Source organism: Thermotoga caldifontis AZM44c09 (assembly GCF_000828655.1).
Taxonomy (GTDB): domain Bacteria; phylum Thermotogota; class Thermotogae; order Thermotogales; family DSM-5069; genus Pseudothermotoga_A; species Pseudothermotoga_A caldifontis.
Window position 1 is genome coordinate 1,499,460 of the sequence record NZ_AP014509.1, and the last position, 461,373, is coordinate 1,960,832.

Genomic DNA, 461,373 nt, shown 5'->3' on the forward strand with positions numbered 1-461,373 from the left:
CAGGTACATCTCCACGCTCCTCTTCGCGATTCCGTAAGGAGAGATGGGCCTCGGGAAGACGTCTTCGCTCGTTGGAGTGGGCACATCGTCCCCGTAGATCGCGCCGCCCGTGGAGGAGAAGATGAACTTCTTGACGTTGTACTTGACGCTCTTTTCGAGCAACACCAGACTGCCCATGATGTTGCTCCTGGCATCCCTGACGGGGTCTTTCACCGACACGCTCACGCTCGCCTGCGCGGCGAGGTGGAAGACGTAATCGAAACGATGGAGCATGAAAACGCGTTCCATCATCTCTTCGTCCTCTACACTCTGCTGGTAGAAGAGTGCCTGCCTGTTCAGGTTGTCTATCTTTCCACTGCTGAGATTGTCGACGACAACCACCCTGTGACCGGCACGCAACAACGCGTCGACGAGGTGCGAACCTATGAATCCGGCTCCTCCAGTTACAAGGACGTTCGCCACACTCAGTCACCCTCTTCTTCTTCCTCGGGTTCCCTCTCAAGTGCCTTGAGGTCTTCGAGCACGTCCTCCGGCAGCTCGGCGACGTTGACGAGTTTGCGGCTCTCCTCGATGAATTTCCTCAGCTCCTTCGCCTGGTCCTCTTTGAAATCGATGACGAGCTTGTAGAACTCTTTTATCCTTTCGCGAGTTCTCGCTGTGAGGTAGTGAGACAAATGCCTCGCGAGTTTCTCGGATATGTCCACAGAGATGCCGAGCACGTAATGAAAGAAGTTCTTGATGCGTTTCTGCATCGTGAAGAGGCTCTGGGCTTTTCTCTTACCGCGTGGAGTCAACACGATCAAACCGTACTTTTCGTACTCCACGTAGCCGAGATCAGCCAAACGTCTGACAGCGTTCGTGACGCTCGGAAGACTCACACCAACCTTTCTGGCGATCGTGCTGATCCTCGCCGCCGGTTGCTTCTGCTGGATTTCGTAGATCACGGTCAAGTAATCCTCGAGAGCGGGTGTCAAAATCTTCTTCCTACCCCTGGGCATCGCGATACCTCCCTTTCAGTTCGTCATAGAATTTGCGTACCTTCTTGATGTCCTGCCACGTCAGATCCTTCGGCGAACCTTTCTCCTTCGATGGGTTCCTCAGAAGGTAACTCGGATGGAACATCGGGAAGAGTTTCTTTCCGCCTTTCCACTCGATCTCCTTGCCTCGATAGTCCGTGATCGAAACGTTCTGGTTCAAAAAGAACGAGAGTGCCGTGCTTCCGAGTGGAACGATGATCGCTGGATCGACGATCATGATCTGCGCGTACAGAAAATGTCCACACGCCTTCTGCTCCTGGGCCGTGGGGACCCTGTTGTTGGGAGGTCTGCACTTGACGACGTTGCATATGTAGACATCTTCGCGGCTCAGCTGAACCGATTCGAGAATCTTCGTGAGCAGCTGCCCGGCCTTGCCGACGAAGGGGCGACCCGTTTTGTCCTCTTCTTCGCCCGGTCCTTCACCCACGAACATGATCGGCGCGTAGAGACTGCCCTCACCGACGACCACGTTGGTCCTGCCCTGAGCCAGCTGGCACGCCGTACATTTTTGTACACGCTCTGTCAAAATCTGAATGAGTTCTTCTCTCGTCAAGGTTGACCCTCCACGGTGTGCGGACTCAGAAACTATGTTATAGGCATCGAGCATGCTTCCAAAACACATTGTACCACAAACGGTCCCTCACTTGCTTGGACCGAGGAAGCATCGGAAAGGTTGCCTGGTGTTAACTGTTCTTAAACTTTTCGAGAATCGCCCTTAATACTGTCTCGACGTCTTTCGTTTCGTATATCCTTCCCGCCTTTCGTTTCTTGAACTGCCCGAGCGCGGCGTAGACTTTTTGAACGAGCTTTTTCTTGCAGTACACCCATACCCCCCAGGGCATCCTGCCGATGAGAACGGACAGAGACAGCGGGTACATCGCCACGTCTGCGGCGCACAGAAATTCATCGTCGTCCGCGCACTCGACGATCCCTATTCGCACACCATCGTCCACGATCTGTATCTTCGAAAGCCTCCTGAGAAAACCTTCCTGATCTTTCACCCTGCCTTCGAGGATCAGTTCGAAGACGTCCTCGAGCACGTGACCGCCGAGGAACTTGGAGAGGTACATCAAATCTTCGGAACACGCAGTCCTTAAGAACGCAGTCTCGCTCACCAGCGCGACGGCGAAGCAGAAGAGTACATCCTCTGGAAGTTCGCCCACAAGATCGTACAGATTGAGCACGTTGACGCTCCTCGGTCTGATGTGGGAATAGAACGCGTTCCTGACGAACTCCTCACAGGAGTTGATGTGGTGATCGAAGATGCAGTAGTGATGTACGCGGAATGGAACTTGATCGGGTTCTGAGGTGTCGTAAACGAAGAACAGATGTATCTGGGGCGGAAAGCGGTTCTCGACGGAGAGAAGGTTCATCAGTTTCCGGACCGTCAGGTCCGGTTCGTCCACGTAGATACCCCCACCGAAGAGTGCGTAGCCCCAGTACGCACTCGCGAAGCTGTCCGCATCTGCTTTCCTGTGGGTGAGGTGGAGGAACGGAAAATCACCACAGCGTGGATTGATCTGGATGGATCTTCCTCCTTTTGATCCTTCTCAACCTCTCACTCGAAACGACGCGGAGCCTGCTTTCCAGTTCACTCTTTTCCGATATGGTTTCCAAAACCTCGCGGGCCCTGTCGACGATCTCCTGAGGAAGACCGGCTATGCGCGCGACTTCGATACCGTAGATTTTGTCCGCCACCCCGTCGATCACCCTGTGCAGAAACACGATCGAACCGCCTTCCTCCATGACCTGGATGGTCTTGTTCAGGATGCCTTCGTAGAGGTTCGCCAACTCCGTCAGCTCGGTGAAGTGCGTTGCGAAGATGCACTTGCATCCGATCCTGTTGTGTACGTACTCGCTCACCGCCCACGCGATGCTGATGCCGTCGAAGGTGCTCGTACCCCTGCCCACCTCGTCGAGCAAAACTAAACTGTCTTTCGTTGCGTGGTAGACGATCTTCGCCACCTCGTTCATCTCCGTCAAGAACGTGCTCCTTCCAGCCACAACGTCGTCGCGCACACCCATCTTCGCGAAGACCCTGTCGAAGATGGGCAGCACAGCTTCCTTCGCGGGCACGAAACTGCCCATCTGTGCCATGACCGCGATCAGACCTATCTGCCTGATGAAGGTCGACTTTCCGCTCATGTTCGGTCCTGTCAGGATCACGAAGGAATTTTTTTCGTCCAGTTCTAAATCGTTGGGAACGAAATTCTCCACCTTCCTCTCGACGATGGGATGTCTCGATTCTCTGAGGATCAGTTTGCCGTCCGAAAAGACGGGCCTGACGTAGTTGTACCGAACGGCCGCCATGGCGAGCGAGCACAGCACGTCGAGTGCGGCGAGAACGTCGGCGAGGTGTGCAAGGCGTGGAGAATTCTCTTTGACTTTCAAACAGAGTCCTTCGAACAGTTCCTTTTCTCTCTTTTCCAGTTTCTCCTTCGCGGAGAGTATCCTTTCCTCGAGTTGCTTCAGTTCTTCGGTGACGAACCGCTCGCAGTTGACGAGCGTCTGTTTCCTAACGTAGTCTTTCGGCACCCTCGACAGGTTCGACTTGGTGATCTCTATGTAGTATCCGAACACCTCGTTGTAGCCGATGCGCAGATTGCTTATGCCGGTTCGAATCCTCTCCCTCTGCTCTATCTGCCTCAGAAAGTCTTCGGCGTTGAAGACCAGACTCTTCAGCTCGTCGAGTTCCCGATCGTAACCTGTTCTGATGACCTTTCCCTCTCCAACGTTGACAGAAGGTTCCTCTTCGAGTGCCCTGCCCAGCTCGTCGTGGAGATCTTCCAGACAGTCCATGTCCCACATCGGTTCGAACGCTTCGTTTGTCCGCAACGCGTCTCTGATCGACGGGGCCACGGCCAAGGTTGATCTGACGTGCAGCAAGTCCTTCACACTGGTTTTGTTGTACTCGAGTCGGCTCAGAATCCTCTGAAGGTCCTTCACGGAGGCGAGGTATTCTCTCAGTTCGTTGAGCAAGAGCTGATCTTTCACCAGCGCTTCGACTCTGTCCAATCTCCACTCTATCTTCTGTCTGTCTCTGAGAGGCTGGAGCAACCACTGTTTCAAGAGACGAGCCCCCATGGAAGTTTTCGTGAAGTTCAGCACGTCGTACAGGCTCGCCTGGCCGTTCTTCGCAACGAGTCCGAGCTGTTCCACCGTCGTGGCGTCGAGGAAGACGTATTCGTTCGATCTGAGAGCCTTCGGAGGCTTGAGAAAGATCCGCTCGGACATGAGGGTGTAACGGATGTACCTGACCAGCGCGGCGAAGGCGAGTTTCCCTTCCGAAAGCTCCAGATGATCGACTATGGCGATTGAGAACGCCTGTGCTATATCCTGGTCCGCGTTCGAAGGGTTCAGGTGCCAGTCCTGCAGAGGTTCGAGCACGACGTTCTCCGCGAACTTTCCCTCGAGTTCCTTCCTCAACGATGGTTCGTAGAGCACCTGGCTCGTACCTATCGACCTCAAAAGATCGCACAGTTCGTCCAGATCCTTCGTGGAGGTCCAGAAGGTCTCAGCAGTAGAGACGTCCGCGCCCGCGGCGATGTAGGACCCGTTCTGCCTGCAAACCACAACGAGGTAATTGTTCGAACTTCCTTCGAGGAGTTCCTCCTCGAGCAGAGTTCCCGGTGTGACGATCCTGGTGACCTCTCTGCGCACCAGACCCTTCGCGGTTGCGGGATCTTCCATCTGGTCACATATGGCGACCTTGTAGCCGAGCTGAACGAGTCTCTTCAAATACGAGTTCAACGCGTGGTAAGGAACACCCGCCATAGGTGCTCCCTGTCGCTGCGTGAGAACGATGTCGAGTTTTTCGGAGACGATCTTCGCATCTTCGAAGAAGGCTTCGTAGAAATCGCCCAGACGGAACAGGAGGATCGCGTCTTTGTATTTGGACTTTATCTCCATGTACTGCTGCATCATGGGGGTGAGTTTCAAAGAACTCACCTTCTCTTCGGCTCGATCACCTTGTCTATGAGTCCGTACTGGAGGGCTTCGTACGCGTCCATGAAGAAGTCGCGGTCGGTGTCCTTCTCGATACGCTCTATGGGCTGGCCGGTCTTCTCGCTGAGGATCTTGTTGATGAGGTTCTTTATCCTGAGCAGTTCCTTCGTGATGATCTCGACGTCCTTAACCGGTCCTTCCGCCCCACCCAGGGGCTGGTGCAGCATGATCCTGGCGTTCGGAAGTGCGAAACGCTTCCCTTTCGTGCCGCTCGCCAGCAGGACGGCCGCCATGGACGCTGCCTGACCGACGCATATGGTCACGACGTCGCACTTGACGTACTGCATCGTGTCATAGATCGCGAGTCCGGCCGTGACCGAACCTCCGGGGCTGTTGATGTACAGATGGATGTCTTTGTCGGGATCTTCAGCTTCGAGGAAAAGCAACTGCGCGACCACCAAGTTCGCGGTGTGATCGTCTATAGGATAGCCGAGGAAGACGATCCGGTCCTTCAGGAGTCGAGAATATATGTCGTAGGCACGCTCGTAACGCCCCGTCGATTCAATCACCATCGGTATGAGCTGGGCTGTTGGATCCAGACTCATTCGTGTTCACCTCCTCGGGTTTCACGTCCACGATCCTGCATTTCTCCAAAATTTTGTCCGCGAGTTTCTCCTTGATGAGCTCGTAGCGAACCTCTTCGTAGATGTCCTTTCTGTTTCTCAGAAGCGCCTTCGCGCGCTCCACCGAGATGCCCCATGCGGGTGCGAGCTTTTCGGCCTGCGCCATGATTTCTTCGTCGCTGACCTCAACACCATTCTGCGCGACGGCTTCCGCGATGGCGTACTCGGCTCTCAGTTCGCTCAGATAATAACGCTTCATGGCATCGAGGGCTTTCTGTTCGTCGTTGTCGTAGTCCTTCAAGAGTCTTTCGTACTCCTCACGGTTGGATTTGATGTTTTCGAGCGCGCGCTTCGCGAGTCGTTCGAGGGTTTTGTCTGAGATTTTGAGCTCGCTCGTTCTGATCAGCGTGTCTATGGCCTGGCCTTGGAGGAACCTCTTTATGTCCCTTTCGTAGATTTCGCTTCCCTCTTTTTCGAGCGCCTCTTTGAGTTGCTGGAGCGTTTCGTACTGCGAGCCCACCGTCCTGGCGAACTCATCGGAGATGTCCGGCAGGGTCCTGCTGTTCACCTGAAGGAGTTCTATCCTGTAGTGGTAGGTCTTGCCGTCTTCGAAGGTCTTGTCGAACTCGACCACATCGCCGACCTTCTTACCTACGAGCTCCGTCACAACGGGACGATCGTCATCCTCGTGCAGTACGTACTCGGTCTCTTTCCCGTCCACGAGCACCTTGCCGTCGGTTGAGATCGTGAGCTTCACACGAACGAGGTCCGTGTACTCTGCGGGACCGTCCTTGGGTTGGACGATCGCGTGCTCCTGCTGGAGTTCTTTGAGCCTTTCTTCAACGTACCTCGCCAGCACTGAAGGTTTATCGATTCTCTTCAGTTCGAACTCCTCGAAAGGTTTCAGCTCAACGGCGGGTCTTCTGTGAACCTCTATGACGAACTTCGCGCTGTTTTCGTCCAGCTGGATGTCTACAGGATAGATGGGGAGAATGAGGTCTTCGTCCTTCAGATCTTCTGCGATACGGTTCATGAGTTCCTCGAGCGTTTCGGACTTCAGCGTTTCAGGAAACCTCGCCCGAACGATGAACTCGGGGACTTTTCCTTTCCTGAAACCCGGCACTTCGACGTCGCGCGCGATTCTCTTCAACGCAACAGACTCCGCCGCGCGTTTTTCTTCTTCGCTGAACAGGTATTCGTACGTCACAACGTTTTGATCAACGCTCACGGTGTTCTTCTCCATCGGTCTGCCTCCTCCACACGCCACATTATACAACGACCACAAAAAAGGCGGGCACAGCGTCCCGCCCCGTATCGCTTTCTGGCTGGGAGGGGAGGACTCGAACCTCCACCGGCGGATCCAGAGTCCGCTGTCCTACCTTTAGACGACCTCCCATCGCCGTTGTTATTGTACCACCATTTTTGATTCCTTTCAAGATGTGGGATCGTCCGAAAAGCGGTATAATGGAACTAACCCGAGGGAGGCGAAAGGTATGAAAAAGCTGATGCTCTTCTTTCTGGTTCTCTCCGTTGCAGTGTTCGCGAGCGACTACGCGTTCTACTACGACTGTTCACCCGACAGAGAGACCGCGATCATGGTGACCAACCTGAGCGATGAGAACGCGAGTCTGAGGCTCCTGCTCTTCGACAGCTATGGAAAAAGGTTGTTCCAGCAGATTCAAACTCTCGCACCGTACCAGACGTGGTTCCTGGATCTGACGAGCGCGGTCACTCCGAGCACGACATCGTGGGGCCTCGCGATGCTGCAGTCGGACCAACTGCTGTACGTTCTGGCTCTGTACACAGGCGATGAAAAACTCACTTCCATCGATCACGTGATAGAACCGATCACGATCAGCAGTGACGCGAAGTACTACTGGTACGCGGTGAACTACGTGAATTTCGACACCTGGACAACGTGGGTTGCGATCATGAACCCGAACAAGGTACAGGCAAACGTTGAGATCTACGTTTACGATGGCAAACGGGGTGAAGAGGTGGACGTGCTTTCTGGTACCCTGGAACCCTACGCGGTGGATTACGTAGATCTTACAGATATTGCGGAGGTTGGCAATTTTGGAGTGGTCGATGTGAGATCCAACGTGCCGCTGGTCCTCGCAGTCGAATACTGGAGGGAAGATGAGCTCGCCGAGGTCGACAACGTTGTGGACTGGTACGCCACGACGGGATGGTGAGCGGAAGGTAAACTGGCGAGATCCATTGTAGAATTTAATCGACAGAAAGTGCTTTTCGCGGTGAAGAACGCGTTTGAAGGGGCGTGAGGGTTGTGAGGCGAGCCTGGATTCTGTTGCTGGCGCTCGTTTGTATCGCTGCGTTTGCGGATTATGTCGTGGTGGTCAGGGCGGAACCGCTCAGCTGGGTGTACGTCGATGGGATGTACAAGGGTATGACGAATCTGGACGGAGTCCTCGTGCTCACGTTCCAGAGCGCTGGTCAGTACAGGATCACGGTGACCAAGGCGTTTTATCTGCCCTTCGAAACCGTTCTGGTGGTAACACAGCCCGGCCAGACCATCGTGCAAGTACCATTGAGACGCGCTGGACAGCTGAGGGTCTTTTCGAACGTGTATCCGGTCGAAGTCTACGCGGAAGATCTGTACCTTGGAACGGTCAGGAGCGTGAGAGACACCATCCTGGTTCCGGAAGGCAGTCAGTATCTGACGTTCAAAGCGAGTGGTTATCAACCACAGACGCTGCTCGTGAACGTAGCCTACTCGAGAGAATCCACGGTGAACCTGACACTGATCGAAGAAGCACTCGTCGTGAACCTGAAGGTGGAGCCGAAGACCTTCTCACCGAACAACGACTGGTACCAGGACACGACGACGTTCTACGTGTATCTTTCAAAACCTGCCGATCTGGAGATCCGTGTTCTGGATCGGTCTGGCAGGACCGTGTGGACGAGATCGCTCAAAGCTAAGGCAGGTACGAACACGGTGGTCTGGTACGGTACAGACGTGGAAGACGGCGAATACGTTGTGGAGGCGGTGGCGAGGACGGCTGAGGAGACGTACACCGCGAGAGAGACAGTGCTGGTGGATAGGAGCACTTACACGTACACCAAGGAGAAGATCTTGACCATATCCGCTATCGGTTTGGGAGCGGTTCTGTTGATGCTCTTGATCTCAGCTTCTCGATGACTCTGTAGGTGGAGGCGACGGGTCTGACGGTCACCCTCTTCTTCTCTTCTGTCTGCATCCAGCCGTTCAAACCGAGCTCGAGTGCGTAATCTACGACGCGCTCGTATTCTTCTTTCGTGATCCTTCTTCCTATGACAGGATCGTTCCTCGCTCCGAAGACAGGGTTGTACTGCGACATGATCGCCACCGGAACGGACGGGGACAGGCAGAAGTAGACGAAATCCAGCACGTCTCGAGATCTCGCCACATCGTTGGGCAACACCAGATGGCGCACGATCAAGCCCTTCATCTTTTTTTCATCGAAGGGTCCGACCTGCCGGTGCATCTCGATCAATGCTTTGCTGGCCACGGAGAAGTAGTCGGGAACTTTGGAATATTTCATACCGGTTGCATCGTCGGCGTACCTCAGATCGGCAAGGTATATGTCCACGATCCCTTCGAGCATCCTGAGCGTTTCCAACTTCTCGTAACTGCTCGTGTTGTAAACCACCGGCAGGTTGAATCCCCTCTGCCTCGCGATCCACAGCGCTTCAACTGTGAAGATCAGGTTCGGTGTCGGCGTGACGAGGTTCAAAGTTTTCGCCCCACTCCGTTGAAGGTCCAGAAAGAAATCCGCGAGCTCCTCCACTTCCACCTCAACGCCCAGACCTCTCTGACTGAAGTTCATGTTCTGACAGTAGACACAACGCATGTTGCAACCTGTGAAGAAGATCGTGCCCGCTCCGGTTTCACCGCTGATGGGTGGTTCCTCGCCGAAGTGGAGAACAACGCTGCTCAGCTTTGCAGCGTCACCGACACCACACCGACCGAGCTGGCTTCGACGATCGACACCACATTCAATTGGACACAGTCTGCAGCTGGAGAGATGGCCCTTGAACCATTCGATTCTCTCAACCATTCTGGTACTCCACGACTGCACCGAGTTTTGAGAGTTTTTCCATCAGGTTTTCGTATCCTCTGAAGATGTGATCGATTTCTTCCACCGTTGTCGTACCTTCGGCCATCAAACCGGCGATGACCAGGGCGGCCGCGGCCCTGAGATCCGTGGCGGTCACGATCGTCCCCTGGAGTTTCTCCACCCCGTAAACGATGGCGGTTCCGTCCGTCAACTCTATCCGTGCACCGAGCCTGCGGAGTTCGTCAACGTGCTGAAATCGTGACTTGAACACGGTTTCGACGATCACGGATGTGCCTTCCGCCACGCTCAGGTAAGCGATCATCTGTGGCTGAAGGTCTGTTGGGAAACCTGGATACGGTGTCACCTGAAGCTTGAGTGGTTTCGGACGCTTGTCCATCCGCACCTGAATACTTTCTTTCTCAACGCTCACTTCTGCACCGGACTGCCTCAACGCATCTATGGCGGCCATCATGTGGTCGGGTCGAACGTTCTCTAAGAGCACCTCACCCCGCGTCGCCGCGGCGGCGATCGCGTAGGTACCCGCTTCGATCCGGTCAGGAATGATCGCGTGATCGCACGAAATCAATTTTCCCACACCTTCGACTTCTATTCTGCGGCTCCCTGCTCCGGAAACCTTTGCACCACACTTGACGAGAAAATCTGCGAGATCGACGATCTCCGGCTCCATGGCGGCGTTATCGATGATCGTTCTAGTTCCGTCGAGCAGGGCGGCGGTCGTCATTATGTGTTCGGTCGCACCGACGCTCGGAAACGGAAAAGAGACGTAGCATTCCTGCAACTTCTTTTCTCTCCTGGCCTTGACCACTCCGTGCTCTATCTCTATGGAGAAACCGAGTTTCTGAAGGCCCTCCAGGTGAAAATCGACTGGTCTGACACCGATGGAACAACCACCGGGTAGAGAAACGCAAGCTTCTCCACACTTCACGGCGAGTGGTCCAAGAACGTTGAAGGAAGCTCGCATCTTCCTGACGAGCTCGTAAGGCACTTCTCCCTTCAGATCCGCCGAAGGTTCCACGAGCACCGCGTTCTTTTCGAACCTCACTCCGTAGCCCACGGACCGAAGGATTTCGAGCATCGTGCGTACATCCATCAGATCTGGGACATTACGAACAATGACGGGTTCGTCGAGCAGAATTGTGGCCGCAAGGATTGGCAGCGCCGCGTTCTTCGCCCCCGAAATCTTCACCGATCCCTCGAGCCTCACTCCTCCATGAACGATGAATTTGCCCATTCAGCTGACCTCCGCGTACATTTCTCTCATCATCTCTTCGAGGTTCGAGGCGTCCTCTGGGTAACATCTGAAGGAGATTTTGACCGGAATTGCCAGTTGCTGATCGATGAAAGATTTCATCCTCTCGACAACCTTACGCGTGTTCTCCTTGTTGATCTCTGTGAGCAAAACGGCGAAGGTGTCCTCGCTGAGCCTTCCAATGCTGTCCATGGGCACCCGGACCGTGTTCTTCAAAAGCTTCGCTAAGGCGAGCAGGTTCGCTTCGAAGTTCTCATCTTTCTCCACCAAGCGGACGAGTATCAGACCGTAGCTGCGGTTCTCTTCGAACGCGCGCTGGTGGTAGTAAGCTATCAGCTTGCTGATGTGGTCCGCCGAATACACACGTGTGTAGGGATCGATGATCTTACTCGTTCCGATGTCGCGGACGAACTGATCGTAGAGATCGAACTGCCTTCGAATCAACTCGTTGTACTCCTGGATGAGCTGTTCCATCTGCGCTTCGCGGGATCTGTAGTACTCGAGCTGGTCTTCCAGCATTTTGATCCTCTTGAGAAGTTCTTCTTTTTCCTGCACGAACGTTCCCTCCTTGCTCCTGTACTATTATAGTATCATCGAGGAGCGAAAATTTATGTCGGGAAAGACATGAGTTTGTTCGAAGAAAAATGTTGACGAGAAGGTTTACTGTGGTATCATCTATAGGGTAAAAAGTTCTGGGAGAGGTGAGTCGCGATGAAGAAAGGCATTCATCCGGAGATGAAGTTGCTGACGGTGAGATGTGCGTGTGGTGCGGAGCACAAATTCTACAGCACGAGGGACACGGTCAGGATAGATGTGTGCTCCAACTGTCATCCCCTGTACAAGGGACAGGGAACCACGGGCCTGGTGATAGACACCGAGGGTCGCATCGAGAAGTTCAAGCGTAGATACGAAGGCGTTGAGTATTGATGTTCCATAAATCCTCAGGGAGGGTCAGTTTGTGGTAAAGGTTGGCGACGTCGTGAAGAGCAAGGTCACACAGATAACAAAATTCGGAGCAGTGGTCACACTCGAGAATGGAGAAACCGGGTTCATCCACATCTCTAAGATCGCGAATCAGTACGTGAAAAACGTCGAAGACTTTCTCAAACAGGGTCAGGAAGTCACGGCGAGGGTCATAGGCAAAACGCGCGACGGGAAATGGGAACTGTCACTGAAGGAAGAGAAGAGTCAGGAAGAGCAGAAGGATGCTAAGAAGGCCGAGTTTGAAAAGAAGCTGGCGAAGTTTCTGAAGGACAGCGAGCGGAAGTTCGCGGAGTACAAGAAGAGAGCGGAGAAAAAAGGTGGGAGGTTCTGATCAGAAGTTCCATCTGGTTGGGAACTCTTCCGTATTTCTGACGACAACCACTTTTGTTCCGACATCAATGAAGGCATCGATCGTTTCGATATCCTGATTGAACATGCGGATACAACCGTGGGAGATCCTTTTTCCGATTTCCCACGGTTTTGTTGTTCCATGTATACCGTAGGTGGGGTTAGAGAGCTGGAAGAACCTCGTACCGAGGCCGTTTATCGGAGAACGCGGCGGAATGTATTCTCCAAACCAGTACAGGGCTGGATCGACTTCCTTTTTCGTGATCCAGTACGTTCCTGGTGGAGTCATGTCGCTGCGCCCAACGGCCACCGGGAAAACTTTGACCAAGGCCCCGTTGTAGTACAGAGCGAGCCTGCCAGTTGACGTGTTTATGACTATGGTGGTGAGCGAGGAATCGAAACGCACCCTCGCCAATTTCAGAACGGTACCGGAGAGGATGCGACCCCCATCCGCTATGCCGTTCGCGAGTTCTAAATCCGGCACGGTCAAGCCGTACATGTTGGCGATGGACCACAGCGTCTCACCGGGCTTGACGGTGTGGGTGTAAGGTGGTATTGGTTCGACGCGCATGGGGGCTGTGGAACCCCTGAGCAAATTAACTAAGCCGTGAAAGACGAACACGTCGAGCTTCGTTTCTTTCAACAAACCGTGGGGTAGCTCGAAGGACAGTTTGAGCGTGTGGATTCCATCTTTGGGTCTGTCGGAAGTGTAGAAGTACCAGAAACCGTTGAAAGAAAATTTCTGGAAATTGAGGTTTTGAAATTCGCAACCGAGCGGTTTCCATTCCTCCGGTACTTTCAGAGTGATGTAAAACCTCTGTTTTTCAGGATCCGTGAAGAGGAAGATCTGTGGTTCCTGCCTGTAGGTTGAAAGCTTCAACATCGTCGGCTCAGAACCGCGCATAGGATAGCCCATGACGCTTCGTCCGAAAGTTTCAACGATGATCCAGTCGGTGCGGGACACATCGAACACGACGGAATCGTCCTTCACATCCTTGGCCGTTCTGTGGCCGGTCTGGGTGAAAAGGTACAGTTTTGGTTTTTCTTCCGGTGTGTAGATCGGTCTGACGGAGAGCCCTATCAAGTCCTTTTCGAAGGACCTGACGAACAACTCATGCACGGCCGCAGAGGTGAGCGAGCTCATCAAGAATAGCCAGAGCAACACGATCTTTCGCATCCGGACCCACCCGTTTTCTCGTGCCGTCTCTCCTTATGATCGTCACCTGGTTCTGATCGCTCCCCATGGCCTGCACACTGTTCGCGACGATCATGTCCAGATTCTTTTTCTTCAACTTCTGTTCCGCGTAACTTTCGAGTTCTTCAGTCTCCACGGCGAACCCAACGAGGATCTGTCTGGTCTTCCTCCGGCCCAGCTCTTCGAGGATGTCCTTAGTTTTCACCAACTCTATGTTGAGCTTCTCATCGACTTTCTTCAGTTTGGACGCACTCTTCACCGCCGGAGTGTAATCGGCCACGGCGGCGGACATGATCACAACATCGACGGAATCGAACCGCCGGACCACTTCTTCGAACATCTCCTGGGCGCTCTCGACTTTCACGTACTCCTCAACGAAGAATGGGGGATTCAGGCACGTCGGGCCGCTGATCAGCGTGACCTTCGCGCCGAGTCTGACCGCCATTTTTGCGATCTCGAAGCCCATCTTCCCGCTCGAGCGGTTCGTCACCACACGAACGGGGTCGATGCTCTCCCAGGTCGGACCCGCCGTGACGAGCAGACGGAGACCTTTCAGAGGCTTTTCACTCGTCAGAATGTAGATGGCTTCCTGAACGATCTCGTTCTCCGGGTATCTCCCGCGGCCCACCTCGCCGCACGCCAGATGGCCCTCGGCGGGTTCCAGGACCCACCATCCCATCCGGCGCAGCTTCTCGATGTTTTCCTGTGTGATGGGATTGTCGAACATGCGCACGTTCATGGCGGGCACCAAAAGCTTCTTTTCCTTCGCGTACGCAAGACAGATCATCGTGAGCAAATTGTCCGCGATACCGTGTGCGATCTTCGCAATGGTGTTCGCTGTGGCCGGTGCGACGATCAAAACGTCGGCCCATCTCGACAGATCGGTGTGCGGTATGAAACCGTCCTTTATGTCGAAGGCGTCCCTGTCCGTGTACACCGGACAGCTCCCGACGGCGGAAAAAAGATCTTTGGAAACGAGCTTTTCTGCGCTCTGCGTCATGACGATCCTCAGTTCGTGCCCGTCCTTGCGCAGGCTGCTGACGAGTCCGACAACCTTGTACAACGCGATGCAACCGGTGACACCAACGAGGATCTTCATAAGATCACTTCACGTTGGGAACCAGTATACGCAGGATTTCTTCGTTCCTTATCCTCACGTAGCCCGCCTGGAGTTCCTGGAACGCGATGGAGACGGGGTTGTTGTCCTGAGTCGTGACGTAAGGTTTTGCGTATTCTTTGAGTGCCTCAGCCCTCTTCGCCACGGCTATCGGGATCGCGTACTTGTATGGAATCTTGCTCGACAATCTGTCGTAATGCAAGATCTGCTTGCTCACCGAGAATCACCTCCATCCGAAAAAATCTTGTGCGATCCGAGTCGCTCCATAACCCTCTCAACCTTCAGTTGTTCCGCAACGATTATAGACGTGAGCTGGTCGATCGATTCCTGCAAGTCCACGTTAACTATGAGGTACTGAAACTTCGGGATCTGTTCCAGCTCCCTCTTGGCGTCCTCGAGTCGTTTCATCATGTCCTCCTGCCGTTCCGTGCCGCGTTTCAGCAAACGACGCCTGAGTTCTTCGAACGAGGGTGGGGCGATGAAAATGAACACCGCATCCTTCACCTTCTTCATCACCGTCATGGCACCCTGCACGTCGATGTCCAGTATGACGTTGACACTGTTTCTCAGCTGCTCCTCTACGAACTTCCGCGGTGTGCCGTAGTAATAGCCGTGCACCACGGCCCATTCCAGGAACTCATCCTGTTCTACCATGCGTCTGAAGGTCTGTTCGTCAACGAAAAAATAGTCGCGCCCGTCAACCTCGTTGGGCCTCTTGGGCCTGGTCGTGCACGAAACGGAGAACACCACGTTCTTGACTCTTTTCATCACGCCGTCGATGATCGAGGTCTTGCCCACACCTGAAGGGCCACTTATCACGTAGAGTACTCCCGCCACAGATCTACCTCACTTTGCTCAGAGTTTCTTCGATCTCTATCATGGACTGTTTGAACCTCTGGGCGATCGTCTCCGGCTGGATCGCGCTGAGTATGATGTGGTTGCTGTCGGTGATGATGATCGCGCGCGTCTTGCGCCCGTACGTGGCGTCGATGAGTTTTCCTTCGTCCTTCGCTTCCTCCTTGAGCCTTTTCAGAGGTGCAGATTCCGGGTTCACTATCGCGATCACACGGTCACCCGAGATGACGTTCCCGAAGCCTATGTTGATCAGACCGTACACACTCTATACCTCCCCGGAATATTTCATTCCAAGTTCTGAACCTGCTCTCTGAACTGAGACACGAGCACCTTTCCTCTCAATCCCAGCTCTACGAGCTGCATGTCTTCAGACTTGGAAAGGATCGTGTTCAGCTCTCGAAGGATCTCCTGGGCGAGAAAGTCCAGATGGTTTCCAACCGCTTCGTCACTTTCGAGCACATCTTTCGCCCGTTTCAGATGGGCCTCGAGCCTGTCGATCTCCTCGCGCACATCCAGTTTCTGCAGGTTCACCGCCACCAGATTTTCCAGAAGGTTCACATCGATCTGGCTACCACCCAGCAGCTGCTCAATCTGCTCGCGGATCTTCTCCCTCACCGATGGCATCGAGTTGATGGCGATTTCTCTCAAATCGCGCGTCAGCTGCTTTAGTTCGTCTAAGATGGCTCCAAGATGTTTCGAAATCTCTTCGCCCTCTCTTGACCTTTCGGCATCCAATTTCTCGAGAGCTTCCTTTACAACTGTCTCACAGAGTCGCCAGATCTCTTCTTCCTGGGACGGTGGGAGCTCGAACCTCACCAGCTCACGAAATCTGAGCAGATGATCGAGATTCACAGGTTCTGGGATGCCGAGCCTGGTCACCAGTTCTTCAAAACCATCGTAGTACACCTTGGCGAGTCCAAAATCGATCCGCAGTGCCTGCACGGGCGGTGAGAGGAATTCAAGGTACAACTTCAGCGACATCTTACCCCGCTTGATGTATCTTTGAACGAGCTTCGTCAGCTCGATCTCGCGGGAAGAGAGGAACGAAGGAACGACGATCTCGATGTTGAGATAGCGCGAGTTGAGAGTCTTCAGCTCACAATCGATCCTGTATTCGTTGAGCACTCTTTCTACCTTCGCATAGCCTGTCATACTTTTCGGCAAAGGTACCACTTCCTTAAACATTATAGCATTTCTCGGTCAAATAATAGCCTGATTCGGGCGTTTTTCTTTCTGAATCTCGTTATTTCTTCAAAAAGCTGCTCCAAATCTGAAGAACGGCTTGAAGTTCTCCCAGGTCCACTGACCGTTGAAATCGTAGGCGACGCCGAATCCCATCACGCCGAGCATCGGAACTACGACGTCCAGTTCCGGTCCCGCCGTGAGCTTCAACGTGGGTTGAGCGAGCGTTTCGCCTGTTCCCCCGGCATCCACGAACGCCAGTACGTACATGGGCAAGGTCTGAGATTTCAGATCGTACCTCAACTCTCCGGAGGCCAGAATGCCTGCCTTGGCTTTTGTGGCGTCAACGCCACGCACAGAGTCGATTCCGTAGAAGAGGATCGTTTCCTCGGTAGAACCCGGATTGGTGTACTTATCGAAGAGAACAGCGCTCGTGAAGAACCTGAACGCAGCGACGAGCTGTTCGTTCCAGACGGGCATGAACATGCGCACATCGAGCCGGAACTTCCAGTAATCTCTGTCTGCCAGGTTGAACAGACCGGCTTTGTCCAGACCGAAGTAGAGGTATCGTCCCTGTGTGGGGAAGATCGGATCGCTCCTGGTGTCGTATGAATAGTTGCCCGAAAGGATGAGCGTGTTCTCTGAGAAATCAATGTAGCTTCTGTTCTCGTAAGTCACGCCCCCGCCGAACGCGTGTCCGGCGAACCTGAGCGTGGAAGCGTTGCCTCCAACTTTGAGAATTTGAGTGGAATTCGTCCACTCATAGCTGAAGAGCGCACCGAGCGTTGCTGGCAATTTGAACGGCTTTCTGATGGAGTAATCGAACTGTATCAACTTGCTCTCAAAACCGAGCTTCAGGGTGGTCGCGAACGTCTGACCGTAACCGAAGGGGTTGATCGTCGAGAAAGACACTTCACCGAAAAATCCTTCATACCACGGCCTGTCTTTCACGGGGCTCCAGGAGATTCCACCGCTGAGACTGAACTTCTTGTCTTTCTCTTTGACCTCGACCACGACGTCCACGTCGCGGTTTTCGGGCTTAGCCACAGGATAAACCTTCACAGCCTCGAAGAACTGCGTTCTGTTCAACGCCGAGATGGTGTCGTAGAAATCTTTCTGCCTGAGCGGTTGACCGGGTTTGAACGTGACAAGGTCGTCAACGACGTACGTCCTGGTCCTCTCGAAACCTTTGAACTCGACGTTCGCGACGTACTTCTCGATGATCCTGAACTGCAACGTTTTGTCCTGGTCCTGGACCACAACGTAGCACAGAGGATATCCTTTCTCTTTGTAAAGGTCCAATATTGCCTGCATCGATCTCAGAACGTCTGAGTTTCTCACCAGCCTGTACTCTCCGACGGACACCACCTTGCGCAGTTGCTCAGAGTTTATCAGCTCGTTCCCGGAAAATTCGATCTTCTCGTACACCTTACCTTCGTCCGGTACGTACTTGGGTTGGACCACCTTCACCTTCATGGCGACGGCTTTTTCGGAGACGTTCGGAATTTCGATCTTCTCGAAGTCTATGGAAGTTTCTGGGCCAAAATAGACGTAGTTTGCGAGCGTGGACAGTACAGCAGAGATGTCGTTCACCGTCGGATAACAGCGCTTTATATCCTTGATCAGGATTCTCAACAACGAGGGCGTCGTGTAGTAATCCTTCATCGTGTCGATCTTTATCTGTCTTCTCACCTGAGCTATGTCCAGTCCTTCGATTTCACCCACGAAATATATGTCCCAGAGAGCGTACGGAACGACGTTGAAGAAGTACGTGTTGTCTTTGAAATCACCGCTTATTTCAACGAGGAAATAACCAGCCTCGTCAAACTTCTGCTTGATCGCGTTGAGGCTTTCTCTCACCTTCGACATGTTGAGGGCTTTACCTTTTTCGAGTGTAACGACGCTGGCAACATCCGTCAGCTTCACCAGCTCCGGACCTTCCAGGTTCAGCTTCCAGTCTCTGACGATGGGATTCTCCTGAACAACGAACTGGAGGATGAAGCGTCCCTCCGATGCAACCAGTTTCGGTTCCAGGGACGAGAAGTAACCCACATCGAAGACCTTCTTGGCGATCTCCGCAATGGCTTCGTCTTTCAACTCAACTCCGATGTAATCCTTCACGAGAGGCATCAACTCTTTCTCCGATACTGTCACCAGGCCGACGAACTTCACGTCCGATATGACGATCGCAAAAAGCGTCAAACCGAAGGTCAACGAAAGCAGCAAAGCAAAGACCCTCTTCATTGCGATACCTCCTTTTCGAACAAGCCCTTCTCGAGTTCCTCGACGACCTCATACAGAGTCCTGATCACCATCGGCGAAGAAAGATCACCAAGAACTTCCATCAACTGAGTCGTCGTCAGCGTGTAGCAATCGTTCTTGTAGCATCTTTCTACGCACAATTCTACACCTTCAGGAGTACCTGTCAGCAACGTCACCAGACAGCCCACCACGTCGCCGATCTCCTGGCAGTCGATGTGGTCCGTGTTGAAGCACGCTGTCACTCTCGTTCCCTTTCCCTTCTCGCTCTCCAGCTTCACGTGTCCCCCCGTAGCCTCAGCCGCCTGCTTCAAAAATGGAAGCCCAAGGCCAACCCTGCGAACCTTTGGATCACGCGTGGTGTAGAAGGGATCGAACACTTTTGAAATCTCTTCCTGCGTCATCCCCACCCCGTCGTCTTCGACGGTGAAACAGAATCTGTTCTCGCTCTGGGCGATCCTCAGCCTCACCTTTTTCGCCTGCGCTTTGAAGGAGTTCTGCACGATGTCCATCACATGGTCTACGATACTTCTCAATCCCATATCGTCAACACCTTGCTCCTGTCAGGCGCGCACAGAAAATTGAAGAATTCTTCTGTGTTCTTCACATCGAGATCGAAACGCGTGTATCTGCAACCGATTTCATCGATCCTGTGCGCATCCGAACTGGTCAACGGGATGTAACCCGCTCTCAGCACCTTCTGCCAGCCATCCTTCGTCCTGACCTCCGCGAACCTCACCTCATCGTTCGGTGGAAACATTCCAAGCTGGTAAAGCAATCCGAACTGTCTGTCCACGTGCGCGTACGCCGGAACTCCACCGTGACCGAGGATCAGCCGTACGATCTCTCCGACACTGAGATCCGCAGCCACCAGAAGGTACTCTTCCTTTATGGAGAGGAACTCGTCTTTCTCGTTCACTAAAAGCTGATAGCCCAGCACTTCGGGATCCAAACGTACCTTTGGAAGGTGATCGTTCAGAACTTCACAGAACTTTCTGGCCTTCCCAACGCTGGGAAAGTACGCCAGCACGTGGACTTCCTCTTTAGATGTCACCTCGACACCTGGCAAAAAAATCGCACCGCAGGCTTTCTCGAAAGCATCTAAATTTTCACAGCTGTTGTGGTCGCAGATGGACAGAACGTCGATCTTCGCCTGTCTCGATTTCGAACAGACCGCACCGGGGACCATCGTTATGTCCGCACACGGTGAAAGGCACGAGTGAACGTGCAAATCGGCCCTGATCACGGTTCTATGCCCATCCCGTACAACCTTCCAGCGATCTCAAAAGGACTCTTCTCTGTTCTCAGCAGGCACAGGCCCTCCGCTTTGGCTTTTTCAACGGTGTCGCTCGAGAAGTTGTGACCGTTACAGAGTACGATGGCGCGTATTCCTGTAATGACAGAGACCGCCACGACGTTCACGTGAGACTGCACCGTCACCCATATCGAATCGGGCTTGGCGTGCGCCATCACCTCGCTCAGAAGGTCCCCAACACACCCATGCTTCACTTCCACGTCACAGTTTCCACAGCAGACCTCAAGGCCCAGCGCTTCGACGATGCTCGACACCTTCATTTGTTCCCCTCCCTGTCCCTGCGGAACTCCATCTCGACCACCACCCCCGCACCGACTTTGGAAACAACCATAAGGTTGTCAGAGCAACGTTTCATGTTCGTGAAACCCATGCCGGCGCCGAAGCCGAGCTCTCGAACGTAGTCCGGCGCGGTGGAATAACCTTCCTTCATCGCCAACTCGACGTTGTCGATGCCCTTTCCGGTGTCTTCCACGCGTACGAAGATCCGATCGGGCTTAACGAAACAGTATATCGCCCCGGTGCTCCCACTGTGTATCACCACGTTGGTTTCGGCTTCGTAAGTGGCGATGGCCACCCTCCTGGCGGTCTCTGGATCGACCCCCCTGGAGAGGAGGAACTGTCTCAGTTTGGAAGCCCCTATGCCGGCGAGGTTGATGTCGTAATAATCTATCGGGAAGAAGAAATCGGCGCCGGATTTGTCCAGACTTTCTCCCGTGATCAAAGATCGTTCGAAGTAATCGGGACTTTCAAGCACTTCTTTCCGCCGTTCGTCGTGCAGATACACCAGGCCGAGTCTTGCGAGCAGCGCCATCATCACATCGTTCTTGGTTATTATTCCCACCAGTCTGTTGTTCTCGTCCACGACAGGGAAACGACCGTAAGAGTAGCGTTCAAACGTTTCTATGATGTCCTTCAGCGTGTCGGTGACCTTCAAACACACGACTTTTTTCGTCATGTGATCCTGAACCTTCTCGTCTATGTAACCTCCCTCGAGTGCCTTGATGATGTCTTCGATGCTCACGATACCAACGACCTTCCTCTCGGAATCGACCACGGGAACGCCGGAGATCCGCTTTATTCTCAATATTTCCTTGACCTGTCTGAGCGTTCTGTCCGGATGCACGGAGATGACGTTGGGGTTCATCACTTCAACCACAGGCATATCGAGGAAAAAACTCTGAACACGATCGAGGACCTTCTCCATCTTTCACACTTCCCAGATGGGTCTGATACCTTTCGCGTAGAGCCTGCCGCACGCTTCGAACATGGACATCCTGGTCACAGCGAGCACGATCCCGCTGGACTCAGCCATCTCGATGGTCTCGGCAGGGACATTCTCCCTCCTGACGATCACCACCGCGGGTATACCCACCACATCGGCAGTCCTGATGACCTGGGGTGTACACAGGCCAGTGATCAGGATCGCATCGGGCTTCGCGATCGCGAGGACTTCGCTCATCAGGTCCGAGGCGGCTGCACGTTCGAACTCCAGCTGATCGACCTTTTGAGCGTTGGCCACAACCTTCGCCCTGAGCTCGGAGAGGATCTCTGTCAGTTTCATCGGAATCACCCCTTCAGCAGATCGCCCCTGTAGGAGTACCTGACGAACGCGTCGTAACTCTTCGGACAGATCGCTTTGAAGATCTGCGCGACGGCGAGCGCGTACTGCTGCATCTCCCACTGGGCGTGCGAGTCAGCACGGAGTGAGAGAAAGTTCATCAAACTCCTGGCGTTGACCGTCCAGATGAACCGGGTGTAAAGCGCCGTTGGTAGCACCATGCGCGCGATTTCTTTACGCACACCCGATTCGACCAGTTCCTGGTAAGTTTTGTATGAGAATTCGTAAACCTCCTTCATCTTCTGTATGGACTGCTCATCGAGCCTTTCCTTACCTGGAAGGTAGAACTCGTCTTCGTACTCGGTGTAACGACCGCTGAGCTCGTTGTAGGAAGCGATCCTGTGCCTCATCCACTGCCTGGCGACGAAGATGGGACATTTGATGTGGAACGTGAAGGTGACGTGTTCGAAGGGAGTTTCGTGACGATTCTTCATCAAGAATTCGATCAGGCGCCTGTCCTGTTCCTCATCGCCCGGCTGTGAAGCGTGGCAGATCCTGGCGGCCCTGACCACGGATGTATCATCACCCATGTGGTCGATCAGCTCGACAAAACCTCTGTCGAGAACCTCGATGCGCATCTTCATTCCTCCTTGTACTTCGTCACGCACGCGTAGGCGTTGTGCGCGTGGATGGATTCGAAACTCTCGACCTCGACTTTGTACCAGAAGATCCTCTCGTCGGCGTTCAGTTTCAGGGCGATCTCCCTGGCCACGTCTTCCACGAACCTGGGATTGTCGTAAGCCTTCTCCGTGATGAACTTTTCGTCAGGCCTCTTGAGTATAGTATAAATCGGGGCACTCGCCGCCTGTTCTGCGTACTCGATGAGTTCTTCGAACCAGACCAGTTTCTTCGATCTTATGTGGATCCAGACGATCGCCCTCTGGTTGTGCGCACCCCGCTCACTTATCTCCTTCGAGCACGGGCACAACGTGAGCACGGGAACGCCGACGCTGACGATGAAGTCGTACTTTTCGCGCGTCTTCTGACCTTCGATCCTGCACGTGTAGCTCAGGAAACTTTTCTGGTTTGAAACGGGAGCCTTCTTCAATATGAAATAGGGAAACTCTATCTCAACCCTGGCGGTGGAAGCCTTCAGTTTGCCCCTCAACTCCTCGAGCATCTGCCTGATCAGTTTTGGATCGATCCCGAGTCTGTATCTGTTCAGGACCTCGACGAACCTGCTCATGTGCGTGCCACGGAAATGCTCGGGAAGATCGACGTACATGTTTATCCTGGCGACGGTGTCCTGATAGCCATTGGTTTTGTCCATCACCGTGATGGGATAGGAAAGATTTCTTATACCGACTCTCTGCAGATAAACGTTCCTATCGTCCCTCTGGCTCTGCACGTCCTTCATCGTTCACTCCCCTGTAAGTGACGAAGGATTCTGCCGTTTCCCAGACAGTCACTTCGTACAGCCTCCTTTTTTCGTTCCTCAACAAAGGTTCGAGCCTGTCCCACACCCACTTAGCTATGTTCTCCGCCGTGGGCTGCGGGATGATCCTGTTCAGATAGCTGTGGTCCAGCAGGGAAAGAACGTGCTGCGTCACGATCTGCTTGAGCTCGACGAAATCGATGATCATGCCCTCTTCGTCGGGCTCACCGATCAGCGTCACGCGCAATCGGTAGGTGTGACCGTGCAGATTCTCGCACTTTCCTCTGTATCGCTCCAGGTTGTGCGCGGCATCGAACACGAAATCCCTCGAAAGCAGATACACTCCGATCACCTTCTCAAAAACAGCGTCGTGAAGAACGTTGCTCCCTGCACCAGCACGATGAGCGCCCCGGGAGGAGCATCGATCTGGAGGGACAAAAGAAGCCCAACTACAACGCTCGCTGAAGAAAGCACTGGGGCCAGCAAAAACACCTTCTTGTAATCGTTGAGAAGCGACGTGGCGGTCGCGGCCGGGATGATCAGGAACGCCGAGACGAGTATCACACCGACGGTTTGAACGGCGACAACAACGGTGACTGCGAGGATCGCGAGGAAAAGTCTGTACACGAGATTTACTTTTGGATGCATGAGCCTGGTGAAGTCTTCGTCGAACGTGAACTGAACCAGAATGTCTCTGAACAGAAGATCGAAAACGATGACCGAACCTGTGACGAGCAGAAGGTACAGAAGATCGCGGTTCGTGATGGCCAGAACGTCGCCAAAGAGATAGGACATCAGACTCCTCTGCTCCTTCGAGATCGAGAAGAGCACGATGCCAACGGCCATCGTGAGCGAAAAGAGTACACCGATCGCCGTATCCTCGCCGATACTCTTTTTAGAAACGCTGCCCAGGACGAGCGAAACGACCACCGACAGAACCAGGGCACTGAGAAAGCTCGATGTTCCCAGCGTCGCACCTATGGCGGCCGCGGCGAAGGCCACGTGCGCGATCGCGTCACCGTAGAAAGCCATCCTTCGGAACACCACATGGATCCCCATGATCGCGGTCACGATCGCGGTCAACACGCCGGCCAGAAGGGATTTCTGATAGAGGCTCAAAAAGCTCGTCATTCTTCTTCACCGTGCCTGTGCGTCAACGGCTTCACATTGTAGCCGTAGAGTTTGAGCAAGAAATAGTCCATCGGGAGCTTCTCCTCTGATGAAACGTGGCAGACGAGTTTGCCGTTTATGCAGAATACCTGATCACTGAAATCCATCGCAAAGCCAACATCGTGTGTCACCATCAATACGGTTGTGCCTTCCTCGACCAAAGATTTGAGCAGAGAATAGAATTCGTTCTGACTCTGGTAGTCCAGGCCCGTGACAGGTTCATCGAGCACGAGCAGTTTCGGACGCGAAACGATGGCTCTGGCGATGAGAACTCTTTGCTGCTGTCCTCCACTGAGGGTGGAAAAGTTGGCGTGAACGAACTCCTGCATCCCGACTTTCTCCAGTGCCCACGCGATCAGCTCTTTTTCGTTTCTCTTTTCACGAAGGCCCATCCTCACGACGTCGTACACCCGTATGGGGAAAAACTTTCTGACGTTCGCTTTCTGCGGCAGATACCCCACAACGTTTTCCCGAAGGTATTCGTGGTTGGGTTTGCCGAAGATGTGAACGCTTCCACGCGTCGGACTGAGAAGATTCATGATCGTCTTCACTAAGGTAGTCTTGCCCCCACCGTTTGGTCCCACGATCACGTACAAACCCTGCTTCTTTATGGAGAAGCTGACGTCTTTGAGGATCTCCTGTCCGTTGAGAACGACCGTCAGGTTCTCCACTCTCAGAGGTTCCAAAAGCCCTTTCCTCCCAATTCATTTTATCATCAGGACTGTGTAAAATAGAGAAGAGGTGAGAACGTGGAAACGAACAAACGTTTCGAGCAGATCAAAGAAAGGCAAAAGAAGTTGCAAGAGAATATGGCACGAATAAGGCACAAAATAGCTATCCTGAGCGGTAAAGGTGGTGTCGGAAAGACCACTGTGGCCGTGAACGTCGCGGTCGCGCTGGCTGAGGAAGGTTTCAAAGTGGCACTGTTGGATCTGGACCTGCACGGACCGAACATACCGCGGATGCTCGGTATCGAAGAAAGCCCGTCGGTTCAGGAAGGTATGATCGTGCCCGTTAAGTACGGACCGAACATGGTCGTGCTCTCGATCGGGATGCTGGTCGATCGGGATCGAGCGGTCGCCTGGAGGGGACCTTTGAAACACTCCGCGATCCAGCAGTTCCTGTCCGACACGGTGTGGGGGGAGCAGGACTTCATGATATTCGACCTTCCACCCGGAACTGGAGATGAGGCTTTGAGTCTGATGCAGCTCGTCGAGCTCGACGGGGTCGTCCTCGTCACGACCCCGCAAAGAGTCGCGCTGGACGACGTGACGCGGGCCGTTCATTTCACCGAAGAGATGGGTCAGCGGGTGCTCGGATTCGTTAACAACATGGCCTACACGATCTGCCCGCACTGTGGGGGAAGGATAGACATCTTCGGCAGGGACTCTTCGAGTGTGCTTTCAGAACTCCTTGGTTTGGAGTGCCTGGCCACGATACCGCTTGAACCGAAGCTCGCAGAGTTTCTCGATGTCGGAAAGAACGCGATAATGCACATGAGAGGCAGCGAGGTAGAGAAAGCGTTCAGACAACTCGTGGCCAGCTTGATCACGAAGCTCGGAGGTGAAGGAAAATAAACCTGCTCGCAATCGTATCCCATTTCGTGACGGATTTCTTCGTCTCGTTCCTGAATCCACTGGCTCCGTATTTCATGCAGAGGTTCAGCGTTGGCGTGAAGGAGATAGCTTTGCTGATAACTTCTGTGAGTTTTTTCTCGTCGATATTCCAAATCGTCTTCGGAATGATCGCTTCGAAACTCGAAAGCTTGAAGCGTGGATTACTGGTCAGCATGCTCTTAACGATCGGTGCGATGGCGTTCGTGGGATTTTCACCGAACCTTAGTGTGCTACTTTTGCTCTTCTTAGCAGCGTTCTTTGGAAATTCTGCCTTTCATCCCATCGGTGCGGTCATGGCGAGGGGAAGCAGCCCTTACTTTCTTTCGATCTTCGTGGCGGCAGGAACCTTAGGAACGGCTTTGGGACCAATCTTCGTGACGCAGTATGTCTCACGGTACAGTTTTGAGAGGATGTGGATCGTGTCGCTTGTCGCGGCGATCGTTTTTTCGTTTCTGTACCTCAGAGAGCCGGAAAGAGTGAACGCGAGCAGGGTGAACGACGGGTTGAGTTTCAAAGAGAACTTGCAAGGACTCAGGAAGATAGGCATTCTTTGGTTCATCGTCACGGTCAGAACCCTGATAATCTCGCTCTCGAACACCTACGGTCCGATCATAGCCAGTAAGAGGAACCTTCCGCTCGTGTTTGGAGGACTGTTGCTCAGTCTGGGAGTTGGACTCGGTGTCGCGACGACGCTACTCGGTACGTGGATGAGCGAAAGGTTCGGTAACCACATCACGAACGTGGTGAGCTTCAGCGGTATGGCGATGGGTGTTCTGATACTCTCGTTTCCCACTTCACCCGTCGGTCTGATCGTGGGTTATCTGCTCGTGAACGGCTGTGGTTATCTCACGATGTCAACGAACGTTGCACACGCTCAGCAGTTGATGCCCGAAAACGCGGCACTCGCGTCCTCAACGGTGATGGGATTCGCCTGGGCCTGTGGCGTGGCGCTCAGATACCTGTTGATACTGCCACTGGGTGAAAGCATAACCGCGCAACTGGTTGTTCTCTTCGTGGTTTCGATGCTCATGGTGCCGATCTCTCTGCTCAAGGTTCGAAACAGCAAGACGTCTCTCGTCGGGAGGGGAACGGTGTGAGAGAGAGGAACATCGCTTTGTACTACACGCTCTTTTACACCGCGATAGTGATGTTTCTGTGGATCGTTTTCAGATCCTTCTTCCAGATCTGCCTGTTCAGCTTCATACTCGTGATGGTGGTCGACGCCATCGCAAACGTGTTCAGAAAGGTTTTCAGACTGTCACACAAGAAGCTCGCCACGATCCTCGCGCTGGCTCTCTTCTTTTTCTTGTTCGGCTGGGCGCTGGTCGAGGTGTTACCCAGGGCCTTCACACAGTTTGTGGATTTTTACAACTTGGTAGCGAAGGTGATCCGCGAGAAAACGTGGGAACAGTACTTTGAAACGAAACAAGGCTTCGCAGGACTGCTCAGCGATCTGGCAGACTATTTGCTCCCATATCTGGACAAACTGGTGGAATTCGTGCTCAAGTGGTTTGCCCAAAGAGTCCCGGAATTCATTGTCGTCACCTTCTTCACCATCCTTCTCGGCATTTACGCTTCTTTCTACGCCAGTAGCATAGCGCAGTTCGTTCCAAAGCTGTACCCTCTGAAATGCAGGACCGTGGTGAACGAATTCTGGGACGACTTCAAGGTCAGCATGAGAAAGTTCATCGCCGTGCTGACCTTCAACGCGCTGATAGTCGGTCTGGGCCTTGGTGTGACTTTCCTCTTGATCAGTCCGCGGTACGCACCGCTCATCGGGCTGTGGGCGTTCATAACGAACTACATTCCCATAGTCGGCGTACCGCTCGAGCTGGTACCCATCCTTTTGTTCTCGCTCACACTCGGTTTGAAAACGTTCCTGTGGGTATTCGTGCTCGCGAGCGGGTTGCATCTTTTTGTTTTCATTCTGTTCTTCGAATTGACGAAAAACTCGATGAGGGTCAATCCCGTCCTGATGATCGTTTCGATCGTACTCGGCGGTATGATCTTCGGATTTGCGGGCGTTTTCGTCGGAGCACCCATGGCTGCGTTCTTCACGCTCCTCTACAAACATTTCTTGAAGGTCAGGTTTGAAGAAACGTGAGAGCGAAGAGATTGTTCCTCGCGATAGTTTTCCTCACAGCGAGCGTGCTGGCGGCTACGATGGAAGATCTCGAAAAGAGCTGGTCGGATTTGATCCGAAGGATCGTTCGTGAGCCAGATTCGGACCAGGTGATGGAGATTGGAAGGAAACTGTCTGCTCAGAGAAGGCTCGCCGAATTCGAGCCTGTCAGGGAAGCGGTGCTCCGTGAAGATCTGGAAGGATTCATCCGCAGGCTTTCAGAGACGGAACAGGTTCGGGAAGATCTTCTGGACGAATGTTTCGTGCTGTTTCCAAAGTTGAAAGAAGACGTGATGAACTTTGAACGTGGAGATTTTTCGAAATTGTCGATCGTCTCCGCGCTGTGGAAACTCGGTTATAAACCGAACGTACCTGAGAATTTTGCGAGCTGGCTTGTGCGGTCGTTCCTGAACGATCCACTCTTGCTCGAATGGAACCTGGTGTTCCTGCTGAGAAATTCTGCCAACAGGCAAGAGATCGCCAGCAACATCAGGCAGGAATGCGAAAGGATGAAAGATAGGGAAGAGTATTATCCAGCGCTCTACAGGTTGATGGTACTCGCCGAACAGCTCGACGGGGTTCGTTCACAGTTCCAGAGCGAGCTGAGCAAGTACATCGAGTTGATGACGAGCCTTGAAAGGTTTTCAGCATCGCAGATTTCAGAAGAAGATTACAGAAGGTTCTCACGACTCTTCAACGAGCTGAGCCTGAAGAAGGACAATCTCAAGCTGCTCCTCGATCAGATCGCCAGAAGATCGAACATCGACGTCGCAGCCAAGCGTCCGATTCTATGGTTCGAAAAGGTCCAGCCGCGTCCAGTTTTGCTTATATCGATCTTTCTGTGCGCACTGGTGTTGTTTTTCATGCCGAGGAAGTTGAAGATAAAACTGTTTGCGTTTCTTAGAGCGTACAGACTCGCAATAAAACTGTGCCGAAAAGAACTGGAAAAGAACCCAACGGACGTGAACCTGAGGACACAGCTCGCCATGCTCTACGAACGAATTGGAGAGAACGAAAAAGCCCTTCAGGAGTACAGACTCATCCGTGACCTATCACGGATGATCAAGAAAGATCGGATCCTTCCACGTGCCTGACGGTGGAGGACACTTTCAGCGCGGCCCTTTCCCAGGCGCCGGACATGTAGAAGAGCAGTTTCATGAGGCTTCGAAAGCTCATATCGCTCACCATACCCATCCAGGCTCCGAGCAGACCCAGCTTCAACTTCACGGAGAAAAGGTAAGCCAGAGGCAATCTCACTGCCCACATCGCAACCGCAGAAACGATCATGCTGAAGGTTGTGTTCCCCGTCGCTCTGAGCACACCGTTCATGCTCGATTCGAGTGCGAGAAAGATCTGGAACAGTCCCACCAGTCGGACGGGAATCTTCGCGATCTCGACGATTTCTGCTTGGTTCGTGAAAAGCCTTATCATGATCTCCGGAAACAGGAATATGAACGCCCCGGCAGAAACCTGTATGAGCGCTGCGAGCAAAAAACCCTGCCTGGCCACTGCGGAAACCTTCTCGAGCTCGCGCCTGCCGTTGTACTGACCGGCGAGCGTTGTCACGGCCACAGAGATACCCCATCCCGGCATGAAGGAGAGAGATTCGATGTTTATTCCAATCCTGTGACCTGCGTAGGCCATCGGACCAGACATCAGCAGTATGCTCGCAAAGACCAGCAAACCACAGGAGAACATGAAGTTCTCACCCGCGGCAGGCAGTCCCACGCGAACGATGTCTCGAAGATCCTCAAGGCTCGGTTTCATAGCCTTTTTGATCCTTTCGCCCAGATACAGATTCTTCGAGACCGCCACGAACAGCACCAGCACCCCGACGAACCTTGAGATGACGGTGGCGAGTGCCGCTCCGAAGACTTCCATCCTTGGAAAACCGAACTTTCCAAAGATCATGGCGTAATCGAGAAAGATGTTCAACAGATTCGCAAAACCGGTCGCAAACATGGGAGTTTTTGTATCACCAGAACCCCTCAGCGCGGCGCCAAGCACCGCCATGAGCGACATGCTGCTCATACCGAGTAGAATGGTTCTCAGATACGTGACGGCGTGTTGGAAAACCGCCCCATCAACCTGGCCGAAGATCTTAAGAAAGTTGTGAGAGAAAGGTGCGAGACCTGCGAGCAGCACCGACCAGAGTAGACAGAGAAGAACACCGTTCCACAACGAACGACTGGCCTTGCGTCTGTTGTTCACACCCGTAGCGTTCGAAACGATCACGTTGACACCTACGGATGCGGCAACGATGACAACCTGGAAGACGAAGATCAGTTGGTTCGCTAAACCTGCCCCGCTCATGGCCTGCCATGAGAGGTGACCCAGGAAGGCCGTGTCAACCATTCCGAACAGCATCTGAAGTGAATTCTCTGCCATCGATGGCAGTGCGAGTTTCAGAAGGTTTCTTGAAATCTTCTTGAGCTCAATTTTACCCACTGAGTGCTTCAAAATCGAGTACTTCAAGATCTTCACCGAACAAGTCATACCAGAATTGGTTTGCCAGAAATTGGTTCGTACAGTTAACTTTTTGCGACACGAGTTCTGCTATACTGGATTCATGCCATGGGAGGCTATTACAGCGTAAGGGACCAAACGTTGAAGTTGAACTGTGAAATAGATGGTCAGCGTGTGCTCATCATCAACACCGGGGCTGAGGACGTGTTCACGAAGTTTCTCTTAGAGAGAGCCGTCTTCGTGACGACGGACGAAGAATTTTTGAAACTGGCTGACCCGAGGTCGATCAGGTTGGTGATGAGCCCAACGAAGCTTTCCTTTGCCCCAGAAACCTTCGACGCCGCGATCCTCTTCTTCACGTTCTTTTATCTGCCAAAACACGAAGCGATCATCGAGAACGCGAACCGCGTTTTGAAAAAGTGGGGGAAACTCTACATATGGGACGTGGCGATACCAAAGAAGATGGCACACAAGAGCTTCTTTGTCGTTCCGCTGCTGATAGACACCGGTCACGAACTGATCAGAACGGTCCACGTGACCAAATGGCGAAGGGAACAGCCGAGCGGACTGGTAAAAAAGATCTCCAGAGAGAGAGGTTTCAAAGTGATGAAAGAAGAAACCTACGATCAAATCTTCTACCTCGAGCTCGTGAAGATCGCCCCACTCAGATCGCAGTCATCCTGATCTCACATCGAAGCGAGCTTTATGAGTCTTTCAACCGTTTCTTCGAAGGTTGGTTTCTCGTCGATGTCCTGTCTGAGAAACGCGTCGATCTGGCCTTTCATCTTTATGGCCTTGTCTATCAGCTCGTTCGAGCCGGGTCTGTACGCACCGACGTCGATCAAATCTTTGGCTTCCTGATAGGCAGCCATCAAACTTCTCAACGTCCTGCTGGCGTTGAGATGCTCTTCACTCACGATGTCTATCATGAGTCTGCTTATGCTCGCGAGCACATCGATCGCCGGATAATGGTTCATCTCGGCGAGCCTCCTGGACAGCACGATGTGACCATCCACGATGCTCCTCACCGTGTCGGAGATGGGCTCGTTGAAATCGTCAGCCTCCACCAGGACGGTGTATATGCCGGTGATGCTTCCTTTGTCCGAGTTCCCTGCCCTTTCCAGAATGCTGGGAAGCCCCGCGAACACGCTCGGCGTGTAGCCTCTGGTGGTGGGAGGTTCTCCTATGGCCAGACCGATCTCCCGTTGTGCCATCGCCCAGCGGGTGAGTGAATCGACCATGAGAAGAACGTTGTGGCCCAAGTCCCTGAAGAATTCCGCGATGCTGGTCGCTGTGTAGAGCGCCTTGACCCTCATCAACGCCGGCTGATCCGAAGTTGAAACCACAACAACGGAGCGTTTGAGTCCATCTTTGAGGTCCTTTTCTATGAATTCCCTCACTTCTCTTCCGCGCTCACCTATCAGGGCTATAACGTTGACATCGGCAACGGTGTTTCTCGCTATCATACCGAGCAGCGTGCTTTTTCCAACACCGCTACCGGCGAAGATACCTATCCTCTGACCTTTCCCGATCGTTATGAAACCGTCGATCGCCCGAACCCCAACGGGAATGGGCTCTGTGATGCGCATTCTTTTGAGTGGATGTGGAGCCGTTCTGACGAGAGGATACCTTTTCGAGGTGAGCAAGGGTTTACCATCGATCGGACGGCCGAGACCGTCCAGGACCCTGCCGAGCATGTCTTCTCCCACGGCAACATCGAGCTGTCTTCCCGTTCCGAAGACCAGCGTGCCGTGCTTTGCGCCAGAGATGTCCTCGAGAGGCATCAAAAGAACACGGCCGTCTTTGAACCCGACGACCTCACAGAGAGCCCTTTTCGAATCGAGGTTCACCTCGCAAACTTCACCGAGGGACGCGTCCGGCCCGATGGATTCGACCGTCAATCCCACGATCCTGGTGATCTTGCCGTTGTACTTTGGAAATTCAAGACCGTTCAGTTTCTCCCTGAACTGTTTGAGAAACTCCTTCGGTTCCGGCAGGGCCGAAGACCTCCTCTATCAACTTCTCGATCAGGTTAGTGGCGGTCCTCGCGGTTCCGTCGAGCACACCGATGTCGGTCTCGACGAGCACCTCTCCTGGTTTCAAAGCAGAAGATTTCACCACGTCGAAACCCAGGGCTTTACACTGTTCGACGATCTCTGGAAAGTCCTTCATATCCTGTTCGCTGAGCATCACCCTCGCATTTCTGACTTCCGACAGTTTCGCGAAGACCTTCTTCATCTTCTCACGAAAATCCGTCTCATCGATCGCTCTGAATGCGATCTTCTCTATGAGAATTCTCAACACAGTCAGCATCTCTTCGAAGATCTCATCTTTCTTCTGTTCGAACTGCCTTTGAAAGTTCGACACAAGAACAGCAAGACGCTGTGCGCTCTCCGAAAGGCGCTTTTTGAACTGCTGTCTTTCGAGCTCGATCTCCTGCAACATTTTCTGTTGTTTCTCTTTCGCCTCGTTCAGAATCTTTGAAGCTTCTGCCTGTGCTTGTCGCAAGATTTCGTTAGCCCTCGCTTCAGCCTCTTCGACGATCTTCTTCGCGACGTTGGGGTCGAAACGAGGATCATCGCTCTCCCGCTTTTCCTTCCTCCCCACAATGCAGGGTGCATCTATGAGGAGCTGCTTCTTCTTGATGATCATACGATCAATTCCTCGCCTCCACCGCGTGCGATGATGATCTCGCCGGCTTCCTCCAACCTTCTGATGACGTTTATGATCTTCTGCTGTGCTTCTTCAACGTCTTTCAACCTCACGGGTCCCATGTATTCGAGCTCGTCCTGCAGCAACTGTGCCGCACGCTTGGAGATGTTCTTGAAAATCTTCTGCTTCACCTCTTCGGAAGCACCCTTGAGCGCGAGAGCCAGATCGCGCGTTTCGATTTCCCTGAGCACGATCTGGACCGACCTATCGTCCAGTTTGACGATGTCTTCGAACACGAACATCCTTTTGCGTATCTCTTCGGCGAGCTCGGGCGAATCGTAGGAAAGCTTTTCCATGATCTTCCGCTCGGAAGATCTGTCTATGCTGTTCATGATCTCAGCCGCGGTGTCCACACCACCCACTTGGCTGAACGTCTGCATGACGAATCCAGACAGTTTGCGTTCGAGGTTCTTCTCGATGTCCCTGATCACATCGGGAGAGGTGCGTTCGAGCAGGGCGATCCTCTTTATCACTTCGACCTGCAGGTCTTCCGGGAGAGCCGAGAGGATCCTTCCTGCAAGCTGTGGTTCCAGATAACTCAGTATCACCGCGACGGTTTGCGGGTGCTCGTTCTGTAAAAAGTTCACAAGTTGCAACGGATCCGCCTGTCTCAGGAAGTCGAACGGTTTCACCTGAAGGTTCGAAACGAGCCGCTCTATGATCCTCATCGCCTTCTCCGGTCCGAACGCCTTTTGAAGCACCTCCTTGGCGTACTCTATGCCGCCTTGAGAGATCATCTCTCTCGCACGCGTGATGTCCTGAAATTCACTCAGTACCTGCCTCTTCTCTTCGTCCGTAATCTTACCGAGGTTCGCTATTTCTATAGTCAATTGCTCCACATCGGATTCGTCCAGGTGCTTGAGCACTGAGGCTGCCTTTTCCGGCCCGAGCATGACCAGAAGGATCGCGGCCTTCCTCTTACCCGTGAGCTGCTTCTTCTCGGGCATCTCAGGTCCCTCTCTCAGCCAACCAGAGTTTTATGATGCTCGCGACCTCTGCGGGATCCTGTCTGAACACCTTCTCCAGATTCTCACGCAGTTCCTGCATGGCTTTCTCTTCTGGAGAAACTGCCACCTCTTTCACCTTCTCTTCTTCGAACATTCGTTTCAGCTCTTCTTCCATTCTCACCTTTCTCGCCTCGAGAGCCTTCCTCGCTTTGACACGTCTGACCTGCAAGATGATCAAATACACCAGCATGAACGACAGGCCCGCGAGCAGGACGAGACCCACCATCATCGTCGTGTACCTTCTGCGTCGCTCCATTTCCAGCTGACTCTTCCTGAACTCCTCTTCCACGCTCCTGTCGAACGGAAGGAACGCCACAGACACGGACAAACTCTGGTCCGTGGCGCTGGCACCTATACCCTTCTCGATCAGGTCCGAAACGATCTTGGCCCACCTGTTCATCTCAGCCTCGTTGAAACCGCTGAAAACCGTCGATGAAGCATCGATGATCACCGAGAGGGATACGGAGCGTATCTCGCCTTCCCTGTTCTGCACGATGTTCTCGACTATCGAACTGAGCTCGTAATTCGTGATCGTCTTGGTCCTCTCGTACGTGGACGTTTCCTGCTGGGTGAGGCTCGGATAGGTGGGAGGAATGTTCGATTCTGTACCCACAGGGCCACCCGCCGGCGGCATGTTCACACTCTTTTCAGTCTCCTGCTCCTGGCTCCTGACCAAACCACCCTGTCTGCCGATTGGCTCGTATTTCGTAATCTGCCGCTCGATCTTCTCCCAGTCCAGTTTTACGTCCGGAATCACTTCGACCCTGCCAACCCCGAACACGGCTTCGAGAGTTTGCTTGACTTTCTTAGCGTAATAGCTTTCAAGGTTCATTTTCAGCTCAGTTCTGTCCGCTGCAACGAGCATCTCCGTCGAAGTCGTGACCCTATCACTCAACACGCGGGAGTACTGATCGATCACGCGCACATTTTCGAGCTTGAGCCCTTCAACCGCACCCGCGACCAGCTGCATGATTCCCTTGATCTGCTGCTGGGTCAGATCCTTTCCTGGTTCCAGAACCACGAGCACCGACGCTCTTGGTTCTGTCATCTCGCCGCGCACGTAGTAGGTGTACTTGGGAAGCGTCAAATGAACGCGTGCGCTCTTCACCCCGGAGATCGTCATGATGCTCCTTTCCAGTTCTCCCTGCAGGGCTATCTGGTAGCGAACCTGCCTGTCGAAGCTGGTCGCACCGAGGCTTTGCTGGTCCAGAATTTCAAAGCCCCTCGTTGTCGGTCCCAGTATCCCCGCTGAGGCGAGTCTCATACGAAGTTCGTAGACGTTGTACTTCTTGGAAATCAGAATCCTGCCAGGTTCGACTCTGTACTTGATACCCATGGCGTCGAGTTGCTGGACTATGTAGCCTGCCTGTTCTTCGGACAGGCCACTCACCAGTGGTACGTAACCCGGTGCGGTGAGCAGAACTGTCATGATCACGATGACAACGAAGATAGAAACGATGATGCCTCCGAACAGAACCTTGCTCGCCGTCGGCAGGGCCTTCCACTTTTCGAGGAGCCTGGTGATGAACTCCCTGACTTTCTTGAGAAATTCCAGAAGGATCACTCCTTCTTCTGATTTATTTTACCATCACGGAATCGTCGCAGTTCAAAACCGTCACCTATGGTTCTGAAACACGTTCGTAATGATTTGCACCTCAAAAGCCTTTACAATTGATGGGAAATCTTCAAGGGTGTAAAATGGAAACGGAGTGAGTGCGTTGGACTGGACGATAAGCGTTGAAGACGTTCTGCTCAAAAGAAGGCTGATCCTGAACGGTATCTTCGAAGCAGACTACATAGACGCACCGAATGCACGCTGCAGGGTCGTCGAACCGATTCAGGTGAAGATCGTCGTGGTCGCTGCCCGTGACGGTATAGCGGTTGGTGGCTACGCGAGGACGGTCATCGAGCACCCGTGCGACAGGTGCTTGAAACCCGTGCTTCTCCCGATCAACGGCACCATCGAAGCACTGTACAAACCAGTCTCACAGATGCCAACGAGCGAAGAAGAGGAGTTGAACTCGCTCAGGAACGTGCTATACTACGATTCGGACCAGATAGATCTGACGGACAGAATCATCGAAGCGATCGTGGTCGATATACCGATGAAGGTGCTCTGCAGCGAGAACTGTAAGGGACTGTGTCCTTACTGCGGTGCCGATCTGAACGAAGAGGAAAACCACAGATGTGTTGAGCAGGACTTCGATCCGAGATGGAAAAAACTCTTCCTCGTGAAGCAGAACCTGACGAAGGAGGGCTGAACCGTGGCGAACCCAAAACAGAAGAGATCGAGATCGAGGACCCACATGAAGAGGGCAAAGACCTACAGGGCGATACGCGTGCCGATGGCCGTGTGCCCGAACTGTGGACAGCCAAAGTTGCCCCACAGGGTTTGCCTGCACTGCGGTTATTACAACGGCAGACAGATCCTCGAGATAGCGGAGTGAGGCATGCCGAGAATAGGTCTTGACGTCATGGGAGGAGACAGGGCGCCCGTTGAAATCGTTGAGGGCGCCAGGTTGTTCCTTGCAGACAAAAAATGCGAACTCGTCCTGATCGGAACGAAGGAAGCGTTGAGCGGCATAGACGGAGTAGAAAAGGTTGAAGTGAGCGACTTCCTTCCCATGGACGTCAAGCCGACCGAAGTCGTCCGCAGAAAAAATTCTTCCATGCACGTGGGGCTTCAGCTTTTGAAGGAAAAGAGGATCGATGCCTTCGTCAGCGCCGGAAACACCGGCGCTTTGCTTGCTGGTGCGACCCTCATAGTTGGTAGACTTGAAACGGTCGACAGGCCTGCGCTCGCGATTCCCGTTCCCTCGCTCAACGGTTTCACCGTCCTCATAGACGCGGGTGCGAACGTCAGGGTGAGACCCGAGCACATACTGGATTTTGCGATCATGGGCGTTGCGTACGCGAGGGTGCTGGGTAAAGAGAATCCGAAGGTAGGGCTACTCAACGTAGGTGAGGAAGAGACCAAGGGCGATGAAACGACGAAGGAGGCGTTCCAGCTTTTGAAGGATCACCTTCCCGAGAATTTCTTGGGAAACGTTGAGGGGCACGACATAAACACTGGAAAAGTTGACGTGGTCGTGTGCGACGGCTTTTCTGGAAACGTGGCCATGAAGACGATGGAAGGCACCGCGAAATTGATCGTCACGACGCTGAAGAACGAGATCAAGAGTGCGGGTTTGTTTGAAAAACTCGGCGCGCTGATGCTCTCAAAGACTCTGCGAAAGATGATGGAGAGGCTCGATCCGAGGACCTACGGTGGAGGTTTCATTCTCGGTGTGAGAGGTTTGGTCGTGAAAGCGCACGGTTCTTCGGACAGAAAAGCGATAAGAAACGCTTTAGAGGTCGCACTGAAAGGAGTGCAGATGGACTTGGTTGAGAAGATCGCCGGAGGGATCGCACGTGTGCGGGATAGTGGGGTTGGTGGGTGAGGTCACCGTTTCGGATCTTGTGGAAGCTCTCGAGAGGCTCGAATACAGGGGTTACGATTCGGCTGGCGTTGCTTTTCTTCGAAATTCAGACCTCCACATAGAGAAGAACAAGGGCAAGGTGGAGGTTCTCAAGGGAAAACTCTCGCAGCTTCTCGGTGAGAGGATCCCGATCGGCATCGCGCACACGCGCTGGGCGACGCACGGAGAACCGAACGATATCAACGCGCACCCTCACACGGACTGCCACACCAGACTCTGCGTTGTGCACAATGGAATCATAGAGAACTTCAAAGAGCTTCGAAGGAGGCTCGAAGAAGTCGGCCACAGGTTCGTCTCTGACACCGACACGGAAGTGATCCCGCACTTGATCGAAGAGTACTACACGTCGGACCTGGTTGAGGCGGTGCGAAAGGCTGTGAAACTGCTCGAAGGAAGCTTCGCCATAGCGGTGATGCACGTGGACCATCCAGACCTCATAGTGGGCGCGAGGAAAGGTTCTCCACTGATCTTGACGATCGGTGAAAAGGTTGCAGGTGTCGCTTCGGACGTGACGCCCTTGTTGAAGTACTCCAGAGACATGGTGTTCTTAGAGGATGGAGACATGTTCTGGGTGAGCAACCACGGGTTTGAGGTCTTCGACGTGATGGGGAGAAAAAGGGATCGAAAGATGCTGAGGGTGGAATGGTCCTACGAAACGGCACAGAAGTCTGGCTACAAGCATTACATGCTCAAGGAGATCTTCGAGGAACCCTCCGCGGTTGCGGCGACACTCTCTGGAAGGATCAAGAACAACAGGGTGAACTTACCAGAGATAGAAGAACTGCACGAAACGCTCAAGAATTCGAAGGTTTTGAAGGTGGTTGCATGCGGCACGAGTAGCTATGCGGCGCTGTCTTTCAAGTATTTTCTCGAGAATCTGTGCGATGTCAGCGTGGATGTGGAGGTCTCTTCGGAGTTCAGATACAAAAGACCAAACTTCGACGATAAAACGATCCTGATCGCCGTTTCTCAGTCGGGAGAGACTGCGGACACGCTCGAGTCTGTGAGGCTGGCACGTTCTAAAGGAGCGAAGATTCTGGCGGTCACCAACGTCGTCGGCTCGACATTGATGAGGGAATCCGATTTCACACTCCTGTTGAACGCCGGACCGGAGATCAGCGTCGCCGCGACGAAGAGTTATGTGACACAGCTCGTGCTTCTGTACCTGCTCGGATTGAAGATCGTTGAACTCAAAGGCGAATGGAATGAAAACACTGCAAGGATCCTCGACGGTCTTTTGAGGCTCCCGGAAGTGCTGGACGCGACGCTCAGCAGGGCCGAGCAGATAAGGGAAGTGGCTCTGAAGTACAAAGGTTTTCAACACTTCATGTACATAGGAAGAGGCATCGGTTATCCCACAGCGCTCGAAGGCGCCCTGAAGCTCAAGGAGATCAGCTACATCCATGCGACTGCTTACCCTGCGGGCGAACTGAAACACGGACCGATAGCGCTGCTCGGACCGGATTTTCCAGTTTTCGCGATTTCGCCGTGCGATGTCCTGTACAACAAGGTGAAGAACAACATGATAGAGTGCAAGGCACGAAAGGCAAAACTGATCGCACTCACCAGCGACGATTGCGAAGATGTGAACGAGATCGCCGACGACGTGCTGAGCGTGAACACCTACCATGAACAGCTCTATCCTGTGCTGATGGCTCCAGTGATCCAGCTGTTCGCCTACTACATAGCGGACAGTTTGGGACACGATCCGGACAAACCGAGGAATCTGGCGAAGAGCGTGACCGTGGAGTGATGTCATGGAACTTTTGAAGAAGCTCTTTGACCTGCTGAACGAGAAAGAAGCGATCAATCCCGTGGTGCTCGATATGAGAAAAACTCCGATGCCTGCAGATTTCTTCGTGATCGCCACGGCGAACTCCCAAACGCACATGAACACACTCAGAGATGCCGTGGTCGAGTTTTTTCTGCTCAACAACCACTCGCTGATCTACTATGACAAGGGTGAAGGTTACGACTGGCTGCTGATAGATGCGGGAGACATCGTCGTCCACGTGTTCACGGCACGTGGGAGGGAGTTTTACGATCTCGAAGGACTCTGGAGCGATGCGGCCAAGCTCTTTCAAGCTTGACCGCTGCAACCAAGGACGTTCCTCATCTTGTGCTTCACAACCTGTTTTATCGCCTCGCGCGCTGGTCCCAGATACTTCCTCGGGTCGAACTCCTCGGGATGCAGTGCGAAGACTTCTCTGATCGTCGCGGTCATCGCGAGCCTCAGGTCGGTGTCTATGTTCACCTTGCAGATACCCATCGTGGTGGCCTTTCGGATCATCTCCTCGGGTACACCTTGGGCACCCTCGATCTTTCCGCCGTACTTGTTCACTTTCTCTACGAACTCTGGAAGGACGCTGGAAGCCCCGTGGAGCACTAATGGAAAGCCGGGTAATCTGCTGGCGATCTCTCTGAGTCTGTCGAAATCGAGCCTGGGCTCTCCTTTGAACTTGTACGCACCGTGGCTCGTTCCGATCGCTATCGCGAGCGAATCGACGTTCGTTCTCTCGACGAACTCCTCCGCCTTGTCTGGATCCGTCATGAAGGCTTCCCTTTCGCTCACCACGACGTGTTCTTCAACACCAATGAGCCTTCCCAGTTCCCCTTCAACCACGACACCGCGTGCGTGCGCGTAATCGACGACCTGCTTCGTGAGCTTGACGTTCTCCTCGAAAGGAAGGTGCGAACCATCGATCATGACTGAAGTGAAGAAGCCGGTGTCTATGACGGCCTTGCACAGTTCGAAAGAATCTCCATGATCCAGATGGACACAGATGGGGATGTCGGGTGCGTCTTCCAAGGCGGCCTGGATCAGCTTGATCAGATAAACCTGCTTGGCGTACTTGCGCGCACCGGCGGAGATCTGAAGTATCACGGGGGCTCTCTCTTCCTTCGCGGCTTCAATGACACCCTGAAGGATCTCCATGTTGTTGACGTTGAACGCACCTATGGCGTACTTGCCGTAGGCTTTTTGAAACATCTCCTTCGAACTGACGAGTGGCATAGGCAGACCTCCCAACGTTGGTGTACGGGTTCTGGCGGAGGCGGTGGGACTCGAACCCACAAGGGGGCTTCGCCCCCACCGGTTTTCAAGACCGGCTCCTTAGCCAGTTCGGACACGCCTCCAGCTCATATTATACTCGCAGGTGGAACTTTGAAAAGGAGGGAAGAAGATGACGATCCTCGGGCTGGACGGTGGCGGTACAAGCCTGAAGGCCACGGTCGCGAAGGATGGCCGGGTGATGAAGAGGAAAAGCTTCGAAAAGGGTGTGAACATGAGTGCGGTGAGCGCTGAAGAATTAGAAAAAGTGATCAGGGACGTCAGGGGCTGGTCCGGGCCCGTGGACGAGGTCAGGGCTGGTTTTTCGGGCGCGGGTGATCCTGAAAGAAGGATGGTTCTTGAAAATATCCTTGAGAAAGTCTTTCCGAAGGCTAAGCGGATCGTCATGTCGGACGCAGAAGCCGTCCTGGCGTGTTGCTACGATGGTAAGCCGATCGTTGTGGCGATCGCGGGGACAGGTTCGATCGTGGTCGGCGTGGACGAAACGGGCAGATTCGTGCGCGCCGGTGGTTGGGGACATCTGTTCGACGACGAGGCGAGTGCGTTCAGCATAGTGAAAAGCCTCATCTCAGAAGCGCTGCTCCACGTGGATGGCCTTGCGGGACACGATCCGGTCTTCTACGAACTCTTGAACCACTTCAACTTTGACAGGCTCGAGCAGCTCGCCAACCTGCAGAGACTCCCCGACTTCAAAGAAAAGATCGCTTCGTTCGCTAAAGTGATGCCGAACACGCCTCTGGTTAAAAGGATCATCAAGACAGAGCTGAAGCTCTTCACAGACAGAGTCCGTCAGGTCCTGGCCAGCACGAACGCTTCGAAAGTTTTCGGCTTCGGTGGTATGTTCCAGAACGAAGAATACAGAAGAACGTTCTGTTCGCTCCTGAAAGACGTGGAGTTCGAACTGCTGAAACTGAACGTCGATGAAGCGTTGGCAACGCGGAGCGAGCTCAGGGTCGAATTCAGATAAGTAGGGTTCGGAACTTTCTGAGGCTCATCGCAGAATCTTTCGCATCACTTTTCCTGCCGCCCTCCATGCGGCTCTGCGTGCCAGTCGCTTCGCCACGGCTCTGGGTCCTCTCCTAACAGCTTGAACATCACCGATGAGTCGCGCCAGTGCGTAGAGAAAACCCCGGAAGCTGGACAAGAAGCTTCCCCGACGGCGCGCCATCTTCTATCCCCCCAGAGACAGCGATACAAAAAATTGGTCGGGGCGACTGGACTTGAACCAGCGACCTCCTGCTCCCAAGGCAGGCGCGCTAGCCGTCTGCGCTACGCCCCGACCACGTTAACAATCATACCATCATCGAAAGACCTTTTCAAGATCCTTCGGTTCAGGTCTCAGCTCGACTTCACGCGGTCTTCGAGGTGAAATTGAAGTTCTTCACCTTCATGTACGGTGCGACCTGTGGGAAGTACTCGGACGCGACCGATTCGATCTCTTTCGAGATCGCCTCGATGTTCTGAGTGAAGTCAAAGAACTTCACGTTGAACCTCATGTTCTTGACAGCCTTCGTGAGTTGACCTTTCTCAACGATGAACGTTCCATCGCGCGTCATACCCGTGAACATGGCCTGCTGCGGATCGACGATGTTCATGTAATGGAACCTGTTCACGTAGATTCCTCTATCGGTGTTCTTTATCATGTCTTCGACGGATGCACTTCCCGCCGCGACGACCAGATTGGCTGGCGTGCTGCTGTCCAGATCGTCCAGGCTCAGGGTGTGGCCCGTGGGCTTTCTGTTGAACCTCAGCGCCGCACCGTGTGAGTAGAAGACGTTTTTGAACACACCGTTCTCTATGATGGGCATCTTCTCTCTCTTCTTACCGCACAGATCGTACATCAGTGGCAGCTGCATGGGATGCGTCGGATCATCGTAAACGTTCAGCTCGTCCGGGCCGACCTTGTTTCCAAGGTACTTCACGGAGGGACTGAGCTTGAGCTCGTAAGTGTAGCCGTTCGTGCACAGCCAGGCGAAGTACATGAACAGATCGCTCACAGCCTCGGGTCCCAGAATCACGGTGTAGGTGCCCGGGTCTATCTCAACTGGGCTTTTAGACATCTTCGCGAACCTCACGGCGCGTTCCACTTTCTCGTCCACGTTCAGTTCCTCGTAGCTCTTCGCCACACCCGAGGCGTAACCGCTGCCGGAGTCGCACATCGCAACGACGTTGAACGACACACCTCCGAAGGACTGGTACAGGAAGGTACCGTTCGAACTCATGATCACGTTCTCCGTCACGTTGTCGCTGACGTACCCGAACAAGAGCACATCTTCGCCCGCGATCCTGAGCATGCGATCGAAGATGCTGGCCCTCTGCTCCGCAAAAACTTTTTTGAGCGATTCTGCCACGTTCTCAACCGGATAACCGACGGAGACGTCGGGGAGTTTGAAGTTGTAGTCCAGCGGGGTTGCGAACTCCAGCATCTTTTCTAACCTTTCTCTGAGAGATTTCAGTCCGGAAACTGTCAGATCGTTGCTCGTTGCCAGAGCCAGCTTGTTGTCCTTCGTCACGAGCACAGACAGAGACGCCTTCTTCTCGGCCACGTTCTGATGGATCCTGCTGTTTGCGAAGCGCGTGAGTGATTGGTCTTGCTCCCAGACCACCGCGAGAAACTTCATCCCGATGAAGTGTTCGTTCATGAGCCTGAACAGATTTCTATAGAACGTTTCGCCCCTCATTTTTTAACACCTACCTTCACTCTCCTGAACCTGGCCGGCGCTGCTCCATGACCGACGTACATCACCTGCATGGGTTGACCCTTGCCGCAGTTCGGCACACCCCACACGTGCCAGTACGACTCGTTTGCCACTCCGTCGCACTTGTTCCAGAAGTTCGGCGTGATGTCGTAGTAAACGGGATTCTTGAAGATCCTTCCCGTGAGTTTCCCGGCCTTTATTTCGTAGGCGATCTCGGTCGCGAACTGGAAGTTCAATCTCAAATCGTCTATGGACCAGCTCTTGTTCGTGTCGAGCAGAAAACCGTAGTCTATACCTGCGATCAACTCTTCGAGCGTGTAGCTTCCGGGAAGCAGGTTGATGTTCGTCATCCTTATTATGGGTGGATGAGACCAGCTGTCTGCCCGCGCGGCACCGTTGGATCTCAGATTGAGCTCAGCTGCGGTCTGTCTGTCCATCAGATAACCCACGAACAGTCCGTTACGCACGATGTAGCTTTTCTGTGCTTGCACGCCTTCGTCGTCGAAACCGAAGCTCCCAAGCCCACCCGGAATCGTGGCGTCCGCCGTTATGCTGACGTGCTCGCTACCGTATTTGAGTTTTCCGAGCTTGTCGAGGGTCAAAAAGCTTCCACCGGCGAAGCTGAGCTCGGAACCCATGACCCTGTCGAGCTCGCTCGGATGTCCACACGACTCGTGTATCTGCAAAGCCAGCTGGTTACCGGAGATGACGATGTCGTACTCGCCAGGTTCTATCTCCGGTGCGTCCACGAGTGCCGCGGCCTCGTCGGCGACCTTCGGTGCGTGCTCGAGCAGTTCCATCTCTTCCACGAACTCCCATCCCCGCGTTGCGTGGTCGCCACCGAAACTGGCAGGATAAGACCTTCTCTGAAAACCGCTCTCTCCGATCGCATCTGCCTCGATACCCGCACCGGAAATGTATATCTCCTGGTTTATAACGGAACCTTCGGTGCTCAAGAACAACTTGTCGATCCTTCGAAAGACCATCGAACCTGTGGCGCGAACTATTCTTGGATTCTCTTTCATTTTCAAAGTCGCCGCTTTGAGCAGTTCGATCTTCTCCGCGTCGCTCACCAGGAAAGGATCCTTCATCACGGGTGATTTGAACGCAGCTCTGTGAACTGGTTCGGGTGCGAGGTGAACTTCCTTGTTCGACCTTTTGTTTGACGCCATCGCTATTTCGAGGGCCCTCAACGCAGCTTTTTCCAGCGCCGCTTCTCCACGCTCGTCCGTCGCCGCAAACCCCCAACCGTTCCCGTACAGCACCCTTATGCCCGTGCCGATATCAACGGAGTGTGTGAAACTTTTCAGCACGCCATTCTCCACGTACAGTTCCTGTCTGACGTGCTCCTCGTAGCGGACATCGGCGTACCTGGCACCCTTGGACTTCAGAAAATCGAGCAGCTTTTCCAACTTCTCCTGCATCCACCTACCTCCCTTCACAACAACGAAGAAAGCAGGGATCAGCCCCTGCTTTCTTCTTCGTCATCGTTGAGTATCTGCTTGAGAACTTTTTCTATGTTTTCCTCGCTCATCTTCTGTCCAGACTGGAGTAACATGAGAGCCGCTTTGATGATGACGATACGAGGATAGTGCTTCATGAGTCTCTGGATCGGGTCGACCTTCACGGTCTTGGTTTCCAAGGTGATCACCGTCCTCGTCGCCCTTGACACATTCAAGGGCAGGCTGTATAATGAACTGTGGTCCGGGCTCGTAGCTCAGTAGGTAGAGCGCCCGGCTCATAACCGGGTGGTCGGGGGTTCGAAGCCTCCCGAGCCCACCAGTGCGGGAGTATGTGCTCCCGCTTTTTATTTTAGCACCGATTTCAATTTCTGTAAAGATTGACTGAAATTCCCGAAAGGTCAACCCTTGTGCGATTTCCCAAAAGCTCGCTCATTCACCAGAAGAGTTTCAGAAGATACTCTCAGCTCAACACCGTGCGATCTCATTGACAAATCTTCCGCGCCTCGTTTTCAAAAATTCGGTTGGAATGAAAGGTGGTATGTCGTTTCGAATCGCAATTTCTTAAGGTACGCTGAATCGATGCAAGCCAGCCTGTAAAACCGCACGACAGTGGTTGAATGAACGTATTTTCTTTTCTGAAGAACCTCACCGCGATTGTTAGTTTTTCACAGTCCGTATCTTATAAGTGGAAGGGCGCGCCGACCAGCATGCTGGTGGAAAACGAATGGGAAAGGTCTGACCACTCAGTGGTTTGCTCTGACCGTGCGGTTTCTACCCGATCTTTTGGCTTCGTACAGAGCTTCGTCCGCTTCCTTGATCAATTGATCGATGTTCTTGGGTTCCTGTCCGAGCGCTGTGACTCCAAAACTCGCCGTCACGAAGATTTCCCTTTCGTCTTCGGTTTGGAACATGGGTTGCGACTGGATCGCAGTACGCAGACGCTCAGCCACCTTGAACGATTCTTCGATGTCGCACTCCACCAGGCAAACGATGAATTCTTCGCCACCGTACCTGCCGGCGAAGTCGTAGGCTCGAAGGTTCTTCTTGAGGATCACTGCAAAGTTCTTCAGTACCTCGTCACCCACTCTGTGTCCGTAGGTGTCGTTGATCTTTTTGAAAAAATCGATGTCTGCAATCAACAAACCCAGAGGTCTCCTGAGTCTGATGCACCTGTTCAGCTCTGCCTCGAGTCGATCCATGAAGGATCTTCTGTTCAAAAGACCCGTGAGGTGGTCCGTAGTCGCGAGCTGGAACAGTTCGTTCTCCATTCTGATGATTCTCTCGCCTATCTTCAGTTTGTAGCGCATGATCTCCGGGTCGAAAGGTTTAACCATGTAGTCGTCCGCCCCCGCTTCAAAGCCTTTCAGAATGTCTTCCTTCGCATCCTTTCCCGTGAGCAGGATGATGTAGATGTATCCCATCTTTCTCTGCTGTCTCACACGCCTGCACACCTCTGGACCTTCCAGCCCCGGCATCACCCAGTCGATCACGGCCAGTTGTGGGCCATCCGGTTGTTCGAGCATCTGAAGCGCCTCGTAGCCATCCTCAGCGGTTATCACGTTGTATCCCCATTTTTTCAGCGAGTCTTCCAGGATAACTCTGTAAAGCTTGTCATCATCGGCAACGAGTACTTTGAACATGGGCACACCTCTGAAGAAATATTATAAGGGAATCAGGAATGAAAGCGGGCGATTGCCCGCTCTTTCGTTCATGATACGCAAGGACCGTGCAAGGAACACACAGCTAAAATCGTACCGGATAGCGACGCGGCAACGTAAGACAACCTCTTCGCACGATATTTCAAATACTCCATCGATGCACCCTGAGAAACGAAATTGGCTATGACACAGGTTATGAAGAACGCAAAGACAAGATACGTCGGAGCGTGGAGCCTCGCATACTTCTGGTGCATGTGGAGCGATCCCATCACGGCGGTTGTGAACCTGCCGTGCACGAGTGGTATGAAATGACCGAGCAGGGAAAGTTTCAAGATTGCAGGTTCGTCAACATTAATCCGAGACGAAAAAGCGGGCCGAAGCCCGCTTTTCGTGTTTCATCTCAACCTGCTCAGAGGCTTATCGGCATGGTTGGAACCTTCTCCGGAACGATCAATCTGGCTTCTGTGAACTTCAGGACTTCTTCGACGGTCGTTTCGGGCGCCACTTCCTTCAAGAGCAATCCTTTTTGTGTGACCTCGATGACCGCCATATCGGTGACGATCAGATCCACCCTGCGTACGGACGTGAGGGGCAAACTGCACTTTTTGACGATCTTTGGAGTTCCACCCTTTTCCGTGTGCGTCATCGCGACGATCACTTTCTTGGCGCCCGTGACCAGGTCCATCGCACCACCCATGCCCGGGATCAACTTGCCCGGGATCATCCAGTTTGCGAGGTGGCCTTCCTCGTCGACCTGGAGTCCTCCGAGCACGGTGATGTCCACATGGCCTCCACGTATCAATCCGAAAGACACAGCGGAGTCGAAAACCACCGCTCCGGGCAGGAACGTCACCGGATTTCCACCCGCGTTGTTCAAATTCGGATGCTCGTAGCCTGGTTCCGGTGCCGGGCCCATGCCGAGGATACCGTTTTCGGATTGGAAGAAGACCGTAACATTCGAGGGGATGTAGTTCGCCACCAGGGTGGGAATGCCGATACCCAAATTGACGATGTCGCCGTCTTTCAGTTCGAGCGCCACTCTCTTCGCTATGACGGTCCTACCTATTTTTGGATCCGTGATCATCTTGCATTCCCCCTCACGATGTAATCCACAACCGCGTGCGGTACATGGATCTCGTTCGGATCGAGGCCTCCAACTGGAACCAGTTCCTCGACTTCAACGATCGTTATGTTGCCAGCGAAGGCCATGAGTGGGTTGAAGTTGCGCGCCGTGTAGTTGAAGACAAGATTGCCCAGAAAGTCTGCCTTCTTCGCCTTGATGAGTGCGAAGTCCGCTTTCAGTGCCGTCTCAACGAGGTACTCTTTGCCATCTATGACGATCTTCTGTTTTCCGTTCTCAACGATCGTTCCAACGCCCGTGGGAGTGAGAACACCACCGAGCCCAAACCCGCCGGCTCTGACGCGCTCCGCGAGCGTACCTTGAGGAACGAGTTCAACTTCGAGGGTGCCTTCGATCATCTGTTTCTGCGTTTCGGGGTTGGTACCGATGTGCGAAACTATGACCTTTTTGACCAGCCTGTTCACGATGAGCTTGCCGATACCCCTGTCTGGAAATGCCGTATCGTTGGCGATCACGGTCAGATCCTTTTTTCCAGCCTTTATGAGCCCATCTATGAGCAGTTCAGGTGTACCGTCGCCGAGGAAACCTCCTATCATCAGCACGGCGCCGTCTGGAATCATCTCGATCGCTTTCTCAACGCTGATGAGCTTGTTTTTCATGTTTCAACCCTCCTGAACGTTTTTGATGACAATGGCCGTACCCATGCCACCACCTACGCACAGACTGGCAAGACCGAACTCAACCTTGCGCTTCTTCATTTCGTAAAGCAGCGTCACGACGATCCTGTTTCCACTCGCACCGATTGGATGCCCCAGCGCGATGGCCCCACCGTTGACGTTGACACGCTCTTCGAGCCAGTCGTCACTCACACCGTGCTCTCTCTTGACGTCCCTCAGAACGGCGATGGACTGGGCCGCGAAAGCTTCGTTCAGTTCGATCAATCCTATGTCTGTGAGCTTGAGCCTGGCTTTGGCCAGCGCTTTGGATATCGCACCTACAGGTCCTATACCCATGATCGCAGGATCAACACCGTGCTGAGCGAAGGAAACGATCTCGGCCATGGGCTTGAGACCGTACTTCTTGACGGCATCTTCAGACGCTATGATCACGGCGGAAGCACCATCGTTGATTCCAGAAGCGTTTCCGGCTGTGACAGTGCCATCGGGTTTGAAAGCAGGCTTTAACTTCGCCAGTGCCTCAAGCGTGGTGTCGAACCTGGGATGCTCGTCGGTGTCGAAGACCTTTTCGCCTTTCTTTTCCTTTATGACGATCGGTACGATCTCGTCTTTGAACCTTCCAGACTCGATGGCCTTCTTCGCCTTCATCTGGCTCTTGTAGGCAAAAAGATCCTGTTCTTCTCTGCTTATTCCGTATTTCTGGACCAGATTCTCAGCGGTAACGCCCATGTGGTACATGTTGAAGACATCGGTGAGTCCATCGTACACCATGTGGTCTACGATCTCACCGTTTCCCAGTCTGTAGCCAAACCTCGCTCTGGGAAGCAGATAGGGTGCCATGGACATGTTCTCCATACCTGCGGTAAGAACGATCTCTGCTTCACCCAGCATGATATCCGTCGCGCCGATCATGATGGCCTTCATACCAGAAGCACAGAGCATGTTCACGGTGTAACCCGGTTTTTCTGCTGGTATGCCCGCGTAGATGCCAACCTGCCTTCCTGGTCCCATACCCTGTCCTGCCATGAGGATGTTTCCCACGATCGTTTCATCGATCCATTCAGGTTTCACACCGGCCTGTTCCATCGCAGCCTTCGCGGCCGTGACGGCGAGCTGCACCGCGGGAATGTCTTTGAGACTGCCTCCAAACGTTCCTATGGCGGTTCTCTTTGCACCGACAATGTAAACCTTACGCATCGATTCACCTCCTTACAGCTTACAGAATGAGGAACAGCACGCTGGTTACAATACCGCTCCAGATCAACGCCATGACGCAGTAACCCATGATGTCCCTGATCTCGAGCTTTGCAACGGAAAGCAACGGTAACGCCCAGAAGGGCTGGATCATGTTCGTCCAGGCGTCTCCCCAGGCAACGCCCATGATCACTTTTGGCACGGACGCACCTATCTTCATGGCCGCTTCGACCATGATCGGACCCTGAACGGACCACTGCCCACCACCGGACGGGATGAACAGGTTGATCAAGCCGGCGCTCCAGTAGGTGAACAAAGGAAGCGTCTTGGCCGTGGAGAAGGACGCGAACCAGTTCGCGATCGTCGCTGCAAGACCCGATCTGGTCATCATGCCCATGATGCCGGCATAGAACGGGAACTGGACCACGATCGCCCAGACGGTCTTACCGGCCTCGATGGCTGCATCGATGAAGTTCCTCGGTGTTCCGTGCAGAAGGATGCCGAGCATGAGGAAGATGAAGTTCAGGATGTTCAAATCAAGAGAACCTTTCTTGACGAAGAAATAGTAGAAGATGTATATCAAACCGATGATACCGATGATCATGGAAAGGACTGCGCTGTTTTCCATTTTCTCAGCGGGTGTCATCTCGGAAGGATTCTTCTTCGGTTTTTCCTTTTTCTCAGCGAACACCGCTGGATCGACCTCTACCACTTCTTCTTTCTTCGGGTGCATCGCTCCCATGATGAAAGGCAGTGTCACGAGCAGGACGAGCACCGGTACGTAACCTATGGGTGAAAAGATCGTCTGGGAGACTGGAATCAATCCGATCTTGGCTTCCAGGAAGTGTCCCTTGGTGTTCACCAGCAGCGGTGCGGAAGCTGAAAGACCGGCGTGCCAGACGAGGAATCCAGAATAGGCCGATGCGACCAGCAACGGATAGTGAAGGCCTTTACCCTTCATGTTCCTCGCGATCTCGATGGCGAGCAAAGAGGTGAATATGAGTCCAAAACCCCAGTTCAGATAGCTCGTAACGATCATCACTACGCATGCGAGTGCCACGGCTTTGAACGGCGTATCTGCAACTCTCGCGATGGCCCTCAGGAGCGCTGCCATGGGTTTCGTCTGGGCGAGGATGTGACCCGTCATCAGAACGAGACACATCTGCATCGCGAACGAGAGCAAACTCCAGAAACCATCACCCATGTACACGATCATGTCGATGGGACTTTTCTTCTGGATCACCATTCCGAGAATGAAGGTGAGCAGAGTGAGGATCATCGCGAAGATCAGAGCGTCCGGTAGGTACTTCTTTGCAAATTTCGAGAACACGTTGCCGAGAACCCTAAGCACAACGACCCCTCCCTTGTGAAGTGTTTCTTGATAGTTAAACTAACATTTTTGGGCAACAAGAATCAAGTAGACGCCCGTTGCATTGACAGGTTTACTGTAATACTGTAATATTACGGTGGTGAATGGTGTGTGGTTCAGGGTTGATTTCTCGTCGCACGTGCCCGTGTACAAGCAAATAAAGGAAAAATTGAAACTTCTCCTGCTCAGCGGAGAGCTGAAGCCCGGAGATTTCGTTCCCTCGATCAGGACGCTCGCGAACGATCTTGGTGTGAACGTCAACACCGTCGCGAGGGCTTACAGAGAACTCGTGGCGGAAGGCGTGCTCGAGCCTGTCCGTGGTGAAGGATACGTTGTGAAGCGGCTGAACTTGAACGAACTGGTGGAGTCGACGCTCGATAGGTTTCGTAGCACCGTCGAAGAATGCAAAAGGGTTGGGATCGAACCCGAACGACTCATAATCTTGCTCGAAGAAGTTTACGGGAGGCGGGACGATGGTTCTCAGTGTGAAAGGACTGGTGAAGAGTTATAGGAAAAGGCGTGCGGTCGATGATGTTTCTTTCCAAGTTGGAAAGGGACAGATCTTTGCCCTGCTCGGACCGAACGGCGCGGGAAAAACAACGACGATCAAGTGCATCCTTGGACTCAGGAAGCCGGACGCTGGTGAGATCTCGATCGAAGGGTCCTATTCGTACCTGCCAGAGCAGAAAGAACTCTACAGATACATGACGGTAGAAAAGATGGTGCGAATCAGTGAAAGCATCAGCCGCAGTTTCGATGCGAGGAAGGCCTTCGATTTGCTCGAAGAGTTTCAAATACCTCTCAAAGAGAAGATTGCGAACCTCTCGCACGGAATGAACACGCTGACGTACCTTTCTCTGATCCTCGCAGAAGACGTGGATCTGTACCTGATGGACGAACCCACCTGGGGACTGGATCCGTTGATGCGCAGCAAGGTGATCGAAATGATCAGAAAACTACCTCAGGATGGAAAGTCCGTGCTCTACACGAGCCACATTCTCTCCGAAGTCGAAAAGGTGGCGGACGTGATCGCGATCATGGTGAAGGGAAGGATCGTCGAAATGGACAGCCTGGACAATTTGAAAGAGAAATACGTTGCGTGCGTCGTACCCAAAGGTCAGAAGATCGATGGATACCTCTATCGGTCGATGGAGAGCGAGGATGTCTACGTCGTACAGAGAGATAAGGCAGCTGGACAGGTTCAACCGGCGGATTTTGAAATGATCTTCGAAGCCTTGGCGAGAGGAGTGAAAAGATGATCCGCAAAGAGTTGGCAGACATGAGACTGAGATCGATCGTCATCTTCTGTCTGGGTGTGGGGCTCTTCTTCACGGTGGCACCGCTGCACAGATTCGCTCTGGAAATGTTGAACGAGTACACACAGCTGGAGAACATGCCAAAATTCCTTGAAAGACTGCTTCCAAAAACTTTCATAGAAAGACTATCTGAGTGGAGTTTCTTCATCTACACGCAGTGGTTCGGGAAAAATCTTGGTCAGTTCGTGCCCATACTCGCCACGATCATGGCGTTTCCGCTGTTCGCCAGGGAGACGGAGAACGGTACCATGGAGTTCCTCTTGGCCAGAAACAGCAGAGAAAAGGTTTTCTGGTCGAAAACTTGCGTTGCCAGCCTGGTTCTGATCGCTCAGATGTTCGTGTTCTCGTTGTTGCCAGGTATCTACTCCTGGCTCGCTTCGAAAGATTTCAAGTACGAATACCTCGCGGCGTACACCGTTCACACGATCGTAGGTTCGCTCTTCTGGTTCATGCTCACGATGATGTTCTCCGTGGTGTACGATGATCAGGTCAAACCCATTCTGACCACTGTCGGAATTCTCGCGAGCACCACCGTGGTCGGGATCTTCAAACCGCTGAGATTCATGAACACTTACACCTACATACTCGGTGGGAAGATACTCTCCACGGGGCGTATGGACGTTCCCTACACGCTTGGATTGCTTGTCCTGATCGTTCTCCTGCTGATCTGTAGTTATGTGCTGTTTCTGAAAAAAGAATTCTGAAGGAGGTTGATAGAATGCTGCTGACCACAACGGAGAGGCTCGAAGGTTACGAGATCGTCGAAACGCTCGGTATGGTGATGGGTAACGTGGTCTATTCCAAACACCTCGGCAAAGACATCGCCGCTGCGTTCAAAACGCTGGCTGGTGGGGAGATCAAATCCTACACGGAGTTGCTGACCGAGGCGAGGAACATAGCACTTCAAAGGATGATCGCCGAAGCTGAAAAGCTCGGCGCGGATGCGGTCGTCGGTGTCAGGTTCAGTAGCGCGTCGATCATGCAGTCGGCAGCCGAGGTGCTCGCCTACGGAACGGCCGTCAAACTGAAGAAAGTCTGAAACCAGATTCGCTGCAGTACAGAATTTCCGGGGCCTTTCTCAAAAGATTGTAGTGTGAAGACATCGCATAACCGTACGCACCCACGTCCCTTATGACCACGTATTCACCCTCTTCTGGTCGTGGGAGTGAGAGGCCCTTCGCGAAAGTGTCCGCACTCTCACAAACTGGACCGACGACGTCCGCGACGATGGTGGGCCTGCCGTTCGAGGAATAAAGAGGTTCTATCCTGTGCCGCGCGCCGTAGAGCGCTGGTCTTATCAAGTGTGACATTCCCGCGTCGATCACGACGAAGGTTTTGTTCTTCGTCCTCTTCACGTACTCGACTTTTGAAACCAGATAACCCGCGGGTCCCACGATCCACCTGCCGAGTTCTAAAAGTATCTTGCAGTTGAAGCTTTCGAGGATAGGGAAAATGGTCCTTCTGTACTCTTCCAGATCGAGCTGTCTTCCGTCACCGTAATCGATACCCCAGCCTCCGCCGAGGTTCACAAGTTCCAGATCCAGATCCAATTTTGAGGCGAAAGATTTCATCGATTCGAACGCCTCTCTGTAAGGACCAACTTCCACGATCTGAGAACCTATGTGACAGTGCAAGCCCACAAGTTGGATGAACTTGCTCTTTGAAATGATCTTCACCATCGTTTCCGCGGTCTCGTAATCGACGCCGAACTTGTTCTCCTTCAAACCCGTGGCGATGTGGTGGTGCGTCTTCGGGTCCACGTTCGGATTGACCCTGATCGCAACCCTCACGGGTTTGTCCGCCACGGACTGGAGTCTGAGCAACTCTTCGAGGCTGTCGAGGTTGATGCAGAACACCCCATCGTCAACGTAGTGCTTCAACTCGCCCACGCTCTTGCAGTTTCCGTTCACAACGATCCGATCCGGTGTGAAACCTGCCTCTCTGACGCGTTCGTACTCACCGAAAGAAACCACATCGACCATGGTGCCAAGTTCGTTGAGCATGGAAAGGATGTCGATGTTGAAGTTGGCCTTCACCGCGTAGGCCAGTTGAAAGTCAAACCGATTGAAGAAATCGTAAAGCATTCTGACCCTGCCGCGGATGAAATCCAGATCGTAAAAATAGAAGGGTGTGCCGAAGGCCTCGGCGGCGGAAAGCAGAACGGAAGGATCAACCACGCTCGATCACTCCCTGGTTCAGGTTGTCGCTGTTAATTTGGATTTTATCATCGATTTGAGCTGGCTCGCTTGGACTTTTTGTTTCGATTTGTCGATACGCGCCACGATCCTCCCATCTTCCATGACGATCACGGTATCACCGTACTGCTCGGCGATGTTCATGTCGTGCGTGATCATCAAGATCGTGGTGCCCAAGGTTTTGTTTATCCTGTCGGTCAATTCCATGATCTTTTCGGTGCTCTTCGGATCCAGCGAAGCCGTGTGTTCGTCCAGTAGCAGGAGCTTCGGATTCGAAGAGACCGCCATGACCATGGCGAGTGCTTGTTTCTGCCCTCCTGAAAGCTTCGACGCTTTCTTCTTCAGGTTCTCCTCAAGCCCGAGCTCACAGGATCTGAGCAGCTCCAACGCTCTGATATCGACACGGCCGAAGGTGAGACCTCTGAAACCCTTTTTCCTCGCGAGCATGAGGTTCTCTTCGATGCTTAGATTTGGGAAGATACCGAGGTTTGGATCCTGGCAGACGATGCTGCCACATTTGAAGATCTTCTCTTCCTTCAACACCTGACCCATGATTCGACAGACCCCGAAGGTCGGTTTCACCTCACCCACGATGACTTTCATCAGCGTGCTCTTTCCCGCCCCGTTGGCCCCCACGATGACAACAAACTGACCTTCCTCAACGAACAGATCGATGTCCCTCAACGCGATTTTCTCGTCGAGCGTACCTTTGTTGTAAATGACTGTGACTTTCTGGAGCTCTATCATACGGTCACCTCGCTCTTTTTGAACCTTCTTGCGGCTATCACGCTGACAACGAACATCGCGGTGAGCAGTTTCATGTCGCTCGGTCTGAAACCGATGCGATAGCCGTACTTCATCGCGAGCGACAACAGAATTTGATAGACCACGGCACCCACGACCGGAAATAGCAGTCCATAAGCGAATTCTCTCGAACCAAAGATGATCTCCCCGAGTATCACCGATGCCAGGCACACCACGACCATGCCCGCGCCCATGTTCACATCAGCAAAACCACTGTACATGCTGAACAGTGCACCAGACAGGCCCACCAAAAAGTTCGCAACCGTGAGTCCCATCAACGCAAAGAAGTTAGGATTCACACCCAGTACCTTCACAGCGAACCTGTTGCGACCGTAACCTCTGAGCATGGTACCGAGTTCGGTACGGAGGAACAACCAGAGAAGGAACCCGATGACCACTACGAACATCGCGATGATGAACAGGTCATGCCCATCGGCCCTGTTGTTGAACGGCACGATCGCAGCCCTCACGCCTTCCTTTTCGTACTGAAAACTTCCAGAACCTCCGAGGATGTCGTCCAGAGGAGTTTTTCCCACGATCTGTTCGTAAGAGAGCACCTTTTCGGTGCTGAAGCGTGGGATCGGCAGATTCGGTGAATTCATGATGCGTATGGCAACCGAGTAAAGACCCGTCATGACCATGATCGATGCGAGGAGCGTGTGGATCTTGAAGCGTGTGCTTATCAGCGCGGTGATGAATCCGGCTGCGCTGGCGGCAAGCGCAGCCAGAAAAACCGAACTGACCCACCCATGGCCGGAGCGAAGAAGGGCCGCCACGACGGCCGCACCAACGATGTAGGAGCCGTCGGGCGTCAGATCGGGAAGATCCACAACGCGGAACGATATGTAAACACCCATGGCGGCCAGAGCGAGCAACAAGCCTTGCTCGAGGATCGCTATCATCTTTTCACCTCTTGACCGTTCTCAACGACGATGTTGGCCCTGTTGATGATCTCTTGAGGAATGCTCACGTTCAGTTCTTTCATCAGATCGAGGTTGATGAACAACAGCAGAGATTCAGGACCAATCAGGTGGGACTCCAGCTCGCTGGGCTTCTTGCCTTTCAGGATCTCGACCACGAGTTTTCCCGTCTCGACACCCACCTGGAAGTAGTCGAAACCGAAACCTATCAGTCCACCCTGACGTGCGATGTCGATGTCGGCAGCCACGATGGGTTTCTTCAACCTGAGCGCCGCGGCTCCGATCGCCTGCATCGAGGCTGCTGCGGTGTTGTCCGTTCCGATGTAGATGACGTCCACATCTGGCCCGACGCTGTTCACTGCGGCGACCATCTCGCTCGCGTTGGTACCCGTCATGTCCACTATCGTCAGGCCGAGCGATGGCGCGGCAGCTTTGGCCATGTTGGTCAGCGTAACGGAGTTGGCCTCGCCGGGATTGTAGAGAACCCCCACCCTCTTCGCGTTGGGAAAGACCGTCTTGATCAATCTCAAATGTGTCGAAACTGGCACCATATCCGAAACGCCCACAACGTTGGAATCGTTCCTTCCCATCTGCTTGATGAGTCCCGCACCAACGGGGTCGGTGACCGCGGAGAACACCACGGGTCTGTCCGTGATCACCTGAACACAGGCCTGAGCGCTTGGAGTTGTTATCGCGACGACGATGTCCACTTTCTCACTGGCGAACTTTCTTGCGATCGCTGCAGCGTTCTGTACGCTACCTTGAGCGTTCTGTCTGTCGATGAGAACATCGGTACCGATCTTGAAGCCCGCGTCTTCCAGCGCCTTCACGATGCCGTCAAAGACTGCGTTGAGTGCCGGATGGTCAACGATCTGGGTGATGCCGATTCTCACAGCTCCAAAGCTCAAAACTGACACGAGCAGTAAAGCTACCACGGCGGCCAAAGACTTCCTCAGCATACCCACACCTCCACACGTTCGAATGGTTTAAAAAAAGAGGGCATCCTTTTCTGGATGCCCTCTTCCTTTTTACTCTGGATTCCCCTATGTGCCAAGTGGCTTAGGGGGAATCCCGGAAGAGGGCCTTCCCCTAAACCACCAGTAAGCGTATGCAAATTCACCAAACCCGGTCCTGATGGCTATCGCTTTCATAGAAACCCCCGTTCGCACTTGTTTGGATTGAGTATATCACCTTGTCTTTCGTCTGTCAAGACAGTTAACAAAAAATGGTGCCGGGGATCGGATTCGAACCGACACGGGGCCTCGCCCCAGCGGATTTTAAGTCCGCAGCGTCTGCCTGTTCCGCCACCCCGGCACCACATTTAGAGTCTACAACCAGTTCAATTCTCCCGTCAAGTCTTCCGACAAAAACACATTCACGGTACTCCTATCACTGTACCTTCCCTTCGCGGATCCGCTCCACCGTAAAGTTTACCGGTCTCGATGTCTATCACTATGCTCTGCACACTACCCATCACGATCGGGTTTTCCGCCATCTTGTGCCCGCGAAGCTCCAGTTCGCGTTTCACGTGCTCTGCTATACCAGCTTCCCACTGAACCGTAGGATAACTCGAACTGAAGATCCTCGGTGCGTTGATAGCTTCCTGAACGCTCATACCGTGATCGATCATGTTCATGATCACCTGCATGACCGTCGTTATGATCCTCGCTCCACCGGGTGAACCAACACTGAAGATGGGTTTTCCGTCTTTGAACACGATGGTAGGTGTCATACTGCTTCTCGGGCGTTTTCCGGGTTGAACTTCGTTCGCACCACCGGGCACAAAGTCGAAGTCGGTCATTTCGTTGTTGAGCATGAAACCGAAGCCCGGTACCATGAGGCCAGATCCAAAAACATCTTCGATCGTCGTCGTGCAGGCGACCAGATTACCCCACTTATCGCGAACCGTATAGTGTGTGGTTTGAGAGGTCTCGCTCTCGTAATTCAACGCGGCGAATCTGTCCAAATCTGCCTCAACGTTCGCCTCTTCATATTCCCAGGGGTTACCCGGTTTTATGTTCGGATTTGCCTTTTGGAAATCTATGAGCGATCGTCTCTGTTCGATGTAGCGATCGTCCAGGTATCCTTTGAACGGTATCTTGACAAAATCTGCGTCGGCCAGATATTTACCCCTGTCGGCGTACGCGATACGCATGGCTTCGATCATCAAATGCAGAGTTTGCGTGGTGTTGTGCCCAAGCGCGCGAATGTCGTAAGCTTCAAGTATTTTCAACATCTGCAAGAGTGTGAGCCCTCCCGAACTTGGAGGAGGCATGGACACGATTTCGTAGCCACGATACGTTCCGCGTATCGGTTCCCTGAACTTGACTTCGTAATTTGTGAGATCCTCAAGGGTCATCGTACCGCCACGACTCTGGACGGCTTCGACAATGGCTTTGGCTATGTCGCCCTTGTAGAAGATGTCGGGTCCGTAGTCTTTAATGAGCTTGAACGTCTTGGCCAAATCAGGTTGTACGAGCAGTGCGCCTTCGGGCAACGGTTCACCGTTCGGTGCGAACACCTGCTTGGCCGCTTCGTTGAACTTGTACATGCTGTCCTTGATCGATTGAGCCAGAACCCTGTTCACCATCACGCCCTTTTCGGCGAGTTCGATCGCCGGCTCGATCACCTGGGCGAGGCTCATGGTACCGAATTTTTCGAGTGCTGTAACCATGCCTTTCAGTGTACCTGGAACACCGATCGCATGACCAGTGAGTATGGCTGTTCTGAAAGGCAAAGGCTTACCTTCCGAGTCGAGGAACATCGTCGGTTTGGCTCCGGCAGGCGCTTGCTCACGGTAATCGATCACGACAACTTTGTTTTCCTTAGCCAGATAGATCATCATGAAACCCCCGCCACCGATGCCCGACATCATGGGCTCGACAACGTTCAGCGCGAACTGAATCGCAACGGCGGCGTCCACCGCGTTTCCACCTTGCTGGAGTATCCTGGCGCCAACCAAGGATGCCAAAGGATGTGATGTGGCCACCATCCCTGTGTAAACAGAAGGCACGTCTTTGGGAACACCAGGCGTGGAAGACAGCAAAGTTGCGACGATCGTTAGGACGAAGATCGTTGCGAGCAACCTTTTCACAGGAATCCCCCCTTGCTTCGATTGTAGCACTTCGGCGAACAGCTCCAACTTCGAATGCGGAAAAGGAATTCAACCAGAATCCCTGCTCTTCGAATCTAACCTGAAGAGCTGCGGAAAGTGAGATGTTAAATCACTGAGGAACTCGCGGGGGGAACTACTCGCCGCACAAGATCCTTCCAACGATCATGAACAAAGGTTTAACCGATCGATGGATGTGACTGTCTCACAACTGCATGCGCATGATCTCTCTGTAGGCTTCAACGATCCTGTTCCTCACCTCGGTGGTGAGTCTGAGAGCGATCGTGGCCTTCTCCGCTTCGATGATGACTTCGTGGATGTTGCTGATCTTTCCGAGGGCGAAGTCTGAGGCCATCTTTTCGGCGTTCTTCTGCACCTGGTTCACCTTATCGAAGGCCTCTTTCAGTATTTCGGCGAAGTCCGGAGCACTTCTTGAGCCTTTCTGATCCTGAGGCTTCTGAATGCCAGAAGGTTCAATCCTGTTGATCCCATCTATCACTCAAGATCAACCCCTTCCGATCTGCAGAGCGCTGTTTATCATCGATTTCGTGACGTTGAAAGCTGAAACGTTGGCTTCGTAAGACCTCTGAGCGTTGATCAGATCTACCATTTCTCTGAGCACGTTCACGTTGGGATACCTCACATAACCGTTCTCGTCGGCGTCTGGATGCGCTGGATCGTAGACGAGCCTGAACGGAGAAGGATCTTCTTCTATTCGTACCACCCTCACAGCCGAGGTGCTGGCTCTGTCTATGATGTACTCGGCGAAGATCGGAATCCTTCTTCTGTAAGGTTCACCGCGCTCTGTCCTGGTGGTCTCTGAATTCGCTATGTTGCTCGCTATGACATCGAGCCTGAGACGCTGAGCCGTCATTCCAGAAGCGCTGACTCTGAAAATCGTGAACTCGTCCATATTATACACCTCTCAAAACCGTGTTGTAGTATTCGATGTTCTTGGACATGAGCCTCGACAGCACCTCGTATCTCAGACCGTTCGCGACCATTTGAGACACTTCGTAATCGATGTCCACGCCGTTGAAATCGTTCCTGTAGAAAGATTGTCTGTCGACCTCGATGCGTGCCCGCGGCAAAGATTGAACTGAGGCTATGTGCCTTTCGTGTGTTGTGGTGAGGCGAACTTTCGAAGCCTCTTTCAAAAGTTCTTCGAACAGAACGTACTTGCGTCGATAGTTGGGCGTCTCGGCGTTCGCTATGTTCTGAGCGTGAACGCTCTGCCTGAGCATCGCAACGTCCATGGCAACCTTTATGATCTGAAAGTTGGTGTTGAACATGATCTGCCTCCCGATGAACTTTTCTACGTGTACGTGTGTCACTCCTAAGGTAGAATGGTTGTGAAAAAGGGGTGTTCGTCTTGAGCTTGATCTTGAAGGTGGATCCGATAAACCCTTCCGCCGAAATACTCAAGAAGGCGGCTGAAGTGATCAAAAGAGGTGGGACCGTCGCTTTCCCGACGGAGACCGTGTACGGTCTTGGAGCGAACTGTTTCGACAGGGCGGCGGTCCTTCGTGTATTCGAGATCAAGAGAAGACCCGCGGACAATCCACTCATCGTGCACATATCGAATCTGAAACAACTCGACCTTTTGATCGAAGACGACATCAACAAGGCAAAAACTTTGATCGAAACCTTCTGGCCAGGCCCCGTGACGATCATCTTCAAAAAGAAGCCGCAGGTTCCAAAGGAGGTCACTGGCGGGCTGGAAACGGTCGCAGTGAGGATGCCGAGTCATCCCGTGGCGAAGATGCTCATAGAACTCAGTGATACGCCCATCGCTGCACCGAGTGCGAACCTTTCTGGAAGACCGAGCCCGACGAGTGCACAGCACGTCATAGAGGATCTCTACGGATCGGTGGACGTGATCATCGATGCTGGTGAAACCCCCCTGGGTCTGGAATCGACCGTGATAGACCTTTCCCGGGAAAGGCCCACGCTCTTGAGGCCAGGTCCTGCGACGGTGGAAGAGATACGCAGGGTGGTTCCAGAGCTGCACATACCCGATTTTCTGCTCGGAAAAGCCCAGGTTGAGAGACCGCTCGCGCCAGGCATGATGTACAGACACTACGCACCGAACAAGCCTCTGATCTTGGTCTTAGATGAGAGAAAACTCGACAGCGTTCTGATGATGCATCCAGATGCGCCCATCGTCTGTCCCGAAGAGATGGCGGGAAACTTCTACGGAAGAAGGATCATCGTCATGGGAAAACTTTCAGAACCTTACACGATCGCCCAGAACCTTTTCAAGGTGCTCAGATCCGTGGACAACTACGCTGCGGATGTCGCCATCGTGGTCGGCCTACCCGAGAAAGGTATACTGTTCTCGGTGATGAACAGACTCAGGAAGGCCGCAAGCCAGGTGGTTGAATGAACCTTCAAATTTTGTTCGTGCACGTTTCACAATGTTTCGGCGCAGATGTTGTATCATCGTGGACAAAGGGGGATGAGAATTGGTCGAACTTTACGTTCCAAAACTCGAAGAGTACATGCCGGACAAAGCGGTGTTCCTTGCGCGATTGAGAACGCGTTACAGAAGCGTGGTTGCCGAAACAGAGATGCTCGTGCGTTTCAACGAACTCTTCCTCGAGGGACTGAAGGTTTCAAAACCTCTCGTTCATCACGCCGTTTTCCCTGTAGAAGAACTTCCTTCCCCCCTGGTTCCCCGTTCCTTCACTGGTGTGAAGCGTGTCAGTCTTTTCCTTTCGACGCTGGGAAAAGAAATCGATGAACTGGTGAATTCTTTGCTCGAAGAGAATCGAACGTACGATGCGGCCGTTTTGGACGCGTGGGCTTCCGAGGCACTGGAGGCGTTGAACGAAGCGTTCGACAGGAAACTGAGAGAAAGGTTCGGCAGAGGAACGATGCGTTTTTCACCGGGCTACGGCGATGTGGATATAAGGTGGAACAGATACATAGTGGGGCTCCTGAAGATAGAAAACGTTGAAGTTCTGGACAGCGGCATCATGGTCCCGCGGAAGACCACAACGTGCATGATAGGGTGGTACGATGAAGAGGAATGAATTTCTGAACCTTCTCGAAAAGCGAGTGCTTTTCTTAGATGGTGCTTACGGTACCGAACTGTTCAAAAGGGGATTTCGGGGAAAGCTGATCGAAACTTTGAACATAGATGATCCCGAGATGGTCAGACGGCTCCAGCAGGATTACGTAGACGCGGGGGCGGACATACTGCTCACGAACACTTTCAGTGCGAACAGATTCAAGCTCAGCCAGTACGGTCTTGCAGAATCGATAGAACGTATCAACAGGAAAGCGGTGGAGATAGCAAAATCTGTTTGCAAGAACGGTCAGCTCGTGTTCGGTGACATGTCTTCGACTGGCAGTTTCGTCAAGCCCATGGGAGAGATCGACTTCGAGGAGGCGTACGAAGTTTTCAAAGAACAGGCTTCCATCCTGATAGATGCGGGTGTGGATGGGATCATCATCGAAACGATGAGCGATCTGAAAGAGTTGAAGGCCGCGATACTCGCCGTGAGGGATGTGTCTGAAGAAATTCCGCTGGTGGTGTCGATGACCTTCGAAGAGGACGGAAAATCCGTCACCGGAACATCGGTGGAGATCTATGCCACGCTCATGAACGATCTGGACGTGGACGTGGTAGGGATAAACTGCACGCTCGAACCGAAACAGATGCTCTCCGTATTCTCGAAGCTTGCCAAGTACTGCAGAAAACCACTCTGCGTCGAGCCGAACGCGGGAAAACCGTTGCTGGTCGGGAACAGGATCGTTTACAGAACGAGCCCTGAGGAGTTCGCCATCTACATGAGGGACTTCGTTGAAATGGGTGCGAACATCGTCGGTGGATGCTGCGGCACGGGTCCCGAGCACATAAAGATGATGACCAGCTACGTGGGAGAAAGAAGGCCGGTTGAAAGGCAGGTCGTTGAGCAGCAGTTTCTTTCGTCCAGAACCGTTTTGAAGTCGGTCGAACCTTTTCTGATCATCGGGGAAAGGATCAACGCGACTGGGAAGAAAAAGCTCCAGGAAGAGATCAGACAGATGAACTTCTCCCAGCTGATCAGGCTCGCACAGGAGCAGGAACAGGAAGGATGCGCGATCATAGACGTGAACCTTGGACTCGAAAAGGTGCTCAGTGAAGAACACTTCAAGGTTTTGATCAACGAACTGGACAGGTACGCGAGCCTGCCGCTTTCCATAGACGTTCAGACGCTGGATTTTCTAAAGGTGTGCTTCAGAGAGTACGTCGGCAGACCCATTCTGAACTCCGCGACGTGCGATGAAAAGCATCTGCTTTCCAGAATAGAGCTGATCAAGCGCTACGGTGGTATGCTCATCGTGCTGTGCATGGAGAAGGAGATTCCGGAGGACAGCGAAGGCAGGGTGAGACTCGCGAAAAGGGCCGCGGAGATCTTGAAATCCGAAGGCGTGGATCTGGACAGAGTCTTTTTCGATCCTCTGGTACTGCCGGTCGGCGCGAAAAAGGACTACCGCGTCACTGTGGAAACCATAAGAAAGCTGAGGGAACTGGGTCTGAAGAGCAGCATAGGCCTTTCGAACCTGAGTTTTGGTCTGCCCGAGAGAGAAAGTGTGAACGCGGCGTTCTTGTCTCTCTGTGTCGATGCCGGTCTGAACGCGGCGATACTGAACAGCAGGGAGCAGACGACCATGAACGTTCTGAAAGGTGCGCTGACCTTGAGGGGAGAACAGATCGTGAAACTGGAACAGCTCGAAGAGGAACCCTTGGTGAATTACATACTGAAAGGTCAGCGCGAGCAGATAATGGAACTGGTCAAAGACCTGTTGAAGGACCACGATCCGCTGTACGTGAGCCAGAACATCCTGGCGAAGGCGATGGAGAGGGTCGGTCAGCTCTACGCGACCGGGAAGATTTATCTACCACACCTGTTGCTCGCGGCGGAGACGGTTCAGCCCGTTTTCGATCATCTCAACAGCCTGATAGGTAGTTCCCAGAAGAAGCTCGGAACCGTGGTTCTGGCGACGGTGCAGGATGACATACACGACATAGGAAAGAAGATCGTCGCCACGGTGCTGAGAAGCGGTGGATTCGAAGTGATAGACCTTGGAAAGAACGTCCCAGCGGAGAAGATACTCGCGGCGGTGAGGGAGATCAAACCGGACATAGTGGGCCTCTCAGCGATGATGACGACGACCGTGGGCTATGTGAAAGAAACCGCCGACCTTTTGAGAGAAAACGGCGTGGACGTCTTCATCGTGGCCGGTGGGGCATCGATGAACCAGCAGCTCGCACAGCAGTTCCAAGTGTACTACGCGAAGGATGCACTGGAAGCGCTGAACCTATGCAAAAGGCTGGTCGGAGGTGAGAAGAGTTGAGCAGGTTCGTGCTCAAGTTCGGTGGTTCGAATCTGAAGAGCAGAGACGATCTTTTCAAGATCCTGGACGTTGTGAAGATGTACAAAGGCAGCCTGATCGTGGTGGTATCCGCCGTCTACGGTGTCACGAACCAGTTGATAGACGCCGTTTCGAAGATCGATCGGCTCGACGTCGATGCTTTTCTTCAATCTCTCTACGAGCGCTACCGATCCTTCATAGGCAAAGACGACGAAGAGCTGAAGGATCGGGTTTTCGAAATCAGAGACGTTCTGCTGGGCTCGAAACTTCTGAAAGAAGTTCCCGTGGAGTTTCAGGATTACATCGTCAGCCACGGTGAGCGCTGTTCGTCTCTGATGATAACCAGATTTTTCAACGAACACGGTCTGGACTTCGAAGAGGCGTTGCCCGAGCAGTTCGGACTGGTGACGGACGGTAAGTTCGGTAACGCGACGGTCGACCTTGAGGCGAGCCGCCGGAACGCGGTTGCGTTCTTCAAGAAGAACAGAAACTACGTCGTTCCCGGTTTTTACGGGCTTCACGATGGAAGAGTCACCATACTGGGTCGCGGTGGGAGCGATTACACGGCAACTTCACTGGCTTACTGTTTGGACGCAGAGAGGGTGGACCTGTACAAAGACGTGTCCGGTTTCATGACGTGCGATCCGAAGCATGTGAAGAACGTCAAACCCGTGAAGATGCTCTCTTACGATGAAGCTGCAGAGCTCTCCTACTTCGGAGCGAAGATACTGCACCATGCGACCGTTGAACCTTTGAGAAAGAAGGGCATACCGCTGTACGTGTTCAACATAAACCAGTTCAAAGGCATCGACGAACCTGACACGATCATAACCGCGAACGGTTCGACAACGAAGGACGTGGTCAAGAGCATTTCTTTCACCGACGACATCGCCATCGTTCAGTTCAAAGGTTCCAACGTGGGTCGTGTGCCGGGCTTGCTCGGTCAGATCGCATCGACGTTCGGTGCCGAGAACATCAACATAAAATCCGTGATAACGGCTCAGACGAGTATAAACGTGCTCATCTCGCGACAGGATCTGGAAAAATCGAAGAAGATCGTTTCAAAGCTGAACATCCCGGAGGTCGAACAGATCGATTTCAAGACGAACATCTCTCTGATCGCGGCGGTGGGAAACGGTGTGCTCCAGAAACACGGGATCGCGGCGAGGATCTTTTCCGCCGTGTCTAAGGAGAAGATCAACGTTTTGATGATCTCGGCGGGTGCGTCGGAAGTGACCGTCTATTTCATCGTCAGTGTTGAAGACAGAGACAAAGCCCTCCGAGCGATACATGAAGAATTTTTTGGAGGTGTCGAAAATGAGAACGATTGAAGAAATCAACAAAAAGATTCTGAGCGGCGAAGCGGTGGTGCTCACGGCAGAAGAGGTCGTCAGGCTGGCGAAAGAAGAGGGCGTTAAGGAAGTCGCCAGGAAGGTTGATGTGGTGACGACGGCCACCTTCGCACCCATGTGCTCGAGTGGAGCGTTCGTGAACTTCGGTCACACCAGACCACCCATGAGGATGGAGAGGATAGAGATCGAAGGTGTGGAAGTCTACGGCGGTCTGGCGGCCGTGGACGGTTACATAGGTGTGACGCAGGAATCGAAGCAGGACAAAAGTTTCGGCGGAGCACACATCATAGAACTGCTCATCAGGGGACAGAATCTCAGGTTGAAAGCGGAAGGAAAAGGGACGGACTGTTATCCGAGGAAGCAGTTCGAAGGTTACGTGAACAAGGACATGATAAACGATTTCTTCATGTTCAACCCGAGGAACGCGTACCAGAACTACGCCGCGGCCACCAACAGTTCTGACAGGACCATATACACCTACATGGGTAAACTGCTCGCGAACTTTGGAAACGTCACTTATTCCACCTCGGGCGAGCTGAGCCCGTTGTTGAAAGATCCAAAGATGCTCACGATCGGCCTGGGAACGAAGATCTTCCTCTGTGGCACGGAAGGTTACGTGGTGTGGCCAGGCACGCAGTTCAGAAACAACGTGCAGACGAACGAACACGGCATACCCATCTCCGCCGCGAGGACGCTCGCCGTGATAGGCGATGCGAAGAGGATGAATCCGAGGTATCTGAGGGCTGCGTATTTCAAAAACTACGGTGTGACGATGTTCATCGGCATAGGCGTACCGATACCTGTCCTGAACGAAGAGATCGCCTATTACGTGAGCAGATCGAACGAAGAGATAACCACGGAGCTGAGGGACTACGGAAAAGCAGGAAGACCCGTGCTGAGGCTCGTCAACTACGCAGAACTCAGGTCTGGATGGATCGAGATAGAGGGTAAAAAGGTGAAGACTGCACCGATCTCGAGCCTTGCGATGGCACGCGAGATCGCAGAAGTCTTGAAACGCTGGATCCACGAAGGTCAGTTCACACTCACAAGTCCCGTCAAGTTGTTCGACGAGCCGAGGAGCATGAAGGGGCTCGAGGAAGTGAAGCAAGCCGAAAGTTTCAGAATGGAAGAACCAACCTGTGTGAACTGTGGTATGTGTGTGGGCGTGTGCCCCTTCGACGCGTTGAAACTCGTCGACGATGTTCTGAAGTTCGAGAGAGATCTCTGCACGAACTGTGGACTGTGCAGCGACGTGTGTCCCGTCGGGGTGAAGCTGCCTCCACTGTGAGAAGGTTTTACAGAGATTTTCACAGTCAGAGATTGCAAACCTTCATTGTTCGATACAGAGAAACCGATCTGTGGATCGGAGTCGACAGGTACGATCCACACATGCCAGAGGCCGTGCTCGGGCTTGTTCAGGATCTGTATCGACAGCTTCTGGAGGTTGCGAAAATTTGTCCGGAGTTCTTCTCTTCGCTCGAACCGGTGGAACCGTTCGACGGACCGAAGATCGCGATGAAGATGGTCGAGGCTGCGAAGCTTGCCGGCGTCGGTCCCACCGCGGCGGTGGCTGGAGCGTTCGCGGACGAGGTTGGTGAGTTCCTGTCGAAGAACTTCGGCTGCGAAGAGGTGATCGTGGAGAACGGAGGGGACATCTTCATCAAATGCAACGGCGGCATCGTTTCGGCCGTGTACGCGGGAGATTCTCCCCTCTCTGGCAGGGTGGGATTGAAGATTCCAGAAGGTAGCTGGGGCGTCTGCACCTCCTCTGGACGGTTTGGACACTCGCTGAGCTTTGGCAACGCGGACGCGGTAACTGTGATCAGCAGGAACGCAACGATTGCAGATGCTTTCGCCACCGCTTACTGCAACAAGGTGAAAAAGAAGGAGGATGTGGAAAATCTGTTGCAACGTGCGATCAACGAACATGTACTCGGCGTTCTGGTCATCTTCGAGGACAAACTGGGCGTGAAAGGACAGTTCGAGATCGTTCTGCTGGAAGGTGATTCGGATGAAGCTGGTCGATAAGATAAAGGAAGGTCCAATCTTGTCCATAGAGGTCCTCCCACCGAACAGGGGACACGACGTTGAAGAGATCTTCAAAACGGTCGACGAGCTGATGGATTTTCCCATATCCTTCATCAACGTCACGAGGCACGCCCCCGAAGTCGCCTACGTCGAGATCGACAATCAGATCGTGAAGGTGACCAAGGTCAAGAGGCCTGGTACGGTCGGTCTGAGTGCGGCGCTCATGCACCGTTACAAGATCGACGTTGTACCTCACGTCATCTGCTACGGTATGGACAAGTACCAGATCGAAGATCTGCTGATAGACCTGCACCTGATAGGTGTCAGAAACGTGTTCGCCGTCAGAGGCGAGTACGAAAATCCCATGAGCGAACAGCAGGATAGAAGTTCTTACAAGCACGCGGTGGAGCTGGTGAGACACATTGCGAATCTGAACAGAGGAATCTATCTGTATCCAACGGAACAGAATGTGCCCACAGATTTCTGCATCGGTGTCGCAGGTTATCCTGAGAAACACTTCGAAGCGCCGAACATGGAGGAAGATCTTCTGAATTTGAAGCGAAAGATAGACGCCGGGGCACACTACGTCATAACGCAGATGGTCTTCGACGTGGAGATATACAGAAGGTTCGTCCAGCTCGCGAGAGAGTTCGGCATAAGCGTTCCCATCATACCCGGGATAAAACCTGTCGTCAATCTGAAGAGCATTTACTCCATTCCAAAGAAGTTCTTCGTGACCATACCTGAGCACTTCGTATCGCAGATGCAACAGGCACGCAGTAGCGAGGAAGAATTCAAGATCGGTGTGAGGTTCGCCGCGAAACTCGCAGAAGGGTTGCTCGCATCGGGTGCTCCCGGCATCCACATCTTCACCATGGGTAGGGCGAAGGCGACGAAGGCCATGCTCAGCCTGCTCTATTCGAAACAGGTCTGAGGAGGGATCGAGGAATGAAAAGGAAGGTGGCGATTCTCGGCGCGACAGGCACGGTGGGGCAGAGGTTCGTACAGCTACTTGCGAACCATCCGTTCTTCGAAATAACTGTGCTCGCAGCCTCCGAAGCATCGGCCGGGAAGAAGTACGCGGACGTTGTCCACTGGCATTTACCCTGCGAAATCCCAGAAAAGGTCAAGGACATGGAGATCGTCAGCGTCGATTCGAACTTCGACTGTGACTACGTTTTTTCGGCACTGCCTTCCGACGTGGCTGGACCGATTGAGACACGTCTGGTGGAGCGGGGCTATACGGTCTTTTCGAACGCGGCGAGCCACAGGATGGACGAAGATGTACCCCTGCTCGTGCCCGAAGTGAACCTTGAACACATGAAACTCGTGGAGCTACAGAAAACGCCCGGCAGGCTGATCACCAACCCGAACTGTTCCACGATAGGCCTGGTGATGGCGCTCAAGCCCATCGCAGATCTTTTCGGGATAGAGTTCGTCAGCGTCGTAACGATGCAGGCCGTTTCGGGTGCAGGATATCCTGGGGTCGCCTCCCTGGACATCATAGACAACGTGATACCGTACATAAAGAACGAGGAAGAAAAGATGTGCACCGAACCGAAGAAGATACTGGGCAAGTTCACAGGGCGTGGCATCGAGTTCGCCGGATTCGAGATCGTTGCGCAGTGCAACAGGGTGCCCGTTCAGGATGGTCACATGGTCAGCGCTTACGTCGAGACGAGTGAAAGGGTCGACATCGACAGGTTGATAGGGGCCATAGAGAACTTTGCGCCCTTGAAAGGATACAAACTTCCCACGGCCCCGGAAAAACCTCTGGTGTATCTGCCCGCCAAGGACGCTCCACAGCCGAGACTCCACAGAGATATGGGGAACGGTATGACGGTGAGCGTGGGAAGGCTGGTGAAGGTTTCCGATCGCGCGCTCAGGTTCGTTGCTCTGGTGCACAACACGATCAGGGGTGCTGCAGGATGTGCCGTTCTGAACGCAGAAGCCTACGAAGCTCTGTACCGAGCTGGCGTGTGAGTTTCATAACGATCCAGATGCTCGTCTATCTGATCGTCTCGCTCTGCTTCATCGCGATAGCTGGGCTATGTTTGAACACGACGATCACGCACTTCTTTCAGATGACGAAACGTCTGGAAGAGGACATAGATCTGATGATGGCGGTCGATTTCTTGAGGCACGATTTCTGGTACAGATCAATCAGCACAGCGCGTGTGAGCGATTCTGCGATCAGTTTCTGGGAGAAGGTTGACGGCAAGGAGAAACTGGTCTGGTACAGGGTGGAGTTCGGGCAGGAAAGTTACACGATCAAGAGGATCGCAAACGATGGGGTGAACATAGTCTACAGATCCAGTCAGCCCATCAGTTTCTATGAAGAAAAAGGTATCTGGGGTGTGAGGATCGGCAATCTGTGCTTCGAGATGCTCAACGCCACGCCTTCGAACGTGAGAGAGAAGCTGAACCTCAAACCGGGTGAACTTCCTTACTTTCTGGTTCCAAAGCCGGTGAACGTCTCAAGATGAGCAGTTCGCTGTCACCGTAAGTCCTCTGCCTGATCAGCTCGAAGCGATCCGGGATCGTCACCTTCTCTCTTTTCGACTTTTCCACGACGATCGTCTCCGCGACGTCTTTCTCCGCTAAGAGCTTCAACGCCTCGCTCACAAAGCCCAGATCGTACGGTGGATCTAAAAAAACCACATCGAATCTCTCCATGTTCTTTTCGAGGAACCTTCTGTAATCCATGCACAGCACTGTGAGATCCACGCCGAGCCTATGGGCGTTTTTCCTCGCGATCTGAACGGCGAGCTTCGAAACGTCGACCGCCACGGCCCTCCTGGCGCCCCTGCTGATCGCCTCGATGGAGACCACGGCGCTGCCACAGAAGAGCTCCAGAAAACTTTTGTCGGACACATCGATCATGCTGAACAGCGCCTGACGCACCATCGAGCTGGTGTAGCGCGTTCTTGGATCTGGAACGGGCTCGACTTTCCTTCCCCTCAGACTACCTCCCGTGATCTGCAGCAGGAGTGATCATCCCTTCAATGGAGCTGGAAGTGGTCCCTGTTGGCGTCGCATATGTCTTCCAGCAGTTCTTTCACGTTGTGAGACCTCGGACCGAGCGGATGCAAAAGTAGGGCTTTGATCGCCGTCGCTTTCGATCTCTTCAGATACGCCTCTATGGTGAGTCTTTCGTACATCTTTATCGTGTGGATGAGCCCGACTGCGAAATGATCTGCATCGTTCATGCTGATCGGTGAGACTGCGTTGGCCTTCGTCAGACACGGTATTTCGAGCACGTAATCGGCCGGCAAGTTATTGATCGCGCCCCTGTTCCTCGTGTTGACGATGTGCACCGAGCTGTTCGAAAGGGCCAGATCTCTGATCAGCATGGCTGCCGCCGTGGAATAGAGGCTCCCGCCTCTCAGGGACAGTTCTTTCGGAATCTCGCTCTCCGTCTCATACTTTTTGAAGAGCTGTTCCTCGATCTGGATCACCTTTTCGGCGCGTGTGCCTTCATGAACGATCTTTTCGAACATCGTCTGTGTCGACAGATAGTACCGAAGGTACGGATTCACGATGAGCCTCAACGATTCCAAGATCCATGCCGGCATCTCCGGAGTGTCGTAGTGTGAGACCAACTGGAAAACCTTCTCCGTGACATCCTCGTTCTTCAGCCACACCTTCTCAACGAAGCTCAAATGGTTCAGTCCGTAGTACTTCAAGAAAAGATCGTTCATCTCGCAGGAAAGTAGACGAGCGAGCTGGTTCAAGAGGTTGATGGGTACGTTGCAGAGACCTATGAACCGTTCGAAACCGAGGTAGTTCAGCACGAACTCCGTCACGTGACCCGAAGGGTTGGTGAAGTTGATGACAACCGCCTCGCTGTGTTTGTCCAAAAGATCGATGTACCGTTCAACGACGGGAAACGCCCTCAAGGCCGCAGCGAAGCCCCCAACTCCCGTGGTCTCCTGTCCTATGAGACCGTATTTGAGAGGGATCTCCTCGTCCAGCCTGCGCGCCTTCAAACCACCGGGTCTGAACTGGAAGACCACGTACTTTGCTTGTTTCACAGCTTCAACGAAATCCTGAGTCTTGAACAGTTTGAAGTTGTCTTTCACCAGCCTTTGGCAGAAAGCGTGCATGATCTGAAGCTTTCTTTCGTCTATATCGTGCATCCAGACTTCCTCGAGTCCGATCTCGCTCGAGATCTGCAACAGACCAGATATGAGTTCCGGAGTGTAACTGCTACCCGCTCCCACGATCGCTATCTTCACGCGCCATCCCCCCAGTGACGGATCAATCTTTCGACCGACTCCTCGTTGAATCTGTAACCTGCCAGCTCGGCAGCCAGAAGCACCGCCCCAACCACCGGCGGATGCTTCGGAACGATCAGCCGGTAATCTCTTCCGAGGGCGGTCTGGATCATATCCAGAAGCATGGGATCCGCGTTCTTGAAGAAACTACCTTCGAGCACCAGCTTTATCGGGGGTGTGAAACTCAGTTTCGATCTGAACGCCCTGACGATGCTGAGGACCTCCTCAACGATTTCGCAGAGTATTTTCAGGGCGACAAAATCATGTTTTCGTGCGGCAGAGAAGAGGATTTTTATCAACAAAACCACGTATTCCCTCATCTTTTCGTAATTCCCTTCGTATTCGAAGTGCATGATGTCTTCGATGTTCGATTGGATTTGAGATTCGAACATTTCCACCATGATCGTGTTTTCCGATCTTCCATCCTTCGCCCTCACGATCGCAGAGGCCACCTTACCCGCAACGATGTACGAGCCGAGACGCTCACCGAAGAACGTTGAGAATCCCCCAATCCTCTCGATCCTCTTTCCATCGCACGCGTAGTTGATGCCACCGGTGCCGCAACTTATCATGATGCCAACATCGTCCATGGTTCCGGACCTTAAGGCGATCCTGCCATCGTTGTCGAACGCGTAATTTTTCAATCCGAGTCTTTCCAGCATCGAACGCACGATCCTGTTCTCGTACTCGAAGTCGGCCCCAGCGACACCGAAGAAACTCGCATTCAGCTCGTCGGTTGTCAGCGACGCCTTCTCCAGCGCCTCTGCTATGGCCTGTCTCAGATTGTGAAGAGCCTTCTCCACGCCCATTCCCTGATAGTTCGCACCGGGTCCTTCGTGAAAGGAGATCACGTTTCCGGATCCGTCCACGATCAGAACGTGCGTCTTCGTACCTCCAACGTCCACACCGAGAAAGTACACCTGGACCACCTCGATGAAAGTGTGTAAAGTATAATCGCGTTGAAGCGTGACACAGGAGCGGTGCGGCGTGCGGTTCAGAATCACGAACGCTATCCCGTTAGTGCTGGTCTTGCTCGCAGCAGTTTTCACACTGATAGTTTATCCGATCTGGCTGGTATTTCCAAAATTGTACCAGATATCCCTGAACCACCAGCTCAACAGTCTGAAGCACCAGGTGGACATAGCGATCGCGCTGGTGCAGCACTACTTTTCGAGTTACGAGAAAGGTGCACTCGACGAACGAACCGCCCAGAGGAACGCACTCGAAGAGCTCAAAACTCTTCGGTACGGCCCGGAGGGTAAAGATTACTTCTTCGTGCTGAGCAGAGAAGGAATGCTCCTGGCACATCCTTACAGATCGGATCTGGAAGGACAGAGCGGGTTCGATTCGAACGATCCAGCTTTCGCCGCCGCAGTGCGTGCGATCGTCGAAGCAGCGAAGCAGAACAGAGAATTCGCCGAGTACGAATGGTACGTCTACGGGGAACAGAAGTTGGAGAGAAAGATCTCCGCGATCAGAACCTTCGAACCCTGGGGCTGGATAATAGGTACGGGTCTGTACAGCGAAACCTTAGAGGAACAGTTCAAAAAGATCGCAGGACAGTTCCGGCGCGTGATCGTCGTGTTCGGTGCTGTTTACGTTATGATCTCGCTGTTCTTCGTGGTATCTTTCAACCGTTACCAGAAAGAAAGAGAGAAGCTTTTGTCGTTGCAGTCGCAAGAGAGAGAAAGGTTACAGATCATCCTGAGTTCGATACCACAACCCATCGCGGTGCTCAGGAACGGACAGGTTATTTTCATGAACCAAGCCTTCAGGAAAACGTTCGTGCAAGAAGCTGAAAACTCAGAAAGGCTGAGGCCAGAGGTCGTTCAGATGTTCGAGACAATTTTGAACCACATCAAAAAGGTTGAAAGGAACGTGGTGAAAGCAGTCTCACTCCATATCGATGGAACAAACAGATGGTTCGAAGTGCACGCAGTCCCACGTTTCGAGGCTGGAGAAGCGGTTGAGACGACCTTCGTTTTGATCGAAACGACCCAGCAGATGAAGCAGATAGACTTCTGGAAATCCAAAGCGGAGACCGACCGGCTGACGGGCTTGGCCAACAGGAACGTTCTGGAGAGAATTTCTCACAATCTTCAGAGTCTCGGTGAAAAATTCTGTGTGATCATGCTCGACCTTGATGGCTTCAAGGAGATAAACGACGTTTATGGGCACACCGTGGGAGACGAGGTGCTCAAAGAAGTCGCCCGCAGGTTGCGGGAGAACGCCAGGAAAGACACGATACTGATCCGCTATGGGGGAGACGAAATGCTGTTGATAGTTCCTAACGCGGACAAGAAAGCAGGTTCCAACGTGGCCCAAAGATTGCAAGAAGCAGTCAAGAAACCCTTCCAGGTTCACGATCTCACCCTGAATCTGAGCGTATCGGTGGGGCTTTCACAGTTTCCAGAAGACGGTAGCGATCTTGAAACGCTCATAAGAGTCGCAGACGAAAGGCTCTACAGAGCGAAGACGATGGGTAGAGGAGGTCTGTGTACAGATTGACAGTGATGACGATCGCGTGGTAAAATTTTGTACGGACTGCCGAGGTGGTGGAATTGGCAGACACGCATGGTTGAGGGCCATGTGGGTTTCGGCCCGTGCGGGTTCAAGTCCCGCCCTCGGCACCAGGGGGAGCGAAAGCTCCCTCTTTTTGTTATACTTTGAACGGTGAGGCGCTTGATCAAGCTCGTTTGCATAGATCTCGATGGTACGCTTCTGGACAGCAAGAAGTGCATATCGGAAAGGAACAGAGAGAGCATACGTCGCGCGGTCGAACTCAAAGTCCACGTCACGATCTTCACTGGTCGAAGCTTTGGCTCGGCGGCGCGTTACGTGAGGGAGCTGAAGATAAGCATTCCAGCCGTCTTTCAGAATGGAGCTCTGATCATCGATCCTGTGGACATGAAGGTCTACAGAAGCATCGAGCTCGATTCAACGTTGGCACGTCACTTTGTGGAATCGTGCCGCGCGCATTCGGTCTATCCTGTGGTCTACGAATCCTTCTTTTCAGAGAAAGACATGCTCGTTGAAGGACCTTACCACGGTGCCTTTGAAGAGTATTTCAGATTGAACGCGCATCGGATCACGCTGGTCAAGGACCTGATCGAAGAACTGAGGAAGAGGAACGGTGTGGTCGAAGTCGCACTCGTTGGCAACGTCGAAGACGTTAACAGAGCGATCTGGGAAGTTTCTTCGATCTTCCACGATGGCTACACGATCGTGGAAAACCAGAAGAAGGATGGAGAAGCGTTCGTGGAGATCTTCGGACCCAACGTTGGGAAAGAGAAAGCGCTCGAGTTTTTCCTGGACATGTACGGCATCAGTCCGAAGGAAGTGATGTACATCGGGGACAATCTGAACGACATCTCGATCATGCGTATGGTTGGCATCTCCGTGGCGATGATGAACGCTCCAGAGGAGGTTAGAAAAATCGCAACGTACGTCACACAAAGCAACGATGATTCTGGTGTCGCGAAAGCTCTGGAAAGGTTCATCCTTCAGGAGTGTGTTCGAGAATGAGCCTTCTCTTCCTCGCCCTTTCGAGTGTCTTGACGGCTCTGGCGATGCCAGGCTTTCTCTTAGGCTTTTTCGTGTGGTTCAGTTTGATATTCCTCTTCATGGCCCTCGAGAACAAAAGCGTTTTCGAAAGTACGCTGTACGGTTTTCTGTACTTTTTCTTCTTCAGTGCGATCAACCTCTACTGGGTGCTACCGGTTCTCGTGGAGAATCTGCCCAGAACGTTTTCGCGGTTTCCGGGCTGGCTCGGATTCTTCGTCTTCCTGCTCATGCTGGTCATCGAAGCGCTACCCTTCGCCCTGTTCGGCTTGCTGTACGCGATCGGAAAAAGATCGGTTGAGAACCGTGTGTGGCTGGACGCGGTCTTCGTCGCATCACTCTACACCCTGATGGATTATCTGAGGGGTCTCGGTGAGATGGGATTCACGGGTGGTACGCTCGCGGACGCCCTGTACAGAGAAGTCGGATTGCTCCAGCTTGCACCCATCGTGGGTTCCTACGGTCTGACGTTTCTGATCGTTCTGGTCAACAGGTTGCTGTACACGATGATGAAGAAGAGTTCAAGACCGATCGAAAGGATCGCCCTGATCGTGCTTTTGATCGTTCTCGTTTCGCACAGTGTGGAGAATTTCCTGCCCCTGCCTCAAGACGGTGAAACGAAGTTGGTGGCGCTGCAGACCCATGTCACACCTGAGGAGAAGTACAGATCCTCGAGCATGGAGCTATACAAAAAACTTGAAGGGCACCTGGAGAAGCTCAGAAACGCGCTGATCGTCCTGCCGGAAGACGTGTTTCCTTCAGATCCAACGAGCGATGAAGTCGGAGAAAGGCTCTACAAACTCGCCAGCGAAAGGAATTTGAAGATCGTACTTGGTGCAGTATCGAAAGAAGGGCCGAAGAACAGCCTCTTCTTGATCGATGAGTGGGGTATCAGGAGGATCTACTCCAAGGTCAAGCTCTTCCCGTTCGTGGAGACGTTGCCTTACGAAAAGATCTTCGGTGCCTTCGACTTTTTGAAGGGCCTGGTTTACTTCCAGCCCGGCGAAGCTTTCTCACCCGTGAAGGTCGAAGGTTATCCTTCGATGGGATTTCAGATATGCTTCGAATCGTACTTCAGCGAGCCGTCTCGAAAGCTTGTCAGCAAGGGTGCCGAAGTTTTGATAGTCTGTACGAACGACGGCTGGTTCGCCTACAACACCGCTCTCATGCAACATTTCTCAAAAGCTGTCTTTCGAGCGGTGGAGACCAGACGCCAACTGGTTCAGGTTTCCAACGCGGGCATAACTGGCGTCGTGGATCCTTACGGAAGGATCGTGAAGGTCTCACCTGTGAGGATGTACGACGCGCTGGAAGTGAGTTTGATCCCGCGCGAAGGGATCACCTTCTACACGAAGTACGGAGACCTCGTGGTGTGGTTCTGCGTCGGCTTTGTTCTTCTGTGTCTTCTGTTACCAAGTCAGCGGAGGATTCGGGTGAGGAGGATCTGGAGATGAGGGTGATCGCGATCGTTCTTGACAGCGTCGGTATAGGTGAACTCCCCGATGCACACCTCTACAGTGATGAGGGGAGCAACACGCTCGTGAACACCGCGAGGGCCGTGGGAGGCCTGAACTTACCAAATCTGGCGAAGATGGGCCTCGGTAATCTGGACGACATCCCAGGCGTTCCGAGAATGCCCGCCATGGGTGCTTACGGCATCATGCTCGAAAAGAGTCCCGGGAAGGATTCAACGACGGGGCACTGGGAACTCGCGGGTATCGTGCTCAAAAAACCGTTCGATCTTTTCCCCAACGGTTTTCCGAAAGAATTGATAGAGGAATTCGAACGGAGGACCGGCAGGAAAGTGATCGGAAACAAACCTGCCTCGGGCACCGAGATCATAAAAGAACTCGGACCGGAGCATGAAAGAACGGGAGCCCTGATCGTCTACACCTCCGCGGACAGCGTTTTTCAGATCGCCGCCAAGGAAGAAATAGTCCCCGTCGAAGAACTTTACAGATACTGCGAGATCGCGCGGAACCTGCTCGACGAGATGGGATTCAAGGTCGCCAGAGTGATCGCGAGGCCCTTCACGGGCGAGTGGCCCAACTACGTGAGAACGCCCAGAAGACACGATTATTCCCTGCCGCCGGAGGGACGCACGCTGCTGGATATACTGACAGAAAACAACATTCCAGTCTACGGCGTGGGCAAAATATACGATCTTTACGCTGGAAGGGGAATAACGGAAAGCTTCAAGACCGAGGACAACATGGACGGTGTGGACAAAACGATCTGGGTGATGAAGAACAAAAAGCACGATTGCATGATCTTCACCAATTTGGTCGACTACGACATGAAGTACGGACACAGGAACGATGTGAAAGGGTACGCAAGGGCACTCGAGGAGTTCGATGCGAGGCTTCCAGAAATCTGGAGCGCCATGCAGCAGGACGACGTTCTGTTCATCACGGCGGACCACGGGTGCGATCCTACCACACCATCGACGGACCATTCGAGAGAGAGGGTGCCCATCTTGGTCTGCGGTGAACGCGTGTGTAAAGATGTAAATCTGGGCGTCAGAGAATCCTTCGCCGATTTTGGACAAACCGTGGCCGACATCTTCCAGGTTGAAAGACTCGCCAACGGTGTCTCGTTCAAAGACCTCCTTTTCAATTGCTCAAACCGATGAGCAGGAAGAGTGTAGCTTACGGTAGCTTGGTCAGACTCTTCTGGAAGAGACCGACCGCGGCGCGGAAGTTGCTCAAATTCGGTGTCGGGCTGGAACTTGCGCGCCGCAAGGCTGTCGCGGCTGTGAAAAACGATTTTTCGAGCTGGATCGATCTTTCGGCACTTTCGATCGTTGCCTCCGCCTTCAGCGGCGAAGAGATCGCGCTGGTCAATCTGTTCTTCCCGACGGAGATCATGGCCGGTTTTGGCTTGAAGTGCGTCTCTGCCGAAGGGCTTGCGGGCACGCTCGCCGCGATGCACCTGGAAGATTTCGCGCTCGCCCGGGCGGAGGCGATGGGCGTTTCGAAGAACACCTGCTCCTTCCACCGTGCAGGGCTCGGTTTGAACCTTTTGAAGATGCTGAGAAACGTCAAAGCCGTTGCGGTCACTAACATGCTCTGCGACGGCAACATTCCCGCGTTCAGAACGATGGCCCAGCTGCACGGTGTCGAGCCTGTGGTGCTCGACGTTCCGCGGACCTTCGACCAGTCAGGGATTGAATACGTCTCAAGACAGCTGGAAAACGCAGTCTACGAATTGGAAAACCAGTTGAACAGGAAGTTCGACCACAGGAAGTTCGAAGAGCAGCTGAAGGTGGAGTCGGAGATCTTCGAGACGTTGAGAGAGATCTATCCAAAGCTGTGCGAGCGACCCGTCAAGCTGCATCTGTACCAGCACGTGAATCTGCTCTACGCCCTTCACGTCGGGCCGGATGTGTACATGCTGAGGGCCGTCCGATCGCTCAGAAAACAGCTCGAAACTCCAACCGAGCACATCGATAAAAGGTTCCTCTGGATGCACCTGAGCCCCTACTACGACAACGTTCTGAACGAAATTTTCTCCAAACACAGCCGCTACACGGTGGTGGCCTGCGAACTTTCGTGGGACTGGATGGACTGGAAGGTGGACGTGAACCATCCGTTCAAAAGTATCGCGGAAAAGCTGCTGCTCAATCCTTTATTGAGTACGGTGGATAGAAGAGCACAGTTTGCGAAGAAACTCGCCCTCGACTTCAGAGTCGATGGCGTTATACACTTCAACCACCTTGGGTGTAAACAATCGAGCGGTTCCGTCGAACTCGTGAAGAGAGCTTTCGAAGAACTGAAGATCCCCTTTCTGTCGCTGGACGGAGACTGTGTGGATCACACGAACGGTTCTGCCGAACAGTTCAAAACGAGGGTCGAGGCTTTCCTGGAGATGATCCGATGATCGTGTACAACTGCCCTCTGGTTCCGTTCGAGTTCTTTCACGCACTGAAAATCCCTTTCAGGAGGATAGAACCAAGCTCGGGTGAATTTCAATACCTTCATCCCAACGCGTGCGCTTTTTGCAGATCCGCGGTGTGCTCCGTCAAACCTGACGAGGTTTTGGTGTGGACGGACTCGTGCGATTCGATGAGAAGATCGTACGATTTTTTTAAGAAGAACCGTTCTTTCTATTTGCACGTTCCTGTGAAGAACGATGAGATCTCGGTACGTTTCTTCGCGAGGGAACTTCAAAGGCTGTGGGAGTTCCTCAAAACCACGTTCAACAGCGAAGCATCTTTAGACCAGCTCGAAAAGACACATCAATGGTTCGTCGACAGATCGAGCGAGCTGGAACGGGCCGTGGTTGAAGATCCGTACAGGGCGAAGGCGATCTTCGAGGAACTTTCAAACCAGGAATGGATAGGCTCGCTCGAAAAGAAAGATGGCCTCGTCCTTTTGCTGGGTTCCTGGGCAGACGATGAAGTGGTGAAGATCGTGGAAGAAACCGGAAGCTTTGCCCTGAACGCGACCTGCTCTGGTCCTTACGCACTCATCTCGAACGTGCAGGCAAGCTCGGACGTCTTCGAATCCGTGGCCAGAAGGATTCTGAACAGAAAACTTCCCTGTGGAAGGTTCGCACGCGGAAGGGATCTGCGATCTTTGATCGAGCGGTTTCGCCCGGATGCCATCGTCCTCCACACAGCGAAATTCTGTGATTTTTACCATTTCGACGAAGGAGTGCTGAGAAAATTGAGATTGCCCTTCGTGACGATCGAAAACGACTTCACGAACGCGTTGGAACAGTCCAGAACCAGGATCGAAGCCTTACTGGAAAGAGTGAAGGAAAGAGGCGACAGAAAGAATTTCGGTTCTTCCTATTTCGTCGGGATCGACAGCGGTTCCACGAGCACGAAGATCGTCGTTCTGAACGAACGTGGAGAAATCCTGTTCGAACAAATTTCCAGAACCGGTGCCGATCCGAGAGGAACTGCGAAGCGTTTGATGGACCATGCGATGAAAACTTTGAAGTTCGATGAAGAAAACTGCTTCGTCGTTGCCACGGGATACGGACGCGGTGCCATCGACTTCGCTCACGAAAGGATGACCGAGCTGACCTGTCACGCGGTGGGCGTCAGCCACCTTTATCCCGATGTGAGAACGATCATAGACGTCGGAGGACAGGACAGCAAGGTGATGAGAGTCGAAAAGGGAAAGATCGTTGATTTCGTGATGAACGACAAGTGTGCGGCGGGTACGGGCAGATTCTTGGAGATCGTTTCATCGATTCTGGAGGTTCCCTTGGAGAAGATGGGCGAGGAATCCTTGAAGGCGAAGCAAGTGCTGAACATCAGCAGCGTGTGTGCGGTCTTTGCCGAGAGCGAGATCATATCGTTGCGCAGCAAGGGTTACGGCAGGCAGGACATACTGTTCGCCGCACACAACGCGATCGCCAGAAGGCTTGCGACCATGTACGAAAGGGTCAAAGGTGTCCCACCGGTGGTGCTCACGGGTGGTGTCGCACTGAACGAAGGATTGAAGAACGCGCTGGAACGGTTGCTCGGTGTCGAGCTCATCGTCCCGAAGAATCCCGTGACGACGGGGGCACTCGGTGCCGCACTGATGGGCCTTCAGCAGAAACGGTGACGTCCATGTGTTTCACGAACGGCGAAAACGCACGAACCCGTACCTGTGAGCTGGGCAACTATGGGGTTTGTGCTCCACGCGGTTTTCAACGCTTCGTCGATCTCGTTGTGGATCGAGCACACGAGAGTCTGAAAAACGTTGTAGGACATGCGTGCGATCACATCGTGTTCGTGGTTGATGTAAGCTTCGTAGAGCCTCTCGACAGGTTTTGGACCTCTACAAAAATCGTGTTCTTTCAGCATCGAATAAGCCTTCGCCGTACTCACACTCACGCCCGGACAGAACAGATCCACCGTGTAACCGGTTATGGGGCGTAACGGCGTGATCTTCTCGCCCTTCCCTTCCACGATCGCCGTACCACCGAAGAGGAAAAAGGGGACGTCCGAACCCACCTGAACGGCAATCTCGATGAGTTCGGACGGCGGAACGTTCGTACTCTTCGCGAGGAATCTGAGCGTGGCTGCGGCGTCAGAACTGCCGCCTCCAAGCCCGGATCCGATGGGTATGCGCTTTTTGAGTACCACCTTCAAACCGAAATCGACCGGAAAACGTTCGAAGAACTTTCTGTAGGCTTTCTCGACGAGATTTTCTCCCGTTATTTGAACATCGCACGCCACAACGATCTCACCGGCGTGCTCTGTTCGAAAGAAAAGGAGCTCATCGTACAGGTCGATGGTCTGGAACAGACCGAGGATGTCGTGATAACCGTCTGAACGTTTGCCAACCACGTCCAGATAGAGGTTCAGCTTCGCGTACGCCCTCTCAGAAAAGCAAGGACCAGTTTCGACCATCCTTCGAGCTCTCCTTCTCTTCGCTCTATCTCCGATAGATCGGCGAACCAGAAATCGAACATGTCCGGCTCGTTCAGGCCCAAAAACTTGACCTCTGCCAGATAGACGAGTCCAACGTGCACACGGCTCACGGACGAGCTCGTGTCGTTCAGAAGCCCAACGTAGGAGAGTCGCTCGAGCTCAACGTTCACTTCTTCGTGCATCTCCCTCTCCATCCCTTTCAGGAACGCTTCCCAGGGAGTATCACCGTCGTTCGTGTTGATGTGACCACCCACACCGAGAGAGAGCTTGCCGTGAAGCCTCTTTTCCTGCTGTTTCTTCGTTCTTCTCAACAGGAGGAATTTGTCGTTCTCACGCATCAACACGTAAGGTATCACCTGTCTCACAGACTCATCGAACTCGGCGATCTGTCTGTCGATGAAAAAGGCATTCTTTTCGATCGCCTCTCTCACTCTGTCCAGTTCGATCTGAAACACGCCGTTTCTATCGTCGACGAAACCCTCAACGATCTTCGATGGTAACACCAGCACCCGTTCCATGGCCCTGCTTCACCAGCCCGTTATAGCAATCCCGACAGACCGCGATGTACTTTTCTTTGCCACCCACATCGATCTCAGAGTCGCTGTCGGAAATCTTGTAGGTGAGCGTGGCGTTGTGCTCGCCGCACACGTGACAGACGGCTCTTTTCTTTATGACCTCGTTCGCGAACGCGAGCAGCAACATGGTCGTTTCGAAAGGATTCTGTTTGAAGGTCAGGTCCAATCCGGCACAGAACACGTTCACGTTCTCGTCGAGCAGTTTTCTGACCAGTTTGATCAGATCTTTATCGAAGAACTGGACCTCGTCGATGAACACGGCATCGACTCTCTCCTGAAGATAGGGAAGCATGTCTTTTGAAAACTCCACGGATATCGCCTGAGCTTCAAGGCCGGAGTGTGTTTTGACAACATTGGTGCCGTAACGAACGTCCAGAGCCGGCTTGAAGAGCAGCGTCTTCTTTCTTCCGAGCTTGTAGATCTCCAGATAGGAAAGCAGTTCCGTGGTCTTGCCCGAATACATCGGTCCCACAATGACGGTGAGTTTCCCCGACACAGCTCATTCCTCCTCCACCAGAACGTTGACCGCCGCGAACTTCTCCTCGTCGAGCAGATGCAAGTAAGTGCTCGTGGTCGAGAGGTTCGCGTGCCCCAGAAGTTCCTGAACGACCCTGACGCTCACCCGCCTCTGCAGCAGGTGAGTGGCGAACGAGTGACGCAGCGTGTGAGGATGGACCTTCTTTCTTATGTTGCAGAGGTTGGCATACTTTCGAACGATCCTGAACACCGTGCTCGGGTGCAACCTTTTTCTGCCTGCGAAGAGGTACTCATCGCTCTCTTTCCCGTTCCTTTCCACGTACATTTTCAGTTCGTTCGCAAGATGCCTGTTCAAAGGAACGATTCGGTCCTTCCTTCCCTTGCCCATCTCTATCCTCACGAACGCCGGTGAGAAAGAAACATCTCCAACCCTGAGGTTGCACAGCTCACTGACCCTCAAACCACAGTAGTACAGCATGCACATAATCAGGTGGTCCCTCTCGTTCTGCTCGCTGGCTTTCAGCAGGTTTTCCGCTTCTTCTTTCGTCAGAAAATCCGGCGCCCTCTTTCTGAGTCTCGGGCTTCTAACCTTCAGCCACGGGTTGCTGGAAACGTGGTGTCTGAGCAGAAGGTAATCGAAGAAGTTCCTGAGCGATGAAATCTTCCGTGCCAGGGTTGAAACGCTCGGCGGTTTGTCGTAACTTTTCGAAAGATGCTTCAAATAGTCTTCGGCATCCTTCACACCGAACACCGCCAGGTCTATACCCTTCGCTTGCAAGAACTGCAAGAACTGCGCGACATCGATCCTGTAAGCTGTGATCGTATTCTCAGAAGCCCTGCGGACGTACCTGAGATACTCTAAGTATTCCTGAAAAAGCTGTTCCAAGAGGTCCTCACCATCCCAGCAAACCGATCAGCAAGCTGTACACGCTCGAAATCGTTAGAGCTATTAGAACGAGCGGAAGGGAAGTCTGGAAGAAATCTCGGAACGAAAGACTCTTTCCAGTGAACTTCTTCAACAGTGAAACACCGACTATATTCACGGCGGCACCTATCGGTGTCAGGTTCGCACCCAGTCCAATACCTAAAGCCAGCGTCCACCACAGCTGAACAGGATAACCCAGACCGATCAAGTACTTGATCACTGGTACCAGAGTTATCGCCGTCGGTACCGCGCTCAGCAAAGAGGCCATGGCGGCGCTGAGCCAGGTGAGGACGATGAACAAGACTGGTACGTAGTGTACGTTGGAGATGAGACTGGCGAACCGATCGAGAGTGCCGGTCACCTGCACGGCGTGCGTGAGTGAGAACAATCCCATGAAGAAGAAGAGCGTGTCCCATTCGATCTCTTTAGCGACGTCCTCAAAACTCTTTCCCGCGAGAACGAGGCTCAGGGCCGCTCCGAGGAGCGCGATCAAAGCCAAGTCGATCTCCAGAACTTGGTGGAACGCAAAACCGAGAATCGTTGCCAAAAAGACTAAGGCAATCTTCACGAGTAATTTCTTGTCCGTCACAGCCTGCCTTGGATCGGTCGCCGCCAGGTTCTTCAAACCCGCTTCGGATACGTGTTCTTTGGATACCGTACCTGAGAACATCCTTACGGCTATCAACAGGATCAGCAAAGATACGGGTGCCAGGTGAACAATGAAACTAACGAAACTCAGACCGCTCGCGCTGCCTATGACGATGTTCGGAGGGTCACCGATCATCGTCGCCATACCACCGATGTTCGACGCGATCACACCGAGCACCAGCAACCTGGATGGGTCTATTTCGGCCGCATCGCTCACCAGAAAGAGAATGGGGGCAAATATCAGAAGCGTTGTGACGTTGTCCAGCACTGCCGAGAGCATCGCTATGAAGATCATCAGCAACGCGACAGTTTTCTTCAACTCTCCTTTTCCGAGCCGGACCGCGTAGATTGACGCCATCTGGAAGAAACCTGTGGCTTTCAGAACGGCCACAATGATCATCATGCCCAGCAGGAGGCCTATGGTGTTGAAGTCCACCACGTGCGATATGTTCTCCATCGTCAAACTTTCCGAGATCTTCAGAACAGCAGCGATGAGACCGAGCAAGAACACCTTGACGGACGTCCTCTGAGCACGGCTGAGGATCACGTAGTACGCGCCGAAGTAGAGACAGAGCGCCAGGATCTGTTTGACCATCCGACATCACCACCCGGACCAGAGCGTGTAGAATTCCACCAGATCGCCCGCATAGAAACCTTCAACGTTCGACGGCACTCGTACCACACCGTTGGCTTCGACCAGGTTCGACACCTGAGCAGTCTCACTCTCCAAGGGTTCGGCCCAGACCTGACCATCCTCCACGAACGCTCTCACTCTGACGAAATGTTCCCTGCCCTGCCTTGAAGATACGTTCTTCGTCAACCTCACCATCCCTGAAGGTTTCGGAAGAAAGTCCTTCTCACCTTCCATCCTCCTCAAAACAGGTAGAAGGACAAACCTCGCACTGACGGTGAAAGAGACAGGATTTCCAGGCAACCCCACGACAGGTTTTCCGTCCACGTGCGCGAGGATCGTAGGTTTTCCAGGTTGGATCAAAATCCCATGGAAGAGCACGCCAGGTTTTCCTATGCGTGCAATCGCAGCTTCGGTGAAGTCCCTCGCCCCCACGGAACTTCCCCCACTGATGATCAGCACATCGTATTTATCGAAAGAATCTCTCAGCAAACGAAAGAGTTCATCTTCGTCGTCACGACACAGACCGACGCGTTCGGCTTCAAAACCCATAGATTTCAGCCAGACGACGAGTCCATAACTGTTGCTGTCGCGTACCTGTACGATGGACTTATCCTTAACGAAAGGCTCGACGATCTCGTCCCCCGTTGCTATCACCCCAACCTTCGCACGTCGAAACACCTTCACTCTATCAACACCAAGTTGCAGCATGAGCTGGATGTGCCCTGGCTTGATCCTTTGACCTTTGCCGAGTACGAGCTGACCTTTCTTCACGTCTTCATCTTTTCTGAGTACGTTCTCACCCACGGCAACGGGCTTCATCACCTCGACGAACTCGTCGAACCTCTGCGTGTGCTCCTCCATCACCACCGCATCGGCACCATCTGGAAGCATCGCACCGGTGGCGATCCGGGCGGCTTCGTTCTCATTGAGAAACCTCTCTGGCTTTTCTCCCACCTTGATTTCGAAGGCGAAACGCAGCATCGACGGAAAGTTGGCGCTCGCGCCGACGACATCTCTCGATCTGATCGCATAACCATCGACCAAGGATTTATCGAAACCGGGTAGATCGTGAGGTGCGAACACGTCTTCGGCGGCCACGAAGTTCAGCGATTCCAGCACGGAAACATCTGAGGCCTCATCGATGGCTTTCACAGACTGCAGGTACTCCGAGTAGACCCTGTCGAGGGTGGCGAGTCTGAGAAATTTCGACCCGTTCAATTCACTCACCTTCCGGAACATGACAATCCTTCGTCGAACCTTTGATCTTTTCGATCGCGTGCGGTATGGCCGGCAAGATCGCCTTCAGGTTCTGCCGTACAGCGTTTGGACTGCCCGGCAGGTTGATGATCAAGGTCTGTTTTCTCACACCCACAACCGCCCGTGACAGCATCGCCGTGGGTGTGTGCTTCAGTGCCTCGAGCATCATCGCCATCTCCATGCCGTAGAGCCTCTTTTCTATGACCTGCACGGTCGCTTCCGGTGTGACGTCCCTGGGTGATACTCCCGTGCCTCCACAGGTGACAACCACGTCGAAACCTTCTTCGCTCAGCTTCAAAAGCTCGTCACGTATCAGCGCGAGTTCGTCCGGGACGACGGACCTTTTCTCAACCCGAGCGCCGATCTGTTTCATGAGCTCTTCGACCGTGTCCGCATTTCTGTCGTTCATGATACCCTGGCTCACCCTGTCGCTGACCACCACGACTGCGACTCTCACACAGGTTCACCTTCCACAACGATCTTCCCCACATCCGAGATATCATAACCGGCGCATTGTAAGGCGAGGTTTCTGAATTCCTTCGACTTTATCGTATCGATTATGATTTGGAAACGTTCATCTTCAACGAACTCTGGAAGGATCAAAAGATCGTACTCTTCCCAGCATAAAGGTACGAAGTCCAGATCCATGAGCTGGGCAACGTGGGCGACCGCCAGGCCCGCATCCGCCTGGTTCTTCTTGATCCTCAGCGCGACTGCTATGTGTGTGATCTCTTCGCTGTCGTAACCGTTGATTTCGTGAGGATCTATACCGAGTTTGGAGAGATAGTGATCCAGCAAGATCCTCGTTCCCGAAGCTTTCTGTCTGTTCACGAACCTGACATCCTTTCGTGTGAGATCGTAAAGCGTTTTTATGGATTTTGGGTTCCCCTTCTGAACCACGATGCCCTGGAGCCTTTTAGCAAACTTGATCAGCACGAAGCGTTTCAGCATTCTTCTCAAATAGGGCAGGTTGTAAGTTTCACTCTCAGGGTCGAAAAGATGAACTCCGGCGAGGTGTGCGAAGAATCTGGCTATCGCACGCACACCACCCAAGCTACCCACGCTCACAGCAGACAACCTCACGCCACGCTCTGCGAGGAGGTTCGCCATGAGGTCGATCAGAGGATCGTTGCTACCGATGAACAGAACGGTTCCATCGATCCGGGATTTCGGAACTTCGAGCTGAACGGTGATCTTCTCGCCTTCTTCCACAACTTCCTGCCCCTTCGGAACGACGATCGTACCATCCATTCTTGTGAGAGATGACATCGTGGCCGCTCCCCTCTTCAAAGGAACACAGACGTATCGGTCCCTCACCTTCGCGAGAACGACCCTGACGAACTCCTCGTCACCGACCGATGAAAAAATCCTCGCCGCACTCTCTGCCTCGATACACTCCTTCTCTTCAACCGGCTGGTGGTACCATTCCTGAACGATGGGCTTGACGATGCGTTCCAACACGGTGTAACACGACGCCGGAAAACCGGGTAGACCGATCACAGGCTTGTTCTCCACCACGGCCAAAACCGTGGGTTTGCCCGGTCTGATGCTGAGACCATGTACCATGACTTCGCCGACGTTTTCGAGCACGCGGTAGACGAAATCTCTGCTTCCCGCAGAAGAGCCTCCTATGAAGAGTACAAGATCATGCTCGGCCAGGAGCTGCCGCAAGGTCGATTCTATCCTGGCAGGATCATCATCGAGTGTTCCGTACACCTTCACGTTAGCTCCCAGTTTTTCGAGGAAAGCCTTGACGAGCGTGGAATTCGTTTCCGGTATGAAACCGTCTTTCAGTTCTCCGGTCGGCTCGATGATCTCGTCACCCGTGGGGACAACGGCGCAACCGATCTTTCTGATGACTTCCACTTCGAACACCCCGGCGGCGAGCAACAGTGAAAGATCCTGCGGTGCGAGGCGGTGGAACTTCGTGAAGAGCATATCGTGCTCTACGACATCCTCACCGACGGTTCTGACGTTGTGGAGCAACGGCACAGGATCGAGTATCTCCACCGATCCGTCTTCCAGCAGGTGAACGTCCTCTATCATGATCACCGCATCGAAACCGTTGGATAACGGCTGGCCTGTGTTCACGAACAGGAACTGGTCTTTCGTGAGCCTTTTTGGATTGCGTTTCGAGGCCTGGATTGTGTCAACGCTCCGAACGGCTATTCCATCGACCGCAGCCGCGCTGTAATGTGGAACGCTCCTGCGGGCGAAAACGGCGGACGCCAGGACTCTATCGAGTGCCTCACCCACTGCGATCTTTTCAACCTTTGGTTCGAAGAATCCTATCTCCTTCAAACGGGTGAGGTAAAGCTGTAGCGCCCGATCGAGATCCATCTTTTTGAGATATATCTTTCTGTCCAGCCTTTCCACCTCCGAATTACATTCTACCGCGGTACGTGATAATATGTGTCGTGGGGTGAAACGATGAGATTTTCCGAATTACAGGTAGGTCAGGAACACGAAGCGAGTTTCACGGTGAGCGACGATATGGTGAAAACGTTCGCAGAGATCACCGGTGACAAGAACCCCGTTCATCTGGACGAAGATTACGCGAGGAACACGAGGTTCAAAAAGAGGATCTGCCACGGTATGCTGGTCGCATCGCTGATCTCGAAGGTTCTCGGTATGGACTTTCCAGGGCCGGGGACGATCCTGGTCAAACAGCAACTCGTTTACAGGGCGCCCGTGTTCGTGGGCGAGACGGTGAAGGTTCACGTGAAGGTGATCGAAAAAAGAGAAGAAAAACACAGGGTCATGCTTTCAACGAACGTTTTGAAAGCTGACGGTACGGTCGCGATCGAAGGTCAGGCGGAAGTGTTCCTCGAACAGTGAGGCCTTACGGTCAGCACTTTCTCAGGTGTGACGAAATCGCTTTTGAACTCGTAAAAAGGTTGAACCCGCGCAGGGAAGATGTGGTCGTTGAGATAGGGTGCGGAACGGGTTTTCTCACGAGGTTCGTCGCCCAGACAGGGTGCAGAGTTCTGTGTTACGAAATAGACGAATCGCTGAGCATAGAATTCGCGAAGAACGTACCTTATGGGAACGTCGAGCTGAGGATAAAAGATTTTTTGAGTGTGACCCGAGAAGAGCTCCAAGGTGCAGAGCTGTGCTACGGTAGTATCCCCTATCAGATATCCTCCAGGATCGTTCGAAAGGCCATCGAACTCGGTTTTCAGAGGTGTGTCTTCATCGTCCAGAAGGAATTTGCCGAGAAGATCGTTTGGGGGCGTGGAAAACACAAGGGCACGTTCATGACCGCGTTGTGCCAGACGTTCTTCGATGTGTCCATCCTCCGTCGAGTACCGAGACACTGCTTCGAACCTCCTCCGAAGGTGGACTCCGTGCTGGTGGAAATGGCGAGAAAGAGTGTGGCGGTGGATTTGGACAGTTACGAACGTTTCTTGAGAGAGCTTTTCTGTAGGCCGAACAGGAACGTGAAATCCGTCCTCAAAGAGATGAAGGTTGACTGTGACGACTTAGAAAACGTGAGAGTGCGCGATTTGCGGGTAGAACAGCTGGTGAGCATCTATTCGAGGTGGTTGCATGACGAGAGAAGAACTGTTTGAAACCGTTCTGAACTCCATCGTCGAGGGAGTCATCATCGTCGACAGGAACGCGAGAGTTGTGTACATGAACAAACAGGCGTCTATCATACTGGGTATACCGGCCTCGAGCGTGATCAACAAGCACGTGGTTGACGCTATACCGAACACGAGGTTGCACATCGTTGTTCAGACGGGTAAGGCTGAGATAGACCACGTCCAGGAACTCGGAAACGTCAAGATTATAACCTCGAGGATACCCATCAGAGACGACAACGGACAGATCATAGGAGCCGTGGCGATCTTCAGGGACATCACGAGCGTTCAGAAAATGGTTGAAGAGGTCACGAACCTGCGCGAAATGGAGGCGTTGCTCAAGGCGATCATAGAATCGACGAACGATGCCATATCCGTGGCGGACGCTGAGGGAAAGATCGTGATGGTGAACAAGGCGTACACCAGAATCACGGGCTTCTCTGCGCAGGAAGTGATCGGTAAACCCGCCACCATAGACATCGCAGAAGGCGAGAGCATGCACATGAAGGTCGCACAGACGAAACAACCCATATACGGAGCGAGGCTACTCGTCGGGCCGACTCGCAAAGAAGTGATCGTGGACGTCACGCCATTGTTCGTGAAGGGCGAGTTCAGGGGCAGCGTCGGAGTCATACACGATGTTTCGGAAATTGTGAAACTGAGCAGGGAACTCGAAGAAATGCGCCGAATCGTGAGGCGGATGAGTGCCAAGTACACCTTCGACGACATCGTTGCCGAGAGCCCCAAGATGAAGCGCATCGTGGAACAAGCCATGAAGGTGGCACAGACTCCCGCAACGGTGTTGTTGAGGGGTGAGAGCGGTACGGGCAAAGAGCTACTCGCACACGCCATACACAACGCGAGCGACAGAAAAGACCAGCCGTTCGTGAGCGTCAACTGTGCTGCGATACCTGAATCGGTGCTCGAATCAGAACTGTTCGGTTACGCTCCGGGCGCATTCACGGGTGCCCGCAGGGAAGGAAAGAAAGGTCTGTTCGAAGAAGCTCACAAAGGCACCATTTTCTTAGACGAGATAGGGAAGATGCCTCTGGCAGTGCAACCGAAACTGCTGAGATTTTTAGAAACGAAAGAGATAACACCTGTGGGCGGTACGAAACCGATCAAGATCGACGTGAGGATCATCGCCGCAACGAACATGAACCTGGAGAAGATGGTGGAAGAAGGTTCCTTTCTGGCAGATCTGTACTTCAGGCTGAACGTCTTCCCCATACACATCCCACCGTTGAGAGAGAGGAAAGAGGACATACCAATGCTCGTACAGCACATCATAAAGAAGCTGAACCAGGAGTACGGCAGGACGGTCGAGGGAATATCCCCAGAAGCTTTACACAAACTGACCTCGTACGACTGGCCCGGAAACGTGAGAGAACTCGAAAACATCATCGGTAGAGCCATGATAACCATGGAACCGGATGAGAGGTTCATCAGGGCACACCACTTGCCGCCGTTGAGGTTGACCTATCAGGCGCAGGAAGTCGCAACGGATGTGAAGGACCTGAAAAGGGCTTTGAGAGAGTACGAGAAAGGGCTGATATTGAGGGCGCTCGAACGCAACGACTGGAATGTTCAGAAAACTGCTCAGGAACTTGGAATGAGTGTTAGAACACTGTACCATCGGATGAAACTGTTGCAGATCGTTAGACCTACAGGTAAGAAACATCAGTCTTAAACTTTGCTAAAAGCTGAGGTAATTCAACCGCCGTAGTATTTATCGTGAGAGGTGATCCAATGCAGAAGTCACAGAAAAACCTCAAAACCCTGTCTCAGTACGAACTGTTGAAGCTTCTCAAAGACGGCCAGGAAGAAGCGAAAGAAGAGATGCTCAGGAGGATGTACTTAGAGAACGGTGATGGGAATGGAAGAAAGTCAGAAAAGGACAAGGAGTCGTAGCTCCGTAGAACTGAGAAACTTCTCCATGACCATAGACAGCGTACCGGTGCTGAGAGACGTGAACCTCTTCCTCGAAGCCGGTCAGCTCACGGTCATCTATGGCCCCAGAGGAGCCGGTAAATCGGTACTGCTCAGATCGTTTTCGGGGTTGAACAGGGAGATCTACGAAAACGTCAGCTGGTCCGGGGAACTGCTCATAAACGAAAAGCCCGTACAGGTTTACGATAAAAAACTGCTCAGACAGATGGTTTCTTACGTTGAACCTTCTTTCGTCGAAGCGATGGACGATCTCACCTTTGCCGATTTCATAAAGATCACCCTTTCAGAATCCAGCGTTTCCTTAGATGACTTCGCTTCGGAGCTCGACAGGCTCGGTATCCTCAAGTTCCTCAGACGTGAGCTCAAGACCCCTGTGAGGCAGTTCTACACGATGGAAAAAATAATGCTCCTGTTGTTCGCAGCGATAGTCAAAAAGTCGATGATCGTTGTACTCGACTGCATACTGGATCATCTGGACGACGACACGCTGGTTCCCGTTCTCAAAGAACTGTTGAATATAAAGCAGGACAGAATCGTCGTGCTCAGTACGCGGCAGAAACTGAGATTTTTACCCATCGCGGATCAGTTCGTGATGATGAAGAGTGGTACAATTGAATACAGGGGTCCTGCGAGAGAATTCGTTCTGGAGAGGTGAAAGGTTGAAAGTTGTAACTGTGACACTCAATCCCGCACTGGATAGACAGTTCATAATAGAGGAGTTCAGTACGAACGCTTACCACAGGATCAAGGACCATAAGCACATGGTCATGAGCCCTGGTGGTAAAGGCATCAACGTCTCCATGGCGCTCGCACGTTTGGGAGTTTCCTCCATCGCGATAGGTATACTCGGCGGTTACACCGGTCGCGTGTTGCTCACGGAACTGAACAAGGTGAGCCCATTGATCAGCACGAGTTTTGTACACATCGAGGAGGAGACGAGGGAAAACATCGTGATCGTGGATCCAGTGAATCACACCATGACGTCCATAGATTCTCCCGGTCCGAGGGTGGAAAGAAAAGCAATCGAACTGCTCATGAAACGCTACGAAATATACCTCTCCAGAGTGGAGGCTGTTGTGCTCTCTGGAAGTTTGCCTCAAGGACTGACCGGTGAGATCTACGGGAAAATGGCCAAAATGGCCAGGGAAAGAGGAAAAACGGTGTTCTTTGACATGATAGACGAGTATCTGACTCCTGCCCTTGAGATCTGCGTTCCTGATGTGGTCAAGCCCGATGTGAGGGGCAGCGTGACGGTCCTGGGAGAACGGCTCGAGAAACTGGAAGACTACGTCGATGCGGCCGTCAGGTTGGTCAAGAAAGGTTGCAAGCTGGTTGTCATATCGTACGAAGTCAAGAACGATGTGGTCGCAACGCAGGACGGGGTGTGGTTGATCAGCACCCCGGAGGAAGTCGAACCGGAAACCATTTTGGGAGCTGGCGACGCTTACGTAGCGGCGATGGTTTACAAAAGGCTCACAGACAGAAGCGCGAACATGCTCGATGTGGCGAAGTTTGGTTACGCCGCCGCTCTGGCGAAGACCAGAAAGTTGACAAAGGAGATGCCCACGTACGACGAGATAAACGAAGCGCTTGGCTTGTGCACACTAGAGCGCCTGAGATGAGGCGGGGATGATGATATGAGGGTTTACGACGTTATGATCAGGGATGTGACGGCCGTCACACAGGACGAAACAGTTGAGAATGTGGTAAGGATCATGGCCTCTCAGTTTCTCAGTGGAATTCCAGTTGTTACCGAAGACATGCGTGTGATAGGTTTCGTGAGTGAGAGCGACATAATAAAGGCAGCGGTACCAGGGTATTTTTCCCTTTTGCAGTCGACCACCTTCATTCCGGATATGAACCAGTTTCTCAAAATGGCAGCCAAAATTAAGGATAAACCTGTTCGGGAGATCATGACGCATCCTCCTCTCGTTGTCAACGAGAACGCGTCTCTCGTTCATGTGGCTGACCTCATGATAAAGCACAACGTGAAGGTCCTCCCAGTGGTGGATGAGCACGGTCGACTCCTTGGCATCATAACAAGGACGAACGTCGTACGCGCAGCCATGGAAGGATACCTATGAGGGCGTTCGTCGCTTTCCTTGGCTGTAAGGTCAACCAGTACGAAATGGAGCTGATCATAGAACAGCTCGAGCGTGCCGGGATCGTGGTGTCCCCAGAGCCCGCGGGCGTCGACATATGCATCCTGAACACGTGCATGGTGACGAACGAAGCCGCAAGGCAGTCAAGGCAGTATTTGAGAAGACTCAGAAGGTTGAATCCGAACGCTTTGCTCGTCGCGGTGGGATGCTATTCGCACTTAGACGTGGACTCGATCAGGAAATGTGGGGTTGACCTGATCCTTGGAAACAAGGAGAAGAGAGAGATCCTCACCTACATAAACGAGTGGCTTCAGAAGAGAGAGCAAAAGGTCGAAGTCTCACAACCTGATTATGGAATCGATGAATGCGTGAACAATTTCCTCGCGGAACGGGTTCGGGCCTACGTGAAAATCGAAGATGGCTGTGACGAATACTGCACTTACTGCATCGTACCGCTCGCGAGGGGCAGGAAGATAAGGAGCAAGCCCGTTGAGATCGTGGTTCAGGAAGTGAGGAACCTGGTCCGTGCCGGATACAAAGAGATCGTCCTGACGGGTGTGAACCTCGGCAGGTACGGCCGAGACACTGGCGACGACCTTGCACGGCTTTTGAGACAGATCTTGAAAGCCGTGCCGGGGGAATTCCGTATCAGACTGAGCTCGATCAACGTACAGGACATCTCTGAGGATCTGATGGAGATGTTCAAAAACAAAGAAAAGCTGTGTCCACACCTGCACGTACCTGTTCAGAGTGGATCGAACAGGATTTTGAAGGCGATGAACCGCAACTACACCGTCGAGCAAGTGTTGAACCTTCTTGAACGACTGCGCACGATCGATCCGGACTTTTCCGTAACGAGTGACATAATCGTAGGCTTTCCAGGTGAAACCATCGGTGACTTCGAAAAAACGCTGCAGCTCGTCGAGCGAGCGGGATTCTCCAGAGTTCATGCTTTCAAATATTCAGACAGACCAGGTACGCCAGCCTCTCGAATGAAACAGAAAGTTCCACCAGAAGAGAAAGACAGGCGCATGAAACTGCTCAGAGAAGTTGCAGAGAAGGTCGCCGCAAACTACAGAATGAACGCTGTTGGAAAGATCAGAACTGTGCTGGTTGAGATGAGAAAAAACGGCATGGGTTACGGTTACGACGAGTATTACGTCCGCCACGAACTCGTTTCGATGGATGTCGGCGCTCTCACGAAGGTGATCGTTAGGAAGCCCAACGGCGCAGGGGTGGTGTCTCAAGTTGCTGGTCTGGAGAGGAACCTGGTGGAATGAAAAGGATGTGAAACTCGAGATAGACGAACCCGGATTCTTGTACGGGGGCGTGGCTTACGAAACCCTTCGAACTTACGACAGAAGACTGTTCGCCGCGAGATACCATTACGAGCGCCTGCTGGTGACGCTTTCACATCTGGGTTTGTCGCTACCCATGGACTATGCGGACTTCAGAAGAATACTGGAAGAAGGTGTAGAGAAGCTGGGTGCTGAGGCTTCGATAAGGGTGGTCGCGACGCCGAAGGGCAGGTTCAGCGCCTTCGATTACGTTCCAGCTGGTTGCGAGCTGATCGTTTACGTCAGGGAACTGAAACTGGAGCCACTCGGTTACGTCAAAGTGAAGGTCAGTAACGTGAGAAAGATAGATCCACTCTCAACGCCTGCGGATCTGAAGGTGGTTGGCAGGACGGACATCCTTTTAGCCAAACGTTTCAAGGGTGACGCGTACGACGTCATAATGCTTGGAAACCGCGGTCAGGTGTGCGAAGGAACGTTCACGAACGTCTTCCTTGTGAAGGATGGCAGACTGATCACTCCCAGCATCGACAGCGGCATTCTGCCTGGCATCACGAGGCTCAACACGATAAAGCTGTGTCAGAGTCTTGGAATGATCGTCGAAGAACGCTGGGTTGAACTGTCGGAACTATACGGTGCCGACGAGCTGTTTTTGACCCACACGAGCAGGGGCATCGTTCCGGTGAACGAACTCGATGGCTGGCGACGATACGACACCAAAGTTGGCCAGTTCCTCGCGAGTAAATTCGAGGAATTCATAAAGAGCATCGAGGAGAACTGGGAATGAAAAGGTTGAAGGATGTTTTTGAATCGCTCGCCAAGTCTGATCCTTTTTTCAACCAGCTGAAACTCAGACTTGTTCTCTCCGACCTTTCGAGCGTTCTGGGAGAATCCCTGGCTCGCCACTGTAAGTTCGTTGAGTTTTCCAACGGAACCGTTCTGTTCGAATGCGACAACGACGTTTGGTTGACCGAAGCACGCTTCATGTCCAGAAAGATCGTTGAAAAGCTGAACGAAAGGCTCGGCGAAAAGATGGTCAACAACGTCGTGTTCAGGAGGGGTCGAGATGGCAACTGATTATAGACCGGAAGACATAAGAGTGCTCAAAGGTCTCGAAGCGGTGCGCATGAGACCTGGTATGTACATAGGTTCCACAGGCAAAAGTGGACTGCACCACTTGCTGTACGAGATCGTCGACAACAGCGTTGACGAGGCCATGGCGGGAGCATGCGACAGGATCAAGGTGATCCTCCACGAAGATGGGTCTGCGGAAGTCGAAGACAACGGAAGGGGTATTCCCATCGAAGTCCATCCGGAGACTGGAAAAAGCACGCTCGAAACGGTCATGACGACACTACACGCAGGTGGAAAGTTTTCCAGCTCGGCGTACAAAGTCAGTGGAGGGCTCCACGGGGTCGGAGCATCCGTGGTGAACGCGTTGTCTGAGGTCATGGAAGTTTGGGTTCGAAGGAACGGAAAAGTTTATTACCAGAAGTATTCGAGGGGTGAACCCCTCTGCGAGGTCAAGGAACTCGGGGAAACCACCGAACATGGTACAACGGTGCGGTTCAAACCCGATCCAGAGATATTCTCAACAACGGAGTTCGATCCTGACGTCATCGAGAACAGGCTGAGGGAGCTCGCCTTCTTGAACCCGGGCTTGACCATAGAGTTCGAAGATCGGATCAACGATTATAAAACCACGTTTTACTATGTCGGTGGCATAAAAGAATTCATAGCCTACATCGTGAAGAACAACAATCTCAAACCGCTGCACGAAACGATACATGTTTCCGGCACTTATGAAGATATCAAGGTCGAAGTGGCCTTCGTCTACACCGCACTTCAAGATGAAGAAAAAATCTATTCTTTCGTGAACAACATCAGAACGATAGACCACGGAACACACGTGACGGCGTTCAGGAACGTCCTGACGCGGTTACTCAACGATTACGGAAAAAATCTCGGTTACTTGCGCAAGGACGATTCGTTCCAGGGTGAAGATGTGAGAGAAGGCCTTGTGGCGATAGTGAACGTTCTCATGCCGAATCCGGAGTTCGAGGGACAGACGAAGGGCCGACTCGGGAGCGAGAGTGCGGGAACCGCGGTCACCAAGGTTGTGAGGGAACGTCTCACGGAACTCTTCGAAATCAACAAAAGTCTGCTGAAGACCATTTTGGAGAAAGTTCAGGAAGCCAAGAGGGCCAGGGAAGAAGCCAGAAAAGTTCGAGAATTGGTGAGAAGAAAGAGTGCCTTCGAAGGGGCCCAGTTGCCGGGCAAGCTCGCAGACTGTGTGACTAACGATGTGGAGAAATCGGAACTGTTCATAGTTGAAGGTGACTCCGCCGGTGGTTCTGCGAAGCAGGCGAGGGATAGAGAATTCCAGGCGATACTGCCGTTGAGGGGAAAGATCCTGAACGTAGAGAAATCGTCGATGCAGAAATTGCTCAACAACGAGCAGATTAAAGATATAATCTATGCGATTGGAACCCAGATAGGTGAGAGATTCGATAGGAGTAAACTGCGCTATGGAAAGATCATCATCATGACCGATGCCGACATCGACGGGGCACACATAAGAGTACTCTTGCTCACTTTCTTCTTCAGATACATGAGACCACTGATAGAGGAAGGAAGGATCTACATAGCCGTCGCGCCGCTTTACAGGATTCAGCTGCCGGACAGGACACTGTACCTTTACAGCGACGAGGAGTACCAAGCTCTGATGAAAGAGCTGAACGGTTCCGAGAAGATCGTTGAGGTGCAGCGTTACAAAGGTCTGGGAGAGATGAACCCGGAACAACTCTGGGAAACAACCATGAACCCTGCCACAAGACGTTTAATTCGTGTTACGATAGAGAATGCGGAGGAAGCGGATGCGTTGTTCGAGATTCTGATGGGTGAGGACACGCAGGAGAGAAAAAATTTCATCGAGCGACACGCTTTAAAGGTGACCTATCTGGATGTATGATTTTAGAAAAGCGGTGTCTTTTCTTGCTTTATTCTGTTCAATTTGTGTCTTCTTTCTGATATCGAGGTCTATGGGCGCGACGACTACGCTGATCGAAGAAGAACGCGATTTTCTTGTTGCTCACAAAGGCAGACTGTGGTGGGTAGGACGAAGCGGTAGACTCCTCGAAGTTGCCAGTGTGGAAGACGCCTTGTCGCGTGCCTACGTGAGCGGGGTGGAGGTTCGAGATGGATGTGTTCAGGAATCTGTTGTAAACTTGATACAGAAGTTGAAACCGCTGCTGAGCAATCCATACGTTGTTGAGGTGGTACCCAAAGAGAGAAGGGTCGTACTCTTGAAGAGTGTGAGCTTGAGGTTCAACGAATGGGAAGATTTGCTGAGGAATCTGAGCACTTTGAACGAGGCGATCAAGAGGATGGAGCCTAAGGGGGAATATTTTTTGTCCTCCAATGGGCTTTTTTACAAGTTAAGAGGTGGGGACGATGAGGAAAGGTGAAACTTACTGTCTGATCGACGTTGGTAGTCATAGCTGCAAAGGTGTGGTTCTCAGGCATACAAATCAAGGTCTGGAAGTCCTGGCAAAAGCCTCCATGAGGATGAGAGGAATAGAGGGCGGGGACGTTAGAGATGCCACGGCAGTCAGTGAAGCGGTCGAATCGCTCGTGGATGAGCTCGAGCGAGAATCGAGAGTCAGGCGCGCAGACTTCATAATCTCGAGCAGCCACAGTGGCGTGAAACTTGTCGAACATGGAGCGGAGTTGACTGTCTCAGAGAACGAGAAGAAACCGGTCGATGAATCGATCGTGGAGTCACTCAGGGCCACAGTGGAGTCAGAACTCTCAGACAAGTACAGACTGTTGCACTTCTACCCGAAGAGGTACGTGGTCGATGGGACGAAGTTCGTCCTGAACCCGATCGGAATGACCGCGAACAGAATCAGATTCGAAGTGACGGCCGCCGTTATGGAAAAAGATTCAAGCTCCGTCTTCGATTTCTTGAGCGAGGTCTTACCAGAACCGTTGCTCGTTGGTCATTCAAGCCTTCTCGCCGCAGAATGTGCTTTGAGCGATGTGGAGAAAGAAACGGGCGTATGTCTGATCGACCTCGGACATTCCCACACCTTCGTCGTGATATACTCAGCCTCCGTCCCGGCCAGACTGCAGGTGATACCGCTCGGCATCAGGAACGTGCTGCGCGACATATCGATCGTTCTCGGTACGTCCATGGAGGAAGCCGAACGGTTGCTCAGATCCGAGGGCAGCGCCGTTTACGGAGAGGCGGCGTACGCTCAGCAGACGATCGAGTACAGAGGCCTGGACGGAAGAACCTTGAAGGTCACAACTAAAGAAGAACTCGCCCGAATAATACACGCACGTTTGAGAGAAATACTCATGAAGGCCAGGAGAACGATCAGAGAGTTCACGTTGCAGAATCCTTCCAGCACGATCGGGAGGTTGCCCGGTGGGGTGGTCTTCGTTGGTGGTGGGGCGAAGATTCCAAGGCTCATAGATCTGGCCTTAGACGTGTTCGAAGGCCCTGCGCGTGTTGGAACTTTCAACGTTCCGAACCTTCCCATTCTGAACGATGAAGACGTTGTCGAGGATCCCGCACTGTGTGGCTTGCTGGGTGGTATGACCCAGCTTCTGAGACAGACTCAGTCGGTGGTCGCAGCGAAAGCTCCGAGTTCAAAACAGGGTTTCTTCAAGAAACTCGTTGAAATGTTCAAGAGTCTGTGGTGAACACGAGGAGGCGGTCCTATGCCTTTCGAGCTGGGAAAATCGGAAAAAGGCAAAGAGACAGAAAAACTTTCAAGGAAGAGAATACCGATCATAAAAGTCATAGGGGTTGGGGGAGCGGGTAACAACGCCGTGAACCGCATGGCGAGGATGGGACTGAAGAACGTACAGCTCATAGCTGTGAACACGGACGTGCAGGTTCTGGAAGAAACGGAAGCGGATTTGAAGATTCAAATAGGAGAGCGGAGGACGCGTGGGCTCGGTGCGGGTGGAAACCCGAAGGTTGGGGAAGAAGCCGCCTTGGAGAGTTTGGACAAAATAGAACAGGTACTCAAGGACACCGACATGTTGTTCCTCACGGCGGGTTTCGGTGGCGGTACCGGGACTGGAGCGACCCCTGTGATAGCGGATGTGGCCAAGAAGATGGGAATCCTCACCGTGGCGGTCGTAACCACACCGTTCTACTTCGAAGGTAAAGAACGCTGGCAAACGGCGATAGAAGGATTGCGAAGACTCAAGCCGAGCGTGGACACACTCATCAAGGTGTCGAACAACAAATTGCTTGAAGAATTGCCGCCAGACGTAACCGCAGTTGATGCGTTCGCGGCAGCAGATGAAATGCTCCATCAGGGAGTGAAAGGTATCTCAGAACTCATAACGAAACGGGGCTACATAAACCTTGACTTTGCCGATGTCGAATCGGTCATGAGGAACGCCGGTGTGGCGATGCTCGGGATCGGGATAGGGAAAGGAGCGAACAGGGCGGCTGAGGCAGCGAAGAGAGCCATGACGAGCAAGTTGATGGAGCAGCCTGTGGAGAACGCCAGGGCGATTATACTGAACGTTGCTGCACCCAAAACGGTACAGCTGAGAGAATTGCACTTAGCCGCTTCGATCGTCAGGCAGAGTTGCAGTGAAGACGCGGACGTCAAATTCGGCTTGATCATCGACGACGAACTCAAGGAAGACGAAATGAAGGTGACGGTCATAGCGACGGGTTTCGATCAGGAAGAGAGGATCCTTTTCCCGGAAACGGACATTCCCGCGATATACAGGTTCGGTTTGGAGGATACGATCAATGCCTGAGAAGATCAGATACAGACGTATCGGCGAGGTCCTCCTCGAGAAGGGCATCATCACAAAAGAACAGCTCAACAGGGCTTTGGAACAACAGAAACTGACCAAGAAACCGCTGGGCGAAACACTCGTTGAGCTTGGATACGTGACTTGGGAAGAACTCACGGAGGCCCTCGCGGAGCAGTACAACCTGCCCATACTCAAGGATCCACCCAGGGCGGTTTCAGCGGAAGTTCTGGGCAGCTTGCCTCGAGCCCTGATCGAGGAACTCCGCGTCATTCCCATAGACAAACGTGATGGTCGACTCGTGCTCGTCACAGACACCGTCCACAATTTGAGCAGAATCATGGGAGAAGTCAGGTTCATTACCGGGCAGGAACCGCTGGTTTATCTCACAACCCCCTCGCTGTTCGCGTTCATGTACAAACAGTACATCCACGGTGGGATCGCCGAACTGGCGCAGCAAATTCCGGTCTCTGAGGAACCTGAACCTGAAGTTCTGACCATCGAAGAAACTGAAGAACTGGAGGCAGAACCAGAGGCACCGATCATCAAGATGGTGAACGCCCTCATTCAGAGAGCCGTGCAGATGGAGGCGAGCGACATCCACATAGAACCCTTCAGAAACTATGTCAGGGTGAGGTACAGAATAGATGGTCTTCTCAGAAAAATAGTGGATTATTCCAAAGCCCAGCACAACGCTGTGGTCACGCGAATAAAGATCATGTCGGGACTCGACATATCCGAAAAACGTTTGCCCCAGGATGGAAAGTTCTACATGAACATACAGGGTGAGCAGTACGACTTCCGTGTCTCCACTATGCCATCAGTTCATGGAGAAAAGGTCGTGATGAGGATACTCAAAGTTTCCTCCGCCTACAGACAACTGGAGGAGCTTGGTTTCAGCGAGTACAACTACAAACTCATCTCGAGCCTCCTGACCAGGCCGAACGGCATAATACTCGTGACGGGACCCACCGGAAGTGGAAAATCCACCACACTCGTCGCCATGATAAACAAGCTCAAGGATATCACCGTGAACATCGTGACTGCTGAAGATCCTGTGGAGTACACGATAGACGGGGTGACTCAGTGCCAGGTGAATCCGGAGATAGGCCTGACCTTCGCGAGATTCCTGAGATCGTTCCTGCGGCAGGACCCTGACATCATCATGATCGGTGAGATGAGGGACAAAGAAACCGCGAACCTCGCGATCGAGGCCGCACTCACCGGACACTTAGTGTTGAGCACGCTCCACACCAACAGTGCCGCCGCGGCCGTCGACAGGCTCGTGAACCTCGGTATCGACAGACACCTCCTTTCAACTGCTCTGATCGGGGTGATCAGCCAGAGACTCGTACGAAAGCTCTGTGAGAACTGCAGGGTCAAGGCAGATCTCAGGCCCGAATATCTGCAGATGTGGAAGGAAGTCTTTCCGGACCTTGAACCTGTGGAATACTCCGTTGGACCAGGGTGCACCGCATGCAACGGGGTGGGTTACAGAGGAAGGGTCGCAGTCGGTGAGGTCCTCATAGTCGACAGAGAGATCAAGGATCTGATCGTTTCGGGTGGTGGCGAAAGAGAAATATACGATCTTGCACTGCGTAAAGGTATGCGCCCGATGTTCATAGACGGTTTCGAAAAGGTCTTGAAAGGCATAACGTCCTTCGAAGAAGTGCTCAGGGTGACCTCTTCGATATGAAGTATTTTTCCAGAGATCCAGAAAGCTGGAAAATGAAAGAACGAGAAATCTTGAAGAGAGAACAAGAGAGAACCCAGAAGTACCGCAGACGTGGGTTTTATTTTTTATTGCTCAATCTTGTGGTAGTCTTTCTGTTCTTTTTCGGTATCAGGAGTTATTACGGCCAACTTTCGATCGAAAAGGCCCCGCTGAACCAGATCCTCATACAGTGCGAAGACAGCTACAGTTCGGGATCGCCACTCGACGTCCAAGTCAGGCTCTACAACAACTCGGACAAGCGGAGAGAGGTTACCATCACAGATTTTTCCTTTCAGATCCTCAACTCTCAGAACGAGCAGATTTACAGTTTCAGGCAGAGCCAGCCTGTCCGCGGAGTTCTTGATCCTTTCGTCAGCCGGTTGCTCTTCGATCTGAAGAGAGAGAAGGAAATAACGAACCTTCCTTCCGGAGAATACCTGATCCGGGTGGAGCTCGCTGTGGATGGCAAGAAAGTTTCAGCGGAGAAAAAGTTCCTGAGTGTCGAGAGATACGAACTGATCGTGGAGAACCTCAAAGATTTTTACTTTGTGGGAGAACGGGCCAGACTGAAGGTCAACTTGCTCAATCAGACTTCGCGAACTCAGGATCTCAGAATAGACGCTTTCAGCGCGAGCTTGAAGCAGGATGGCAGGCTCGTCTGGCAGAGTGCCGTCCAGGTCAAACCGTTGTGGCAGAACGTCAGGGTCGGTGAGCTGGTCGAGCTGGCGGACGTTGAAGTTCCTTTCGACAGAGAAGGTGTGTACTCCATCCAGTTCGACTGCGTCGTGAACGGTTCGATGAACTCTCTGGTCCTGCCAGTGGCGTGCGTGAGCAGTTCGGAAAGGAACTTGAGAAAGGTCAAGATCTACACCGACGCTCCAAAGCTTGCCAGTTTGAAAAGTTCGCTGGAATTCTCCGTTTATCTTCTGAACGATACGAAAGACAACGTCTATCTCGAAGTCGAAGAAATAGCTGTTTCACTCTTACCATCCTCACTGGACGTTAGAAAGGGGCCAACGAGGATGTGGCTGACGCCGTATTCGAAGTACGAGATCTTCAAGTTCTACCCTTACAGCGCCGCTGCCATAACACAGCCCGGTACCTACAAGCTCTTGGTGAAAGTAGCCACGAAAAACGATCGGCTGGACTTTGAAACCACCATGCAGATCGGCGAGTAGAATATCATTGGAGGTGCTTCTTCATAGAGGTCCACACACTTGAAAGACTCGATTACGACAAATTTCTCTCGTTACTCTCGTCCTACGCGGTGACACAGCTTGGGAAAAAACTCGTGCGCGCTCTGAAACCAAAAAAGGATCCAACACACGAGTTGAAGTTTGTGGAGGAAGCCATAGAGCTGATCAAATCGTCGCACAACCTGCTGCCCAGCAACGTACAGAGCGCGGACGTGGAAGACGTGCTCGATAGACTCAACGCTGGTTCTGTTCTCGAGCCACAACAGCTTTTGAGACTGGCGGACGCCATCGCCGTGACGAAGGTTTTGAAAGAGAGGCTCGAAAGACTTCCGGACCGATTCACGATGAAAGAATTAGCCCGAAGTGTTGAACCAGCCACGGACCTCGTTGCAAAGATCCACGGATGTATCGATCCGAACGGACTGATCAAAGACGAGGCCTCTGAAAAGCTGAAGGAGATAAGGCAGCAAATCAGGAGTTCTCTGGAAGAGATAAGGAAAAGAAGCGATGCCTTCATCAAGATGAACAGGACGTTTCTTCAAGATCCCATCTGCGTTCTGAAAGATGGAAGACACGTGTTTCCTATCAAGGCGAGTCACAGAGGGCAGGTCAGAGGCATAGTCCATGGCGTTTCGGCTTCGTCCGCCACCTGCTTCGTCGAGCCGGACGAATTCGTGCCTCTGAACAACAAACTGTACGAGCTCAAAGAGGAGGAAACGAAGGAGATAAACAGAATTCTGAGAGAACTGACCGGCCTCGTGAGGCAGAACCTGAAACGCATAGAAGAAGGTCTCAACTTCGTCGCGACGATAGATTCCATTCATGCGAGAGCCTCGTTCGCGGTTGATTACGGAGCCATCGTGGTCTATCCGTCCTCACGAAGGATAGTGCATCTGGTTCAGGCAAGACATCCGTTGCTCGACCGTTCGAGGGTGGTACCCATAGACCTTTCGCTCCCAGTAAACAAATCCGGTCTCATCTTGACGGGTCCCAACACCGGTGGTAAAACGGTTTCACTGAAAACTGTGGGTTTGTTCTGCTGCATGATGAAAGCTGCCATACCTCTACCTTGCGCGCACGGTACGGAGATATTTGGATTCGACAGCGTGTTCGTCGACGTTGGAGACGAGCAGAGCATCGAGCAGAACCTCAGCACCTTTTCATCACACCTGCGAAACATAATACTCGCACTCCAAAGTGCGGATGAAAGCAGTTTGGTCCTGATCGACGAACTCGGTGCCGGCACCGATCCGGTTGAAGGTGCGGCACTGGGCCTCGCCATCATAGAACGTTTGAAACAGATCGGTTGCAAGTTCATCGTGACCACGCACCTCACGCCGATCAAGCTCCGCGCCGTGAACGACGAGAGCCTGGTCAGTGCTTCCCTCGAGTTCGATCCTGAAACGTTGAAACCGACTTATCGCATACTCATGGGCGTTGTCGGTGGTTCTCACGCGCTCGAAATAGCGCAAAAACTTGGCCTGGATGGATCTGTTCTACAGATGGCCAGAGATTACCTCGGCAAAGACTACGTCGAGGTAGCCAAGGTCGTGGAAGAGTATCAAAAACAGCTCGTGCTCACCAAGAAGAGGATAGAGGATCTCGAGAAAGAAAGGCTCCAACTGGAAAGGATGAAGCAAGAGTACGAGCAGAAATATCAAGAGCTCAGGCAGAAGAAGATAGAAGAACTCGACAGAGAATTGAAACAGCTGTACGACTACATAAAACAGGCGAAGAAGCAGGTCGACGAAACCATAAGGTCCATAAAGAGCAAGGAGGATCTGGCGAGCTTGAGGAGCGCTTCGAAGCACTTCGAAGACCACGCAGCGAAAGTCAGACAGATACAGTTCGAACAGGAAACGGTTTCAGATTCTCAGATAGACGTTGGAGACACCGTGAGACTGAGAAACGGTGAAGCTGTTGGAAAAGTCGTTGAAAAGAGGGGAGATAGGTACATCGTCGATTTCAATGGTCTGAGGCTCGAGGCGCGCAAGAGGAATTTGGTCAAGGTGGAACAAGTTTCGCAGCAGGAAGAAGTGAGTCCCTCCATCAGTTTCGAGCTGAAAAAACCAGAGATAGATGTGCGGGGCCTAACGGTCGAAGAGGCAGAGCCGCTGGTGGAGAGGTTCATAGACGATCTGTGTCTTTCGGATTTCAAGGTCGGTTACATCATACACGGCAAGGGCACCGGGAGGCTCGCTGTGGGGATCTGGCAGATATTGAGGAGAGATCCCAGGGTGAAGCGCTACAGGTTCGGCACACCGAACGAGGGTGGAACGGGTGTGACGGTGGTCGAGGTATGAAGAGCGTTTTCGCGCTGGACATCGGAACGAGGAAAGTGGCAGGTCTCATAGGAACGTTTGAAGATGAGGTTCTGACCGTTGTCGATTACGAGACGATGGAGCATCCCGTGAGAAGCATGGTGGACGGTCAGATACACGACATCAAGAGTGTCGCGAGGATAATCGAAAAGGTGAAGAAGAACCTCGAGGATCGAAACGATACGGTGCTTGAAGAAGTTGCGGTCGCAGTTGCTGGAAGGTTTCTGAAAACGCAGATTGTGGAAGCCACCATGAAGGTACCAAACCGTCCGATCGACGAGAGGATCCTCAAAGAACTCGAAGCGCGCGCACTGGAAAATGTGAACTTCGCGAGCGATTCGACCACCAAGCTTTACTGCGCAGGTTATTCAGTTCTGGAATACAAGCTGGATGGCTTCTGGATCAAGAATCCTCTCGGACACAGAGGAGAAGAACTCTACACGAAGCTGATCGTTGCGATGTTGCCCAACCAGGTCATAGACGCGATGATCAACGCCTTGCACCTTGCAGGGTTACGGTGTTCTTTCCTAACGCTTGAGCCCATGGCGGCGCTCGAAATAGCGCTGCCCGACGAGCTGAGGTTTCTGAACGTGGCCCTGGTGGACATCGGTGCCGGAACCAGTGACATCGCGATTGCCAAGGCTGGCAGCGTGCTCGGTTACGACATGGTCCCGCTCGCAGGCGATGAGGTGACCGAGGCGATAGCCAGGCACTACCTGCTCGATTTCAAGACAGCAGAAACGCTCAAAAGGAACATCGAATCGTTGCAGGTCATGGAGGTCAGGAACATCACAGGTGAGACCATCCTCGTGGAGAGATCGGAATTCGAAAGAGTCATAGAACCGACCGTCACAGAGATCGCAGAAAGCATAGCCGAGCGCATCGAAGCTCTGAACCTGGGCAATCCGAGTGCGGTTTTACTCGTCGGAGGAGGGGCCAAACTTTCGTCGCTGAGGACGAAACTCGCTGAACGGCTTAAACTACCAAAAGAACGGGTGGCCCTCAAGTCGGTTGAGGAACTGGAAACGGTCAGGTCCATCAAGGAAGGTTTTGTCGGCAGCGAGTACGTGACGCTCGCCGGTATCGCGTACATGAAGGCGAAAGAACTCGGTTCTGTCTACGACGTGGTCCGGCTCAACGGCGAAGACGTGAGGGTTCTGAGGTTGAACAAAAATCCGACCGTTCTGCAGTTGCTCACGCAGGCAGGTTACAGCTTGAAGGAACTCATAGGCGTGGTCCAGCCACCCATCCAGTACAGAGTCAACGGTGAGCAAAAGACGATTCACGGTTTTGTGAAGAAGAAGTTCCGTGTGAAGCTCAACGGCAGAGAATGCACTCTGCACGAGACCCTGAAAACGGGAGACGAAGTTGTGGTGGAACCGGTGGAAATGGACAGCGTGGAGCCTCCAAAACTGAAGGATCTCATCAAACCGATCCGGATCTTCTTCAACGAAAGCGAAGTCTTCCAAACTTTGCCAGAAGTTCGCGTCAACGGTGAGACGGTGGAAGATCTCGAGCGAGTCGTCAGAGATGGTGACGACATCCTGATCGTGTGGCCAGAGAAGGAAGAGATCGAACGACTCCTGCAGGAAAGACTCGGTTCTGTGAGTTGTACCATCGATGGGGAAACGAAGCGGGTGGATAGGTACAGATTGACCCTGCAGAAGATCGAAGAGGGCGAATCGGGAATACTGTACCACTTCGAAGGTAGGGAGACGCGGATAAAAGATCTGCTCCCGGAACCTGGTTCTGTAACGGTGAAGTTCAACGGCAGGGAAGTGAAGATCTTTCAGAAGAATCACATCGTCCTGGTGGATGGCGAGTACGTCAGTTCGGACAGACCGCTCTGGGACGGGATGACGTTGCAACTTCCAAAGTTTGAACCCATCGTGGCCGACGTCCTGGCCAGCGTGGAAATAGATCTGAAGAATTTGAAAGATTACACACTCACACTCAACGGAAAACCTGCCAGCTTTCTCGATCGAATCAAGGATGGGGACGAACTGAACTTCGTTGCCAGATCAAAAGGTCTCGACGAATCCGAAACGCCATCTGAACCTCCCGTTCAGTAGGTCCATCCCGACGAAGAACCTGTCTGTGAAACGCTTGCCTTCAGGCGGTGTTAGAAAGAAGTTCGCGGCAACGTAAATGGATTCGACGACATCGAATCCCTTCAAAAATGGATACATCATTCCGACGCTGAACTCGAGGTTTTCAAAAACGTAGTCGACGAAAACTCCAGCTCCCACGTTCGCTGACCAAGTCGGTGTGGACTCGCCCGTTGTGAAATTACCCAGAGTCGCACTGACCATGGGCCCGAGGGAGAAAGATTCAAAACTGTACAGGCCGACCTTCGCCAGAACTTCAAAGCTGTACATGTCGAACTGAGAGCCACCGAAGATGCCTCCAGCGTCGAAGGTCAGGCCAGTCTCAACGGAAAACCTTCGATCCAGAAAACCTGCAGAGAGATTCCAACCCTGCACTTCAGCCAAACACAGACCGGCAGACACGACGAAATGCGAGGCAAAAGCATGAACGACCAGAGCGAGAACCATAAGCAACAAAAACTTTCTTCTCATCGACCCACCTCACTTTTCGTACGGTACTCCGTCTGCTGCGGGTGGCCGCGTCTTGCCGATGAAGCCCGCGATCACGATCAAAGTGACGATGAACGGGAACATGTTGAACAGCGGCTTTGTCGTGGATGCAACTCTCAGCAAAGGACTGCTTTGAAGCTGGTTAGCGAACGCCTCGGAAAAACCAAACAGCAGGCTCGCCCACATGGCGCCCACCGGGTTCCAGTTGCCCAGTATCATCGCAGCGAGGGCTATGAAGCCTCGCCCACCGGTCATCAGCTCGCGGAAGTTACCCACTTCCCCAACGCTCAAAAACGCCCCACCCAGCGAAGCCATTACACCACTCATCAGAACACCGAAATACCTCACCGCATACACGTTGACACCCAGCGTATCGGCAGCCTCAGGATTTTCTCCCACAGATCTCATCCTCAGTCCGAGCTTGGTCTTGTATATGATGAACCAGGCGATCGCCACGGAGGCGAAGGCCATGTAAATCATCGGGCTCAGCTCTCCAATGGACTGCGCTAAAAACCTGTTCTTCATCAATAAAGGAATCCTGACCTCCGGAATCTTGCCCACGATGTCGGTCTGACCTGGCCTGCCGAATATGGGTTCCATCAAAAAACCCGTAATTCCCTGTGCCAGCAGTATCAGCGCGGTACCGGAGACTATCTGGTTTCCCCTCCAGGTTATGCTCGCCCACGCGTGCAACCACGCCATTCCCAGCCCCACCAAGACGGCGAAGAGCACACCGATCCATGCGTTGCCCGTGAGCCAGGTGAAGACGACCGAGACGAAGGCACCCATGAGCATGATGCCTTCCAGAGCGATGTTCACAACACCCGTTATTTCGCTGAAAACTCCCCCCAGGGAAGCGAAGATCAGGGGTGTGGCAGCCGTCAGCGTGAGCTTGTAGAACGCAGGATTGGTGAATATATCTATCAGCGCCAGAAGGAGTCTCATCTGGCCACCTTCTTTCTCAAAAAGATGGTCCTGACGATACGATCGGCCGCAACCAAAAAGATGATGATCGCCTGAACGATCATTATGATGTGCTTTGGAACCCCTATGAACTGCATCTCGTTCGAGCCGTTCCGGAGCGCACCCATGAGCAGAGCGGCGAAGATGATTCCTATGGGATTGTTCTGACCTATCAACGCTATGGAAATACCATCGAAGCCTTTCCCACCAGAGAGCGTCCCCAGAAATCTGTGATGGACTCCCATGACTTCCAGCGTGCCTGCGAGGCCTGCCAGTGCACCGCTTATCGCCATGGCGAGGACTATGTTCTGCGCGAGTTTTATCCCTCCGTACTCGGCAGCGTAGGGATTGAAGCCCGCGGCTTTCAATTCGTATCCCTTGCTGGTCTTATCGAGCAGTATTTTGACCAGGATGGCAGCGACCACGGCGATTATGATGCCACTTGTGAGTTCGGTCGCCTGAACCACCATCAAAGGCGGTAGCTTCGTGCTGGATGCGATCTCTGGACTTTTCGGTGTCCCAAAACCCACACCCATCGGCACGGTGACGACGTAGCTGGAAAGATAATCCGCTATCCAGTTCAGCATGATCGTGGTGACCACTTCGTGAGCGCCCGTTTTCGCCTTCAAGAAACCTGCGATCGAAGCGTAGCCAGCACCTGCGAGCATACCGACGAGCATCGTCAGGGGGATCGCTATGACGGCTGGAATAGAACCTGCGTTGATGGCGAAGGCTGTCGCCGCCATCGCACCGACGATCATTTGACCTTCGGCACCTATGTTGAAAAGACCAGCTCTGAAGCCGAATCCAACCGCAAGACCAGTCAGAATCAGCGGAGTTGTCTTAACGATGGTGGAAGCTATGGCCAGTTTAGAGCCGAAGGCACCCTTGAAGAGCGCCGCATAGGCAGTTATGGGGTTTTTACCTATCATCAGGATCACGAAAGACGCGATGATCAGCGCCACGAGCACCGAAAGTACCGGTACGAGGAATGACCAGAGCCTCTGGTTCAAGCCACACGCCCCCTGATCTCTTCCAGTCTGTGTCCGGCCATCATGAGACCTATCTCCTCGATCGTGACGGAACCTGGTTCCACCTCTCCCATGATCTGACCGTTGTACATCACCGCAATCCGGTCGGCCAGCGACAGGACTTCATCGAGCTCCATCGAGACGAGCAGAACGGCGACGTTAGAATCCCTGAGTTGAAGGAGCGTTCTGTGGACGAACTCCGTCGCGCCAACGTCCAAACCTCTCGTGGGTTGAGAAACTATCATGAGCTTCGGTTCCAGGCCAATTTCCCTCGCGATCACTATCTTCTGTTGGTTGCCGCCTGAAAAATTGCCCCCAAGCATTCTCACGTTGTTGGGTCGAACGTCGAATCTTTTGAACAGTTCTTCTGCGAAGCTGAGAATTTTCCTGTGAACTAGAAATTCACCGTTCGCAAACGGTGACCTGCAATGTCTGCCGAGGATCACGTTGTAGTACGCGGGAAACTGAAGTATGAGGCCGTACTTGTGTCTGTCTTCCGGAATGTGACCCATGCCCATTTCCCTGAGTTCTCTCGGCGTCGCGTGGGTGACGTCCTTTCCAAGGAAATACACCTTGCCGGAGACAGGTTTTCTCAAACCTGTGAGCGCCTCGATTAGTTCCGTCTGACCGTTGCCCGCCACCCCTGCGATGGCGTAGATCTCTCCAGCTTTGACTTCGAACGACACGCCCTTAACGGCATCCAGGCCCCTGTAATCCTTGACACGGAGATTTTCAACCTTGAGGACCACCTCGCCTGGTTTGGCGGGCGTCTTTTCCACCGTGAAGACGACGTCCCTACCAACCATCAGACGCGCGATCTCTCGAGGACTGGTTTCGTTCTTGTTCAACACGCCGGTGACTTTGCCCTGTCTCATCACCGTGATCCGATCGCTCACCTTCATCACTTCGTTCAGTTTATGTGAAATGAAAATGATCGTTTTCCCACTCTCCTTCAACTTGAACATCGTTTCAAACAGTTCCTCTGTCTCCTGCGGTGTGAGAACGGCAGTAGGTTCGTCCAGTATCAAGATCTCCGCACCCCTGTAGAGCACTTTCAGTATCTCGACTCTCTGCTGCATCCCAACTGGAAGATCTTCTATCTTCGCGTCCGGATCGACGTGGAGACCGTAACGTTTGGAAAGTTCCGCAACCTTTTTCCTCGCAGCCTTGAGATCGAAGAGAAAACCGAAACCAGTTTCAGAACCGAGCACAACGTTCTCGGCCACAGTCAGGTTGTTCACCAGCATGAAGTGCTGATGCACCATTCCGATACCCATCGCTATCGCGTCACGAGGACTTTTGAAGCTGACCTTCTTGCCAAAAATACGTATCTCGCCGGAATCTGGTTTCAAGAGACCGTATAGCTGGTTCATGAGTGTGGTCTTTCCCGCCCCGTTTTCCCCCACAATCGCGTGTATCTCTCCTTTATACACTGTCAAATCCACGTGGTCGTTCGCAACCACCTGTGGAAATTTCTTCACTATCTGGATCATCTCCACTGCCTTTTCCACGCTTTCAACCTCTCTTTGAACAAGGGGCGCCGAGCGGCGCCCCATTTTTTCAGAACGGGAACGATATGGCGGGAACCTGGAACGCCTTGAGTGCGTCTTCCGTGTCTGGAATGACGAGTTTGCCGTCCTTTATCAGTTTCGTGAGGTATTCGAGCTCGGCGATGACCCTGTTCGGTATCATGCCCTTGGTGTACTTCATCGGGCTCACGCCGGCACCATTTTCCTTGACGCCGAGAACTTTCAAGCCGCCTTCGAACGTGCCTTCCCACGCTGCTTTAACGCCGTAGTAGGCTGCCATAGAGATTCCCTTCATCGCGCTGCAGAGCACGGCACCCGGAGCCATGTAATCCTGATCGACGTCCACACCGATCGCGAAGAATCCTTTGCCGTTCTTCGTGACGTAGTCGATGATGTCGACCAGCCTGTCAGAACCCACGAGTGCGACCATCTTCTCCTTCGCGGCTTCGATACCACCGTTACCGCAGGCACCGGCCGCCAGGAAGACGATGTCCGCACCCTGAGCGTACTGTGCCATCGTGAGGTCCTTACCCTTCTTAGGATCTTCGAAGTCGTTGGTGTAACCCCTCAAGATCTCAACCTTTTTCTTGTGTAGTGTGGAGTAAATCTTGGCACCGGCTTCATAACCGTAACGGAACCTTTCGACCGGTGGGATCGGAATACCTCCAACGAAACCGATCTTTCCGGTGGCAGTCATGGCCGCAGCGATGTAACCGGCGTAGAAACCTGCATGTTCCTCCTTGAATATGTAGCACAGCACGTTCGGTAAGCTCTCTCCCTCAGGTGGCACGATGTCGATTCCGACAAAATACACGTTCGGGAACTGCTTGGCAACCTTGAACAGCGCGTCCGTCATCATGAATCCCACTGCGAAGACCACGTCCGCTTCCTGTGCTGCCCTGGTGAGGTTGGGTATGTAGTCTGCCTGCTCGTAGGATTGAATGACCTTGGCCTCTGCTTTGATCTCTTTCGCTGCCGTTATGATGCCTTCCCATGTTCCATCGTTGAAGGACTTGTCACCCAGACCTCCAACGTCTGTGACCATGATGACTTTGAACGCCATGGCGAAGACCGCGAGCGCGACGATCAGAAACAACGCGATCAACCTTTTCATACCGACTCCCCCCTTCTGAAGAGTTTGAAAACGTTGATGACAACCAGAAAGATAGCCGTCAGGAAGAGCAACGGATTGACGAACGAACGTGTCTGCAATATCAGCACTGGTGATGTTTGTTCCACGATCAGGATCAACTTATGACTGCTCAACCACGCCCAGATAGAACCGATCAGGAGAATCACAGACGGTCCGAGAGATATCTTAGGACTCAGGAAGAAACCTGTCAAGAAGACGAGTAAGAGAACCAGAAGGACCGAAAGCGAGTATCTGTTGTTGAAAACGTTGATGTGTGGTGGCCGTACATCTTTTGAAGCTTGAAAAATTTCCTGATCGAACGTTGGTAAAAGATCGGAGAGAATGGGATACTTCACACCGAACAGATCCTGCACGTGTTGTCTGAACTCATCTCTGAGCTTTGGCGCAGAGTAGCTTACCAACCTCTTACTGTATTTGAGTAGCGCATCGAGGTCTTTCCTGAAACTTCTCATGCGTGACTCCTCGTCGAGCAGGTAAAACCTCAGGGTGCTGGACAGAGGTTGAAATTCTCCCAGCCTCGCACTGGCGTTGCTGTAGCTGAAAAAGTTCGAACGGTCGTTGAAAAAGACGGCGTGTCTCGGCGTCAGGACGATCTCCGTTATGACTCCTTTCGAATTGAGACTGCTGAGTCTTTCGACGAGGTCATCGATCACGGCCTTCGTGTCTTCCAGACTGGTGTACATGGTTGATGACAGACGTCTGACGTAATAAACCACTCGCGAAAGTTCGTCGACGTACAGCTCTCGCTTCAGAAGATCGTAGTACTTCGACTCGAGGAAACTTTCCTGTCTGTCCATAGACAGCTCCTCACATCGTGGAACCAACGGTACGATGAGAGATAACACTATCAAAGCTATGGAAACGATCTCAAACAACTTCGAACGTCTTTTGGGTAATCTGAGAATCGCAAACGCAAGACCCAGAAGCAGGACCAAACCGTAGGCCATAGACTCGTACCGTGATGTGGGGTCGAAGAGGAAGAAAAGGTAAACGGATTCGAAGACCAAGATGCCGCTCAACGCGATATTTCGAATCTTCGAATATCTGAACGTCACCAGTAGTACCAAAGCATAAACGACGAACCTCAACCACCAGTAGTTCCTCGTGTTCGGTGTCAGTTTCTGAACCATCTGTGCCATGCTCGCTTGAAGACTCGTGATCGGTTTGACGATGTCTCTTGCCACGAAAGCCGATTCTCTGTTTATGTGCGCCACAACCCTTGCAGGGTCTTTCTGTATGTTTTCGAACGCCCTGCTCACGGCTTGATCGAGTATTGCTTGAATGCTTGGATCCTCATAGAACTGCGTTAAATCCGAAAGATGCTTCAGATCGGCTGGGGGAGTGAAAACGTAGTCCGAGAGTTCGAGTTGAAATCTCTGTTGAACGTTCACCGGCGGCCTTTCATTCGTGAGCCCCAGCTGGTAAGCTATGATCCACGAGAAGAACGTTCTCGCTTCCCTGCTCACCACATCTCTGTACCGGGTGAAGAAATCTATGAAAGAAGCGTTCTTCATCACCTGATCGGCAGCCAGGCGTGTCTTCGACAGTTTGCTCGAAAGGTACGAAAGGAACAGCGCACCGGCGAGCTGTTCTTCTTCGCTCTCGAAACTGTACGAACTGTAGATCAATCCCAGATAGTATCCAAGATCCGGCGTGGCCTCCCTTTTGTCCACGCTGCCGGCGATCAGGAACCTGTAGAAACGATACAAGGAAAGATGGCGCAGTGACTCTTCCACCTGGATGAGGAACGGATGCTGGATCGAGCCCGATTCGTACTCACGAACCAGCTGCAGATAGAGTTGCAGCGCATCAGGTACCTGGAGAGCTAAAAAGGTCAAAGGCAAAAGTAATACACAGATCAGGAAAATTCTCCTGAGCACACTCCATCCTCCGTACATTCAAAATATAGCACATGAAGGTCGAACGTGAAACACGCAGAGTCCACACTGTCCCATTGGAAATTTTGCTGCTAAAAAGATTCCAATTGAAAAGATGGACATTAACCTTCGGGTTGGGTCACAAATCTAAGAATATGTCCCACGTAAACATGGTAAAATAAAATCAGAAGGGGATAGGGTAAATGAAGGTGTCCCTGTTCGGTGATTTAAGGTTCATGAATGACGATGGGAAAGATTTAGATCCACAATCCATAAGGTCGAGGAAAGCGCGTGATCTGTTGCGATATTTTGTCGTTTTCCACAGGCGGAGGATCCCCAAGGAAGTTTTGTTCGAAACCTTCTGGCCAGACATGGAAGAAAATTACGCCTGTAGAAATCTACAGACAGCGGTATCCATGATTCGAAGGTTTCTCGGAAAAGATCTGCTGACTTACCGTGACGGGACTTACTGCTTCGATGAGAGCAGCGAAGTTTCTGTGGATGCGGAAGAGTTCGAGAAAAAGATCGCAAAAGCGAGATCGTGTGGCAATGTAAAAGACAAAGTTGCGATCCTAAAATGCGCTGTGGACGAATATCTGGACGATGTTCTGATCGAATGTGAGTATGAAGATTGGACTGTGCAGGCACGGGAACATTACAAAGATCTTTTGATCGGAGCACTGCTCGAATTGATCGCGTTCCACGAGGCAGAGAATGAGTATACAGAAGTGTGTAACCTATCGAAAAGGGTGCTGGAGAAGGATCCGTTCAACGAATCGGCGTGTTTGAGTCTCCTCAAAGCTATGGGCGAGCTCGGCCAAAAGCTTGAAGCCATGAATTTTTACAGATCTTTCGCAAAAAGGATGGAGAAGGAGCTCGGTGTGATTCCCTCACAAGAACTCAGAGATTTCTACGAACATCTCCTTGCACAGCGAAAGAGAATCGTGTGGATCATCACCATCGAGACAGATCGAACCGATGAAGTCGTTCAGTATCTGAAAGGAATTGTCAGGGAAGCCGATGAGATCAAGATTTTTTCAAAAGGAAAGCTCGGCGTCTTCATACGCGACGTTGACGATTCCGTCGCGCAATCGATTCAAAAGAGGATAGAATCGGCTTTGAAACGGTGCCCTTCTCACTGCAAAATTTCCCTGAGGATGGCACGCTGAGTTTTGAGTCGTTCTTGAGTTTTTTCTGAGCTCTTTATTACGATTTTCTGAGAGTTTTCATCTAAGCTTTTTTCAAGAGAGAAGGTGACGGCTACGTACAAGTTCAAGTGCATCAACTGTGGGGACGAGAGTTACTCGGCTGCACCGCTGGAGTATCAAAAGTTCCCAAGGTGCGAAAAATGTGGGGGCAAAATACTGAGAGTGTACCCGCCCATGAGACTGGGTGAGATACTGATCGCTTTGGGAATGATAAACGATCTCGACCTTCAGAAGGCTTTGAAGATCCAGAACGATCTGAGCGAGCATCTCGTTATAGGTAAACTTCTCATCAAACTCAAGCTCATCAGCGCAACAGAGCTCGAAAGAGCGCTGAAACTCCAGCGTGACATGATGGGTGGCGCGCCGATTCAGTAGATCGCGTACGGTAGGCCCGTCGAGGGATCCTGGATCAACCTGAAACGGGTGTTGTACACGTACTCTAAGAGTTGCTCGGTCAGCACGCTTTTTGGATGGCCATCGGCGATGATCCTGCCATCTTTCATGATCACGATCCTGTCAGAAAGCCTCACGGCAAAGTTTATCTCGTGGAACGCCGCCAGGATAGTTCTTCCTTCCCCGTGCAACTTCTTCAATATGTTCAGCACTTCGACAGCGTGGCCTGGATCCAGATGCGCCGTTGGCTCATCGAACAGAAGAATAGGTGTGTCTTGCGCGAGGATTCGAGCGATCGAAACGCGCTTTCTCTCGCCAGCGCTCAACTCGTTGAAATATCTGTCGAAATACACGAGTGCGTCGACCTTCGCGAGGGCTTCCTTCGCTTTCTGAAAGTCGAGTTCGTCCCAGGAAGCGAACAAACTGCCTTTGTACGGGAGTCTCCCTGTCAGAACTATCTGACTCACCCGGAACGGGTAGATGGGGTTGAGATCTTCCGTGACGAAACCGATCGTTCTTGCCAGTTTTCTTCTGCTTGTCTTACTCGGCTGCATGTTCCTGACCAGAACGGTACCACTCGTCGGCTTCAACAACCCTGCCACGAGCTTCAGAAGGGTCGTCTTTCCCGATCCGTTCGGCCCTATGAGCGAGACGAACTCACCCTTCTCGATTCGTAGATTTATGGACTTCAGGACGGGTTCATCGGTGTAGCCAAAATCGACGTTGCGCAAGAGTATTTCAACCACGGCCTTCACCCTTCTTTATCAAAACCAGCATCACGGGTACCCCAACGAAGGCCGTCACAACACCTATGGGCATCTCTGAAGGACTCACCACGACCCTCGCGAGTGCATCGCAGACGGCCAAGAAAGACGCACCGATCAAGGCGCTCGAAACGAGTAGAACTCTGTGGTCTGTCCCGAACAATCTTCTGGCCATGTGGGGTGTGATCATACCGACAAAACCTATCACACCAGTTTTTGAAACCACAGAAGCCGTCGCGAGGCTTCCGAGACTGTAGACGATCAGTTTGACCAGTTCGGTGTTCACACCGCTTATCTTCGCGTGGAGCTCCCCTATCGCCATCGCGTTCAGCTGGTAAGACAGTCCGAGCGATACGATGAAGAAAATCACGAAGGAGGCGAGCGGACCAGGCAAATCGTCCCAGCTCACACCGGAAAGACTTCCGAACAACCACACGTAGGCGTGCGTTATGTTCCTGCGTAAAAACATCAGCAACGTGATCGTGGCGGAGTTGAAGAGCACGCTGATCATCACTCCGCTCAGGATCAACTCAACGATGGGTATAGTGCCGTTCTTCTTCGCCAGGACGATGGCTGTCAGCGAGGCAAACATGGCGAAGGCGAAACTCAGCGCTGGCAGTTTGTACAGAATTTCGAAACTGCTCACGGTGGCCAGATATATCGACAGGACCGCTCCGAAGGAGGCGCCGGAGGAGACACCCAGCAGGTAAGGATCCACCAGAGGGTTGCGCAACAAGCCCTGAAACGCGGCTCCCACGGAAGACAGACTCGCCCCGGCTATCAGACCCATGAGTACACGAGGAAGTCTCAAATTCCACAGGATCGGCCTGTACTTCGAAGCTGGATCGATCAGCACCCGGATCGTTTCCACGAAACTCACCTTGACCGATCCGAGTGACAAGCAGAGGAGAACCAGGACCACGAACAGCGACACCAGGGCGAGCCATCTGAACCTTTTCACTTTCGATCACCGTAGAAGTCGTTGTAGAACCTTTCTATGTACGCTATCAGCTGCGGTACCGGTAAGCTCAGCATGTAACCATCGTAAACGTAGATGCGTTTGTTCCTAACAGCTTTCAACGATTTCAGTATCGGATGGTTCGAAATCTTCTCTTTGATCTGCTCCTCAGCGCCTGGCGTGTAATTCGCAACGATGAGGACGTCCGGGTTCTCAGAAACGATGTACTCTAAAGAAATCGGGAGGAACCCGTTCGGACCTGTGAAAGCCGCCGCGATGTTCGCACCACCTGCGAGCGTGATCAGTTCGTTCAAGTAAGAACCCTGACCACAGGTCCAGACCTCCCTAACGTCCGGCCCAGGGATGTCCATCAGATAAACCACTTTGACCCTCCTGTCGAGCGGCACGTTGTAAGCTTTCTTGGCGACGGTCAGGTAGTATTCTTGAAGATCGTTTGCAAGCTTTTTTGCCTTCTCAGGAACACCCATGATCGTGCCCACAAGAACCAGATCGTTCAGAATCTGCTGTACCGTGTTGGCGTTGAGAACCACCGCTGTGAGTCCCTGTTGTTCGAGTTTGGGGACCTCGGGCAGTTGAAAGCCACCGAAGGTGAACACGACGTCTGGTTCCAGACTGAGGATCTTTTCGAGGTTCAGTGGAAAGAGATCTCCGATCCTCTCGGCTTCGAAGTCGTCCCAGTTCGTCACGGCGACGACCCTGTCTTCCAAGCCGAGGTACTGCAGAAACTTTGTGGTGGAGGGTGCGGCGCAAACCACGCGCTCCGGTTTGCGATCGATCGTGACCAGTCTGCCGGCGTCATCAACGATCGTGATGGGGTACGTCAGCACGAGCGAAAGCAATGCGACGAGCAACGTCAGGGTTAGAAACCTTCTCATGGTGACACCTCCCGGCAAAATTTTTCACCACCTTCTCGGTTCCGGAGAAGGTGGTGCGCTCGTCGAAGGGCAGGTCTCCCGGCTCCCGGATCGTCCTACTCCCCACGCCTTCCCGGCTTTCGCCAGTGGCGTTCGTGGGTTTCGTCCCCGGTTACGGTGGCGTCCCCGCGCCGGATTTTCACCGGACTTCCCTTTTAAACCCTTTGGGGTACCCTCCGACGCCTCCGTATGAACTTTCTATCTCATTATACGATGTTCTCACCGGGTGATGTCAACACATCTTGAAAGAACAAAGGGGGCCAGCGGCCCCCGATGGGAACAAGAATGTTCTTCTATCTCATTCTCAGATGATGGCCTTCTGCGTTTCTTTGTCGAACACGTGGATCGTGTTCATGTCGAAGACGAGGTCTATCCTTTCTCCTTCCTTCGCCTTGGTCCTCGGATCGACCCTGGCGACGAGCGTGTCCTCTCCACACGTCACGTGCAAGAGCGTTTCACTACCGAGAGGTTCCACCACATCGACCGTTCCTGTGATGGTGTTCTCAGGTTGCGGCGCCAGAGCGAACAATTTGTCGAAGATGTTCTCCGGCCTGATGCCGAACACGACTTCTTTGTCGATCCATTTCTCCAAGATGGGTTCGTGTTCCTTCACAACCTTGACTTTGAAGCCGCTCGTCTTTATCCAGATCCCACCCTTTTCTGCGATCACGACCGCGTTCAGGAAATTCATGGCGGGGCTTCCGATGAAACCTGCAACGAACATGTTCGCGGGTTTGTTGTAAACTTCGTAGGGTGTCCCTATCTGCTGGACCGTCCCATCCTTCATGACGACGATCTTGTCAGCCATCGTCATCGCTTCAACCTGGTCGTGCGTGACGTATATGATCGTGGCACCGAGCCTGTGGTGCAATTTCTTGAGTTCGCTCCTCATCTGCACCCTCAGTTTCGCGTCGAGGTTTGAGAGTGGCTCGTCGAACAGGAAGACCTTCGGGTTCCTCACGATGGCCCTCCCGACCGCGACACGCTGCCTCTGACCACCGGAGAGCTGTCTGGGCTTCCTGTCCAGAAGATCCTCTATACCCAGAATCCTCGCAGCCTCTCTTACTCTCCTGTCGATTTCATCTTTTGGGAACTTCCTGAGCTTCAAGCCAAAAGCCATGTTCTCGTAAACAGTCATGTGTGGATACAGAGCGTAGTTCTGGAAGACCATCGCGATGTCCCTATCCTTTGGTTCAACGTCGTTGACTACTCTTCCGTCGATCTTTATCGTGCCCTTCGTCACCTCTTCAAGACCCGCGATCATCCTGAGCGTCGTGGTCTTACCGCAACCGGATGGTCCAAGCAGAACAACGAACTCTTTGTCTTCCACAGTCAGCGTAACGTCCCTCACGGCGACGACTTTGTTGTCGAAGATCTTCGTAACGTTCTCGAGCTCCACCTTAGCCATCGACTCACACCTCCTCGATGTCTTCCTGAAAGAGTTCTTTCTGACTCACCGCTCCGTGAACCGAAGGATCACCGATCTCGAGCAGATACAGATCGTAGACTTGCTCTAAGAAGTTCATGATCTTTCTGTAACGCTCGTAGTCCATCACGACGGCCGCCGGTACTCCGTTCTTCGTCACCACGATGTCTTTCTGACGAGCCTTTTTCAACACCTCAGAGAACTTCGCCTTCGCATCGGCAAGGTTGAAGAATTCGAGCTCGTTCCTCACAGCGTTCCTCCCTGACCAGAATTATAGTCAAGTTAACTGAAGATTTCAACCCCCTGTCCGAGCGGAAGTGGTAGCGCTCAAAACTAAGGTATAATACTAAGGAAAACTTCCTGGAGGAGAAATGTCGCCGTGCTGAGCCAGATGTCCTATCACAGGCTCTATTCTCTCCTTTCCAGTTTCATAAGGGAGATAATGAACGCAACGGAACCGGAACTTCTGCTCGATGCGCTGATGAGGATCTTTGAAAGGTTCGTTGACTGTGAACGCATCGTTGTGCTCGACAGAGACTTCAACATCAAGAAAGCGAAGAACGGAACCGTGCAGCTCGACGAGCAACTGAGGATGATGATCCGCTGGGTGGTGGACAGTCATTCTCCCATGTCCCTGCCGCAGGGAGACACGCTGGTGCACATCTTTCCGTTAGTCAAGGCGAACAAAGTACTGGGAGTGCTGATGGCCTGGAGTAAGGACGAAGTAGTTGTGGAGACGTCAGAACTGTTGCGAACCTTTGCCTTTCTTTCCGCGATCGTTCTGGAAAACCTGGAACTGTACTCTTCGCTGCAGGTTCAGCACAGAGCGGTGGAAGAAACGAAGAATTACATGCAGAGAATTCTCGATTCGTTTCCGCAGTTCATAGCTGTGTTCGATGAAGATGCGAGGATCGTGTTTGCGAACAGCGGTTATCTCAAGTTTTCCTTCAGTGAGGAATTCGCTTCTAAGATAGTCCAGCTGGTTCAGAAAACGTTCCTGGCCAATTCTCGTCAAACGCTCGAGGTAGAAGAAGGTTCAAACTTTTACTCGATCGTCGCCGAACCCATAGAGCATGAAGGTCGACCTCAGGTGCTGCTGGTCATCGCGGACGTGACGAACACGAAAGAAGTGGAAAGGCTCAAAGCGATAGACCAGCTGAAAACGGAGTTCGTGGCGAACATCTCCCACGAATTGAAAACACCGCTCGCAGCGATCAAGGCTTACGCGGAGACGATCCTCACCAGCATGGAAATGCTGGACCAGCAGACCTTGAACGAGTTCGTTCAGATCATATACAGAGAGAGTCAGCACCTGGAATCGATACTCGAAGAGTTGCTCGACTTCTCGAAGCTGGAGCAGAAGACGCTCGTGCTCGAGAAAACCACGTTCGATCTGACGGGATTGGTGAGGGAAACGATGAAATCGCTCGAGGAACTCGCAAGGTCGAAACAGGTCAGGCTGGAACTTCTGACGAGGGAACCTGTCCTGGTGAGGGCGGACCAGAAGCGGTTGAGGCAGGTCGTGATGAACCTTCTGAGCAACGGTGTGAAGTATTCCAAGGAGAACGAGAGCGACAGATACGTCAGGGTGAAAATAGAAAGGAAGGACGATAAAGTGTTGCTGGAGGTTTCGGACAACGGCATAGGGATACCGAAAGAGTACCATCAAAAGGTGTTCGAAAGGTTCTTCAGGTTGGGAACCGTTATGGACTACAGAGTGGAGGGAACTGGGTTGGGACTGACGATAGCCAAACAGATCGTGGAACTGCACGGAGGACGCATATGGCTGGAGAGCGAGCCAGGTGTTGGAACCACGGTGTACGTCGAATTACCCGCGGGGGTTGAACGATGAAACTGGAAGAGATCATCACGCGAATAGAAGAGCTTCCAACGCCCGATCCGGTTGTTCAAAAGATCATCGCCGTGGCTTCGGATCCCAACGCTTCGGCGAAGGATCTCGCCGATGTGATAAAACTGGATCCGAGCCTGGCCGTACGCATACTGAGACTCGTCAACTCGGCTTACTATGGGCTGCCGAGGAAGATCGCCCAGCTGAGTGAAGCGGTGATGATACTCGGTTTTAAGACTGTCAGAAACCTGGCTCTGAGTGTGTTCACTTACACTTCAGTGGTGAGGAGAAAGAGATCTTCGATAGATCATACTGCGCTCTGGAAACATTTCGTGGGTGTAGCCGTTGCGGCTGAGCTGATGGCACAGTTCGTGGGTTATCCCAACAAAGAAGAGCTCTTCATTTCTGGCCTGCTCCACGACATCGGGAAGGTGACCTTAGAGTTCGTTTCGCCCGAGATGTTCATGGCGGTGGCCAAACTCGCTAAGACGCTGAAAATATCCTTTTTTGAAGCCGAGAAGAAGCTCGATCTTCCAAACCACGCGCTGATCAGCATGAAAACCATCGAACGATGGGGATTACCGGAACTCGTGTCGCACACGTGCGGAGGACACCACACACCAGAAAGTTTCGCAGACAGCTTGTATTCAGATGTGATAAGCATGGTCCACGTGAGCGATTTCTTCGTGAACACAATCAATTATGGAGAGTCATACTCTTATGGTGGATTCGTTCTTTCACCACACGCGCTGAACCTTTTGGGGCTCAAGCCAAGGATGCTCACGAGCTATCTGAAGAAACTGAAAGAAAAGCTCATAACTGCTGACGAATTCCTGAAAATCGAGCAGGAGGCGGTATCATGAGGCCGGATTACAGAAAAGCGATGCTGGAATCGGAAATCGTCAAACTCGTCTCCGAAGCTTTGAGGGAAGCGAAAGACCCAAGGCTCAAGGATCGGATCATCACGGTTTCGCGTGCAGAATTATCTGCCGACAAACGTTTCGTCGATGTGTACATCAGCGCGATGGGAGACGAGGCGGAAAGGAGGGCCCTGGTTGAGTATCTCAACAAGATCAAGGGTTATTTCAGAACCTATCTGGCGAACAATCTGGATCTCTACGTCACTCCACAGGTTCGTTTCAAGGAAGATCCTGGCATAGAGGCGAGCGTGCGCGTTCAGGAACTTCTCAACAAGCTGAAGGAGGAGAAGAAGTGAGCGTATCTGGGATCTTGCTTGTGGACAAACCGAAGGGCCCAACATCTCACGACGTCGTCGAAGAGGTCAGGAAAAAACTGAACCAGAAGCGTGTGGGACACGCGGGAACGCTGGATCCTTTCGCGACGGGTTTGCTCATCGTGGGTGTGGGCAGCGCGACGAGACTGCTCGAGTATCTCATGAGCCATCGCAAGGTGTACAGAGTCCGAATGAGACTCGGTCTCATCACGGATACGTTCGACATAACTGGAAAAATCCAGGAAGAAAGACCGTGTAACGTTACGAAAGAGCAGATCCTCGAAGCGATCAACAGTTTCGTTGGAACGTACGTTCAGATTCCCCCAGCCTATTCGGCGAAGAAGTACAGAGGAGAAAGACTCTACGAGCTCGCGAGACAGGGCAAGATCGTAAGACTACCCCCACGAGAGGTGACGATCTATCGGATAGAGAACGTCGAGATCGAAGATTTTTTCGTCTCGTTCGTCGTTGAAACGAGCCCGGGAACGTACGTTAGATCCTTGTGCATGGACATCGGTTACAAACTCGGCTGTGGTGCCACTGCCGTTGAGCTGAGGAGACTCAGCGTGGGACCCTTCAGGGTTGAGGACGCCGTGGATGTTTACGTGCTCACGCCGGAGGAGCTGGCGAAGCGGTTGATACCCATGTCCAAAGTGTTGGATTTCCCGAAGGTCTGGATCAGTGACGAGGCGACGAAGAAGGTGCTCGATGGAATGAAAATACACTTGAACGACATCGTTCACCACGAACCGTTTGAGAAAGACTCGATCGTGCAGGTTTTCAACAACGATCGTCTCATCTGCCTTGCACGGTCCGAACGGCGCTCGACGTTTTTGAAGACGCTACGAGAACAGGAAAGAAACGAAGCGATCCTGAAACCGTTCAAGGTGTTCAAGGAGAACTGAGCCATGTACGTCACGACCATAGGTGTGTTCGATGGGGTACACTTGGGACACAGAGCGCTCCTCAAGAGGGTACAGCAGATCGCGGATGAGCATGGCCTTCGCTCCAGAGCCTTCGTCGTATCACACCCGTTCGAACATCTCAAAGGCGAATTCGATGGATTGATCACGAGTCATGAAAGGCGCATACTGTTGTTGAGTCAGTATCTCGACGAAGTCTACCTTCTGGATCTGAGAAAGATAAAGGATATGACGGCGGAATCTTTTTTCGAACAGTTCCTCGCGCGGGATACAAGAATTCTCGTCGTGGGAAAAGACTTCAGGTTCGGTAGAAACGCCTCAGGTGATTCAACGTTGCTCGAAAAACTCTGCAGAGAAGAGGCTATAGACCTCGAAGTGTTCCACGAGGTACAGGATGAAAATCACGTTCGCATAAGCAGTTCACGGATCAGAGAGCTGATAAAAGAAGGCAGGATAGAGGAAGCGGAAAGACTTCTTGGTCACGATTATTTGCTCGAAGCTGTTGTTCTGAACACTTCAAAATCAGACTCGAAAAGCGTCGTCGAGTTGAAGACCCTCGAAGGGCTTATCAGGCCCCAAAACGGAGTTTTCGACGCCGAAGAGAGGAACTTGAACATCAGAGGAAGGATCATCCTGGATCGCGAGGTAAGGCTGATCACCCAGCCGGTGCAGCTCGCACCGGGAACGTACGTCCATCTGAAACTCTCGGGGGGAAAGATATGAGGATAGGTGTGGTCACTGGGATTAGCAGGTCCAACCCTTACGTGTTCTACGTGAGGGTCGAACAGAAGGATGGTAAGCCTTCTCACATGCTACAGATAGACGACGTGGTCAAAGTGCAGTTTCGCTACCATCCACAGGGGGAGCTCGTCTATTACGGTGTCGTGGTCGAGATCGAAGCGAAATGGGATTTCGGCCCCCTTTCGGGTTACGAAGAAGAGCTCGCCCTAAAGGGTCTTTCTCCCGCCAGTCCCATCTTCCTTGCCACCGTGATGACGACGAGGATGTTGAAGATCGAAGACGGTAGAATCGTACCGGATGCCCCGCAGGTACCACCTCCACCGGGTGCAGCGGTGGATCTGGCGCGCGAAGAGGAGATAGACACCGCACTCGGCTTTGACGAGATAATCCAGAAGCATTACGCGATACCCATAGGCGTGTTCAGGAACGGAAGGCCCGCCTACGCAGATGTGCGATACGTACTGGGTGAAAACGGCGCTCACATAAACATATCTGGCCAATCCGGCGTGGCCGCAAAGACGTCTTACGCCACGTTTCTCGTCAAGTCCTTCCTCGATACAGGAAACAGGTTGAAAGACAAGAACGAACTGATGGCTGCACTCGCAAGGGCACGCTTCATCATCTTCAACGTGAAGGGTGAAGGTTTGCTGTTTCTGGACAAATGGTCGAAGGACTGGAAAGAACTGCAGGGTACAGAAACAGGAAGGTCCTGGCAAAAGATGTACGAAACCCTCCAGATCCACGCAGAACCGTTCAAGATCGTCAAGTTCTACGCTCCCAAGAAACCGCACAGGGATGAACCCTGGGTCAACAAACGGAACGGGGGCGTCGAAACCTACGGCTGGGACATCGTGGACATAATGAAACTCGGGCTTTTCGAACTGCTCTTCGACCAGGAAGAACTCGAAAAGAACCAGAACCTGCAGCTTGCGGTCATGAGCGTTCAAGAAGTCCTTCAGCAACGTTTCGAAGATGCGATCCTGAAAGCGAGAGAATTCTGCAGGAACAACCACATAAGAATACCCGCAGATCCAGAAATGGCGATCAGAACGGCCATCGCGAATGGTTTCGACGTGAAGGCGAGCGCAGGGCTTCCGGATGGGCTGGACGATCTCATCGAGATGTTCGAAAAAGACGAAGAGTTCAAAACGAGAGTCGCGCAGGAGGTGCAAGGAAAGTCAACGATCGCGGCACTCATCAGGAGGTTGAAGGCCGCGAAAGCCGTCGGGTTCGACCTTCTGTGGACGAAGACGGATTTTCTCAGATTCGATTCATCGAAAAGTAAGCGCATCGATTGGGACAGGCCAGGCCAGGTGACCGTGATAGACATATCCAAACTGCGCAGCAGACCACAGTACTTCGTCGTCGGAGCGGTGTTGCTCGAAGTTATGAAATCCAGGGAAGAAAAGAGCAATCAAGATCCGGTGTTCATATTCCTGGATGAGTTGAACAAGTACGCACCGCGTTACGGTGGAGGAGCTTTGAGCTCTATCTTCAGGGACATAGCGGAACGCGGAAGATCCTTCAGGATCATATTAGTCGGCGCCGAGCAGACGGCCTCAGAGGTGGACTACCGTATCATCACACAGTCCTCCACAACCGTCGTTGGGAGGCAGAAAGGTGCCGAGCTCGCCAAACCGGAGTATTCACACCTGACCAACGAGCAGAAGGCCAGAGCCGCGCTGCTTCAACAGGGTGAGATGATCGTGGATCAACCGTTCATGAGGATACCGATCACGATCCGATTCCCATTACCCGCTTGGTGTACACGGGAAGACGGTGCCGCGGAAGAGCGGAGCAAGAAAGAGCTGGAAGAGAGACTCTTTGGAGGAGATTGATGTGACCTTCAGAAATTGCTTGGTTTATCAGAACGGTGAGTTCGTCAAGATGGACCTGCACGTCGAGAATGGTATCTTCGTGGATGAGCCTTCTGCGCCTTTCATAGATGCGACCGGTTACTACGTCATGCCAGGTTTCGTGGACACACACGCGCACATCATAGGCACCGGGCACAAGTACGGATATCTGAACCTGGAGAACGTTCGATCGCTCGAAGAACTTCTGGAGACTTTGAGACAGAGCCCTGAGAAAACGATCATAGGCAGGGGCTGGAGCGAGGAAAGTTTAGGATCGAAACCCACGAAGCAACTCCTCGACCAGATCGACAAACCTGTTTTTCTCATCAGAAGGTGTGGACACGTTGCGATCGCTAACTCCGCGCTGATGGAATTGATCGGGATCTGGAAAGAGGACGGCGTTTTCAAGGAGAAAGAACTGGAAGAAGTCAGAAAACGTCTGCCATCGAGGGAAGATGAAAAATTCTTCGCCATCGGTCAGAAACGATTCTTGATGCACGGTGTGACGTTCGTCCATTCGGACGACCTTCACGGTCTCAGCTGGGCGAATCTGAAGGACATCATCAAGAGTTCCAAGATGAGGTTGCTGGAGAAGGTGTACTTCGAATCTGTGAGTGAGCTTGAAAGTTTCAACGAGTTCGGTCAGCTTTCGGATCGAGTCTACGTGAAAGCGGTGAAAGTGTTCGCGGACGGTTCGGTCGGGGCCAGAACCGCGTGGTTGAGCGTCCCGTACGCCGATGACCCTGAAAACTGTGGGATGAAACTGCTCGATGAAGAACAGCTCGAAAGGTTCGCAACCTTGTGTGACGAAAAAAATGTTCAGCTGTGCGTTCACGCGATAGGAGACGAAGCGGTTCACATGGTGGCGACGGTCTTCAGCAGGCATCCGAACCACAGGATCATACACGCTCAACTGGTGAAAGAACGAGACCTTTCGATGTTGAAGGACAGTTTCTTCTCCATTCAACCACACTTCGCCATTGAGGATCGTGGCCTCATGGAGTCCGCCCTGCCGAAAGATTTGAAGGCGCTGCGTTATCCGTTCTTGTTGTTGTTCGAGCGTGGTTTCAAGATCGCCTTTTCGACCGATGCCCCCGTCTCACCGGAAGATCCAAAGTACGTCATCGAAGCTGCCCTGAAGCTCGGTTTCACGAAAAGGCAAGCCATAGAACTCTACACGATGGCGGGTGCAAAGATGGCAGGGTTGAAGAACCTTGGAGAGATCAGGACGAACTTTCTGGCGGACTTCTGCCTGTACGAGAGAGATCCCCTTCTGTTCGACGAAGACCCCGTTGCGGTTTACGTGGCGGGAGAACTGGTACATCAAAAATAAAATGGAGCAGGCGGTGGGACTCGAACCCACACCCTCCGCCTTACCAAGGCGGCGCTCCACCGCTTGAAGCTACGCCTGCACCGCCTCAAGTATACCAGAAACCCCGCGCGGGTGCAAGTGTGTCCAGCCCACCCATTTCTTCTGAAACTCTTTCACAAGAACACGGCTGTGATGATCGCGCACTATGTTCAGACACCGATCGCACAGGACGTGACTCGAAGGGTCAAGGCAGGGATGGTGTTTAATATTATCAACAAAGTAAGAATATGTGTGCCAAATTCTGCACGGTGTTCACCGATACGTTAAGGATTTCTTCACCGAGACTAAAAATATGATCGGTTTAATATGAGTGAACATAAGCGTGCAGGGGTGTATCTTAGAATTATATTTTCACACCATACTATGCGGGACAAAAAGCTCGTTGTGACGGCCAAAATCGATTCGTTACTAACACAAATGTTGTTTATCTTGCTGAGAGACTCACTCGAAATCGTTCAAGACACCGACGCTGCCTTGAGATCGCTGTGGAGAAATCACGCAGACTACGATCTCGTACTGATCGATGGTAAGACATTGCCGCGTTCGGAAATAATACAGTTCGCAAGATCGGTTCGTGAAGACATCTCTTCCGTTTTACCCGGCATCGTGGTGGTTCAATGTGGTTTCGACGTGCAGTTGATCAAGGCCGGTGTCGATGCCTGTGTGGATGAAGACACGATTTTTGATCTCGCACTGTTCGACAACGATGGTTCGACGAAACAGTTTGACCTCATCATCAACTTCATGGCGGATCTTTTGAAGAACAAAGATTTGAACCTCCATCGACATTCGGCCAGAGTGAAAACCTTCACACAAATTCTCGTGGCCTTCTGCGTTGAGGAAGGAATCTTACAACCGTCCAAGGCGTATCACACCACCGTTGCCAGCTATTTCCACGACTTTGGAAAACTGTTGATCCGTGAATCGATCCTCAACAAACCATCGAAGTTGTCCGAAGAGGAATTCTCCGTCATGAAAACGCACACCAGTCTGGGAACCAAGGTTCTTGAGAATCTCAGCAAAAGTTTCACGCAGAACAACTTCCTGAGCGTTCTGTTCAACGTTATGAAGTACCACCACGAGCGTTTCGACGCGAGAGGATATCCCGAGGGTCTGAGAGCCGAGCAGATACCGCTCGAAGCGAGGATAGTTGCCATAGCAGACGTGCTCGAAGCCCTGACGGCCGACAGACCGTACAGGAACGCTTACACTTTCGAGGAAGCTCTGAACATCATAGCCGAAGAAGATGGACATTTCGATCCGAAACTGCTCCAGCTGTTCGTCGAAAATGCGGAACTGTTCAGAGATTGAGCTTCACACAAAACGAATCCGATACCAGTCCAGTAGAGGCCTCACACCTTCCAGAAGGACCTTTTTACCACACAGCACGGTTTGAACGCGTTCGGTTTCGCAAGCTTCTTCGAAATCTCTCTCGTCGAAACAGTTCTCCATTTCGTAGACGACTCCTCTCACACTGTCCAGCTTTTCGTGCTCGAGCACGTTTCCATCGGGAGTGAGGATCAAAACGTAGTGTCCGTCAGGAAGGCTGTTCTTCAACTGACATATCGTCATTCCATCGCTGGCGAACTTTCCTGAGACCTTAACGGCCACGGGAAGCGTTCGCGCCGAGGCGAACACTTCCGACAGCGGTGCAAACTTTCTGTCAAATTCAACCTTCCACGGGCTCAGCGCGAATCCAAAAGCCTTCATCTCCAGTTCGGTGATGTCCGTTTCGCTGTAGGATATCTTCTGTCTGCTCTCAACACGTTTTCCGAAGACTTTGGCTGCAACCAGGCTCAAATCCTGATCGAACCCTTTCTGGACCGCTTCGAAATCCTCCAGCGCAGCCGCTCTGCTCTCGTACATCTCGTCGAAAACCCCAGCCCACACGAGTTTCTGAACCGTCGAAAGGGAAAGTTTCGTCTTCTCAACGAAGTCCTTCAGATCGTTGAAGGGCGCCATCTGTCTGCACGTGCGCGCGATGGATTCGCTCACCCCGTTCACAGCTTCCAGCGGCAAATGGAAGGTTTTCTCGTCGGTGTGGACCTGGTTGATGGAAGGTGGTAGAACGCGATAACCCATCGAGCGGAGCTCCTGGACTGCGAGAAAGATTTTGTACTGGTCCGAGGAATGCTCACGGATGTAGATTTCAAAGAACTCCTTCGGCCAGTGTGTTTTCAAATACGCCAGCTCGTAACTGAGATGCGCGTACGCCACGCTGTGGGATTTGTTGAACGCGTAGGAAGCGAACTTGACAAGGATATCGCAGAGCCTGTCAACGAATTCAGATGTGTAACCCTTTTCTCGGAGTCTATCTCTGAATTTGTCCATCGCAGTTTGAATGATCTTTGGATCCTTTTCGGAGATCGCCTTTCTGAAAAGATCGGCTTCCACAGCATCGAAACCTGCAAAATCCATCGCGAGCTTCATCACCTGCTCCTGATAGACGATCACTCCGCGAGTCTCCGGGAAGAAATCGTGATCGAATTTCACGCACCCACGCTTTTTCATCGCGTACGTTTTTTCGAGTCCGGCACCGAGCGGACCAGGCCTGTTCATGGCGAGCAGGATCGAAAGTTCGTTCAGGTTGGTTGGCCTGACCGTTCTGCACAGACTCCTCGCGGTCCTCGATTCGAGCTGGAATATTCCACAGGTTTTTCCTCTGCTCAGCAGTTCGTACGATTCATTATCTTCAATCTTGACTGCGCTCACACCGGCACGTTTCTTGAGCCTGTCGAGCACCGTCAGAGTTCTCAGACCGAGCAGGTCTATCTTCACCACACCAACGCGCTCTAAGGAATCCATGTCGTATTCGACGATCGGCCCTTCCGCCGAGGGCACCAGGGGCAGGTTCAGCGGCTCAGCCGCGACGATGATGCCAGCCGCATGAACGCTCCTTCTGAGAGGCAGGCCAACCAGGCACTTCAGCACGTTCGGATTCAGCTTCAAATTGAGTCTTGAAGCCTCGCTGGTGAGATTCTTCTCAGTCAGTGTAACGAACGCTGAGATCTGTGCGAAGTAGGGGAAGGATCGCTTCAAGAGGTTCAGCAACTGTTCCCTCTGCTCATCGGCCACGTCGATGTCGATGTCGGGCAGCTCGGTACGCCCTTCGTGCAGGAACCGTTCGAACATCAGATCGTGTGCGATCGGATCGATGGACGTTATGCCGAGCAGATAAGCCAGAAGACTCGCCACGGCGCTGCCTCTACCCGGCCCGATCAGGATCTGATTCTCTTTTGCGATGTCGACGATGCGCTTCACGGTGTAAAAGTAAGACTCAAAACCGAGCCTCTTCACCAGTTCTATTTCTCTCGAAAGCCTCATCTTTCGATCTCCCTGGACACCGTGCAGAAGCTCGTCCAACCAACCCGATCGAGGAGACAGAAGTTTGTGAGAAACCTTCAGTTCGTACGCACTCGCGCCGAGCGCCGCAGCAGGGTCGATGAGGACATCGGGAAGATCACAAGGTTCCTGCGGTTGTGCACCAACCAGACGCGCCATGAACAGATGAGCATCGTAGCACGAGCGGTCCAGATGGTAGATGAGTTTCACATCGTCGAGCCGCAAGAAATTCAGTCCAGGTTCGCGGTTCACGTTGTACGATTTCACCAATTCTTCAAATTCTTCGCGATCACGCGCGTAATAGATCTTTCCGTTCATCCTGAGACCGTGAACGGGGATGAGCCCGTTTTGCCTGCACAAAACGTTGAAAAGAACGACGGAATGAAAATTGGTGTCCGCCAGAAGCAAAGATTTTAAGCCTTTCTCCTTCGCGAACTGAGCGAGTTGTTCGAGTCTAACTACGGAACCATCGAACGAATAAGGTGAAACGATACAGGGAATCATCTCGGCGACTCCTCGTACAAACGTCTCAACGCGGCCTTGAAATCTTCAGGGAGCGGAGCGATGAACTTCATACGCTCACCCGTTCTTGGATGTGTAAACTGCAGAATCGAAGCGTGGAGCATCTGCCTACCAACAGGAATGGGATCGGCTCTACCGTAGAGTTTATCACCCATTATCGGATGGCCTATGTATTTCATGTGAACCCTTATCTGGTGCGTTCGACCCGTTTTCGGATACGCAGCTACGAGCGATCCTAACTGGCCAAAACTCTTCAGCACTCTGTAATGAGTCAGTGCGACTCTACCTTCCTTCGCCACGGTCATCTTCACCCTCAGAGTCGGATGCCGAGCAACGTTGATCTGTATCTCGCCTTCGCTCTTCTCTGGCCTGCCCTGAACCAGGGCCAGATACATTTTGAACACGTCTCTGTTTTTGAACTGCTGTGACAACGATCTGTGAGCGAGATCGTTTTTGGCGATCACCATGACTCCCGAGGTCTCTTTGTCCAGTCTGTGGACGATGCCAGGTCTGAGCTCTCCACCTATGCCCTGAAGATCTTTGCAGTGGTACAACAGCGCATTGACGAGAGTACCGCTCGTGTGTGAAGGAATAGGATGAACGATCATTCCCGCAGGTTTGTTCACAACGATGATGTCCTGATCCTCGTAAAGAATCTCGAGCTCTATGGGTTCAGGTAGGATCTCCAGCTGTTTGGGAGCCGGACGGTCCGGCAGCGTGATCTCGTCGTTAGGTTTGACCCTGTAACTGGGTTTTTCTATCCTGCCGTTAACCTTTATCTGGCCTTCCTTTATCAGTTTTTGAAGGAAGGAACGCGAGATGATCTTTGGCAGTCGGGAAAGGAGGAAAAGATCGAGCCTCTGCCCTGCTTCATTCTTGCCCACCCTTATCGTCAAGAGGTGCCTCACCCCTCAAGAGGCTCACGAGAACCAATACTCCACCCACGCTTATGAAGAAATCTGCCACGTTGAAGACCGCAGGAAAATACCTAACGTTTATGAAATCCACGACGTACCCGAGTCTGAACCTGTCTATCACGTTACCGATCGCGCCACCGACGATCATCTGTAAACCGATCTTCGTCAAGGCCGAGCATTTGACGAAACTTGGAACCAGCGATAGAAAAAACGTCGCGAAGAACGTCACCCAGAGCACCCATGGGGATCTTGCAAACATGCCGAACGCAATTCCAGTGTTCTTGGTGTAACTCAGCCAGACGAAACCCGGAACAACGAAAGTTGGTACGATCAGGAATCGCTCAACCAGCATCTTTGTTAACTGATCCACCAAGACCACGAAAGTGATCCAGAACATCACATCACCCTTTGATAGAAGAAGGGACTGACGATTCTCAAACCCAGTTCGTTGTAGTTGAAGATGCGCTCGGTGCTTCCCACGAACAGCATGCCACCGATCCTCAAAGCTTTCGCAAAGTTTTGATAGAGCTGCGCTTTGGCGTTCTCCTCGAAGTAGATGACCACGTTCCTGCATATTATCAGATCGAGACCCTGTGGGAAGGGATCTTGAAGCATGTTGTGCTTCTGGAAAGTCACGCGTTTCTTCACCACGTCCTTGATTCTGTACAACCCATCGACGATCTCGAAGTACTTATCGATGTATGATTTTGGTGTACTGATCATGGACCGTGGCTCGTACACACCGTTTTTGGCCTCCTGAAGCGCTTTGTCATCTATGTCGGTGGCCAGTACGTACGCGCCAGCAGGTGCGTTCAATTCTTCGAGCAAAATCGCGAGCGAGTAAGGTTCTTCACCGCTGGCACATCCCGCGCTCCAAGCCTTGAAGCGTGATCTGGATAGAGAGAGCAGTTCGGGGAGGTACTTGTCCCTCAGCTCCCACCATTTCTCCGGATTTCTGAAGAATTCTGTCACGTTGATCGTCAACTTGTCGAGGAACTCCTCCTTAACGGTGCTGTTGGTCAGCAAGAGGTTCAGATACTCCTTGTAGGAGGACAATCTGTACTTTCTTATCAGTATTTCTATCCTGCGTTTCATTCGGTGTGGCTTGTAACCGCTCAGATCCAGTCCGAAATGCCTGTGAACTTCTTTAACGAACCACTGGAACTCTTCCATGGGCAGTTCACCAGGCGACTGGGAAAGAAAATCCTGCATACCACCGCTCCTTCTGCAGTTTCATAACGACAGCAATCTGACCCAATTTTATCCTCGCTTCGAGGCCGTTGGTCCCGAGGAAAAACCATTCCTCATCTTTGATCCAGCCCATGGAAATTGAAAAAGTCTGATCCAGATACTGACCGATCAGATAAACGTTCTTCCGCTCGACGGCGAATCGGAAACCATTACCAGGGATGACGAAAAACATGAACGGATCGAAGAGAACTCCCGCACCGTATCCTCGGCTCGAGACGAAACCACCCACCTGCGCCGAGCCGATTGGAAGAGTGAAACCCAAGTGGTGTTGCCCTTCTGAATCTATGCATGCGTTGAAGAAAGACGTCTTGAAGAACAGCGCGTTTTCAGAACCGAACGTGACACCCAGGCCACCGTCGAAAGCCCAGGCAACCAGCGAATGATTGTGAAAATCGATGTTCGAAAAAATGGTTTGAACCAGATACGGAGCGTTGAAACGAACTCCACCTGGTTCCAGATCGATGTTGAGGTATTTCAGATTTTCAACGGGTGAGCTGATGGGCAAAGACCAGTTCCCCTCCAGTTTTACTCCGAGGGGAACATCCAAGACGGCGCTGACACGCCAGAATTCGACACGCGGCACTATCCTTATCCCAAAGTACGCATCGCTACCCAGCGCGCAGTCTAAATTGATCGTCGCCGCGAAAACCGTTACGGTCAGGAAAAGTACGAACGCCGTGCAGAGTTTCATTGGCCAAGCTGTGACAGGATGGCCTCCATCTCAGCGTCGTCCATCTCGAAGTTCGAAAACACTTCCTGCACGTCGTCCATGTCCTCGAGGGCGTTCAAAAGCGTCAAAAGCCTTTCCGCATCCTTACCCGTGACCCGTACGGTGCTCTTCGGTACGTACCCTATGCTCGCTTCGACCTTGTAGCCGTTCGCTTCGAGCGCATCTTTTATCTTCATGACGTCTTCGGGGCTCGATAGGATCCTCACAGGATCCTCCTGGTCTTTTATGTCCTCGGCTCCCGCGTCGATCGCGAGCATCATCAATTCTTCAATGTTCGCGATCTGTTCCCTCGGCACTTCCACGATGCCCTTCCTCTCGAACACCCAGCCCACCGAGCCAGGCTCCGCCAAGCTGCCCCCATGTCTGCTCAGAACGTGCCTGAGTTCCTGCGCAGTTCTGTTCTTGTTGTCTGTCAGCGTTCTGATGTACAGCGCAACTCCACCCGGTGCATAGGCTTCGTAAATGATTTCCTGGAATTCCGCACCCTCTATTTCTCCTGTGCCCCTTTTGATAGCCCTTTCGATGTTTTCTTTCGGCATGCTCGCCGCCTTGGCCCTTTCGATGGCTGCCCTCAGGCGCGGGTTAGTATCCGGATTTCCTCCTCCCTCACGCGCGGCGACGATCAGCTCACGTATGAGTTTCGTGAACAACTGGGATCTCTTCGCATCCTGAGCCATTTTCTTGTGCTTTATGTTCGCCCATTTGTTGTGACCAGACATGTTCCAACCTCCCGTCCCTTCAGTCTCGTCTCAAGTATTTTACCACCAACATCGTGGAATCGTCATGCTGGGGTGCTTCCCCGCAGAAACGCTTCAGCTCGTTTTGAACCTTCGTTATGATTTCATCCGCAGACACTTCTCTCGAGCTTTTCACGACTGTCATCAGCCTTTCCAGACCAAACTCTTCTCCAGTTTCGTTCCTCGCCTCCGTAACACCGTCGGTATAAATCAGAAGCGTATCGTTCGGGTGCAAACCGATCTCGATTTCCCTGTAGTCCACATCTCTCATGATACCCATGGGAAGTTCATGAGCCTCTATGAGGGAAACCTCATCGCTGTGCATCAACAAGATAGGATTGTGACCCGCGTTTATCATACAGACTCTTCCGTCTCTGTGAAGGCACATGAGCACGATCGTCACGAACCTGTCTTCCGACAGATCGTCGCACAGGACGTTGTTCAGTTCGTTCGCCAGATGGGAAAGCTCGGAAGAGTTTTTCGCGAGTACCCTCAGCGTGCTCCTCAAGGATGTCATGAGCAGAGCCGCGGGAATACCTTTGCCAGAAATGTCGGCGACCGTAACGAGGATGCATCCCCTCACCGGAATCACATCGTAGTAATCTCCTCCAACCTGCACGGCAGGAGTCATGCTCGCGGCGATCTCGAAATGTTCCGAACTCGGCAATCGCTTGGGCAGAAGGTTCATCTGGATACGCCTGGCGATCTCGAGCTGTTCCCTGATCCTCTGTCTCTCGATTTCCCTCCACAGACGCGTGTACCTCTCACAGGTTGCTGCCAGCTGGAACGCCGCGGCTTCGAGCATTTTCCTGTCCGCAGCGGTGAAAATGCCGTTATCCCTCTCGATCAAGGTTATGCGTCCCCAGCTGGTTCCTCCACTCCTCACAGGAACGGAGAGCAGATTCTTGACTTTCATCCCGTGATCGGGTTCTACCAGCACAACACCCTCGAGAGTATCGAGCAAATCCTTGGCCACGGAGATCGAATCGATCTGGTCGAAACTTTTTTCGTAACCCATCTTCTTTCCCAGCACCGTCAGCTCCACAACGATCGCTTTGAACGGTATGGTCTGCCTGAGCACATCACTCAAGGTTTCGAGGACTTCGGAAGGATCCACAACGTTCGCGAAGATGCTGTTCAGTTCGAAGAGAGTGGCTACTTCCTGATAGGTTTTGGTCAGTTCCTCCAAATGCTCGTTCAAAAGATTGGTGTACTCGTGACGGAGTGTTTTCATCTGCTCCAGTACTTGTTCCAGAAGCTTCATCACTTCTTTCCTGTCCGTCGCCCCATTTTCCGAGAGCATCTTTGCAAACCTGCTCAGTCTCTCGTAGACAGCTTCGAAGCTATCCGGCACACCCCGTCACTCTCCGCACTTCCTCGATGAGTTTGACAGGACTGAACGGCTTGGTGAGAAAACCGTTCGCACCGTTCTGCAGCGCTGTCTTGGCGTCGTCTTCACCACCCTTGGCAGTGAGCACGATCACGGGTATGCTTGAAAGTTCAGGATCGGTGCGCATACGTTTCAGTACCTCGAAACCGTTCAGGCGAGGCATCATGATGTCGAGTATCACGAGGTCCGGCTTGGCAGATGCCATCCTCTCGAGGGCTTCCACCCCATCGCGCGCTTCTTCGACGATGAAACCTTCCTTGGACAAGTTGAAGCCCACGATCTTTCTCAGCACATCGGAATCATCCACAACCAGCACTCTGCAGCTCAACGTTTCGCCTCCAAGTACTCACTCAGTCCGATGTCACCACACATCGCCTCGAGCCTCTGAACGAGTACCACGGGACAGTCTTTCACGAGGAGCGATTCGTACAGATACTTCGCTTTGACAAGGTTTCCTCTGTCTTGATAATACACTATAGCAATAAATTTGCCAAGTTTTTTAAAGTGAACACCTTTGAAAAAGTTTCCCAACGTTCCGGATTTATCCTTCTCAGGAATGAAAATTCGATTCTGAGGATCGAAGCGAACGAGATCAACACAGTCTGCCGATACAAAAATTCTGAAGAGATAACCTGTCACAAGTTTGTTGATATCCAGGTCCGTCCACCACAATTGTGCTGGCCACAGACCTTCCACAGCAGTTTCCTGCAGTCGCTGGAGCAGATCTGCTTCGTACTGTTGCAAACGAACTCTGACGTACAGTGCCAGATCGAAAACCCCTGTGGGTGCGGGATCCAGAAAAGAGACCCTCGGCTTTTTATGAAAACCCTGGCTGAATTCGAGAGCCGCACCGGCCCGCCTGAGGTTCCTCTCCACAGCGTTGGAAGTGTCTATGGCGGAAAGAAAACGCAGCAAACCGATCTTCTTGTATCTGAGAACGGCGTACACCACGATCACCCGCAGAACGATTTGTCCGCTCGATTATACTATGTTTGGAGGCGAAAACTTGTACTACAAAGTTTCGAGGGACCCCATCCATTCGGAGATATTCCTTTACCCACTCGAACTGCTCGCGATCGATACGAGACCCGTGCAGAGGCTCAGGCAACTCTCCCAGCTCGTGGGAGCCGAATGGGTCTATCCCGGCGCGAGTCACACACGTTTCGCGCACTCACTCGGTGTGATGCACATCGCCGGGTTGTACGCAGAAAGACTGTTCCAGGAACACGCGAAGAGGAGAATAATAAGGCTCGCTGGCCTGCTGCACGACGTTGGTCATGGTCCCTTCAGTCACCAGTTCGACGACGTGGTTTACCGCAGGATGGGTTTGCAGGACGGTCACGATGAGCACAGAGAAAGAATTCTGCTGGAGTTGATGCCGATAGAGATGTCCAAGGCCTACGAGAAGATATCCGAACCCAGGAAGAAAGAAGCCATCAGGAGGGACCTTCAGCAGACCATAGGTATCGAGGACGTGACCGTCGAGAGTTTGAGAATGCTCATGCAACAGGTGAACGAAGTCTTCAAAGGTGAAGAAAAGGGTGCCGCAGAGTTCAACGTTGTTCAGGGGCCACTTGGTGCGGACAGACTGGACTTCCTGTTGCGGGATTCTTACTACAGCGGGACGACCCATTTCGGTGTGGGAGCGGTGGACAGGATAATCAGGAACTCTTACTTGAAAACGAAGGATTCCAAACCTATCCTCTGTTACCACGTGAAAGTGCTGGATCAGATCTACACGAGTCTTTTTGGAAGGTTCATGATGTACAAGAACGTTTATTTCCACAAAACTTCAAGAGCCGCAGACCTGATGATACAGGAGATACTGTCGCTCGTTTACAAACCCCTCAGGCTCGCCGAGAGAGTGAACGATCTTGAAAAGTTCCTCGATCTCACAGACCAGGCGCTCTTCGCGGAGATAAAACTCGAAGCCAGAAAAATATTCGAGAAATATGGAGTCAACGATGAGAGCGAGCTGGAAAGTTCCGATTTGGACGAGAACGAGTACAACATCGTCGAGGCGTACAAGATTCTGCGAAGGCTGGAGACCAGGGATTTGTGGAAACTCATTGTGGAGATCAGTTTCACCGCTGAAGGTGCGGATCCCTACGTGATGAGCGTCGGAATCGTTGCGGACACCCTGCAAAAGATAAGACTGCGGCTCGAAAAACTCGTCGATTCAAAGGAAGTGCCAGACGAAGACCGCAGGATGTTGAGAAAGTTGCTCGACGACTTCGAGGTTGTGTTCAAATCCGACACACCGTACAAGTTGTCTCTCGTACATCCGCAGGAATTCGTCAACAGCAACGTTTTCCTGTACGAACCCCAGACCGACGCCGTGATATCTCTCGAAGATTATGTGAAGAACTATCCCGCGTACAAGCTTTTGGCGAGCAATTTGGTCCAGATCGTGCGTGTCTACGTTACCGAGGACGTCAGGGACCTGCTGACCAGATACAACATCGTACCGAGTGTGAAGCTTCAGCTCACAACACGCTGGTGAGTCAACCCAGATATTCTGGTCCTTCGCTTCTATCCGAATCGGGCAGGACCCTCTTCAAAGCCGCGATCGCTACCTCAAGCTGCGAGTCATCGGGTTGAGCGGTCGTCAACTTTTGAAAGAACAAACCCGGATAGAAGAGAATTTTCAAAAACTTTGGCCTTTTTGCCAAGATCCGGAGTAGTTCATAAGCAAAACCCGCAGTCAGGGGGAGAAAAATCAGCCTGCTGAAGAGCCTCCAGACGAAGCTCTTCGAAGCGAGCGGACTGACCAGGGAAAGCATCACCACAGAGAAGATCAAAAATATCATCACGAAGCTGGTACCACAGCGGGGATGGATGGTGCTGTATTTTTTGATTTTCTCCAGCTGGAGCTGTTCACCGTTTTCGTAGGCGTTGATCGCCATGTGCTCGGCTCCGTGATACTGAAAGAGCCTCTTCACGTCTGGAAAGAAAGATATGATCCACACGTAGAGAACAAAGAGGATCAACCGTAGGATTCCTTCAACGATGGCAAAGGCGATTTCGTTATTCCTCAGGAAACCGAAAAGCCCGGTGATCCACATCGGTAAAACGACGAACAGGCCAAGTGCAAGAGCGAACGCAAACACCGTGGTCCAGAAAAGTTCGGACTTCTTGATCTTCTCACCGCTGCTCAGCTCGGCGGATCTGTTCAGCGCTTTGATACCGAAGTAAAGGGAAAAGTACAGACTCGCAAATCCTCTCAAAAAAGGTATCCTGAAGAGTTTGTTTGCGGTCACGGAACTTTCCGACAGATCTTCCACCACGATGTTTCCATCTTTATCCCTGACGGCCATGGACACTCTGCTTCCAAGCATCAGCACACCTTCGATGATCGCCTGGCCACCGATCCTCACAGCACTGCCTCCTTCAGCACGATGGAAGCTTGACGATGAACTCGCTTCCTTTGCCCACCTCGCTCACCACCTCGACACTACCACCCATCGCCTTGACCAGCTTGTCCACCAGAGCAAGGCCCAGTCCGTAACCCGGAGTGGATCGGGAGCGGTCAGATTTGTAGAACCTCTGAAAGATCTTCTTCCTCTCCGATTCGTCTATACCTATGCCAAAATCTTTCACGCTGACCCAGCCATCACCGCAGCGTAACACAACCCTCTTTTCCTGCGCTGAAAACTTCACCGCGTTTTCCACGAGAGCTTTCAGAACGATTTGGAGTACCCTCAGATCCGCACAACCGTATCCCTCGCCCTCGACTTCGAAGGCGAAATCTCTGAACTGCTTCGAAAATTCCTCGGCTTCTTCTTGAAGAAACCTTCGCAGGTCCATCTTGACGATCTCAACCTTCGTGACCGGCTTCGAAAGGGTGAGCAGATTTTCCGTGAGGCTCGTGAGTTGCTGGACCGTCTCCTTGATCGTTCGCGCCGACTCCATGACGATCTCACCGTTCGTGGGAAATTTCTCTATCAGTTCCGCATAACCCTGTATGCTCGTCAAAGGTGTCCTCAGTTCGTGTGAGACGTCGTTGACAAAATCGTTCTGCATTTCAAAACCGAGCTGGAGCCTGTTCAGCATTTCGTTGATAGTCCTGGCGAGTTCGGAAACCTCGTCCGTTCCTCCAGGATCGTAGACGCGCCTGGTCAGATCCGATGCGTTTATGTTTCTCAGTTCCTCAGTGATCCTTTTCATCGGAGCGAGGGATCTGTTCACAAAATAATGCCCCAAGAGGAATGAAAACAGAGAGAAAACCAGCCAGAGGATCAAAAACATGCGTGCCAGAAGCTTCAAAAAGTCTCCGATTCCGCCGGCCGGAGAGAGCAGATACACCTCGTTCTGTCCGACGAAGGTCTGGACCAGCAGTTTCACGACGAGGTACTCGGTGTTACCGAGTTTCAAATAAGTGGGTTTCTTGGTCGCAAGAACGTGCGACAAGAACTTTCTGTAATTTTCGTGCTCTGTGTCAATCGTACCAAGGATGACCTCACCGGAAGAGTCGATGATGACCAAACCTGTGGGAAGACCCGCCCTCAGTGCGCCCCTCACAGGATTGCGCAGATAAGCCGTAACAGTTTGCCTCAGCAGCTCTACGGAACGGGATATGTGTACCTGCTTCGTCACGTTGTAAGCGAGCAACAATCCAAGCCCGAGCACCAAGGAGAACAGAATCGTCTGAGTTATCGTCAATCTCCATTTAAGTGTCGAGAACATACCCGACGCCCCTCACCGTCTTCAAGAACCTTGCGGCATCCCCGAGCTTATCCCTGATGTATTTCACGTACACATCCACCACGTTACGGCTGATGTTCTCCGAATCTCCCCAGACCCTTTCGAGCAATTCTTCCCTGCTGACCACCGCACCCCTTTTCTCACAGAGTATTTCCAGTATTGCGGATTCTCTATCCGAAAGGTTCACCTCTTTTCCATCCACGTATCGCAGTTTTCTCACTTTTGGGAAGAACTCAACATCACCTATATGGAAACTGTCTCTCTTTCTCACCCTCCTCGCCACACTCTCGACGCGTGCAAGCAGTTCGTCCAGATGAAAAGGTTTCGGAACGTAATCGTCCGCACCTTTCTTGAGCCCCTTTATTCTGTTCTCGACCTCGCCGCGCGCGGTGAGCACCACGACCCCGACTTCATCATCGATCGATCTGATCTTTTCCAGCACCTCAAAACCGTCCATTCCAGGCAACATGAGGTCCAGAACGACCACGGTAGGATCGAAGAACTGGAACATCTGCCAGGCTTCCTCTCCATCCCTGGCGATCCTCACTTCATAGCCGTGACTCTCGAACAGTATCTGCAACAGGCGTGATATCTTCTGGTCATCCTCAACGATCAGCAAGCGAATGGTTCATCAACTCCCTGTAGCATTCCAGCACCTTGGCAGCATAGGAACTTCTCGAGTTTCCACCGTTGTAAGCCTCCAACGCTTTGAGTATGTTTCCGTTGTTTCTTTCGAGATGGTACTTGAGGTAGAGCGCCCCGAACTCTACGTTCAGCCGGTGATCCCACAGCAACCTCGCCCAACCATCTTCAGGTTCGTTGAGGTTGTAAATCTTGCAGACGAACCGTGCGGTCTCCGGTTTTATCTGGGTTAAACCGAGCTCGCCGTGCATTCCCACCACGTTTCTGAACTCGCTCTCCACGAGTATGAGTGCGATCATCAAGAGGTAATCTATCCCCAAGCGGTTGCTCACATCGACGATCGCTTCATAAAGGCTCGCCACATAGGCTTCATCGGTGGTCAATCCGTGCTGCGATCTCGTTTCCACAACCAGCTTTGTGAACCAGTCAGGCACTTGCTGTGAAAATGAGAGAGTCACCTGCATGAGGAGAAATATCACCAACAGCTTCAGGGTTTTCACGTTCTGCACAACCTCCGTTTCTGATATAATCTGGTCTGGTGAAGCGCATGGAAGCGCTCTACAGAAAATACAGGCCGAAGAGCTTCTCCGAGGTTATAGACCAGCTCCAGGCCAAATTGGTTCTCCAGAATGCTATTTTAACCGATCGCGTGTCACACGCTTACATCTTTTCTGGCCCGCGTGGAAGCGGGAAGACCACGCTTGCGAGGATACTGGCAAAGGCCTTGAACTGCCCGAACCGCAAAGATTATGAACCATGCTGTGTTTGCGATAGCTGTACTTCCATCGACAAGGGAAACCACCCGGACGTGCTCGAACTCGATGCCGCCTCGAACCGAGGTATAGACGAAATAAGGAGAATCAGAGACGCTGTGGTGTTCAAACCCATGATGGGATCGTACAAAGTTTACATAATCGATGAGTTCCACATGCTCACAAGGGAAGCCTTCAATGCCCTGTTGAAAACTCTCGAAGAACCCCCGAAAGGTGTTGTGTTCGTACTCGCAACGACCAACCTGGAAAGAGTTCCGCCAACGATCGTTTCGAGATGCCAGCTGATAGAATTTAAAAGCTTCAGAGAATCGGACATTCTGCAGCATCTCATCCGTGTCGCTGCACAGGAAAGAATCGACGCAGACCGAGAAGCCCTCGCCCTCATCGCGAAACGCGCCTCGGGTGGCATGCGCGATGCATTGACTTTACTGGAACAGGTATCCAGCTACGCCTTTGGCGAGAAGATCACGGTTGAAACGGTCGAACGAGCCCTGGGGCTTGCACCAGCCAGGACTGTGAGAGAATACCTTCAAGCACTCATGAACGGCGATGTAAAGAATGCGACCGAAATAATCGAGAAAGTGTATGAGGACGGCTTCGACCTCGACCAATTCGTCCAGCTCTGTCTGGAACAACTGGAGGAAACGATCGCAGCAGATCCCTCCGTTGAAACTATCGCTTTAGCGAGAGACCTGATGAACATGGCCAGCGAGTTGAGACTCTTCGAAAACAAGAGAATAGCGTGCAAACTGCTCTCGATGGACATCGCGATGAAGAGAAGTGCGAAAGCAAAAACAACAGAGTCCGTCGGGCAAACAGTGGTCCAGCAGCGAGTAGAACAAGTACAAAAGGTGGAAGAACAACCCCAGCAGAGTGAGACAGCAGATATCTCCAAGGTCTTGGAATATCTGAAAGAACATGGCGATATGGCCATGTACGTGGCCTTGGTCCAGGCCAAGGTTTCTAAGAAAGACAACAAAATAGAGATATCGCTTTTACCTTCGCAGAGATTTCAGTACGAGTATTTGAGAGAAAAACTGTTCGAACTGGAGTACCTCTTCAAGACCCAACTCAAATCCAGTGTGGACGTCGAACTCAAACTCGATGAAGAGCGCGAAAGGCAGTTGCTTGAAAAGTTGCAGAAGATGTTTCCAGGCAGGATCAGGATAGAGGAGTGATGAGGTTGAAAAAGATCAAGGGTTTTGGTGGTAGAAGTTACGGTCCCAGGGGAGAATCGAAGGATCTGAGTCTGGCTTCCATTCAGAAAATGCAAGAGGAGATGGCGAAGAAGGTTCAGGAACTCGAGGCGAGCTTCAGCCAGATGGAAGTGACCGGAACAGCCGGTGGAGGCGCGGTCAGGGTGACCGCCACGTGCGATTATCGAATCTTATCGATCGAGTACGACGACGAACTGCTCCAGGATAAGGACATGTTCAACGATCTGATCATCGCCGCAGTCAACGAGGCTCTTCGAGAAATTCAGAAGCGAAGGGACGAAGAGATGGCGAAGCTCGTCCAGGGCGGACCGAGTTTGTGAATTTTTACACAATCTTGTCTTTTTCTCAATTGAGGAACAGTATCATAAAGGTGAACCCAAACGAAAGGAGGTTTTCAGGGATGAGAGTTGCGATCAACGGTTTCGGTAGGATCGGCAGGTTGGTGTTGAGAGAGATTCTCAGAAGGAAATCTTCCAAGATCGAGGTTGTAGCCATCAACGATATCACGGACGCCGCCACTCTTGCCCATCTGTTCAAGTACGACTCGGTACACAAGATCTATCCAGGTGAAGTTCGCGCAGAGGGAGACACGATAGTCATCGACGGCAAGAGCTACAAGGTTCTGAGCGAGAAGGATCCCGCCAAACTTCCCTGGAAGGATCTCGGTGTGGACGTTGTCATCGAATCTTCTGGTGTTTTCACCGACCGTGAAAAGGCAGCTCTCCACCTGCAGGCAGGTGCAAAGAAAGTTGTCATAACTGCTCCCGCAAAGGGTGAAGATATCACGGTGGTCATCGGGTGCAACGAGGACAAGCTCACCCGTGAACATGTCATCATCTCCTGCGCTTCCTGCACGACCAACTCCATCGCACCTATAATAAAAGTGCTCCACGAGAAGTTCAACATCGAAACTGGGTTCCTCACGACGGTGCACGCTTACACGAACGACCAGAGGGTGCTGGATCTTCCTCACAAAGACTTGAGGAGGGCAAGGGCAGCAGCGTTGAGCATCATTCCCACAACCACGGGAGCCGCAAAGGCTGTGGCGCTCGTCGTTCCTGAACTGAAAGGTAAACTCGACGGAGTCGCTCTGAGAGTTCCAGTTCCAGATGGATCCATATCTGACTTCGTTGCCGTCGTGAGCAAAGAAACGACGATAGAAGAAGTGAACCAGGTCATGAAAGAAGCGTGCGAGACGAAACTCAAAGGCATCATTGCGTACAACACCGAACCGATCGTGAGCAGCGACATCATCGGAACGACGTACTCAGGAATCTTCGACGCAACCTTGACGAACGTGAAAGGCAAACTGATAAAGGTCTTCTCCTGGTACGACAACGAGTACGGTTATTCCTGCAGAGTCGTCGATACGGTGGAAATGCTTGCGAAACTTCTGTGAGGGAGCCTCGCTCCCTCACTTTTTGAGGGGGTGAAACGATGAAGAAGATGACCATCAGGGATGTCGATCTGAATGGGAAAACTGTCATCATGAGAGTGGACTTCAACGTTCCAGTGGAGAACAACAAGGTCACAGATGATACCCGCATCGTGGCGGCGTTGCCCACCATAAAGTACGCCGTGGAGCACAACGCCAAGGTCATACTGCTCTCACACCTCGGAAGGCCGAAGGGAGTCGATCCAAAGTACAGTTTGAAACCCGTTGCGGATCACCTGAAGCAGATCTCTGGCCTGAACGTCATCTTCGTGCCCCACGTTGTTGGAGAAGAAGTGAAGAAAGCTGTTCAAGAAGCTAAGCTCGGTGATGTCATCGTCCTGGAAAACACGAGATTCCATCCGGGAGAGGAGAAGAACGATCCGGAACTGGCGAAGGCCTGGGCCGAACTGGCCGACATCCACGTGAACGATGCCTTCGGCACGGCTCACAGGGCCCACGCATCGAACGTCGGAATTGCCTCGTTCATACCGAGCGTAGCGGGATTTTTGATGGAAAAGGAAATAGAATTCCTGAGCAAAGTGACTTACGAGCCTGATCATCCGTACGTGGTTGTCCTCGGCGGTGCGAAGGTGTCCGACAAGATAGGTGTCATCACCAACTTGATGAACAAGGCAGACAAGATCCTCATAGGCGGGGCAATGATGTTCACGTTCCTCAAAGCTCAGGGCGTGAACGTTGGTTCTTCCTTAGTCGAGAACGACAAGCTCGATCTGGCCAAACAGATACTCGAACAGGCTGAGCAGAAAAAGGTCAAAGTGGTGCTGCCTGTAGATTGTGTCATCGCGCAGAAGATAGAGGCCGGAGTCGAAAAGAAGGTCGTCGACCTGAAGGACGGTATCCCAGAGGGCTGGATGGGTCTGGACATCGGACCGAAGACGGCTGAATTGTTCGAGAAAGAGCTCGCGGGTGCCAAGACCGTTGTCTGGAACGGACCCATGGGCGTCTTTGAAATAGATGACTTCGCGGAAGGCACCAGGAAGGTCGCCCTGGCGATCAGCAAGGTCAAGGGCACCACGGTGGTCGGTGGAGGAGACACGGCGGCAGCGGTCGCCAAGTTCAATCTAGAATCGGCCTACTCGCACGTTTCGACCGGTGGAGGAGCCTCTCTTGAGTTCCTGGAGGGTCGAGAGCTACCCGGCATAAAGAGCATCGCTGACAAAAAAAAATAGATAGGGTGATCCTGGCCGGCAACTGGAAAATGCACAAGACTAACCAAGAAGCCAAGCTCTTCGTGAACCAGCTGGTCAACAAACTGGCGGGCAAACGTTTCAAAATAGTCGTTTGCCCGCCTTTCGTTTCCTTGGCCGATGTGGTTGAACTCACGCGTGGAACCGGCATCTCTGTCGGTGCCCAGAACTGCCACTTCGAACGTAGTGGAGCGTTCACCGGCGAAGTTTCACCTGCGATGTTGAAGGCGATCGGTGTTGAATTCGTGATCATCGGACATTCCGAACGTAGGAAATACTTCAACGAAACTGATGAAATGATAAACAAGAAACTGAAAGCGGCCATCAAAGAAGGTTTGAGGCCCATACTGTGTGTTGGTGAAACGAAGGAAGAACGCGAGAAAGGCCTGACCTTTTGCGTCGTTGAGATGCAGATCAGACAAGCACTTTACGGTCTTTCGAGGCAGGAAGTTCAGAACCTCGTGATAGCCTATGAACCCGTGTGGGCCATCGGTACGGGCATCGTGGCCAAACCAGAGCAAGCCCAAGAGGCACATGCATTCATCAGAAAATTGCTCCGCGAACTGTACGACGAGGAGCTCGCGGAAAGCACACCGATTCTGTACGGTGGAAGCATAAAACCGGACAACTTCTTCGCGATCATGGCCCAGCCGGACGTGGATGGTGGTCTGGTGGGCGGTGCCAGCCTGGACGAACAGTTCGTTAAGCTTGCAGGGATCGTTCAGACGTTTGTAGAATGAACGACCTTCCATCGAAAGTCGGCACGACGGAATACAGATCGATCCGCGAGCAATACTCGACGTCCCTGAGAAATCCTTTTTCGATGAGTTCTCGACCATGCTGAGATCTACTGAGGGTTTCGAAAACTGAATCACTGCACCGCCAGACGGACTCGGCTATCAACGCTGAGTCCGTCTTTTCTGTTCCACCGCCCAGCGCCACGATCGCGCCCGCACAGAGCACATCTTCCAGCGCGATCTTTCCATTCTGACCGGAGCAAACGATCGTAACAGAATCGTACCTTTTCAGTTCATGCGCGATCGAGGAAAGGTTCAGAAAGCTCGCTGCATAGAGAATTTCACACTCAATCCTTCGAATCGCACGCGTGCCGTTGGTGGTCGACAGCACGATCTTTTTTCCTTGAACCAAATCGCTCAAGTATTCGAATGGTGAATTTCCAAGATCGAAACCTCTCGGTTTCACGTTCCTCCTTTCTCCGCACACGAGCACGTCTTTGCCCTTTTTCGCAAGCGCCTGTTTCAACGTCGGGACTGGTTCTACTGAAACTGCACCGTTCGCCAACGCCGTGACGATGACGCTCGTGGCTCTGAGCACATCGATCAGGACACAAACTCTTTCCCTTATCTTTTCTTCTGGCACGAAGACCACATCGATCAAGGATTCATTTCACTCCCAGGAGTCTGTCTATCTTTTCCTTATCGAAGCCTATGACGATCTGGTTCCCTATCTCTATCACGGGCACAGCAGTTTGACCGGTCTTTTTGACGAGACGTTCCGCTGCGGCTGGATCCTTCGAAACATCCAGCTCGGTGAATTTCAGTCCCAGCTGTCTGAAATAGTTCTTCGCCCTCGCACAGTATGGACAGGTGGGGGTAGTGTAGATGGTGATCCTAACGTGCTGCATCCGCTTCACCTCCTCATGTCCTCTTTGATGGCTTGTATAGTCTGAACATCGAGATAAAGCCGCTGAAACTTCTTGCCATCGACCGTTATCGTCAAGGGTTTTTCGAAAGATCCTTTCACCGAGTAGAATCTCAGCGCGTTCCTGCTGGCCTCGTAGATCAGTTTGTAAAACGCGGCCGCTGTCAACGTTTTCTCGTTCTTGATTTCTTTCAACCACTGTCGAACCAGAACGTGATCGAAGATTTTGCCCTTCCTCACACTCAAACTCCTCAAGAAGTTCTCGAAACTTTCGACTCCGTTGCCAAGTATGTATCTGGCGAGCTTCTTGATCTGCTGTGAATCAACGATGGCGTAGTATCTGAAACTCGAGGAAAATTCGACCATCGATTCAGTGAAACTGAAAACTTCAAGTGGATTCTGAACGTCGAGCGATCTGTTGTTCAGTGGGTTGAACGCGTACTGTGGCAGCTCGATCACGTACAGCATCTTCTTGGTGGTGTCAACGCGAATGAAATACGCCTTCTGTTGATCTTTAAGAATGAAGACATAATGCACTATAGGCGATGCGAACTCGGGAGAGCGCTTCAAACTGTTCAAAGAGAGAACGAACCAGAGACCGAAACCCGCCGCGGCGAAGATCAAGGCTAAGACAACCCAGAACAGACCCGTCTTTCTCTTTTTTATCGCCACGCTCATCCACCTCCAAGCTCGTCGTGATTGCTTTCAGTGAACGATCTGGGTCTTTTCTTACGCAACAACCAGTTCCACATTTCAACTGTTTCTGAAAGGAGAAGGTATTCCTTTTCCATCGCATAGCAGACCTTGCTTCTGAGAGTCTGAATCAAGGCTTCGTCTAAATCACGTTCTGCCAGTCTTCTCAAATGTTCAACGCCTTCGTACACCCGTGTTTCCTCCAAGGCGTCGGCGAGAAAAACGATCTTTCCAACTCCGTTCATTCCAGCCTTCCCACTGGTGTGAAAGGCAACGGCATCGAGCACGTCCTGATCGTTGAACTTGAACCTTCTCTTGAGATACTCCGCCGCGATCTTTCCGTGTAAGAGAACCGGGTGCTCGAGTTCCATTTCACTCGGCTCGATGCCGTAAGATCTTGCAATCCTCAACAGTTTGGTTGCTGGAACATCCCTGAAAGCATCGTGTGCCAAACAAGCAACGATTACTTTATCTTCGTCGATTCCATGTATCTTTGCAAGCTTTCTTGCGAATTCGCAACAGGAAAGCACGTGTCGTTTTCGCTTCGGGCCCGTCAAGATGTCGAGCATGTGTGTCAGCTCTTCGATTATGTGCCGCACTTCTCACCATCCTTCTCTCTCAAACTCGACGATTTCCAACCCGTAAGTTGATTCCAGAGCGTTACTTATCTGTTCCACGGTACTGTCAACGACCTCCTTTGCGGAATTCACGACGGCAATCCCTATTTCGGCCCAGCCTTTCGAATCACACATCCCCACCTCAGAGATGGAGATGTTGTACTTGGTCCTCAATTCGTTGATCAGCTTTTTGATCAGACTACGCTTTTCTTTCAGACTGTTTATACCAAACAATCTCAGTTTGAAGCTCACGACAGCTACATGCATCGAACACTTCTCACCTCAAGCGTTCTGTTGTCCCTGTTTCCTTTCCTGAATGATCTTTTCTTGAATGTTCGGTGGGACCTCCTGATACCTCAGGAACTTCATGGTGAAATACCCTCGGCCGCTCGTGATACCAGACAACCTGCCAGAGAAGTCGAGCATCTCCGCCAGCGGTACTTCCGCCTTTATCTTGGACATACCACGACCAGCGGGTTCCATGCCCTGAGGCCTTCCCCTTCGGCTCGTCACCTCACCCATGACGTCACCCGCGACTTCGTCTGGACAGAATATCTCCACTTCCATGATGGGTTCGAGTATGACGGGTCTGGCTTCTTCCATGCCTTTCCTGAAGGCCTGAATCGCTGCGATCTGGAATGCGATATCCGAAGAGTCGACTTCGTGGTAGGACCCATCGAACAGTGTCACGCGGACATCGACCACAGGGTAACCCGCGAGAGAACCACGCTTCATGGCTTCGATGATACCTTTCTCCACCGAAGGGATGAAGTTCTTCGGGATCGCACCTCCGAAGATCTTATCGACGAATTCGAAGCCCGCTCCGCGTGGGAGTGGCTCGAGCTCTATCTTCACGTGTCCGTACTGACCGTGACCACCCGTCTGCTTCTTGTGCTTGTACTCCGCTACAGCCTTTTTTGTTATGGTTTCCCTGTAGGCGATCTTGGGCTTGCCGACTTCCACTTCCACACCGAAAATGCTTTTCAGCTTTTCTATCATCACGTCCAGATGGATCGTTCCAAGACCTGAGACAACGGTTTCACCCGTTTCGGGATCGTATTCCCATTTGAAGGTTGGATCGCTTTCGGCGAGCCTCGACAGGCCGTTGCTTATCTTGTCAATGTCGGTTTTGCTCTTCGGATTGACAGATCTTGAGAACATGGGTTCCGGGAACTGAGGTGGAACGATCTTCAATTTTCTATCTTTATGAGTAATGGTTTCCCCCACGCTGCCCTCTTTCAATTTCGGCAACACCACGATTTCCCCGCAGGACGCTTCCTCTATTTCCACCTGCTCTTTCCCGCGAGCGAAATACAGTTTGCTTATCCTATCGCTCGTTCCGCGGTTCACGTTCACGAAGTTGTCACCAGGTCTCACGGTTCCAGCTATGATCTTGATGTAGCTCACACGTCCGACGAACGGATCCGCAACGTTCTTGAATATGTAAGCGCAGAAAGGTTCGGTCTCACTGGGGGAAATTTCGATCTCTTCGCCACTTTCCAGTACAGCCCTTAATGGTTTCGTTTCTTTCGGACTCGCACCCAGTTCTACGATGGTGTCCAGCAGCAGATCGATTCCGATCCCTTTTTCTGCAGAACCGCAGAGTGCCGGTACAACGATCCCGGACTTGTAAGCTTTGACGAGGGCGTTCCTCAGTTCTTCCTCGCCGACTTCCTGACCTTCAAGGTACTTTTCCATCAACGCATCGTCGCTCTCCACGATGTCTTCCAGCAACTTGAGTCTGGCTTCCTCGACCTTCTTCTGCAATTCCGCAGGGATGCTCACAGGCTTCGCCTTACCATCCTCGTAGACGTACGCCCTCATGCCGACCAGATCCACCACGCCTTTGAAGCCGGACTCGGAACCTATCGGTAAAACTAAGGGTACAACTTTACATTCGAACGCCGATTTCACCGATTCCAGGGCGTTCTCAAAGCTTGCTCTCTCTTTGTCCATCTGGTTCACAAAGACCATGATGGGCCTGGACATCTCCTGGGCCAGCTGCCACGTTCTTTCCGTTTGAATCTCCACACCGGCAACCGCGTTGATCACACTCACAACGTTTTCACTCACAAAGACCGAGTTGATAACGTCAGCTATGAAATCGCCGAAGCCGGGTGTGTCGATCACGGTCAGAAGGTGATCCTTCCATGTGAAAGTGAACACGTGCGAGTTGATGCTCGAACCTTTCGATTCTTCTATCGGATCAGTGTCGACAAATCTGATCGAGATTCGATCGACCAGACCAGCCGTTTTCAAGATCGAACTCACCAAAAGGGACTTTCCTGATCCGTTATGACCAACCAGAACGAAGTTCCTCTTCTTCTCAGTAGCGATTGCCATTTCTATACACCTCCATCTCTTCTGTTTTCAATCAGATTTCTGAACCACCAGGAGCGAAACCGGAATGAGCCTCGTCCAACCAGTTGAGGTTCTACTCACGATCTTATCCTTGATGACCATCACGGAGGAGCTCCCTCCGTCGAAGTTCATGGCCGAGTAGAAACCCTTGCTCATGCAGAAATCAACTAATTCATCGTAGTTGACACCCCCAGTACCATTTTGATCACTTATGACCACGAGAACCGCTTTTCCGTCCTGCGTCGTAGCGATCAAGGTTCTGGTCGCACTGACCCTCGCAATGTTGCCGCCGTAACGGTTTTTCTCCTGGTTCCGATCCGGTATCGGAGCACCCTGATAGAGCAACAGAGGTCCCGCTTCGACCGCATGCTTTATTCTGTAAGGGAAGTTCGTGTTTATGACGTACTCGACAGGATCACCAGGTCTCACTTCTTGCAAGTATTTTTCGTACTTGTTCGATATGGCGAGCACAAAACCCGCGTCGGGAGCCTTGGATGTCCAGCCCCTTGAGACAATTTTTCCTCTCTCGACGACGAAGTAAAGCATATCGTCCCTCTTCGGTATTGGAAGGCCGAATTCCTTCGTGAAAATGAGTACCTCCCCGATCGCCACGGTGTTGATGCCTTTCACGATGAACAGAAGCTGTCCGATGCGCACGTTGATGTCGAAGTAAAATCTCTCTATGTGCACAGTTCCAGCGTAAGTGTAAACGAAGACGGGCCTGTCCCCGTAAGGTGCCTGCAGGATCTTGCCGTCAACGATCAAGAGGCCTATGGGCATCGCCGTGTTGGGATCGAAATAACTCGCATTGACACCGGCTATCGCGTTGTTCTTGATCACCATGGCATCCACGCTTTCCAGCGTACCGATACCGGAAGAACTGATCGCGGGCCTCAGTTCCACCACGGTTGGGTCTATCCACAGATAGTTCACCAAAACATCTTTGTTGCCGATCCGCTCGGTCGTCTGCTGCCAATAGACGCCGTTAGCGATCCATTCCTTACCGAGCATCGGCATTCTCAGTTCAAAGGTGAGTGCACCCGGTTCGAACGCCGAAACCATAACAGGTTCCACATCAACACCGAGTTCGAGCTCTACCTTCACGGATGTTGCTTCGGTCTGGATCTTCACCGGATCGACCGCGGTGGCAAAACTGATGCACGGTGATATCTCGACAACCAGCTTCCCTTTTGTCGTACGTGTGGAAACCATCTGCTCCGAGACGAAGCCGACGAAGTTCAATCTGAGCCGGTTCTTTTCAAAATTTGCCGATCGGAGGATCGGTACGCTGTCTAAGAGTACCAGCTGACCCGATGGAGTCTTCTCCGCTCTCAATTTGAGAACCTGCTGAAGAACTTCCGTTTTGATGAAGACTTTTTTGTCAACGAACTTCGCCGAATCTTTGTACACGTCGAGGAAGTCCACCGTCACGTTTCCATCCTTCGTGAGCAACACGATTTTTTTCTCAAAGATGAGATAGGCGCGCCCAGAAACTTCGGAAAGTACGAACGTCAGTCCGAGCCTTTCCAGCTCCTTCGCATCGACGAAGCCGTTTGATTCCTCAAGTAAAACGAATTTTCCCTGCAGGCCAATGAGAACCTGGCCTGCGAAACAACTCGTAAAGAGCAAAACGAGAATCAGAGGCAAATACCTCATTCGATCACCTCAAGCACGATCGGTAATGGTTCAACCGCTTGTTCCGAAAGCACATATGCCGATTCAACGATCTTCAGCGCCGATTCCAGATCGCTCTTTTTCGAATAATACACCCTCGCAAGCACATCGTTCACCGCCACCGGATCCGAAACCTTTTTCAGCAACTCTACGCCAACGGAATGATCGATGGTGTCCTCCTTTTTCGATCTACCGCCGCCGAGCAGCACGCAGGCATTGCCTATGCGTTCTGCATCGATCTTTGCAACGTAACCTTCTCTCTGAGCTCTCACTTCCACGACGTCCCCGCTGATGGGCAATCTCGTCGGTTCATCAACGATGGAAGGATCTCCTCCATGCATCTCTACGAACTTCTTGAACCGTTTTAACGGTTCTCCAGAACGGACCTTTTCCCTTATGTCATCGAAACTCACCTTTACACCGGCAAGGTCCAGCATTTCCTTCACGAGGGTGTACGAAAGTTTCATCACATCCCGTGGTCCCTGTCCTTTCAAACACTCTATGGCTTCGAGCACCTCGAGGGCGTTGCCCACCATCTTGCCGAGTGGTTGGTCCATGTTCGAGATCACTGCCTTCGCCTTTTTCCCGTTGCGCTTCACGATGTCGAGCATCAACGAAGACAGCTTTCTGGCTTGATCCAGATCCTTCATGAAAGCACCCGAACCAACCTTCACATCGAAAACTATCGCGTCTGCCCCCGCAGCCAGTTTCTTGCTGACTATACTCGAAGCGATCAGGGAAAGATTTTCGACCGTCGCCGTGGCATCCCTGAGCGCGTAGATTTTCTTGTCTGCAGGCACAAGGTTTTCTGTCTGGCTGACGATGGAGAATCCCACTTCTTCCACTACCTTGAGGAACTGCTCCTTGTCCAGAGACGTCCTCATACCCGGTATCGATTCGAGCTTGTCTATCGTACCGCCGGTGTGACCCAGACCACGACCGGACATCTTGGCGATCTTGATTCCAAAGCTCGCGGCGATCGGAAGCACAACGAAACTGATCTTGTCTCCCACACCCCCACTGGAATGCTTGTCGAGCTTTATCCCACTGAGGGAGGAAAGGTCCAGCCGATCGCCGGAATCGAGCATCGCAATGGTTAGATCGTAAGTTTCCCGTTCGTTCATGCCACGGAAATAAACCGCCATGAGGAAAGCGGCCATTTGATAATCGGGAATCTCTCCGCGGGTGTAACCTTGCACGACGAATCGGATCTCTTCTTCGGTCAGCTCGAATCCATCGCGTTTCTTCTTTATGATATCGTACATCCTCATGTTTCCACTTCCCTTTTCACCGGCAATCTGACTGTGAAGGTCGTTCCGACACCGATCTCGCTGCTCACAGTTATCTCCCCACCGTGTCTATCCACTATGGACTTGACTATCGATAGGCCGAGCCCAGAACCCCCCATCTTTCTGCTCCTGCCTTTGTCCACCCTGTAGAACCTGTCGAACAGCCTCGAGAGGGCTTCCCTCGGTATGCCGGGCCCTGTGTCCGAAACCTCTATCTTTGCACGATCGCCTTCTTTCGTGATTCTGATCCTGACTTTCTTTTCACCGATCTCCTTCAACGAAGTGTATTTGATCGCGTTGTCGACAAGATTCAGAATCATCTGCACCATCCTGTCCTGGTCGGCCCACACAGTTACATCGTCGCACTGTGCACTGACTTCAACTCCGTATTCCTTCGCAAGGGGTTCAACGATGGAAAGTACGTAGTTGAGGACCATGCACAGGTTCGTTTCTTTGAACTCAAACCTCGCTTCGCCCGATTCCATGCGCTCCAAATCCAACAGGTCGTTTATGAGCCGCGACATTCGTGCGGACTCGTTCTCGATGATCGTGAGGAATCTCTTGCGCGTTTCCACGTCCATATCCGGATCGCTCAAGAGCGTTTCTGCGTAACCGTGTATGGATGTCAGCGGTGTTCTCAGTTCGTGTGAAACGTTCGATACGAACTGTCTTCTGAGCTCGTTGAGTTCGTGCTCCTTAGTCACATCCCTCATCACGATGATGATCCTTCGTTCCCCTCCAGGTAAGATCACCGGTATCATCTTGCAGGCGTAGTATCTTTTTTCATCGTTCACGTACATGACGATCTCGGCTTCCTGCGCCTGCCACGCGCTGACGGTTTCTTCGAACATTTCGATCAGATAGTACTCTTCGACGATTTCATATATCTTCCTCGCGATGGGTTCAGATCGTGTGATCTTCTGAGCGGCCGCGTTGGCGAACGTTACAGTTCCATCCTCTTCCACGAAGAGTATGGGGTCAGAAATGTTATCGAGCAACGTCAAAATGTTCTCTCTGCTCCTCTGGGCCCTGGAGAGTTCTTCCTCCAGCATTTTCAGTTTCTTGCGGAGACGTTCTAACACGTAAGAGGGTGGAGAGTCTTCGACAACGTCCGCCAGCTCTGCCACCCTCCTGAAAAACTTCAGAAGATTTCTGTTGGATCTCCAAAGTGACAGCGAGTACAAAAAAAACGCTGTCGCTGCTACTGCGGCGACGAAGAGCAAGACTAACACGAATTATTCTTCCTTCCCTGGATCTCTGAACTTGTAGCCTTTGCCCCTCACAGTGATTATGTACTTCGGATTGGATGGATCTTCTTCGATCTTCGTTCTCAGCCTTCTGATGTGTACGTCCACCGTTCGTGTATCACCGTAGTAGTCGTAACCCCAGAGCTTGTCGAGCAAAACGTCCCTGCTGAAGACCTTACCTTCATTCTCGGCAAGGAACCTCAGAAGTTCGAACTCGAGTGGCGTCAGGGCGACCTTCTGACCGTTGACCCTGACTTCGTACCTTTCGACGTCGATCTCCAGACCCTTTGCCACGATCTTCTTCGGTCTCTCCTCGCGTTCCTGAGCGCTCAGCTGGATCCTCCTGAAGATCGCCTTCACGCGAGCGATCATTTCCCTGACGCTGAACGGTTTTGTGATGTAATCATCCGCGCCGAGCTCAAGACCGAGAACTTTGTCGAACTCTTCGCCCTTCGCGCTCAGGAATATGACGGGTGCATTCTTGTACTTCTCCATGGATCTGAGTTGCCTGACGAGTTCGAAACCGTCCATCTGCGGGAGCATGATGTCCACGATGAACATGTCCACGTTCTCGTTCGTGGCAACCTTGAGCGCTTCCTCTCCGTCGTAAGCTTTGAGCACATCGTAGCCTTCGCGCGCCAGGTTGTAACTCACGAGCTCGATGATCGAAGGATCGTCATCGACAACCAGAATCTTCTTCTTGGCCATGGTCACACCCTTTCGGGTACACCTCCTTTCACGAACGTTCACCGTGTTAACATTATAACAGACAAGTGAATGAAGTGCCAGAGTCTTTTCTCCTCGTTTCTGTCATATCTCTCCAACCTGAGCGAGAAAATCCAGAAGGAATCCTTTCAAATAGGAAGAAAATTCCCCCATGATCTGCACCGTGATGTTCTTCAAACCTTTCAATCGTTCTGCGCTGGCTTCGAAGTCGTTCCAGGACAGAACCTTATCGAGTCCAGGATAGACTGTTTCGAATATCTTGTCCACATCGTACAGTTTTCTCAGGCCGAGCAACCGAACACGTTGAACGAGTTCTCTAAGATTCTTGGTACGTTTCGGTTGCGCTTCGACGATCGATTTCACAGTTTCTCCATCCTCGAGGTACAGCAAATAGGCCAGATACTCGTCGTAAGAAAAGTGTCTGTACGCGAGTTCCATGCCTTTGCTTTTGTTCCAGAGAAGGCTTTCAAGAACGTCTCCCAATCTACCCGGTGCGTTGTGGTAGGGCATCGACAGATCTTCGAGATGGTGAACGGCCCTCGCGAGGAACCTGTAGCCCCAGTAACGATCGCCTTTTCGAAAAGCCTCTCTGGACATCTCGACGAAGTAAAGGAAAGACTCACTGCCCTCGAAGAAATCGAAGAACAACAGTTTGTATTTCATGTGCCTCACACCCTGGCTGTTACCTATGATGGACTGAAGTTTCGACAGGTTCAAACCTTCGTCCATGCCGAGGTCAGGCTCCACAGAGTAAACCGTCAACACCTGCCAGACGGGCACTCTGCCATCGATCGGTGCCGGGTCTGGAGGGTAGAACTTTGCCCATGCTGGAACAAAGTTGCTCACGAACCGACCACAGATGTCGTCCAAGATGAGCCTTTCGGTGTTGTAGATCCTCTTTTCCTCGTAACTGTAAGGTGTTATCTGTATCAGCTCGTTGGCGTTGGGAAGAGCAGATTTCACGATGAGATAAGTGAGTGCTTCGTGCGCAGACCAGGAAAAAGCCAGAACGATCAAGAGCAAAAACGATACGACCGCCAACCTTCTCATCATCGTCACCCCCAAGAAGAATTTATCACGTTCGGTGAAGGAGTGGGCATACGAAAGCAAAAGAGAGCATACGTGAGCATACGTGAGAAAGAGAAAGTAGAACCATATTTGGCCGAGATTAGTTCCTGTTGGCTAAGGATTGCCATATTTTGCCAGACTTTGAATTTTTTAGCAGAAGTGTTATCATGTTGTTGCACAGAAAGGAGGAACCCCGCATGAGGAGTCAGGACTACATCGATCTGGAATACACGTACGGTGCGCACAACTACAAACCAATTCCTGTTGTCATCGATAGAGCCGAACGGGTCTGGGTTTGGGACGTGGAGGGAAAAAGGTACCTGGACATGCTGTCGTCTTACTCGGCTCTGAACCATGGGCACAGGCATCCAAAAATAATCAAGGCACTGGAACAGCAGCTTCAGAAGGTCACGCTCACGTCGCGCGCCTTTCACAACAGCGTTCTCGGCCTCTTTGAAGAGAAGCTTGCAAAATTTGCAGATTACGATAAGGTCCTTCCCATGAACACGGGAGCAGAGGCCGTGGAAAGCGCCCTCAAGGTTGCAAGAAAATGGGCTTACTACAAACGCGGAATTCCAATGAACGAGGGCAACATCATCGTCGCGGAAGGTAACTTCCACGGTCGAACGATCACCATAGTCTCGTTCTCGACGGAACATCAGTACAGAGATGGGTTCGGACCGTACACACCAGGTTTTAAAATCGCTCCGTTCGGAGATGCGAAAGCCGTCGAAGCGCTCATCGACGAACGCACACTTGGCATACTCGTCGAACCAATTCAAGGTGAAGGTGGTGTACGCGTGCCACCTCATGGGTATCTTGCAGAACTCAGAAGGATCGCAACAAAGCATGGAATCCTGCTCATGTTCGATGAAATCCAGACAGGACTCGGTAGGACTGGAAAGATGTTCGCGTGGCAGTGGGAAGACGCCAAACCAGACGTGCTCATACTCGGAAAGGCCCTCGGAGGAGGGGTTTACCCGGTCTCTGCGGTGCTGACGAGCAACGACGTGATGGACGTGCTGAAACCCGGAGATCACGGTTCAACCTTCGGAGGTAACCCGCTGGCGGCCGCGGTGGGTATCGCGGCGATAGACGTTCTGGTCGAAGAGAAACTCGACGAGCGGGCGAGAGTTTTGGGTGAGTACTTCATGGATCAGCTCAGGAAGATCAGGAGCGATTACGTCAAGGAAATCAGAGGAAAAGGGCTCTTGATAGGTGTCGAGATAAAGAAGGAGTTCGGTACGGCGCGACCTTTCTGCGAAAGACTCGCACAGCTGGGAATACTGTGCAAGGAGACTCACGAACAGGTCATAAGGTTCGCACCACCACTGGTCATAGAAAAGGACGAAATCGACTGGGCACTCGAGAGGATCGAAAGAGTGCTGACAGAACCCATCCAGGTGCATGCGAAGGCTGCGAAGTTGGTCTGAGGAAAACCGTGGGGGCCGGCTCGGCCCCCTTTTAGACTTCCTTCAGATCCGTTGAGGGAAATGCGCCTCCCGGTGCCCTCCTGTAAAGTTTCCTTCAACTCGCCTGCGCACTCGTCACGATAAGATTATTTTGAGAGAAGCTCGAGGGGGAGTTTGGCATGAAACCCTTCATCGTGCTCCTGGGTGCTTCCGAAAGGAAGTACGGTTGTTCGTCCCAGCTGCTTCACATCGCTGCGGAGGGCGTTCGAGATGCCCATGGTGATTTTGAGATCCTTTACCTTCCAGACTACAGCATAAAACCTTGCACAGGTTGCGTCTCAGACGAGGAAAAGCTCTGCAGATATCCGTGTTTGATCCAGGATGACGACTTCAACGAGATCGCTTCTAAACTCGTTGAAGCCAACGGCTTCGTGATAGCCACACCAGTCTACTGGTACGCCCCAAACGGAATTTTGAAAAATTTCATCGACAGGCTCACGAGCCTGGAGGCCATGATCGACCACGTGGGTAAAAGCCTGCTCGAAGGAAAGGTGGCCGGATTCATCGCAACCGGGTCCGACAGCGGTGTCATGATGACCATATCTTATCTCGCCATCACGTTCAACAGTATGGGTGTTCACGTTGTACCATGGTCTATGGCTTACTCACACGTTCAAGATCCAACAACGGACGTTCAGGCGATGATGGACGCGTACAACGTTGGTCTGTTGGTGACGAAGACGGCGCGAGTGCTCATGCAACACGAACCGATAGGATACGAACCCAATGTGGACCTGGAGAGGTTGAAACGAAAGGCCTGGGAAGCGAAACAGCGTTTCGCTGAACAGAGGAATCTCAGGCTCGAGAAGTTCGGGCTCTCGAAAGGAGAGTGAAAAAGCATGTGGTCTGTGACGAGCTTCGCCAAGTTCGTCGTCCCAACCGAAGTCAAGATCAGCCCCGATGGAAAATGGATCGCTTACACCACCAAGAGGATAGTTCCCGAGAAGAACAAGACCGTCAGGCAGATTGTTCTGTACAGGCTCGACACTGGAGAGCGTTTCTTTTTACCTGAGGACACCTCGAAACCCAAATTCTCACCGAGCTCAAGAAAACTGGCCTATCTGAAAAAGGACGAAGAAAAAAGTAGTCTCTGCGTGATGGAACTGGCCAACTTCTCGACCTACACGTTGACAGTAACGGAGTCCATAAGCTCTTTCGACTGGTCCCCGGACGAACGCAGACTGTTCGTGATAACTTTGAAGAAGAGACGTGACCCTGATCTGTACTTCGAAACGCGCATCCCGGTCTGGTTCGATGCGAAAGGCTTCTTAGACGACCAGACGAACGTGTTTCGCATCTTCGACGCCGAATCGTGCCAGGAACTCGACCAATTCGAGGAGAGGAACTTAACTCACGCGTTCTGGGGGAACGCCGGCATCGTGTACACGATCCATCACGAAAGAGAACCGTTCACCCGTTTCGACGTGGTCCTGTACGATGGGAGAAGCAAAAGGTCCATACTCGAAGACGTCGGTCTCATCGCGACGGGAGAGTCACAGTGGGGGTTGATACTGCTCGGAAGAAGGAAAAAGAACGCCTTCGAGCACGACTACGTTTATCTTCTCAAGGATCGAGAACTCGTTCCGCTCACCGAGGAGTATGGCTTGGATAACTCCGGTCACATAAGCTTGGAAGTCTGGGCGGCAGACGGTGAAACTTATCCCATCGCGTCTGGAAGATGGGTTTACTTCAAGAGTGGGGAAAGAGGAAACGTTAAACTGGAGAGGATCGATTTGTCGTCGGGGAAGAAAGAGACCATCCTCTCTGAAGGAGCGGTGAGCTGTTTCGATGCGAACCATGATGGAAAGGTCGTTTATGTGGCAGTGAGCGATGGAGAAGGAGCCGAGGTGTACGTGCACCGTGAAGGCCGCAACGAGAGGATCACAGCCCTCAACGAGCAGTTCCTTTCGACCCTGAAGGTGAGAAAACTGAACCATTTCGAATACTTAAGCTTCGACGGTACGAAGATCGATGGATGGTACCTCAAGCCCGACAATTCTCCGGCTCCGCTGATAGTTTTCGTCCACGGCGGGCCGAAAGGTGCGTACGGAAAATGTCTCTATTTCATGGGCCAGCTCCTCGCACAGGAAGGATTCTTCGTGCTGTACACAAACCCGCGTGGCAGTGACAACTACGATGAAAAGTTTGCCCTGGCAGTCAAAGAGAGAACCGGCATGGAAGACTTCAAAGACATCCTCAGCGGTGTGGAGGAACTGAAGAAGAGAGAAGCGATCACGGACATCGGCATCACGGGCATCAGTTACGGTGGATTCATGACGAACTGGGCGATAACGCAGACGGACATGTTCAGAGCGGCGGTGAGTGAGAACGGTATAAGTTACTGGTTCACGAGTTACGCCTTCTCAGACATAGGTTTCTGGTTCGACAAGAGCTTGATCGGTGAGGATCCCCTCGTGAACGAAAACTACAGAAAACTCAGTCCCATCTTCTACGCGAAGAACGTGAAAACACCTCTGCTACTCATACACAGCCTCGAAGATTACCGCTGTCCCCTCGATCAGTCGCTCATGTTCTACCACGTGCTCAAAGATCTTGGGAAAGAAGTGTACATAGCGATCTTCAAGAAAGGCGCTCACAGTCACAGCGTTCAGGCGAGTTATTCACACAGGCTGAAACGGTACAAATTGATCCTCGAGTTCTTCAAACAGAAACTTTTGCTGAAGCGCGACACGTTCGATCCGACAGAATGTTTCAAGATCGATTGAGTTGCCCGCCACCGGCGGGCTTAAACTTTGCCCCCTGGAAGGTGTTTCTGCGTTCCAGTTCGGTTTCTACCGCGTTGATGATCTGCCACTTCGAAAGTCCCCACCTGGCAAACAGCGTTCCCGTCTTCGGTGGATCTGAAGTCAACCTGTGTATCACGATGTTCGGTGAAAGATGTTCCAAGAAGGCTATGGTTCTTTCCAGAAATTCTTCAAAGCTCACCGGTTGAAAAGCACCTTCTTTGAACATCTCACCGAGCGGGCTATCCTCCACCACGTAGAGCGAATGCATCTTGACACCGTCCACTCCCAGATAGGAAAGAGTTTTTGCGGTGTCGATGACGTCCTCCAGTTCGTCCCAAGGCAGATCAACGATCACGTGGGCGACGACCTCAAGGCCGTGTTTCTTGGCTCTGAGCACCGCATCGATGAACTCCGCGACACCGTGACCCCTGCGCAGTATCCTCAACGTTTTCGGATTTATGGTTTGAAGTCCAAGCTCCAGCGAAACATCCACCTTAGTTTTGAACTCGTCGAGCAGTTCCAGAACTTCTTCGGGAACGCAGTCCGGTCTGGTGGAGATCGCGAGCTGAACGATCGAATCGTCCACGAGGGCTTCGGAGTACCTCTCTCTCAAGACATCCACCGGCGCGTAGGTGTTGCTGAACGATTGAAAGTACGCGATGAACTTGGTCGCATTGTATTTTTTCATCGCCCACTCTCTCTGTTTGAGCACCTGCTCGCGGATCGACAGATCGTGCAGCGCGTTGAATCCACTACCGGTGGGATCGCAAAAAATGCAGGGACCAGATTTTTCCCTGTTTGGACACGTGAAGCTGGCGTCTATGACCAGTCGATGCACGCGCGCATTGTAGCGACGTTTCAGATATTCGCTCAACTTGTTGTACCTGTCAATCTTCGAATCGCCTCCTCACATTTTTTGTAGACGTGTTCGGCATCAACCGTGGGATACTCTCCATCGTAATAGACCCAGCGACCCCTGATCATCGTTGCGAAAACGTCCGAGGAGCTTCCCGCGTGCACGATGTGGTTCTTGATCTGACTCCGCGGCACGTACCAGGGTTTATCGATGTCGACAACGATCAAATCTGCATCGGCTCCAACCTGGATCTTTCCCTCTGTCAGTCCCACCGCCTTGGCACCTTGTTCGATCGCCATGTACAGAGCCTGCTCTGCAGAGACGTTCCTCGGATCAGAAAGTTTTTGGAGCAGGCTTGCCAGCCTCATCTCGTGCCACACGTCGAGGCTGTTGTTGCTCGCAGCCCCATCGGTACCTATGCAGACCTGAACCTTGGTCGCGAGGAATTTCTGAACTGGAGCTATACCACTGCCCAGCTTCAGATTGCTCGTGGGGTTGTGAACCACAAAGAAGTTCTCCTGGGCAAGCAGGCGAATGTCTTCGTCCTTCACGTGAACGCAGTGCGCGAACAGAACCTTGCAGTATCTCAACGAAGTCTTGAGCAGTTCTCTCAGCTCGTACTTCTCCTCCGTGGTCTCGTAGAGGTGTATCATCACGGGTGCTTCGAGGTCCAGAGCGACCCTGGCTATTTCGTCTATGTAGGTGATCGAACAGCTGTACGGTGCGTGTGGACCGAATCCTACTTTTATCAATCCATCCCTGTCGTTCCATCTTTCGTAGTACTCGATGTTCTGTCTGAGCCTTCCCCTGTCCGAATCCACGTCCACCAGACCTCGCGTGATCAAAACTTTCATACCAAAATCGAGGGCCGCTTTCGCCACCGCATCGCAGTGAAAGTACATGTCCGCGTACGCGACGACGCCCCGTCTCGCCATCTCCAGCTGTGCCAGCATCGTGCCGTAGTAGACGTCCTCCTCGGTCAGTTTCTCCTCTATGGGAAATATCTTCTCCGTGAGCCATTCTCTGAGCCTCACATCTTCCGCCAGGCCACGCATCAACGTCATCGCGGCATGCGTGTGTACGTTGACGAAACCAGGCATGACGAGTTTTCCAGACATATCGTACTCTTCATCCACGATCGATCCCTTCAAATCTCCCATCGCAGCGATCTTGCCATCCTCCACGAGCACGTCGGAAATCTCCAATCCTGAACGAACATCCTTCAGAACCAGGGCGTTCTTGAGCAAAATCTTCATAGGTTCATCACAGCCCTTCTCACGGATTCCAGAATCGAACTCGCTTCTTTTTCTGTTGAACCCACGACCTTCACGTAGATCTTCAGCTTCGGCTCGGTGCCGGAAGGTCTGATGTAGATCCTCGCCGATTCCAGTTCGAGCAAGAGTGTCTCGTTGGGTATCTCCGGGTCGTTCTCGTAATCGTACACGCGCTCCACCGGATGATCGCCAACCTTGCCAGGCGGAGAAGTCCTGAACGCTTCGTACCTCCGCCTCGCCGCTTGGGCACTTTCAAAGGGTATCGAGATCAACTCTTCGAAGTGATAGCCGTAAGCTTCGTACAGATCCCTCAAAAGTTCGATCGGATCGTACTCAGAACAGAGGGCAGCGACCAACGCAGAACCGAGAACACCGTCCTTGTCTCTCACGAGGTTTCCCATCAGATAACCGCAGCTCTCCTCGAAAGCCAGAAAGTAACTGAAATTCTCTTGCTTTGAACAAGTTTCTATGAGGTGCCCTATGTACTTGAATCCGGTCGGTGTTTCCATCACCTTAAGGTTCAGTTCCTCGCACATCGGTTTGACCATGTCGGTGGTGACGATGGTTTTGATCAGACAGCTCCCAGGTTTCACTCTGCGTCTCAACATCTCCGTCAACAGGACTCCCACTTGGTTGCCCGTCAACCTTTTTCCATCCACGATCAAGCCAACCCTATCGCAGTCAGGATCGGTCGCGATGCCGAACCTCACGTTGCGTTCGTTGCACACTGCCTTTACCCTGTCGAACGCCTTCTCGTCTTCCGGATTCAACGAACTGACTTTGGAGAAATCCGGATCGAATTCCATCTGTTCCCCAACCACGATCACGTCGAATCCAAGTTCACGCAGGACCATGGGAACAAAGCGAGCACCCGTGCCTTGAAGCGGTGAATAAACGATCTTGCCACCGCTTTTCACATAGTCTTTCACCAATCCGACGATCCCCTCAACGTAGCGTTCCTCTATTTCTTTCGGAACATTATTCATTGGTGCCTTCCTTTTCACCCCGAACGGTTTTCCCAGTAGGGAAGAGATCTTCTCTGTGTGTTTTGGTACGGCCTGGACACCATCGTTCGTGTACACCTTGTATCCGTTGTACTCAGCAGGATTGTGACTCGCGGTGATCACGACACCAGCACCAACGCCGAGTTCCCGGACAGCGAAAGAGAGAAGGGGAGTCGGAACCGGTGCATCAAAAATGTACGTTTCGATACCGCAGTCTGAGAAGGTTTGGGCCGCTATTTTCGCAAAATAGTTTGAATTCCTCCTCGTATCGTAGGCGATGACTACCCCGTTCAAACCTTCTTCGTGCATCCACAGAGACACGGCACGTGAAACGTTGATCACGAGTTCTTCGTCGAATTCTCCTTTCCTCATGATCCCCCTCACACCACCCGTGCCGAACACTATCATGAGAGCTCACCCCACACTTTCTCTCCACCGATCATGCGCAACAGTTCGTTCTTTCTTTCTTCTACTCCAAGGATCTTCACTTGCATCGTGTTTCCATCTTTTACCACCGCAAAATGGGTGTCGGCGAGCCTCGCTATCTGCGGTAGATGCGTGACCACTATGACCTGAGAATTCTTCGACAGGGCCTTCAACTTTTCTCCGAGCACGTTCCCGACAGTTCCCCCGATACCACTATCGATCTCATCGAAGACGAAGACGTGTCCCATTTCGTTTGCGACTGAAAGGTGCACGGCCAGAACCACACGGGAAAGTTCTCCACCGGACAGAACGTCTTTCAATGGCTTGGTCTCACCGCCGGTTCCAACCACGAAATCGACATCGCTGAAACCGCTCGCAGTCAAACGATCCAACCTTTCGACCTTCACAGAAAAATCAAGATTCATGGCGAGCTGGCTGAGATGGAACCTGACCTGACTTTCGAGTTCGGTCGCGGCTTTCAACCTGTTTTCATGAAGCTCCTGCGCCAGTTTCAAACAGAGTTCCTCCAGTCGACGACTCTCACTCTCCGCGAGTTCCAGTTCTTGTTTTTTCCCGAGCAAATCTTTCCTTTCTTTTTCCAGCCTTTCCCAGTTTCTTCTTATGTCTTCCCAGTCGGGACCGAAACGTCTCCTGAGCTCGTTGTACACGTTCAATCTGGCTTCCAGCTCGTGGGAATCTTCAAGTTGCAGTTGATCGACGAACTTTCGAATCGACCGCTGCAACTCGTTCGATTTTTCAGCGATGTCTCTGAGCATGTCCGGTAAATCTTTCGGCACCAGAGGCACCATCTTCTCCGCAGAAACGGCCAATTTCCAGAGCCTGGTCGTCGAATCCTCACTCAGCACGTGCGATATTTCGTCCATGAGGGAAAGGATCTGCCTGGCTCTGTTGATCCTTTCGAATCTTTCTCTGAGGGATCTTTCTTCTTCTTCGCTGGGTTTGTGCCTTTCGAAAAAGCTGAGCTCCCTGTCGAGCTGTTCGATCCTTTCTTCTAATGCTTCTATTTTAGTTTCGTTCAGAAGTTTTTCGAGCTCAACCATCCGTCTGTACGTCCTCGTGTACTCGGAGAGTATCTGCCCGTTGCCAGCGAATTTATCTAAGAGCGACAGCTGATAACGCTTCTTCAACAAGTTCACGTGCGTGTTCTGCTGGTGGAAGTGGACGAGATCTTCGAACAATCTCTCAACGATCGACTGTGGATACATCCTTCCATCTATCCTGTAGATCCACCTTTTGCCCGCGTTCAGGCTCACGATGTGCTCGCCTTCCTGAATGCCAAGTTCTCTCAATTCTTCGTCGACTCGATCGACGCTCACGAGCGCTTCCAGCCATGTGTTCTCGTTCTCGAACAGTTCCACCCTTTTTCCAAAGAGCGCCTGTAACCCTTTGAGAACCACGGACTTGCCGGCACCCGTCTCACCCGTTATGACGTTGAGACCGTCACTGAACTCGAGGTCGAAGGATTCGAAATACAGCAGATTTTTCCCGCTGTACCTCAGGATCATGAATCATCACTCTCTCATTCGGTCAGGTCTATCCATTCCACCAACTCTGTCGGGATCTTCTCGACGAAATCCGGTAATCTCATCCAGGAAAAGTAGTTCCTCTTCACCGATTCTTGTCTTAGGATGTAGAGCAATTCTTTCGCGCGCGTTATGGCAACGTAGAAGATCCTCTCTTCCTCATCCAGCTTACCATCCATTACGGCGTAATAGCTGGGGAAATCTCCAGGATTCACACTCAGAACGAACACCACGTCCCACTCCAGACCCTTCGCCTGATGCACCGTCGTCAAGGTGACTTTTCCCTTGCCCGGCTCCCGGGTCACATCTTCGCTGATCATCAGATCTGACAGAAACCTCTCCAGGGATTTGTAGCGTTCGGCCATTTCGATCAACCTTTGTATGTCGAGCTGTCTTTCGACATAGTCTGGATAGTTTTCTTCCAGATACTGCTTGTAAAAGCTTTCGTACACACTCTCTATCTTTTTCGAAACACCCTCTTCCTGGAGCAGGCGCGAGAAGATCTCACGGAGCTTCAGCAGGGACGGCTTTTTGGCTGGGAAACTTTCAAATACAACGTCCAGTTCCATCGATTCCACCGAGGCCGCATGATCTGCGAAGGCGGAAGCCGTCTTCGTACCGATGCCAGGGAACAGTCTCGCCACTCTGATCCACGAGACCTTCTCTTTGGGATTTTGAACCAACCTGAGGAAGGCCAGAACATCTTTGACGTGTGCCGTTTCTGTGAACCGCATCCCAGAAAGAATTCGAAAATCGATTTGGTTCCTGGTCAGTTCCATCTGTACATCGAACGAATGTGAATGACTCCTGTAGAGGATGCCTATCTGGTTGGGCTCGTAACCGAACTCGATCAGTCGCAGAACCTCCTTGGCCACGAAACTCGCCTCACTCGGTTTGTCCCATGTGCTGACCACCTTCGGTTTGACACCGTTGGGTTTGATCGATCTGAGCACCTTGGGCACACTGCTTCTTGGGATCATGGCGTTGACGAGTTCGACGATCCTCTCGGTGCTCCTGTAGTTCGTCTGTATCTTGAATATCTTTGCACCCGATCGAGCGAAATCTTTCACGTTTTCGAACCTCGCACCTCTGAACGAATAGATACTCTGGGCATCGTCGGCCACGACGAACGCGTTTCCGTGCACGCTGGAAAGATGATCCACCAGTTTCAACTGCAGAACGTTCGTATCCTGGAACTCGTCCACGAGGAGCCATCTGTACTTCGAAGCTTCCCTCTGCCTGACGTGAGGATCGTTTTCGAGAAGGAATACCGTCAGGGTTAAGAGATCGTCGTAGTCGACACAGTTCTCTGTTCTCTTCTCGAGCGTGTATTCTCTGTAAATTTCCTCCACGATGTTTTCGAATTCCAGATGTTTCGGAAAGAGCGTCGACAGAGCCTCCCTGAGAGAGCTCAACGTGTTCGCGCTGTAGGAGAAAACTTTCTGAAGTATCGATGGCGATGGGAAGTGTTTTTCCTTCTCTTCGGTGAACATCCTGCCTAAGACCCTGGTCCTGACATGTTTGATTAGGCTCAAAGAGTCTTCCTCATCGAGTATCGTGAAATTGGGCGTCAATCCGACCCTGGGGGCGTACTTTCGGAGGATGAGGTTGCACACGTGGTGGAACGTGCCCGCTGTGAGTTCCTCCAGGTCCATCCCCGTGACCTGCTTTGCACGTTCGATCATCTCGTTCGCCGCAGCGCGCGTGAACGTAACGAGCAGGATCTGCGAAGGCTTCACCCCGCTCATGAGCAAATGCAACAGCTTGTACGTGATGACGCGCGTTTTTCCAGAACCAGGTCCGGCGATCACCAGAGATCTTCCCGTCGATTCGAGAACAGCCTTTCTCTGCTCTTCATCGAGTTCTTGAAGATAATCGACCTTCACGCTTTCACCACCGTTAGAAAACGTCGAGACCGACAGAACCTGTCACAGGATCGAAAGAAAAGCTCTTCTTCGGGAATTCCTTTATGAAGAATTTGAACGATAGCTTCTCCAGGCTGAATCCTCCGACCGTCGAGAAACTCGTCTCGAAGACCAATCCCCAGCAGTGCAGATCCTTCGTCACGGCCAGGTCCAGAGAACTGATCTGGAAAGGCTGGATGCGGCCAGAGAACGAAACCTTCACCGATGGATCGAACCCCGACAGTTCGTAGGAAGCTCTCAACCTGTAAGAATTCCTGGTGTAAGTGAGAGATATGGCATGCTTGGCAGGTCCCGTATAAAAAGATCCTCCCGCCTGCAGCGTGAGAAGATCGAAGGGCTGAACGTTCAGAGTGTAACGAACCGACAGATCTGGTCTCTCCATGAACAAGAAGCTTTTACCCTTGATGGTCAACTTGTTTTCCAACACATCGACGGGAACTTCTCTGTCGTAACGGTAAGTGAACTTCGTCTCGTGACTGAACGATCCAGCTCCGACATTTATATCCCAGCTTGTTCTGTCCAACTTCTCACTCTCGATCAGGTACACCGTCTCTGTGTACAAAGAAAAGCGCAGTGAAAAGAGGTCGAACGTGGTCGTAGTTTTGAACAGAAGATCGTCCCATTTGAAACCGATCAGGTCGTATCCCGTCGAAAGCTCGAAGCTGCTGGTTGGAACCCTAAGAATCGCTGAAAACGTGGCTTTTGAAAGATCGGAAAAATCTGAAAAACCGGAATAGGTGACGTTGTTCAACGAGGCTCTGTTCTGATAGCCGACCGAGATGGAGAAGAAATCCACCGGCTTCAACGTGAAGTTCGCCTTGCTCGTCTGTGTAAAGAGATACTCCGGCCCTTTCCCATGAGCGAGCCAGAGACCAGTGCGGAGAGAAGAATCGAACGAGACGTCGAACCAGCCTCCCCGCAACAGTACAGTTCTCATGGGCAAGTTCGAATCCAGCTGGAAGTAATTCTTCGAGTAATTGTCTGTTATGCTGGTTCCGTTCAGCTCGTAAGCACCGCTCAGCGACAGATCGAGTTGCTTGAAAACGTATGGAAATTTCCACTGTGCAGAAACGCTGTAGCGACCGAAGGTGTAAAATTCATCGATGTGATCAAAAAGGTCACCTTCACCGTACTGGAGCGATGAGATGTGCGAGAGATTGTTGATGGTCAACGAGAAGGGTTCTTTCAAAACGGTGAATTTCTTCACCGAAACGCTCGGCAGAACCCAGCGGGTATAATCTTGAGACTTGCTGACGGAATTCTCGATCACGAAATCCTTGGCCGGATTCAAGGTGTGCTGGAATGAAAATCTCTCGTTACTGAAGTACGAGCTCAGTCTGGAATACAGCGGTGGCACAGTCAGCGTCGTGTTCATTTCATAGCTTCTTCCAGCTGGCCCTTCGAGATTGTACACGCTTGTTGTGAGTTTCCACTTTTCTTGCTCGTAATTGAGCGTCAGTTTAGAGTAATTCCCGGCCTGATCGCCTCTCTCTCTGAAACCTATCTGTGTGGTGACGTAACCCTGCGGGAAGGTCACACTGTAAACGCTCTCCACACTCAGTCCCTCGTCTTTCGAATAACCCATTTTCACAGCGAACGGTTCCGGCCCTTCGCGCAGCGAAACAAAATAGACCGGTAGATAAACGGTTGGTACGCTGTAGATGTACAACACCACGTTGTAGGCGGCCAGATACTCGTTCTCCTTTATCTCAACGTTCCTCGCCTGAAGCCTGTAATGTGGCTTTTCAAGTTCGCACGTGGTCAGATAGGAGGTGCTGAGTTCGGCAGATCCGTCTTTCATTCGCGAAGATTCTGCTGCAAAATATATCGTGTGTTTCGCCTTCTCTTCGTCTGTGAAGATCGTTTTGCCCTTAACTTGGAGAACGAACGCAAGCTTTTCGGAAAACACGTACAGCAACTGTTGAGCCCTTATTTGTGTATCTTTTTTGGTGTAGAGCACGCTTCCTTCTGCGAGGATCTTTTCCACCTCGCTGGAATCGTTCAGAAACACGGTCAGCGTCTCTGACTGAATCGTCACGTCTTCGTACCGAACCTCGACTCCGTTTGAGAGGATCAGTCTTCCCTTCTCGACCAACACGTTACCGCCTTTCAGCTCCATCGTTCCAGCTCGAACCTGCGAAGCAAGGAACATTACAAAAACGATGACCAAGAATCTCGTCAGAAACTCCCTCAATCTGTAACTGATCTTAGTGTCGAGCAGCACGAACAGCACAGCTCCCACGATTCCAAAGCTCAGGTCTGGTAACCATGCCGCGAGGACAGGATCTATCAGACGTTCTTTCCCCATGGCACTGACCCAGGCCCCTGAGCCCTGGTACAGCACAATCAAAGTGAACGTCAGTATGACGCCCCAGGATTTGCTCTTCAAATTGAACATGAGTGAGAGGGGAACGCCCACGAGGGCTATTATGATCGGACCCAGTGCGATGGAGTAGCGCGAATGGAGTTCCACGATCCACGGTGCAGGATCTATTCCCAGCTTTTTGAGTGTAACTATCCTTTCTCTCAACTCCTCGCTCTTCATGTCCCTGGGAGTTTTCCCACTTCTCAAAATGGATTCGATGTCCTGCTTCAAATCGAGTTCCACCTTTGAAAAACTCACATCGAACCTCAAAAAGCCGTCCTTATCGACCCTGTACATCCGTCCATCGTACATGAACCACCTGTCGTTCTCCTTGACCACACGGCGTGCAGTGATGATTTCTTCCTCAGAGGGCTCGTTCCTGAACAGCACGACGTTCTCAAGTATTCCATTTTGCCTGTCGTATTTCTTCACGTAAAAATATTGGTTCTCGTCGACTTTGGTGAGCACGTTCTCGCTGATGAAGACTTCAGGTTTTCTGTAGACGTATTTGGAGAGCACCTGGTCAGCCTTCTGATTGAAAACGGGAACGATCCTGTCGTTGAGCAGATACGCGACGAGGCTGAGAACAACACCGAGCAACAGGAATGGAACGATCAGCACCTTCAAAGAGATCCCGTGCACCTGCATGGCCATGAGTTCGCGATCGTTCGACAATTTTGACAGTACCCAGAACACAGCAAGAAGGATTCCCACCGGTACACCGAGCGCCGTGAAATAGGGAAGATAGTAGTACAGGATTCTCAGCAGAACGAAGAAACTCACTCTGTGCCTGACGATCAGATCGGAAAGCTGGTAGAGGATTTCTACGCTGACGAAGATTATGAACCCACCGAGTCCAATCAACACGGGGCCTAAGGAGAGCCTGAACAGATATTTAATCAGAATCGTCAAACAGAACACCTTCCCTGCCTTTTAGCGGCCTCATCCGATCTTTGAAGCACTTGTAGTTTTCTCCCGAGGCAGCGTACAGCACAGCTTCAACGACGTTCGTACAGAGACCTGCTATCTCTTCGAGCTCGTGCGCAATCTCCAGAAGCCACAGGATACGTTCCAGCTGTTCGGGTTTTTCATTCAACAGGTTGATGAACTCCGACCTCACGTCCTGAAAGAACTCGTCTATTTCATCATCTTTCGTGCATATCTCGAAAGCGGCTTCCGATCGCATATCGGCCATAACGCCGAGTGTTTCCCTGAGGAGTCCTGCCACATTCTTGGCCATTCTGATGATCTTAGGATCAACGTTCGCAGACTGCTCCCTGTAGAAAGAGAGCAGGATCTGGGCAATTCTGCGCGTTCTGTCCCCTATCTTCTCTATGATGTTCGCCACCTCAACCGAACTGATGAGGAATCTGAGGTTGAAACCCGTGGGAGCATGTGTACCGAGTATGACCGCGGCCTCCTGCCTGAGCTCGACTTCCATCTCGTCGAGCACATCGTCATCCTCAACAACCTGCTTTGCGGTAGCAACCTGCCTGTTTTCCATCGATTCTATGACTCTGATCATCATTTTCTCTGCGAACCAGCCCATCTTCATGAGAGCATTTTTGAACCTCTCTATCTTCTGATCCAGCAGCCACTTCAAGATTCGTTCACACTCCTTCCATAACCCACTTTGCTCTTGAGGACGGAGAAGAAATCGTAACCGGCGGGTCTCAAAAGAGAGAAAGTCTTGTCGGACTTGTTCACGAGTATTTCTCTCGTTGTTCCAACACAGACACCATCGATCACCAGCTCGGATTCGAGCTGGCTCGAAATGCGAATAATTTTTGTGGCCGGCAGTACTATGCTGCGGTTCTGAAGATAGTAGGGCGCCACGGGCATGACCTGTACCACATCACAGCTGGGTATAACTATGGCACCTCCGAGCGAAAGGTTGTAAGCCGTGGAACCTGTGGGTGTTGAAACGAGGATTCCATCTGCGAAGAAATCCAGGTCACTGCAGCCATCAATGAACACTCTGAACTCGCTCATGGGTTTTGCCTTCGCACGGAGAATCACATCGTTGACGGCTTCGTATTCTTTCTGATCCACCGTAACCTTCAGCATCCATCTATCTTCCCGTACGAGATTTCCATTTCTGAGGTCTTCAAGGAATCTCTCCGCTTCTTCCACCCTGTAGGCAGTCAGAAAACCGATCCTGCCCGCCTTGAATCCCACGATCGGTACGGACACACACTTCACCGCTCTCAGGACGGTTCCATCACCACCGACTACGAGTGCAAAGTCGCACGCTTTCTCCACACGTTGACAGGACAGTTCCTGAACATCGATAACCTTCAGATGTTTCCTCACGCTTTCGAACAGTTCCCTCGCTTCTTTGTCCCTTCCGGACTTGTACAGGATAACGCAACTGTGGCTCAACGCAACCTCACCGCCAGATCCACCAGCGTTCTAACGAGGAAATTGTCCAAAAACACGAGCAGAAGGATCGCTATCATCGGCGTGATGTCCACAGGACCTATGGGTGGAATGAACTTTCTCAAAGGCTTCAGAAGAATGTTCGCGATCGCATCGACGGACTGTCTGAACATAGAGTATCTGAAGGGCGTTATCCAGCTCAAGAGTGCTGAGAGTATCACGGCGAAAAGCTCTATGTAGATGAACAGCTGAAGAACCCTTGCCAGTGCGTAGAGAAGATTCGAGATCACGAACATACTCACTCTCCTTTCAGAATCGCCCTACCGATCCTGACCATCGTCGCACCTTCCTCTATGGCCACCTCAAAATCATTCGTCATACCCATCGACAGATGAACGACATTAGGCCAGCGATCGACGAGTTCATCGCGAAGTTCTCTCAACTTTCTGAACACCCACCGAACCTGTTCAGCGTCCTCGACCAGCGGAGCCATCGTCATCAGACCGATCACCTCAACGTGTGGAAAATTGCTCGAAAACGTTAAAAGCTCCGAAAGCGATCCTGGTTCGACACCCGCCTTGGTTTCCTCCCCCGAGACGTTCACTTCGATCAAAATCTTTTGTCTCTTTTTCAATTTCGATGCGACCCTGTTTATCTCAACGATCTCTTCTTGCCTACAAACTGAGTGTATGTATTCACACCTCGGAACGATGTACTTGATCTTGTTCGTCTGGATCCTGCCTATGAAATGCCACGTTGCGTCGGTAACTGAATCGTACTTCTTCACGAGTTGCTGAGCATAGTTTTCGCCGAAATCTTTAACACCAAGTTCCATCAGCTTGATTATCTGCTCCAGACTCGCTTCTTTCACGACCACAACCAACTTGACAGAACCCGGATCACGATGTGCCCTCAAGGCTGCCTGAGCAATTCTTTCCTTTATCTTCTGAAGGTTCTGCTGGATATCCATCGAAGAGACCACCCCTCACTCTGCTCCCGTATCCGAGATGCTGGTACGCGAGATCCGTAGCAGCTCTGCCGCGCGACGTTCTGACCAGAAGACCCGCTCGAAGCAAGTAGGGTTCGTACACCTCCTTGAGCGTGTCGATCTCCACGTTCAGAGTGGCTGCGAGCGCTTCTAAACCCACCGGCCCTCCTTCGTAGATTTCTATGATCGTCCGCAGTATCTTTCGATCCATCACGTCGAGTCCGAGGGAATCTATCTCGAGAATGTCCATGGTCTTGAGAACCGTGCTCGGTGTTATGTTCTCTTCCCCCCGCACGGTTGCAACATCCCTCACGCGCTTCAACAGTCTCAACGCTGTGCGGGGTGTTCCTCTCGAACGCTGGGCGATCAACTGCGCGGCCTCTCGTTCTATGTGCATGTTCATCAGCTGGCACGCCCTTTCGACTATCTTCGTCAGTTCGTCCACGCTGTAGAAATCAAGCTCGAAAATCATACCAAACCTGTTCCGAAGGGGCGGACTGAGCAGACCACTCCTGGTGGTCGCACCGATCAGCGTGAAAGGTTTCAACCTGATCCTGACAGACCTGGCCGTTGGTCCCTTACCGATCATCACATCCACCTGGAAGTCCTCCAACGCCGAATACAACACCTCTTCTGCGGGTTTGCTCATTCTGTGGATCTCGTCGATGAAGAGCACATCACCTTCCTCAAGGCTCGACAGTATGGCCGCGATGTCTCCTCCACGTTCGATGACGGGTCCACTGGTGATGTATATGTTCTTCCTCAGCTCTCTTGCGATCACGTAGGCAAGCGTTGTTTTCCCAAGACCTGGGGGTCCTGCGAGCAACACATGGTCGAGCGGTTCTGAACGCAGTTTAGCCGCTTGCAGGGCTATTCTGAGCTTTCTTTTTATCTCCTCCTGTCCAACGTACTCATCCAAGCTGTGTGGTCTGAAGCTCGGTAGCGACTCGACTTCTTTCATCACGGATACACCCTGTAGAGGGTCCTCGCGAATGGTATAGCTTCTCTGATGTGTTCAAGTCCACAGATCCATGCAACTGTGCGCTCGACACCCAACCCGAAACCGCTGTGTGGGACGCTTCCCCACTTCCTCAGATCCAGATACCACTGGTACTTCTCGACGGGCAGGTTGAACTCCCTGAGCCTCTCGACCAGAAGATCGTAATCGTGTATCCTCTGAGAACCACCTATGATCTCGCCATAGCCTTCAGGAGCGAGCAGGTCCGCACACAAGACGACTTCGGGTCTGTTCGGGTCTGGCTGCATGTAGAAAGCCTTCGCTTTTCTGGGATAGTGCGTAACGAACACGGGTTTTTCGAACTGCGAGGCGATCATCGTTTCCTCATCACCACCGAAATCGTCGCCCCACTGAATATCGACACCTTTCGACTGCAGGAACTTGATAGCTTCATCGTAAGTTATGCGTTCGAACGGAGGAGTCACTTTTTCCAGCTTCGAGATGTCCCTACCGAGGGCTATCAAATGATCGGAGGCGTTCTCGAGCACGTATTTGACTATGTAGGAAACCAGTTCCTCCTGAAGCCTCAGATTGTCTTCGTGTTCGTAATACGCGACTTCTGCCTCATGCATCCAGAACTCTATCAAGTGCCTCCTCGTCTTTGACTTCTCCGCCCTGAAGGTCGGACCGAGGTTGTACACCTTGCCGAAAGCCAGGCAGGCTGCTTCCAGGTAGAGCTGACCGGTTTGCGTCAGGTAGACCTTACCGTAATCGAAATAGTCGAGCTCGAACAGGTTTCCCGCGGTTTCACCGATGGATCCGGTGAAGATTGGCGTGTCGATCAGAACGAAGTTCCGCTCCTTATAAAATTGCCTTATGGCCCATACGATCGCATCTCTGACCCGGAGTATGTGAAACTGTCTCCTCGAGCGTAACCAGAGATGCCTGTAACTCATGAGAAAGTCTATCCCGTGATCTTTCTTGGAGATAGGATAGGGCTCTTCTGGAATCTGAACGGGTATCACGTCGCTGGCGAGTACTTCTACACCGTAAGGAGATCGGCTGTCTTCCTTCACCTGACCTCTGACAATGACACTGGATTCGATTCGAAGCTTTCCAGCCCTTTCGAACACGTCCTCCGGAACCGTTGAACGTTCCACGATTATTTGGACGAAGCCTGTTCCGTCTCTGAACTGCAGAAAGTGTATTTTACCGCTCGAACGCAGGTTCCACACCCAGCCGCGAAGTTCTACCTGCTGACCGACGTAATTTTTCAACTCCTCCACATAAACCCACTTCATCGATAGACCTCCCCTGAACGTCGAAAAGTTTCGAACCAGAAGGTGGTCACAATTAAAATGATACCATCTATCTGTGATCCGAATCTGTCGGACAAAGGCACAGTACATTGAAGCAGGTGTGCTTGAACATGCAAGAACGATGTGCTATAATGCGAACGGAGGGCGACGTAGCCAAGCGGTTAAGGCGGGGGTCTGCAAAATCCCTATGCGTGGGTTCGAATCCCACCGTCGCCTCCAGGGGAGGGGTTTCCCTCCCTTTTTGCTCAGCCTTCCTCGGGGTGATCCTTATGGATATCAAGCGCATCGACAAATACATCTTCAGCATCAAGGGCAAGAACGTTGACGCCATCGTGTTCACAGATCAAGAAACCGTCAACGATCCGGAGTTCAGGGAAGCTCTGCAACAGATCGTGAACGTCACACACATGCCAGGGATCGTGGCCGCACTCGCAATGCCGGACATACACTGGGGTTATGGTTTCCCCATCGGCGGGGTTGGAGTTTTTGATGCAAAAAACGGAGTCATTTCGCCAGGCGGCATAGGCTTTGACATAAACTGTGGGGTCAGATTGATGCTGACCTCCCTCAGCTTCGAAGAGGTTAAACCGCACCTGCGCAAGCTCGTGGAGGCTATCTATGAAAGTGTACCCGTGGGCGTTGGTGCGAGCGGGGCACTCAAAGTGAGCGAAAAGACGTTGCGGAAGGTGTGCATCGAAGGTGCACACTGGGCCGTTGACAACGGTTACGGTTTGAAAGAAGACCTCGAACGGATAGAAGACACGGGTAGACTTTCTCCAGCGAATCCAGACCACGTTTCCTCGAAAGCGTTCGAACGTGGTCTCGACGAATTGAACACACTTGGGGCAGGCAATCACTTCATAGAGATACAGAAAGTCGAAAGGATCTACGATCCGACCGTTGCGGAGGCCTTCGGCTTGTTTGAGGGACAGGTGGCGATCTCCGTACACTGTGGAAGCAGGGGATTCGGCCACCAGATAGCGACCGACTACATACAGATCATGCGAGACAAACTTGCGCAGCACAACAAAGATCTTCCGGACAAGCAACTCATAAACGCTCCGTTCGATCATCCGATAGGCCAGCAGTACTTCAGTGCGATGAACTGCGCCGCGAACTACGCTTTTGCCAACAGGCAGATGATCGGCCATGCGGTTAGAACGATCTTTTTGAAGATTTTCCCAGCCGCGCGGGTGTGGCTTCTCTACGATGTCGCACACAACATCGCGAAGGTGGAAACGTACAACGGTAGAAGATTGATAATACACAGGAAGGGTGCCACGAGGTCTCTGGGCCCGAACAATCCGTTGCTCCAGGATATTTATAGATCCGTTGGACAACCCGTGCTCATTCCCGGCAGTATGGGAAGCGCCTCTTACGTGCTGGTCGGCACGAAGAAGGCCGAAGAACTATCCTACGGAAGCACTGCACACGGTGCGGGCAGAACCGTGGGGAGAAGGGCCGCGCTGAGGAGTTTGAGCTATGAGGAAGTGCTGAGAGAACTGAAAGAAAAAGGCATAGAAGTGATGAGCAAGGGTAAGAAAACGCTTGTGGAAGAGGCGCCGGAAACTTACAAAGATGTGGATCGAGTTGTGGAAATCGTCGATCAGGTTGGACTGAGTAAAAAAGTTGCAAGACTCATACCACTGGGTGTGGTCAAAGGATGAAGTTCTATCTGAACCTTGAAGGTGTCGCTTCGACTCTCTACATCCTGCTCACACAGGGTGCGATATTCACAGGCCTCGCTCTCGCCTTTGGTTTGGACGAGTTCCTGATAGGGGTCACCGCATCTTTTCCGATGATCGCCCAGGTCTTTCAGATTTTCTCGCCCGTGGTCGTGGAGAAAATCCCAAAGCGCAGAACCTTGGTCAATCTTTTCAACTTGCTCGCACGTCTGCCATGGGCCTTGCTGATCGTCCTGCTCGCGTTCAAGGAGAGAAATCCACTCGTCTTCGTTTTTGTCTTCGCTGTTTCGCAAATTTTCGGAACACTGGCGGGAAACGCCTGGACCTCACTGGTTAGAGACCTGATACCGGAATCGGAAAGAGGAAGGTTTTTTGGCAGAAGGAATGTCTACATTTCTTTCACATCGCTCGTGTTCTTCTACGTCTATTCCCTTCTGATAGACAGGTTGAAAGATCCTCTGGGATATCAGCTTTCCATAGCGATCGGTATGTTCGGAACGTTGGTTTCCCTCTGGTCGATGCTCAAAGTGCCGGAAGTCCCGCTGAAAAGTTCGGGAGCGCGAGCGGAGGTCAGCCTCGTTTTCCAGGACAAGAATTTCATGAAACTGTGTGTCTTCTATTTCTTTTGGAACGTGGTCATCGCTTTCACCTCTCCTTTCTTCACCTACCACCTTTTGAAGAACCTCCAAGTGCCGTTCTCGTACATAGGTTTGACCGGCGTGCTCAACAGTATCGTCGCGATGATCTTTTATTTCTTCTGGGGGAGACTCTCCGACAAGGTGGGACACAAATCCATCGCCGTTGCCGGAGTGTTCATCGTGAGCTTTCTTCCACCCATGTGGTTCTTCATGAACACGTTCACTTATCGCTACCTCATGCTTGCGGATGCGGTGGTGTCAGCCATAGGCTGGTCGGCGATCAACCTTTCGTTCCTCACGTTGCCCATGGAAGTTGCACAGAGTTCTTCGAGTGCTTACTTCGCAACCTATGCAGCCCTTGGTGGTGTTGGTGGCTTGATAGGGGCCGTCGCAGGTGGTGCAACCGCCAAGCTTCTGGCAGGGATTCAAGTTGGTTCAAGCACCTTTCCCATATATGGAGTCCAGTTGATGTTCTTAGCCTCGGGAATCTTGAGAATCTTCACGTTGAAACTGCTCACTAAGGTACGGGCGAGGAGGTACGTTCCACTCAGAACCTTGATCGCGAGCACGCTCTTCCTTTCCAGAGATAACGCACTGACGAGATCGAACGGATCGAGCGTCTACGATGTTCTAAAGGTGATCAGGAAAAAGCTCGAGGAACGCGAGGAGGATGAAAAACCTTGGCGCGTGAAACGATGGTGGTGAAGGAAATCCTGCCAGACAGGATCGTGTTGGAGAGAGACAGGACCTCCATGTGTGGGAAATGCCCGGCGAACATGATGTGCACGGGCGAAGCACAGAAGGTGCAACTCGTGGTTGAGAAAAACTATCCCGATCTCGAACCGGGCGACGTCGTTCTCGTCGAGACTCCAGCGGTCAGTGCCACCAGAGTTGCGTTCGTCGTTTACACGATCCCGACTCTCCTGTTCATCGCCATGGTCATAGCGACCGTCAAACTTGCTGGAGAACTCCTTGCGTTCTTTCTCGGCCTGATATCGGTAGCGGTTTATTTTTTGGCACTCAACGTCTACGATAGACGGTTCAGAAAAAAGTTCAAGCCGAGAATCCTCAGTGTCATTGAGAGAGCAAAGCCAGCAGGTCCATCAAATGACGCTTCTCTTCGGAGATGACTTTTTTTATCGTTTCCCTCTCCTCACCCGCGTAAGGTAGAAGTTCAGAGTAGAATATGATGCTATCCTTCTCGACCTCCACGGCAAGATGCAGACCTTCTTTAAGATCCACTCGTTTCATCTTCGCCATGGTTGGAAATATGGACATGTTCGCATAACTTTTCAAATAGCCTGCCACTTCCTCCGAAACCCAGCTGTCGATAGAAGAACTTCGCTGAGAAACCTCGCCTATCAGCTTTTTGAATATCTCCTGATGCTCCCTTTCCTGCTGTGCCAGGTTCTGAAACAACTTCTTCGAAGACTCTTCCGTCTGCACCGTGGCGAGATTCGTGTAGAAGGCATAGCCTTCCGCTTCGATGTTCAAAGCGATGGAAAGGATTTCCGCAAGGCTCACCATGGGATCGACCCTCCTCAAAGTTCCTTCAGTGCCAGATGGAGTTCGTTGATACCGTCCAGAATTTCCTCAGGCGTTATCAGTACACCTCCGACCTTGGTTACGAGCTTGACCTTCAGGTTCTTCTTCGTCAGGCTGAGCACTTCCTTGGCGTACTGACCGAGGTTCATCTCGGCGAACAACACCGCCTCGACACGACCGAGCAATTCCTTGAGCCTCGTGGCAGGCACGGGCCATATGCTTATGGGTCTGAACAGGCCAACTTTCACCTTGCTGTTTCTCGCGATCTTCACCGCCCTGATCGCACTCCTTGCCACGGACCCGTACGCAACCACCAGAATTTCTGCGTCGTCCGTCATGTACTCGTCGTACATGGCGATCTCGTCGGCGTGCAACCTGATCTTGTTCGATAGCCTCCTCACAAGCTTGTCGCTCACTTCGAAGCTGGACTGCGGAAAACCGGATTCATCGTGAACCAACCCCGAAACGTGGAACCGGGCCTTTCCCATTTCAACCAGCGGTACTGGGGTTGGCTCGCCAAAGTCTTTTTCGACGAATGGAGTGTATATTTCCTCTTCTTCGAGCTGTTCCTCCTGGAGTCTCGGCACAATGGTGATTTCTTTCTCGTCTGGTAGCTCAAAAGTTTCGCGCATGTGTCCCAGCACCTCGTCCATCAGAAAGATCACCGGTGTTCTGTACTTTTCGGCGTAGTTGAAAGCCGTTATGATCAAGCGGTACGTTTCTCCGACGCTCCACGGATAAAGAGCTATGATTTCATGATCACCGTGTGTACCCCAGCGCGCCTGCATGATGTCTCCCTGCGCCGGTTGAGTGGGAAGACCTGTGGATGGACCTCCACGCATCACGTTCACGAAGACGCACGGTGTCTCGGTCATCACGGCATAGCCTATAGCTTCCTGCATCAGGCTGAAGCCAGGCCCACTCGTGGCCGTCATGGATTTAACACCTGCAAGAGAAGCACCGATGATCGCCGCCGCGCTGGCTATTTCATCTTCCATCTGTATGAAAACACCTCCAACCTTTGGAAGCTCCCGCGCCATGACCTCGGCGATCTCGGAAGAAGGAGTGATTGGATAGCCAGCGTAGAAACGACAACCTGCCCTTATGGCACCCAAAGCACACGCTTCGTTTCCCTGCATCAACACTCGTTCAGCCATTTTCAACACTCCCCTGGACTGCCTCAAGTTGTTTGACTGCTATTGCGAAATCAGGACAGAGGTTTTCACACATCAGACAGCCTATACACTTACTACGGTCCGCGACAACTGGCTTGAGCAGTTCGTCCTTGGAAAGGGCACCAGTTGGACAGAACGCGTAACAGATCCCACACCTCTTGCACCATTCGTAGTTTATGTATATATCGTACTGCTTTTTCACAGCACACGCCTCCTCACTTGAGCAACGTCAAAAAGACACCTGCGGCAACCGCCGAGCTGATCACTCCCGCCACGTTCGGACTCATCGCGTGCATGAGTATGAAGTTCGTCGGATCAACTTCGCTCGCGAGCTTCTGCGCCACCCTCGCGGAGTTTGGGACCGCAGACACGCCTGCCGCACCGATCAGCGGATTGATCTTCTCCTTCAAGAAGAGATTCATGAACTTGGCGAACAGGATGCCGCCCGCGAGTGAGCAGACAAAAGCGAAGGCTCCGAGACCGAATATTTTCAGACTCTCCGGTTTGAGGAACACGTCCGCACGTGCGGAAGCTCCAACGCACACCATGAGTATGATCGTCACGGTGTCGAGTATGAACCTGCTCGCGGCCTCCACGAGCCTTTTGACGTTCCCAACTTCTCTCAGAAGGTTACCGAGCATCAACATGCCCACAAGCGGTAACGACTGAGGCACCAAGGCGGCCGAAACGATCGTGACCAGAATGGGGAACATGATCCTTTCGAGCTTTGAAACTTTTCTCGGTGGTCCCATCCTGATCATCCGTTCCTTCTTCGTGGTCAACAATTTGGAGACCGGAGGTTGCAAAATGGGGATCAACGCTATGTAAGAATACGCGGCTATGGCCACTGCTGAGAGTATTTCCGGAGAAAAACGGCTCGCGACATAGATCGTGGTGGGACCGTCCGCACCTCCGATCACACCTATGGTCGCAGCCTGTTTCAACGTGAAACCCATCGCCCGTGCGAGCATGAAGGTGGTGAATATTCCTATCTGTGCCGCCCCTCCGAGGAAGATCGTTATAGGGTAAGAGAGCATGAAAGAGAAATCGGTGAGGGCACCTATCCCTAAGAATATTAACGGAGGATAGATACCCTTGATCACACCGTAACTCAGATACCACAGAAGGCCACCCTCATCCAGAATCTGGGTGAGCTGGGGTGGAATGTTTCCGAGTACTATGCCGAAAGCTATCGGTACCAGTAGCAAAGGCTCGGCATCCTTTTTCACAGCAACGTAGAGCAGAGCGGCAGCCACGCCGAACATTATGAGGTTTCCAACCGTGAAATGTGAAAAAGCCGTTTGTTGCAACATCTGCAGAATACCTTGTATCATCACACAGACCTCCTAAGCTCGACCGTTTCATTCCATCATTGGATACCTTAAGCCTTTCTTCTTTGCCGTTTCCAAGGCGATATCGTAACCCGCGTCGAGATGCCTTATGACCCCAATGCCCGAATCGTTAGTGAGCACTCTCTCGAGCTTCTGGCGCGCCAGATCAGTGCCATCGGCAACGATGACCATACCCGCATGGATAGAATAACCTATCCCAACTCCACCACCGTGGTGAACACTCACCCAAGTTGCGCCGCTGGCGGTGTTGAGCAAGGCGTTCAGGATGGGCCAATCGGCGATCGCATCGCTGCCATCTTTCATCGCTTCCGTCTCCCTGTAAGGCGACGCCACAGAACCTGTATCGTGGTGGTCTCTACCTATCACGATGGGGGCCTTGAGTTCTCCCTTCCTCACCATCTCGTTCATGGCGAGTCCCATGAGCGTCCTCTGACCCTGACCGAGCCAGCATATCCTTGCCGGAAGTCCCTGCCACTTGACTTTCTTCTCGGCCATCTCTATCCACTTACGCAGGTGTTCGTCTTCCGGGAACAGCTCAAGAACCTTTCTGTCGGTCGCATAGATATCCTGAGGATCGCCGGAAAGGGCAACCCACCTGAAAGGACCGCTACCCTGCGCAAAGAGATCTCTTATGTACTCGGGAACATAGCCCGGTATTTCGAAGGCATCTTTGACGCCGTGTTCGTAAGCGAGTCTTCTGATGTTGTTCCCATATTCGAAAACCTTTGCACCCTGCCTCTTCATCTCCAAGATTGCGTTCACGTGTTCGACCACAGATTCATAGACTCTCTTCAGGTACTCCTGCGGATCCTTCCTTCTCAACTCCGCGGCCTCTTCGACACTCAAACCCTTGGGGATGTAACCGTTCAGCGGATCGTGTGCCGCCGTCTGGTCTGTCACGACGTCTGGGATGATCCCCATCTTCACGAGTTTTGGATGAACCTCGGCCGCGTTCGCGAGCAACGCGACGGAGAGCGGTTTACCAGCCCTGATCGCCTCTTTAACGAGTCTCAAAGCTTCGTCGAGATCGTCCGTCCAGGTATCGAGGTATCCGGTGTTCAATCTTCTATCTATCATTCTCTTGTCAACCTCAACTGCGAGCACAACACCATCGTTCATGGTAACGGCCAATGGCTGCGCGCCACCCATCTCGCCGAGTCCTGCCGTCAAAACGAACCTTCCTCTCAGCGTTCCGTTAAAGTATTTTTTGGCCACCGCATAAAAAGTTTCGTAGGTGCCCTGCAGTATTCCCTGCGTTCCGATGTAGATCCAACTGCCGGCCGTCATCTGCCCGTACATTATCAGACCGCGCTCTTCGAGTTCTCTGAAATATTCCCACGTGGCCCATTTCGGCACCAGGAGTGAGTTGGCTATCAGAACCCTGGGTGCCCACTCGTGCGTTTTGAAAACCGCCACCGGTTTTCCACTCTGAACCAGCAACGTTTCATCGTTCTCGAGCTTCTTCAAAGTTTCCACTATTTTGTAGAAACATTCCCAGTTGCGCGCGGCCTTTCCCGTTCCGCCGTAAACGATCAGATTCGCTGGATCCTTCGCCACTTCCGGGTCTAAGTTGTTCATCAGCATACGCATGGCTGCCTCTGTTTGCCAGCTCTTACACGTCAAGGTTGTGCCCCTCGGTGCTCTGATGACGATCCCTTTTGAAATGGTCTCCATCTTTGTCAACCTCCTTCACTTTGGTATTGTATCATTTAGGTTGATGCAGTCCAAAACAGAGGTGAGCGTGGATGAAACCATCGCTGGTGAGCCACGAGGAAGTGGTGGAAAGGATTTCCCGTAAGTTAATCGAGGCGAACAACACCTTACGGCAAGAGATCTTGCAACAACTTCTGTCCTACGATGGCCCTTTCTCCGACGTGCTGCGTCGAAACGCTGAAGTGGCAAAGAGCAAAGATCTTCCACTCTGCCAGGACACTGGCTTCGTCGAATTCTTCATCTTCACACCTCCGAACGTGGTTTTTGAAAAACCGATTCAAGAGATCTGTGACGAGGCTGTTTTCAAGGCTTACTCTTCTAAGCCCTATCGCTTTTCCATCGTGAGCGATCCACTTTACCAGCGCAAAAACACCCAAACCAATACTCCCTCGATCTGTCACATATTTCACTGGAACCAAGAAAAAGTACAGATAAGATTCCTGATCAAAGGCGGAGGCAGTGAGAATTTGACAACGCTCTTCATGCTTTCTCCCACCAGTACTGAGGAAGAATTCATCGACAAGTTGATCGCCCACGTGTGCTTGCACGGTTCGAAGAGTTGCCCTCCTTTGAGGATAGGTGTCGGCATCGGCGGTAGTGCGGATAAGGCTCTGTTACTTTCAAAACTTGCACTCACATACGCTTTTGATGAAGAGATCCCCTATCCGCGCTACGTTGAACTCGAGGAAAAGGCCTTGAAAAAACTCAACGAGTTGAAAATAGGATTTCAAGGTCTCGGAATTGGATCAACCGCTTTCTCAGTACGGATTTTGCACTTTCCGGTTCACATAGCGAATCTTCCTGTTGCTGTCTCGTTCGATTGCTATCTTTCAAGAATGGGAGTGGTGGAATTTGAACCTGTTAGAATTGAAAGTTGGTGAACGTATCGAATACACGGGTGCCATGATCGTGATGAGGGACGCCGCTCAAAGGAGGATCCAAAAGTTACTCAAAGAAGGTTCAAGTTTACCTGTGGATTTACAGGGAACGATCGTTTTCTACGCAGGGCCGACGAGAGTCGTCGATGGGAGGTTCGCCATAGGCCCCACCACGAGTGAGCGAATGGACAAGTATTTGAAAATGCTCTTTGAACTCGGGGTGATGGCCACGGTGGGAAAAGGAAAAAGGAGTGACATGGCAAAGGAGCTTTGCAGAGAATACCGAAGAATTTACTTCGTCGCACCGAGTGGTGCGGCGGCTGCACTCGCAGAACACGTTGAAAGTATAAAATTGCTGGCTTTCGAAGACCTTGGCACCGAGGCGATGTACGAGATCTGGGTGAAGAACTTTCCACTGATAGTCGCCATCGACAGCGCTGGAAACGATATCTTTATCTTTTCACAAACTCTTCCGAATGGAGGTAGGAACGCATGAAACTCGTGTGGGCAACAGTTGCTGCAGTCGGTGCGGTTTCGACGGTGCTGGCCTTTCCATTTTCAAAACTCGTCACAGTTTGCTGCATTGTACTTCTGGCGCTGGGCTTACTCTCACCACGCGGAAAGAAACAGGGAATCGTTGAACATGGAGAAAAAGGTGAAAAACTCTTCGAAGAGATATTCTTGTCGGCGAACATGCTGAAAGAAGACGCGCAGGAACTGAGCGAAGTTTCCAACCAGGCTCAAACCATGTCGGTGGATCTGTCTGAACAATCGAAAAAGATATCCCAGCTGATCCAATCCCTTACGGCAGCACTGGAGGAGACTTCTTCAAGCACGAGCGAGATCGCCAGGACCGCAAGGGTCGTTGGAGACGATGCGAGGAAAATGCGCAGCGATTTCGTTCAACTCGAGCTCGCAGTGAACGAGATACACGATGCGTTGATGAGGCTTTCACGAGATAACGTTCAGGCATCTCGTAGAGTCGATCAACTCCTCTCGTCGATGAAGAATCTCAGAGAAAGGACCGAAGCCATAGTACAGGCTGTTCAGCTCATCAGGAACATTGCAGACCAGACGAACCTCCTCGCCCTCAATGCTGCCATAGAGGCGGCACGCGCAGGCGAACATGGTCGTGGTTTTGCAGTGGTGGCAGAAGAGGTTAGAAAGCTCGCGGAACAGTCCAAGAGTTTTGCCGATTCAATTGTCGAAAACGTTCACGACGTCGAACAGGCAGTTGTGCAGTCCCTGAAAGAAAACGAGGATGTCGCTAAGATCATCAAAGAAACGGCCCAGTCCAGCCAAATCTTTGCCGAAAGGTTGGGAAGTTTCAAAAACCAGGCGAGCAGTTTCGCAAAAATACTCGAAGAAATGGTCCAGTCCATAGAGAGTCAGGTGAATTCCACCAGGGAGATCGAGCTCGCGGTGAACAGCAACACGAACACCGCATCACAGTTGATGGAATTTGGTGCGGAAATGGAGAAGAATGCCGTCTCTCTTGAGAAAGTTGCCTCACAGCTCGCAGAGAAATCTCAAATCTTAAGGTTGAGATCTCTCAAGCTCAGAGGTCTGGCCGGTGCGAGGGTATGGATCATGGACAGGATAAAAGAACTTTCGGAACTGTTTGCGAGACCAGAGTGTCAGAATCTCGACTGGCGTTCTTTCGAACCTGTGGCGAAACGCTTCCTCGAGGAGAAAGGCGGTATATACGAAGCTGCGTTCATAGCAGATAGCGATGGCAACTTCATCACAACCACAGGTGCAACAGGTACGATAAAAGACAGGAATTACTTTCGCCGTTTGAAAAGCAGCAACTTGGACTGGACGATCTCCGATCCAATTCGATCTCGCGCTACCGGGAACATGGTACTCACAATCGCGTTCGCGATCCGTGAAAACGGAAAGTTCAAGGGTGTCGCCGGGGTCAACCTGAACGTCTCCAAGCTGGAAGAACAGATAAAACTCTCGTGATTTAACCGCAGAAGTGGCACCTGCAAAAGTGACCTGGTGAAACCTCGACGAGATCCGGCTCCACACTTTTACAGATTTCAACTGCCCGAATGCAGCGTGTGTGGTAGACACAACCGGATGGAGGGTTCGCCGGGTTCGGTATTTCACCCTTCGGGATCGATCTGATGCGTCTACCGGTACCGAAAGAGGGAATCGAATCGAGTAAGGCCCTGGTGTAGGGGTGCGAAGCTCTTTCGAAGATATCCTCTTTCGAGCCCATTTCCATGATCTTTCCGAGATACATCACCGCAACGTGTGTCGCCATGTGGTCGACGACAGCCAGATTGTGCGTGATGAACATGTAGGTCAGATTGAACTTCTCCCTGAGCTCTTTCAGAAGCGTGAGTACCCTCGCCTGAACAGAAACGTCCAAAGCGGACGTGGGCTCATCCAGAACCAGGAACTCCGGCCTCAGAACCAAAGCCCTCGCGATGGCGATCCTCTGCCTCTGTCCGCCCGAAAACTCGTGAGGGTATCTGAACATATGCTCTTCTCTCATACCGACTAACTCCAACATCTCCTTTATGCGAATATAGATCTCATCAGCCCGCATCCTGAAATGGATCTTCAAACCCTCGCCGATGATGTCCTTGACAAGCTTGCGCGGGTGCAGGGAGTTGTAAGGATCCTGCTGAACGATCTGCATACGACGTCTGTAGTCGAGAAAATCCTTCTTATCGAGGTGTGTTATGTCACGACCGTCGTAAATGATCCTTCCTGAGGTTGGCTCGATAAGTTTTATGACGGTCCTTCCAAGGGTACTCTTACCGGAACCGGACTCACCGACCACTGCAAATATCGAACCTCTCTCGATTTCAAAAGAAACATCGTTCACAGCCTTCACGTAGATCGGTTTTGAAAAGATGGATTTTCGAATCTCAAAATACTTTTTCAGTCCCTCAACTTTGAGCAGCACTGCCATCTCGATCCCCCGCAGCGTAAAGGTGGCACGCAACAAAGTGGTCCTTGCTCACCTCGATCAAATCGGGGAGCTCGACCTTACACTTATCGAACGCCTTCTGACATCTCGGATGAAAACGACATCCACTCGGTGGATCGACCAGATCCGGAACCACACCTGGAATTCCTTTAAGCTCTTTCCTCTGACCTACCAGAGGTATGGAATCGATCAAACCCATCGTGTACGGATGAAGCGGCTGAGCAAACACCTCTTCACTGCTCGCCACCTCGACAACGTTTCCCGCGTACATCACGGCCACCCTGTCGCAGAATTCGGAAGCCACAGCCAGATCGTGGGTGATGAAAATGACGGCGTTCCTGCCCGCCCGAACAAGGTTGTCGAGCAACTCGAGTATCTGAGCCTGGATCGTCACGTCCAGTGCCGAGGTTGGTTCATCCGCTATGAGCAGTTTCGGTTTCACAGCCAACGCCATGGCTATCATGACTCTCTGCGCCATCCCACCGCTCAACTCGTGAGCGTAAAGGTTCATCGTTCTTTTCCAGTCCAGTCCCACCATGGTGAGCGCTTCTGGGACAAATTGATAAGCATCCTTGATCGGTATGTTCTGACTGTGAGCGATCGCCTCAGCGATCTGAAACCCCACCTTGAACACTGGGTTCAGTGCCGAAATGGGCTCTTGGAAGATCATCGATACCGACTTTCCTCTGATCCTTTCCATCTCTTCTTCCGGCAATTTCAACAGGTCCTGGCCGAGGAACTCAACCTTCCCTTCGACAATTTCCCCTGGTGGTTCTATCAACCTCATGATCGCCAAGGCTGTCACAGACTTTCCACAGCCAGTTTCACCAACCACCGCGAGCCTTTCTTCCTCGTTGAGCCACAGTTTGACACCGTTGAGCGCCTTTATCACACCGCGATAGGTGTAGAAGACCACGCGCAATTTCTCAACGTTCAGCAAGGATCCTCGCACCTTCGATCACCTTCGCAGTCTCGGATCGAGAATGTCCCTGATACCATCACCCAGCAGGTTGAATCCGAGAACCACCACTGCTATGAAGAGACCTGGAAAGGTGGAGATCCACCAGTGGTTTATCAGATAACTTCGTCCATCGCTCACTATGGCACCCCACTCGGGTGTTGGAGGTTGCGCACCGAGTCCGAGGAAACCTAAGCCAGCCGCAGTCAGAATGATCGTTCCCATCCTCATGGTCAGTTGCACCAGAACTGGTGAGACACACATGGGGAGCACGTGAAGCACCAAAATTCTCAGATCACTTGCCCCCACAGCCTTGGCCGCCTCTATGAACGGCTGGGACTTCACTCGCATGGCCTCAGCCCTCGCCAGCCTCGCTATGACGGTCCATTCGACGAGAGAGATGGCGATGATGGCGTTTGTCAAACCTCTTCCCAGCACCGCAGAGAGTGCCATGGCGAGTATCAACCTTGGAAAAGCAAGGAAGATGTCCGTTATTCGCATGAGGATCTCATCGATCCAGCCACCGAAGTATCCCGCAACGATACCTATTGCCGTGCCGATCGTTCCACTGATCACCGTCACGAGGAATATGATCCACACCTCAACCCTCGCTCCGTAGAGTACCCTGCTCAGTATGTCCCTGCCGAACTGGTCCGTACCGAAAAGGAATTGCTTGCTCGGAGGTTTCAACCTGTTGACAAGATCGACCTTTATCGGATCGTAAGGCGCAAGAAGCGGTGCCAGGAGGGCCATCAGGAGAAAACCAGCGACGATGAACGTACCAACCATGGCGAGTTTTGTCCTTCGCCAGAGATAGAACGTATGCTTCCAGTCTTCAATCACTGGTTTCCAGCGGGATATCGTGCTTTTTTCAACCTGGGTGCTGTCCAACTTGACCACCTCTCAGATCCTCATCCTCGGATCGAGCACGGCGTAGATGATGTCCACCACGAGGTTCACGAGCGAGTAAATAACCGCGACGAAGAGTGTTCCTCCCATGATGGCAGGATAATCGAGCACCAGAAGTGCGTTGACAATGTATCTACCCAAGCCAGGCCAGCTGAAAATCGTCTCCGTCAAAACCGCTCCCTCGAGCAAGCCACCAAAAGTGAGTCCGATGATCGTCACGATCGGTATCAATGCGTTCCTCAAAGCGTGCCTGTATATAACCAAACGCCTGCCTATGCCTTTCGCTTTTGCCGTTCTTATGAAGTCCTGTCGCAGAACATCGAGCATACTCGCCCTCGTGATCCTTGCGATGGAAGCGGTCGACGAATATCCCAGAACGATCGTCGGCAAAACGAGGTGTGCCAGTGCATCCTTCAGAGCCTCCATATTCCAGGAAAGGAGAGAATCCAGCACCAACAAACCTGTGTATTTCGTGGGAGGTGTGGTGAAGAGGCTGAGTCTTCCCCCACCGGGCAACCAGCCGAGGCGGAAATAGAAGAGTAGCAACAACAAAAGGCCTGTCCAAAAGACAGGCATCGAAACACCGAGGATTGAAAACACGCGTGAGAAATGATCTATGAACCTGTTCCTGTAGACGGCCGAGAATATTCCCAGCAGGATACCCAAAACGATCGAAAATAACGTTGCGGATATCGCCAGTTCGAGTGTCGCTGGAAAAAACTCTGCGATGTCCTTAACCACGGGTCTGTTGGTTTTCAAAGATTTACCGAGGTCACCTTTCACCAGACCAGACATGTAGTCGAAAAATTGATTGATCAAAGGTTTGTCCAGACCGAGCCGCCTTCTCAGATCTTCCACCAACTCAACCGGTGCGTTCCCACCCAGAATGGCTCCAACAGGGTCCGCGGGAATGACTTTGGAGATCACGAACACTAAGACCGAAACCCCAAAAAGTACAAGCAACATCAAAAACAATCTCTTAGCTATGAAAGTTGCGAGCTTCATGCAGTTGAAGGAGCCTCCTCAGAAACAAGGATTGAGAGCAAAGCGGCCAGCAAAAGCTGGCCGCCTGTTTCACTTCTTGCTTATCTTGGTGAAATCGAAGACCAACGTGTAACCCTCGCAGGCTTTTTCGAACCCAACCACGTCGTTGCTGACAGCCCAGAAACCTACCGGTTGGTAGAGCATCACGAACGGACTCTTGTAGATCCAGTATTCCTGCAATTCTTTGTAGAGCTGGGCACGCTTTTCAGGATCCTGCTCAATTCCTGCCTTCTCCGCGAGGTCTGCCGCGTAATCATCGTACCACATGTTTCTCCAAGCAAGTTGCTTGACCCTGTAATTCGCAAACGGTTTCGCCAGCGCGTCGGGATCCGGATAGTCTATACCCCAACCTGCTATGATCATCTGATGACCCTGCTGACGGTATTTTTGATACATCTCACCCGAAGGCATCAACACTATGTTCGCTTTGATACCTATGTCTGCCAGATTGGCCTGAACAACCACAGCTTCGTTCCTTCTTATTTCCGTGGTACTCGTTATGAGTTCAACCTCGAACCCATTTGGATAGCCCGCTTCCGCCAATAACCGTTTTGCTTTCTCGATATCGCGCTTGAACGGGTTGAGTTCGATGTAGCCAAAATAACCTATGGGCATGAAATTCTGGTTCAGCACCGCAAAGCCCCTCATGACGGAGTTAATGATCGCGTCATAATCGATCGCGTACTTGATCGCCAAGCGCACCCGCTCATCTTTGAATGGCCCCCAGCCAACGTTCATAGCGATGTACTCGTTGCTCTGTTCTGGTGTCGTGACCAGTCTGATGTTCGATGGTTTTGCTTCTCTGAGCTGCGCGGCCTGCTCTGTTGTGATGTTCCAGGCCACATCGACGTCACCTTTTTGAACCAGCAAGAACTGCGTGGTTTCTTCAGGCACATCGCGTATGATGATCTTCTTCAAAGGTGGTTGGCCACGCCAGTAGTACGGATTGGCCTCCATGGTGATGACCTCTCGACGCTTCCATTCAGTTACCACGTAAGGACCTGCTCCTGCTCCGATCGATTTGTTCGTCAAGTAGGCTTCACCAAGGTCTCCGTTCACTTCGTTGGCGAGCACGAGTTTCTTGTTCACGATACCTCCCCAAGGTGGAGCGATGATGGACAGAACTATGTTCGGCGCGAGAGGCTTCGTTTTCAGAACAACCGTGTGATCGTTTTCGGCGTATATCGTCTCCTCCATGTTCTGGGCATTCAGTCCGAGTTCTTCGAAGAGCCACGCGGGTGATTTCCTGATCTTCAACACCCTTCTGAACGAGAACACAACGTCTTCTGCAGTGAGGGGATCACCGTTCGAGAACTTCAAACCTTTCCTCAAATAGAACTTCCACACCGTACCGTCCGGAGAAACCTCCCAGCGTTCGGCGAGCTCAGGAACGGGTGTTAAAACGCCGTTGACAGGTTCGATCTTGGTCAGCCCAGAATAAGCGGCGGTGACCACGGCGGCGGCGAAGGTTTCGTAACATACAGCAGGATCGAGCGTGATGAATATCTCAGTGTTGGCGGCGATGACGAGCGTGTCTTTCGGGGTCTTCGCAAACGCGACTAATAGCAGAAGCGTTGCCAGCAAAAGCACCGCTGCTTTTCTCACAATCAATCCCCCCTCATGTTGGTTTGGTTAAACTATACCACATTCATCCGTTCTGTTCAAGACAGTTCTCAGAGAGCGGGAGCGAAAGAATCAGTTCAGGTTATAATGGTTCTGGGAGGTTGGATCTTGCAAAGGATCAGGATCACGCATGTAATACTGCTCATCAATGTGGGGATCACAATTTTAATGATGATCGCGAGGCTTGGTTACTTTCGAAACGAGGCCTACCTTTTGTTGAAATTCGGGGCACAGTACGGTCCACTGGTGGCGAGCGGTGAGTGGTACAGAACGGTCACAGCCATCTTCGTACATGGAGGGATACTGCACCTTCTTTTCAACTCTTACGCGCTGTTCTACTTCGGTAGCGTGGTGGAAGCCATTTACGGACCGGAAAAATTCATCGTTTCATACCTTTTAACAGGGCTTGTTGGCAACATCGCGACACACCTGCTTTATTACAGATCCGTTTCGGTGGGTGCCAGTGGAGCGATATTCGGTCTGGTCGGCATGCTCTTCATCCTCGGTTTCAAACGGGAAGCCCGCTTCTATGCAGGTGCTGTGACTGGCTATGCCCTGCTACCCATGATAATCTTCAACATCGTGTACGGTTTCCTGCCGGGCAGTAACATCAACAACGCGGCGCACCTCGGGGGATTCTTCAGCGGTGTTCTGCTCGGTTATCTGATCAAACCTATACCGTCGATTTACAGCCGCACAAGATCCGCTTTCCTCGCTTGGAGAGCTGCCTCGATCGCTTTGGGGATCCTCGTTTTGTACAGTTTCATGATGCTCGTTTTCCGATCATCCGTATGAACTCAAAGTTCTTCGATCAACTTCAGCAACGCCCTTGCTGCGAGCATCGTTCCTTCCTTTTCATAACCTTCGACGCCAAGCATGGTCCTGATTTCACCGACTTTGACACCCGTTTCGAACATCTTTCTCAGATAATACTCGGCGAGTTTATGGTGCTCTTTCTGCCTCTGCACGGCGCCAAAAGGATTTGCAAAGTACGAAGTCACCAAGCCGCTCTCAGAGGTGGTTCCCTTGCTCATGCGTTTACCTTCTGAGAAGACCCTCAAGGCTTCGTCGACACTGTTAAAGAAAACGATCCTGTCCTCGTCTCTGTTGACTTCGGTGTAGTTGTTCGCGTAGAAGAAGAAGTCGATGTGCGTGGGTGTTATCACTTCACTGTAATTGTTGAAAGGTACTATGACGCGGGCGTTGATCTGATCGGGGTTCATGAAGATACTCCTGTCCATCGTCGAATAAGCGTATCCAGGTGGCAGGTCATCGAGCCTGACGAAGGCGCCCGTTTCTGTACCGTACGCAACCACATGGCCGTCCATGATGGCGAGGCTACCCATGTCGTCGATGATCGTATCCACCTGAGCCACTTCTTCGAGCCTGCTCAGGGCATCGAGCGTCTCACTCTTCCCTGCACCGCTGTCACCTACGAACATCGCAACAGCCATCTTACCGTTCTTCAGAATGATGCGAGCCATCGAACCATGAATGGGCAGTCTTCCCTGATCGATCCTGATCAGATTGTGTATCGTGAGCGTGGTCTTCTTCATGTAACCGAAATAGTCGTTTTCATCGATCGCCGGAATGATTCCCACGTACAGCTTCCCATCTTTGAAGATCACGCCGTTTTTCCAGCGTTCGTTGAAGTTCGGGATCATCTTTGGATCCAGCCCGAAGATCAGCATTCCATCGGGTTCCCGTTTCTTCAAATCCTTGGGAGTGGCGAGTTCAAACAGGTTCGCCAGGCCGGCACCGTGCGCGAGGTAATCAACGTGAACTATGTTGTAAAAGAGCAGATCACCCACGAAGATGGGAAACCTGAACCACTCCTTGGGGTTCAGCTCCACCTTGTCGAGAATCGGTTCTTCTACGACCGGCAACACACCTTTCCTCTTGTTCGATTTCGTGTAGAAAATCACAGGAGGATCAAACACAGCACCCCAGACCGTTGGAATTTTCTTGATCCAGGGTAATCTGTCGAACTTTTCTTCTTCGAGTTCTTCCACGAGAAAGGCTACCTGTGCCCCACTGGGGAGCTGCCTCATCACCGTGGGGAACGAGTTGGAGATGTTCATCATCAACTCTCGATACAGATTCTTGATCACAGCTTTGAACTGATCGCTTATCTGTGTAACTGTGTATTCTATACTCGCCCTTCTGATGTGATCGTCGGAGTATTTCTCGTAGCGCACGATGAACCTGTGCTTGGATCGCCAGAACGAATAGAACGCTTCGACGAACCGCTCGAGGTCCCTGGGGTTGACGTAATAGATGATGTTCGTGAGTTCCTTCACATTCCTCATCGTCAACAAATGCAGATATTCAATGAACCTTCGAAGATCGTAATCTCCGTCGAGCTTGAATGCATTCAGCGCGTTCAAGAGGGGACTACGTTTCTCTCTGAGGATGTCTATGAACTCCTTCAACAGGAGTTCGAACTTTTGTTGCCCCATTATCTGACTGTAATTCGTGTAGATGACAGAACCGTCTATGATGACGCTGCGACTCAACGCGAACACCTCTCTGGAGCATTTTATACCGCCCATTCCTTTCAGTGAAAAAAAGGCTTCCTAACGAAGCAGTTACGTGGCGTTTCTGAGGAGAAAACGAAGAGGCCGGGTTTCAAACCAGACGACCGGAGGGGAGCAATAGCCCCAGAACTTTCGTGAAAAGGAACCAAATGATCGTTACCACGAGGAGCGAATAAGCACTACCGGTTAAGAAATCCACGGGTTTGACTTTTTCCCTCAAAAGTAAGTACGTGAGCAGCGATACACCAACGCTGGGGACGAAGAAACCGAACAGATCGAGCATGACTATGTAAACGATGAAACCGACCAAATAGATCATGATCCTTCTCAGACCACCCGGTGCGAATTCCAAGCGCGTCGCTTGCTTTTTCTTCCACACTTTGACCAAACTTGATACCACCCACATACTCGAGATCGCGATGACCATGGCGGAGAAAAACTTTGGAAAGAAATCCCCACCGAGCGAACCACCAAATCTCAGAACTCTGATCTTGTAAGATTCGAAAAGGAAAACCAGACCGGTCACGAAAAAGCAGATCGAACTCACGAGCTCAGCCATCGTAACTCACCCTCCGTGAAAACGGGGGGGACAGTGCCCCCCATTCCGATCTCACTTGAGAACTTCAGCAGCCTTCTTGTAAACTTCTTCCTGACTCTTCCAGAAATCTTCCAGATCTTTACCAGTCTTGAAGAACACGGTTGCATACGCCATTTCCGCGAGTTTTGCCTTGAACTCTGCATCGTTCACGATCTTTTCCATGATCTTGTTGAATTCCTCAACGATCCATTTGGGCGTGTTCGGTGGGAAGAAGAACGTGTTCGTCATCGGGAAGACCAGGTCTGGATAACCCAGTTCTGCGGCCGAAGGAACATCCGGTATGAATGGATCTCTCTCAACGTCGTGAACGACGAGCGGTTTGATCTGCCCGGACTTTATGTACGAAACGGCAGAAACGAGTGCCAGTGGCACGATGTCCACGTGGTTACCAAGCAAGGCAACGATCCTCTGTGAGTCACCACCTTCGTTGGGGACAACACGCCAACAACCTCTTGCTGCAACCTCGACCGGTGCGTACTCAAGGTACGCTATACCACCCGCACCGGTACCATAGACGTACTTTCGTGGGTTCGCCTTGGCGTCTTCGATCGCGTCCTTCAAATTCTTCCAGGGCATGTCCGCTCTCGTTGCCGTTATCCTCGAGGTCTTGGTAACAACACATGCGGGTGTGAAATCGTACCAGTTGATGTCTGCAACGCCAAGGTAGTAGTTACCTAGCATCGCCTGGTGGTACCACAGCACCGTGTAACCATCTGGCTTGGTTCCCTTGACTTGTCTCGCTGCTACAGCACCTTCGGCACCAACGACGTTGGTTACAACCATTTCCTGGCCCGTGTACTTCTTCCAGAACTCGGCTACCAACCTCGCCATGATGTCGCTCGCTCCACCTGGAGAGTAGGGAACCACAACTGTGACGGGCCTTGCTGGGTAACGCTCGGTTTCGGCGAACAAAACCACACAGAGTGTCACGAACACTAAAGTGAGAAACAGCTTTCTCATGAACACACCTCCTTTACGCTCTTTCTCTTCTGGCACCCTTCCTGTTGATGTAGATTCCAACCAGGAACAGAACTACGGCTCCGATGAAAAGCGTCAGGGATATGGGTCTCGTGAACAAAGGCATCATGCTTCCATCTGAAAACGCCAGACCCTGTCTCAGATTCTTTTCCACGATCGGTCCGAGAACGAACGCTGTGATGAGCGGTACAAGCGGGAAATCGATCTTTCTCAAAAGATAACCGATGAATCCGAAGAACAAACTTATCCATATGTCAAACACCCTGTTGTAGAGTCCGAACGCCCCTATGACCATCGACAGAGCGACGATGGGTAGCAGGTAGTACGATCTGATACTGAGCGTGTAGATGAAAAACCTCATCAGCAGAATTCCAAGCAGAACCATCATCAGATTGCCGATGATCTGGGCGGCGAAAATTGTGTAAGCGTATTCGGGCTTGTCTCTGAACAGCAGAGGGCCAGGAAACAAACCGTGTATCATGAAGCCACCTATCATCATCGCTGTGACGGAATCACCTGGTATACCGAGTGCGAGCAGGGGAACCAGTGCGCCGGCTATCGTCGCATTGTTCGCAACCTCGGAGGCAATCACACCTTCAGGATTTCCTTTACCGAACTCTTCGGGATGCTTCGAGCCACTCCTTGCCAAACCGTAAGCAACAACGCTCGATGTGGCTCCACCCACACCGGGAAAAACCCCTATCACAAAACCTATAATGAGGGATCTAACGTAGTTCACAGGTTGTGAGAATATCAACCGAACGGCTTCGGCAACAGCCTTGAATCCCATCTTCGCCTTCCTTGCCTCTGGGGGTACGACGTTTTGATACCTTTTTTCTATCGCGACGAATATCTCAGAGATTCCGAACAGACCAACCAGCAGCGGTAGAATGTCTATGCCCGCAACCAGATCCGGAACGTTGAACGTGAGCCTCTTGACTCCCGTCAGCATGTCTGAACCCATCGTCGCCAGTAGCAAGCCGAGAACAACACTGAGACCGCTCTTTATGATGCTGCCTCCCATCATTCCTATGCAACCTGCGAACGCGAGCAGACCGAGCGCGAAGTATTCGAACGGTCCAAACTTCAACGCCAGCTGTGCCAGGCCATAGGTCGCAACTATCATGAGAAAGACTGCCACAAGACCACCGAAGAAAGAACTCATCAAACCCAGCGCGAGTGCCAAAGAAGCTTTTCCTTTTTGAGCCATGGGATAGGCATCAAAGGTCGTGGCTATGGAGGAGGGGGTACCTGGCATGTTCAGAAGCGCCGCGGATATGAATCCACCCGATATGGCACCAATGTAAATGCTGGAAAGGAGTATCAACCCCGAAAAGGGACTCATTCCGTACGTGAGTGGTATCGCGAGTGCAACACCCATGGTGGCTGTCAAACCCGGGATACAACCAAAGATCAAGCCCCAGATGGTACCAACAAATATGAGAAAGAGGTTGAACGGCAGAAGACTGATCCTCATGCCCACGGTGAAAGTTTGTACCAGTGCTTCCACGAATTCTTCCCTCCGATTCAGCGAGTGTTGAGAAGTCCAGCAACTGAATACTGTGATTATTTTACACTTTCACACTCCCGCAGTCAAAGGCCTGCTTTCGCTACTTTTAACCGAAAACGGAATCTTTTCATAACTGTGAGTCCGAAATGGCGAATAACTCTCCTGTACACCTTTTCTCTTCTTGTTTTTCAGATTTTCTTGCAGATTTCCTTTCTGGTAAAATGTCTCTTGGTAGCGTTACAGTGTACCCTGGAGGTGATCCGATTGCTCACTTACATCATCAGAAGGTTGCTCCTGTTGCCGCTGATACTCTTTGGGTTGTCGCTGATCATTTTTGGAATGATCCAGAGCCTTGGTCCAGACAGACTGCTGGCAGCCTATGTTAATCCTGGCGTGCTGGACAAGCTGACACCTGTACAACTTGAAAAGATAAAACAGAAATACGGGCTGAACGATCCGATGATGATTCGCTACATCAAATGGCTCAAGAACACCCTCCAAGGGGATCTCGGCTGGTCCTTGGTTGGCAAACAGCCTGTGAAGGACGCGATACTGAGCAGACTTCCGTGGACAGTGGAACTGGCCCTTTATTCGATCGTTCCGGTCGTCTTCGTTGGAGTATGGCTCGGCGTGATAGCGGCTGTCAACCGAGACAAGTTTCTGGATCATTTTGTGAGGATTTTCGCCGTCGTTGGATGGAGCTTTCCGGATTTTGTTTTTGGACTCATCGTACTCATGATCTTTTACAGCGTGCTTGGCTGGTTTCCACCAGGTAATCTCAGCTTCTGGGCAGACCAAGTTGTGAAATCTCCCGAATTCAGGCGGTTCACCTCGCTCGTCACTATAGATGCGCTCCTCAACGGTAGGTTCGATGTCTTCGTCGATGCGCTTCGTCATCTTGTGGCTCCCATCTTGACGCTGTCTTGGCTGTGGTGGGCATACCTGTTGAGGATCACACGTTCGAGCATGCTCGAAGTCCTGACGAAGGAGTACATAAGAACAGCGCGAGCCAAGGGATTGGCAGAACGTGTGGTGATAAACAAACACGCACGAAGAAATGCGATGATACCTGTGATCACAGTGGGTGGAGGTATGGTCATACAACTGTTCGCGGGTACGGTCATAGTTGAAATGGTCTTCAACAGGACCGGTATGGGTAGTTTCACGGCGACGGCTGCGACGCAGCTCGATTACGCTTCGATCATGGCCTCAGCGCTCTTCTACTCCCTGATACTGGTCATAGGGAACCTCGTTATAGACATACTGTACGCCACTGTGGACCCACGCGTCAGGCTTGGTTGAGGGGGAAAGAATATGAGAGTCGAGACCAAAAGGATGCTGAGGAGGATTTTGAGAAATCCATCAGCCGTGCTCGGATTTGCACTGCTGATTTTCTTCACGTTGGTCGCCGTATTTGCACCACTCATATGTCCTCCACAGTCTTACGATCCGTACATGATACCGATCGTGACGTGGGACAAAACACCGCAACCCCCAACGAAAGGTCACCCGTTCGGAATCATAGATGGTCGTGACATCTTCTATGGTGTTGTGTGGGGAACAAGAACCGCGTTCAAAGTTGGTCTGGTGGTGACGCTCACATCGACTCTGGTGGGACTGGTCATAGGATCGATCGCCGGTTATTTCGGAGGTTGGATCGATGAAGTTCTGATGAGAATCACGGATGTCTTCTTGTCCATCCCTTACATACTGGCTGCGATCGTCCTGACGGCGTTCCTGGGTATGGGACTCGATAAAGTCATGATCTCGCTCATAATTTTCGGCTGGATGGGTACGGCGAGGCTCATCAGAGCGAACATACTTCAGGCAAGAGAAGAACAGTACGTGCTCACCGCCAGGGCCCTCGGAGTGAGCGACTTCTTTGTTATAACGAAACACATACTTCCCAACACTATATTCCCTGTGCTCATACAGGCCACTATGAGAATAGGCTCTCTGGTAATAACCGCTGCAGCACTCAGCTTCCTTGGCCTTGGGGCACCGGTCGGTTACGCAGATTGGGGAGCGCTGTTGAACTTTGCGCGAAACTGGATGCTTGGAGCTTCGGGTGAGGCTTTGAAGTACTGGTACGCCATCGTGTATCCAGGCACAGCGATGGTCCTGTTCGTGCTCGCGTGGAACCTCGTTGGTGATGCTCTCAGAGACGCGTTCGACCCACGCTTGAGAGGGTGAGCGAGATGGAGAGAAAACCGATTCTGAGTGTCAAAGGATTGAAGACTTACTTCTACACGGAAGATGGCATAGTGAAAGCGGTGGACGGGGTCGATTTCGACGTGTATCAGGGAGAAACGCTCGGGATAGTCGGGGAATCTGGATGTGGAAAGAGCGTAACGGCACTGTCCATTCTGAGAATACTCGACGAGAAAGGAAAAATCGTCGATGGGCAAGTCCTGCTCGACGGAGTCGATTTGACCAAGATAGACGAACAGGAAATGAGAAGAATCAGAGGAAAAGACATAGCCATCATCTTTCAAGAACCCATGGTGGCTCTGAACCCTGTGTTCACCATCGGTGAACAGATCATGGAAGCGATCATGCTCCATCAGAGACTCGATGAGAAAAATGCAAGAGCCATGGCCATAGATCTGCTGAGAAAGGTGGGTATACCAGAACCGGAAAAGAGGGTGGATCAGTACCCGCACGAACTCTCTGGAGGCATGAGGCAGCGTGCGATGATAGCGATGGCGCTGTCCTGCAAACCAAAAGTTCTGATTGCGGATGAACCAACTACGGCACTCGACGTCACGATCCAAGCTCAGATCATGGAGCTCATGAAACAACTTCAAAAAGAATACGGAATGGCGATCATGTTGATCACGCACGATCTGGGACTCATTGCGGAAAACGCTGACAGAGTTGTGGTCATGTACGCTGGGAAGGTGGTCGAATACGCCGATGTCAGAACACTATTCAACGACCCGAAACATCCGTACACGTGGGGATTGTTGCACGCTATCCCGAGACTGGACATAGAACAGACGCGTCTGTACAACATTCCAGGTGTGGTTCCAGATCCCTTGCACTTTCCGCCCGGGTGTAAATTTCATCCACGATGTGAATTCAGAGAAGAAAGATGCACAAGGGAAGAACCAGAACTCGTGGAAGTCGGAGAGAACCACACGGTGAGGTGCTTCTTCTGGCAAAAGGTGGTCGAAGCAAAAATGAAGAAGGTTGGTGAGTTCGTATGAGCACGATCCTCAAGGTGGAAAACCTGGTGAAGTACTTCCCCATAAGGGCTGGCGTTTTCAAACGCATCGTGGGTTGGGTCAAGGCCGTGGATGGGGTATCCTTCGAGATCAACGAAGGTGAAACCGTTGGGCTGGTCGGAGAATCCGGCTGTGGAAAAACAACGATCGGCATGGTTCTGCTGAGACTGTACGAGCCGACCTCGGGTAGGATCATCATCGGCGATGAGGATACGACATATTTCTTCATGCCATTGCTGCGTGCCCGATCCTACATAAAAAAGACCTATGTGGATAGGTTCAAAGCGCTGTTGAAGGAATTCGGTTCGAAAGATGCTGTAATAAAGTCACTCGATGGTGTGGACAGAACCTACGCCCAGCTTTTTTTCGACGAAGCGAAATCTTCGACCGCCAAATTCTATTCTCTGTTGCTCAGCGATATCGACGAAAAACGCAAGCAGTTCAGAAAGAACGTTCAGATAGTCTTCCAGGATCCCTACAGCTCGCTCAATCCAAGGCTTCGGATAAAGTCGATCGTTGGGGAGGGCCCAGCAGTTCACAAGCTTGTCAGAAACGAGAAAGAACTCGTGAACAAAGTGCGTTCTGTTCTCGAGGACGTTGGCATAAGTGGCGATTACATGTACCGATTTCCACACGAATTCTCCGGTGGCCAAAGACAGAGGATCGGTATCGCCAGAGCTCTCGCACTTTCTCCGAAACTCGTAATCGCCGATGAAGCAGTTTCGGCTCTGGACGTTTCGATAAGATCGCAGATCATCAACTTGATGAAAGACCTTCAGCATGAGCACAAGCTGACGTACCTGTTCATCTCGCACGATCTTGCCGTGATAAAGTACGTGAGCGACAGGATCATCGTCATGTACCTCGGAAAGATCGTTGAAATGGCTTCGAAGAAGGATTTGTTCGACAATCCACTGCATCCGTACACGAAAGCACTCATGAGCGCCATTCCGATACCCAATCCCAACATCAAGAAAGAGAGAATCATCCTGAAAGGCGACGTGCCAAGTCCCGTCAATCCCCCGTCCGGTTGCAGGTTCCACACGCGCTGTTACATAGCCCAGCAGATCTGCTCGGAACAGGAACCCGAGCTGAGAGAGATCACCCCGGGCCACTGGGTCGCCTGTCACTTTGCAAAATAAAAAACCCGGGCGCAGTGCCCGGGTTTTCAATTCCTCCTCTCACTCTTCCTTCCAGAGCGAGTAGTAATCTGCGGCGCCTGGCATCATCGGGTTGTAGTACCAACCTTTGACCCAGCTTCTTCTCACGTTCAAGCTCTGAGGTTCGTAGAGAGCCACACCGAGCACATGGTTGATTGCAAACTGCTGCACCTTCCTGTAGATTTCAGTTCTGACCTTTGGATCCGTTTCGATTGCAGCCTGCTCGATCAGTTCGTTACAGCTCTTTCCGCCGAGTTCTGGCGTGGGTGTTGATACGAACTTCTTGAAGTTTTCGCCCTGGGCAAAACCGTAGGTTCCAGCCGAGTGATAGTAGGTCTGTATGAAGTTGTGGGGATCTGGATAATCCGCAAGCCAGCCTATGATGAACGCTGGCAGATAGCCTTGCTTGTAAGACGTCAGGTAAGTCGGCCACTGCTCACCGCGCACCTCGATCTTGAACTTCGGGTTGATCATTTCAACGTAAGTCTTGATCATCTCGGCAACCGTTCTTCTCGCCTCGTTACCCGTGTTGTACAGCAGGGTGAGCTTGAATCCTTTCTTCCACACCTCACCGTTCCACGCCTTCTTGAACTCCTCAGTCGCTTTAGCGATGCTGAACTCAAACTTCGGCAGGTTTGGATCGTAACCCAGCAAACTGCTCGGCAGGTCGGCGGGCACCCTGCTACCAAGACCACGGAGAACGTCCTTGATCACGGCGTCGTAGTTTATAACGTAGGCGAACGCCCTTCTGACGTGTTCGTCGCTGAAGAAGTCTGGTGGTATTCCGTTGCCATCCAGTTTTCCAGAGCCGATGTACTTGCTATCAGGTTTCACGTTCCAGTTGAAGTGCAAGGATGTGATGCTTATGACTGGGAGTCCTTTCGTTATGACAACACCAGGCATGTTTTCAACCTGAGGCAGATACTGTGCGGGCACAGCGACGAAGTCAGCGTCACCTTTCTCAAGCATCGCCCTTCTTGTGGACCATTCTTCGATCGTTTGAATGACAACCCTCTTGATCTTGGCGGGACCTCTCCAGTAACCATCGAACTTTTCCAGAACGACCCTCATCTGTGCTCTATCCCACTCTACGAGCTTGAATGGACCTGTTCCCATAGCTTTTGCGTAGAGCGGTGACTCTTCTTTTGGAAGGTCCCAGTATTTCCACCAGGTGTCCGGTTTACCGTCCCAGCAGCCCTGCTCGATCGCCCACTGTTTGTTCAAGATCATGCTCCACGTTGAATAACCGCAGAGGATGGACAAAAATGGTCCAAATGGTCTTGAGAGCTTGAACACCACACTGTCACCATCGACTTCGATCGCTGGATCGATGTAATCGGTGTAAACCTTGATCAACGCTTCGCGATATTCCGGAAGGGGCTCCTTCGTTGCAGGATCGAGTATTTCGCTGAGTGGTTTACCCACGATTTTCTCGACAAACTCATCCAGCGAGTAAACCTCAAACAATGCCTCCCAGAGCATCCACATCGGTCCACCGGCTGGATCGAAGAGTAGGCCACGCTCGAAGCTGTATTCTACGTCCTCAGGGGTCAAGATTGCACCGTTGTGGAACTTGACACCCTTCCTGATCGGAAACACGTACGTTTTTCCACCGTCTTTGATGAGCCCGTTCTCAAGACTTGGAACAGCTGTGGCAAGCCTTGGCTCCATTTCTATGACGCTGGAACCGACGTACGCGATCAGACACTCATAGATCTGCGTCAGTACTTCTCCACTCGCGGTGTCGTACGCATAGTGTGGATCGAGTGTGTCAGGTTCACCGATCGTGAGCGTAATGATGGTGTCCGGGTTCTTGACTTCTGCGAAGATCAGTGCCGCGACGGCCAGGAACAGTACCAGCAAGAACTTTCTCATTCCTTCACACCCCCCAAGAGTGCTTTTACATTTATAAAGTATACTCCAAAATTGACCACGATCAAAGTCTCAATACTACGTCGGCCAGTTCGAAAAGACTACCAAAGCGATGACTCGTCACGACCAGGATTTTTCCTCTTCCCTTTTGATCCTTCAAAATCTGGCGTACAATTTCTTTCCCAGCTCTGTCCAGACCTATCAACGGTTCATCGAACAGTATAAGCAACGGTTCGTGTACTAAAGCACACGCTATCGCAACGCGTCTCGCTTCTCCGTCTGAAAGTTGAAACGGGCTTTTGCTGAGGACATCTTCCGTTAAACCCACCGAGTAGACTGCTTCCTTCACTCGCTCGGCGATCCTATCCAGACCGAAATTCCTGGCGGAGAAAGCGATTTCATCGAAAACTGTTTCGCAAAAGAATTGATCCTCAGCCCTCTGCATGACATAACCGATTCTGCTGAAGCCAACATCGCTCACGGGAATCTCATCCAACAGTATCGAGCCGGATTGAGGTTTGAGAAGTCCAGCGATGAGCTTCAGTAAGGTGGACTTGCCGCTTCCGTTCGGACCCTGAACGAGCAGAAGCTGACCGCTTCTGACTCGAACGTTCAACCGGTCGAAAAGCTTTTTACCATCTTCGTATCCGAACGTTACATCGATCAATCTCAGCTCAGCATTCAACATCTTCGAATCTTCTCTCGAGAAATTCATGGATTCCACCGTGAAAGTCAATGGTTCCATCGCTCATGTGTATCACCGATGTGGCAAGATCAAAAAAGATCCTCGGTTCGTGCGTCGAAACGAAGATCGTTTTACCGAGTTGCTTCAGTTCACGAAGGGCTTCCAGCAGCTCTTCCACACCGAGATCATCCAGCATCGATGTGGGTTCGTCCAGAAGAAAGATTTCCGGTTTTAACAAATAAAGAGAAGCTATGACGAGCTTTTGAGCGAGTCCACCTGAAAGTACGAACGGATTTGCGTGTCTCACTTCAGAAAGCTGAAACATCTTCAACGCCGCTTCTATGTTCTCTCGAATTTCTTCGCTTCTCAATCCCAAATTTTCGAGGCCGAACGCGAGGTCTTCTTCAACGGTCGAACCTACGATCTGTTCGAAGGGATTGTGGAGAACGTAACAGCAAAGTTCTCTCAAATCCGCATCCGTTACGATCCTTCCATCTATAATTATGGTACCCGACCTGACGGGAAGCAACCCAGCAATTATTTTCAGCAACGTCGTTTTCCCAGATCCGTTGGCCCCCACCAAGAGATTGAAAGAACCTTCTTCCACTGCCAGGGTGATGCCTTTCAAAGCAAATCCTTCACCGTAACTGAAGTGAATATCTCTGAGCTCGATCACTGCTGCGTCACCTTCACAGATTTGTATATCCTTATGCCACCTTCTTTATAAATGTCTTCGACATTCCCGAAGATTTCCTGCATGGCCCTCTTGACGTAAGAACCACCTTTGTTGTGGTACGCAACTACCTGGAGGGAACCACCGTAGTTCAAATGTTCGAAAGATTCTCTGATCAATCGAAGCACAACTTCTTTTCCCGCAGCGAGTGGGGGGTTCATCAAAACCACATCGAATTTTTCGTCTTTCCAGGGATCAAAGAATGCTCCCTGTCTTATCACAACATCGACGTTGTTCTTCCTCGCATTTATCTTCGCAAATTCCACGGCCCTTTCATTGATATCGCTCATGTATACCTCCAGGTCTGGATGTTCCGCCTTCAGAACGATTCCGATCACTCCATAACCACACCCAAGGTCCAGCAACTTCCTGCCATCAAGGTGACAGTGCTCGATGAGAATGCGCGTAGCCTTATCGATCTCTCCAAAGCTGAAAACTCCAGATGGAGTCTGGAATTGATACACCGCTCCATTCTTCAATTTCAATACGGCTGTTTTAACTCTCAACTCGCTCCTGGGCTTTTCGGAGTAATAGTGCTCCATACGAACAGAATGGGGGCCGTGTGGCCCCCTTAGAAGATCACTCCGCCTTCTTTGCGAGTTTCTTATCGTAGATGAGGACAGCCTGAGCCGCTGCCAGCCTCGCTACAGGAACCCTGTAAGGTGAACAGCTCACATAGTCGAGACCGGCCCTGTGGAAGAAGTGAATCGATCTTGGATCTCCTCCGTGTTCTCCACAGACACCCACTTTGAGATTGGGCCTTGCCTGCTTTCCTTTCTTTGTGCCCATCTCGACGAGTGCTCCGACACCTTCATAATCGAGTGTCTTGAACGGATCGTGTTCCAGAATGCCCTTTTCCAGATACTCTGGCAAGAATTTACCAACGTCATCGCGGCTGAAGGCAAAGGTCATCTGTGTCAGATCGTTCGTTCCGAAGCTGAAGAACTCCGCTTCCTTTGCTATCTCGTCGGCCGTAACGCATGCGCGTGGAACTTCGATCATTGTACCTATTTTGTATTCGATCTTGACACCGGATTCTTGTATCATTTTGTCGGCGACTTCCTTGATGATCTTCTTCAAGAACGCGATCTCGTTCACGTGTCCAACGAGAGGGATCATGATTTCTGGCACGACTTCCATGCCCGTCTCCTTCTTCAACTCTATCGCGGCGCCGATGATGGCTTTGGTTTGCATGATCGCAATTTCTGGATAAGTGATGGTGAGCCTACAGCCACGGTGACCAAGCATCGGGTTCAGTTCGCTGAGAGATCTCACGATATCTTTCAACTCACTCGGCGAGATACCAAGTTCCTTCGCCGTTTCTTCGATCTGCTCATCGTCGTGTGGTAAGAACTCGTGGAGTGGCGGGTCTATGAGCCTTATGGTGACCGGATAGCCAGCCATGGCTTTGAACAAACCTTTGAAATCTTCCTTCTGCAGTGGCAACAGCTCGTTCAAAGCTTTTTCTCTTTCTTCCTTCGTCTTCGCTACGATCATCCTGCGCATCTTCGGTATCCTGTCCGCTTCGAAGAACATGTGCTCAGTTCTGCACAGACCGATGCCTTCTGCCCCGAACTTTCTCGCAACTTCTGCATCCCTCGGGATGTCTGCGTTCGCACGCACGCCGAGTCGTCTGATCTCGTCGGCCCACTTGAGCAGTTCAGCCACTTCACCTTCGAGACCCACGGGTTTGATCGTTTCGATCTTACCCAGCAGCACTTCTCCTGTGGCACCATCTATGGAGATCCATTCGCCTTCTTTCACTACCACGTCGTTCACCCTGAAGAACCCTTCTTCGTCTTTCACCTCAATCATTTCCGCTCCGACGACCGCAGGTTTACCCATTCCCCTTGCCACAACGGCCGCGTGTGACGTCATTCCACCCCTCGAAGTGAGGATACCCTGAGCGAAAGCCATGCCACCGACGTCCTCTGGGCTCGTCTCCGGCCTCACGAGTATGACCTTTTCACCGTTTCTTCCCATTTCTTCGGCTTTCTTTGCGTCGAAGACCACGACACCTGTGGCTGCACCAGGTGAAGCGGGCAAACCTTTGGCTATCACTTTCGCTTTTGCTCGCGCCTTCTCATCGAAACGAGGATGCAGGACCCGCTCTATATCCTCAGGTTTAACGCGTAGTACGGCTTCTTCTTTGGTGATTATACCTTCCTTCGCCATGTCCACGGCGATCTTGATGGCAGCCCTGGAGGTTCTCTTACCGCTTCTGGTTTGCAACATGTAGAGTTTGCCTTCCTCCACGGTGAACTCGATGTCCTGCATGTCCTTGTAGTGTCTCTCGAGTCTATCCATGATGGCGATGAGCTCTCTGTACACCTCTGGCATCAAGCGCTTCAATTCTTCAAGAGGAACCGGTGTTCTGATACCTGCAACGACATCCTCACCCTGTGCGTTCTGCAGGAATTCTCCGTAGACTTCTTTCTCTCCCGTGTTCGGGTTGCGTGTGAAAGCAACACCCGTTCCAGAACGTTCACCCATGTTTCCAAAAACCATCGCGACCACGTTGACCGCCGTTCCGAGCAACTCGTCTTCCCTTATGTTGTTGATCTCTCTGTACTTCACAGCCCTCTCGCTCATCCAGCTCCTGAACACCGCATCGATGGCGAGCCACAGCTGTTCGTGAACATCCTGTGGGAATTTCTTCCCCTCTTCTTCGTACACCTTCTTGTAAATCTCGACCAGTTGCTTCAAATCTTCCGCATCGAGTTCGATATCGAGCTTTACACCTTTCCTTCTCTTCATCTCCTCGAGCGCGTTGTCGAATTTGCTCCTCGGTATACCGAGTGCGGTATCGCCGAACATCTGCAGAAACCTTCTGTAAGCATCGTAAGCAAATCTGGGGTTGTTTGTCATTTTGATCAGCCCGTTCACAGTTTCATCGTTCAAGCCAAGGTTGAGTATCGTGTCCATCATGCCCGGCATGGATATAGCCGCACCGGACCTGACGGAGACAAGCAACGGTCGATCGGGATCACCGAAGCCTTTGCCCGTAACTTGCTCGAGCCTCTTCATGGCCCGTTCTACTTCTTCCTTCAAACCTTCAGGATAGGTTCGACCATGCTGATAGTAATACCTGCACACCTCGGCAGAAATCGTGAACCCGGGTGGTACTGGTATACCGAGGTTGGTCATCTCGGCGAGGTTTGCACCTTTTCCGCCGAGGATGTCCTTCATCTCGGCGTTCCCTTCTGCCACGCCGTTGGCGAAGAAGTACACAAACTTTTTGCTCATCAGCGCACCTCCCTCACTTGATGTACCAATCTGTAGTATAACTGCTGTCAGCGATCGTACCAACAGCCACAAACACCGATTGTGAACTGACTCCAAGAAGACTCTCAACGATGGGAGCAAAATCGATGAAGGCAAACAGCGAATGCTTGACAGGATCGAAGAGTTTCAGCGCTTTCTCAAGAGATCTTCCCTTTTCACCTTTAGCCTGGCTAAAAATCTTGAGGTAGTTTCCTTCGCATCTGATGATGAGATTGTCGATCTTCAGTTCTTCACCGGAAACTTCACCGCGCCCGAGAATCTTCGCTATCTCCGAAGGCGTCGTTCGAGCCTCCGCCACAACGTAGAAAGATGGCTCCACGGTTGCGGTTGCAGACTGCGTTTCAAATAAGCTCTGCAGGAATTTTCCAACACCAATCGACGCAGCCATCTTACCTGAAACCTTTTCAGAAAGGGCCAGAATTTCCCGTACCACATTTTTTGGCTCAGCCGATATTCCGAAAATCTGTCCGACGGAACTCAATGCCGATTCGGTCAAACCAGTGGACATCTGCTCGAGAACTGCTTTCACAGTTCTGGCGCTCTGGACGTTAGAAAATACGAAGATCTCACCCGAAAGGTTTGGATCTTCGTGCAGACGGTACGATCTGTCTGGTGTCGCCTCTGCAACGATCTTTTTCGCAGCCTCATTTTTCGCCTTCCACTTGATAAAACCACTCATCTTGTCTGGTTCGACTCTGACGACGAGGACCGATTCAAACTCTGCCTCGCCCTGCACGAACCTGGGCGAGTAACCAACCGCCCACACAGTGGCATCATCGAAGTATTTCATTATATCCGCCGCAACGTTCCCTCCACCCTTCAGACATTCACCAGCAAAATCCTTGTTGTTGGAAACAAACAAGTACGACTTTTGAGCGCCCACCCAGACATCTTTTCCAAGGAGGTCACTTATTGCTTTGACCAGCTTTTCTGCTTCTTTCGCTGGACCCAAGGCGACGAAAAAGTTCTCGCCTCTCTGGACTACTAAAACTTGGTTCGAGAGCAGTTCGTTGAATTGATCCATCTTCACCCCGTATTTGACCAGTTGACTCGCCACCATACCCTGGACCATGGGTTCGATGCCAAGACCATTGATGAAAGTATCGAACAGGGGAATCTTCTTAAGTTGGTCGTAGTGTTTCGCATTGTCTGTTGCGAGTAGCACAAAATCGTACGTTGCCGGAATGAACTGTGTGACCCCGAGGAGTAACGTGCCAACCAGGACTGACAGGATTACCAGGTACTTCATCGCGATACCTCCTCACAAATTTTTTCACTTAATGATACCATAAAATTGCCGAATATCGGTTCAGAATCGCTGATAAGTCAGAAAAATGGCCAGGAACTTTCAATATCTTTCTCTGATCCTCGTTCACATCGGCTTTCTCTTCGTCTCACCCCTCCCTTTCTCCCTGTAATTCTGAACCCACTTGAAATGATCCATCCAAAAGTGTTATTATACAAGCAAGAGGGAGATCTCATCTCCCGAAATTGCTGTAAGGAGGGGGGTTGAAGGATGAACAAGAAAGAACTTGTCGACAAGGTCGCGAAAAAAGCGGGACTGAAGAAGAAGGATGTCAAGAAAGTAGTTGACACAATGCTCGATGCTATCACCGAAGCTCTTGCAAAAGGAGAAAAGGTCCAGCTCGTCGGCTTTGGAAGCTTCGAAGTCCGCAAGGCGGCTCAGAGGAAAGGCGTCAACCCACAGACGAAGAAGCCGATCACGATTCCCGCAAGAAAAGTCCCGAAGTTCAGACCTGGCAAGGTTCTGAAGGAAAAAGTCAAGTGAGTCCAGAGGGGGCGCAAGCCCCCTTTTCATTTGCCAACGCAGAAATCGCTAAACATTCGTTCGATGAGATCGATTCTGTACTCTCTTCCGAGCAGTGAATCCAGTGCTTCGAGGCACTTTCTCAATCTCTCTGCAGCTGCATCGAGTCTTCCTTTCTCCAGTTCTTCTATCGCTCCATTCAGGTTCGATTTACAGGACAGAAGAAGTTCGTACTGTCTGGTTGTTGACACGTAACCGTCGACGTTTTCAAGTAGATCTTGGACCTGCCTTATGATTTCTTCTTCCAACTTTTCGATGCCCTCTCTTTTCAGCGCCGAAATCACCAACACACGTGCGTTTGTCCCCAAAGTATTCTTCAGCTGATCCAAATCTATTCTGTCGATGACATCGATCTTGTTGACAACAACGAGATACCGTTTGTTCTTTATGAGTTGCAGTATCTTCAAATCGTCCTCATCGAGTGGGGCACTGGCATCCAGAACGAAGAGGATCAGATCCGCCGTACTGGCAGCACTTATTGCCCTCTCTACACCGATTTTTTCCACTCTGTCCTGGGTTTCTCTGATGCCGGCAGTGTCTATCAAAGTGAAAGTGATCCCTCTGATCGTTGTGAAAGCTTCGATGACGTCCCTCGTGGTTCCTGGAACTTCCGTCACGATGGCCCTTTCTTCGTTCAAAAGTGTGTTCAACAGGGTCGATTTACCAACGTTGGGCTTACCCACAATGACGATCCTTAGCCCTCTGGAAACGGCGAGCCGGCTGTCTGCATTCTTCAAAGAATCGTCAACGCGTTCCAGTAAATTCTTCAATTCCTGTCTCAAGAATTCGGGTTCTGTGAAGACCTCGTCTGGATAGTCGAACTCGACTTCGATGTGTGCCAGAACGCGCAACACATCCTGGCGAAGATCCTCAACGAAACCTGCCAACCTTCCCGAAAGGTTCGCCGCCGCGATCTTGACAGCCGTCTTCGACGTGGCTTCCACGATCTGTTTAACCGATTCAGCCTTCGTCAAATCCATCTTCCCGTTGAGGAAGGCCCTCTTGGTGAATTCTCCAGGTTCTGCGAGCCTTGCACCGAGTTTGACGAACCTCTCTAAAACCAGTTGTGTCACTATGGGACCACCGTGGCACATCACTTCGACCATGTCTTCGCCAGTGTAGGAGTGCGGGGCTTTGTAGAAGAGGACGAGCACTTCGTCCAGCACTTCGTTGTCGTCATCCAGGATGAAATTGTGATAAACTTTGCGCGGTTCAACACGGTCTGGAACAGTTTTCAGCGCTCGGAGGCAAATCCGCCAGGATTCAGGACCACTCAAGCGAACGATGGAAATGGCCCCAATGCCCCGCGGACTCGCTATGGCAACGATCGTGTCCACCGATTTCTCAGCTCCCACCGAGAAGTTCCGAAACTATTCTGTTCACGAGTTTTCCATCCGCCCTACCCTTTACGTGTGGCATGATGGCTTTCATGGCTGTACCCACGTCTTTCGGACTGGATAAACCGAGCTCAGCTATGATCCTTTTCGCAAGTTCTCTTATCTCTTCCTCACTCAGCTGTTGAGGCATGTAAGACTGTATGATCTGAACTTCGAGTCTCTCCGCCTGCGCCAGGTCCTGTCTGTTCCCCTTTTCGTACATCTCAATTGCTTCTTGTCTTTTCTTTATCTCTTTTGACATGATCTGAAGGATCTCTTCGTCCGTGGCTGGACGCATTTTCTCGACTTCAAAATTCTTGATCGCGGCCAGAAGCATCCTGACCGTTCTGAGTTTCACCTCATCCTTTGCTTTCATGGCTTCTTTCAGATCCTGATTCAACTTGCTCTTCAGATCCACAGAATCACCCCCTGAGTTTTCATTCAAGGACCGAAACTACTCTCAAATTTTTCTCTTCCGTCAGATCTATCGTTTCACCGTTCTCAATCTGAACAATGGGCCTTAAAGGATTCCTTCTGTTCACACCAACAACGATCGCCTTTGTACCTTCGTTCAACACAACAGTTGTGCCTATCGGGTAGAGTCCCAACAATGAGACCATGCTCTTCACCACTTTTGCGTCGAGTTTGTTCAGTGAAGCGAGTCTAATGATCTCTGTCATAGCCTTGTAGGGCGTCCACGAAGGCTTGTAAGACCTGTTCGAAACGAGAGCGTCATAAATGTCGACAACACTCACGATGCGAGCGAACAGGCTTATCTGCCGGTCCGATAAGCCTGAGAGGTAACCTGAGCCGTCGAGCTTTTCGTGATGATCCCTCACACTGCTGATGACACGTTCGTCGTTCAGACCAGATTGTCGGCATATTCTCTCACCGAACGCAACGTGCTTTTTCATGATTTCGAATTCTTCCGGTGTCAATTTCCTCGATGCGAGCAAGATCTCTTTTGGAACCAACGCTTTGCCTACATCGTGTATCATCGCGGAAAAAGCGAGATGGGAAAGTTCTTCCAGCTTCAAACCCATTTCCAAACCAACGAGAGAGCTGATCATACTGACGTGAACCTCGTGGGTATAGGTGTAGTCCTCGTCCGTCTGCTGAACGAGGAAAACCAACGATATTTTATCACCGTAGTTTCTCACTATGTCGTTCAAAACAGTCTGCGAAACTCTCCAGACCTGTTCAGTCTCTATCCTGAGCTTTGTGGCAACGGTGTCGAAGACCTGTTGTATTTGTTCTTTGGCTTCATCTATTTTTCTGACATCAACCAGTGGTGGTAACACCTCTTCCACTTTGACCCATATTCTGTTCACACCGTTGCTCTTCAAAAGCTCGATCTTCTCTGGCGTGATCCTCTCTCCCGCTCTTACAACGATCGAGCCGTTCCGATCTGTGATCGTTTCAAGCGATGTTTCTAAACCTGTGAGCGAACCAACGTTCTTCAAAACATACTGACCTACTTCAGCCTCCAAGTACATTCACCACGCTTTTCTTGTTTTCGAGAGGCACCACACACGCCCAATGCCAGGGCTTCTCGCAGATCTGTTTCCACAGGTCTCTCACACGTCTCAGTGTTACTGCATCTATCTTTTTCAACATATCGTCCAGGACCACCGGCTTACTCCTCGTGATGAGGAACTCGACAAGGTAACCGAAAACGCCCGAAACGCTTTCAGTTATCATCTGAAGCTTACCCAGCAACCGTTGTTTTCCGTATTCGAATTGATCCTTCGTGATGTCTCCTTGCATTATTTTTCTCAGTTCCCAAACGTACCTCTCGAGCTTATCCAAACTGGTACACGCATAGATCGCGAAGATACCCACATCGCTCCAAAGGTTGTTGAGCAACTCCACGTCGTACACGAGCCCCTGCTCTTCTCTGATTTTTGTGAACAGAACAGAACTCATTCCGCTTCCAAGCAACGTGCTCAGAACCATGAAAGCAGGATAGTCTTCACTCAGTATTCCGAAGTCAAGGCGCGTCCCACCGATCAAATGAATCTGTGTTAGATCATTCCTCTCCTCACAGCTGATACTTTCCGACTTGAAACGAACCTTTGGATCCGGCGAATCGACCGTTTTGTTGTACGATTCAATCACTTTTTTTAATTTTTCCAGAACGCTTTTGGTAACCTTGCCCACCACAACAACGTCGACATTTCCATAGTGATCGTTGTGGAACTCAAGAACTTTCTCTCTGGTCAGTTTTTCCACAGTTTCTATATAGCCACTGACTGGCCTTGAGTACGGATCTTCGAGATAACTCTCAGCGAATAAATCCTGGACTCTGCTTTCATGATCTTCGTGGTAAGTTTTTATTTCTTCAATTATAACCGATTTCTCAAGCGCGATAGCCTTTTCCTCAAAAAGGGGCTGGAAAACGATGTCTGCTAGAACCTCTATTGCCTTCTCGTGATGACTGTAAGGCACCTTCGCCAGGTAGACCGTAAAGTCTTTCGTGGTGAACGCGTTCAGGCTTCCCCCTACAACTTCCAGGTTGAATTTCAGACTGAATTCATCGAAGTGCTTTGTCCCTTTGAACGAAGCATGTTCGATGAGGTGAGCCACTCCTGCTTCTTCAGGTTTTTCGTTCGCGGATCCAACAGGCACAATGAACGCCAACGAAAGGGTCTTGACAGAAGAAATGGGCACAAAGTAGATGTGCCCATTGAGAGTTTGCAACGTTTCTATTTTCATTGTGCTTACCTCCGTTTCATTTCACATCCGATTTTGGATTTCTCCCGCCTCGCATGGGATTCTTTTCATCCTTGTGGAAGCTCCTGGGTTTTTGTTCCTCAGTCTTGGTCTCTTCATCCCGCTCTGGGGGTAATTCTTCGAATTGGAGTCTTCCGAGATTATCGATATTCGACACTTTGACTTTCAACGTATCACCGATCTTCAATTTCTTCATGTTGCTCAGGATCTTGCTTTGGTGCAGCAATCCGATCTTACCAGCTCCAACCTCCAGGAACACACCGAACGGTTCTATGCGGGTTATCTTGCCTTCGAAGACATCACCAACTGCCACTTCCTTAACTATCTCGTTTATCCTGTTGATCGCCGCGTCAACCTTGTCCACGCTGTGACCGATAACGCTCACACGCCCCGTGTCATCGTCCACGGATATCTGAACGTCGTATTCCTTTATGATACCTTTTATAACTCGTCCACCGGGACCTATGATTTCGCCAACTTTTGTCGGATCGACCACGGTTGTTTTGATGATAGGTGCATAGGTTGAAAGGCTCGGTCTGGGTTTATCGATGGCACTGTACATTTTGTCGAGTACGAACATCCTCGCTTCCTTCGCTTGCATCAAAGCTCTGTACAGAAGTTCCTTCGAGACTCCGGACACCTTGCAATCCATCTGGAAGGCCGTGATCCCGTCACGAGTTCCCGCGACTTTGAAATCCATGTCTCCCCAATGATCCTCGGCACCCATTATGTCCGTCAGTATCACCGATGCGTCAGGTTCCAAGATCAGCCCCATGGCCACTCCTGCGACGTGCTTTTTCACAGGAACTCCCGCGTCCATCAGTGCCAGAGACCCAGAACAGACCGTTGCCATAGACGACGAACCGTTCGATTCGAGAATTTCAGAAACGACTCTTATCGTGTATGGAAATTCTTCTTCATCGGGCAGAATGAATTTGAGAGCGCGCTCTGCGAGATGACCGTGCCCGATTTCCCTCCTGCTGGGACCTCTCAACGGTTTTACCTCACCTGTACAGAACGGTGGAAAGTTGTAATGGAGCATGAAGCGTTTTGTACCTTCCTCGAGGATCGTGTCGACGATTTGCTCGTCCATCGGAGCACCGAGCGTCACAATACCGAGGCTCTGCGTTTCACCCCTGGTGAACAAGGCTGAACCGTGTACTTTTGGTAGCAAACCAACTTCACACGTTATCGGTCTTATGTCCTTGGGTCCTCGCAAATCCAGCCTTATACCTTCTTCCACTACGATCCTCCTCATTTTGTGCTTCATCAGCTCTTCGTACAGGTCTTTCAACTGGGTCGCATACTGGTTCAAAAGCTCCTCGGTGTATTTCTGCTTCAATTGCTCGAGGACGGATTCATAATACTCCGATATGGCCTGCGCTCTCGCTTTCTTACCCTGCGTGAGTAATCTTCTTCGCAGCTCTTCTCCATCGATGAGCGCACGGAAACCGTTTTCGATATCCTCAGGCAGTTTGACTTCCTCGATCTGGGCTTTACTCACGTTGAATTCACTGAGGATATCCTGCTCGAATTCAACGATTTGTTTGATCGCTTCGTGCGCTTTGAACAAAACTTCAACCATTTGCTCTTCGCTGACTTCTTTCGCCTCGCCCTCTACCATCGTTATCGCATCCGCAGTACCAGCCACGACGATGTCGAGCATACTCCTTTCAAGTTCTTCCTCGCTCGGGAAGAAAACAACCTGGCCATCTACGAGTCCCACTCTGACCGCCGCAACCACACCGTTGAAAGGTATGTCAGACACGTTCAACGCGAGAGACGCCGCCATAACACCCACAACGTCAGGGGGATTTGCAGCGTCCACGGATAGAACAGTTACAACGACCTGGACTTCGTTGCGCAGATGCTTCGGAAACAGTGGCCTTATGGGTCTGTCGATCGTTCGTGCAGAAAGAATCGCGGCTTCACTGGGTTTACCTTCGCGTTTGATGAATCCTCCAGGTATCTTACCCGCCGCATAGAAGCGTTCCTGAAACTCCACCGTGAGTGGAACGAAATCGACCCCTTCCACCGCTTGATCGGACATGACGGCGGTGGCCAGCACCGTGGTGTCACCGATCCGTGCCAAAACGGCTCCGTTGGCCTGCTTGGCTACTCTGCCGTGCTCGACGTAGAATTCCTTACCCAGAATGACACGTCGCCAGTATTTCAAGGTCCATCACCTCCAAGCATGAAACTAAAAGCGGGCCAGCGCCCGCCCCGATTTCGATTGACTTTCTCATTTTCTCAGACTCAGTTTCTCGATCAAATTCCTGTAAGACTCAGGGTTCACTCGTTTCAAGTACCTCAACATCTTTCTCCTTCTTCCGACCATCTTCATCAAGCCTCGACGCGAGTGGAAATCCTTCGGATGCATTTTCAAATGCTCTGTCAGGTGATTGATGCGTGCCGTGAGCAGTGCGATCTGAACTTCCACCGAGCCTGTGTCTTTCTCGTTAATTCTGAACTGCTCAATGATCTGTTGCTTCTGCTCTTTGTCCACCAAACACACCTCCGTTGGTCAGCCTTCAACCCAGAAGGGGGTCACACCCACATCCGAGTTGAGGTCTGGAGCGGGCGACGGGGGTCGAACCCGCGGCCCTCAGCTTGGGAAGCTGATGCTCTACCACTGAGCTACGCCCGCTCACCATAAGAAAGTATACCACAAAGCGTGTGGTTCATCAACTTATTGGACATACTACCTCGAGGAAGACTCAACTCACACGATGCACTTCTTCGATCAGCTTCAAAACCTGTGCCGCGTTGTCGGACTCCAGAATCAACCTGAAGAATTCGTACGCCTGCAGATCAACCTCGTCAGTTTTGTTCAAAAAGTACACCTTCACCTTGACTCTGAACGACTCTTTTTCTTCTTGATTCATCGAAGCTACGTGTTTGACGACAGCAAGCAACGATTCGTCTTGGGCACAAGCCTTGGCGATCTGCAGGAGCACATCCGTCATCCATCAGTCTTGCTTCTGGGTCACAAACACCTTGAAGGATATACCCGTGCGCGTTTCGTTCTCGATCTTGGCTTCCATGAACCCAGGTACCATGTAAATGTCTTTGCCGTTCTCGTTGAGGAATCTCCGTGCCACGGCGATCGCCTTGACGGCCTGGTTCACGGCCCCCGCACCTATTGCTTGAATCTCAACCCTGTCAGCTTTGGACAGAGCACCCGCTATGGCTCCTGCGACCTTGTTGGGGTTCGAACTCGAACTGACTTTCAGAATCTCCATTCGACCAATCCTCCTTGATCTATAAAGACTCTCGCGCACAGCCTTTAAACAGCACTGTGCTACGAGTGATTTTACCACATATTTATTTTATTTCAACCGCCCGTAAGTACTTCGCCGCTTCCTCGGGAGGCATCGGGTTTATGTAAAAACCTGAACCCCACTCAAAACCGGCAACGTTGGTCAAACGCGGGACTATCTCGAGATGCCAGTGATAATATTCTTTCCCTTCCCCATCCGTGGGAGCGGTGTGCAACATGAAATTGTACGGTGGATTGTCCAGAGCAACATAAATGCGATACAGAGTATTTTTCAGGATCCTCGCGAAGTTTCTTACTTCCCTTTCGGTTATGCTTCCGAAGTTGTGCGAATGATGCTTGGGCATTATCCACGTTTCACAGGGGAACCTCGCCGCAAAAGGCTCTATCGAAACGAAATCTTCGTTTTCTTCAACCACTCGCTCTTTTCTTTCGAGTTCCTGATTCACTATATCGCAGAACACGCATCTCTCTTTGTATGAGTAGTATTCCTTTGATCCGGCCAGTTCCTCCTGAACTCTCTTGGGTACTATCGGTAGAGCGATGAGCTGACTGTGTGGATGCTGCAGGGAAGCACCCGCATCGCGACCGTGATTCTTGAATATCAAAATGTATTCGATCCTACCATCCTGCGCAATGCTTTCATAACGTTGTTTATATGCCCAAACGACCTCTTCCACCTGTTTGTAATCCATCAGAGCGAGGTGTGTGTCGTGATCAGGAGTTTCAACGATCACCTCGTGATATCCAAAACCGTCCATCGCATCGAACATACCTACACCGTAGCGCTTCGGAGAAAGGTTCGGATTAACTGCCCCGAACTTGTTCGGTACGACCCTAACCCACCAGCCAGGAGTGTTGGGAGCCGTGTCTGGTGGTCTGAATGCCAGCACCTCTGGAGGTGTCGTGTGCTCGTTACCGTAATCGAACGGGCAGAACGCGGGTTTTTCCTCAACCTTTGGACGGGCAAAATCGTGCGGCCGTTTGGCCCTCTCGGTGGCAATGATGACCCAGCGTTTCAGCACGGGATCTTTCCTGAACTCAGGCATCACTGATCCTCCTCATACCCTACGCTTTTTCAAAGCTTCCTGGTAAACCCTGAGATAATGCTTCGCGGAACGCTCCCAAGACACGTCGGTTTGCATCGCATTCTGGACTATCCTTTTCCAATGTTGTTTCTCGTTCCTGTAAAAGTACGATGCCTTTGCGATTGCCATCAACAGATGAGCGGGGTCATACTCTCTGAACCCGAATCCGTTCCCAGTTCCGGTTTCCGGATCGAATTCTTTCACCGTGTCGGCCAGACCACCCGTATACCGCACGATGGGTATGGTCCCATACCTGAGACTGTACATCTGTCCCAAACCGCAAGGTTCGTAGCGGGAGGGCATCAGGAACATGTCGCAACCCGCGTAGATTTTCTGTGCGAGGTCTATATCGAACTTTATGTTGGCCGACACCTTGTCCGGATACTTCTGCTGGAGACGCTGGAACATTTCTTCGTACTTTTTCTCACCCGTGCCCAACACAACGAACTGCAGATCGAAGAGGAACAGATAATCCGCTATTTTCTCAATGAGATCCAATCCCTTCTGATCCACGAGCCTGTTGATCATGCCGATCAACGGTACGTTTTCTTTAACTGGAAGATTGAGGTCTCTCTGCAGCATCTTCTTGTTTTCGTACTTTTTTTCCAAACTGTTGAGATCGTAATTCACGTATATTCTCCTGTCTGTCGCAGGGTCGAATTCTTCGTAATCTATCCCGTTAAGTATGCCGTACAGATCGTCGGACCTGAGCCTCAAGACACCATCGAGCTTTTCACCGTACTCTTCGGTTTGGATCTCCTGGGCGTAGGTGGGGCTCACAGTCGTGACGATGTCGCTGAAGAGTATTCCACCCTTCAAGAAATTGATCTTTCCGTAGAATTCGAGCCCATCTATGTTGAACAGGTATCCCGGAAGGCCTGCGAATTTCATGTAGTTTGGGCTGAAGATACCCTGATAACCCAGATTGTGGATCGTGAAGACGATCGCAGTGCGGGTAAAGAACGGATCCATCCTGTAGAGTGTTTTCAGATAAACGGGTACCAACCCCGTCTGCCAATCGTGCGCATGAACGATGTCGAACTGCTGCGAAAGGTGCTTCATAGCCTGAATGAAAGCTGCACAGAAGAATATGGATTGCTCAGCCAGATCTGGTCCCTCGTAAACATTCTCGGCAGAAAAATAGTACTCGTTCGCGATGAGGTACACTGGTACATTGGAACCTGGCAACTGTGACTCGTACAGATCGAACGTCTCTTTTGTCTGCACGTTCTCCACGGGGATAGACTTGGCCACCTCAGTCAACTGATAACCGAACTTTTGGCTGTTCTTCACCACGACCTTGTGGAACGGCATGAATATGGCAACTTTTGCCCCACTTTTTTCTATGGCCTTTGGCAGTGCCCCGAGCACATCCGCAAGTCCCCCAACTTTGGCAAAGGGATAGACCTCGTAAGCGACCATCGCGATTTTCACAGCCCTCACCTCGCTGTCGAAATTATAGCATGGCCCTTCGGAGCTCCAAGAATACCGCTCAAAATGTCGTCAAGACCAAACTGCAGGAACACTCTTCCGTCCCTCAAGCCAATTTTTATAAAAGGTTTCAGGGGGATCTGGTATGAAACGTGCGCGTTCATGTCTATCCTCATCCAGTATTCTTCGTATTGACCGCGCGTCATGCCAAAACTCAAAGCGAAGCTTTCAAATCCGACAAATCCATCGAAACTTCCAATGTTCGTTCTGATCACCGGCAGAACAGTCTGGGCCAAGAAATTCAGTCCGGAGAGGCCGAACCTGCCTCGCACTTCGAACAGGATCTGTCTGAAATTGAATGCCCTGGAAAGTTCGAAGAACATTTCTGGTGAAACACCCACGGTGAAGGAGACTTCGGGAAATCTTCTCAGGTGAACCAGACCACCAACGCTCCCATACGCGTAACCGATCGATAGCTTTGGCAGAACCTTTTCAGGTTCGATCGCCACTCCCATCGCCGAGAAAATAGTCCCGGTTTTCAAGGAACGATCGCTGGCATCGGAAACGAGCATATCCAACGCAAAGCGTTCGTTAGTCGCCACGACTGAGGCCGCAAATCCTTTTGAGGAACTGAATGAAAGCTGCAGCCAGCCAGCTTCGAGCGTTTTTGCAAAGCCGATAACCATCGTGTTGTCCATCAGATCGTCCCAGAAGCCGAGAAAAGCCCCAGCACCGAAGTCTTTCTGAGCTAACTTTACGTAAGGAAATGGTAGAAAGAATCTGAATCTCATGGCATCGCTGTATTTCGTGGAATTGATGAACGATTTTTCAGGCTCAGAAACGATCACAAAGACAGGTTCAGACCTGACAGAACCTCTCGAAGCAACGTTCGCAGGTTCAGAAAACAGTGCATAACCTCCCGGCAACGGTTTTATCGAAAAAATCTTTCCATTCCATCCAACGGCGGCGACGCAGTCCTTCACGTCGAACGCGTGAATCTGGTTCGTACGCAGATCTATCGTGCACGCACGGAGTTCGCCTTCCAGCTCAGCCACAAAGTAAATTTGATCGTTCAGCAAGGTTGGAGACAGCTTTGCCCCACCATCGACTGTCAATTTCACCAACCGACTATCTTGCAACATGTAAAGGTCTACGTTCCGAAACTTCCTGGCGGTGAAAACGATGCGATTCTCATCGGCAGCGATCTGTAATGGTACCAGATCGTTGGGGATAGGAATTTCGTTCAGTGAATTCGTTTTCACATCGAAAATTGCGATCTTTCTAACGTCGTTCCTCTGAACTATGAGTGCGAGTCTGTCATCGCCAAACCAAGCCACATCGATGACGTGTTCGATCCCGGTGTCCATCGTGGAACTTTTCCACAGATACAATCTGTTGACGTACCTGCCATTCTTCAAAACTGTCCTGACGATGGCCAGTTCTCGCCTGGAATTCACTGAAAAGCTCACGAGGTTCGAAACCTCGACGAGTTCATGGCCTTTTCCCTCGAAGATGTCGTAAAAGTAGATCGCTCCAGGCGCATCGTACCCCCTGAAAGCGTAGTAAATCCTCCACAGTTCCAAATTCAGCTTACTGGGTATCAAAGAAAGCTCTGTGAGTCTTTCCCCTTCAACGAACACCTGGGCGTTCAACCAGTTCTTGATCTCTTCCAGCGGTACGAACTTCTTGACGTGTCTGGAAAAACCGAGCAAGGGATCGTTCGAAAAACTGTCGAGTAATTCCTTGACCGTTCCTTTTTCTCGTTTCTCCAACGACTCGAGTAAAGTGTATCCCAGCGTGTAACTTGCTCCACCAGGCGTGAAACGTGTTGTGTTGATGGAAGAAGCGAACTTCAAGCCTATACCGCTGGCCAACGCGTTTCTCCTATAAAGATCGAACAACACGTCGTTCGCCCTTCCTTCGCTTTCAACGGATTCCTCCATGATCGCCACACCTTCGTGTAAATAAAGCGGAGTCAGGACGCTCTGAACGGCTGCTGCAACGGCGTGGCCGAAGAAGGACAGGCGCTCCACCATCGGTGAAAAACGGTTCGCCAGAAAGATGTGAGCCAGCTCGTGACGGAAACAAAATACGACCCAGTCGTCGTATCTGGGTGTGAACTGGTACGGATTCATGTCGCTGACGTAAATGACTATCACGTTGTTCAAAGGATTCGCATAACCGTTGGAGATGTCCGATTTGAGCAGATAAACCTTTGGCTTAGTCTTTGGGGAACTTTCGAAACGCTTTTCCAGACTCTCAAAGATTTCATCGGCTTTTTGATAGAGTCTGTACGCTGCCATCTCGAGACCGTCTTCGTAGAGCACATCTACATGCTGAGTGATCAACATGTTGAAATGGCCGCTAGCCCAGACCAGTTGAACCGACAGAAGAAAGAGAATGGTGAACGTGAACTTCTTCATGCTTCCCTCTCCAACTTCTTGGTTATGTAGTTCACGACCACCTCGATCGCCCGATCGTTGTAACCACCCTTCGGCACGATGATATCGGCATACCGCTTCGTTGGTTCTACGTAAGCATCGTGCATGGGCTTGACTGTTCCCAAATACTGGTTCACAACACTCTCCACACTTCTTCCCCTTTCGTTTATATCGCGCATGAGCCTGCGAATGAACCGTATGTCACTCTCGGCATCGACGTAGATCGAAAGCTCGTAAAGTCTTCTCAACTCTTCGTAGTAGAGGGCAAAGATGCCCTCGATCAGAATCACCTGTTTCGGAGCAAACTCGATCGTTTCGAATTTTCTCGTGTAAGTCACGAAATCGTACGTAGGAATCCTGACGGTCTCTCCGCGCAACAACCTTCGAACATGTTCGACGAGCAGTTGATGCTCGATGACGTCCGGATGGTCGTAGTTCATTTTCCTGCGTTCCTCCAGTGGAAGATGACTCATGTCCTTGTAATAGTTGTCCATCGGTAAAATTGCACATCTCTCTTCGCCCAGAGACTGTACGATCCTTCTTGCGACGGTAGTCTTTCCAGATCCGGTTCCTCCACCTATGCCGATGAGGATCAACGTCTCGCCCCCAGTCAACTTCCAGTGTGATGAAAAACCTCCTCATCACAAATGTAACACGAAGATCCAAAGAAGCATCCGTTCATGGGCAATGAAACCCGTATAATTTGATCGTGTGATCGCTTTCAGGTAGGTGATGGCTCTGAAGATCTTCCTCGTTCGTCACGCCAAAACCGATTGGAACGATCGAGGTTTGTGGCAGGGAAACAGCGATATTTCGCTGAACCAAGCTGGCTTCGAGCAGGCTCGAAGAGTCGCTCAAAGACTATCGACCCAGAATGTGCAGATCGTTTATACCAGTCCCCTCTCGAGGGCTTATCAAACAGCCAAGGTGATTTCAGATACTCTGAAAATACCTTTGATCATCGATGAAAGGCTGAGAGAATGTGAGATCTCTCTGTGGAACGGTTTAACCATGGAAGAGACGCTACAACGGTTTCAGAGAGAATACCAGATCTGGTCGAGCCAGCCCGATGCGAAGATAGAGGGAGTCGAATCCCTCGGTAGTGTTCAGAACCGGATCGTTCAGTTCTTGCAGGAGCTGATTCAGAAACCTTTCGAGTCCACCGTTGTGGTGTCGCACGCTTTGTCTCTGCGAACTTTGATATGCTGGGTTCTCAAGATACCACTGAACGAGTACAGAAATTTCGGGCTCGACAACGCCTCGATCAGTTTGGTCGAATTTCAGGGTAGACTGAGACTGATCTATCTGAACGATACGTGCCATCTTGGTTAGAAGATCCTGGTGCTTGCCTTCGGGCCTGGCGTCTTGTCGTACGCCTCTACGGGCCAGAATCTGTACACATATTCGTATCTGTCAGTCCTCACGCTTGGATCCCTCGGCACGTGGAAGAGATCGTGCACGGCTGTGACGTAACTGTAAAATGGATCACTTCTCGGTACGAGTTCCACCACGACGTTGAACATGACGCTGTAGCCACTCATCTGATCGTAGAAAAGCAGTGTTGCACGTGGATCTTTGAGCACGTTCTTGTAACTCCTCTTGTAAAACATCTCTATACTCGACAGAACGTTTCTGTCGAAGATGTCGGGATTCTCATAAAGGTCCAGCAGAAACTTGATCCTCTCGTTCATGGTTTCCTTGATCCCTTTTTGTCTTGCGAGATCTATCAGTTCCATCGCCCTGTCCGCGAATTTTTCAAGATGTTCCTGCTTCGGCACCAGTCCCAACCCCTTGATGCAACTGTTTATTGGAAATTCCTCTTCATCAGAGAACGTCGACATGACGACCGTGTGGGGTGAAAAATTCGGAACACCCTTTTCCAGACCCAGGAAAATCTTCAGACTCTTCGAACGCGTCTGGATCTGCCATCTGAAAAACTCATCATCCAGCTGGTGGAGTCTGTAACTTTTCTCCTGCCCACGAACCACGATGTGAACCACACCGTTTTCGATTCTCACGTTATTCCCTCCTGTTCGAAATCTTGGGATTCAATATCCTCTCAACAGCTACACCCAAGGACATGATGGAAAAGGAAGCGAGGAAAATCGCAAAACCAGGAAACACAACCCACCACCAAGCACCGAGCACCAGCGCGTTGCACGTTCTTGCCAGACTCAGCATCTTACCCCACGAAACGACTCGCGGGTCTGAAAAACCCAAGAAAGACAATCCCGCCTCCGCGAGCATGGCACCGGCGGCCGAAAAGGCGGCGTTCACAACGAGTACTGGGTACGATGCTGGTAGCAAATGCCTTTTCAAAATGTACCACTTGCTCGCCCCAGCACATATGGCAGCCTCAACGTAGCCTCTCCTCTTCTCCGACAGCACTATCGCCCGAACAACCCTTGAAACGCCTGCCCAGCCAAAAACTATCAGCACGAAAACGAGCGTCCAAAAACTACTGCCTAAGTACGTCATGATCATGATCATGATGGGCAATCCTGGAAGTACCATCACGAAGTCGACCGTTCTCATTATCACGGCATCGATTCCTTTTCCAAATGTCGCCGCAATCACGCCGAGCAAGCCTCCCATTACACTCACACCCAGTGCCGTCAACGCTCCCACAGTCAACGACGTTCTGGCTCCGTAGACGATCTGACTGAATATGTCGACGCCGTACCAGTCTGTACCGAAGATGTGCTTATAAGAAGGGGGTTGCAGCCTTCGGCTTCTTTGAGTGATGTCGTAAGGATCGTAAGGAGCTATCAAAGGAGCGAATACGGCACAGAAAACCATCACACAGAGTATCACGAATCCAACAGTGCCTTCGAAAGATCGAAACAGTTCTCGGAAGAAGCCATTTCTCTTTTTGTTCATTCGTACCTCACCCTTGGATCGAAGAGGGCTTGCAACACGTCCGCCAAGAAGTTCGCCACTATCACAGAGACGATCGTTATGATAACTGTTGCCTGCAACAGTGGATAATCGGAATTTCTCGAGGCCTCCAACACGAGCAGACCCATACCCTTCCACGAGAAAATGGTTTCGATGAGTACGGCACCTCCAAGCATCCCGGCGATGCGTAACGTGAGCATGGAAAAGAGGGGACCGAGCGCGTTCCTGAGAATGTGTTTCCTTCTTATCTGCCTGTCGCTCAGACCCTTGGCTTTCGCCGTGAGGACGAACTCCTCGTTCAGAATTGAGATGACCATGTTTCGCACGTACATGGCGAAGCCTGGTACGTTCACCACGAATATGACCAACCACGGTAAGAACGCGTGCCTCAGGAGACTCAAAAAGCTTGAGAAGCCTTTCGCGGTTGGATCGATCATACCCTGGAGTGGGAACCAGCCAAGTTTGAAAGAGAACAGCAGTACGAGCAAGAGCGCAAACCAGAATGTTGGAACGGAATGGAGTGCGAACGCAACATAACGTACCAGTCTGTCAACGAACGAGTTCCTTTTTGTCCCAATGTACACACCGAGTCTCAGTGAAGCGATCATTCCTAAAATGGTTGGAACCGCGGTGAGCAGAAGGGTCCAGGGAAGTCTTTCCATGACGACGCCAACCACACGCCTGTTGTAGGTGTAAGAAACCCCAAGGTCCCCTTTGAGGAATTGTTTCAAAAATATGACGTACTGTATCAGGACGGGCTTGTCCAGGCCGAACGCAGCTTTTATCTCCTGCTTCACCTCCTCCGGAATCCTCGGATCACCGTAAAAACGCTCTGCCGGATCCCCCGGCAGAGCCCTTATGAGAACAAAGCTCACGGTGAGTGCCAAAACGATGGTTACGAGCATTTGGATTGCCCTCTTGACGAGGTACGAAAAGCTCATGAGATCACCTTACCGGTTTCAAGGATTTGAACGTTTCTGCGTTCATCACGCCCTCGCCAGGTAACACGACCCACCCTGTGAAATTCTTCGTGCTGTACGCTTCGATGTCCACAGGCACGAGAAGGGGCACAACCGGAACGAGTTCCGCGAAAAGTCTTTGCAGTCTCACGAAAGCATCCACGCGGTCTCTTTCCGAAAACGCCATCCATATCGATTCGAGTGCCGCATTCAACTCCGGAATATTGACACCGCCGTAGTTGAACCCGACGACCTGACCATCCTTCATTTCACCCCTTGAGGAATGCAGATGGTAGAACACCATTTCCGGATGGCTTCCGAGGCTGTAAGAATACAGCGCGAGATCGAAGTCAGCCTTCTTGAGTTTTGTTGTCAAACCTTCTGGACCCTGAACGTCGAGTTCAACCTGTATTCCAACGTTCTTCAGATAGAGTTTTATGTACTCTGCCATGTCCATGGCTTTTCGATCAGAAGATACCAATAGAGTCAGTTTTCTGCCGTCGTAATCGCACTTCTTCAGGAATTCTTTCGCCATAGAAACGTTTTGCTGGACGCAACCCACCGTCTCGTCGAAAACACCTTTTGCCCTCTTCGGGATCAAACCGAGTGAGGCCACATCCGCAAGACCATTGTAGACCTTCTCCACGAGTTCCTGGTAATTCAGCGCGTAGAGAATGGCCTTTCTAAAGTTTACATCGTTCATGGGCGTTTTTCTGTGGTTGAAAAGAATCACGTTCACGACTCCACCTTCAATGAGTGCAACCTTCACGTCTGGATACTTTTTAGGATTATCCATCACCTGCTGGGCGAGTTCCGGGTCGAGGTTCCAGAAGAGATAGTCATAGTCACCCTTGACCAAGCCTAAGAATCCCATCGTCTCGTCCTGAACTATGTGGAACACCATGCCATCCAGTTGCTTCGGGGCGTCGGGATGATCTTCGAAGAACTTCATGACAACGCTCTGCGGGGTCAACTTTTCGAACGCGAGCACACCACTCCCTATGGGTTTTTCGGTGTTTGGAAATTCCAGAGGTTTGTCTATTTTTTCCCAGATGGACCTTGGAATGATCGGGATCGCCATGGGTGCAAAAGAAAGCATCGATACGTTCATCGTTCTGAATTTCAATCTCACGGTCTTTTCGTCTATTTTCTCGGCTCCCGTGAAGTACGCCAGAATTGGACCGAGCGGTAACCTCTTTTGCAGTACGTAATTGAAAGAAAAGACAACGTCATCTGCAGTTACGGGCGAACCGTCGTGGAATTTTCGCTCCTTCAGCTTCAATATCAAACTGTTGTTCGAAAAATCAACCTGAAAATCTTCCGCCAAGGCTCCGACAATCTGTCCAGCACGTTCTGCGAGCAACGTTTCGTAGAGATAGCCAACAACGATCCTCTCGGCCGAAGACTTCACTAAAAACGGGTTCAGCGACCTGACATCTCCCAGCACCGCGACATTCAATTTAGCCGCGAAGACGAGTACGAACGCTGATACGAACAGAAGAACCCAGAATCTCCTCATCTGCCACACCCCCAGGAGAGATTTGTTTGCTATTATTATAAACGGAGGTGCTCGACTTTGCAAACCGAATGGCTTGGAAAGATGGCTTTTTTGGCTCACACAGATTCTGGAAGGCAGGTGTTGATGGACAGCAGGAAGGACCACGGTGGACTTTCCGCAGGACCGAGTCCCATGGAACTGGTGCTCGCAGCGCTCACAGGCTGCACAGGTATGGACGTTGTCTCTATCCTGGCGAAGATGAAGGTGCTGGACGAAGTTGAGAGCTTCAGGATGGAAGTTTCCGCCGAGCGGGCGCAGGACCATCCGAAGATATACACCAAGATCCACCTCAAGTACATCTTCAAATTCAAGAACCAACCCTTCAAAGAGCAGGTCGAAAAGGCCGTCCAGCTGTCCCAGGAAAAGTACTGTAGCGTCGCTGGGATGTTGAAGAAAGCAGCCGAACTCACGTACGAGATCGTTTACGAGTAGGTGAATTAGATGCTCCTGAAAAGTTTCATCCTGAACGACACAACCATCGAGATCGTTCAGGACGACATAACGAAACAGGATACAGAAGCAATCGTGAACGCTGCCAATTCTCATTTGAAACACGGCGGAGGTGTGGCAGCAGCCATCGTGCGTGCAGGTGGGGAACAGATTCAGAAAGAAAGCGATGATTATGTGAAAAAACATGGGCCTCTGGCGGTTTCCGAAGTTGCAGTGACTGGCGCTGGAAAGTTGAAAGCGAAGTACGTGCTTCACGTCGTTGGACCTCGCTGGGGTGAAGGAAACGAACATGAAAAACTTTACAGGGCGGTTCGAAACGTCCTGGAGAAGGCCGACGAGTTGCAACTAAGTTCGATAAGCATCCCTGCAGTGAGTAGCGGTATCTTCAGTTTTCCGAAAGACCAGTGTGCCGAGGTTTTCTTCAAGGCTATAACGAATTTTCTCAAAGAACATCCCAACACCACATTGAAGACCATCAGGCTCTGCAACATAGATGAAGAAACCAGCAGAATCTTTCTCTCTGTTTTCGAGAAGAACTGGAGGTGAGAGGGTGCAGGAAGAAGAAAAGCCCATGAAGCTTTCGATGGAAGAGCTCATAATTCTTTTTTTCAACACGATCGCCGCACGGTGCTGGGCGAGGCTCGGTCTCACGAGGGATGAGTACGGTGAACTGAGACAGGACCTGAGAGAGGCGAGGTTGGGCATCGACGTGCTCGATGCGGTGCTCAGGGTGATGGAGGACGAGCTGGACGAAGACATGAAAAGAGAGCTTGAGGGTGTGGTGGCGAACCTGAAGCTTAACTACGTCAATCAATACAACAAAACGAAAGAGGCGAAAACATGAAAAAAGCGGGCATCGTGGGACTTCCAAACAGCGGTAAGTCTACACTCTTCAACGCGCTCACGAACCAGAACGTTCCCGCGGAGAAGTATCCTTTCTGCACGATAGAACCGAACGTAGGAATTTTGGTCGTCGAAGACGAACGTTTGACCAGACTCGCACAGATGGAAGGCTCCAAAGATCAGATCCATCCTTTCTTCCACATCATCGACATCGCAGGATTGGTGAAAGGAGCGAGTAGAGGAGAAGGTCTTGGAAATCAGTTTCTCGATCACATAAGCAAGGTGGATATGATTTTCCACGTGGTAAGGTGTTTCAAGATAGACGACGTCTCACATCCCATGGGCAGCGTGGATCCCGCCAGAGACATAGAGATCGTCGAGATCGAGCTTATACTGAAAGATCTTGAGACTGTGAACAAGAGGATCGAAAAGATCGCCAAGCAGGCAAGAACGGGGGAAGAGTCTGCTCGTTTCGAGCTCCATTTCCTCGAGCGTCTCAAGGCGCACCTCGAATCTGGAAAGCCCGCAAGAATCTTGTCGAGGAACGAACAGGAGCAAGCGATCCTCGACTCGCTGTTCCTACTTTCGGAGAAACCTGCTATCTACGTTGCAAACGTGGACGAATGGGGATTAGGTCAGGGACTGGACAAAATCGTTGAAAAGATGGCGAGGGAGAGATCGTCCGAATCCATCACAGTGAACGCACAGATAGAATCCGAAGCGAGAGAACTTTCTCCAGAGGAAGCACGTGAACTGTTGCTCGCATACGGGTTCGACACGAACCTCAAAAAGCGGTTCCTCGAACACATAAAGCGCGCATTGAAGTTGATCTGTTTCCTAACGGCCACGAAGAACGAAGCAAGGAGCTGGCTGGTTCCCGAAGGAATCACGGCGTACGAAGCTGCTGGCCTGATACACTCAGACATACAGAAGGGTTTCATAAAGGCCGAAGTGATTCCATTCGAGCAGATTTTGCAGTTTTCCTCCTTCAAGGAAGCGCGCGAGGCGGGGGCTGTGAAGTCTCATGGGAAAGACTACGTGATCAGGGAGGGAGACGTTGTACATTTTCTCTTCCATGCTTGATCTTTTCAAGAATACACCCCTTGTTGCCACGGTGCTCTCGTTCCTGGTCGCTCAGCTGATAAAGATCGTCACTCACCGGAATCTCAGGGCCTTCAAGAGGTACGGTGGAATGCCTTCGGGGCATGCGGCAGCGATGTCTGGCCTCGCGTTCACACTCGGTAGATGTTTGGGGTACTCTTCCCCCATAACGGCCATCGCCATCGCTCTGTTGATGGTGGTGGTCTCGGATGCGGTTAACTTGAGGCCATACGTGAGAGAAGATCTCGGACACACGTGGCTGGAGGCGTTCGCCGGAATTGCGGTTGGTTTCGTGGTTTCACATCTTCTCCCAGCGAGGATTCCACTCTGGTGAAGGAGGACTCCCATGCCTGCAAAACTCCTTTCTGCAACGCTCGTGGGATTGAACGTGTTCCCAATCGAAGTGGAAGTCGACATCGACAGAAAAAGCGTGATACACGATGTGGACATAGTCGGTCTGGGTGACACAGCCGTCAAAGAGAGCAAGAAAAGAATAAAGAGCGCACTGAAGAACTCTGGCTTCGATTTTCCCCATGGCAGGATCGTGGTGAACCTTGCACCCGCAGATCTGAAAAAAGAAGGTTCCCTGCTCGACCTTCCGATCGCCTTAGGTGTACTGCAGGCGTGCGGTCATCTGAACAAATTCGATTTTCTCTGTGTCGGTGAGCTCTCACTCGATGGGCACATCAGAAGGGTCAAGGGTGTGCTGACCATCCTCGTGCAGCTCTCGAAAGATGGTTTTTCCAAGCCGATCGTCGTACCGAAGGAAAACGAAGCCGAGGCCAAGATGGTGAAAAACTTGAACGTGTATTGCTTCGAACACATCAAGCAGGTCGTGGAGTTCGCGAACGGTCTTGTGAAGTACGAACCTGTGAAGTTCGAAGGACTTCCGCCTTTCTCTTACGACGAAGAACTCGACTTCGCCGACGTGAAGGGCCAAACCATGGCTAAACGAGCTCTCGAGATCGCAGCTGCAGGTGCACACAACGTTCTCATGAAGGGCAGTCCGGGTGCGGGAAAGACAATGCTCGCAAGACGAATAAGCACGATCTTGCCACCGCTCTCCGATGAGGAAGCCATAGATGTGCTCACGATCTACAGCGCGATCGGCCAGGCCGATATGAAAAAGCTCACGCGACCTTTCCGCGCGCCGCACCACACAGCTTCGACGGTGGCCATAATAGGTGGTGGGAACGACGCGAGGCCTGGCGAGATAAGCTTGGCACACAACGGTGTCCTTTTTCTGGACGAATTTCCCGAGTTCCGCCGTGACGTGATAGAGGCGCTCAGACAACCCATGGAAGAAGGTTTTGTGACCGTGGCCAGAGCCAAAGCGACGGTCGTGTATCCTGCGCGGTTCATGCTCATCGCGGCGATGAACCCCTGTCCCTGCGGAAATTATGGCGATCCGAAGGCGGTGTGCAATTGCTCACCGTACGACATCGTCAAATACAACAAGAAGATCTCCGGTCCCATCTTGGACAGGATAGACATATTGGTTCAACTTCCAAGGCTCGAACCGGAAGAGTACTTCTCCAAGAACTCGTCAGAGAGGAGTGAAAAGATAAGAGAAAGGGTGATGAGAGCCCGTGAGATCCAAAAGAAGAGATACAGAGAAGTCAACATCTCAACGAATTCTCAGCTGAACTCGAAACTGATGAAAAAGTTCATCCAGCTCGACGAGAAGACCGAGGAACTCTTGAAACTCACAGTATCGAGGTACAACCTCTCCGCAAGATCTATCGACAAAATATTGAAAGTCGCACGAACCATAGCGGACCTCGAAGGATCACAGAACCTGAATTACAGACACGTTGCCGAGGCGATCCAGTACAAACTCCAGATAGACTGAGTTTCACTCATTCGATTTCTGGTACAATTGTTTGACGGATAAGAGCGACCACGGCTGGCCGACATTGTTCTGCGGCCGAAGCCTGCGGGCGGTGTTTGTATGGAATGGGCGATCGTCTATTTCACACGTACTGGCAACTGCGAACGCATCGCCACAAAGCTCTCCGAAATGACAGGTTATCCGGCAATCAGGCTGGTCGATGATGTCAACTGGTCAGGTTTTCTTGGATTCATCAAGGCAGGTTTCTATGCTCTGACGGGAAAACGAACCAGGATAAGGCTCGAGGGTAAACTCGATGCGGAACGCATCGTTTTGGTCACACCCATCTGGGCCGGTTTCATCACGCCCGCTGCGAGGTCCTTTCTGGACCACTTCGATCCATCCAAGATTTTACTCGTCACCGTGTCTGAGGTGACCACACCGGAGGACGTGCACAGATCACTGAAGCGGAAATACAACCTTCTGGGGGTTCACGGATTCACACGCAAGACCAACGAGGACGAAACGATAAAGCGTTTGGCTGAAACGTTGCAGAAACTTTGAGACCCATTTTGGCCCTTGAAAAGACTGCGAGCCTGTGGTAATATTCTAATGGCACTGTCGACTGGTTGACCCGCTAGCTCAGCAGGCAGAGCACCTGACTTTTAATCAGGGGGTCCTGGGTTCGAGTCCCAGGCGGGTCACCAGGGCGAGAGTGGCGGAACTGGCAGACGCGCTGGACTTAGAATCCAGTGGACGATGAGTCCGTGTGGGTTCAAGTCCCACCTCTCGCACCAGATTGCGGGCGTAGCTCAGCGGTAGAGCGTCTGCTTGCCAAGCAGAAGGTCGCGGGTTCGAAACCCGTCGCCCGCTCCAAATAATCCCCCTGCACTGCAGGGGGATTTCTTTCATTGTGCCTGAAACGATCCCGACCCGGACAAACCTGCGTTAAAATTTTCAGGACGGATCGATAGTCAAAACCAGACGCCCGTACGGGGGTAGAGAGTCTTGAACGTCATCAGAATAAAAGGTGCGCGCGTCCACAATCTGAAGAACATAGATGTTGAGATCCCAAAGAACACCATCACCGTGATCACAGGTGTTTCTGGCTCCGGTAAGTCGTCTCTCGCCATGGACACCATATACGCCGAAGGTCAGCGCAGATACTTAGAATCTCTCTCCGCTTACGCTCGGCAATTCCTTGGAGAACTGAAGAAACCCGATGTGGACAGCATAGAGGGTCTCTCGCCGGCCATAGCGATCGACCAGAAGAGTGCGTCACACAACCCGCGTTCCACCGTTGGCACCACAACGGAAGTGTACGACCATCTCAGAGTGTTGTTCGCCAAGATTGGGGAGCCCCACTGTCCATCCTGCGGGAGGCCGGTCGAAAAGAAGAGCATCGACGAGATCGTCAAGGACGTGTTCTCCAGGTTCCCCGTCTCCTCACGCATTTACGTTCTCTCACCTATCGCGATAGACAAGAAAGGAACGTTCAAAAAGGAACTCCAGAATCTCGCTTCCAAAGGTTTCGTTCGCGTTGAGATAGATGGTCAGATCTTCAGAATTGAAGAGGTCGGAGAGCTCGATAAGAACAAACGGCACACGATCAAACTCGTAGTGGACAGACTGGTGCTGTCAGAAACCGAAAAGCACAGACTCGCGGACGACATCGAAATCGCATTCAGAGAGAGCAACGGTTTTGTCGAGATCAGAAACGTCGATACCAATGAAAGTTTGCTTTTCAGCGAGCACATGATGTGTCCTGTCTGTGGCATCGGACTTCCTGAGATAAACCCCAAGCTCTTCTCTTTCAACAATCCTTACGGAGCGTGTCCAAACTGCCACGGCCTTGGGTACAACCTCCAGATAGATCCTGCACTCGTTGTCGACGAGCATCTGAGCATAGAAGAAGGTGCGTTGCTTCCTTTCGGTCACAGTGAGTACTACATGCCCATCATCAGGAAGATCGTGAAGATGTTCGGTGCCTCCACCGAAGTCCCATTCAAAGAATTGCCTGCGATCGTTCAGGAAGCACTCCTTTACGGTTATGGAGACTTCGAAGGCGCGGTCAATTTTCTGCAGCGACGCTACGAACAGACCGCGTCGGAGGACATAAAAGAGTGGATCGAAAAGAATTTCATCGTTCAGAAGGTTTGTCCCGTTTGCAACGGTAAAAGACTCAAACCCGAGGCGCTCGCCGTCACCATAAGGGGCCTCAACATCATCGACGTGACGAACCTCACCATAGAGAAGGCTTACAAATTTTTCGAAGACCTCCAGGCCTCTCTTACGGAGAGGGAAAGCAAGATCGTTGGAGATCTTTTGACCGAGATAAAGAAAAGACTCCAGTTCATGCTCGACGTGGGACTGGGTTATCTCACCCTCTCACGACCCGTGAACACTCTATCCGGTGGTGAAGCTCAGAGGATCAGGCTCGCCACGCAGATAGGTTCCGGTCTGACCGGTGTGACGTACGTTCTGGACGAGCCAACGATCGGGTTGCACCAGAGAGACAACATCAGACTCATCAACACACTCAAGAAATTGAAGGATCTGGGAAACACCGTGATCGTGGTCGAACACGACGAAGAGATCATAAGGAATGCGGACTACATAGTCGATCTTGGACCTTTCGGTGGCGAGCGTGGTGGCAAGGTCGTGTTCGCTGGCACGGTGCAGAGTCTGATCGAAAATCCAGATGGATCTCTGACGGGAGAGTATCTGGCCGGCATAAGGAAGATAGAATTTCCGAAGGTGCGCAGGAAAGGAAACGGTAAATTCCTGACGATCGTGGGTGCCAGACACAACAACCTGAAGAACATCACCGTCAGTTTTCCACTCGGCACTTTTATATGCGTCACGGGCGTATCTGGTTCTGGGAAATCTTCCCTGATCATCGACACGCTCTATCCTGCGCTGATGAACGCCATCTACAGAACGAAGATGCCCGTTGGCGAGCATGACAGGATAGAAGGCTTGGAGAACGTCGACAAGGTGATCGCCATAGACCAATCGCCCATAGGAAGAACGCCCCGGAGCAACCCCGCCACCTACACGAAGGTTTTTGACGATATCAGAGAGCTGTTCGCGATGACGCCAGAGGCACGCGCAAAGGGTTACACCAAGAGCAGGTTCAGTTTCAACCTGAAAGGGGGCCGCTGTGAGGCCTGCCAAGGGCACGGACTCGTGAAAATAGAAATGCTGTTTTTGCCGGACGTTTACGTCGAGTGCGACGTGTGCAAGGGGAGACGCTACAACGAGGAGACCCTACAGGTCAGATACAGGGGAAAAAACATTCACGAAGTACTCGAAATGTCCGTCGAAGAAGCGCTGGAATTCTTCAAGAACGTTCCAACGATTTACAGAACGCTGAGTTTACTCAACGAGGTTGGACTCGGTTACATCAAACTCGGTCAACCGGCCACGACGCTCTCGGGTGGGGAAGCCCAGAGGATAAAGCTCGCCTCGGAACTGCGGAAAGTTGCCACCGGAAAAACTATCTACATACTCGATGAACCCACGGTGGGTTTACACTTTGAAGATGTGAGGAAACTCATCGGTGTGCTGCACAGGCTCGTCGATAAAGGAAACACCGTCATAGTCATCGAACACAACCTGGACGTGATAAAGAACGCAGACTACATCATCGACCTCGGACCCGAAGGTGGAGATGAAGGAGGTTACGTGGTGGCGACTGGTACACCCGAAGAGGTGGCGAAAGTTGAACAGTCTCACACCGCGAGATTCTTGAGAGAAGTGCTGAACGAAAGTCCTAAGTTTGCACACAGGTGAGGAGGGAACAGGATGCGAAAATTCCTTCTCGTCTTAGTACTTCTTCTTTTCAGCACGAGTTTTTGCTACCAATTTTATTTTGCCAACCTGCACGCGCACACCGCTTACTCGGACGGTGTTGGAACACCCGAGGAAGCCTTCGAACACGCGCGTAGATATGTTCACGTGCAGGCAATAACGGACCATGCAGAGTATTTCGGTCAGAAGATCGACGGTCAGGACAAACTCCTGTTGACAAAAGCCGCCGCAAAGAGGGCAACAACCAAGGATTTCGTTGCACTCTGGGGTTTCGAATGGACCGGGGGAGTCGGTCACATCAACGTGTATTGCACCGATGAATGGATCGACAGAACCAGAAGTTTAAAGGAGCTGTACGAATGGATCGTGAAAAAAAGGGTGCTCGCACAGTTCAACCATCCCATCGCGACGTTCGGCACGTTCTACGATTTCGAATACGATCCAAAGGCCGACGAGTTCATCAACCTGATCGAGGTTGGCAACGGTAGCTGGCGTGGGAGGATCATCAGCGACGAGATGTTCTCCAACTACGTCTTGGCGTTGAAGAAAGGCTGGCACCTCGGTGCAACCGCTGGTCAGGACAACCACAAAGGTGGCTGGGGTTCAGCGAACGATGCCCGCACGGTGATCCTCGCAGATGAACTGGGCCTGGAATCGATCCTGACTGCGCTCATGGAAAGACGTACTTATGCGAGTGAAGATAAAAGCGCAAAACTCTGGTTCTCGTGTGGCCAATCGGTCATGGGATCGATCGTCGAGACGAGCGAGGCTGTTTCGTTTGAAATCTGCTACGAGGACGATGAACCACTGGAAAGACTCTATTTGATCTCAGAGAGCGGAACAGTCACAGAGTGGACAGTGAACAGCAATCACTTTGAGGCAATCGTGGATGTGACTCCACCCGATGCAAACGAGTGGTACTTTCTCTACGCTGTACAGAAAGACGGTGACAGGATCGTCTCGTCACCGATCTGGGTGAGGGCGTCCAAGATATATCCTGTGAACGTGCGATTTTCTTCTTCGCCAAGGACGTTGAATCTCTCTTTCGACCTGGTGAACTTCTCGGATGCAGCTTCAAATGTGGAGGTAAAGATCGTGGTGGCTGACCGAACGGAAGAGCTGAGAGTTTTTTTGCAGCCCAAAACTAAAGTTGTTGTGAACAGATCTTACACCGACCTGACACCAGGTTCGGCAGAAATACGCATTGAACTGGCAGGATTGATCGGCTGGAAAGGGCGTGCCGAAGTACTCAGAGATTCCATCCTCCTCGATGTGAGCCACGAGAACGGCGAATCCAGACTCACAGGATGGTTGAACGAAGCTTGCAAACGTTTCGGAATCGTGGTGGAGAAAAACACAACTTATTTCAAAAAGGTCCCAAAGAATCGTCTCATCGTCCTGCCGTTGCCGAAGAAGGAAAGTTTTCCAGAGACCAGACAGTTGAACGATTTCGAAATCGAGAACATCCTGCGGCACCTCGAAGCAGGTGGAAGAGTGGTGTTGATCTCGTACGATGGGGCCGTTGTTGACGAAAGCTTTGTAAAACTCGTGAAAGCTATCGATCCAGATCTGAACCTATCACAAACCGAGGATCGTATCTTTTTGGAGGTGCGCGGAAAAGAGATGAACTATTACGTTTCAGACGGTTTCATCTTCGCGAAGGTGAACAGTCTGCAAGACGCGATCGAACTGCTGGAGGAATTACTGAGATGAAAATATTCGCGATCGATACGTCCAGTGAACAGATCTGTTTGGCCTACACCGATGGGAGGAACACCTACTCCGCCTCCTACGTCGGTGAGCAGAGGCACCTGGTCAAATTGGCTCCACTGGTAGAAGACTTTTCAAGGCTTGCCGGGATTCATTTCGAAGAACTCGACGCGCTCGCATGCGGTGTGGGACCTGGAAGCCTGACAGCACTCAGGATAGGCATCGCCACCGTTCAGGCCATCGCGTGCGCTCACGCTAAGCCCGTCATCCCCGTTGTTTCATCGAAAGTCATGGCCATGAACTTTCTTTTTCATGAAGGGCACGTCGTGGTGGTCAAACACGCGCGCGAGCATTTCGTCTATTTCTCGTGCTATCAGAAGTCCGAAGAGGTCCTATCCCCCAAGGTGCTCAGCTTTCAGGAAGCGTTCGAGCTTGCCCAGGGACTGAGGAATCCCATATTCGCTGGCGATGCCAAGCAGTTCTTTCAGCGCTACGGACGGATCAGTCCGGACGAGCTGGAAATGTTGAGGGGAGAACTGTTGATCCGAGAAGCGATGGAAAACCAAAAGCGTGGCGTGGTAGTCGAACCACACCGGGTTGAACCTCTGTACCTGCAAAAATCTATCGCCGAGATGAACCTTGAAAAGCGTCTGGGGGTTTAGGGATTCTTCTTTCGCTTCTTAGCTCCCTTTCTTTTCTCGATCTTTCCAGCTTTTTTGAGCGCCTGGACCACCAGGTAGTTGACCGACCCTTTCTCGAAGTTTCCATCTTTTGTCACTCGGCCAGCTTTCTTACCAGTGAGTAGCTCGATGGCTTCGTCTATGTGTTCTATGGTCCAGATGTGGAACTCTCCTTTCTTGATACTCTCCAGAACTTCGTCCTTCAGCAGGAGGTTCTTCAAGTTGGCCTTCGGTATCACCACGCCCTGGGTCCCGGTGAGACCCTGAAGTTTGCAGGCCCTGTAAAAGCCTTCAACTTTTTCAGTGACACCGCCCACGGGCTGGACTTCTCCGTGCTGGTTCATCGAACCCGTGACGGCTATGTCCTGCCTCAACGGCACATTGGTGATGGCAGAGATCAGGGCGAGCACCTCGGCCACCGAAGCACTGTCACCTTCGACAACGCTGTAGACCTGTTCGAAGCTCAGCGTCGCAGTGAGACCCAGCCGAACGTGTCTCGAGTACCTTTCCCTGAAGAAACCCTCGATCGTCAGTACCGCCTTGTTGTGTATGTTGCCACTCAGATCGACCTCTCTCTGGATGTCTATCAGTCCACCCTCTCCCAAGTGAACCTTCGCCGTTATCTTGACAGGCACACCGAAGGAATGATCCTTCAGATCTATCACTGTCAGACCGTTGATTTGTCCCACACGACTGCCTCTGGTTTCTATCATCAGGTCCCGCGATTTGATGTGCTCATCGTACTTGGTCTGGAGGAGATTCACTCTCTCTTCTCGTCGCTTTATCGCTTCGTCCACGTCCCATTTCCTCACCGTGTTCGATCCGTTTTTCATCGCGATGTTGCACGCTTCCCTCACGAGACTGCTTATCTCACCGAGCCTCATGGAAAGCTTTCCTCTATCACCCGCGATCCGTGAGGAATACCACATGATCTTTTCAACGGCTTGTCTTTCGAGGTGTGGCACGTTGAGCCTGCAACAGGTTGAGGAAATGAACCCGAGATATTTCTGTATGCTCTCCCTGTTCAGTTCCATCTCCCAGTCGAACTCACTCTTTATTCGAAAGAGCTTTTCGGCGTCCTCGTCGTACAGCTGAAGCAGATAATAGAGTCTCGGTGAACTGATCAGAAAGACTTTTACGTTGAGCGGTATCGGTTGCGGCTTGAGGGAGACAATACTCGAAAGGCCCAGCGCTGTTTCCAGATTTTCAATGATTATCTGCTCGGTCATCAAACACCTCTTCACGTACTCCCACGCGTACGGATATCTCAGTACGTTCTCCGCCTCCAGTATGAGGAATCCTCCGTTGGCGCGGTGAAAGGCTCCCGCTTTGATCATCGTGAAGTCTGTAAAGAGCATCCCACCTTTGCTGTAGTATTCGACCTTACCAGCCAGGTTCGCGTAAGTCGGATTTCGTTCGAACACAACGGGCGCCCCAACAACGGCGGAGTTGTCGACGATGAGGTTCACCGAGTACCTTTTCTTGAAAGCGTTGCGCACCTCATCTTCTCCGCTTCGGAGCTGTGCGAGGTTCTCGAGTATATCGTTCTGAACGTTCGAAAGGTAACGTACGATGTGTGGATTCGATTCGTACTGGTTCTTCAGTTCTTCGAACATGGTCCCGATGGTGAAAAGAGCGGCATCTTTATCCAGGGCCATGAGTTTTTCCCTGTATTCTCTATCCAGTCTCCGTGATTTGTAAAGCGTTCCTTCCACAATGAGTTTCAACTTTCTGCCGTTCTCGTTGAATGTTTGTCTCACTTCCTCTGGCAGCGTTTCGAACGCCTCCGGTGTGATCGGTTTTCCATCATGAACAGGTATCGTCACAACTCCCGTCGGTGTCAACTGGACGGCAAAGCCGAGTTCTGCGGCTTTCTGCTTCAGCTCTTCCCAGAGCTGCGTTTTTTTCTGCAAGTATTCGTCTTCCAGTTCCGATTTCCTCCTCGCATATTCGTCACTCTCGAATATTTTTTCGAGTGCTTCCATAACCTCATCCGCGAGCTGTTGCATGTCCTGTTTGAATATCTTCCCCCTGCCTGGTTCGAGCGAGATCGCTTCAGGCTCCGCCGGGTTCGAGAAGTTGTAAACGTACACCCAATCTTTCGGGGTTGGCAAATTCGCAGCGACCTGTCTCAAATACGAGTTGACGAAACTTCTCCTGCCGGTACCTGGCAGTCCCACAACGAACACGTTGAAACCCTTTTCTCTTATTTCAAGCGCTTGTTCGATCGCCCTGCGGGCCCTGTCCTGTCCTATGAAGCCGTGTGCCGGTTCTATCTCTTCAGTTGTTCTGAACCTTGGCATGTGGTCAATTCTGTAAAGCAAATCCCGATAGCTCACTTCCACACGCTATCCCACCCTCAGGAACGTGAAGTGCAGGAAGAACAACTGGAACAACTACCATTACCGCAAGAACTACCAGTGTTTTTCAATTGCACACGTGGTATCTGTTTTTGCATCCCAGCTCCGCACTTTGGACACTGGGGGGCTTTATCGTTCATTCTCATCAGCAAAACCTGTTCCTCTCCACAGTTCGGACAAACGTATCTGTAGAGCGGCATTCATTCGCACCTCCAACTGAAGTATAAAACGAAAAGGGCGCCTTCGGGCGCCCCAGCAAGAATTTCTCTTTTTTTATTGACGCGCTCTGGCCCATTCCAGTGCTCTTTGAATCGCCTGGATGAACTTGTTCGAACTTGAAGTCGCCCCGGTGTACACATCGACCTGGTACGTCTGTTTCTCAACGACGGCTTTCGCTATGGTCTTCTTGGCTTCATGGAACTCGGGCCACGGATAGTCGGAGCCTTTGAATACCCACACCGTTCTCCCTGCAGCATCGGTGACCACTTGTCCGTCCTTCACGGAAGGCGTGGTTTCCTCGAGCTCGACCTTGACGATCTTATCATTCTCGATCGTGACCCAGGCCACCGCATGACCCCTGGCGGTGAAGTCAGAAACACCCATGAAGGTGCCGTTGAGATACTTCGTCTCGCTCGGTTCAACCTTAGCCTTCTCCAGAGCGAACTTCACCGCCTCCATCACTTTCTTTGAAGTGCCCGTCGCACCGGTGAACACATCCACCTGGTAACTGTTCGCTTCAACGATCCGTTTTGCCAAAGTTTCGTGGGCTTCCTTCAGAACTGGGAAGTACTGCCCGTAGACTTCGTAGAGTTTTTCGACACCAAAGCCATCGAACTCTTTGATCCTGACATCTTTGATCTTGTCGTTTTCCAGAACCACCGTCACCATGACGTACCCGTACCTGTCAGCCTGGGAAACCGCCACGAACGTTCCATCCCTGTAAGTTCTGGTGGAACTGTTTCCATACATGAAAACGATCAGCGAGAGGGATAACACAGTGATGAGTGCAGATGAAATCAGCCTCCGCAACGGACTCACTCCTTTCGAACAGATTCACACCCTGTTTCCGCTTTTAATTTTACCATAATATCTTGCCGCTGCAAAGCATGAATCAGAAAAGTAACAACGTAGAAAAATAAGATCACACCACGGCATTATCTTCTTCGAGCGTCATTGAAACTTCAGCTCCTTCCAGCTTTCGGCACGACAGGGTTGCTCGTTGTCCAGCCCGATCATCGAATTTTTAACACTTTCATTCACATATCTTCAATTTTCGATGGCAACGCGATGAAGGCTGAAACGTAAAATAGCTTTGGAGAACACCTATACCAGGAGGTGAAAGGCCTTGGAAGGTACCAGTACTTCTCTGAGTTTGCCGCCATAAACTGCATCAGGAGGTGAACCGATGAAGGTAAAGGTGAAACTGGACATCAGGAGTTTCATCGAAAGAGGAGATTTCCGCACGTTGAAGATGATTCTCTCTCAGCAGGAGCCCGCAGACATACTCGAAATGATCGAAGAATTACCACCCGACGAAAAAATCGTCGTTTTTCGTCTTCTTCCGAAAGACCAGGCTGCGATAGTCTTCAGCGAACTCGAACCCGATGACCAGATGGCACTCATCGAACTCTTCAAAGAAGAAAAATTGAAAGAGATCATTTCTTCCATGAGCCCGGACGATCGTGCTGAGTTGCTCGAGGAAATGCCAGCCAACGTTGTGAACAGGTTGCTCTCCTACCTGACACCCGAGGAAAGAAAAGAAACCCTTTCTTTACTCAATTACCCTGAAAATTCGGCCGGTCGTTTAACGACTCCGAAGTGTGTGGAACTCCATCCAGAGATGACAGTCAGAGAGGCCCTTGACAAGATCAGGAGGGAAGGTAAAGACAAAGAGACCATCTACTTGATGCCCGTGATAGACCACCAGAGGAAACTACTCGGAGTGGTGAGTTTGGAAGATCTGATCTTTGCTGATCCAGACGGGCTCGTTGAACAGGTTATGGACGAACAGCCAGTCTACGTGTACGCAACCACGGACCAAGAAGAAGTAGCACAGATCATGAGAAAGTACGATCTCGTCGCTGTCCCTGTGGTCGACAGCGAGCAAAGGCTCATAGGTATCATCACCATAGACGACGTGGTGGACGTAATAGACGAAGAAGCGACCGAAGACATTCAAAAGATGAGCTCCATGGTTGTCACCGAGCAATCGTACTTTCATACTTCTTCTTGGCAATTTTTCACGAACCGTTTGCCGTGGCTTGTGGTACTGTTGTTGCTCGGTACTTTGAGCAGCGGTATCATCGCCAGGTTCGAATCCTTACTCGCATCCTTACCGATAATCGCGGCCTTCATGCCCGCGATGGTGGACACCGGAGGCAACATAGGCTCGCAGATATCCGCACTCGTGATAAGGGGTATGGCGCTCGGAGAGATAGAACAGAGAGACTGGTGGAGGGTGTTGCTGAGGGAGTTTCTCATTGGAGCCATGCTCGCAGGTGTACTCGCCCTGACGGTCTTGATCCGTGTTGTCTTCGTCACGAGGGTGAGTCAGGTCATGCTCGCCGTGTCGGTTGCCCTTTTTGTGGTGGTTGTTGTCTCCAACATCATCGGTGCCGTGCTGCCGTTCATCGCCAGGGTCTTCAGAATAGATCCTGCGATAATGGCCGGACCTCTACTGACAACGATTGTGGACTTGATGGGTATAGCGATATATTTTGGGATTGTGAACCTTCTGCTCTCAGTGTGACTTTACTTTCTCACAGGAAGGTGTATAATTGTGTCAAGCCCCGAGAGGGGAGTTCTTTGTAAGGAGGAGTTGCGTCATGAGAGGTACTGTCAAGTGGTTTGACCCCAAAAAGGGGTACGGATTCATAACCAAGAAGGAGGGTGGAGACGTCTTCGTCCACTGGTCTGCAGTGGAAATGGAAGGCTTCAAAACCCTCAAGGAAGGTCAGGAAGTTGAGTTCGAAATCCAGGAAGGCCCCAAAGGTCCACAGGCAGCCCACGTGAAGGTTATAAAGTAACTCCTGACCATGATTAAGCCCCGGCATAGCCGGGGCTTTAAATTCCGATATCGATTTTTCAGAACTTTATGCTCGCTATGACACCGACCGGTATCGAGGTGATCGAAGTGGATTTGTAGGTTCTCATCTCGATGCCTGCTCCGAGGCCGACGTTGAAGTCAACCATGTCGAAGACGTAGAAGACCCCAGCACCCACGATGTAACCGAGCTTGTCGAACTCTTTGAAACCTGGGATGGACAGACCGCCGTAACCTTTGATCATCACAGAAGAGAAGTCGTTGATGGGTATGTAATACTTTGCGCTGACGACGAAGTCCAGTGCCCATTGAGTGGGAGTCGCAGCCTGCAACAACAGATTCGCCGTAGTCGCATCCGGCAAGAAGTACGCAAGGCCCACGCCTCCACCGATTTGAACCCCTTCCGTCACTTCGTAAGCTGCTTGCAGACCGAAGCTCAAATAGCTGATGCTCGCTGCAGCCGTTGGACTCGCAGACAGCGTGAAATGGTAATTCCCAAAGATGTCAAGGTTCACCGCGGCCAAGCTGAGAACGGAAACTATCAGCGCCGCCAAAACCAGGAACTTCTTCATCCCGAACTCCTCCTTTCTCACACCTTACCGAAAGTATATCACAGCTTCATTCTTTTTTCGTAGTGAGCCTTCATTTGTTGATTCTCTGGAAGGTTCAAGATTTCCTCGATGACAGTCTGTGCCTGCTCCAAACTCTTTGTCCTCGGATCCCTCAACAAGAATTCTATCAAAGCTGACTTGTCGCCGTTCATGATGGCGTGAAGTGCCCATTCCATTCTCATCATCCTCGGCCACAGATAGAATTTCAACACCTTGTCGTTAAGTTTCGGTTCGATCTTTTCAACGTGCCAGCCATCTTTGTCCACGATCGCGGGTACTTCCACAAAGATCCCGTCTGGAATGCCGTCTATGTAACCTTCGTTGGGAACGTTTATCACGAACCTCCGAGGGTTGTTGTTCACTACAGAGTCGATGAAGGGTACGTGTTGCTCCCCACTGAGCTTGTCCGGAGACGAGAAGACTTCGACCTCTTTTTTCATTTCCTCTGGAACCGTTCCCTTCGGTAAGAATTTCAAATAAGTGTTCAAAGACATCAGCTTCAGAGACTTATTTTTCGAAAGAAAATCGATCGCGTCCGTGGTCGTCTTGAGACGTTGCTGGTACCACTTCCATCCTTCCTCGGAGTCAGGTCCTCCCCACGGCTCACCGTACCATCTTTTCTTCGTTTCGAAGTCCTTGTTGTAATACCACGTACTGTTCCTGACAGTATCCCCAATGGGCATCATACCGTAGAATCTGTACATGTCTATTGCCCCCGGACTCATCTGCAGATCGAACGGGTTTCTCGGTTTCCACCTTTCCAAATTGCCTTCCTCTATCCAGTTTTCCAGCAACCTGTAGCCATCCTGGCCGTCGTAAACGAACCTGTTCAACCAGATCGCGTGGTTGAATCCCGCAACCTGCCAATCGAGCTTGCTTTCATCCAGTCCCAGGGCTTCCGCCATCTCCATCACACCGTAATGCCCGTGGCAGAAACCCACAACTTTTACTTTCGAGCAGCGGCTTATGAGGTTCGTGCCTTCGAACACGGGATTCGCCGTTTGCAACAGCCACGCGTTGGGGCATATCTTTTCCATGAGCCTTGCAAGGTCAACGAAGAATTTCAGCTGGTTGAAGTTCGTTATCGTGCAGTAGTCCGTTACCATGTTCAGTTCCTGTGCATCGATGCCTCGATAGTATCCGTGTTTCTCTCCAATCGCCCTGACCTTGTCAAGATACGCGTGTCCCCCAACGAGGGCCGTGTTGATGACAAAATCTGCCTCGTGTAGCGAAGTTTCCAGCGAGGTCGTTTTTTCAAACTTCAAATCTGCTCCCAGCTCCTTCACGTACCTCGTTGCCAAATCGTACACTCCGTTCAACCTCTGTTCGTCGATGTCCATCAGCGAAACTAAGCTTCCCGCAAGACCTTTCGTCTTGCACAGATCGTTGACAAGCCTCATAGAAAAAACGGCACTTCCCGCTCCGATGATGCTGATCTTCACGGGTGCCAAGCAGCTCACCTCCCTCAGATTCCAAGATATGCCTTCTTGATCTCTTCACTGTTCAGAAGCTCTTCGGTTCTGCCCTGAAGAACTATCGAACCATTCTGCATGACACACACTTTGTCCGCAACCTGCAACGCTTTCCTGGTGTTCTGTTCTGCCAGCAGCATCGTCAGCTTCTCTTGCTTCAACCTTTCTATCACCCTGAACATCTCCGTCACCAATTTTGGCATCAAACCGAGAGAAATCTCGTCCATGATCAAAAGTTTAACTGGCCCGACCAGGGCTCTGGCAATCGCCAGCATCTGTTTCTCCCCACCGCTCAGCGTTTTCGCCAACTGTTTTTTCCTCTCCGCCAGCCTTGGGAAAAGCTCGAACACCCACTCCATCTTTCTCTTCGCCTCAGCTCTGTTCAGGTTCATTGCGCTTATTTCAAGGTTTTCAAGCACGGTCATGTCCGCGAACGGTCGCGCACCTTCAGGAACTATGCACATGCCCATCTTGAAGCGTTCCCACGACTGCAAGTTCGTCACATCCGTCCCGTTGAAAATCACCCTTCCAGAATGAACTTTCACGAGTCCCATGATCGCGTTCAACACCGATGTTTTTCCCGCCCCGTTCGCCCCAACGATCGCGAGCAATTCACCCTCGTTCAAAGAGAAACTGACATCCTTGACGGCTGTGATCTTACCGTACCGAACGCAGAGATTTTCCACACTAAGCAACTTCCTCACTCCCTAAGTACGCTTCGATGACCTTCGGGTCCTTCATGACCTGCTCGGGGCCACCTTCCGCGATCTTGACACCATAATCGAGAACGGTTATCCTGTGCGCAACCTTCACGGTGAATCTCATATCGTGCTCTATGAAGAGTATCGTCACGCCGAACTGGTTTATTTTCTTAACCACGCTTATCATCTCTTCCGTCTCGGCATCGTTCAAGCCAGAGACCGCCTCATCCAACAGGAGTAACTTCGGTTTCAAAGCCAGAGCCCTTGCGATCTCCACTTTTCTCTGCAGTCCCAGCGGTAAAGTACCCGCTGCCACACTGGCATATTTTTCTATGCCGAGCATTTCCAGAATTTCCCAAGCCTTTCTGACATGCTCCCTGTCAAAAGGTGAACGATGAAAGGCCGCTAAGCTGGGATAGTATTCCAGACCCAGACCTGCCAGGACATTTTCGAGAACACTCAGATTGGAGAAAGGCTTTACGATCTGAAACGTTCTTGCGAGTCCCATCCTTGCGATCTCGCTCGGTCTCAGGCCGACTATGTTCTTGCCGTCGAAAATCACCACGCCGGAATCTGGCTTCAAGAATCCGTTTATCATGTTGAAGAGGGTTGTCTTTCCCGCCCCGTTTGGACCTATGATGGCCCTGATCTCACCCGCTTCGACATTGAAGGAAACGTCCTTAACTGCCTGCAACCCGCCGAATCTTTTCGATACGTTTCTCACTGAGAGCAGCACCGTAGATCCGCTCCTTTATGCTTCCAACGATACCCTTGGGCATGAAGAACATCGTGAACACTATGATCAAACCGTAGATCAGCATCCTGTAATCCCTTGCGAACCTCAATATTTCGGGCAAGGTTGTCACGATAACCGCTCCGACCAGTGGTCCGAAGAGCGTTCCAACGCCACCGACGACAACCATGGTCAGTATGCCTATGGACACTGGAAAAGCGAAGTTGTCAGGAAAGACGACGGTCATGTAGTGCGCCCAGAGATTACCCGCAAGCCCGGCCAGGAGACCTGCTATCGTGAAGGCGTACATCTTGTACCTCGGTGAACTCACTCCAACCGACTCCGCTGCGTCCTCGTCTTCTCTCAGCGAATCGAACCCAAGTTTCACGTAAGTTTTGGAAAGGTATCTCACGAAGAGTATGACCAGGATGGTCCACACGAGCACGTAGATCGCGTACTCTCGCGTGCTGAACGCATGGTTGAACAGGCTGGGTCTTGGCAATCCGAGAATGCCGTACGGTCCACCGAAGAACTTGACGTAGTTGAAGATCGACACGACCACGAAGTTGATACCGATCGTCGCCAAGACCAGGAAATCTTCCTTCACCCTCAACGCAGGTAGGCCCAAAAGCAATCCAACGAGGCCACTTATGAGGACAGAGAGTAAAAGTGCCAACCAGTAGTTCATACCGAATTTCACCGTGAGGATCGCCGATGCGTAGGCACCTATACCGAAAAACGCCGCGTGCCCGAGTGAAACCTGGCCTGCGTAACCTATCAGTACGTTCAAACTGAGTGCGAGTATCATGTTTATCATTGTGAAAACGGATACGGTCAGAAAGTAGTCTAAGCTCATCTCTGCACCTTCCCAAACAAGCCTTCAGGTTTGAACATCAAAAGCACGATCATGGTGAGGAACGCGATGGCATCCCTGGGTAAAAGATAACCGAGTTTGTACACCACGAACGTCTCCACGAGAGCCAGTATGTAGCTCGCGATGACGGCACCCCTGATACTCCCAAAACCTCCGAGCACCACAACCACGAACGCTTTGTAAGAAGGTACGCTGCCCATCGTGGGATAGACCGTGTTGTCGTAGAGGCCAACGAGGATCCCCCCGAGCGCAGCCAGACAGGAACCGATCAAAAAACCGTAGGCGATCGTCCTGTCCGTGTTCACACCGAAAGCACCAGCGAGATGAAGATCGTTCGAACACGCCCTCAGTGATTTTCCAAGTTTTGTCTTCATGAGTAGAAGATACAATACGAATACAACGATAACCGTGACTATCAACATTAGAACTCCTCTCGAACTGAGATACAGGTTCGGTGTCATGATGTCCGGCAGGCTCAGATAAACATCGAACGGACGCTTGTAAGGCCCCCATGCGAGCCTGTACAGATCTTCCATCGCGGCGAACAGACCTACGCTCATCACGAGTGGTACGATTCGACCCCTGTCCAGTACATGTTTGTAAAAACCCCTGTAGATGAACACACCAAGAAAAGAAGAAGCAACGAGGGAAAGGACGATCGCCACCACGAAGGGAAAACCAAGTTCGTAGAGATAAACCGCGAAGAGAGCTCCGAACGCATAGATTCCCGCATGGGCTATGTGGAGTATCTTCAAAATCCCATACACGAGTGTCAATCCGACGGCGATCATCACATAACTGCTGCCGAGCACCAAAGCGTTCACGATGTTTTGCAGCACTCTCCATTCCCCGCTTTCTTGGACGGTGTAGAAAGAGAATGGGGGCAGAGCCCCCAACGACTCGTCACGGAGTTACAATCGCGGGATCTTTGATCTCCCAGAACCAGTGGAACCTGTTTCCAAGATAGATCTGACACGTTATTGTCCTGAGCGATTCTCTCTTTTCTGTGAATCCCCTGAAACCCGTCACGAAATCTTCGAGCTCCACATCTCCCGCTTTAATGCTCGCGAGGGCATCCCTTATCTTCGCTGGATCGTAAGTGCCGGCGATCTGGATGGCCTTGGCCGCAACCATCACGGCGTCGAACGCGGAAGCTCCAACCATGTCCGCATCGAGGTTGTACCTCTTCGCGTATTCCTCAATGAACCATTTCACAATCGGTTTTTCGCTGTCCCTGTTCAGGTCAGTCGTTATGACCACTCCGTTTGCGGCACCCGCTTCGGCGAGTTTCGCGAACTGAGGTGAATCGTAACCTTCCTGACCGATGATAGGAACGAAGATGCCCATCTGTCTCGCCTGTGTAACCAACCTTGCAGCTTCGGAGAAATAACCAGTCGCGTAAATGGCGTCAGGCTTCACAGCTTTGATGCGTGTCAGAAGAGGTCTGAAGTCCGTTTCACCGAGCGGGTATTTCTGCTCAAAGACTATTTCTGCACCCAGCTTGATCGCTTCTTCCTTGAAGCCGGCGGTGAGTGAAACTCCGAAGTCGTTGTCCACTGTGAGTATCGCGATTTTCTTTGCCCCGAGCTTTTCAACGGCCAAATGTGCCCCCGCTCTTCCCTGAACGGTGGCGAGTGTTCCGACCCTGAAGATGTACTCACCCGTCGCAACGATCTCGGGGTGCACAGCGTAAGCAGAGATCATGGGCACCTTGAGTTGCTGGTAAATTCCCGCCGCTGCCCTGGTCATACCGCTGTAAGAACCGCTCACAACCACCGCAACTTTGTCCTGCTGAACGAGCTTGTAGGCGATGTTGACTGCCTGATCGGCTTTGAAGTTGTCATCGTACCACACCAGCTCCACTGGTTGACCCAGTACTCCTCCGCGTGAGTTGATGTACTCCACAGCGAGCTGTGCCCCATGCAGCGCGCTTGCACCGTCTGCTGCTGCCGGACCGGTGAGCGGAGCGAAGAAACCGATCTTGATAGCAGCGAAACTCAGTAACGACAACACAGTGAGTAAAACTGCTACAGCTCTTCTTGCCACCAGCAATCCCTCCTCTGCAGGGCTAACTGGTTATATTATAGGATATATCGAGATAAAAACAAAGTGCATCACACGAATGTTGATGAGTGTTAGAATCGATCTGGAATCGCGGGGGTGGAACGATCGGGAAGACGAGCCATTCAGGCTTTTTGAGAACGGTGCTGGTCTTCATCTTTGTATCGATTCTTTCGGCTCTCACTTTCCCAGAACGCGCTGAGGTGAATTTGCTTTTGTTCTCTCTCAGTCTTCTGGACTTCGCTTTCAGACTCCTGATAAGCTACGTGATCTATTCTTATCGGCACGTACCGATGAAGATGGGAATTTCCCTGATCACGTTTTCGGGTCTGCTGAACTTTCTGAACAGTCATTTGATAGTCCCACACTTTGACCTGATCAGTACCCTTTCGAACCTTTCAGGCTGTGCCATCATGGCTTTGAGCCTTCTGTGGTTTTTCAGAGATTTCATCGCCGAGGAACTTCACAGGTTGATATACACGGATTATTTGACGGGAGCCCTCAACCGTCAGGCGTTCGTTCGACTCGCCAACAAAAAATTGCGCTCGCTGAAGGTTGGCAAAACAGCTTGCCTCATCTATCTGGACCTCGACAATTTCAAAAGGGTCAACGATCTTTACGGACATCCTTTCGGCGATAAGTTGTTGCAGGCCGCCGTCAGGAGGATCAAAACTTCTATAAGATCTGAAGACCTGCTGGGTAGAATTGGAGGAGACGAATTCGTGGTGCTGCTTCCACACGCCGATGCGGAGACGGCGAAAGAAGTTCTGATGAGGATCCATGAAAAGTTCTGTCAACCGTTCAGCATCGATGGAATCAGGATCGAACTGAGTTTGAGCGCCGGAACAGCGGTTTATCCAACGGACGGTCAGAACCTTCAGGATCTGATAGAAGTATCGGATAGAGCGATGTATCGAACAAAGATGGCGAAGCGAGGTGAAACGCGTGTACGAAGAAGCGAAGAAGCTGCTGGTTGAGTACGGGAGAAAGATGCTCGAGTCCAACATGGTGAGTGGTACGGCGGGTAACTTGAGCGTCAGGGTTGACGAGAAACTTTTCGCGATCACGCCCAGCGGGATGCCGTACCACGAACTTGAACCTGAAGATATACCCATCCTCGACATGGAAGGTCGGGTGGTCGAAGGGAAAAGGAAACCGTCCATCGAGTTCAAACTCCACATGGAGATCTACAGAAACTTCTCCGACGTTCACGCCGTTGTACATGCCCATCCAATTTACTGTGGCGTTCTTTCGATTCTGAGGCTTCCCCTGCCCGCTCTGAACGAAACGATGCTGCTGTACACCACACATGTTCCCGTGAGCGAGTACGCAAACTCCGGCACGGAGCAACTCGCAAGGAACGTCGTTGAAGCGATGAAAAAGAGTAAAGTTGTCATAATGGCGAACCACGGTCTGGTGTGCGGGGCGGAAAGCTTGAAAAAAGCTTTCGATATGTGCGAAACCATAGAGAGAACGGCCAAGATTTATGTACTCGCACTATCAACCGGCAGGACGATCTATACGATAGACGAGCGAAGCGCACTCGAAGCGATGGAGTTTCTCAGGAAGAACTACGGACAGAGACAGTGAAAGAATCGATGATCTCACCATTCACAGAGATGGCTTCGCACTCGATCCTATCCCTGTGGAGGTTCACCTTCACGAAGTGATGGACCACCGCTCCGACCAGAAGTCCCTCGATCGGATCTAATCTGTACAGCGGGGCACCCCCTCCACCGGTGACGATGTACGTTATTCCATCCTTCACAATTCTTTGATAATTGTGATCGTGCGAGCTGAAAACTATAGGCACGTTCAACTCTCGAAAAACATCGTGCAGAACCTGCAAGTTCTTCACAGTCTGCGTCCTTCCGTGGGGGCCACCGCTGAAGATGGGATAGTGCAAAAAAACGATCGGAATTTTCCCGGACAGATCTATCGACCTGATGAAATTCTCACACCTCTTAACTCCTGTGTCTGGATCGAGGAAGATGAAAACGTAATCTTCCACCTTAGCCCAGTAGTTGTAAAGTCCGAAGTGCCGTCTGTAGTAAACATCGGGTTTCTCGTGGTTCCCCTTTACGGGCTGAAAGAAGGCGTAACTTCTCAGAGGCGCCGTGATTTCGAAAAAGATCTCCCACTCTTTTTCATTGTCCCCACTGTTCACCATGTCGCCCAGATGAACCACGATGGCGGGTCTGTACTCATCCATGAGTTCAACGAGTTTCCTGTGGGTTTGGTTGCCCCAACGAGAATCGCCGTACACGATCATCGTGAGCGGGAGAGAAGGTTTTTCGACGAAGTTCTCTTCCCCAAAGATTTTCCAGCCGTCCTCGAACAGAATCTTGGTTGCTATCTGTGAAAAGAGACAAACTCCAGAAATTAGAAGGATCAGTACAAGTGCAGAACGCTTCATTCAGACTTCCTCCCTGTGCTCCTGATCAGAATGGCCACGCCGAGCACTATCAGTAAAAATCCAAAAGTCACCCTCGCCCAGCCGATGCGAAAGAATGCGGCAACGAAAAAGATCACAGACAGTGTGATCAAAACCATCGATGCCTTTAACGCGTTTCTGGACTTGTTCACAAAGTAAACTTGAAGAAGACCAAAACCTGGGGCAAGGATGAACGACGGCCAAAGATAAGCCATTTTATCGTAACCAAAGATGGAGCAGACTAAAAGCACCGTTCCTATCACGATCAAGATGCCCGCTGGAACGAGCTGTCCAGCACCTTTACCCAACACACCGAACTCGAAGAGAAAACCGAGCGATAAGAGAAACAGCGGCCAGAAATGAGCCGCAGCAACGTTCATTAGCAGGACGATCCCGATCAGTGTCAAGATGATACCAAACAGAAGAGCCACTCTGTCCAGCTTCGACATTCCCTCACCCTCCGAGCTGATCGTTGAGTTCATTCTTCAATTGTAACGCTCTCAAGTAAGTTTCGTGGATCGTTTTCATGAGGGCACCCCTGACACCTTCTCTTTCCATCCTGTAAATGCCTTCGATCGTCGTGCCCGCAGGGGATGTGACCACGTGCCTGAACTCGCCTGGATGGTTCTCGAGCTTCAAAAGCAACTTCGCAGAACCAGCCATCGTTTCTAAAACCATCAGGCGCGATTTCTCGTACGAAAGTCCCATCCTTATGCCCGCATCTATCAACGCCTCAAGGATGACAAAAAAGAACGCAGGTGCGCTTCCGCTGAGTGCCGTCACTGCCTCCATTTGCTCTTCTTTCACCTCGACCACGGTTCCCAGACATGAAAGAACTCGCAGACATGTCTGCCACGTTTCATCGTCGACGTGCGAAGATCTGCACGCACCAACCAGACCTTCTCCAATCATCGCGGGAACGTTCGGCATGATTCTGACGATCCTCTTCGCGCGTGTCTTTCTCTCGATCCTGTCGATGCTCACGGCGGTCATCGTGCTGATCAAGATCCTGTCTTCCGCTGGGCCAAGCTCTTCGAACATCCGTTCGCTGTCTTGAGGTTTGACGCACAGGAAAATGATGTCACACAGTTTGGAGATTTCTCCCGTACCCGTTATGGCATAACCCCTTTCGATGAAAGGTTTGAGCTTTTCTGTCGATCTGTTGCTCAGAAACACCTCCTTTGGTTGAAAAAGCTTCGATTCGACCAACCTGTTTGCGATGATTCCACCGATGTTTCCAACTCCCACCACACCCACCTTCAACGTTCCACCTCCTTTTTCCTGAAAGTTTATCACATTGAACAGCAGCAAAGTTTGATGTACAATGTTGGCAGAATACCTTAGAAGGAGGGATGAGCATGAAAAAGTTTCTTGCAGTTCTTGTACTGTTTTCAGTCATTCTCGCGTTCGCAGAATGGAAACCCGCAAAATCCATAACCGTGATCGTTCCGTGGGCTGCTGGTGGCTCGACCGATCAAGTTACCAGGATGATCACAGCCCAGATGGAACCGTTGCTCGGCAGAAAGTTCATCATCGTCAACACGCCGGGCGGAGCTGGCTCGATTGGAACCCTCAACGCCTGGCAGGCACCACACGATGGTTACACCTGGACGGCAAACGCAACGCTGGACATCACCAAGTACGCTGTGCTGGGGTACATGAACATCACACACAGAGACTGGACATACTTTCTGTGCGCCGAGGCTCCCAACGTGGTAGTTGTGAATCCGAACTCACCCTATCGGACGATAGTGGATCTCGTGAACGCGATGAAAGAAAACCCTGAGATACCGCTGTCTTCGGCAGGCACTGGTAGCGGTGGTCACGTGGCGCTCGAAATATTCGCGGAATACTTCAACGTGAAGTACAAACACGTCCCGTACGCGGGCGGAGCACCAGCCACGACCGCCGTCGTGACGGGCGAAGTGGTCGGAAACATGCAGTTCATTCACGAAGTAGCCGATATGGCAAGGGCAGGAAGACTGAGAATCCTCTGCACGCTGGCGGCAGAACCCATCAATTTACAAGGTTACGGCGAGATTCCATCCATCAGACAGTGGTATCCAGATTTTCCAGACGTGCGCTTCCATTTCGGCTTGATCATCCCGAAAGACGTACCCGCTGAGGTTTTAAAAACCGTCGGCGAAGTCTTCGAAAAGGCAGTCAATTCGGATGCATTCAAAGAGTGGGCCATCAAGCAAGGTCTCAAGCCAGTTTGTTACTACGGTGAAGAGGCGGAGAACATCGTGGAACAAGTTGCAAGAAGGGTAACCTGGTTGCTGTACGATCGTGGGATCGCAACGGTTTCACCTGAACAGTTCAACATTCCAAGGATCGGTCAGTGAATTTGGGTGCCCGCACGCGCGGGCACCTCTTTTGGGGGATTGAGCTATGAGGGACCGGATATCCGCCCTGCTGTTCATGTCTCTTGGGATCTTCTTCCTCGTCGGTGCGTTGAGGATGCCAAGGGTGACAGAGTACGGTAAGTACGGAGCACCGGGAATAGTCCCGGCGTTCTTTTCGATAATGGTCATCCTTCTGTGTTTCATAATGCTCGTGAGAAAACATGAGTCGACCTCGGATACTCGCTCTGTTCCTGACGAGATTCGTCGTAAAGAGAACAGAAAGCTCATCCTCGCATCCGTCATGTTCCTCGTCTACGTTTTTCTCCTTGGAAAGATCAACTTCCTCATCCTGACCTCAGTTTTCTTGAGCGCAACTTCGATGGTCTTTCTCAGAAAAAGGTTCGTCCTCATCGCATTAACCTCGGTCGGTACGACGCTGGGCATATACTATCTTTTTTCCAGAGTCTTTCTGCTTCCGCTCCCATGAAAGGAGTATCGAAAGATGACCACACTGAAGGTCTTTTTTCAATCTATGGGTTCAATTTTGACCAATCCGGTGTTCTTGTTTCATCTTTCCTGGTCCACCTTGCTCGGTATTGTGGTTGGGATCCTTCCCGGTCTGACAGCAACACTAGGTGTGGCAATATTGACTACTCTGACGTTCGGTTTTCCACCTGACATAGCGATACCTATGCTCTTGTGTGTTTACGTGGGTGCTATCTACGGTGGTAGCAGAACGGCGATCGTGCTGAACATACCAGGTACTCCGGCGAACGCCGCAACCACGGTGGATGGTTTTCCCCTGGCGCGCTCCGGTATGGCAGGTTTCGCACTGAACGTTGCCACGATAATGAGCGGCATAGGATCCATCATGGGAGCAATCTTCATCGTTTCTCTGGCGCCAGCTCTCGGAGCCGTTGCGTTGAGGTTTGGTTCATGGGAATTTGCACTCCTCGCCATCTTTGGCACCATCATAGCGGGGAGTTTGACCGCTCCAAAAGATCCTCTAAAGGGATGGATCGCCGGATTCCTTGGCCTCATGATCGCGATGATCGGTCTGGATGAGATCGTTTCTTTCCCGAGGTACACCTTTGGGAACATACAGCTCTACGGTGGTATTTCGCTCTTGCCTGTGCTGGTGGGCGTCTATGGAATACCCGAGATTCTGACGAGTTTGAAGCGTGTTACGAAAGCCGAAGTGGTACTTGATTTCTCGACGAGAGGAAAGAAGCTTTCCTATCTTCAGACGATAAAGAAGAACGCTCTGAACCTGGTGAGATCTGGGTTGATCGGTGTCTTCATAGGCGTGATACCGGGCGTTGGTGAAGATGTGGCCGCATGGGTGGCGTACGACGCGGCAAAACGTATGAGCAAAGAACCTGAAAAGTTCGGTCAAGGTTCGATCGAGGGACTCACTGCCGCTGAAACCGCGAACAACGCTTGCGTTGCTGGTGCCATCATACCTGTGCTCACACTGGCAGTACCCGGTAGCGCTCCTGCCGCGGTGCTGCTGGCCGCGATGTGGATACACGGTATAAAGGCCGGACCTCTGCTTTCCATAGAACACCCCGAGATGATAGGTTACGTCGCGGCTGCTTTCACGATCGCCACAATCTTGATGGTGCTTTTCGGTTTGATCGTCACGAGGCTTTTTTTGAAAATCCTTCTGGTTCCCACAGAGATTCTGATGCCCATCATTTTCGTGCTCTGCGTGGTTGGAACGTACGTTTTGAACGGCAGGCTGTTCGACGTTTGGGTCATGCTCCTCTTCGGACTGCTCGGTTACTTCATGAGACTCAACGATTTTCCTGCCGCCCCATTCGTGCTCGGTTTCATCCTGGGGCCGATGGCAGACACGAACATCAGAAGGGCACTCATGTTGACCAACGGTAACGTATCATCCTTCTTCACACGGCCGATTTCGCTCGCATTGATCATTGCGATCACCCTGGTGGTTCTCTCAAAATACTTACCTAAGAGAAGGGGTGGAAGAGCATGAACAAGATCAGGGTTGGGATCGTTGGAGCCGGTTTCGTGTCTCACATTCACATTGCCGCTTACAGGGAAAACAGGGAATTCTTCGAAGTGGTTGGTGTTTGTGCCGCACACAGAGAGAACGCAGAAAGGCTGGCTCGACAGTACGGTATAGAAAGAGTCTTCGACAACTTCGAACAGCTTGCAGCCTGCAGAGACATCGATGTTGTAGACGTGTGCGTCCCCACCAATGTTCACGAGAGCGTGATTTTGACGGCGTGTGAGAACAAGAAACACATCATCTGTGAAAAACCCCTGACGGGTTATTTCGGTGAAGACAGACCAGAGATCGATCGCGTCGGTGATATAGACAAGGAACACATGTACAGGAAAGTTCTGGAAAAGCTTGCGAAGATAGACGAAGCTGTGAGATCGAGTGGCGTGAAGTTCATGTACGCAGAAAATTTCGTTTACGCCCCGGCCGTCACGAAAGCCAAAAGGCTCATCGCCGCATCGAAAGCTCCGATCCTGGAATTGAGGGCCGAGGAGAGCCACTCTGGTTCGCATGCGACCTACTCGAGACGGTGGCGTACCGCGGGTGGCGGAAGTCTTTTGCGCATGGGTTCACACCCGATCGGCGCGGTCATACACATGAAACACTTTGAAGGTAAGCTTTTCTACGGAAAACCCATCCGTGTCAAGTCCGTCTTCGCAGAAACTGCAAGTTTGACCAAACTCGAACCTGTCAAACGTTTCGGCAAGCCGAGCATGGTGACGGACTGGTACGACGTGGAAGATTGGTCCTGTGCGATCCTGACTTTCGAAGACGGTTCCAAAGCGATCGTGATCTCGAACGACATAAGCCTGGGAGGCGTGAAGAATCTGCTCCAGATAAACACCACGAATGGCATGATCTACTGCAACATGACTCCGAACAATATGATGCTCGCCTACACACCGAATCCAGACACCTGGAAAGACGAATACATCGCTGAGAAGATAGAGACCAAGGCGGGTTGGTCCTTCCCATCCCCAGACGAAGACTGGGTGAGGGGTTATCCTCAGGAAATGAGAGACTTCGCGAAATGCTTGCTGGAGGGCAAGGAACCTGAGTCCGACTTCGAGCTCGCAAAAGAAACGGTGAAGGTCATCTACGCAGCGTACCTGTCGGCCCAGAAGGGCGAACGGATCGAGCTTCTGTGAGGTGATACGGATGGATCTCTCTTGCGAATACGTTGGTCTGAAACTGAAGAATCCCATCGTTGTGGCTTCGTCGGGTTTGACCGAAAATCTCAAGAACATGAAGAAGGCGGAGGAACATGGAGCCGCGTGTGTCGTTGTGAAGTCCCTGTTCGAGGAAGAAGTCTGCAGGATTTCTCCGACACCGAGATTCGAGATCATCGAACGAAGGATGGGCAAACTCAGATCTCACACGTTCTATTCCTTCGAACAAGCGAGTGGTTTCGATGAGCACCAGTACTTCGAAGAAATTCGAAGGGCCGTGAACAGCCTCTCGATCCCCGTCATTCCCAGCATAAATTGCATCAGCGAAGAAGGCTGGAAGAGATATGCAAGGATGGCAGAGGAAGCCGGTGCCCCAGCGTTGGAGCTGAACGTTTCGTGTCCGCACGGCTCGATATCCTTCAGAGGCGGGGATGTGGAAGAAAAGATTCTGAACGTGGCTCGTCTTGTTCGAGACACGGTCAAGATACCGATCATCGTGAAACTTCCCATGCAATTGTCCTCTCCAATCTCAATGGCTTCGATGTTGGAACGGATCGGTGTCAACGGCGTGGTGATGTTCAACCGCCTCACGGGTCTGGACATCGATGTGGAAAACGAAAGACCCATCATGCACGGTGGCTACGCCGGACACGGAGGACCGTGGTCCTTCAACGCCGTGCTGAGATGGATCGCAGCGAGCAGCCCACATTTGAACATCTCCATCGCGGCGTCTGGTGGTGTGGGAAGTGGCATCGACGTGGCGAAGTTCATCTACGCGGGTGCGGACGTGGTTGAAGTGTGCAGCCTCATCTATCTGCTCGGTTACGAAGCGATAGAGATGCTTCTGAAAGAACTCAAACAGTTCATGGAGAGAAAATCCTACACGTCCCTGGATCAGTTCAGGGGTAAGGTCAGTGGCCCGAAGATCCTCAACAACGAACAGATAGATCGAAGACACATCTACGTTGCGAGGATCGATCCGGACCTGTGCAACATGTGCGACGTGTGCAGAAGAGTGTGCATCTACGATGCACCTTACAAGACACAGAAAACGTACGTGATCTCAGAAGCCTGCGATGGTTGCGGACTCTGTGTGAAGCTCTGCCCAACGAAGGCGATCAGTCTCGTACCAAGGGGGAAAGAGCCATGAAAAAACTTTTCACAGACGTCGCGGTCATAGGCGGTGGGGGAGCGGGGCTTCGTGCAGCGATCGCTGCGAAGGAGAAAATTCCTTCTCTCAGGGTGATGCTTCTGAGCAAAAAGCCGCTCGGAGTTGGAGGCACCACCGCGATCGCATGTTCAGACAGAATGGCGTTCCATGCGACCTTGCCTTACACGTTACCCGAAAAAGACAACTGGCGCCACCACGCGATGGACATCTACAGGATAGGCGGTGAAGTTTCAGACTACAATCTTGCAGAAATCCTCGCGAAAGAGAGCGCTGACGCGCTGGAATACCTGTTGAGTTTGAACGTTCCGTTCGCGAGGACGAAAGATGGAAAAATAGATCAGTTCCTCACGGACGGTTCCATCTATCCTCGCGCGTGCTACGTGGGGCCTGAAACGGCCGTGGAGATACACAGAGCCCTTCTGAGAAGGTTCAAAAGTTTGGACGTAGACCTTCACGAAAACGCGATGCTGTACGATTTCATCGTGAAAGAGAAGAGAGTCGTTGCGGCGAAATTTGTCGATACGACGACAGACGAACCATTCTGCGTGTTTGCCAAGGCTTTCGTACTGGCAACGGGCGGTGCTGGAAGACTCTTCAAAAGAAATGTCTTTCCTTCGGAAATGACGGGAGACGGTTATGCGGCAGCGCTCAGAGCCGGTGCGGAGCTTGTCAATCTCGAATTCATGCAGATAGGCATCTGCCATCCGCACATCCTCTTCGCAAGCTCCGGTAGCATGTTCAGAAGCCTGCCACGCGTCGTGGACGAAAACGGCGAAGAGTTCCTGATGAAATACCTCAGTTCAGACGACGTGAGCCGCCTCACGGAACTTCAGTTCAAAAAAGGTGCGCACTGGCCCGTTTCTTACGAATCGCCAACGAAGGTCATAGACCTCGCCGTTTACGCACACCTTGAGAAGGGACACAGGGTGTTTCTCGACTTCACAAAGAATCCTTCCTACTTTTGCCCTGAGTCTGTACCGGAAGAGATACTCAAATGGAGCGAGAAGGTGGACACCAGACTCTTCTCTCTGCCAACACCGTACGAAAGGCTGTTGAAGATAAATCCATCGGTTGTCGAATGGCTCAGAGAAAGACACATCGATCTGTCGAAAGAACCGCTGGAAGTGCAGAATGCACTCCAGCATTTCCAGGGTGGTGTCAAGATCAACGAGCGCGCCCAGACGTCGCTGAAGGGGCTCTACGCGGCCGGTGAATGTGCGGGGGGCCAACATGGGGCGAACAGACCCGGGGGAAACTCGCTCCTCGACACGCAGGTGTTTGGAAAAATCGCGGGTGAAAATGCGGCGTCAGAAGCCCAGAACGCACACATCGTTGACCTTCCAGTGGAGGAAGAAAAACTCACTGGGGAGATTCCGGCGACGGAGGCGCGAAGCAGGATCGTAGAACTCGTCTCCAGGCATGGTTTTCTTGTGCGGTTCGACGACGAACTCAGAAAGGCACTCGACGAGCTCGAAAGGCTCGAAGCGAAGGGTATCGCGAAGGACGAGAAAGGTCTCACGTTTCTCCTCGAGACGAGGAACATGCTCACAGTCGCCAGGGCTATCCTCACGGCGGAACTGATTCGAAACGAGAGCAGGGGTCCGCATTTGAAATTCGAAATTTTCGATCCACCTACGATGAAGTTCGTGCCGAAGAAAGATGAATGGAACAGATACATCGTCCTCCGCCTCGTGGATGGACGATTGCACTACGAAATCAGGGAACCTGTCAGGCCCAGGGAGGAAGAAAGATGAGGTTCAGGGCGATGGTCCTCGAGAAATTCAACGAACCTCTTAGAATGAAAGAGTTCGAGGTTGGCGAACTCCCAGAAGGCAGTGTGCTCGTGAGAATGCTCGCCAGCGGGGTTTGCGGGAGCGACGTTCACATCGCGAAGGGAGAAGATCCGAGAACACCGGTTCCGATCATCCTCGGTCATGAAGGTGTGGGAGAAGTGATAGAAGTCGCAGGTGAAAAGAAAGATCTGAACGGTGAACCCATCAAACCCAACGATCGCATCATCTGGAACAGGGGCATCGTGTGCAGGAAGTGTTACTGGTGCACCGTCGCAAAACAGCCACACCTGTGTCCGAACAGGAAAGTCTACGGTATAAACATGTCGTGCAAAGACTATCCTCACCTGCTCGGTTGCTACGCTGAAGCCGTTGTTCTGCTCCCCGAAGTGGAAGTGCTGAAAATTCCGGAGAACGTCGATCCAGCCTCCGTCGTGATCGCCTCCTGCTCTGGTGCAACGGCCATGAACGCACTCGATTCTCTCTCAGAACCGCTCGCTGGAAAGAGCGTGGTGATACAGGGAATTGGACCTCTGGGGATCTTCGCGGCCGTGGCGGCGAAGAGCATGGGGGCTTCGATCGTCGCGGTCATAGGAGGTTCTCCCGAAAGACTGGGCGTCGCGAAGGATTTCGTCGACGTTTTGATCAACAGAAGAGAACTTTCAGAAGAAGAGAGGAGAAAGAAGATCCTCCAGCTCACACACAACCGGGGAGCGGACGTCGTCATAGAGGCAGCCGGGGATAGCCGCGCGTTGATGGAAGGGTTCAATTTGCTCAGACGTGGCGGGACTTATCTGATCGCGGGCGTGGCGGTTCCACAGGATCCGATCCCGGTCTCTGTCTATGAGAATCTCGTCCTCAAAGGCATCACACTCCGAGGTGTGTGGGTCAGCGATACGAAACATCTCGTGCAAGCCGTGAACGTGGTTACATCGCACGAATCGCTTTTTTCAAAACTCATCACGCACAGGTTCAGACTCGAAGAAGTGAACGAAGCTCTCAGATACGTTGAAGAGCGAAGAGCGTTGAAGGCCGTCATCCATTTTGAATGAAAAAACCGCGCGGAGAACCGCGCGGACAACATAGCAACCACCCTGAAACAGGGGCGAGTGAAGTAACACGCTAAAAGTTCAGCCCAAAACCTATACTGAATGAAGGTCTCTTCGTTGAAAGATCGTAAGCGGCTCCCATCAGTGCGAAGAAATTCTTTGTGAAGTTAAACTTGACCGCGCCCGAAAGGACGAACGTATTCTCGTTGAAGAGTCCCAGCGTTATCGTGACTTCGTCGAAACCAATAACAGCCCCGAAGGACCACTCCGGGGATTTGAACGTCGCGTTCTGCAGCGATATCTTTATCGGATAGAGGCTCGCGAAGAGCGACAGAAAGTTCGTGAGCTTTGAAATGTCCGAAAAGCCCAGCAACAGGTACGTTTCTTCACCATGGTTGATCCTCGCCCCCACTCTCAAACCTTCGCTGCCGACCAGCTTCTCTAAGGTGGCAGAGAAATTGAGCGACGGTATTTCGACGTTCGCGCTCACCACGATGCCGAGCTCTGTCCACAAGACAAGATCGATCTGACCTTTAAAGGTCCCATCGTAGATCAGAACGGCGTAGGCTTCGCTCGGCTGTTTCTCGCTCTCTTCGAAGAAGAGCTTTGTGATCTCGTCCAGATTTCCCGACGAGTACAAAGGTTCCTTCGGTAAGGTTGAAGCGACACTCGCCCTGGCGTATATCGCAACGTACTGAAACCCATCGTCCCTTTTCAGCGTGACAACACCGATCAGAGAAAAATCATCCCTGCTTATTTCAAGTTCGCTGTCGAACCGTGTTGGACCGTAAGGATCGGCGATCGAGACCTTCGTCACGACGGAATCGTCCAGCACCCGGGTTGGAGTGAGTTCGAATTTCAATCCTTTTCCAGTTCTAACACCTGTCGTCAACGAGAGTTCTTCGCTCGCTATCGTTATCGAAGCCTTCTGGTTCAGGACCGTGGACAGCCAGGGCCTTGTGGACGATCTACTTTTTTCTACCTTCTGGCCTGCTTCGAAGCTCATCTGAAGAAAGGGCAGGGCAACGTTGAGCTGCATCTCTTTTGGAAGGTAGCTGAACGAGAAGAAGCTTCCATCCTTTGGAAACTCGGCCGTAAGCTCCTTCAGGTTGAACTTGGTCAGTGCCTCTTCGTTCAGCTGAACCATCTCGAACTGGTAGATGACGATCTCCACTGCCGTGACGAGAACAGAAAAAAGCATCAACAACAGAAGAACGATTTTTTTCATGACGGATGCCCCTCTCAAAGTTTCTCAACGCTCAGGAATATGACCAGTTCTCGCTGCGAGGACGACTCCGATCTGGTTCCGAAAAGATACCTCAACAAGGGTATCCTCGACAACAACGGCAGGCCAGAGTTGCTCTGAGAATCGCTCTCGACAGTCAGACCGCTCACCACCACGGTCTGACCGCTTCTGATGATCACCGTGGTTGACATCTCGTTCCTCTTCGTCGAGAGCGTTCTGGTCGTTCGACCGTTCGAAAAATAGCTCACACTCGGTGTGAGCGATACCTCTATCTCGTTATCGCCCACGACTCTCGCCACTATGTCCAGCCCTACGCCCACGTCGACGGTCTGTATCGTCGCGGCGGCCCCTTCAGGTTGAACTATTATGATCTCTCGCTGTCCGACGAACAGTTTCGCCGGCTTGTTCTCCTTCGCTATGATCCAGGGATCTGCCTTTATCTTCGCCTGACGCTGTTCTTCGAGGGCGGCTATCCTCGCGACGATCTGTCCAAACACGTCCGTTTGAATCGCGAGCACACCCGAAACGAGTCCCGTTATCGCCTGCCAGTTCTCGTTGAACTGCTGGTTCGCACCGAAGCTGTAACCGATTTCTTCCAGGCCGAGGTCTGAAAGTTTGTCCTTTGATATCTCGGTGACTAACACGCTGATCTTCACCTGACTGGGTGCGACGTCTATCTGATCGAGCACCTTCTCAAACTCTTTCACGATCTCTTCCGGTGCCGTGATCGTGATCTGGTTCGTTTCGGCATCGAACTTCAAGAACGGTTCGAACGTCTTGGGTATCAGATTCCTGATCGAATCCACACTCAGATACTTCGGTTTGAACGTCTTCGTCCTGGCGATGTGTCTGAAGGCCGGATTGTTCGGATCCGGTGAACCTACGAAATAGAAACCGTCCAGTTTCACGTACGTGTATCCTCCGGGCATGAGTATCATCTTCAGCGCCCGTTCCAGCGGAACATCCTGCAGTTCTATGGTCACAAAACCGCTCACGGTGTTGTCCGCAATGATTGGTACACCGGTCTGTGCCGAGATGTCCGCTAAGGCGTCCAGGATGTACGTGTCCTGGAATATGTTCGTCACTAAAGGTTCCTCTTCAAGAAAACACAGTGTACTGAGCAGTAACAGCGAAAAAACTGTCCTCCTTCTCATTTCTCCTCGCCCCTTTCTATTCTGATTCTCTGCTTGTTGACGATCGGCTCCAGACCTTCTGCCTCCAGCCGCGCCGTGACCACGTACTCGCCACTCTTCAAATCGGCGTCAAGAACGACCATGAAAAGTCTCTGCGTTCCTGGAAGTATCGGGTTTTCTTCGGTGTACGAGGCGCTGACAACGCGCTCGGTCGATTCAGGGTATATGATCCCGTTCTCCTCCCGCTGCGGGACGACCCTCTCCAGCCCGACAGTTATCGAAGGAAGAATGTGAATGTTTCCCTCGTTGGTAACGAGTAAGTCGATGGCCAAGCCCTGCTCGGTTGGAAGGATGCGCGCGATCTGCATCGAAGACTTCTTAACTACTTCTTCGTCCTTTCCAACGAACACGAGCAGGTTGGCACCCTGTTCGACCTTCAGATCTTCCGCGGTCGCAACGAACAGAAGATCGAAATACTGACCCCCCCTGATCCCCTCTGGAGGTCTCGCACTGATCCTCACCTTTCTGCTCTGGTTTGGTTTAAGCTGAAACGAAGTCGGACTGACCTCGATCCAGTCCGGTGCCTGGCCTCTCACCTCTATGGGAACCAGTTCGCCTGTCAGATCGTAGACCAGAGGATACACGGCACCTGACACGTTCACGGTCTGTTTTCCTCTGTTGAAGATCTCAACGGTGGTGCTGCGAAAAGCGGACGGCAAACATTTCAGTTCGACGTTGCCGGGCTCCACGAAGATCAGAGGTGCCTCCGTCTGTTTCTGGACCTGAGTGCCGACCTCAGCTTCCGCCACGTTCAGTTCCGCCTCTAAAATGGCCGGTCTGTAGCCACCGTAATAGACCATGGCCCTCGCGATGTAACTTCCTGGAGAAAACTGTCTGGCGGTTATGCTCCTCAGCTCGACCTCCGCCCCGGGGAGAATGGTTCCACTGCCCAAAGGAAACTTTGCCAGCGTCCTTCCTTCTCTGGTCTTGATCGTCAGTTCGCCGGAAACCTGCACGTGTATGTTCCCTCTGTTCGTAACGGTGGCAGTGAAAACGTTGGCGTTTGGACCGATGGTTTCCTGAACCAACGCCAGGGACGGTATTTCGCTTATCTTTTTGAGAGAAAGATCCGTGACGTACAGCTCCCGCCTCGCTCTGACAGAATCGATGCTGAGTTCGACGAAGGTGGCGATCTGATAGTCCAGCATGAGGGCAAAACCCATCGCTTCTTCCATGGTGGAAGGTTCCTCCCGCTCCGTAACGATCTTGAGCACAACAGATGCGTACCTTCCACCGCTCACTCCACGTGGAACACTTATTTCGACATCAATCCTCCGAGTACTCTTGGCTGGCACAGAGAATTTGGTTGGCGTTACCTTGACCCATTTCGCCGCAGAATAATTAGTCGAACCTGCAGGTGCCACGTTGTAGCCACCGTCTTTGCTTTGAACGACATCCGCCACCAGAACCTCAAAGTCAACGGCTTCGAATTCGTCAGCGTTCTCAACGAATATTGAAAAGGAAGTTCCTTCGCCCGCTTTGACCGCTCTGCTCACCAGAACGGGATCGATGCGAACGCTGAACGAGAAGACCATCAAGCATGCCAGAATCATAGCAAAAATCGTTATCTTTCTCATCTTCACTCACCCCTGATCTCTCAGACTTGGAAAAAACGGGGGGACGTTTGTCCCCCCGTCGCTGCTGAATCACTCTTTCCCTACTATGGTAACTGCGTGTAGTTGAAGTCTGGCTTAAAGAAACCAGTATCCGGATCTATCCAGGGTTTTATCCTCTGAAGTGTCAGAACGATCGTTCCGCTCGTGCTGTAGTTGCACGCAGAGTTGCATTCCGCAACAAATATCTTGTTCCACAGCTTCGTTTGGAGACCATAGTGCAACGCATTGCTGTCTGGTATTGTGAAACTCACGTTCGCTATGTCGGAAGCTGCCGCGAACTGGATGTTGTTGATGCCGGAGCCAAAACCGTACCACATGTCGATGTAGTTTTTCACTGTCGAATACGGTCCTTGATACGTTGGGCTTGCGAGGCCAGTGAAGGAAACAAGAACTTCACCGTTGCTCGCGATCGTCGCTGTGATGCAGTCTGTCAGATACGTGCCTGGTTTCCTAACGTACCACAGCCACTTGGTTCCAGTGAGACTGAAATCGATCCACTGAGCAACCGAAACGTCGACTCCAACTTGGATTTGCCATTGTCGCTTGTTGCACGCGCCACTTGCTCCACCGACTGAGAACGCCCAGGCGTCGGCTTGAACATCTTCAGGTTCGTCGCTGATCGAAACCCACTCTCCGTCAACCCACTTCCATACTTCCAATTGCTGACCGGCAGCAATTGCGAAAACTGTGAACGCTACAAACATGGCCACGAGTATCAACGTAAGTTTCCTCATAAACCTTCCCTCCTTTTCACACCTTCCAGCCTGTTACTTTCCACCTTGCCCACTTCTACCTTCGATGTGATTTTGTACGGCTTGGAGTGTGAACGTTACCGTCGCGGTGTTTCTGTACGTTCCAGCCTGTTGAGTTCCAACAACAATCCTGTGCAACATGTTCATCGTCTGCCCGTTCTGTAAGGTCAGCGACTGGTTGTTCAGTTCGCTTGCCCTTATCCAGCCCTGCACGCTTGAAAGATCCTCTGCGAACGAGTAATAGACGGGCAGTTTCTCCTCTCCACCCCCTTCCAGAGAAAGATCGTCGAAATCAGAAAAAGTAACGAGGACAGGATGACTCGCCGTCACTATCGTTGCTGTCAGAAATCTGGCAACGTACTGCCCCGGCTTCTTGACGTACCAGGCAACTTGACTGTTGCTCACCTGGATGCACATCCCGGTTTCTTCCTCTTCACCCGCCCACGCTGTTTCCTCGTCTGATCCGTTAGAAACCTTCAAATGCAACAGAATGTAGATCGTGGAAACTTCGGTCGCCGGGAGCATCACTGTGTAGGTATCTTGGTTCACCGCTGGTGAATATCGCTTGCTGTAGGGAAACTGTCCAGGTGCCAGATCGTTGTTGCTCAAGTCTGCTGGTTCTTCGGTGAGAAGACGCAGATGAGATTCATCCGCAACCCAGCTGCCGAAGAGAGAAAAGGATACAGACAAGCTGTCGTTTTCGTTCTTAACCGTCGCCCTCCCGATCCATTCGTTCTGTCCAGCGATGATCTTGTAGTACCGCTCGACGCCATCGAGCTGGTATGCCATGTAGAAGTACCATTTTCCGCCGCCACCTTGCCCTTTTGTGGTCACAAGCTGCGAGCCCACCTGTTTCGATGTGGGAGGTTCCAAAACTATGGTTCCCGTTATCGGGACAGACGCGTTGCTGTTGAGAAACTCTCGGACAGAGGGTAACTCAACTTTGATTTCAGACTCACTCTCATCTACCACTTTCCAAAGACCTGTTTTTGGATCGTACCTGTAAACTGTCGGTACATAGGCGAGTGCCCCTGAAATAAGGAAAACTACAGCAAAGACAGCTAAGCTTGTTTTAAGAACCTTCCTTGGCCACCCACCCATGCACAATCACCTTCTCTGAGCTACATGCTACTCATGGGGCTCAAAGTGTACTGTAAATTAACTTTCAATCGGCTAAAAATTTACTCAACATCGGCTAAAAATGTGGGGAAAAAGAAGGCGAGCGCCCGCTCGCCTTCAGGAAACGTACGCGCTGAGGTCGAACAAACCGTGGCCACTGAGGTTGAAAACGATGACTTCCTCTCTCTTTTCTTCTTTTGCCCTGAGCGCCTCCCTGATCGCCCCGTTGATCGCGTAGGAGCTTTCCGGTGCGGGCACGATCCCTTCGAGCTTTGCGAACAGGCGTGCCGAATCGAAAACCTCTTCCTGGTCGAAGGCGACCGCTTCGACCAGACCTTCCTTAACGAGTCTCGAAACGATCGGTGCGGCTCCGTGGTATCGCAGACCTCCCGCGTGGATCTTCGGTGGGATGAAATCTTTACCGAGGGTGTACATCTTCAGAAGCGGTGTCAGACCGGCCGTGTCACCGTAGTCGTACTCGAACCTTCCTTTTGTGAGTGATGGACACGCCGTTGGCTCACAGGCTATCAACCTTATGTTCTTTCCGGACAGTTTGTCTGGTATGAACGGAAGTATCGTACCTGCGAAGTTCGATCCTCCACCGTGACAGCCCAAAACGATCGTGGGCGTCTCGTTCAACAGCTGGAGCTGTTTCTTGATCTCGAGCCCTATCACGGTCTGATGCAGAAGCACGTGGTTCAGCACGCTGCCGAGCGAGTACTTCGTGCTCGGATCGGACAGCGCGACCTCGATCGCTTCACTGATCGCGATGCCCAGACTGCCCGGCATCTCGCCGTTCTTTTCAAGCAAAGATCTTCCAAAGTTCGTCCTGTCGCTCGGACTCGGCACCACGTCGCCACCGAAGAGTCTCATCAGGTACTTCCGCATGGGTTTCTGCTCGTAGCTGATCCTCACCATGAACACGTTCACGGTGAGTCCGAACTTGGCGCCGGCGTAGCACAGGGCGCTTCCCCACTGTCCCGCACCCGTTTCAGTTACCAGCCTCCTGGTGCCAGAGATCTTGTTGTAGTACGCCTGAGCGAGGGCCGTGTTCGTCTTGTGACTGCCCGTCGGGCTGACACCTTCGTACTTGTAGTAGATGCGCGCCGGTGTCTGCAGATACTCTTCCAGATAGGTAGCTCTGTACAGCGGGGTGGGTCTGTAAACTGCGTACTCTCTCAGCACGGGCTCGGGGATGGGGATCTCTCTCTGCTCACTCACTTCCTGTTCGATGAGAGGTTCCGGAAAGATCGCAGAGAGCGCCTGGGGAGAAATGGGCTGTTTCGTTTTTGGATCGAGCGGAGGATCGAGTTTGAAAGGCAGATCCGCAAGCACGTTGTACCAATGCCTCGGCATGTCCTCAACCTTCAAATCCACCCTGACTCTCACAGTTCCACCTCCTGACGATTTCAAATAAAAAAGGGGCTCTCTTTTTCAAGAGAGCCCCGATTCGATGCGAGGTTAAAGCACGCGGTGCTTACCCCGTCGAATCGGGGCAGCACCACCACCAGTTGTTCTCAACGAAAATGTTCCTCGAAACTATCAGCTTACTCAAAGGTTTCACCCCAGCTTTGGCTACATTATATCACTCTGCAAACCTGTCTGTCAAATTCTCTCCAGAATCTGCGGGTACAATAAGGAATAGAGGTGAAGAACTTGAAGATCGTTTTTCGCTGGTTCGGTGAAGAAGACCCCGTGAAACTGGAACACATAAGGCAGATCCCGGGTGTGGAAGGCGTCGTGGCCGCGCTGTTCGATGTACCCGTGGGAGAGGTCTGGCCACTCGAGAAGATCATGAGTTTGAAGAGAAAGGTCGAAGCACACGGGTTGAAATTCGAAGTCATCGAGAGTGTCAACGTGCACGAAGACATAAAGCTCGGTCTTCCTTCGAGAAAAAAGTACATCGACAACTACAAAGACACGATCGTGAACCTCGCAAGGGCGGGCGTAAAGGTTGTCACTTACAACTTCATGCCCGTCTTCGACTGGCTCAGGACGGATTTGAGGTACAGACTCCCTGATGGTTCTGAAACCATGGCGTACGACGATGAGCTCGTTCGAAGCATCACCCCGAGACAGCTCGTGAAGATGGTGAAAGAAGGTTCCTCGAACTTCGTCCTGCCAGGCTGGGAGTGGGAAAGACTCGGGGAGCTCGAAAAAACTCTGCAGATGTACGAAGGCATGAGTGAAGAAGATCTCCTGGAAAACTTGATCCACTTTCTCAAAGAAGTCGTTCCGGTGTGCGAACAGTTCGGCATCAAACTGGCCATCCATCCGGACGATCCACCGTGGAGCGTTTTCGGTCTGCCCAGGGTCGTGACGTGCGAGGAGAACATAGAAAAGATATTGCTCTCGGTGGACAGCCCTTCCAACACGCTCGCACTCTGCACGGGTTCGCTCGGTGTGAACACGAAGAACGATTTACCAAAGATGATACGCCGTTTCGGTTCGATGAAAAGGATAAGCTTCGTACATTTGAGAAACTTCAAACTCATCGGTGAAAAGAAGTTTTACGAGAGCGCACACCCAACCTTCTGTGGCTCACTCAATATGTTGCAGATCGTCAAAGCCCTGCGTGAGATAAATTACGATGGTTACCTAAGACCCGACCACGGAAGAACGATCTGGAACGAGAAGGCAAGGCCAGGTTACGGGCTCTACGACAGGGCCCTCGGTGTGTGCTACATCCTCGGACTCTGGGAGGCGGTGAGTTCAGAAAATGGAAACGCTTGGGAATGAACGTCTGAACGAAAAGCGGTTCAGAAAGACCTTCACCGTCACCGGGATGACGTGCGCGACGTGTGCGAGGATCGTTGAACAGGCTTTGAAAAGCATCGAGGGTGTGGAGTTCGCATCGGTCAACCTGGCCACGTCCACAGGGTTCATCCTGGCCGAAAGAGAGATAGATTTCGAGACGATAAAAAAAGCCGTCGAAGAAGTTGGGTACGGTGCCGAACTGAGCGCCTCGCAGGACGTTGAGGCGAGAAGGTTCGCCCAGGCCAAAAGGAACCTACTACTCGCGTGGCTCGCCACAGGCCCGCTCATGGCTCTGATGTTCTTTCACATGGTGCTTCACGCACGCCAGCTTCTCTGGCTCGAGCTCGCGCTCTCCACGTTCGTGATTTTCTACGTCGGGAGAAAAACTATCAGGGGTGCCGCGATCGCTGTAGTTCACAAACACGCCAACATGGACGTGCTCATCTCTCTCGGTGCCATCAGCTCGTGGTTGACTGGACTGCTCTCACTTTTGAAACTCCCTGTGAACTCTTTCGCCGCCGTGGGTGGCATGATCGTGGCTTTCCACATCACGGGCAGGTTCATAGAATCTTACCTGAGAGACAGAGCGGCCAAACAACTGAAAGCCCTGCTCCAGCTCCAGGCAAAGCAGGCACGTGTTCTGGTGGATTCGAAAGAAATATTCTTGCCCATCGAAGCGGTGAAGGAGGGCTTCACAGTCGTTGTCAATCCGTCGGAACGCATACCCATAGACGGCGTGATCGTGGAAGGATCGAGCTTAGTCGACGAATCCATGATCAGTGGAGAATCTGTTCCCGTGCTCAAGAAGGTGGGTGATTCTGTCGTTGCGGGCTCGATGAATCTTTCTTCGACGATAAAGGTCAGAGTCACGAAGATTGGCGAAGACACCTTTCTGGCCCAGATGCTCAGGCTCGTTCAGGAGGCACAGGGTTTCAAAGTGCCCATTCAAGCCCTCGCGGATCGAATAACCAACTATTTTGTGCCCGTGGTTTTGTTGTTGGCCCTATCGAGCGCGTTGTTCTGGTACTTCAACTACGAGAGGTTCTCCGCGACGTTCGAAAAACTCGCCCGCATTCTTCCTCTGCCTGTTCACAACGCCGAACCGCTGAGCTTTTCGATCTTCGTCTTCGTTGCCACGCTGGTTGTGGCATGCCCATGTGCGCTTGGGCTCGCGACACCCATGGCCCTGCTGGTGGGAACGAGTCAGGCAATGAAAAAAGGTCTTCTTGTTCGAAACGCCGAAGCGATACAGACCATCAAAGACATAAAATTCATCCTGACAGACAAAACCGGAACGCTCACGCTCGGAGAACCCATCGTCGTTGAACACAACCTGGACGAAGAAACCTTGAACATCGTGGCCAACGTTGAGAAAAGATCGAACCATCCTTTCGCGAGGGCGATAGCGAAACTTGCAAGCGATCACATCGAAGTACAGCAGTTCGAAGAGATCGCCGGCGAAGGTGTGAAGGCTGTTGTGGATGGGAAAGATTATTTCATTGGAAGGCCTCTGGATTATTCTCGCTACGATGAACAGATCGAACATGGAAGGACGGTCGTGGAGGTCAGAGTGGATGGAAACGTTGTGGGGTTCTTCGCGCTGGAAGACGCCCTGAGGGAGGATGCCAGAGAGACGGTGGACAGGTTGAAACGAATGGACATAGAGGTCATAATGGTCACGGGAGACAGCGAACGCATCGCCAGGGCGGTGGCGAGGAAGGTGGGTATAGAAAGAGTTCACGCGCAGGTGAAACCAGCGGAAAAGCTCGAGCTGGTCAGAAAGTACCAGGCGTCGGGCAGAAAGGTGGCGATGGTGGGAGATGGCATGAACGACGCCGCCGCACTCAAAGCCGCGGACGTGGGTATAGCCATGGGCTCAGGCATGGACATCGCCGTGGACAACGCGGACATCGTCGTTGTGAAGGGTGGTCTATCCAGATTGGTCGAGATGGTAGAGATCTCGAAGAGAACCTTTCGAAAGATCAGGCAGAATTTGTTCTGGGCGTTCTTCTACAACATCGTGGCGATCCCGGCAGCGATGGCGGGATTGGTTCATCCCGTCGTGGCGGAACTCGCCATGTTGATGAGCTCGATCAGCGTGGTGCTGAACTCGTTGAGTTTGGGGAGGGAAAGATCGTGAGGTACGAACTCCACGTTCCCGATATTTCGTGTGGCCATTGCAGAAACAGAATTTCGAAGGCGCTGGAAGAACTCGGTGTGAAGCAGTACGAAATAGACGTGCAGGCGAAGAAAGTCTATCTCGATACGGACAACGTTGAGCTGGTCCTGAAAAAGCTCGGGCAGATGGGTTATCCCGTGGAAAGTTACAGACAGCTGTGACGGATCGACCCACGAGCCACACCGGATCGTGAAATTCGTTCATCGTACCAGCTTGACCAGCTTCACGATCAGAAAGATCAAAAAACCCAAAAACAGAACGGGCAACGCGACGATGAACAATCCAAGCAGTGCCAGCACAACGACCGCGATACCGAGCGCGACGGCGAACAGTCCGGCGAAAAATGGGAAGAACCTGAAGAAAAGATAGATCAGAAATATCACGCCAAGAAACGCGAGAAAGTAAAGCATCCTACCACCCCCTTCGCTTCTGTGCGGGGTTGTGTGGAAGCGTCGAACGCATTTCTGAAGTCGTCCTCAATTTTCCTGCAGTTCTTTCAGAACGACCTCTTCCGGCACATGCTCCAGCAAAGCGATGCGTTTGTGTATGGGCGGATGCGTGCTGAAAAGGTTGGCAAAGAATCCCTCTCTGTCGTTGACCTTCCTCTTCAACGGGTCTGCGATGAAAAGGTGCGCCGTGGCGATGGTGGCGTTCTTCACTCTGGGTTTTGTTTTCTGCATCTTCGCGATCTTCCTGAGCGCGTTCGCCAGACCCTTCGGGTTCCTCGTTAGCTCAACTCCTTTGGCGTCCGCGAGGTATTCCCTCGTTCTCGACACGGCGAACATTGTTACTCTACCGATGAAAGAAAACAGCGTGGCGAGCAGTGCGATCACCAGCAACGCCAGGATTATGTAACCGGTGCTGTCTTTTCCTTTCCTTCTCGAAGATCTACCGTATCCCGACCAAAGCATGACCCTGAGGGACCTCCAGGCAAAGAGCTGCACCAGCACCATCGCACCAAGGATCGCGCTGATCGTAGTCATCAAGAGTGTGTCTCTGTTGATGATATGACTTATCTCGTGCGCCACAACGCCTTCGGTCTCTTCCCTGTTGAGATGCTTCAGCAAACCTGTGGTGACGCACACAGCGCTGTCTTTCTGTTTGAAGCCCGTCGCGAAGGCGTTTATGTTCTCATCCTCCATCACGTAAACTTTCGGTGGTACTTCGAGACCTGCGGCGATCGAAAGCTCCTCAACGATGTTCTTGAGCTGTTTCTCTTCGAAATCTTTTCCGATCACTGGCTTCGCTCCAACTGAGTGAAGTACCAGGGAAGCTCCCGCGCTGACACCGACGAGCGTCTGGATCAGCGCGATGAAGAGCAGAACGATCGTTCCAAATGGAAAAATCCCGAACAATCCATCGATCACGAGCCCGAGAAAACCCATCATGAGAACGAAAACAAAAACGAGCAGGTAGGTGTTGCGAACGTTCTTCTTCTGGATCGACACGTAGTCCATGCTTTCACCTCAGAAGGATAGATCCACCTTTGGCGTTTCCTTCTCCGCCTCCGCAGCCTGGAAGAACGGGAACGGTGTGAAGTTGAACATCCTCGCGACGATGTTGGTTGGGAACATCTCTATCGCGGTGTTGTACTTCATGACGGTGTCGTTGTAGAACTGCCTCGCGTAGCTGATCCTGTTCTCCGTGCTGGTGAGTTCCTCCATGAGCTGTTTCACCTGCTCGTTGGCTTTGAGCTCGGGATATCTTTCAAAAACGGCGAGCAAACGTGCGAGAGCACCGGAAAGCTCACCTTCCGCCTTTATGCGATCGTCTATCGAACCGCCAGCGATCGCCTTCGCACGCGCGTTTATAACCGCTTCCAAAGTTTCTTTCTCGAACTTCATGTAGCCTTTCACCGCGTTCACCAGGTTTGGAATCAGATCGTGCCTTCGTTTGAGCTGAACATCGATCTGGCTCCAGGCGTTTTCGACGCGCTTCTTTTTTGAAACGAGCGAGTTGTACGTTCCCACAAACCAGACGACCAGAACGATCACTATCGCCACGATGATCCCAGCGATCAGCATCCTCACACCTCCTTGGTCATATGGTACCACAAAGAAAAAACCCCGGCCGAAGCCGGGGTCATTCGAACCTCACGTTTTCAGAAGCTCACGCTGACCGTCCAGGCAACCGTTGCCTTTGGCTGCGCGAAATCGATAGAGACTTTGTGGCTCAGCAGTTCGCTCGTCCATGTTGCATATGCGCCAAGCGAAATGTCACCAAATCCAGTCAGAGTTGTTGGCAGTTCCACGTAACCTCCAAGTGTGACGGGTGAGAGAACCGTTGTTTCAAAGCTGGCACCGATTGTGTCAGGACCTTCGAAGTAAGCTCCACCAGAAAGTTTGTCGATTCCGAAGCTCACACCAAACTTGTAGTTTGGCAGCATGCCCATACCAGTCGCGTTTGGATCAATTTTGAGGTTAGCGTAAGCGCTGAGTGAAGCATTCTCGATGCTCAAAGCCTTCGCAAGATCAATCGTTGCGTCGAGTCCGATCAGCGGGAACGAACCAGCGCCAGCAGAAACCACACCTTTTGCAAAAGCTGCCAAGGTCACGAACGTGAAGCTGAGTTTGTTGTAAACATCCGCATCGACCAGTGTACTACCACCAGCGGGGAAGTAGACGAAAACGCTCAGATCGTCCTTGACATCTCCCGAAGCGATGGCAAAGTCGAGTGCAAACGCTCCGCCGCTGTTGCTAACATAAGTAGTGCCCCTGCTCAGAGTTCCAAGTCTGTACTTGACTGAGAACGCATCGGATGTGTAGATCTTTTCCCAGACATAAGCGCTTGATACTCCAAAACCACTGAAACTGACAGAGAATCCCGTCTTCTGACCGACGTTGCCAGAGAGAACGAGTCTCACAGATCCACCAGACGTTATGGTCGGCGTTGCCTGAGGCGTCGCAGTGTCGAACTCAACTGAGAGCTTTGCCCAGGCACTTCCAGAGATGCTGACCGCTGCGAATGCCGCGACTGTTACCAGGGCGACCAGCAATACGAGCAGTTTCCTCATAACTCAACACCCTCCTTCACTTGTAATTTTTACCCCAAGTGGGGTTTCACATTGCACCCACGATCATGGCGGCGACTGCCAGTATTATAGCACCGATGACGGCTCCTGTGAGCGCCGCGTTGGCTTTGGACAGCTCATCGATCTTCTTGAGGAGTTCAGCCTTGGTGTCATCGATGGATTTGGTGACGGTCTGGAAGCGTGCCTCGGAATCTTCCCTGATGGCGAACAGACCATCCCTCAGCTCGGACAGTTGCGTGTTCACAGAATCGAGCTCATCGAGCACGTAGTTGATCTGTTCGTCGTGCGTGGCCTGGAACTCGTTCAGCTTGGACTCAAGTTCGGATGTCTTCGCGCTGATCGCATCGTTGAGTTTGGCGACATCTTCGTTGTGCTTCTTCTCAAGCTTGGCGATCGATTCGTAGAGGTTGAAGATGTCTTTGTCGTGGATGTTCACCGTCTGCTTGAGTTCCTCGAGCGATTTTGCCAAGCCCGCGGTCGATTCTTTCAGGTTGGCTATCTCGGACTCGTTGGCACTGACCTTGTTGCTTATACTATCGACCTTCTCGCTCAGTCTGTCCAGCTTGATGGACACATAACCGAGCGTCTTGACGGCGTTATCGAGCATTGCTGAGAGATCCCCAACCTGGTTTTCGAGCGCCGTTATCCTGTTGGACTGAGCGCGCGTGTAGGAAGTCAGATCCGCGACGATGTTCTTCACGGGCTCCAGTGCGAGCAGTTTTTTGTCGAGATTAGCGATCTTGCCTTCCAGCTTGGAAATCACCGCTTCGAACTCTTCCTTCTGTTCGGCAAGCTTCGCGTCCATCTCATCGCTCAGCTTTGCGATGTCCTCGCTGTGCTTTTTCTGCAACTTGCTCACTGAATCGAAGAGGTTGAAAACGTCCTGCTCGTGGGTGCCAACCATTTGCTGGAGCTCTGCAACTTTCTTCTCAACCGCGTCGACTTTCTCGATGGTGGAACCCAGTTTAACGCTGATCGCATCGAGCACCTTCAGGACATCGCTGATGTAAGGGCCAACGATCTCGGTCTCGATGAGTCCGATCAGTCTGCTGATCATTGCGGCTTCTTCGTAGCGCGTGATGTTGCGATCACCCTTGAAAGTGCCATCGGGATACCCGATGACGATACCCTTATCTTTGAGATGCTTCACGTACTCATAGGCCCAGTGCTTTTCTGGAACATCAGGAAACATTCCTGAAGCGAACACCCCAACGGCGACGAACAATGCCACGACTGTGAGAAGAAGTTTCTTCATAACGCCAACCTCCCTTCTGATTATTCTCGGTGGGAAACCTTCCCCCCACTTGTCAAAGACCAGAACACCCAGTTCAGAACCGATTATAACACCCGAGTACGAGCAAAATCAAGTCTTCAACCTTTTACCCACGAACGAGTTTGAAGAACTGCCTCTTTCCAACCCTGAGAATTCTCTCTCTGTCCAGAGTAATTTTAGCATGGATGTCTATGACCTTTTCACCGTCGAGTTTGACGCCGCCTTGCTGGATCAACCTCTTTGCTTCGCTCCTGCTCGAAACCACGTTCAGTTTCACGAGTAATTCTACCAGTTCGCACTGGTCCATGTCAAGATGAACGATCGGCATTTCTTCTGGAAGTTCTCTTTTTGAAAAAACTTTTATGAACTGTTCCTGAGCTTCCCGCGCCGCTTCTTCACCGTGGAAGAATTTCGTTATCTCGAAAGCGAGTCTCATCTTCACGTCCCTTGGGTTCATCTTGCCCTGGTTCATGAGCTTTTCGTACTCTTCTATCTCTTCTACAGGGATCTTCGTCAAAAGCTTCATGTACTTCGTGATCAGCCAATCTGGTATCGACATTAGTTTTCCGAACATCTCGTTCGCCGGATCGTTGAAGGCGATGTAGTTGCCGTAACTTTTGCTCATCTTCAGTTTTCCGTCCGTACCTTCAATGATGGGCATAGTCATGACGATCTGAGGTTCCTGTCCAACCTGTTGCTGGATGTGTCTTCCCACCAGGAGGTTGAAGTACTGATCCGTTCCGCCGAGCTCGACGTCCGCTTCGACCACCACAGAATCCTGCGCCTGCGCGAGTGGATAGAGAAATTCTGCGATCGAAATGGGAACGTTTTCTCTGTATCTCTTCGCGAAGTCGTCACGCTCCAGCATGCGTGCGACCGTGTACTTCGCCGCGAGTTTTATCACGTCCACAAAGCTCATCCTGGCGAGCCACTCGCTGTTGAATCGAAGTTCTGTTTTCTCTCTGTCGAGGATCTTGAACGCCTGCTCCGCGTAAGTCTGCGCGTTCTTTTTGACCTCCTCCTCGCTGAGCATGGGCCTCGTGCTGTCTCTACCAGAAGGATCTCCTATCTGAGCGGTGAAATCACCTATGATGAGCACGACTCTGTGACCGAGTTCCTGAAACTCTCTGAGCTTGAACAAGACCACCGCATGGCCAAGATGAAGGTCAGGCCTCGAAGGATCCACACCCAGCTTGACGCGGAGCTGTTTTTTCCTTTTGAGTTTGTCCAGAAGCTCTTCTTCACTGACGAGATCGACCACGTTCTTCTTCAAAATCTCGAGCTGTTTTTCTGGTTCCATCGCATCACCTCGAGATGAAGAAGGCCGTCAAGATGCTGCTCACCATGAAGGCGATCGCAAGTCCGAGCGTGATCTTGCCGGATGTGTCCAGACCTTTCTTTCTTCCGAACATCGTGTACAGCGAGCCACTTCCAAAGGCTCCACCGAGTTCGGCGAACTTGCCCATCTGGTTGAGCACCATGTAGATCAGCGCGGCACTGATGAGTGAGTGAACGATTATCATGAACGTTTTCACAAACACACCTCCTTCAAGCCGTATATTACCACAAATAAAATGAGGCAGCTCAACGCTGCCTCTGGTGGCGGCGGTGGGACTCGAACCCACGACATAGTGATTATGAATCACTCGCTCTGACCATCTGAGCTACACCGCCACTCACCATGTATGATACCACAACACTGTGTCGGGTTCAAGTAACCCCGCAATCCTTATCTGGCCAAGATCAATATCAGATCGTTCACGTTCGTTCCCGTTGGTCCTGTGATCAGAAGATCGCCCGCAATTTTCAGAGCTTCGTAGGAGTTGTTGTCTTCGAGCAGTTCAGCTGGATCAAAACCTGCATCCTTGATTCTTTGCACCGTTCTTCCGTCCACGATGCCACCTGCGGCGTCCGTGGGACCATCGGTGCCGTCCGTGCCGACCGAACAGACGACGACGTTTTCAAGACCCGCTATTTTGATCGCCGAAGCGAGTGCAAGCTCTTGGTTTCTTCCACCCTTCCCTTTGCCTTTCACACGCACGACGGTCTCTCCACCTAACACGATGGCGCACGGTTTTTTCAAAGGTCTTTCGTGCAGGACGATCTCTCTCGCGATCGCACCGATGAAGAAACCCGCTTCTTTGGCTTCACAGTCCAGACTGCTGGTCAGAATCGTCGCGCTGTAACCGAGCCTGCTGGCAACTTCGGCGGCCTTCTCACACGCCAGCTTCACGTCCGCGATGATGTAACTTTCCACGTTCGAAAGCTGTTTCGGTGTTTCTTCTTTCAGCTCTTCGAGAACGTTCTCATCGACCTTGATGTTGTATCTTTCAAGTATCCTCAAAGCATCTTCACAGCTGCTCGCATCCGGGTGCGCCGGGCCCGACGCGATCACGTCGAGCCTGTTCGAAAGAACGTCTGAAAGGATCAGGCACACGACACGTGCGGGCTGAACCTTCTGCGCGAACCTGCCACCCTTCACTTCGGAAAGATGTTTCCTCACGGCGTTGATCTCTTCTATGTTCGCACCGCTCCTCAAAAGCTGGTCCGTGATGTTTTGAAGTTGCTGCAGCGTGACAGTGCCTTTTGGTTTTTCGAACAGTGCAGATCCACCGCCTGAAACCAGAAACAGGACGGTGTCTTTCTCGCTCAGACCTTCAACGATCTCGAGCGCACGCTCCGTGGCTTTGATCGTGTTCTCGTCGGGTATGGGATGACCGGCTTCGTAGATCTCCAGATTCTCTATCTCGCCTTCGCTGTGGCCGTACTTGGTGATGACGATGCCTTTCTTTATCTTTTCTTTCAGCGTCTCTTTCGCCGCCTTCGCCATGCGCCAGGCAGCCTTTCCTATGGCTACGAGCACGACGTTCGACAGTTCCAGTTCCTCAAGCTTTTTCCTCACCGCAACGTCTGGAAGGACGAACCCGATGGTTTCTTCAACGATCGTCAGAGCGTCCTGCCTAAGGTTCATACTTTTCTCTCCCTGAAGAGTTTTTCTGCGAAGCGGATTGCGAAGTAACTTCCGAAGATGTTGAAGATCAGATCAAACATCGTATCGTCCAAGCCTCGCTGAGCGTTCAAACTGAAGAGTTTGTCCGCAACGAATTCGGAAATTTCCCACAGCACACCCGCGAAATTCGCAAGAAGAAAAGATACGAAGCGAGACAGTCTTTCACTGAGCGCACTCCAGTATTTCGAATCTTGGCTCAGGACAAAACAAAAGGTGCACGCGATGATGAACGAACCGAAGAAGTGCAGCGCTTTGTCCCAGAGGGGTACGAGATCGTAGAATCTGAGAAAATGACCGAAGAAAGAGTGGAACACCAGATGGAGCTTGAGGAGCTTTCTGAGTCCGTCGGACAGTTCCTGCCGGACGATGCGTTCGTAGATGTCGATGAACCTGTCAGCGAAGACGTAAACGAAATAACCAATACTCTGAACGAGCCTCCCGAAGAGGAGGCTCGCCACGAAAGGTACGAGCAACAGGATGGAGAAAAACGTTTCCACAGTTCTACTGAGTGAAAACTTTCTCTCAGCTTCCACGTGCCGCACGGTTCGAGAACACCTCAGAGCAAGTTCTTGATTATCTCTCCTTCTTTGATAACCATGACTACGTTTTCTTTGTTCATCAGCGATTCCACATCTTCAAGCGGATTCTTTTTCAGAACTATCATGTCTGCCAGCTTGCCCACTTCTATTGTACCAACCTGTCTGGAAAGACCAGCAGCTTCCGCCGCGATCTTTGTGGCGCAAACCAGCGCTTCTTCCGGTTTCATCCCGAGCTTCTGTACGAACAGAACGATCTCGAGCGCGTTGTCGCCATGTCTGAAAGCCTTCGTCCCGCCGAGAAAGTCCGTCCCGGTGGCGAGTTTGACACCGCGCTGGTACGCGAGTTTTATGTTTTCAACGTGAGCTTTGTAAACTTCCTCGGATTTCTTCAAGCCCCATTCGGGTATGCCTATCTCTTTCCCATAGCGCATGATGTGCTCAACGATCGAGAGCGTCGGAACAACTATGGCATCGAATTTCTTTGCCAGTTCACAGCACTCTTCGTCTATGTATATGCCGTGCGCGATGACTTTGACCCCTGCCAGCAGTGCGTTCTTGATCCCTTCGGTTCCCTGCGCGTGGGAATGAACGAACTTACCCGCGTGCCTCGCCTCCTGAACGATGGCTTCGATCTCTTCTTTCGTGAACTGCACCTGTTCCGGTCTGTCCCTCTCCGACAGGACTCCGCCCGTGGACATGATCTTTATGAAATCTGCCCCGCAGCGCAAAGCGTACCTCGCAGCTTTTCGACATTCGTCCACACCGTCGCAGATGAGCGAACCGAACGGAGTTTTGAATCTGGAACTCCTTGGATCGACGTATTCGATGGGCAGATAGTGCGCATCGCCATGACCGAAGGTCTGTGAGAGCGAATGGCCCGCAGCGACGATCCTCGGTCCAACGATCGTCTTCTCCTGAACCGCCTTTTTCAGGTTCACCGCAATGGAACCACCCGCGTCTACGATCGTTGTGAAACCTGCTCCGATGAGGGATTCCAGATCCTTCACGGCGCGTGCAACGAGCGTTTCGTAAGGAACCAGTAAATGTTCTTTGATCGTGTCACCCGAGCGCATGCCTGTCAGGTGCAGATGCGCATCGATGAGACCGGGCATGAGGAAGAAACCGTCAAGGTTGATACGGAAAAAGTCGGCGGGGATCGTGGTTGAATCTGCCTCAGACACTTTCACGATGCGGCCCTTCTCCACGAGCACGGTGGCATTCTCAAGGATGGAACCGTCGCCAACGAACAGTGTGGCGTTGAGCAACGCGAAACGTTCCACAAAAACACCTCCCTCAATTAGCAGTGCGAACTTTTTCAGATATGATAGCTCGATCTGCGTGTTTCGTCAAGGGCAAACTTACTTCAAGTTGCAGGCTATCTCCACCAGCTCGTAGCTACGACTTCCAAGGCCGATCCGTTCCGCGTAGGCGAGTTGAGTCTCCCACTGTACGTTCGGATGGGCCTTCAGGAAGGGATCTTCATTCGCGGCTTTCAAGATCAGATCCATGCACGCCTGATCGAGCGCGACGGGATCTGTGCTCACCGCGATGCCGATGTCCGGTGCGACGGCGGGCCTGTTCATGTGCCAGCAGTCGCAATCCGGTGAGACGTTCATGATGAAATTGATGAACAGAGCCCTCTTGTCTTTCAACACGGCCTTCGCGTACTCGACCATCTTCATGCTCAAAAGCTCAGTCGAATCGCTCCAAACAGGTTCCACGGCTCCGTAGTTGCACACCGCAACGCACTGGCCACAGCCGATACAGATCGTGTAATCGATCTTCGCCACTTTCACGACCTTGATGGCCCCGGTTGGACAGAACCTTTCACACGTTCGACACGAGACGCAACGCTCTTCGACAACCCTGGGTTTCGATTCGGAATGCTGCTCGAGTTTGCCCTGTCTGGATGCACAACCCATGCCGACGTTTTTGAGCGTGCCTCCAAAACCCGTCTGCTCGTGACCTTTGAAGTGAGTGACGAAGATCAGAACGTCCGCCAGCGCGATCGCAGAGGCGATCTTCGCCTCTTTGACGTATTTTCCATCTACCTTTACAGGCACGTACTCACTACCTTTCAGACCATCGGCGATGATCACCGGTGCTCCAACGACATCCATCGTGAAACCGTTGAGGTACGCGTTCAGAAGGTGGTCCACCGCGTTGCTGCGGTGACCCGTGTACAGTGTGTTGGCGTCCGTTAAAAAGACCTTCGCGCCGGAAGGCTTCAATCTATCGACCAGCACTCGAAGGTACTGCGGCCTGATGAACGCGAGATTGCCGTACTCACCGAAGTGCACTTTTATAGCAACGAATTCGTCTTTCTTCGCTAAAGAATCCACAGCGACCTTGTCGAGCAGGAGAGAGAATTTCTGTAGCAGGTTCATGTTGCTGTTGGTGGTCATGTCCGTGAAATAAACTTTCGACACGCGGTAGACCTCCTTCAATACAGTCTGTACTTTTCCACTCTGCGAGCGAAGTCAGAGGATTCTTCAATCCAGATTCTATCAAAGTCTCTCGACGTGGCACCCTCATCGATCGCCTTTCTGTAAAGATCGCTCCCGATGAGCAGATCGAAGTGATATCTCTCCGTCTCATCGTGCACGTAGCTGTCCCATTTGAAATCGTGCGGGTGGAGCTTCTTCAAGCAGGCGATGACGTCGATGGCGAGATGCAGTGGCTTTATCTTTCTTTTTTCGGTCACGAAGAACTCGAGCCCTTTACAGAGCAGGCCAGACAGTTTGAACGCGAAAGGAACGAAGTACCTCTCTCTGAACGCCACACCTTCGTGGTTGAACTTCTTCAGTTCCTCGTACAGCTTCGACGAATCGATCCACGGTGCGCCGATGAATTTGAACGGATGTGTCGTTCCGCGCCCAACAGAGACGTTCACACCTTCCAGCAAACAGAAACCAGCGTAGAGTATCGTGTGTTCGAGCGAAGGTAGATTTGGCGAAGGCGTGTTCCACAGTAAGCCCGTCTCATCGAAGTAACTCTCCGGATCGTAGTTCTCCATTCTCACGACTTCGAGATCGACGTTCATGCGAAACTCCTGATTCAAATAGTTGGCGAGTTCTCCGACCGTCAGACCGTACCTGAGCGCGAGTCCGTAACCTCCCACGAAGCTTTCGAACCCTTCTCTCATGGTTGGACCTTCGATCCTTCTGGAAAGCGGGTTCGGCCTGTCCAGGACAACGAACTTGATGTTTCGCTTACCGCACTCTTCCATGCAGTACGCCATCGTGTAAATGTAGGTGTAAAAACGAAGACCCACATCCTGAATGTCGTAGATCAGCACGTCCAGATCCGAGAGCATCTCAGAGGTTGGTCTCACCGTCCGACCGTACAGCGAATGAATCTTTACACCGTACTTCGGCTCGACATCGCCCGAAACCTTCGCTCCATCCGGTGCGGCGGTGAAGATGCCGTGTTCGGGTCCAAAGAGTTTGACGAGCTTCAGACCCTTCCCTATGAAAAGATCGACGTTCCTCTTCAGTTCACCGTCGATGCCCGTGGCGTTGGTGATCAGACCGATCCTCAAATTTCTGTAGCGCTCGGCGTGTTTTTCCAGAAACACATCCAGGCCAAGTTTGACGGTCTTCACTTTATCGCCCCCTGCGTCATACCGGCGATGAAGAACCTTGAGAAGATCAAAAACAGTATCACCGTGGGTGCTATCGACAGGGTGAGTCCTGCAAACAGCAAGGGCCACTGGATCGAATACTCACCAAAAAAGATGGACACGGCGAGCGTTATGGTCGCCTTGGAACGATCGTTTATCAGGATCAGGGGGAAGAAGAAATCGTTCCAGACGTTCACGAAGGTGACTATTGCGACTATGGAGAGCGCAGGTTTGACAAGTGGAAGGATGAGCTTGTAATAGATGTATCCAACACCTGCCCCATCCATCCTGGCCGCTTCGCACAGCTCGTTTGGAACTGCATCGATGAAGTTCTTAAGGATGAAGATCGAAAAAGGTAGATTGGTCGAAGCATATACCAGAACGAGCCCCGCCAGGGAGTTCGTCAAATTCAGATTCCGAAGCAGAACGAATATGGGGATCACTGCGAGCCTTGCAGGCAAAGCGAGCCCCAGCATGGTGTAGAGGAACATACCCCTCCTGAAAGAAAAATCGTACTTCGAGATCATGTACGCGAACATGCTCGCAAGTAGAATGACGATCAAGACCGTCACGCTCGCAACGATCAGACTGTTCCTGTAACCTGTACCTATGTTCGCAAACTTCCATGCCTTGGCGAAGTTGTCAAACCTGAAGGTCGATGGGAGAGAGAAAGGTTTCATGAAGAGTTCTCTCATGGACTTGAAGGAGTTCAGCACCATCATCGCGAACGGTACGACTATGATCAAAGCGTAGATGGTCAGAAACACATAACTGAGAAATTTTCCAGCCTTCGTGAACCTCACCATGATCTTTCTCTCCCTTCGACCAAAAAGACGTAAAGGATAGAAAGTGGCATGACGATGGCGAAGATGAAAACCGTAACGGCGGCACCGAGCCCCATGTCGACGTACGCGCTACCCAGTCCTCCGAACGCGGTGCGGTAGAAGACGGTGCCGAGCACGTCCGTCTTCCTGAAAGGACCTGCCTGAACTCCCGTCATCGCGTAGACCATGTCGAAAACGTTGAAACTACCTATGAAAAGCAAGGTCAAAAGCGTCCTGAATGTGGGTAAAACCATCGGAAAGACGATGCGCGAAGCGATCTTCCAGTTGCTCGCCCCATCGATGTACGCAGCTTCGATCAGATCCGGTGGGATGTTCAAAATCGCTGCGAGGATCACCAGAACGTAAAAGCCAAGGTGTCTCCACACGTTCACCAGGATAATGCTCGTCAGGGCGGTCGAAGGATCACCCAGCCATGGCCTTGCCAGAGCTTTCAAACCCACGAGTTTCAAAAAACTGTTCACGAGTCCTATCTGCGGATTGAGAAAAAGGCTCCACATGAACCCAACGATCACCAGCGGGATCATGTTCGGCATGTAAACCACTGTGCGGAACAGTTTCGCACCCTTCAGCTTGCTCGCCAGAAGGAAGGCTATCAGAAAGCCCAGGCCCAGCTCGAGAACGGTCGCGAGTGAAAAGAAATAGACGTTGTGGAAAAAGGCGTTGAAGACTTCTTTTGAAAAATTACCAAACAGCATCTCCCTGAAATTCTTCAACCCGACGAAGATCTTTGGTCCCACACCCTTCCACGAGTAGAAACTCAGAGCCAGACTATCCAGCAACGGATAGACTACGAACAGACTGTAGAGGATCAGCGCAGGCAGAGTGAAAAGAAGAACGTACTTTGTCCTGACCTTCATCGCACGTTCACCCCGATTTTTGAAAACCCCAGCCCGAAGGCTGGGGCACACTCCGATTCACTTTCCGAGTCTCTTCTTGAGTGGTTCGTACCACTGAGATATGGCTTCCTGAGCTCTCTTCGAGAGTTCCTCGGGCGTGATCCTACCTGCGTACATCTCCTGCATGCCCGGGCTCAACACATCGTCGTAGAGCGAAGGCTTCTGGGTGACGAACACAGAACCCACCCAGTACACGTACGGAGAGGCGTGGTTGAGGTACACGTCCACGATTTCTTCGAGCAGTGGAACTTTCGGAAGCTGGGCACCGGAGACTGCGGGGATGTTGTACGTGACGTTGGCGAAGATGGTGCCGAATTTTGGCGTCGCGCAGAATTTCAGAACTTCGATCGAATCGCTGAGGTTCTTGACGTTCGAGGTGAGCGTTATGGCTCCGTCCATGTAGACGTACGCGTACGGTTTTTGATCTTTCGAAACAGGTGGAACCATGAAATAACCCACGTTGATGTCCGGATTCAAATTCTTCCAGTTCTGATAACCCCAGATGCCGTAGAAGACCATGGCGGCCTGACCGAAAGCGAAAGCGGCGTCCATGTCCGTCGTGGAGTTCGCCAGGAAACCATCCTGATAGTAAACTTTGAGCTCGTTGAGCCTGCGGTTCAGGTCCGTGAACTTCGGATCAAGAAAGTCGGTTTCTCCATCGATCAACTTCTTGATCCACTCAGGCCCCAGCACACTCACACCGCACATGGCGTGTTGCATCGCCAAAGCCCATGCCTCTTTACCAGGTATGAAGAAAGGAGTGATACCGTTCTTCTTCAAAGTTTTGGCGATCTCAACGAGCTCGTCCCAGGTCTCAGGTTCCCTCAGTTTGAACTTGTCAAAGTAATCTTTGTTGTAGAATATGCCCACCACTTGTACCGCGAACGGCACACCGTACTTCTTACCCTGATAGGTCACGGACTTGAGGATCGTTTCTGAGAAGTTCGAAAAGTCGACGTATCCGTCAATGGGCAGATACAGTCCGTTCTCGATCATGGTCTGCGTTCAGCCGGGAAGCTTTCTCGAGTAAACGATGTCCGGACCCGTACCCGTTTGGAGCGCGACGGTTATCTTTGCATCGTATTCGGTCGGAGCGAACGCCGTGAAGTTGATCTTGATGTCCTTACCCATCTTCCTCAGTTCCTGCTCGACCTGTTTCCACACATCTGCGTCCTGACTTCTCCAGCTCCAGATGGAAACTTCTCCCGCAAGCAGTACCACACACAACGCGACCACAAACAACACCAGCAGTTTTCTCATATCCACACCCCCTGTGGTTGAGTCTGATTTATTATATCAAAAAGACAAACTGGGTAAGATGAACGTATCAAGGTGGCGAGTCTGACCAAAAACTTCATTGCTGTGCTGCTATAATTCTGTCAGGAGTGATGTTTTTGAAGCGAAAGATCGTGATACTGCTCTTCCTTTCCGCGATCACATTCGGTGCGGTGTTCCAGATACAGACTCAGCTCGAGTACGGTTTCGAGCAGATTGTTGATTCGATCAAATTTGGCCTCGTGGTGCCCTTCATGGGAACGAACTTTCGTGCGAGCGGGGGATTCGTCAGGGACAACGCGGTGGTCCCACCTTATTCAGATTTTCTTAAGAACCATTACTGGTACTGGGATGAAGGTTATTTCGAATACCGCAGTCAATGTCTTCAGATCGACGTCGGTGTGAAGCAGAACAGAGTCGGGCCAGCAAGTTTTTACAATCTGTTCCTCTCCGAAAATGGATTCTCTTATCCCACAGTCAGGGTGTCGTGGAAAGATGAAACACAGAAAATTGCGGTTGAGACTCTGTGGGCAGGTTTGAGGCCATTCGCAACCAATGACAGACCAATCAAGGGTTTGATATACAGAAGGCTCGCCATGTTACCATTCGACGGCTTGGAAGTTGGTTACGAGGAATCGGTGCTCTTCCTCAACAGGTATTTCGATCCTTATTATTATTTCGTGCCCATACCGATTCCGGCTATTCAGGAATTTTGGCATCTTTCGGCACCGTGGGGTGTAAGTTCGGACCAGCTGGACGACAATTCGATGGTTGGAGCTTACGCGGTTCTCCGTGGGAAGGAATGGCGTGCTTATGCTGAGATCCTCGTCGATGATATCAACATGAACAGGTTCATCTCGCCAGAAAGTTATCAAAATCCTGACAAAATCGCGTTTCTGGTCGGATTTTCCGGTCGAAGCGATCCTGTCAAGTTCACAGTCGAAGTGGCGGGTGCGACCGCTTTCACGTTCGAAAGGACTCATACAGATCGGCCTTACGAGTACGTCTTCTTTGAAGGATCTAACTATCCCATCGAGAAGAACATGATCGGTTACAAATACGGTGAGAACAACATCGCGTGCACGATCGATTTTGAATATTCCTTCTCGAATTGGTCTTTCAACTTGAACTGGGAATCTGTGATCTTCGGAACCAGAACGCCGAGTCGACCTTGGCACGGTAGACCGAAGCCAAACAGTACAAAGTGGTTGATCGGGCAGATCGAGTCTGTGAGCACCCTGAAAGCCGGTGCGACCTATCGATTGTCGAACCTGTTCAGCATTTTCAAGGATGTGTTTCTGAGCGGTGTAGTTGGTCTGAGAAACTCACAAGCCTTTTTCGGATTTTCGTTCAGCCTATCGGTTGAACTTTGAGGGGGTAGATCGAAATGAAGGGTTTGGTCCTGTGCGCGGGTAAAGGAACCAGGCTCAGACCTTTGACTTACACGACGGCCAAGCATTTGATACCCATAGCCAACAGGCCTGTGATACTTTACACGCTCGAGTTCATGAAGAACGCTGGTGTGACAGATGTGGCGATCGTGGTCAGTCCGGAGAACGAAGTTCTGTTCAGAGAAACTCTGCAGGATGGATCGCATTTTGGCATGCACATCGAGTACATCGTTCAACCTCAACCCAAAGGCATAGCGCACGCTGTGTACATATCGAGAGAATTCCTCGACGATGAACCTTTCCTCCTCGTGCTCGGGGACAACCTCGTTTTTGAGGACATTGCGGGCGTGGTGAAGAGTTTCGAGTCAGAGAAGGTGGACGGCTACATCCTCCTGGCCCGAGTGAAGGATCCGAGGGCTTACGGTGTGGCTGTGGTGGAGAATCAGAAGGTGGTGCACGTGGAGGAGAAACCCAAAGAACCGAAGAGCGATCTTGCGATCGTGGGGGTTTATCTGTTCAGACCGATCATCTTCCATGCGATAGAAAACATCAAACCTTCGTGGAGGGGTGAGCTTGAGATCACGGACGCGATAGGTTATTTGGTCGAAAAAGGTTACAGCGTGAAGGCACACACGATACAGGGATGGTGGAAAGACACGGGAAAGCCGGAAGACCTACTTGAAGCCAACAGGCGCATACTGGACACGATCGAGGACGGCCAATGCGCTGGAAAGATCGATGAAACTACAACGATTCAGGGTAGAGTATGTGTTGCGAAAGGTTCCATCATTGTCGGATCACTCATAAGGGGTCCCGTGGTGATAGGAGAAGACTGTAAGATCGTGAATTCCTACGTCGGTCCTTACACGTCCATCGGGAACAGGGTTGTTCTGGAAAATTGCGAGGTGGAAAACTCTATATTGATGGACGAAAGCAAGATAAGCAATCTTTCGAGCAGGATAGATTCTTCTCTGATCGGCAAAGGTGTAAGGATAAGCCAGAATGGAAGGTTACCCAAAGCGATGAAATTCGTCGTTGGAGATCTCAGTTCCTTAGAATTGTGAAAAACCCCCAGCGGGGCTGGGGGTCATCTGTACTTTACCCACTTCATAACGAGCGGCACCGAAACGAAGATGGACGAATATGTTCCAACCAGCACACCCACACTCAGACCGAACGCGAAAGGCTTGATCGTGTTGCCTGCAAACAGCAGAAGCACAAAAACGACGATGAAGGTTGTTAAAGACGTGTTTATCGTCCTCGTCAGAACCTGGTTGATACTGTCGTTGATCAGCGCTGGTATATCTTTACCTTTGAACTTCTTCATGTTCTCCCTGACTCTATCGTAAATGACGATGGTGTTGTTCAACGAATATCCTATGAGTGTGAGCAATGCTGCGACCGCTGGCACGTTGATCTCGTAGTTGAACATGGAGAAGAATCCCAGAGTAACTATCACGTCATGCACGAGTGCCGCTACGGCGCCCACACCGAAGATGAAGTTGAAGCGCAGAGTTATGTACGCCAGAATGGCAGCCAGGCTAATCAGTATGGCCCTCCAGGTCAACCTTCTTATTTCTTCCGCAGCGGTGCCACCAGTCTCGTTGAAGGATACCACTTCCGCCTTGAACCCCTTTTGTGCGAGTTTGCTTTCCAGTTGCTCAATGATTTTCGTCTTCTCTTCGACTTCGAATGTTTTCGACACCGTCACAGAGAACTTCACAACGTTGGCTGGATCGCCCACCGATCTGACCCTCGTGACACGCGCGGCACTGAAATCGGGAGAGATCTCGACCAGGGCCTGCCTCAGATCTTGTTCAACCATGTTCCCTTCCGCACGAACGAGTATCTCGCTACCACCGACGAACTCAACGCCGAGGTTGAAACCTTTAGTGAAGATGAAAACCAGAGAGAGCACAACGAAAAAGGCTGCGACGCTCAACCAAACGAGCCTCTTGTTCACAACGTCGATCTTTTTCACGGCTCAACTCCCCTTTCTGCAGCCTTCGGCACACGTATCAAGTTGTGGAAAGCGTCGGTGAGCAGCCTCGAAAGTACCATGTTCACGAAGAAGCTACCAGCCACACCTATGATCAGAGTTATCGCAAAACCTTTCACCGTACCGGTACCGAAGTAGTAGAGCACCAGGCCGGCGATGATCGTGGTCAGGTTCGCATCGAACAGGGTGATGAAGCTTCTATCGAAGCCAGCAGTGATCGCGGCTTTGATGGACTTACCAGCCCTGAGCTCTTCCTTTATGCGCTCGGCTATGATTATGTTTCCATCCACCGTGGTGCCTATGGTGAAGAAGATGCCCGCGATGCCAGGCAGAGTCAGGATCGAACGCGTCGCAGCCATGACTCCGAGCAGCAGGATCGTGTTGTAGATGAGTGCGATGTCAGCCACGACACCCTGTATGCCGTAGAAGACGATCATGTAGATCATGACTAAGATCAAACCGATGAGTCCTGCGACCAGAGAGCTCTTGATGATGTCAGATCCCAGCAACGGTGCCACCCAGCCAGTTGAAACTTTCTCCAACCTGGCAGGCAGGGCACCACTTCTCAAAATCGCGGCGAGCTGCTTTGCTTCCTCGAGCGAGAAGTTACCCGTGATCTCCGCTTTGCCATCGGGGATGACAGAAACCACATAGCCTGCGAACTGTACAACATCGTCCAGAACGATCGCGAGCCTCTTTTCCTTCGCCGCAGCGGTGCCTATCGCAGTCTCCGGTACGACGAGTTGCTGGGTGATCCGCTTGAACACCTCGGCATCTTTGCTCGCCAGTTCGAAGGTGACTTTGTAGCCGAAACGTCCTACGCGCGTTTCTGGAACGGGACTGGCCGTGATTATACGCGGTGAAACGAGCTTGAGATCCTTGACGAGCATGATCTCTTCTCTGACCAGATACCACACCTTACCGTCACGTGAAGGAAGCCATCTCGCTTTCTTTATCTTCGCAAGGTCCATCAGCCTGGGATCTGTGGAAGGATCCGACGCACTCTCATCGAGTACCTGTCCGAAGAACATCACGCCGATGGATCCGAGCAACTTCTCTGCGCTCGTTGTGTCGGCCACATCCGGTATTTCAACAACGATGAAAGACTGGTTCTCCCTGAAACTCTTTCTCAACGTTGCTTCCGTGTAACCCGCCGCGTCGAGCCTGTTCCTCAGAACTGTCCAGACATCGTCCACCACCTGACTCGGATTCTCAACACCGGGTTCGACGTCGACCCTGTACTCGAGCCTCGCGCCACCCCTGATGTCCAGACCCAACCTCACGCGCTGGAAAAATTTTGCCAATCCTTTGTAAGTCTGGTTTGGCGTTGGCCAGAGCAGGGCCAGCAGCGCCAGGAAGAACACGGCGAGCACGACGATCAATCTCACGCGTTCCGCTTTCATGTCTGAAGCCCCCTCTTCAATCCTGCTTTTCTTCCTCTTTCTCTTCTTCTTTCTCCTTGAAAACGGAAGCTATCGCCCGTTTGGTTATCTCAAGCTCTGTGGTCATGGCCGTTTTGATCTTCACTGTATCTTTTTTGATATCGATGACCTTGCCAACGATACCACCGATGGTGACGACTGTGTCACCACGCTTGAGCTGTGAGATCATCTGCTGAAACTGCTTCTCTCTCCTTCTCTGAGGGAGTATGATGAGAAAGTAGAACATGGCGAAGAGCATCACCAGAAGGAAGATGAAGCTCCAGCCAGAGCCGGTTGTTGTAGTAGCACTCGGCGCGGTTGCACCTGGTGCAGCACTGTAGAGTATGTTCATCCACACTACCTCCTTTCGGTTTCACCTAATTTTACCAGAAGTCTTTTAACCTCAGGTAGCAACAACACGTTCAACAGCAATCCCACCAGGAAGATCAAAATTTCTCGAAACTCCCGGCTGTTCAAAACGGTGTACTGAACGAACCGCGAAACCCACCAGGACAGAGTGAAGGCGAAAAAAACGGATTTTCTGATTCCCGTACGGTGAAAAAAGAGCGAAAGAAAAAGAGCGAAAATCGTGAGTTCGAGTGTGTGTATCAGCATCAAAAAGGAATCGAACGGTCTGAGCGCCATGTAATCGAGCGCTGGTAACAAAAGCGCAACCACGAAAGCCGTTGAAAAACCGTGGCAAAGGCTGCTCAAACCCACGGTGAAGTAGGTTGGAATCATCAAAACTTGATACCTGTGGGCACCGAGCCACGTGAAATAGCTGAGGGCCACCCCAAGCGAAAGCCACAGGCAGATCGCGACGATCTTCTTCAAGCCCATCACACCACGTTCATCTCCCTGACGATCACTTTCTCGAACCTGTCAACGTTCAGCTCTGAAATGCTCACATGTCTGGGCTGACCAAAGAGTATCTTCTCCGCCAGCGCCTCACCCACAGCCGGTGCGAGCATGAACCCGTGACCGCTGAAACCAACAGCGTAATAGAAGTTGGCGATCTGTGGTGATTCTCCGATGATGGGCTGCGCATCCAGAGACATGTTGTAATGTCCTGACCAGTGTCTCACGATGCGTATCTTCCTCATGAAAGGGAGCAAAAAGCACATCTTCTTCGCGAGACTTTTCTCGAACCCGAAGGTCACGTTGTAGTTCAGTCCGGGCTTTTCATCTTTATCTCCCTGCCCCATGATGAAATGACCGTGCTTGGTCTGTCTGACGTAAAAGTTTCCGGAGAAGCTTATCAGCATCGGATCGACGAAGTTTTTCACAGGTTCTGTGACCATGATCTGGTGTCTGTAACTCTCCACCGGAAGGTTCAAACCCACCATGGAGGCAACGTGGCCGGCGTAAGCGCCCGCAGCGTTGACCAGGATTTGAGATTCAAACTCACCTTTGCTGGTGTAAACTCTGAACTTCGAACCTGTCGCCTCGATGCCAACAACCTCTGTGTGAGTCATCATCGTCACACCGAGTCTTTTCGCCACGTGCGCGTACGCGAAGTTCGCCAAGTGTGGATTGGCATGACCATCGGTCTGACAGAAAGTGGCCAGCAGGACATTCTCCACGTTAACGTACGGGAACCTCTTCTTGACCTGTGTGGGTGTGAGCAATTCAACGTTCAACCCGAGTTTTCTTTGCATTTTCACGTTCTCTTCGAACTGAACTGCCTCTTTTTCGTCGTAGGAAAGTATCAGATAACCGCCCTGTTTGTACTCTATGTCGAAACCGGTTTCTTCATGCAACCTTTCAAAGAGTTTCACGCTCCTCATCGCCAGCAGGACGTTGTGCGGGGAGCTCCATTGTTGCCTGATCCCACCGGCACACCTGCCCGTGGAGCCGGAGCTTATGTAACTCTTTTCAAGCACGAGAACGTTGTTCTCTCCGAATTTCGCCAGATGGTAAGCGATTGAGCAGCCGACGATACCTGCCCCGATGACTATCACCCTGTACTCAGTCCTCATTCGTTTCACCCCTCAGGATCGATTCGAACTTGACCGGCATCACTGGGGGCCTGAAGCGACCTTTGAGCAGTTCTCCGGGTGATTTACCGAGCTTCTGAGAAAGGATCGACAGCACAGTGCTCCTGCACGTTCTGCCACCGCACATTCCCATACCTACGCGCAGATAACGTCTCAGTTCCTCGTAGTCTGTGAAACCCAGCTCTATCGCCCTTTCAACTTCCTCGAGTGTCACTTCCTCACACCTGCACACCAGGACGTTTCCACGCTTCAACGTTCGAAAGTTTCTCACACGTTCAGAGTAACCTGCGGGTACCTTCAGGTAGATCAAATTCGTCATGTCAGGGAAACGAAGGACCTTCACAACCTGTGCTTCACAGACTTCTTTTCCTTCTCTGTCCAACGCGATGACCCGTTCATCCTTCTCTGGCAGGGGAACCATTTCGTACGGGATGACCACCAGGTCGAAACCAGGTTCGACGTTTTCCTGAACCATGAAGATCGCAAGACCCGGGCATTTAGAAACACAGATACCACAACCGGTGCACTTTTCATAATCTATCCTCGGGAGACTGTTTATGTTCCCCGGCACCTCGATCGCGCCCGCCGGGCAGGAGGTCTGACAAGGATTGCACGGGATGTTTTCATAACACTCAATGATGGGTCTGAGCTTGCCCACGGGGCCTTTGTCAGTCTGTGGCTGACGAGAAAATTCAACCGTTCTCTGCGGGAAAAACCTCGAAAGGCCTTTGCGCACTTTTTCGGAGAACGGGCCGGATCTGAACTCGACGAGCTCGTTCTGCAGGGCTTCTATTTCTCTGGAGAGATCCGTTCCAACGATGGATTGCGCTACCGTCAGGCCGGCGATGCGTCCCTCGATCATCGCCGTCGTGGCTTCCTCTATGCCCGCAAGATCGCCTGCGATGAAGATGTTTTCGACGTTGGTTCTCATGTTTTGATCCCTGTAAGGCACAAACCCGCCGAGTTCCGGAACGTATTCGATCTTCACGTTCGCCATGGCTGCAAGTTCTACAGAAGGGGTCAAACCCGCCGCGATGCATATGACGTCCACCGCAAACTCTCTCTCTGTTCCTCCGATCGGACGGAATTTTTCGTCCACCTGCACGACCACGGCGCCCGTGACCTTCTCCTCTCCAAGTGCTTTCTTGATCGTGTGTCTCAGCAGCACCGGGACGCCGAACCTTTTGATTTTGCGCAGATGTACATCGTAACCACCCACTCTATCCGCTATTTCAACGATCGCGGCCACCTCTGCCCCGGCCTGGAGAAGCTGGTAGGAAACTATCAGTCCTATGTTTCCAGAACCGACCATGAGGAACCGTTTGCCGGGAAGCACCATGAACTGGTTCATGAGCGTTTGAACTGCACCTGCACCGTAGACACCGGGTAGATGGTTGTTCTCGAACTGTATGAACCTTTCGGATGCTCCCGTCGCAAGGAGGATGTAATCAGCCTGCACCTCGAAGGTGCGATCTTTCTCTCTGTTGTACAGTACGACAACGTCTTCGTAGATGCCCACGACGGTGGTCTGTAGCATCACCTTGACGTGATGGTTCAACTGATTCTTCAACCTTCTTGCGATCTCGAATCCTCTCACGGAAGCAAAAAAACCTTCGTGACCGAAGAACTTGTGCGTCTGTTTAACGAGCTGGCCTCCGAGTTCCACCCCTTCGTCCACAATGAGTGTTTCAACACCGTATCTGGAAGCTTCTATGGCGCCACAGAGCCCGGCAGGACCCCCACCGACGACGAGCAGTTGCGTTTTCATCATACCACATCACTCCGTCCCAACTGCCTCTGAACCCGCATGCCTTCCTTCACGAGCGTGATGCACACTCTCACGTTCGGTTCACCGTCGACCACCATCAGGCAGGACGAACATTTGCCTATGGCGCAGAAAAAGCCTCTTGGCCTTCCATGCTCACTCTCACCGAAGACATCGATCCCATTGGCGATCAACGCCGCCGCGATGGTTTCGCCTTCCAGAGCTTCCAGCTCTTTATCTTCAAAGTAGAACTTAACTGTGCGCGCAGTTTTCGCCTTCAGGATGGGATGTTCCACGATGCGCCTCAACGTCTCACCCCATTCACAGATGGATGGGCCTGTCAACGATACCCTCTATCGCCCCGAGCAGCGTTTCACTCAGCGTGGGGTGCGGGTGAATGGTTTTCTCGAGTTGTTCAGCCGTTAAACCGTTTCTGACAGCGATTGCAGCCTCCATTATGAGTTCTGTGGCGTAAGGGCCCACGATCGTCGCGCCGAGAATCCTTCCAGTTTTCGAGTCGGCGATGAACTTTGCGAAACCATCTTTCTCGAGCATGGTTCTGGCACGACCGTTGGCCATCAATGGGAAGGAGAAGATTTTCACGGTCGATGGGTCCACGTCTTTCTCCTTAATCCCGACGCTCGCGACCTCGGGTTCGGTGAATATAACACTCGGTACGGCCGAGTAGTCCATCTTCGCCGTCCTTCCACAGATGTTCTCCGCGGCCGTGACACCCTCGTACATGGCCACGTGGGCGAGCATGATCTGTCCACGCACATCACCGATCGCATAAACGTTTGGCACGTTCGTGAGCATGGTTTCGTCCGTCTTGATACCTCTCTCTATGGAAAGCCCCAGGGCTTTCACATCATCGCCGATCTTTGGCCTTCTCCCGACCGCAACGATCACCCTCTCAGTCACCTTTTCGAGCTGACCTTCCTTGGTCTCAACGATGGATCTGTAACCTTTCTCCGCCGGCTGAACCGACACAACCTTTGAAGATTCGTAAATCTCGACACCTTTTTTCTTCAAAGATTTGGCCACGACCTGCGCGGCGTCTGCGTCTTCGTTGGGAAGGATGTGCTCGAGAAGCTCAACAACGGTTACCTTGACGTTCAAACTCGAGAAGAACGTGGCGAGCTCGACTCCGATCACCCCACCGCCGATTATGAGAACGCTCTCCGGAAGACGTTCCATCTTGAATACATCGTCACTCGTCCAGATACCTGGTACTTCGTTGAAAGGCGGAAAGAGGGTCGGGACGGAACCTGTAGCTATCACGAGATACTTCGCTTCCAACTTTTTGTCCTGAACTTTCACGGAATTGGGTGATTCCACAATTGCCTCACCGACGACGAGCTCGATACCATTCTTTTTGAAGAGGTATTCTATTCCCTTCCTTGAAGCCACCACAACTTTATTCATGTGATTTTTGATTTTTGAAAAATCGAAGGAGACGTTCTGCACGATGATTCCGAGTTCAGAGGCTTTTTCGACAACGTTTCTGTAAAGGTGCGCCGAACTCAGAATGGCCTTCGTTGGGATACAACCCCAGTTGGTGCAGGTGCCTCCGACGAAAGATTTCTCGACCACAGCCACGCGCTTTCCGTGCTGTGCGAGTTTTATCGCCGCCACATATCCAGCGGGCCCTGCTCCGATGACCACCGCATCGTACATGTGACCACCTCCGTTCAGTTTTTCGACCATGACGATTTTACCAAGAACATTTTTCTTTACCAAGGGAAGGCTCAGAAAGCGCGTTCACGAGACGGCCTGAAGATACCTCTGTGATGTGGTGCTCGCCGAGCTGTACTAAGGGGACACAAACAAAACGCCAGGCCCTGAGCCTGGCGTTGTTATTGCGATCATGAATCGTCACCGTTTCAGCGTGGAAACGGTTCTGAGCATATCGTCGGCGGTCTGGATCGTCTTCGCGTTGAGCTCGTAGGCACGCTGTGCGATGATCATGTCGACCATCTCTTTCACGACGTCAACGTTGGATTTTTCAAGAAAACCTTGCTGGATCGCACCGAAACCATCCTGGTTCGGAGTTCCTTCGATCGGATCACCGGAGGATACCGTTTGAACGTACAGGTTGTCTCCTATCGCTTTCAAACCAGCCGGATTGACGAAGCGTACCAACGTTATCGTGCCGAGGTTCTGAACGGTTCCGTCCTGCATCTCCGCAGAAACTATTCCGTCGGGTGAGACGTTTATCGATACGGCATCGGCCGGGATCACGATGTTTGGAACCAACGGAAGTCCGTTGGCCGTGACGATCCTTCCCTCGCTGTCTATCTTGAAGCTCCCGTCACGTGTGTAAGCGATCCTGCCGTCCTGAAGTTGTATCTGGAAGAATCCATCCCCGGCTATGGCTAAATCGAGGGCGTTACCAGTCTGCTCGAGATTGCCGATCGTGAATATCCTGTTCGTCGCGCTCAGCCTCACGCCGTGACCAACGTAGATGCCCGTTGGGATCATCGAATTCTGGGCGGTCGGTGTACCAGCGTTCTTGTAGTACTGGTAAACCAGGTCCTGAAATTCCGCACGGATCTTCTTGTAGCTTGTCGTGTCGACGTTCGCAAGGTTGTTCGAAACCGTGTCAAGCTTGTACTGCTGAGCCCACATCCCCGTTGCCGCAGAGTACAGTGAAACCATCATCGTTCAGCACCTCCATCATTTGAGCGATGCAACTTGCGAGAACAACTTCGAGAACATTTCATCTTCTGCGAGCACGACCTTCTGCGCGATCTCGAAGTGCCTTTGCAGCTCCACCATCCTGACCATTTCCGTCAGTGCATTCACGTTTGATAATTCGACGTATCCTGTGAGAATCCTAAAGTTCTCTGCGGCGACTGCGGGCCCGCTCTCATCGGTCGGTGTGAACAGCGTATAGCCAACCTTTCTCAGATCACGTTCGGATGCGAAGCTGTACACACCTATCCTGCTCACCACGTTGCCGAGACTGTCTCTCACAAAGCCCCGTTCGTCCACAGAATAACCTTCTTCGAAGCGAACTGGCTCACCGTTTTCATCGAGCAATCTGAAACCATCCGCGCTGACAACAAAACCTTCGGCGTCGAGCTTGAAATTACCCGCACGCGTGTAGTAGACCTCATCGTCTCTCTGAACGGCGAAATACCCACTTCCCTCGATCGCAAGGTCGAGAAAGTTTCCCGTGTACTGAAGCGTGCCCTCCGTTGGATCGACATAGACTCTGTCCACAACGGAACTGTAAGGTAAACTGCCTATGGGTGTTCTCCTGTTCAGAGACGAATAGACCTGGCGTTCTTGGTGAGCGCTGAAGGTGGGAATGTCTTTCTTGTAACCGATCGTATCGACGTTTGCCAGGTTGTTCGCTGTGGAATCGAGTTTGAACCAATCGATCAACATGCCCATCGCGGCGGTGTAAATGCCTCTTACCATTCGATCACCTCGTGTAAGATACCGCGACGGTCCTCAGGAGGTTCGTATCCTCCAGCAGAACGCCGGTGCCTCTGGCGACACACGTGATCGGATCTTCCGCAATGATGACTTTCACTCCGAGCTCTTCACTCATCACCAGATCCAAACCCCTCAAGAGCGCCCCTCCACCTGTTAGAACGATGCCACGCTCGATGATGTCTGCCGCGAGTTCCGGTGGCGTCTTCTCGAGCACCATCTTGACCCTTCCGATGAGCATCTCCACCAAAGGTTTCAGCGTCTCCAGGACATCATCGCTCGTGATCACGTCTGTCCTGGGCAGGCCCGTCACGGCGTCTCTTCCTCTTATCTCCATTTCATACGTTTCTAAGCTCGGGTGTACTTTTCCTATTTTTATCTTGACCTGTTCCGCGGTGGTCTCGCCTATCACCAAGCCGTGCTTCCTCCGTGCGTATCTGACGATAGCTTCGTCCATCGCGTTGCCTGCAAGTTTTATGGAATCTCCAACGACGACACCACCAAGACTTATGACGGCGATGTCTGTCGTTCCACCGCCGATGTCGATGATCATGCTTCCCTCCGATTTCGTCACATCGATACCGGCACCTATCGCCGCAGCGATGGGCTCCGTCACGACGTGTACCTGTCTCGCACCAGCGTTGAGGGCCGCTTCGAACACCGCTCTACGTTCGACACTGGTGGCTTTCGTGGGAATACCTATGACGAGCTCGGGTTTGAAGAAGAGAGACTTCTTCACGGTCCTGTTTATGAATTCCTTTATCACCGCTTCTATCACTTTGTAATCCGCGATCACACCGTCTTTCATGGGTTTGACCGCCCTGTACGATTCCGGCGTCTTGCCGAGCATCTTCTTGGCTTCTTCTCCAATGGCCACGATCTCGCCCGTCTTCTCGGATATGGCAACCACCGACGGTTCGAATATGACTATGCCTTTTCCTCGCTGATAAACTATGAAGCTGGCGGTACCCAGATCTATGCCTAAGTCACCTTTGGGCAAAGGTCACACCTCCCGTGTCGTGAAGAACCTCTGGCGTGCCTGGCGGGAGTCGAACCCGCAACCTCTGGATCCGGAGTCCAGCGCTCTATCCATTTGAGCTACAGGCACACCACTCTGCCTCCAGGCCTCAGAAACTTTTCGTGATCAAAACCTCTCCTCGTCACAATGATATCAAAAGGTGCAAATTCTTCCAAGAACCGTTCGTCTTTCTCCACGTGACAACCTCTCTTGTGGAACAGGTAAGCGTAGTAGGGTTCTTCCTGGAGCACGACGCAGTCAGCCCTGCAAAGTCGTACGTCCGAAAGGTGTGCAACGAGCAATTTACCAGGATGCTTTTTCACTTCTTCAACGATCGAATCTGGCACTGGCTGTGGCTCCAAGATCTGGTATATGCCCCCACCCTGCGCAATGAACCTTTCAAATATCTCAGCGGCGCTCAGACCATCCACGTTTTTCTTGCCCTGAAACATTTTGCTCGACAATCGCTCATCCACCATGAAAACTTCTTTGTGAAGTTTCTTCCTTATCTTCTCGGCGAAGGCAACGCATTCGAAGGTCTGACGGGAGTATCTACCACTCATCGAAAAAGCAATGCCGACCAAGACTGTTGAAACTTCCAATTTGAGCAAAAGATCAAAGATTCTCGATCTTTCTACGGTAAAGATCTTCGAGGGGATGTTTTCTCCTACGGCGACGCCACACCTTTTCTCCCCGTAGTCTATGGCCACGATGCTCATATCACCAGCCTCGGGTTCGAGAGGGCCCTGTAGATGCCCTTGGCCCTTTGCAGAAGGAAAGGTTCTACGAGTCTCTCAAAGTAACGTTTTTCGAGCTTACCTTCGCTGATTCTCAACGAACTTTTGTTCGTATCCACACCAGACAGATCCAGTTTTCCATCCTGCTGTCTCGCACCGAGCTCTTCGAGCACGCGAAGTATTATCTTCGCGTAGGCAACGTTCCTCGCGTAACCCTTTCGCACCACGTAGTCTAAAAACTCCTTGACCTGCACCAAATGGCCAACTTCGTGCAGGATATCGCTTATGACCTCGATGCTGGGGAACAACTCTTCTATCTCCGCCTTCCTTTTGAAAACATCTTCCTGCGTGAAGTTCAAACTCAGAATCTGAAACACACCCTCAAAAGAAACTGCATCGAGCAATTCGAACAGCGTCAGCGGACTGTCCGAGACGACGATTTGAGCTTCCTCTCCCAGCAAGCCGGGAACACCATCGGTGTTTGTGGAGCACAGTAAAAGTGCTGGCTTTTTCCGCCTCAGCGTGGTCAGAACTGAAAGTCTCTGACCGGTTTTCATGGCGTGAGAATAAACGAGCAAGTTCTGATTCGTGCTGAGTCGCTTTCTGTAGAACTCGATGAGATTTTTATCGTTCGAAAACAGAAAGCAGTCGACCTCGTCGTGTACGTCTTCAGGTCGAACCAGAGAATCGAGCAGGCCATACGCGGGTCTGCAGATCCTCTCGTAAGCCACGGAAAGATTCAGAGCCATCGCAAGATCGTACAACCAGTCTGGTCTCTTAACGCTGACTGCGAGGAATCGGTTGGGCATTCGACTGACTACATCGAACAGAGCCAGAACCTCAGGTTCGCTTTTGAATTCGCCGAACACAGCGAGTTCGTTTATGACGAAGAAGTCATATTCCTTCAGCAAACTGTCCAGGTTCGCGAGGAAGTAGCTGAGCGTGACGAACGCGTGGTTGTTTCTGCCTTCCTGGTTCAGAGAGTTGAGATAATCCAGCGAATGCTCCAAGTATCTGTGCAACGTTCTGTGAAGCTGAGTGGAAAGAATATTGTTCAGCGAGACCACGGCGTACCTGCGCTTGGTGGCTGTGAGGAGCCAGTAGAAAAAGGTGTTCCTCATTCTCAAATCGAACACGAACAGGTTGGCGGTTAACGTCTCGGGCAGGACCTGTTCCAACTGGTTCAACCTGTGTCTGAGTTCCGGTTCCCGCAAACTGATGTGTCCTGATGACAATCTTTTTTCGTTGATGTCGGCGTCCATGACATAGAGTGTTGGTATCTTTCCCCTGATTGTGAAAACAACGTCCATAGTGACAGGCTCATACAGACCTGCGTCGAAAAGGTGCCCCAGGCCAAAGCCAGTGGCTTCGAACCTCTTCCCGTTCGAACTTATCGTCAGTCTGACGTTCGATTGGTTCTGACCGAAGAGTTTTGCCGCTTCTATCTTGACCCCTTCACACAGAAACAATGGCTCTGGATTTCCATGCCCAAAAGGTTCAAGCTTCTGAAGTTCAGCGATGAAATCACTGTCTATATCTTCCAGTCTCAGAACTGCGTCCACCTCGAGGCCTGCAGTTTGATCTTCCCGCGGAACTTCATAACTCTTCAATGCTTCCACGAAACGATCCACCGATTCGGCTGCCAAACTGAAACCGACCGCGAGGGGATGACCACCGAACTCCTCGAAATAGTGCAGGAATGGTTGTAGCAAATCTATCAGATTGACACCCGCAACGCTTCGTGCAGAGGCTCGGGCACCCTCCAACCCTTCCGATATGACTATCACGGGTTTGTTGTATCGATGACACAGGCGCGCGGCAACTATGCCAATGACCCCAACGTGCCAGTCCCTTCCACGCACCACGATGATCGGATACTTCTCGAGCCCCCCACGCTCGATCTGTTCCAGAGCGTTCTCGAAAATCTGCGATTCGATTTCCTGCCTGGTCGCGTTGTATTCGAACAAAAGATTGATCAGTTTTGATGCGAGCGTATAATCACGGGTTGTCAGCAGATCGAAGGCGTCGTGAGCCGCATCGAGCCTACCGGCGGCGTTTATTTTTGGAGCGACACGAAAACCAATGTCCCTGGAATCAGGTTCAGGTATCTGCAACCTTGAGAGCAACATGGCGAGGCCTGGGCGATCGGTTCCCTTCATTCTTTCGAGGCCTTCCTTCGCTATGAACCGATTCTCATCGACCAATTTGACCACATCCGCTATGGTACCGAGCGCCACTAGGTCCAGGTACTGGAAGACGTCTTCTTCGTTCAGAGACAAACGCTCCGCAACGGCGCTTATCAGCTTGAACGCCACCCCGACGCCCGCGAGGTCCTTGAAAGGATATTCGTCGTCCTTTCTCTTCGGGTTGAGCACGGCATCTGCAGGTGGCAGGACGTCCGAAGCTTCGTGGTGATCCGTGATCACGACGTCGTAACCCATCCTCTTCGCAAGCTGGACTGCTTCAACGGCCGTGACACCGCAATCGACGGTGAGCAGAACCTTTGCTCCCTCGCCCCTGAAACTCTCCAGTGCCGCTGGCTGAAGGCCGTAACCTTCATCGATGCGCCGCGGGATGTAATGCATCACCCTCCAGCCATGGTTCTGGAGGAATTCCTTGAGCACTGCGACTCCGGTGATCCCGTCCACGTCGTAATCGCCGTAGACGAGAACCAGCTCGTCCTCATCCCTGGCGCGCAAAAGTATGTCGACCGCACGATCCATGTCCTTCAGAAGGAACGGATCGTGAAGATCCTGTTTGGACGGATTGAGGAACCTGATCGCCTTCTCTGGATCTTTGATTCCACGGTTTATCAGTAGCCTGGCTACGAGATCACTGACACCCAATTCCGCAACGAGTTTTCTTAACTCGTCCTGGTCTACCTGCTTCACCATCCACCTCACGTCGGTTCAACTACCTTGCACAGTTTTTTCTTTCATTTTATTAAACCACAGAACCCCCGAAATGGTTCTGAATGTTAGAATCTCGTCATGGAGGTCTACACATGCATATAAAGTTGATCGACGGACACGACTGCATCGGGGGAAACAAGATATTGGTCGGTTCATCGAGCGGAGAGGGTTTTCTGCTCGACTTTGGGGTCAATTTCAAGAAGTGGAGCCTCTATTTTGAAGAGTACTTGAAACCCAGGACAGGCAGGATCCTGCACGATCTTCTCAAGCTCGAATTGATACCAAAGCTGAACATCTACAGATCGGACCTCATGCCACCGCAGTTCGAGAACGATGTGAATGTCCGATTCGTCTTTTTGAGTCACGCCCATACGGATCACTGTGGCCTGATCGGCCTTCTGAGCGAACAGATTCCTCTGATCATGACGAACGAGACCTTCGCACTCTTGAGCGTCATGGACCAGCTGAAACCTTCAGTCTGGGAACAGCTGGCCATCAAGACGAGGGTCCCCGCCAACGAGGAGCACGTCCGCTCCGACGTGCTCGTCAACGACAGAAAGAAGGAAAAGAAGAAGAGAAGGATCTGTGCGGGCGATACTTTGGAATCGACAGATGGAGATTTCGAAACTGTATCGTTTGAACAGTGCTGGCCGGGCTTTGTGAAGGTCTTACCCGTATACCACTCGGTACTCGGTGCGGCGGCGCTGTGTGTGGAGGTTGACGACGCGCTGGTGGTTTACACGGGAGACCTGAGGATGAGTCCGACGAAAGATGAAGAAGATTTCTGGCGCTTCGAACTCGGTGAGAAGCGGTTGGATCTTTCAAAGAGAACGGAAAGGTTCGTACAGGAGGTCAAACGTCACAGAGATTCGCTCAAAAAGATCCTGATCCTGATCGTTGAAGGCACGAGACTCGGCAGGGTTGAAGAATCTGTCAGCAACGAACGGACCGTTTTCGAAAACGCGAGGGAACTCATTTCGAAAACCAACCGGCTCATCATCGCAGATTTTCCCACCAAGCATCTCGAAAGATTGATGACTTTTCTCAAGATCGCACAGGTGTGTGACAGATTCCTCGTTTTAACTCCCAAAGACTACGCACTCTTAGAAAATATGGGACGAATCGATCCGACCTGGCAACTGACAGAGCAAGAACTGAGTCACATACGCATCTATCATGTCGCCAAGGTGGAGTTCTCAAAACTCGAAAAGGACGCCATACTGTTTGGAAAAACGGCCGGCTTGCTCGTCTCACCGGGAGAGATAAATCAAAGACCAGAAAGGTTCATCATCGCGGCCGGGTACTTCGATATGCCGCAAATACTTGACATAGACGAAAGTGTTCTGAGCGGTTCGATGTACATTCACTCCACGAGTGAAGCTTACACGGAAGAGCAGCAGATGGATTACAAAAGATTCAGGAACTGGCTGAGCAGGTTCAACATCCAACCCTTCGGTCTAAGGTTCGACAACGATGAGGTCGTTTTTACGAAAGAGTTCCACGCTTCCGGGCACCTTTCAGCACACGATCTGGAATGGCTCATCAAAACACTGGAACCAGATTTCATAATACCGGTGCACACGGAGGATAAGTCCTGGTTCGTGAACAAATGGGGCAGCAGAGTCCTCACTCAAGAAGAAGTATACTTATGATTATTCAGTTTTCAACTTCTCGGTGTACAATCTAATGGAAAACGATTGGAGGTGAACGGATTGAAGTTCTACATCACGACGCCGATATATTACGTCAATTCCGAACCACACGTGGGCAGTGCCTACACGACGATAATAGCTGACATAATCGCGCGTTACAAACGAATGATGGGTTACAAAGTTTTCTTTCTCACCGGTACCGATGAGCACGGCCAGAAGGTTTACCAGGCTGCCCGTGCGGCGGGGAAAGATCCACAGCAATTCTGTGACGAGCTCGCCGAGAAATTCGCACAGCTCTGGAAAAAACTGCAGATAACCAACGATGGTTTCATAAGGACGACGGATCCTAAACACATGGAAGTGGTCCAGTATTTCGTCAAGAAGATGCTCGAGAACAACGATGTGTACAAAGGTACCTACGAAGGCTGGTACTGTGTACCCTGTGAAAGTTACTGGAGCGAAGACGAACTCGGACCAAACCGTACATGTCCGAGCTGCGGCAGAGAGGTCAAGTTCATCAGGGAAGATAATTACTTCTTCAGACTCTCAAAGTACCGCGACGCACTCCTGGAACACTACAGGAAGCATCCGGAGTTCGTTCAACCCGATTTCAGAAGGAACGAAATGCTCAAGATACTGGAATCTGGGCTGAAGGATCTGAGTATAACCAGAACCACGTTCAGCTGGGGAGTACCGATGCCAGATGATCCGCAGCACGTCATCTACGTGTGGGTAGATGCACTCATAAACTATGTTTCCGCGATCGGCTATCCGACGGATCCAGAGAAGTTCAACGAGTTCTGGCCGGCCGATTTGCACCTGATAGGTAAGGAGATAAACAGATTCCACTCGATCATATGGCCCGCGATGTTGATGTCCGTCGGTCTTCCTCTGCCAAAGACGATTTTCGCGCACGGCTGGCTCACGGTTGATGGTCAGAAGATTTCAAAATCCCTCGGCAACGCTATAGATCCCAAATACTTCGTGGACAAATACGGTAACGATGTGCTCAGATTTTACTTGGTCAGAGAGATCGTGTTCGGGAAAGATGGTGATTTCTCCGAAAAAGGCTTGGTGAACAGACTCAACTCCGACCTGGCCAACGACTACGGTAACCTTCTGCACAGGACTCTCGCCATGATCGAAAAACACTTCGAATCACAGATGCCGGAACCTGGCCCGTTCGAAGATATAGACGAACAGTTCGTTCAGCAGGTGCTCCAGAAGGTGGAGCAGTACCTGATCCAGATGGACAGCTACCAGCTCACGGATGCCGTCGAAACGGTCATGCAGATACTCGCTTCTGCGAACAAGTATTTCGACGAACGTAAGCCATGGCTGCTGGCAAAACAGGGTGAAACGCGAAAGCTGGCCACCGTGCTGTACAACGTGAGTGAAACGCTCAAAAAGGTGGCGATCATGTTCCACCCGATCATGCCCAACTCCTCCCAGGAAGTGCTCCGACGTCTGGGAGAGACAGAGCCGAGGGCAGAACACTTAAGAACGTGGCGCACCCTGAACGCTGGACAGAGGATCGTACACGCCGAGCCGCTCTTCCAAAAGGTTGAACTGAAGACCGAACAGAAAATCACGCAAGAAACAGTTCCTCAAGGTGTACAGCTTGTAGACATAAACGAATTCAAGAAGTTAGATCTGAGGGTGGCCAAGGTCCTTTCGGCGGAAAGGATAAAGGGTTCCGAGAAACTGTTGAAGTTGCTCATAGACCTTGGAGAACTTGGAACCAGACAGATAGTGGCGGGAATCGCGAAGTACTATGAACCTGAACAACTCGTCGGCAAGTGCATCGTGGTCGTCGCGAACTTGAAACCTGCAAAACTCATGGGTGTGGAGTCTCAGGGTATGCTCCTTGCGGCACACGACGGTGAGCAGGTGAAGCTCGTCACGGTAGATGGCGGAGCGACTCCCGGTTCAAGGATCTCGTAGGAGGTAATAGGAATGTCTGAAATTCTCACCAAGAACATAGAGGACGAACTGGTACAGCAGTACATGAACTATTCAATGAGCGTCATCATAGGACGCGCCATTCCAGACGTGCGTGACGGTTTGAAGCCCGTGCAGAGACGCATCCTGTACGTGATGCACGAGCTCGGCTTGACGCACAACGCCCAATCAAAGAAGTGTGCCAGGATAGTCGGTGAAGTGCTCGGTAAATACCATCCGCATGGTGACATGGCCGTTTACGATGCGTTGGTGAGGCTGGCACAGCCCTTCACGATGCGCTATCCTCTGATCATCGGTCAGGGTAACTTCGGTTCCGTGGACAGAGATCCTCCGGCCGCCATGAGGTATACGGAAGCGAAGCTGTCAAGACTGGCAGAAGAAATGCTCGAAGATCTGGACAAAGAAACCGTTGATATGCAGGACAACTTCGATGGAACCCTGAAGGAACCGACGGTCCTCCCTTCGAAGATTCCAAATTTACTTCTGAACGGATCTTCCGGCATCGCGGTTGGTATGGCGACGAACATCCCACCTCACAATCTCGTCGAGACCGTGAACGCCATACAGTACTTCATAAAGAATCCACAGTGCAGTGTGGATGAGCTAATGAAACACATCAAAGGTCCCGACTTTCCAACGGGTGGAATCATCGTCAATGCCAACAGCCTGAGAGAAATATACGCCACAGGAAGAGGAAAGATCGTGATCAGGAGCAAGGTGCACTTCGAAGAAGGTAAGAGGCACGATCAAATAGTGGTTACAGAGATCCCTTACGGTGTCAGCAAGGCGGCGCTCATCGAAGAAATCGCGAGATACGCCGAGAAGAATCCGAAAATCCAGATAAAGAACATCAGGGACGAGTCAGACAAGAAAGGCTTGAGGATAGTGATAGAGATTCCCAAGAACGGCAACTACAGACTCGTCCTGAACAATCTGTACAAACACACGTCTCTGCAAACGAGCTTCAACGTTCAGATGCTCGTGATCGATAACAAGAGACCGAAACTCATGAACCTTCTTCAGCTGATCCGTGCGTTCGTTCAGCACAGATTCAACGTGATCAGAAGAAGGTCTGAACACGATCTGAAGGTTTATTCCAAACGGGCGCACATTCTGGAAGGCATCATGAAAGCGGCGAGGGCCATTGGAAGCGTCGTGGACATAATCAGGAGCAGTAAGAGCGGTGAGGAAGCCATCAAGAACTTGGTGAACCTGCTGAACGTCACAGAAGAACAGGCCAAAGCGATTCTGGACATGCGTTTGGGCAGGCTCACGAGCCTCGAGATCGAAAAATTGAAACAGGAATATTCCGAACTGGTCAAGAAGATAGAGTTTGCCAAGGAGATCATCTCCAACGATTCAAAGGTTTACGAGGTCATGTACAACGAGCTCGAAGAACTGAAGCACAAATATGGTGATGAAAGAAGAACGCAGATACTCAACATCGAGGAAGATCTGGATTATGAACCGGAGGATCTGATACCGGACGAAGACATAGTGATAACGCTGACAGAAAAAGGCTACATAAAAGCCACGAGTTTGAACGATTACAGGAGCCAGAGACGCGGTGGGAAGGGTATCATCGGCGCGAGGATCGCCGAAGACGATGGAATAGCTCTGGTGTGCGCCACGAGGGTGCATTCGAGAACCGTTTTTGTGAGTTCGCACGGCAGGGCGTTCGTCTTACGAAACCACGAGATCGAATTGAGCAACAGGGACAGCAAAGGCAAACCGATCAGGGCGTATCTGAACCTCGAGGAAGACGAGTCCGTTTTAGCGATGATACCATTCAACGACTGGAAAGGCGATCTTCTGCTGGTAACAAAGAAGGGTAAGATCAAGAGAACACCCCTATCGGAGTTTGAGAGTGCCGGTACGAGGGGAATCAAGGCCATAACCTTTGAGAACGGAGACTGCGTGGTGGCAGCGAACGTCTGCGATGAGAATGACAAAGAAGTTTTGATCATCACGAGGAATGGAATGTCGATAAGATTTTCCATCGACGAGGTGCGGCGCATGGGTCGCACGGCGATGGGTGTCAGTGCGGTGTCGCTGAGGGACGGAGACGAGGTCGTAGGGATGGTCGTTCTGTCGGACAACGAAGGAGACGTTTTGACGATCACCACGAAGGGTTTCGGTAAACGCACACCGCTCAGCGAATACAGAGTGCAGAGCCGCGGAGGGGTGGGTATCAAGACGATGCCGGGCGTGGAGAAGGTTGGTTTCCTCTGTGGGGCCGAGCTCGTGAAGAATCCGGAATCCGACGTGATCGTTCTCACCAAGAATGGACATTCGATAAGGTTCAAGGTTTCCAGTGTCAGCGTTGTTGGTCGCACCGCGAAAGGTGTCAAAATATTGGAGCTTTCTGAAGACGACGAAGTTTCACGCTTCGCGGTGGTGGAAACGTGTACAGACAGTTGAACCACACAGCCGATGTACGTTATGAGATAATTTGCGATAGTGAGGAGCAACTGTTCAAAGAATTCATAAATATCTTCAAAGATCACTACACCGTACGGTTCAAGGACAAAGAGACCACGTTCGAGTACGAACTGTCGAAAAGCATCGAAGACGCCATTTTTGACATCGTGAACGACTGGATTTATCTGATCGAGTCGAAGAAGCTGTTCCCGTGGGACTGTCGTGTCGAAGATGGAAAGCTGATCTGTACGTTCAGAGAGTACGAGCAGATCGAAGGTACCGAGTTGAAGGCCGTGACGTATCACGGTCTGGTTGTGAACAGGTCAGACAAAATCGTTTTGAAGGTGGTGTTCGACACGTGAGACAGTTGACAGAAAGGCAGAAAAAGGTTCTGGAATTCATAACTTCCTATTTCGAGAAGCATGGTTACTCTCCGAGCATAAGGGATATAGCCAAAGCCTTCCGCATAACACCGCGTGGTGCCATGATGCACCTTGTGGCACTCGAGAAGAAGGGTTACATCTCGCGTTCAAAAAAGGCGAGGAGCATAAAACTTCTGAACGTGGGCGAAGCGGTCAGACTACCCGTGGTTGGTATGATCGCGGCAGGGAACGCGATCGAGGCGATCGAGCGCGTTGTTGAAATGATCGAAGTACCAAAACAGATGCTCAAAACCGGCTTCGAACATTACGTGCTCAAGGTCAAGGGTGACAGCATGGTGAACGAGCACATCGTCGAAAATGACTACGTTGTGATCAGAAAACAGGACACCGCGGAGAACGGAGATATAGTCTCCGTGCTGGTGGACAACAGTGAAACTACCTTGAAGAAGATCTACTTCGAGGATGACAAGATCGTGCTGAAGCCTGCCAATCCCGCCTTGAAACCGATCAAGCTCGAACCTTCCCGTGTCAAGATAACCGGTAAGGTTGTAGGAGTGATCCGCATCTATGAATGAACAGAACTGGACGGCGATCGAGATCAACAACGTGGTTGTGGTTAAACCGCGCGGGGAACTGGACATGAGCAACTCTTTTCATTTCAAGAGCTTCATCAGAGACAACTACATAAACGCGGGAAAGAGTAATTTGATCCTCGACCTTTCCGAAGTCGATTACATGGACAGTTCGGCACTCGGGGTCCTGCTCGGGTTGCAGCGTGCCGCGAGGTTGAACGGTGGATCGATGGTTCTGTGTGGCCTTCACGAAAATCTCTTGAGAATTTTCAAGATAACTTCCCTGGAAGGTGTTTTCAGAATCTATCCGAATGTGGAGGAAGCTTTGAAGTTCTTCCTGGGAGGTAACTGAATGAGGATAGCGATCGGTTGTGACCACGCAGGTTTTCGTCTGAAAGAAGCGATCAAAGCTTACCTGGTCTCGAAAGGCTTCAAAGTCCTCGATGAAGGAACGTACTCAGAAGAAGCGGTGGATTATCCGGATCTGGCCAAGAAAGTTGTGCGGGACATAAAGGAAAACCAGGCGGACTTCGGTATACTGATCTGTGGCACGGGGATAGGTATGAGCATCTCTGCGAACAGAGTTAAAGGTATCAGGGCCGCACTCTGTCTTTTCCCGGAGATGGCGAAACTCGCAAGGGCGCACAACGATGCGAACGTGCTCGTCCTACCCGGCAGGTTCCTCGGAGCGGAGCTGGCACAATGGATCGTCGACGCGTTCTTGTCCACGAAGTTCGAGGGTGGGAGACACAGCAACAGGATCGAGAAGATAGAAAGGATGATGGAGAATTGAAGATCGTGTACGATCCAAAGCATGTCGTCCACAGGCCGACCAAGGAGATAGACAGAGGAACGTTCATAGAGAATCCCGAGAAGCCGGAACGCATCGAAGCGATCAAAGACGCTCTGATCATGAACGGTTTCGACAACATACACTCTCCCAACAATTTTCCGATGAGCTACATCTATCTGGTCCACAGCGAGCGCTACGTGAACTGGTTGAAAAACAAGTCCGCGTCCCTCCAACCGGGGGAAGAATACATCACGGAACTGTTCGGATACGATCTGTGCTTCGACACCGGAACACCCATCAGCAACACCACCTTTGAATCTGCGAAACGTGCCGTGGACGTGTGTCTCACGGCTGCAAGCCTGCTGAGTGGGAAAACGAACCTGGTTTACGCGCTCGTGAGACCCCCCGGGCACCATGCGACGCGCGAGGCTTGCGGTGGTTATTGCTATTTCAACAACGCCGCAATTGCAGCCAGTTACTTCCTCGTCAAGGAGAACGCCGATGGGGTGGCGATACTGGATCTCGATTTCCACCACGGTAACGGTACACAGGACATCTTTTACGACACGGATGAAGTTTTGTACGTGTCGATACACGGGGATCCGGACACGTTCTATCCGTGGATAAGCGGTAGAGAAAACGAAATCGGTGAAGGGCCTGGTGAAGGCTTCAACATCAATTTGCCATTGCCTGCGAAATCGGACTGGCGAAAGTATTCAGAGGCACTCGAACAGGCGTTGAGGGAAATAAAGAATTACTATCCGGACGTGCTCATCGTGTCACTCGGTTTCGACACGCATGCAGACGATCCGGTCGGCGGCTTTCTGTTGAAGGATGACGATTTCGCTCGTATAGGAAAAGCCATAGGGAAACTGAAGATTCCGACGCTGATCGTCCAGGAAGGAGGATACAATCCAGTAGCGAACGCGTCAGCAGCCGTCAAATTCTTCACGGCCATATCATGATCACGATCCGAGCCTGTCGAACAGATCCAGATTTCTCTCGTGCAGTTCCAGATAGATCTTGTAAAGTTTTTCGTAAGCTACGTGCTTCTCCGGATCCGGTTTGAAGCGTTTTTTCACCTTCACCAACCGTTCTGCAACCTCAACGAAAGATTCTCCCGTCAGACAGGATATCGCCAGTATGGCACAGCCGAGCAGTTCCGCATCTGGCCTCGTCACTTCCACATTCATGCCGAGCACGTCCGCTTTTATCTGGTTCCACAGATCGTTCGACGCCTGGCCACCGGTGGTTCTAACAGTTTCGATCTTTGCACCTGCTTGCCTCATACTCTCAACGATGTGTTTGACGGCGAAGGCCACACCTTCCGCAGCCGATACGATCAAAGTTTTTGCGTTCACATCCAGCCCCAATCCGAACAGGATTCCTCTCAAATTCGGATTCCAGTAAGGACTCCTCTCCCCGGCAAGGTGTGGCAGAAAGATCACACCGGTAGGTCTTCCGATTCCTGAGAGTGAGAGATCTCTCAAGTTTCTGAACCTCGCCACACGGTTCGTCATCCATTCGATGGCTTTCCCCGAGGTGGTCAATAAACCGCTGACCTTCCAGAACGGCTCAATGAAGAACGGGGTGGTTATCAAGCCGGATGCACGTACCTCCAGCTCGCTGCAGAGTGTTATTCCCTCAGACGTGCCGGCTCGGTCGCACACGATACCAGGTTTGAGCGTGTTGGTGCCCACGAGCGCTGCCGCAAAATCCGGAGCCCCCGCGACGACGATCACATCGGTTGTGAGATCGAGCCTTCGGGCAACGTCCCGTTGGATCCTGCCAACTACGTTCGAAGGTTCAACCAGCTCGGGAATCATGAACGTCTGAGACAGATCGAACCGTTCGAGGACCTCGCTGTACCAGGGAGAATAACCGTATTGACGAAACGTGGCGTTCACAATGCGGCCAGTCAATTTGAAGATCAAAAAATCACTCGGCTGGAGTAAATAGGCCTTTCCTTCCAATGCCTTCTTGAGCTCGATCAGCTTCGCCGTGGCTGACGCCGTTTGCTCGTCCAGACCCTGAGATTTCAGAAACGCCATGTGCTGCTTACCCCTGTCGTCGAGCCAGCCTATCGCCCTGCCCACGAGCTGTCCTCTTTCATTGACCAACACGATCGTCGGTCCCTGACTGCTCGTGCAGATGGCGCGGATACGCGTTTTCAATTTTTCATCCACGCTGTGAACACCACGCACGAAGGCTGTCCACCACTTCTCCGGGTCTATCTCGTGACGTCCATCAGAAACATCTTCCGTGCATTTTCGTTCGAAGTGGAAAACCTTTCTGCCCCCCAGATCGAACAACGTCAACTTGACGTTGGTCGTTCCTATGTCGACTGCCATGATCAGTTCAGAAGACACCGCGATCTCCCCTCCTTTTGTATCTCAGCACTTCTTCGAAGTGTGAGTACAGTTTTCTGAACCTTTCTTTGTCCATTTCGAACATCTTCAGAAGTAACATGTCGATCACGAAGAGCTGCAAAAACCTTGTCAAGAAACCGCCTTCAGGCAGAACCTCTGTTTTCACGTACACTGGTAGAGACACGTTCGCTAACTCGATCACCGCGCTGCTCGGTGGTGCTATCGCGATCAGTGTTGCACCGGCCTTTCTGGCGTAGCCAGCAGCGTCCAGAAGATCGCGAGAAGAATGGCTGCTCGAGATCGCCACGAGACAGGCATGCTCGTCGAGGAAAGATGCGGAAATGCTCTGCAAGAAAGGATTTTCAAAAAAGTTCACCTGGAAACCGAACTGCTTCAGCTTCAAAAACAAATCTCGGGCCGCGACGGTATCGAAGCCATACGCCGCTATTTCCACCACTTTGCTTTTCATCAGCGCCTCCGCTGCCTTGGTGAGATCGTCGTCCGTGATGAGTTTGAGGGATTCTCTGATTTCCTCCATCGTGAAATCGAAGTAATTCCGGGATACTTCCGATATCTTCTCCATATCAGGTTTCAGAGATTCCAGAAGGCTGGTTTCCTGAGCGAGTGCGAGCCGGAATTCTCTGAATCCAGTGAACCCAAGCTTCTTACAGAAATCCACGAGCGACGCCGGGGATGTCCCGATCTTCTTCGCGAAATCCGTTATCCTCATCTCCAGCACCCAGTTTGGATGTTCCATGACCTGCTTCGCGATCATGGCGTGCATGCCTTTGAGTTGGGGAAGAAGGTCCTGAAGTTTGTGATACACACTCTTTCTCATCACTATCAACCTCGCTTTCTCGCTTTTGTCAAAACATTGTAGGTCAAAGCTACGAGCAGCGTCAAGATCATCGGCACGGCGAACGCGATCTCGGACGGTACGTTCGTTTGAAGCTGCAACCTGTGAGACAGGGCCACAGCAAAACCAAGGATCAACGAGACTCCGAAAACGCCCAGAGGGCTGTCGCCCCCCAGGACAGCTGCCACCAGCGCGAGCCATCCTCTGTTGTTCGTCATACCGGACACGAACAGACCGAGTGGTAACGCCAGCAGCGAACCAGCCATCCCACAGTAAAGACCACAGAGAATGAAAGACGAAGCTGCTATCGTGTCGACGTTCACACCGAGTTGTTTCGCAACAGATTCGTTCTTTCCCACCGCCTTCATCCTCAAACCGAATGGCGTCTTCACAACGATCCACGAAAACAGCACAGCAAGGATTGCGATCAATTCCAGGACGTTGTAGTCAGACAGGAGCACGTCGATCCCATCGCTTCGAGAAGAACTCAATCGCAGGACGGGAAGCTGGGGTATCTTCTCAAAGAAGATGGTACCCCTTGAACCGAGCAACGTCGAAGACAAAAGAACGACCAATCCAGAAATGAGGACGTTCATACCGAGACCCACAACGAAGATGTTCGCACGAAAGTATCTGTGGAGGGACCACACCGAAAGTGATAGGATGCAGGATGAGATCAATGCAGCCAACAATCCAAGAAGCCAGCTGTTCAAACGGTCCGCCACGTAAACCGAAACGAAACACGCCCACAGCATCGTTCCTTCCACGGCGATGTTCAACTTTCCAAGCATGTGCGTGAAACTCGCACCGAGCGCCGCAGTGGAGATGGGTAGCGCCGAAGAGATGGAAGTCCTAAGCAGTTGAATCAGCATCGAGTTCCCTCCGCTCTAAGAAGAACTGCGCCGTCACCATACACAGGACGATACCCTGTACAAACCTTGCGATCTCCGGAGGAGTCTGAACCATCAAGGAAGCTATTTCCGCCCCACTGTCCAGGTAAGCCAGAAACAGCGCTGAAAGAAAGATCAGCGAAGGATCGTTGTTCGCCAGAAGGGAAGCAGCTATACCGATGAAGCCACTTCCGTGCGAAAAACCTTTCACGGCACGCCCATGCACTCCGAGAACGTCGATCATACCTCCCAAAGCGGCAAGAGCACCACTCAGAGACATCGCGATCAGCAAAATCTTATCCACGTTGATTCCATGAATTTTCGCAAAGCGTGGATTCCCCCTCACGGTCCTGAATTCATAGCCGAGAGTGGAATATCTGTACAAAAAATAGAACAAGAAACAGAGCATTATTCCGATCAGGTAACCCACATGCAGGCTGGAGGGAGGCAGAATCCTCGTGAGCCTCACATTTTCGTTGAGATAACGTGTTGCTGAAAATGCCGCACTGGGATCTCTGAACGGACCGTTGAGAAGATAATCTCCAACGTAAACGAAGATTTGCCCAACCATGTAGGTACCGATCAGCTCGTTGAAGCTGAATTTGACTTTCAGCAACGCAGGAACAAAGGACAGAAGTGCCCCCGCCGAAGCGGAAACTACCAAGGCTACGAATCGGGAAACTGTGGCATTAGAAAAATTCAGGGCAGCGATCGTTCCGACTATCGCACTGAAGTAGTACTGACCTTCGAGTCCCAGGTTGAACGCTCCGGCCGAAAACGCGACACAGGCTGCCAGTCCCGTGAAGATCAACGGCACGGATGAAGCCAGCATGTTACCAAAAAAGTAGACGTTCGAAAACGGCCCAACGAAGAACCACCACAGAGTCTCACGCGGTTCAGGCGAAACCAGACAGAGAATCGCCACACTCGCACCAAAGGCCACAGCGACCGTGACGATTGAAGAAAGGATCCTCAAACTTCTCATCCTTTATCACCGGCGAGAGAGATCAGCTCCTCCGGTCTGAACAACTTTTCCCTGTCCAGCACCCTTCTCAGCCTGCCTTTAGAGAAAATGAAGACCCTGTCGCAAAGGTTCAGCATCTCTTCAGCATCGTTGGAAGCGATCAATGCACAACCGTACGATCTCATGAGATCCAGTTTTTCCGCCACATAATTCTGTATCTGAATATCCAGTCCCGATGTGGGCTTACAGGCCAGCAGCAACTCTGGTTTTTGGAAAAGTTCTCTGGCCAGAACCAATCTTTGCAAGTTTCCCCCCGAGAGTGTTCTGACAGGTTGACGAACGGAAACCAGTTTCACTTCGAACTCTTTCAACATGTCGAATGTGTGCTGTTCGAGTAAAGACCATCTCAGAAATCCCAGCCTGGCGTACGGTGCTTTTCGATAGACGTTGACCACGGCGTTCTCCAAAACTGAACCGTTCAGATTCAGCGCTTCCTTCGCTCTGTCCTCAGGCACGTAGGCTATCCCCAGTCTTCTTCTTTCGTAAATGGAAAGGTGTGTGATCTCTTGATTCTTGAACACGATGCGTCCAGAAGAAGGTTTTTTCAGGCCAACGATCGTTTCGAGCAGATCGTACTGACCATCGTTGCCGAGGCCAAAGAGACCGATCACCTCGCCACGCCTGAGCGTGAAGGAAATCCGATCGAGAACGATCTTCTTCCCCAAGTTCAGGGTGAGGTTCGACACTTCCAGCAGTGTTTCACCACCTACGGTCGGTACTTGGAACGTTCTCTTTCGACCTTGAAAGCCCATCATTTCCACTACCTGCTGGACCGTCAGACGACAGGATTCTTCGCTCAGAACCGTTTGACCCTCCCTCATAACGGTCACCCTGTCTGAAAAATTCAGAGCCTTGTCCACATCGTGCGTTATGAAGAGAACAGCACAGCCAGAGTTTTTCAGGGAACGAAGCAGTTCAAAGAGTTTTTCTTCCTCTTCCTCATTCAAATAAGCTGTAGGCTCGTCGAGCAACAGTACGCGGGCTCCAAACAACAATGCGCGTGCTATTTCGATCTTCTGTTTCTCTGCCATGCTCAGATTCTCTACCCTTTCATCGGTGACTTTCAGGGAAAGTCTTTCAAAAACGTCTTTAATCTTCTGTCTCGCTTTTCTCTTGCTCACAAAGAAGAGACTCAAAGGTTCCCTTCCAAGAAACACGTTTTCGAGCACGGTCAACTCGTCCGCGAGCGCGAGGTTCTGATGAACCAGCGCGATACCGTAAGACCTCGCGTCCCTCGGGTTACGGAAAGTGACGGGGATACCATCAACGAGGATCTGACCACCGTCCGGTTGCAACTCTCCCGCGAGGATTCGCACGAGCGTGGTTTTTCCCGCCCCGTTTGCACCAAGCAGGGCATGAACAGTTCCGGCGTTGAGGGATAGGTTAACACCCCTCAACGCCCGCACACCGGATGGGTGGAAAGTCTTGTGAACGTTCAGAACCTGAAGCAGTGGTTGACGGGTCACGGCAGTGGTCGTATCGATCCTTCTTTCAACTTTTCATACACTCTGAGCATTTCATCTCTGATGTGCTGTGGCACATTCTTGATGTAGTTCGGATCGTCGAAAGTGAACCCGATCATCCCTTCCCTGATACCCCACACTTCGTTCGTTCCAAACCTCAGTTCATTCCTCACAGCCCTCGCGAGGACCTCGTAGATCGCCTTATCGGCGTGCTTGAGCGCACAGGCGAGGATGACCTGCGGGTCCTTGTCTATGTAGTTCGAATCGACACCTATCACGTACCGTCCCATTTCCCGCGCCTTCCTCACTGCGCCCATACCGGATCCACCCGCCACCAGAAAGATGACGTCGACTCCCTGTTCGTACTGAGCCTGGGCAAGTTCAGCGCCCTTGTTCGGATCAGCCCAGCTACCCACAACGGAAAAGAGCACTTCAACGTTTGGATCAACATCTCTGGCACCTTTTTCGTAAGCTGGTTTCATTTTTTCCATCATGGCTGGATACACATCACCGGCTATCATCCCGATCTTCAACGGTTCGTTCGCACCCCTCATGTCGCTCTTGGTCACCATAGCGGCGAAGTAACCAGCCAGGTACGCCATCTCTTCGTCCCTGAAAGCCACAGAGTAAACGTTAGGAAGCGCCGGGGCCAACGCGTCCATGAGCACGAATTTCTGATTTGGGAAGGTCCTGGCGGCATTTTCAACGTTCTTCGGCATCCCTTCGGTGAAGGTTATTATCAAGTCGTAACTTTTGGATGCTGCCAGACTCACCAACAACGTCGCCCAACGGGCGGGATTGTAGCCTCCCTCGATGACTTTTACATCGATCCCAAAGTCTTGAGCTGCTCTGCGTGCACCGTCAACCATCATTTCATATATAGCGTTGCCTGCCACTTCTCCGGTGATCAACAATGCCACAGAAAAAGCGTATGCGAGGCTGGCAGAGAGGATCATCAAGAAAACTAAATGTTTCATTGTACCACCTCCACTGCTATAATTGCCATGGAAAGTGATTTGTCCGAATTTATTTTACATTTTCCGAAATAATTTTACCATACACTCCTCTGTGCCTGCGAACTTCTGGCTTTCTTAACCTGCTCGTCATCCTCTCCTCACAGGATGAACGGTCAAAAAATGTGGTATGATGGTTTTACCATTCGGTTTGAAGGGAGTTGGTACCATGGATCATGAAGATCTGGACGTTTTTGTACTCACGGACGAACAGGGCAACGAGCATCACTTCGTCATCCTTGCGGAGATCGAGGATGGGATGAAGAAGTACTGGATCTGTGAAGAGATAATGGTGAACGAACAGGGAGAGATCGAGCAGTTCGGTGACGTCTACCCGTTCGAGGTGAAGCAGGCCGAGGATGGATCGCTCTACATAGATTCCGTGGAATCCGAAGAGGAGTTCGAACGGGTGTCAAAAGCGTGGGAAGAACTGCTCGAGAAAGACGCAGAACTCAGGAAGCTCGTCGAAGGACCGGAGGACACCGAAGAATGATCGAACAAAGCCGGCCTGAGGGCCGGCTCTGTTTTCAGCTGCACTTGGACCATCCACAACTCCTACAAGAGATACATCCTTCCTGCTTGAACAGAGAATTCTTGCTCAAACACGAAGGACAGTAGACGTTTCCGTTCGAATCGACGTAGTAACCTTCCTGCCATTCGAGCTTGTTGGCTTTGACGAACTTTTCTATCTCTTCTGCACTCTTCACTGTGCCATTCCAGGTGTCAGCATCCTTGCCCGATGGCCAGAGCGATGAGAAATCCTCGATGGCTTTTTTGATTTCCAGCCCGACGTTTCTCACGTACTCTCCTTTGACCTTGGTCAACTGCTCGATGATCTCGTCTGGAGAAACACCCGCGCGCAACGCAATAGAACAAAGCCTGCCTATGGCCTCGGCAGTTTCTGTGCCGTTCGACAGGAAGATCTCTATGGCTTCGCCGTTGTCATCGAACGATACGGTTATGTAGGTTGTACCCTCGGAAGTTTTGTACTTCCTCGTCACACTCCTGAGTGTTTCCTTTCTCGGACGCGGCCTGAGCTTGTGTTTCTCATCAACGATGAAGAACTGCAATTTCCCTTCTTTTTTCTGCGCAGACTTCGCTGTGGTCAGAACCTGGGTCCTCAGCGAGCCGTCTCGATACACGGTTAAGCCTCTAATTCTGTGTTTCAAAGCTTCCACGTAGATTTCGAGCACATCGTCCACGGTCGCCGAATTCGGCATGTTTATAGTTTTCGATATGTTGTTGTCAACGTAACACTGGAACGCTTCCTGCATCAAAAGGTGGTCCATGGGATCGATATCGAGTGCGACGACAAAAACACGTTTCCATCTTTCATCGACGTCGAGATCCTTCAGGCTGCCTTTCTCTATCAGCTGGCTCTCGATCCTCTTCAAGACCTCGGCGGGTATTTTGCTCTTCAGCACCGCGTTCACGTACAGTAAAGGCTCCCGTTCTCCACTGCTCTGCTTGTTGACGTACCTCACGTAAGCCAGAAGGAAGTTCGGTTCGAGACCCGACGAAGTGTCAGCGATGTTCGATATCGAGCCGGTTGGCGCTATCGCGAGTACGGCCACGTTCCTCTTGTGCTTCCTCGCCCTGGTCTTGAAATGCTCTTTTATTTCTTCATCGTAATCACTGACGTCCATCGAAAAAGGTACGAAGTTTTCTTCCCTCACGTACCTGCTCTGGGAGAACAGTGGAAAGTTCCCTTTCTCTTCACCGAGATCCGAGGACGTTTCGTGGGCGTGCAGGGAAATGAAAGCCATGAGGTTCCTGGCGAACTGACGTGCCTCTTCCGAATCGTAAGGAAGTTCCATTTTGTAGAGCAAGTCCGCAAAGCCCATGATGCCGAGCCCAAGCCGTCTGGATTCCTTAACTGCTTTTTCTATCTTATCGATGGGGAAGACGTTCACATCGATCACGTTGTCTAAGAATCTAACTGCGATCCTCACGACTTCTTCGAGCGCCTCCCAGTCGAAACTTTTTCCATCGTAAAACTTCGCCACATCGATCGAGCCGAGGTTACACGCTTCGTACGGGCCCAAGCCTATCTCACCGCACGGATTGGTGGAGATTATTTCCCTGACGGGATAGAGTGCGTAGTACTTGTTCATCTCTCCGAGGAACACCATGCCTGGATCTCCGGTTTCCCAAGCGTTTTGAGCCATCGTCTGGAATATCTCTCTGACTTTGACCTGTTTTTCACCCGCCCATTTCGGATGGTGCAGCCTCACATAACCGTCCTGCTCGTACAGCCTCAAAATCTCCTCGCGCTGCATGGGGATACCGACGGAGATGTTGAAGAATCTGAGTACACGTTCTCCATCGTTGCCACGTTTTGCACGTATGAAGTCGAGGATGTCCGGATGGTCGATGTTCAGAATACCCATCAGCGCCCCTCTTCTTCTGTAACCCTGTTCCACGACGGACACGGCGGCGTTGAAGACATGCATAAAACTTATAGGACCAGATGCTTTGCCGTGAGTGCCGGCAACAAAGCTGCCGTTCGGTCTGAGAGTGCTGAAGTTGCTCCCAATACCTCCTCCCACTTTCGTGATCAGTGCGTACTCCTTCACGGCAGTGAAGATGCCGTCTATACTGTCTTCAACGGGTACTACGAAACACGCCGAGAGCATGTGCAAATGATTCCGTTGTTGAACGATCTTTTCGTAATCCTCGAGTTTCATGCTTTCCAACGGTTTGTACAGAAGTTCGAAGTCCACCCCCATACCCGCGTTGAAAAGGGTTGGACTGTTGGGAATGAAGATCCGACTGGAAAGCAACTCGTAGAACGTTTCTTCCCAGAATTTGATGTGGTCCAGTCGTTCCGAGGCCGTCTTTTCCTGCAGCCGAGGGTTGTTGATGAGATCGGCGGCCGCCACAACACGTGCCACTCTCCTGGAAAGATCTTTCCAACTGTTTTCCAGGTACTCCCCTTCTCGACTCTTCAAATAATACCTTTCCCTGAGTATTTTTTCGGCATTCTCCGAAGGAGACACGTTTTGCCACTTTTTGATGATCTCGTGCATGAAAAAACCCCCTTTCCGGGGGTGATTATACTACCGATTGTGTTCTCATTCAATAGTATACTATATGTTGTATGAACTGTTCACAATGGTGTGCGCCAACGTTTTGAAAAACACAGTTATATCGACGTACTCTACGGGAATCTTGCAGTGCAGCGTCGTGGGTGCAAAACACACGATACCTTTTATACCAGCCTTTTCCAGGCGGCAGGCCAGTTCGTTTGCCACGGCTGCGGGGACAGCCAGCACGGCTATGTCTGCTCCGTTCTCTTTCATGAACTGTTCGAGCTCAGCCACGTCTCTCACCTTCAAACCCGGTGCGATCTGCCTGCCGATCTTTCGCCTATCGGAATCGAACACCGCAACGATTTTGAAGTTGTTCTGCTCCAGACGTTTGTGGTTCGCGAGGGCCTTACCTATGTTACCCGCCCCGAGGATTATCACGGACCAGGTCTTGTATAGTCCCAGTACTTCCCTAAGCTTTTGCGACAGTTTTTTCACATCGTAGCCAGAACCTCTCTGACCGAGGTTACCAAAGTAAGAGAGGTCTTTGCGAACCTGCGAATCTTTTATTTGCAACATGGAAGCGAGCTGCTTGGAAGAAACTATCTGTACACCCTTTTCCTCAAGATTGGAAAGGCACCGAAGATAAACGGCCAACCTGCGTATCACGGGTCTGGGGACTTTCTCCAAAACGCTTCCCCCCAAAGTGCAATTTTTCTCAAGGACAATTATAACTCGATTCGCTCTCGAACGTCCCCTTCACCAGCTGTTCTTTGTTCAACATCAGGATCTTTCCACCGCAGATCACGGTGTCTATGTTGAGGTCCTGATCCAAAAGGACGATGTCTGCGTCCATTCCGACACGTATCGAGCCTTTGCTTCTGAGCTTCAAAATCGTTGCTACGTTTTTTGTGATCGGCAACAGGGCTTTTTCAAGCGGTGTACCGTGTTCCACGGCCAATCTAACCTGCTCGTAAAGCGTTGAAACTTTGCCAATACCGAGTCCAACGAAATTACCTTTTTCATCGAAACGTGGCAAACTTCCCTGCCCATCGGAACTGAATGTAACCTGAGACTCGAATCCCTCCGCCAAGAATTCTTGAAATGCGCGCCAGGGTAGCAGCTCGTCGTCGAGAAGGTCGGACACGCTCGTCGTCAAATCGATGAATCCTCCCATCGATAACCATTCGATCGAGGAATTCAGCAATCTGGAATTCCTGTTGATGTGCGTGGGAAGAAACTGCGTTACGGGTATTTCCGTTCCCTTCACAATCTCCAAGAGAGGTTGAAGCATTCCGGCACCATCACCGACGTGGACGTTGACCAGTCCAGCCTTGCCGCTCAGCATACCCCCGATCCGTGCATCCGCTGCGAGCCTCTTCAGCTCTTCCAGGGTTGGCTGCGAGGATCTGTGATCACTGATCGCTATTTCACCGACGCCTATGACCTTGTCTATCAAAACCAGGTCCCTGATAACACTCCCGGTGAGCGTCACAACGGGTACGCGGTAAGAACCAACGTAAATGTAGCTGGAGACACCTTCCTCTTCCAGAGCCTTCGCTTTGGCGTAGAGCGCTTCCAAACTCCTGCTCACACCATCCGTTCCGAGACAACCGACCACTGTCGTGATACCAGCCCGTACCAGATCCGAGAAGGAAATCTCAAAAGTTCTGGTCCTGAACCCTCCCTCACCGCCTCCTCCAACGATGTGAACGTGATTGTCAATGAAACCCGGAACGGCAATCTTACCTGTACAATCGATCACATTGAGATTCGGTACGTGCACAACGAGATCGCTGTCGATCGCAACGATGCAGCCTGCGATGAGAATATCTTTTCTGCCAGCCGGTTCCGGAGTGTACACTGTGGCATTTTTCAGCAGTATCATCGCTCCACCTCAATCTTCGTCTTCGTAATCAGAGAGGTCGTGGAAGTCTTCAAGATCTTCGTAATCAAAATCTTCTTCGTAATCTTCATACGTATCTTTGTACACTTCTTTTGAGAAGACCCAGCCGCAAATCGGGCATTCGTCGATGTCATCATCGATCACTGCGCCACAGTCCGGACATTCCTTTTTCTCGAAGATATAACCGCATGAAGGACACTTTCTCGCGTTGTTTCTGCTTCTTTCCCCACACTGCGGACATCTCTTCCAGCCTCCCATGGTCCTTACCTCCCTTCACAAACGTCCCCTGGATTCGACTGTGAATGTCAGCTGTGCGTTCTAAAGCACACAAAATCACGCTTTTCATTATAACTCATTGGCTCGAGCAGCGATCAACGGGCCCATTGTAACAACTGTATTCCACCCAGGTTTTTTTCTCGCTCTCCATCCCTTTACTCTCCCATCCGTGTTATATTAGATCATCACGGTGCAGGAAGCACCAGTCAGTAGGAGGTTAGAAGTATGTACAACGGTACAGTTAAGTGGTTCGACTCAAAGAAGGGCTACGGTTTCATCACCAGAGACAACGGAGAAGACGTCTTCGTACACTTCTCTGCGATCAAGGTGGATGGATTCAAGACGCTCAGAGAAGGCCAGAAGGTTCAGTTTGAGATTCAGCAAGGTAGCAAAGGACCCCAAGCCGTCAATGTGACTCCCATAAACTGAGAGTCGAGCAGAGAAGAAAGCGGAGCCTTCAGGCTCCGCTTTTTTCATAACAGGGTGGCTATCATGAGTGCCTTTATCGTGTGCTTTCTGTTCTCTGCTTCGTCCCACACTTTGCTCTGCTTTCCCTCAATAACCTCGAACGTGACTTCCTGTCCTTTCACAGCCGGCAAGCAGTGCATGAAGATCGTCTCATTCTTACCCGTCTTTTTCATCAGCTGTTCGTTCACTTGGTATGGCCTCAACAGTCTTTCGCGTTCGGCCTGTTTGTCTTCCTCTCCCATGGAAGCCCAAACGTCTGTGTAAATCACGTCGGCTCCTTCAACGGCCTTCTCTGGATCTTCTTCTATCTGGATCGTCGCACCTGTCTCTTTTGCGACTTCAAGACACGTTCTGAGCAGTTTTTCATCCGGCCTCAGCTCTTTCGGAGCGCATATGACGTAGTGCATACCCATCTTGGCGCAACCTATCATCAACGAATTGGCCATGTTGTTCCTTCCATCGCCCATGAACACGAGTTTGATGCCTTTCAACCTTCCAAAGACTTCCTGCACGGTCATCAGATCTGCCAGCACCTGCGTTGGGTGAAAGACGTCCGTCAAGCCGTTGTAGACGGGCACACCCGAGTACTTTGCGAGCGCTTCAACAGTTTCCTGCTTGAATCCCCTGAACATGATCGCGTCGACCATTCTGCCCAATACTCTGGCCGTGTCTTCGATGGACTCCTTGGCACCGAGCTGAATATCCTGGATGGAAAGAAAGATGGGGTGACCGCCTTCCTCGGCAAAGGCCGTTTCGAATGCGAGCCTGGTTCGGGTTGATCTCTTTTCGAATATCATCGCTAAGGTCTTTCCGACGAACCTTCTGTGAACCACCTTCGCTCTGCTTTCTCTCTTCACCTGAAACGAGAGATCGAGCAGATAGCTTATTTCCTCAGGCGTGTACTCGAGCAACGTCAGCAGGGATCTTCCAGTCAGGTTCACCGCCATTTTTCAAACCTCCTCACTCATGAAATGTGAGAATCTCTTTCAACGGTTTTCTGGGCCTATCTCTTCTCGGTTCCGCCGCATAGCCAACCGGCAGCATCGCAACGCACCTTTGACCGGTGGGCAATTTCAGTATTCCGTTCACTCGATCTTCATCGAAAGCTCCGATCCAGCACGTATCCAGGCCGAATTCTCTCGCTATCAACACGATGTAAGTGATCAGAGCGGCGGTATCCTGGATACAGTAGAGGTTTCTTCCCCTATCGCCGTACCTCGCCGCACTCTCTTCCGGTACCGCGACCACGCAGATCACCCAGGGGGCTTCCTCGATGTAAGTTTGTCCGAACGCCGCTTCGCAGAGCAACTTTTTCATCGATGAATTCCTCACAACGTGCAACCTCCAAGGTTGTCTGTTACCGGCACTGGGTGCGTTCAGAGCCAGCTCGAGGATTTTTTCGATGGTCTCTTTCGGCACGTCTTTGCTCGAATCGTACTTTCGAATACTCCTTCGAGTTCTTATCGCCTCCAAAAGTTCCACCATCCTCCCCCCCTTTACAGAGCGATCATGTCGTCGATCCTTGAACCTGTCGAGACGTGGGAAATTCTCACGCCGAGTTCTTGTTCGATCCTCTTCACGAATCTCTCAAACGAAGGTGATTCGAGGTCCGTCCAACCTTGTATCTCCTCGTAGACGGGTACGGCTCTGTGAATGTTCCTCAGATTCTTCACGTCTCGAACTCTCACTCCGTCGATCTCGTAGGCAACACACACAGCCAGCTTTTCAAAACCGTTGAGCACGTCCGCCTTCGTGAGGATCACCTCGTTACAGCCGCTCACTTTCACAGCGTACCTCAGAAGGACGAAATCCAGCCAGCCACACCTTCTCGGTCTTCCTGTGGTGGCGCCGTATTCTCCCCCAAGTTTTCTGATCCTCTCTCCCTCTTCACCTTTAAGTTCGGTGGGAAACGGTCCCTCACCAACCCTCGTCGTGTAGGCCTTCATCACACCGATGATCTTATCCAATCTGACAGGAAAACCGAAACCTGCCTGAACTCCTGTGCTCGAACAGTTCGTCGAGGTCACGTAAGGATACGTTCCCACATCCACATCGAGCAGGACACCCTGAGTGCCTTCGAACAGGAGGTTCTTACCCTTCAAATCTTCAAAAGCTTCAACGCTGTCGATGAGCAAGTGCGAGATCCTACGGTGGCTCTCGATCAACTCTTTCAGCACGGATTTCGTATCAATTTGCAGATTCCAAACCCTCGCCAGTTCCCTGAGTTTGTGTTCCAGCAATTCCTCGTCCTCAAAATCTTCAAGTCTCAGTCCGAAGCGCAACGCTCTGTTCGCGTAGCACAAACCTATGCCCCTCCGGGTCGTCCCCACAGGCTCGCTGCGCGCAGAATCGATCTTCCCATCGAGTTCTCTGTAGAATGGAACGACGACGTGCGCCTGTTTGGACACTCTCAAAAATTCACTGCCCTGTGGAAAGAAACTTTCAAGTTGCTCTATTTCCTCAAGAAGAACCTTCAGATCGACCGCGACGCCGCACGCGATGTACATACCTTTCTTCAGTCTTGCATCGGCCGAAGGAACCAAATGATGCACGAGTTTGAACGGTCCGTAATCGACCGTGTGGCCCGCATTGCTTCCCCCGCTGTAACGAACGACGCAATCGTAATCCCTCGAAAGGTACGTGACAACCTTTCCCTTTCCTTCGTCTCCCCACTGCAATCCAATCACAGCGCTGTTCAAACGACTCACTCTCCTTCAAACCTTGAAAAGATCCGATCGACCTGCTTCAGAAACTGATTCGGATCGAAGATCGATTCCAGGTCTTCTTTGCTGAGCAGAAGTATGTTCTGCGCCACGATCTCTTTGAAATCCTCTTTCGATTTCCAGCACCTGAGCGCCAAGGACTGTACGATATCGTAAGCCTCACTGCGTTTCATGCCTTTCTCCACGAGTTTGAGCATCACTTTCTCCGAGTAAACGAGACCCCGTGTGAGGTCCACGTTCTCTTTCATTCTGCGTTCGTGCACAACGAGATTCTCGATCAGATAGTTCGCCTTCACGAGCATGTAGTGCAGTGTCTGGGTGATGTCTGGAAAGATGTAACGCTCCGCAGAAGAGTGCGAGATGTCCCTTTCGTGCCAGAGGTTGTTGTTCTCTAAAGCCGTGTTCACGAAAGACCTCACGATGCGGGAAAGACCACAGAGTCTTTCACAGAGGATAGGGTTCTGTTTGTGTGGCATCGCACTGGAACCCTTCTGACCTTCTTTGAAAGGTTCCTGAACCTCCAAAACTTCTGTTCGTTGCAAGTGTCTTATTTCAGTCGCGATCCTTTCTATACCACTCGCGATGAGGGAGAGAACCATCACGAAAAATGCATGATGATCCCTGTTGACGATTTGACTGGAAATCGGGGTAGGCCTCAAACCGAGCTTTTTCAAAGCGAGTTCCTCAACTTCGGGTGGAACGTTCGCGTAGTTTCCAACCGCGCCACTGATCTTGCCGACACTTATCTGTTCTCTGGCGATCTTCAGCCTTTCCTGGTTCCTCTTCATTTCTGCATACCAGTTCAGAACCTTCAAACCAAAACTCGTCGGTTCTGCGTGTACCCCGTGCGTTCTCCCGATCGTGATGGTGTATCTGTGCCTGTTTGCGAGTTGCCAGAGAGATTTCAGAAGCTTGCTGAGCGCTTCCAGTAACACGTCGCAGCTTTCCACGAGTGCCAGGGAAAGTGCCGTGTCTATGACATCCGATGACGTCAGACCGTAGTGGAAGTACCGCGATTCATCCTGCATGTTCTGTGTCGCCATCTTGATGAACGCGATGACTTCGTGATCCGTCTCTTGTTCGTACTTCTCGAACAGAGAAAGGTCTATCTTCGCGTTTTTCCTCGCCCTCTCAGCCATACCGGCAGGTATCAGACCGAGCTCTTCGTACGCCTCCATCACGGCGAGTTCCACCGCGAGCCATCTTCGAAGATTGGCTTCGACGTTCCACAGTTCCTTCATCGGAGACAGAGCGTACCTCTCGACCAAACCGCTCACATCCTTTCAGGGGCACTGACCCTCAACAGGGAAAGACCTCTCTTCAGCACCATCAAGGTTGCGTACGACAGGTTCAAACGTGCGTTGGACAGGCGTGGATTGTCTGGGTCGAGAATGAGGCACTTCGTGTAAAAACTGTGAAAATCGTAGGCGAGCGCTTCGAGATACTGCGTGAGTTTGTTGGGTGAAAGCGTCTTTTCAACTTCCCTGAGGGCGTCTTCGAACAGATCGAGCCTCCTTACCAGCGCCAGTTCCGCAGGGTCACCCAGCAGTTCGAGGTCAGAGTTTTTGTTGAAAGCTATCGACTTGTTCTTCGCCTGCTCGAAAAGGCTGCAGATCCTCGCGTGTGCGTACTGGACGTAGTAAACCGGATTGTCCATGCTCTTCGCCTTTGCGAGTTCCAGATCGAAGAGCATGTGCGTGTTGGGATCTATCATGGCAAAGAAATAGCGAGCCGCATCTTTTCCAACCTCTTCGACCAGCTGCCGCAAGGTCACGAACTCACCGGCGCGCGTCGACATTCGAACGATCTCTTCACCACGCTTCAGCGTCACGAACTGGTGGAGTATGACGTTGAAGAATCCATCCTGAATACCTAAAGCCCTCATCGCGGCGACCATCCTCGGTATGTGACCGTGATGGTCGCTACCCCATATGTCGTACACCTTTTGGAAACCTCTCGTGTACTTGTTGAAGTGGTAGGCGATGTCGGTCAGAAAGTAAGTGTAACTCCCATCGCTCTTTATGAGCACTTTATCATCGTCGTTGACGAACTCGGAAACCTTCAACCATACCGCACCATCCTTTTCGTAGATGAACCCTTTCTCTTTCAGAATTTCGAGGACCTTTTGAACGGTTCCGTCCTCTATCAAACTCGTTTCGGAGAAATACACGTCGAAGTCACATTCGAGCAACTCGAGGTCTTCTTTCATGCTGCTCAGTATGCTGTCGACGGCGTAGCGTTTGAAGAATTTTTCCGTTTCTGGGTCCCAGCGGTTTTTGTAGACATCCCCAACCTCGTTCAGAAGCTTTCTGGCGATGTCTATCAGGTATTCTCCTCTGTAACCATCCTCGGGTATCTGAAGGTTCTCTACACCGAGCAGCTGGTTGTACCGTACCCACAGAGACTTCGCGAGCAAGCTTATCTGCCTTCCGGCATCGTTTATGTACATCTCCCTGGTCACTTCGTAGCCGAGTTCTTCGAAAACGTTGCAGAGCACATCTCCTATGACGAGTTGCCTTCCGTGACCGACAGTGAAAGGACCGGTGGGATTGGCACTGCCGTACTCGAACTGAACTTTCAAAGGTTCGGATCTGTGGATGGGATAACCATCGTTGCTTATTATCTCTTTCAGAACATCGATGAACGCCTTCTTGCTGAGCTTGAAATTGATGAACCCAGGCTTTGCAATCTCCACCGAATCGAACACATCTTTGTCCTTAAGTTTTTCCACTATCCTTTCTGCGAGCACCATGGGAGAGCACTTCGCGTGCCTGGCACCCACGAACGCTGCGTTCGTTGAGAAATCGCCGAACCCTTCCGGGGGAATTTCGACGTCGAAATGGTAAGACAGTCCGAGTTCTTTCAGCACATCCTCCAACAGGTTATGGATCAACCTTCTGAGCAAATGTATCACCTCACAAGAATTTGCTCTTGCTGGTCTTGTTCTTCACGTTCGTTGTGATCTCTAAATCTCCTTCTCTCGGGACCGAGACAACCGCATAGAAGAGTTCTGCCTTCTTCTGAAAACCGTATTTTTTTCGTCCGTTGACTTTCTCCACCACGGGCCGCCAGGTGCCACAGTTTATGTAGAACCTGTTCTGTCCCTTGACCGGCACGATGCGAAACGCGTGATGGTGTATGTGGCCGAAAACCACGACGTTCAGTTTTGGCAGATGGATATCACCATCGGCGTAACCGATCATCTCCTGCGCTTCGATCTTCCCTTCCTTCAGAAGTTTCTTTGCCCTCTTGAAAAGATAGTCGCTGCGGCGCGCACCCCTGATCTTCATCGTAGCCCTGATGAGCAAAGAGCCGAGCGTTATACCGCCCCACTTGTTCAGGAAAATTTTGGAAAGACATCTCAAGTAGGGAAAGTTCTCCTTCATCCACATGCGGGCCTCAACGGTTTGCATCATTTTCAAAAACGTGCTTATCCAGAGCTCCAGAATGTCCACCCCGAGATCGTAAACTTCCAGCACCCGTTCGAACCAGTGGAACACGTCCAAGCTGGGCCTCACGTTATCGTAATCGGACAGTATCTCTTCAGGAACCAGCGATTCGAGGTACTCGTCGAAGTGAAACATCATGTATCTGGCCAGATAGTCTCCCAAGGGAGGGACAAGCGTCCCATCGCGACTTCTGGAAAATTTGTTGATGAGATCGAACTGGTTACCGTGAAGGGCGAGGAGTCCTATCTCTTCGTTGTAGTAATAAGGTACCACTTCGCAGTTCAATCTATCCACCAGCTCTTCTCTCAGCCTCTGGTTCGCGAGGAGATAATAATCATGGTTACCAACGATATACGTGATCCTGTGGTGCTTCGAGAATTTTCTGAAACTCTCAAAGAGCCGCGGATGTTTCTTTTCTATGTTCGAGATCACTTTTCCATCCAGTGAAGAAACCAGTGTCTCGAAAGAGACCAGGCCGAAGTCTTTCACAGCCCGGTTTTCGAGCAATTCCAGACCGTCACCCACTATAACCAGCTCGGTGTCCGGCTGGGCTTCGAAGTGCTCCAAAAGCTCGATCAGCTCATCATCGAACTGAAAGTCGTCTTTCGCCGATCCATCACCTATGTGCAGATCGCTGATGAAGATCTGTTTCATTGTACTGATCCTCGCCCGCCAGATTTTCTCACAATCGGATTATACATCGCGCTCAGAAAGATGAAAAGCGCCGCAGCTGCGGCGCCGAATGGGACAAACCAGATCTTCACAACTTGAATTTTCCGAGCGATTCCAAAAGTTTGCTCGAAATTTGCCTCAGTTCATCTCCAATCTGTCGTGTCTCCACAACCAGCTGTGCCTGTTTTCTGATGCCTTCTACCATCCTTTCAATCCTTGCGGCTATGTTTGCCATGGCCTTCGTTGTGCTGTCAACGGCGCTGGCCATCTCTTGCGCTGCCGCACTCTGTTCCTGTGCACTGGCAGCGGTCGATTCGACCATAGTGGTCATCGATTCGACCTCAGCCAGTATATCCTTCAACCTTCCACCCACTTCAGATGCCCGCACCGCAGCTTCTTCAACAGCTCTGGCCGTCTCGTTCGTCTTCTCGTCTGCTTCTTTCGCACCCTGTTGAATCTTTTTCAAAATGCTGGCTATGTCGCCTGTCGCCTTCTTGCTCTGTTCTGCGAGCTTTCTTATCTCGTCGGCAACCACTGCAAAGCCTCGACCCGCTTCACCAGCCCTGGCAGCTTCGATGGCCGCGTTCAGTGCGAGCAGGTTCGTCTGTTCGGCGATGGCGTTTATAGTCTCGACAACCGTCGCAACGTTCTTCGCATCCTCCGCAAGCTTACTCACAGTCTGAACAGTGGAGCCCGATATCTGTCTGGCGGAGTTCACGATCTCGATTATCCTTTCAACGGCCTGTTCGCCCTCTTTGGCAGCCTTAGAAACTTTCTGTGATCTCTCGCTCAACTGCTGTGCAGATCTGGAAACGTTCTGTGCACTCGCCGCGACCTCTTCCACTCCCGAGCCAACCTGCTGCATGGAAGCCGAAACATTTTGAACGTTCTTGTTCAGTTCCTCTGCCTCCTCATTCAGCTTCATCGCAACCTCTTCGCTCTCTCTTGCAACCGTTTCAAGTTGCCCTGAGAACCTGTCGAGTTCAGCTGCGGAGTCCTTAGTCAGACCAAGAGAACTTCTCAAAGATTGAGCCATGTTCCTGAGAGCGGAAGCTATCTGCGAAGTTTCATCCCTGGCTTTGACAGAAAATTCGACCGTCAAATCACCGGAACCAAACTTCTGAACGGATGCCGCCAGGGATTTTATGGGCCTGGCTATGCTCTGTCCGACGATGAAGGAGACGAATACGATCATGCCAACGATGATCATCAGAACCACGAGCACCATGAGTATCATCCTGTTCGCTCTCGAGAACAATGCCTGTTCTTCTATCGCAAGTCCCAGAGTCCAGTTCGGTGTTCCTGGAATCGGCGTGAAGGCGAGGAACAATTTCCTACCGTCCGGCGCGGAGATGGTTCCAAAACCCTGCTCACCCTTGACCATCTTCGTCCCGAGTTCCTCCAAACCCTTGTAACCTGCCTGCGAACTTTTCAGAACGTTGAACTGTCCAACGAAGGACTTTTCAGGATGCGCCAGAACCAGACCACTGCCATCGATGATCCAGCCGTAACCTGCTTTGCCCATCGCAATCTGCGACGTCATTTTGCACAAACTTTCCAGAGGGATCGTTGCACCGAACACGCCCACGACGTCACCCAGCGAATCAACGACTTTGTGGGCGATGATGAAAACGGGACGTTTCGTCAGCGCTGACACGTGCAACTCACCCATGAATGAGTCTTGCTTCTCCACTATGATCTTTCTGTAGAATTCCCTTTCTTTGGCGCTCGATTCAACAACGCTCGCACCGTCAGTCTCGTAGAGCAAACCTTCGCGATAGTCCGCCACGAAGTACGTGTCGAACACTTCCTTCCTTTCCTTCAACTTAGCCGACAACTGCAGAGCTATCGAATAGAGCGTTCCGGAAACCACGTCTTTCATCTGCAGTATCTTTATCGCCGCCATGCTCTCCAGACCCATGGCGATAGATTTGAGTTCGAACGAACGGCCACTCAACCACTCAGAAACCATTCGAGCGTTTCCGTCCACGATCTGCAGTGCCAGTTCCTGCGTGAGGGGAAGGACGGTGTTCCTTGTTTGAAAATAAACAAACAAACCTAAAATTGCAAGGAATACCAGTGTCGTTGTCAAAAACCAGAACAAGATCCTCGATCGTATGGATTTCATACAAACACCTCCTTTGAAAATCCCTGCCACTTTGTTTCCCAGAAGATTATACCATCGTTTGCTTGACACGGTCGGTTTCCGGCACATTCCAGACAGTTGTATTTATGGAACGATCCATCGAAATTTTAAGCGAGCCTTCCCTCCGACCGAGGTTTCTGGGAGAAATGTTAAGGCCTGGTCTGGGTTCAAACCCAAACCAGGCCCCGGCACGCCGAAGGTTTCGATCGTATCGCCGGCCAGAACGCCGTCTTAACTTCGAGACTGTGTTTCCGTCTGTGCCTTCGATTGAACCTCTTCTCTTGTTCCTCTCCTCGCCAGTGCCAGATAGCCCTCTATCACCAACCAGACCGCCAGGACTATGAGTATTATAGAGATGATTCCCAAGGGAAGCGTGGCGCCTTTCAAGTTGGCCTTGACCAGAAGCACCAGTGCGAACAAGGTCGTCACGATCATGAACACCATGGGTAAGCCGGTGAACCACGCGGGCTTTTTCAAGGCCTTGATCACGTAAGCCGTTATTCCAAGCAGCGCCAGGCCTGCCGTTAGCTGGTTGGCCGAGCCGAACACCGGCCAGATGAGTCTCCAAACCGGCGTTTGACCGCTCTTCATGAAGACCAGTAATAGTGCGGCTAAGACTGTGATGAGCGTTGAGCTGTACTTGTCCAGTTTACCTGAGGTCAGCTCCTGAAGCTGATACCGTCCAAGACGTGTAGCGGTGTCCAGCGAGGTGAGTATGAACGTGTTGATGGCGAACATACCGAAGGATATGCCAACCTTCTCCGGAAGTCCAAACAAACTCCAGAACTTGGCGAAACCGACTCCGAACGTGTACTGTGGATTCGCTGGCAAACCCGGCGCAGGAGACAGGATTTTGCCGGCCATCATCACGGTGATCAGGGCTATGACTGCGACCAACCCTTCCAGCAACATACCGCCGTAACCAATGAGCTTGGCATCTTTCTCGTACCTCAACTGCTTTGCCGTTGTCCCGCTACCAACCAGCGAGTGGAATCCACTGATCGCGCCACACGCGATGGTGATGAACAGGATAGGCCACAGGTAGTTATCCCCGCCTGCATACCAACCTTTGAAACTTTCTAGATTTACAGGGTACCTGCCTCCACCAAACAGAATACCTATCGTGGCGATGATCACTGCGAAGTACAGGAACCAGGAAGAGATATAATCTCTCGGTTGGAGCAGGAGCCAGACAGGAAGCACGGAAGCCACAAATATGTAAACGATCAATATCCACTGCCACGTGTTGAGGCTCAGTCTAAAAGCAGATTGTACCCATTCCGAATAGTTTCCCCAGAAAATTCCACCCACAACCAGTGGGAGCACAATGATGGTGGCCCACAGCAGCGGTACGTTCAACCTGTAGACCAGAATACCGAACACGATGGCAACCACCATGTAAAGAACTGCGGTAAAAGCGACCGCCGGATCTCCCGCAAATGAAGTGGCGGCGAGCTGTAAGAAGGCCGATACAACGAGTACCAGAGCGAACCAGGCGAACGCGTTGAACAACATTTTCCCACGCTTACCTATGTAGCGATTTATGAGCTCTCCCACGCTGAGACCTTTGTGGCGTATCGATCCCACTATGGCACCCATGTCGTGCACGCCACCAATGAAGATAGAGCCGATCAGGATCCACAGATAGGCAGGCAGCCAGCCAAACATTGAACCGGCCGTGATTGGCCCGACTATGGGACCGGCACCCGCGATGCTGGAGAAATGGTGTCCCAAGAGTACAACAGGGTGAGTTGGCACGTAGTCAATTCCGTCGTACAGTTCCTGAGCCGGGGTCTTGTTTTTGTCGTCCAGACCGTACAACTTTTCCTGCCAACCGCCGTAGAGTTTGTACGCTACTCCGAACAACAGTGCCGCTACGAGAAACAGCACCAAAACCATCACGATACCTCCTCTCTGTATTACTGGTGCTCCTCCATCTTCAGAGCTTCCTTGAATTCTCTCCTCATGTCGTTGAACAATTTTTCCTCACCTTCCAGAAAACCGATGTAAGCCCATCCTCTCAGTCCAAACCAGAAGGACTTCTTGATCATCTTTCCACGACCAAGCAGTAGGAACCTTTGAATCATAACGTCTGAAATGGGTTTGATGAAAGGCAACAGCTCGTTCGCACCCAGATCCGGCACAATGAAATCGATCAATTTGTAGCTGGCAATTTCACCAAGCAAGCCACTTTTCTTGAGGATTAAAACCCTTCTGTACAAGCGGTGCCCGTTGAATTCATAGGGTTCATAGTAGAATTCTTTGAGCTTGTCTTCATCTATTGCGAATTTGTACTGCATACTTCTTTTTTTCTCCTTGTCAGTTTAAGTTCTTTGTGAAACACGTAAGCTGCAATTATCTTACCAGAAGTGTTTTATCCATTCAAACAGTGCTATTCTTGATTTCTCACGCTTTCAACCAACATACGGTCATTTCTTCCCCGTTTATCCTCAATTTTCTCACGAAATCCTTCTATTTCACGCTGCGGCGATTCCGCATGGCACTTTTTAAGAGCACACTGTGACTCAGTCGAAAGATTCTTCCCACAGGACCCAGCTGCCTCTTGAATCTTTCCGCGTGCTGTGGTATATTTAAAGTGTGTGGGTGCGTAGCTCAGTGGGAGAGCGCTTCCTTGACGAGGAAGAGGTCGTAGGTTCAATCCCTGCCGCACCCACCACAATGGGGTCCGTCAGGACCCCTTATTCTTTCGTGGGAGGCGATGTACTTGGACAGGCTCGATTTCGCAATAAAACTCGCACGTCGCGTTGGTTTTTACCTTCTACAGCACTGGGGTAACGCGCTGAACGTGAGAGAGAAGAGCTCTTTTCAGGACATAGTGAGCGATTGCGATAAGCAAGCGCAACAGATGATCGTGAGCGAGATCGAAAGATACTTCCCGCACGAAGCGATACTCGCCGAGGAAGATCGCTTCGAAACGGGCCAAAAGCTTTGGATCGTCGATCCGATAGACGGTACGATGAACTTCGTGCACGGTTTGCCGTCTTTTGCCGTTGGAATAGCGTACTCAGAATTTGGCGACGTTCTGATCGGTGTCGTCCACGATCCTGTGTTGAACGAAACTTTCTATGCTGTGAAAGGCGAAGGTGCGTACAGGAACGGTGAAAAGATCAGTGTATCGACTAATGCGACGCTTCGGGAATCGATAGGGAACGTCGGTTTCTATGTGGGATTCACGGGCCATTTCGTGAACGCCATAGAAAAACGCGTGCGCAGAATGCGCATGATGGGAAGCGCTGTCCTTGCCGCTTCCTACGTGGCCTGTGGACGGTTCGACTTCTTTGTCGCCAGGCGTGCCAACCCCTGGGACGTTGCACCGGTCTTACTCATAGTTCCCGAAGCCGGTGGATGCGTCACCGACCTGGACGGCAAGCAGGCGAGCCTTTCGAGTGGAGCGTACCTTTTCAGCAATGGAAAGCTACATTCAGAGGTGCTGGAAATAATAAATAAGGTAAAAGGAAGCGAGCGATGAGAAAAGATTTTGGCTGCCTGGACCAGGTGTCGTTCGCCAGATTCGCACAGGTCTTTTCCAGCCTCATCACACCTGGGACCGTAGTCCTGCTCGTCGGAGAACTCGGCAGCGGTAAAACGAGTTTTGTCAAGCACTGTGCACCTACCTTCGGGTTGGATTCATCTCAGATACGGAGCCCCACTTTCTCCCTGATGAACCTCTATGAGGGCAAGCTCAAAGTTTACCATGTCGACCTGTACAGGGTAGGAAGAGACACAGAGTTGCTCATGGAGATCGAGGAAATTCTCGAGCGCAGGGATGGAATCACCTTCATAGAGTGGGCAGACAGGATCGAATCCTTCTGGAGCGGTGAAGAGATAAAGATTTCACTCGGTTTCTGCGAGAATGGAAGAACCGTTTCGGTAGAGTCGCAAGATGAACGATTCTTGAATGAGCTTTCGAAGAGGTGGTTGGAAGTTGGGCAAATTCGAAAAACTTGAAAAACTCGCGCAGGAAACAACCGGGGAAAAGTCCATACCTTCCACGCTCCCCGTTCTCAGGCTTGTTGGAGGGCCCGTGGTCTTTCCGCAGACCGTAGTTCCGGTCCATGTGAGCACGGAAGAAATGTTGGGGGTTTTGGAATTGTCCATCGAATCTTACAACAGATACATTCTCGCGATCTACCAGAAAGACGTTTCGTCTGAATCCTCAAACACAGGAACAGTTTGCATCGTGTTGCAAGCCGTGCATCTTCCAGATGGAAGCTTCAGGGTCCTGCTCGAAGGAAAGGCGCGTGCAAGGATCAGAACTGTCAGCCAGGAACAGCCAACGATAGCAGAGATCGAGATCACGAAAGCGAGATACAGAAAAAGTAAAAAGGTCGAAGCGTTCATCAGGAGCGTTCGTGAGAATTTTCTGAAGTACGCGCACTACACGCAGAGATACTCTCCAGAAATGATTGAAGGCGTTCTTCGCGTCAACGATGCAGACAAGTTTTCAGACCTGATCGCTTCTTTGCTGGTGATCCCTAACGACGAGAAACAGCGTCTCTTGGATGAAACACACCCCACCAGAAGACTGGAACAGATCTTAGAGATCCTGATACGGGAAAATGAATTACTCGAAATAGAGCGAGAGCTTGACAGCAAGGTGAGAAAGAGAATCGAGGAGACGCAGAAAGAATTCTTTCTCAGAGAGAAACTGAAGGCAATAAGTGAAGAACTTGGACAGAAAAACAGCGAAACGGCCCAGCTCAGACAGAAACTCTCCACACTGAACCTTCCCGATTACGTACAGCAGAAGGCCCTGCAGGAGATCGAGAGGTTGGAACAAATGTCACCGTACTCCGCGGAGGCGACCGTGGTGAGATCCTATCTGGACTGGATCTTGAATCTGCCATGGCAGACTGTCCTGCCCGAGAACACAGATCTCAGCCAGGCTCAGAGAATTCTCGAGCAGAGTCACTACGGTCTGGAGGAAGCGAAACAGAGGATCCTTGAATTCCTCGCAGTGAGAAAGAGGAGCAAGAGCGTGAGATCACCGATACTGTGTCTCGTTGGGCCACCGGGGGTGGGTAAGACCTCGCTCGCACGCGCCGTCGCGCAGGCGCTGGACAGAAGGTTTGTGAGGATGTCTCTCGGTGGTCTGAGAGATGAGGCGGAAATCAAAGGTCACAGACGCACGTACGTTGGCGCGATGCCGGGTCGCATCGTTCAGATGATCAGAACCGCGCAGTGCAAAAATCCCGTCATGTTACTCGACGAGATCGACAAACTCGCGGTGAGTTTTCAGGGTGATCCTGCCGCCGCGTTGCTCGAAGTGTTGGATCCAGAGCAGAACAAAGAATTCCTCGATCACTACATCGAACTGCCTTTTGATCTCTCACAGGTGCTTTTCATCACTACGGCGAACGTGACACACACGATCCCACCAGCACTTTTGGATAGAATGGAGATCATAGAGATCGAAAGTTACACCGAGCAGGAGAAGTTCATGATTGCCAAGAACTACGTACTTCCAAAGATCCTAACCGAGCACAACCTTGAGCGAGGAACTTTCAAAATCAGCGACGCCGCAATCATGAAGATCATACGTTCCTACACGAGGGAGGCGGGTGTGAGACAACTCACAAGAGATCTGGAAAAAATCGTCAGGACAGCCGTTCTGAACCTCGAGCAGGGCCAGAAGAACTTCATGGTGAACGTGCGTAAGCTGGCTGAAATACTCGGCCCGGAGAGAAACTTGGATCTTCCGTCTCTATCGCAGGCAGAGATCGGAGCCGTTCAGGGACTCGCCTGGACAGAGTACGGTGGAACGATGGTGCTCGTCGAATGTGCCCTGATCCCGGGCAGAGGAGAGCTCATCCTCACTGGACGGCTTGGAGAAACCATGAGAGAATCTGCCAGAATCGCGTTGAGCGTCGCAAGATCCTTCTGCGGGTCAGATGCGAAAACTCTTTTTGAGAGCAACGACATTCACATAAACGTTCCAGAAGGGTCCGTGCCGAAGGATGGCCCATCGGCTGGTGTAACGATGAGCGTTGCGATCATTTCAAGTGCGCTGAAAAGGAAAGTGAGGAACGACACCGCGATGACCGGTGAGATCACGTTGCGAGGTAAGATTCTGCCAGTCGGAGGTGTGAAGGAGAAAGTTCTCGCGGCGCACAGGTACAACATCAAACGAGTTCTGCTACCGAAGGCGAACGAGAAAGACTTGATGAAGTTACCAAAGGAAGTGCTCCGAGACTTAGAAATCATACTCATAGACAACATCGAACAGGCAGTGAGAGAGTCGTGTTTGTGAAAAGCGTTCGTTTCGTCGTGGGTGCACGCAGTGTTGAACAGTTTCCACAACCGCTGGCCGGCGAGGTTTGCTTCGCCGGAAGGTCGAACGTTGGGAAATCAACGCTTCTCAACGTCCTCTTCAACCAGAAAATTGCTCGGGTGAGTAAGACACCGGGTAAAACAAGGACGATCAACTTTTACCTCGTCAACGAGCGTTACTACTTTGTGGATCTACCTGGATACGGTTACGCTGCCGTCTCCAAGTTGGAAAGACAACTCTGGAAGAAACTCATTGAAAGTTATTTTTCACTGAGAAGGGAAGAGATCAAGCTCAGCGTTTTACTGGTTGACAGTAGACTCGACGTCCAGGAAAGTGATAGAATGTTCGTAGAGTACTGTGCGTATTACGGGTTGAACCTGTTGATCGTGTTGAGTAAGACGGATAAGCTCAGTGAAGCTCAGCTACAAAAAGTGGTAAGATACTTTTCAGAACAGTTCAGTAGCGAAGTGATAGCTTATTCCGCGTTGAACCGGAGGGGTGTCAAGGAGATCGTCGAAAGAATCACAAAAGCTCTGGAATAAAAAATTCCTGCCGGGGCTGTCCCCTCAGCGGAGAGAAAGCGGAGACGATCGAAAAAAACCGGGTAAGGGGGGATAGCCATGAAAAAACTGTGGAAGATACTGCTCATTGCCGGAAGTTTCTTGGCAATGTTGATTTCTGCGATTGGTAATATTGAAGTTTGGTGAGACGTTGAAATCGCGCGGGCACCCCCGGCAGGTGCGAGCGGAGTTGATGATGTGAGAAAGGCTTTCTTGTACTATTCTCTGTTGTTGTTCGTGCTGTACGTTTTTGCATTCATAAGCCTTCTTGAAAACCGGCCCACACAGTTGAACTGGACCTTCCTTCTGTTTCTCGCCTTCGGGATAGCCTCAGAAGCAATCGGCTTTTGGGTAAACAATGCTGTGAAACCACAAGTGAGGATCACAGGCGGAATGCTGATAAACGTTCTAGCATCGATCGTTCTTCAGAATGCTGCCGCCATCCTGGTTGGATCTTTGTCCCTGATCTTCACCGGTCTGTTCCTCGTGAAGAGCAAGCGGCCGACCAGCTACGTTTTCAACGTATCCCAGATAGGCCTCAGCACCTTCCTCGCATTGATAACCTACAGAACCCTGAGAACGGAGAACCTTGTAACGAACATGTGGCTCGTACTGCTGGTAGGTATCGTTTACATGTTCTCGAACGCGATGCTGTCGGCTTTCGCCATTTACTTCGGTGGAAACGTTGGAATGCTCGCCAGTTTAAAGCTTGCCACACGCAGTCCACTCGTGAGCGCTTCGTTCATGCTTCCGCTTGTGAGTGTTTCCTACCTGCTGTACGAGCTGGTGGGAATCTCGGCCGTGCCGCTCGTCTTCGCAATACTCACGGCGATACAGGTTGGAAACATGTTCAGGAACGAGTACGAACAGTCCAAGCTGGACAAACTCAAACTGATGGTGAAGAGTTTGGAGCTGCGCGATTTCTACACCCATGGTCACAGCGAACGTGCGGCAGAGCTCGCCTACAGCGTCGCTAAAGCTCTGGGTCTCAGCGAAAGGCTGTGCGAAAGAATAAAGATGGCCTGCATGCTGCACGACGTTGGAAAGATAGGCATACCTGACTACATCCTTGGAAAACCCGAAAAGCTCTCAGACGCCGAGTTCGAAATAATCAAGACCCATCCAGTCAAGTCCGAAGAACTGCTCAAGAGTGTCAAAGGGTTGCGAGAAGAAGCCAGATGGGTGAGACACCATCACGAACACTGGAACGGCCTTGGCTATCCGGACGGACTCTCAGGAGAGCAGATCCCGTTGCCATCGAGAATCATCGCCGTGGCGGACATTTACGAGGCTTTGACGAGCGATAGGCCTTACCGAAAGGCTTACACTAAGGAACAGGCCATCGAAATGATAAAACAGATGAGCGGGAACGTGCTCGATCCTAAGGTGGTCGAAGCTTTCCTGAAAGTCATGGGTGTGAATCACTCCGGAAACGGAACAGCGAGAGAACAAGGCTGACCTCTCCAACCCCCATGTTGAGTTCCTTGGCAATCTGCTGTTCGTCCTTACCCTCCTGGTACATGAGCAGTATCTTACGCTCGATGGAAAGATCTGAGTCCTGGAGTTCGTTCTTCGAGTTTTCGGTCTCAATGGCATCTTCTTCCATCACTTTTTGTGCGTCTCGTTCCTTCACATCGCTTTCAAATCGTTCGGTCTCCACCTTACTGAAAGAACCCATCAGCTCAGCTTCACGAACGCACAGCTGGCTGTACAGAGAGTTCGCCTGTTTGATCAGCGCTTTCATTTCCTCTATTTTTTTATCGAGCATTCTGAGTCTGAGCGCAGACATGTGACGGAACTGACCCATCAGTTCCAAAATTCTCTCCTCTAACTTTTCGTATTCTTCGTCACGCTCCGTCCGACCGCGCAAGATTTGATTGAGGAAAACACCCCACGCGAACGCGAGAGTCACGACGGTCGATAGAACCACCAGCCAGTAGACCAGGTCGAACAAGATCCAACCCTCCAACGTCTTTTGATTCTACACTGAAAATTGTATAATCCTTTCGATCGAAATACCAGCATGAGGAGGTTGCACTATGGAGTACAGAAAAGTTGGAAAATGGGGATTGAAGGTCAGTGAGCTCTCCTTGGGGAGCTGGATCACGTTCGGAAACCAGCTCGATTTCGAGTCTGCAAAAACCCTTGTTAAGAGAGCCTTCGATGCGGGTATCAACTTTTTTGACACGGCGGAGGCTTACGCGTCCGGAATAGCAGAATCGATGCTCGGTGAGATCTTCAAATCTTTTCGGAGATCGGATCTGGTTGTCTCGACGAAGATCTTCTGGGGTGGCAATGGGCCGAACGACAGAGGACTTTCCAGGAAGCACCTTCTGGAAGGTACGTGGGCTTCACTGAAAAGGTTGCAGATGGACTACGTCGATATACTCTACTGCCACAGGCCAGACCCCGAAGTACCCATGGAGGAGATCGTCTGGACCATGGATCAGATATTGAGGAGTGGACTCGCACTTTATTGGGGAACGTCCGAATGGAGCGCGGAACAGATAGAGTTGGCGCACGAAACTGCAAGAAGGTTGAACTGCATTCCTCCGATCGTTGAACAACCCCAGTACAACCTCCTGGTCAGAGGAAGGGTCGAACGTGAGTACGCACCCCTCTACGAAAAATACGGTATGGGAGTCACAACGTTCAGTCCCCTCGCTTCTGGTCTGCTCAGCGGTAAGTACCTCGAGGGTATTCCGAGCGATTCACGGTTGGCAAAATACGAATTCTTGAGGAAGAGATTCGAAGAAACGGGACTGTTGAGCGAGAAAACCTTTTCCAAGCTGTTGAAACTCAGAGACCTCGCTAAAGAGCTCGGTTGCACGCTCGCACAGCTTTCGATCGCCTGGATCTTGAAGAACAAAAACGTTTCGAGCGTCATACTCGGAGTCTCAAAACTCGAGCAGTTCGATGAGAACATAAAGGCCATCGAGGTGAAAGAAAAGCTCACAGACGATGTGATGAAGCAGATCGAGACTATCCTCGCTTCCTGAGGATCGGTTCCAGAACCCTGTCCAGCACCCCGTGCAGGTAAGATATGAGCATGCCGTAGTTCACGACGGGGATGTTCAACCTGCTGGCCATTCTCATCCGCCTCATGAACGCGGCTCTGTTCAGGACACATCCACCGCAGTGGATCATGAGTTTACAGCTCGACAGTTGCTCGAGTTCGGGGAATTCTTTTCCGGCAAAGAATCTGTAGTTCAGCTGAACTTTCAGTTTCTCAGAAATCCAGCGCGGGATCTTCACCCTTCCTATATCGTCGCACGTTGGAACGTGTGAGCACGCTTCGACGATCGCAACGGTGTCGTTGTCTTTCAGATTCTTGAGTGCCCCGATGCCGCTCAAAAACTGATCCACATCACCCTTGCTGACGCTTTCGAGGATCGAGAAGGTCGTTAGAGGAATATCCCTGGGAACGATCTTCTCGACTCTCATGATCGCTTGAGAATCGGTCACGACCAGATCAACCTTGAAGTCCAGTTTTTCCAGAGCCCGGGCAAGCTCGGTGTCCCTCGTAACGACGGCCGTTGCGGCATGATCGATCGTCTCCCTTATCGCTTCAACCTGGGGCATGATGAGCCTTCCTTTCGGCGCGGCGGTGTCTATCGGTACCACGAGGACGACCGTTCGATACTGACCGATGAGATGGGCCAGCATCGGCCTGGATTCTTCATCCGGCACAACGCTCGCAAGGGCGTGAAGGAGTGAGTCGATGTTCTGCCGCGTTTTTGCAGAAACTTCAACGATGGGTACCTTGAAGTCGATGTACGCATCCTTGACACGTTTGCCCAGGTCCACTTTGTTCACGGCGATGAGGAAAGGTATTTCGAGCTGTCTGAACATCTCGACCGCGAAGCGTTCGTGTTCACTCGGCACGTCGTCCACAACCAGGATCGCTGCGTCAGCCCGGTAAAGCGACCTCTTGGCGCGTTCGACCCTCTTTTCTCCCAGAAATCCCTCGTCGTCCAGCCCAGGCGTATCGATGAGCGTCACGGGTCCTAAGGGATGTATCTCGAGCGTTTTGTAAACCGGATCTGTGGTGGTGCCAGGAACGTCGCTCACGATGGCCACGTCCTGATTAGCGATCGCGTTGATCAAAGAAGATTTTCCAACGTTCCTCCTTCCAACGATCGCGATGTACTTCCTAAACCCTGCATGGGGAACGTTCATGGTCTTTCCTCCTGTAACCAAAATCTTCACTCACTTCGTAACCGACGGACCTGACGATGTTTTTCGTGCATTCTCCACAGGCTGTATCCTTTTCGAAAATGCAGATCTTGTTTGGATACAACGTGTAGTGGGATCTGTACGGAGAAGGGGTAAAATTCGGCATGATGACGTTCGCTCCACATTTCAAAGCGAGCTGTCGGCCGAACGGATGTATCGTCCCGAGTGCCGTCGTCGCTGGAATGTTCGCGTCCGGCAAGAACAATCTGGTGAGCGCGATCAGCTTCAGAACCTTCGTCAAATCGCCCACCTTGCTGTCACGCAACGGGGTATCCGGGTGCGGTATGAAAGGACCGATGCCGACCATATCCGCATCGAGTTCGTAGACAAAGAGCACGTCTTTGGCCAGCGCCACGTCGTTCTGACCAGGTAAGCCGACCATGGAACCTGCTCCTGTTTCGTAACCGAGCTGTTTCAGCTTGATGAGATGGGACTTTCGGATCTGAAAGGAATCGTTCGGGTGCAACTTTTTGTAGAGTTCCTCATCGGCTGTTTCGTGACGCATCAAATATCTGTCTGCCCCAAGGTTTTTCCAGTATTCATATTCCTCGAAATCTCTTTCACCTATGGAGAGAGTTATCGCCACGTTGAGTCGCTTGATCCGCAGAATCATTTCTCCAACCATCTCGGTGGTGTAATATGGGTCTTCTCCGGATTGGAGCACCACTGTCTTTATTCCCATCTCGGCGATCAGCTTCGCACGTTCGACGATCTCGTCCACACTCATCCGGTACCGTTTGACGTTCTTGTTCGACGCCCTGATACCGCAGTACAGACAGTCGTTCCTGCAGTAGTTAGAGAACTCTATGATGCCACGCAGGTAGACCTGCTTTCCAAGGTATTTCTGCCTGATCTCATCGGCCAGTGCGAAGAGCTCTTCGTTCAGTTCGTCGTTCGACATCACCCAGGCGACTTCCTCAAGCGTCACTCGTTCTGGATGTCGAACGATCTTTTCGAGCACACCGTACACACTCGACCACCCTCTCACAGAACTTTCTGAGTTCCTCGTTCAATCCGTCTGCTTCCACGAAGACCACGTAGTTTTCATCCTCGAATGCCACCGCTGGAGGAAGAAACCTCTCCCTGCCGGCCCTGAGATTTGGAATGTGACTGATCCTTCTGCCGACTTTCTCACACACCCACACCTTGCAGTTGAACATCTCCGCGATCTGTTTCAGCAATTCTTCACAGTCTGACATCACGTTCTCCCGCCTCTAATCTCTGAAGGAGTTTCTCCACAACTTTTCTCCGTTCCTGTGGCATTCTTTCAAGCTCACTCTGGATGAGCCTTTCTCCAACCTTCCTGGTCTCTTCGGAGGCGTAGTCGAGTAAGTACTCTTTGAACGTAAGCAACGCGTTCGGGGTGCAGAATTCTTTCACGAATCCCGGTATGGCGAACTCCATGAAGTGCTGGCCCGTTCTGCCGGCCCTGTAACACGCCGTGCAGAAGGATGGAATGTAACCGTTCTCGGCGAGTTCCCGCATCACTTCGTCGAGTGACCTCGTGTCGCCCAAGATGAACTGGCTCTTCTTCACGATTTCTGGATCCTGACTCGAATAAGATCCAACACCTATGCTCGAACCAGCGTCTATCTGAGACACTCCAAGCTTCAAACCTTCACGTCTTATGTCCGGACTTTCCCGCGCCGTCAGGATCATGCCCGTGTACGGAACGGACAACCTTATGATCGCTATGAGTCGCTTGAACTGTTCGTCGCTCACCGGGTTAGGCGGTCTGTGAGCGAGAGGTGTGTTCACCGCTGGTTCTATCCTCGGGAAAGATATCGTGTGTGGACCCACTCCGAACCTTTCTTCTAAATGCTTCGTGTGGTACATCAGACCCATCACTTCGAACTTCCAATCGTACAGGCCGAACAGCGCACCTATTCCCACATCGTCTATGCCGGCGAGCATCGCCCTGTCGAGACCGAACAGCCGGTACATGTAGGAGGCTTTGGGGCCCTTCGGATGGTACTTTTTGTAGGTGAGCAAATGGTAAGTCTCCTGAAAGATCTGAAAAGTCCCTATGCCCACTTCTTTGATGATCCTGTAGCCCTCTATCGTCTGGGGAGCCGCGTTGACGTTGACTCGTCTGATCTCCCCATTTCCATTCTTGAAACTGTAGATCTTCTCGATCGTTCTGGCTATGAACTGGGGTGAATACATGGGATGCTCTCCGAACACGACTATCAGCCTCTTGTGGCCCTTAGAGGTGAGGGCGTACAGTTCGGCTTCGAGCTCCTCTTCGCTCAACGTTTTCCTGATCACCTGGGAATTCTCGATCCTGAATCCACAGTAAGAACAGTTGTTGATGCAGTGATTGCCTATGTACAGCGGTGCGAAGAGAACGATCCTTTTTCCGTAGATTTCCTCTTTCAGCTTTCTCGCCGCTTGGAATATGATCTCTATCTGTTCTGGTTTCTCTGCGTTCAGGAGTGTCGCAGTTTCCCTCGGTGTGAGTCTCTCTTTCTGGAGCGATTTTTCAACGATCTCTTGGACCTGTTTCGTATCGGGATTCTTCGTTTCCTCCAGCAGCTGTTCTATTTCTGCATGTGGTATGAAACTTTCCCGATCTTCTATACTTTCGATCTTCTTCAAAAGCACCGTCATACTCACCACCTCACCTGATCGGCATGGTCCTGACCTTCACACCTCTCACCTGACCAAGCTTTCCAGTCAAACTACCCACAGTATCGTTGTTTGCCTTCAGAACGAGGAGAATGATTGCCATGTTCTCGTCCGGCACGGGATAACCCACCCTGAGTCGTACCACATCGGCAAATTCATGAAGAAGCTCGTTCACCTGTCGGTACGCGTTCTGCCTGTCTTCCACAACGATGTTGACGATGTAGAACCTTTCCAAAATTAAAGCCCCCTTCCTCTCACCGAGAAAGGGGGCAAATAGTACGCAGATGCCTCCCTTCCTCGGTGTCAGATTTGACTCCTCCACCTCAGAAGGTCCACAAGTGAATTATATCACAAATGGGTCACTGGTCATGGTCGATGGGTGTGCCGTGGTAAAATACATTTAACAGGATTTTTAAAAGAGGGCAGAACGTGATGCGCGATTGGCGTGAGTGGTTGGTTAGGCAGATCTCACTGGCCGGGAACTTCGACAGACACATCCTCGATGCGTTCCTCCAGGTACCGAGAGAGATCTTCAGTGAGTTCAAATACGATCCCGATGTCGTTTACAGTGATAACGTGATCGTCACGGCGAAAGACAAAGACACTTACACCACGTCGAGCCAGCCATCCCTCATGGCTCTGTTCATGAGTGCTGCCGGTTTGAAACCAGGTATGAAGGTTTTAGAGATCGGTTCGGGCACGGGGTACAACGCGTGCGTCATGGCACACGTGGTTGGAGAAGAAGGTCTGGTGGTCGGCGTAGAGATCAATCGGAAGTTTTTCGAAAAAAGCCTCGAGGCAGCCGCGGCACTCTCCCTCAGAAACGTGGTCTTCGTGAACGCCGATGGATTTTTTGGATTCGAAAAGTTTGCACCTTACGATGTAGTGCTGGTCACGGTGGCTGTGGAAAGGATTTCACCGCACTGGATAGGACAGCTCAAAATCGATGGAAGGATCGTAGCACCCGTGCACATATACACGATCGATAGACAACCTGCGTTCGTGTTCGAAAAGACCAGCGAAGGTGTCGTCGCGAAACACCTTGTAGAAACCAGGTTCATAAAGGCCGGAGGATCGCTCGGAGATCTCAACGAGAGGAACCTCGAAAGACTCTCGAGAATTGAAAAGATGTTCGTAGAACCGAGCGACTTTCTGAGATTGCCTTCGAGCCAATACGAAACTCTCGGTGTATTCCACGTCGCGAGCTGGTCTCTGTGTGAAAGACTTGGCTGGGTCTACTTCGTCGAGGACAACGCCTTCGCACGGTGGAAGGGTGGCTGGGAAACGTACGGTGAAACGAAATTGCTCAAAGCTATCGTTGAAGAGTGGGCCAGAACTCGGTACACTTCAATGACCCTGCTGGTTTTTCACTACGATTACGACATGAATTTCAAAGGGCTGGAAAGGTGGGATGAAACGTGAGGAGAATTTCCGTTCTCTACTTTCTGATGGTGCTCACCCTGCTGTGCCTGGCTAATTATGGGTATTTCAGTCGCGCGGGATTGCTGAGGCTGGGAGAAGAGCTCACGTTCACCGTCTACGGTGAAGATCTTCAGGCTGTGACGCTCACGATACGGGAGGTAAAAAACGACGATGTCCTGCTTTCAAAGTTGCTCGGAGGGCAGATCGACGTTTCCCCGTGGCTTGGCAAGGTTGTCGTGAGGAGGACTTACAAACCTGCGAAAGATTGGGAAACCTTCTCGTTGAAAACGAACGCCCGGGGAACGTACTACGCGACCCTCACACGACGGGACGAACGCGGAAGGGAGGTCGTTCTCGATGAAACCTTTTTAGTTGTGACCGACATCGAAGCGGTTCAGTTCTGCGACGGGGAAAGAACCATCGTGTGCGTGATGAAACAGGATGGTGGCTTCGTCAACGGCGCGGAGGTACTTTTCTACAAAGGTTCGAAACTTGTGAGTAAAGCTCGAACAGATGCAAAAGGCATGGCGAGCTGTGAACTCGCCTGTGACTTTTTCTACGTGAGGAAGGATCAAAGTTCCATCTTCGGCGAGATATACTCACCGTTCAAAGAGGAGTACGCAGACGAAAAATTGTTCTTGCTGACGGACCGGCCGGTGTACAAACCGAAGGACACTGTGAAGTTTCGGGGCCAGCTGTTCAGCAAGAAAGGCAGTCTTTACCATGCACTCGGAGCATCTTCCGTGAAACTGATCGTGAAGGATCCCAAAGATAACGAAGTGTACGCGAAAGATCTGACCACGGATGAACTCGGTGGATTTTTTGACGAATTCAACCTCCCAGAGAGCGCGGCGGTGGGTGTTTATGAAATCGAAATCGTCCATGGAGACAGGACCTATTACAGTAGCTTCATGGTGGAAGAATACAGAAAACCTGAATACAAGATCTCGATCGAAACTCCTGAAGGACCGGTTTTTGCAGATCAAACGCTCCGGTTCACTATCTATGTCAATTATTTCAACGACCAGCCTGTCGCACATGCACAGGTGGCTTATTACGTGCACGCAAAACCGTTCTACGAAGATTCCTTCCTCGCGTACAGGGGGCTCGAACTGACCGACGAGAACGGAAAGATCACCGTTGAAGTTAAGATCGATGAAGGTTTCGACGGCTACTACACCATTGAGGTGATCGCGACCGACGAGAGTCAACGTCAGGTGGAGGAAAGAAAGTCTGTGAGGGTATGGCCGGCCGACGTGAACATCCAGCTGGAAGAAGAGTACATCTGGACGAGTCCGGGGCAGAGACTGAAGATAGCCCTTTCTGTAACGAACGTGGCCGGTGAACCACTCGATGGAACACTCACCGTGGAGGTGGATGGTGCTGTTCAGGAGATCCAGGTCACGAACGGAAAGGCAGAATTCACCTTCGTTCCAGAAAAACCAAAGACTTACAACGTTGAATTATCCTTCGGAAAGGCCAAGAAACGTTTGATCATTCACGCCTTCGGTGATGGTTACAAGCCGAGCGAATTGATGTTGATCTGCGATCAGAAGAAACTACAGCCCGGTCAGACGTTTCAACTCCAGCTCGTTTCGTCCCACAGGTTCACCGGCTTGGTTGCCGTGCTCGCCGAGAGGATCTATCAAATCGTACCCGTGGACGCCTTCGAACAGGCCTCGATCCTGTTGAAAGCGCCTGAAGATGTTTTCGAAAAGAATCTGTTCATCGTCTTCCTCGGGATCGAGAACGGAAGACGCGTCGAGAAGGAATTGAAAATCCCTGTTGAACGTGCTCTGAACGTTTCCAGCTTGAAGATAAGCTTCGACAAGGCGAAGTACGAGCCTGGTGAATTCGCAACGGTGAAGATAGAGGCCGATGCGGCCAGCGTTTGTCTCATGCTCGTGGATGAAGCCATATACGCCATGATCGGGCAGGAGCCACCCAGTCTGGAAGAGTTCCTCTACCCTGAGAACGACTATCCAGCCGTGACGTACGATTTCGCCCACACCTGGAGACTCTACTCTTTGACGGATCGGGTTTATGCAGAACTGCTGAGCAAAGAAGTTTCTTTCGAAGACTTCAAGAAGAGTGCGGTGACGGAAAAGATAAACGTGAGAGAGTACTTCCCGGACACGGCGCTGTGGATCCCTTCCTTGCGGCTCGAACGAGGTGTAGCAACACTGCGTTTCAAAGTCCCGGACAGCATAACGACGTTCAGAGCAACAGCCTATGGCTTTTCAAAATCGATGTTTTCGCAGGGTTCTGGCGCCATGCTCGTGACCAAACCTTTCTACGTGAGACCGAACCTGCCCACTTTCTTCAGAGAAGGTGACGTCGTGCGTGTAGGTGCCACGATCTTCAACCGAACCGACGAAGCGTTGAAGGTGAACTACTGGGTGGAATTTCCCAACGCGCTGCGAGCCATGCAGGATGTCTCAGGTGAAACCGTCGTTCAACCGAACTCTTCTTTCACGCAATCGTACTTCGTTGAAGCGATCCAACCTTCGGATCCCTCAACGCTGACCTTCTACGCCGTTTCAAAGCAAACCGATGCCATAGCGTTGAACGTGCCGGTCAGACCGTTCGCGTTCGAGAGAGAATATTACTCTCTCGAGGTCATCGACGCCAAAAAGAACGTGACGTTGCCGGATGCGGAATACGTTCAGGCGAAACTGAGGGTCCTTAAGAGCGTGGTGCCGGTCCTCGCTAAGAGCATAGAAGGGTTGATCCATTATCCTTACGGGTGCACGGAACAAACTATGAGCAGTTTCTTGCCAGCGATCGTCGCATCGAAGATGGGATTGAAGATAGAAAACCTCGATGAGATCGTTCAGAAGGGTCTGTTCAGACTGTACGACCATCAGCACTCCGACGGAGGCTGGGGCTGGTGGAAGACCGACGAGAGTCATCCACTGATGAGTGCTTACGTGATGGAGGGGCTCTATTACGCGCGCGAAGCAGGTTATCACGTGCCAGATTCGGTCGTTCGCAGAGGGATGGAGTATCTTTCGAACAACCTGACCGGTTACGGTGCTTACGTGCTCTCTCTGCACGGTGTGAACGCTGTGGATTTCCAGCCCAAGAACGCTATCGATCTCATCTTCGGCAGCATGCTGTCTGCTGAATATCTGCGGAGAGCTCTCGGGTTCGTTGAAGAGAATGAAAGGTTCGCGCGTGTGAGAGTTGATTTCGATGATCATTTCATCAGCGAAATCCAGCTTTCCAGCGTCCTGCTCAGATCTCTAATGAAGTGGCAGAAAGATTCTCCACTCGTGTCGAAACTGATCAACTATCTTTTGAGCGAGAAGGATGGTTACTTCTGGTATTCGACAAAGGACACTTCTTACTCGGTATTGGCATTGCTCGAAGCGCTTCCAAGCTACGACAGGCCGCTCGTGTGGATCAGGAACAACCAGAAGGAATTCTTCTTAGACACCGAAGGTGAAGTCTCACTGGAAAAAGGTTCTCTCGCGATCGAAGGTCAGGGACTCGTCGAGGTTCACGTGGTCTACCTTGAACGTCCAGTCGCTGCGGTTCGCGAAGGTCTACAGATCGAAAGACGATTCTACAAGCGATACGAGCTCTACCTGGAAAAGGACAAACAGTTGCTCGATGCCTTCGTTCCACTCGGTAGCGATCTGGTACCGATCGCCATCGAACGCGTGGAGCCGTCCGATAGAACCCTTCGCGTGTACGCCCACGAGTACGATGGAATCAAATCTTTCGAGCACAACGGTGTGAAATTCACGGTGATGGACGATCGTCTGGTGCTGTTCAACGTCACCTACGAGTTCGAAAAGCTCCTGGCGGCATCGGGCTGGATCGTTGCAAAACTGAAGAACGACGCTGTGCTCGTGTGCGACACAAACTCTAAGAGAATCTCCATGGAACAGGGTGTAAGAGACGTAGCGTTGCTCGGTTCGAAGGTGCTGAAACTCAAGGGAAATGCACTTTTGATGAACGAAACGGTGTTGCTAAAGGTTCCAGACGATGTTGAAGAGCTGACCTGCACAGACAGAGAAATTCTGCTGAAAGCGAAGGACAAAACGTACTGGTTGAAGGATGGAAATCTCGTCGAACTCTGCTTCACGGCGCAATTCGTCGAGGAATGGGACGGAGAAAGGCTCGTGGCGAGCGATATCAAGTTTTCCGGAAGCGAATCGGTCCTCGATGGAACGTTCAAAATCACGTTCAAGCATGAACCGGTCAAACTCCAAGCTGGAGACATCGTTAAGACCGTTCTCACAGTCAGTGAATGTGACGGACAGTATCTGATCGTCGAAGACTTCTTCCCATCGTGTGCACAGGTGTTATCCGAGTACACCGAGAGAACTCTGTATTCTTCTGGCAAATTCAGTTATGGCTGGTACAGGCCGTGGCGCTTCTGGTACTCGGCACGCGAACTCCACGAGGATCGAATCGTGTTCTTCGCCACACGGTGGTGGAACGACGCGTTCAGTTACGTCTGGAGGGTCACAGCCGATGGGATATACCAGCTGTTGCCAGCGAGGGTTTATTCGATGTACAGAAAAGGTCTTTACGCTCATTCTGATCCTTGCGTGCTCCACGTTGGCCTGGACGGTGAGGATCTGGCGGGCGAATGATCTGATCGAGAGAGGTCTTTTGAACTCGAAACTGGCCGAGCTGAGGAGGATATGCGAAGTTTTAAAAGTCGAACCAAGCTTCGACGTTTTGATCGTGGAATGTGAAGCGCTGGAGGAATTTCACCGGATCACGAACCGTCTTTACAGCATCGGCGCGGTGTACTCGAAGGGCGTTATCGTCACTCAGCCCTTCACGGTGCTGAAGTCAAAGGGTGTGCTGGAAGAGGTCCTCGTGCACGAGCTTTTGCACCACGTAATCTCGATCAACTTCGACCTTCCTGGCTGGGTCCAGGAGGGTCTGATCCTCTATCTGACAGGTGCACAGGTAGAAAAACTTCCTTTCCATCACAGAGAATGTCTTTTGAGATTCATGAGAGAGGTAGACCATGAAGAGATTGATGATCTTCTTGCTCGCCACAGGCGCATTCCTTATTCTGAACCTCGCTGAACGTCTTCTTTTTCACGTCGAGATAGAGTCTGGTGACTTTGTGGTCGACTCGGTTCAGGATCTCTTCATAAGAGCGACGCTCAGATTCGCACAGATCAAGAGTGACAAAACCGTTCAAAAGGTCGATGGAGGCATCCTGGTGAAAGATGTCAGACCAGGTGAACGGATCCGGCTCACGTTTGAGAGTAGAGGGCTCTTCAAAAAGAAATTGACCTACAGCGTTTTTGCCAGTCCGAGCTCTTTCGATACGGACCTGGACGGATACCCAGACTGTCTCGAGCTGGACAGACAGGACAGCCAACGGTTCAGAAACTGGTTCGTCTGGATAGCCGTGTCCGCACTCATGGACGATCCTGTGCTCTGGAACAAGAAAGAGAGAGATTGCGCCGGTTTCGTGCGTTACTGTGCGAGAGAAGCACTCAGGAAACACGACGAGTGGTGGCTGAAAACGATCAAATACCGTGGTCCCATTTTCGGGGACGTACAGAAGTACAACTATCCAGATTTACCACTGGTCGGAGAGAAACTGTTCAGAATACAGAAAGGGAGCTTCAAAAGCAAGGAAGAATTCTCTCATTTCGCCACGGCAAGAATCCTGGTGGAATGCAGTATGAGGTTCGTCACAAAGGATGTAAACGAAGCCGCAGCTGGCGATGTTCTGGTGTTCTTCCATCCAGAAGATTTTGAATTTCCTTATCACCTCATGATCTACGCCGGCGATCTGGGCCTGATGAAGGACAAAACCTGGCTCATCTACCACACGGGACCCATCGGTGACAACCCTGGCGAGTTGAGACTCGTTCGCCTGCAGGAACTGTTGAACTACGATCCCACCTGGTGGCCCGTGAAGGACAATCCGAACTTCCTCGGTTTCTACAGGTTCAGGTTTCTGAACGATTGATCTTCACATCATCGTTACCTTCTGTGGGACGAATCCTCCGTATATAACTTATGGGGAGCGCTCCTGTGAAGAAGACACCATCTCGATGGTGGAGAGCATCCATTGGCATAAGGTATGCGATCACGAAACTTGGAAACGTAGGACAAAAAGATCACAATCGATGAGTAAAAGTACCTTTCAGACGGTCGTGGATGATACACAGTACGAAAATCTCGCTCCCCTGAAAATCCTAACGAAAAAGCTGCGAGAACTTGCCGCGATCCCGTTCTGTGGACAGCCAAGCATCGAACGAGAAATGAATAAAAAGGAAAAAACACTCAAGCCCCTCAGCGGGGCGTTTTCGTTTTAACTCGGCGAGCGTTCAGAAGAACATAAAAAATGCCGGAGCGAAAGCTCCGGCCAATGGGTGGGTCTATCTCATCCGCCTACGTGTCTGATACCAGCCTCTATGGCTTCAAGGTTGAGTTTCAAAAGAGAGGAACCTTTCTCACCGAGCTTGTACTGCAGTGCAGATACGATAGATTCAACTTTCACACACTTCGTCACCGCCACGATCGCGCCGAGCACGACCATGTTGGCAACCTTCAGGTTTCCAATCTTCTCGGCGATCTCGTTCGCAGGCACTTCGATGACTTTGATATCGTTCCTGCTCGCTTTCCTATCGATCACAGAAGAATTCAGAAAGAGAAATCCACCTTTTTTGAGCCTTGGTTCGAACTTCAAGAGTGAAGGAATGTTCATCGCAACGACGACATCGGGTGTATCAACGATCGGAGAAGCGACAGGCTCATCGCTTATGACCACCGTGCAGTTTGCAGTTCCACCACGCATTTCCGGACCATAGGATGGGAACCACGTCACGTTCTTGCCTTCGATCATCCCCGCCTGGGCCAGGATCTGGCCCATCAGCATCACACCCTGTCCGCCGAAACCTGCCAGTACGAAACTCAGCGTCATTTTTCTTCACCAACCTTGTCCACAAAAACTCCGAGCGGATATTCCTTCACCATCTGCTCGTCGATCCATCTTCCTGCCTTCAGCGGGTCCATGCCCCAGTTCGTGGGACAGGTCGAGAGTACCTCGACCAGACCAAAACCGATATCCTTCAACTGGGCAAGAAAGGCCTTCTTTATGTGGCGCTTCGTGGCCAGAACGTCCTTGGGTGTGTTCACCTTCGTGCGTGCAAGGTATGCGACTCCCCTCAACTCTTTCAGAACCTCACACACGTGTATCGGGTAACCTTCACGTTCGGCGGTTCGACCGTACGGAGACGTCGTCGTCTTCATGCCGAGCAGTGTTGTCGGTGCCATCTGACCTCCCGTCATACCGTATATGGCATTGTTGATGAATACAGTCGTGACCCTCTCACCGCGGTTGGCTGCATGGATCGTCTCGGCCGTGCCTATCGCCGCGAGATCGCCATCGCCCTGGTAGGTGAACACGACGAGGTCCGGTCTCGCCCTCTTCATACCTGTCGCCACGGCGAGGGCACGCCCATGTGGTGCCACCGTGCCGTCGAGCTCGAAGAACTCGTAGGCGAACACCGAACAACCCACGGGTGCCACTATGATCGTTTTCTCCCTTATACCGAGCTCATCTATCACTTCCGCGATGAGTCTGTGGACTATGCCGTGATGACAGCCTGGACAATAGGAAAATTGTTTTTTACTGAGAGACTCTGGCATCTTGTAAACGGCTCTGTACTCCATCTTCAACGCCTCCCAACGAGCTTCATCAAATGCTCGAAGATCTCTCCGGGTGTCGGGACCACACCCGCCATGCGACCGTAGAACTCGATCCGGGTCAACCTCAAAGCCGCGAGCTTCACGTCTTCAAGCATTTGACCGGAACTCATTTCAACTGTGAGGATCAAAGAGACGCGTTTCGCGAGTTCTTCGAGTGGTTTATAAGGATAAGGATAGAGCGTGATGGGTCTGAAAAGACCAACTTTCAATCCCTCTTCCCGTGCCATCCTCACGACACTCTTGCAAATCCTTCCAACGGTACCGTAAGCGGCCAGCAATATCTCCGCATCCTCGGTGTGAAACTCTTCCCACCTGATCTCTTCCTGTTCCATCTTCCTGTACTTCTCCTGAAGCTGCAGGTTCATCTGCTCGAGTCCGTACGGGTCTATGTTGAACGACGTCACCTTCCTGGGAGGCCTGTCCTTCGCACCGGTGAGTGCCCAGCCACTGTTGTCGTAGCTGACCTGCTTCTCTTCCAGTTCGACAGGCTCCATCATCTGACCCAAAAGTCCGTCCGCAAGTATGAGCGCAGGGTTTCTGTATTTATCCGCAAGCTCGAACGCAAGCTGAGTCAGAGTCACCGCTTCCTGAACGGTGGAGGGTGCAAGAACGATCAGTCTGTAATCTCCATGGCCGCCGCCTTTCGTCGCCTGAAAGTAGTCTCCCTGGGAAGGTTGAATGTCTCCAAGCCCCGGACCACCACGAACCACGTTGACGAACACCGCGGGAAGCTGTGCACACGCTATGTATGAGATTCCTTCCTGCATGAGGCTGAAACCGGGAGAAGAGGTCGATGTCATCGCGCGTTTTCCAACACTCGCAGCACCGTAGATCATGTTGACTGCAGCCACTTCGCTTTCTGCCTGCAGAAAACAACCTCCAACCTCTGGTAAACGCCTCGCCATGTACTCCGTCAATTCGTTCTGTGGAGTGATTGGATAGCCAAAGAAGTTCCTGCAACCTGCCATGATGGCGGCTTCACCTATGGCTTCCACACCCTTCATCATTATCTTCTTCACTGCACCTCACCTCTTGCAGGAACCAACCTGTAGACCGTGATGCACACATCCGGGCACATCATGTAGCAGAAACCACAACCGGTGCACTTACCCTCTGGATCGTGTTGCTCTGCAGGATGGTAACCCTTGCTGTTGAAGCGTTCAGAAAAGCGAATGATTTTCTGTGGGCAGGCGTTGATGCACAATCCGCACCCTTTGCACCTCTCTGCGTCTATTTCGATGTAGGCTTTCTTCAAACCAATTCCTCCTTTCCGATCAGGTATCTCTTTATCCTGAACGTCTCGAACTCTCCTTCGTAATCCAGCGGCTCGGCAACGACGTTGAAGGCAACCGGTATCGATGTCGCTCTGGAAACTTCTTTCACGATCTCTTCACCTTCTCTGATCACATCCACCGTGGTCTGATTTCCAAGGTTCGTGTTGTTTATCAGGTAGTCGACCTCGATCGAAGCGGCGCGCTGGATCCTCTCGATGTGGTGGCAGATCTTTTCCACCGTATCGCAGAAGGGTCTTCGAGCGTTTATGACGAAATAAACATCGGCGTCCGAAAGGTATTCTTTCAGCGAACCGATGACGATGCTGCCTTTTTCATCGCCCCCAACATCGAGCACCACCAGATAGCTCGGATTCTGCAGATAACCAACCACAGCCGCATCGATCAGAGGAAGATCGGCCCTCATGATGTGGTCTGGTGGTGCTATGACCCGTATGTTCTTTTCCTCAAGCATATTTCTGTATTCGCGCACCCTGAAATAGCTCGCAGTGACATCGACGTCCGCTATGGCAACGAGTTTGCCATCGAACTTGCTCTTTATGGCAAAATTCATCGCGATCTCGGTTTTGCCCGAACCGTAAAGACCTAAGAAGACCTTGTTTTTTGCCATTTTTCCGCCTCTTCTCTGTAGTTCTTACTCTTCTCTTCGCCCCTCAGAACTCTCAAAGCACCCAGGGCAAGGGCCCTCTCTTCGTTCCCACCAGGATATACCAGAACGGGTGCAATGAAAGAAACGTAATCTTTGAGCCAGCTGACCATGTACCTTTGATCGTACGCGATGCCCCCAGTCAGGACTATCGCATCGACCTCTCCTCTGAGTGCGGCCGCCATCTTGCCTATCCATTTGGCGATCTGATACGCCATGGCCCTGTAGACCAGTTCGGCCTCGCGATCGCCCTTATTGATGCGCTCCTGGACCTCCAGAGCGCTGTTCGTTCCAAGGTACGCCACGAGGCCTCCGTTGCCCTTTATGCGTTTCAGGATCCATTCTTTCGTATACTTGCCACTGTAGCACAGATCGATCAGCTGAGTCAGAGGCAACGTGCCACTGCGCTCCGGTGTGAAGGGCCCGTCACCATCGAGCGCGTTGTTCACATCGACAACCCTTCCTTTCATGTGTGCACCGATGGATATGCCACCACCCATGTGTACGACGATCAAATTGACTTCCTCGTATTTCTTTCCGAGTTCCGCTGCCGCAAGGCGCGCCACGGCTTTCTGATTCAGCGCATGGAAGATCGACTTCCTCTCAAGCTCCGGATGCCCCGACAATCTCGCAACGTCCCACATTTCATCTACCACCACAGGATCAACGATGTAAGCTTTCACACCGGCCAGCTTCGCAATTTCATAGGCCAGCACGGCACCGAGATTGGATGCATGTTCACCGTATTTTGCCTGTCTGAGCTCTTCCAGCATCGTTTCGTCCACTTCGTAGGTTCCGGAAGGAATAGGTCTGATCAGACCTCCGCGCCCCACAACGGCTGAAAAATCACCCGGTCTGTAACCGGAATCTTCGAGGAACCTCAAAAGCGTTTGCTTCCGGAACTCGTACTGGTCGAACAGGCGCACGTACTTGGAAAGTTCACTCAAATCATGATAGATCGTCTGAGAGATCTTGCAATCTTCATCCTCGAATATGGCGAGCTTCGTCGATGTCGAACCTGGATTGATCACCAGTATTCTGAACATCGCCCACACCTCTTCAACAGAGAATCGCGGCGAGCGCTATGGAATAAAGCTTGGTCCTGTCGGAGTCAGCTCTAGATGTGAGAACGATTGGTATCCTTGCTCCAAGGATCACTGAAGCAACCGTCGCGTTCGCGAAGAACACCAGAGCTTTGTACAGAACGTTACCGGCTTCTATGTCTGGCATGATGAGTATGTCTGCATCTCCAGCCACCGGGCTTTCGATCTTCTTGTGCTCGGCAGCTTCTTTAGAGATCGCGTTGTCCAAGGCGAATGGACCATCCACGATGCAGTCCTTTATCTGACCCCGATCACTCATCTTGCTCAGGACGGCTGCGTCCAGTGTGGCGGGCATCTTCACGTTCGGCACCTCTATCGCACCCACGATGGCGACCTTCGGTTTTTCAATGCCGAGTTTCTTCATCACCTTCACCGAGACGTTTATCATATCGATCTTTTGTTCCAGGGTCGGCGCGATGATCATTCCAGCATCGCTGATCGCTAAAAGTTTGTGGTAGGTCGGGATATCGAAAACACTGACCATCGTGATGGTCGAGCCGGTTTTGAGATTGTACTGATCCTCAAGCACGACTTTCATGAGATCTCCCGTCTTAACGGAGCCTTTCATCAAGAGTTCTCCACGTTCCGAGACGACTTCGACCGCCACCCGTGCACTCTGATCCTTCTGGCAATCTATCAGTTCGCAACGGCTCAGGTCAAGACCAACTCTTTCCGCCAGCGCCTTCGTCTCGACCTCAGGACCAACCAGCACTGGTTCGACGATGGAATGCTCCAGCGCCATCTTCAAAGCGCTCAACACGACATCGTCGTTTGAACCTGCCACGACGATCTTCTTTCTCAGTCCTCGAGCTCTCTCAACGAGGAATGCGAGCCTATCCATTCGGACCACCCCAGATCTTCGCCTTCTCCTCGCCCCTCAGGACCCTCAACGCTCCCAGAGCCAGTGCCTCCATTTCGAATTCGCCTGGAAGCACGAAGATGGGTGCAAACTTGTAGATGTATTCCTTTATCATCTCAACGAATTCGTCACTGTGCGCCATGCCCCCCGTTAAAATGATTGCATCGAGCTTTCCTTTCAAAACGGCGCACATTCCGCCGATCTCTTTCGCTATCTGGTAAGCCATTGCTCTGACAACGAGAGAAGCGTAGCTATCATTTTTCGCCATTTCGAGCGCTTTTCTCAGATCGTTTGTACCAAGGTATGCAACCAGTCCGCCGCGCCCAACAAATTTCTTCTTCAGTTCTTCTCTACTGTATCGTCCACTGAAACACATGCGAACAACATCGCCCACGGGCAGTTCTCCCGTTCTTTCCGGGCTGAAAGGTCCCTCATCGTTGGCGTTATTCACATCTATGATCCTTCCTTTCCGAACGGCTGCTACGGATATTCCACCACCGAGGTGTGCCACCACAGCGTTCAGTTCTTCCAGACTTTTGCCGAGCTCTTTCGCCACCTTTCTGCACACAATCTTTATGTTGAGCGCGTGAGAAAGGCTCTTCCTTTCAATTTCAGGTATTCCAGAAAGCCTTGCTTCAGGTATCATCTCGTCGACAGAAACTGGATCTGTCGTGTAAACAGGAATCTTACCGTTGGACATTTCATGGGCTATCACACACGCGAGGTTCGAAACGTGTTTCACCGGTGATTCGTACTTCAAATAGTTCACCATGCGTTCATCGACCAGGTAAGTTCCACTCTCCACAGGAGGGAGAATGCCCCCCCTTGCGGCAATCGCATCGAAATCTTCGATCCTGAATCCTGCTTTTTCCAGCGCCGAAAGAATGGATCTCCTTCTCAACGGCTCTTGGTCCATCAACGTCTCGCACTTTGCGAGCTCCTCCGCACTGTGTTCGAACTTCTCCGAATAAATGCATTTTTCATCTTCATAAACGGCCACCTTTGTGGATGTTGAACCTGGATTGATGACCAAAATCCTCATCTGCACTTCAACCCCTTGGCCTCAACATAGTCCATGTAAGCCAGTTTCAACCTGTGAACGCCTTCTCTTATCTGTTCGAAAGTCGGCAAGCAGAAAGACATGCGCATGGAGCTGGATGGCTCCTCGTAAGGTTTGAACGCTTCACCGGGGATGTAGAAGACCTTTCTCTGCTCGGCGAACTTGAAAAGTTCCATGGTGTCAACATCGGGCAGGGTTGTCCAGATGAAGAGTCCTCCATCCGGATCGGTCCAGTCGATGTCTGCCACATCGGAGAACTCCTCTCTCAGAGCTTCGATCATCGTTTCTTTCTTTTTCCTGTAAAGTTCTATCGCTGGCTTTATCTGTTCGAGTATGTCGTAGCGCTCCAGATAACGTGCCGCAAGTCGCATCGTTAAAGAGGGGCTGCACAGATCCGTACCCTGCTTCGCCAGAACCAATTTCCTGATGATCTGTTTGTCCGCCACGACGATGCCGATTCTCAAACCCGGACAGAGTATCTTGCTGAACGTGTTGAGCAGAATGACCCTATCAATGCCTCCAAAGCTCATGATGGGTGGTATATGTTCTCCTCTGAATCTAAGGACACCGTAAGGATCGTCCTCGACGATCAGAACATCGTACTTCTCGGCGAGCTCCACGAGAGCCTTTCTCTTTTCGACGGAGGTGGTTATTCCAGATGGGTTCTGGAAGTTCGAAACGATGTAGATGAACTTCACCCTGTGCAGCTGGTTCTCCTTCTGCATCCGCTTCAGATGTGCCTCCACTTGGTTGAGATCCGGTCCGTCCTTCTCGAACTTGACGACCAGAAACCTCGCATCCCTCATCCTGAAGGCGCTGAGAGCACCTAAATACTCTGGATCGCCAACTATCACACAATCGCCTGGATCGAGCAGAACTTTCCCCACGAGCTCCAGTGCCTGCTGTGAACCGACGGTTATCAGAACGTTTTCGGGTGAGAATCCGTCGAGGCCGTAGACCCTCTTCAACAGGATGAGGACCTGCTTGATCAGCTCCGGATCGCCCTCGGTTGTGGCATACTGGAGGGTGTATCTGTACTCGTTCTCTATTATCTCCCTGGCGAGTTCTGCGAGCTGGTGCCTGGGGAACGTTTCCGGATCCGGCGTACCACCACCGAACGAAACCGCGCCGGGCATGTTAGCGTATTTGAGCAACTCCCTGATCATTGAAGATTTCAACTTTTGCGCGAGAGTCGAGAAACGAAAATCCAAGCGATTCACCCCCTTAATTAGTATCAAACTCGTGCCAACCTGGCTCGGTTCATCTATTAAGCTTCAGCACGGAAACGCACGCTTTGCAAATCATTGCACAATGCAAATATTTGCACGCAAACTCTTGCTCAACGAAACCTAAACGATCCGTCACAAACGATGGTAAACTAATCGTGCAAACCAATCTGAACCTGGGGGGATGCAGATGTTCAAATTGAAAAAGCATTACATAATGGCGCCAGGCCCAACACCGGTACCTGTGGACGTGTTGCTCGCCGGTGCGAAAGAGACCATACACCACAGAACGCCACAGTTCTTGGAGATCATGGAGAAGACGCTGGATGAGGCGCGGTATCTGTTCCAGACGTCGAACCGCGTCTACGTCTTCGTTTCTTCCGGTACAGGCGCGATGGAGGCTGCGGTGACAAACTTGCTCAATCCTGGTGAGAAGGCGATAGTCGTCGTCGCCGGAAAGTTTGGAGAACGCTGGAAAGAGATCTGCGAAGCTTACGGAATCAACGTGGTCGAGATAGCACTCGAATGGGGAGAGGCCGTCACACCCGAACAGATAGAGAAAGCTATGAGAGAGCATCCAGACGCAAAGGTCATATTCACAACACACAGTGAAACCTCAACCGGAACCGTCATAGACCTTCAGGCCATAGCGCAGTTGACGAAAGACACCGATAAGGTCCTGGTGACGGACGAGATCAGTGGTTTGCTTGCTGAACCTCTGAAGATGGACGAATGGGGTGTCGATGTGGTCGTCGCCGGATCACAGAAAGGTATAATGATGCCACCGGGTCTGGCCTTCATCACCCTGAGTAAGAAAGCCTGGGAGCTCGTTGAGAAGAACAAATGCCCGAAGTATTACTTCGATCTGAAGTACTACGAGGAAAACTATCCAGACAATCCATGGACGCCCGCGGTCAACATGATCTACATGCTCAACCAGAGTGTAAAGATGCTGAAGGAAGAAGGCATAGAGAACGTTTGGGAGAGACACAGAATCCTCGGTGAGGCCACGCGCAACGCGGTCAAAGCGCTCGGTCTGGAACTGTTCTCGAAGCGACCCGGTAACGTGTGCACCGCCGTCAAAGTACCCGCCGGGCTGGAGGCGAAGAAGATCACGAAGATCATGAGGGACAAGTACGGTGTCACCATAGCGGGTGGCCAGGGAAAGATCTCGAACAGCATCTTCAGGATCGCACACCTCGGTTACGTATCGTTGTTCGATACGATAGCGGCCATCAGTGCTCTGGAATTCACACTGCACGAGCTTGGATATCCCGTGAAGTTCGGCGAAGGTGTGAAAGCTGCCATGGAGACGTTCCACCGGGAAGGTGTCGCCGGATGATCAGGGTTCACGTGAACGATCCGCTGGAAAAGGAAGCGATGGAAATCCTCAAATCCAAACCGCAGCTCAAGGTTACCTGCGAGCACCTCGACAAAGAAAAGCTCCTCGAATTGATCCCAGAAATCGAGGTCCTCATTGTAAGAAGTGCCACGAAGGTCACAGCCGACCTGATCGAGAGAGCCGCCAAGCTCAGGTTGATCTGCAGAGCGGGCGTTGGACTGGACAACATAGACGTTGAAGCTGCACAGAAAAAGGGTGTCAAAGTTCTGAACACACCCGGCGCCAGCGCGGTGTCGGTGGCTGAACTCACGTTCGGCCTCATGCTTTCTGCCGCCAGGCATATAGCTAAAGGAACCATGGATCTGAAGAATGGCCTGTGGACGAAAAAAGAACTCGAGGGAGTCGAACTGTTCGGCAAGACGCTGGGCATAATAGGACTTGGAACGATCGGAAAAGAAGTGGCAAAGAGGGCCCTTGCCTTCGGAATGAACGTCGTAGCCTACGATCCGTACGTGAAACACTTCGAAGGTGTGAAACTGACCAGCTTGGACGAACTCTACGCCGTTTCCGATTTCATCACTCTGCACGTGCCACTGACCAGCGAAACTAAACATTTGATAAACGCCGAAGCTATCGCAAAAATGAAAAACGGTGTGATCATCGTGAATGCGTCCCGTGGAGGAGTCATAGACGAAGCGGCATTGTACGATGCTCTCGTCTCAAGAAAGGTGTACGCGGCGGCCCTGGACGTCTTCGAGATCGAACCTCCCACCGATGAACTCAGAAAGAAACTGCTACAGCTTCCTTACGTTGTGGCAACTCCACACATAGGAGCTTCGACGGTGGAAGCGCAGGCGAGAGTGGCAAAAGAACTGCTCCAGAGGCTGTTCGAAGAGCTGAAAATATGAAGGGGGCACTCACTGCCCCCTTCTTTTTAAACGGCCACGATTCTTTGACCTGTTTGAATCGCTTTCTTGATGGCTTCTTCCAACTTTCCAAGCAGATCGAACGCGTCGTCCTCGGATGAAGCCTGGCTCACGGAAACGACCAGCTCGGGAGTTCTTTCTCCAAAACTCAAGGTCCTCGATCTCCTCAGAAGCCTCCGTGCAAAAACCTTTGCACCGTCGAGGTTCGTGTAAGGCAGCACCGCAACGATAGACTCGTTGAAAATGAAGAACCTGTCAGATTCTCGGGCCTGCCTTTTGAAAATGCTGTAGATCCTCTGCAGAAACTGAACGTCAAAATTCGATAAGTGTGCCATGAGGACACTCAGGGGAAAACCATACCTCTGAGACTTGTACATCTCCTCGTTCAAGAAATCCTCCAGACCCAACTTGTACGAAACATAACACGAGATCATTTTGAATTTCATCCGGTAATATTCCAGCGCCTGCGAAGGTAGAATGACGTCGATCACACCGGTGAGGTCAGCCGGAACCTCAGTAGAAACGAGGACGGTGCCGAGGAACGGATGCACCGTTTCACCTACGAAGATATCTGCGTCGATCTGGCGAGCGACAGTAACTCCGCCGCACGTCAAAATCGCTGAGCGTATCTTTTCTTCCGTGTCTTTGTCAGACAGTTCAACGTACACTCTCATGTTGATCAGCTACCATTTTCACAAAATACGCGTGTATCCTCAGATCATCCGTTAGTTCGGGATGGAAAGAGCTCGCGAGCAAATTGCCCTGTTTCACCAGGACAGGTACGTTCTCGTACCTCGCCAGGACCTCGACGTTGTCAGACACTTCAACCACCATCGGGGCCCTTATGAAAACAGCTTTCACTCTTCCGATGTTCTCAACGTCGAGATAAGTCTCAAAGCTATCGATCTGTCTACCGTAGGCGTTGCGTCGCACGGCGATGTCCATCAAACCGAAGCGGTACTGATCTGGGTGGTCCACGATCCGTTTCGCCATCAGTATCATACCCGCACAGGTACCGTAGATGGGCAGACCCTGCTTTGCAAGTTCTACGATCTTTTCACCAACACCGGTCACCTTCGCGATCCTGCCGATGCTCGTCGATTCACCACCCGGTATGATCAAACCATCGATCCTCTCAAGGTCCGAAACGCTCTTCACCGCGAACGCTTCAACCCCAAGCCTCTGCAACGACCAGATGTGTTCCCTGAAGTCTCCCTGCAACGCGAGTACACCGATGATCAACTTTTACCACCCTCTCTCTTGCATGTGCACTTCGAGAGCCTCTATTTCCAGACCGGGCATGGGTTCACCTATATCTTCCGAGATCTTCAACAGCATCTCAGGGTCGTTCCAGTAAGTCACCGCGAGGACCATGGCGCGCGCCATCTTTACTGGATCTTTGGACTTGAATATACCAGAGCCAACGAACACGCCATCGGCGCCCAGCATCATCATCAGTGCGGCATCGGCCGGCGTGGCGATACCACCAGCGGCGAAGTTCACGACGGGCAGACGGCCGAGCCTCTTCACCTCCCGAACGAGTTCCACCGGCGCTCCTATCTCTTTGGCGTAGCTGACGAGCTCCTCATCGGCCATGGTCTGAACCCTTCTGATCTCGTCCATGACCCTTCTCATGTGTTTCACAGCCTCGACCACGTTTCCCGTGCCGGCTTCACCCTTCGTTCTGATCATCGCGGCACCTTCGGCGATCCTCCTCAAAGCTTCTCCCAGATCCCTTGCTCCGCACACGAACGGCACTTTGAATTCGTGCTTGTTGATGTGGAACCTATCGTCCGCCGGTGTGAGCACTTCCGATTCGTCGATGAAGTCCACTCCCAGCGCTTCGAGGATCCTCGCCTCCGCGATGTGTCCTATCCTCACCTTCGCCATGACGGGTATGCTCACGGCCTCCATGATCTCCTTTATCTTGGCTATGCTTGCCATCCTCGCAACGCCACCAGCTTTTCTTATGTCCGCTGGTACGCGTTCGAGCGCCATGACCGCCACCGCACCCGCTTCTTCCGCTATCTTAGCCTGCTCAGCGTTCGTAACGTCCATGATGACGCCACCTTTGAACATCTCGGCGAATCCCTTTTTGACGAGCCACGTACCTTTTTCTGTCATCTCTCACACCTCCTCCCAGTAACGTTTCGGTACCGGTTCGAGACGCGACAGGTCACGCTTGAACCTGCCAGCTTTCGCACACGGTTTCCCGTTGACTTCGACCACGTCCGCGGTTATGTCCACCTTCTGTCTCAAGAGTTTCGAACCCACCGCGTAAACATCGACGGGAACGTTGAGTAACTCGAAGAGCTCTATCTTCTTCGCATCGAACCCACCAGAAACGACGATCTTCAGATCCTTCAGGCCAACCTTGTCGAACTCCTGGCGCGCTCGCCAGACCAACTCTGGGCACACACCGAGCGAAGATTCATCCCTCGGGACGACCGAGACGTCCCTCATGTTACCCGATGTATCGAACCTCACACCCCATATCTTTCCTTTGCCCTCACCGATTATGGGGGATGGGTCCGTCTCACCGAGTTTGAACGGTTTCTTCATGTGGTATTCGTAGAAAGCTTTCACAACCCTGAACGTTGTACCTATCACGTCGTTGTCCCAGTCCACCAGCACGATCCTTCTCACGTTCTCCGGCATGTGCTTGTCGAAAGCTATCGCGGCCGCTTCGGTACTGCCTTCGTACGCCGCTATGAGTGCGTGGGGCATGGTTCCCATCGATTCCACACCCCAGTAGTCCGCGTTCGCATCCGTCGATACGCCGAACGCACCTCCGCAGAGTGCCGCATAGCCGTCCGTAGCCTGTACCCAGTAATGATCGAACCGCGCACTGAAATACAGCACCGGTTTGCCCCGCGCAGCCTTCACAACTTCTCGTACCGCGGTGGCCGTACTCGTGGCACGCGCAATGACTCCGAGCAGAACGGTTTCCAGATAACCGAAATACGTTGGGTCACCCTCTATCACCATGATGGGCTCCCATTCCTTCGCTTCGTCTCCATCGTAGAGGGCACGAACTTCTATCTCATCCCACTTGTCGACCCAAAGGCTGTCGAGCTTGAGCCTCAAATCCCACTTGCGTTTCGTATAACTTATCACGGCGTCCGTGTCCATCTCTACCGCCGCCGCTTGGATCATCCTGTCCACGTTGAGGATCTCCTTGAAGAGTTCCTTGGCCTTCTCCTCATCCTTGTAATAACCGGTGGCGAACCTCAGTATGGCCAGGGCCTCGTCCAGGCCTGCAACCACGCAGTCTCTCCTCGGGAAGAACTGATAGAGCACCCAGGGGTGTCTGTTGTCTCTCTTGAGAACCTCCACGTACCTAACGAAATATATGTCCGAGTAGTAGTTACCCCTTATTCTGTCGATGGGGACCTTGAAAACCTTAGGATCGAGCCTCTTTTTCCTCATCAAACCACCTCGGCGCGCAACACTTCACTCATCAACCGCAGAGCACAGGTGTGGAGGTTCTCATCGTAAGAAGCCACTCCATCTTTTCTGACGATCGTTCTTATATTCCTGTTTCTCAGCTCTTCAACTGTGAAGAGAACACAGATGTGTGTCACAACACCACACACTTCGACTTCATCGATACCGTGTGATTTCAAGATCTCCTCAAAGTGGGTCCCATAGAACGCACTGTAGCGCGTTTTGCGCACGGCTATGTGCTTTTCGTAACCTGCTAAGGAATCCTTCAACCGTTTCACCAGCTCCGCACCATGGGTGTCTTTGACACAGTGCTTCGGCCAGATACGAAACTCCGCATCGTCTTCTTCGTGCCAATCCTGAGTGGTGATGATCGGCAGGTTCTCCTGCTTGTACTTTTCAACCAAATCCAAAACGAGTGGGAGCACCGACTCCGCCTTGGGAAAGTACAGTGCCCCACCCGGTTCTACGAAATCTTTCTGTAGGTCTATTAAGAGCAACGCTCGCACGGTACACCACCTTCCTCAGGTGGTACCTTCATCTGATCGGCTTGTCTTTCGTCGCCTCCTCGAGTGCGAGCAGCCTCTCCCAGCGCCTGTCAACGTACTGCTGAAGTTCGTTTATTATCTCCTCAGCATCGGGCCTCTGCAACAGGAGTCTGAACCTTCCCTGAGCTTTAACGAACTCGGCGACCGGTTTGAAACTCGTCGGCTTTCTCGTGACTCTGTAAACCCCTCTCTCGACCTCGTACAGTGGCCAGTACTTGGTCTGAACCGCAAGTTTGGTTATATCGACTGACTTACTCTCGTCCATCCTCCAGTACCTCACACAGGGGCTCAGAGCTGCTATGAAAGCAGGTCCATCGAACTGAAGCGCCTTTTCAACTTTATTTATGAAGTCCATCGGTTCACCCGTCGTCACGGTGGCCGCGTACACGTCTTCATGCCCCGCCACTATCTCCACTATGTTTTTCTTGAGTTGAAGCTTTCCAGGTAGCAGCTTCCCAACGGGTGCGGTCGTGGTATCGGCACCCGGCGGTGTGGACCCCGATCGCTGGTTTCCCGTGTTCATGTAGCCTTCATTGTCGTACAGAACGTAGAGCATTTTGTGTCCTCTCTCCAGCGCTCCAGACAATGACTGCAGGCCTATATCGTACGTGCCACCGTCCCCTCCGAACGCGATGAAGGCGTACTTCTTGTCCGATGGAATTTTTCCAGCTTTTTTCAATGCCCTGTAGGCTGTCTCAACGCCGCTGATGGTTGCCGCAACGTTTTCGAACGCGTTGTGTATGTAAGGTACGCTCCAAGAGGTGTAAGGGAATATGGTGGAAGAAACTTCCATACAGCCCGTGGCGAAACCTATCACCGGTTCGTATCCCAGAGCCTTGGCGACCATCAAGACTATCTTCACCGTCATCGGTGCGCCACAACCAGGGCACATCCTGTGACCCTGTGTTAGACCTGTTTCTCTATTCGTAAAGATCTCCGCCAGCTTCTTCATTGTCAACGGCATGCCGTCACCTCCTCATTCTCTCAGGCCAAGGTACTCTTCCCTGTCAGCAACCAGATCGAGTGCCATGGCCCTTTCGAACGCATACCTCACGTGTTCAGGCTTCAGATCTCTTCCACCGAGTCCGTAAACGAAGGATCCCATCAACGGTCTCACAGCCACTTCGTAGAGCGCAGACTTGACCGCTTCATAGAGCGGTGCCTCGGCCCCGAACGAGGCTGCCCTATCGAGAACGACGACTGCCTTTCGCGCGGTCAAGTATCTCTGAATCTCGGCCTTGGGGAATGGCCTGAACATCCATATCTTCAGAAGACCAACTTTCTTGCCTTTCTCACGCAGCTCGTCAACCACATCTTTTATGGTTCCATTCGATGAACCGAGAGCGACCATAACGTACTCCGCATCTTCCATCCTGTACGGTTCGACGTAGTTGTACTTGCGCCCACTGATCTTGTAGAACTCCTCGGCTATCAGTGGGAACACCCTGTACGCGTTCTTCATAGCCTCTATCTGCTGTCTCTTGTGCTCGAAGTAGTAATCGTACAGGTCCAGTGGGCCGTAGGTTACAGGATGATCCGTGTCGAGCAACGGGTAGATCGGTTTCAGTTCCCCGACGAACTTCTTCACCACTTCATCCGGTAAAACCTCGACGGGTTCGACACCGTGCGAGAGGATGAAGCCGTCCTGGTTGACCATGACGGGTAGTCTCACATCTTCGTGCTCGGCGAGACGAACAGCGAGGATGGTGAAATCGTACACTTCCTGAACGTCTTCACAGAACAGCTGAATCCATCCTGAATCTCTCGCCATCATCGCATCACTGTGATCACAATGTATGTTGATCGGCGCGCTCAGGGCTCTGTTCACCACGCCCATGACGATGGGTAGTCTCAGAGAGGAAGCTATGTAGACTATCTCGAGCATCAACGCGAGTCCCTGGGCGCTCGTTGCGGTCATCGCTCTGGCACCCGCTGCAGCAGCACCCACGACCGCGCTCATCGCGGAATGCTCACTCTCGACAGGTATCATTTCCGTACGAACCTCACCGTCTGCAACGTATTTCGCGAAGTATTCAACGATCGGTGTTTGCGGTGTGATGGGATAGGCCGCGACAACGTCCGGCTCTATCTGTTTCATCGCGTACGCGGCCGCTTCCGCACCGGTTATGGCCAAGATCTTTTTGCCTGTCATCGCTCAGTCCTCCTCCCTGATGAACTCTGTCTCGGGGCGCATCTCTATCGCAGATTTGGGACAGACGTTCGCGCAGACTCCGCAACCCTTGCAGTAAAAGTAGTCGATACCCTTCATGACTCCGTTTTCCTGAACGATCGCCTGATCGGGGCAGTAGAACCAGCAGAACATGCAGTCGATGCATTTCGACCTATCGTACACAGGCCTTCTGACTCGCCAGTCACCCGTTCTGTACTTGCGTGCCGTTCCCGGCTCTATGATCAAACCAGCAATCGGTAGCTCGTGCCACTTCTTCAGTTCAGCCACTGCATTGCACCTCCTCGTAACCGCGCTTGAGCGCCTTGATGTTCGCCTGGATCATTTCTTCTGGGAGCTTCCGCTCGAACATCTCCCTTATCTTCTTTTCGACGACCTGAAGGTCGATCAACCCTGTAACGCGCGCGAGTGTCCCCAGCATCACCGTGTTCGGAACGCCTCTCTTGATTTCCTCGAGGGCTATATCCGTAGCGTTGATAACGCACACCCTGCCGTTGAAGTTCGTTTTCTTCCTCACAAAATCGATGGAGTGCTTCGTGTTCACTATGAGAACGCCGTCCTCTTTCAAACCTGCAACTATACCCGGAGAGAGCAAGGTGTCGTCGATAACTACCACCACGTCAGGATTCTCCACCGAGTGATGAACTCTGATCCTACCTTCACTGATCCTGTTGAAGGCCCTCATGGGCGCCCCGGACCTTTCGGCCCCGTACTCCGGAAAAGCCTGCGCGTACTTTCCTCCTTCCAGAACCGCCTCTGCCACGAGCTGGGCCGCGCTCTTCGCTCCCTGACCAGCCCTGGAGTGCCATCTGATCTCGAAATATTTCGCGGGCACTTTATCCCTCCTTCCCGATGTGTGAACCAGCGTAAAGCCGATAATCGATCGACGCAAAAACGTTGTCTTCTTGTTCCAACCTTGCGAGCTGTTGTCCATCTATATTATCCTTCACCAGCTGTTGCTCAAGGTCTAAAAAGCGTTTCACATGCGTTTTTATTCTGTTAACGGCGTATTCAACGCTCGTACCTGTTGTGATTATGAACGGCCAGTCGCTGGCCTCCGCTAAGAGCAATTCCCTGAGCATCTGGTTGAGAACTCTCACTTTCAGCGGATCTCTCTCCTCGAAGTACGTTTCGGCAAGACGCTTCATTCTGTCTCTGATCTCAACCAGGTGTGGCTGTATCCAGTCGTTCTTGCCGTTCAACCAGGTGTCAAAATAACCACCGTTGCCCCAGGAAGAATCCGCGGGGGTGAGCACCTGGTAACTGTCGAACCTCTCGATTATTTCAGAAGGCGTGGCGAACTTGAGCTGCTTTTGCTTCGAAGCCTCAACGAAGAAATTTTCGAGGAACTCTGGCCCTTCAAACCACCAGTGTCCGAACAACTCCGTATCGAAAGGAGCCACTATCACTGGAGGCTGGTTGAACGTTTCGATCAGCGTGTTCACCTGCGCCAGCTTCTTGTTCAGAAAATCGATCGCGTGCTCTCTCGCCGCAGTCATGGCATCTTCACGGCTGTACAAACATTTCTTGTCGAGCGGCGTTTCCTTCGATGTGATCCTGTGGTACTTTATACCCACGTTCACCCTCACACCACTCTTGTCGATGTAAGGCCTTACGTATTCGTAATCGCCGTCGAACCCAAGGTCTCTGTAGAACTCTCTGTATCTGCCATCACCGGGATATCCCGTGGTGGCACTCCACACCTGTTCGCTCGAATCCGGATCTCTCGCGAAAGCAAAAACACCGGAAGGTGTCATGATGGGTCTGTACACATCGAAATATGGCCGCTCGTCGGCATACCAGAACGCGTGGGAATCGACGAAGAAGAATCCCAAGCCGTACTTTTTCAAAACTTCGTCCAGGCCAGAATAATAGCCGCACTCGGCGAGCCACACGCCCTTTGGTTTGAAGCCGAAGTGCTGTGCGAATGTTTCCACACCGACCGCGATCTGAGCTTCCACCGCAAACGGTTGATGACGCATCAACGGTAGGAAACCGTGCGTGGCGTTGCAGGTTATCAACTCTATGTTTCCAGATTCGGCGTGTTTCTTGAACCCCTTCGCCAGGTTACCTCCCACCGATTCGAGGTAACTCAAACAGCTCAGAAACCTTTCCCTGTAGAAATTCGCAAGTTCTTTCTCCTGATGGGTTTTCACCCTCTCCTGTTCCTTTTCGCACAGTTCGACAAGTTTCTGAGTATAATTCTTTAACTTCTCGTTGAGAACAGTGTTTCTGAACATTTCCAACAGTGTGGGACTGAGTGAAACGGTGATTTTGAAGGGAACCTTTCTTTCTTGGAGGCGGTCGAACATCATCAAAAGTGGAATGTAAGATTCAAGGACTGCTTCAACGTACCATCTTTCTTCCAAATAAAGATCGTGGTTCGGATGGTTCACGTAAGGAAGGTGAGAGTGAAGCACGAGCACGAAGTATCCGTTCATAACTTACCACTTCCCGCAGCGGATGAGATGTGTATCCTTTCGACGGGTTTCAACGGCGGTTCACCAACCTTCACGGTGCGTTTGCCCTTGACGCACCATCTTTGACGTACGGAAGTCGATGGCGTGTCCGAAGGTGTATGCACAACGTTGGATCTCAAAACAGGGAAGAATTTTCCTTCAACTTTGAAACCAAGCTCGGCGAGATAGTCCGCGTTCGATGACGGTACGTGGAAGTAGTAATTTCTCGTCGTTGCAAGGTGCACTCCAGCCTCAAAAATGCGGTGAGCGTTGGTTCCATCGAACTCTATGTAGGTCACGTCGTAGAGCCTCAGAACCACTTCCTTCTGCGAAGAAAGCTTGGAATAAGTTTCGCTCGAAAGGTCCCAGTACACAAAAACCAGATGCGGATTGACTGGAAACAGAACGAGTCTGTCGGAACCGTACGACTGTGGCAATTCCACGTGCCGGTCGGTTTGAGCTTGAACAGGTTTTTGATCAACCTTCTCTTCTCTCAGCGACTTTGCGTAATCTTCAAGCAATTTGAAAACTTCGCTCTTTTTCATCCGCTTTTTCACCTTCAGACCGAGTCTTTTTGCGAGGGATTTGACCTGCTGAATGGTGGGGTTCTGGGAGAGGAAGGCTTCGAGTTCTTCCCGGGTCACGTCACCGCCCCCTTTTTCAAATTTTCACACACTATTCTATCATGTTCTCATCATGTTGTAAAACAGAAAGAAAAAGAAAAAACCCCGCCTTGGCGGAGTAAAGAACGTCACATTTGTCGAATTCGCTCAAAATTTATCTGATATCACCTACAAGACATCTATACCTTTTTCCCTCGCAATTTCTCTCAACAACTGTGCTTCCCTCGAAGAGAGTTGCTCCGGTATCCTCACGTTGACGGTCACATAAAGATCCCCACGCCTGCCCGTCCTCACGGACGGAGCACCCTCTCCCTTGAGCCTGAACACCGTACCGGGCTGCGTACCTGGCGGTATCCTCAGCATCGTTGTACCACCGTCGGGCAGATCTATACGAACCGTGGTTCCAAGGATCGCCTGCAAGTAATCTATGCTGATCTCCGTGTATATGTCGTCGTCCTGGCGCCTGAACCTCCTGTCTGGCCTCACGTGGACGATCACGTAAAGATCGCCGTAAGGTCCCCCATCGTAGCCGGCGTTACCGCCACCATCGATCCTGAGTCTGGTTCCGTCCGTAACGCCTGCCGGTATGTTGATCACAGTTCTGACTCTTCGTTTCAGTCTGCCAGTTCCGCCACACACGTGGCACCTTTCCTTCACGACACGTCCGGTCCCACCGCAGGTGGGACACGTTCTGGAGCTCACGAAGACGCCAAAGACGCTCCTCCTTTCCTCCCTGAGCACCCCCGTGCCGTGACACCTTGGACACGTCTGATAACCACTTCCGGGCTCTGTTCCTTCACCATGGCAGTGGTCACAAACTTCGTACCTGTCGTACTCGATCGGCATCTGCTTGCCAGTGAGAGACTCAGAAAAATCTATCTCGACCGTCACACTGATATCTTCACCCGATCTCCGTCTCCTCGTCCTCTGAGTCTCCTGGGTGGCACCCCGATCGCCGAAGAAGATGTCGAAGATGTCACGCCCAAAAAAGCTCTCAAAGTCCCTGAATATGTCTTCAAAAGAAGTGGTCGAAGTTTGCTGTGTAAATTCGTGTTCTCCCACATAACCGAATCTGTCGTACATGGCCCGTTTCTGAGGATCACTCAGAACCTCGTAAGCTTCCTGGATCTCCTTGAATTTCTCCTCGGCTTCTTTCTTGTTCTCAGGGTGGAGATCGGGATGCCATTGTTTTATCAACTTTTTGTAAGCTTTTTTTATCTCCTCCTCGGAGGCGTCCCTCGGAACGCCGAGGATCGCGTAGTAATCTTTATACTGTCTTGGCACCTTCTTCACCCCTTGGCTTCACCGCAACCTTCACCTTCACGGGTTTGAGGACTTTGGAATGGTACTTGTAACCATTTTCAACAACCTCGACTATATCGTACTCTTCTTTCTCGTTTGTCTCCACCCTCTCAACGGCTTCGTGTTCGAACGGGTCGAACTTCTGACCGACCTCTATTTTGAAAAAGCCTTCATCGTTCAAAACCTTCCAGAGTTTCTTGTAAACGAGTTTCATTCCCTTGTAGAAATCTTCGTACGGTGCGCCGGAATCAACAGCCGTGAACGCTCGCTCGAAATCGTCGAGTATCGGTATCAACTTGGTGAGCAGATATTCGTTCGCGTTCTTGAGGATCATTTCCCTGTCTCTGAGGGTGTCCCTCTTGAAGTTCTCGAACTCGGCTTTCAGTTGCTTGAGGTGTCTCATGAGTTCTTCTTTTTCCTTCGTCAGCTTCTCGATCAAATTTTCCTCTACTTTCTTTTCATCGTTTTTCTCAACCGTCTCTTTGTTTTCAACCGCTTCTTTGAGCCTTTCGTTTTCGTTCATCTTTCCACCTCCCTCGTTGCCACCGTGAAGTACTCGGTCAACCTGCTTGTGACGTAGGTCAGAACGTTCATTATCTCCTCGTACTTGACGATCTTGGATGTCACGATCAGCACTTTACCCATTGGTTCGTTCTCCCTGCGATAGGTATCCACAAAGATGGAGAATCTCTCCATGCCCTGAAAACCGTGTTCACTACCTATGAAGACGGTAGGGACCTCCTGAACCCTGTTCATGAAGGATTTGATGAGTGCGTCGTCTGAGAGGAACCTCGAAAGCGCCCTGATCTCGTCTATGTTGAACGTTTCGCTGCTCACAAGCACGTCCAGGCCGTACTTTATCATGCTGTTCCTCAGATCCTCTTTTAGAGAAGTGACGAGTTGTTCAGAAAGGTCTATCAGGAACTCATCCCAATCACCTTCGAACACCTCGCCGGAAAGGTTATCGATGCTCCTCCCCCTCAGCAGCTGATTGAGAAGGTTTTCGAGCTTTGCATGATCCACATCGCCGAGACTCCTGAAGGGCATGAATTTCATCAAACCGAGCTCTGTAACGATGGAGATCAAATAGTGATACGAGGTGATGGGTGTCACGATGGCCCTCAGAACTTTCAAGCGCCCGGTGTCGGGTTTCTCCAGCACGACTGCCCCTCTGGTCATTCTCGCCAGCGCGATCGCCGCTCCTTCGAGGATCTTCTCCATATCACCGTAAGTCATGGAATATCGCACTTCGACTTGCTGAGATCTCTGTGCGTAATCTTTCGTGAGCTTCAACGTTTCGTCCACGTAAAACCTCAGACCCTTGTCGGTCGGGATCCTGCCCGCAGAGGTGTGCGGTTGATAGAGATAGCCCAGATATTCCAGTTTCCTCAAATCGTTTCTGACGGTCGCGGCACTGCACGATAGACTGGACACGTTCAGGACGTGTTCAGAACTGATCGGCCTTTTCGTCAGTATGTATTCCCTCACGACACAGTAGAGGATCTTTCTCTGTCTTTCGTTGACCCTGTTGTTCCTCCTCATATTATCACTCTCACCACTCGAGTGCTAATTTCAGCATAGCACATTCCTCCGTCCTTGTCAAGTGAACCTGATCATACTACAATATCAAAGTAGAGGTGATACGATGCGCGTTGAAGAAGTCATCGAGGCATTGAGACCCATACTCATCGAAGCCAGGCTCAACGGCAACTTCGGTGAGAACATTGTGGACGTGGTCAACAACTCCAGCCGGGTCAAACCGGGCTGTCTGTTCGTGTGTCACAGGGGTAAAAGGTTCGATTCGCACGAGATAGCGCAGGAAATTTACAACAAAGGCGCCCGCGTTTTGATCTCGGACCGACCTTTGAGTGAAAACATCCCGCACGTGATCGTCAGCGACACCAGACTCGCCGAAGCGATCCTGGCGGATGTCTTCTACGCGAGGCCTTACGAAAAACTTCTCGTTGCGGGTGTCACGGGTACCAACGGAAAAACCACGAGCGTCCATCTCTTCCATCACGTGCTTCAGAGCCTTTCAAGCACCGGAAGCCTCCTCGGAACGGTGTATTACGAGATCCTGGGAGAACCGAGGTTCCACCACGATAACACAACCCCAAACGCTTTGGAAATACTCAGGGCGATGAAGAAAACTGTCGATCTGGGCGGTTCACATTTCGTGATGGAGGTCTCATCGCACGCGCTCGCTCTGAAACGGGTCGAAACGGTGAGGTTCGACATAGCTGCTTTGACGAACATAACGAGGGACCATCTGGATTTTCACCAGACGTTCGAGGAGTACACGCAGACGAAGCTGCACATCTTTGATCTGCTGAAAGAGAGTGGAATCGCGCTGATCAGCGACGAGTACGCACACCTTTTGAACAGAAAGGTGCGAAAAATCGTCTATGGGATCGCCAGACAGAGCCAGTATCGAATTGAAAACATAGAGATCAGCAGGCACGGGACGAAGTTCGAAGTGGACTGTCCCGCTGGTAGGTACAGATTGTGGTTCAGAACACCTGGTTATCACAACGCTTACAACGCCACGTTGGTGTTCGCAGGTCTGGTGGAACTGGGTTACGATCCGAACGACGTTGCTGGTTCCATAGGCACGTTTCCGGGTGTCGACGGCCGGTTTCAGTTCATCCCGGAAGCCAGTCTTCTTGGCATAGACGTGGTCGTTGACTTCGCCCACAGCCCGGACGCCCTCGAAAAAACCCTGATCACGGCGAAGCACCTCAGCAGTGGTAGGATCATCACCGTCTTCGGTGCCGGTGGTCAGTCGGACAGAGGAAAAAGGCCCATGATGGCGCAGGTGGTGTGCCGATATTCGGACGTGTCGATCATAACCACCGACGATCCCCGGGGAGAGGATCCTCTGGAAATACTCGCCGAAGTGGAGCGTGGCGTCCCACCAGGAGCGGCTTACCTCGTGATTCCAGACAGGCGTGAGGCCATCGAAACTGCCATCACACTGGCGAACCGGGGCGATATGGTCATAGTCGCAGGAAGAGGACACGAAGAGTACCAGATCTTCTCAGATGAGAGGAGAATTCCTTTCAAAGACGCGGATGTGATCAGGGAGATAATCCTTCAAGAATACCAGAGGGAAAGACGGCATGTTTGAGAACGCGAAGTTCGTCATAGATTCCAGAGAAGCCTTCGAAGGCTGTATTTTTGTAGCTCTCAAAGGCGAAAGAACGGATGGACACTATTACGTGCGCGAAGCCCTCGAAAAAGGCGCAGCCCTCGCGGTGGTCGAACGGCCCGTGGACGTTCAGAAAGAGAAGCTGTACTTCGTCGAGGATACGAGACTTTTCCTTCAGGAACTGGCCAAACAAAAGATTGTCAAACACGAACCTAAAATCGTCGGTATAACTGGTTCTAACGGAAAAACCACCGCCAAGGAAATGATCCACCACTGTCTGGGGGAAGAGATCGCCTTCAGAAATTCTGGAAATCTCAACACGGAGATCGGATTGCCTTTATCGATACTGAACGATTATCGTGGTCAGCCTTACATGATCCTGGAAATGGCAATGAACAAACCTGGTGATATAGCCACGCTGTGTCGCATCGCACAGCCTCACGTTTCGGTTCTCCTCAACGTCGGCACCGCGCACAGGGGCGTTGCAGGTGGAGACGAACAGATCCTGAAGGGCAAACTCGAGATAGTAGAGAATATGAGAGAAAACGGTATCGCCATCCTGCACAACGATCCAAGGATCCTTGAGAGGGTCAGGAGCAGAGATTTCGTCACCTTCGGTTTCCAGTCGGGGGATTACCGTCTCACCTCCTACGTTTACGAAGGACTCTCCACGAGGGCGTGGTACGAAACTCCGAAAGGTGTCCACCAGTTACGTTTTTCGACGATCTTTAACGTGGGACAGTTGGTGAACGTTGCGGCAGTCCTGGCCGTCTTCGATGTTCTGGATCTTCGGGTGGATCTCACGAAGCTGGAGAGTTTCGTTCCCGTGGGCGGGAGGTTCAGGGTCCTGCTGATAGATGAAGTGTACGTGGTTGACGACACTTACAACGCAAGTTTGGAATCTTTCAAGGTGGCAGTCGAGACGCTGAAAAAGCTCGGCGAGAGGACCTACGCGGTGGTCGGATCGATAAAGGAACAGGGTGTCTACTCTCAGGAAACGCACAGACAACTCGGAAAGATCCTCGAACAGCTCGACGGAGTCTTCGTCTACAATGTCGATCACGAAATCGATTCGATGGAATGCTCCAAGATACTGTTGAAGAGTGACGAACCTGAGGTGATAGTGACGAAATTGAAGAACTTATTGAGAAGGAAAGATGCCGTGCTGTTCAAAGCTTCACGCGCGGTGGGTATGGAAAAGGTAGTCAATCTCTTTCTGGGAGGAAAAGCTGAATGAAGTACTTCGTTTTGACCTTCCTTCCTTGTCTGCTCCTGTATCCATTCCTCATAAAGCTGTTCAAAAAGTACCACATCGGTCAGTTCATTCGGGAAGAAGGCCCAGACCTCCATGGGTACAAAACGGGCACACCCACGATGGGCGGAATCTTATTTGCTGTTTTTGGGGCCCTATCGTGCTTCGTATCTGGATACACGATAGACGCTTTGACGATCGTCCTGTTCGCTTTCATCGGTTTCTTAGATGATCTTTTGAGCGTTCTCAGAAAAAAATCTCTCGGTTTGAGAGCGTGGCAGAAACTTTCTTTACAGTTACTGTTCGCATCGATCCTCGTGTTCTTGATCAAACCCGACACCGAGTTGCAGATTCCATTCACACATGGGAGACTGGACCTCGGAAACCTCTACTGGGTTTTTGCGGTGCTCTTGATAGCAGGATTGAGCAACGCGTCGAACCTGACTGATGGCCTGGACGGACTCGCAGCCAGCGTGTTTCTGACGAGTGCGATACCGTACTGGTTTTTGCTCGGAAAGAGTGCTGATTCGCTCATCTTGCTTTCACTGTGTCTGATGGCCTTTCTGTTCTACAACATCAAACCCGCGAAGATCTTCATGGGTGATACGGGTTCGCTCGTGCTCGGCGCGCTGATAGGGACCGTCGCGGTGAGAACGTCCACCGAGCTTCTGGCCCTGCTCTTCACGAGTGTGTTCATCGCCGAGACGCTGAGTGTCATGATTCAGGTGAGCAGTTACAAGCTGTTCAAGAGAAGGGTTTTCAAAATGTCTCCGATACATCACCATTTCGAGTTGCTCGGCTGGAAAGAAGAAAGGATCGTTCAAATGTTTTCACTGACCAATCTCATCGTCTCCATGCTCGCGGTCCTTGGGGAAAGGATTTCATGAGGAAGATTTCCCTGTCCTTTCTCTTGCTCGTCTGTTCGCTCTTCGCTCACCAGGTCACATCGATCGGAATTGGTTATGGGTACACCAAGATGACACTCAACGAAGGGATCGTGTGCCTGGTCAGACCGAAGCCCGCATCGGTCTTAGTTTTCACCGACACGGGACAGTTCCTTTCAGAGATATCTTCAGGGCTTTCTTATCCGGCGTGGGCCATCCACCACGCTGGTTACGTTTTCGTGAGCGACTATCACAGATCGAGCGTTGTGGTGTACACGATCTTCGGAAAGTTCGTCAGGCGTATCCAGGTGGAAAACTATCCTACGGTGTTGAAGATCTTCGGCGGGAAGCTTTACGTACTGTGCTCGAAGGAACCTGCCGTTTACACGATCGATCCTCAAAGATTCGACATCGAGCAGAAGTTCACCTTCGATTCTCCAACGCTTTATTTTGAGCCAACCCAAGAAGGAGTGATTTACCTCCATTACTACGCAAACGACAAGACGATCGAAATACTGGGTTCGCAGAGGAAGATCGTGACGATCAAAGATTTCAGAACCCCGGTCAAGCTTCTCCAGAAAGGCGGGCGAGCCTACCTTCTGGGTTACATGGATGGCAAGCTCGCCTGCCTGGATTCTTCCTGGAGAATCGTCTGGCAGCAGAACCTGGACGATCTCGCGAGGGACGTGCTCTTCACGAACGACGTTCTGGTGGTCAGTAGCCTGGTTCAACCCAGACTGTCTGTCGTTGACCTTTCCGGAAACGTTGTGAAGTATTTACCTTTACCACATCCTGTCCACCGGCTGGAACAGATCAAAGGATTCATCGCCGCACTGAACCATGTGCCCGGTGAAGTTTACCTGATCGATCCGAAGACAGGAGAGTTCGACACCATCGAAGTTGGTGATTATGCCGTTGAGATGTGCAGAACGGTTGATGAGAGGTTGATCGTCCTCTGCTCCGATTCTGGCCAGCTGTTTTTTATCACGCCTTCGCTTTGACGATGTAATCGACGACTTCCTTCACCGTCGAAATCTTTTGGAGCTGATCGTCCGCGATCTTCACTCCGAACTCTTCCTCGAACGCCATCACAAGGTCAACCAGATCGAGTGAATCTGCACCGAGGTCTTTCACGATGTTGCTCTCTTCCTTGATCTGGTCCTTCTTGATTCCGAGTTTGTCCGAGAGTATCGTGGCAACCTTTTCGAAAACCTGAGCACGATTCATCTTTTCAACCTCCCGCTGTGATCGATCTGCTGAAATTATAGATTGCAAGAGGGTTTGCGTCAAATGAAGTGTTTTCTTCCTTTGTGTTTTTCAAATCAAACACATCTCCTCGCTGAATGCTTAACTTTTTGGGAAATTCAAGCACGCAAGAGGTTGAAAAGCTGGCAGGTTCAGCTTCACAAAAGTGCGCTTTCAATCATCTGACGCAGTTTCAAGGCATCTCTGACGGCGTTGCCACGATAACAGTTGTTGAAGAAGACGAAGGTGTCCATCGCGTGATTCGAGAGGCGCAGTATGTCTGCAGCAAAAACCTTGAGCTCTTCATCGCTGTACTTGTAGTTGTAGCGTTCTCCCTCCGGTGCGTTGAACCAGTCTCTGTTTCTGCCGTGCAATCTGAAGTAACACACGTTGCTCGTCAGCCTTGGCACGTAAGGAAACAGTTCGCGCAGGTTCGGTTCATCAACGATGACGAACGTGAAACCGCAGGATTTGAGAAGTTCGTAAGCTGTTTCGTTGTCCCAGGAAGCGTGCCTGAACTCCACGGCGACGGGCAGGTCTATCTTCTTTCGGAGCATCTGCAGGTACTGCCTGTTAGCAGGAGTATCTCTGAAGGAGTATGGAAACTGTGCGAGCAGGATTTTGAGCCTTCCTTCTTCCACCATGGGCGCCAGGGCCTCGATGGTTTTCTTCACATCTTCCTCCGGGAAAAGGTTGGATTTCCAGGCTTCGTGTGTCACCGATGCGGGAAGTTTTACACTGAAAACGAAATCGCTCGGCGTTCTTCTGAGCATCGAAACGATCGTCCTGTAGCCTGGCAGGGCGTAATAGGTGAAGTTGAGTTCGACGGCCTTGAACTTCCAGACAGCGGCGTAGTACTTCAACATGTCCGATTTGCTTATGCCTTCAGGATACACTTCTCCTATCCAGTCATTGAAAGAATAACCACTCGTGCCGATGTAGATCAACGCGGATCCCCTCAACTATGCTATCATTTGTTACAGGTGATGGAAATGGTGAGGATCGGTGCGCACATGCCCATAAGTAAGGGGTTCGAGAGTGTTCCAGAACTCACAGTGCAGATAGGTGGAAACTGCTTCCAGATCTTCCCGCACAGTCCAAGGACCTGGACCGCGAAGATGCCCTCCAGGAAGACGTGCGAACTGTTCCGTGCGATGATGGAAAAACACCAGATAGATTTCGAAAGTGCCTTCTGTCACACGGGTTATCTCATAAACTTAGCGAGCCCGATCGACGAAAATTGGAACAGATCCGTTCAGCTTCTGATACTCGAAGGCAAGATCTGTGAGGCGCTGGGAATAAGGTATCTCAACGCCCATCCGGGCAGTCACACCGGCGCCGGCGAAGAACTCGGTTTCGAGAGAATAACCGCAGCGGTCAACGAGTTTTTGAAGAACACGAAGGACGTGATGCTGCTTCTGGAGAACGTATCACCCAAGGGTGGAAACATCGGCTACAACTTCGACCAGATCAAACGTATCATCGATTCGTCGATCGATCCCTCGAGGATCGGCATCACCTACGACACCTGCCACGGTTTCGATGCGGGTTACGACATCACCACGGAGGATGCGGTACGAAAGTTACTCCATGAGATAGATTCCAAAATAGGGCTCGAAAAGCTCAAGATGATACACCTCAACGATTCCAAAGCCCCGCTCGGCAAACCCACAGACAGGCATGAAAACATTGGAAAAGGTTTCATCGGCGAAAAGGGGTTCAGGGTGTTTCTCAGCTTTGAGGAGATCCAGCGTGTACCGTGGATACTGGAAACCCCCGGCGATGAAGCAGAGCACGCACAGGACATCGCGAAAGTTAAAGAGATCCTCGGGTTGATGTGAATGATCGACGCCTTCGTCCTGAGGAAAGTTGTTCGGGATCTTTCCATCCTCCAAGGTGAGGCGCTGAGGCAGATCCACCAGTGCGGAAAGTTCTGTCTTCAGCTGATTTTTCAACGCGCCACCGTTAGAGTTTCCGTTGAACCTGGCCTGGCACACGTCTGTTTGGCAGACAAAGAAGATCTTTCGGGCCAAAATCCTTCGAACTTCGTCACGTTCGCCCGATCGCGACTGCGCAATGCGAGGTTGAAAGATGTCCATCAGGTGGATCTCGATAGGATCTTGTGTTTCGTCTTCGATAAGATCGACGAAACCGGTGAAAGGCACGAGTACAGGCTCTACGTTGAACTCTTCGGTAGTCGATCCAACGTCGTTCTGGTTGAAGGTGAGAGAGTCCTGGACGACTTCAGATCGTTCCTCGAAAAGGATAGCCCGTACAATCTTGCCCCCAGCAAGCTGAACCCCATCGATGGTTTCGAAATCACGTTCGACAGCAACAAGATGCTCTCTAAGTACATCGTCGATGAAATCGCTGGATTCTCCAGATTGACCGCCCAGGAGGTTCTGTTCCGCGCAAAAATCACGGACAAACCCGTTAGTATGTTGACTGAAGGAGAGAAAGTCGCACTCAAGCTGGCTCTGTTTTCCATCATCGACGATTTCGAAAAACCAACCTGCTACGTTTATGAACTGCAGGGGAAACGCTTCGTTTCCGCGTATCCTTTGAAGGTGCTCAGCTCTTTTTTAGAGAGATACGATTCTGCTTCCCGCGCGGTGGATGAAGCCTATTTTTGGAATTTGAGAAAAGTGAAGATGGAAAAGCTTCGCCAGCAACTCTCCTCCGTTGTCGAAGAGAAGCTCAAGAAACAGGAGAAACTCCTGCAAGCGCTTTTCGATGAAGCGAAGGAGTGTGAAAAGGCGGAGGAATACAAACGCTACGGGGAACTGTTGAAGTACGCAAACGATGCAGATGTCAGCGGATCTGCCGTGAAATGTTTCGACTGGCAGAGTGGCAAAACTGTCACTGTACCGCTCGCACCTGGTAAAGACGTCAAGCGAAGCGCACAGTTTTACTTCGAGCAGTACAAGAAACTCAAGGAAAAATCACAGATACTGAAAACGAGGATAGAGCAACTTCAGAGGCAGAACGAGTACCTCGAAGAGATACTCTACAACCTCGAGTCATCAGAAACGCTGGAAGATCTCGAAGAGATAGAGGAAGAACTTGCGGAAAGTGGACTCGTTCACAGAAAATCCTCCTCTCACAAGAAGACCGAAGAACCAGGTTTCAGAAAGTTCGTTTACAACGGTTTCACGATACTGGTCGGAAAGAACAACAAACAGAACGAGGCGCTCGTGAGGAAAGCCAGCGATTCTGACATCTGGCTACACGTTCAACAATCGCCTGGTGCCCACGTGATCGTACGCACAGAAGGAAGAGCCGTCCCGAGAGACGTTTTACTCTACGCAGCCTCAATAGCAGCGTATTATTCCAAAGCGCGTTACTCCTCTAATGTTCCGGTGGATTACACGCTCGTCAAGAACGTCCACAAACCGAAAGGCTCTCCACCCGGGATGGTCCTCTACACGAACTACGAAACGCTGTTCGTGAACCCCCTCGATCCCGAGTCCGAACAAAAAGTTTAAGCTGACTCTTGACAAAATTGATACCTGTGCTAATATAATTTCAGAACTAAAAGAGGGGGTTCAAAAATGTGGAGAGCATTCCTCGCAAATCTTGAAAAAAGTTTCATCGAGTTCAAACGCTACTACTTCAACTCGATCTCCAGCATCGCCACGTTCTTGATATTCTTCTACCTTTTGTTCTTCGGCGTGAAAACGATAGGAGGTCCGACGGTAGATTCGTCGTCCACACTGGACGGCATCATAGTGGGCTACTTCATGTGGGTCATGTTCATCTTTTCGTTCCAGGGTGTCGCGTGGGGGATCATCGAAGAAGCACAACGCGGCACTCTCGAACAGATCTTCACTTCTCCTATCGCCTTCGAGTATCAGATGTTTTTCAGGATGATCAGCGACTTTCTTTTCAACGTGCTGTTCGCGATCCCCTTGATGTACTTCGCCGCCTTCACGACGGGCCGAAGGATCGGCTTCGACCTCCCCACACTGCTCTATTTGATGGTAGCGGGAACCATGTCTGCGCTCGGTATCGGCATGATTCTCGGCGGTATAGCGCTCATCTTCAAGAGGATCTCCTCGTTCATTCAAATAGTGACGATTGGTTCTCTCTCTTTCACCATGTTCGAAGCGAGTTCGCTCTGGCACAGAATGCTTCCCATGTCCCAGGCGAGTTACATGATGAGGGCTTTAGCGATCGACGGCACGAAACTTCATCAGTTTTCATTGTCGGATCATTTGATCCTCTGGCTGGTTGCGCTGGTTTATCTATCGATAGGTTTTTTGGTTTTCCGACTGTTCGAGAGGCGCGCAACGATCATGGGCAGTCTGTCCCAGTATTGAGGTGATCGGCATGATCGAAGTCATCGATCTGGTCAAGACCTACCCAAAGAGAGGCTCCCAGGAGAAGATAAAGGCTGTGGACCGTGTCAGTTTCGAGGTGGAGTCAGCGGAAATCTTCGCACTGCTTGGCCCAAACGGGGCGGGGAAGACCACGACCATCAAGAGTATTTGTGGCTTGATCGTTCCAGACTCGGGAGAGATAAAAATAAAGGGGTTCAGCGTTCTCAAAGAAAGATCCAGAGCTTTAGCGCAGATGAGTGCGGTTCTGGAAGGCAACAGAAACCTTTACTGGCGCATGACTGCCCTCGAGAACATGAAATATTTTTCCGGCATACGCGGTAAGAAACTGACGAGATCTCGAGCCATGGAGATCCTTGAAACGCTCGGTCTCGAAGAAAAAGCGAATCAACTCGTCCACTCACTCTCGCGTGGAATGCAGCAGAAAGCGGCCATCGCGGTGTGCCTCGCTTGCGACACGGACATCCTCTTGCTGGACGAACCAACCTTGGGATTGGACGTGCATTCCGCGGTGGAGTTCAGATCCATACTGAAATCGTTGAAACAGCAAGGTAAAACGATCCTGCTCTCCAGCCACGACATGAACTTGGTCGAAGCGGTGGCGGACCGTGTGGCCATAATGAACAAAGGAAGGATCGTCGTGTGTGAAGAGAAAAGAAAACTCATGGACGTGTTCTCCGCACGTGCTTACAGAATAAAGCTGATCTGCGATGAACGAGCCAGGAGCAGGCTCAAACAGCTCGGATTCGACGGCTTGGTCGAGGATGGCAACCTCATCGAGCTTCAGGTGAACCTTGATTCTTCGCAGAGACTTTACGAACTGATGGACGCTTTCAAATCTAACAACATCGAGGTAGAAAGCATCGAGAAAGAGATGGTGAACTTCGAAAAGATCTTCATCAGTTACACATCAGAAACTAATGTTCGGTGAGCTTTCTTACAGTTTCATAGCTGACACTCCAAATGAACGGCACACCCTTACTCAACTCCGCCAACCTTCATCGTTTCCATCAAAACAGACTTTCCCTATGGTATAATCCTGCAAGGAATGACAGACTGCGAGGAGGGGAACGTATGCGCCATCCCATTGTGAAGAGCGCCGAGGAACGTATGAACAAATCGATTGAAAAGATTTCTGAGGAGCTGAAAAAGATAAGAACCGGTCGTGCGAATCCTGCCATCCTCGAAGAGATCAAAATCGACTATTACGGTGCCCCTACCCCGATAAACCAGCTCGCAACGGTGAAGGTTGAAGAAAGATCGTTGATCATACAGCCCTGGGACAAGTCCATCCTCTCTTCCATTGAAAAAGCCATCTTCGCTTCTGACATAGGCTTGACACCCATGAACGACGGAAACGTCATAAGACTCGTGTTTCCAACACCTACCACGGAGCAGAGACAAAAGTGGGTCAAGAAGGCAAAAGAAGTCGCTGAGCAAGGAAAGATAGCCATCAGAAACATCAGGAGGGACGTTTTGAAAGAACTAAAGCAGATGGAAGAAGACGGAAAGATCTCCGAGGACGACGCTAAGAGGCTCGAGAAAGAGATACAGGATCTGACTGACAAGAAGATAGAGGAGATAGACAAACTGTTCGAGAAGAAAGAGAAGGAGATCATGGAAGTGTGAAACCTGTACACGTGGCCATCATAATGGATGGAAACGGGAGATGGGCCCAGAAGAGGGGTCTGCCCAGGGTCGAAGGTCATCGCAGGGGTGCTTTGAAAGCCGAGAGGGTCGTTGAATGGGCCGCAGAACTCGGTATAAAATACGTCACTTTCTACGCCTTCTCGACCGAGAACTGGAAACGGCCGAAGGAGGAAGTTGAGTACCTTTTCTCCTTGCTCGTGACGCTGCTCAGAAAGAAGCTCAAAAAGATGCTCGAGCAGGGTGTCAGGCTGAGATTCGCCGGTGCCATCGACGAACTCCCAGACCCTGTTGCGAAGTTCTGCCATGAATGCGAAGAAAAGACGAAGCAGAACGACAGAATCCACGCCATCCTGGCGCTGAATTACGGTGGCCGTCGCGAGATCGTCGATGCGATCAATAAAGCCATTCAAAACGGTGTGACACGCGTAGATGAGGATCGTTTCAGAAACTGGCTTTATCTCCCGGATGTACCTGATCCGGACCTCGTGATAAGAACGTCCGGCGAGATGAGGATCAGCAACTTCCTGCTGTGGCAGATCGCTTACAGCGAACTGTACTTCACCAAGGTTCTGTGGCCCGATTTCACCAAACAGGAGTTTTTGAAAGCCATAGAAGACTACGAGAAACGTCAGAGGAGGTTCGGAGGTCTGTGACCACAGAGACCAAAACACGGCTCGTAACGGCTTCGATCGTGGCACCTTTCGTGGTTGCGTGTTTCATCAGCTACAAGAGTCTGATAGGTCTGGTCGCGGCGGTAGTTCTGCTCGCCTCTTACGAGCTTCTCAACATGGCGGTTCAGGGGCAGAACGAAAGAGGCTTCGTGAAGTACGCGGTCGCAATATGCGTGGGCTTCGTAGTTGCCTACGGTGTCATGGAAGCGAGAAACGGTCTGTTACTTCTGAGTCTGGCTTTCATTTTGACGAACGTCATCGCAGTTCTGACGCAGAAGAACGTCGAAAATGTTTGGCCTGTCGTCGTTGCGACGGGCCTCGCCTTGGTCTACGTGGCGGGCTGTCTGTCGTTTTTCTTCCCGATGTACCTCGAATTCGGTGCGGCAAACGCGTTGCTCAATTTGACCGCAGTGTGGCTGTACGACACGGGTGCGTACTTCGTTGGCATGAGATGGGGGAAAACCAAGATCTCGAAAAAGTTCAGCCCAAACAAGAGCTTGGAGGGTGTGATCGGCGGTTTTCTCAGCAGTCTGGCTTTTTCTTTCGTATACAAGCTCGTCTTCGATTTCATCTTCAAAGCCGAAGTGATGCCTTTCGGCTCGCTTGTGATCTTGTCTGCGATCATAGCGATTCTCGACACGTTTGGAGATCTTTTCGAGTCCGCGTTGAAGCGCTACTTCAAAGTCAAAGATTCTGGCACCGTGTTACCAGGGCACGGCGGGATGCTGGACAGAATAGACGGGTTGCTTTTCGTCACACCAGTAACTTATTATCTATTATCAATCGGGGTTCTGTGAGGTGAAAGGGCTTGAACAGCGATGAAATAAGATCGAGCTTCCTGAGTTTTTTTGAATCGAAAGGCCACAAAGTTTTGCCCAGCGCGTCGCTCATACCGGACGATCCTCAGCTTCTCTTCACCGTTGCGGGAATGGTCCCGTTCAAACCCATATTCTGGGGTAAAGTGGAACCAGTCTACAGACGTGTCGCCACGTGCCAGAAGTGCCTCAGGACAAACGATATTGAGAATGTCGGTCGAACGCCGAGGCACCACACGTTCTTCGAGATGCTTGGAAACTTTTCCTTCGGCGACTATTTCAAGAAAGAAGCCATACTGTGGGCATGGGAGTACGTGACTCAGGTGCTCAAACTCAAAGAAGAAAGGTTGTGGGTAACGATCTACAAAGACGACGATGAAGCCTTCAGAATCTGGCACGATGTCGTTGGAGTACCGGAAAAGAAGATCGTACGCATGGGCAGAGACACCAACTTCTGGGGGCCTGCAGGACCCACGGGACCGTGTGGTCCGTGCTCGGAGATCCATTACGATCTGGGCATCGTGGAAGACTGCCCCGAAGGTGAAGAATGCACGCCCGCGAACAGCGATAAGAGGTTTCTGGAGATATGGAACTTAGTGTTCACCGAGTACTACCAGGACGAGAAAGGCGAACTGCACCCGCTACCGAGGAAGAACATCGATACGGGTGCGGGACTCGAGCGGATCGCTGCGGTCGTTCAGGGCGTGTCGAGCAACTTCGAAACCGATCTGTTCAGACCCATCATTCGGAGAGAAGAGGAACTGTTCGGTGTGAAGTACGGAGAGAGCGAGGAGAAAAATGTTTCTCTGCGCGTCATAGCTGACCACGCCAGAGCGGTAACTTTTTTGATTGCAGACGGTGTCTTTCCATCGAACGAAGAAAGAGGATACGTTCTCAGGAGAATCCTGCGCAGGGCGGTGAGACATGGAGTTCTGCTCGGTGCCAGCAAACCTTTCCTGTACGAAGTCTGTGACGCCGTGATCGATAAGATGGGAAAGATCTATCCGGAGATCGAAAGGAAAAGGCATCTCATCAGGGACGTAACGAGGGCAGAAGAAGAAAGGTTCTTCAAAACGATCTCTCAGGGACTGGAGATGCTCGGTGAGATCGTAAGGAATGCGGAAGGGATCATCGACGGAGAAAGTCTCTTCAAGCTGTACGACACCTACGGTTTCCCACCGGACATAGTGATCGACGTGGCGAAAGAGAAGGGATTGAAAGTGGATCTTGAAGGATTCGAAAGACTCATGGAACAGCAGAGAGAGCGATCGAGAATCGGCAGGTCTGACGTCGAGTACGCAAAGACTGTGAAGGATTACGAAGAACTGGCGAAGGTTCAAAAGGTCTCTTTCGTCGGTTACAACACGCTCACGCACGAATCCAAGGTCTTGATGCTCCGAAAAGAAGAGAAAGTGGAATCGGCTTCTTCGGGTGAAAAAGTCGAAATCGTGGTGGAAGAAACGCCCTTCTACGCCGAAAGAGGTGGACAGGTAAGCGATACTGGTTGGATCGAATGGACAGATGGAAAGGCTTCCGTCGAGCACGTGTTCATACCAACTGAGGGCATCATCGTGCACGTTGCAAATATAGAGAAAGGAATACTGAGAGTTGGAGACAGGGTGAAGTTGATGGTCGACGAAGAACGCAGAAGATCGACCGCGCGCAACCACACGGCGACACACCTGCTGCATGCGGCACTCAGAAAAGTTCTCGGCGAGCACGTGAGACAGTTCGGTTCCCTCGTCGCGCCGGACAGACTCAGATTCGACTTCACCCACTACGAAGCACTGAACGAAGAGCAGATCAGGAAGATAGAAGAAATGGTGAACAGGGTGATCTTCGAAGCGATCCCCGTGATCATGGAAGAAAAGAGCTACAAAGAAGCGATCGAGGAGGGTGCCATAGCACTGTTCGACGAGAAGTACGGTGACGTGGTCAGAGTCGTCAAGGTACCGAATTTCAGCGAGGAGCTGTGCGGTGGAACGCACGTTTCCAACACCGGGAACATAGGTATGTTCAAGATCGTTTCGGAAACGGCAGTATCTGCAGGTGTTCGCAGAATAGAAGCTGTGACCGGTTTCAACGCTCTCGAACACATCAGGAAGGTTGAAGACACACTGAGTCGGGCAGCGACGTTGCTCGGGACGTCTCTTTACGAAGTTCCTGAAAGGTTGAAGAACCTGCTCGAAAAGAACTCACAGATGGAAAAGGAAATCGAACAACTGAAGATGAAAATGCTCTCGATACAGGTTAAGCAAATCCCCTTCGAGCATTTGAAAGGCTTCAACTTCAAAGCCATCACACTGGAAAACGTCGATCCTTCAACGCTCAGAAATCTCTCGGATGTTGCGATCGCATCTCAGGAAAGATCTATCGTAGTGGTTTTCTCCGTTCAGCAAGAGAAAGTGAACCTCATCGTCAGGGTGACGAAAGACATCGCGAACAAGATAAACGCCAGCGAGCTGGCACGGATCGCGGCGAACTTGCTCGGTGGCGGTGGCGGTGGAAGGGCGGATTTCGCTCAGGCGGGAGGAAAAGATCCGGCAAAGATAAACGAAGTGGTGGAGCAGCTGAAACGATTCATCCTTCAAAGAGCGTGAAAAAAGAGGGGCTGGACGGCCCCTCTTCTTTTTCACATGAGGATCTTTTTGGTTCTCCAGCCATGCATGGCCAGAGCGAACGCGATGACCGCGTAGGCGAGGAACTCTCTGAAGAACTCTCCCACCTGTGGCTGGCCGAAAAGTCTGTTTCCCGCGCTGGGTGCCACGACGAACAGAGTGTGGAACAGCACCACGCCCAGTATCGCGTTCCATATGGTCGCTTTTCTCGTGGTGGCACCTCCAACGAGCAGGGCGGCTATGGAGAACAAACCGATCTGCTCGTGGCTGTTGTAAGTGTTGATCGTGCCTATGTCCTGAAGGTAGATCACCTGACCGATCCCGGCGAGCACTGTCGACATGATAACCGCTATGATGCGCACCTTGTTGACGTTTATGCCAGCAACTTCAGCGATGTGCATGTCCTGACCCACAGCCCTTATGTCCTGACCGAGTTTCGTTTTGAACAGGAAAGTTATGAACAGGCACAGGACAGCCACTATCAACAGCGGCAGAACGAAGACGTTCACCATCCCTATTCGGATCGTCCAGACCCTGTTCAGAGCCGAGGCAACGGTCCCGTACAGATCGACCGTGTTCCTCAAACCGACACCTTCAGGCAACAAGAACTGCTTCGTTCTGAATGGTATCAGCGATCCTATGAAGAACAGGAAAATGAGCTGGTAGATACCGTTGGCGAAGAAACCGAGGATCATGGAAGTTATCATTTCCCTTCCCTTGGCGCGGTTCAGTGTCAGACCTGCGAGCCATCCTAAAACTATCGAAATCGCGCTCGCCATCAGGCACGCTATCAAAATTCCGAGCAGGCCCTTTATCTTCCAGTCCACAACGAAGAAGAGCGCCGCCTGAGCCGCCATCGCCCCGAGAACGATCCCGAAGTTCAGCCCCAAACCGCCGATGATGGGAATTATCAGAGACAGCACGAGGAACGTGTTCCTGCTCAGCCTTCTCACTATCTCGCTGATGAGGAAGATCGGGGGAATCTTCGCTATCAAGACGGCCGAAACACACAGTATCGAGAAGGCGATCGGCACAGCGTAAGAGATCAGGAATTTTTTCAACTTCTCCATCCCGTCACGCCTCCCTTGGGGCTCGCGTGAGTGCGTACAGTATCATTCCGTTGCTGACGATGAGCCTCATGACTTCGGTGATGTCACCACGGGTAACCTGACTGAGGACGGGCAGAGCTATCGTCAAAAGGGTCTGGAAGACTGCCGTACCGACGACGACGTTACGAATATTCGCCCTCCTTATGGAGGCACCACCGATGAGTATCGAAGCGACCGCGGGGAACGTCATGAACAAAGGTGCTTGATACAGCTGGAGAAAACCGTAACTCTGCGCGTAAACGATGATACCGACACCGGCGAGAACGTTCGACATCACCACCGCCACGAGTCTGGCTCTGCTCGGATTCACACCCGAGCTGATCGCGTAACGTTCGTTCTGACCCACCAGGTCTATGGCGAGGCCCATCCTGGTTTTGAAAAAGAGATGAACCAGAAAGCAGGCGCCCGCGAAAAATAGAAGCAAACCTGTCGGAAACTCAAACCCACCGATCTTGAACTTCAAAAAGTTGTTCAGCACGTGCCCGAAGTATTTATCCAGCGTCAAGGTGTATCGCAGTCCTTTACCACCTATCGCCCAAATCATGTCGGGGTTTTTGAAAGGAAGCATCAGCCACATGATGGACATGAACGCGACGATGGAATAACCCATGTACGTTCCGACCATCATTTCCTGCCCTCTAACCCTTTCGAGCAACCAGCCGTAACCCAATCCGATCCCGATGCAGATCAGGACGGCGAACAAGATCGCCACCCAGAAGCCGACAAACCCTGTCAAGCCCAGCTGCATGCTTATCAAAGCTCCGAGAAGCCCACCGATGATACCCACGGGTAAGCCGAAGTTTGGACCCGTGCCAACCCTGATCGTTGGTACCATTGCGAGCACGAGGACACCGTTCATACCGATGCGTCTTATCGAGTCGCTCAGGAGAGATGGTATCGAAACGTTTGTGAACGCCGCGAGTACGAACAGGGCTATGAGGAACAGGAAGATGATCAGCGTCGGCACATCGATCCTCTTGAGCCATCCAAAGACTTTATCCATGCTGCAACACCTCCTGGAGCTCTCCAGCCATCGCGAGACCGAACTCCGCATCGCTCGCCTTTGGAGAAAGGATCGCAGAAAGCTTTCCTTCCGCCACTATGGCGATCCTGTCGCAGATGGCCCTCAGTTCGGCAAGTTCGCTGGATGTCATCACGATCGTTATACCGTGTTCCCTGTTCAACTTCACCAGATAATCGAGCACGAGCTTTTTCGCCCCGACGTCGATACCTCTGGTCGGTTCAGACACGAAAAAGATCTTTGGATTCAGCGTGAACGCCCTCGCGAGACAAACCTTTTGCTGGTTGCCACCGCTCAACCTTCTGACTATCTGAGCGGGAGATTTGCAACGTATGTCGAGCTTCTTAATCATCTCCAGTGCGTGTTTTCTGATCTGCTTGCGATCGTAAACGGTCAGGAAGAGAAATCTTTTGGTGAACTTTCCGAACACCTGTATGGCCGTGGCCACGATGTTCATCTCCACCGATTCGTCAAGCAACAGTCCGACACCCCTTCTGTCCTCCGAAAGATAGACAACACCCTGGTTCAAGGCATAAGATGGATCGTTCAGTTTGAACGGTTTACCCTCGAGGTAGACTTCCCCTTCGGCAGGGTACATACCCGCGATGCCGTTCGCCACACCGAGCTTTCCGTGTCCCGCAAGACCACCTATACCGAGTATTTCCCCACGTCTTATGTCTATGCTGAAATCTTTCACCTCTTCTCCAGGCATACGAACTTTCAAATTCCTTATGGACATGATGATGTCGTCATCTGAAGGCTCTTTACTGCGAGGGGGAAGGGTCACATCTTCCAGCTTTCTACCAACCATTTTTTCGGCGATCTCGGAGAGTGTGAAGGATGAGGCGGGTTTACTGTCCACAACCACTCCGTCTCTGAGTATGGTGATCCTGTCCGAGACCTTCAGCACCTCGCTCAGTCTGTGCGAGATGAAGAGAATAGCAACGCCCTTCGACGCTAAGTATCGAATCACATCGAGGAGTTTCTCCGCTTCGGCTTCGGACAGGACCGCCGTCGGTTCGTCGAGAACGAGTATCTTCAGGTTCTTCTTGTCTATCTCCCTCGCGATCTCTATGAACTGTTTGTGCGCGACAGGTAAACCTGCAACCACCGCGAGCTCGTCGATAGACATACCTATGGTGCTTATCGCTTCCTTCGCTTCTTTCCTCATCGCTGGAAAGTCCAGAGTTTCCATGGGCTTACCGAACACCCTGCTCAGCAAGTTGCTCTTGGTTATCTCCCTGTTGAGCTTTATGTTTTCCATAACGGTGAAGCCTGGTATGAGCATGAACTCCTGATGGACCATGCCTATGCCGTGTTCCATGGCTTTCCTCGGACTGTCGATCTGCACTCGCTCACCGTTGATGAATATCTCTCCCTCGAAACCTCCAGTGGAATGAATGACCGGCATTCCGAAGAGGATGTTCATCAACGTGCTCTTCCCGGCGCCGTTTTCACCGACTAGGCCGTGTACTTCTCCGGGAGCGACGCTTATGCTCACGTTCTTGAGCACCTGATTACCGTAGAAGGATTTGTTTATGTTGCGCATTTCGAGAGCGTACTGCATGGACCATCCTCCCTGTAAAAAAGATGTCGGCGCGAGGCCGACATCTTATAGGTTACAATCCCATAAAGTTCAGAACTTGGTGACTCCGAAAATGACAGAGTCCATGGTGATCATGTAGTAGTTACCAGCGTTCGGATACTTCTTGATGGTCTTGATGCCGTATCCGGAAATCTTCTGGGAAATCACCCTGTCGAGCACAGCTTTGATCGCGTTCGTATCGTCAGCCTTTATCTTCTTCTGAACTAGCTCGATGGCTATCTCGACACCAGCTTCGGTGAACACCATGTTCACAGGAACCGGCCAGGTTGCGAACCTTCCAGCTCCACCTTTCTCCACGATCTTGTCGTTGATAGCCTTGAGTATGTAGTTGTAATCTCCTTTCTTGTCTGCAGGTATTTCGATTCCCAGAGCTCCAGGATAACCGTGCGTCGGTGATGGACAGCACTGTTCAGGATAGATTCCACCGTGCTGCAGGATGGCCTTGATCAAAGGTTCCTGCATTCCGCAGTTCGTCGAGAAGAACGCGGTGTCAGGACCGTACTTGGCAACCTGTCTCGGAACGTCCTCGAGGATGAACTGCTGTGCGCCAGTCAAACCCTGCTCACCGAGTGGGTCGGGTGCGGAAACGAAGATGAATTCCATGCCGAGTTCTTTACAACGCTGCTCCATGATGTTCCTTCTTTCTGCCAGCAGTTTGTAGCTCATGTGCCGTGGGAAGGAGTAGTGTATCAGTCTCTTTGCTCCCATTTTGTATGCGAGATCCACGATGGTGATTCCACGGCCGGGGGTATCTGTTTCGAGCACCACGTCAGCAGCCGAGCCGACGATCTCGGGATCTTCGTGTGGTACACCGACAACGAAGATCATGTCTGGCCTGAACTCTTTCACCCTCCTGATCGCCGCGACTGTTCCAGGCACACCCTGGCAGATCACGATGGCCTTAACTTTTGGATCGTAAGCGAGTTCGACGATTCTCGCGATCGTGGTTTCCTGTTCCTGCATGAACTTGTCTGGATACGTTACGTGGATGACCTCGCTTCCGTATTTTCTGACGACGTTCTCTGCTCCACGGTACTCGTCCTCACCCTGTGAAACAGTGCCAGTCACGAGACCGATCTTGAAACCGAGCGCTGCAAAGCTCAAAAGTGCCATCATCAGGACTGCAACCACGAGAAACTTTCTCATATCCAGGAACACCCCCTCGAAGAGTTTTGACCTATGATCATTCTATCATATCATCTCACTCGCAGTGAAATAATCAGTTCCTTCTTCTCCCCGTCGTAGTTCAGTTCAACGGCCTCCAACAACATGGCGACGATCGCCAGATCTTCTTCCGAACCGTACTCACCGACCAGTGGAAGATAGTAATAACCCACTTCCTGTGGCTCAACATTCAGATAATTTCTGAGCAGGCCCAGTTCGTCAGCGTTCAGAAAGACCTTCGCATCGATTCTGACCTCGTACTTTTCCCTTTTCACGATAGAGACGTTCACGCTCTCTGCGGACTTATCGAGCAGATACTTGATGATCTGCGCACATATCCTTGTAACGATCTCTCTATCCTTTCTCATCACAGGTCCTCCCTCTTATGGATCGCTTTGATGATTGGAATCAACACGATGGCAACCAGACCGCCGGCGAAGCCGTTGTTGTAGAGATTGAAACCCGCGTGCAAGAAGCCCACGTTGTTCACCATCGCACTGTGAAGGAAGCCCGCCACGATACCCCAGACGATTCCGAATTCTCCAGCAATCGGCGAAACGGTCGTACCGAACAGAGCGGCCAGAACGTTGTTTGGGCTTCCCAGCTCGTAACAGTTCGAAACGCTCGCTATCGTCACACCAGCGATAACGGGCAACACATTTCTCAGATGCTTCCCGAACGCTGCAAAACCAGCCACGGTCATTATTCCACCCATCGTGGGCCCGTTGAGCTGACTCTTTGTCGCCAGAACGTACACGATCGAGATCACTCCAAGAAGCCCCATGTTGATGAGCGTCACCGGTACGCCTTCGAGAATGACGAAATCCGTGAGCAACCTTCCTGAGTGCCTGAACAGCTTTTTATAACCCCGCCAGCTCTTTCCATTCAGCAGCCAGCCGGAGAACGTCACGAACGAGAACAGAATCAACAGAAAGATCGAAAAGATGAAATTGTTTCCCTCGCTCCAAACCTTTTGAACGGGAATTTGAACACCGTAGGCCCTCAGAAACGCGGCCGCCACGGTACCAACCAAACCGCAGGTGAAACCCACGTTGTATAGGTTGTAACCTTTGTGCAGCGTGAGAAAATAACTTGCGAGAGAAGGGAGGAAAAAGCCAACGAAGATTCCAACGAGGTAGGAAACCACGAATCTCATCAAATTACTCAGCGGGACCGTGAACGCTATAAAAGAAACCAGCGGAGAAATCGCTGTACCAAAGTAAGCAACGTAGATGTACCTCTGAATGGATTCTTTTCGATAGAGAGAGTAAAGGACCACGCCTATGACTATCGGCCACACGTTGAATATGTTCTTTCCAAAGAGCGCAAAACCACCCACGGTTAAAACTGAAGCGTAAGAAAGCCCCGTTATGGGCATTCTCAAAAGCTTCAAAAAATAAGAGAACAGGAGCATGAGAAGGCCCGAATTGAAAAACGCCGGAGCTATACCTCCCACCTCTACGTAATCTGTGAGTAAATAATCGGGAGTAACGATGATCCTGAGTAAACCCTTGAGAAATTCCACAGGATGCCAGAGCGCGCCCGCAAACAGTGCGAACACCACGAAGGACCAGCCGAAGAAGTAGAGTGATAAAAGCTTGAACGATTCTTGGTCCGATTGAAACAGCCTTTGGAGAAATGTAGGAATCGACAGTGGACATTTTCGTTTCACCCTTTCACCTCCCAATCCCTTCACTCGAATATAGCGTATAATGTGTTCGAAAGGCAAGTACAACTTACCGTTTCGCTCGGATGTTTCTGTAACCTTTTCTTAAAGGCTAACTCAAAAACAGAACGGTTAAAATTTATCTGTGTAGAAACTGCCGCCAGGTGGAGGAATGTTATGGCACAGGAAAAGGTGAAGGACGTACTAAGACTCATCAAAGACAAGGAAGAAGAAGTGCAGAACGAAATTGCTCGCGCCGAGGCCAGTATGAAGAAGAACCTTCAAGAGCGCCTGGAGGAACTGCGCCTCCAGATCGAGCGAGAAAAGAAGGCCTTTGAAGACTGGCTGCAGCAGAGGAGAAAGGAAAGTACAGTGCAGATACAACAGAAGAGACAGCAGCTCCATGAAGAGAATCAAAAGCTGTTGGAGTCTCACCGGAAGAAGTTGCTGGCCAATCTCGACAAGGCTGTGCAGTTCGCTCTGAAAATGCTCACGGAAGAGTGAGTGAAAGAGCATGGCGATACTGAGGGTTGAGCGCTTCTGGCTCATCGTTCCGAAGGAGGAAGAATCCAAGCTTCTCGAAGTTTTCAAAGCTTTCCCCCGGATACACTGGGAAAAGACGTCGAAGATCGAATCACAATCATCCAGGTACAGTTCCCAGCTGAGCAAGATAGAGGAAACGTTCAAAATCGCACTCGAACTCTTCCCCAACAAGAAGAACCTGCTGGAAAGCTTCTTCGCCGGCAGGGAAGAGATCGATGAAAAACAATTCCAGCAACTGCTCGAAGAAATCAGCTGGAAAAAGCTCTACAGGACCGCCAAATGGGCCGAAAAAGCCCTGGAGAATCTCAAAAGGCGAAAGGAACGGTTAGAACAACTCACCCTCGACATAAAGTTCTGGGATAAGCTCGATTGTGCTCTTGATTTTCCGAGAAGTTTTGAGCGGTACGAGCTCTTCTCAGGAATCATCTCAAAGAGGAACTTCGATCAGTTCCTGCAGCAAGCCGGCCAACTGCTGGAAGAAAGCTGGATCTGGTCGGTCCAGGAAAAGAAGGACGTCAAATGTGTTCTGCTGGTGAGAAAAGAAAATGCTGATAAAATCGAGAAAACACTTCAGAAACTCGAATTCACGCCCAAGAAGATACCCTACCTCAAGTCCACTCCGCTTGAGTCTATCCAGCGACTCAACAGAATCCTCGAAAACGTTGAGAAGGCAAAAGAACGTATCCTGAAGAGGGCTTCCATACTCAACGAAAAACTCAGGAACCTACAGGCCTGGCACGATTACTTCCTTTCCAAATCACTCGAGGAAAGGACGGCAGACTTCCGCTACGATACTGTGTATTTCACAGCCTACACAGGTTGGATCCCAACCATAGACAAACAGGAGTTCGTGAGCCTGCTCGAAAGGACCGTTTCTCAGTACGGTTTTGAAAGTCGTGAGCCGCTGGAAGACGAAGATCCGCCAGTCATACTCCACAATCCTCCTTTCATAAAGCGTTTCGAGTTCTTGACGAAACTGTACGGTATGCCCAAGTACAACGGTGTGGATCCAACACCTTACGTGGCCCCGTTCTATCTGATATTCTTCGGCATATGCCTGGGAGACGTGGGTTACGGTCTGCTCCAGCTGGCCCTCGTGAGCTGGATCAAGAAGGCCTTCAAACCCGAACGCGGTGCGAAAGAACTGCTCGATCTTTTGCAGGTTCTGAGTATTCCTTCCATCCTGGTTGGAATCCTCACCTGGAGCTTCTTCGGCAGCCAGCCGTTCCTCGGTCCAGACGGCAAGTTCTTGGGTATCTTTCCACTGGTCAATCCCACGGGAGAACTCATGAAGGCGCTGGCAATCGCGCTGTTCATAGGAGTCATTTCGCAGATGTACGCGCTCGTGCTCAGGATGGTCAGTGGGTTCAGGACGAAAGACTACAAAACGGCCATCTACGACGGCCTGTTGTGGCTTTTGTTCTTCGCTTCCCTGCTCGGCTACTTTGGCCTGCAGTTACTCACGGGAAAGCAATACAGAATTTTCCTCTACGTTCTGCTGGCGTCTGCTCTCGGTCTGATCCTCACTCAGGGTCGGGACAAAAAGAACATCCTGTCCCGCATCGTGGTCGGCGTCATAAGCCTCTACGGCATCGTTGGAGCCTACGGGATCTCGTCCTTCGTCGGTGATGTGCTGTCCTACTCGAGGTTGTTCGCGTTGAACCTGGTTGGTAGTGTGTTCGGTTCCGTCATAACGCAGCTGGCACAGATGGTGAAAGGTCTTCCTGTGCTCGGCTGGATCCTGTTCGCCCTCATATGGGTCGGAGGACAACTTCTGAACTACGTTCTCAGCGCGCTGTCGGCGTTCGTTCACTCGACGAGGTTGCAGTTCCTCGAGATGTTCGGTAAGTTCTACAGTGCTGGAGGCAAGGCGTTCACGCCTTACGCCTACGAAGGTAAATACTTCAAGGTCAGGAAATAGAAGAGGAGGTAGATAAGATGCTCGGACTGTCCATCGCTCTGATTGGTGCTGCACTCGGTGCCGCGTTCGGTGCGATCGGCTCTGCCAAGGGTGTCGGGATGGCCGGAGAAGCGGCCGCGGGAGTGCTGGCAGAAAAACCGGAACTTTTCGGAACGGTGCTCATACTGCAGGCTCTCCCTGGCACTCAGGGTTTCTACGGTTTCATAGGTGCGTTTTTGATCCTGCTGCGCCTGGGTATACTCGGCGGGAACTTTCCAGAACTGACGATCGCCCAGGGTTTGACAGTTTTCGCGGTGAGTATCCCGCTGATCTTCGGTCTGTTCGTCAGTGCCATCTGGCAGGGTAAGGCGAGTGTGGCAGCACTCCAGATGATCGCTCAAAGGCCGCAGACGACCGGACAGGCCATCATAATACCCGCTCTGGTCGAAACGTACGCGATCCTGTCTTTGATAACCTCCATAATCTTGTTGTTCTTTGGAGTGAAACTGTGATGTCTCTCCAGAGAATACTCGAGAGACTCGAACGTGAGAAGGCAGAAAGAGTAAAGCAAATACAGGAAGAATACGAGAAGAAGTTCCAGGAGCTTGCGAAAATTGAAAAAGATAGATTCAACGCCTGGAAAGAGGAGCAGACGAAAATACTGGAACAGACCATCGCCGCCGAGGAGTACGCAGTTCTTTCGAAAGAAAGGTTGTGGTTCAAGAACGAACTCACGAAGATAGAGAACGAAGCCGTGGAAGAGGTGAAGCAGAAACTGATCGAGGCCGTTTCCAAACTTCCAGCCGATGTGTACACGAGCATATGGGAGAAGCTCGTGGAAAGAGAGGGCCTATCCGGTGCAAAGATCGTCCTTGCCAAGAACGAGTTGAAGCTGGACCTCGAGCGACTCAGCCACAAGTACAAGCTCTCGATAGCCGACGAGAAGATAGATGCCAAGGGTGGTTTTGTGGCGGAAAAAGGTCAGTTCGTGATAGACCTGACGCTGGACACACTCATCAACGAGCTCGTCGAGAACAATCTTTCAGAGATCGCAAAAATCCTGCGCGGTGAGGCGTGATGTACGAAAAATACCTGTTCTCTTCGACAAACCTGAAGGCAAAGTCGACCAAGTTCATCGACAAGAACCAATGGCAATGGTTGGCGGACGCGAGCTATGAAGACTGCGTTGACTGGTTGAAGACCAGCTGGTACAAACCAATCGTGGACCAGCAAGCCGAGACGGCCTTCTACGAGGTGCTGCTGGACGAGCTCAGATTCCTGTCAAAAAACCTTGAGGAAATCTATCTGAAACTGCTCCTGTGGGACAGCTGGTTCCATTCTCTGCGTTACAAGAAAGAAGGCGTGAAAGATCCACTCGTAGAATTCGCGGAGGAAATGCGATGGGAGTTTGAAAAAGAGCTTCTCAAAACGCTCGAGCAAATTTGGTCTTCGAAAAGTGCTTCGACGGAACTCAAGATGGATACTTTGAACCTGAAAGTTTCCTTCGATTTCGAAAGGTCTGTAGAGAGCGAAAACATCAGATCGTTCTGGAGATTGAGAAACCAGCTTCTGCTTTTGAAGATGCTTTTCAGATGCAAAACTCTCGATCTATCGTGCGCGGAACTCGGCGGGTTTGAGTGGTTCAAAACTAAAGATCTGCTCGAGAGAGACATCGAAGATTGGACCAATCTGGTTCCAGCGCAGTTGAGAGATCCTTTGCAAAGAATGATAGAGAAAAAGGACGTCGATGTCGTTATCAAAGCTGAACTCTTCCGCTTCATCCAGAGATCTTTCAAAACCATCGTGAGCGGTCCTGAAATACTGGTTTACTATTTCTACCACAAGCTCTGGGAAATGGAAGATCTTCTGAGCCTGCTCGAGTGCAAGAAGAACAACATACCCAAACAAATCTGGCAGGAAAGGATGCTGAAACTGAATGTCTGAAGGAAGAATCGCCATCATAGGTCCAGAAAAACTGGTGGGCATCTTCTCAATGTTCGGCGTGGAAACACACCCCGTTTCCGATGCGAAGGAAGCTTACGATGTGTTCGTCAAAGTTCAGAACCAGTATTCTTTGATCGTCGTGCTCGAAAGTGTCGCAGACAAAATCCTGCAGGACGTGAAGGAGAATCCACCACTCGTGTTACCGGACACCTTCAGTCACGAGAAAAAGAGCGAGAAAGCCTTGAGAAAGCTCTTCGAAAAGATCCTTGGAGTGGATCTCTTAGCCGAAGGAGAGGGATACTATGGAAGGTAGGATCATCCGGGTCGCCGGTCCTCTCGTGGTTGCCAGAGGTCTTCAGAACGTCAAGATGTACGAAATGGTCAGGGTTGGAGAGCTGAAACTGTTCGGCGAAATCATAGGTCTGGACAGGGACATCGCGTACATACAGGTTTACGAAGAAACGCAGGGTGTTGGACCCGGTGAACCGGTGTTCCCGCTCGGCGAACCGCTCAGCGTCGAGCTCGGACCGGGCATCGTTGGGCAGATATACGATGGAATTCAAAGGCCTTTGAACAAGCTCGCTGAACAAGCTGGAGACTTTCTCAGCAGGGGCCTCTCACTCCCAGCTCTGGATAGAACGATCAAGTGGGACTTCGAAGCCTGGGCCAAGCCGGGCGACGAGGTTGTCGGGGGAGACGTGCTCGGAGTCGTTCAGGAGACTTCCGCGCTTCAACACAAGATCCTGGTTCCACCGAATCTGCGGGGAAAGATCCTTGAGATAAAGAGTGGTTCATACACGGTCGAAGAACCGATAGGCATCCTGCTCGATCCGGAGGGGAAGAAGGTCGAGCTGAAACTCATGCACAAATGGCCCGTCAGGTACCAGAGGCCTGTCAGAGAGAAGATCCCGCCAAGGATTCCACTCGTGACCGGTCAAAGGGTTCTGGACACCTTCTTCCCGGTCGTCAAAGGTGGTACCGCGTGCGTTCCCGGCCCGTTTGGAAGTGGAAAGACGATCATACAGCACCAGCTCGCCAAGTGGGCCGACGCCGACGTGATCGTCTACGTGGGATGCGGAGAACGTGGGAACGAGATGACGGAAGTTCTCATAGAGTTCCCGGAGCTGACCGATCCGAGGACCGGTAAACCTCTGATGGAAAGAACCATACTCATCGCGAACACTTCGAACATGCCTGTGGCTGCGAGAGAAGCATCCGTGTTCACGGGCATAACGATAGCAGAGTATTTCAGGGACATGGGTTACCACGTGGCGCTCATGGCCGATTCGACGTCCAGATGGGCGGAGGCCATGAGAGAAATCTCTGGTCGACTCGCGGAGATGCCGGGCGAAGAAGGTTATCCAGCCTATCTGGCGTCGAGGATCGCGAGCTTCTACGAACGTGCGGGCTACGTGAAGTGCATCGGCAGTGACGAGAGAATCGGTTCCGTGAGTATCATAGGTGCTGTGTCGCCTCCAGGTGGAGATTTGTCCGATCCGGTGGTTCAGGCGACGCTCAGGGTCGTGAAGGTGTTCTGGGGCCTGGACGCCAGTCTGGCGTTCAGCAGACACTTCCCCGCGGTCAACTGGCTCATAAGCTATTCGCTGTATCTCGACGTCGTCAAGGATCACTGGTCGGCTTATGTAGCCGAAGATTGGTACGAACTGAGACAGCAAGCTATGAGCATCCTGCAGAGAGAGGCCGAGTTACAGGACATCGTCAGGCTCGTCGGTATGGAAGCACTCTCACCGCAGGACAGGCTGGTGCTCGAAACGGCTCGCTCGATCAGGGAAGATTTTCTGCACCAGAACGCGCTGCACGAAGTCGACACTTACACCTCTCCGAGAAAGCAGTACCTCATGCTCAAGAACATAATGAACTTCTACAGGATAGCATCAAAACTGCTGGACGAAGGTGTACCGTTGCAGAGCATTCTCAAACTGCCCGAGCGTGAAAAGATCGCAAGGATGAAGTTCGTCAGCGAGAGCAGAATCTCGGAGATAGAAAACCTCATCAAAGAAGTTGAAGAAAAGCTTCTGTCTCTGAAGAAGGGGGCTGAAGAAGTTGCCTAAGGAATACACGACCGTTTCAAGGATCAGTGGCCCTCTCATGCTCGTTGAAGGTGTTGAAGGTGCGAAGTACGGTGAAGTGGTTGAGGTGAAACTCGCTAACGGCGAGATAAGGCAGGGACAGGTACTCGAAGCGCACGAGAACGCGGCGCTCGTTCAGATGTTCACGAGCACGCAGGACCTCTCGTTGAAAGGTATGCGCGTGAAGTTCCTCGGAAGGGTGCTCGAAGCGAACCTGTCTCCTGCGATACTGGGTAGGACCTTCGATGGCCTCGGAAGACCAAGGGACGGTGGACCACAGGTCGTACCAGAAAAGAGACTTGACATAAACGGAAGCCCGATAAATCCCTACGCACGCGCGTATCCATCCGAGTTCATCCAGACTGGAATCTCTGCCATAGACGGTATGAACACGCTGGTGAGGGGCCAGAAGCTGCCGATCTTCTCCGGCGCCGGCCTGCCCCACGCGGCACTCGCGGCACAGATCGCGAGACAGGCAAGACTGCTCAAGGAAGAGGAAAAGTTCGCCGTCGTTTTCGGCGCGATGGGTATCACCTTCGAAGAAGCGAACTTCTTCATAGAGGATTTCAAGAGAACCGGTGCCATAGAGAGAACCGTTTTGTTCATCAACCTCGCGAACGATCCGGTCATCGAAAGGATCGCCACACCGAGGTTCGCACTCACTGCGGCCGAGTATCTGGCGTTCGAACTGGACATGCACGTGCTCGTCATACTCACGGACATGACCAACTACGCTGAGGCGCTCAGAGAGGTATCCGCTGCAAGGAAAGAGGTGCCCGGCAGGCGTGGTTATCCTGGTTATCTCTACACCGACCTGGCGACGCTCTACGAGAGGGCGGGAAGGATCAAAGGCAGGAAAGGTTCCATAACCCTCATACCCATACTGACCATGCCCGAGGACGACAGAACGCACCCCATCCCGGACCTGACAGGCTACATAACGGAAGGTCAGATCTTCCTCAGCCGCGATCTGCACAGGAGGGGTATATATCCTCCCATCGACGTGTTGCAGTCCCTCTCGAGGCTCATGCGCGGTGGAATAGGAGAAGGTAGAACCAGGAAGGACCACGGAGATCTTTCGAACCAGCTCTACGCGGCTTACTCGAGGGGTCTGGAAGCGAAGGAACTCGCCGTCGTTCTCGGTGAAGCGGCACTGACGGAAGAGGACATTCTGTTCCTGAAGTTCTCCCAGCGATTCGAAGAGGAGTTCATCAAACAGGGAGAGTACGAGAACAGGAGCATATTCGAAACACTCGAGATAGGTTGGAGACTCCTGAGGATGTTGCCGAGATCGAGCCTGAAACGCATCAGACCGGAGTTCATCGAAGAGTTCCTCGGAAAGGAGTAATAGGATGCCTCTGAGGGTCAATCCAAACAGGATGGAACTCCTCAGACTGAGGAAGCGGCTCGTTCTTGCGCGCCGAGGTCACAAACTGCTCGAGGACAAGCTCGAAGGCTTGATACAGAGATTCCTGCAGGAATCGAAGGATTACAGAGCGTTCAGAGACGAAGTGGAAGCTCAGTTTCTGAGCTTCCTCGCCCTGGGAACTTATGCGAGAACGAGGATCAGGGAAGATTCCTGGCATCTGATTTCAGAAACTTCGAACGGCAGAACCACTCTCAGAGAACGCGTTGAGAAGAGGATGAACATTCCCGTCAACGTGCTGTCCGTGGAAGAAATTTCCTTACCAGTTTACAGCCTCGTCGAAACACCGACGGTGCTGGACGAGCTGGTGAAAAGGTGGAGAGAACTGCTCGAGAAAATCGTGGAACTTGCCAACAAAGAACGCTACCTGATCGCTTTGGCGATGGAGATCGAAAGAACCAAAAGGAGGGTCAACGCGCTCGAGTACAAACTCATACCGCAGCTCGAAGAGACGATCAAATTCATCAGCTCGAAACTCGAAGAACTCGAGAGGAGCAACTTCTTCAGATTGCTGAGATTGAAGGAATGATCGCTCTGAATTGAACCGGATCGAGATGGCCCCCGGGCCATCTTTTTTATTGTTGAACGCTGAAACCCCTCTTCTTCAGATTTTCGACGACGAACGGATAGGCGTTCAGATACTCCACCTCGATCCTGCACCTGACAGGCAGCATTTTCTTTAGCCTCTCGATGCCCTCTTCTTTGAAGATTTCGTACATGACCGCCACCCAGTACCTCACTTTGCCATCCAGACGGCGCAGAGCCTCGAGCTGGTATTCGAAAAACCTTCCATCCGCTCCGGTGACCTTTTCGAAACTCTCCTCATCCCAGCCCTTCACGTTCACACGGACGAGCACGTTCAGATCTTTGAGACGGTCCACCAAACCAGGTTCATAACCGAGCATGATACCGTTGGTTTCAAGAATGAACGTGCCTCCAACCAGATCGATCAGCTTTGCAACGTGCACGGTGGATTCTTCTCCAAGTATAGGTTCTGCACCACTGATACGAAAAAGCTTGCACTTGTTTCGTTTTGCGATAGACAAAAGCTTTTCCGCAGCTTGCTCTGGATCGTAGAATTCAGTCGCCTCAGGATGTTCATTCCTTCTATAATTCCAGCAATACGCACACAGCAAGTTGCATCCCACAGCATCCGCAGTGACGATGCCATTGTAGTGGAGAGAGTAACGAAAACGATAATAACTCCTCGCGCCGTTCTTCATGACGATCCTTTCCACCATCTTCGATCTCTCGACAGGATCGAAACCCACGAGACGTCGCCCCAAGAAATTGTATCCTGTGGTTCACGTCCCTTTCTCTTGGGCCTTGATATAGTTTAACGGTACCGGCATCACTCCTCTAAGATGCGGGAGGTGTGTTCTGTGAAGCTGTCGCTCAAGGCTTTGGGAATCTTTTTTGTTGTAGCCATCGCTGCTGTTTCGATGGTTCCACTCGTTCTGGTTGCTTCAAAGGCGAATTCCAGAGTTGTAAATGACGTCGCCCAACAGATGTATCTGAACACGCTCGATGGTGCGCTGAACGTTCTGAAAGAGTACGTGAAAACGGAGTACGGGACTTTGAGGCTCGTGAACAACACGCTGGTGGACAAGGATGGAAAACCCATCAGAGACAGGTTCGAGGTTGTGGACAAGATCAGTCAGCAGATGAACATCGCGGCAACGATCTTTCAGAGAGAAGGAGACGATTTTCTCGGAGTCTCGACTTCGATCCGCAAGGACGATGGCAGCAGAGCCGTTGGAACGTTCCTTGGAAAAGACAGTGCCGCGTACAAGCCTTTGATGCAAAAACAGCGCTACGTGGGTGCAGCAAAGATACTCGGCAAAGACTACGCCACAGCGTACGAACCTGTACTTGACGAGTATGGGAACATCATCGGAGTGCTGTTCGTGGGTGTGCCGAAGGCGAAGATCGACGAGATCATCTCGAAGGACAACCAGGCCTTCTTGCGCAACATTTCGGTAACCGCTGGAACAGCGCTCGTTGTGGCCATCGTGTTTGGATACATGTTCGTCAACGTGGTGCTCATAAAGGCGATGAACAGATTTTCCGAAATCATGAACAGGATCAAGGACGGTGATCTTGCAGTCCAGATTGAATACAAATTCAACAGCAAAGAATTCTCACAGCTCGCAGAAACCGTGGAGCGAATGAAGCGTGGACTTGCTGGTTTAGTGATGAACATCAGCAAGGTATCGAACACGGTCTCCGAAAAGAGCCAGGATCTCGCTTCGGTCTCAGAGGAACTGAGCGCCTCATCAGAAGAGCTTGCATCGCAGATGGAAGAAGTCAACAGATCTGCCCAGAACGCGTCCGCTTCGATAGAAGAAGTCACAAGCGGCATAGAAGAAGTTGCAGCCAGTGCACAGAACGTATCCAAAGCTGCCCAGATGCTTTCTGAAAGATCCAGCCAGGTGAACGCTGCTGCGAAGGAAGGAGAGAAGGCCATAAAGAACATAGTGGAGATGATAAAACAAGCGAAAGACAAAGTGGAACAGACGGCTTTAGTAGTGAGCGAGCTGAGCCAGCAGGCCAAGAACATAGGTCAGATACTTCAGACGATCAACTCCATAGCAGAGCAGACGAACCTTTTGGCGCTGAACGCGGCGATAGAGGCAGCGAGGGCGGGAGAAGCAGGCAGAGGTTTTGCGGTGGTTGCGGACGAGATAAGGAAGCTTGCAGAAGAGAGCAAGAGAGCGACGGACCGGATAGGACAGATACTGGGTCAGATAAGTCAGGGTGCGATGAAGGCGGATGGGGCGACGAAGGAAGTTGTGGGAGTGGTTGAAGGGATAAGCAAAGATGCAGAAGGGGTGGAGGGTCAGTTCAGGAAGATAGCGGAGCAGATAGACGGTATGGTGAGTCAGATAGAGAGTCTGGCTGCGAGTGCAGAGGAGCAGAGTGCGGCGGCTGAAGAGATGAGCAGTGCGATGGACGCAGCGACGAAGTCGATCAGCATGATAGCTCATCAGATAGAAGAGATGGCGAAGGCGGTGAAAGAGCAGGCGAACGCGAGTCAGAGTGTGAGCAGTCTGTCTGAAGAGATGTCTTCGATCGCGGAAAGTTTGGTAGAGCAGGTGAGAAAGTTCAAAATCTGAGTGGCGTTGAAAAAAAACGAAAGGGGCGCAGATGCGCCCCTTCTTTTCATTTTGACGGATCGTCTGAGAAGCGAGTTGGAGCTGACAAAAACAGGAACGGTTGACGACTCTCTTTTTGGATTAAAGTTTTCGTTTTTACCGAGCTGTCTCGCTGGAGAATCGAACCAGTCACGATCAGGAAGATTCCTCAACCGTAAGAATCTCATAAGCGAAGGTTTGTTTCATCACAGATTGTAGCTCACATCGCACAGCTGTCCTGTTTCGAGCGATCTTCGCGCGATCTCGTTTCGAAGGGAGCGCTCAGGAAGACTCTTCCAACCGAACGGTGTAGGATGAGCCCAGATACGAATCCTCCGGTTCGAACATCCCTTTCGGAGCGCTCCCATTCATTATATACGGAACCCTCACATTAAGAATCTGAAACAAACACATGGCGACACAACGTCTTCCATGAGATCAACTGCGAAAGCCTGTTCAAAACAAAAGGGGGAAGCTTTTCGCTTCCCCCTTGAATCCCCGGGCACTACCTACTCTCGCGTGGGGCTGCCCCCACACTACCATCGGCCCAGAGCGGCTTAACGGCCGGGTTCGGAATGGGACCGGGTGTTTCCCGCTCTGGTATCGGCACCCGAGGAAATCTCGAAGAGTCCCTCAAAACTGCATAGGAAGCTACGAGGTCAAGGCCTCGGCCGATTAGTACCGGTTGGCTCAACGCCTTACGGCGCTTACACCACCGGCCTATCAAGGTCCTCATCTCGGACCGGCCTTACTCCCTTAACGGGATGGGAGGTCTAATCTTGGGGCGCGCTTCCCGCTTAGATGCCTTCAGCGGTTATCGCTCACGGGCATAGCTACCCGGCGAATGCCCTTGGCAGGACAGCCGGTACACCAGAGGCCCGCTCACCCCGGTCCTCTCGTACAAGGGGCGACCCCCCTCAAACCTCCTGCGCCTGCGGCCGATAGGGACCGACCTGTCTTGCGACGGTCTGAACCCAGCTCACGTACCCCTTTAATAGGCGGACAGCCTAACCCTTGGGACCTGCTTCAGCCCCAGGATGGGATGAGCCGACATCGAGGTGCCGAACCTCGCCGTCGATGTGAACTCTCGGGCGAGACTAGCCTGTTATCCCCGGGGTAACTTTTGTCCGTTGTCGACGACCCTTCCACCCGGAGTCGTCGGGTCACTAGGGCCGGGTTTTCCCTCTGCTCGGCCCGTCGGCCTCACAGTCAGGCCGGCTTATGCCCTTACACTCAACGGTGGATTTCCAACCCACCTGAGCCGACCTTCGCGCGCCTCCGTTACTTTTTAGGAGGCGACCGCCCCAGTCAAACTGCCCACCTGGCACTGTCCCCAACCTGCTCTTCACAGGTTCAGGTTAGAATTCCGACACACCGAGGGTGGTATCCCACCGGTGGCTCCCCCGACCCTGGCGAGCCGGGTTCACAGCCTCCCACCTATCCTGTACACGGTGTGCCAGAATCCAATACCAGGCTGCAGTGAAGCTCCACGGGGTCTTTCCGTCTAGCCGCAGGTTGAGGGCATCTTCACCCTCACTGAAATTTCACCGGGCCCCTCGCCGAGACAGCGCCCCAGTCGTTACGCCATTCATGCAGGTCGGAACTTACCCGACAAGGTATTTCGCTCACCTTTATCCCATCCTTTCGGAATGGGGGTGGACTGTATCTTCATCCAGTCCCTGAATCTCCTCGAGGGTTCGTCTCAACCTTTCGTGGTCTCCTGTGTTCATTTCCATGGCAATTTTCAGGATCTCGATGAGGCCCTCTCTCGTTAGATGTTCTCCCCGTTCCATCATCAGGATTATCCGTCTGAACTTTTTGAAATCGACGTTCTTCTTCGTCTTTAGAGGATGTTTCTCGAAGAACTCAACCACTCTCTTCAGACAGGATATCTTTCGAATTCGGAGTTCATATCGATCCTCATGATTCCTCCGTACAACGCCACATCCGAAAAACTTCTTCAGCGCGTACAGAACCTGTATGTCCCGTTCGTGCTGAACGATCCTGAACTCGGGGAGAACCTGGTAACCTGTCTTCATGGTACGATTCCTGTTAACTCCAACGTAGAAACAGCCTTCACCATCGACGAACCCAACGACCCAGTCGGGTTTGAGATCCAAGCATTCCACCCTCTCTCACGGGACTGGATGCCCGGCGTACAGTCTCTGAGGATCCCCCTCATCGGGGTTTCCTGCGGATTGCCCAATCCCTTCCATTTTTACCTGGGCTGGCCACAGCCCCCAGGTAAGAAGGGCTTTAAGGGCTTTCCCGCATATAGCCGGGTATTGCCCCACAGGTTTCCCTGTGGGCAGGCAGCAACGCTACCTTAGGACCGTTATAGTTACGGCCGCCGTTTACCGGGGCTTCGGGTCGGAGCTACGCCTTTCGGCCTCACCCCTCCCCTTAACCTTCCGGCACTGGGCAGGCGTCAGCCCCTATACATCCTCTTTACGAGTTTGCAGAGGCTTGTGTTTTTGGTAAACAGTCGCCAGGGCCTGGTCTCTGCGACCGCTTCGGGCTCCCCCAGTTTCCGGGTTGCCCCTTCCCCTGGGTTCACCCTACCACGGCACCCCTTCTCCCGAAGTTACGGGGTCAACTTGCCGAGTTCCTTGGCGAGGGTTATCCCGCTCCCCTGAGCCTTCTCAGCCCGCCCACCTGTGTCGGTTTGCGGAACGGTCACCTGCAATCTCAAACGGTGCACGAGGTTTTTCTCGGCAGTGTGGGGTCAGCGCCGTTGGACCCTCACGGGTCCTCCCCATCACGGCTCAGGCTCCGGGTGCGGATTTACCTACACCCATCAACGCCCTAACCGCTTGGAAGGGAATGCCACTTACCCTCGGCGCCTACCCTCCTGCGTCACCCCTTGCACCTCGATTGCAGGTGGCGCTGGAATATTAACCAGCTTCCCTTCGGCTACCCCTTTCGGGTTTACCTTAGGGTACCGGCTAACCCTGGGCGGACGACCCTTCCCCAGGTACCCTTGGGCTTACGGGGGGAGAGATTCTCACTCTCCTCTCGCATACTCATGCCCGCATTCTCACTTCCGCCTCGTCCAGCAGCCCTCGCGGGTCTGCCTTCACCCTACAGCGGAAAGCTCCCCTACCGCCTGCACCTCATCGGTGCAGACCCGCGGCTTCGGGGGGTGGCTTGAGCCCCGTTACATCTTCGGCGCAGCGCACCTCGACTGGTGAGCTGTTACGCACTCTTTAAAGGATGGCTGCTTCTAAGCCAACCTCCCAGTTGTCTTAGGTGCGCCACATCCTTTACCACTTAGCCACCTCTCCGGGCCCTTAGCCGGCGGTCTGGGCTGTTCCCCTCTCGACCATGGAGCTTATCCCCCACAGTCTTTCTCCCGGGCTTTATGTGCAGGGATTCGGAGTTTGACAGGGTTCGGAGGTTACCCCCCTAGCCCTATCAGTGCTCTACCCCCTGCACAGACCACCCGAGGCCGCACCTCAATGCGTTTCGGGGAGAACCAGCTATCACCGGGTTCGATTAGCTTTTCACTCCTACCCCCAGGTCATCCGAGGACTTTTCACTGTCCACCGGTTCGGACCTCCAGTGGGGTTTAGCCCACCTTCATCCTGCCCAGGGGTAGCTCACCCGGCTTCGGGTCTGCCGCCAGTGACTAACGCCCTGTTCGGACTCGCTTTCGCTACGGCTCCGCCTCGCTCGGCTTAGCCTCGCCACTGACGGCAACTCGCGGGCTCATTAAGCAAAAGGCACGCCGTCACCCTTTCGGGCTCCGACTTAGTGTAGGCATGCGGTTTCAGGTTCTATTTCACTCCCCTTCCGGGGTTCTTTTCACCTTTCCCTCACGGTACTAGTGCACTATCGGACGGCGGGTAGTATTTAGCCTTGGAGGGTGGTCCCCCCTGATTCCCGCAGGATTCCACGGGTCCCGCGGTACTCGGGGTCGCAACCCAGGAAGTCCTCTACTTTTCGCCTACGGGGCTGTCACCCTCTCTGGCGTGCCATCCCAGGCACTTCGGCTAAGTAGAGGATTTGTAACTTCCCGGCGGGTCCGTGGCCCCGCCCGGTTGCGCCCCACAACCCCAGCGCAACAACGCCCACGGGCTTGAGCATTGCGCTGGTTTAGGCTCCTCCCCTTTCGCTCGCCGCTACTCAGGGAATCTCGTTTTGATTTCTTTTCCTCGGGGTACTGAGATGTTTCACTTCCCCCGGTATCGCACCGCCTTTCGGCGGCGACTGGTCTTACGACCAGCCAGGTTTCCCCATTCGGGCATCCCCGGATCAACGCCTGTTTGCGGCTCCCCGGGGCTTATCGCAGCTTACCACGCCCTTCGTCGCCTCCCGCCGCCAAGGCATCCACCGCATGCCCTTAGTACCTTGACCTCTTCGCTTCCTATGCAGTTTTCAAAGACCCTTCCCTTGGTGGAGACGAGGGGATTCGAACCCCTGACTTCCTGCTTGCAAAGCAGGCGCTCTCCCAGCTGAGCTACGTCCCCGCCATGGTGGGCTCGGGAGGACTCGAACCTCCGACCTCACGCTTATCAGGCGTGCGCTCTGACCACCTGAGCTACGAGCCCTCTCGAGTCACTCAAAAATGGATAGCAGTCCCGCTTCACTCCCTAGAAAGGAGGTGATCCAGCCGCACCTTCCAGTACGGCTACCTTGTTACGACTTAGCCCCCCTCACCAGATTCACCCTCAACGCCCTCCCTCCCTTTCGGGTTAGGATGGGCGTCTTCGGGTGCCCCCGGCTCGGGTGGCTTGACGGGCGGTGTGTGCAAACCCCGGGAACGTATTCACCGCGGCGTGGCTGATCCGCGATTACTAGCGATTCCGGCTTCACGCAGGCGGGTTGCAGCCTGCGATCCGAACTGGGGGTGGTTTTAGGGATTGGCTCCCCCTCGCGGGGTCGCAACCCACTGTACCACCCATTGTAGCGCGTGTGTAGCCCAGGGCATAAAGGGCACGAGTACCTGACGTCGTCCCCTCCTTCCTCCGGCTCGTCGCCGGCAGTCCCCTTAGAGTGCCCGGCCGAACCGATGGCAACTAAGGGCAGGGGTTGCGCTCGTTGCGGGACTTAACCCAACACCTCACGGCACGAGCTGACGACGGCCGTGCACCACCTGTGCAGGCTCCCCACCCAAAAGGATGGGGTCCCTCCCCTTTCGGGTCGGTACCACCTGCATGTCAAGCCCTGGTAAGGTTCTTGGCTCAGCATCCAATTAAACCACGCGCTCCACCGCTTGTGCGGGGTCCCGCCAATTCCTTTGAGTTTCACCCTTGCGGGCGTACTCCCCAGGCGGCCCACTTAACGCGTTAGCTACAGCACGGAGGAAATACTCCCCCACACCTAGTGGGCATCGTTTACGGCTAGGACTACCCGGGTATCTAATCCGGTTTGCTCCCCTAGCTTTCGGGCCTCAGCGTCGGGCGCGGCCCAGGAGACCGGCTTCCCCACCGGCGTTCCTGCCGATATCTACGGATTTCACCCCTACACCGGCAGTTCCGTCTCCCTCTACCGGCCCCAAGCTCGGCAGTTTCGGGCGCAATTCCACGGTTGAGCCGTGGGATTTCACACCCGACTTACCGAGCCGCCTACACCCCCTTTACGCCCAGTGAATCCGGGTAACGCTCGCCCCCTACGTATTACCGCGGCTGCTGGCACGTAGTTAGCCGGGGCTTTCTCGCGAGGTACAGTCATCGACCTGGCATTTCCTCCAGGTCTTATTCCTCCCTCGCAACAGGGGTTTACACCCCGAAGGGCTTCGTCCCCCACGCGGCGTCGCTGGATCAGGCTTTCGCCCATTGTCCAAGATTCCCCACTGCTGCCTCCCGTAGGAGTAGGGCCCGTGTCTCAGTGCCCTTGTGGCCGACCACCCTCTCAGGCCAGCTACCCGTCGTAGGCTTGGTGGGCCATTACCCCACCAACTACCTGATGGGCCGCGGGCTCATCCCTCGGCGAGGCGAAACGCCCCTTTCATCCAATGACCGTCGTCATTGGATCGTATGGGGTATTAGCCGGGGTTTCCCCCGGTTATCCCCCTCCGAGGGGTAGATTACCCACGTGTTACTCACCCGTGCGCCGCTGGTACCCTTGCGGGTACCCGCTCGACTTGCATGTGTTAGGCACGCCGCCAGCGTTCACCCTGAGCCAGGATCAAACCCTCCACAAAATCTAAGCAGAAGGTTTTAGATCCTCGACTCTTTATGGTTGGCGGGACTGCTATCCATTTTTCAATGACCCGACGACAAACAAACTTGAGCCTATTCTTAGACTCTCTTTTGGTTTATTCAGTTCTCATCGAAGACCTTCACTCGTTCTTGCGACTGCCGATACACATATTACCATCGGCACCATACCATGTCAAGTTACGGAAAGGTAAATTGTATTGTTCAACCACCAAGATACGCCCTGCGCACCTGTTCGTTGTTCAAAAGATCCCTTCCTCTACCTTCCAGAGCTATACTGCCAGTTTCGAGCACGTACGCATAATCTGCAATGCTCAACGCGGCGTAAGCATTCTGCTCGACCAACAGTATCGTTTTACCTTCGTCGTGGATTCTCTTGATGATTTCAAACAACTCATCTACCAGGATGGGAGCCAGCCCTAGGGAAGGTTCGTCAAGCATGAGAAGGTCTGGTCTACTCATTAACGCCCTCCCTATGGCGAGCATTTGTTGCTCACCACCAGAAAGGGTTCCACCCTTTTGATTTAGTCTTTCCTGCAATCTTGGAAACAATGAAAATACCCATTCCAAATCATGCTTTATTCCTTCTTTATCCTTTCGCAAAAATGCTCCAGCCAACAGATTTTCATACACCGTGAGGTTCGGAAAAATTTTCCTTCCCTCAGGAACCATGGCAACTTTATTCGCGATTATCTCATGGGTGGGTTTGTTTGTAATGTCCATGCCGTTCAGTAGAATCTGTCCTGATTTCACCTTAACAAGGCCACATATGGCCTTCAACGTTGTGGTTTTTCCTGCACCGTTGGAACCAATGAGAGTGACGATCGTGCCTTTCTCTACCCTGAACGAGATACCTTTTAGAGCTCTTATGGCTCCATAACTGACTTGAACACCCCTAACCTCGAGCATAGGCACCACTCCCCAGGTAGGCTCTAATCACGTCGGGGTTGTTTCGTACCTCTTCGGGCGTCCCAACAGCAATGACTGAGCCATGATCAAGAACAATTATTCTCTCGCAAATCCCCATCACAACCTTCATGTCGTGCTCTATCAAAAGAATCGTGAGATCGAACTCTTTTCTTATACGCTTTATGAACTGCATCAGTTCGGATGTTTCCTCCGGATTCATGCCTGCCGCGGGTTCGTCAAGTAAGAGCAACCTTGGCTTTGTCGCCAGAGCTCTTGCGATTTCGAGTTTCCTTTGATGCCCGTAAGGTAATGCGCTCGCTTTTTCATCTTTTAAATCCAGTAATCCCACTGCTTCGAGTAATCTGAGAGATTCATGAGTCATCTGCCTTTCTTGAGCACTGTATTCTGACAACCCGAGAACTGCCGAAAACACGTTCGATCTCAACCTTAAATGGCAAGCAACGCGCACATTATCCAAAACGCTCATTCTGTAGAAAAGCTTTATGTTCTGAAAAGTGCGTGCTATGCCTAGTGCGGTTATTTCATGAGGTTTCTTCCCGGTGATATCCTGTCCCTGGAAGTATATCCTGCCAGAGTCTGGACGAAGAAATCCCGTGACGAGATTGAATATGGTGGTCTTACCGGCGCCGTTCGGACCTATCAGCCCTACAAGCTCACCTTCGAAAAGCTCCATCGAAACGTCGTTCACAGCTATCAGGCCACCGAAACGTTTTGTCACTTTCTCAAGCTTGAGCATGTTCATTTCTGATCCTCTCCCTTTGAGGAGGAAGAAAAGCGTTTGAGGAATCTTCCAACCGCCTCCCAGCTGAACTCCCTGTCACCCAAAATACCGTGTCTGAAGAACAAAACTGCGATCATCAATACTACTGAGAATATGAGCATCCTCATACCCGGGATTCCCTGAATTCTCAATCCAAATATCTTCATCGGAGATTCAACGATCCTCAGCCACTCCATGAGAACAGTTATGAGCACGGCTGTTATCACCGTTCCTGTGATGTTCCCCAGGCCACCGAGCAGAACTATCAGCACGATCTGGAAGGTGAGCATTATGTTGAACGCGTTCGGATCGATCGTCATGACTAAGCTGCCAAGCAAACCGCCAGCGATTCCCGCGAAGAATGCGCCAACAGTAAAAGCGAGCGTTTTGTGGAAGAACAGGTTGATCCCCATCGCCTCTGCCGCTTCCTCGTCGTCACGGATCGCCTTGAGTGCTCGGCCATAGCTTGACTCTACGAGCCTTTTAATAAAAAACACCGTGAAGATCGCCCACCCCCAACTCCACCACAGATTGGTATAAGTCGGTAAACCTTTCAACCCCAATGGACCGTTCGTCACACTTTGAAGGTTGTTGAAGAGCACGCGTATTATCTCTGAAAAACCGTAGGTCACTATGGCCAGATAGTCTCCCTTCACGCGCAAGCACGGTGCACCGACGAGAAAGCCCATCAAGCCAGCCAGAACTCCCCCTATGAGTAGCGCCGGGAAGAATGGTATCTGAATCTGGTTGAGTGGCCATATGAGAGGCTTCATGAAGAAATTCACCGCCTTCAATTCTGGCGACATGTACAGCAAAGCTGACGTGTATGCTCCTATCGCCATGAACCCCGCGTGCCCAAGCGAGAACTGTCCCGTGAACCCGTTTATCAGGTTCAAACTCACTCCGAGTATCACGTAGATCGCCGCAACGTTCATGATTCTCAGCACGTACGCGTCGAAATGTGTTTGCGCATAATGTATAAAGAGGAAGAAGACCAGTAAAGAAGCGATGGTAAGTAAATACGAGTATTTCTTCTTCATGGCGGTCTTCCTCCCTCAGGCTTCCCCGAATAAGCCCGTAGGTTTAAAGAGCAACATCAACACTAAGATGACGAATATGAACGCGTCTCTGTATCCTGCAACATCTGGTAGAAAAGCTACAAGTAACACGGATATCATTCCTATCAAAAATCCTCCAACGAGTGCTCCTTTTATACTACCTACTCCTCCTATAATTGCAGCCGTGAACGCCCTCCAGCCAGGAAAAACGCCCATGAAGGGCCAAATCTGTGGATACCTAAGAGCCCAGAAAATAGCGCTGATCGCAGCCAGACTTGAACCAAGTGCGAAGGTGAAAGTTATTGTTCTGTCAACATGTATGCCCATCAGTTTTGCTGTGTCGAAATCGTACGCAAGCGCTCTCATCGCCAAACCCATCTTGGTCCTGTAAACCAAGAAATTCAAAAAAAACAGAACCCCAACACAAACCAGTATCGTGACCACCGTCACCATCTGCATGCGTACCCCGCCCACAATGAGTGTTTTATTCAAAACCTCAGGTCGGTAGAAAGCTTTCTGTCTCCCTCCAAAGAAAACAACCGCGAAATTTTCTAAGAAAAATGACATACCGATCGCAGAGCACAGCGACGAGATTCTCGGTGCGTTTCTCAAAGGTTTGTAAGCGACTTTTTCTACCAGAATTCCTAACAGGGCCGTCAGAAAAATACCGATCAAGAATGCAAGCCACCAGGGGAAAGAGAACAGAACAATACCGTAGTAAACGAAGAAAGTTGCCATCATAAAGATGTCGCCATGGGCGAAGTTCACGAGTTTTACGACACCGTAGACTAAGGTGTAGCCAATCGCGACCAATCCGAATACAAAGCCCAGGGCTATTCCATTCGCTAAGTGCTGCAGAAACATGGTCCAGTCCATTTTCTGGCACCTCCGGATATGAAAACGCGCAGGCGTGTAGCCTGCGCGTCAATATCACTCGGAAGGTCTGACCGTCGTGACGTACACAAACTTGCCGTCTTTCACAACCCTTATCACAGCATCTTTGATGGCATCACCGTTCTGGTCCAAGGTTATGTAACCCGTCGCGCCTTCGAAATTCTTCGTCGCTGCAAGCGCGTCTCTTATAGCCTTAGGATCTGCCGATCCAGCCCTTCTGATGGCATCTACTACGAGCATGTACGCATCGTAACCGAGGGCAGCAAATGCGCTCGGATCTTTGCCGTACTTTTCTCTGAAGGCTTTTATGAATTCAGCTGCTCTGGGTGTAACGATTGCCTCGGTATCGAAATGCGTGCTGAAGTAGCATCCTTCAACTGCTTTTCCGCCAACTTCGAGAAATTCAGGTGCTTCCCACGTATCACCACCAAGGAAGATCTGGTTCATTCCGAGTTCCCGCGCCTGCTTGATTATCAGTGCCGCTTCCCCATAAGCTGCTGCCGGTACAAAGATGACATCTGGGTTCTTGCTCGCAGCGAACGTGAGCTGGGCTGTGAAGTCTTGATCTCCGGTTTGGTACGAAATCACTCCGAGAATAGATTTCTTGTTGTTCGTGAGCTTTTTGAAGGCTTCCTGGAAGTAATACGACAATCCAACAGAATAGTCGGAGGCAATGTCCTGTATAACGACAGCTGTCTTCGCCTTGAGCTTTTCAACTGCAAACTGCGCCATCACGGTCCCCTGGAATGGATCTATGAAGCAAACTCTGAAAACATAAGGCTTTCCAAGGGTGACCAGTGGATTTGTTGGTGAACAACCGACCATGGGCACACCAAGTTTGTTGGCAACTTCACTTCCCGGAATGGCAACAGCGCTCCCATAACTACCAATGATAGCAACAGCTTTGTGGTATTCGATCAACCTGGCAACCGCATTGGCTGCCTCAACTTTGTCACTCTTGTTGTCAACGAGCACAAGTTCGATAGGTCTGCCAAGGACTTCTTTGACCTGTTCGTGCGCAAGATAGATACCCTCCATCGTCATCTGACCGCCTGCTGCGTAGGGACCTGTCATGGGTTCGAACACGCCTATCACGATGGGCTCAGCCGCAAACGCCAGTGCTACCATGATCAAAAATGCCAGTACTGACCACCGCATGTGAAACACCCCCTCATGTGAAAAGTTTCGCCAGCCATTGATCATTATACATCATCTTAACAAAAAAGAGTAATCAACGAGAAAGATTATCACCAGCGCGCCTTGTGGTCCTCCGCCCAACCGATGGCATCTTCGATGATGTAGAGGTTACGATCCGTGTCCCTGACGAAACCTTTGAACTTACCTATCATCTGGTGCATCTCCGAAGAGATCAGCACGAAGTTGCTCTTAGAGATCCTTTCGAAGAATGGATGGAATTCCAGCTCTATTTCATCGCTGGACTTCGTGTATATGTGCCAGGGTTTGAACAGATCTTTCCTGTCGTACTCAAAAACGACGTCGCTGTTCAGCTTGTGCAACTTCCCATCCACGAAAACCGCATTCTCGTTCGTGCCGGTTCCGTCCGTCCATTTTCCGCCGAGGTTCACGCCTACAACACGATCCTTCACCGTGGTGGAAAAACTCGCCCAGTTCCAGGAAGTTCTGTATTTCCAGACACCTCTCCCAAAATCGAGCGTTGCAAAAGAATCGCTCACGTTGAATTCATAAATTCTGTTTCCAACCAGCAATGTACCTTCGGCCGGCAATCCGACACATTTGGTGGTCAGTTGAAACCTTCGCCAGGACCACGGTACGACCACCGTTAAAGATTCGTGGTCAGCCCAGTAAACCTTTATTTGTGCGTCGATTCGACCCAAACGCGTGTGTGGAACTGTGGTGCTTATAATCACTTTCCCTCGATCGGCCTCAAACTTCACACGCACCTTCTTCGATTCGAACGACACACTTTCGTACGGCGTCTGTGGCAGGGAACAACCTTTTCCAAAAGGCGTCGTGATGGATTCTTCGACAAAATCTTTACTGTTGAAATCGAGAAAGTAGGCGAACACCGTGCCCAGATAATCCAAATTGCACACCGTGATCGAGAAAAGACAGTTCCTGTTCGCCACGGCCCAGTAGTTCCATTTCTTTTTTCTGAGAAAGTGACCCTTCAGGTTCGCTCGAATCAGTGGCCTTCTGCTCCAGCCGAGTGCATTGGGATTGAGCCGTCCCCAGCCAACGCAAAGATCAACGTTCTGCGTTATCTCCCCGCTTATTTTCATCCACGCCACCCCCACTGAAAAAACGTTCAAGAAGTTTTAGGGCTGTTTTCGTTGCCGCGATACCACCCAGGCCTGTCTCTCTCAGCTCCTCGGGAAGCGACTTGCCAACCTTGGCCATGGCTTCGACGACTTCATCGAAGGGCACCACACTCTTTATCCCTGCAAGTGCCATCTCTGCGGCCGCAACCGCTACGGCAACGGCCGTGGCGTTCCGTTTGACACACGGAACCTCCACGAAACCTCCTATGGGGTCACAGACCAAGCCCATCAAAGATTTCAAACAGATCGCAGCCGCGTGTGAAGATTTTTCAGCGTCCTGCGTCAAAACGTAAACCATCATACCACTGGCCATGGCGGCTGCCGTACCTATCTCCGCTTGGCAGCCCGCCTGTGCACCGGAGATGGAGGCCGTCCTCGCGACGATGTCTCCTATGACACCTGCAACGATGAGTCCTTCAACGAGTCTTTCTTCCTCCACGTTGAGAACCTCGGCCAGGGCATAAACGACACCGTGCATGACACCGCACGAGCCAGCGGTGGGACACGCGACGATGCGCTTCATTGCAGAATTGGCTTCCGAAACAGATAGGGCCGCTGTCATCGCCACGTGCATGAATTGATCGATGAACTTTGGGGTGTGTTTCGAGAACAGATACGCGTTCTCTCCGCAGAGTCCGACCAGAGTTTTCTGCCGTTTAGCATAGTTCGATTCGGCTATGTCCAACATGGTGTGCAAGAGCAAACGAATCTTCGATCTGGTCTCGGACGGATCGGAACCATCCTCAAGCATCTGCGCCACCAGCACGATCTCGTGGAAGGGTTGATCGGCCTTTCGCGACATTTCTAAAAGTTCTGAGAACGTCATGCCCCACTGACTCCCAACAGCCTGTCTTTTGGAACGAAGTAATGTTTCAGTACGACATCCAGCTTGCCAAGTTTTTCCGCATCGTATCTCGATTCGTCCAGTTCAAGGATCGCCACGGCCAACTGTTGAAGCATGTTGATCCTTCTAAGATAAAGGTTCGCTATGTTCGCTTCGATGCAGGACAGAATCTTCATCAATGCTCCTGGTTCGTCTTTGTTGAGAATTATCAGCGTATCGTAGTTCCATCCAAGTTCGCACTCCACTTCGTCCACCCGCGTTATCTTTATGCTACCACCACCGATGGAACAACCCTCTATCTCGTGCCACTCATCGCTGAGGAACCTGATACGCACCGTGTTGGGATGAACGTCTCTGAGATCCACGCTTTCAAAACTGAACTTCAATCCCAATCGCCGCGCCAGCTCGTAGGATTCCACGATCCTCTCATCGTCGTAATCTAAGTCCAGAATCCCTGCCAGCAAGGCCTTCTTAGTTCCGTGCCCATCGGCAGTCTTCGCGAAAGACCCGTGCAACAAAAAGACGACTTCTCTCGGCAGACTCGAAGAAAATTTTCTCGCAAAGCGCGCAATTCGCATCGCACCGAGCGTGTGAGAACTGGAAGGTCCAACCATCACGGGTCCAAGAACCTGGAGCAAGCCCAAAATCATCACCTCAATAGAAAAGTTTCACGAGCGATCTCAGATGCTCTTCCACTGTCCTCACGTTCAGCATCGTCTCGCTGTACGGAACCTCAGTCACCGTCAATCCTCTCATACCAACGGCATGGTAGATCCTTGCCGCCTTGATCATTTCCACAGCCCTCGTGGCCATCAGCGTGGCTACGAGGCGGTCCATGGCGACGGGGCTCCCACCACGCTGCAGATAACCAAGGTTCGTGTATCTCCATTCCACACCGAACTCTTTGAAATTCTTCTCCACGAACGATCCTATCGCCTGAGCCGCGGGAACTTCCTGAGAAAGACCCAGGTTACGGTAGAAATCTTCGGGCAACCTGACACCGCTTTCAACAACGATGATCGAGAACCTCTTGTGCCCTTCGTAACGTGTCCTTATTTTCCTGAGAAGATCGTCCGGGTCGAAGGGCTCAGCACTCGAAACGACATAATCGGCCCCTCCGGTGAGTCCTCCCACCGTGGCGATCCAACCACCCGGTTTTCCCATCGTCTCGACTATCATCACCCTGTGGTGAGATTCCGCAGTTGAATGAAGAACATCGAGCGCGTTCTTGACGTTCTCAACCGCGGTGAAGAAGCCTATGGAAAAATCGGTGAAGGAAAGATCGTTGTCTATCGTGGCAGGAATCAACAAGGATGGCACGTTCTTTTTCGAAAGGTTCAGCGCAGCCCTGACACCGAGCCTGCCGCCGAGGATGATCAACGAGGTGATCGCGTACTGTTCTACCTTCTTCTGAACCAATTTCATCTGCTCTTCATCCTCAGGAACCAGCAGAGATGTTCCCAGTATGGTCCCACCTTTGTGAAGGATTCCGGACACGTTCGTCTTCGTCATCACGTCGAGCTGATCCTTCAAGAATCCTTCGAAGCCGTCCTTAACACCGAGCACCTCGATGTCGAGTTCGGACGCTTTCACAACCACAGCCCTGATCGCCGCATTCAAACCTGGACAATCGTTCCCCACACAGAGAATCGCCACTCTTTTCATTCGTTCTTACCTCCCCACCATCGTGGCAATCACCACGGAAGTCACAGCCATGAGCTTTATCAGAATGTTGATTGAAGGCCCCGCGGTGTCTTTGAGCGGATCTCCAACCGTGTCTCCGACCACGGTCGCTTTGTGCGTCACAGACCCTTTACCCCCAAAGTGTCCTTCCTCAACGTACTTCTTCGCGTTGTCCCAAGCTCCACCCGAGTTGGACATGAATATTGCTACCATCACACCACAAACCGTGGCGCCTATCAAGAGTCCGGCCGTACCAACCGCACCCAGACTGAAATAAGTCAGGATCGGTGAACCCACGGCCAGCAAACTTGGGAGCACCATTCTCCTGAGTGCGCCACGCGTGGCTATCTGAATGCATCTCGTGTAATCTGGAAGATTCTCACCAGATATGATACCCGGAATTTCCCTTATCTGCCTCCTGATTTCCTCGACCATTTCATCCGCCGCATAACCAACGGCCTTCATCGTCAGAGCACTGAAGAGGAACGGAAGCATGGCCCCGACCAGTGCCCCAACGAAGAGGGCAGGTTGCCTTATATCGAAGTTCTCCACATGCGAGACGTTGGCAAAGTTTGCGAACAAAGCCAGGCTCGTCATCGCTGCAGAAGCTATCGCAAAACCTTTCCCCATGGCAGCTGTGGTGTTACCAACCGCATCGAGCTCGTCTGTTATCTTCCTCACATCGTCACCGAGTCCTGTCATCTGCGCGATGCCACCTGCGTTGTCGGCGATGGGACCGTAGGCGTCTATGGCCAAACTCATACCCAAAGTTGCGAGCATACCCACCGCGGAGAGCGCCACACCGTAGAGACCAAGGAGCCTGTGACAGAAAACCACACCGGAGACTATCATCAGCGTCACCACGAAGGTCGATTCCATTCCGAGTGCCAGACCGTTGATGAGGAAATTCGCAGGGCCCATCAACGCGGATTTTGCGAGCCTCTCGACGCGCGCTCCGGAGGTGTAGAACTCCGTGAACAAACCTATGGAAATTCCTATGATCACACCAACGAGAACGGCGAAGAACTCGGCAAAGCTTTTCTGAAAGAAGGAATACAGAAACAAGGCCGCGACCAGTGCAAGGTTGGCAACGATCGTGCCGAGTCTCAGCGCCGTGGCCGCATCCTTCGCCCTGTCACTGAGCGATCGGGTCAACAGCACGGCGAAGATGGAAGCGAGCAAACCAACCGAGACCGTGAACAGTACCAGGTCCAGCTTCTGTTTTTCACCGAGAGCGGAAGCCAGAGCGAGCGCTGAGAATATCGAGCCAACGTAGGACTCGAACAAGTCCGCACCCATGCCCGCCACATCACCCACGTTGTCTCCGACGTTGTCCGCGATGACGGCAGGATTTCTCGGATCGTCCTCAGGTAGGTTCGCCTCCGTTTTTCCCACGATGTCAGCGCCGACGTCGGCCGCCTTGGTGAATATGCCTCCCCCAACGCGCGCGAACAGTGCCACAAAGGATGCGCCCAAAGAGTAGTAACTCACCTTGGTCACGTCTCTGGTCAAAACGTAGACTACTGTCAATCCCAGTAATCCCAGTGACGAAACGGTCAAACCCATCACGGCACCGCCGCTGAACGCGATCTTCAAAGCTCTCCCAAGGCCCTGTCTCGCCGCCCAGCTCGTGCGAACGTTCGCCTTCGTGGCTATAGCCATACCAAAGAAACCGCTCAGCGTCGAAAAAGCCGCACCCACTAAGAACGCGCCTGCGATCTTCCACCCCAGCGAGAACCCAAGCAACGAAGAGAGAGCGAGTACGAAAGGTAGAAACACCTTGTATTCGCTGAACAAGAAAGACCTCGCACCGTCCTGGATGATTTTTGATAGCTGTACCATCTTTTCGCTGCCGGGGCTGCTGTCTAAGATTTTGAAGGCCAAAAACAAAACGTAAGCTATTCCCAAAAGGGAAGTAATGAGCACAAAGAACAAAGCAGGTGCACCTCCTTTGCAAATATTTCCTGATAGTTATATCATACCCGAGCTTCACTCATCGAATCAAGGAGGTGCACAAGAAGATCCCCAGCGACTGGGATCAATTCGTCGGCGGGGAGAAAACGTGGAGAATGAAGACCCTCGATTCTTGGTTTCTGTCTGACACCGAACCAGAACATCAGGGTACGGAAGTGCCTCGAGAAATAACCAAAATCTTCGGCGGTGAGCTTTCTCTCGCACTCAACATATTCGATACCATTTTCTTCGCATACACGTCTCAGCACAGACAGAAGGCCCTCATCGATCATCACTTCAGGGTACACCGCCGCTGGATTCACAGAAACCTTGACTCCCGTTTCGTCTTCAACCTCTCTTGCAAAGCTTTGAAGTACTTCGATCACACCGTGCAGTCTCTCAGTTTCACTCACTCTCACCGTTCCCTCGATCAAGGCTTCACCGGCCACAACGTTTCTGATCTGACCCGCAAGGAGCCTTCCGAACCAAACGAGATCATCCTTCCAATCCCATGCGTACACCCGATTCAGAAACATCACGGCACTTTTTAAAGCGTCTCTACCAAGCCGGTGCTGGGCGACGTGAGCAGATCGCCCCTCCACACGAACGTTCACTTCACAGGAAGCGCTGAAGAGAGGGCCAGGCCTGCTTGCGACCACGCCCGCAGGATATTCGTCCGTCACATGCATGGCTACGGCTGCTTTGACATCACAATCCCATCGCGTGATGTGTTCAACGATCTTCCTCGCACCTGCACCGCTCTCTTCAGCCGGTTGAAAAACGAACAAATAATTTCCCCGTTTGTCTTCTTCCACGATCCTCCTCAGCGCCCAGCAGACCGCCGCTATGTGGAAATCGTGACCACAAGCGTGCATTCTTCCGTTGCTGGCCCGGAATGGATAATCCGTCTCTTCTGGTATGGGTAACGCATCCATCTCTGCCCTCACGATCACGTAAGGTTCGTGCTCTCTCCTTTCCAGGAACACCAGCACTCCGGTTCCCAGTGTGAGGATATTGTTCAATCCGAGCCCACGGACGAACTCGACTATCAATCTCTGGGTGTTGTACTCTTCGAACGCGAGCTCAGGATTTTGATGAATCAACCTTCTCAACGTGATCTCGTCCATATGCCTCGTTCAAACTCCTTTCGAACAATTCCAGCATCTCCTCGATCTGATCAAAACTGATGTTCAGTGCCGGAAGGAACCTCACAACGTTGCCAGAAACCACGTTCAAGAGCAAACCGTTTTTCAGAGCTACCTGCTTCAGTACTTCCGGATCGACGCTGACCTCAACGCCTATCATCAAACCCAGTCCCTTCACTGCCAGTATCCCTGAACCCATTTGGAGCAACCTTTCTTTCATGAACCTGCCCTTTTCGGCGACTCGATGAATGAACTCGTCTGTGAGTTTGTTCAGAACGATTCTCGCACCAGCCAGCGCCACGGGATTCGGTGCGAAGGTTGAACCGTGCTCTGAATAGCCGAAAACGTCTGCGACATCCTCAAGAAAGAGCACCGCGCCGAGTGGCAAACCTCCTCCGAGCGCCTTGGCCACCGTTACGATATCGGGTTGAAGATCGAAATGCTGGTACGAGAAGAACTTGCCCGTCCTGCCCAATCCCGCCTGGACCTCGTCAGCCACCAGAAGAAAACCGAACTCTTGCCTGGCCTCCTCTATGAGTTTTGCGAGTTCACCATCCAGGACGTTCAAACCACCGCTTCCATGAACACACTCCACGAAAACTGCCGAGATCTCTTTTCCCTTCTCGTTTAACAGTTTTTCGAACGAATCAACGTCGTTGTGTGGAAGGAAAATCACGTCAGAAAGCAGTGGCTCGAAGGGTTTTCTCAAACCAGCGAAACCTGTCACGGACAGAGCAGCGATCGTTCTGCCGTGGAAGTTCCTTTCGAACGACACGATCAATCCTTTTCGCAACTTCTTGACGGCTTTCAGAGCAGCCTCGTTCGCTTCTGCGCCCGAGTTTGTGAAGAACACCTTGCCGGTTCTGCCAGTTCTCTCGATCAGTTTCTCTGCCACGATTTCTGCATCTTCATCGAGGAAAAAGTTCGAAACATGCATGTATCGCTCCATCTTCTCGATCATGGCCTTTCTTATGTCTTCATCACCGTGACCAAACGCCAGCACACCGATTCCGGAGAAAGTGTCAATGTAGCGTTTTCCGTCCGTGGAGTAAATGTATATCCCCCTGGCTCTGTCGATCCGGATCGGAAAGGGTTTGTAAACTGGGCAGATGTGGCTCATACCGATCACCTGATCGTCGTGTTGATATGCCTCAGCGCTTCGACTATCTTCGTCTTTTCTTTGGTTCTGTCGTCGACTCTCTTTACGAAGCGTGCGGGAACACCCGCAACAACGGTGTAAGGTTCCACATCGTTTATCACGACAGCACCGGCTGCCACGACGGCCCCCCTTCCCACCCTCACACCCTCGAGGACCACGGCGTTGGCGCCCACGATCACTTCGTCCTCAATGATGACCGGCGTTGCACTCGGAGGTTCCAGCACGCCGGCGATCACGGCCCCCGCACCTATGTGACAGTTCTTTCCAATGATGGCCCTCGCACCAACAACCGCGTTCATATCGATCATGGTTTTCTCACCAATAACTGCCCCGACGTTTATGATCGCACCCATCATGATCACGGCACCATCACCGATCTTCACCATGTCCCTGATGATCGCACCGGGCTCGATCCTCGCGTTGTACTTCGTCAGATCTGCCAGCGGCAAGGCGGAGTTTCGTGCCAGCACTTGTACGTGGAAATCTTCAATCCGGTCAGGGTGAGATTCGATCAACCTTTTAAAATCTTCGTATTCAGCCACGACGATCCCGAAATCACCGTTTCCAAAGAAGCGAACCGCTGAAAAATCGATCTCACTCAACTTTCCCTTCACGAAAGCGACCACGGGCGTTCTTTTTCTGGACCTGCTGATCAGTTCGATCAGCTGTTCAGTGCTTTGAAGATCCGCAGCTTCAGAACTGGTACTCTCCAGAAGTTCACCCGCCATACTCTCACCCCTCCTATAAAAAACCGGGCTACCTTCTCGGTAGCCCGGTGATCTTTTCTCCGTCCGGTGTGCTACAACGAACGCACACCGCCACAGATCACCGGGCGGTTGCACTTCTTGTCTTTCTTCATTTCGATGTGAACCTTCAACTCCTCAGAAAACACGTTCACGCACATCGATCAATCTGCTCCCTCTTGCCTTGGATTGTAATGCTGTTCACGATAAACGTTGCTGAACAGAAACGAAAGACTGCCTGACAAAACTGTTACGTTCCCGCTGGTTGTGGGCCGTGCTTATAATCTTCATCAGGAGGTGTTCACAGTGTCCGATCGTCTCGCGATCTTAGTTGGAGGAGGACCAGCCCCTGGCATCAACAGCGTTATCAACGCCGTGACCATCGAAGCGGTGAACAACGGCCTTGAAGTGATAGGCATCTACGATGGTTTTGAACACCTCATGAAGGGCAGAACGGATATGGTGAGACCGCTCAGCATTTCCGATGTGTCCAGAATTCACACCGAAGGTGGTTCGATCCTCAGAACCTCGCGGGCGAACCCCACCAAGAGCCAGAAAGACCTGGAGACAGTTGTGGAGACTTTAAAAAAACTGAACGTGAAGTACCTCGTGACCATCGGTGGAGACGATACCGCCTCTTCTGCTTCTGCCATTTCGAAGGTCGCGGGTGATACCATCCGCATAGCACACGTACCAAAAACGATCGACAACGATTTACCCCTGCCGGGCGGTATGCCCACGTTCGGTTACGAAACCGCTCGACACGTCGGTGCCGAACTGGTTTACAACCTCCTTCAGGATTCGAGGACCACGAACAGATGGTATTTCGTCGTCGTCATGGGAAGAAAAGCGGGTCACCTCGCGCTCGGCATAGGCAAAGCGGCGAGCGCCACCATAACAGTCATCGCGGAAGAGTTCCGAAAAGAGAAAATCAGTCTCGCAGAAGTGTGCGATGTACTTGAAGCTGCAATAATAAAACGCAGGGTATTAGGAAGAAACGATGGCCTGGCGGTCATCGCCGAGGGAATCGGTGAAATACTGGATGAAAACGAACTCGCAAGCATACCGGGTGTCATAGTCGAAAAAGATCCACACGGTCACATCAGATTGAGCGAGATACCGCTGGCAACGATACTCAAGAGGGAAATCCAGAAGCGGTTCGCCGAGCGCGGAGAAAAGATGGCGATCGTCGATGTGACGCTCGGTTACGAACTGAGGTGTGCTCGACCGATACCTTTCGACATCGATTACACCAGAACCCTCGGTTATGGGGCCGTGCAGTTTTTGCTGGGAAAGATCGCTTCCAACATGAAGGCCGGGATGGTTTGTCTGGACCAGGGAAGAATAACGATTCTGCCTTTTGAAGCATTCACCGATCCAGAGACGGGAAGGAGCAAGGTGAGGCTGGTTGATCTGAACTCCGAACACTACAAAGTCGCGAAGAGTTACATGATAAGGCTCACAAAGAAAGACCTCGAAGATCCTGTAATGCTCTCCAAGCTCGCAGCTGTAGCGAAGATGACTCCCGAGCAGTTCAGAGAGAGGTTCGCAAGAATAGCAGATTGAAAAACCCCGGCATCAAGCCGGGGTTTTCTCATTTCTTGCCCTTCTTTTCTTCTTTCTTCGTCGTTTCCTGTTTCTTTTCCTCTTTCTTCTGACCGCACGCCATCTTTCTCCCCCCCTTTGAATCCGATTCGCTCAAACCCATTTCGAGTTATTCAGAGAACAGTTCTCGCAGGTCTTTTTTTCCGTCTCTGGAAAACAGCTCTATAGACTTGTATTTCATGCCAACGCTCGTGCAAGATCCATCTAAAAGATCGTCATCACCTATCATGAGACAGTCTTTCGGGTCAACCGAGATGGCTTCACAGATTTCCAAAAAGTACCTCGGATCTGGTTTACAGAAGTGGGAGTTCTCCATGAACGTTGCGTAGTCGAAATCGGACAGGCTCAAACTGATCCATCTCAGACGTTTCTCAGTGGCACTTCTTGGGAAAATCGGATTCGTGGCAAGTACAACTAAAAGTCCCAATTGCTTCGCCTTCCTGAGTAACTCCAGAGTCTTCTCGTTCGGTTTGACCAGACCGTTGAGTGCTTCGAACTCTTCACTGTTGTAGAAGCTATCGAACACTTCCTTCCAGTCGAATTTCTCAAACTTGTCTGTGAGACACTTCACGAATCTTTCGTAGTTGTTGACCCTTCCATCGGAACACTTCGTGATCTGTGCTAAGCAATCGAGTATTTCAAAGTGATCCAAAGCCGTTTTGTATTTTTCCACCAGGAACACGTTGAAATTGAAAAAATACTCTTCGGCAAACCGTTCTTCGTCTACGACCGCGAGCGTTCCGTCGTAATCGAGTAAGAGCGCTTTCATTCACATCACCTCACTTTCTTCCTCTCGCCCCCTCTTTGGATTTTTCTCGATAAGTCAACGATATCTATAAATGGGATTCTTGGTGGCCGTTACATCATCCAGCCTTCTAATCGGTGTGGTGTACGGCGCGTTCTTGACCAACTCCGGATTGTTCGTCGCTTCCTCGACTATTTTACCCACAATCTCGGCGAATTTGTCAAGTGTCTGCTTGCTTTCCGTCTCCGTGGGTTCGATCATCATCGCTTCATGGACGATCAGCGGGAAATAGATCGTCGGGGCGTGGACCCCGTAATCCAGCAACCTTTTGGCAACGTCCAGTATGCGTACACCTGTTTTCTTGACGAACTCACTCCCGTCGATAACGAATTCGTGCATACAGGTTCTGTCAGAAGCCATTCTGAAATGCTTGGAAAGTAATTTCCTCAAATAGTTCGCGTTCAGAACGGCCATCTCACTCGCGTGCTTCAACCCGTCCTTTCCCATGGTCAGTATGTAAGCATAGGCTTTGACGAGGACGGCGAAATTTCCATAGAAACTCCTCATTCTACCGATGCTGTCCGGCAGATCGTAGTCAAGGTAGTAAGAGCCATCGTCGGATTTTCTGACCAGTGGCACCGGCAAAAAGCGTGCGAGGAACTGCTTTACCCCCACCGGTCCACTGCCCGGGCCTCCCATTCCATGCGGGGCCGAGAAGGTTTTGTGCAGGTTCAGATGAACGATGTCGAAGCCCATATCGCCCGGCCTGAATCTTCCCATGATGGCGTTCAGATTCGCCCCGTCGTAATAGAGCAAGGCACCCGCTTCGTGAACGAGTTTTGCGATCTCAAGAATATCCTTCTCGAAAAGTCCGAGCGTGTTCGGATTGGTGAGCATGAGAACGGCGACTCTGTCGTTCAGATGTTTTTTCAACTCCTCCACGTCCAGCAAGCCTTCTTTCGTTGATTTCAGTTCCACAACTTCGAAGCCTGCCATGGCTGCGGATGCTGGATTCGTTCCGTGTGCGGAATCCGGCACCAGTGCGATCGTTCTCTTCGTGTCGTTTCTGGAAAGATGGTACGCCCTGACGATGAGCATCCCGGTGAGTTCACCGTGCGCACCTGCGGCTGGCTGCAACGTCATTTCGTCCATGCCCGTTATCTCGCACAACGCTTTCTTCAACTCGTACATGAGCTGTAGCGCACCCTGGACGGACTCCACTGGCTGGTAAGGATGGATCTCGGTGAAACCCTCGAGCGACGCGAGGTATTCGTTCACCTTCGGATTGTACTTCATCGTGCAAGAACCGAGCGGGTAAAAGCCTCTGTCTACCGAGTAGTTCTTCGATGCGAGTTCCGTGTAGTGTCTGACCACGTCAACCTCACTCAGCTCCGGTAGACCCAGCTTTCTGGTCCTGACGAGGTGTTCTGGTATATCCATTTTTTCGAAACGCACACCGGACTCAGGTAACTTGAAACCGATTCTTCCGGCCGCGGATTTTTCAAAAACCGTCATTTGGCACCACGCTCCAGGGCGAACACCATTTGATCTATGCTCTCTTTAGTGTTGACCTCGGTCGCACAAGCGAGTGCGAGACCTTTGTACCTTCTGTCGAACCATTCCAACGGCAGTGGTGCGAGGAAACCTTCCTCGAAGAGCTTTTTCCAGCGGTGTGGGTAGTTTTCATCAACGAAAAAGACGAACTCGTTGAAGAAAGGACCGCTGAACCTCTGTTTGAACCCTTTCTCTTTCAGTTTCTCGGCAAAGTAATGGGCGTTCGCATAGCTCCTTTTGGCAACCTCGCGCAGTCCCTCGGGCCCCATGAGACTCATGTAGATGGCGTTGACGAGTGCCATCAGTGCGTGGTTCGTGCAGATGTTGGAAGTGGCTTTCTCTCGTCTGATGTGCTGTTCTCTGGTCTGAAGGATCATCACGTAACCAGTTCTACCTTCAACATCCTTCGTTTGTCCTATGATCCTGCCTGGCATCTTTCTGACGTGCTTTTCCAAAGTCGCGAAAAAGCCAACCGTGGGCCCACCGAAATTCGGAGTTATTCCGAGTGGCTGGCCGTCACCGACCACGATATCCGCCCCGAAGCTTCCGGGCGGTTCGAGCAAGGAAAGGGATATGGGTTCAGCAACAACGATGAATATGGTATCTTTCGCGATCTCCCGAACGCGCCTTAAATCTTCAATGACGCCGAAGAAATTCGGCTGCTGCACAACCACGGCACAGCTATCTTCGTTGACGAGTTTTGAGAGGGCTTCCACATCCGTTGCTCCACTCTCGTCCACAGGTACTGATGCGAAATTCAGACCAAAGCCCAGTGCGTACGTTTTACAGGTTTGCACGTACTCGGGGTGCACCGCCTCGCTCATCAAGATCTTCTTTCTGCCGTTGATCCTGTGGGCCATGAGCACTGCCTCGGCGAGCGCGGACGCACCATCGTACATGGAAGAGTTCGCAACTTCCATGCCTGTGAGTTCACAGATCATCGTCTGGTATTCGAACAGAGCCTGAAGCGTTCCCTGCGAAACTTCCGCCTGGTAAGGTGTGTAAGCGGTTACGAACTCTGGCCTCGAGGCCATGGCCTTCACAACGTGAGGTACGTAGTGAACGTAGATGCCTGCACCCATGAAAACTTTCTCTTTCTCTATCACAACGTTTTTCTGCGCGATGGATTTGATTTTCTTCACAACGCTGAATTCATCCAGCCCGTTCGGCAGGTTCAGCTCGCGCACGGTCATCGGCACGTCTCTGTAAAGATCGTCGATCGAATCTACACCTATCGTCTTGAGCATTTCACGTATTTCCTGTTCCGTGTGAGGCACGTAAGGAAACATGTTAGCCTTCCTCCTCGCAGAACCTCCTGTACGCTTCTTCGTCGAGAAGATCAGAAAGTTCTGCCGGATCGCTCATCTCGATCTTGACGAGCCATCCTTCTCCCTCGGCATCCTTGTTCAGAAGTTCCGGTTGGTTCGAAAGTTTTTCGTTCACCTCGACGATCTTTCCACTCACAGGTGCGTAGATATCACTCGCAGCTTTGACAGATTCAACACTCATGAACGCTTCACCTTTCTTCACAACCTTTCCCACCTGTGGCAGATCCACGTAGACCACGTCTCCGAGTTTTTCCTGTGCGTGGTTGGATATACCCACCACCGCCAGGTTTCCGTTCACTTCAACCCATTCGTGCGTCTTTGCAAACTTCTTCACGAGAGACACCTCCTCAAGCCGATGTGGTTTTTACACTCCCTCTGTAAAAAGGAAGTTTTACGATCCATCCTTTTACAGTCGCACCCTTCATGTCTATCGATACTTCTTCTCCCACCTTCAACGATGAATCGATCATCGCCAACGCAATGGAACTCTGAAGCGTTGGAGAAAACGTCCCACTGGTGATAATCCCAACCTGTTTCCCATCTTTCAAAACGGGCATGCCGTGCCTTGCGATACGCCTTCCTTCGAGTTTCAACCCCCTGATGCGCCTTTTGACCCCCTGCTCTTTCTGGGCGAGCAGGGCTTCTTTCCCGACAAAATCTTTTTCTAACTTCACGACCCAGCTCAATCCCGCTTCCAACGGTGTCACGGTCTCGTCCATATCGTTCCCGTAAAGCAGGTATGAGGCCTCGAGCCTGCAAACGTCCCTCGCTCCGAGCCCGGCAGGTTTCAGTGAGAAGTCCTTACCGAGTTCGAGGAGTCCCCGCCAGATGTACACGGTGTCTTGCCAATCGCAACAGATCTCAAAACCGTCTTCACCCGTATAGCCCGTCCTGCTGATCAGACACTTCTTCCCGAGAACTGTGAAATTCGCTGAGTGATAATACTTCAAAGATACGATTTCAGGCACGATCGATGAAAGCAGAGCCTCGCTCTTCGGTCCCTGTACGGCGATCAGACCGTAACGAAATGAAAGATCTTCGACCCGCACGTTGAAACGGCTTGACTGAGATTTGATCCATTCGAAATCTTTCTGCGTGTTGGCGGCGTTCACCACGAGCATCGCTTCGTCCTCGCCGAGCCTGTAAGCTATGAGATCATCGATGATCCCACCATTTTCGTTGCACATAACCGAGTACATCGCCTGACCTACGTTGATCGTACTGAAACTGTTCGTCAACAATCGGTCCAGGAACGCGACGGTGTCGGGTCCGCGAACGAATATCTCTCCCATGTGCGAAACGTCGAAAAGGGCCACGTTCTTTCTGACGGCTTCAACTTCTGCCACGATGCTCTCGTACTGAAGTGGCATCATCCAGCCCGCAAAATCAACCATCTTCGCACCCAGTTTGACGTGTTCTTCATAAAGTGGTGTCTTCTTCTCCATGCTTTTGCGCCTCCTCGATCAGTGAACGCGCCTCTTCGATTTTATCTTCCGGCACGAGTAGGTCCAGCAAACCACCCTGACCGAATATGACGGGATCGAACAATTTTGAAGTCCTCACAAGGACCTCTACACCGTTCTGTTCGAGCAGAGATTTCAGAAAATTTGCAAGCGTAACGTTGACACCCTCAACGAGGACTTTCCACAAGTGCATCACCTTCATCGTCGTTATATAATCTTCCAAGGACAATTCTAACACTCTGGGGGGTAGAAAATGAAAAGCATAGCTGTCATGACCAGTGGAGGAGATTCTCCAGGAATGAACGCGGCGATCAGAGCCGTCGTGAGGTACGGGGTCAGGAACGGTTTGAAAGTTTTCGGTATCGAGAGAGGTTACTGCGGCTTGATAGATGGAGCCATCAGGGAGATGAGCTTCGCTTCGGTGGCTGGGATCATGGAAAAGGGCGGAACCATACTGCGAACGAGCAGGTGTGGCGAATTCCTGACGAAGGAAGGAAGAGAAAAGGCTGCGAGGAATCTTGCAAAATTCGGCATAGAAGGGCTCGTCGTGATCGGAGGCGAGGGCAGTCTAACAGGTTCAGTGGTTTTCCACAAAGAGTTCGGAGTTCCAGTGATCGGTATACCCGGTACCATCGACAACGACATCGCATACACGGACATGTGTGTGGGAGTGGATACGTGCCTCAACACGGTGGTCGATGCGATTCAGAAACTCAAAGACACCGCCACTTCTCACGAACGCGCCTTCATCGTTGAAGTCATGGGAAGAGAGTCCGGATACATCGCGTTGATGTCGGCGATCGCCACGGGTGCGGAAGCGGTCATCATACCGGAGGTACCAGTGGACCTTGACCAGCTCGCCGCGAGACTGCTCGAAGAGAGAAAGCGTGGGAAACTCAACTGTATCGTCGTGGTGGCGGAGGGTGCGGGAAAGGCTGAAGATGTTGCAAGGAAGCTTTCAGCAAAAATAGGCTACGAAACGAGAATCTCTGTGCTGGGTCACATTCAAAGGGGTGGAAGTCCCACGGCTTTCGACAGGTTGCTCGCCACGCGCATGGGCGTCAGGGCGGTACAGGCTTTACTCGATGGTGAAAAGTGTGCGACGACCATACTCAAAGCTGGAAAGATCGAACTGGTGGAGACAGAAAAGGTTGTGGCCACGAAGAAGCAGCTGGACCTTTCTCTTTACGATCTCTGCATGACGCTGTCGTGAGGGTACGAACTATGACGAAGACCAAGATTCTCTGCAGCTTAGGGCCGAGCAGTGAAAATGAATCAACGATAAAAGAATTGTTGAACGCAGGTGTGAACGGTTTCAGACTGAGTGCCACCCACTACGATGTGGACAAACTGGTCACGCTGGTCAAACTGCTCGCTGAAATCAGGAGCGATTCCTCAACGGCCTTCTCGATCATAGTTGATCTACCCGGTTCCAAGTTGAGAGCAAAACCAGTCTCGAACTTTGAGTCACTGGAGTTACTGGAAGGTGAGACAGTCCTTCTTGTGGAATACGAACTTTCGACGAACAAGAAGCAGATCACGTTGAATGAACCATCGGTGCTGCGGCTGCTGGGCAAGGACGACATCGTCCTCCTCGACGATGGGAAGGCCCAGCTGAGGGTCGTCAAGAAGCAAGATAAGTATCTAGAATGCCTGGTGGAGAGGGCTGCAACGATCAAAAAGAATGCAGGGGTGAATCTACCAACCATCGAGCTCTCTGTTCCTTCCTTCACCGATAGAGACAAAGGCATCGTGAGGCGATTGGCCGATCTTCCGGTGGATTATTACTGTCTATCGTTCGTCAGATCATCGAGAGACGTTCAGGAAGCCAAGAACTTTCTTGAGACACTGAACTGCGAAGCTGCGATTCTGGCGAAGATAGAAACCAAGGAAGCCGTGAACGATTTTGAAAAGATCTGCAGTGTCAGTGATGGGATCATCGTGGCGAGGGGGGATCTCGCGATAGAAACATCGCTGGAGGAACTACCCATCCTTCAGAAAAAGCTGATAATGAAGGCTTCGAAGTTCAAAATCCCCATCGTTGTCGCCACACAGTTGCTCGAGTCGATGGTTGAAAAAGACCAACCAACCCGTACCGAGGTCACAGATATCGCCAACGCGATCCTCGACGGAGCAGATGCCTTGCTGTTAACTGTTGAAACTGCCGTTGGACAACGACCCGTTCTGGTGGTCGAAACGATGAAGAGAATCGTACAGAGCGTGGAAAAGCATCTGAATACGTACGGTGTATGGTTCGAGGCCAGACGAAGGGAGCCATCGACTGACACGTCGGACGCTATCGCCAAGAGTTCCTATGAAATCGCGAAAGAAACGCGCGCGAAGCTCATCATAGCCTCCACAGCTTCTGGTAGCACCGCACGACGCGTTTCTTATTTCAGACCAGAATGTCCCATTCTGGCAACCACACCCAAAGAGTTGACCTACCATCAATTGTGCATCGTCTGGGGCGTCATCCCCGTGCTCGTGCCGGAAGTCTACTCCGTCGACATCGTGCTGCATGTGGCGGTCGAGAAAGCGAAAGCGCTCGGATACGTGGAACCATCCGATACGGTCGTCATAACGCTCGGAACACCGTGTGGTGTGGTGGGAACGACGAACATGTTGAAGATACACACCGTTGAATGAAAGAGCTTCCGAATCAAAGCGACTCCTTTCGGCGCACCAGTTCGTTGACTATATCGCACGCGAGAGAAACGTTGTTCTTCAAAAGTTCGATGTTGCTTCTGACGGTTCTCCCGTTGGAGATCTCGGCGAGCTTTGCGAGCAAAAACGGTGTGACGGCCTTTCCTTCTATCCTGGATCTCTTCAGTTCCTCCTTTGCCCTCCTGTCCCACTCTGAAAGTAGTTCCTCGCTTATCTCGTACTCAGCGGGAATGGGATTGAAGATCAACACTGAACCAGGCAAGTTCAACCTGCACTTTTCAAGGTAGATCTCTACTATTTCAGAAACGCTGTCGACCCTCTGCACGGGAACATCGACTTCTCGAACGTAGAAGGCAGGCAGCTTGTTCGTTCTGTAACCAAGTACCGTAACTTGAAGTGTTTCGAGCATCTCGATCGTCGATCTCAGATCGAGCAAAGATTTCGGACCGGCAGAAACAACGATCATGCGCGTTCGTGAAAGTTCCACAAGATCTTGAGAGACGTCCCACCTCTGTATGCCGTGCACACCCCCGATACCGCCGGTCGCGAAAACCTCTATGTTGTTCATCGCTGCGATCCTCATCGTGGCACTCACGGTGGTGGCCGCCCATGCCTTCTTTGCCAGTGCTACCGCTACCTCCGCGACCCCAACCTTCATGACATCGTCCCTCATACCCAGCTGAACGAGTTCGTTCAGCGTCAAACCCACCCTGATCTGACCTTCTACTATGGCTATCGTCTTGGGTTCACAACCTTTCTGTCTGACGAGATCTTCGAGTTGCTGAGCGACCTGCACGTTCAGAGGCCTCGGCAGTCCATGGGCTATCACAGTCGATTCAAGGGCAACCATCCTTTCCATCGTCTTTCTCACCACGCTTCGTAGTGAATCCTTTCAGGTTTGAACCGATCGACAGGGTTCGGAGTTTCTGCAGGATAACCAACAGGAACGATCGAAAACGGTACGACGTGTCCTGGCAGTCCGAAGATCTTCCTGAACGCTTCCACGCGTTCTTCGTTCGGATAAACCCCGCACCAGACCGCTCCCAGCCCGAGTTCGACCGCTCTGAGCAGGATGTTCATCGTGGCTGCCGAACAATCCTGGACCCAGAAGCCCTTGTAAATCTCAAGGCTCGGATCTGCGCATACCAAGATCGCTACCGGTGCCTGCAGCACCATCCTGGCGTAAGGGTGAACCTCGGCGATCCTCTGCTTTCCCTCTTCGGACCTGATCACTATGAAGTGCCACGGTTGAGCGTTTCCTGCCGAAGGTGCGTGCATCGCTGCTCTTAAAAGTTCGGTCACGATCTCGTCTCCAACATCCTTATTTTGGTATTTTCTCACGCTCCTTCTCAAATAAATGATGCTCACGTTCTTCACCCCCTTTTCAGATTTCCAAGGATCGAAGCGGCAACAAGGATACACATACCGACCAACTGTGAAGACGTCACTCTTTCCGCGAGCAGCCAGAAAGCGAACAGGGATGCGAAGACTGGTTCGGCCGTGTAGATGAGCGCAGCCGAATTCGAACCCACGTCTTTCTGAAACTTCACCTGCACCCAGAAGGCCACGACGGTTGCAAGTATCGAGGTGAAAAGCAGGGCGAAGAGATAACTCCATTTGAATCCCACAGGTCCTCCTAAGGGTGCCAGAAAGAGATTGAACAGCGCAGTTAGGAGAAATTGGGGCAACAACAAACCAACTTCGTCGCAGTCTTTGTCATTCGTGTAGCGCGTGACGAGAACGATCTGGATCGCGAAGGCGATCGCACAGAAAAGGGTCAGTAGATCGCCGAGATTGAACGGATCTGCCGAGGGGCTACTCAGAAGGTACAGTCCCAGGATGGATAGGAGAAAAGAAAGGATTTGAAGACGCGACGGCCTAATCTTCTCGATGAAGAACGAGAAAACTGGCACGAACGGTACGTACAGAGATGTGATGAAACCGCTCTTGGTCGAACTGGTCAGTTTCAACCCGCTCGTTTGCGTTGCGTAGCCTATGCCGATGAACAGTCCCAGTATCAATCCTTCTTTCCAGCGGGGCTTCTTTCTGAAAAACAGGAGCGTGAACGAACTGGCGATGAGAAACCTGAACGAATTGTAAAAGAACGGATTGGACCCAGACAGGGCAACCTTCTGAACCGGGAAGGTCAATCCCCAGGCCACGGTAACGAGGAGCAGTGCCAGGATCGCTCTGACTCTTTTCATGTGTTGTGCGAGTTCACCTCCTCAGACAATGCTACCAAAAAAATAAGAGCCACACGCGAGTGTGGCTCTCAAAATTTTTTCTAACTCTTTCAATCTCTCCTTCCGAAAGCGCCTGCAATGAGGAGCATCCTGAGCAGTTGCAAAACAGCCGTCGCTGTTGCCGCAACGTACGTCAGCGCAGCAGCCGAGAGCACCTTCTTGACACCCTTGAGCTCTTCTTCGCTCATCAAAAGGCTTTCTCTCAAAAGTTTGAGCGCCTTTCTGCTGGCATCATACTCGACAGGCAGAGTCACCAGGCTGAACAGCACGGCCAGCGAGAAGAGAACGATCCCGAACTGCCAGAGCCCAGGTACTGCAAAGATGATGCCCATTATGAAGAGTATCCACGCGAGAGACGAACCCAAACTCGCGACGGGCGCAAGGATCGTTCTGAACACCAACAGTGGATTCTTCTGTGCATCCTGTATGGCGTGTCCGATCTCGTGTGCGACCACGCCCAGCGCTGCCACAGATTGACTCGCGTAAGTGGCCGAAGACAACCTGACGACCTTGCTTCTCGGATCGTAGTGGTCAGTCAAATGGCCCGGCACAGCTTCGACGCGCACGTTGTAGATGCCCGCTATCTCAAGCAACCTCATGGCGAGCTGGCTTCCGGTGAGTCCTACTGAGGCTCTGAACTTCGAATACTCTGAAAAGGCTGTACTCACCTTGACCTGCGCCCAGACGGCGAGTATGAGCGCGGGTATCAGAAGCAGAAACGTTGGATCGTAGAAGAACATGCTTTCACCTCCTCGTTCCACACCAATTCTAAGACGATTCTGTAAAACTACATGTTCAAATCAGGTGAACGAAAAGTCCACTCTTGAGTTTTGGTTCGAACCACGTCGACTTCGGTGGCATGATCAAGTTCGCATCCGCAACGCTCATCAATTCTTCCAGAGACGTTGGATAGAGCGCGAACGCGACTGCCCAACCCTTGTTCAAAACGTAATCTTCGAGCGCGTTGAGACCGTGTATACCGCCAACAAAATCGATCCTCTTGTCTGTCCTCGGGTCCTTAATGTTCAGAATTCTATCCAGCACCTCTCTCTGCAATATCGAGACATCCAGGGTCGCTGTGGGATCGGATTCAGCCTGCTTCAAGATTTCATCCTTCACTTTCAACCTGTACCACGTGTTTGCCAAGAACATACCAAATTCATGCTTTTCCTTGGGTTTGTACGGCTGAGCAGGCGCTTTCTCAACGATGAACGCCTGACCCAGTCGGTTCAAAAACTCCTCCACGCTGAGACCGTTCAAGTCTTTCACAACCCTGTTGTAATCGTATATCTTGAGTTGACTGTGAGGAAAGACGACACCCACAAAATAGTTGTACTCTTCCATTCCCGTGTGATTGGGATTTCTGCTGGCCATCCTTTCTGCGACTCTCACAGCCGCGGCAGCCCTGTGGTGACCGTCTGCGATGTAAAACACCGGCACTTCTTCAAACGCTTGCTTGATTTGTTCTACGGCAGCTCTGTCTCTGACGGCGTAGATAGTCTGTCTGACCCCATCTTCATCCACGAAATCGTATTCAGGTTCCTGATCGGTGAAAGACTCGATCAGACTGTCTATCTTCTGATTGGAACGATAGAACAGGAACACCAATCCCGTTTGTGCTCGCAAGCATTCTATGTGTTTGACTCTTTCTTCTTCTTTTTCTTTCCTGGTCAGCTCGTGCTTTTTGATCTTCGAATCGATGTACTCTCTGGCAGAAAACGTCGCGACCAGACCGGTCTGGGTGTGATCGTGCGAGATCTGTCTGTAGATGTAGAAACAGTCTTGATCCTCCTGGAAGAAGATCCCATCTTCGATGTACTTCTGAAGGTTTCGCTTCGCCACCGCCAAGGCTTCCTCAGAGGCTGGATCGACCGGACGTTCGAAGTTCACCTCCGGCTTCGTCACTCTGTAAAAAGCCAGAGGGTTCGACAGTACGATCTTTCGTGCTTCTTCAGAACTTATCACGTCGTACGGTTTCACAGCAACCTTGGCCGCGAACTCCCTTTTTGGCCTGAGGGCCCTGAAAGGCTTAACAACCACCGCGTTCAACCTCCTTTAAGTACTCTTCCTGTTTGTGGAACATGACCTCTGAACGACTCGTGTCGAACTCGTGATCGTAACCTGCAAGGTGCAGTGTGGCGTGAATCGTGACCCTCAGCAGTTCCTCCTCATAGTCGCAGCCGAACTTGCGTGCGTTTCTCGATATCACGACAGGACAGAGAAATATTTCACCGTATAGATCCTGATCGTTGTAAACGAACGTCAGCACATCGGTCGAACCCTTGACCTTTCTGAAGGCTTCGTTCAACCTGGCGATGGTCTTTTCACCGACGAAGAAAACATCCACTGAGACGTTTCCTATTTCCTCTTCCACGATTTTCTCAACGATCTTTCGTATTCTCCTGATCGGAACCCTGTGTTTCGTTCGATTTTGAATCCGGATTTTCGGCAAGCACGATCACCCGCTTTATCTCTTCCTTGGGATATTCTATCCTCGATTTGAACATGTTGAGCAAGACTTTGGCGAATTCATTCGCAATCGCCTCGAGATCCTTCAGGGTCAGGCCCGATTCGTCGAGTTCACGCTCGTTGTATATACCCGAAACAATCTCTTCAACGAGCGACTTGATCCTGCCCGCGCTGGGATTCTTCACGCTCCTGAACGCCGCCTCGACGGAATCCGCAAGCATGATGATACCAGCCTCTTTGAACTGTGGTTTCGGACCTGTGTATCTGAATTCGTCCTCGCTGAGGTTTTCACCCATCTCTCTCGCTTTGTGGTAGAAATACTTCTGCACCCGCGTACCGTGGTGCTGGGGGATCACGTCTTGGACCAGAAGGGGTAACCTGTGGCGACGCGCTAGCTCCAATCCGTATTTCACGTGATCCAGAACGATCAGATGGCTGAGCTTCGGGTTGAGCTCATCGTGCGGGTTCCTATCCTGAATGTTCTCCGTGTAAAAGTAAGGTCTTTTCACCTTGCCGATGTCGTGGAAATACGCGGCCGTCCTGGCGAGGATCGGATTCGCCCCGATCTTCTCCGCGGCGGCTTCCGCAAGGTTTGCGAGGATCGTCGAATGATAGTAAGTGCCCGGTGCCCGCAGGGAAAGGAGCTTGATCAGAGGATGGTTCATGTTACCGAGTTCGACCAGATCTATGTCTGAGTACACCAAGCTCGCGTACTCCACGAAAGGAAGCAATCCGAGGTCTACCACCGAGAACAAAAACGGCGCCGAGAGTGAAAACAGAGGATTACGATCGAACGAGAGACCTTCCTCAGAGAACAAGCTCAACAGCAGGAACAAAGCGTTGCACAACGCTGTGAAAAATGCGGGTCTGATAATCTGCAGCCTTTTCTTCAACCCAGAACCAGTCACGGCAGTGACGATGCTGCTCACCAGGATCAAACCGAATTCGATAGGCGTTGGCTCAACGCTCATGATCAGCATAACAGAGAAAAAAACGGCCACACTGACGGCCAACTTCCTGTCGGTCAGGAGGGCGAGCAAGAGGATGGGAGCGAAGAACGGCGAAGCCAACAGACCGAACCTCACCAGGATCATCCTGGAAACGAAGGAACCGACCAGTAGTATAGAGAAAACGAGTGCAGGATAAGCTCTGTGCAATGAAAATGGTTTTCTCTCGAGTTCTGGCGTGACGACAGCCAGCCACAGGACGACCAGTCCCACGTATTCGGCAAGAAATCTTGGCGGAGCGTGCAGGTTGGGGAACTGGATCAGAAATAGCGAAGCAAGAACTATCGGAAAGTGATACCATCTCTTCGCCAGATCACTTATCGGAGCCATTCTTTTTCCTCTCGTACTCTTCGTAGGCCTTTATTATGTTCCTCACGACAGGGTGTCTGACCACGTCAGCATCGCTCAGGTACACGAAACCTATACCATCGATGCCTTTCAGTATCTTCTCGCACTCGATAAGTCCGGACTGCTGCCTGTCTATGTCCACCTGTGTCACATCCCCCGTGATCACGGCTTTGGAGTTGAAACCTATGCGCGTCAGAAACATCTTCATCTGCTGGTGTGTCGCATTCTGAGCTTCGTCCAGAATGATGAAACAGTTGTTCAGCGTTCTTCCCCTCATGAACGCCAGCGGGGCTATCTCTATGATACCCCTCTGCCTGTAGGCGTAGAACTTGTCGGCGGAGATCATATCCAGAATGGCATCGTAAATGGGCCTGAGGTATGGATCCACCTTCTCGACCAGATCGCCCGGAAGAAAACCCAACTTCTCACCGGCTTCGACCGCGGGCCTGGTCAGAACGATGCGCTGAACCAATCCGTTCTTCAGGTAATCTAAGGCCATGGCTACCGCCAGGTAAGTTTTGCCAGTTCCAGCCGGTCCTATCGCAAAGACCACATCGTACTTCTTCATAGCCTCTATGTACTCAGACTGGCCCTTGGTCTTGGGCCTAATCCTTCCAACCAGAGGCGGCTGTTGCGGTACATCTGAAGCTTTCGCTGAGTCGGAGTAGAAACTCACCAAGGCTTCGAATTCCTGCCAGTCCAGAGCATAACCTTTTCTTGCGGCGGCGATCACCTGAGATATGATGTTCTCAACTATTTCAACGGCTGTTTCATCGTTCCCGGCGACTATGATTCTCTTGTCCGAGACGTCGATGCTCACAGGAAAACGTTTCTTCAAAAATCTCAACCTGTTGTCGTACTGGCCAAGCACGACAACCATGTCAACACTCTCAGGGATTTCCAACGTTCTGGTAGCCAGTTACTCACCACCTCCAAACACGATTATAATCGTCATCACCTCTCGTGGTCGTCGAGGAGGGTTATCAAAGACTTCAAATACTTGCTCCTGGAAGGATGTCTCAACTTCCTTAAAGCTTTCACCTCGATCTGCCTTATTCTTTCCCTTGTCACGTTGAAGTACTGACCGACCTCTTCGAGCGTTTTGGCCTTGCCATCGAGCAGTCCATAGCGCATCTTCAGCACCATCGCTTCCCTGGGGTTCAGGGTCTTCAGAACCTTTTCCAGCTCTTCCCTTATGAGCATCCTCATGGCTTCCTTCTTTGGAGAGGCTATGCTTTCGTCGGCGATGAAGTCTCCCATCACGGAATCTTCGTCTTCACCAACTGGAGACTCCAGAGAAACAGTTTCACGTGACGCCTGCAGCACTTCTTCGATCTTTTCTACAGGTTTGTTCATCAGCTTGGCGAGCTCTTCCACCGTTGGCTGTTCACCGTACTTCTGATAGTACTCCCTGCTAACCCTGTTCAGCTTGTTGATCGTTTCGACCATGTGCACCGGGATCCTTATGGTCCTCGCTTGATCGGCGATCGCGCGCGTGATCGCCTGCCTGATCCACCAAGTTGCGTAGGTGCTGAACTTGTAACCCTTCCTCCAGTCGAATTTTTCTACGGCTTTGAGCAAACCGATGTTGCCCTCCTGAATGAGGTCGAGGAAAGAGAGGCCGCGGCCAATGTAACGTTTGGCTATACTCACCACCAACCGCAGGTTGGACTCAATGAGTTTTTTCTTGGCCCTCTCGTTTCCCATCTGGGCGCGCCTCGCGAGTTCCCTCTCCTGCGACGGTGTGAGCAACGGTATCTTCCCGATCTCCCTCAGGTACATCTTTATCGGATCTTTGAGGGACACGTTGTCGTAGACCTCGGGACCTTCTTCTTCCACGGCCGAGATGCCTTCAACTTCAGACTCGATCTCGTCAAGAGACTCCGGCTCGGAGTCCTGGATCGTTATCTTGTTCTTTTCCAGTTCTTCGTAGATCCTCTCGATCAATGAAGAATCGAAGCCGTCGTAATCCGGCGGGAAAGCGCGGTCTATATCATCGTAGGTGATGAATCCTTTCCTTTTACCGAGCCTGATGAGGTTCTTGATCTTTTTCTCTATCTCCTCCGGGCTGAGTACCTTGGCGGGTTTTTCTTCTTTCTCATCGTAGAGCGCCTTTTCTTCCTGCTCTACCATCTTTTCCTTTTCAGGTTCCACCTCGATCACCTCCCAGTGATCTGAGTTGAGAAACCAGCTCAAGCCGTTTTTTCAAGAGGAGGCTACGTTCTTCGTCGTTCTGACAAGAAGTCAGTTTACTGTCGATTTGTGACAATTCCCTTTCAACAGCTTTTCTCGCAAAACGCCTTTTCACGTCGCTCAGCATCTTGTTCGGATCGCCTTCGGGTATCTTTGCCAGCACTCTGAACGCGTATTCTCTCAAGTCTGTATCCAGCTCGGACAGATCCCTGTTTTCGCGCAAGAAGGATAGCAACCTTTTCGTTCTCTCGGAAAGGAGCTGTGGATCTATCTCATCGATCTCGTTCCTCAATTCTTCATGCGTTATGTACAGATAGACTATGTAGTCTTCTTCGTTCGGGAGTGTGGCCTCAACGATCGGTGTGACCGGCTTGCTCTGGAGTCTGAACATCTCACCTACTTGTGCTGTAGAAAGCCTTGTCCTTTTTGAAACGGCTTCAACCAACTTTTCGTACCTGTCCATCCTCCTGTCTCTCAGCAGAATCTGAGCCCAAATTTTGAGTGTGCCGATGTATTTTTCAAGGCCCGCACTGGTTGAGACGTTGAAGAATTTCTCGTAGACCTCCACCAGGTAATCTTCGAAAGGAATCGACCCTGAAAGGAGTTTTTTCAAGAACTCGGGCCCGTATTTCTTGTAGACATCGTCTGGGTCCTTTTCGGGCAACCTCAGGATCGCAACGTCAAAAGAAGCTTCGAGCAGAACTTTCAAAGATCTCAACGTCGCTTTGACACCAGCATCGTCGTTGTCGAAGCTCAGAATCACGTTCTTTGTCAGAGGCACGAGCTTCGTTATGTGTTCCCTCGTCAAACTGGTGCCGAGAACCGCAACCGCGTTGGTCACACCGGCCCTGTGGAAGGCCAGGGCGTCGAAGTAACCTTCGCAGATCACGGCAAAGTCCAGAGCTTTGATGGCCTTCTTTGCCTTATCCAGCATGAACAGCACCGTCTTTTTTGAGAAAAACTTCGTCTCGGGAGAGTTCATGTACTTGGGTTCTCGATCGTCTAGGCTCCTGCCTGCGAGAGCAACTATTTTGCCGTTCTCGTCCCTTATGGGCAGTATCAATCTGTTTTCAAAGAGGTCCACACCCGTGCTCGGTCTGTAGAGCCCATACTGCAACGCTTTCTCGTCCGGCAAGGACATGGCCCGTGCCACCCTTTGGGCGATACGGGAGTTCTGGGGACTGAAGCCGAATTCGAAAGACCTCACTTCTTCCTCGGAAAATCCCCTCCTGATGAGGTACTCAACGACGGGCCTGTGCTGTTCGAGCTGTTTCCTGTACTCCGTGAAAACCCTCGTGAGGTACTCTACGTAGACGTCTTTTTCCGAACGACCTGAGGATACTTTGAGCTCTATTCCCGCCATTTTGGCGAGCCTTTCCAGAGCTTCCTGGAAAGAGATGTGTTCTATTTCCTGAAGGAACTTGATCGCATCGCCAGCCGCTCCGCAACCAAAACAGTGGTACAGCTTCAGGTCTGGATTCACGAAAAAAGATGGGGTCTTTTCAGTGTGAAACGGACACAACCCCCTGTAGCTGGAACCCACCTTTTGTAGAGAGACGTACTGGGAAACGAGCTCGACGATGTCGACAGACTTTTTGATCCTTTCTATGAGATCCCTGTTCACCATCGTGAGGTTACTCGCGGAAGCTTCACCGGTCTTGTTTGACTGGCGAATGAACGAAACGGTTCAAAGGGGGCACAGGCCCCCAACGGTTTCATCTCTTGGAGTACTGAGGAGCCCTGCGGGCTTTCTTCAGTCCGTACTTCTTCCTCTCCACCATCCTCGGGTCTCTCGTGAGCATGCCCTTCTCTCTCAACGTTGGTCTCAAGTTCTCATCGAACTGCACGAGCGCCCTCGCAAGCCCCAACCTCACTGCACCAGCCTGTCCGGAAAGTCCTCCACCCCTGACGTTGATCATCACGTCGAACTTTCCAACCATGTTCGTCACAACGAGCGGTTCCATCGCGTGCTTGGCTCTCACCGTGTCTTTAAAATACTCTTCTGCGTTTGAGTATTCCTTGTCGTTTATGATGAGCTTTCCATTACCAGGTTTCAGATACACACGGGCGACGGAAGTCTTCCTTCTACCAACGCCATGGTAAATGACCTGTTCGGTAGCGACGGCCATCGTTCACCCTCCCATCATATTTCGATCGGTATTGGCTTTTGAGCTTCGTGGGGGTGTTTATCAGAAGCGTACACTTTGAGCCTCTTCAGGTACCTGTCTCCAAGTGCTCTCTTGGGCAACATTCTTTTCACTGCCAGGTATATCAACCTTTCGGGATGTGTCTGGAGCAGTTGCCTCGCCGTTTGCATCTTCAATCCACCTGGATAATTGCTGTGGCGGTAATAGATCTTCTGATCGAGTTTCTTACCCGTCAGGACGACCTTGTCCGCGTTGATGACCACCACGTAGTTGCCGTTGTCAACGCCTGGGAAGAACGTCGGTTCGTTCTTTCCCATCAAATACTTGGCTATCTGACTCGCAAGCCTACCAAGTACTTTCCCGGACGCGTCGACCAGATACCATTTTCCTCCAGCGTTCCTCACGATCGTGGTTTTCTGTATCGGTAAAGGGCGTGCCATTTTCTGTCCCTCCTCATTGTTCCTGTGGAATGACCTTTACGAACTTTCTGTTCCTTCTCTCGTAAAACTTGACAATCCCATCCTTGAGAGCAAAGAGTGTGAAATCCCTGCCGCAACCCACGTTCTCTCCCGGATGGATCTTGGTTCCTCTCTGCCTCACGATTATGTTACCAGCTCTGACCAACTGACCGTCTCCAACCTTCACCCCAAGGTACTTCGGATTGCTGTCCCTGTTACCTATCGAACCGCTCTTCCTACGACCGAACAACTGTATGTCGATTTTCATCGATCTTCACCTCCACCGACAAGTTTTGTGGGTACTGCGACCTGATGTTATCAACGCTTCGATAGAGTTCTTCGATCAAAAGATCCGACATTTCGCTCGGCTGAGCCAGTTCTACTTTCAACCTTGCTGGTCCCTTTTCAACGATGGCCCCACAGCGTTCGGCGAGCATTCTTGCCGTGTGCTGTGCCAATGCGCTCACGGCCGCACAGACGATGTCTCTTCCCTTGGCATCGAATTCGCTGTGACCTTCAAAAGAGAAGGAGACGTAGTGGCCGTTCACCGAAGTGAACCTCGCCTTTATCACGAGCCCTCACCAACGTTGATCTTCTCGATCCTGACCAGAGTGTACCACTGTCTGTGTCCACGCCTTCTTCGAACGTTCTTCTTTGGCCGGTACCTTATCGACATCACCTTTCGGGCTTTCTCGTGTTTCATCACGATGCCTTGAACGCTGCAACCTTCCACGTAAGGCTGACCTATCTTGACTCCCTGGTCTGTAGAGACGTGAACCACACGGTCGAACACGACCGGTTCACCCTCTGCTTGCGGCAGTTTCTCCACCGCCACGATGTCACCTTCACTGACACGGTACTGCTTTCCGCCAGTTTCGATGATCGCGTACACGCACACACCTCCCTGGTAAGACAGGCACTGAAAAACGTAGTTCCACCGAACCGTGGAACCTTTATGACGTTTTTCAAGTGCCGAACGTATGATCAGCACGAGTATTCTATCACCACTATCATTAAGGTTTAGAAAATAAAACTTTACACAAACGTTCCGCACCCCCACGTCTTCGACGCTTCGCCCTGGAAAAATATGAAATTGGAACTTGAAAAATATGAAGATATGCTTTACAATTTTTGTGAGGTGGTCACATGGTGCTCGCAGTGACTCTGATCGTGGCGGGACTTGGATTGCTGATCTTCGGTGCCAGGGTGTTTTTTGCTGTGCTGTTCCTCGCCGCAGGGCTCTATCTCATCATTTCACTTTTGAAGATCAGGATCAGGAACAAAAGAAGGCGAGAGAAAGAACTTTCTTTCCTCAAAGAACAGCTCAGAGACAAGCTCAGTGAGGAAGATTTAGAATGGCTCACGAGCTTTTTCACATCACCGACGGGAAGAAAACTCATCGTCTGGATCGAAGACAAACATGACAACACCACCGTGAGGATCTCGATACCCGTTTCGTTGATCCTGCTTTTGAAACCGTTCCTCAACTCGCTCGCACCGATCGCTGCACGGTTTTTGAACAAGAAGATACCTTTCTCCGTGTCGGAAGAAGATCTGAAGGTCGCGATGAAGTTGATCAATTCTTGTCTTGACGAGATATCAACGTACAGGGGAGACTTCGTCCTCGTCGAAACTGAAACCACAACGGTCAGGATCGGTCTGGTGTGAAAGGGGGGAAATCGATGAGGGATGAACTTTTGAAGCTGTTCAAGCTCGTCAGGGACGGTAAACTGAGTCCAGAGGAAGCGGTGGAGATAGCAGAGACCGTTGGAATCTTTTCACAGCCCCAGGAGATGACGAAGGAAAAATCGTCCAGAAGGATGCTCTACGTTCAGATCAGGAGTCCCAAGGGAGAAAAGGTCGATGTGAAGATCCCTCTGAGTATGGCACAGTTGTTGAAGCTCTCTTTACCTGTCTTCAAAGAGAAGATACCGAACGTCGATGTGGAAAGTATATCGAAGCAACTGGATCAGGTACTTGAAAAACTGGAAGAATTCGAAGGAGACATGGTGAACATATCGAGCGAGGATGGCACAATCGTGCGTGTGTTCGTGGGCTAACGTTGTGGTAAAATTCTCTCCGAAGGATCCTGGAGGTGCAAAAAACATGGACCTCGGTACCCGATACGCTCCCGAAACTATCGAAAGAAAATGGTACGAGTTCTGGCTGAACAAGGGTTACTTCACCCCGACAGGCGTCGGAGAACCTTTCGTCATAGTCATTCCGCCTCCGAACATCACCGGGCGCATCCACATGGGACACGCCCTCAACATAACCCTGCAGGATATACTCGTCCGCTACAAGAGGATGAGAGGTTACGATACCCTCTGGGTTCCTGGGGAAGACCATGCAGGTATAGCGACGCAGAACGCTGTCGAGAAGTACCTTGCTTCACAGGGTTTGACCCGTGAGCAACTCGGCAGGGAAAAGTTCCTGGAAGTCGTGTGGAACTGGGCGAAGAAGTATAGGAAAGAGATCAGGCAGCAGATAGAAACGCTCGGTGCTTCGGTGGACTGGACGAGGGAAAGGTTCACCCTGGACGAGGGTCTTTCCCGTGCAGTTAGGAAAGTCTTCGTCGAGCTCTACAAACGAGGTTTGATCTACAGGGGCAAATACATGGTGAACTGGTGTCCCAGGTGCAAGACGGTGCTGGCGGACGACGAGGTCGAGCACGAAGAGACTCAGGGGAAACTCTATTACGTCAAGTACCCGCTGCTGGACTCACACGATTACATCGTGGTGGCCACCACCCGCCCGGAGACGATGCTGGGCGACACCGCCGTCGCCGTGAATCCGAAAGATGAAAGGTACAAGCACCTGGTAGGTAAGAAGGCGATACTGCCACTGGTGGGCCGTGAACTGCAGATCGTTGCGGACGAATACGTTGATCCAGCGTTCGGCACGGGCGCGGTGAAGATCACTCCCGCCCACGATCCGAACGATTTCGAGGTGGCGAAACGGCACAACTTACCGCTGGTGGACATCTTTGACGATAACGCCGTGGTGAACGAGAATGGAGGTAAATACAAAGGTCTCGACAGATACAGGGCAAGGGAAGCCATAGTCGCGGATCTCGAGGCGGAAGGTTATCTGCTCAAGGTTGAAAACATTGTCCACGCCATCGGTCACTGCTACAGGTGTGAAACGGTGGTAGAACCAAGGCTGATGGACCAGTGGTTCGTCAGGATGAAACCCCTTGCGGAAAAAGCGATCGAAGCGGTTGAAACCGGTGAGGTGAAATTCGTACCAGAAAGATGGAAGAAGGTCTATCTGCACTGGATGTACAACGTGAGGGATTGGTGCATAAGCAGACAGCTCTGGTGGGGTCACAGGATTCCCGTCTGGTACTGCGAAGACTGTGGAGAAACGATCGTCGAGGAAGAGGAACCAAAGGCGTGTCCACGCTGCGGTTCGAACCGTTTGAAACAGGACGAAGACGTGCTCGATACGTGGTTCTCTTCAGCGCTATGGCCGTTCTCAACGCTCGGATGGCCTGAAGAAACGGACGATCTCAAGAGGTATTACCCCACCACGGTACTCGTCACAGGTTTCGACATCATCTTCTTCTGGGTCGCACGGATGATCATGATGGGCTATCATTTCATGGGCGAGAAACCTTTCAGTTACGTGTACATCCACCAGCTGATTCGCGACAAGTTTGGACGGAAGATGAGCAAATCCTTAGGCAACGGTATAGACCCGATAGACATGGCGGAGAAGTACGGGACAGATCCTGTTCGCTTCACGCTCGCCATCCTCGCCGCCCAGGGAGTCGACATAAAACTGGACGAGAGGTACTTCGACACGTACAGAAAGTTTGCGAACAAAATCTGGAACGCCACCAGGTTCGCCCTCATGAACCTCGAAGGGTTCGAACCCATCGAACTGGACGGTCTGGACATCGCAGACAGATGGATCCTTTCGAGGCTCCAGAAAACAACACGGACCGTCACAGAAGCTCTGGAAAGCTACGATTTCAACGTCGCCGCCAAAGCTCTGTACGATTTCTTCTGGGACGAGTTCTGCGACTGGTACATCGAGTGTGCAAAACCGAGGCTGTCCCTTGAAACGAGGAGAATTGTTCAAAACGTGCTGGTCAAGGTCCTCGACGTGAGCTTCAGATTGCTGCATCCCTTCATGCCGTTCCTCTCCGAAGAACTCTGGCAGAAACTTCCCATCGCGAGAGAATCGATCGTGATCGCTCCGTGGCCGGAAGTGGAAGACAACCTCATCGACGAAGAGGCGGAGAAATCCTTCTCGACCATCCAGCAGATCGTCAGGGGCGTGAGGAACATCCGCGCGGAACTGAACGTGCCACCCAAGCAACCTCTCCAACTTTTCGTCGTCGGAAGGCCGCTCTCGAATGAAGAGGAACTCTACGTCAAGAAGCTGGCTTTCGTTGAACAAATTGAACACGTTCCCAGAAAGCCAGAAAGATGCGCGACCGCTTTCGTATCCAGCGAGGTTCATGTCTATGTGAACGTGGAAGGTATGAACATCGAAGAAGAGATCAAACGACTCGAAAAGAACATCTCGAAGCTCGAAGAAGACAGAGAATGGCTCCAGAGAAAACTGTCGGACGAAAACTTCCTGACCCGGGCGCCCGAAGATGCCATCAACGAAGCGAAACAGAAGCTGTCCCAGGTGGAAGAAAGGCTGAAAATTTTGAGACAGATCTTGGAGGATCTCTCATGAATTATCTCCAGATGCTCGAATACCTTTACAAAGAAAGACCTTCAGGAAAGATCACGCTGGGCCTCGAGAGGATCGCCAGGCTCTGCGAGATGCTTGGAAATCCTCAGAACAGTTTTCGCAGCGTTCACATCACGGGGACCAACGGAAAGGGATCCGTCACCAAGCTCTTGAGTAACCTGATGATAGAACACGGTTTTCAAACTGGCGGTTATTACTCACCACACCTTTCAACGTTCAAAGAGAGAATCCTCGTGAACGAAAGGTTCGTGCCTGACGAGCTGTACTCAGAATGCTTCGAGCGGGTACAGAGGTTCGCCCGGATCATGGACGAGGAGGGGGAGACGAACAAACCCAGTTTCTTCGAATTCACAACGGCGATGGCGTTCTGCATCTTCCAGAGGTTGAACGTTAGAACGGCCGCAATAGAAGTTGGTCTCGGTGGAAGGTTCGACGCGACGAACGTTTTGAAGAGCGATGTGGCCGTCATAGTCACGGTGGATTACGATCACATGCACATCCTCGGTGACACTCTGGAGAAGATCGCTTTCGAGAAAGCTGGCATCGTGAAAGATTCGATCCCGACGGTGTGTGGTGAGACCAAACCAGGACCAGTCGAAGTGATCAAGAACGTTTGCAGAGAAAAACACAGCAAGCTTCATCTTTTCGGTGTAGACTTCACTTTCGAGAACACCGAAATGAAGCTCAACGAGAACAGATTCGATTTCAAAGGTTTGAAAGACTTCAGAGCCCTCGAACTGACGCTCAACGGTGAGCACCAGTTTCTGAACGCCGCGGTGGCACTCCAGGCGTTTTTGCTGTTCGCCGAAAGGGTCGGTTTCGAGGTCAAGGAAGCTGCCGTTCGGAGGGCACTGAAGAAGACGACCCATCCTGGGAGGTTCGAAGTCATCGAAGGAAAGCCGAGGTACATTTTCGACGGGGCACACAACGCGCCGGCCGCGGCGAGTCTGAAAAAGACCATCGAAACGTACTTGAAAGGTGAAAAGCTTGCAGGACTCGTCGGTGTACTGGACGATAAAGACAAGGTCGGGGTGCTCTCACGGCTCGGACCACTGTTCGAAAGGCTGATTGTAACGCGCGTGATCTCTCACCGCTCTGTGAAACCTGAAGAAACTTACGAGATAGCGAAACAGTTCAACAGGAACGTCTCGTTCGAACCGGATCCCATCAAAGCCATAGAGACGCTAAAGCAGGAGGGCTGGCCGACGATAATAATAACAGGTTCGCTGTACCTCGTCGGGTACATAAGGGACTACGTTCTGGACGGAAAACTGGAACCAGAATGGTCGATCGTGAGGTGAGCCCTCTTGCTGAGGGCCGTTCAGGGTCGGGTAGAGGCAATAAAAGGTAACTCCGTGTTGTTGAGCGTCTCAGGTTTCGTCCTTCAAATCCTCTGCGACCAGAAAACCTTAGAAGCTTTGAGAATCGGTGAGGACGTCAAACTACACACACATCTCGAATTCAACCAAGATGGGTTCACGCTCTACGGATTTTTCGAAGAAGAACAGCTCGAAATCTTCGAAAAAGTTACCAAAGTTTCGAAGATCGGTCACAGGACGGCTCTGAAGATCCTTTCTTCTCTCGAACCTGAGGAATTCGTCTACATGATCAAGAACAATGATGTGGAAAGGCTCTCGCAGGTGCCTGGTATCGGTCGAAAGACGGCAGAAAGGCTCGTATCGGAGCTGAAGGATGAAGAGTTCTCCATCGTGCCGAGCATGAACAGAGAATATCTGGATGCGATCGAAGCTTTGACGGTGCTCGGCTTTTCGAAATCAGACTCGCGAGATGCGGTGAGAAAGGTTTTCAAACCGCACATGAACGCGGAACAGATAGTGAAAGAAGCTCTAAGGTTACTCTCCAAGAAGGTGTGAGCGTGCTCGAGTCTGTGTCGAACCCGACGCTCGGTTACAGACTCGATCCTGGAGAGCTCGGTCTGTGGAACAGTGCTTCGGCTGGGCGAAGCATTCTGCGCGTGCTCACACAGGAGATCAGTAACTGGCTGTACTTCAAGAGGAAGGTCGAGCGGGAAGGCGGAGTGATAATACAGGGTGGCATCAGCCTCGATCTCAGAAAGAGAGGATCCTTCCTCGCAGCAGTAGCCGGCAGAACGACGGTGTGGGTGTACTATCCTGGAGAGAAAACGCAGGCCAACTTGGCTACGGAACAGCAGTACAAGCAACAGATACAGGAGAGGATCAGGGAACTCGAAAGCCAGCTGAATTTTGCCACACCGGAGGAAAGGGAAAAGCTGGAGCAACAGATTCAGCTTCTGAGGATGGCCATGAATCTGCCACTCCAGCTCGTTCAGATGCTCCTCGAACCTCTCGGATTACTCTTCAACGCGACCGCCTGAAAGTTTCTTTTCCATCACCCTCACGAAAACTTCAACCAACTCCGGATCGAACATCTTACCGCTCTGATTTTTCACCATCTCGAGGGCTTCAACCTCCGTCTTTGGTCCAGTACCCCACTCGGATGTGACGAAGTGCGTGAGCTCGTCGAAATAATCACAGATCGCTATGATCCTGGCGAAGAGTGGTATCTCTTCACCTCTCAACCCATCCGGATAACCTTTTCCGTCCCACCTTTCGTGGTGAGATCTCACGGCAGGCACGACATCCCACAAGTATTCGATGGAAGACAGATAAACCGCTCCCATCACAGTGTGGTCCTGCGGCATATTCTCGAAGATCCTGATCCTCGTGG

The 461,373-nt window shown here is 51.7% G+C and carries 448 protein-coding genes, 17 tRNA genes, 3 rRNA genes, 1 pseudogene and 1 riboswitch (2 of these 470 running past the window's edge); of the genes and pseudogenes, 171 read left to right on the top strand and 298 right to left on the bottom strand.

Annotated elements, in window-relative coordinates:
* From TSP01S_RS07400 to TSP01S_RS07435, 8 genes are all read right to left on the bottom strand, one after another.
* Positions 1–462: the start of an SDR family oxidoreductase gene (locus tag TSP01S_RS07400; protein ID WP_041077451.1), read on the bottom strand. 465 nt of this gene lie to the left of the window's left edge; 462 of the gene's 927 nt are visible here — the first part of the coding sequence; it begins with the start codon at positions 460–462; its stop codon lies beyond the left edge, outside the window.
* Between the two features lie 2 nt (positions 463–464).
* Entirely contained in the window at positions 465–998 is a 534-nt protein-coding gene (locus tag TSP01S_RS07405; protein WP_041077452.1) for a metal-dependent transcriptional regulator, read from the bottom strand.
* Entirely contained in the window at positions 985–1,590 is a 606-nt protein-coding gene (locus TSP01S_RS07410) for a uracil-DNA glycosylase (protein WP_041077453.1), read from the bottom strand. Before TSP01S_RS07410 ends, TSP01S_RS07405 begins: the two co-directional genes overlap by 14 nt.
* A 130-nt stretch (positions 1,591–1,720) precedes the next feature.
* The gene (locus TSP01S_RS07415; RefSeq protein ID WP_231848544.1) at positions 1,721–2,443 is read right to left on the bottom strand and encodes a hypothetical protein; all 723 of its coding nucleotides are present in this window, start codon (positions 2,441–2,443) and stop codon (positions 1,721–1,723) included.
* A 94-nt stretch (positions 2,444–2,537) separates the two neighbouring features.
* Positions 2,538–4,985: a DNA mismatch repair protein MutS gene (mutS, locus tag TSP01S_RS07420; protein ID WP_331708051.1), complete on the bottom strand. Its 2,448-nt coding sequence runs from the start codon at positions 4,983–4,985 to the stop codon at positions 2,538–2,540.
* Positions 4,982–5,587: an ATP-dependent Clp endopeptidase proteolytic subunit ClpP gene (gene clpP, locus TSP01S_RS07425; protein WP_041077456.1), complete on the bottom strand. Its 606-nt coding sequence runs from the start codon at positions 5,585–5,587 to the stop codon at positions 4,982–4,984. The genes mutS and clpP overlap by 4 nt, the downstream gene beginning before the upstream one ends.
* Positions 5,544–6,848: a trigger factor gene (gene tig / locus TSP01S_RS07430; RefSeq protein ID WP_041077457.1), complete on the bottom strand. Its 1,305-nt coding sequence runs from the start codon at positions 6,846–6,848 to the stop codon at positions 5,544–5,546. The genes clpP and tig overlap by 44 nt, the downstream gene beginning before the upstream one ends.
* Before the next feature lie 79 nt (positions 6,849–6,927).
* Positions 6,928–7,001: transfer RNA gene (locus tag TSP01S_RS07435), tRNA-Gln, on the bottom strand.
* A gap of 97 nt (positions 7,002–7,098) precedes the next feature.
* Here TSP01S_RS07435 and TSP01S_RS07440 point away from each other — a divergent pair.
* Together TSP01S_RS07440 and TSP01S_RS07445 are read left to right on the top strand one after the other, a co-directional pair.
* Entirely contained in the window at positions 7,099–7,800 is a 702-nt protein-coding gene (locus TSP01S_RS07440) for a hypothetical protein (protein ID WP_041077458.1), read from the top strand.
* Between the two features lie 92 nt (positions 7,801–7,892).
* Positions 7,893–8,765 carry a FlgD immunoglobulin-like domain containing protein gene (locus TSP01S_RS07445; RefSeq protein ID WP_041078625.1) on the top strand — a complete coding sequence of 291 codons (873 nt, stop codon included), beginning with the start codon at positions 7,893–7,895 and terminating at the stop codon, positions 8,763–8,765.
* Here TSP01S_RS07445 and TSP01S_RS07450 read toward each other — a convergent pair.
* From TSP01S_RS07450 to TSP01S_RS07460, 3 genes are read right to left on the bottom strand one after another with little or no spacing between them, the layout of a single operon-like run.
* Complete coding sequence (locus TSP01S_RS07450; RefSeq protein WP_041077459.1) at positions 8,713–9,663, bottom strand: radical SAM protein; 951 nt, start codon at positions 9,661–9,663, stop codon at positions 8,713–8,715. The genes TSP01S_RS07445 and TSP01S_RS07450 overlap by 53 nt on opposite strands.
* Positions 9,656–10,915 (bottom strand): UDP-N-acetylglucosamine 1-carboxyvinyltransferase, encoded by a 1,260-nt coding sequence (murA, locus tag TSP01S_RS07455; RefSeq protein WP_041077460.1) that lies wholly within the window; start codon positions 10,913–10,915, stop codon positions 9,656–9,658. The genes TSP01S_RS07450 and murA overlap by 8 nt, the downstream gene beginning before the upstream one ends.
* On the bottom strand, positions 10,916–11,488 hold the full coding sequence (locus tag TSP01S_RS07460) for a diguanylate cyclase domain-containing protein (RefSeq protein WP_041077461.1): 573 nt from the start codon (positions 11,486–11,488) through the stop codon (positions 10,916–10,918).
* Positions 11,489–11,644: 156 nt separating this feature from the next.
* Here TSP01S_RS07460 and rpmE point away from each other — a divergent pair, with 156 nt between their 5' ends.
* Both rpmE and TSP01S_RS07470 read left to right on the top strand, forming a co-directional pair.
* The gene (rpmE, locus tag TSP01S_RS07465) at positions 11,645–11,860 is read left to right on the top strand and encodes a 50S ribosomal protein L31 (protein WP_041077462.1); all 216 of its coding nucleotides are present in this window, start codon (positions 11,645–11,647) and stop codon (positions 11,858–11,860) included.
* A 31-nt stretch (positions 11,861–11,891) separates the two neighbouring features.
* Complete coding sequence (locus tag TSP01S_RS07470; protein ID WP_041077463.1) at positions 11,892–12,248, top strand: S1 RNA-binding domain-containing protein; 357 nt, start codon at positions 11,892–11,894, stop codon at positions 12,246–12,248.
* Here the strand turns inward: TSP01S_RS07470 and TSP01S_RS07475 are convergent, their stop codons facing one another.
* The 17 genes from TSP01S_RS07475 to TSP01S_RS07555 form a co-directional block, all read right to left on the bottom strand.
* Entirely contained in the window at positions 12,249–13,442 is a 1,194-nt protein-coding gene (locus TSP01S_RS07475; RefSeq protein WP_052463551.1) for a L,D-transpeptidase family protein, read from the bottom strand.
* Positions 13,378–14,559: a bifunctional phosphopantothenoylcysteine decarboxylase/phosphopantothenate--cysteine ligase CoaBC gene (gene coaBC / locus TSP01S_RS07480; RefSeq protein WP_041077464.1), complete on the bottom strand. Its 1,182-nt coding sequence runs from the start codon at positions 14,557–14,559 to the stop codon at positions 13,378–13,380. Before coaBC ends, TSP01S_RS07475 begins: the two co-directional genes overlap by 65 nt.
* Positions 14,560–14,563: 4 nt before the next feature.
* A complete protein-coding gene (locus TSP01S_RS07485; protein WP_041077465.1) occupies positions 14,564–14,794 on the bottom strand; it encodes a DNA-directed RNA polymerase subunit omega in 231 nt (76 codons plus the stop codon).
* A complete protein-coding gene (gene gmk / locus TSP01S_RS07490) occupies positions 14,791–15,414 on the bottom strand; it encodes a guanylate kinase (protein WP_041077466.1) in 624 nt (207 codons plus the stop codon). The genes TSP01S_RS07485 and gmk overlap by 4 nt, the downstream gene beginning before the upstream one ends.
* Before the next feature lie 4 nt (positions 15,415–15,418).
* Positions 15,419–15,694, bottom strand: a complete 276-nt coding sequence (gene remA / locus TSP01S_RS07495; RefSeq protein ID WP_041077467.1) for an extracellular matrix/biofilm regulator RemA — start codon at positions 15,692–15,694, stop codon at positions 15,419–15,421.
* A gap of 23 nt (positions 15,695–15,717) precedes the next feature.
* Positions 15,718–16,596 carry a YicC/YloC family endoribonuclease gene (locus TSP01S_RS07500; RefSeq protein WP_041077469.1) on the bottom strand — a complete coding sequence of 293 codons (879 nt, stop codon included), beginning with the start codon at positions 16,594–16,596 and terminating at the stop codon, positions 15,718–15,720.
* Between the two features lie 87 nt (positions 16,597–16,683).
* Positions 16,684–18,858 (bottom strand): BamA/OMP85 family outer membrane protein, encoded by a 2,175-nt coding sequence (locus tag TSP01S_RS07505; RefSeq protein ID WP_041077471.1) that lies wholly within the window; start codon positions 18,856–18,858, stop codon positions 16,684–16,686.
* Positions 18,855–19,415 (bottom strand): ATP-binding protein, encoded by a 561-nt coding sequence (locus TSP01S_RS07510; protein ID WP_041077473.1) that lies wholly within the window; start codon positions 19,413–19,415, stop codon positions 18,855–18,857. Before TSP01S_RS07510 ends, TSP01S_RS07505 begins: the two co-directional genes overlap by 4 nt.
* Positions 19,406–20,119, bottom strand: a complete 714-nt coding sequence (locus TSP01S_RS07515) for a PHP-associated domain-containing protein (RefSeq protein ID WP_052463552.1) — start codon at positions 20,117–20,119, stop codon at positions 19,406–19,408. The genes TSP01S_RS07510 and TSP01S_RS07515 overlap by 10 nt, the downstream gene beginning before the upstream one ends.
* Entirely contained in the window at positions 20,116–20,448 is a 333-nt protein-coding gene (locus TSP01S_RS07520) for an iron-sulfur-binding hydrogenase (RefSeq protein WP_041077475.1), read from the bottom strand. The genes TSP01S_RS07515 and TSP01S_RS07520 overlap by 4 nt, the downstream gene beginning before the upstream one ends.
* Positions 20,445–21,392, bottom strand: a complete 948-nt coding sequence (locus TSP01S_RS07525; RefSeq protein ID WP_041077477.1) for a CBS domain-containing protein — start codon at positions 21,390–21,392, stop codon at positions 20,445–20,447. The genes TSP01S_RS07520 and TSP01S_RS07525 overlap by 4 nt, the downstream gene beginning before the upstream one ends.
* A 3-nt stretch (positions 21,393–21,395) precedes the next feature.
* The gene (locus TSP01S_RS07530) at positions 21,396–21,749 is read right to left on the bottom strand and encodes a hypothetical protein (RefSeq protein ID WP_041077479.1); all 354 of its coding nucleotides are present in this window, start codon (positions 21,747–21,749) and stop codon (positions 21,396–21,398) included.
* A 5-nt stretch (positions 21,750–21,754) separates the two neighbouring features.
* Positions 21,755–22,384, bottom strand: a complete 630-nt coding sequence (thyX, locus tag TSP01S_RS07535) for an FAD-dependent thymidylate synthase (RefSeq protein WP_041077481.1) — start codon at positions 22,382–22,384, stop codon at positions 21,755–21,757.
* Positions 22,385–22,386: 2 nt separating this feature from the next.
* Positions 22,387–23,163, bottom strand: a complete 777-nt coding sequence (gene folE2 / locus TSP01S_RS07540; RefSeq protein WP_041077483.1) for a GTP cyclohydrolase FolE2 — start codon at positions 23,161–23,163, stop codon at positions 22,387–22,389.
* A complete protein-coding gene (gene queD, locus TSP01S_RS07545; protein ID WP_041077485.1) occupies positions 23,132–23,524 on the bottom strand; it encodes a 6-carboxytetrahydropterin synthase QueD in 393 nt (130 codons plus the stop codon). The genes folE2 and queD overlap by 32 nt, the downstream gene beginning before the upstream one ends.
* 5 nt (positions 23,525–23,529) lie before the next feature.
* On the bottom strand, positions 23,530–24,312 hold the full coding sequence (locus TSP01S_RS07550) for a metal ABC transporter permease (RefSeq protein ID WP_041077487.1): 783 nt from the start codon (positions 24,310–24,312) through the stop codon (positions 23,530–23,532).
* Positions 24,309–25,037 carry a metal ABC transporter ATP-binding protein gene (locus TSP01S_RS07555; protein ID WP_041077488.1) on the bottom strand — a complete coding sequence of 243 codons (729 nt, stop codon included), beginning with the start codon at positions 25,035–25,037 and terminating at the stop codon, positions 24,309–24,311. The genes TSP01S_RS07550 and TSP01S_RS07555 overlap by 4 nt, the downstream gene beginning before the upstream one ends.
* A 123-nt stretch (positions 25,038–25,160) precedes the next feature.
* Between TSP01S_RS07555 and TSP01S_RS07560 the strand changes: the two genes are divergently transcribed.
* From TSP01S_RS07560 to TSP01S_RS07575, 4 genes are read left to right on the top strand one after another with little or no spacing between them, the layout of a single operon-like run.
* Complete coding sequence (locus TSP01S_RS07560; RefSeq protein WP_041078631.1) at positions 25,161–25,928, top strand: Mrp/NBP35 family ATP-binding protein; 768 nt, start codon at positions 25,161–25,163, stop codon at positions 25,926–25,928.
* A gap of 26 nt (positions 25,929–25,954) precedes the next feature.
* Positions 25,955–27,064 (top strand): MFS transporter, encoded by a 1,110-nt coding sequence (locus tag TSP01S_RS07565; protein ID WP_041077489.1) that lies wholly within the window; start codon positions 25,955–25,957, stop codon positions 27,062–27,064.
* Positions 27,061–28,071: an AI-2E family transporter gene (locus tag TSP01S_RS07570; RefSeq protein WP_041077490.1), complete on the top strand. Its 1,011-nt coding sequence runs from the start codon at positions 27,061–27,063 to the stop codon at positions 28,069–28,071. Before TSP01S_RS07565 ends, TSP01S_RS07570 begins: the two co-directional genes overlap by 4 nt.
* Positions 28,068–29,183, top strand: a complete 1,116-nt coding sequence (locus TSP01S_RS07575; protein ID WP_144380650.1) for a tetratricopeptide repeat protein — start codon at positions 28,068–28,070, stop codon at positions 29,181–29,183. The genes TSP01S_RS07570 and TSP01S_RS07575 overlap by 4 nt, the downstream gene beginning before the upstream one ends.
* Here the strand turns inward: TSP01S_RS07575 and TSP01S_RS07580 are convergent.
* The gene (locus tag TSP01S_RS07580) at positions 29,152–30,564 is read right to left on the bottom strand and encodes an MATE family efflux transporter (RefSeq protein WP_041077493.1); all 1,413 of its coding nucleotides are present in this window, start codon (positions 30,562–30,564) and stop codon (positions 29,152–29,154) included. The genes TSP01S_RS07575 and TSP01S_RS07580 overlap by 32 nt on opposite strands.
* 132 nt (positions 30,565–30,696) lie before the next feature.
* On the opposite strand from TSP01S_RS07580, the gene TSP01S_RS07585 reads away from it, so the two are divergent.
* The gene (locus TSP01S_RS07585; RefSeq protein WP_231848545.1) at positions 30,697–31,239 is read left to right on the top strand and encodes a class I SAM-dependent methyltransferase; all 543 of its coding nucleotides are present in this window, start codon (positions 30,697–30,699) and stop codon (positions 31,237–31,239) included.
* A gap of 2 nt (positions 31,240–31,241) precedes the next feature.
* Here TSP01S_RS07585 and fliI read toward each other — a convergent pair whose 3' ends face one another.
* From fliI to fliF, 4 genes are read right to left on the bottom strand one after another with little or no spacing between them, the layout of a single operon-like run.
* Complete coding sequence (gene fliI / locus TSP01S_RS07590) at positions 31,242–32,510, bottom strand: flagellar protein export ATPase FliI (protein ID WP_041077497.1); 1,269 nt, start codon at positions 32,508–32,510, stop codon at positions 31,242–31,244.
* On the bottom strand, positions 32,497–33,207 hold the full coding sequence (locus TSP01S_RS07595) for a FliH/SctL family protein (RefSeq protein WP_041077499.1): 711 nt from the start codon (positions 33,205–33,207) through the stop codon (positions 32,497–32,499). The genes fliI and TSP01S_RS07595 overlap by 14 nt, the downstream gene beginning before the upstream one ends.
* Positions 33,204–34,214, bottom strand: a complete 1,011-nt coding sequence (gene fliG / locus TSP01S_RS07600; RefSeq protein WP_041077501.1) for a flagellar motor switch protein FliG — start codon at positions 34,212–34,214, stop codon at positions 33,204–33,206. Before fliG ends, TSP01S_RS07595 begins: the two co-directional genes overlap by 4 nt.
* 1 nt (position 34,215) lies before the next feature.
* A complete protein-coding gene (gene fliF, locus TSP01S_RS07605) occupies positions 34,216–35,829 on the bottom strand; it encodes a flagellar basal-body MS-ring/collar protein FliF (RefSeq protein ID WP_041078633.1) in 1,614 nt (537 codons plus the stop codon).
* A 154-nt stretch (positions 35,830–35,983) separates the two neighbouring features.
* Here fliF and TSP01S_RS07610 point away from each other — a divergent pair, with 154 nt between their 5' ends.
* From TSP01S_RS07610 to rsfS, 5 genes are read left to right on the top strand one after another with little or no spacing between them, the layout of a single operon-like run.
* On the top strand, positions 35,984–36,535 hold the full coding sequence (locus tag TSP01S_RS07610; RefSeq protein WP_144380651.1) for a YceD family protein: 552 nt from the start codon (positions 35,984–35,986) through the stop codon (positions 36,533–36,535).
* A gap of 3 nt (positions 36,536–36,538) precedes the next feature.
* On the top strand, positions 36,539–36,721 hold the full coding sequence (gene rpmF, locus TSP01S_RS07615; protein ID WP_041077505.1) for a 50S ribosomal protein L32: 183 nt from the start codon (positions 36,539–36,541) through the stop codon (positions 36,719–36,721).
* Positions 36,722–36,724: 3 nt separating this feature from the next.
* Entirely contained in the window at positions 36,725–37,714 is a 990-nt protein-coding gene (gene plsX / locus TSP01S_RS07620; protein ID WP_041077507.1) for a phosphate acyltransferase PlsX, read from the top strand.
* Positions 37,686–39,506: a glutamine--fructose-6-phosphate transaminase (isomerizing) gene (gene glmS / locus TSP01S_RS07625; protein WP_041077509.1), complete on the top strand. Its 1,821-nt coding sequence runs from the start codon at positions 37,686–37,688 to the stop codon at positions 39,504–39,506. The genes plsX and glmS overlap by 29 nt, the downstream gene beginning before the upstream one ends.
* 4 nt (positions 39,507–39,510) lie before the next feature.
* Positions 39,511–39,843, top strand: a complete 333-nt coding sequence (gene rsfS, locus TSP01S_RS07630; RefSeq protein ID WP_041077511.1) for a ribosome silencing factor — start codon at positions 39,511–39,513, stop codon at positions 39,841–39,843.
* Here the strand turns inward: rsfS and fba are convergent.
* Entirely contained in the window at positions 39,834–40,766 is a 933-nt protein-coding gene (gene fba, locus TSP01S_RS07635; protein ID WP_041077513.1) for a class II fructose-1,6-bisphosphate aldolase, read from the bottom strand. The genes rsfS and fba overlap by 10 nt on opposite strands.
* Positions 40,767–40,798: 32 nt before the next feature.
* A tRNA-Ser gene (locus TSP01S_RS07640) sits at positions 40,799–40,888 on the bottom strand.
* Positions 40,889–40,935: 47 nt separating this feature from the next.
* Here TSP01S_RS07640 and TSP01S_RS07645 point away from each other — a divergent pair.
* Positions 40,936–41,790 carry a BadF/BadG/BcrA/BcrD ATPase family protein gene (locus TSP01S_RS07645; RefSeq protein ID WP_041077514.1) on the top strand — a complete coding sequence of 285 codons (855 nt, stop codon included), beginning with the start codon at positions 40,936–40,938 and terminating at the stop codon, positions 41,788–41,790.
* Positions 41,791–41,814: 24 nt separating this feature from the next.
* On the opposite strand, the gene TSP01S_RS10315 is transcribed toward TSP01S_RS07645, so the two are convergent.
* The 5 genes from TSP01S_RS10315 to TSP01S_RS07665 all read right to left on the bottom strand — a co-directional run bounded on the left by TSP01S_RS10315 (position 41,815) and on the right by TSP01S_RS07665 (position 45,173).
* Positions 41,815–41,991, bottom strand: coding sequence for a hypothetical protein (locus TSP01S_RS10315; RefSeq protein ID WP_171816815.1), 177 nt, complete (start codon positions 41,989–41,991; stop codon positions 41,815–41,817).
* Between the two features lie 34 nt (positions 41,992–42,025).
* Positions 42,026–42,102, bottom strand: a tRNA-Pro gene (locus tag TSP01S_RS07650).
* A gap of 70 nt (positions 42,103–42,172) precedes the next feature.
* Positions 42,173–43,504, bottom strand: coding sequence for a TldD/PmbA family protein (locus tag TSP01S_RS07655; protein WP_041077516.1), 1,332 nt, complete (start codon positions 43,502–43,504; stop codon positions 42,173–42,175).
* The gene (locus TSP01S_RS07660) at positions 43,501–44,946 is read right to left on the bottom strand and encodes a TldD/PmbA family protein (protein WP_041077518.1); all 1,446 of its coding nucleotides are present in this window, start codon (positions 44,944–44,946) and stop codon (positions 43,501–43,503) included. Before TSP01S_RS07660 ends, TSP01S_RS07655 begins: the two co-directional genes overlap by 4 nt.
* 38 nt (positions 44,947–44,984) lie before the next feature.
* Entirely contained in the window at positions 44,985–45,173 is a 189-nt protein-coding gene (locus TSP01S_RS07665; protein WP_231848546.1) for a hypothetical protein, read from the bottom strand.
* Between the two features lie 55 nt (positions 45,174–45,228).
* Here TSP01S_RS07665 and TSP01S_RS07670 point away from each other — a divergent pair.
* A tRNA-Met gene (locus tag TSP01S_RS07670) sits at positions 45,229–45,304 on the top strand.
* Between the two features lie 424 nt (positions 45,305–45,728).
* On the opposite strand, the gene TSP01S_RS07675 is transcribed toward TSP01S_RS07670, so the two are convergent.
* The 6 genes from TSP01S_RS07675 to TSP01S_RS07700 form a co-directional block, all read right to left on the bottom strand.
* On the bottom strand, positions 45,729–46,625 hold the full coding sequence (locus TSP01S_RS07675) for a diguanylate cyclase (protein WP_041077522.1): 897 nt from the start codon (positions 46,623–46,625) through the stop codon (positions 45,729–45,731).
* A 68-nt stretch (positions 46,626–46,693) separates the two neighbouring features.
* Entirely contained in the window at positions 46,694–46,975 is a 282-nt protein-coding gene (locus TSP01S_RS07680) for a permease (RefSeq protein ID WP_041077523.1), read from the bottom strand.
* Positions 46,976–47,052: 77 nt separating this feature from the next.
* Complete coding sequence (locus tag TSP01S_RS07685; protein ID WP_041077525.1) at positions 47,053–47,727, bottom strand: CoA transferase subunit B; 675 nt, start codon at positions 47,725–47,727, stop codon at positions 47,053–47,055.
* On the bottom strand, positions 47,724–48,383 hold the full coding sequence (locus TSP01S_RS07690) for a CoA transferase subunit A (protein WP_041077527.1): 660 nt from the start codon (positions 48,381–48,383) through the stop codon (positions 47,724–47,726). Before TSP01S_RS07690 ends, TSP01S_RS07685 begins: the two co-directional genes overlap by 4 nt.
* 3 nt (positions 48,384–48,386) lie before the next feature.
* Positions 48,387–49,598, bottom strand: coding sequence for an acetyl-CoA C-acetyltransferase (locus TSP01S_RS07695; RefSeq protein WP_041077529.1), 1,212 nt, complete (start codon positions 49,596–49,598; stop codon positions 48,387–48,389).
* Between the two features lie 19 nt (positions 49,599–49,617).
* Positions 49,618–50,946: a short-chain fatty acid transporter gene (locus TSP01S_RS07700; protein ID WP_052463553.1), complete on the bottom strand. Its 1,329-nt coding sequence runs from the start codon at positions 50,944–50,946 to the stop codon at positions 49,618–49,620.
* 127 nt (positions 50,947–51,073) lie between these two features.
* Between TSP01S_RS07700 and TSP01S_RS07705 the strand changes: the two genes are divergently transcribed.
* Genes TSP01S_RS07705 through TSP01S_RS07720 form a run of 4 tightly spaced genes read left to right on the top strand, consistent with a single transcriptional unit; the run spans position 51,074 to position 53,319 of the window.
* Positions 51,074–51,475: a GntR family transcriptional regulator gene (locus TSP01S_RS07705; protein ID WP_041078635.1), complete on the top strand. Its 402-nt coding sequence runs from the start codon at positions 51,074–51,076 to the stop codon at positions 51,473–51,475.
* Positions 51,438–52,223: an ABC transporter ATP-binding protein gene (locus TSP01S_RS07710; protein ID WP_041077531.1), complete on the top strand. Its 786-nt coding sequence runs from the start codon at positions 51,438–51,440 to the stop codon at positions 52,221–52,223. Before TSP01S_RS07705 ends, TSP01S_RS07710 begins: the two co-directional genes overlap by 38 nt.
* Positions 52,220–52,984 (top strand): ABC transporter permease, encoded by a 765-nt coding sequence (locus TSP01S_RS07715; RefSeq protein WP_041077533.1) that lies wholly within the window; start codon positions 52,220–52,222, stop codon positions 52,982–52,984. The genes TSP01S_RS07710 and TSP01S_RS07715 overlap by 4 nt, the downstream gene beginning before the upstream one ends.
* A gap of 14 nt (positions 52,985–52,998) precedes the next feature.
* Positions 52,999–53,319 (top strand): YbjQ family protein, encoded by a 321-nt coding sequence (locus TSP01S_RS07720; protein ID WP_041077535.1) that lies wholly within the window; start codon positions 52,999–53,001, stop codon positions 53,317–53,319.
* On the opposite strand, the gene lysA is transcribed toward TSP01S_RS07720, so the two are convergent.
* The 9 genes from lysA to flgB all read right to left on the bottom strand — a co-directional run bounded on the left by lysA (position 53,300) and on the right by flgB (position 60,603).
* On the bottom strand, positions 53,300–54,457 hold the full coding sequence (gene lysA / locus TSP01S_RS07725; protein WP_041077537.1) for a diaminopimelate decarboxylase: 1,158 nt from the start codon (positions 54,455–54,457) through the stop codon (positions 53,300–53,302). The two genes, TSP01S_RS07720 and lysA, sit on opposite strands and share 20 nt — an antisense overlap.
* An 18-nt stretch (positions 54,458–54,475) precedes the next feature.
* Entirely contained in the window at positions 54,476–55,222 is a 747-nt protein-coding gene (locus tag TSP01S_RS07730; RefSeq protein ID WP_041077539.1) for an ATP-binding cassette domain-containing protein, read from the bottom strand.
* Entirely contained in the window at positions 55,219–56,181 is a 963-nt protein-coding gene (locus TSP01S_RS07735; protein WP_052463554.1) for an ABC transporter permease, read from the bottom strand. The genes TSP01S_RS07730 and TSP01S_RS07735 overlap by 4 nt, the downstream gene beginning before the upstream one ends.
* Positions 56,178–57,158 (bottom strand): ABC transporter substrate-binding protein, encoded by a 981-nt coding sequence (locus TSP01S_RS07740; protein ID WP_041077540.1) that lies wholly within the window; start codon positions 57,156–57,158, stop codon positions 56,178–56,180. The genes TSP01S_RS07735 and TSP01S_RS07740 overlap by 4 nt, the downstream gene beginning before the upstream one ends.
* Positions 57,159–57,425: 267 nt before the next feature.
* Positions 57,426–57,513: transfer RNA gene (locus tag TSP01S_RS07745), tRNA-Leu, on the bottom strand.
* A gap of 61 nt (positions 57,514–57,574) precedes the next feature.
* On the bottom strand, positions 57,575–59,293 hold the full coding sequence (gene ggt / locus TSP01S_RS07750) for a gamma-glutamyltransferase (RefSeq protein WP_041078638.1): 1,719 nt from the start codon (positions 59,291–59,293) through the stop codon (positions 57,575–57,577).
* Positions 59,294–59,516: 223 nt separating this feature from the next.
* Positions 59,517–59,810 carry a flagellar hook-basal body complex protein FliE gene (fliE, locus tag TSP01S_RS07755; RefSeq protein WP_041077542.1) on the bottom strand — a complete coding sequence of 98 codons (294 nt, stop codon included), beginning with the start codon at positions 59,808–59,810 and terminating at the stop codon, positions 59,517–59,519.
* Positions 59,811–59,816: 6 nt separating this feature from the next.
* Positions 59,817–60,224, bottom strand: a complete 408-nt coding sequence (gene flgC / locus TSP01S_RS07760; RefSeq protein ID WP_041077544.1) for a flagellar basal body rod protein FlgC — start codon at positions 60,222–60,224, stop codon at positions 59,817–59,819.
* A gap of 1 nt (position 60,225) precedes the next feature.
* A complete protein-coding gene (flgB, locus tag TSP01S_RS07765; protein WP_041077546.1) occupies positions 60,226–60,603 on the bottom strand; it encodes a flagellar basal body rod protein FlgB in 378 nt (125 codons plus the stop codon).
* Positions 60,604–60,683: 80 nt separating this feature from the next.
* Between flgB and TSP01S_RS07770 the strand changes: the two genes are divergently transcribed.
* The 9 genes from TSP01S_RS07770 to TSP01S_RS07810 all read left to right on the top strand — a co-directional run bounded on the left by TSP01S_RS07770 (position 60,684) and on the right by TSP01S_RS07810 (position 70,541).
* Entirely contained in the window at positions 60,684–61,697 is a 1,014-nt protein-coding gene (locus TSP01S_RS07770) for an L-threonylcarbamoyladenylate synthase (protein WP_041077547.1), read from the top strand.
* A 79-nt stretch (positions 61,698–61,776) separates the two neighbouring features.
* Entirely contained in the window at positions 61,777–62,346 is a 570-nt protein-coding gene (locus tag TSP01S_RS07775; protein ID WP_231848547.1) for a methionine synthase, read from the top strand.
* Positions 62,333–64,657, top strand: coding sequence for a homocysteine S-methyltransferase family protein (locus tag TSP01S_RS07780; RefSeq protein WP_041077548.1), 2,325 nt, complete (start codon positions 62,333–62,335; stop codon positions 64,655–64,657). Before TSP01S_RS07775 ends, TSP01S_RS07780 begins: the two co-directional genes overlap by 14 nt.
* Complete coding sequence (locus tag TSP01S_RS07785) at positions 64,654–66,006, top strand: aspartate kinase (RefSeq protein WP_041077550.1); 1,353 nt, start codon at positions 64,654–64,656, stop codon at positions 66,004–66,006. The genes TSP01S_RS07780 and TSP01S_RS07785 overlap by 4 nt, the downstream gene beginning before the upstream one ends.
* The gene (locus TSP01S_RS07790; protein WP_041077552.1) at positions 65,993–67,315 is read left to right on the top strand and encodes a homocysteine biosynthesis protein; all 1,323 of its coding nucleotides are present in this window, start codon (positions 65,993–65,995) and stop codon (positions 67,313–67,315) included. The genes TSP01S_RS07785 and TSP01S_RS07790 overlap by 14 nt, the downstream gene beginning before the upstream one ends.
* Entirely contained in the window at positions 67,312–68,055 is a 744-nt protein-coding gene (locus TSP01S_RS07795; RefSeq protein WP_041077554.1) for a UPF0280 family protein, read from the top strand. The genes TSP01S_RS07790 and TSP01S_RS07795 overlap by 4 nt, the downstream gene beginning before the upstream one ends.
* The gene (locus tag TSP01S_RS07800) at positions 68,039–68,989 is read left to right on the top strand and encodes a methylenetetrahydrofolate reductase (protein WP_041077556.1); all 951 of its coding nucleotides are present in this window, start codon (positions 68,039–68,041) and stop codon (positions 68,987–68,989) included. The genes TSP01S_RS07795 and TSP01S_RS07800 overlap by 17 nt, the downstream gene beginning before the upstream one ends.
* Before the next feature lie 14 nt (positions 68,990–69,003).
* A complete protein-coding gene (gene asd, locus TSP01S_RS07805; protein ID WP_041077558.1) occupies positions 69,004–70,038 on the top strand; it encodes an aspartate-semialdehyde dehydrogenase in 1,035 nt (344 codons plus the stop codon).
* Complete coding sequence (locus TSP01S_RS07810; protein ID WP_041077560.1) at positions 70,035–70,541, top strand: hypothetical protein; 507 nt, start codon at positions 70,035–70,037, stop codon at positions 70,539–70,541. Before asd ends, TSP01S_RS07810 begins: the two co-directional genes overlap by 4 nt.
* Here the strand turns inward: TSP01S_RS07810 and TSP01S_RS07815 are convergent.
* From TSP01S_RS07815 to TSP01S_RS07825, 3 genes are read right to left on the bottom strand one after another with little or no spacing between them, the layout of a single operon-like run.
* Positions 70,483–71,043, bottom strand: a complete 561-nt coding sequence (locus TSP01S_RS07815; RefSeq protein ID WP_231848630.1) for an RsmD family RNA methyltransferase — start codon at positions 71,041–71,043, stop codon at positions 70,483–70,485. The genes TSP01S_RS07810 and TSP01S_RS07815 overlap by 59 nt on opposite strands.
* 14 nt (positions 71,044–71,057) lie before the next feature.
* A complete protein-coding gene (locus TSP01S_RS07820; protein WP_041077562.1) occupies positions 71,058–72,293 on the bottom strand; it encodes a 6-phospho-beta-glucosidase in 1,236 nt (411 codons plus the stop codon).
* Positions 72,290–73,252 carry an N-acetylglucosamine kinase gene (locus TSP01S_RS07825; RefSeq protein ID WP_041077564.1) on the bottom strand — a complete coding sequence of 321 codons (963 nt, stop codon included), beginning with the start codon at positions 73,250–73,252 and terminating at the stop codon, positions 72,290–72,292. The genes TSP01S_RS07820 and TSP01S_RS07825 overlap by 4 nt, the downstream gene beginning before the upstream one ends.
* A 67-nt stretch (positions 73,253–73,319) precedes the next feature.
* Between TSP01S_RS07825 and TSP01S_RS10110 the strand changes: the two genes are divergently transcribed.
* The 7 genes from TSP01S_RS10110 (at position 73,320) to TSP01S_RS07860 (ending at position 81,454) form a co-directional block, all read left to right on the top strand.
* Positions 73,320–74,840 carry a diguanylate cyclase gene (locus TSP01S_RS10110; RefSeq protein ID WP_052463556.1) on the top strand — a complete coding sequence of 507 codons (1,521 nt, stop codon included), beginning with the start codon at positions 73,320–73,322 and terminating at the stop codon, positions 74,838–74,840.
* Positions 74,841–74,878: 38 nt separating this feature from the next.
* Positions 74,879–74,965, top strand: a tRNA-Leu gene (locus TSP01S_RS07835).
* Between the two features lie 49 nt (positions 74,966–75,014).
* Positions 75,015–75,857: a Cof-type HAD-IIB family hydrolase gene (locus TSP01S_RS07840; RefSeq protein ID WP_041078645.1), complete on the top strand. Its 843-nt coding sequence runs from the start codon at positions 75,015–75,017 to the stop codon at positions 75,855–75,857.
* Positions 75,854–77,347, top strand: a complete 1,494-nt coding sequence (lnt, locus tag TSP01S_RS07845) for an apolipoprotein N-acyltransferase (protein ID WP_041077566.1) — start codon at positions 75,854–75,856, stop codon at positions 77,345–77,347. The genes TSP01S_RS07840 and lnt overlap by 4 nt, the downstream gene beginning before the upstream one ends.
* A complete protein-coding gene (locus TSP01S_RS07850) occupies positions 77,344–78,525 on the top strand; it encodes a phosphopentomutase (RefSeq protein WP_041077568.1) in 1,182 nt (393 codons plus the stop codon). Before lnt ends, TSP01S_RS07850 begins: the two co-directional genes overlap by 4 nt.
* Positions 78,522–79,772, top strand: a complete 1,251-nt coding sequence (locus TSP01S_RS07855; RefSeq protein WP_041078647.1) for a 2-hydroxyacyl-CoA dehydratase family protein — start codon at positions 78,522–78,524, stop codon at positions 79,770–79,772. Before TSP01S_RS07850 ends, TSP01S_RS07855 begins: the two co-directional genes overlap by 4 nt.
* Positions 79,769–81,454: an acyl-CoA dehydratase activase gene (locus tag TSP01S_RS07860; RefSeq protein ID WP_041077569.1), complete on the top strand. Its 1,686-nt coding sequence runs from the start codon at positions 79,769–79,771 to the stop codon at positions 81,452–81,454. Before TSP01S_RS07855 ends, TSP01S_RS07860 begins: the two co-directional genes overlap by 4 nt.
* Here the strand turns inward: TSP01S_RS07860 and ispE are convergent.
* Genes ispE through TSP01S_RS07900 form a run of 8 tightly spaced genes read right to left on the bottom strand, consistent with a single transcriptional unit; the run spans position 81,439 to position 89,158 of the window.
* Positions 81,439–82,245 carry a 4-(cytidine 5'-diphospho)-2-C-methyl-D-erythritol kinase gene (gene ispE / locus TSP01S_RS07865; protein ID WP_041077570.1) on the bottom strand — a complete coding sequence of 269 codons (807 nt, stop codon included), beginning with the start codon at positions 82,243–82,245 and terminating at the stop codon, positions 81,439–81,441. The two genes, TSP01S_RS07860 and ispE, sit on opposite strands and share 16 nt — an antisense overlap.
* Complete coding sequence (locus TSP01S_RS07870; protein WP_041077572.1) at positions 82,197–82,784, bottom strand: NUDIX domain-containing protein; 588 nt, start codon at positions 82,782–82,784, stop codon at positions 82,197–82,199. The genes ispE and TSP01S_RS07870 overlap by 49 nt, the downstream gene beginning before the upstream one ends.
* Positions 82,747–83,337, bottom strand: a complete 591-nt coding sequence (locus TSP01S_RS07875) for a thymidine kinase (protein ID WP_052463557.1) — start codon at positions 83,335–83,337, stop codon at positions 82,747–82,749. Before TSP01S_RS07875 ends, TSP01S_RS07870 begins: the two co-directional genes overlap by 38 nt.
* Before the next feature lie 3 nt (positions 83,338–83,340).
* Positions 83,341–84,204: a site-specific tyrosine recombinase/integron integrase gene (gene xerA, locus TSP01S_RS07880; RefSeq protein WP_041077574.1), complete on the bottom strand. Its 864-nt coding sequence runs from the start codon at positions 84,202–84,204 to the stop codon at positions 83,341–83,343.
* A gap of 7 nt (positions 84,205–84,211) precedes the next feature.
* Entirely contained in the window at positions 84,212–85,486 is a 1,275-nt protein-coding gene (locus TSP01S_RS07885) for an ArsB/NhaD family transporter (protein WP_041077576.1), read from the bottom strand.
* Positions 85,487–85,492: 6 nt separating this feature from the next.
* Positions 85,493–86,743: a molybdopterin molybdotransferase MoeA gene (locus TSP01S_RS07890; RefSeq protein ID WP_231848548.1), complete on the bottom strand. Its 1,251-nt coding sequence runs from the start codon at positions 86,741–86,743 to the stop codon at positions 85,493–85,495.
* 1 nt (position 86,744) lies between these two features.
* Positions 86,745–87,239: a MogA/MoaB family molybdenum cofactor biosynthesis protein gene (locus TSP01S_RS07895; protein ID WP_041077580.1), complete on the bottom strand. Its 495-nt coding sequence runs from the start codon at positions 87,237–87,239 to the stop codon at positions 86,745–86,747.
* Positions 87,236–89,158 (bottom strand): molybdopterin biosynthesis protein, encoded by a 1,923-nt coding sequence (locus TSP01S_RS07900; protein WP_231848549.1) that lies wholly within the window; start codon positions 89,156–89,158, stop codon positions 87,236–87,238. The genes TSP01S_RS07895 and TSP01S_RS07900 overlap by 4 nt, the downstream gene beginning before the upstream one ends.
* A 54-nt stretch (positions 89,159–89,212) precedes the next feature.
* Here TSP01S_RS07900 and TSP01S_RS07905 point away from each other — a divergent pair, with 54 nt between their 5' ends.
* The 18 genes from TSP01S_RS07905 to TSP01S_RS07985 all read left to right on the top strand — a co-directional run bounded on the left by TSP01S_RS07905 (position 89,213) and on the right by TSP01S_RS07985 (position 108,806).
* On the top strand, positions 89,213–89,620 hold the full coding sequence (locus TSP01S_RS07905) for a MaoC family dehydratase (RefSeq protein WP_041077582.1): 408 nt from the start codon (positions 89,213–89,215) through the stop codon (positions 89,618–89,620).
* Complete coding sequence (gene rsmA / locus TSP01S_RS07910; RefSeq protein ID WP_041077584.1) at positions 89,617–90,354, top strand: 16S rRNA (adenine(1518)-N(6)/adenine(1519)-N(6))-dimethyltransferase RsmA; 738 nt, start codon at positions 89,617–89,619, stop codon at positions 90,352–90,354. Before TSP01S_RS07905 ends, rsmA begins: the two co-directional genes overlap by 4 nt.
* Positions 90,332–92,056 carry a sigma-54 interaction domain-containing protein gene (locus TSP01S_RS07915; protein ID WP_052463558.1) on the top strand — a complete coding sequence of 575 codons (1,725 nt, stop codon included), beginning with the start codon at positions 90,332–90,334 and terminating at the stop codon, positions 92,054–92,056. The genes rsmA and TSP01S_RS07915 overlap by 23 nt, the downstream gene beginning before the upstream one ends.
* A gap of 59 nt (positions 92,057–92,115) precedes the next feature.
* The gene (locus TSP01S_RS10320) at positions 92,116–92,277 is read left to right on the top strand and encodes a hypothetical protein (RefSeq protein WP_171816816.1); all 162 of its coding nucleotides are present in this window, start codon (positions 92,116–92,118) and stop codon (positions 92,275–92,277) included.
* Positions 92,243–92,971 carry an ATP-binding cassette domain-containing protein gene (locus TSP01S_RS07920; protein ID WP_041077586.1) on the top strand — a complete coding sequence of 243 codons (729 nt, stop codon included), beginning with the start codon at positions 92,243–92,245 and terminating at the stop codon, positions 92,969–92,971. The genes TSP01S_RS10320 and TSP01S_RS07920 overlap by 35 nt, the downstream gene beginning before the upstream one ends.
* A 4-nt stretch (positions 92,972–92,975) precedes the next feature.
* Entirely contained in the window at positions 92,976–93,938 is a 963-nt protein-coding gene (locus TSP01S_RS07925; RefSeq protein WP_041077587.1) for a 1-phosphofructokinase family hexose kinase, read from the top strand.
* A gap of 15 nt (positions 93,939–93,953) precedes the next feature.
* Positions 93,954–94,400, top strand: a complete 447-nt coding sequence (locus TSP01S_RS07930) for a CBS domain-containing protein (RefSeq protein ID WP_041077589.1) — start codon at positions 93,954–93,956, stop codon at positions 94,398–94,400.
* Complete coding sequence (gene mtaB / locus TSP01S_RS07935; RefSeq protein ID WP_041077591.1) at positions 94,397–95,698, top strand: tRNA (N(6)-L-threonylcarbamoyladenosine(37)-C(2))-methylthiotransferase MtaB; 1,302 nt, start codon at positions 94,397–94,399, stop codon at positions 95,696–95,698. The genes TSP01S_RS07930 and mtaB overlap by 4 nt, the downstream gene beginning before the upstream one ends.
* Complete coding sequence (locus tag TSP01S_RS07940; RefSeq protein WP_041077592.1) at positions 95,667–96,500, top strand: aminotransferase class IV; 834 nt, start codon at positions 95,667–95,669, stop codon at positions 96,498–96,500. Before mtaB ends, TSP01S_RS07940 begins: the two co-directional genes overlap by 32 nt.
* On the top strand, positions 96,497–96,790 hold the full coding sequence (locus TSP01S_RS07945; protein WP_041077593.1) for a DUF721 domain-containing protein: 294 nt from the start codon (positions 96,497–96,499) through the stop codon (positions 96,788–96,790). Before TSP01S_RS07940 ends, TSP01S_RS07945 begins: the two co-directional genes overlap by 4 nt.
* Entirely contained in the window at positions 96,780–98,684 is a 1,905-nt protein-coding gene (gene gyrB, locus TSP01S_RS07950; protein ID WP_041077594.1) for a DNA topoisomerase (ATP-hydrolyzing) subunit B, read from the top strand. The genes TSP01S_RS07945 and gyrB overlap by 11 nt, the downstream gene beginning before the upstream one ends.
* Before the next feature lie 70 nt (positions 98,685–98,754).
* Positions 98,755–99,180, top strand: coding sequence for a DUF4894 domain-containing protein (locus tag TSP01S_RS07955; protein WP_171816817.1), 426 nt, complete (start codon positions 98,755–98,757; stop codon positions 99,178–99,180).
* Positions 99,167–100,423: a cell division protein FtsA gene (locus tag TSP01S_RS07960; RefSeq protein ID WP_041077597.1), complete on the top strand. Its 1,257-nt coding sequence runs from the start codon at positions 99,167–99,169 to the stop codon at positions 100,421–100,423. Before TSP01S_RS07955 ends, TSP01S_RS07960 begins: the two co-directional genes overlap by 14 nt.
* Positions 100,424–100,441: 18 nt before the next feature.
* The gene (gene ftsZ, locus TSP01S_RS07965) at positions 100,442–101,506 is read left to right on the top strand and encodes a cell division protein FtsZ (RefSeq protein WP_041077599.1); all 1,065 of its coding nucleotides are present in this window, start codon (positions 100,442–100,444) and stop codon (positions 101,504–101,506) included.
* Complete coding sequence (locus tag TSP01S_RS07970; RefSeq protein ID WP_041077601.1) at positions 101,499–103,199, top strand: GspE/PulE family protein; 1,701 nt, start codon at positions 101,499–101,501, stop codon at positions 103,197–103,199. Before ftsZ ends, TSP01S_RS07970 begins: the two co-directional genes overlap by 8 nt.
* A gap of 107 nt (positions 103,200–103,306) precedes the next feature.
* Positions 103,307–104,395 carry a hypothetical protein gene (locus TSP01S_RS07975; RefSeq protein WP_144380652.1) on the top strand — a complete coding sequence of 363 codons (1,089 nt, stop codon included), beginning with the start codon at positions 103,307–103,309 and terminating at the stop codon, positions 104,393–104,395.
* A 23-nt stretch (positions 104,396–104,418) separates the two neighbouring features.
* Complete coding sequence (locus TSP01S_RS07980) at positions 104,419–106,716, top strand: endonuclease MutS2 (protein WP_041077604.1); 2,298 nt, start codon at positions 104,419–104,421, stop codon at positions 106,714–106,716.
* Positions 106,713–108,806, top strand: coding sequence for a cell division protein FtsA (locus TSP01S_RS07985; protein WP_052463559.1), 2,094 nt, complete (start codon positions 106,713–106,715; stop codon positions 108,804–108,806). The genes TSP01S_RS07980 and TSP01S_RS07985 overlap by 4 nt, the downstream gene beginning before the upstream one ends.
* Here TSP01S_RS07985 and TSP01S_RS07990 read toward each other — a convergent pair.
* Genes TSP01S_RS07990 through TSP01S_RS08015 form a run of 6 tightly spaced genes read right to left on the bottom strand, consistent with a single transcriptional unit; the run spans position 108,756 to position 115,887 of the window.
* On the bottom strand, positions 108,756–109,313 hold the full coding sequence (locus tag TSP01S_RS07990) for a hypothetical protein (RefSeq protein ID WP_041077606.1): 558 nt from the start codon (positions 109,311–109,313) through the stop codon (positions 108,756–108,758). The two genes, TSP01S_RS07985 and TSP01S_RS07990, sit on opposite strands and share 51 nt — an antisense overlap.
* 9 nt (positions 109,314–109,322) lie before the next feature.
* The gene (locus TSP01S_RS07995; protein ID WP_041077608.1) at positions 109,323–110,276 is read right to left on the bottom strand and encodes an ABC transporter permease; all 954 of its coding nucleotides are present in this window, start codon (positions 110,274–110,276) and stop codon (positions 109,323–109,325) included.
* Positions 110,273–111,307 carry an ABC transporter permease gene (locus TSP01S_RS08000; protein WP_041077610.1) on the bottom strand — a complete coding sequence of 345 codons (1,035 nt, stop codon included), beginning with the start codon at positions 111,305–111,307 and terminating at the stop codon, positions 110,273–110,275. Before TSP01S_RS08000 ends, TSP01S_RS07995 begins: the two co-directional genes overlap by 4 nt.
* The gene (locus TSP01S_RS08005; RefSeq protein WP_041077611.1) at positions 111,304–112,836 is read right to left on the bottom strand and encodes an ABC transporter ATP-binding protein; all 1,533 of its coding nucleotides are present in this window, start codon (positions 112,834–112,836) and stop codon (positions 111,304–111,306) included. The genes TSP01S_RS08000 and TSP01S_RS08005 overlap by 4 nt, the downstream gene beginning before the upstream one ends.
* A gap of 49 nt (positions 112,837–112,885) precedes the next feature.
* On the bottom strand, positions 112,886–113,968 hold the full coding sequence (locus TSP01S_RS08010) for a BMP family lipoprotein (RefSeq protein ID WP_041077612.1): 1,083 nt from the start codon (positions 113,966–113,968) through the stop codon (positions 112,886–112,888).
* The gene (locus TSP01S_RS08015) at positions 113,965–115,887 is read right to left on the bottom strand and encodes a hypothetical protein (protein ID WP_041077613.1); all 1,923 of its coding nucleotides are present in this window, start codon (positions 115,885–115,887) and stop codon (positions 113,965–113,967) included. The genes TSP01S_RS08010 and TSP01S_RS08015 overlap by 4 nt, the downstream gene beginning before the upstream one ends.
* A 200-nt stretch (positions 115,888–116,087) precedes the next feature.
* Here TSP01S_RS08015 and TSP01S_RS08020 point away from each other — a divergent pair, with 200 nt between their 5' ends.
* Together TSP01S_RS08020 and TSP01S_RS08025 are read left to right on the top strand one after the other, a co-directional pair.
* The gene (locus TSP01S_RS08020) at positions 116,088–117,053 is read left to right on the top strand and encodes an AfsR/SARP family transcriptional regulator (protein WP_041077614.1); all 966 of its coding nucleotides are present in this window, start codon (positions 116,088–116,090) and stop codon (positions 117,051–117,053) included.
* An 84-nt stretch (positions 117,054–117,137) separates the two neighbouring features.
* Complete coding sequence (locus tag TSP01S_RS08025; protein WP_041077615.1) at positions 117,138–117,467, top strand: FmdB family zinc ribbon protein; 330 nt, start codon at positions 117,138–117,140, stop codon at positions 117,465–117,467.
* Here TSP01S_RS08025 and TSP01S_RS08030 read toward each other — a convergent pair.
* From TSP01S_RS08030 to TSP01S_RS08050, 5 genes are all read right to left on the bottom strand, one after another.
* The gene (locus TSP01S_RS08030) at positions 117,461–118,231 is read right to left on the bottom strand and encodes an ABC transporter ATP-binding protein (protein ID WP_041077616.1); all 771 of its coding nucleotides are present in this window, start codon (positions 118,229–118,231) and stop codon (positions 117,461–117,463) included. The two genes, TSP01S_RS08025 and TSP01S_RS08030, sit on opposite strands and share 7 nt — an antisense overlap.
* A complete protein-coding gene (locus TSP01S_RS08035; RefSeq protein ID WP_041077617.1) occupies positions 118,224–119,210 on the bottom strand; it encodes a FecCD family ABC transporter permease in 987 nt (328 codons plus the stop codon). Before TSP01S_RS08035 ends, TSP01S_RS08030 begins: the two co-directional genes overlap by 8 nt.
* Complete coding sequence (locus tag TSP01S_RS08040) at positions 119,207–120,103, bottom strand: ABC transporter substrate-binding protein (RefSeq protein ID WP_082021682.1); 897 nt, start codon at positions 120,101–120,103, stop codon at positions 119,207–119,209. The genes TSP01S_RS08035 and TSP01S_RS08040 overlap by 4 nt, the downstream gene beginning before the upstream one ends.
* 51 nt (positions 120,104–120,154) lie before the next feature.
* Positions 120,155–120,334, bottom strand: a riboswitch (cobalamin riboswitch).
* A 112-nt stretch (positions 120,335–120,446) separates the two neighbouring features.
* On the bottom strand, positions 120,447–121,550 hold the full coding sequence (locus TSP01S_RS08045) for an ABC transporter ATP-binding protein (protein WP_041077618.1): 1,104 nt from the start codon (positions 121,548–121,550) through the stop codon (positions 120,447–120,449).
* A gap of 4 nt (positions 121,551–121,554) precedes the next feature.
* The gene (locus tag TSP01S_RS08050) at positions 121,555–121,818 is read right to left on the bottom strand and encodes a type II toxin-antitoxin system Phd/YefM family antitoxin (RefSeq protein WP_041077619.1); all 264 of its coding nucleotides are present in this window, start codon (positions 121,816–121,818) and stop codon (positions 121,555–121,557) included.
* 129 nt (positions 121,819–121,947) lie between these two features.
* On the opposite strand from TSP01S_RS08050, the gene TSP01S_RS08055 reads away from it, so the two are divergent.
* The 7 genes from TSP01S_RS08055 to TSP01S_RS08085 are packed head-to-tail and all read left to right on the top strand — an operon-like array spanning position 121,948 to position 129,504.
* Positions 121,948–123,420 (top strand): ATP-binding protein, encoded by a 1,473-nt coding sequence (locus TSP01S_RS08055; protein WP_052463560.1) that lies wholly within the window; start codon positions 121,948–121,950, stop codon positions 123,418–123,420.
* Positions 123,417–124,280, top strand: a complete 864-nt coding sequence (locus TSP01S_RS08060) for an HDOD domain-containing protein (RefSeq protein WP_041077620.1) — start codon at positions 123,417–123,419, stop codon at positions 124,278–124,280. The genes TSP01S_RS08055 and TSP01S_RS08060 overlap by 4 nt, the downstream gene beginning before the upstream one ends.
* Positions 124,277–124,633: a 30S ribosome-binding factor RbfA gene (gene rbfA / locus TSP01S_RS08065; RefSeq protein WP_041077621.1), complete on the top strand. Its 357-nt coding sequence runs from the start codon at positions 124,277–124,279 to the stop codon at positions 124,631–124,633. Before TSP01S_RS08060 ends, rbfA begins: the two co-directional genes overlap by 4 nt.
* A complete protein-coding gene (gene truB / locus TSP01S_RS08070) occupies positions 124,630–125,556 on the top strand; it encodes a tRNA pseudouridine(55) synthase TruB (protein ID WP_041077623.1) in 927 nt (308 codons plus the stop codon). The genes rbfA and truB overlap by 4 nt, the downstream gene beginning before the upstream one ends.
* A 3-nt stretch (positions 125,557–125,559) precedes the next feature.
* On the top strand, positions 125,560–126,297 hold the full coding sequence (locus TSP01S_RS08075; protein WP_052463561.1) for an FAD synthetase family protein: 738 nt from the start codon (positions 125,560–125,562) through the stop codon (positions 126,295–126,297).
* Positions 126,294–128,153: an ATP-binding protein gene (locus TSP01S_RS08080; protein ID WP_041077625.1), complete on the top strand. Its 1,860-nt coding sequence runs from the start codon at positions 126,294–126,296 to the stop codon at positions 128,151–128,153. Before TSP01S_RS08075 ends, TSP01S_RS08080 begins: the two co-directional genes overlap by 4 nt.
* A gap of 1 nt (position 128,154) precedes the next feature.
* The gene (locus TSP01S_RS08085) at positions 128,155–129,504 is read left to right on the top strand and encodes an amidohydrolase (RefSeq protein WP_041077627.1); all 1,350 of its coding nucleotides are present in this window, start codon (positions 128,155–128,157) and stop codon (positions 129,502–129,504) included.
* Between the two features lie 2 nt (positions 129,505–129,506).
* On the opposite strand, the gene TSP01S_RS08090 is transcribed toward TSP01S_RS08085, so the two are convergent.
* Positions 129,507–129,583 (bottom strand) — tRNA-Thr (locus tag TSP01S_RS08090).
* A 377-nt stretch (positions 129,584–129,960) separates the two neighbouring features.
* Here TSP01S_RS08090 and TSP01S_RS08095 point away from each other — a divergent pair.
* A complete protein-coding gene (locus TSP01S_RS08095) occupies positions 129,961–130,854 on the top strand; it encodes an HD-GYP domain-containing protein (RefSeq protein ID WP_231848550.1) in 894 nt (297 codons plus the stop codon).
* A 3-nt stretch (positions 130,855–130,857) separates the two neighbouring features.
* Here the strand turns inward: TSP01S_RS08095 and TSP01S_RS08100 are convergent, their stop codons facing one another.
* The 9 genes from TSP01S_RS08100 to TSP01S_RS08140 are packed head-to-tail and all read right to left on the bottom strand — an operon-like array spanning position 130,858 to position 139,380.
* Positions 130,858–133,389 carry a helix-hairpin-helix domain-containing protein gene (locus tag TSP01S_RS08100; protein WP_041077630.1) on the bottom strand — a complete coding sequence of 844 codons (2,532 nt, stop codon included), beginning with the start codon at positions 133,387–133,389 and terminating at the stop codon, positions 130,858–130,860.
* A complete protein-coding gene (locus TSP01S_RS08105; RefSeq protein WP_041077632.1) occupies positions 133,386–134,303 on the bottom strand; it encodes an RluA family pseudouridine synthase in 918 nt (305 codons plus the stop codon). Before TSP01S_RS08105 ends, TSP01S_RS08100 begins: the two co-directional genes overlap by 4 nt.
* Positions 134,278–134,721 (bottom strand): signal peptidase II, encoded by a 444-nt coding sequence (gene lspA, locus TSP01S_RS08110; RefSeq protein WP_041077634.1) that lies wholly within the window; start codon positions 134,719–134,721, stop codon positions 134,278–134,280. The genes TSP01S_RS08105 and lspA overlap by 26 nt, the downstream gene beginning before the upstream one ends.
* Positions 134,721–135,536 carry a CheR family methyltransferase gene (locus TSP01S_RS08115; RefSeq protein ID WP_041077636.1) on the bottom strand — a complete coding sequence of 272 codons (816 nt, stop codon included), beginning with the start codon at positions 135,534–135,536 and terminating at the stop codon, positions 134,721–134,723. The genes lspA and TSP01S_RS08115 overlap by 1 nt, the downstream gene beginning before the upstream one ends.
* A complete protein-coding gene (locus tag TSP01S_RS08120; protein WP_041077638.1) occupies positions 135,505–136,266 on the bottom strand; it encodes a hypothetical protein in 762 nt (253 codons plus the stop codon). The genes TSP01S_RS08115 and TSP01S_RS08120 overlap by 32 nt, the downstream gene beginning before the upstream one ends.
* Positions 136,263–137,024, bottom strand: a complete 762-nt coding sequence (locus tag TSP01S_RS08125) for a YebC/PmpR family DNA-binding transcriptional regulator (RefSeq protein WP_041077639.1) — start codon at positions 137,022–137,024, stop codon at positions 136,263–136,265. The genes TSP01S_RS08120 and TSP01S_RS08125 overlap by 4 nt, the downstream gene beginning before the upstream one ends.
* A 19-nt stretch (positions 137,025–137,043) precedes the next feature.
* Positions 137,044–138,396, bottom strand: a complete 1,353-nt coding sequence (locus TSP01S_RS08130; protein WP_041077640.1) for a PP2C family protein-serine/threonine phosphatase — start codon at positions 138,394–138,396, stop codon at positions 137,044–137,046.
* Entirely contained in the window at positions 138,386–138,760 is a 375-nt protein-coding gene (locus tag TSP01S_RS08135) for a response regulator transcription factor (RefSeq protein ID WP_041077641.1), read from the bottom strand. Before TSP01S_RS08135 ends, TSP01S_RS08130 begins: the two co-directional genes overlap by 11 nt.
* The gene (locus TSP01S_RS08140; protein ID WP_041077643.1) at positions 138,757–139,380 is read right to left on the bottom strand and encodes a TIGR03936 family radical SAM-associated protein; all 624 of its coding nucleotides are present in this window, start codon (positions 139,378–139,380) and stop codon (positions 138,757–138,759) included. Before TSP01S_RS08140 ends, TSP01S_RS08135 begins: the two co-directional genes overlap by 4 nt.
* A gap of 58 nt (positions 139,381–139,438) precedes the next feature.
* Here TSP01S_RS08140 and TSP01S_RS08145 point away from each other — a divergent pair, with 58 nt between their 5' ends.
* Complete coding sequence (locus tag TSP01S_RS08145) at positions 139,439–140,935, top strand: HD domain-containing protein (protein WP_041078661.1); 1,497 nt, start codon at positions 139,439–139,441, stop codon at positions 140,933–140,935.
* Position 140,936: 1 nt separating this feature from the next.
* Here TSP01S_RS08145 and TSP01S_RS08150 read toward each other — a convergent pair whose 3' ends face one another.
* The 4 genes from TSP01S_RS08150 to TSP01S_RS08165 are packed head-to-tail and all read right to left on the bottom strand — an operon-like array spanning position 140,937 to position 144,287.
* Entirely contained in the window at positions 140,937–141,809 is an 873-nt protein-coding gene (locus tag TSP01S_RS08150; protein WP_041077645.1) for a DUF1385 domain-containing protein, read from the bottom strand.
* Between the two features lie 13 nt (positions 141,810–141,822).
* Complete coding sequence (locus TSP01S_RS08155; RefSeq protein WP_041077647.1) at positions 141,823–143,118, bottom strand: sensor histidine kinase; 1,296 nt, start codon at positions 143,116–143,118, stop codon at positions 141,823–141,825.
* On the bottom strand, positions 143,102–143,755 hold the full coding sequence (locus TSP01S_RS08160) for a response regulator transcription factor (RefSeq protein ID WP_231848551.1): 654 nt from the start codon (positions 143,753–143,755) through the stop codon (positions 143,102–143,104). Before TSP01S_RS08160 ends, TSP01S_RS08155 begins: the two co-directional genes overlap by 17 nt.
* Entirely contained in the window at positions 143,742–144,287 is a 546-nt protein-coding gene (locus TSP01S_RS08165; protein WP_231848552.1) for a transglycosylase SLT domain-containing protein, read from the bottom strand. The genes TSP01S_RS08160 and TSP01S_RS08165 overlap by 14 nt, the downstream gene beginning before the upstream one ends.
* A gap of 38 nt (positions 144,288–144,325) precedes the next feature.
* Between TSP01S_RS08165 and dnaX the strand changes: the two genes are divergently transcribed.
* The 5 genes from dnaX to tpiA all read left to right on the top strand — a co-directional run bounded on the left by dnaX (position 144,326) and on the right by tpiA (position 149,151).
* On the top strand, positions 144,326–145,729 hold the full coding sequence (gene dnaX, locus TSP01S_RS08170; RefSeq protein WP_041077653.1) for a DNA polymerase III subunit gamma/tau: 1,404 nt from the start codon (positions 144,326–144,328) through the stop codon (positions 145,727–145,729).
* 5 nt (positions 145,730–145,734) lie between these two features.
* Entirely contained in the window at positions 145,735–146,088 is a 354-nt protein-coding gene (locus tag TSP01S_RS08175) for a YbaB/EbfC family nucleoid-associated protein (protein WP_041078663.1), read from the top strand.
* 80 nt (positions 146,089–146,168) lie between these two features.
* Positions 146,169–147,167, top strand: coding sequence for a type I glyceraldehyde-3-phosphate dehydrogenase (gene gap, locus TSP01S_RS08180; RefSeq protein WP_041078665.1), 999 nt, complete (start codon positions 146,169–146,171; stop codon positions 147,165–147,167).
* 38 nt (positions 147,168–147,205) lie between these two features.
* Complete coding sequence (locus TSP01S_RS08185) at positions 147,206–148,393, top strand: phosphoglycerate kinase (RefSeq protein ID WP_041077655.1); 1,188 nt, start codon at positions 147,206–147,208, stop codon at positions 148,391–148,393.
* Positions 148,394–148,398: 5 nt separating this feature from the next.
* Positions 148,399–149,151, top strand: a complete 753-nt coding sequence (tpiA, locus tag TSP01S_RS08190) for a triose-phosphate isomerase (protein WP_269450317.1) — start codon at positions 148,399–148,401, stop codon at positions 149,149–149,151.
* Here the strand turns inward: tpiA and TSP01S_RS08195 are convergent.
* The 11 genes from TSP01S_RS08195 to TSP01S_RS08245 all read right to left on the bottom strand — a co-directional run bounded on the left by TSP01S_RS08195 (position 149,114) and on the right by TSP01S_RS08245 (position 159,730).
* The gene (locus tag TSP01S_RS08195) at positions 149,114–149,800 is read right to left on the bottom strand and encodes a 2-phosphosulfolactate phosphatase (protein ID WP_231848631.1); all 687 of its coding nucleotides are present in this window, start codon (positions 149,798–149,800) and stop codon (positions 149,114–149,116) included. The two genes, tpiA and TSP01S_RS08195, sit on opposite strands and share 38 nt — an antisense overlap.
* 13 nt (positions 149,801–149,813) lie before the next feature.
* The gene (locus TSP01S_RS08200; protein WP_041077661.1) at positions 149,814–150,056 is read right to left on the bottom strand and encodes a glutaredoxin family protein; all 243 of its coding nucleotides are present in this window, start codon (positions 150,054–150,056) and stop codon (positions 149,814–149,816) included.
* Between the two features lie 5 nt (positions 150,057–150,061).
* Positions 150,062–150,745, bottom strand: coding sequence for a hypothetical protein (locus tag TSP01S_RS08205; protein ID WP_041077663.1), 684 nt, complete (start codon positions 150,743–150,745; stop codon positions 150,062–150,064).
* 2 nt (positions 150,746–150,747) lie between these two features.
* Entirely contained in the window at positions 150,748–151,365 is a 618-nt protein-coding gene (gene yqeK, locus TSP01S_RS08210) for a bis(5'-nucleosyl)-tetraphosphatase (symmetrical) YqeK (RefSeq protein WP_231848553.1), read from the bottom strand.
* Between the two features lie 3 nt (positions 151,366–151,368).
* The gene (locus tag TSP01S_RS08215) at positions 151,369–151,650 is read right to left on the bottom strand and encodes a DUF503 domain-containing protein (protein ID WP_041077665.1); all 282 of its coding nucleotides are present in this window, start codon (positions 151,648–151,650) and stop codon (positions 151,369–151,371) included.
* 15 nt (positions 151,651–151,665) lie between these two features.
* Complete coding sequence (gene fusA / locus TSP01S_RS08220; protein WP_041077667.1) at positions 151,666–153,726, bottom strand: elongation factor G; 2,061 nt, start codon at positions 153,724–153,726, stop codon at positions 151,666–151,668.
* A gap of 27 nt (positions 153,727–153,753) precedes the next feature.
* The gene (locus tag TSP01S_RS08225; RefSeq protein ID WP_041077669.1) at positions 153,754–155,400 is read right to left on the bottom strand and encodes a phosphodiester glycosidase family protein; all 1,647 of its coding nucleotides are present in this window, start codon (positions 155,398–155,400) and stop codon (positions 153,754–153,756) included.
* Complete coding sequence (locus TSP01S_RS08230; protein WP_041077671.1) at positions 155,397–156,689, bottom strand: thymidine phosphorylase; 1,293 nt, start codon at positions 156,687–156,689, stop codon at positions 155,397–155,399. The genes TSP01S_RS08225 and TSP01S_RS08230 overlap by 4 nt, the downstream gene beginning before the upstream one ends.
* Complete coding sequence (locus TSP01S_RS08235) at positions 156,686–157,939, bottom strand: sensor histidine kinase (protein WP_041077673.1); 1,254 nt, start codon at positions 157,937–157,939, stop codon at positions 156,686–156,688. The genes TSP01S_RS08230 and TSP01S_RS08235 overlap by 4 nt, the downstream gene beginning before the upstream one ends.
* Before the next feature lie 3 nt (positions 157,940–157,942).
* A complete protein-coding gene (locus tag TSP01S_RS08240; protein ID WP_041077675.1) occupies positions 157,943–158,662 on the bottom strand; it encodes a response regulator transcription factor in 720 nt (239 codons plus the stop codon).
* Between the two features lie 102 nt (positions 158,663–158,764).
* Entirely contained in the window at positions 158,765–159,730 is a 966-nt protein-coding gene (locus TSP01S_RS08245; protein WP_041077676.1) for a phospholipase C/P1 nuclease family protein, read from the bottom strand.
* 215 nt (positions 159,731–159,945) lie between these two features.
* Here TSP01S_RS08245 and rocD point away from each other — a divergent pair, with 215 nt between their 5' ends.
* From rocD to TSP01S_RS08260, 3 genes are all read left to right on the top strand, one after another.
* Entirely contained in the window at positions 159,946–161,181 is a 1,236-nt protein-coding gene (rocD, locus tag TSP01S_RS08250) for an ornithine--oxo-acid transaminase (protein ID WP_041078669.1), read from the top strand.
* A gap of 158 nt (positions 161,182–161,339) precedes the next feature.
* A complete protein-coding gene (locus TSP01S_RS08255) occupies positions 161,340–162,053 on the top strand; it encodes a flavodoxin family protein (protein ID WP_041077678.1) in 714 nt (237 codons plus the stop codon).
* A gap of 6 nt (positions 162,054–162,059) precedes the next feature.
* On the top strand, positions 162,060–163,946 hold the full coding sequence (locus TSP01S_RS08260) for a S9 family peptidase (RefSeq protein ID WP_041077680.1): 1,887 nt from the start codon (positions 162,060–162,062) through the stop codon (positions 163,944–163,946).
* On the opposite strand, the gene TSP01S_RS08265 is transcribed toward TSP01S_RS08260, so the two are convergent.
* From TSP01S_RS08265 to asnS, 12 genes are read right to left on the bottom strand one after another with little or no spacing between them, the layout of a single operon-like run.
* The gene (locus TSP01S_RS08265) at positions 163,933–164,841 is read right to left on the bottom strand and encodes a TIGR01212 family radical SAM protein (protein ID WP_231848554.1); all 909 of its coding nucleotides are present in this window, start codon (positions 164,839–164,841) and stop codon (positions 163,933–163,935) included. The two genes, TSP01S_RS08260 and TSP01S_RS08265, sit on opposite strands and share 14 nt — an antisense overlap.
* On the bottom strand, positions 164,838–166,079 hold the full coding sequence (locus TSP01S_RS08270) for an amidohydrolase (RefSeq protein WP_144380653.1): 1,242 nt from the start codon (positions 166,077–166,079) through the stop codon (positions 164,838–164,840). The genes TSP01S_RS08265 and TSP01S_RS08270 overlap by 4 nt, the downstream gene beginning before the upstream one ends.
* On the bottom strand, positions 166,076–167,509 hold the full coding sequence (locus TSP01S_RS08275; protein WP_041077682.1) for a phospho-sugar mutase: 1,434 nt from the start codon (positions 167,507–167,509) through the stop codon (positions 166,076–166,078). Before TSP01S_RS08275 ends, TSP01S_RS08270 begins: the two co-directional genes overlap by 4 nt.
* Positions 167,506–169,053, bottom strand: a complete 1,548-nt coding sequence (locus TSP01S_RS08280; RefSeq protein WP_041077684.1) for an AAA family ATPase — start codon at positions 169,051–169,053, stop codon at positions 167,506–167,508. The genes TSP01S_RS08275 and TSP01S_RS08280 overlap by 4 nt, the downstream gene beginning before the upstream one ends.
* Before the next feature lie 14 nt (positions 169,054–169,067).
* Positions 169,068–170,957: an ATP-dependent helicase gene (locus TSP01S_RS08285; RefSeq protein ID WP_041077686.1), complete on the bottom strand. Its 1,890-nt coding sequence runs from the start codon at positions 170,955–170,957 to the stop codon at positions 169,068–169,070.
* A 13-nt stretch (positions 170,958–170,970) separates the two neighbouring features.
* A complete protein-coding gene (locus TSP01S_RS08290; protein WP_041077688.1) occupies positions 170,971–174,273 on the bottom strand; it encodes an LptF/LptG family permease in 3,303 nt (1,100 codons plus the stop codon).
* Positions 174,257–174,964: a phosphate signaling complex PhoU family protein gene (locus TSP01S_RS08295; protein WP_041077690.1), complete on the bottom strand. Its 708-nt coding sequence runs from the start codon at positions 174,962–174,964 to the stop codon at positions 174,257–174,259. The genes TSP01S_RS08290 and TSP01S_RS08295 overlap by 17 nt, the downstream gene beginning before the upstream one ends.
* Positions 174,961–175,743 (bottom strand): NAD(+) kinase, encoded by a 783-nt coding sequence (locus tag TSP01S_RS08300; RefSeq protein ID WP_052463564.1) that lies wholly within the window; start codon positions 175,741–175,743, stop codon positions 174,961–174,963. Before TSP01S_RS08300 ends, TSP01S_RS08295 begins: the two co-directional genes overlap by 4 nt.
* Entirely contained in the window at positions 175,740–176,036 is a 297-nt protein-coding gene (locus TSP01S_RS08305) for a YggT family protein (RefSeq protein WP_041077692.1), read from the bottom strand. The genes TSP01S_RS08300 and TSP01S_RS08305 overlap by 4 nt, the downstream gene beginning before the upstream one ends.
* 2 nt (positions 176,037–176,038) lie before the next feature.
* Entirely contained in the window at positions 176,039–176,710 is a 672-nt protein-coding gene (locus TSP01S_RS08310) for a YggS family pyridoxal phosphate-dependent enzyme (protein ID WP_041077693.1), read from the bottom strand.
* Positions 176,640–177,689: a Holliday junction branch migration DNA helicase RuvB gene (gene ruvB / locus TSP01S_RS08315; RefSeq protein ID WP_041077695.1), complete on the bottom strand. Its 1,050-nt coding sequence runs from the start codon at positions 177,687–177,689 to the stop codon at positions 176,640–176,642. The genes TSP01S_RS08310 and ruvB overlap by 71 nt, the downstream gene beginning before the upstream one ends.
* Positions 177,689–178,987, bottom strand: a complete 1,299-nt coding sequence (gene asnS / locus TSP01S_RS08320; protein ID WP_041077698.1) for an asparagine--tRNA ligase — start codon at positions 178,985–178,987, stop codon at positions 177,689–177,691. The genes ruvB and asnS overlap by 1 nt, the downstream gene beginning before the upstream one ends.
* A 161-nt stretch (positions 178,988–179,148) precedes the next feature.
* On the opposite strand from asnS, the gene TSP01S_RS08325 reads away from it, so the two are divergent.
* The 4 genes from TSP01S_RS08325 (at position 179,149) to TSP01S_RS08340 (ending at position 182,458) form a co-directional block, all read left to right on the top strand.
* Positions 179,149–179,224, top strand: a tRNA-Cys gene (locus TSP01S_RS08325).
* Between the two features lie 50 nt (positions 179,225–179,274).
* Complete coding sequence (locus tag TSP01S_RS08330; RefSeq protein WP_041077700.1) at positions 179,275–180,672, top strand: RtcB family protein; 1,398 nt, start codon at positions 179,275–179,277, stop codon at positions 180,670–180,672.
* Entirely contained in the window at positions 180,669–182,033 is a 1,365-nt protein-coding gene (locus TSP01S_RS08335) for an MFS transporter (protein WP_041077702.1), read from the top strand. The genes TSP01S_RS08330 and TSP01S_RS08335 overlap by 4 nt, the downstream gene beginning before the upstream one ends.
* Positions 182,009–182,458, top strand: coding sequence for a SoxR reducing system RseC family protein (locus tag TSP01S_RS08340; protein WP_041077704.1), 450 nt, complete (start codon positions 182,009–182,011; stop codon positions 182,456–182,458). The genes TSP01S_RS08335 and TSP01S_RS08340 overlap by 25 nt, the downstream gene beginning before the upstream one ends.
* Here TSP01S_RS08340 and TSP01S_RS08345 read toward each other — a convergent pair.
* From TSP01S_RS08345 to hutU, 5 genes are read right to left on the bottom strand one after another with little or no spacing between them, the layout of a single operon-like run.
* Positions 182,403–182,855, bottom strand: a complete 453-nt coding sequence (locus tag TSP01S_RS08345) for a ferritin-like domain-containing protein (protein ID WP_041077706.1) — start codon at positions 182,853–182,855, stop codon at positions 182,403–182,405. The genes TSP01S_RS08340 and TSP01S_RS08345 overlap by 56 nt on opposite strands.
* Positions 182,856–182,869: 14 nt before the next feature.
* Positions 182,870–184,030 (bottom strand): 2-oxoacid:acceptor oxidoreductase subunit alpha, encoded by a 1,161-nt coding sequence (locus tag TSP01S_RS08350; protein WP_041077707.1) that lies wholly within the window; start codon positions 184,028–184,030, stop codon positions 182,870–182,872.
* Positions 184,023–184,250, bottom strand: a complete 228-nt coding sequence (locus tag TSP01S_RS08355) for a 4Fe-4S dicluster domain-containing protein (protein WP_041077709.1) — start codon at positions 184,248–184,250, stop codon at positions 184,023–184,025. The genes TSP01S_RS08350 and TSP01S_RS08355 overlap by 8 nt, the downstream gene beginning before the upstream one ends.
* 13 nt (positions 184,251–184,263) lie before the next feature.
* On the bottom strand, positions 184,264–185,382 hold the full coding sequence (locus tag TSP01S_RS08360) for a sodium ion-translocating decarboxylase subunit beta (RefSeq protein WP_041078676.1): 1,119 nt from the start codon (positions 185,380–185,382) through the stop codon (positions 184,264–184,266).
* Between the two features lie 27 nt (positions 185,383–185,409).
* Positions 185,410–187,074 (bottom strand): urocanate hydratase, encoded by a 1,665-nt coding sequence (gene hutU / locus TSP01S_RS08365; RefSeq protein ID WP_041077711.1) that lies wholly within the window; start codon positions 187,072–187,074, stop codon positions 185,410–185,412.
* 71 nt (positions 187,075–187,145) lie between these two features.
* Here hutU and TSP01S_RS08370 point away from each other — a divergent pair, with 71 nt between their 5' ends.
* The 4 genes and pseudogenes from TSP01S_RS08370 (at position 187,146) to TSP01S_RS10440 (ending at position 189,959) form a co-directional block, all read left to right on the top strand.
* A complete protein-coding gene (locus tag TSP01S_RS08370; protein ID WP_231848555.1) occupies positions 187,146–187,994 on the top strand; it encodes a fumarate hydratase in 849 nt (282 codons plus the stop codon).
* On the top strand, positions 187,966–188,487 hold the full coding sequence (locus TSP01S_RS08375) for a FumA C-terminus/TtdB family hydratase beta subunit (RefSeq protein ID WP_052463566.1): 522 nt from the start codon (positions 187,966–187,968) through the stop codon (positions 188,485–188,487). The genes TSP01S_RS08370 and TSP01S_RS08375 overlap by 29 nt, the downstream gene beginning before the upstream one ends.
* A 446-nt stretch (positions 188,488–188,933) precedes the next feature.
* Positions 188,934–189,416: pseudogene (locus TSP01S_RS10435) on the top strand (methyl-accepting chemotaxis protein); the annotation flags it as partial.
* A gap of 165 nt (positions 189,417–189,581) precedes the next feature.
* Complete coding sequence (locus tag TSP01S_RS10440; RefSeq protein WP_408033238.1) at positions 189,582–189,959, top strand: PDC sensor domain-containing protein; 378 nt, start codon at positions 189,582–189,584, stop codon at positions 189,957–189,959.
* A gap of 1 nt (position 189,960) precedes the next feature.
* On the opposite strand, the gene TSP01S_RS08385 is transcribed toward TSP01S_RS10440, so the two are convergent.
* The 5 genes from TSP01S_RS08385 to TSP01S_RS08405 all read right to left on the bottom strand — a co-directional run bounded on the left by TSP01S_RS08385 (position 189,961) and on the right by TSP01S_RS08405 (position 195,454).
* A complete protein-coding gene (locus tag TSP01S_RS08385; RefSeq protein ID WP_041077714.1) occupies positions 189,961–190,920 on the bottom strand; it encodes an ABC transporter ATP-binding protein in 960 nt (319 codons plus the stop codon).
* A complete protein-coding gene (locus tag TSP01S_RS08390; protein ID WP_041077715.1) occupies positions 190,898–191,890 on the bottom strand; it encodes an ABC transporter ATP-binding protein in 993 nt (330 codons plus the stop codon). Before TSP01S_RS08390 ends, TSP01S_RS08385 begins: the two co-directional genes overlap by 23 nt.
* A 6-nt stretch (positions 191,891–191,896) precedes the next feature.
* Positions 191,897–192,796 (bottom strand): nickel transporter permease, encoded by a 900-nt coding sequence (gene nikC / locus TSP01S_RS08395; RefSeq protein ID WP_082021684.1) that lies wholly within the window; start codon positions 192,794–192,796, stop codon positions 191,897–191,899.
* A 3-nt stretch (positions 192,797–192,799) separates the two neighbouring features.
* Positions 192,800–193,810 carry an ABC transporter permease gene (locus TSP01S_RS08400; protein ID WP_041077719.1) on the bottom strand — a complete coding sequence of 337 codons (1,011 nt, stop codon included), beginning with the start codon at positions 193,808–193,810 and terminating at the stop codon, positions 192,800–192,802.
* Positions 193,811–193,879: 69 nt separating this feature from the next.
* Entirely contained in the window at positions 193,880–195,454 is a 1,575-nt protein-coding gene (locus tag TSP01S_RS08405) for an ABC transporter substrate-binding protein (RefSeq protein WP_041077720.1), read from the bottom strand.
* Between the two features lie 126 nt (positions 195,455–195,580).
* Here TSP01S_RS08405 and TSP01S_RS08410 point away from each other — a divergent pair, with 126 nt between their 5' ends.
* Entirely contained in the window at positions 195,581–196,267 is a 687-nt protein-coding gene (locus TSP01S_RS08410) for a rhomboid family intramembrane serine protease (protein ID WP_231848556.1), read from the top strand.
* Between the two features lie 2 nt (positions 196,268–196,269).
* Here TSP01S_RS08410 and TSP01S_RS08415 read toward each other — a convergent pair whose 3' ends face one another.
* The 4 genes from TSP01S_RS08415 to TSP01S_RS08430 form a co-directional block, all read right to left on the bottom strand.
* On the bottom strand, positions 196,270–197,988 hold the full coding sequence (locus tag TSP01S_RS08415) for a hypothetical protein (RefSeq protein ID WP_041077724.1): 1,719 nt from the start codon (positions 197,986–197,988) through the stop codon (positions 196,270–196,272).
* A gap of 112 nt (positions 197,989–198,100) precedes the next feature.
* Complete coding sequence (locus TSP01S_RS08420; RefSeq protein WP_041077725.1) at positions 198,101–198,568, bottom strand: tripartite tricarboxylate transporter TctB family protein; 468 nt, start codon at positions 198,566–198,568, stop codon at positions 198,101–198,103.
* A 51-nt stretch (positions 198,569–198,619) separates the two neighbouring features.
* Complete coding sequence (locus TSP01S_RS08425) at positions 198,620–199,567, bottom strand: tripartite tricarboxylate transporter substrate binding protein (RefSeq protein ID WP_041077727.1); 948 nt, start codon at positions 199,565–199,567, stop codon at positions 198,620–198,622.
* Positions 199,568–199,580: 13 nt separating this feature from the next.
* Positions 199,581–201,095 (bottom strand): tripartite tricarboxylate transporter permease, encoded by a 1,515-nt coding sequence (locus TSP01S_RS08430; RefSeq protein ID WP_052463567.1) that lies wholly within the window; start codon positions 201,093–201,095, stop codon positions 199,581–199,583.
* A gap of 264 nt (positions 201,096–201,359) precedes the next feature.
* Here TSP01S_RS08430 and TSP01S_RS08435 point away from each other — a divergent pair, with 264 nt between their 5' ends.
* From TSP01S_RS08435 to TSP01S_RS08450, 4 genes are read left to right on the top strand one after another with little or no spacing between them, the layout of a single operon-like run.
* Entirely contained in the window at positions 201,360–202,397 is a 1,038-nt protein-coding gene (locus TSP01S_RS08435; protein ID WP_041077728.1) for an ABC transporter permease, read from the top strand.
* 12 nt (positions 202,398–202,409) lie between these two features.
* The gene (locus tag TSP01S_RS08440) at positions 202,410–203,288 is read left to right on the top strand and encodes an ABC transporter permease (RefSeq protein ID WP_041077729.1); all 879 of its coding nucleotides are present in this window, start codon (positions 202,410–202,412) and stop codon (positions 203,286–203,288) included.
* Positions 203,289–203,293: 5 nt separating this feature from the next.
* Entirely contained in the window at positions 203,294–204,304 is a 1,011-nt protein-coding gene (locus TSP01S_RS08445) for an ABC transporter ATP-binding protein (RefSeq protein ID WP_041077731.1), read from the top strand.
* Positions 204,301–205,464 carry an ABC transporter ATP-binding protein gene (locus tag TSP01S_RS08450; protein ID WP_041077733.1) on the top strand — a complete coding sequence of 388 codons (1,164 nt, stop codon included), beginning with the start codon at positions 204,301–204,303 and terminating at the stop codon, positions 205,462–205,464. Before TSP01S_RS08445 ends, TSP01S_RS08450 begins: the two co-directional genes overlap by 4 nt.
* A 39-nt stretch (positions 205,465–205,503) precedes the next feature.
* On the opposite strand, the gene TSP01S_RS08455 is transcribed toward TSP01S_RS08450, so the two are convergent.
* The 6 genes from TSP01S_RS08455 to TSP01S_RS08480 form a co-directional block, all read right to left on the bottom strand.
* A complete protein-coding gene (locus tag TSP01S_RS08455; protein WP_041077735.1) occupies positions 205,504–207,357 on the bottom strand; it encodes an ABC transporter substrate-binding protein in 1,854 nt (617 codons plus the stop codon).
* 61 nt (positions 207,358–207,418) lie between these two features.
* Positions 207,419–208,042 carry an energy-coupling factor ABC transporter ATP-binding protein gene (locus tag TSP01S_RS08460; RefSeq protein WP_171816819.1) on the bottom strand — a complete coding sequence of 208 codons (624 nt, stop codon included), beginning with the start codon at positions 208,040–208,042 and terminating at the stop codon, positions 207,419–207,421.
* A complete protein-coding gene (locus tag TSP01S_RS08465; protein WP_041077737.1) occupies positions 208,029–208,715 on the bottom strand; it encodes an energy-coupling factor ABC transporter ATP-binding protein in 687 nt (228 codons plus the stop codon). The genes TSP01S_RS08460 and TSP01S_RS08465 overlap by 14 nt, the downstream gene beginning before the upstream one ends.
* A complete protein-coding gene (locus tag TSP01S_RS08470) occupies positions 208,712–209,314 on the bottom strand; it encodes a class I SAM-dependent methyltransferase (protein ID WP_041077739.1) in 603 nt (200 codons plus the stop codon). The genes TSP01S_RS08465 and TSP01S_RS08470 overlap by 4 nt, the downstream gene beginning before the upstream one ends.
* Before the next feature lie 37 nt (positions 209,315–209,351).
* Positions 209,352–212,018, bottom strand: coding sequence for a pyruvate, phosphate dikinase (gene ppdK, locus TSP01S_RS08475; protein ID WP_041077741.1), 2,667 nt, complete (start codon positions 212,016–212,018; stop codon positions 209,352–209,354).
* 13 nt (positions 212,019–212,031) lie between these two features.
* Positions 212,032–213,306: a hypothetical protein gene (locus TSP01S_RS08480; RefSeq protein ID WP_041077743.1), complete on the bottom strand. Its 1,275-nt coding sequence runs from the start codon at positions 213,304–213,306 to the stop codon at positions 212,032–212,034.
* Between the two features lie 267 nt (positions 213,307–213,573).
* On the opposite strand from TSP01S_RS08480, the gene hup reads away from it, so the two are divergent.
* Positions 213,574–213,846 (top strand): DNA-binding protein HU, encoded by a 273-nt coding sequence (gene hup, locus TSP01S_RS08485; protein WP_041077745.1) that lies wholly within the window; start codon positions 213,574–213,576, stop codon positions 213,844–213,846.
* Positions 213,847–213,872: 26 nt separating this feature from the next.
* Here hup and mnmE read toward each other — a convergent pair whose 3' ends face one another.
* The 13 genes from mnmE to udk form a co-directional block, all read right to left on the bottom strand.
* The gene (gene mnmE, locus TSP01S_RS08490; RefSeq protein WP_041077747.1) at positions 213,873–215,222 is read right to left on the bottom strand and encodes a tRNA uridine-5-carboxymethylaminomethyl(34) synthesis GTPase MnmE; all 1,350 of its coding nucleotides are present in this window, start codon (positions 215,220–215,222) and stop codon (positions 213,873–213,875) included.
* Between the two features lie 7 nt (positions 215,223–215,229).
* Entirely contained in the window at positions 215,230–215,679 is a 450-nt protein-coding gene (locus TSP01S_RS08495; protein WP_041077749.1) for a GatB/YqeY domain-containing protein, read from the bottom strand.
* A 19-nt stretch (positions 215,680–215,698) separates the two neighbouring features.
* On the bottom strand, positions 215,699–216,757 hold the full coding sequence (locus tag TSP01S_RS08500; RefSeq protein WP_144380654.1) for an HD-GYP domain-containing protein: 1,059 nt from the start codon (positions 216,755–216,757) through the stop codon (positions 215,699–215,701).
* Positions 216,741–217,976: a M16 family metallopeptidase gene (locus TSP01S_RS08505; protein WP_041077751.1), complete on the bottom strand. Its 1,236-nt coding sequence runs from the start codon at positions 217,974–217,976 to the stop codon at positions 216,741–216,743. The genes TSP01S_RS08500 and TSP01S_RS08505 overlap by 17 nt, the downstream gene beginning before the upstream one ends.
* 16 nt (positions 217,977–217,992) lie before the next feature.
* Positions 217,993–220,170 carry a polyribonucleotide nucleotidyltransferase gene (locus tag TSP01S_RS08510; protein ID WP_052463569.1) on the bottom strand — a complete coding sequence of 726 codons (2,178 nt, stop codon included), beginning with the start codon at positions 220,168–220,170 and terminating at the stop codon, positions 217,993–217,995.
* A gap of 66 nt (positions 220,171–220,236) precedes the next feature.
* The gene (gene rpsO / locus TSP01S_RS08515) at positions 220,237–220,509 is read right to left on the bottom strand and encodes a 30S ribosomal protein S15 (protein ID WP_165275130.1); all 273 of its coding nucleotides are present in this window, start codon (positions 220,507–220,509) and stop codon (positions 220,237–220,239) included.
* Between the two features lie 57 nt (positions 220,510–220,566).
* Positions 220,567–220,641, bottom strand: a tRNA-Gly gene (locus TSP01S_RS08520).
* A gap of 70 nt (positions 220,642–220,711) precedes the next feature.
* Positions 220,712–220,960: a hypothetical protein gene (locus TSP01S_RS08525; RefSeq protein ID WP_041077753.1), complete on the bottom strand. Its 249-nt coding sequence runs from the start codon at positions 220,958–220,960 to the stop codon at positions 220,712–220,714.
* Positions 220,961–220,963: 3 nt separating this feature from the next.
* A complete protein-coding gene (locus TSP01S_RS08530) occupies positions 220,964–221,236 on the bottom strand; it encodes a stage V sporulation protein S (protein ID WP_041077754.1) in 273 nt (90 codons plus the stop codon).
* Positions 221,237–221,318: 82 nt separating this feature from the next.
* Entirely contained in the window at positions 221,319–222,320 is a 1,002-nt protein-coding gene (galT, locus tag TSP01S_RS08535) for a galactose-1-phosphate uridylyltransferase (protein WP_041077755.1), read from the bottom strand.
* 12 nt (positions 222,321–222,332) lie between these two features.
* On the bottom strand, positions 222,333–223,793 hold the full coding sequence (locus TSP01S_RS08540; protein ID WP_041077756.1) for a glycogen synthase: 1,461 nt from the start codon (positions 223,791–223,793) through the stop codon (positions 222,333–222,335).
* A gap of 5 nt (positions 223,794–223,798) precedes the next feature.
* Positions 223,799–226,213, bottom strand: a complete 2,415-nt coding sequence (locus tag TSP01S_RS08545; protein ID WP_041077757.1) for a TolB-like translocation protein — start codon at positions 226,211–226,213, stop codon at positions 223,799–223,801.
* A complete protein-coding gene (udk, locus tag TSP01S_RS08550; protein WP_041077759.1) occupies positions 226,210–226,827 on the bottom strand; it encodes a uridine kinase in 618 nt (205 codons plus the stop codon). The genes TSP01S_RS08545 and udk overlap by 4 nt, the downstream gene beginning before the upstream one ends.
* Positions 226,828–226,963: 136 nt before the next feature.
* On the opposite strand from udk, the gene TSP01S_RS08555 reads away from it, so the two are divergent.
* A complete protein-coding gene (locus tag TSP01S_RS08555; protein ID WP_231848557.1) occupies positions 226,964–227,563 on the top strand; it encodes a histidine phosphatase family protein in 600 nt (199 codons plus the stop codon).
* Here TSP01S_RS08555 and TSP01S_RS08560 read toward each other — a convergent pair.
* Genes TSP01S_RS08560 through TSP01S_RS08575 form a run of 4 tightly spaced genes read right to left on the bottom strand, consistent with a single transcriptional unit; the run spans position 227,560 to position 231,607 of the window.
* On the bottom strand, positions 227,560–228,249 hold the full coding sequence (locus TSP01S_RS08560; protein WP_041077761.1) for a hypothetical protein: 690 nt from the start codon (positions 228,247–228,249) through the stop codon (positions 227,560–227,562). The two genes, TSP01S_RS08555 and TSP01S_RS08560, sit on opposite strands and share 4 nt — an antisense overlap.
* 1 nt (position 228,250) lies before the next feature.
* Complete coding sequence (locus TSP01S_RS08565) at positions 228,251–229,111, bottom strand: ABC transporter permease (RefSeq protein WP_041077763.1); 861 nt, start codon at positions 229,109–229,111, stop codon at positions 228,251–228,253.
* Positions 229,108–230,070 carry an ABC transporter permease gene (locus tag TSP01S_RS08570; RefSeq protein WP_041077765.1) on the bottom strand — a complete coding sequence of 321 codons (963 nt, stop codon included), beginning with the start codon at positions 230,068–230,070 and terminating at the stop codon, positions 229,108–229,110. The genes TSP01S_RS08565 and TSP01S_RS08570 overlap by 4 nt, the downstream gene beginning before the upstream one ends.
* A gap of 4 nt (positions 230,071–230,074) precedes the next feature.
* On the bottom strand, positions 230,075–231,607 hold the full coding sequence (locus TSP01S_RS08575) for an ABC transporter substrate-binding protein (protein ID WP_041077766.1): 1,533 nt from the start codon (positions 231,605–231,607) through the stop codon (positions 230,075–230,077).
* 57 nt (positions 231,608–231,664) lie between these two features.
* Between TSP01S_RS08575 and TSP01S_RS08580 the strand changes: the two genes are divergently transcribed.
* From TSP01S_RS08580 to tsaB, 13 genes are all read left to right on the top strand, one after another.
* Positions 231,665–232,078, top strand: a complete 414-nt coding sequence (locus TSP01S_RS08580; protein ID WP_041077768.1) for an OsmC family protein — start codon at positions 231,665–231,667, stop codon at positions 232,076–232,078.
* 9 nt (positions 232,079–232,087) lie between these two features.
* Entirely contained in the window at positions 232,088–232,642 is a 555-nt protein-coding gene (locus TSP01S_RS08585) for a macro domain-containing protein (RefSeq protein WP_041077770.1), read from the top strand.
* Between the two features lie 4 nt (positions 232,643–232,646).
* Positions 232,647–232,940, top strand: coding sequence for a DUF1844 domain-containing protein (locus TSP01S_RS08590; protein WP_231848558.1), 294 nt, complete (start codon positions 232,647–232,649; stop codon positions 232,938–232,940).
* Complete coding sequence (gene ychF / locus TSP01S_RS08595) at positions 232,937–234,022, top strand: redox-regulated ATPase YchF (protein ID WP_041077771.1); 1,086 nt, start codon at positions 232,937–232,939, stop codon at positions 234,020–234,022. Before TSP01S_RS08590 ends, ychF begins: the two co-directional genes overlap by 4 nt.
* Entirely contained in the window at positions 233,997–234,374 is a 378-nt protein-coding gene (locus TSP01S_RS08600) for a divergent PAP2 family protein (RefSeq protein ID WP_144380655.1), read from the top strand. Before ychF ends, TSP01S_RS08600 begins: the two co-directional genes overlap by 26 nt.
* 12 nt (positions 234,375–234,386) lie before the next feature.
* Positions 234,387–235,892 carry a YifB family Mg chelatase-like AAA ATPase gene (locus TSP01S_RS08605; RefSeq protein WP_041077772.1) on the top strand — a complete coding sequence of 502 codons (1,506 nt, stop codon included), beginning with the start codon at positions 234,387–234,389 and terminating at the stop codon, positions 235,890–235,892.
* Between the two features lie 99 nt (positions 235,893–235,991).
* Positions 235,992–236,435 carry a flavodoxin family protein gene (locus TSP01S_RS08610; protein ID WP_041077774.1) on the top strand — a complete coding sequence of 148 codons (444 nt, stop codon included), beginning with the start codon at positions 235,992–235,994 and terminating at the stop codon, positions 236,433–236,435.
* A gap of 67 nt (positions 236,436–236,502) precedes the next feature.
* Positions 236,503–236,578, top strand: a tRNA-Lys gene (locus TSP01S_RS08615).
* 2 nt (positions 236,579–236,580) lie between these two features.
* Positions 236,581–236,668, top strand: a tRNA-Leu gene (locus TSP01S_RS08620).
* Between the two features lie 4 nt (positions 236,669–236,672).
* Positions 236,673–236,747: transfer RNA gene (locus tag TSP01S_RS08625), tRNA-Gly, on the top strand.
* Positions 236,748–236,879: 132 nt separating this feature from the next.
* Positions 236,880–239,666: an excinuclease ABC subunit UvrA gene (gene uvrA / locus TSP01S_RS08630; RefSeq protein WP_041077775.1), complete on the top strand. Its 2,787-nt coding sequence runs from the start codon at positions 236,880–236,882 to the stop codon at positions 239,664–239,666.
* Positions 239,667–239,678: 12 nt separating this feature from the next.
* The gene (locus tag TSP01S_RS08635) at positions 239,679–241,397 is read left to right on the top strand and encodes a CehA/McbA family metallohydrolase (RefSeq protein WP_052463571.1); all 1,719 of its coding nucleotides are present in this window, start codon (positions 239,679–239,681) and stop codon (positions 241,395–241,397) included.
* Positions 241,394–242,056 carry a tRNA (adenosine(37)-N6)-threonylcarbamoyltransferase complex dimerization subunit type 1 TsaB gene (gene tsaB / locus TSP01S_RS08640; RefSeq protein ID WP_041077777.1) on the top strand — a complete coding sequence of 221 codons (663 nt, stop codon included), beginning with the start codon at positions 241,394–241,396 and terminating at the stop codon, positions 242,054–242,056. The genes TSP01S_RS08635 and tsaB overlap by 4 nt, the downstream gene beginning before the upstream one ends.
* Here tsaB and TSP01S_RS08645 read toward each other — a convergent pair.
* The 3 genes from TSP01S_RS08645 to TSP01S_RS08650 all read right to left on the bottom strand — a co-directional run bounded on the left by TSP01S_RS08645 (position 242,053) and on the right by TSP01S_RS08650 (position 245,463).
* On the bottom strand, positions 242,053–244,419 hold the full coding sequence (locus tag TSP01S_RS08645) for an ATP-binding protein (protein ID WP_041077779.1): 2,367 nt from the start codon (positions 244,417–244,419) through the stop codon (positions 242,053–242,055). The genes tsaB and TSP01S_RS08645 overlap by 4 nt on opposite strands.
* A 14-nt stretch (positions 244,420–244,433) precedes the next feature.
* Positions 244,434–244,634, bottom strand: a complete 201-nt coding sequence (locus TSP01S_RS10445; protein WP_082021688.1) for an FmdB family zinc ribbon protein — start codon at positions 244,632–244,634, stop codon at positions 244,434–244,436.
* 73 nt (positions 244,635–244,707) lie between these two features.
* Positions 244,708–245,463 carry an FMN-binding protein gene (locus TSP01S_RS08650; RefSeq protein ID WP_041077782.1) on the bottom strand — a complete coding sequence of 252 codons (756 nt, stop codon included), beginning with the start codon at positions 245,461–245,463 and terminating at the stop codon, positions 244,708–244,710.
* A gap of 376 nt (positions 245,464–245,839) precedes the next feature.
* On the opposite strand from TSP01S_RS08650, the gene mgtE reads away from it, so the two are divergent.
* Both mgtE and TSP01S_RS08660 read left to right on the top strand, forming a co-directional pair.
* Positions 245,840–247,183, top strand: a complete 1,344-nt coding sequence (gene mgtE, locus TSP01S_RS08655; RefSeq protein WP_041077784.1) for a magnesium transporter — start codon at positions 245,840–245,842, stop codon at positions 247,181–247,183.
* 76 nt (positions 247,184–247,259) lie between these two features.
* The gene (locus tag TSP01S_RS08660) at positions 247,260–247,460 is read left to right on the top strand and encodes a cold-shock protein (protein ID WP_041077786.1); all 201 of its coding nucleotides are present in this window, start codon (positions 247,260–247,262) and stop codon (positions 247,458–247,460) included.
* A 58-nt stretch (positions 247,461–247,518) separates the two neighbouring features.
* Here the strand turns inward: TSP01S_RS08660 and TSP01S_RS08665 are convergent, their stop codons facing one another.
* The 7 genes from TSP01S_RS08665 to TSP01S_RS08695 all read right to left on the bottom strand — a co-directional run bounded on the left by TSP01S_RS08665 (position 247,519) and on the right by TSP01S_RS08695 (position 253,914).
* Positions 247,519–248,049 carry a hypothetical protein gene (locus tag TSP01S_RS08665; protein WP_041077788.1) on the bottom strand — a complete coding sequence of 177 codons (531 nt, stop codon included), beginning with the start codon at positions 248,047–248,049 and terminating at the stop codon, positions 247,519–247,521.
* A 38-nt stretch (positions 248,050–248,087) separates the two neighbouring features.
* Positions 248,088–249,539 carry an alpha-glucosidase AglA gene (gene aglA, locus TSP01S_RS08670; RefSeq protein ID WP_041077790.1) on the bottom strand — a complete coding sequence of 484 codons (1,452 nt, stop codon included), beginning with the start codon at positions 249,537–249,539 and terminating at the stop codon, positions 248,088–248,090.
* A 14-nt stretch (positions 249,540–249,553) separates the two neighbouring features.
* Positions 249,554–250,264 (bottom strand): ABC transporter ATP-binding protein, encoded by a 711-nt coding sequence (locus TSP01S_RS08675; protein WP_082021689.1) that lies wholly within the window; start codon positions 250,262–250,264, stop codon positions 249,554–249,556.
* Positions 250,248–250,997: an ABC transporter ATP-binding protein gene (locus TSP01S_RS08680; protein WP_041077794.1), complete on the bottom strand. Its 750-nt coding sequence runs from the start codon at positions 250,995–250,997 to the stop codon at positions 250,248–250,250. The genes TSP01S_RS08675 and TSP01S_RS08680 overlap by 17 nt, the downstream gene beginning before the upstream one ends.
* The gene (locus TSP01S_RS08685) at positions 250,942–251,850 is read right to left on the bottom strand and encodes a branched-chain amino acid ABC transporter permease (protein ID WP_052463572.1); all 909 of its coding nucleotides are present in this window, start codon (positions 251,848–251,850) and stop codon (positions 250,942–250,944) included. Before TSP01S_RS08685 ends, TSP01S_RS08680 begins: the two co-directional genes overlap by 56 nt.
* The gene (locus TSP01S_RS08690; protein WP_041077796.1) at positions 251,847–252,707 is read right to left on the bottom strand and encodes a branched-chain amino acid ABC transporter permease; all 861 of its coding nucleotides are present in this window, start codon (positions 252,705–252,707) and stop codon (positions 251,847–251,849) included. Before TSP01S_RS08690 ends, TSP01S_RS08685 begins: the two co-directional genes overlap by 4 nt.
* A gap of 64 nt (positions 252,708–252,771) precedes the next feature.
* Positions 252,772–253,914 carry an ABC transporter substrate-binding protein gene (locus tag TSP01S_RS08695; RefSeq protein WP_171816820.1) on the bottom strand — a complete coding sequence of 381 codons (1,143 nt, stop codon included), beginning with the start codon at positions 253,912–253,914 and terminating at the stop codon, positions 252,772–252,774.
* Positions 253,915–254,000: 86 nt separating this feature from the next.
* On the opposite strand from TSP01S_RS08695, the gene TSP01S_RS10115 reads away from it, so the two are divergent.
* Positions 254,001–254,906, top strand: a complete 906-nt coding sequence (locus TSP01S_RS10115) for a GGDEF domain-containing protein (protein WP_144380656.1) — start codon at positions 254,001–254,003, stop codon at positions 254,904–254,906.
* Entirely contained in the window at positions 254,875–255,519 is a 645-nt protein-coding gene (locus TSP01S_RS08705) for a class II aldolase/adducin family protein (protein WP_041077799.1), read from the top strand. The genes TSP01S_RS10115 and TSP01S_RS08705 overlap by 32 nt, the downstream gene beginning before the upstream one ends.
* Here the strand turns inward: TSP01S_RS08705 and TSP01S_RS08710 are convergent.
* The 3 genes from TSP01S_RS08710 to proC are packed head-to-tail and all read right to left on the bottom strand — an operon-like array spanning position 255,491 to position 257,620.
* Positions 255,491–256,345 (bottom strand): metallophosphoesterase family protein, encoded by an 855-nt coding sequence (locus tag TSP01S_RS08710; protein WP_052463574.1) that lies wholly within the window; start codon positions 256,343–256,345, stop codon positions 255,491–255,493. The genes TSP01S_RS08705 and TSP01S_RS08710 overlap by 29 nt on opposite strands.
* Positions 256,342–256,812 (bottom strand): hypothetical protein, encoded by a 471-nt coding sequence (locus TSP01S_RS08715; protein WP_052463575.1) that lies wholly within the window; start codon positions 256,810–256,812, stop codon positions 256,342–256,344. Before TSP01S_RS08715 ends, TSP01S_RS08710 begins: the two co-directional genes overlap by 4 nt.
* Positions 256,813–256,816: 4 nt before the next feature.
* On the bottom strand, positions 256,817–257,620 hold the full coding sequence (proC, locus tag TSP01S_RS08720; protein WP_231848632.1) for a pyrroline-5-carboxylate reductase: 804 nt from the start codon (positions 257,618–257,620) through the stop codon (positions 256,817–256,819).
* A 101-nt stretch (positions 257,621–257,721) separates the two neighbouring features.
* Here proC and TSP01S_RS08725 point away from each other — a divergent pair, with 101 nt between their 5' ends.
* The 7 genes from TSP01S_RS08725 to TSP01S_RS08755 are packed head-to-tail and all read left to right on the top strand — an operon-like array spanning position 257,722 to position 265,919.
* On the top strand, positions 257,722–258,708 hold the full coding sequence (locus TSP01S_RS08725; RefSeq protein WP_052463576.1) for a Bug family tripartite tricarboxylate transporter substrate binding protein: 987 nt from the start codon (positions 257,722–257,724) through the stop codon (positions 258,706–258,708).
* A gap of 46 nt (positions 258,709–258,754) precedes the next feature.
* Positions 258,755–259,195, top strand: coding sequence for a tripartite tricarboxylate transporter TctB family protein (locus TSP01S_RS08730; protein WP_041077805.1), 441 nt, complete (start codon positions 258,755–258,757; stop codon positions 259,193–259,195).
* A gap of 15 nt (positions 259,196–259,210) precedes the next feature.
* Positions 259,211–260,707, top strand: a complete 1,497-nt coding sequence (locus TSP01S_RS08735; protein WP_041077807.1) for a tripartite tricarboxylate transporter permease — start codon at positions 259,211–259,213, stop codon at positions 260,705–260,707.
* A complete protein-coding gene (locus TSP01S_RS08740) occupies positions 260,704–261,885 on the top strand; it encodes a Gfo/Idh/MocA family protein (protein ID WP_041077809.1) in 1,182 nt (393 codons plus the stop codon). Before TSP01S_RS08735 ends, TSP01S_RS08740 begins: the two co-directional genes overlap by 4 nt.
* A 10-nt stretch (positions 261,886–261,895) precedes the next feature.
* Positions 261,896–263,056, top strand: coding sequence for a 4Fe-4S binding protein (locus TSP01S_RS08745; protein WP_041077811.1), 1,161 nt, complete (start codon positions 261,896–261,898; stop codon positions 263,054–263,056).
* Entirely contained in the window at positions 263,053–264,831 is a 1,779-nt protein-coding gene (locus TSP01S_RS08750; protein WP_041077813.1) for an FAD-binding protein, read from the top strand. Before TSP01S_RS08745 ends, TSP01S_RS08750 begins: the two co-directional genes overlap by 4 nt.
* Positions 264,828–265,919 (top strand): zinc-binding dehydrogenase, encoded by a 1,092-nt coding sequence (locus TSP01S_RS08755; RefSeq protein ID WP_041077815.1) that lies wholly within the window; start codon positions 264,828–264,830, stop codon positions 265,917–265,919. The genes TSP01S_RS08750 and TSP01S_RS08755 overlap by 4 nt, the downstream gene beginning before the upstream one ends.
* A 70-nt stretch (positions 265,920–265,989) precedes the next feature.
* Here the strand turns inward: TSP01S_RS08755 and TSP01S_RS08760 are convergent, their stop codons facing one another.
* The 6 genes from TSP01S_RS08760 to TSP01S_RS08785 all read right to left on the bottom strand — a co-directional run bounded on the left by TSP01S_RS08760 (position 265,990) and on the right by TSP01S_RS08785 (position 273,231).
* The gene (locus TSP01S_RS08760; protein ID WP_041077817.1) at positions 265,990–267,144 is read right to left on the bottom strand and encodes a hypothetical protein; all 1,155 of its coding nucleotides are present in this window, start codon (positions 267,142–267,144) and stop codon (positions 265,990–265,992) included.
* Positions 267,145–267,158: 14 nt separating this feature from the next.
* Entirely contained in the window at positions 267,159–268,316 is a 1,158-nt protein-coding gene (locus TSP01S_RS08765) for a type II secretion system protein GspD (protein ID WP_041077819.1), read from the bottom strand.
* Positions 268,313–269,932, bottom strand: a complete 1,620-nt coding sequence (locus tag TSP01S_RS08770) for a COG1470 family protein (RefSeq protein WP_052463577.1) — start codon at positions 269,930–269,932, stop codon at positions 268,313–268,315. Before TSP01S_RS08770 ends, TSP01S_RS08765 begins: the two co-directional genes overlap by 4 nt.
* Before the next feature lie 83 nt (positions 269,933–270,015).
* Entirely contained in the window at positions 270,016–270,705 is a 690-nt protein-coding gene (locus TSP01S_RS08775) for a hypothetical protein (protein ID WP_041077823.1), read from the bottom strand.
* Between the two features lie 33 nt (positions 270,706–270,738).
* Positions 270,739–271,824 carry a hypothetical protein gene (locus TSP01S_RS08780; protein WP_041077826.1) on the bottom strand — a complete coding sequence of 362 codons (1,086 nt, stop codon included), beginning with the start codon at positions 271,822–271,824 and terminating at the stop codon, positions 270,739–270,741.
* A 135-nt stretch (positions 271,825–271,959) separates the two neighbouring features.
* Entirely contained in the window at positions 271,960–273,231 is a 1,272-nt protein-coding gene (locus TSP01S_RS08785) for a TrpB-like pyridoxal phosphate-dependent enzyme (protein WP_041077828.1), read from the bottom strand.
* A gap of 267 nt (positions 273,232–273,498) precedes the next feature.
* On the opposite strand from TSP01S_RS08785, the gene uxuA reads away from it, so the two are divergent.
* From uxuA to TSP01S_RS08800, 3 genes are read left to right on the top strand one after another with little or no spacing between them, the layout of a single operon-like run.
* Positions 273,499–274,581 carry a mannonate dehydratase gene (gene uxuA, locus TSP01S_RS08790; protein WP_041077830.1) on the top strand — a complete coding sequence of 361 codons (1,083 nt, stop codon included), beginning with the start codon at positions 273,499–273,501 and terminating at the stop codon, positions 274,579–274,581.
* A complete protein-coding gene (locus TSP01S_RS08795; protein WP_052463578.1) occupies positions 274,562–276,739 on the top strand; it encodes a heavy metal translocating P-type ATPase in 2,178 nt (725 codons plus the stop codon). Before uxuA ends, TSP01S_RS08795 begins: the two co-directional genes overlap by 20 nt.
* Positions 276,736–276,939 carry a heavy-metal-associated domain-containing protein gene (locus tag TSP01S_RS08800; RefSeq protein WP_041077832.1) on the top strand — a complete coding sequence of 68 codons (204 nt, stop codon included), beginning with the start codon at positions 276,736–276,738 and terminating at the stop codon, positions 276,937–276,939. The genes TSP01S_RS08795 and TSP01S_RS08800 overlap by 4 nt, the downstream gene beginning before the upstream one ends.
* Positions 276,940–276,978: 39 nt before the next feature.
* Here the strand turns inward: TSP01S_RS08800 and TSP01S_RS08805 are convergent, their stop codons facing one another.
* The 17 genes from TSP01S_RS08805 to TSP01S_RS10350 form a co-directional block, all read right to left on the bottom strand.
* Complete coding sequence (locus TSP01S_RS08805) at positions 276,979–277,188, bottom strand: hypothetical protein (RefSeq protein ID WP_041077834.1); 210 nt, start codon at positions 277,186–277,188, stop codon at positions 276,979–276,981.
* A gap of 66 nt (positions 277,189–277,254) precedes the next feature.
* Positions 277,255–278,235: a M48 family metalloprotease gene (locus TSP01S_RS08810; protein WP_041077837.1), complete on the bottom strand. Its 981-nt coding sequence runs from the start codon at positions 278,233–278,235 to the stop codon at positions 277,255–277,257.
* Positions 278,236–278,244: 9 nt separating this feature from the next.
* A complete protein-coding gene (locus TSP01S_RS08815; protein ID WP_041077838.1) occupies positions 278,245–278,802 on the bottom strand; it encodes a LemA family protein in 558 nt (185 codons plus the stop codon).
* A gap of 77 nt (positions 278,803–278,879) precedes the next feature.
* Entirely contained in the window at positions 278,880–279,791 is a 912-nt protein-coding gene (locus TSP01S_RS08820) for a hypothetical protein (RefSeq protein ID WP_041077841.1), read from the bottom strand.
* A 46-nt stretch (positions 279,792–279,837) separates the two neighbouring features.
* Positions 279,838–281,064 (bottom strand): S-layer homology domain-containing protein, encoded by a 1,227-nt coding sequence (locus tag TSP01S_RS08825; RefSeq protein WP_041077843.1) that lies wholly within the window; start codon positions 281,062–281,064, stop codon positions 279,838–279,840.
* Between the two features lie 124 nt (positions 281,065–281,188).
* Complete coding sequence (gene tyrS / locus TSP01S_RS08830; RefSeq protein WP_041077845.1) at positions 281,189–282,382, bottom strand: tyrosine--tRNA ligase; 1,194 nt, start codon at positions 282,380–282,382, stop codon at positions 281,189–281,191.
* Between the two features lie 4 nt (positions 282,383–282,386).
* Complete coding sequence (secG, locus tag TSP01S_RS08835; protein WP_041077847.1) at positions 282,387–282,617, bottom strand: preprotein translocase subunit SecG; 231 nt, start codon at positions 282,615–282,617, stop codon at positions 282,387–282,389.
* A 62-nt stretch (positions 282,618–282,679) separates the two neighbouring features.
* Positions 282,680–282,756: transfer RNA gene (locus TSP01S_RS08840), tRNA-Met, on the bottom strand.
* Positions 282,757–282,811: 55 nt separating this feature from the next.
* Entirely contained in the window at positions 282,812–284,053 is a 1,242-nt protein-coding gene (locus TSP01S_RS08845; RefSeq protein WP_041077849.1) for a glycerate kinase type-2 family protein, read from the bottom strand.
* Entirely contained in the window at positions 284,050–284,634 is a 585-nt protein-coding gene (locus TSP01S_RS08850) for a hypothetical protein (protein WP_052463579.1), read from the bottom strand. The genes TSP01S_RS08845 and TSP01S_RS08850 overlap by 4 nt, the downstream gene beginning before the upstream one ends.
* A 14-nt stretch (positions 284,635–284,648) precedes the next feature.
* The gene (locus TSP01S_RS08855) at positions 284,649–285,911 is read right to left on the bottom strand and encodes a metal-dependent hydrolase family protein (protein WP_041077851.1); all 1,263 of its coding nucleotides are present in this window, start codon (positions 285,909–285,911) and stop codon (positions 284,649–284,651) included.
* Between the two features lie 78 nt (positions 285,912–285,989).
* Positions 285,990–287,060, bottom strand: a complete 1,071-nt coding sequence (locus tag TSP01S_RS08860; protein WP_231848559.1) for a DUF362 domain-containing protein — start codon at positions 287,058–287,060, stop codon at positions 285,990–285,992.
* Between the two features lie 14 nt (positions 287,061–287,074).
* A complete protein-coding gene (locus TSP01S_RS08865; RefSeq protein ID WP_041077853.1) occupies positions 287,075–288,235 on the bottom strand; it encodes an exo-beta-N-acetylmuramidase NamZ family protein in 1,161 nt (386 codons plus the stop codon).
* Complete coding sequence (locus tag TSP01S_RS08870) at positions 288,232–289,059, bottom strand: carbohydrate ABC transporter permease (protein ID WP_041077854.1); 828 nt, start codon at positions 289,057–289,059, stop codon at positions 288,232–288,234. The genes TSP01S_RS08865 and TSP01S_RS08870 overlap by 4 nt, the downstream gene beginning before the upstream one ends.
* Entirely contained in the window at positions 289,053–289,955 is a 903-nt protein-coding gene (locus TSP01S_RS08875; protein ID WP_041077856.1) for a carbohydrate ABC transporter permease, read from the bottom strand. The genes TSP01S_RS08870 and TSP01S_RS08875 overlap by 7 nt, the downstream gene beginning before the upstream one ends.
* A gap of 57 nt (positions 289,956–290,012) precedes the next feature.
* Positions 290,013–290,990 carry an ABC transporter substrate-binding protein gene (locus TSP01S_RS08880; protein ID WP_197538898.1) on the bottom strand — a complete coding sequence of 326 codons (978 nt, stop codon included), beginning with the start codon at positions 290,988–290,990 and terminating at the stop codon, positions 290,013–290,015.
* Positions 290,991–290,999: 9 nt separating this feature from the next.
* Positions 291,000–291,254 (bottom strand): hypothetical protein, encoded by a 255-nt coding sequence (locus TSP01S_RS10350; RefSeq protein WP_197538899.1) that lies wholly within the window; start codon positions 291,252–291,254, stop codon positions 291,000–291,002.
* A 134-nt stretch (positions 291,255–291,388) separates the two neighbouring features.
* Between TSP01S_RS10350 and TSP01S_RS08885 the strand changes: the two genes are divergently transcribed.
* Together TSP01S_RS08885 and TSP01S_RS08890 are read left to right on the top strand one after the other, a co-directional pair.
* On the top strand, positions 291,389–292,642 hold the full coding sequence (locus TSP01S_RS08885) for a hypothetical protein (protein ID WP_052463580.1): 1,254 nt from the start codon (positions 291,389–291,391) through the stop codon (positions 292,640–292,642).
* 14 nt (positions 292,643–292,656) lie between these two features.
* Positions 292,657–293,724 carry a glucose-1-phosphate thymidylyltransferase gene (locus TSP01S_RS08890; protein ID WP_041077858.1) on the top strand — a complete coding sequence of 356 codons (1,068 nt, stop codon included), beginning with the start codon at positions 292,657–292,659 and terminating at the stop codon, positions 293,722–293,724.
* Positions 293,725–293,747: 23 nt separating this feature from the next.
* On the opposite strand, the gene secF is transcribed toward TSP01S_RS08890, so the two are convergent.
* From secF to recJ, 14 genes are all read right to left on the bottom strand, one after another.
* The gene (secF, locus tag TSP01S_RS08895; protein WP_041077860.1) at positions 293,748–294,641 is read right to left on the bottom strand and encodes a protein translocase subunit SecF; all 894 of its coding nucleotides are present in this window, start codon (positions 294,639–294,641) and stop codon (positions 293,748–293,750) included.
* Complete coding sequence (secD, locus tag TSP01S_RS08900) at positions 294,638–296,062, bottom strand: protein translocase subunit SecD (protein ID WP_041077862.1); 1,425 nt, start codon at positions 296,060–296,062, stop codon at positions 294,638–294,640. Before secD ends, secF begins: the two co-directional genes overlap by 4 nt.
* A gap of 16 nt (positions 296,063–296,078) precedes the next feature.
* Positions 296,079–296,432, bottom strand: a complete 354-nt coding sequence (gene yajC / locus TSP01S_RS08905) for a preprotein translocase subunit YajC (RefSeq protein ID WP_041077864.1) — start codon at positions 296,430–296,432, stop codon at positions 296,079–296,081.
* Positions 296,433–296,437: 5 nt separating this feature from the next.
* The gene (locus TSP01S_RS08910) at positions 296,438–296,914 is read right to left on the bottom strand and encodes a hypothetical protein (protein WP_144380657.1); all 477 of its coding nucleotides are present in this window, start codon (positions 296,912–296,914) and stop codon (positions 296,438–296,440) included.
* Positions 296,915–296,919: 5 nt separating this feature from the next.
* Positions 296,920–298,059: an NAD(P)/FAD-dependent oxidoreductase gene (locus TSP01S_RS08915; protein ID WP_041077867.1), complete on the bottom strand. Its 1,140-nt coding sequence runs from the start codon at positions 298,057–298,059 to the stop codon at positions 296,920–296,922.
* On the bottom strand, positions 298,049–299,848 hold the full coding sequence (locus TSP01S_RS08920; RefSeq protein WP_041077868.1) for an FAD-dependent oxidoreductase: 1,800 nt from the start codon (positions 299,846–299,848) through the stop codon (positions 298,049–298,051). The genes TSP01S_RS08915 and TSP01S_RS08920 overlap by 11 nt, the downstream gene beginning before the upstream one ends.
* Positions 299,845–300,150, bottom strand: coding sequence for a (2Fe-2S)-binding protein (locus tag TSP01S_RS08925; RefSeq protein ID WP_041077869.1), 306 nt, complete (start codon positions 300,148–300,150; stop codon positions 299,845–299,847). Before TSP01S_RS08925 ends, TSP01S_RS08920 begins: the two co-directional genes overlap by 4 nt.
* A gap of 13 nt (positions 300,151–300,163) precedes the next feature.
* Complete coding sequence (gene lpdA / locus TSP01S_RS08930; protein ID WP_041077870.1) at positions 300,164–301,519, bottom strand: dihydrolipoyl dehydrogenase; 1,356 nt, start codon at positions 301,517–301,519, stop codon at positions 300,164–300,166.
* 198 nt (positions 301,520–301,717) lie between these two features.
* Complete coding sequence (flgG, locus tag TSP01S_RS08935; protein ID WP_041077872.1) at positions 301,718–302,503, bottom strand: flagellar basal-body rod protein FlgG; 786 nt, start codon at positions 302,501–302,503, stop codon at positions 301,718–301,720.
* 15 nt (positions 302,504–302,518) lie between these two features.
* Positions 302,519–303,268 carry a flagellar basal-body rod protein FlgF gene (gene flgF, locus TSP01S_RS08940; protein WP_041077874.1) on the bottom strand — a complete coding sequence of 250 codons (750 nt, stop codon included), beginning with the start codon at positions 303,266–303,268 and terminating at the stop codon, positions 302,519–302,521.
* 4 nt (positions 303,269–303,272) lie between these two features.
* Positions 303,273–304,283 (bottom strand): rod shape-determining protein, encoded by a 1,011-nt coding sequence (gene mreB / locus TSP01S_RS08945; protein WP_041077876.1) that lies wholly within the window; start codon positions 304,281–304,283, stop codon positions 303,273–303,275.
* A gap of 31 nt (positions 304,284–304,314) precedes the next feature.
* Positions 304,315–304,391: transfer RNA gene (locus TSP01S_RS08950), tRNA-Arg, on the bottom strand.
* Positions 304,382–305,020 carry a RuvX/YqgF family protein gene (locus tag TSP01S_RS10190; RefSeq protein WP_070098364.1) on the bottom strand — a complete coding sequence of 213 codons (639 nt, stop codon included), beginning with the start codon at positions 305,018–305,020 and terminating at the stop codon, positions 304,382–304,384. Before TSP01S_RS10190 ends, TSP01S_RS08950 begins: the two co-directional genes overlap by 10 nt.
* On the bottom strand, positions 305,017–307,932 hold the full coding sequence (gene recJ / locus TSP01S_RS08960; protein WP_231848633.1) for a single-stranded-DNA-specific exonuclease RecJ: 2,916 nt from the start codon (positions 307,930–307,932) through the stop codon (positions 305,017–305,019). The genes TSP01S_RS10190 and recJ overlap by 4 nt, the downstream gene beginning before the upstream one ends.
* A gap of 110 nt (positions 307,933–308,042) precedes the next feature.
* Between recJ and TSP01S_RS08965 the strand changes: the two genes are divergently transcribed.
* Genes TSP01S_RS08965 through TSP01S_RS09000 form a run of 8 tightly spaced genes read left to right on the top strand, consistent with a single transcriptional unit; the run spans position 308,043 to position 316,698 of the window.
* A complete protein-coding gene (locus TSP01S_RS08965) occupies positions 308,043–309,602 on the top strand; it encodes an MBL fold metallo-hydrolase (protein ID WP_041077882.1) in 1,560 nt (519 codons plus the stop codon).
* Positions 309,603–309,662: 60 nt separating this feature from the next.
* On the top strand, positions 309,663–311,546 hold the full coding sequence (gene metG, locus TSP01S_RS08970) for a methionine--tRNA ligase (RefSeq protein ID WP_041077884.1): 1,884 nt from the start codon (positions 309,663–309,665) through the stop codon (positions 311,544–311,546).
* Between the two features lie 12 nt (positions 311,547–311,558).
* A complete protein-coding gene (gene gyrA, locus TSP01S_RS08975; RefSeq protein WP_041077886.1) occupies positions 311,559–313,985 on the top strand; it encodes a DNA gyrase subunit A in 2,427 nt (808 codons plus the stop codon).
* Positions 313,970–314,347, top strand: a complete 378-nt coding sequence (locus TSP01S_RS08980) for an archease (RefSeq protein WP_041077888.1) — start codon at positions 313,970–313,972, stop codon at positions 314,345–314,347. The genes gyrA and TSP01S_RS08980 overlap by 16 nt, the downstream gene beginning before the upstream one ends.
* Complete coding sequence (gene lexA, locus TSP01S_RS08985) at positions 314,344–314,943, top strand: transcriptional repressor LexA (protein WP_041077890.1); 600 nt, start codon at positions 314,344–314,346, stop codon at positions 314,941–314,943. Before TSP01S_RS08980 ends, lexA begins: the two co-directional genes overlap by 4 nt.
* Positions 314,936–315,292 (top strand): STAS domain-containing protein, encoded by a 357-nt coding sequence (locus TSP01S_RS08990; RefSeq protein WP_041077892.1) that lies wholly within the window; start codon positions 314,936–314,938, stop codon positions 315,290–315,292. The genes lexA and TSP01S_RS08990 overlap by 8 nt, the downstream gene beginning before the upstream one ends.
* The gene (gene rpiB / locus TSP01S_RS08995) at positions 315,293–315,733 is read left to right on the top strand and encodes a ribose 5-phosphate isomerase B (RefSeq protein WP_041077894.1); all 441 of its coding nucleotides are present in this window, start codon (positions 315,293–315,295) and stop codon (positions 315,731–315,733) included. It begins immediately after the preceding gene.
* A 5-nt stretch (positions 315,734–315,738) separates the two neighbouring features.
* A complete protein-coding gene (locus TSP01S_RS09000) occupies positions 315,739–316,698 on the top strand; it encodes a histone deacetylase family protein (protein ID WP_231848634.1) in 960 nt (319 codons plus the stop codon).
* On the opposite strand, the gene TSP01S_RS09005 is transcribed toward TSP01S_RS09000, so the two are convergent.
* The 6 genes from TSP01S_RS09005 to TSP01S_RS09030 all read right to left on the bottom strand — a co-directional run bounded on the left by TSP01S_RS09005 (position 316,699) and on the right by TSP01S_RS09030 (position 323,312).
* Positions 316,699–318,102, bottom strand: a complete 1,404-nt coding sequence (locus tag TSP01S_RS09005) for a xylulokinase (protein WP_041077898.1) — start codon at positions 318,100–318,102, stop codon at positions 316,699–316,701.
* Positions 318,092–318,940: a MurR/RpiR family transcriptional regulator gene (locus tag TSP01S_RS09010; RefSeq protein ID WP_041078708.1), complete on the bottom strand. Its 849-nt coding sequence runs from the start codon at positions 318,938–318,940 to the stop codon at positions 318,092–318,094. The genes TSP01S_RS09005 and TSP01S_RS09010 overlap by 11 nt, the downstream gene beginning before the upstream one ends.
* A 5-nt stretch (positions 318,941–318,945) precedes the next feature.
* Positions 318,946–319,830, bottom strand: a complete 885-nt coding sequence (locus tag TSP01S_RS09015) for an ABC transporter permease (protein ID WP_041077900.1) — start codon at positions 319,828–319,830, stop codon at positions 318,946–318,948.
* Entirely contained in the window at positions 319,811–320,833 is a 1,023-nt protein-coding gene (locus TSP01S_RS09020; protein ID WP_041077902.1) for an ABC transporter permease, read from the bottom strand. The genes TSP01S_RS09015 and TSP01S_RS09020 overlap by 20 nt, the downstream gene beginning before the upstream one ends.
* Positions 320,830–322,269 (bottom strand): ABC transporter ATP-binding protein, encoded by a 1,440-nt coding sequence (locus tag TSP01S_RS09025; RefSeq protein WP_041077903.1) that lies wholly within the window; start codon positions 322,267–322,269, stop codon positions 320,830–320,832. The genes TSP01S_RS09020 and TSP01S_RS09025 overlap by 4 nt, the downstream gene beginning before the upstream one ends.
* 65 nt (positions 322,270–322,334) lie before the next feature.
* Positions 322,335–323,312: a BMP family ABC transporter substrate-binding protein gene (locus tag TSP01S_RS09030; RefSeq protein WP_041077904.1), complete on the bottom strand. Its 978-nt coding sequence runs from the start codon at positions 323,310–323,312 to the stop codon at positions 322,335–322,337.
* A gap of 205 nt (positions 323,313–323,517) precedes the next feature.
* Here TSP01S_RS09030 and TSP01S_RS09035 point away from each other — a divergent pair, with 205 nt between their 5' ends.
* The gene (locus TSP01S_RS09035) at positions 323,518–323,841 is read left to right on the top strand and encodes a DUF1292 domain-containing protein (RefSeq protein ID WP_041078709.1); all 324 of its coding nucleotides are present in this window, start codon (positions 323,518–323,520) and stop codon (positions 323,839–323,841) included.
* 34 nt (positions 323,842–323,875) lie between these two features.
* On the opposite strand, the gene TSP01S_RS09040 is transcribed toward TSP01S_RS09035, so the two are convergent.
* From TSP01S_RS09040 to TSP01S_RS09055, 4 genes are read right to left on the bottom strand one after another with little or no spacing between them, the layout of a single operon-like run.
* Positions 323,876–326,377 (bottom strand): adenosylcobalamin-dependent ribonucleoside-diphosphate reductase, encoded by a 2,502-nt coding sequence (locus TSP01S_RS09040; RefSeq protein WP_041077905.1) that lies wholly within the window; start codon positions 326,375–326,377, stop codon positions 323,876–323,878.
* A 60-nt stretch (positions 326,378–326,437) separates the two neighbouring features.
* Positions 326,438–327,067: a redox-sensing transcriptional repressor Rex gene (locus TSP01S_RS09045; RefSeq protein WP_082021691.1), complete on the bottom strand. Its 630-nt coding sequence runs from the start codon at positions 327,065–327,067 to the stop codon at positions 326,438–326,440.
* 28 nt (positions 327,068–327,095) lie between these two features.
* Positions 327,096–328,265 (bottom strand): beta-aspartyl-peptidase, encoded by a 1,170-nt coding sequence (iadA, locus tag TSP01S_RS09050; RefSeq protein ID WP_041077909.1) that lies wholly within the window; start codon positions 328,263–328,265, stop codon positions 327,096–327,098.
* Positions 328,266–328,274: 9 nt separating this feature from the next.
* Complete coding sequence (locus TSP01S_RS09055; RefSeq protein WP_041077911.1) at positions 328,275–328,541, bottom strand: double zinc ribbon domain-containing protein; 267 nt, start codon at positions 328,539–328,541, stop codon at positions 328,275–328,277.
* A 243-nt stretch (positions 328,542–328,784) separates the two neighbouring features.
* Here TSP01S_RS09055 and TSP01S_RS09060 point away from each other — a divergent pair, with 243 nt between their 5' ends.
* Positions 328,785–328,988: a cold-shock protein gene (locus tag TSP01S_RS09060; protein WP_031503868.1), complete on the top strand. Its 204-nt coding sequence runs from the start codon at positions 328,785–328,787 to the stop codon at positions 328,986–328,988.
* 44 nt (positions 328,989–329,032) lie between these two features.
* On the opposite strand, the gene argF is transcribed toward TSP01S_RS09060, so the two are convergent.
* From argF to TSP01S_RS09105, 9 genes are all read right to left on the bottom strand, one after another.
* The gene (gene argF, locus TSP01S_RS09065; RefSeq protein ID WP_041077914.1) at positions 329,033–329,974 is read right to left on the bottom strand and encodes an ornithine carbamoyltransferase; all 942 of its coding nucleotides are present in this window, start codon (positions 329,972–329,974) and stop codon (positions 329,033–329,035) included.
* Between the two features lie 13 nt (positions 329,975–329,987).
* Positions 329,988–330,509 carry a nitroreductase family protein gene (locus tag TSP01S_RS09070; protein ID WP_052463655.1) on the bottom strand — a complete coding sequence of 174 codons (522 nt, stop codon included), beginning with the start codon at positions 330,507–330,509 and terminating at the stop codon, positions 329,988–329,990.
* 14 nt (positions 330,510–330,523) lie between these two features.
* Positions 330,524–331,726 (bottom strand): adenylosuccinate synthase, encoded by a 1,203-nt coding sequence (locus tag TSP01S_RS09075; protein ID WP_041077918.1) that lies wholly within the window; start codon positions 331,724–331,726, stop codon positions 330,524–330,526.
* Between the two features lie 5 nt (positions 331,727–331,731).
* Positions 331,732–333,018, bottom strand: a complete 1,287-nt coding sequence (gene purB, locus TSP01S_RS09080; RefSeq protein ID WP_041077920.1) for an adenylosuccinate lyase — start codon at positions 333,016–333,018, stop codon at positions 331,732–331,734.
* Between the two features lie 5 nt (positions 333,019–333,023).
* Positions 333,024–334,655, bottom strand: coding sequence for an arginine--tRNA ligase (gene argS, locus TSP01S_RS09085; RefSeq protein ID WP_041077922.1), 1,632 nt, complete (start codon positions 334,653–334,655; stop codon positions 333,024–333,026).
* Positions 334,656–334,665: 10 nt separating this feature from the next.
* Positions 334,666–335,853 carry a metallophosphoesterase gene (locus tag TSP01S_RS09090; protein ID WP_144380658.1) on the bottom strand — a complete coding sequence of 396 codons (1,188 nt, stop codon included), beginning with the start codon at positions 335,851–335,853 and terminating at the stop codon, positions 334,666–334,668.
* 106 nt (positions 335,854–335,959) lie between these two features.
* Positions 335,960–337,999, bottom strand: coding sequence for a methyl-accepting chemotaxis protein (locus TSP01S_RS09095; RefSeq protein ID WP_041077924.1), 2,040 nt, complete (start codon positions 337,997–337,999; stop codon positions 335,960–335,962).
* Positions 338,000–338,248: 249 nt separating this feature from the next.
* Positions 338,249–339,916, bottom strand: a complete 1,668-nt coding sequence (locus TSP01S_RS09100) for a carbon starvation CstA family protein (protein WP_041077926.1) — start codon at positions 339,914–339,916, stop codon at positions 338,249–338,251.
* A 20-nt stretch (positions 339,917–339,936) separates the two neighbouring features.
* Positions 339,937–340,317: a hypothetical protein gene (locus TSP01S_RS09105; protein WP_041077928.1), complete on the bottom strand. Its 381-nt coding sequence runs from the start codon at positions 340,315–340,317 to the stop codon at positions 339,937–339,939.
* 302 nt (positions 340,318–340,619) lie between these two features.
* On the opposite strand from TSP01S_RS09105, the gene TSP01S_RS09115 reads away from it, so the two are divergent.
* From TSP01S_RS09115 to TSP01S_RS09140, 6 genes are all read left to right on the top strand, one after another.
* Positions 340,620–340,694: transfer RNA gene (locus TSP01S_RS09115), tRNA-Val, on the top strand.
* Between the two features lie 42 nt (positions 340,695–340,736).
* Positions 340,737–341,507 (top strand): inositol monophosphatase family protein, encoded by a 771-nt coding sequence (locus TSP01S_RS09120; protein WP_269450318.1) that lies wholly within the window; start codon positions 340,737–340,739, stop codon positions 341,505–341,507.
* The gene (gene tsaE, locus TSP01S_RS09125) at positions 341,504–341,986 is read left to right on the top strand and encodes a tRNA (adenosine(37)-N6)-threonylcarbamoyltransferase complex ATPase subunit type 1 TsaE (protein WP_041077934.1); all 483 of its coding nucleotides are present in this window, start codon (positions 341,504–341,506) and stop codon (positions 341,984–341,986) included. The genes TSP01S_RS09120 and tsaE overlap by 4 nt, the downstream gene beginning before the upstream one ends.
* Positions 341,937–344,288 (top strand): endopeptidase La, encoded by a 2,352-nt coding sequence (gene lon / locus TSP01S_RS09130; RefSeq protein ID WP_052463581.1) that lies wholly within the window; start codon positions 341,937–341,939, stop codon positions 344,286–344,288. Before tsaE ends, lon begins: the two co-directional genes overlap by 50 nt.
* Positions 344,285–344,851, top strand: coding sequence for a ribosome biogenesis GTP-binding protein YihA/YsxC (gene yihA, locus TSP01S_RS09135; protein WP_231848560.1), 567 nt, complete (start codon positions 344,285–344,287; stop codon positions 344,849–344,851). Before lon ends, yihA begins: the two co-directional genes overlap by 4 nt.
* A 216-nt stretch (positions 344,852–345,067) precedes the next feature.
* Positions 345,068–346,327, top strand: a complete 1,260-nt coding sequence (locus TSP01S_RS09140) for an HD domain-containing phosphohydrolase (RefSeq protein ID WP_052463582.1) — start codon at positions 345,068–345,070, stop codon at positions 346,325–346,327.
* On the opposite strand, the gene TSP01S_RS09145 is transcribed toward TSP01S_RS09140, so the two are convergent.
* Positions 346,278–346,823 carry a DUF6115 domain-containing protein gene (locus TSP01S_RS09145; protein ID WP_231848561.1) on the bottom strand — a complete coding sequence of 182 codons (546 nt, stop codon included), beginning with the start codon at positions 346,821–346,823 and terminating at the stop codon, positions 346,278–346,280. The two genes, TSP01S_RS09140 and TSP01S_RS09145, sit on opposite strands and share 50 nt — an antisense overlap.
* An 85-nt stretch (positions 346,824–346,908) precedes the next feature.
* Here TSP01S_RS09145 and TSP01S_RS09150 point away from each other — a divergent pair, with 85 nt between their 5' ends.
* Positions 346,909–347,868, top strand: a complete 960-nt coding sequence (locus TSP01S_RS09150; protein WP_041077940.1) for a potassium channel beta subunit family protein — start codon at positions 346,909–346,911, stop codon at positions 347,866–347,868.
* Here TSP01S_RS09150 and hydF read toward each other — a convergent pair.
* From hydF to TSP01S_RS09175, 5 genes are read right to left on the bottom strand one after another with little or no spacing between them, the layout of a single operon-like run.
* Positions 347,852–349,048, bottom strand: a complete 1,197-nt coding sequence (gene hydF, locus TSP01S_RS09155) for a [FeFe] hydrogenase H-cluster maturation GTPase HydF (RefSeq protein ID WP_041077941.1) — start codon at positions 349,046–349,048, stop codon at positions 347,852–347,854. The genes TSP01S_RS09150 and hydF overlap by 17 nt on opposite strands.
* Positions 349,023–350,075, bottom strand: coding sequence for a [FeFe] hydrogenase H-cluster radical SAM maturase HydE (hydE, locus tag TSP01S_RS09160; RefSeq protein WP_041077943.1), 1,053 nt, complete (start codon positions 350,073–350,075; stop codon positions 349,023–349,025). The genes hydF and hydE overlap by 26 nt, the downstream gene beginning before the upstream one ends.
* A complete protein-coding gene (locus tag TSP01S_RS09165; protein WP_144380659.1) occupies positions 350,023–350,307 on the bottom strand; it encodes a hypothetical protein in 285 nt (94 codons plus the stop codon). Before TSP01S_RS09165 ends, hydE begins: the two co-directional genes overlap by 53 nt.
* On the bottom strand, positions 350,291–351,715 hold the full coding sequence (gene hydG, locus TSP01S_RS09170) for a [FeFe] hydrogenase H-cluster radical SAM maturase HydG (protein ID WP_041077947.1): 1,425 nt from the start codon (positions 351,713–351,715) through the stop codon (positions 350,291–350,293). The genes TSP01S_RS09165 and hydG overlap by 17 nt, the downstream gene beginning before the upstream one ends.
* 10 nt (positions 351,716–351,725) lie before the next feature.
* The gene (locus TSP01S_RS09175; protein ID WP_171816833.1) at positions 351,726–351,971 is read right to left on the bottom strand and encodes a TM1266 family iron-only hydrogenase system putative regulator; all 246 of its coding nucleotides are present in this window, start codon (positions 351,969–351,971) and stop codon (positions 351,726–351,728) included.
* 194 nt (positions 351,972–352,165) lie between these two features.
* Here TSP01S_RS09175 and TSP01S_RS09180 point away from each other — a divergent pair, with 194 nt between their 5' ends.
* The 4 genes from TSP01S_RS09180 to TSP01S_RS09195 are packed head-to-tail and all read left to right on the top strand — an operon-like array spanning position 352,166 to position 359,111.
* Positions 352,166–353,155, top strand: a complete 990-nt coding sequence (locus TSP01S_RS09180) for a methyltransferase domain-containing protein (RefSeq protein ID WP_231848636.1) — start codon at positions 352,166–352,168, stop codon at positions 353,153–353,155.
* Positions 353,152–357,762, top strand: coding sequence for an alpha-2-macroglobulin family protein (locus TSP01S_RS09185; RefSeq protein WP_041077951.1), 4,611 nt, complete (start codon positions 353,152–353,154; stop codon positions 357,760–357,762). Before TSP01S_RS09180 ends, TSP01S_RS09185 begins: the two co-directional genes overlap by 4 nt.
* On the top strand, positions 357,728–358,210 hold the full coding sequence (locus TSP01S_RS09190) for a hypothetical protein (protein WP_231848562.1): 483 nt from the start codon (positions 357,728–357,730) through the stop codon (positions 358,208–358,210). The genes TSP01S_RS09185 and TSP01S_RS09190 overlap by 35 nt, the downstream gene beginning before the upstream one ends.
* Complete coding sequence (locus TSP01S_RS09195) at positions 358,149–359,111, top strand: DUF1175 domain-containing protein (protein ID WP_041077953.1); 963 nt, start codon at positions 358,149–358,151, stop codon at positions 359,109–359,111. The genes TSP01S_RS09190 and TSP01S_RS09195 overlap by 62 nt, the downstream gene beginning before the upstream one ends.
* A 417-nt stretch (positions 359,112–359,528) precedes the next feature.
* Here TSP01S_RS09195 and TSP01S_RS09205 read toward each other — a convergent pair whose 3' ends face one another.
* The 9 genes from TSP01S_RS09205 to TSP01S_RS09245 are packed head-to-tail and all read right to left on the bottom strand — an operon-like array spanning position 359,529 to position 366,982.
* A complete protein-coding gene (locus TSP01S_RS09205) occupies positions 359,529–360,068 on the bottom strand; it encodes a 2-oxoacid:acceptor oxidoreductase family protein (RefSeq protein WP_041077957.1) in 540 nt (179 codons plus the stop codon).
* Positions 360,065–360,820 carry a thiamine pyrophosphate-dependent enzyme gene (locus TSP01S_RS09210; protein ID WP_041077958.1) on the bottom strand — a complete coding sequence of 252 codons (756 nt, stop codon included), beginning with the start codon at positions 360,818–360,820 and terminating at the stop codon, positions 360,065–360,067. Before TSP01S_RS09210 ends, TSP01S_RS09205 begins: the two co-directional genes overlap by 4 nt.
* Positions 360,821–360,822: 2 nt before the next feature.
* A complete protein-coding gene (locus tag TSP01S_RS09215; protein ID WP_197538900.1) occupies positions 360,823–361,875 on the bottom strand; it encodes a 3-methyl-2-oxobutanoate dehydrogenase subunit VorB in 1,053 nt (350 codons plus the stop codon).
* Positions 361,872–362,111, bottom strand: coding sequence for a 4Fe-4S dicluster domain-containing protein (locus TSP01S_RS09220; protein WP_052463584.1), 240 nt, complete (start codon positions 362,109–362,111; stop codon positions 361,872–361,874). Before TSP01S_RS09220 ends, TSP01S_RS09215 begins: the two co-directional genes overlap by 4 nt.
* Positions 362,108–362,758, bottom strand: a complete 651-nt coding sequence (locus tag TSP01S_RS09225) for a hypothetical protein (RefSeq protein WP_041077960.1) — start codon at positions 362,756–362,758, stop codon at positions 362,108–362,110. The genes TSP01S_RS09220 and TSP01S_RS09225 overlap by 4 nt, the downstream gene beginning before the upstream one ends.
* Positions 362,734–363,840 carry a butyrate kinase gene (buk, locus tag TSP01S_RS09230; protein WP_041077961.1) on the bottom strand — a complete coding sequence of 369 codons (1,107 nt, stop codon included), beginning with the start codon at positions 363,838–363,840 and terminating at the stop codon, positions 362,734–362,736. The genes TSP01S_RS09225 and buk (TSP01S_RS09230) overlap by 25 nt, the downstream gene beginning before the upstream one ends.
* Positions 363,841–363,853: 13 nt before the next feature.
* Positions 363,854–364,738, bottom strand: coding sequence for a bifunctional enoyl-CoA hydratase/phosphate acetyltransferase (locus TSP01S_RS09235; protein WP_041077962.1), 885 nt, complete (start codon positions 364,736–364,738; stop codon positions 363,854–363,856).
* Entirely contained in the window at positions 364,731–365,798 is a 1,068-nt protein-coding gene (buk, locus tag TSP01S_RS09240; protein ID WP_041078723.1) for a butyrate kinase, read from the bottom strand. Before buk (TSP01S_RS09240) ends, TSP01S_RS09235 begins: the two co-directional genes overlap by 8 nt.
* Complete coding sequence (locus TSP01S_RS09245) at positions 365,795–366,982, bottom strand: aminotransferase-like domain-containing protein (protein WP_052463659.1); 1,188 nt, start codon at positions 366,980–366,982, stop codon at positions 365,795–365,797. Before TSP01S_RS09245 ends, buk (TSP01S_RS09240) begins: the two co-directional genes overlap by 4 nt.
* A gap of 250 nt (positions 366,983–367,232) precedes the next feature.
* Between TSP01S_RS09245 and TSP01S_RS09250 the strand changes: the two genes are divergently transcribed.
* Positions 367,233–368,384, top strand: coding sequence for a pyridoxal-phosphate-dependent aminotransferase family protein (locus TSP01S_RS09250; protein ID WP_144380660.1), 1,152 nt, complete (start codon positions 367,233–367,235; stop codon positions 368,382–368,384).
* On the top strand, positions 368,381–369,292 hold the full coding sequence (locus TSP01S_RS09255; protein ID WP_041077968.1) for a D-2-hydroxyacid dehydrogenase: 912 nt from the start codon (positions 368,381–368,383) through the stop codon (positions 369,290–369,292). The genes TSP01S_RS09250 and TSP01S_RS09255 overlap by 4 nt, the downstream gene beginning before the upstream one ends.
* 26 nt (positions 369,293–369,318) lie before the next feature.
* Here TSP01S_RS09255 and TSP01S_RS09260 read toward each other — a convergent pair whose 3' ends face one another.
* The 14 genes from TSP01S_RS09260 to hrcA form a co-directional block, all read right to left on the bottom strand.
* A complete protein-coding gene (locus tag TSP01S_RS09260; protein WP_041077970.1) occupies positions 369,319–369,984 on the bottom strand; it encodes a nucleotidyl cyclase domain-containing protein in 666 nt (221 codons plus the stop codon).
* Positions 369,968–370,552, bottom strand: a complete 585-nt coding sequence (gene pdxT, locus TSP01S_RS09265; RefSeq protein WP_041077971.1) for a pyridoxal 5'-phosphate synthase glutaminase subunit PdxT — start codon at positions 370,550–370,552, stop codon at positions 369,968–369,970. Before pdxT ends, TSP01S_RS09260 begins: the two co-directional genes overlap by 17 nt.
* 3 nt (positions 370,553–370,555) lie before the next feature.
* The gene (gene pdxS, locus TSP01S_RS09270; RefSeq protein WP_041077974.1) at positions 370,556–371,434 is read right to left on the bottom strand and encodes a pyridoxal 5'-phosphate synthase lyase subunit PdxS; all 879 of its coding nucleotides are present in this window, start codon (positions 371,432–371,434) and stop codon (positions 370,556–370,558) included.
* Positions 371,435–371,437: 3 nt separating this feature from the next.
* On the bottom strand, positions 371,438–372,739 hold the full coding sequence (locus TSP01S_RS09275) for a nicotinate phosphoribosyltransferase (protein WP_041077976.1): 1,302 nt from the start codon (positions 372,737–372,739) through the stop codon (positions 371,438–371,440).
* Entirely contained in the window at positions 372,739–373,263 is a 525-nt protein-coding gene (locus TSP01S_RS09280; protein WP_041077977.1) for a cysteine hydrolase family protein, read from the bottom strand. The genes TSP01S_RS09275 and TSP01S_RS09280 overlap by 1 nt, the downstream gene beginning before the upstream one ends.
* A 28-nt stretch (positions 373,264–373,291) precedes the next feature.
* Positions 373,292–374,266: a thiamine pyrophosphate-dependent enzyme gene (locus TSP01S_RS09285; protein WP_041077979.1), complete on the bottom strand. Its 975-nt coding sequence runs from the start codon at positions 374,264–374,266 to the stop codon at positions 373,292–373,294.
* A gap of 12 nt (positions 374,267–374,278) precedes the next feature.
* Entirely contained in the window at positions 374,279–375,454 is a 1,176-nt protein-coding gene (porA, locus tag TSP01S_RS09290) for a pyruvate synthase subunit PorA (RefSeq protein WP_041077981.1), read from the bottom strand.
* Positions 375,455–375,457: 3 nt separating this feature from the next.
* Positions 375,458–375,760: a pyruvate synthase subunit PorD gene (porD, locus tag TSP01S_RS09295; RefSeq protein WP_041077983.1), complete on the bottom strand. Its 303-nt coding sequence runs from the start codon at positions 375,758–375,760 to the stop codon at positions 375,458–375,460.
* On the bottom strand, positions 375,753–376,325 hold the full coding sequence (locus TSP01S_RS09300; RefSeq protein ID WP_041077985.1) for a 2-oxoacid:acceptor oxidoreductase family protein: 573 nt from the start codon (positions 376,323–376,325) through the stop codon (positions 375,753–375,755). The genes porD and TSP01S_RS09300 overlap by 8 nt, the downstream gene beginning before the upstream one ends.
* 1 nt (position 376,326) lies before the next feature.
* The gene (locus tag TSP01S_RS09305; RefSeq protein WP_041077987.1) at positions 376,327–377,931 is read right to left on the bottom strand and encodes a glycoside hydrolase family 57 protein; all 1,605 of its coding nucleotides are present in this window, start codon (positions 377,929–377,931) and stop codon (positions 376,327–376,329) included.
* Positions 377,928–378,593 carry a DUF4912 domain-containing protein gene (locus TSP01S_RS09310; RefSeq protein WP_041077989.1) on the bottom strand — a complete coding sequence of 222 codons (666 nt, stop codon included), beginning with the start codon at positions 378,591–378,593 and terminating at the stop codon, positions 377,928–377,930. Before TSP01S_RS09310 ends, TSP01S_RS09305 begins: the two co-directional genes overlap by 4 nt.
* A gap of 147 nt (positions 378,594–378,740) precedes the next feature.
* The gene (gene dnaJ, locus TSP01S_RS09315) at positions 378,741–379,856 is read right to left on the bottom strand and encodes a molecular chaperone DnaJ (protein WP_041077991.1); all 1,116 of its coding nucleotides are present in this window, start codon (positions 379,854–379,856) and stop codon (positions 378,741–378,743) included.
* A complete protein-coding gene (locus TSP01S_RS09320) occupies positions 379,840–380,397 on the bottom strand; it encodes a nucleotide exchange factor GrpE (RefSeq protein ID WP_082021695.1) in 558 nt (185 codons plus the stop codon). The genes dnaJ and TSP01S_RS09320 overlap by 17 nt, the downstream gene beginning before the upstream one ends.
* The gene (gene hrcA / locus TSP01S_RS09325) at positions 380,394–381,416 is read right to left on the bottom strand and encodes a heat-inducible transcriptional repressor HrcA (protein WP_041077993.1); all 1,023 of its coding nucleotides are present in this window, start codon (positions 381,414–381,416) and stop codon (positions 380,394–380,396) included. The genes TSP01S_RS09320 and hrcA overlap by 4 nt, the downstream gene beginning before the upstream one ends.
* Before the next feature lie 103 nt (positions 381,417–381,519).
* Between hrcA and TSP01S_RS09330 the strand changes: the two genes are divergently transcribed.
* From TSP01S_RS09330 to TSP01S_RS09345, 4 genes are read left to right on the top strand one after another with little or no spacing between them, the layout of a single operon-like run.
* Complete coding sequence (locus TSP01S_RS09330) at positions 381,520–383,001, top strand: UDP-N-acetylmuramoyl-L-alanyl-D-glutamate--2,6-diaminopimelate ligase (RefSeq protein WP_041077995.1); 1,482 nt, start codon at positions 381,520–381,522, stop codon at positions 382,999–383,001.
* A complete protein-coding gene (locus TSP01S_RS09335) occupies positions 382,994–384,259 on the top strand; it encodes a UDP-N-acetylmuramoyl-tripeptide--D-alanyl-D-alanine ligase (protein WP_041077997.1) in 1,266 nt (421 codons plus the stop codon). The genes TSP01S_RS09330 and TSP01S_RS09335 overlap by 8 nt, the downstream gene beginning before the upstream one ends.
* Positions 384,256–385,161 carry a phospho-N-acetylmuramoyl-pentapeptide-transferase gene (gene mraY, locus TSP01S_RS09340; protein ID WP_041077999.1) on the top strand — a complete coding sequence of 302 codons (906 nt, stop codon included), beginning with the start codon at positions 384,256–384,258 and terminating at the stop codon, positions 385,159–385,161. Before TSP01S_RS09335 ends, mraY begins: the two co-directional genes overlap by 4 nt.
* A complete protein-coding gene (locus TSP01S_RS09345) occupies positions 385,158–386,159 on the top strand; it encodes a YncE family protein (protein WP_041078001.1) in 1,002 nt (333 codons plus the stop codon). Before mraY ends, TSP01S_RS09345 begins: the two co-directional genes overlap by 4 nt.
* On the opposite strand, the gene acpP is transcribed toward TSP01S_RS09345, so the two are convergent.
* Positions 386,143–386,385 (bottom strand): acyl carrier protein, encoded by a 243-nt coding sequence (acpP, locus tag TSP01S_RS09350; protein ID WP_041078003.1) that lies wholly within the window; start codon positions 386,383–386,385, stop codon positions 386,143–386,145. The genes TSP01S_RS09345 and acpP overlap by 17 nt on opposite strands.
* 176 nt (positions 386,386–386,561) lie before the next feature.
* Positions 386,562–387,350: a DUF72 domain-containing protein gene (locus TSP01S_RS09355; protein ID WP_041078005.1), complete on the bottom strand. Its 789-nt coding sequence runs from the start codon at positions 387,348–387,350 to the stop codon at positions 386,562–386,564.
* Between the two features lie 45 nt (positions 387,351–387,395).
* Between TSP01S_RS09355 and TSP01S_RS09360 the strand changes: the two genes are divergently transcribed.
* From TSP01S_RS09360 to alaS, 8 genes are all read left to right on the top strand, one after another.
* Positions 387,396–388,244: a deoxyribonuclease IV gene (locus TSP01S_RS09360; protein WP_041078007.1), complete on the top strand. Its 849-nt coding sequence runs from the start codon at positions 387,396–387,398 to the stop codon at positions 388,242–388,244.
* Positions 388,245–389,888: an Rqc2 family fibronectin-binding protein gene (locus TSP01S_RS09365; RefSeq protein WP_041078009.1), complete on the top strand. Its 1,644-nt coding sequence runs from the start codon at positions 388,245–388,247 to the stop codon at positions 389,886–389,888. It abuts the gene before it with no gap.
* Positions 389,889–389,954: 66 nt separating this feature from the next.
* Positions 389,955–390,722: an ABC transporter permease gene (locus tag TSP01S_RS09370; protein ID WP_041078011.1), complete on the top strand. Its 768-nt coding sequence runs from the start codon at positions 389,955–389,957 to the stop codon at positions 390,720–390,722.
* A gap of 10 nt (positions 390,723–390,732) precedes the next feature.
* On the top strand, positions 390,733–391,671 hold the full coding sequence (locus TSP01S_RS09375; protein ID WP_041078013.1) for an ABC transporter ATP-binding protein: 939 nt from the start codon (positions 390,733–390,735) through the stop codon (positions 391,669–391,671).
* Between the two features lie 143 nt (positions 391,672–391,814).
* Positions 391,815–392,369, top strand: coding sequence for a ribosome recycling factor (frr, locus tag TSP01S_RS09380; protein WP_041078015.1), 555 nt, complete (start codon positions 391,815–391,817; stop codon positions 392,367–392,369).
* A complete protein-coding gene (gene uppS, locus TSP01S_RS09385) occupies positions 392,366–393,043 on the top strand; it encodes a polyprenyl diphosphate synthase (protein WP_082021696.1) in 678 nt (225 codons plus the stop codon). The genes frr and uppS overlap by 4 nt, the downstream gene beginning before the upstream one ends.
* Complete coding sequence (locus TSP01S_RS09390; RefSeq protein WP_041078017.1) at positions 393,040–393,858, top strand: phosphatidate cytidylyltransferase; 819 nt, start codon at positions 393,040–393,042, stop codon at positions 393,856–393,858. The genes uppS and TSP01S_RS09390 overlap by 4 nt, the downstream gene beginning before the upstream one ends.
* Before the next feature lie 11 nt (positions 393,859–393,869).
* Complete coding sequence (gene alaS / locus TSP01S_RS09395; RefSeq protein ID WP_041078019.1) at positions 393,870–396,476, top strand: alanine--tRNA ligase; 2,607 nt, start codon at positions 393,870–393,872, stop codon at positions 396,474–396,476.
* A gap of 32 nt (positions 396,477–396,508) precedes the next feature.
* Here alaS and TSP01S_RS09400 read toward each other — a convergent pair whose 3' ends face one another.
* From TSP01S_RS09400 to TSP01S_RS09425, 6 genes are all read right to left on the bottom strand, one after another.
* Complete coding sequence (locus TSP01S_RS09400) at positions 396,509–397,564, bottom strand: ABC transporter permease subunit (RefSeq protein ID WP_041078021.1); 1,056 nt, start codon at positions 397,562–397,564, stop codon at positions 396,509–396,511.
* Between the two features lie 4 nt (positions 397,565–397,568).
* A complete protein-coding gene (locus tag TSP01S_RS09405; protein ID WP_041078023.1) occupies positions 397,569–398,606 on the bottom strand; it encodes an ABC transporter permease subunit in 1,038 nt (345 codons plus the stop codon).
* Positions 398,599–400,191 (bottom strand): sugar ABC transporter ATP-binding protein, encoded by a 1,593-nt coding sequence (locus TSP01S_RS09410; RefSeq protein ID WP_041078024.1) that lies wholly within the window; start codon positions 400,189–400,191, stop codon positions 398,599–398,601. Before TSP01S_RS09410 ends, TSP01S_RS09405 begins: the two co-directional genes overlap by 8 nt.
* A gap of 69 nt (positions 400,192–400,260) precedes the next feature.
* Positions 400,261–401,376: a DUF3798 domain-containing protein gene (locus tag TSP01S_RS09415; protein ID WP_041078026.1), complete on the bottom strand. Its 1,116-nt coding sequence runs from the start codon at positions 401,374–401,376 to the stop codon at positions 400,261–400,263.
* 50 nt (positions 401,377–401,426) lie between these two features.
* Positions 401,427–401,762: a hypothetical protein gene (locus tag TSP01S_RS09420; protein WP_041078028.1), complete on the bottom strand. Its 336-nt coding sequence runs from the start codon at positions 401,760–401,762 to the stop codon at positions 401,427–401,429.
* Positions 401,762–403,066 (bottom strand): DUF1576 domain-containing protein, encoded by a 1,305-nt coding sequence (locus tag TSP01S_RS09425; protein WP_231848563.1) that lies wholly within the window; start codon positions 403,064–403,066, stop codon positions 401,762–401,764. The genes TSP01S_RS09420 and TSP01S_RS09425 overlap by 1 nt, the downstream gene beginning before the upstream one ends.
* A 171-nt stretch (positions 403,067–403,237) precedes the next feature.
* On the opposite strand from TSP01S_RS09425, the gene TSP01S_RS09430 reads away from it, so the two are divergent.
* The 9 genes from TSP01S_RS09430 to TSP01S_RS09470 are packed head-to-tail and all read left to right on the top strand — an operon-like array spanning position 403,238 to position 411,492.
* A complete protein-coding gene (locus TSP01S_RS09430; RefSeq protein WP_041078030.1) occupies positions 403,238–403,564 on the top strand; it encodes a hypothetical protein in 327 nt (108 codons plus the stop codon).
* 10 nt (positions 403,565–403,574) lie between these two features.
* Complete coding sequence (locus TSP01S_RS09435; protein ID WP_041078032.1) at positions 403,575–405,524, top strand: V-type ATP synthase subunit I; 1,950 nt, start codon at positions 403,575–403,577, stop codon at positions 405,522–405,524.
* A complete protein-coding gene (locus tag TSP01S_RS09440) occupies positions 405,521–406,015 on the top strand; it encodes a V-type ATP synthase subunit K (RefSeq protein WP_269450329.1) in 495 nt (164 codons plus the stop codon). The genes TSP01S_RS09435 and TSP01S_RS09440 overlap by 4 nt, the downstream gene beginning before the upstream one ends.
* On the top strand, positions 406,015–406,581 hold the full coding sequence (locus TSP01S_RS09445; protein WP_041078036.1) for a V-type ATP synthase subunit E family protein: 567 nt from the start codon (positions 406,015–406,017) through the stop codon (positions 406,579–406,581). Before TSP01S_RS09440 ends, TSP01S_RS09445 begins: the two co-directional genes overlap by 1 nt.
* Positions 406,581–407,447 (top strand): V-type ATPase subunit, encoded by an 867-nt coding sequence (locus tag TSP01S_RS09450; RefSeq protein ID WP_041078039.1) that lies wholly within the window; start codon positions 406,581–406,583, stop codon positions 407,445–407,447. Before TSP01S_RS09445 ends, TSP01S_RS09450 begins: the two co-directional genes overlap by 1 nt.
* Positions 407,440–407,760 carry a V-type ATP synthase subunit F gene (locus TSP01S_RS09455; RefSeq protein ID WP_041078041.1) on the top strand — a complete coding sequence of 107 codons (321 nt, stop codon included), beginning with the start codon at positions 407,440–407,442 and terminating at the stop codon, positions 407,758–407,760. The genes TSP01S_RS09450 and TSP01S_RS09455 overlap by 8 nt, the downstream gene beginning before the upstream one ends.
* Entirely contained in the window at positions 407,750–409,519 is a 1,770-nt protein-coding gene (locus tag TSP01S_RS09460) for a V-type ATP synthase subunit A (RefSeq protein ID WP_041078043.1), read from the top strand. Before TSP01S_RS09455 ends, TSP01S_RS09460 begins: the two co-directional genes overlap by 11 nt.
* Positions 409,512–410,885, top strand: coding sequence for a V-type ATP synthase subunit B (locus TSP01S_RS09465; protein ID WP_041078044.1), 1,374 nt, complete (start codon positions 409,512–409,514; stop codon positions 410,883–410,885). Before TSP01S_RS09460 ends, TSP01S_RS09465 begins: the two co-directional genes overlap by 8 nt.
* A gap of 4 nt (positions 410,886–410,889) precedes the next feature.
* On the top strand, positions 410,890–411,492 hold the full coding sequence (locus TSP01S_RS09470) for a V-type ATP synthase subunit D (protein WP_041078045.1): 603 nt from the start codon (positions 410,890–410,892) through the stop codon (positions 411,490–411,492).
* Between the two features lie 46 nt (positions 411,493–411,538).
* Here TSP01S_RS09470 and TSP01S_RS09475 read toward each other — a convergent pair whose 3' ends face one another.
* Positions 411,539–412,249, bottom strand: a complete 711-nt coding sequence (locus TSP01S_RS09475) for a radical SAM protein (RefSeq protein WP_231848564.1) — start codon at positions 412,247–412,249, stop codon at positions 411,539–411,541.
* A 96-nt stretch (positions 412,250–412,345) separates the two neighbouring features.
* On the opposite strand from TSP01S_RS09475, the gene TSP01S_RS09480 reads away from it, so the two are divergent.
* Positions 412,346–414,079 carry a methyl-accepting chemotaxis protein gene (locus TSP01S_RS09480; protein WP_052463585.1) on the top strand — a complete coding sequence of 578 codons (1,734 nt, stop codon included), beginning with the start codon at positions 412,346–412,348 and terminating at the stop codon, positions 414,077–414,079.
* Between the two features lie 515 nt (positions 414,080–414,594).
* Here TSP01S_RS09480 and rrf read toward each other — a convergent pair.
* The 18 genes from rrf to dapD all read right to left on the bottom strand — a co-directional run bounded on the left by rrf (position 414,595) and on the right by dapD (position 433,712).
* Positions 414,595–414,711, bottom strand: a 5S ribosomal RNA gene (gene rrf, locus TSP01S_RS09490).
* A gap of 41 nt (positions 414,712–414,752) precedes the next feature.
* Positions 414,753–418,453, bottom strand: a 23S ribosomal RNA gene (locus tag TSP01S_RS09495).
* Between the two features lie 37 nt (positions 418,454–418,490).
* A tRNA-Ala gene (locus tag TSP01S_RS09500) sits at positions 418,491–418,566 on the bottom strand.
* Positions 418,567–418,570: 4 nt separating this feature from the next.
* Positions 418,571–418,647: transfer RNA gene (locus TSP01S_RS09505), tRNA-Ile, on the bottom strand.
* Between the two features lie 46 nt (positions 418,648–418,693).
* Positions 418,694–420,242, bottom strand: a 16S ribosomal RNA gene (locus TSP01S_RS09510).
* The 16S, 23S and 5S rRNA genes sit together here with 2 tRNA genes alongside, the layout of an rRNA operon.
* Before the next feature lie 220 nt (positions 420,243–420,462).
* Positions 420,463–421,167 (bottom strand): ABC transporter ATP-binding protein, encoded by a 705-nt coding sequence (locus TSP01S_RS09515; RefSeq protein WP_041078050.1) that lies wholly within the window; start codon positions 421,165–421,167, stop codon positions 420,463–420,465.
* Positions 421,154–421,924: an ABC transporter ATP-binding protein gene (locus TSP01S_RS09520; RefSeq protein WP_269450330.1), complete on the bottom strand. Its 771-nt coding sequence runs from the start codon at positions 421,922–421,924 to the stop codon at positions 421,154–421,156. Before TSP01S_RS09520 ends, TSP01S_RS09515 begins: the two co-directional genes overlap by 14 nt.
* A 2-nt stretch (positions 421,925–421,926) precedes the next feature.
* Positions 421,927–422,988, bottom strand: coding sequence for a branched-chain amino acid ABC transporter permease (locus TSP01S_RS09525; protein WP_041078054.1), 1,062 nt, complete (start codon positions 422,986–422,988; stop codon positions 421,927–421,929).
* A 15-nt stretch (positions 422,989–423,003) separates the two neighbouring features.
* Entirely contained in the window at positions 423,004–423,882 is an 879-nt protein-coding gene (locus TSP01S_RS09530; protein WP_041078056.1) for a branched-chain amino acid ABC transporter permease, read from the bottom strand.
* Between the two features lie 54 nt (positions 423,883–423,936).
* Complete coding sequence (locus TSP01S_RS09535) at positions 423,937–425,058, bottom strand: ABC transporter substrate-binding protein (RefSeq protein ID WP_041078058.1); 1,122 nt, start codon at positions 425,056–425,058, stop codon at positions 423,937–423,939.
* 89 nt (positions 425,059–425,147) lie between these two features.
* A complete protein-coding gene (locus tag TSP01S_RS09540) occupies positions 425,148–426,161 on the bottom strand; it encodes a DUF2804 domain-containing protein (protein ID WP_041078060.1) in 1,014 nt (337 codons plus the stop codon).
* Positions 426,127–427,026, bottom strand: coding sequence for an L-serine ammonia-lyase, iron-sulfur-dependent, subunit alpha (gene sdaAA, locus TSP01S_RS09545; protein ID WP_041078062.1), 900 nt, complete (start codon positions 427,024–427,026; stop codon positions 426,127–426,129). The genes TSP01S_RS09540 and sdaAA overlap by 35 nt, the downstream gene beginning before the upstream one ends.
* A complete protein-coding gene (gene sdaAB / locus TSP01S_RS09550) occupies positions 427,023–427,688 on the bottom strand; it encodes an L-serine ammonia-lyase, iron-sulfur-dependent subunit beta (protein ID WP_041078064.1) in 666 nt (221 codons plus the stop codon). Before sdaAB ends, sdaAA begins: the two co-directional genes overlap by 4 nt.
* A 10-nt stretch (positions 427,689–427,698) precedes the next feature.
* Positions 427,699–428,709: a 6-phosphofructokinase gene (locus TSP01S_RS09555; protein ID WP_041078066.1), complete on the bottom strand. Its 1,011-nt coding sequence runs from the start codon at positions 428,707–428,709 to the stop codon at positions 427,699–427,701.
* Positions 428,710–428,715: 6 nt separating this feature from the next.
* On the bottom strand, positions 428,716–430,662 hold the full coding sequence (locus tag TSP01S_RS09560) for a sodium-translocating pyrophosphatase (RefSeq protein ID WP_041078067.1): 1,947 nt from the start codon (positions 430,660–430,662) through the stop codon (positions 428,716–428,718).
* Positions 430,663–430,703: 41 nt separating this feature from the next.
* On the bottom strand, positions 430,704–431,792 hold the full coding sequence (locus tag TSP01S_RS09565; RefSeq protein ID WP_171816821.1) for a M20 family metallopeptidase: 1,089 nt from the start codon (positions 431,790–431,792) through the stop codon (positions 430,704–430,706).
* Positions 431,764–432,945, bottom strand: coding sequence for an aspartate aminotransferase family protein (locus tag TSP01S_RS09570; RefSeq protein ID WP_041078070.1), 1,182 nt, complete (start codon positions 432,943–432,945; stop codon positions 431,764–431,766). The genes TSP01S_RS09565 and TSP01S_RS09570 overlap by 29 nt, the downstream gene beginning before the upstream one ends.
* A 5-nt stretch (positions 432,946–432,950) precedes the next feature.
* Positions 432,951–433,712 (bottom strand): 2,3,4,5-tetrahydropyridine-2,6-dicarboxylate N-acetyltransferase, encoded by a 762-nt coding sequence (gene dapD / locus TSP01S_RS09575; protein WP_052463586.1) that lies wholly within the window; start codon positions 433,710–433,712, stop codon positions 432,951–432,953.
* Between the two features lie 321 nt (positions 433,713–434,033).
* Between dapD and pfp the strand changes: the two genes are divergently transcribed.
* On the top strand, positions 434,034–435,293 hold the full coding sequence (gene pfp / locus TSP01S_RS09580; RefSeq protein ID WP_041078071.1) for a diphosphate--fructose-6-phosphate 1-phosphotransferase: 1,260 nt from the start codon (positions 434,034–434,036) through the stop codon (positions 435,291–435,293).
* Positions 435,294–435,441: 148 nt separating this feature from the next.
* On the opposite strand, the gene TSP01S_RS09585 is transcribed toward pfp, so the two are convergent.
* Genes TSP01S_RS09585 through TSP01S_RS09610 form a run of 6 tightly spaced genes read right to left on the bottom strand, consistent with a single transcriptional unit; the run spans position 435,442 to position 440,624 of the window.
* Positions 435,442–436,101, bottom strand: coding sequence for an HAD family hydrolase (locus tag TSP01S_RS09585; protein ID WP_070098365.1), 660 nt, complete (start codon positions 436,099–436,101; stop codon positions 435,442–435,444).
* Positions 436,102–436,155: 54 nt separating this feature from the next.
* Positions 436,156–437,592 (bottom strand): aminomethyl-transferring glycine dehydrogenase subunit GcvPB, encoded by a 1,437-nt coding sequence (gene gcvPB, locus TSP01S_RS09590; protein WP_041078073.1) that lies wholly within the window; start codon positions 437,590–437,592, stop codon positions 436,156–436,158.
* Entirely contained in the window at positions 437,589–438,920 is a 1,332-nt protein-coding gene (gene gcvPA / locus TSP01S_RS09595; protein ID WP_041078075.1) for an aminomethyl-transferring glycine dehydrogenase subunit GcvPA, read from the bottom strand. The genes gcvPB and gcvPA overlap by 4 nt, the downstream gene beginning before the upstream one ends.
* A gap of 1 nt (position 438,921) precedes the next feature.
* The gene (gene gcvH / locus TSP01S_RS09600; RefSeq protein WP_041078077.1) at positions 438,922–439,293 is read right to left on the bottom strand and encodes a glycine cleavage system protein GcvH; all 372 of its coding nucleotides are present in this window, start codon (positions 439,291–439,293) and stop codon (positions 438,922–438,924) included.
* A 13-nt stretch (positions 439,294–439,306) separates the two neighbouring features.
* Positions 439,307–440,404, bottom strand: coding sequence for a glycine cleavage system aminomethyltransferase GcvT (gene gcvT / locus TSP01S_RS09605; protein WP_041078079.1), 1,098 nt, complete (start codon positions 440,402–440,404; stop codon positions 439,307–439,309).
* Positions 440,379–440,624, bottom strand: a complete 246-nt coding sequence (locus TSP01S_RS09610) for a putative signal transducing protein (protein WP_231848565.1) — start codon at positions 440,622–440,624, stop codon at positions 440,379–440,381. Before TSP01S_RS09610 ends, gcvT begins: the two co-directional genes overlap by 26 nt.
* 51 nt (positions 440,625–440,675) lie before the next feature.
* On the opposite strand from TSP01S_RS09610, the gene pfkA reads away from it, so the two are divergent.
* Positions 440,676–441,635 carry a 6-phosphofructokinase gene (gene pfkA / locus TSP01S_RS09615; RefSeq protein ID WP_041078081.1) on the top strand — a complete coding sequence of 320 codons (960 nt, stop codon included), beginning with the start codon at positions 440,676–440,678 and terminating at the stop codon, positions 441,633–441,635.
* Positions 441,636–441,646: 11 nt separating this feature from the next.
* A complete protein-coding gene (gene pyk, locus TSP01S_RS09620) occupies positions 441,647–443,068 on the top strand; it encodes a pyruvate kinase (RefSeq protein WP_041078083.1) in 1,422 nt (473 codons plus the stop codon).
* Positions 443,069–443,081: 13 nt separating this feature from the next.
* On the opposite strand, the gene TSP01S_RS09625 is transcribed toward pyk, so the two are convergent.
* The 15 genes from TSP01S_RS09625 to rplU form a co-directional block, all read right to left on the bottom strand.
* Positions 443,082–443,957, bottom strand: a complete 876-nt coding sequence (locus TSP01S_RS09625; RefSeq protein ID WP_331708169.1) for a pseudouridine-5'-phosphate glycosidase — start codon at positions 443,955–443,957, stop codon at positions 443,082–443,084.
* A complete protein-coding gene (locus TSP01S_RS09630) occupies positions 443,954–444,454 on the bottom strand; it encodes a nitroreductase family protein (protein WP_041078736.1) in 501 nt (166 codons plus the stop codon). Before TSP01S_RS09630 ends, TSP01S_RS09625 begins: the two co-directional genes overlap by 4 nt.
* Before the next feature lie 5 nt (positions 444,455–444,459).
* Positions 444,460–445,290 (bottom strand): DMT family transporter, encoded by an 831-nt coding sequence (locus TSP01S_RS09635; RefSeq protein ID WP_041078087.1) that lies wholly within the window; start codon positions 445,288–445,290, stop codon positions 444,460–444,462.
* An 89-nt stretch (positions 445,291–445,379) separates the two neighbouring features.
* Positions 445,380–446,069: a zinc metallopeptidase gene (locus TSP01S_RS09640; RefSeq protein ID WP_041078089.1), complete on the bottom strand. Its 690-nt coding sequence runs from the start codon at positions 446,067–446,069 to the stop codon at positions 445,380–445,382.
* Positions 446,070–446,124: 55 nt separating this feature from the next.
* A complete protein-coding gene (locus TSP01S_RS09645) occupies positions 446,125–447,369 on the bottom strand; it encodes a DUF1015 domain-containing protein (protein WP_041078091.1) in 1,245 nt (414 codons plus the stop codon).
* Positions 447,359–447,781, bottom strand: a complete 423-nt coding sequence (ybeY, locus tag TSP01S_RS09650) for an rRNA maturation RNase YbeY (RefSeq protein WP_231848566.1) — start codon at positions 447,779–447,781, stop codon at positions 447,359–447,361. The genes TSP01S_RS09645 and ybeY overlap by 11 nt, the downstream gene beginning before the upstream one ends.
* On the bottom strand, positions 447,711–449,135 hold the full coding sequence (locus TSP01S_RS09655; RefSeq protein ID WP_041078093.1) for an HDIG domain-containing metalloprotein: 1,425 nt from the start codon (positions 449,133–449,135) through the stop codon (positions 447,711–447,713). Before TSP01S_RS09655 ends, ybeY begins: the two co-directional genes overlap by 71 nt.
* The gene (locus TSP01S_RS09660; protein ID WP_052463662.1) at positions 449,119–450,033 is read right to left on the bottom strand and encodes a PhoH family protein; all 915 of its coding nucleotides are present in this window, start codon (positions 450,031–450,033) and stop codon (positions 449,119–449,121) included. Before TSP01S_RS09660 ends, TSP01S_RS09655 begins: the two co-directional genes overlap by 17 nt.
* A gap of 74 nt (positions 450,034–450,107) precedes the next feature.
* Positions 450,108–451,286 carry an RNA polymerase sigma factor RpoD gene (gene rpoD / locus TSP01S_RS09665; RefSeq protein ID WP_041078738.1) on the bottom strand — a complete coding sequence of 393 codons (1,179 nt, stop codon included), beginning with the start codon at positions 451,284–451,286 and terminating at the stop codon, positions 450,108–450,110.
* 10 nt (positions 451,287–451,296) lie between these two features.
* The gene (gene dnaG, locus TSP01S_RS09670; protein WP_041078097.1) at positions 451,297–452,973 is read right to left on the bottom strand and encodes a DNA primase; all 1,677 of its coding nucleotides are present in this window, start codon (positions 452,971–452,973) and stop codon (positions 451,297–451,299) included.
* Between the two features lie 88 nt (positions 452,974–453,061).
* A complete protein-coding gene (gene rpsI, locus TSP01S_RS09675; protein WP_041078099.1) occupies positions 453,062–453,475 on the bottom strand; it encodes a 30S ribosomal protein S9 in 414 nt (137 codons plus the stop codon).
* 14 nt (positions 453,476–453,489) lie between these two features.
* Positions 453,490–453,933: a 50S ribosomal protein L13 gene (gene rplM / locus TSP01S_RS09680; protein WP_041078101.1), complete on the bottom strand. Its 444-nt coding sequence runs from the start codon at positions 453,931–453,933 to the stop codon at positions 453,490–453,492.
* Positions 453,934–453,946: 13 nt separating this feature from the next.
* Entirely contained in the window at positions 453,947–454,219 is a 273-nt protein-coding gene (gene rpmA, locus TSP01S_RS09685) for a 50S ribosomal protein L27 (RefSeq protein WP_041078103.1), read from the bottom strand.
* Entirely contained in the window at positions 454,188–454,523 is a 336-nt protein-coding gene (locus TSP01S_RS09690; protein ID WP_041078105.1) for a ribosomal-processing cysteine protease Prp, read from the bottom strand. The genes rpmA and TSP01S_RS09690 overlap by 32 nt, the downstream gene beginning before the upstream one ends.
* Positions 454,520–454,843: a 50S ribosomal protein L21 gene (gene rplU, locus TSP01S_RS09695; protein ID WP_041078740.1), complete on the bottom strand. Its 324-nt coding sequence runs from the start codon at positions 454,841–454,843 to the stop codon at positions 454,520–454,522. The genes TSP01S_RS09690 and rplU overlap by 4 nt, the downstream gene beginning before the upstream one ends.
* Positions 454,844–455,097: 254 nt before the next feature.
* On the opposite strand from rplU, the gene TSP01S_RS09700 reads away from it, so the two are divergent.
* Genes TSP01S_RS09700 through TSP01S_RS09725 form a run of 6 tightly spaced genes read left to right on the top strand, consistent with a single transcriptional unit; the run spans position 455,098 to position 461,020 of the window.
* Positions 455,098–455,619, top strand: coding sequence for a DUF2059 domain-containing protein (locus TSP01S_RS09700; RefSeq protein ID WP_041078107.1), 522 nt, complete (start codon positions 455,098–455,100; stop codon positions 455,617–455,619).
* A gap of 14 nt (positions 455,620–455,633) precedes the next feature.
* Positions 455,634–456,011: a hypothetical protein gene (locus TSP01S_RS09705; RefSeq protein ID WP_041078108.1), complete on the top strand. Its 378-nt coding sequence runs from the start codon at positions 455,634–455,636 to the stop codon at positions 456,009–456,011.
* A gap of 46 nt (positions 456,012–456,057) precedes the next feature.
* Positions 456,058–458,646 carry a valine--tRNA ligase gene (locus TSP01S_RS09710; RefSeq protein WP_041078110.1) on the top strand — a complete coding sequence of 863 codons (2,589 nt, stop codon included), beginning with the start codon at positions 456,058–456,060 and terminating at the stop codon, positions 458,644–458,646.
* Entirely contained in the window at positions 458,643–459,965 is a 1,323-nt protein-coding gene (locus tag TSP01S_RS09715; RefSeq protein WP_041078112.1) for a bifunctional folylpolyglutamate synthase/dihydrofolate synthase, read from the top strand. Before TSP01S_RS09710 ends, TSP01S_RS09715 begins: the two co-directional genes overlap by 4 nt.
* Before the next feature lie 6 nt (positions 459,966–459,971).
* Entirely contained in the window at positions 459,972–460,538 is a 567-nt protein-coding gene (ruvA, locus tag TSP01S_RS09720; protein ID WP_041078114.1) for a Holliday junction branch migration protein RuvA, read from the top strand.
* On the top strand, positions 460,535–461,020 hold the full coding sequence (locus TSP01S_RS09725; protein ID WP_144380661.1) for a hypothetical protein: 486 nt from the start codon (positions 460,535–460,537) through the stop codon (positions 461,018–461,020). Before ruvA ends, TSP01S_RS09725 begins: the two co-directional genes overlap by 4 nt.
* Here TSP01S_RS09725 and TSP01S_RS09730 read toward each other — a convergent pair.
* On the bottom strand, positions 460,997–461,373 hold the 3' portion of the coding sequence (locus tag TSP01S_RS09730) for an HD-GYP domain-containing protein (protein ID WP_041078116.1). 499 nt of this gene lie beyond the right edge of the window; the window shows 377 of its 876 coding nt (coding positions 500–876); the start codon falls outside the window, past its right edge; the stop codon is at positions 460,997–460,999. The two genes, TSP01S_RS09725 and TSP01S_RS09730, sit on opposite strands and share 24 nt — an antisense overlap.

What these genes read in the sequence shown, in the direction of transcription:
- TSP01S_RS08780 (WP_041077826.1), bottom strand. Translation starts at nt 271,824, where the DNA reads ATGGGTGGGTGGCCAAGGAAGGTTCTTAAAACAAGCTTAGCTGTCTTT.
- asnS (WP_041077698.1), bottom strand. Translation starts at nt 178,987, where the DNA reads ATGAAGTGGGTTTATGTGGAGGAGTTGAAAAATTACGTCGGTCAGCAG.
- TSP01S_RS10350 (WP_197538899.1), bottom strand. Translation starts at nt 291,254, where the DNA reads ATGAGAAAACTGCTGGTGTTGTTTGTGGTCGCGTTGTGTGTGGTACTG.
- TSP01S_RS09120 (WP_269450318.1), top strand. Translation starts at nt 340,737, where the DNA reads ATGTACTTGGACAGGCTCGATTTCGCAATAAAACTCGCACGTCGCGTT.
- TSP01S_RS08245 (WP_041077676.1), bottom strand. Translation starts at nt 159,730, where the DNA reads ATGAGAAGGTTGGCGGTCGTATCGTTTTTGCTCTTGATCGTTCTGGCT.
- TSP01S_RS08660 (WP_041077786.1), top strand. Translation starts at nt 247,260, where the DNA reads ATGAGAGGTACTGTCAAGTGGTTTGACCCCAAAAAGGGGTACGGATTC.
- TSP01S_RS08270 (WP_144380653.1), bottom strand. Translation starts at nt 166,079, where the DNA reads ATGAAGATTTTGCTCAAGAACGCCCTGGTTCTGAAGGATGTTCGTTCA.
- murA (WP_041077460.1), bottom strand. Translation starts at nt 10,915, where the DNA reads ATGGGCAAATTCATCGTTCATGGAGGAGTGAGGCTCGAGGGATCGGTG.
- rocD (WP_041078669.1), top strand. Translation starts at nt 159,946, where the DNA reads ATGAGGAGTCAGGACTACATCGATCTGGAATACACGTACGGTGCGCAC.
- TSP01S_RS09260 (WP_041077970.1), bottom strand. Translation starts at nt 369,984, where the DNA reads ATGAGAGTGTACGTTGAACTGTCTGACAAAGACACGGAAGAAAAGATA.
- TSP01S_RS09255 (WP_041077968.1), top strand. Translation starts at nt 368,381, where the DNA reads ATGATCAGGGTTCACGTGAACGATCCGCTGGAAAAGGAAGCGATGGAA.
- folE2 (WP_041077483.1), bottom strand. Translation starts at nt 23,163, where the DNA reads ATGAAGGACGTGCAGAGCCAGAGGGACGATAGGAACGTTTATCTGCAG.
- TSP01S_RS09285 (WP_041077979.1), bottom strand. Translation starts at nt 374,266, where the DNA reads ATGCCGTTGACAATGAAGAAGCTGGCGGAGATCTTTACGAATAGAGAA.
- TSP01S_RS08755 (WP_041077815.1), top strand. Translation starts at nt 264,828, where the DNA reads ATGAGGTTCAGGGCGATGGTCCTCGAGAAATTCAACGAACCTCTTAGA.
- TSP01S_RS08610 (WP_041077774.1), top strand. Translation starts at nt 235,992, where the DNA reads ATGGAATGGGCGATCGTCTATTTCACACGTACTGGCAACTGCGAACGC.
- TSP01S_RS07675 (WP_041077522.1), bottom strand. Translation starts at nt 46,625, where the DNA reads ATGTTCAAAGTACTCGTTGCCGATGATGACAAGCTTTACAGAGTTATC.
- ispE (WP_041077570.1), bottom strand. Translation starts at nt 82,245, where the DNA reads ATGGTCGAAACTGGTCCTTGCTTTTCTGAGAGGGCGTACGCGAAGCTG.
- TSP01S_RS08870 (WP_041077854.1), bottom strand. Translation starts at nt 289,059, where the DNA reads ATGGTGAGGTTCACGAAGGCTGGAAAATTTCTCAGTTATGTGTTTCTG.
- TSP01S_RS09530 (WP_041078056.1), bottom strand. Translation starts at nt 423,882, where the DNA reads ATGGACTGGACCATGTTTCTGCAGCACTTAGCGAATGGAATAGCCCTG.
- flgG (WP_041077872.1), bottom strand. Translation starts at nt 302,503, where the DNA reads ATGATGGTTTCACTGTACTCTGCGGCAACGGGGATGTGGGCTCAGCAG.
- TSP01S_RS09090 (WP_144380658.1), bottom strand. Translation starts at nt 335,853, where the DNA reads ATGAAACAGATCTTCATCAGCGATCTGCACATAGGTGATGGATCGGCG.
- yajC (WP_041077864.1), bottom strand. Translation starts at nt 296,432, where the DNA reads ATGAACATACTCTACAGTGCTGCACCAGGTGCAACCGCGCCGAGTGCT.
- TSP01S_RS07930 (WP_041077589.1), top strand. Translation starts at nt 93,954, where the DNA reads ATGAGGGTTTACGACGTTATGATCAGGGATGTGACGGCCGTCACACAG.
- TSP01S_RS09400 (WP_041078021.1), bottom strand. Translation starts at nt 397,564, where the DNA reads ATGGAGAAGTTGAAAAAATTCCTGATCTCTTACGCTGTGCCGATCGCC.
- TSP01S_RS08745 (WP_041077811.1), top strand. Translation starts at nt 261,896, where the DNA reads ATGGATCTCTCTTGCGAATACGTTGGTCTGAAACTGAAGAATCCCATC.
- TSP01S_RS08525 (WP_041077753.1), bottom strand. Translation starts at nt 220,960, where the DNA reads ATGACGGATGTGCTCCTGCAGATCGCCAAGGCTTGTGCCCAAGACGAA.
- TSP01S_RS08450 (WP_041077733.1), top strand. Translation starts at nt 204,301, where the DNA reads ATGAGCACGATCCTCAAGGTGGAAAACCTGGTGAAGTACTTCCCCATA.
- TSP01S_RS09430 (WP_041078030.1), top strand. Translation starts at nt 403,238, where the DNA reads ATGGCACAGGAAAAGGTGAAGGACGTACTAAGACTCATCAAAGACAAG.
- flgC (WP_041077544.1), bottom strand. Translation starts at nt 60,224, where the DNA reads ATGGACGAGTTCACGATTTTCAGAGTCAGCGCTTCTGGAATGACGGCT.
- TSP01S_RS07695 (WP_041077529.1), bottom strand. Translation starts at nt 49,598, where the DNA reads ATGCGTAAGGTTTACATTGTCGGTGCAAAGAGAACCGCCATAGGAACG.
- TSP01S_RS08750 (WP_041077813.1), top strand. Translation starts at nt 263,053, where the DNA reads ATGAAAAAACTTTTCACAGACGTCGCGGTCATAGGCGGTGGGGGAGCG.
- TSP01S_RS08075 (WP_052463561.1), top strand. Translation starts at nt 125,560, where the DNA reads ATGTACGTCACGACCATAGGTGTGTTCGATGGGGTACACTTGGGACAC.
- galT (WP_041077755.1), bottom strand. Translation starts at nt 222,320, where the DNA reads ATGCCTGAGTTCAGGAAAGATCCCGTGCTGAAACGCTGGGTCATCATT.
- iadA (WP_041077909.1), bottom strand. Translation starts at nt 328,265, where the DNA reads ATGATACTGCTGAAAAATGCCACAGTGTACACTCCGGAACCGGCTGGC.
- porA (WP_041077981.1), bottom strand. Translation starts at nt 375,454, where the DNA reads ATGACAGGCAAAAAGATCTTGGCCATAACCGGTGCGGAAGCGGCCGCG.
- TSP01S_RS08665 (WP_041077788.1), bottom strand. Translation starts at nt 248,049, where the DNA reads ATGAAGAAGTTCCTGGTTTTGGCGGCGCTGATAGTTTCCGTTCTCAGC.
- pdxS (WP_041077974.1), bottom strand. Translation starts at nt 371,434, where the DNA reads ATGACAGAAAAAGGTACGTGGCTCGTCAAAAAGGGATTCGCCGAGATG.
- TSP01S_RS09610 (WP_231848565.1), bottom strand. Translation starts at nt 440,624, where the DNA reads ATGAAGGTGATGCACTTGTGGAAAGTCCTCGTTGAGGGTGTCAACGTT.
- TSP01S_RS09640 (WP_041078089.1), bottom strand. Translation starts at nt 446,069, where the DNA reads ATGTTCTTCTACGATCCAACGTTTCTGCTTCTGATACCCGCGCTCATA.
- TSP01S_RS08045 (WP_041077618.1), bottom strand. Translation starts at nt 121,550, where the DNA reads ATGGCTAAGGTGGAGCTCGAGAACGTTACGAAGATCTTCGACAACAAA.
- TSP01S_RS09015 (WP_041077900.1), bottom strand. Translation starts at nt 319,830, where the DNA reads ATGCTGATTCAACTGCTTAGGACTTCCATCTCTTCGGCGCTACCCATC.
- TSP01S_RS08685 (WP_052463572.1), bottom strand. Translation starts at nt 251,850, where the DNA reads ATGAGCTTAGACTACTTTCTGACCGTATCCGTTTTCACAATGATAAAC.
- TSP01S_RS08420 (WP_041077725.1), bottom strand. Translation starts at nt 198,568, where the DNA reads ATGGCTGAGCTCGTGAGTTCGATCTGCTTTTTCGTGACCGGTCTGGTT.
- TSP01S_RS10190 (WP_070098364.1), bottom strand. Translation starts at nt 305,020, where the DNA reads ATGAGCATCGTGGCCATAGACTACGGGGAGAAAAGGTGTGGCGTCGCC.
- TSP01S_RS07780 (WP_041077548.1), top strand. Translation starts at nt 62,333, where the DNA reads ATGAAGAGGAATGAATTTCTGAACCTTCTCGAAAAGCGAGTGCTTTTC.
- coaBC (WP_041077464.1), bottom strand. Translation starts at nt 14,559, where the DNA reads ATGAAGATCCTCGTTGGTGTCACCGGTTGCATCGCGTTGTACAAGGTT.
- TSP01S_RS08990 (WP_041077892.1), top strand. Translation starts at nt 314,936, where the DNA reads ATGAATGAACAGAACTGGACGGCGATCGAGATCAACAACGTGGTTGTG.
- gyrA (WP_041077886.1), top strand. Translation starts at nt 311,559, where the DNA reads ATGTCTGAAATTCTCACCAAGAACATAGAGGACGAACTGGTACAGCAG.
- TSP01S_RS08480 (WP_041077743.1), bottom strand. Translation starts at nt 213,306, where the DNA reads ATGAAGTACCTGGTAATCCTGTCAGTCCTGGTTGGCACGTTACTCCTC.
- TSP01S_RS08425 (WP_041077727.1), bottom strand. Translation starts at nt 199,567, where the DNA reads ATGAGAAAGCTGTTTCTCACTTTAGTGTTCGTGACACTCTGTGTGGTT.
- TSP01S_RS09555 (WP_041078066.1), bottom strand. Translation starts at nt 428,709, where the DNA reads ATGAAAAGAGTGGCGATTCTCTGTGTGGGGAACGATTGTCCAGGTTTG.
- TSP01S_RS09250 (WP_144380660.1), top strand. Translation starts at nt 367,233, where the DNA reads ATGTTCAAATTGAAAAAGCATTACATAATGGCGCCAGGCCCAACACCG.
- rpmE (WP_041077462.1), top strand. Translation starts at nt 11,645, where the DNA reads ATGAAGAAAGGCATTCATCCGGAGATGAAGTTGCTGACGGTGAGATGT.
- TSP01S_RS08200 (WP_041077661.1), bottom strand. Translation starts at nt 150,056, where the DNA reads ATGCAGCACGTTAGGATCACCATCTACACTACCCCCACCTGTCCATAC.
- TSP01S_RS09435 (WP_041078032.1), top strand. Translation starts at nt 403,575, where the DNA reads ATGGCGATACTGAGGGTTGAGCGCTTCTGGCTCATCGTTCCGAAGGAG.
- tyrS (WP_041077845.1), bottom strand. Translation starts at nt 282,382, where the DNA reads ATGGAACCAGAAAAACAGCTCGAGATTTTGAAGAAGAACGTGGTCGAT.
- TSP01S_RS09330 (WP_041077995.1), top strand. Translation starts at nt 381,520, where the DNA reads ATGCGCGTTGAAGAAGTCATCGAGGCATTGAGACCCATACTCATCGAA.
- TSP01S_RS09570 (WP_041078070.1), bottom strand. Translation starts at nt 432,945, where the DNA reads ATGAGCCACATCTGCCCAGTTTACAAACCCTTTCCGATCCGGATCGAC.
- hup (WP_041077745.1), top strand. Translation starts at nt 213,574, where the DNA reads ATGAACAAGAAAGAACTTGTCGACAAGGTCGCGAAAAAAGCGGGACTG.
- rpiB (WP_041077894.1), top strand. Translation starts at nt 315,293, where the DNA reads ATGAGGATAGCGATCGGTTGTGACCACGCAGGTTTTCGTCTGAAAGAA.
- TSP01S_RS09365 (WP_041078009.1), top strand. Translation starts at nt 388,245, where the DNA reads ATGATCGACGCCTTCGTCCTGAGGAAAGTTGTTCGGGATCTTTCCATC.
- TSP01S_RS08440 (WP_041077729.1), top strand. Translation starts at nt 202,410, where the DNA reads ATGAGAGTCGAGACCAAAAGGATGCTGAGGAGGATTTTGAGAAATCCA.
- TSP01S_RS07985 (WP_052463559.1), top strand. Translation starts at nt 106,713, where the DNA reads ATGAAGAGCGTTTTCGCGCTGGACATCGGAACGAGGAAAGTGGCAGGT.
- TSP01S_RS07905 (WP_041077582.1), top strand. Translation starts at nt 89,213, where the DNA reads ATGAGATTTTCCGAATTACAGGTAGGTCAGGAACACGAAGCGAGTTTC.
- TSP01S_RS09420 (WP_041078028.1), bottom strand. Translation starts at nt 401,762, where the DNA reads ATGAGAAAGGATAGAGAGATCGTTACAAGGATATGTGCGCAGATCATC.
- gcvPA (WP_041078075.1), bottom strand. Translation starts at nt 438,920, where the DNA reads ATGTTTCCTTACGTGCCTCACACGGAACAGGAAATACGTGAAATGCTC.
- mtaB (WP_041077591.1), top strand. Translation starts at nt 94,397, where the DNA reads ATGAGGGCGTTCGTCGCTTTCCTTGGCTGTAAGGTCAACCAGTACGAA.
- TSP01S_RS08730 (WP_041077805.1), top strand. Translation starts at nt 258,755, where the DNA reads ATGAGGGACCGGATATCCGCCCTGCTGTTCATGTCTCTTGGGATCTTC.
- TSP01S_RS07995 (WP_041077608.1), bottom strand. Translation starts at nt 110,276, where the DNA reads ATGAGACTCCTTCTGGCGCTGATAGATATATTCACCAATCCTGCGTTC.
- recJ (WP_231848633.1), bottom strand. Translation starts at nt 307,932, where the DNA reads ATGGTGAAGCAGGTAGACCAGGACGAGTTAAGAAAACTCGTTGCGGAA.
- TSP01S_RS08060 (WP_041077620.1), top strand. Translation starts at nt 123,417, where the DNA reads ATGAAACTGGAAGAGATCATCACGCGAATAGAAGAGCTTCCAACGCCC.
- TSP01S_RS09660 (WP_052463662.1), bottom strand. Translation starts at nt 450,033, where the DNA reads ATGGTTGTCGTGCTTGGCCAGTACGACAACAGGTTGAGATTTTTGAAG.
- TSP01S_RS07740 (WP_041077540.1), bottom strand. Translation starts at nt 57,158, where the DNA reads ATGCTGAGGAAGTCTTTGGCCGCCGTGGTAGCTTTACTGCTCGTGTCA.
- lnt (WP_041077566.1), top strand. Translation starts at nt 75,854, where the DNA reads ATGAGCCTTCTCTTCCTCGCCCTTTCGAGTGTCTTGACGGCTCTGGCG.
- TSP01S_RS09030 (WP_041077904.1), bottom strand. Translation starts at nt 323,312, where the DNA reads ATGAAACATTTAGTTTTCTTGATGATCCTCTCTGCCAGCCTCGCATAC.
- rbfA (WP_041077621.1), top strand. Translation starts at nt 124,277, where the DNA reads ATGAGGCCGGATTACAGAAAAGCGATGCTGGAATCGGAAATCGTCAAA.
- TSP01S_RS08575 (WP_041077766.1), bottom strand. Translation starts at nt 231,607, where the DNA reads ATGAGGAGATTCTGGGTTCTTCTGTTCGTATCAGCGTTCGTACTCGTC.
- TSP01S_RS07405 (WP_041077452.1), bottom strand. Translation starts at nt 998, where the DNA reads ATGCCCAGGGGTAGGAAGAAGATTTTGACACCCGCTCTCGAGGATTAC.
- TSP01S_RS08725 (WP_052463576.1), top strand. Translation starts at nt 257,722, where the DNA reads ATGAAAAAGTTTCTTGCAGTTCTTGTACTGTTTTCAGTCATTCTCGCG.
- TSP01S_RS07520 (WP_041077475.1), bottom strand. Translation starts at nt 20,448, where the DNA reads ATGAAGGTGTCGAGCATCGTCGAAGCGCTGGGCCTTGAGGTCTGCTGT.
- TSP01S_RS08765 (WP_041077819.1), bottom strand. Translation starts at nt 268,316, where the DNA reads ATGAGAAGGAGGACAGTTTTTTCGCTGTTACTGCTCAGTACACTGTGT.
- TSP01S_RS08825 (WP_041077843.1), bottom strand. Translation starts at nt 281,064, where the DNA reads ATGAAGAAACTTCTTCTCACAGTCGTGGCATTGTTCGTCGCCGTTGGG.
- TSP01S_RS09710 (WP_041078110.1), top strand. Translation starts at nt 456,058, where the DNA reads ATGGACCTCGGTACCCGATACGCTCCCGAAACTATCGAAAGAAAATGG.
- TSP01S_RS07990 (WP_041077606.1), bottom strand. Translation starts at nt 109,313, where the DNA reads ATGAGAAGAAAGTTTTTGTTGCTTATGGTTCTCGCTCTGGTCGTTCAT.
- TSP01S_RS08875 (WP_041077856.1), bottom strand. Translation starts at nt 289,955, where the DNA reads ATGAAGGTCAGGACAAAGTACGTTCTTCTTTTCACTCTGCCTGCGCTG.
- frr (WP_041078015.1), top strand. Translation starts at nt 391,815, where the DNA reads ATGCGCCATCCCATTGTGAAGAGCGCCGAGGAACGTATGAACAAATCG.
- gcvT (WP_041078079.1), bottom strand. Translation starts at nt 440,404, where the DNA reads ATGGAGAAGAAGACACCACTTTATGAAGAACACGTCAAACTGGGTGCG.
- TSP01S_RS08545 (WP_041077757.1), bottom strand. Translation starts at nt 226,213, where the DNA reads ATGAAGAAGTTCACGTTCACCATTCTCTTTCTTCTGTCGGTTCAACTG.
- TSP01S_RS08330 (WP_041077700.1), top strand. Translation starts at nt 179,275, where the DNA reads ATGGATATCAAGCGCATCGACAAATACATCTTCAGCATCAAGGGCAAG.
- dapD (WP_052463586.1), bottom strand. Translation starts at nt 433,712, where the DNA reads ATGGCGGGTGAACTTCTGGAGAGTACCAGTTCTGAAGCTGCGGATCTT.
- TSP01S_RS09345 (WP_041078001.1), top strand. Translation starts at nt 385,158, where the DNA reads ATGAGGAAGATTTCCCTGTCCTTTCTCTTGCTCGTCTGTTCGCTCTTC.
- sdaAA (WP_041078062.1), bottom strand. Translation starts at nt 427,026, where the DNA reads ATGACGTTCTCAGAACTTTTAGAAATGTCGCGAAAGGCCGATCAACCC.
- ruvB (WP_041077695.1), bottom strand. Translation starts at nt 177,689, where the DNA reads ATGAAAGAAGTCGAGTCGCTACCGAGCTTCAGACCACACAGCTTGGAT.
- tsaE (WP_041077934.1), top strand. Translation starts at nt 341,504, where the DNA reads ATGAGAAAAGATTTTGGCTGCCTGGACCAGGTGTCGTTCGCCAGATTC.
- buk (WP_041078723.1), bottom strand. Translation starts at nt 365,798, where the DNA reads ATGAGGATTTTGGTCATCAATCCAGGTTCAACATCCACAAAGGTGGCC.
- TSP01S_RS10315 (WP_171816815.1), bottom strand. Translation starts at nt 41,991, where the DNA reads ATGGCGCGCCGTCGGGGAAGCTTCTTGTCCAGCTTCCGGGGTTTTCTC.
- hutU (WP_041077711.1), bottom strand. Translation starts at nt 187,074, where the DNA reads ATGGAGACCATTTCAAAAGGGATCGTCATCAGAGCACCGAGGGGCACA.
- hydF (WP_041077941.1), bottom strand. Translation starts at nt 349,048, where the DNA reads ATGAACGTTCCCCATGCAGGGTTTAGGAAGTACATCGCGATCGTTGGA.
- TSP01S_RS08255 (WP_041077678.1), top strand. Translation starts at nt 161,340, where the DNA reads ATGAAACCCTTCATCGTGCTCCTGGGTGCTTCCGAAAGGAAGTACGGT.
- TSP01S_RS08805 (WP_041077834.1), bottom strand. Translation starts at nt 277,188, where the DNA reads ATGCTTTACTTTCTCGCGTTTCTTGGCGTGATATTTCTGATCTATCTT.
- secD (WP_041077862.1), bottom strand. Translation starts at nt 296,062, where the DNA reads ATGAAAGCGGAACGCGTGAGATTGATCGTCGTGCTCGCCGTGTTCTTC.
- TSP01S_RS09100 (WP_041077926.1), bottom strand. Translation starts at nt 339,916, where the DNA reads ATGGTTTTGGTGCTGTTTCTCGTAGCGGCACTGTTGTTCGGAGTAGCG.
- TSP01S_RS09445 (WP_041078036.1), top strand. Translation starts at nt 406,015, where the DNA reads ATGTCTCTCCAGAGAATACTCGAGAGACTCGAACGTGAGAAGGCAGAA.
- TSP01S_RS08010 (WP_041077612.1), bottom strand. Translation starts at nt 113,968, where the DNA reads ATGAAAAGGTTGATCGCGTTGTTTCTGATCGTCGCGCTCGCGGTCTTC.
- TSP01S_RS09210 (WP_041077958.1), bottom strand. Translation starts at nt 360,820, where the DNA reads ATGGAGTACAGAGCCGTTTACAAGATGCCAGAGTCTCTCAGTAAAAAA.
- TSP01S_RS09705 (WP_041078108.1), top strand. Translation starts at nt 455,634, where the DNA reads ATGAGGGATGAACTTTTGAAGCTGTTCAAGCTCGTCAGGGACGGTAAA.
- tig (WP_041077457.1), bottom strand. Translation starts at nt 6,848, where the DNA reads ATGGAGAAGAACACCGTGAGCGTTGATCAAAACGTTGTGACGTACGAA.
- TSP01S_RS09320 (WP_082021695.1), bottom strand. Translation starts at nt 380,397, where the DNA reads ATGAACGAAAACGAAAGGCTCAAAGAAGCGGTTGAAAACAAAGAGACG.
- TSP01S_RS09460 (WP_041078043.1), top strand. Translation starts at nt 407,750, where the DNA reads ATGGAAGGTAGGATCATCCGGGTCGCCGGTCCTCTCGTGGTTGCCAGA.
- TSP01S_RS09375 (WP_041078013.1), top strand. Translation starts at nt 390,733, where the DNA reads ATGATCGAAGTCATCGATCTGGTCAAGACCTACCCAAAGAGAGGCTCC.
- fliG (WP_041077501.1), bottom strand. Translation starts at nt 34,214, where the DNA reads ATGCCCGAGAAGAAGCAGCTCACGGGTAAGAGGAAGGCCGCGATCCTT.
- pfkA (WP_041078081.1), top strand. Translation starts at nt 440,676, where the DNA reads ATGAAAAGCATAGCTGTCATGACCAGTGGAGGAGATTCTCCAGGAATG.
- TSP01S_RS08635 (WP_052463571.1), top strand. Translation starts at nt 239,679, where the DNA reads ATGCGAAAATTCCTTCTCGTCTTAGTACTTCTTCTTTTCAGCACGAGT.
- TSP01S_RS09515 (WP_041078050.1), bottom strand. Translation starts at nt 421,167, where the DNA reads ATGCTCGAGGTTAGGGGTGTTCAAGTCAGTTATGGAGCCATAAGAGCT.
- TSP01S_RS09195 (WP_041077953.1), top strand. Translation starts at nt 358,149, where the DNA reads ATGAAGAGATTGATGATCTTCTTGCTCGCCACAGGCGCATTCCTTATT.
- plsX (WP_041077507.1), top strand. Translation starts at nt 36,725, where the DNA reads ATGCCGAGAATAGGTCTTGACGTCATGGGAGGAGACAGGGCGCCCGTT.
- pyk (WP_041078083.1), top strand. Translation starts at nt 441,647, where the DNA reads ATGACGAAGACCAAGATTCTCTGCAGCTTAGGGCCGAGCAGTGAAAAT.
- TSP01S_RS09180 (WP_231848636.1), top strand. Translation starts at nt 352,166, where the DNA reads ATGCGCGATTGGCGTGAGTGGTTGGTTAGGCAGATCTCACTGGCCGGG.
- TSP01S_RS09450 (WP_041078039.1), top strand. Translation starts at nt 406,581, where the DNA reads ATGTACGAAAAATACCTGTTCTCTTCGACAAACCTGAAGGCAAAGTCG.
- acpP (WP_041078003.1), bottom strand. Translation starts at nt 386,385, where the DNA reads ATGAATCGTGCTCAGGTTTTCGAAAAGGTTGCCACGATACTCTCGGAC.
- TSP01S_RS08605 (WP_041077772.1), top strand. Translation starts at nt 234,387, where the DNA reads ATGCCTGCAAAACTCCTTTCTGCAACGCTCGTGGGATTGAACGTGTTC.
- TSP01S_RS08890 (WP_041077858.1), top strand. Translation starts at nt 292,657, where the DNA reads ATGAAGGGTTTGGTCCTGTGCGCGGGTAAAGGAACCAGGCTCAGACCT.
- TSP01S_RS09060 (WP_031503868.1), top strand. Translation starts at nt 328,785, where the DNA reads ATGTACAACGGTACAGTTAAGTGGTTCGACTCAAAGAAGGGCTACGGT.
- TSP01S_RS07970 (WP_041077601.1), top strand. Translation starts at nt 101,499, where the DNA reads ATGCCTGAGAAGATCAGATACAGACGTATCGGCGAGGTCCTCCTCGAG.
- TSP01S_RS09275 (WP_041077976.1), bottom strand. Translation starts at nt 372,739, where the DNA reads ATGAGGAAAAAGAGGCTCGATCCTAAGGTTTTCAAGGTCCCCATCGAC.
- TSP01S_RS08305 (WP_041077692.1), bottom strand. Translation starts at nt 176,036, where the DNA reads ATGTTCGTGATCTCGAATCTTCTCTACGCACTGGCAAGGGTTCTTCAG.
- TSP01S_RS07560 (WP_041078631.1), top strand. Translation starts at nt 25,161, where the DNA reads ATGGCACGAATAAGGCACAAAATAGCTATCCTGAGCGGTAAAGGTGGT.
- TSP01S_RS08310 (WP_041077693.1), bottom strand. Translation starts at nt 176,710, where the DNA reads ATGGATATCCAGCAGAACCTTCAGAAGATAAAGGAAAGAATTGCTCAG.
- TSP01S_RS08275 (WP_041077682.1), bottom strand. Translation starts at nt 167,509, where the DNA reads ATGATAGTGTTCGGCACGGGTGGTGTGAGGGGGATCATGAGGAAAGGA.
- TSP01S_RS08100 (WP_041077630.1), bottom strand. Translation starts at nt 133,389, where the DNA reads ATGATTCCCTGTATCGTTTCACCTTATTCGTTCGATGGTTCCGTAGTT.
- TSP01S_RS08185 (WP_041077655.1), top strand. Translation starts at nt 147,206, where the DNA reads ATGAAGAAGATGACCATCAGGGATGTCGATCTGAATGGGAAAACTGTC.
- TSP01S_RS07655 (WP_041077516.1), bottom strand. Translation starts at nt 43,504, where the DNA reads ATGAGGGGCGAAACGTTCTATAGAAATCTGTTCAGGCTCATGAACGAA.
- TSP01S_RS09370 (WP_041078011.1), top strand. Translation starts at nt 389,955, where the DNA reads ATGTGGAGAGCATTCCTCGCAAATCTTGAAAAAAGTTTCATCGAGTTC.
- TSP01S_RS08920 (WP_041077868.1), bottom strand. Translation starts at nt 299,848, where the DNA reads ATGATGAAAACGCAACTGCTCGTCGTCGGTGGGGGTCCTGCCGGGCTC.
- TSP01S_RS08400 (WP_041077719.1), bottom strand. Translation starts at nt 193,810, where the DNA reads ATGAAGCTCGCAACTTTCATAGCTAAGAGATTGTTTTTGATGTTGCTT.
- TSP01S_RS07870 (WP_041077572.1), bottom strand. Translation starts at nt 82,784, where the DNA reads ATGGAACGGGTGCTGGTGTTACCATCGAAGATCGTTGAGGGTTTCGTC.
- TSP01S_RS08115 (WP_041077636.1), bottom strand. Translation starts at nt 135,536, where the DNA reads ATGCAGGATTTTCTTTCCCAGTCGCCTGGTGAACTGCCCATGGAAGAG.
- TSP01S_RS08155 (WP_041077647.1), bottom strand. Translation starts at nt 143,118, where the DNA reads ATGTTCTCGACACTTAAATGGAGATTGACGATAACTCAGACGATTCTG.
- flgF (WP_041077874.1), bottom strand. Translation starts at nt 303,268, where the DNA reads ATGGTAAGAGGCATTTACACCGCCGCGATGGGCATGTTGATCGATTGG.
- TSP01S_RS09700 (WP_041078107.1), top strand. Translation starts at nt 455,098, where the DNA reads ATGGTGCTCGCAGTGACTCTGATCGTGGCGGGACTTGGATTGCTGATC.
- TSP01S_RS07960 (WP_041077597.1), top strand. Translation starts at nt 99,167, where the DNA reads ATGAGGAAAGGTGAAACTTACTGTCTGATCGACGTTGGTAGTCATAGC.
- TSP01S_RS08080 (WP_041077625.1), top strand. Translation starts at nt 126,294, where the DNA reads ATGAGGATAGGTGTGGTCACTGGGATTAGCAGGTCCAACCCTTACGTG.
- TSP01S_RS08500 (WP_144380654.1), bottom strand. Translation starts at nt 216,757, where the DNA reads ATGTACTTGGAGGCTGAAGTAGGTCAGTATGTTTTGAAGAACGTTGGT.
- TSP01S_RS10445 (WP_082021688.1), bottom strand. Translation starts at nt 244,634, where the DNA reads ATGCCGCTCTACAGATACGTTTGTCCGAACTGTGGAGAGGAACAGGTT.
- TSP01S_RS09305 (WP_041077987.1), bottom strand. Translation starts at nt 377,931, where the DNA reads ATGAACGGATACTTCGTGCTCGTGCTTCACTCTCACCTTCCTTACGTG.
- TSP01S_RS07715 (WP_041077533.1), top strand. Translation starts at nt 52,220, where the DNA reads ATGATCCGCAAAGAGTTGGCAGACATGAGACTGAGATCGATCGTCATC.
- TSP01S_RS09010 (WP_041078708.1), bottom strand. Translation starts at nt 318,940, where the DNA reads ATGAGAAAGAGTGTGTATCACAAACTTCAGGACCTTCTTCCCCAACTC.
- TSP01S_RS07710 (WP_041077531.1), top strand. Translation starts at nt 51,438, where the DNA reads ATGGTTCTCAGTGTGAAAGGACTGGTGAAGAGTTATAGGAAAAGGCGT.
- TSP01S_RS09150 (WP_041077940.1), top strand. Translation starts at nt 346,909, where the DNA reads ATGGAGTACAGAAAAGTTGGAAAATGGGGATTGAAGGTCAGTGAGCTC.
- TSP01S_RS08125 (WP_041077639.1), bottom strand. Translation starts at nt 137,024, where the DNA reads ATGTCTGGTCACAACAAATGGGCGAACATAAAGCACAAGAAAATGGCT.
- TSP01S_RS09470 (WP_041078045.1), top strand. Translation starts at nt 410,890, where the DNA reads ATGCCTCTGAGGGTCAATCCAAACAGGATGGAACTCCTCAGACTGAGG.
- tsaB (WP_041077777.1), top strand. Translation starts at nt 241,394, where the DNA reads ATGAAAATATTCGCGATCGATACGTCCAGTGAACAGATCTGTTTGGCC.
- TSP01S_RS08565 (WP_041077763.1), bottom strand. Translation starts at nt 229,111, where the DNA reads ATGAACAAAAAGAGAAATGGCTTCTTCCGAGAACTGTTTCGATCTTTC.
- ftsZ (WP_041077599.1), top strand. Translation starts at nt 100,442, where the DNA reads ATGCCTTTCGAGCTGGGAAAATCGGAAAAAGGCAAAGAGACAGAAAAA.
- TSP01S_RS07550 (WP_041077487.1), bottom strand. Translation starts at nt 24,312, where the DNA reads ATGACGAGCTTTTTGAGCCTCTATCAGAAATCCCTTCTGGCCGGCGTG.
- TSP01S_RS08505 (WP_041077751.1), bottom strand. Translation starts at nt 217,976, where the DNA reads ATGAAAATAGAAACGTTGCAAACTCTCAATGGGCACATCTACTTTGTG.
- TSP01S_RS07735 (WP_052463554.1), bottom strand. Translation starts at nt 56,181, where the DNA reads ATGATAGCGATCCTCGAGCAAGGCTTGTTGCTCGCTCTGGCCGCCATG.
- TSP01S_RS09035 (WP_041078709.1), top strand. Translation starts at nt 323,518, where the DNA reads ATGGATCATGAAGATCTGGACGTTTTTGTACTCACGGACGAACAGGGC.
- TSP01S_RS07475 (WP_052463551.1), bottom strand. Translation starts at nt 13,442, where the DNA reads ATGCGAAAGATCGTGTTGCTCTGGCTATTCTTGATGAGCTCGCTCACC.
- TSP01S_RS07920 (WP_041077586.1), top strand. Translation starts at nt 92,243, where the DNA reads ATGGAAGAAAGTCAGAAAAGGACAAGGAGTCGTAGCTCCGTAGAACTG.
- TSP01S_RS08555 (WP_231848557.1), top strand. Translation starts at nt 226,964, where the DNA reads ATGGCTCTGAAGATCTTCCTCGTTCGTCACGCCAAAACCGATTGGAAC.
- TSP01S_RS07855 (WP_041078647.1), top strand. Translation starts at nt 78,522, where the DNA reads ATGAGCAGGAAGAGTGTAGCTTACGGTAGCTTGGTCAGACTCTTCTGG.
- rpoD (WP_041078738.1), bottom strand. Translation starts at nt 451,286, where the DNA reads ATGGTAGAGCAGGAAGAAAAGGCGCTCTACGATGAGAAAGAAGAAAAA.
- TSP01S_RS08280 (WP_041077684.1), bottom strand. Translation starts at nt 169,053, where the DNA reads ATGATCCTGAGGTACAGCGGGAAAAATCTGCTGTATTTCGAATCCTTC.
- gyrB (WP_041077594.1), top strand. Translation starts at nt 96,780, where the DNA reads ATGGCAACTGATTATAGACCGGAAGACATAAGAGTGCTCAAAGGTCTC.
- TSP01S_RS09655 (WP_041078093.1), bottom strand. Translation starts at nt 449,135, where the DNA reads ATGGCTCCGATAAGTGATCTGGCGAAGAGATGGTATCACTTTCCGATA.
- TSP01S_RS09635 (WP_041078087.1), bottom strand. Translation starts at nt 445,290, where the DNA reads ATGAAAAGAGTCAGAGCGATCCTGGCACTGCTCCTCGTTACCGTGGCC.
- TSP01S_RS07440 (WP_041077458.1), top strand. Translation starts at nt 7,099, where the DNA reads ATGAAAAAGCTGATGCTCTTCTTTCTGGTTCTCTCCGTTGCAGTGTTC.
- fba (WP_041077513.1), bottom strand. Translation starts at nt 40,766, where the DNA reads ATGCCACTCGTCAGTTCGAAGGAGATGTTTCAAAAAGCCTACGGCAAG.
- TSP01S_RS08020 (WP_041077614.1), top strand. Translation starts at nt 116,088, where the DNA reads ATGAAGGTGTCCCTGTTCGGTGATTTAAGGTTCATGAATGACGATGGG.
- TSP01S_RS07720 (WP_041077535.1), top strand. Translation starts at nt 52,999, where the DNA reads ATGCTGCTGACCACAACGGAGAGGCTCGAAGGTTACGAGATCGTCGAA.
- TSP01S_RS09520 (WP_269450330.1), bottom strand. Translation starts at nt 421,924, where the DNA reads ATGCTCAAGCTTGAGAAAGTGACAAAACGTTTCGGTGGCCTGATAGCT.
- lon (WP_052463581.1), top strand. Translation starts at nt 341,937, where the DNA reads ATGAGCTTTCGAAGAGGTGGTTGGAAGTTGGGCAAATTCGAAAAACTT.
- TSP01S_RS07800 (WP_041077556.1), top strand. Translation starts at nt 68,039, where the DNA reads ATGAAGCTGGTCGATAAGATAAAGGAAGGTCCAATCTTGTCCATAGAG.
- TSP01S_RS08570 (WP_041077765.1), bottom strand. Translation starts at nt 230,070, where the DNA reads ATGAGCTTTTCGTACCTCGTCAAGAGGGCAATCCAAATGCTCGTAACC.
- TSP01S_RS08740 (WP_041077809.1), top strand. Translation starts at nt 260,704, where the DNA reads ATGAACAAGATCAGGGTTGGGATCGTTGGAGCCGGTTTCGTGTCTCAC.
- TSP01S_RS07660 (WP_041077518.1), bottom strand. Translation starts at nt 44,946, where the DNA reads ATGCAGGAGAAGTTGGAAAAGCTGCTCGATTTTCTGAAGTCCAAGGGT.
- TSP01S_RS08260 (WP_041077680.1), top strand. Translation starts at nt 162,060, where the DNA reads ATGTGGTCTGTGACGAGCTTCGCCAAGTTCGTCGTCCCAACCGAAGTC.
- TSP01S_RS09535 (WP_041078058.1), bottom strand. Translation starts at nt 425,058, where the DNA reads ATGCGGTGGTCAGTACTGGCATTTTTGATCATGGTAGCACTGGCGTTT.
- TSP01S_RS09715 (WP_041078112.1), top strand. Translation starts at nt 458,643, where the DNA reads ATGAATTATCTCCAGATGCTCGAATACCTTTACAAAGAAAGACCTTCA.
- TSP01S_RS09455 (WP_041078041.1), top strand. Translation starts at nt 407,440, where the DNA reads ATGTCTGAAGGAAGAATCGCCATCATAGGTCCAGAAAAACTGGTGGGC.
- TSP01S_RS09410 (WP_041078024.1), bottom strand. Translation starts at nt 400,191, where the DNA reads ATGCAGTACGCTCTCGAAATGCGCAACATAAACAAATCCTTCTACGGT.
- TSP01S_RS08470 (WP_041077739.1), bottom strand. Translation starts at nt 209,314, where the DNA reads ATGGAGCACTATTACTCCGAAAAGCCCAGGAGCGAGTTGAGAGTTAAA.
- TSP01S_RS08350 (WP_041077707.1), bottom strand. Translation starts at nt 184,030, where the DNA reads ATGGCTGAACGAGTGTTGATGCAGGGAAACGAAGCGTGTGCTTTGGGT.
- TSP01S_RS07690 (WP_041077527.1), bottom strand. Translation starts at nt 48,383, where the DNA reads ATGAAAAACAAGCTCATCAGCGTTGAGAAAGCGATCGAGATGATTCCA.
- TSP01S_RS08775 (WP_041077823.1), bottom strand. Translation starts at nt 270,705, where the DNA reads ATGAGGAAACTTACGTTGATACTCGTGGCCATGTTTGTAGCGTTCACA.
- thyX (WP_041077481.1), bottom strand. Translation starts at nt 22,384, where the DNA reads ATGCGCATCGAGGTTCTCGACAGAGGTTTTGTCGAGCTGATCGACCAC.
- TSP01S_RS08795 (WP_052463578.1), top strand. Translation starts at nt 274,562, where the DNA reads ATGGAAACGCTTGGGAATGAACGTCTGAACGAAAAGCGGTTCAGAAAG.
- TSP01S_RS07595 (WP_041077499.1), bottom strand. Translation starts at nt 33,207, where the DNA reads ATGATCATCAAGAAGAAGCAGCTCCTCATAGATGCACCCTGCATTGTG.
- rsfS (WP_041077511.1), top strand. Translation starts at nt 39,511, where the DNA reads ATGGAACTTTTGAAGAAGCTCTTTGACCTGCTGAACGAGAAAGAAGCG.
- TSP01S_RS09525 (WP_041078054.1), bottom strand. Translation starts at nt 422,988, where the DNA reads ATGAAGAAGAAATACTCGTATTTACTTACCATCGCTTCTTTACTGGTC.
- TSP01S_RS07505 (WP_041077471.1), bottom strand. Translation starts at nt 18,858, where the DNA reads ATGAAGAGGGTCTTTGCTTTGCTGCTTTCGTTGACCTTCGGTTTGACG.
- TSP01S_RS09405 (WP_041078023.1), bottom strand. Translation starts at nt 398,606, where the DNA reads ATGGATAAAGTCTTTGGATGGCTCAAGAGGATCGATGTGCCGACGCTG.
- TSP01S_RS07850 (WP_041077568.1), top strand. Translation starts at nt 77,344, where the DNA reads ATGAGGGTGATCGCGATCGTTCTTGACAGCGTCGGTATAGGTGAACTC.
- TSP01S_RS09205 (WP_041077957.1), bottom strand. Translation starts at nt 360,068, where the DNA reads ATGACGCTGAGTTTCGTACTGGCAGGTTTCGGCGGACAGGGTGTGATG.
- dnaG (WP_041078097.1), bottom strand. Translation starts at nt 452,973, where the DNA reads ATGGTGAACAGGGATCTCATAGAAAGGATCAAAAAGTCTGTCGACATC.
- rplM (WP_041078101.1), bottom strand. Translation starts at nt 453,933, where the DNA reads ATGGCACGCCCTTTACCGATACAGAAAACCACGATCGTGAGGAACGCT.
- TSP01S_RS07530 (WP_041077479.1), bottom strand. Translation starts at nt 21,749, where the DNA reads ATGAAACTGACAGAGATCCTCTCCGAGCTCAGGGCGAAGGTTGTGGCC.
- hydG (WP_041077947.1), bottom strand. Translation starts at nt 351,715, where the DNA reads ATGACGGTGCTTTTGAAGAAGATCGAAAGTATAGAAGATCGGGAAAGT.
- TSP01S_RS07525 (WP_041077477.1), bottom strand. Translation starts at nt 21,392, where the DNA reads ATGGAGAAGGTCCTCGATCGTGTTCAGAGTTTTTTCCTCGATATGCCT.
- TSP01S_RS09095 (WP_041077924.1), bottom strand. Translation starts at nt 337,999, where the DNA reads ATGAAATCCATACGATCGAGGATCTTGTTCTGGTTTTTGACAACGACA.
- hrcA (WP_041077993.1), bottom strand. Translation starts at nt 381,416, where the DNA reads ATGAGGAGGAACAACAGGGTCAACGAAAGACAGAGAAAGATCCTCTAC.
- TSP01S_RS08460 (WP_171816819.1), bottom strand. Translation starts at nt 208,042, where the DNA reads ATGTTGAATGCTGAGCTGAGATTGATCGATGTAACGTTCGGATACGAA.
- TSP01S_RS08820 (WP_041077841.1), bottom strand. Translation starts at nt 279,791, where the DNA reads ATGAGGAAACTGCTCGTATTGCTGGTCGCCCTGGTAACAGTCGCGGCA.
- TSP01S_RS08335 (WP_041077702.1), top strand. Translation starts at nt 180,669, where the DNA reads ATGAAGTTCTATCTGAACCTTGAAGGTGTCGCTTCGACTCTCTACATC.
- TSP01S_RS08095 (WP_231848550.1), top strand. Translation starts at nt 129,961, where the DNA reads ATGTTGTTTATCTTGCTGAGAGACTCACTCGAAATCGTTCAAGACACC.
- TSP01S_RS07790 (WP_041077552.1), top strand. Translation starts at nt 65,993, where the DNA reads ATGAGAACGATTGAAGAAATCAACAAAAAGATTCTGAGCGGCGAAGCG.
- buk (WP_041077961.1), bottom strand. Translation starts at nt 363,840, where the DNA reads ATGTTCAGAATACTGGTGATCAATCCAGGTTCGACATCGACGAAGCTC.
- TSP01S_RS07510 (WP_041077473.1), bottom strand. Translation starts at nt 19,415, where the DNA reads ATGGGATTGAGAAGTATCGTAGACCATGTGATGGACATCGTGCAGAAC.
- TSP01S_RS08370 (WP_231848555.1), top strand. Translation starts at nt 187,146, where the DNA reads ATGAAACCATCGCTGGTGAGCCACGAGGAAGTGGTGGAAAGGATTTCC.
- TSP01S_RS08965 (WP_041077882.1), top strand. Translation starts at nt 308,043, where the DNA reads ATGCATATAAAGTTGATCGACGGACACGACTGCATCGGGGGAAACAAG.
- TSP01S_RS08215 (WP_041077665.1), bottom strand. Translation starts at nt 151,650, where the DNA reads ATGCATGTAGCTGTCGTGAGCTTCAAACTGAGATTGTTTGGTATAAAC.
- clpP (WP_041077456.1), bottom strand. Translation starts at nt 5,587, where the DNA reads ATGAGTCTGGATCCAACAGCCCAGCTCATACCGATGGTGATTGAATCG.
- flgB (WP_041077546.1), bottom strand. Translation starts at nt 60,603, where the DNA reads ATGTTCAACACCAACTTTCAGATCATAAAGGTTGCCATGGACGTTGCG.
- TSP01S_RS08455 (WP_041077735.1), bottom strand. Translation starts at nt 207,357, where the DNA reads ATGAGAAAGTTCTTGCTGGTACTGTTCCTGGCCGTCGCGGCACTGATC.
- TSP01S_RS07955 (WP_171816817.1), top strand. Translation starts at nt 98,755, where the DNA reads ATGGGCGCGACGACTACGCTGATCGAAGAAGAACGCGATTTTCTTGTT.
- rpmA (WP_041078103.1), bottom strand. Translation starts at nt 454,219, where the DNA reads ATGAAAATCGACATACAGTTGTTCGGTCGTAGGAAGAGCGGTTCGATA.
- asd (WP_041077558.1), top strand. Translation starts at nt 69,004, where the DNA reads ATGAAAAGGAAGGTGGCGATTCTCGGCGCGACAGGCACGGTGGGGCAG.
- lpdA (WP_041077870.1), bottom strand. Translation starts at nt 301,519, where the DNA reads ATGTACGATGCGGTGGTCATCGGAGCAGGGCCCGCTGGATATGTGGCG.
- TSP01S_RS09020 (WP_041077902.1), bottom strand. Translation starts at nt 320,833, where the DNA reads ATGAGAAGTTTGAGGATCCTTTCTTCAATCGTCACGGTCGCTGTGGCC.
- ychF (WP_041077771.1), top strand. Translation starts at nt 232,937, where the DNA reads ATGAAAAAAGCGGGCATCGTGGGACTTCCAAACAGCGGTAAGTCTACA.
- TSP01S_RS08810 (WP_041077837.1), bottom strand. Translation starts at nt 278,235, where the DNA reads ATGGACTACGTGTCGATCCAGAAGAAGAACGTTCGCAACACCTACCTG.
- TSP01S_RS07860 (WP_041077569.1), top strand. Translation starts at nt 79,769, where the DNA reads ATGATCGTGTACAACTGCCCTCTGGTTCCGTTCGAGTTCTTTCACGCA.
- TSP01S_RS08040 (WP_082021682.1), bottom strand. Translation starts at nt 120,103, where the DNA reads ATGAGAAGGTTTCTAACCCTGACGTTGCTCGTCGCATTGCTTTCGCTC.
- TSP01S_RS08710 (WP_052463574.1), bottom strand. Translation starts at nt 256,345, where the DNA reads ATGAAGCGTTCTGCACTTGTACTGATCCTTCTAATTTCTGGAGTTTGT.
- TSP01S_RS07730 (WP_041077539.1), bottom strand. Translation starts at nt 55,222, where the DNA reads ATGATAGAGCTCCAGAAAGTCACAGTCATTTACAACAAAGGTACGCTC.
- rpsI (WP_041078099.1), bottom strand. Translation starts at nt 453,475, where the DNA reads ATGGCCGTCGCTACCGAACAGGTCATTTACCATGGCGTTGGTAGAAGG.
- TSP01S_RS08715 (WP_052463575.1), bottom strand. Translation starts at nt 256,812, where the DNA reads ATGTCGAAGCTGGACAGAGTGGCTCTTCTGTTTGGTATCATCTTGACA.
- TSP01S_RS07945 (WP_041077593.1), top strand. Translation starts at nt 96,497, where the DNA reads ATGAAAAGGTTGAAGGATGTTTTTGAATCGCTCGCCAAGTCTGATCCT.
- TSP01S_RS08735 (WP_041077807.1), top strand. Translation starts at nt 259,211, where the DNA reads ATGACCACACTGAAGGTCTTTTTTCAATCTATGGGTTCAATTTTGACC.
- TSP01S_RS08585 (WP_041077770.1), top strand. Translation starts at nt 232,088, where the DNA reads ATGCTCCTGAAAAGTTTCATCCTGAACGACACAACCATCGAGATCGTT.
- TSP01S_RS09245 (WP_052463659.1), bottom strand. Translation starts at nt 366,982, where the DNA reads ATGATCAGGGAGTTGCTCAAATACGCTAACATGCCCGGCGCGGTTTCG.
- TSP01S_RS08815 (WP_041077838.1), bottom strand. Translation starts at nt 278,802, where the DNA reads ATGCTGATCGCTGGGATCATCGTGGCGATAGTGATCGTTCTGGTCGTC.
- TSP01S_RS07885 (WP_041077576.1), bottom strand. Translation starts at nt 85,486, where the DNA reads ATGGTCAAACAGATCCTGGCGCTCTGTCTCTACTTCGGCGCGTACTAC.
- TSP01S_RS09040 (WP_041077905.1), bottom strand. Translation starts at nt 326,377, where the DNA reads ATGCACGAGATCATCAAAAAGTGGCAAAACGTGTCTCCTTCGGAGAAT.
- TSP01S_RS07685 (WP_041077525.1), bottom strand. Translation starts at nt 47,727, where the DNA reads ATGATCACGGATCCAAAAATAGGTAGGACCGTCATAGCGAAGAGAGTG.
- TSP01S_RS08230 (WP_041077671.1), bottom strand. Translation starts at nt 156,689, where the DNA reads ATGAGGATGTACGATATCATAAAGAAGAAACGCGATGGATTCGAGCTG.
- argF (WP_041077914.1), bottom strand. Translation starts at nt 329,974, where the DNA reads ATGGCGGTGAACCTGACTGGAAGATCCCTGCTGACGTTGCTCGAGTAC.
- TSP01S_RS08120 (WP_041077638.1), bottom strand. Translation starts at nt 136,266, where the DNA reads ATGAAACTCTGCACGGCGTTCGTACTTTTCCTGACCGTAACGGTTTTC.
- TSP01S_RS09105 (WP_041077928.1), bottom strand. Translation starts at nt 340,317, where the DNA reads ATGCAGTACAAATTCGCAATAGATGAAGACAAGCTCAAAGAATTCTAC.
- mgtE (WP_041077784.1), top strand. Translation starts at nt 245,840, where the DNA reads ATGAAGGTAAAGGTGAAACTGGACATCAGGAGTTTCATCGAAAGAGGA.
- TSP01S_RS10320 (WP_171816816.1), top strand. Translation starts at nt 92,116, where the DNA reads ATGCAGAAGTCACAGAAAAACCTCAAAACCCTGTCTCAGTACGAACTG.
- TSP01S_RS09585 (WP_070098365.1), bottom strand. Translation starts at nt 436,101, where the DNA reads ATGAAAGCGCTCTTACTCGATTACGACGGAACGCTCGCGGTCGTAGAC.
- mraY (WP_041077999.1), top strand. Translation starts at nt 384,256, where the DNA reads ATGAAGTACTTCGTTTTGACCTTCCTTCCTTGTCTGCTCCTGTATCCA.
- TSP01S_RS07450 (WP_041077459.1), bottom strand. Translation starts at nt 9,663, where the DNA reads ATGGTTGAGAGAATCGAATGGTTCAAGGGCCATCTCTCCAGCTGCAGA.
- TSP01S_RS08915 (WP_041077867.1), bottom strand. Translation starts at nt 298,059, where the DNA reads ATGAGGACTGAGTACAGGGTGATAGTCATCGGGGCAGGTATCGTCGGC.
- TSP01S_RS08240 (WP_041077675.1), bottom strand. Translation starts at nt 158,662, where the DNA reads ATGGCCAAGAAGAAGATTCTGGTTGTCGATGACGATCCTTCGATCATC.
- TSP01S_RS08845 (WP_041077849.1), bottom strand. Translation starts at nt 284,053, where the DNA reads ATGAACCTTAGGCAGGACGCTCTGACGATCGTTGAAGAAACCATCGGG.
- TSP01S_RS09415 (WP_041078026.1), bottom strand. Translation starts at nt 401,376, where the DNA reads ATGAGAAAGTTTCTCGTGGTTGCAGTCCTGATGATGGCACTTTTGAGC.
- ppdK (WP_041077741.1), bottom strand. Translation starts at nt 212,018, where the DNA reads ATGAGCAAAAAGTTTGTGTACTTCTTCGCCAACGGCGTGGCAGAAGGG.
- TSP01S_RS08880 (WP_197538898.1), bottom strand. Translation starts at nt 290,990, where the DNA reads ATGATCGAGAACGGACTGTATCTGCCCATTGACGGATACGTCGACTTT.
- fusA (WP_041077667.1), bottom strand. Translation starts at nt 153,726, where the DNA reads ATGGCAATCGCTACTGAGAAGAAGAGGAACTTCGTTCTGGTTGGTCAT.
- TSP01S_RS08345 (WP_041077706.1), bottom strand. Translation starts at nt 182,855, where the DNA reads ATGGTGAGCCTTGCGGAAATCCTTTCCATCGCTTTGAACATCGAAGCG.
- TSP01S_RS08760 (WP_041077817.1), bottom strand. Translation starts at nt 267,144, where the DNA reads ATGAAAAAAATCGTTCTTCTGTTGTTGATGCTTTTTTCTGTTCTCGTC.
- TSP01S_RS09225 (WP_041077960.1), bottom strand. Translation starts at nt 362,758, where the DNA reads ATGGCAAAAAACAAGGTCTTCTTAGGTCTTTACGGTTCGGGCAAAACC.
- TSP01S_RS09235 (WP_041077962.1), bottom strand. Translation starts at nt 364,738, where the DNA reads ATGGATAGGCTCGCATTCCTCGTTGAGAGAGCTCGAGGACTGAGAAAG.
- TSP01S_RS08530 (WP_041077754.1), bottom strand. Translation starts at nt 221,236, where the DNA reads ATGGAGATTCTGAAAGTCAGTTCGAGTTCGAACCCCAACAAGGTCGCA.
- TSP01S_RS08385 (WP_041077714.1), bottom strand. Translation starts at nt 190,920, where the DNA reads ATGGCAGTGCTGCTCAAAGTTGAGGGACTGAAAAAGTATTTTGAGATT.
- TSP01S_RS09540 (WP_041078060.1), bottom strand. Translation starts at nt 426,161, where the DNA reads ATGAAAATAAGCGGGGAGATAACGCAGAACGTTGATCTTTGCGTTGGC.
- dnaX (WP_041077653.1), top strand. Translation starts at nt 144,326, where the DNA reads ATGGAAGCGCTCTACAGAAAATACAGGCCGAAGAGCTTCTCCGAGGTT.
- gap (WP_041078665.1), top strand. Translation starts at nt 146,169, where the DNA reads ATGAGAGTTGCGATCAACGGTTTCGGTAGGATCGGCAGGTTGGTGTTG.
- TSP01S_RS08770 (WP_052463577.1), bottom strand. Translation starts at nt 269,932, where the DNA reads ATGAGAAAGATAACGATTTTTGCTATGATTCTGGCATGCTTGATGGTC.
- TSP01S_RS09335 (WP_041077997.1), top strand. Translation starts at nt 382,994, where the DNA reads ATGTTTGAGAACGCGAAGTTCGTCATAGATTCCAGAGAAGCCTTCGAA.
- TSP01S_RS09360 (WP_041078007.1), top strand. Translation starts at nt 387,396, where the DNA reads ATGGTGAGGATCGGTGCGCACATGCCCATAAGTAAGGGGTTCGAGAGT.
- TSP01S_RS07915 (WP_052463558.1), top strand. Translation starts at nt 90,332, where the DNA reads ATGACGAGAGAAGAACTGTTTGAAACCGTTCTGAACTCCATCGTCGAG.
- TSP01S_RS08445 (WP_041077731.1), top strand. Translation starts at nt 203,294, where the DNA reads ATGGAGAGAAAACCGATTCTGAGTGTCAAAGGATTGAAGACTTACTTC.
- gcvPB (WP_041078073.1), bottom strand. Translation starts at nt 437,592, where the DNA reads ATGACGGTTTTTGAAAAATCCGCGGCCGGAAGAATCGGTTTCAAGTTA.
- TSP01S_RS08360 (WP_041078676.1), bottom strand. Translation starts at nt 185,382, where the DNA reads ATGATACAAGGTATTCTGCAGATGTTGCAACAAACGGCTTTTTCACAT.
- TSP01S_RS10440 (WP_408033238.1), top strand. Translation starts at nt 189,582, where the DNA reads ATGGACAGGATAAAAGAACTTTCGGAACTGTTTGCGAGACCAGAGTGT.
- TSP01S_RS07645 (WP_041077514.1), top strand. Translation starts at nt 40,936, where the DNA reads ATGACGATCCTCGGGCTGGACGGTGGCGGTACAAGCCTGAAGGCCACG.
- TSP01S_RS08225 (WP_041077669.1), bottom strand. Translation starts at nt 155,400, where the DNA reads ATGAGGTATTTGCCTCTGATTCTCGTTTTGCTCTTTACGAGTTGTTTC.
- lspA (WP_041077634.1), bottom strand. Translation starts at nt 134,721, where the DNA reads ATGTTCTGGATCACTTTCGTGGTCTTGGTGGATCAGTTAACAAAGATG.
- TSP01S_RS09055 (WP_041077911.1), bottom strand. Translation starts at nt 328,541, where the DNA reads ATGGGAGGCTGGAAGAGATGTCCGCAGTGTGGGGAAAGAAGCAGAAAC.